General features: G+C 55.3%; 390 protein-coding genes, 3 tRNA genes and 2 pseudogenes (1 of these 395 cut by a window edge). 158 read left to right on the top strand and 237 right to left on the bottom strand.

The genetic code is table 11. The features are described from left to right. Positions 1–154 precede the first annotated feature (154 nt). Positions 155–2260, top strand: a complete 2106-nt coding sequence (locus QWI16_RS09655; protein WP_302712696.1) for a DUF6242 domain-containing protein — start codon at positions 155–157, stop codon at positions 2258–2260. On the opposite strand, the gene QWI16_RS09650 is transcribed toward QWI16_RS09655, so the two are convergent. Both QWI16_RS09650 and trxC read right to left on the bottom strand, forming a co-directional pair. Then, positions 2240–3706, bottom strand: coding sequence for an exonuclease domain-containing protein (locus QWI16_RS09650; RefSeq protein ID WP_302712694.1), 1467 nt, complete (start codon positions 3704–3706; stop codon positions 2240–2242). The genes QWI16_RS09655 and QWI16_RS09650 overlap by 21 nt on opposite strands. 4 nt (positions 3707–3710) lie before the next feature. Beyond that, positions 3711–4139 carry a thioredoxin TrxC gene (gene trxC / locus QWI16_RS09645; protein ID WP_302712693.1) on the bottom strand — a complete coding sequence of 143 codons (429 nt, stop codon included), beginning with the start codon at positions 4137–4139 and terminating at the stop codon, positions 3711–3713. 299 nt (positions 4140–4438) lie between these two features. On the opposite strand from trxC, the gene lacZ reads away from it, so the two are divergent. From lacZ to QWI16_RS09625, 4 genes are all read left to right on the top strand, one after another. Beyond that, a complete protein-coding gene (lacZ, locus tag QWI16_RS09640; protein ID WP_302712692.1) occupies positions 4439–7588 on the top strand; it encodes a beta-galactosidase, LacZ type in 3150 nt (1049 codons plus the stop codon). 178 nt (positions 7589–7766) lie between these two features. Next, positions 7767–8513 carry an SDR family oxidoreductase gene (locus QWI16_RS09635; RefSeq protein WP_302712690.1) on the top strand — a complete coding sequence of 249 codons (747 nt, stop codon included), beginning with the start codon at positions 7767–7769 and terminating at the stop codon, positions 8511–8513. Positions 8514–8605: 92 nt separating this feature from the next. Next, a complete protein-coding gene (locus tag QWI16_RS09630) occupies positions 8606–9085 on the top strand; it encodes a (R)-mandelonitrile lyase (RefSeq protein WP_302712688.1) in 480 nt (159 codons plus the stop codon). 66 nt (positions 9086–9151) lie between these two features. Continuing rightward, the gene (locus QWI16_RS09625) at positions 9152–9505 is read left to right on the top strand and encodes a cyclophilin-like fold protein (protein ID WP_302712686.1); all 354 of its coding nucleotides are present in this window, start codon (positions 9152–9154) and stop codon (positions 9503–9505) included. A gap of 59 nt (positions 9506–9564) precedes the next feature. Here the strand turns inward: QWI16_RS09625 and QWI16_RS09620 are convergent, their stop codons facing one another. Both QWI16_RS09620 and QWI16_RS09615 read right to left on the bottom strand, forming a co-directional pair. Further along, positions 9565–11181 (bottom strand): family 43 glycosylhydrolase, encoded by a 1617-nt coding sequence (locus QWI16_RS09620; protein ID WP_302712684.1) that lies wholly within the window; start codon positions 11179–11181, stop codon positions 9565–9567. A gap of 119 nt (positions 11182–11300) precedes the next feature. Further along, the gene (locus tag QWI16_RS09615; protein ID WP_302712682.1) at positions 11301–12323 is read right to left on the bottom strand and encodes an alpha/beta hydrolase; all 1023 of its coding nucleotides are present in this window, start codon (positions 12321–12323) and stop codon (positions 11301–11303) included. Positions 12324–12590: 267 nt separating this feature from the next. Between QWI16_RS09615 and QWI16_RS09610 the strand changes: the two genes are divergently transcribed. The 13 genes and pseudogenes from QWI16_RS09610 (at position 12591) to QWI16_RS09555 (ending at position 31491) form a co-directional block, all read left to right on the top strand. Continuing rightward, the gene (locus tag QWI16_RS09610) at positions 12591–13529 is read left to right on the top strand and encodes an AraC family transcriptional regulator (protein WP_302712680.1); all 939 of its coding nucleotides are present in this window, start codon (positions 12591–12593) and stop codon (positions 13527–13529) included. 534 nt (positions 13530–14063) lie between these two features. Beyond that, positions 14064–17189, top strand: a complete 3126-nt coding sequence (locus QWI16_RS09605) for a TonB-dependent receptor (RefSeq protein ID WP_302712678.1) — start codon at positions 14064–14066, stop codon at positions 17187–17189. A 59-nt stretch (positions 17190–17248) separates the two neighbouring features. Then, complete coding sequence (locus tag QWI16_RS09600) at positions 17249–18805, top strand: tryptophan halogenase family protein (RefSeq protein ID WP_302712676.1); 1557 nt, start codon at positions 17249–17251, stop codon at positions 18803–18805. Beyond that, positions 18802–20358, top strand: coding sequence for a tryptophan halogenase family protein (locus QWI16_RS09595; protein WP_302712674.1), 1557 nt, complete (start codon positions 18802–18804; stop codon positions 20356–20358). The genes QWI16_RS09600 and QWI16_RS09595 overlap by 4 nt, the downstream gene beginning before the upstream one ends. 33 nt (positions 20359–20391) lie before the next feature. Next, complete coding sequence (locus QWI16_RS09590) at positions 20392–21639, top strand: SGNH/GDSL hydrolase family protein (RefSeq protein ID WP_302712673.1); 1248 nt, start codon at positions 20392–20394, stop codon at positions 21637–21639. Between the two features lie 182 nt (positions 21640–21821). Beyond that, the gene (locus tag QWI16_RS09585; protein ID WP_368045293.1) at positions 21822–23360 is read left to right on the top strand and encodes a carboxylesterase/lipase family protein; all 1539 of its coding nucleotides are present in this window, start codon (positions 21822–21824) and stop codon (positions 23358–23360) included. 124 nt (positions 23361–23484) lie between these two features. Next, positions 23485–23871, top strand: a complete 387-nt coding sequence (locus tag QWI16_RS09580) for a hypothetical protein (protein WP_302712671.1) — start codon at positions 23485–23487, stop codon at positions 23869–23871. A gap of 68 nt (positions 23872–23939) precedes the next feature. After that, entirely contained in the window at positions 23940–26456 is a 2517-nt protein-coding gene (gene secD / locus QWI16_RS09575; RefSeq protein WP_302712669.1) for a protein translocase subunit SecD, read from the top strand. Positions 26457–26816: 360 nt separating this feature from the next. Further along, positions 26817–28406, top strand: coding sequence for a family 20 glycosylhydrolase (locus tag QWI16_RS09570; RefSeq protein WP_302712667.1), 1590 nt, complete (start codon positions 26817–26819; stop codon positions 28404–28406). Positions 28407–28733: 327 nt separating this feature from the next. Beyond that, positions 28734–28889 carry a site-specific integrase gene (locus QWI16_RS09565; protein WP_302712665.1) on the top strand — a complete coding sequence of 52 codons (156 nt, stop codon included), beginning with the start codon at positions 28734–28736 and terminating at the stop codon, positions 28887–28889. Between the two features lie 82 nt (positions 28890–28971). Next, positions 28972–30714, top strand: a complete 1743-nt coding sequence (locus QWI16_RS09560; protein ID WP_302712664.1) for a DUF6119 family protein — start codon at positions 28972–28974, stop codon at positions 30712–30714. Between the two features lie 120 nt (positions 30715–30834). Further along, a pseudogene (locus QWI16_RS18740) lies at positions 30835–30984 on the top strand (HNH endonuclease); the annotation flags it as partial. Between the two features lie 45 nt (positions 30985–31029). Then, entirely contained in the window at positions 31030–31491 is a 462-nt protein-coding gene (locus QWI16_RS09555; RefSeq protein ID WP_302712662.1) for a hypothetical protein, read from the top strand. 76 nt (positions 31492–31567) lie between these two features. On the opposite strand, the pseudogene QWI16_RS09550 reads toward QWI16_RS09555, so the two are convergent. Together QWI16_RS09550 and QWI16_RS09545 are read right to left on the bottom strand one after the other, a co-directional pair. Next, positions 31568–31807, bottom strand: a pseudogene (locus tag QWI16_RS09550) (IS256 family transposase); the annotation flags it as partial. Positions 31808–31843: 36 nt separating this feature from the next. Continuing rightward, positions 31844–32644, bottom strand: a complete 801-nt coding sequence (locus QWI16_RS09545) for a class I SAM-dependent methyltransferase (protein ID WP_302712660.1) — start codon at positions 32642–32644, stop codon at positions 31844–31846. Positions 32645–33036: 392 nt separating this feature from the next. Between QWI16_RS09545 and QWI16_RS09540 the strand changes: the two genes are divergently transcribed. The 3 genes from QWI16_RS09540 to QWI16_RS09530 are packed head-to-tail and all read left to right on the top strand — an operon-like array spanning position 33037 to position 37425. Next, positions 33037–35475, top strand: coding sequence for a TonB-dependent receptor (locus QWI16_RS09540; RefSeq protein WP_302712658.1), 2439 nt, complete (start codon positions 33037–33039; stop codon positions 35473–35475). Beyond that, positions 35465–36193, top strand: a complete 729-nt coding sequence (locus QWI16_RS09535; protein ID WP_441294558.1) for a response regulator transcription factor — start codon at positions 35465–35467, stop codon at positions 36191–36193. Before QWI16_RS09540 ends, QWI16_RS09535 begins: the two co-directional genes overlap by 11 nt. Then, complete coding sequence (locus QWI16_RS09530) at positions 36193–37425, top strand: sensor histidine kinase (protein WP_302712656.1); 1233 nt, start codon at positions 36193–36195, stop codon at positions 37423–37425. Before QWI16_RS09535 ends, QWI16_RS09530 begins: the two co-directional genes overlap by 1 nt. Positions 37426–37604: 179 nt before the next feature. Here the strand turns inward: QWI16_RS09530 and QWI16_RS09525 are convergent, their stop codons facing one another. Both QWI16_RS09525 and QWI16_RS09520 read right to left on the bottom strand, forming a co-directional pair. Then, the gene (locus QWI16_RS09525) at positions 37605–39311 is read right to left on the bottom strand and encodes an Hsp70 family protein (protein WP_302712655.1); all 1707 of its coding nucleotides are present in this window, start codon (positions 39309–39311) and stop codon (positions 37605–37607) included. 12 nt (positions 39312–39323) lie between these two features. Then, positions 39324–40841, bottom strand: coding sequence for a hypothetical protein (locus tag QWI16_RS09520; protein WP_302712654.1), 1518 nt, complete (start codon positions 40839–40841; stop codon positions 39324–39326). Between the two features lie 601 nt (positions 40842–41442). Between QWI16_RS09520 and QWI16_RS09515 the strand changes: the two genes are divergently transcribed. After that, entirely contained in the window at positions 41443–41802 is a 360-nt protein-coding gene (locus tag QWI16_RS09515; RefSeq protein WP_302712653.1) for a hypothetical protein, read from the top strand. 266 nt (positions 41803–42068) lie between these two features. Here QWI16_RS09515 and QWI16_RS09510 read toward each other — a convergent pair whose 3' ends face one another. Further along, a complete protein-coding gene (locus tag QWI16_RS09510; RefSeq protein ID WP_302712652.1) occupies positions 42069–43088 on the bottom strand; it encodes a DNA-binding protein in 1020 nt (339 codons plus the stop codon). A gap of 720 nt (positions 43089–43808) precedes the next feature. Between QWI16_RS09510 and QWI16_RS09505 the strand changes: the two genes are divergently transcribed. The 5 genes from QWI16_RS09505 to QWI16_RS09485 all read left to right on the top strand — a co-directional run bounded on the left by QWI16_RS09505 (position 43809) and on the right by QWI16_RS09485 (position 50752). Continuing rightward, positions 43809–45173: a TolC family protein gene (locus QWI16_RS09505; protein ID WP_302712651.1), complete on the top strand. Its 1365-nt coding sequence runs from the start codon at positions 43809–43811 to the stop codon at positions 45171–45173. Next, positions 45170–46288 (top strand): efflux RND transporter periplasmic adaptor subunit, encoded by a 1119-nt coding sequence (locus QWI16_RS09500; RefSeq protein WP_253966759.1) that lies wholly within the window; start codon positions 45170–45172, stop codon positions 46286–46288. Before QWI16_RS09505 ends, QWI16_RS09500 begins: the two co-directional genes overlap by 4 nt. Positions 46289–46303: 15 nt before the next feature. Beyond that, complete coding sequence (locus QWI16_RS09495; protein ID WP_253966758.1) at positions 46304–49408, top strand: efflux RND transporter permease subunit; 3105 nt, start codon at positions 46304–46306, stop codon at positions 49406–49408. A 9-nt stretch (positions 49409–49417) separates the two neighbouring features. Then, positions 49418–49759 (top strand): P-II family nitrogen regulator, encoded by a 342-nt coding sequence (locus QWI16_RS09490; RefSeq protein WP_253966757.1) that lies wholly within the window; start codon positions 49418–49420, stop codon positions 49757–49759. A gap of 108 nt (positions 49760–49867) precedes the next feature. Further along, a complete protein-coding gene (locus QWI16_RS09485; protein WP_302712649.1) occupies positions 49868–50752 on the top strand; it encodes a cation diffusion facilitator family transporter in 885 nt (294 codons plus the stop codon). A gap of 229 nt (positions 50753–50981) precedes the next feature. Here the strand turns inward: QWI16_RS09485 and cadR are convergent, their stop codons facing one another. Continuing rightward, entirely contained in the window at positions 50982–51389 is a 408-nt protein-coding gene (gene cadR / locus QWI16_RS09480) for a Cd(II)/Pb(II)-responsive transcriptional regulator (RefSeq protein ID WP_068810570.1), read from the bottom strand. Positions 51390–51482: 93 nt separating this feature from the next. Here cadR and QWI16_RS09475 point away from each other — a divergent pair, with 93 nt between their 5' ends. The 6 genes from QWI16_RS09475 to QWI16_RS09445 all read left to right on the top strand — a co-directional run bounded on the left by QWI16_RS09475 (position 51483) and on the right by QWI16_RS09445 (position 58632). Further along, complete coding sequence (locus QWI16_RS09475; protein ID WP_068810569.1) at positions 51483–52379, top strand: cation efflux transmembrane domain-containing protein; 897 nt, start codon at positions 51483–51485, stop codon at positions 52377–52379. 323 nt (positions 52380–52702) lie between these two features. Next, positions 52703–52924 (top strand): AbrB/MazE/SpoVT family DNA-binding domain-containing protein, encoded by a 222-nt coding sequence (locus QWI16_RS09465; protein ID WP_068810568.1) that lies wholly within the window; start codon positions 52703–52705, stop codon positions 52922–52924. Next, the gene (locus tag QWI16_RS09460) at positions 52921–53355 is read left to right on the top strand and encodes a type II toxin-antitoxin system VapC family toxin (protein WP_068810567.1); all 435 of its coding nucleotides are present in this window, start codon (positions 52921–52923) and stop codon (positions 53353–53355) included. Before QWI16_RS09465 ends, QWI16_RS09460 begins: the two co-directional genes overlap by 4 nt. 24 nt (positions 53356–53379) lie before the next feature. Then, positions 53380–54351 (top strand): site-specific integrase, encoded by a 972-nt coding sequence (locus QWI16_RS09455; protein WP_068810566.1) that lies wholly within the window; start codon positions 53380–53382, stop codon positions 54349–54351. A gap of 9 nt (positions 54352–54360) precedes the next feature. Further along, complete coding sequence (locus QWI16_RS09450) at positions 54361–57348, top strand: Tn3 family transposase (RefSeq protein ID WP_302712644.1); 2988 nt, start codon at positions 54361–54363, stop codon at positions 57346–57348. Positions 57349–57459: 111 nt separating this feature from the next. Then, the gene (locus QWI16_RS09445) at positions 57460–58632 is read left to right on the top strand and encodes a tyrosine-type recombinase/integrase (protein ID WP_302712643.1); all 1173 of its coding nucleotides are present in this window, start codon (positions 57460–57462) and stop codon (positions 58630–58632) included. Positions 58633–59185: 553 nt separating this feature from the next. Here QWI16_RS09445 and cap3 read toward each other — a convergent pair. From cap3 to QWI16_RS09410, 8 genes are all read right to left on the bottom strand, one after another. After that, the gene (gene cap3, locus QWI16_RS18735; RefSeq protein ID WP_368045290.1) at positions 59186–59662 is read right to left on the bottom strand and encodes a CBASS system CD-NTase/cGAS isopeptidase Cap3; all 477 of its coding nucleotides are present in this window, start codon (positions 59660–59662) and stop codon (positions 59186–59188) included. Beyond that, positions 59659–61449: an E2/UBC family protein gene (locus QWI16_RS09440; RefSeq protein ID WP_302712641.1), complete on the bottom strand. Its 1791-nt coding sequence runs from the start codon at positions 61447–61449 to the stop codon at positions 59659–59661. Before QWI16_RS09440 ends, cap3 begins: the two co-directional genes overlap by 4 nt. A gap of 2 nt (positions 61450–61451) precedes the next feature. Further along, positions 61452–62759, bottom strand: coding sequence for a CBASS cGAMP synthase (locus QWI16_RS09435; protein ID WP_302712639.1), 1308 nt, complete (start codon positions 62757–62759; stop codon positions 61452–61454). A 10-nt stretch (positions 62760–62769) separates the two neighbouring features. After that, positions 62770–63840, bottom strand: a complete 1071-nt coding sequence (locus QWI16_RS09430) for a CBASS cGAMP-activated phospholipase (protein WP_302712638.1) — start codon at positions 63838–63840, stop codon at positions 62770–62772. Positions 63841–64062: 222 nt separating this feature from the next. Continuing rightward, positions 64063–64746, bottom strand: coding sequence for a hypothetical protein (locus QWI16_RS09425; RefSeq protein WP_302712637.1), 684 nt, complete (start codon positions 64744–64746; stop codon positions 64063–64065). Beyond that, entirely contained in the window at positions 64747–65250 is a 504-nt protein-coding gene (locus QWI16_RS09420; protein ID WP_302712636.1) for a hypothetical protein, read from the bottom strand. Positions 65251–65373: 123 nt separating this feature from the next. Then, a complete protein-coding gene (locus QWI16_RS09415) occupies positions 65374–65652 on the bottom strand; it encodes a tyrosine-type recombinase/integrase (protein WP_302712634.1) in 279 nt (92 codons plus the stop codon). Further along, entirely contained in the window at positions 65577–66113 is a 537-nt protein-coding gene (locus QWI16_RS09410; protein WP_302713178.1) for a site-specific integrase, read from the bottom strand. The genes QWI16_RS09415 and QWI16_RS09410 overlap by 76 nt, the downstream gene beginning before the upstream one ends. Positions 66114–66605: 492 nt before the next feature. On the opposite strand from QWI16_RS09410, the gene QWI16_RS09405 reads away from it, so the two are divergent. From QWI16_RS09405 to QWI16_RS09365, 9 genes are all read left to right on the top strand, one after another. Beyond that, positions 66606–67385 (top strand): hypothetical protein, encoded by a 780-nt coding sequence (locus QWI16_RS09405; RefSeq protein WP_302712632.1) that lies wholly within the window; start codon positions 66606–66608, stop codon positions 67383–67385. A 115-nt stretch (positions 67386–67500) separates the two neighbouring features. Further along, positions 67501–68193 carry a hypothetical protein gene (locus QWI16_RS09400; protein ID WP_302712630.1) on the top strand — a complete coding sequence of 231 codons (693 nt, stop codon included), beginning with the start codon at positions 67501–67503 and terminating at the stop codon, positions 68191–68193. Continuing rightward, positions 68190–68753 (top strand): hypothetical protein, encoded by a 564-nt coding sequence (locus tag QWI16_RS09395; protein ID WP_302712628.1) that lies wholly within the window; start codon positions 68190–68192, stop codon positions 68751–68753. Before QWI16_RS09400 ends, QWI16_RS09395 begins: the two co-directional genes overlap by 4 nt. Beyond that, on the top strand, positions 68750–70093 hold the full coding sequence (locus QWI16_RS09390) for a hypothetical protein (protein WP_302712626.1): 1344 nt from the start codon (positions 68750–68752) through the stop codon (positions 70091–70093). Before QWI16_RS09395 ends, QWI16_RS09390 begins: the two co-directional genes overlap by 4 nt. Next, positions 70090–71019, top strand: a complete 930-nt coding sequence (locus tag QWI16_RS09385; protein ID WP_302712624.1) for a hypothetical protein — start codon at positions 70090–70092, stop codon at positions 71017–71019. The genes QWI16_RS09390 and QWI16_RS09385 overlap by 4 nt, the downstream gene beginning before the upstream one ends. Before the next feature lie 4 nt (positions 71020–71023). Further along, complete coding sequence (locus QWI16_RS09380; protein ID WP_302712622.1) at positions 71024–72478, top strand: hypothetical protein; 1455 nt, start codon at positions 71024–71026, stop codon at positions 72476–72478. Positions 72479–72481: 3 nt separating this feature from the next. After that, entirely contained in the window at positions 72482–73957 is a 1476-nt protein-coding gene (locus tag QWI16_RS09375; RefSeq protein ID WP_302712620.1) for a site-specific integrase, read from the top strand. 315 nt (positions 73958–74272) lie between these two features. Next, the gene (locus QWI16_RS09370) at positions 74273–75373 is read left to right on the top strand and encodes an HAD family hydrolase (protein ID WP_302712618.1); all 1101 of its coding nucleotides are present in this window, start codon (positions 74273–74275) and stop codon (positions 75371–75373) included. Between the two features lie 383 nt (positions 75374–75756). After that, the gene (locus tag QWI16_RS09365; protein WP_302712616.1) at positions 75757–76638 is read left to right on the top strand and encodes a hypothetical protein; all 882 of its coding nucleotides are present in this window, start codon (positions 75757–75759) and stop codon (positions 76636–76638) included. A gap of 111 nt (positions 76639–76749) precedes the next feature. Here the strand turns inward: QWI16_RS09365 and QWI16_RS09360 are convergent, their stop codons facing one another. The 12 genes from QWI16_RS09360 to QWI16_RS09300 form a co-directional block, all read right to left on the bottom strand. Next, positions 76750–77103: a hypothetical protein gene (locus tag QWI16_RS09360; RefSeq protein WP_302712614.1), complete on the bottom strand. Its 354-nt coding sequence runs from the start codon at positions 77101–77103 to the stop codon at positions 76750–76752. An 831-nt stretch (positions 77104–77934) separates the two neighbouring features. After that, a complete protein-coding gene (locus QWI16_RS09350; RefSeq protein ID WP_302712612.1) occupies positions 77935–78285 on the bottom strand; it encodes a hypothetical protein in 351 nt (116 codons plus the stop codon). 410 nt (positions 78286–78695) lie between these two features. Further along, positions 78696–79076 (bottom strand): hypothetical protein, encoded by a 381-nt coding sequence (locus QWI16_RS09345; protein WP_302712610.1) that lies wholly within the window; start codon positions 79074–79076, stop codon positions 78696–78698. A gap of 445 nt (positions 79077–79521) precedes the next feature. Beyond that, complete coding sequence (locus QWI16_RS09340; protein ID WP_302712608.1) at positions 79522–79953, bottom strand: hypothetical protein; 432 nt, start codon at positions 79951–79953, stop codon at positions 79522–79524. A 50-nt stretch (positions 79954–80003) separates the two neighbouring features. After that, on the bottom strand, positions 80004–80351 hold the full coding sequence (locus tag QWI16_RS09335) for a hypothetical protein (RefSeq protein WP_302712606.1): 348 nt from the start codon (positions 80349–80351) through the stop codon (positions 80004–80006). A gap of 561 nt (positions 80352–80912) precedes the next feature. After that, a complete protein-coding gene (locus QWI16_RS09330) occupies positions 80913–81188 on the bottom strand; it encodes a hypothetical protein (RefSeq protein WP_302712604.1) in 276 nt (91 codons plus the stop codon). After that, positions 81185–85606 carry an RHS repeat-associated core domain-containing protein gene (locus QWI16_RS09325; RefSeq protein ID WP_302712602.1) on the bottom strand — a complete coding sequence of 1474 codons (4422 nt, stop codon included), beginning with the start codon at positions 85604–85606 and terminating at the stop codon, positions 81185–81187. The genes QWI16_RS09330 and QWI16_RS09325 overlap by 4 nt, the downstream gene beginning before the upstream one ends. Before the next feature lie 61 nt (positions 85607–85667). Next, positions 85668–86144 (bottom strand): tetratricopeptide repeat protein, encoded by a 477-nt coding sequence (locus tag QWI16_RS09320; RefSeq protein ID WP_302712600.1) that lies wholly within the window; start codon positions 86142–86144, stop codon positions 85668–85670. Beyond that, the gene (locus QWI16_RS09315) at positions 86134–87249 is read right to left on the bottom strand and encodes a FlgD immunoglobulin-like domain containing protein (protein ID WP_302712598.1); all 1116 of its coding nucleotides are present in this window, start codon (positions 87247–87249) and stop codon (positions 86134–86136) included. The genes QWI16_RS09320 and QWI16_RS09315 overlap by 11 nt, the downstream gene beginning before the upstream one ends. Next, on the bottom strand, positions 87246–88154 hold the full coding sequence (locus QWI16_RS09310) for a TolB family protein (RefSeq protein ID WP_302712596.1): 909 nt from the start codon (positions 88152–88154) through the stop codon (positions 87246–87248). The genes QWI16_RS09315 and QWI16_RS09310 overlap by 4 nt, the downstream gene beginning before the upstream one ends. A gap of 35 nt (positions 88155–88189) precedes the next feature. Continuing rightward, positions 88190–94957, bottom strand: a complete 6768-nt coding sequence (locus QWI16_RS09305; protein WP_302712594.1) for an outer membrane protein assembly factor BamB family protein — start codon at positions 94955–94957, stop codon at positions 88190–88192. A gap of 78 nt (positions 94958–95035) precedes the next feature. Further along, a complete protein-coding gene (locus QWI16_RS09300; protein ID WP_302712593.1) occupies positions 95036–97408 on the bottom strand; it encodes an FG-GAP-like repeat-containing protein in 2373 nt (790 codons plus the stop codon). Between the two features lie 334 nt (positions 97409–97742). Here QWI16_RS09300 and QWI16_RS09295 point away from each other — a divergent pair, with 334 nt between their 5' ends. The 6 genes from QWI16_RS09295 to QWI16_RS09270 all read left to right on the top strand — a co-directional run bounded on the left by QWI16_RS09295 (position 97743) and on the right by QWI16_RS09270 (position 106760). Then, a complete protein-coding gene (locus QWI16_RS09295; protein WP_302712591.1) occupies positions 97743–98618 on the top strand; it encodes a chromate resistance protein ChrB domain-containing protein in 876 nt (291 codons plus the stop codon). A gap of 23 nt (positions 98619–98641) precedes the next feature. Continuing rightward, complete coding sequence (locus QWI16_RS09290; protein WP_302712589.1) at positions 98642–99328, top strand: hypothetical protein; 687 nt, start codon at positions 98642–98644, stop codon at positions 99326–99328. 467 nt (positions 99329–99795) lie between these two features. Further along, on the top strand, positions 99796–100410 hold the full coding sequence (locus tag QWI16_RS09285; RefSeq protein WP_302712587.1) for an RNA polymerase sigma factor: 615 nt from the start codon (positions 99796–99798) through the stop codon (positions 100408–100410). Between the two features lie 10 nt (positions 100411–100420). After that, entirely contained in the window at positions 100421–101473 is a 1053-nt protein-coding gene (locus QWI16_RS09280; protein WP_302712585.1) for a FecR family protein, read from the top strand. Positions 101474–101558: 85 nt separating this feature from the next. After that, positions 101559–104699 (top strand): TonB-dependent receptor, encoded by a 3141-nt coding sequence (locus QWI16_RS09275; RefSeq protein ID WP_302712583.1) that lies wholly within the window; start codon positions 101559–101561, stop codon positions 104697–104699. A 192-nt stretch (positions 104700–104891) separates the two neighbouring features. After that, positions 104892–106760, top strand: coding sequence for a metallophosphoesterase family protein (locus QWI16_RS09270; protein ID WP_302712581.1), 1869 nt, complete (start codon positions 104892–104894; stop codon positions 106758–106760). Between the two features lie 50 nt (positions 106761–106810). Here the strand turns inward: QWI16_RS09270 and QWI16_RS09265 are convergent, their stop codons facing one another. From QWI16_RS09265 to QWI16_RS09250, 4 genes are all read right to left on the bottom strand, one after another. Beyond that, positions 106811–106981 carry a hypothetical protein gene (locus QWI16_RS09265; protein WP_302712579.1) on the bottom strand — a complete coding sequence of 57 codons (171 nt, stop codon included), beginning with the start codon at positions 106979–106981 and terminating at the stop codon, positions 106811–106813. Positions 106982–107128: 147 nt separating this feature from the next. After that, positions 107129–107419: a DUF3325 family protein gene (locus QWI16_RS09260; protein ID WP_302712577.1), complete on the bottom strand. Its 291-nt coding sequence runs from the start codon at positions 107417–107419 to the stop codon at positions 107129–107131. A gap of 3 nt (positions 107420–107422) precedes the next feature. Further along, positions 107423–108997: a PepSY-associated TM helix domain-containing protein gene (locus QWI16_RS09255; protein ID WP_302712575.1), complete on the bottom strand. Its 1575-nt coding sequence runs from the start codon at positions 108995–108997 to the stop codon at positions 107423–107425. Next, positions 108994–109308: a hypothetical protein gene (locus QWI16_RS09250; protein ID WP_302712573.1), complete on the bottom strand. Its 315-nt coding sequence runs from the start codon at positions 109306–109308 to the stop codon at positions 108994–108996. Before QWI16_RS09250 ends, QWI16_RS09255 begins: the two co-directional genes overlap by 4 nt. A 249-nt stretch (positions 109309–109557) precedes the next feature. On the opposite strand from QWI16_RS09250, the gene QWI16_RS09245 reads away from it, so the two are divergent. From QWI16_RS09245 to QWI16_RS09210, 8 genes are all read left to right on the top strand, one after another. Then, positions 109558–110013 (top strand): hypothetical protein, encoded by a 456-nt coding sequence (locus QWI16_RS09245; protein WP_302712571.1) that lies wholly within the window; start codon positions 109558–109560, stop codon positions 110011–110013. Beyond that, entirely contained in the window at positions 110010–111380 is a 1371-nt protein-coding gene (locus tag QWI16_RS09240) for a class II fumarate hydratase (protein WP_302712569.1), read from the top strand. The genes QWI16_RS09245 and QWI16_RS09240 overlap by 4 nt, the downstream gene beginning before the upstream one ends. A gap of 27 nt (positions 111381–111407) precedes the next feature. Continuing rightward, positions 111408–111857 (top strand): hypothetical protein, encoded by a 450-nt coding sequence (locus QWI16_RS09235; RefSeq protein WP_302712567.1) that lies wholly within the window; start codon positions 111408–111410, stop codon positions 111855–111857. 86 nt (positions 111858–111943) lie between these two features. After that, complete coding sequence (locus QWI16_RS09230) at positions 111944–112492, top strand: flavodoxin (protein ID WP_302712565.1); 549 nt, start codon at positions 111944–111946, stop codon at positions 112490–112492. A 13-nt stretch (positions 112493–112505) separates the two neighbouring features. Next, positions 112506–112970: a hypothetical protein gene (locus QWI16_RS09225; protein WP_302712563.1), complete on the top strand. Its 465-nt coding sequence runs from the start codon at positions 112506–112508 to the stop codon at positions 112968–112970. A gap of 65 nt (positions 112971–113035) precedes the next feature. Then, positions 113036–113317: a hypothetical protein gene (locus QWI16_RS09220; RefSeq protein WP_302712562.1), complete on the top strand. Its 282-nt coding sequence runs from the start codon at positions 113036–113038 to the stop codon at positions 113315–113317. Between the two features lie 4 nt (positions 113318–113321). Next, the gene (locus tag QWI16_RS09215; protein WP_302712561.1) at positions 113322–114971 is read left to right on the top strand and encodes a PepSY-associated TM helix domain-containing protein; all 1650 of its coding nucleotides are present in this window, start codon (positions 113322–113324) and stop codon (positions 114969–114971) included. Then, entirely contained in the window at positions 114968–115225 is a 258-nt protein-coding gene (locus QWI16_RS09210; RefSeq protein WP_302712559.1) for a hypothetical protein, read from the top strand. The genes QWI16_RS09215 and QWI16_RS09210 overlap by 4 nt, the downstream gene beginning before the upstream one ends. A 213-nt stretch (positions 115226–115438) precedes the next feature. Here the strand turns inward: QWI16_RS09210 and QWI16_RS09205 are convergent, their stop codons facing one another. After that, the gene (locus tag QWI16_RS09205) at positions 115439–117754 is read right to left on the bottom strand and encodes a TonB-dependent receptor (RefSeq protein WP_302712557.1); all 2316 of its coding nucleotides are present in this window, start codon (positions 117752–117754) and stop codon (positions 115439–115441) included. 213 nt (positions 117755–117967) lie between these two features. Here QWI16_RS09205 and QWI16_RS09200 point away from each other — a divergent pair, with 213 nt between their 5' ends. The 3 genes from QWI16_RS09200 to pabB all read left to right on the top strand — a co-directional run bounded on the left by QWI16_RS09200 (position 117968) and on the right by pabB (position 123411). Continuing rightward, positions 117968–118249: a transposase gene (locus QWI16_RS09200; RefSeq protein ID WP_302712555.1), complete on the top strand. Its 282-nt coding sequence runs from the start codon at positions 117968–117970 to the stop codon at positions 118247–118249. Positions 118250–118536: 287 nt separating this feature from the next. Next, the gene (locus tag QWI16_RS09195) at positions 118537–121644 is read left to right on the top strand and encodes a phosphorylase b kinase regulatory subunit alpha/beta (RefSeq protein ID WP_302712553.1); all 3108 of its coding nucleotides are present in this window, start codon (positions 118537–118539) and stop codon (positions 121642–121644) included. A gap of 348 nt (positions 121645–121992) precedes the next feature. Then, positions 121993–123411, top strand: a complete 1419-nt coding sequence (gene pabB / locus QWI16_RS09190; RefSeq protein WP_302712551.1) for an aminodeoxychorismate synthase component I — start codon at positions 121993–121995, stop codon at positions 123409–123411. On the opposite strand, the gene QWI16_RS09185 is transcribed toward pabB, so the two are convergent. The 3 genes from QWI16_RS09185 to QWI16_RS09175 form a co-directional block, all read right to left on the bottom strand. After that, complete coding sequence (locus tag QWI16_RS09185; RefSeq protein WP_302712549.1) at positions 123382–124287, bottom strand: aspartyl/asparaginyl beta-hydroxylase domain-containing protein; 906 nt, start codon at positions 124285–124287, stop codon at positions 123382–123384. The genes pabB and QWI16_RS09185 overlap by 30 nt on opposite strands. Before the next feature lie 110 nt (positions 124288–124397). Then, a complete protein-coding gene (locus QWI16_RS09180) occupies positions 124398–124610 on the bottom strand; it encodes a hypothetical protein (RefSeq protein WP_302712547.1) in 213 nt (70 codons plus the stop codon). Next, complete coding sequence (locus tag QWI16_RS09175; RefSeq protein WP_302712545.1) at positions 124603–125139, bottom strand: adenine phosphoribosyltransferase; 537 nt, start codon at positions 125137–125139, stop codon at positions 124603–124605. The genes QWI16_RS09180 and QWI16_RS09175 overlap by 8 nt, the downstream gene beginning before the upstream one ends. Positions 125140–125246: 107 nt before the next feature. Here QWI16_RS09175 and QWI16_RS09170 point away from each other — a divergent pair, with 107 nt between their 5' ends. Next, entirely contained in the window at positions 125247–126662 is a 1416-nt protein-coding gene (locus QWI16_RS09170; protein WP_302712543.1) for a DEAD/DEAH box helicase, read from the top strand. Here QWI16_RS09170 and dbpA read toward each other — a convergent pair. The 5 genes from dbpA to thrH all read right to left on the bottom strand — a co-directional run bounded on the left by dbpA (position 126655) and on the right by thrH (position 133461). After that, on the bottom strand, positions 126655–128034 hold the full coding sequence (gene dbpA, locus QWI16_RS09165) for an ATP-dependent RNA helicase DbpA (RefSeq protein ID WP_302712541.1): 1380 nt from the start codon (positions 128032–128034) through the stop codon (positions 126655–126657). The genes QWI16_RS09170 and dbpA overlap by 8 nt on opposite strands. A 175-nt stretch (positions 128035–128209) precedes the next feature. Next, the gene (locus QWI16_RS09160) at positions 128210–128416 is read right to left on the bottom strand and encodes a cold-shock protein (RefSeq protein WP_302712539.1); all 207 of its coding nucleotides are present in this window, start codon (positions 128414–128416) and stop codon (positions 128210–128212) included. A 187-nt stretch (positions 128417–128603) separates the two neighbouring features. Continuing rightward, positions 128604–129497 carry a DMT family transporter gene (locus QWI16_RS09155; protein ID WP_302712537.1) on the bottom strand — a complete coding sequence of 298 codons (894 nt, stop codon included), beginning with the start codon at positions 129495–129497 and terminating at the stop codon, positions 128604–128606. Then, positions 129494–132664 (bottom strand): HD domain-containing phosphohydrolase, encoded by a 3171-nt coding sequence (locus tag QWI16_RS09150; protein WP_302712536.1) that lies wholly within the window; start codon positions 132662–132664, stop codon positions 129494–129496. Before QWI16_RS09150 ends, QWI16_RS09155 begins: the two co-directional genes overlap by 4 nt. Positions 132665–132843: 179 nt before the next feature. After that, the gene (gene thrH / locus QWI16_RS09145; protein WP_302712535.1) at positions 132844–133461 is read right to left on the bottom strand and encodes a bifunctional phosphoserine phosphatase/homoserine phosphotransferase ThrH; all 618 of its coding nucleotides are present in this window, start codon (positions 133459–133461) and stop codon (positions 132844–132846) included. Between the two features lie 410 nt (positions 133462–133871). On the opposite strand from thrH, the gene QWI16_RS09140 reads away from it, so the two are divergent. Then, positions 133872–134603, top strand: coding sequence for a phosphoadenylyl-sulfate reductase (locus tag QWI16_RS09140; protein ID WP_302712534.1), 732 nt, complete (start codon positions 133872–133874; stop codon positions 134601–134603). After that, positions 134600–134872, top strand: a complete 273-nt coding sequence (locus tag QWI16_RS09135; RefSeq protein ID WP_302712532.1) for a hypothetical protein — start codon at positions 134600–134602, stop codon at positions 134870–134872. The genes QWI16_RS09140 and QWI16_RS09135 overlap by 4 nt, the downstream gene beginning before the upstream one ends. Here QWI16_RS09135 and msrA read toward each other — a convergent pair. The 9 genes from msrA to QWI16_RS09090 form a co-directional block, all read right to left on the bottom strand. Further along, positions 134869–135516, bottom strand: coding sequence for a peptide-methionine (S)-S-oxide reductase MsrA (gene msrA, locus QWI16_RS09130; protein ID WP_302712530.1), 648 nt, complete (start codon positions 135514–135516; stop codon positions 134869–134871). The two genes, QWI16_RS09135 and msrA, sit on opposite strands and share 4 nt — an antisense overlap. Before the next feature lie 31 nt (positions 135517–135547). Further along, entirely contained in the window at positions 135548–136537 is a 990-nt protein-coding gene (locus tag QWI16_RS09125; RefSeq protein ID WP_302712528.1) for a YhdH/YhfP family quinone oxidoreductase, read from the bottom strand. Positions 136538–136619: 82 nt separating this feature from the next. Beyond that, entirely contained in the window at positions 136620–137669 is a 1050-nt protein-coding gene (gene sohB / locus QWI16_RS09120; protein WP_302712526.1) for a protease SohB, read from the bottom strand. A 24-nt stretch (positions 137670–137693) separates the two neighbouring features. After that, on the bottom strand, positions 137694–138347 hold the full coding sequence (locus QWI16_RS09115) for a cation/multidrug efflux pump (RefSeq protein WP_302712524.1): 654 nt from the start codon (positions 138345–138347) through the stop codon (positions 137694–137696). Positions 138348–138365: 18 nt separating this feature from the next. Next, entirely contained in the window at positions 138366–139160 is a 795-nt protein-coding gene (gene nudC, locus QWI16_RS09110; protein WP_302712522.1) for an NAD(+) diphosphatase, read from the bottom strand. Positions 139161–139166: 6 nt separating this feature from the next. Then, entirely contained in the window at positions 139167–140888 is a 1722-nt protein-coding gene (locus QWI16_RS09105; protein ID WP_302712520.1) for a FimL-related protein, read from the bottom strand. A 245-nt stretch (positions 140889–141133) separates the two neighbouring features. Continuing rightward, positions 141134–141862 (bottom strand): DNA polymerase III subunit epsilon, encoded by a 729-nt coding sequence (gene dnaQ / locus QWI16_RS09100; protein WP_302712518.1) that lies wholly within the window; start codon positions 141860–141862, stop codon positions 141134–141136. Between the two features lie 60 nt (positions 141863–141922). Beyond that, a complete protein-coding gene (rnhA, locus tag QWI16_RS09095; RefSeq protein WP_302712517.1) occupies positions 141923–142354 on the bottom strand; it encodes a ribonuclease HI in 432 nt (143 codons plus the stop codon). Next, on the bottom strand, positions 142341–143156 hold the full coding sequence (locus tag QWI16_RS09090) for a methyltransferase domain-containing protein (RefSeq protein WP_302712516.1): 816 nt from the start codon (positions 143154–143156) through the stop codon (positions 142341–142343). The genes rnhA and QWI16_RS09090 overlap by 14 nt, the downstream gene beginning before the upstream one ends. Positions 143157–143205: 49 nt before the next feature. On the opposite strand from QWI16_RS09090, the gene gloB reads away from it, so the two are divergent. Then, positions 143206–144060 carry a hydroxyacylglutathione hydrolase gene (gloB, locus tag QWI16_RS09085; protein WP_302712514.1) on the top strand — a complete coding sequence of 285 codons (855 nt, stop codon included), beginning with the start codon at positions 143206–143208 and terminating at the stop codon, positions 144058–144060. A 70-nt stretch (positions 144061–144130) separates the two neighbouring features. Continuing rightward, the gene (locus tag QWI16_RS09080) at positions 144131–145702 is read left to right on the top strand and encodes a lytic transglycosylase (RefSeq protein WP_302712512.1); all 1572 of its coding nucleotides are present in this window, start codon (positions 144131–144133) and stop codon (positions 145700–145702) included. On the opposite strand, the gene QWI16_RS09075 is transcribed toward QWI16_RS09080, so the two are convergent. The 4 genes from QWI16_RS09075 to QWI16_RS09060 are packed head-to-tail and all read right to left on the bottom strand — an operon-like array spanning position 145686 to position 151268. Further along, positions 145686–147293: an ABC transporter ATP-binding protein gene (locus tag QWI16_RS09075; protein ID WP_302712510.1), complete on the bottom strand. Its 1608-nt coding sequence runs from the start codon at positions 147291–147293 to the stop codon at positions 145686–145688. The two genes, QWI16_RS09080 and QWI16_RS09075, sit on opposite strands and share 17 nt — an antisense overlap. 4 nt (positions 147294–147297) lie before the next feature. Then, positions 147298–148317: an ABC transporter permease gene (locus tag QWI16_RS09070; protein ID WP_441294557.1), complete on the bottom strand. Its 1020-nt coding sequence runs from the start codon at positions 148315–148317 to the stop codon at positions 147298–147300. Beyond that, the gene (locus QWI16_RS09065) at positions 148317–149405 is read right to left on the bottom strand and encodes a microcin C ABC transporter permease YejB (protein WP_302712508.1); all 1089 of its coding nucleotides are present in this window, start codon (positions 149403–149405) and stop codon (positions 148317–148319) included. Before QWI16_RS09065 ends, QWI16_RS09070 begins: the two co-directional genes overlap by 1 nt. Positions 149406–149429: 24 nt before the next feature. Continuing rightward, positions 149430–151268 (bottom strand): extracellular solute-binding protein, encoded by a 1839-nt coding sequence (locus QWI16_RS09060; RefSeq protein ID WP_302712506.1) that lies wholly within the window; start codon positions 151266–151268, stop codon positions 149430–149432. A 352-nt stretch (positions 151269–151620) separates the two neighbouring features. Here QWI16_RS09060 and QWI16_RS09055 point away from each other — a divergent pair, with 352 nt between their 5' ends. Both QWI16_RS09055 and QWI16_RS09050 read left to right on the top strand, forming a co-directional pair. Beyond that, on the top strand, positions 151621–152235 hold the full coding sequence (locus QWI16_RS09055) for a histidine kinase (protein ID WP_302712504.1): 615 nt from the start codon (positions 151621–151623) through the stop codon (positions 152233–152235). Positions 152236–152264: 29 nt separating this feature from the next. Continuing rightward, the gene (locus QWI16_RS09050; protein WP_302712503.1) at positions 152265–153227 is read left to right on the top strand and encodes a GGDEF domain-containing protein; all 963 of its coding nucleotides are present in this window, start codon (positions 152265–152267) and stop codon (positions 153225–153227) included. A 59-nt stretch (positions 153228–153286) separates the two neighbouring features. On the opposite strand, the gene QWI16_RS09045 is transcribed toward QWI16_RS09050, so the two are convergent. The 14 genes from QWI16_RS09045 to ffh form a co-directional block, all read right to left on the bottom strand. Beyond that, positions 153287–155146 carry a SurA N-terminal domain-containing protein gene (locus QWI16_RS09045; protein WP_302712502.1) on the bottom strand — a complete coding sequence of 620 codons (1860 nt, stop codon included), beginning with the start codon at positions 155144–155146 and terminating at the stop codon, positions 153287–153289. A 163-nt stretch (positions 155147–155309) separates the two neighbouring features. Next, a complete protein-coding gene (hupB, locus tag QWI16_RS09040; RefSeq protein ID WP_302712501.1) occupies positions 155310–155582 on the bottom strand; it encodes a nucleoid-associated protein HU-beta in 273 nt (90 codons plus the stop codon). Between the two features lie 269 nt (positions 155583–155851). Continuing rightward, the gene (gene lon, locus QWI16_RS09035) at positions 155852–158266 is read right to left on the bottom strand and encodes an endopeptidase La (protein ID WP_302712500.1); all 2415 of its coding nucleotides are present in this window, start codon (positions 158264–158266) and stop codon (positions 155852–155854) included. Positions 158267–158421: 155 nt separating this feature from the next. After that, positions 158422–159723 (bottom strand): ATP-dependent Clp protease ATP-binding subunit ClpX, encoded by a 1302-nt coding sequence (clpX, locus tag QWI16_RS09030; RefSeq protein ID WP_302712499.1) that lies wholly within the window; start codon positions 159721–159723, stop codon positions 158422–158424. Positions 159724–159813: 90 nt separating this feature from the next. After that, on the bottom strand, positions 159814–160449 hold the full coding sequence (gene clpP, locus QWI16_RS09025; RefSeq protein WP_302712498.1) for an ATP-dependent Clp endopeptidase proteolytic subunit ClpP: 636 nt from the start codon (positions 160447–160449) through the stop codon (positions 159814–159816). Positions 160450–160617: 168 nt separating this feature from the next. Continuing rightward, positions 160618–161931 (bottom strand): trigger factor, encoded by a 1314-nt coding sequence (tig, locus tag QWI16_RS09020; protein ID WP_302712497.1) that lies wholly within the window; start codon positions 161929–161931, stop codon positions 160618–160620. Between the two features lie 77 nt (positions 161932–162008). Beyond that, a tRNA-Leu gene (locus QWI16_RS09015) sits at positions 162009–162093 on the bottom strand. A 139-nt stretch (positions 162094–162232) separates the two neighbouring features. Next, positions 162233–163588 carry a hypothetical protein gene (locus QWI16_RS09010; protein WP_302712495.1) on the bottom strand — a complete coding sequence of 452 codons (1356 nt, stop codon included), beginning with the start codon at positions 163586–163588 and terminating at the stop codon, positions 162233–162235. Between the two features lie 186 nt (positions 163589–163774). Beyond that, positions 163775–164950, bottom strand: coding sequence for an acetyl-CoA C-acyltransferase FadA (fadA, locus tag QWI16_RS09005; protein WP_302712493.1), 1176 nt, complete (start codon positions 164948–164950; stop codon positions 163775–163777). Between the two features lie 26 nt (positions 164951–164976). Then, positions 164977–167112, bottom strand: a complete 2136-nt coding sequence (gene fadB, locus QWI16_RS09000) for a fatty acid oxidation complex subunit alpha FadB (RefSeq protein ID WP_302712491.1) — start codon at positions 167110–167112, stop codon at positions 164977–164979. Between the two features lie 23 nt (positions 167113–167135). Then, positions 167136–167699, bottom strand: a complete 564-nt coding sequence (locus QWI16_RS18730; protein WP_368045288.1) for a helix-turn-helix domain-containing protein — start codon at positions 167697–167699, stop codon at positions 167136–167138. A 24-nt stretch (positions 167700–167723) separates the two neighbouring features. Continuing rightward, positions 167724–169409 carry an NAD-dependent malic enzyme gene (locus QWI16_RS08990; RefSeq protein WP_302712489.1) on the bottom strand — a complete coding sequence of 562 codons (1686 nt, stop codon included), beginning with the start codon at positions 169407–169409 and terminating at the stop codon, positions 167724–167726. 67 nt (positions 169410–169476) lie between these two features. Beyond that, on the bottom strand, positions 169477–169908 hold the full coding sequence (locus QWI16_RS08985) for an META domain-containing protein (RefSeq protein WP_302712487.1): 432 nt from the start codon (positions 169906–169908) through the stop codon (positions 169477–169479). A gap of 157 nt (positions 169909–170065) precedes the next feature. After that, positions 170066–171442, bottom strand: coding sequence for a signal recognition particle protein (gene ffh / locus QWI16_RS08980; RefSeq protein ID WP_302712485.1), 1377 nt, complete (start codon positions 171440–171442; stop codon positions 170066–170068). Positions 171443–171652: 210 nt separating this feature from the next. Here ffh and QWI16_RS08975 point away from each other — a divergent pair, with 210 nt between their 5' ends. Further along, positions 171653–172453 carry a cytochrome C assembly family protein gene (locus QWI16_RS08975; protein WP_302712483.1) on the top strand — a complete coding sequence of 267 codons (801 nt, stop codon included), beginning with the start codon at positions 171653–171655 and terminating at the stop codon, positions 172451–172453. 90 nt (positions 172454–172543) lie between these two features. Next, positions 172544–173818 carry an HlyC/CorC family transporter gene (locus QWI16_RS08970; RefSeq protein WP_302712481.1) on the top strand — a complete coding sequence of 425 codons (1275 nt, stop codon included), beginning with the start codon at positions 172544–172546 and terminating at the stop codon, positions 173816–173818. Positions 173819–173826: 8 nt separating this feature from the next. On the opposite strand, the gene QWI16_RS08965 is transcribed toward QWI16_RS08970, so the two are convergent. From QWI16_RS08965 to QWI16_RS08905, 13 genes are all read right to left on the bottom strand, one after another. Continuing rightward, positions 173827–174051, bottom strand: coding sequence for a hypothetical protein (locus QWI16_RS08965; RefSeq protein WP_302712480.1), 225 nt, complete (start codon positions 174049–174051; stop codon positions 173827–173829). Between the two features lie 5 nt (positions 174052–174056). Continuing rightward, the gene (locus QWI16_RS08960) at positions 174057–174395 is read right to left on the bottom strand and encodes a rhodanese-like domain-containing protein (protein ID WP_302712478.1); all 339 of its coding nucleotides are present in this window, start codon (positions 174393–174395) and stop codon (positions 174057–174059) included. 42 nt (positions 174396–174437) lie between these two features. Beyond that, positions 174438–175832 carry a cysteine--tRNA ligase gene (cysS, locus tag QWI16_RS08955; protein WP_302712476.1) on the bottom strand — a complete coding sequence of 465 codons (1395 nt, stop codon included), beginning with the start codon at positions 175830–175832 and terminating at the stop codon, positions 174438–174440. A gap of 48 nt (positions 175833–175880) precedes the next feature. Next, positions 175881–177575: a glutamine--tRNA ligase/YqeY domain fusion protein gene (locus QWI16_RS08950; RefSeq protein WP_302712474.1), complete on the bottom strand. Its 1695-nt coding sequence runs from the start codon at positions 177573–177575 to the stop codon at positions 175881–175883. 76 nt (positions 177576–177651) lie between these two features. Next, a complete protein-coding gene (mltG, locus tag QWI16_RS08945; RefSeq protein ID WP_302712472.1) occupies positions 177652–178722 on the bottom strand; it encodes an endolytic transglycosylase MltG in 1071 nt (356 codons plus the stop codon). Beyond that, positions 178710–179588 carry an aminodeoxychorismate lyase gene (gene pabC, locus QWI16_RS08940; protein WP_302712470.1) on the bottom strand — a complete coding sequence of 293 codons (879 nt, stop codon included), beginning with the start codon at positions 179586–179588 and terminating at the stop codon, positions 178710–178712. The genes mltG and pabC overlap by 13 nt, the downstream gene beginning before the upstream one ends. A 35-nt stretch (positions 179589–179623) precedes the next feature. Continuing rightward, positions 179624–180862 carry a beta-ketoacyl-ACP synthase II gene (fabF, locus tag QWI16_RS08935; protein ID WP_302712468.1) on the bottom strand — a complete coding sequence of 413 codons (1239 nt, stop codon included), beginning with the start codon at positions 180860–180862 and terminating at the stop codon, positions 179624–179626. A gap of 145 nt (positions 180863–181007) precedes the next feature. Next, a complete protein-coding gene (gene acpP / locus QWI16_RS08930; protein ID WP_020209685.1) occupies positions 181008–181244 on the bottom strand; it encodes an acyl carrier protein in 237 nt (78 codons plus the stop codon). Positions 181245–181436: 192 nt separating this feature from the next. Next, a complete protein-coding gene (gene fabG / locus QWI16_RS08925; RefSeq protein WP_302712466.1) occupies positions 181437–182180 on the bottom strand; it encodes a 3-oxoacyl-ACP reductase FabG in 744 nt (247 codons plus the stop codon). 11 nt (positions 182181–182191) lie between these two features. Beyond that, the gene (fabD, locus tag QWI16_RS08920) at positions 182192–183139 is read right to left on the bottom strand and encodes an ACP S-malonyltransferase (RefSeq protein WP_302712465.1); all 948 of its coding nucleotides are present in this window, start codon (positions 183137–183139) and stop codon (positions 182192–182194) included. Positions 183140–183201: 62 nt separating this feature from the next. Further along, positions 183202–184197 carry a phosphate acyltransferase PlsX gene (gene plsX / locus QWI16_RS08915; protein ID WP_302712464.1) on the bottom strand — a complete coding sequence of 332 codons (996 nt, stop codon included), beginning with the start codon at positions 184195–184197 and terminating at the stop codon, positions 183202–183204. Positions 184198–184225: 28 nt separating this feature from the next. Continuing rightward, complete coding sequence (gene rpmF / locus QWI16_RS08910; protein ID WP_302712463.1) at positions 184226–184408, bottom strand: 50S ribosomal protein L32; 183 nt, start codon at positions 184406–184408, stop codon at positions 184226–184228. Between the two features lie 54 nt (positions 184409–184462). Next, positions 184463–185005, bottom strand: a complete 543-nt coding sequence (locus QWI16_RS08905) for a YceD family protein (protein ID WP_302712462.1) — start codon at positions 185003–185005, stop codon at positions 184463–184465. A 200-nt stretch (positions 185006–185205) separates the two neighbouring features. Between QWI16_RS08905 and QWI16_RS08900 the strand changes: the two genes are divergently transcribed. Next, positions 185206–185811: a Maf family protein gene (locus tag QWI16_RS08900; RefSeq protein ID WP_302712461.1), complete on the top strand. Its 606-nt coding sequence runs from the start codon at positions 185206–185208 to the stop codon at positions 185809–185811. Position 185812: 1 nt separating this feature from the next. On the opposite strand, the gene QWI16_RS08895 is transcribed toward QWI16_RS08900, so the two are convergent. Together QWI16_RS08895 and QWI16_RS08890 are read right to left on the bottom strand one after the other, a co-directional pair. Beyond that, the gene (locus QWI16_RS08895) at positions 185813–186463 is read right to left on the bottom strand and encodes an HAD-IA family hydrolase (RefSeq protein ID WP_302712459.1); all 651 of its coding nucleotides are present in this window, start codon (positions 186461–186463) and stop codon (positions 185813–185815) included. A gap of 3 nt (positions 186464–186466) precedes the next feature. Next, positions 186467–187468: an RluA family pseudouridine synthase gene (locus tag QWI16_RS08890; protein WP_302712457.1), complete on the bottom strand. Its 1002-nt coding sequence runs from the start codon at positions 187466–187468 to the stop codon at positions 186467–186469. A gap of 663 nt (positions 187469–188131) precedes the next feature. On the opposite strand from QWI16_RS08890, the gene rne reads away from it, so the two are divergent. The 7 genes from rne (at position 188132) to QWI16_RS08855 (ending at position 193691) form a co-directional block, all read left to right on the top strand. Continuing rightward, positions 188132–191146, top strand: a complete 3015-nt coding sequence (rne, locus tag QWI16_RS08885; protein ID WP_302712455.1) for a ribonuclease E — start codon at positions 188132–188134, stop codon at positions 191144–191146. A 181-nt stretch (positions 191147–191327) separates the two neighbouring features. Continuing rightward, positions 191328–191418, top strand: a tRNA-Ser gene (locus tag QWI16_RS08880). 176 nt (positions 191419–191594) lie between these two features. Beyond that, positions 191595–192272: a Bax inhibitor-1/YccA family protein gene (locus tag QWI16_RS08875; RefSeq protein ID WP_302712453.1), complete on the top strand. Its 678-nt coding sequence runs from the start codon at positions 191595–191597 to the stop codon at positions 192270–192272. Positions 192273–192310: 38 nt separating this feature from the next. Further along, positions 192311–192703 carry a sulfurtransferase complex subunit TusD gene (gene tusD / locus QWI16_RS08870; RefSeq protein ID WP_302712451.1) on the top strand — a complete coding sequence of 131 codons (393 nt, stop codon included), beginning with the start codon at positions 192311–192313 and terminating at the stop codon, positions 192701–192703. Between the two features lies 1 nt (position 192704). Continuing rightward, positions 192705–193064, top strand: coding sequence for a sulfurtransferase complex subunit TusC (gene tusC / locus QWI16_RS08865; protein WP_302712449.1), 360 nt, complete (start codon positions 192705–192707; stop codon positions 193062–193064). Then, entirely contained in the window at positions 193064–193369 is a 306-nt protein-coding gene (gene tusB / locus QWI16_RS08860; RefSeq protein ID WP_302712447.1) for a sulfurtransferase complex subunit TusB, read from the top strand. The genes tusC and tusB overlap by 1 nt, the downstream gene beginning before the upstream one ends. Before the next feature lie 7 nt (positions 193370–193376). Then, positions 193377–193691 carry a TusE/DsrC/DsvC family sulfur relay protein gene (locus tag QWI16_RS08855; RefSeq protein WP_302712446.1) on the top strand — a complete coding sequence of 105 codons (315 nt, stop codon included), beginning with the start codon at positions 193377–193379 and terminating at the stop codon, positions 193689–193691. Between the two features lie 19 nt (positions 193692–193710). Here QWI16_RS08855 and QWI16_RS08850 read toward each other — a convergent pair whose 3' ends face one another. From QWI16_RS08850 to QWI16_RS08805, 10 genes are all read right to left on the bottom strand, one after another. Then, a complete protein-coding gene (locus tag QWI16_RS08850; RefSeq protein WP_302712445.1) occupies positions 193711–195051 on the bottom strand; it encodes an alanine/glycine:cation symporter family protein in 1341 nt (446 codons plus the stop codon). 17 nt (positions 195052–195068) lie between these two features. After that, positions 195069–196049, bottom strand: a complete 981-nt coding sequence (locus QWI16_RS08845; RefSeq protein ID WP_302712444.1) for a 1-aminocyclopropane-1-carboxylate deaminase/D-cysteine desulfhydrase — start codon at positions 196047–196049, stop codon at positions 195069–195071. A gap of 64 nt (positions 196050–196113) precedes the next feature. Then, the gene (gene yajC / locus QWI16_RS08840) at positions 196114–196446 is read right to left on the bottom strand and encodes a preprotein translocase subunit YajC (protein WP_302712443.1); all 333 of its coding nucleotides are present in this window, start codon (positions 196444–196446) and stop codon (positions 196114–196116) included. A gap of 83 nt (positions 196447–196529) precedes the next feature. Continuing rightward, positions 196530–196967 (bottom strand): helix-turn-helix domain-containing protein, encoded by a 438-nt coding sequence (locus QWI16_RS08835; RefSeq protein ID WP_302712442.1) that lies wholly within the window; start codon positions 196965–196967, stop codon positions 196530–196532. A 362-nt stretch (positions 196968–197329) separates the two neighbouring features. Then, positions 197330–197806, bottom strand: a complete 477-nt coding sequence (gene bcp, locus QWI16_RS08830; RefSeq protein WP_302712441.1) for a thioredoxin-dependent thiol peroxidase — start codon at positions 197804–197806, stop codon at positions 197330–197332. A 2-nt stretch (positions 197807–197808) separates the two neighbouring features. Then, positions 197809–198510: a GGDEF domain-containing protein gene (locus tag QWI16_RS08825; RefSeq protein ID WP_302712440.1), complete on the bottom strand. Its 702-nt coding sequence runs from the start codon at positions 198508–198510 to the stop codon at positions 197809–197811. An 8-nt stretch (positions 198511–198518) separates the two neighbouring features. Then, positions 198519–199376, bottom strand: coding sequence for a carbon-nitrogen hydrolase (locus tag QWI16_RS08820; RefSeq protein ID WP_302713164.1), 858 nt, complete (start codon positions 199374–199376; stop codon positions 198519–198521). 17 nt (positions 199377–199393) lie between these two features. Further along, positions 199394–200428: an agmatine deiminase family protein gene (locus tag QWI16_RS08815; RefSeq protein ID WP_302712439.1), complete on the bottom strand. Its 1035-nt coding sequence runs from the start codon at positions 200426–200428 to the stop codon at positions 199394–199396. Between the two features lie 106 nt (positions 200429–200534). Next, positions 200535–200984: a hypothetical protein gene (locus tag QWI16_RS08810; RefSeq protein ID WP_302712438.1), complete on the bottom strand. Its 450-nt coding sequence runs from the start codon at positions 200982–200984 to the stop codon at positions 200535–200537. A 115-nt stretch (positions 200985–201099) separates the two neighbouring features. Continuing rightward, positions 201100–202845: a hypothetical protein gene (locus QWI16_RS08805; protein ID WP_302712437.1), complete on the bottom strand. Its 1746-nt coding sequence runs from the start codon at positions 202843–202845 to the stop codon at positions 201100–201102. A gap of 184 nt (positions 202846–203029) precedes the next feature. On the opposite strand from QWI16_RS08805, the gene QWI16_RS08800 reads away from it, so the two are divergent. Further along, positions 203030–203533 (top strand): J domain-containing protein, encoded by a 504-nt coding sequence (locus QWI16_RS08800; RefSeq protein ID WP_302712435.1) that lies wholly within the window; start codon positions 203030–203032, stop codon positions 203531–203533. Here QWI16_RS08800 and QWI16_RS08795 read toward each other — a convergent pair. Next, positions 203523–204326, bottom strand: a complete 804-nt coding sequence (locus tag QWI16_RS08795) for a methyltransferase domain-containing protein (protein ID WP_302712433.1) — start codon at positions 204324–204326, stop codon at positions 203523–203525. The two genes, QWI16_RS08800 and QWI16_RS08795, sit on opposite strands and share 11 nt — an antisense overlap. 123 nt (positions 204327–204449) lie before the next feature. Here QWI16_RS08795 and QWI16_RS08790 point away from each other — a divergent pair, with 123 nt between their 5' ends. The 5 genes from QWI16_RS08790 (at position 204450) to QWI16_RS08770 (ending at position 211694) form a co-directional block, all read left to right on the top strand. After that, entirely contained in the window at positions 204450–204737 is a 288-nt protein-coding gene (locus QWI16_RS08790) for a GIY-YIG nuclease family protein (protein ID WP_302712432.1), read from the top strand. Then, positions 204727–205320 (top strand): tRNA-uridine aminocarboxypropyltransferase, encoded by a 594-nt coding sequence (locus QWI16_RS08785; RefSeq protein ID WP_302712431.1) that lies wholly within the window; start codon positions 204727–204729, stop codon positions 205318–205320. The genes QWI16_RS08790 and QWI16_RS08785 overlap by 11 nt, the downstream gene beginning before the upstream one ends. Then, positions 205317–208235, top strand: coding sequence for an insulinase family protein (locus QWI16_RS08780; protein WP_302712430.1), 2919 nt, complete (start codon positions 205317–205319; stop codon positions 208233–208235). The genes QWI16_RS08785 and QWI16_RS08780 overlap by 4 nt, the downstream gene beginning before the upstream one ends. A 123-nt stretch (positions 208236–208358) precedes the next feature. Further along, positions 208359–209210, top strand: a complete 852-nt coding sequence (locus tag QWI16_RS08775) for a PP2C family protein-serine/threonine phosphatase (protein WP_302712429.1) — start codon at positions 208359–208361, stop codon at positions 209208–209210. A 6-nt stretch (positions 209211–209216) separates the two neighbouring features. After that, the gene (locus tag QWI16_RS08770) at positions 209217–211694 is read left to right on the top strand and encodes a bifunctional serine/threonine-protein kinase/formylglycine-generating enzyme family protein (protein WP_302712428.1); all 2478 of its coding nucleotides are present in this window, start codon (positions 209217–209219) and stop codon (positions 211692–211694) included. 6 nt (positions 211695–211700) lie between these two features. Here the strand turns inward: QWI16_RS08770 and uvrB are convergent, their stop codons facing one another. From uvrB to ectA, 7 genes are all read right to left on the bottom strand, one after another. Then, complete coding sequence (gene uvrB / locus QWI16_RS08765) at positions 211701–213701, bottom strand: excinuclease ABC subunit UvrB (RefSeq protein ID WP_302712427.1); 2001 nt, start codon at positions 213699–213701, stop codon at positions 211701–211703. A 68-nt stretch (positions 213702–213769) separates the two neighbouring features. Beyond that, positions 213770–215389, bottom strand: a complete 1620-nt coding sequence (locus tag QWI16_RS08760) for a BCCT family transporter (protein ID WP_302712426.1) — start codon at positions 215387–215389, stop codon at positions 213770–213772. 85 nt (positions 215390–215474) lie between these two features. After that, on the bottom strand, positions 215475–216377 hold the full coding sequence (locus tag QWI16_RS08755) for a TPR end-of-group domain-containing protein (RefSeq protein ID WP_302712425.1): 903 nt from the start codon (positions 216375–216377) through the stop codon (positions 215475–215477). Then, on the bottom strand, positions 216365–217801 hold the full coding sequence (locus QWI16_RS08750; protein WP_302712424.1) for an aspartate kinase: 1437 nt from the start codon (positions 217799–217801) through the stop codon (positions 216365–216367). Before QWI16_RS08750 ends, QWI16_RS08755 begins: the two co-directional genes overlap by 13 nt. 45 nt (positions 217802–217846) lie before the next feature. Further along, complete coding sequence (locus QWI16_RS08745; protein WP_302712423.1) at positions 217847–218245, bottom strand: ectoine synthase; 399 nt, start codon at positions 218243–218245, stop codon at positions 217847–217849. Between the two features lie 76 nt (positions 218246–218321). Further along, positions 218322–219596, bottom strand: coding sequence for a diaminobutyrate--2-oxoglutarate transaminase (ectB, locus tag QWI16_RS08740; protein ID WP_302712422.1), 1275 nt, complete (start codon positions 219594–219596; stop codon positions 218322–218324). A gap of 49 nt (positions 219597–219645) precedes the next feature. Further along, complete coding sequence (gene ectA, locus QWI16_RS08735; RefSeq protein WP_302712421.1) at positions 219646–220143, bottom strand: diaminobutyrate acetyltransferase; 498 nt, start codon at positions 220141–220143, stop codon at positions 219646–219648. Between the two features lie 316 nt (positions 220144–220459). Here ectA and QWI16_RS08730 point away from each other — a divergent pair, with 316 nt between their 5' ends. From QWI16_RS08730 to QWI16_RS08715, 4 genes are all read left to right on the top strand, one after another. After that, positions 220460–220948 (top strand): MarR family winged helix-turn-helix transcriptional regulator, encoded by a 489-nt coding sequence (locus QWI16_RS08730; RefSeq protein WP_302712420.1) that lies wholly within the window; start codon positions 220460–220462, stop codon positions 220946–220948. Between the two features lie 108 nt (positions 220949–221056). Beyond that, entirely contained in the window at positions 221057–221734 is a 678-nt protein-coding gene (imuA, locus tag QWI16_RS08725) for a translesion DNA synthesis-associated protein ImuA (protein ID WP_302712419.1), read from the top strand. A gap of 3 nt (positions 221735–221737) precedes the next feature. Then, positions 221738–223141, top strand: coding sequence for a Y-family DNA polymerase (locus QWI16_RS08720; protein ID WP_302712418.1), 1404 nt, complete (start codon positions 221738–221740; stop codon positions 223139–223141). A gap of 13 nt (positions 223142–223154) precedes the next feature. After that, the gene (locus tag QWI16_RS08715; RefSeq protein ID WP_302712417.1) at positions 223155–226217 is read left to right on the top strand and encodes an error-prone DNA polymerase; all 3063 of its coding nucleotides are present in this window, start codon (positions 223155–223157) and stop codon (positions 226215–226217) included. On the opposite strand, the gene QWI16_RS08710 is transcribed toward QWI16_RS08715, so the two are convergent. Further along, positions 226168–227097 carry a LysR family transcriptional regulator gene (locus QWI16_RS08710; protein WP_302712416.1) on the bottom strand — a complete coding sequence of 310 codons (930 nt, stop codon included), beginning with the start codon at positions 227095–227097 and terminating at the stop codon, positions 226168–226170. The genes QWI16_RS08715 and QWI16_RS08710 overlap by 50 nt on opposite strands. Positions 227098–227218: 121 nt before the next feature. Between QWI16_RS08710 and QWI16_RS08705 the strand changes: the two genes are divergently transcribed. Then, positions 227219–227929 (top strand): SDR family NAD(P)-dependent oxidoreductase, encoded by a 711-nt coding sequence (locus tag QWI16_RS08705; protein ID WP_302712415.1) that lies wholly within the window; start codon positions 227219–227221, stop codon positions 227927–227929. Positions 227930–228002: 73 nt separating this feature from the next. Here QWI16_RS08705 and dnaE read toward each other — a convergent pair whose 3' ends face one another. From dnaE to QWI16_RS08620, 17 genes are all read right to left on the bottom strand, one after another. Then, positions 228003–231506: a DNA polymerase III subunit alpha gene (gene dnaE / locus QWI16_RS08700; protein WP_302712414.1), complete on the bottom strand. Its 3504-nt coding sequence runs from the start codon at positions 231504–231506 to the stop codon at positions 228003–228005. Between the two features lie 8 nt (positions 231507–231514). After that, a complete protein-coding gene (gene rnhB, locus QWI16_RS08695; RefSeq protein ID WP_302712413.1) occupies positions 231515–232123 on the bottom strand; it encodes a ribonuclease HII in 609 nt (202 codons plus the stop codon). Beyond that, positions 232120–233268, bottom strand: coding sequence for a lipid-A-disaccharide synthase (gene lpxB / locus QWI16_RS08690; protein WP_302712412.1), 1149 nt, complete (start codon positions 233266–233268; stop codon positions 232120–232122). Before lpxB ends, rnhB begins: the two co-directional genes overlap by 4 nt. 9 nt (positions 233269–233277) lie before the next feature. Next, on the bottom strand, positions 233278–234063 hold the full coding sequence (gene lpxA / locus QWI16_RS08685) for an acyl-ACP--UDP-N-acetylglucosamine O-acyltransferase (RefSeq protein WP_302713162.1): 786 nt from the start codon (positions 234061–234063) through the stop codon (positions 233278–233280). Positions 234064–234072: 9 nt separating this feature from the next. Continuing rightward, positions 234073–234510 (bottom strand): 3-hydroxyacyl-ACP dehydratase FabZ, encoded by a 438-nt coding sequence (gene fabZ, locus QWI16_RS08680; protein WP_302712411.1) that lies wholly within the window; start codon positions 234508–234510, stop codon positions 234073–234075. Between the two features lie 77 nt (positions 234511–234587). After that, on the bottom strand, positions 234588–235610 hold the full coding sequence (gene lpxD / locus QWI16_RS08675) for a UDP-3-O-(3-hydroxymyristoyl)glucosamine N-acyltransferase (RefSeq protein ID WP_302712410.1): 1023 nt from the start codon (positions 235608–235610) through the stop codon (positions 234588–234590). Between the two features lie 20 nt (positions 235611–235630). Further along, entirely contained in the window at positions 235631–236143 is a 513-nt protein-coding gene (locus QWI16_RS08670) for an OmpH/Skp family outer membrane protein (protein WP_302712409.1), read from the bottom strand. A 54-nt stretch (positions 236144–236197) separates the two neighbouring features. Then, on the bottom strand, positions 236198–238861 hold the full coding sequence (gene bamA / locus QWI16_RS08665; RefSeq protein WP_302712408.1) for an outer membrane protein assembly factor BamA: 2664 nt from the start codon (positions 238859–238861) through the stop codon (positions 236198–236200). 93 nt (positions 238862–238954) lie between these two features. Then, positions 238955–240310, bottom strand: a complete 1356-nt coding sequence (gene rseP / locus QWI16_RS08660; RefSeq protein ID WP_302712407.1) for an RIP metalloprotease RseP — start codon at positions 240308–240310, stop codon at positions 238955–238957. 7 nt (positions 240311–240317) lie between these two features. After that, a complete protein-coding gene (gene ispC, locus QWI16_RS08655) occupies positions 240318–241517 on the bottom strand; it encodes a 1-deoxy-D-xylulose-5-phosphate reductoisomerase (RefSeq protein WP_302713161.1) in 1200 nt (399 codons plus the stop codon). A gap of 7 nt (positions 241518–241524) precedes the next feature. After that, on the bottom strand, positions 241525–242370 hold the full coding sequence (locus QWI16_RS08650) for a phosphatidate cytidylyltransferase (protein WP_302712406.1): 846 nt from the start codon (positions 242368–242370) through the stop codon (positions 241525–241527). Beyond that, positions 242363–243121 (bottom strand): polyprenyl diphosphate synthase, encoded by a 759-nt coding sequence (uppS, locus tag QWI16_RS08645; protein WP_302712405.1) that lies wholly within the window; start codon positions 243119–243121, stop codon positions 242363–242365. The genes QWI16_RS08650 and uppS overlap by 8 nt, the downstream gene beginning before the upstream one ends. A gap of 158 nt (positions 243122–243279) precedes the next feature. Beyond that, positions 243280–243837 carry a ribosome recycling factor gene (gene frr / locus QWI16_RS08640; RefSeq protein WP_302712404.1) on the bottom strand — a complete coding sequence of 186 codons (558 nt, stop codon included), beginning with the start codon at positions 243835–243837 and terminating at the stop codon, positions 243280–243282. Further along, positions 243827–244570 carry a UMP kinase gene (gene pyrH, locus QWI16_RS08635; protein ID WP_302712403.1) on the bottom strand — a complete coding sequence of 248 codons (744 nt, stop codon included), beginning with the start codon at positions 244568–244570 and terminating at the stop codon, positions 243827–243829. Before pyrH ends, frr begins: the two co-directional genes overlap by 11 nt. Positions 244571–244703: 133 nt before the next feature. Continuing rightward, complete coding sequence (gene tsf / locus QWI16_RS08630) at positions 244704–245573, bottom strand: translation elongation factor Ts (RefSeq protein ID WP_302712402.1); 870 nt, start codon at positions 245571–245573, stop codon at positions 244704–244706. A 108-nt stretch (positions 245574–245681) separates the two neighbouring features. Continuing rightward, positions 245682–246425, bottom strand: a complete 744-nt coding sequence (rpsB, locus tag QWI16_RS08625; RefSeq protein ID WP_302712401.1) for a 30S ribosomal protein S2 — start codon at positions 246423–246425, stop codon at positions 245682–245684. Positions 246426–246446: 21 nt separating this feature from the next. Next, positions 246447–246689 (bottom strand): hypothetical protein, encoded by a 243-nt coding sequence (locus tag QWI16_RS08620; protein ID WP_302712400.1) that lies wholly within the window; start codon positions 246687–246689, stop codon positions 246447–246449. 22 nt (positions 246690–246711) lie between these two features. Between QWI16_RS08620 and uxuA the strand changes: the two genes are divergently transcribed. The 7 genes from uxuA to dapD all read left to right on the top strand — a co-directional run bounded on the left by uxuA (position 246712) and on the right by dapD (position 254833). After that, positions 246712–247899: a mannonate dehydratase gene (uxuA, locus tag QWI16_RS08615; protein ID WP_302712399.1), complete on the top strand. Its 1188-nt coding sequence runs from the start codon at positions 246712–246714 to the stop codon at positions 247897–247899. A gap of 103 nt (positions 247900–248002) precedes the next feature. Further along, complete coding sequence (gene map / locus QWI16_RS08610; RefSeq protein ID WP_302712398.1) at positions 248003–248773, top strand: type I methionyl aminopeptidase; 771 nt, start codon at positions 248003–248005, stop codon at positions 248771–248773. A gap of 3 nt (positions 248774–248776) precedes the next feature. Beyond that, positions 248777–251476 (top strand): [protein-PII] uridylyltransferase, encoded by a 2700-nt coding sequence (locus QWI16_RS08605; RefSeq protein WP_302712397.1) that lies wholly within the window; start codon positions 248777–248779, stop codon positions 251474–251476. A 13-nt stretch (positions 251477–251489) separates the two neighbouring features. After that, positions 251490–252692, top strand: coding sequence for a succinyldiaminopimelate transaminase (dapC, locus tag QWI16_RS08600; protein WP_302712396.1), 1203 nt, complete (start codon positions 251490–251492; stop codon positions 252690–252692). 16 nt (positions 252693–252708) lie between these two features. Continuing rightward, entirely contained in the window at positions 252709–253380 is a 672-nt protein-coding gene (nth, locus tag QWI16_RS08595) for an endonuclease III (RefSeq protein ID WP_302712395.1), read from the top strand. Positions 253381–253426: 46 nt separating this feature from the next. After that, positions 253427–253783: an ArsC family reductase gene (locus tag QWI16_RS08590; protein WP_302712394.1), complete on the top strand. Its 357-nt coding sequence runs from the start codon at positions 253427–253429 to the stop codon at positions 253781–253783. Between the two features lie 15 nt (positions 253784–253798). Further along, entirely contained in the window at positions 253799–254833 is a 1035-nt protein-coding gene (gene dapD, locus QWI16_RS08585) for a 2,3,4,5-tetrahydropyridine-2,6-dicarboxylate N-succinyltransferase (RefSeq protein ID WP_302712393.1), read from the top strand. 43 nt (positions 254834–254876) lie between these two features. Here the strand turns inward: dapD and QWI16_RS08580 are convergent, their stop codons facing one another. Continuing rightward, positions 254877–255311: a RidA family protein gene (locus QWI16_RS08580; RefSeq protein WP_302712392.1), complete on the bottom strand. Its 435-nt coding sequence runs from the start codon at positions 255309–255311 to the stop codon at positions 254877–254879. A 157-nt stretch (positions 255312–255468) separates the two neighbouring features. Continuing rightward, positions 255469–258543 (bottom strand): hypothetical protein, encoded by a 3075-nt coding sequence (locus QWI16_RS08575; RefSeq protein WP_302712391.1) that lies wholly within the window; start codon positions 258541–258543, stop codon positions 255469–255471. A 159-nt stretch (positions 258544–258702) separates the two neighbouring features. Here QWI16_RS08575 and QWI16_RS08570 point away from each other — a divergent pair, with 159 nt between their 5' ends. Both QWI16_RS08570 and QWI16_RS08565 read left to right on the top strand, forming a co-directional pair. Continuing rightward, positions 258703–261558, top strand: a complete 2856-nt coding sequence (locus tag QWI16_RS08570) for a valine--tRNA ligase (protein ID WP_302712390.1) — start codon at positions 258703–258705, stop codon at positions 261556–261558. Positions 261559–261960: 402 nt separating this feature from the next. After that, positions 261961–262248, top strand: coding sequence for a hypothetical protein (locus tag QWI16_RS08565; RefSeq protein ID WP_302712389.1), 288 nt, complete (start codon positions 261961–261963; stop codon positions 262246–262248). A gap of 92 nt (positions 262249–262340) precedes the next feature. Here QWI16_RS08565 and QWI16_RS08560 read toward each other — a convergent pair whose 3' ends face one another. The 6 genes from QWI16_RS08560 to QWI16_RS08535 form a co-directional block, all read right to left on the bottom strand. Beyond that, positions 262341–263147, bottom strand: a complete 807-nt coding sequence (locus tag QWI16_RS08560) for a DUF4198 domain-containing protein (protein WP_302712388.1) — start codon at positions 263145–263147, stop codon at positions 262341–262343. 13 nt (positions 263148–263160) lie between these two features. Then, positions 263161–263628 carry a DUF2271 domain-containing protein gene (locus tag QWI16_RS08555; RefSeq protein ID WP_302712387.1) on the bottom strand — a complete coding sequence of 156 codons (468 nt, stop codon included), beginning with the start codon at positions 263626–263628 and terminating at the stop codon, positions 263161–263163. 10 nt (positions 263629–263638) lie between these two features. Next, positions 263639–264271 carry a PepSY-associated TM helix domain-containing protein gene (locus QWI16_RS08550; RefSeq protein WP_302712386.1) on the bottom strand — a complete coding sequence of 211 codons (633 nt, stop codon included), beginning with the start codon at positions 264269–264271 and terminating at the stop codon, positions 263639–263641. A 154-nt stretch (positions 264272–264425) separates the two neighbouring features. After that, positions 264426–264626, bottom strand: a complete 201-nt coding sequence (locus tag QWI16_RS08545) for a hypothetical protein (RefSeq protein ID WP_302712384.1) — start codon at positions 264624–264626, stop codon at positions 264426–264428. 76 nt (positions 264627–264702) lie between these two features. Then, positions 264703–267840, bottom strand: coding sequence for an efflux RND transporter permease subunit (locus QWI16_RS08540; protein WP_302712383.1), 3138 nt, complete (start codon positions 267838–267840; stop codon positions 264703–264705). Positions 267841–267843: 3 nt separating this feature from the next. After that, positions 267844–269055, bottom strand: coding sequence for an efflux RND transporter periplasmic adaptor subunit (locus QWI16_RS08535; RefSeq protein WP_302712381.1), 1212 nt, complete (start codon positions 269053–269055; stop codon positions 267844–267846). 470 nt (positions 269056–269525) lie between these two features. On the opposite strand from QWI16_RS08535, the gene QWI16_RS08530 reads away from it, so the two are divergent. Then, the gene (locus QWI16_RS08530) at positions 269526–269891 is read left to right on the top strand and encodes a SirB2 family protein (protein WP_302712380.1); all 366 of its coding nucleotides are present in this window, start codon (positions 269526–269528) and stop codon (positions 269889–269891) included. 92 nt (positions 269892–269983) lie between these two features. On the opposite strand, the gene QWI16_RS08525 is transcribed toward QWI16_RS08530, so the two are convergent. Then, positions 269984–270877, bottom strand: a complete 894-nt coding sequence (locus QWI16_RS08525; RefSeq protein ID WP_302712379.1) for a LysR family transcriptional regulator — start codon at positions 270875–270877, stop codon at positions 269984–269986. Positions 270878–270997: 120 nt separating this feature from the next. Between QWI16_RS08525 and QWI16_RS08520 the strand changes: the two genes are divergently transcribed. Next, positions 270998–271603 (top strand): FMN-dependent NADH-azoreductase, encoded by a 606-nt coding sequence (locus QWI16_RS08520; protein WP_302712378.1) that lies wholly within the window; start codon positions 270998–271000, stop codon positions 271601–271603. Positions 271604–271654: 51 nt separating this feature from the next. Then, complete coding sequence (locus tag QWI16_RS08515) at positions 271655–272509, top strand: pirin family protein (RefSeq protein ID WP_302712377.1); 855 nt, start codon at positions 271655–271657, stop codon at positions 272507–272509. A 68-nt stretch (positions 272510–272577) separates the two neighbouring features. On the opposite strand, the gene QWI16_RS08510 is transcribed toward QWI16_RS08515, so the two are convergent. Both QWI16_RS08510 and QWI16_RS08505 read right to left on the bottom strand, forming a co-directional pair. Further along, on the bottom strand, positions 272578–273123 hold the full coding sequence (locus QWI16_RS08510) for a hypothetical protein (protein ID WP_302712376.1): 546 nt from the start codon (positions 273121–273123) through the stop codon (positions 272578–272580). Between the two features lie 38 nt (positions 273124–273161). Beyond that, on the bottom strand, positions 273162–273551 hold the full coding sequence (locus QWI16_RS08505; RefSeq protein WP_302712375.1) for a hypothetical protein: 390 nt from the start codon (positions 273549–273551) through the stop codon (positions 273162–273164). A 79-nt stretch (positions 273552–273630) separates the two neighbouring features. On the opposite strand from QWI16_RS08505, the gene QWI16_RS08500 reads away from it, so the two are divergent. Further along, complete coding sequence (locus QWI16_RS08500) at positions 273631–275460, top strand: ABC transporter ATP-binding protein (RefSeq protein ID WP_302712374.1); 1830 nt, start codon at positions 273631–273633, stop codon at positions 275458–275460. A gap of 19 nt (positions 275461–275479) precedes the next feature. Here QWI16_RS08500 and QWI16_RS08495 read toward each other — a convergent pair whose 3' ends face one another. Next, entirely contained in the window at positions 275480–275749 is a 270-nt protein-coding gene (locus tag QWI16_RS08495) for a hypothetical protein (RefSeq protein WP_302712373.1), read from the bottom strand. Further along, positions 275746–277986: a bifunctional 23S rRNA (guanine(2069)-N(7))-methyltransferase RlmK/23S rRNA (guanine(2445)-N(2))-methyltransferase RlmL gene (rlmKL, locus tag QWI16_RS08490; RefSeq protein WP_302712372.1), complete on the bottom strand. Its 2241-nt coding sequence runs from the start codon at positions 277984–277986 to the stop codon at positions 275746–275748. Before rlmKL ends, QWI16_RS08495 begins: the two co-directional genes overlap by 4 nt. A 447-nt stretch (positions 277987–278433) precedes the next feature. On the opposite strand from rlmKL, the gene rmf reads away from it, so the two are divergent. Continuing rightward, a complete protein-coding gene (rmf, locus tag QWI16_RS08485; RefSeq protein WP_302712371.1) occupies positions 278434–278658 on the top strand; it encodes a ribosome modulation factor in 225 nt (74 codons plus the stop codon). Positions 278659–278740: 82 nt separating this feature from the next. On the opposite strand, the gene QWI16_RS08480 is transcribed toward rmf, so the two are convergent. Genes QWI16_RS08480 through QWI16_RS08465 form a run of 4 tightly spaced genes read right to left on the bottom strand, consistent with a single transcriptional unit; the run spans position 278741 to position 286327 of the window. Beyond that, complete coding sequence (locus tag QWI16_RS08480; RefSeq protein ID WP_302712370.1) at positions 278741–279778, bottom strand: quinone-dependent dihydroorotate dehydrogenase; 1038 nt, start codon at positions 279776–279778, stop codon at positions 278741–278743. A gap of 51 nt (positions 279779–279829) precedes the next feature. Next, entirely contained in the window at positions 279830–280063 is a 234-nt protein-coding gene (locus tag QWI16_RS08475) for a DUF2835 domain-containing protein (RefSeq protein WP_302712369.1), read from the bottom strand. Beyond that, positions 280047–281507, bottom strand: a complete 1461-nt coding sequence (locus QWI16_RS08470; protein WP_368045287.1) for an NAD-dependent succinate-semialdehyde dehydrogenase — start codon at positions 281505–281507, stop codon at positions 280047–280049. Before QWI16_RS08470 ends, QWI16_RS08475 begins: the two co-directional genes overlap by 17 nt. Continuing rightward, positions 281504–286327, bottom strand: coding sequence for an NAD-glutamate dehydrogenase (locus QWI16_RS08465; protein ID WP_302712368.1), 4824 nt, complete (start codon positions 286325–286327; stop codon positions 281504–281506). The genes QWI16_RS08470 and QWI16_RS08465 overlap by 4 nt, the downstream gene beginning before the upstream one ends. Before the next feature lie 170 nt (positions 286328–286497). On the opposite strand from QWI16_RS08465, the gene QWI16_RS08460 reads away from it, so the two are divergent. Genes QWI16_RS08460 through QWI16_RS08430 form a run of 7 tightly spaced genes read left to right on the top strand, consistent with a single transcriptional unit; the run spans position 286498 to position 294592 of the window. Next, entirely contained in the window at positions 286498–287457 is a 960-nt protein-coding gene (locus QWI16_RS08460; RefSeq protein ID WP_302712367.1) for an AAA family ATPase, read from the top strand. After that, complete coding sequence (locus tag QWI16_RS08455; protein ID WP_302712366.1) at positions 287457–288410, top strand: DUF58 domain-containing protein; 954 nt, start codon at positions 287457–287459, stop codon at positions 288408–288410. The genes QWI16_RS08460 and QWI16_RS08455 overlap by 1 nt, the downstream gene beginning before the upstream one ends. Next, positions 288407–288919, top strand: a complete 513-nt coding sequence (locus tag QWI16_RS08450; protein WP_302712365.1) for a DUF4381 domain-containing protein — start codon at positions 288407–288409, stop codon at positions 288917–288919. Before QWI16_RS08455 ends, QWI16_RS08450 begins: the two co-directional genes overlap by 4 nt. Beyond that, entirely contained in the window at positions 288912–289928 is a 1017-nt protein-coding gene (locus QWI16_RS08445) for a vWA domain-containing protein (RefSeq protein ID WP_302712364.1), read from the top strand. The genes QWI16_RS08450 and QWI16_RS08445 overlap by 8 nt, the downstream gene beginning before the upstream one ends. Next, positions 289925–291823 carry a VWA domain-containing protein gene (locus QWI16_RS08440; RefSeq protein ID WP_302712363.1) on the top strand — a complete coding sequence of 633 codons (1899 nt, stop codon included), beginning with the start codon at positions 289925–289927 and terminating at the stop codon, positions 291821–291823. The genes QWI16_RS08445 and QWI16_RS08440 overlap by 4 nt, the downstream gene beginning before the upstream one ends. Positions 291824–291828: 5 nt before the next feature. After that, positions 291829–293529 carry a BatD family protein gene (locus tag QWI16_RS08435; RefSeq protein WP_302712361.1) on the top strand — a complete coding sequence of 567 codons (1701 nt, stop codon included), beginning with the start codon at positions 291829–291831 and terminating at the stop codon, positions 293527–293529. Then, positions 293513–294592: a metalloprotease gene (locus QWI16_RS08430; protein WP_302712360.1), complete on the top strand. Its 1080-nt coding sequence runs from the start codon at positions 293513–293515 to the stop codon at positions 294590–294592. Before QWI16_RS08435 ends, QWI16_RS08430 begins: the two co-directional genes overlap by 17 nt. Positions 294593–294610: 18 nt before the next feature. Here the strand turns inward: QWI16_RS08430 and QWI16_RS08425 are convergent, their stop codons facing one another. Continuing rightward, entirely contained in the window at positions 294611–295036 is a 426-nt protein-coding gene (locus QWI16_RS08425) for a DUF3465 domain-containing protein (RefSeq protein WP_302712359.1), read from the bottom strand. 203 nt (positions 295037–295239) lie between these two features. Here QWI16_RS08425 and QWI16_RS08420 point away from each other — a divergent pair, with 203 nt between their 5' ends. Continuing rightward, positions 295240–297867 carry a TonB-dependent receptor gene (locus QWI16_RS08420; RefSeq protein WP_302712358.1) on the top strand — a complete coding sequence of 876 codons (2628 nt, stop codon included), beginning with the start codon at positions 295240–295242 and terminating at the stop codon, positions 297865–297867. A 208-nt stretch (positions 297868–298075) separates the two neighbouring features. Here the strand turns inward: QWI16_RS08420 and QWI16_RS08415 are convergent, their stop codons facing one another. Further along, positions 298076–299062: a FecR family protein gene (locus QWI16_RS08415; protein WP_302712357.1), complete on the bottom strand. Its 987-nt coding sequence runs from the start codon at positions 299060–299062 to the stop codon at positions 298076–298078. Beyond that, positions 299059–299634 (bottom strand): RNA polymerase sigma factor, encoded by a 576-nt coding sequence (locus QWI16_RS08410; protein ID WP_302712356.1) that lies wholly within the window; start codon positions 299632–299634, stop codon positions 299059–299061. The genes QWI16_RS08415 and QWI16_RS08410 overlap by 4 nt, the downstream gene beginning before the upstream one ends. Before the next feature lie 219 nt (positions 299635–299853). Here QWI16_RS08410 and QWI16_RS08405 point away from each other — a divergent pair, with 219 nt between their 5' ends. Continuing rightward, the gene (locus tag QWI16_RS08405; RefSeq protein WP_302712355.1) at positions 299854–302799 is read left to right on the top strand and encodes a TonB-dependent receptor; all 2946 of its coding nucleotides are present in this window, start codon (positions 299854–299856) and stop codon (positions 302797–302799) included. 60 nt (positions 302800–302859) lie between these two features. Here QWI16_RS08405 and QWI16_RS08400 read toward each other — a convergent pair whose 3' ends face one another. Next, positions 302860–303615: a DUF748 domain-containing protein gene (locus QWI16_RS08400; RefSeq protein WP_302712354.1), complete on the bottom strand. Its 756-nt coding sequence runs from the start codon at positions 303613–303615 to the stop codon at positions 302860–302862. 17 nt (positions 303616–303632) lie between these two features. Next, the gene (locus QWI16_RS08395) at positions 303633–304040 is read right to left on the bottom strand and encodes a hypothetical protein (protein ID WP_302712353.1); all 408 of its coding nucleotides are present in this window, start codon (positions 304038–304040) and stop codon (positions 303633–303635) included. Between the two features lie 96 nt (positions 304041–304136). Between QWI16_RS08395 and QWI16_RS08390 the strand changes: the two genes are divergently transcribed. Genes QWI16_RS08390 through QWI16_RS08375 form a run of 4 tightly spaced genes read left to right on the top strand, consistent with a single transcriptional unit; the run spans position 304137 to position 307470 of the window. Then, positions 304137–305708, top strand: a complete 1572-nt coding sequence (locus QWI16_RS08390) for an FMN-binding glutamate synthase family protein (RefSeq protein WP_302712352.1) — start codon at positions 304137–304139, stop codon at positions 305706–305708. Continuing rightward, entirely contained in the window at positions 305692–306222 is a 531-nt protein-coding gene (locus QWI16_RS08385) for a DUF3806 domain-containing protein (protein WP_302712351.1), read from the top strand. The genes QWI16_RS08390 and QWI16_RS08385 overlap by 17 nt, the downstream gene beginning before the upstream one ends. A 7-nt stretch (positions 306223–306229) precedes the next feature. Then, positions 306230–306802 carry a TMEM165/GDT1 family protein gene (locus tag QWI16_RS08380; RefSeq protein WP_302712350.1) on the top strand — a complete coding sequence of 191 codons (573 nt, stop codon included), beginning with the start codon at positions 306230–306232 and terminating at the stop codon, positions 306800–306802. Between the two features lie 11 nt (positions 306803–306813). Continuing rightward, the gene (locus tag QWI16_RS08375; RefSeq protein WP_302712349.1) at positions 306814–307470 is read left to right on the top strand and encodes a hypothetical protein; all 657 of its coding nucleotides are present in this window, start codon (positions 306814–306816) and stop codon (positions 307468–307470) included. Here QWI16_RS08375 and QWI16_RS08370 read toward each other — a convergent pair. Together QWI16_RS08370 and QWI16_RS08365 are read right to left on the bottom strand one after the other, a co-directional pair. Then, positions 307465–307854, bottom strand: coding sequence for an HIT family protein (locus tag QWI16_RS08370; protein ID WP_302712348.1), 390 nt, complete (start codon positions 307852–307854; stop codon positions 307465–307467). The genes QWI16_RS08375 and QWI16_RS08370 overlap by 6 nt on opposite strands. Positions 307855–307863: 9 nt before the next feature. Beyond that, entirely contained in the window at positions 307864–308703 is an 840-nt protein-coding gene (locus tag QWI16_RS08365) for a 4-alpha-glucanotransferase (RefSeq protein ID WP_302712347.1), read from the bottom strand. A 420-nt stretch (positions 308704–309123) separates the two neighbouring features. On the opposite strand from QWI16_RS08365, the gene QWI16_RS08360 reads away from it, so the two are divergent. Further along, complete coding sequence (locus tag QWI16_RS08360) at positions 309124–310833, top strand: DEAD/DEAH box helicase (RefSeq protein ID WP_302712346.1); 1710 nt, start codon at positions 309124–309126, stop codon at positions 310831–310833. Between the two features lie 52 nt (positions 310834–310885). On the opposite strand, the gene QWI16_RS08355 is transcribed toward QWI16_RS08360, so the two are convergent. From QWI16_RS08355 to rapA, 5 genes are all read right to left on the bottom strand, one after another. Next, positions 310886–312367, bottom strand: a complete 1482-nt coding sequence (locus QWI16_RS08355; RefSeq protein ID WP_302712345.1) for a PH domain-containing protein — start codon at positions 312365–312367, stop codon at positions 310886–310888. Continuing rightward, entirely contained in the window at positions 312354–312893 is a 540-nt protein-coding gene (locus QWI16_RS08350; RefSeq protein WP_302712344.1) for a PH domain-containing protein, read from the bottom strand. The genes QWI16_RS08355 and QWI16_RS08350 overlap by 14 nt, the downstream gene beginning before the upstream one ends. A 95-nt stretch (positions 312894–312988) precedes the next feature. After that, the gene (locus QWI16_RS08345) at positions 312989–314803 is read right to left on the bottom strand and encodes an NPCBM/NEW2 domain-containing protein (RefSeq protein ID WP_302712343.1); all 1815 of its coding nucleotides are present in this window, start codon (positions 314801–314803) and stop codon (positions 312989–312991) included. A 168-nt stretch (positions 314804–314971) separates the two neighbouring features. Beyond that, positions 314972–315259, bottom strand: a complete 288-nt coding sequence (locus QWI16_RS08340) for a hypothetical protein (protein WP_302712342.1) — start codon at positions 315257–315259, stop codon at positions 314972–314974. Positions 315260–315335: 76 nt separating this feature from the next. Beyond that, on the bottom strand, positions 315336–318275 hold the full coding sequence (gene rapA, locus QWI16_RS08335; protein ID WP_302712341.1) for an RNA polymerase-associated protein RapA: 2940 nt from the start codon (positions 318273–318275) through the stop codon (positions 315336–315338). Between the two features lie 112 nt (positions 318276–318387). Between rapA and QWI16_RS08330 the strand changes: the two genes are divergently transcribed. From QWI16_RS08330 to QWI16_RS08320, 3 genes are all read left to right on the top strand, one after another. After that, on the top strand, positions 318388–319299 hold the full coding sequence (locus QWI16_RS08330; protein WP_302712340.1) for a D-hexose-6-phosphate mutarotase: 912 nt from the start codon (positions 318388–318390) through the stop codon (positions 319297–319299). A 129-nt stretch (positions 319300–319428) separates the two neighbouring features. After that, entirely contained in the window at positions 319429–323139 is a 3711-nt protein-coding gene (metH, locus tag QWI16_RS08325) for a methionine synthase (RefSeq protein WP_302712339.1), read from the top strand. Between the two features lie 146 nt (positions 323140–323285). After that, positions 323286–324386: an acyltransferase family protein gene (locus QWI16_RS08320; RefSeq protein WP_302712338.1), complete on the top strand. Its 1101-nt coding sequence runs from the start codon at positions 323286–323288 to the stop codon at positions 324384–324386. A gap of 63 nt (positions 324387–324449) precedes the next feature. On the opposite strand, the gene QWI16_RS08315 is transcribed toward QWI16_RS08320, so the two are convergent. From QWI16_RS08315 to pgi, 14 genes are all read right to left on the bottom strand, one after another. Then, positions 324450–325688, bottom strand: a complete 1239-nt coding sequence (locus tag QWI16_RS08315; RefSeq protein ID WP_302712337.1) for a glycoside hydrolase family 5 protein — start codon at positions 325686–325688, stop codon at positions 324450–324452. 632 nt (positions 325689–326320) lie between these two features. After that, a tRNA-Ser gene (locus QWI16_RS08310) sits at positions 326321–326408 on the bottom strand. Between the two features lie 189 nt (positions 326409–326597). Next, a complete protein-coding gene (gene csrA, locus QWI16_RS08305; protein ID WP_302712336.1) occupies positions 326598–326789 on the bottom strand; it encodes a carbon storage regulator CsrA in 192 nt (63 codons plus the stop codon). Positions 326790–327029: 240 nt separating this feature from the next. Further along, on the bottom strand, positions 327030–328265 hold the full coding sequence (locus QWI16_RS08300; protein WP_302712335.1) for an aspartate kinase: 1236 nt from the start codon (positions 328263–328265) through the stop codon (positions 327030–327032). 152 nt (positions 328266–328417) lie between these two features. Next, a complete protein-coding gene (gene alaS / locus QWI16_RS08295; protein ID WP_302712334.1) occupies positions 328418–331018 on the bottom strand; it encodes an alanine--tRNA ligase in 2601 nt (866 codons plus the stop codon). A gap of 56 nt (positions 331019–331074) precedes the next feature. Then, positions 331075–331272, bottom strand: coding sequence for a Trm112 family protein (locus QWI16_RS08290; RefSeq protein WP_302712333.1), 198 nt, complete (start codon positions 331270–331272; stop codon positions 331075–331077). Between the two features lie 92 nt (positions 331273–331364). Next, positions 331365–332189 carry a M23 family metallopeptidase gene (locus QWI16_RS08285; protein WP_302712332.1) on the bottom strand — a complete coding sequence of 275 codons (825 nt, stop codon included), beginning with the start codon at positions 332187–332189 and terminating at the stop codon, positions 331365–331367. An 85-nt stretch (positions 332190–332274) separates the two neighbouring features. Continuing rightward, the gene (pyk, locus tag QWI16_RS08280) at positions 332275–333711 is read right to left on the bottom strand and encodes a pyruvate kinase (RefSeq protein WP_302712331.1); all 1437 of its coding nucleotides are present in this window, start codon (positions 333709–333711) and stop codon (positions 332275–332277) included. Positions 333712–333722: 11 nt separating this feature from the next. Continuing rightward, positions 333723–334733, bottom strand: coding sequence for a type I glyceraldehyde-3-phosphate dehydrogenase (gene gap, locus QWI16_RS08275; RefSeq protein ID WP_302712330.1), 1011 nt, complete (start codon positions 334731–334733; stop codon positions 333723–333725). Between the two features lie 106 nt (positions 334734–334839). Beyond that, complete coding sequence (locus QWI16_RS08270; protein WP_302712329.1) at positions 334840–335472, bottom strand: bifunctional 4-hydroxy-2-oxoglutarate aldolase/2-dehydro-3-deoxy-phosphogluconate aldolase; 633 nt, start codon at positions 335470–335472, stop codon at positions 334840–334842. 33 nt (positions 335473–335505) lie between these two features. Further along, positions 335506–336213 (bottom strand): 6-phosphogluconolactonase, encoded by a 708-nt coding sequence (gene pgl / locus QWI16_RS08265; RefSeq protein WP_302712328.1) that lies wholly within the window; start codon positions 336211–336213, stop codon positions 335506–335508. Next, on the bottom strand, positions 336213–337688 hold the full coding sequence (gene zwf, locus QWI16_RS08260; protein ID WP_302712327.1) for a glucose-6-phosphate dehydrogenase: 1476 nt from the start codon (positions 337686–337688) through the stop codon (positions 336213–336215). Before zwf ends, pgl begins: the two co-directional genes overlap by 1 nt. Before the next feature lie 39 nt (positions 337689–337727). Continuing rightward, entirely contained in the window at positions 337728–339542 is a 1815-nt protein-coding gene (edd, locus tag QWI16_RS08255; protein ID WP_302712326.1) for a phosphogluconate dehydratase, read from the bottom strand. A gap of 281 nt (positions 339543–339823) precedes the next feature. Next, positions 339824–341470: a glucose-6-phosphate isomerase gene (gene pgi / locus QWI16_RS08250; protein ID WP_302712325.1), complete on the bottom strand. Its 1647-nt coding sequence runs from the start codon at positions 341468–341470 to the stop codon at positions 339824–339826. A gap of 339 nt (positions 341471–341809) precedes the next feature. Here pgi and QWI16_RS08245 point away from each other — a divergent pair, with 339 nt between their 5' ends. Continuing rightward, on the top strand, positions 341810–342889 hold the full coding sequence (locus tag QWI16_RS08245) for a beta-N-acetylglucosaminidase domain-containing protein (protein WP_302712324.1): 1080 nt from the start codon (positions 341810–341812) through the stop codon (positions 342887–342889). Positions 342890–342893: 4 nt separating this feature from the next. On the opposite strand, the gene QWI16_RS08240 is transcribed toward QWI16_RS08245, so the two are convergent. The 4 genes from QWI16_RS08240 to QWI16_RS08225 are packed head-to-tail and all read right to left on the bottom strand — an operon-like array spanning position 342894 to position 346490. Continuing rightward, positions 342894–344306 (bottom strand): M23/M56 family metallopeptidase, encoded by a 1413-nt coding sequence (locus QWI16_RS08240; protein ID WP_302712323.1) that lies wholly within the window; start codon positions 344304–344306, stop codon positions 342894–342896. Beyond that, positions 344303–344695, bottom strand: a complete 393-nt coding sequence (locus QWI16_RS08235; RefSeq protein WP_302712322.1) for a BlaI/MecI/CopY family transcriptional regulator — start codon at positions 344693–344695, stop codon at positions 344303–344305. Before QWI16_RS08235 ends, QWI16_RS08240 begins: the two co-directional genes overlap by 4 nt. 12 nt (positions 344696–344707) lie before the next feature. After that, entirely contained in the window at positions 344708–345622 is a 915-nt protein-coding gene (locus QWI16_RS08230; RefSeq protein ID WP_302712321.1) for a polysaccharide deacetylase family protein, read from the bottom strand. A 16-nt stretch (positions 345623–345638) separates the two neighbouring features. Next, positions 345639–346490 carry an alpha/beta hydrolase gene (locus QWI16_RS08225; protein WP_302712320.1) on the bottom strand — a complete coding sequence of 284 codons (852 nt, stop codon included), beginning with the start codon at positions 346488–346490 and terminating at the stop codon, positions 345639–345641. A 219-nt stretch (positions 346491–346709) separates the two neighbouring features. Between QWI16_RS08225 and QWI16_RS08220 the strand changes: the two genes are divergently transcribed. Beyond that, positions 346710–347690 (top strand): aldo/keto reductase, encoded by a 981-nt coding sequence (locus QWI16_RS08220; RefSeq protein WP_302712319.1) that lies wholly within the window; start codon positions 346710–346712, stop codon positions 347688–347690. Positions 347691–347755: 65 nt separating this feature from the next. On the opposite strand, the gene QWI16_RS08215 is transcribed toward QWI16_RS08220, so the two are convergent. The 10 genes from QWI16_RS08215 to QWI16_RS08170 form a co-directional block, all read right to left on the bottom strand. Then, complete coding sequence (locus QWI16_RS08215) at positions 347756–348445, bottom strand: class I SAM-dependent methyltransferase (protein WP_302712318.1); 690 nt, start codon at positions 348443–348445, stop codon at positions 347756–347758. 281 nt (positions 348446–348726) lie between these two features. Further along, positions 348727–349380 carry an anthranilate synthase component II gene (locus tag QWI16_RS08210; protein WP_302712317.1) on the bottom strand — a complete coding sequence of 218 codons (654 nt, stop codon included), beginning with the start codon at positions 349378–349380 and terminating at the stop codon, positions 348727–348729. 11 nt (positions 349381–349391) lie between these two features. Further along, entirely contained in the window at positions 349392–350771 is a 1380-nt protein-coding gene (locus QWI16_RS08205; RefSeq protein WP_302712316.1) for an anthranilate synthase component I family protein, read from the bottom strand. Between the two features lie 24 nt (positions 350772–350795). Beyond that, positions 350796–351053, bottom strand: coding sequence for a Trp family transcriptional regulator (locus QWI16_RS08200; protein ID WP_302712315.1), 258 nt, complete (start codon positions 351051–351053; stop codon positions 350796–350798). A gap of 221 nt (positions 351054–351274) precedes the next feature. Next, positions 351275–352597 carry a sensor histidine kinase gene (locus QWI16_RS08195; RefSeq protein ID WP_302712314.1) on the bottom strand — a complete coding sequence of 441 codons (1323 nt, stop codon included), beginning with the start codon at positions 352595–352597 and terminating at the stop codon, positions 351275–351277. Continuing rightward, a complete protein-coding gene (locus tag QWI16_RS08190) occupies positions 352587–353930 on the bottom strand; it encodes a sigma-54-dependent transcriptional regulator (RefSeq protein WP_302712313.1) in 1344 nt (447 codons plus the stop codon). The genes QWI16_RS08195 and QWI16_RS08190 overlap by 11 nt, the downstream gene beginning before the upstream one ends. A gap of 9 nt (positions 353931–353939) precedes the next feature. Then, positions 353940–355151: an ABC transporter permease gene (locus QWI16_RS08185; protein ID WP_302712312.1), complete on the bottom strand. Its 1212-nt coding sequence runs from the start codon at positions 355149–355151 to the stop codon at positions 353940–353942. Positions 355152–355166: 15 nt separating this feature from the next. Beyond that, positions 355167–356480 (bottom strand): ABC transporter permease, encoded by a 1314-nt coding sequence (locus QWI16_RS08180; RefSeq protein ID WP_302712311.1) that lies wholly within the window; start codon positions 356478–356480, stop codon positions 355167–355169. 2 nt (positions 356481–356482) lie between these two features. Beyond that, positions 356483–357190 (bottom strand): ABC transporter ATP-binding protein, encoded by a 708-nt coding sequence (locus tag QWI16_RS08175; RefSeq protein WP_302712310.1) that lies wholly within the window; start codon positions 357188–357190, stop codon positions 356483–356485. 24 nt (positions 357191–357214) lie between these two features. After that, positions 357215–358486, bottom strand: coding sequence for an efflux RND transporter periplasmic adaptor subunit (locus tag QWI16_RS08170; protein WP_302712309.1), 1272 nt, complete (start codon positions 358484–358486; stop codon positions 357215–357217). Between the two features lie 252 nt (positions 358487–358738). Between QWI16_RS08170 and QWI16_RS08165 the strand changes: the two genes are divergently transcribed. The 12 genes from QWI16_RS08165 (at position 358739) to QWI16_RS08110 (ending at position 373344) form a co-directional block, all read left to right on the top strand. Further along, positions 358739–359176 carry a GNAT family N-acetyltransferase gene (locus QWI16_RS08165; protein ID WP_302712308.1) on the top strand — a complete coding sequence of 146 codons (438 nt, stop codon included), beginning with the start codon at positions 358739–358741 and terminating at the stop codon, positions 359174–359176. Between the two features lie 38 nt (positions 359177–359214). Continuing rightward, positions 359215–359796 carry a Crp/Fnr family transcriptional regulator gene (locus QWI16_RS08160; protein ID WP_302712307.1) on the top strand — a complete coding sequence of 194 codons (582 nt, stop codon included), beginning with the start codon at positions 359215–359217 and terminating at the stop codon, positions 359794–359796. Positions 359797–359852: 56 nt separating this feature from the next. Continuing rightward, positions 359853–360299 (top strand): DMT family transporter, encoded by a 447-nt coding sequence (locus QWI16_RS08155; protein WP_302712306.1) that lies wholly within the window; start codon positions 359853–359855, stop codon positions 360297–360299. Position 360300: 1 nt separating this feature from the next. After that, positions 360301–361032 (top strand): GNAT family N-acetyltransferase, encoded by a 732-nt coding sequence (locus QWI16_RS08150; protein ID WP_302712305.1) that lies wholly within the window; start codon positions 360301–360303, stop codon positions 361030–361032. An 11-nt stretch (positions 361033–361043) separates the two neighbouring features. Beyond that, complete coding sequence (locus QWI16_RS08145) at positions 361044–361652, top strand: nitroreductase family protein (RefSeq protein WP_302712304.1); 609 nt, start codon at positions 361044–361046, stop codon at positions 361650–361652. A gap of 151 nt (positions 361653–361803) precedes the next feature. Further along, positions 361804–362559, top strand: a complete 756-nt coding sequence (locus QWI16_RS08140) for a hypothetical protein (protein ID WP_302712303.1) — start codon at positions 361804–361806, stop codon at positions 362557–362559. A gap of 315 nt (positions 362560–362874) precedes the next feature. Further along, a complete protein-coding gene (locus QWI16_RS08135) occupies positions 362875–363960 on the top strand; it encodes a lipid A deacylase LpxR family protein (protein ID WP_302712302.1) in 1086 nt (361 codons plus the stop codon). Positions 363961–364200: 240 nt separating this feature from the next. Continuing rightward, complete coding sequence (locus QWI16_RS08130) at positions 364201–365487, top strand: 6-phosphofructokinase (RefSeq protein ID WP_302712301.1); 1287 nt, start codon at positions 364201–364203, stop codon at positions 365485–365487. A gap of 49 nt (positions 365488–365536) precedes the next feature. Beyond that, positions 365537–366586, top strand: a complete 1050-nt coding sequence (locus tag QWI16_RS08125; protein ID WP_302712300.1) for a class I fructose-bisphosphate aldolase — start codon at positions 365537–365539, stop codon at positions 366584–366586. Between the two features lie 336 nt (positions 366587–366922). Beyond that, positions 366923–369892, top strand: a complete 2970-nt coding sequence (locus QWI16_RS08120) for a TonB-dependent receptor (protein ID WP_302712299.1) — start codon at positions 366923–366925, stop codon at positions 369890–369892. A 66-nt stretch (positions 369893–369958) separates the two neighbouring features. Then, positions 369959–372106, top strand: a complete 2148-nt coding sequence (locus tag QWI16_RS08115; RefSeq protein ID WP_302712298.1) for a hypothetical protein — start codon at positions 369959–369961, stop codon at positions 372104–372106. Positions 372107–372183: 77 nt separating this feature from the next. Beyond that, a complete protein-coding gene (locus QWI16_RS08110; RefSeq protein ID WP_302712297.1) occupies positions 372184–373344 on the top strand; it encodes a pectate lyase family protein in 1161 nt (386 codons plus the stop codon). Between the two features lie 550 nt (positions 373345–373894). On the opposite strand, the gene QWI16_RS08105 is transcribed toward QWI16_RS08110, so the two are convergent. Next, positions 373895–374818 (bottom strand): HPP family protein, encoded by a 924-nt coding sequence (locus QWI16_RS08105; protein ID WP_302712296.1) that lies wholly within the window; start codon positions 374816–374818, stop codon positions 373895–373897. Between the two features lie 201 nt (positions 374819–375019). On the opposite strand from QWI16_RS08105, the gene QWI16_RS08100 reads away from it, so the two are divergent. From QWI16_RS08100 to QWI16_RS08085, 4 genes are all read left to right on the top strand, one after another. Further along, the gene (locus QWI16_RS08100) at positions 375020–376258 is read left to right on the top strand and encodes a hypothetical protein (protein WP_302712295.1); all 1239 of its coding nucleotides are present in this window, start codon (positions 375020–375022) and stop codon (positions 376256–376258) included. Between the two features lie 150 nt (positions 376259–376408). Next, positions 376409–377326 (top strand): cysteine synthase A, encoded by a 918-nt coding sequence (gene cysK / locus QWI16_RS08095; protein WP_302712294.1) that lies wholly within the window; start codon positions 376409–376411, stop codon positions 377324–377326. Positions 377327–377425: 99 nt separating this feature from the next. Then, positions 377426–378439 carry an L-glyceraldehyde 3-phosphate reductase gene (gene mgrA / locus QWI16_RS08090; RefSeq protein ID WP_302712293.1) on the top strand — a complete coding sequence of 338 codons (1014 nt, stop codon included), beginning with the start codon at positions 377426–377428 and terminating at the stop codon, positions 378437–378439. Positions 378440–378526: 87 nt separating this feature from the next. After that, positions 378527–379660, top strand: a complete 1134-nt coding sequence (locus QWI16_RS08085) for a glycoside hydrolase family 88/105 protein (protein ID WP_302712292.1) — start codon at positions 378527–378529, stop codon at positions 379658–379660. Positions 379661–379668: 8 nt separating this feature from the next. On the opposite strand, the gene QWI16_RS08080 is transcribed toward QWI16_RS08085, so the two are convergent. Genes QWI16_RS08080 through QWI16_RS08045 form a run of 8 tightly spaced genes read right to left on the bottom strand, consistent with a single transcriptional unit; the run spans position 379669 to position 384968 of the window. Next, positions 379669–379887 carry a hypothetical protein gene (locus QWI16_RS08080; protein WP_302712291.1) on the bottom strand — a complete coding sequence of 73 codons (219 nt, stop codon included), beginning with the start codon at positions 379885–379887 and terminating at the stop codon, positions 379669–379671. Positions 379888–379904: 17 nt separating this feature from the next. After that, positions 379905–380522, bottom strand: a complete 618-nt coding sequence (ureG, locus tag QWI16_RS08075; RefSeq protein ID WP_370659924.1) for an urease accessory protein UreG — start codon at positions 380520–380522, stop codon at positions 379905–379907. Positions 380523–380542: 20 nt separating this feature from the next. After that, positions 380543–381211 carry an urease accessory protein UreF gene (locus tag QWI16_RS08070; protein WP_302712289.1) on the bottom strand — a complete coding sequence of 223 codons (669 nt, stop codon included), beginning with the start codon at positions 381209–381211 and terminating at the stop codon, positions 380543–380545. Next, the gene (gene ureE, locus QWI16_RS08065; protein ID WP_302712288.1) at positions 381211–381681 is read right to left on the bottom strand and encodes an urease accessory protein UreE; all 471 of its coding nucleotides are present in this window, start codon (positions 381679–381681) and stop codon (positions 381211–381213) included. The genes QWI16_RS08070 and ureE overlap by 1 nt, the downstream gene beginning before the upstream one ends. A 12-nt stretch (positions 381682–381693) precedes the next feature. Further along, complete coding sequence (gene ureC / locus QWI16_RS08060; protein WP_302712287.1) at positions 381694–383397, bottom strand: urease subunit alpha; 1704 nt, start codon at positions 383395–383397, stop codon at positions 381694–381696. A 1-nt stretch (position 383398) separates the two neighbouring features. Further along, on the bottom strand, positions 383399–383704 hold the full coding sequence (locus QWI16_RS08055) for an urease subunit beta (protein WP_302712286.1): 306 nt from the start codon (positions 383702–383704) through the stop codon (positions 383399–383401). Positions 383705–383713: 9 nt separating this feature from the next. Next, positions 383714–384016: an urease subunit gamma gene (ureA, locus tag QWI16_RS08050; RefSeq protein ID WP_302712285.1), complete on the bottom strand. Its 303-nt coding sequence runs from the start codon at positions 384014–384016 to the stop codon at positions 383714–383716. 16 nt (positions 384017–384032) lie between these two features. Further along, on the bottom strand, positions 384033–384968 hold the full coding sequence (locus QWI16_RS08045) for an urease accessory protein UreD (protein WP_302712284.1): 936 nt from the start codon (positions 384966–384968) through the stop codon (positions 384033–384035). Positions 384969–385285: 317 nt separating this feature from the next. On the opposite strand from QWI16_RS08045, the gene ppnN reads away from it, so the two are divergent. Beyond that, positions 385286–386701, top strand: coding sequence for a nucleotide 5'-monophosphate nucleosidase PpnN (gene ppnN, locus QWI16_RS08040; RefSeq protein WP_302712283.1), 1416 nt, complete (start codon positions 385286–385288; stop codon positions 386699–386701). A gap of 499 nt (positions 386702–387200) precedes the next feature. Here the strand turns inward: ppnN and QWI16_RS08035 are convergent, their stop codons facing one another. The 14 genes from QWI16_RS08035 to QWI16_RS07970 form a co-directional block, all read right to left on the bottom strand. Continuing rightward, entirely contained in the window at positions 387201–388004 is an 804-nt protein-coding gene (locus tag QWI16_RS08035; RefSeq protein WP_302712282.1) for a YbgF trimerization domain-containing protein, read from the bottom strand. 13 nt (positions 388005–388017) lie between these two features. After that, positions 388018–388527, bottom strand: a complete 510-nt coding sequence (gene pal / locus QWI16_RS08030; protein ID WP_302712281.1) for a peptidoglycan-associated lipoprotein Pal — start codon at positions 388525–388527, stop codon at positions 388018–388020. Between the two features lie 45 nt (positions 388528–388572). Next, positions 388573–389862: a Tol-Pal system beta propeller repeat protein TolB gene (gene tolB / locus QWI16_RS08025; protein WP_302713159.1), complete on the bottom strand. Its 1290-nt coding sequence runs from the start codon at positions 389860–389862 to the stop codon at positions 388573–388575. Beyond that, on the bottom strand, positions 389856–390650 hold the full coding sequence (gene tolA / locus QWI16_RS08020) for a cell envelope integrity protein TolA (RefSeq protein WP_302712280.1): 795 nt from the start codon (positions 390648–390650) through the stop codon (positions 389856–389858). The genes tolB and tolA overlap by 7 nt, the downstream gene beginning before the upstream one ends. A 16-nt stretch (positions 390651–390666) precedes the next feature. Further along, positions 390667–391095, bottom strand: a complete 429-nt coding sequence (tolR, locus tag QWI16_RS08015) for a protein TolR (RefSeq protein ID WP_302712279.1) — start codon at positions 391093–391095, stop codon at positions 390667–390669. 27 nt (positions 391096–391122) lie between these two features. Next, positions 391123–391824: a protein TolQ gene (tolQ, locus tag QWI16_RS08010; protein ID WP_302712278.1), complete on the bottom strand. Its 702-nt coding sequence runs from the start codon at positions 391822–391824 to the stop codon at positions 391123–391125. A 6-nt stretch (positions 391825–391830) separates the two neighbouring features. Continuing rightward, positions 391831–392253 (bottom strand): tol-pal system-associated acyl-CoA thioesterase, encoded by a 423-nt coding sequence (gene ybgC / locus QWI16_RS08005; protein ID WP_302712277.1) that lies wholly within the window; start codon positions 392251–392253, stop codon positions 391831–391833. Continuing rightward, positions 392250–393272 (bottom strand): Holliday junction branch migration DNA helicase RuvB, encoded by a 1023-nt coding sequence (gene ruvB, locus QWI16_RS08000; protein WP_302712276.1) that lies wholly within the window; start codon positions 393270–393272, stop codon positions 392250–392252. The genes ybgC and ruvB overlap by 4 nt, the downstream gene beginning before the upstream one ends. 3 nt (positions 393273–393275) lie before the next feature. Continuing rightward, positions 393276–393881 carry a Holliday junction branch migration protein RuvA gene (gene ruvA, locus QWI16_RS07995; protein ID WP_302712275.1) on the bottom strand — a complete coding sequence of 202 codons (606 nt, stop codon included), beginning with the start codon at positions 393879–393881 and terminating at the stop codon, positions 393276–393278. A gap of 34 nt (positions 393882–393915) precedes the next feature. Continuing rightward, positions 393916–394434, bottom strand: a complete 519-nt coding sequence (gene ruvC / locus QWI16_RS07990) for a crossover junction endodeoxyribonuclease RuvC (protein WP_302712274.1) — start codon at positions 394432–394434, stop codon at positions 393916–393918. Between the two features lie 66 nt (positions 394435–394500). Beyond that, the gene (locus tag QWI16_RS07985; RefSeq protein WP_302712273.1) at positions 394501–395247 is read right to left on the bottom strand and encodes a YebC/PmpR family DNA-binding transcriptional regulator; all 747 of its coding nucleotides are present in this window, start codon (positions 395245–395247) and stop codon (positions 394501–394503) included. A gap of 70 nt (positions 395248–395317) precedes the next feature. Further along, the gene (gene aspS, locus QWI16_RS07980; RefSeq protein ID WP_302712271.1) at positions 395318–397102 is read right to left on the bottom strand and encodes an aspartate--tRNA ligase; all 1785 of its coding nucleotides are present in this window, start codon (positions 397100–397102) and stop codon (positions 395318–395320) included. 42 nt (positions 397103–397144) lie between these two features. Next, positions 397145–397414: an FmdB family zinc ribbon protein gene (locus QWI16_RS07975; RefSeq protein WP_302712270.1), complete on the bottom strand. Its 270-nt coding sequence runs from the start codon at positions 397412–397414 to the stop codon at positions 397145–397147. A 177-nt stretch (positions 397415–397591) separates the two neighbouring features. Beyond that, entirely contained in the window at positions 397592–397900 is a 309-nt protein-coding gene (locus tag QWI16_RS07970; RefSeq protein ID WP_302712269.1) for a Rieske (2Fe-2S) protein, read from the bottom strand. Between the two features lie 141 nt (positions 397901–398041). Between QWI16_RS07970 and QWI16_RS07965 the strand changes: the two genes are divergently transcribed. After that, on the top strand, positions 398042–399337 hold the full coding sequence (locus QWI16_RS07965; protein WP_302712268.1) for a flavohemoglobin expression-modulating QEGLA motif protein: 1296 nt from the start codon (positions 398042–398044) through the stop codon (positions 399335–399337). Positions 399338–399357: 20 nt separating this feature from the next. Further along, positions 399358–399723 carry a hypothetical protein gene (locus tag QWI16_RS07960; RefSeq protein ID WP_302712267.1) on the top strand — a complete coding sequence of 122 codons (366 nt, stop codon included), beginning with the start codon at positions 399358–399360 and terminating at the stop codon, positions 399721–399723. Here QWI16_RS07960 and QWI16_RS07955 read toward each other — a convergent pair. Both QWI16_RS07955 and QWI16_RS07950 read right to left on the bottom strand, forming a co-directional pair. Continuing rightward, positions 399708–400964 carry a valine--pyruvate transaminase gene (locus QWI16_RS07955; protein WP_302712266.1) on the bottom strand — a complete coding sequence of 419 codons (1257 nt, stop codon included), beginning with the start codon at positions 400962–400964 and terminating at the stop codon, positions 399708–399710. The two genes, QWI16_RS07960 and QWI16_RS07955, sit on opposite strands and share 16 nt — an antisense overlap. A gap of 16 nt (positions 400965–400980) precedes the next feature. Then, entirely contained in the window at positions 400981–401346 is a 366-nt protein-coding gene (locus tag QWI16_RS07950) for a response regulator (protein ID WP_302712265.1), read from the bottom strand. A 186-nt stretch (positions 401347–401532) separates the two neighbouring features. Here QWI16_RS07950 and arsC point away from each other — a divergent pair, with 186 nt between their 5' ends. The 4 genes from arsC to sppA are packed head-to-tail and all read left to right on the top strand — an operon-like array spanning position 401533 to position 404741. Then, positions 401533–401871, top strand: coding sequence for an arsenate reductase (glutaredoxin) (gene arsC, locus QWI16_RS07945; RefSeq protein ID WP_302712264.1), 339 nt, complete (start codon positions 401533–401535; stop codon positions 401869–401871). Then, complete coding sequence (wrbA, locus tag QWI16_RS07940; RefSeq protein WP_302712263.1) at positions 401868–402476, top strand: NAD(P)H:quinone oxidoreductase; 609 nt, start codon at positions 401868–401870, stop codon at positions 402474–402476. The genes arsC and wrbA overlap by 4 nt, the downstream gene beginning before the upstream one ends. 3 nt (positions 402477–402479) lie before the next feature. Beyond that, complete coding sequence (locus QWI16_RS07935) at positions 402480–402893, top strand: DUF2069 domain-containing protein (protein WP_302712262.1); 414 nt, start codon at positions 402480–402482, stop codon at positions 402891–402893. An 18-nt stretch (positions 402894–402911) separates the two neighbouring features. Then, positions 402912–404741: a signal peptide peptidase SppA gene (gene sppA, locus QWI16_RS07930; protein ID WP_302712261.1), complete on the top strand. Its 1830-nt coding sequence runs from the start codon at positions 402912–402914 to the stop codon at positions 404739–404741. A 29-nt stretch (positions 404742–404770) separates the two neighbouring features. Here the strand turns inward: sppA and QWI16_RS07925 are convergent, their stop codons facing one another. Beyond that, on the bottom strand, positions 404771–405226 hold the full coding sequence (locus tag QWI16_RS07925; RefSeq protein ID WP_302712260.1) for a DUF2383 domain-containing protein: 456 nt from the start codon (positions 405224–405226) through the stop codon (positions 404771–404773). A 260-nt stretch (positions 405227–405486) separates the two neighbouring features. Here QWI16_RS07925 and QWI16_RS07920 point away from each other — a divergent pair, with 260 nt between their 5' ends. Further along, the gene (locus QWI16_RS07920; protein WP_302712259.1) at positions 405487–406014 is read left to right on the top strand and encodes a hypothetical protein; all 528 of its coding nucleotides are present in this window, start codon (positions 405487–405489) and stop codon (positions 406012–406014) included. A gap of 85 nt (positions 406015–406099) precedes the next feature. Here the strand turns inward: QWI16_RS07920 and QWI16_RS07915 are convergent, their stop codons facing one another. From QWI16_RS07915 to udk, 8 genes are all read right to left on the bottom strand, one after another. Continuing rightward, complete coding sequence (locus tag QWI16_RS07915) at positions 406100–406774, bottom strand: class I SAM-dependent methyltransferase (RefSeq protein ID WP_302712258.1); 675 nt, start codon at positions 406772–406774, stop codon at positions 406100–406102. 116 nt (positions 406775–406890) lie between these two features. Beyond that, positions 406891–407892: a cytochrome d ubiquinol oxidase subunit II gene (locus tag QWI16_RS07910; protein ID WP_302712257.1), complete on the bottom strand. Its 1002-nt coding sequence runs from the start codon at positions 407890–407892 to the stop codon at positions 406891–406893. Continuing rightward, positions 407889–409232 (bottom strand): cytochrome ubiquinol oxidase subunit I, encoded by a 1344-nt coding sequence (locus QWI16_RS07905; RefSeq protein ID WP_302712256.1) that lies wholly within the window; start codon positions 409230–409232, stop codon positions 407889–407891. Before QWI16_RS07905 ends, QWI16_RS07910 begins: the two co-directional genes overlap by 4 nt. A 67-nt stretch (positions 409233–409299) precedes the next feature. Then, the gene (locus QWI16_RS07900) at positions 409300–409812 is read right to left on the bottom strand and encodes a GbsR/MarR family transcriptional regulator (RefSeq protein ID WP_302712255.1); all 513 of its coding nucleotides are present in this window, start codon (positions 409810–409812) and stop codon (positions 409300–409302) included. Positions 409813–409907: 95 nt separating this feature from the next. Next, positions 409908–411407 carry a tryptophan halogenase family protein gene (locus QWI16_RS07895; RefSeq protein ID WP_302712254.1) on the bottom strand — a complete coding sequence of 500 codons (1500 nt, stop codon included), beginning with the start codon at positions 411405–411407 and terminating at the stop codon, positions 409908–409910. A 70-nt stretch (positions 411408–411477) separates the two neighbouring features. Then, positions 411478–414468, bottom strand: a complete 2991-nt coding sequence (locus QWI16_RS07890) for a TonB-dependent receptor (protein WP_302712253.1) — start codon at positions 414466–414468, stop codon at positions 411478–411480. A 301-nt stretch (positions 414469–414769) separates the two neighbouring features. Next, a complete protein-coding gene (locus QWI16_RS07885; RefSeq protein WP_302712252.1) occupies positions 414770–415990 on the bottom strand; it encodes a NupC/NupG family nucleoside CNT transporter in 1221 nt (406 codons plus the stop codon). Continuing rightward, the gene (udk, locus tag QWI16_RS07880) at positions 415978–416601 is read right to left on the bottom strand and encodes a uridine kinase (protein WP_302712251.1); all 624 of its coding nucleotides are present in this window, start codon (positions 416599–416601) and stop codon (positions 415978–415980) included. The genes QWI16_RS07885 and udk overlap by 13 nt, the downstream gene beginning before the upstream one ends. Before the next feature lie 72 nt (positions 416602–416673). Between udk and QWI16_RS07875 the strand changes: the two genes are divergently transcribed. Continuing rightward, positions 416674–417258: a uracil-DNA glycosylase family protein gene (locus QWI16_RS07875; protein WP_302712250.1), complete on the top strand. Its 585-nt coding sequence runs from the start codon at positions 416674–416676 to the stop codon at positions 417256–417258. On the opposite strand, the gene nspC is transcribed toward QWI16_RS07875, so the two are convergent. From nspC to QWI16_RS07810, 13 genes are all read right to left on the bottom strand, one after another. Continuing rightward, positions 417239–418408: a carboxynorspermidine decarboxylase gene (nspC, locus tag QWI16_RS07870; protein WP_302712249.1), complete on the bottom strand. Its 1170-nt coding sequence runs from the start codon at positions 418406–418408 to the stop codon at positions 417239–417241. The two genes, QWI16_RS07875 and nspC, sit on opposite strands and share 20 nt — an antisense overlap. A gap of 66 nt (positions 418409–418474) precedes the next feature. Next, the gene (locus QWI16_RS07865; RefSeq protein WP_302712248.1) at positions 418475–419677 is read right to left on the bottom strand and encodes a saccharopine dehydrogenase family protein; all 1203 of its coding nucleotides are present in this window, start codon (positions 419675–419677) and stop codon (positions 418475–418477) included. A 27-nt stretch (positions 419678–419704) separates the two neighbouring features. Beyond that, positions 419705–421621, bottom strand: coding sequence for a biosynthetic arginine decarboxylase (gene speA / locus QWI16_RS07860; protein WP_302712247.1), 1917 nt, complete (start codon positions 421619–421621; stop codon positions 419705–419707). 170 nt (positions 421622–421791) lie between these two features. Next, positions 421792–422664 (bottom strand): succinate--CoA ligase subunit alpha, encoded by an 873-nt coding sequence (gene sucD, locus QWI16_RS07855; RefSeq protein WP_302712246.1) that lies wholly within the window; start codon positions 422662–422664, stop codon positions 421792–421794. Continuing rightward, positions 422665–423831, bottom strand: a complete 1167-nt coding sequence (sucC, locus tag QWI16_RS07850) for an ADP-forming succinate--CoA ligase subunit beta (RefSeq protein WP_302712245.1) — start codon at positions 423829–423831, stop codon at positions 422665–422667. It lies immediately after the preceding gene. Positions 423832–424031: 200 nt separating this feature from the next. Beyond that, complete coding sequence (lpdA, locus tag QWI16_RS07845) at positions 424032–425486, bottom strand: dihydrolipoyl dehydrogenase (RefSeq protein ID WP_302712244.1); 1455 nt, start codon at positions 425484–425486, stop codon at positions 424032–424034. Positions 425487–425581: 95 nt separating this feature from the next. Beyond that, positions 425582–426829 carry a 2-oxoglutarate dehydrogenase complex dihydrolipoyllysine-residue succinyltransferase gene (gene odhB, locus QWI16_RS07840; protein WP_302712243.1) on the bottom strand — a complete coding sequence of 416 codons (1248 nt, stop codon included), beginning with the start codon at positions 426827–426829 and terminating at the stop codon, positions 425582–425584. Positions 426830–426876: 47 nt separating this feature from the next. Continuing rightward, positions 426877–429708: a 2-oxoglutarate dehydrogenase E1 component gene (locus QWI16_RS07835; protein WP_302712241.1), complete on the bottom strand. Its 2832-nt coding sequence runs from the start codon at positions 429706–429708 to the stop codon at positions 426877–426879. A gap of 240 nt (positions 429709–429948) precedes the next feature. Continuing rightward, positions 429949–430653, bottom strand: coding sequence for a succinate dehydrogenase iron-sulfur subunit (locus QWI16_RS07830; protein WP_302712240.1), 705 nt, complete (start codon positions 430651–430653; stop codon positions 429949–429951). A 15-nt stretch (positions 430654–430668) separates the two neighbouring features. Beyond that, on the bottom strand, positions 430669–432441 hold the full coding sequence (gene sdhA, locus QWI16_RS07825) for a succinate dehydrogenase flavoprotein subunit (protein ID WP_302712239.1): 1773 nt from the start codon (positions 432439–432441) through the stop codon (positions 430669–430671). A 3-nt stretch (positions 432442–432444) separates the two neighbouring features. Then, positions 432445–432813 (bottom strand): succinate dehydrogenase, hydrophobic membrane anchor protein, encoded by a 369-nt coding sequence (gene sdhD / locus QWI16_RS07820; RefSeq protein WP_302712238.1) that lies wholly within the window; start codon positions 432811–432813, stop codon positions 432445–432447. Then, positions 432807–433181 (bottom strand): succinate dehydrogenase, cytochrome b556 subunit, encoded by a 375-nt coding sequence (sdhC, locus tag QWI16_RS07815; protein ID WP_302712237.1) that lies wholly within the window; start codon positions 433179–433181, stop codon positions 432807–432809. The genes sdhD and sdhC overlap by 7 nt, the downstream gene beginning before the upstream one ends. A gap of 158 nt (positions 433182–433339) precedes the next feature. Next, positions 433340–433534, bottom strand: a complete 195-nt coding sequence (locus tag QWI16_RS07810; RefSeq protein WP_302712236.1) for a hypothetical protein — start codon at positions 433532–433534, stop codon at positions 433340–433342. Positions 433535–433959: 425 nt separating this feature from the next. On the opposite strand from QWI16_RS07810, the gene QWI16_RS07805 reads away from it, so the two are divergent. Both QWI16_RS07805 and QWI16_RS07800 read left to right on the top strand, forming a co-directional pair. Then, a complete protein-coding gene (locus QWI16_RS07805; protein ID WP_302712235.1) occupies positions 433960–435234 on the top strand; it encodes a citrate synthase in 1275 nt (424 codons plus the stop codon). A gap of 108 nt (positions 435235–435342) precedes the next feature. Beyond that, positions 435343–439377, top strand: coding sequence for a hypothetical protein (locus QWI16_RS07800; RefSeq protein WP_302712234.1), 4035 nt, complete (start codon positions 435343–435345; stop codon positions 439375–439377). A 120-nt stretch (positions 439378–439497) separates the two neighbouring features. On the opposite strand, the gene QWI16_RS07795 is transcribed toward QWI16_RS07800, so the two are convergent. The 10 genes from QWI16_RS07795 to QWI16_RS07750 form a co-directional block, all read right to left on the bottom strand. Further along, entirely contained in the window at positions 439498–440697 is a 1200-nt protein-coding gene (locus tag QWI16_RS07795) for an alginate export family protein (protein WP_302712233.1), read from the bottom strand. A 478-nt stretch (positions 440698–441175) separates the two neighbouring features. Continuing rightward, entirely contained in the window at positions 441176–441622 is a 447-nt protein-coding gene (locus tag QWI16_RS07790; protein ID WP_302712232.1) for an excinuclease ATPase subunit, read from the bottom strand. A 117-nt stretch (positions 441623–441739) separates the two neighbouring features. Continuing rightward, complete coding sequence (gene gorA, locus QWI16_RS07785; protein WP_302712231.1) at positions 441740–443119, bottom strand: glutathione-disulfide reductase; 1380 nt, start codon at positions 443117–443119, stop codon at positions 441740–441742. A gap of 70 nt (positions 443120–443189) precedes the next feature. Then, a complete protein-coding gene (locus QWI16_RS07780; protein WP_302712230.1) occupies positions 443190–443426 on the bottom strand; it encodes a hypothetical protein in 237 nt (78 codons plus the stop codon). A gap of 104 nt (positions 443427–443530) precedes the next feature. Continuing rightward, positions 443531–444916: a siroheme synthase CysG gene (cysG, locus tag QWI16_RS07775; RefSeq protein ID WP_302712229.1), complete on the bottom strand. Its 1386-nt coding sequence runs from the start codon at positions 444914–444916 to the stop codon at positions 443531–443533. Between the two features lie 5 nt (positions 444917–444921). Beyond that, the gene (gene serS, locus QWI16_RS07770; protein WP_302712228.1) at positions 444922–446202 is read right to left on the bottom strand and encodes a serine--tRNA ligase; all 1281 of its coding nucleotides are present in this window, start codon (positions 446200–446202) and stop codon (positions 444922–444924) included. A gap of 43 nt (positions 446203–446245) precedes the next feature. Continuing rightward, positions 446246–446623 carry a fluoride efflux transporter CrcB gene (crcB, locus tag QWI16_RS07765; RefSeq protein ID WP_302712227.1) on the bottom strand — a complete coding sequence of 126 codons (378 nt, stop codon included), beginning with the start codon at positions 446621–446623 and terminating at the stop codon, positions 446246–446248. Between the two features lie 2 nt (positions 446624–446625). Further along, positions 446626–447969: a replication-associated recombination protein A gene (locus tag QWI16_RS07760; RefSeq protein ID WP_302712226.1), complete on the bottom strand. Its 1344-nt coding sequence runs from the start codon at positions 447967–447969 to the stop codon at positions 446626–446628. A gap of 1 nt (position 447970) precedes the next feature. Further along, complete coding sequence (lolA, locus tag QWI16_RS07755) at positions 447971–448582, bottom strand: outer membrane lipoprotein periplasmic chaperone LolA (protein WP_302712225.1); 612 nt, start codon at positions 448580–448582, stop codon at positions 447971–447973. 10 nt (positions 448583–448592) lie between these two features. Further along, complete coding sequence (locus QWI16_RS07750) at positions 448593–450878, bottom strand: DNA translocase FtsK (protein ID WP_302713157.1); 2286 nt, start codon at positions 450876–450878, stop codon at positions 448593–448595. A 295-nt stretch (positions 450879–451173) separates the two neighbouring features. On the opposite strand from QWI16_RS07750, the gene trxB reads away from it, so the two are divergent. The 5 genes from trxB (at position 451174) to QWI16_RS07725 (ending at position 454625) form a co-directional block, all read left to right on the top strand. Further along, positions 451174–452109: a thioredoxin-disulfide reductase gene (gene trxB / locus QWI16_RS07745; RefSeq protein ID WP_302712224.1), complete on the top strand. Its 936-nt coding sequence runs from the start codon at positions 451174–451176 to the stop codon at positions 452107–452109. 109 nt (positions 452110–452218) lie between these two features. Beyond that, positions 452219–452953, top strand: a complete 735-nt coding sequence (gene aat, locus QWI16_RS07740) for a leucyl/phenylalanyl-tRNA--protein transferase (RefSeq protein WP_302712223.1) — start codon at positions 452219–452221, stop codon at positions 452951–452953. Between the two features lie 42 nt (positions 452954–452995). Next, positions 452996–453703 (top strand): arginyltransferase, encoded by a 708-nt coding sequence (locus QWI16_RS07735; RefSeq protein ID WP_302712222.1) that lies wholly within the window; start codon positions 452996–452998, stop codon positions 453701–453703. Between the two features lie 148 nt (positions 453704–453851). Then, positions 453852–454070 (top strand): translation initiation factor IF-1, encoded by a 219-nt coding sequence (infA, locus tag QWI16_RS07730; RefSeq protein WP_049722125.1) that lies wholly within the window; start codon positions 453852–453854, stop codon positions 454068–454070. Positions 454071–454226: 156 nt separating this feature from the next. Then, positions 454227–454625 (top strand): globin, encoded by a 399-nt coding sequence (locus QWI16_RS07725; protein WP_302712221.1) that lies wholly within the window; start codon positions 454227–454229, stop codon positions 454623–454625. A gap of 58 nt (positions 454626–454683) precedes the next feature. Here QWI16_RS07725 and clpA read toward each other — a convergent pair whose 3' ends face one another. Next, on the bottom strand, positions 454684–456969 hold the full coding sequence (clpA, locus tag QWI16_RS07720) for an ATP-dependent Clp protease ATP-binding subunit ClpA (RefSeq protein ID WP_302712220.1): 2286 nt from the start codon (positions 456967–456969) through the stop codon (positions 454684–454686). 58 nt (positions 456970–457027) lie between these two features. Beyond that, the gene (clpS, locus tag QWI16_RS07715) at positions 457028–457420 is read right to left on the bottom strand and encodes an ATP-dependent Clp protease adapter ClpS (protein WP_302713155.1); all 393 of its coding nucleotides are present in this window, start codon (positions 457418–457420) and stop codon (positions 457028–457030) included. Between the two features lie 311 nt (positions 457421–457731). Between clpS and cspD the strand changes: the two genes are divergently transcribed. The 6 genes from cspD to purB form a co-directional block, all read left to right on the top strand. Continuing rightward, the gene (gene cspD, locus QWI16_RS07710) at positions 457732–457956 is read left to right on the top strand and encodes a cold shock domain-containing protein CspD (protein ID WP_302712219.1); all 225 of its coding nucleotides are present in this window, start codon (positions 457732–457734) and stop codon (positions 457954–457956) included. 81 nt (positions 457957–458037) lie between these two features. Beyond that, positions 458038–458631, top strand: a complete 594-nt coding sequence (locus QWI16_RS07705; protein ID WP_302712218.1) for a pseudouridine synthase — start codon at positions 458038–458040, stop codon at positions 458629–458631. Further along, positions 458628–459074: an NUDIX hydrolase gene (locus tag QWI16_RS07700; protein ID WP_302712216.1), complete on the top strand. Its 447-nt coding sequence runs from the start codon at positions 458628–458630 to the stop codon at positions 459072–459074. Before QWI16_RS07705 ends, QWI16_RS07700 begins: the two co-directional genes overlap by 4 nt. A gap of 44 nt (positions 459075–459118) precedes the next feature. Continuing rightward, positions 459119–460210 (top strand): tRNA 2-thiouridine(34) synthase MnmA, encoded by a 1092-nt coding sequence (gene mnmA / locus QWI16_RS07695; protein ID WP_302712215.1) that lies wholly within the window; start codon positions 459119–459121, stop codon positions 460208–460210. 20 nt (positions 460211–460230) lie between these two features. After that, the gene (gene hflD, locus QWI16_RS07690; RefSeq protein ID WP_302712214.1) at positions 460231–460863 is read left to right on the top strand and encodes a high frequency lysogenization protein HflD; all 633 of its coding nucleotides are present in this window, start codon (positions 460231–460233) and stop codon (positions 460861–460863) included. Positions 460864–460994: 131 nt separating this feature from the next. Beyond that, positions 460995–461373, top strand: partial view of an adenylosuccinate lyase gene (gene purB, locus QWI16_RS07685; protein ID WP_302712213.1) — the start only. The gene runs 989 nt beyond the window's last position; 379 of the gene's 1368 nt are visible here — the first part of the coding sequence; its start codon is at positions 460995–460997; the stop codon falls past the right edge of the window.

Raw genomic sequence — 461373 nt, 5'->3', positions numbered from 1 at the left:
ACTGGCACCCGCAAGGGATAAAGGCATAGCCATACCCCTTAGCTAACAGAGGCGTTGATAGAAATTGTGAACACCGGTGTAATTCGATAACATGCGCCACCTGTTTTTCTGCAATTAATTACCACAACAACAATTTGAAAAAGGACGTCTCCACGTGACCTCAGTTTTTGGCAGCTCCCGTCACTTGCTTGTTATCACTCTACTCACCTTTCTGTTAACGGCCTGCGGCGGCGGAGGCGGCGGTTCAAGCTCAGGCTCTGCGGCGCCAACACCGCAAGCTCAAGCCGAACTTTCTGCAGCGCAAAACCCTCTGCAGCTGGTGATGTTCCAGGAGCCATACAGCCTTGAGGTAAGCGGCGGCTCGGGCAGCGGCGCCTTGAGCTACAGCTCCAGCGACACGGCCGTGATCACCGTCGATGACGCCGGCACAATCACACCCGTGGCCGTGGGCAGCGCCGAAGTGTTGGTGGAAAAAGCGGCGGACAGCCAGTATCGCAGCGCCGAAACACGGGTTGCGGTAGAGGTCGTGCGCGCACCACAAGAGGCACTTGTGTTCGGCGACGATGAAACAAGCGTGTACATCGATGCCGAGCCTTTTACCAACCCCCTAAACGGCGGCAGCGGCACAGGTGAGGTGACTTATAGTTCATCTGACGCTAGCGTGATCACCGTGGATGCGCAAACCGGTCTGATTACCGTAGCAGGCGAGGGCAGCGCAGAAGTTCTGGCTCACAAGGCAGCAGACGAGCAGTACCTCGAAGCGCAAACCAGTTTCCGCGTGCAGATTGAAAAATATTTACAACAACCTTTAAGTTTCGAGCAGAGCCTTCTTGAAGCAGCGGTCACCACAAACGCGCCGGAAAATCCGCTCAGTGGCGGCTCGGGCTCTGGGGAGCTTGTCTTCACCTCCAGCGCGCCCGAGGTCGCCGAAGTGAATGCCGCCACCGGCAGCGTGAGCGCCATCAGTGCGGGCACGGCAGTAATCACGGCGGCCAAAGCCGGCGACGCGCTTTACCAAAGCGCCCAGGCCAGCTACGAGCTTGAGGCCTTTGATGTCGTTGGCGGGCTATCCATGGACTTGTCCGCCACCGATACCGCGATACACTGGGAGATCCAGCGCGGTACGATTGAGGTGATTCGCTCCACTTATTTTCGCTGCGACGCCGACAATTACCGCTCGTGCCGCGATGGCCGGCTAAACGCTTTTTACCAGGCGCCCAGCACCCCCCATATCGATACGCTCGCGCAACTCGACACCCTCGCGTACGTGCAGTTACAAAACGAAGACTACCGTTCAAGCACTGTTCGCGTGGAACCCTCTGCGACGCCCTTTGCCGCGTTAAAAGGTGTGGCGCTGATCGCCTTTAGTGACAAATTGTGGGCCTTCGGCGGCGTTATGGACCAATACAATATCGGTGATTACCGAGACCAAGCCTGGTCCTCTGTCGATGGCGTCAACTGGACCTTGGAAAAAGACGGCCTGGCGTTTGGCCCGCGTGCGTTTCATAAGATGACCGTGTTCAAGGACCACCTCTACCTGTTCGCTGGTGAGCAGGCTCACAGCAGCGGCGGAATACAATTGCGCTCAGACATCTGGCGCTCGGCCAATGGCACGGATTGGGAGCTGATAGAAGAATACTCGCCCATTGGTAACGAAGGAAAAGTGGTGATCTTTCAAGATCAGCTGTGGGCGGTTCAAAGCACCGCTTTTGGCAACTATGCTCCAGAAGTCTGGTCCAGCGCCGATGGCGAGCAGTGGACCAAGCAAGTCGCGATTGCGCCTTTTGGTAAGCGCAGCGGATACGCCTTGTATACCGACGGCGAGCGGCTGTTTTTAGCGGGCGGCTACGGCGAGGGTGGCAGCGACAATAGGCTCTTTGATATCTGGGTAAGCGCCGATGGTATTGAGTGGAACCAAGAGGTGGAGCAGGCCGCATTCGGGCAGCTTTGGGACGGTGTCGTCACACAAGTCGACGACATTTTCTACCTGTTTTTAGGCGACGGGCAAAACTCCTATTTAGATCGCTATTACTATCGCTCAAGCGATGGTCTGCAGTGGGAAGAAGTCGCCCTTACACCCCTGACCCGCGGAGGTCCGCCCAGCATTGCCCGCTATAAAGATCAGCTCTGGCTCCTGCCTTCCGGCTCAAACAACGCCGTCAACAACCCGGCCAGCAGTTTTATCTGGCGATCAAAAGACGCCGTTTCCTGGCGCACGCCAGTGGATCTATCCGGCCTCTTATGGGAACGGCGTCAGTGAGTCCGGTAAGGGCAGAATACGAATGCCCTTGCCGGGTTTCATCATGACCTTGACCAGATAGCGGTAGATGTCGCGATCCAACACCGCCGGTTCATCGCCGGTGGTGCCAAGCTCGTCCCAGTCGGGCTCACCCACGCCTTTCTGGGTGTGCAACAAACACCAGTTGTCCAGCACGAAAGCGGTGTAGGGCGCAGAATCCTTTTCGCCGCTGCGCTCCAGCAATACCACCGGTCCTGGGTAGGGCCAGGCTTTCAATGCCTGCTCGGCAAGGGCATCCATTAATGCGGTGTTGTGGTGCAACACTGACCAATCACCCGTGCATAGCCCTTTGCAGCGTTTAAGCTGGCGGCTCATGCAGGCGTTGCCCAAAGCCGCCGGAGTCACCACCACGTGATCACACAAACCCGCCGTCTTACCCACGCCCAACAGCAGTTCCCGCGCTTTCTTTTTTGACGGAAACAGACCGTACATGCGCCGTGAGCGACTGGCCTCGCGCGCATCGACAACCACCGGTCGCAACACCCCGTGTTCATCTTCCTCAAGCTGCAAAGTATAGAGGCTACTCAAGCGGCGCAAGCGGCGGTTGAACAGCGGCTGCTTTTGTTTAATCTCTTGCGACTCCAACAATAACGCACTTAATTCGCCCGTGGTTGGCGCGGCCTGTATATCGCGAATTTGCTGGCACAGGTTCATGGCTTTGGCGCTAACCCGGTCACCGGTAAAATGCGATAACACGCGCTTGCGAATGTCCACGCTTTTACCCACGTATAGCAGGCTGTTGTTTTCGCCGTAAAAATAATAGACGCCGGGGCCGCCCGGCAGCTGGTCCAAAATCGCAGGGTCCAAACCGGGCGGTAAGCTCGGCCTGCGCGTTTGCACCTGTACCGCCGCCATAACCGCCTCGGCCGGGCGATCTTGCGCCGCAAGGCAGAGAAACTGATAGGTCGCGCGGGCATCGGCCAGGGCGCGGTGGCGGCTATCGGCAGCGATACCAAAGCGCTGGATAATCGCCTCAAGGCCGTGACGTTTGTGCTCGGGGTAAAGGGCACGCGAGAGTTTTACCGTGCACAAGAGATCCAGTGACAGGGTAAAACCCAAATCGGCAAAGGCGTTGCGGATAAAGCCATAGTCAAAGCGCACGTTATGGGCGATAAAGGTTTTGCCCTCCAGCCGCTGAACAATTTCTTTGGCGACCTGGGCAAACAGCGGTGCCTCCGCCACCATCTCATCAGAAATACCAGTCAGACCCTGAATGCTGCGCGGAATCGGCATTTGCGGGTTGATTAAGGTGCTCCACTCGCGCACGCCCTGAGCATCCACCTCGACAATGCCAATCTCGGTGATGCGGTCGCGCGTCACGCTGCCGCCGGTGGTTTCGATATCGACAACCGCCAGCGGCCCATCCACACCCGGCAGGCGCAGCGGTTCAAACACATTTTCACTCACAGGCTTAAAGTACCCCGCTCAGCCACTTTACAAACTCGGGGTAGGGCAAGGCGCCGGCCTGCTGGGCAACGACGTCACCGGAGTGAAACACCATCAGTGTCGGAATGCTGCGAATACCAAACTGGGCCGAGGTGGCGCGAGCCCGCTCGGTATCCACCTTAATAAACCGGGCCACGGGCTCCAGGCTGGCCGCCTTGGCAAACCCAGGGGCAAAGGCTTTACAGGGGCCACACCAGTCGGCCCAAAAATCCACCACCAGCGGCAGCTGCTCTTTATCCAGCCAGCGCTGAAAACTGCTGTCGTCCGCCGCAATGGGCTGGCCGCTGAACAGGGGGCTCGCGCACTTACCGCACTTGGGGTGGTCGTTAAGTCGCTCCTGAGCCACGCGATTGGGCGTCAGGCAGTGGGCGCACAGCGTTTGAATGGCGCTCATGGAAATCTCCTGGCTGAGGTGAGGCTCCAATTGTACACGCTGCTCCGTAAGCGAGCGTCAACCGACCGCTAGGTGCCGATTAATAAGCTCAGAGCACTCAGCCTTTCGCGAGACATAGCCAATGTCTAAGTGCTAGATGAGTTGACCCCGAAACCTATTAATAATATTGTATTATATTATATTCATATATAAAAATTAGCTTGTGCATCTTCAGCAAGTTACTGAAAAACAAAGAAATAACGGTAGCGATGCCATTTTAAGCAATGTGTTATCAAGCCCCAACAACAGGAATTAGGCCCGTGTTCAGACTCATTTCAGCTCGTCAGTCCATACCCCTCTTACTGGTTTCCGCCCTGTGGCTGTCGGCTTGCCAGCAGAGCCCCAGGGCGCAAGGCCCCCAACAGGCTCAAAACGACTGGGAAAACCCCGCCGTGTTTGATCATGGCTCGCTGCCCGATCGCGCCCATTTTGCCTCTTATCCGAACACGGAGCAGGCGAGGGCGGGAGACGATCGCGCTTCCGGCCAGTATCACTCGCTCAACGGTCAATGGCATTTTAACTTTGTTGAGACACCCGCCCAGCGGCCTAAGAACTTTCATCACCCCGACACTGATGTGTCAGACTGGCCCCTGATAGCCGTACCCGCAAATTGGCAGCTGCAGGGTTACGATTATCCGATTTACCTTAACCACGGGTATGGCTTTCCCAAGAACAAGCCTTTTGCTCCCGAGTACAATCCCGTGGGTTCCTACCGGCGGGAGTTCAATGTAGCGGACGAATGGCAAGACAAACGCATTATTGTCCACTTTGGCTCGGTAAAATCCGCGTTCTACTTATGGGTGAACGGCGAACAAATCGGCTACAGCGAAGATGGCAAACTGCCGGCGGAGTTTGATATTACACACGCTGTAAAACCGGGAAAAAACACCATGGCCGTTCAGGTTTTTCGCTGGAGCGATGGCAGCTATCTCGAAGACCAGGACATGTGGCGCATGAGCGGTATTCAACGGGATGTCTTTCTGCAAGTGGTGCCCAAGGCGCAGCTTTGGGATTTCCACGCCGACGCCTCACTCATTAATGACTATCGCGATGGAAAGCTCGATCTTGCCGTCGAGCTGACGAACACGGCTGGCCAAGCTCGCAATCTAACGCTTGAGGTAACACTCTATGAAGGTGATGAAACCGTGTGGCAAACCGAGCAGAGCGCAAGGGTTAGCGCCGGGGAGCAAAAGCGCCTGAGGTTTCATCAAACCCTTGAGAACGTAAAAGCTTGGTCCGCTGAGGTACCCAACCTCTATGAGTTGGAGTTGACCTTGCGTCAGGAGGGCGACGAGAATCAGGTGGTGCGTCAGGGCATCGGTTTTCGCAACGTAGCCATTGAAGGTGGCCTATTACTGGTCAATGGCAAGCCCGTGATCATTAAAGGCGTTAACCGACACGAGCATGTGCCTACTACCGGGCAAGTCGTGGATCGCGCCAGCATGCTCAAAGATATTGAGCTGATGAAACGCAACAACATCAATACGGTGCGGGCGGCTCATTATCCCAACGATCCCTATTGGTATCAGTTGTGCGATCGCTACGGTTTGTACGTCATCGACGAGGCCAACATTGAATCTCACGGCTATGGTTTTGAGCAAGAGGGGCTTGGAAATGACCCCCAGTTTAAAGCCGCTATTCTCGACCGCGTACACGGAATGATTGCTCGTGACAAAAACCATCCTTCTATTATTTCCTGGTCACTCGGCAACGAAATTGGCCCAGGCCCCAATATTCTGGCGGCCTACAATCTGGCCAAATCGATGGATGATAACCGTATCGTCCAGTATGAAACCCGAGCCTCCTGGTACAAGAAAAAGCTCACGGATGTGGTGGGGTGGATGTACGCCAATCGCGAAGAGATTCGCGACCAATACCTGGGCAACTACCCAGATCAACCCTTCATCTGGGTAGAATACGCGCACACCATGGGCAACAGCGGCGGCAACTTAAAAGAGCTCTGGGACTTTGTCTATGAACACCCGCAGGTACAAGGCGGCAGTATTTGGGATTGGGTAGATCAGGGGCTGTATAAAACCGACGATGAAGGCAACCAGTACCTGGCCTATGGTGGCGACTTTGCACCCGAGGGAACCCCGAATGCAAGCAACTACCTAGCCAATGGATTGATCGGCGCCGATCGTGAACCTCATCCAGTGCTGTTTGAGGTAAAAAAGCTTTATCAAAATATCGACGTCAAAAAAATTGATATTGACCGCTACCGCATCTTCAACCGCCACTTCTTTCGCGATTTGAGTCACGTATCGGTTCACTGGGCCTTACTCGAAGACGGCCACACAGTGGCACAAGAACAGCTACCCACGCTGGACACTTCGCCACAAAGCAGTACAGAAATCAGCATCAAAAAACTCAACAGTTACGCGTACAAACCAAACGCAGAGTACGTGGTCAACATTATTTTCATACTGCAAGAAACGCAAGGGCTGGTGCCTGCCGGGCACACCCTGGCCAGCGAACAGTTTATATTGAGCGCGCCGCCCTCTGAACATTCCCTCAATCCTGCGTCATCGCTCAGCGTAGAGCAAAGCGACACCCAACTTCTGGTAACAAGCGGTAGTACACGTTTAGGCTTTGATACAACCACCGGAAGGTTGAGCAGCTACCAAGTGGATGAGACCAAGCTGCTTAAAAGTGGGCTGGTACCGAATTTTTGGCGCGCTATGACCGATAAGGATAACGGCAACCGTCTTTGGGAAAAATCCGGCGCCTTTTATAAGAACGCCGGGGAGCGCGCTCGGGTCCGCCACTTTGAACTAACGCAGGAGTCCGACTTTGTCACCGCGACCTTTGACCTGCACTTTCCCACGCTCAACAGTGAAGGGCGCATCGTGTATCGCGTGGGTGAGGAGGGCGCTCTAGAGGTGACTTACTCTGCCGAGCTGGCCAAGACACTGCCCGAGATGCCGCGCTTTGGTTTGCAAATGCACCTCCCGAAAGGGTTTGATCAGGTACGCTGGTATGGGCGCGGCCCCTGGGAGAACTATCAAGACCGCAAATACGCCGCCGACTTGGGAATTTATCACTCCAGCGTCGCCGATTTTTACACGCCTTATATTCGCCCGCAGGAGAACGGCAACCGCAGCGACACACGCTGGCTGGAGATCCGCAACGCCGATGGTGTTGGCCTTGAGGTGATCGGTGAGCCGCAGTTTGATTTTACGGCCCATCACAACACCGTGGAGGACTTCGATTACCCGAAAGTCGGGGCAAACCGCCACGCCAGCGATATTACGCCGCGCCCGTTAACCGAGCTGAACCTGGATCTGCGCCAGCGCGGTGTCGGCGGCGATAACAGCTGGGGCGCCACCCCTTACGAACCCTACCGCCTGCTGCCTGAAAAGCAGCAGGATTACCAGCTCAAGCTGCAGCTTCGGCCCCTGCGCCCCTAATCTCTCGGCGCCCCGCGGCTCAAATCGGGGGCGCACTCTTGCTCATCCGTACAATCTCCCGGACGAATAGGCAAGAACTCTCCCGTTTTATGGCTGCCCCAAGCCACAGCTCACACGCATAATGGTTTTATACCCGGATACCGGGATTGCACGGTCTGTCAAACCTGAGGAGTGAACCATGGGCCAGAACATCAAAGGTAAGGTTGTTGTCATCACCGGCGCCAGTAGCGGCCTTGGCGAGGCCACTGCCCGTCATTTATCGACTCTGGGTGCAAGGCTGATTTTGGGCGCCAGACGCCTGGAGCGCATTGAGGCGCTGGCAAGCGAACTCCATGCAGCCGGTGGTAGCGCATTGGCAGTAAAAACTGACGTGACCAATCGCACAGAGGTTGAGGCACTGGTGCAAGCCGCCATCGACGCCTACGGCCAAGTGGATGTGATACTCAATAATGCGGGCATCATGCCGCAGGCACCACTGGAAAAGCGGCAAGTGGACGAGTGGGATCGGCAGATTGATGTCAATATCAAGGGGGTTCTTTACGGCATCGCCGCTGTACTGCCGCATATGCAAGCACGTAAATCCGGCCACATCATTAATGTCTCTTCTGTTGCCGGCCATAAAGTCTTGCCGCCCGGCACCGTCTATTGCGCAACCAAGCATGCGGTGCGGGCCCTATCTGAAGGCCTGCGCATGGAAATGACACCCTACAATATCCGTAGCACTATTGTTTCCCCCGGTGCAGTGGCTACGGAGCTGAACAACTCCATTTCAGACCCCGAGGTCGCCGAAGGCATGAAAGCTTTTTACCAACAAGTCGCTATCCCCGCCGACTCTTTTGCGCGCGCGGTTGCGTTTGCCATTGAGCAGCCGGCGGATGTGGACATCAACGAAATTCTGTTTCGCCCTACAGCGCAAGAGGTTTAGCGAAAGGTCGCAACCGGCCATAAGTAACGCTATCTTTTGATACTCACGTATTGGTATCTCTTACTACCACCTGACCAACGCAGGAGACGACGATGAAACGAGCACTCACTACAGCGCTTTTAATCGCACTGAGCACCAGTGCCGGAGTCTGGGCCGAGGAAAAAACGGCTGCACAAATGACCATTCAACGCAACGGCGAGCAAGCCTCCATGACCGGCCCGGAACAGCTCTTCACCGGCGCCGCCCGTATTGATCCACTGTTTGGCGGAGAACACCAGAAAAACGCCTCGGCCGCTTATGTCACCTTTGAGCCAGGCGCGCGCTCCAACTGGCACACGCACCCGGGCGGACAATTTTTGGTGGTTACCTCGGGCGTCGGCTGGGTGCAGCAAGAGGGCAGAAACATTGAAGTCATAAAACCCGGCGACTTGGTCTGGACGCCACCGGGGGTTCGTCACTGGCACGGTGCCAGCGACTCTGTGGGCATGACCCATATGGCCATTCAATTTTACGCAGAAGGCGAGGTGGTCGACTGGCAGGAGGCTGTTACGGACGCACAATACCAACATTGAAAGCGACTACGGCGTTTTGTCACGGACGACGTAACCCCTTATCAGCCACCCGGAGAGGAATTAGGCATGAAGGTATCCGTCATGACCGGCGACCACCAATGGACCATTACCCTTATCGATAGTCCGACAGCCCGCGATTTTTTCAATCGCTTGCCCATTGCGCTGACACTGGAAGATTTTGCCGGCAAGGAAAAAATCGCCAAGTTGCCTGAACCGCTGACGCTTGCCGAGGCTCCGGCAGGTACGACCGCCCAGGCAGGGGATCTGGCGTACTACGCACCCTGGGGCAACCTTGCGATTTTTTATCAAAATTCGGGCTACGCGCGTGGCTTGATTCCGCTCGGCCACTTTGAGCAAGACCTGGCGCCGCTGCTAAACGCCGGCTCCGCGATCATCGAGATAAAAATGATCAGCAAGTGATCGCCAAAAACCGCTCAAGGGCAGCCACTTGATGTATTTCAGGGGCTGCCCGGATACCTTCACACAAACGCGCGATACGTAAAGTCAGACAAAGCTACGCGGCCTGCACCGCAGCAGTAGAGCCCGACACGCAAACTCAAGAAACCGCCAAACACGTTGTGATGAATACCCGAGACTTCCATACGCGTTGGGTGCGTACGCCAGCTTTTACCGTCATCGTGGGAGTACTGGTAGGTAATGACGTTTTTATCGTTGATTAAGCGCACGCGCACGGAGCGCGACGGAATCTGAACACGCGCCCAGGGGTGCTCTTCAGCGTACTGGTAATTTTTGACCGCCTCTGGGGTAAAGCCAAGCCCGACGAAAGCTTTGTGGTTGTAAAAGAGTAAAATGCCGGCCTCGCCAGCCCCCTGTAGATCCAGGCTGACCTCCACCTCGTAAGCGCGGTCCGCCGGGAAACACGTCATTGGAGAAGTATCCGCCGGCGAGGTGCCATCGGCGGTTAACCACAAGCGGTTATCGGTATAGCGCACCCGCTCGTCCACGGACACCTTGGGGCTGTCGAAACTCCACTGAATACCAATTTTGTTTTGGCTAAAATCATCCGACAGTGCAAAACCCACTGGCGGTTTTTGCTCGACAGCCGGTCGTCCCGGTGCCGGTAATGGTTGCGACAAGTCACCACCAAGGGCCTTAAACCAGCCGTCTTCCGTCCACTCAATGGGCTCGAGCAAGGTCTGGCGCCCGAGGGTCCGATAGCCGTTTTCATAACCGTGGTACACCATCCACCAATCGCCACTTGGTCCTTCAATCAACGTGGCGTGACCCCGAGACCACCAGGGCTCGGCCTCCGATAAGCTGCGCACCAGCGGGTTGTGCGGGCAGTGCTCCCAAGGGCCGTGAATTGAGCGCGAGCGCGCGGCAATCACCATATGCCCGGTCACCGGACCCGCAGTACCGCCCACTGCGGTTACCAGATAAAAGTACTCCCCGCGGCGCAGCAGCTTGGGCCCCTCCGGCGCGAAGTTTTCAGTGATCCAATGATCCGGATAACGCCAGGGGGAGTAAGCCGGCTGCAGCTCGCCGTCAGTGGCCAGGCCGTCGTCAGTCAATCGCATTTTGCGAATTCCGTTCACAAACAAATAGCGCTTGCCGTCTTCGCCCACCGCATGACCGGGATCAATACAGCCATCGAGCTTCAAATCGACCGGATCGCTCCAGGGACCACGAATATCATCGGCCCAGATCACATACGTGCCCCAGCCTTTGCCCGGTGGCAGGGCCGGAATATAGACGTAGTAGCGATCCCCGTGCTTACACAGATCCAGCGCCCACACGGTGCCAATGTTTTTGCTCAGTGCTGCGGTAATGGGCGTCCAGTTCAGTAAATCTGTGGAGTGCCAAATGACAATGCCCGGGTAGGCGTTGAACGACGAAAACGTCATGTAGTAGTCGTCGCCGTCTTTTAAAATAGTCGGGTCTGGGTGATCGCCGGAGACAATGGGGTTGAGAAACAAGCCATTTCCCAAATTGGCAATACGTTGCCCCTCGACGCCACTGGCGTGCTTGGGTGCGGGCGGCGGACAGGGCTGGCTGCCAGCAGCGCCGGCCAGGGCAGGGGTGGCCGCCCCGGCCAGGGCGGCTTTGAAGAGGGTACGTCGTGTAGAATTGATCATGTCAGGCTCTTATGCATCTATTTTCATATATAAAAACAGATACTATCACCTGAGGCAAGCCCGAGCCAGCCTGGATTTCGCTGCCATCGATTCCACTATGGGCCGATGACGGCAGGACATTAAAGGTGGCTTGCAAAGAAGTTGTCCAGCTTATCCCAGGGAATCAATTGGGCGCGATCGTACAGATCCACATGCCCGACCCCCTCTACCCAGTAAAGCTCCTTAGGCTCAGCGGCCCGTCGATACGCATCTTCGCTGAACTCTTTTGAGTGCGCTTGGTCGCCACTGATAAACAGCATCGGGCGAGGGGAGATGGTCTCGATATCGTTGAACGGATAAAAGTTCATAAACTTGGTGTTGCTTGAAAGCCGGGGGTGAGTGGTCAACTCGGGTGAGCTACTCTCGGGCGTGTACTCGCCGCGCGGCGTGCGGTAAAAATCGTAAAACTCGCGCTGAATGGGGTGGGTTTGCTCGGTCAGCTCATGCACGGTACCGCTGGTGTATTGCGCTTCGCCACCGTTAAACTCCACATAGCGCTGCGCAGCGGCCTGTGTGATTACTTGCTTGCGCTGCTCCAGGGTTTGCGACTTGTTCAGCGCATGACGATTAGCCGCCCCCATGTCGTACATACTGACAGTGGCGATGGCCTTTAATCGGGGATCAATTTTGGCCGCACTGATCGCAAAGCTACCACTGCCGCAAATACCAATCACACCGATACGGTCGCGATCAATAAAAGAGCGGGTGCCAAGAAAATCGACAGCGGCACTAAAGCTCTCGGCATAAAGGTCGGGCGAAACGGCATTGCGCGGCTGCCCCTCGCTCTCCCCCCAAAAAGACAAGTCGATTGCAAGGGTGACATACCCGCGTTCGGCCATTTTGGTCGCGTAGAGGTTAGCGCTTTGCTCCTTGACCGCGCCCATGGGGTGGCCAACCACAATGGCCGGATAGCGACGACTTTCGCTGTCCTTAGGCCTGAACACATTGCCCACCACCTTCATATTGTACTGGTTGATAAAGGTTACTTTCTCTCGCGTAACCTGCTCACTTTGATAAAAGTTATCCGCCCCAAAAGACATATCGGCTCCCGTAGCATGAATTGATGACAAGAAAAAAATCGCACTGAAAAGCAGTTGTTTCATAGAAACACTCCCTAAACCGGTCAGTAGTTAGTGGCCTCACCCCAGAGCAGTTGAAAATACAAGCGCCGCTGCCCGTGCTCCGCGGGCCCAATGACATAGACGCTGGCGCCAAACATTGGCCTTAGTTGCCATATTGGCGCAGGGACACTCGCTTTCGGTAGACTATTCCAGGGGGTTTATTGCCTAAAACTGCAAAAGCTCAGGGTTTTTCTCGACACCGGGCCGGCGCCGATTTATGGTGGCTTTATCTGATAAGGGAGCCGACGCATGTCTTTCAATGAACCGCCAATAGACGGCGCGATAAACGATTTGAGCGCACTGCAGGCCTCCCTGGCACAGACCATAGAGCGCAGAACACGCAATCAAGAGGGAGATTGCAGCACCGCTATCGGGAACTTGTTGCTGTTTCGTCGCAATGCGCCCTCAGAACCCTGCGCCTGTCTCGTAGAGCCAAGCATCGTGCTGGTAGCCCAGGGCGCCAAGCAGCTCCTGATTGGCGACAAAGTCTACGCGTATAACGCCAACCACTTTCTGATTACCTCACTGAACCACCCGGCAAGCTCGCAGATTCTCGAGGCATCGCCAGAGCAGCCCTGCCTCGGGCTGGTACTAAAGCTTAACCTCAGCGTCACTACAGAGCTTATCGCCCAAACCCGTCAGCAGCCTCCGAGGGAGCGGGGCGGGGAAGAGAGCGCCGTTATCGGTACGGTCGACTCCAGATTCTTGCAGGCTTTTGCGCGACTTATGGCACTGCTCGATGAACCCACGTCCATTGAGGTGCTCGCCCCGCTTATTGAACGGGAAATTCATTTTCGTTTATTGCAAAGCGACATTGCCCCGCGCCTACTGCAAATAGTCACCGTGGGCAGCCAGAGTCAGCGCATCGGGCGTGCCATCGACTGGCTAAAAGCACATTACGATCAGCCACTGCGTGTCGAAAACCTGGCCGCACACGTGCAAATGAGCACTTCCAGTCTGCATCATTACTTCCGCACACTCACGGCCAAAAGTCCTCTTCAATATCAAAAGTGGCTGCGACTGAACGAAGCCAAGCGGCTGATGATCAACCACAACCTCGAAGCCGCCCAGGCGGCCTATAAAGTTGGCTATGAAAGTCCGTCACAGTTCAGCCGCGAGTACAGTCGCCTGTTTGGTGCATCACCCAAAAAAGATATTCTGTTGATGCGACAGCAACAAAATGGATAGCCACCCGACCACAGACCGATCCGCAGGTTAAGCGCAAAAGTGGCCCGGAGCGTCTTAACCTCTTATAAAACTTGGTCTAGGGCAGGGCCGGGTGCAGCTCTTCACACGCTGCTTGGCCCCTGACCAACAGGGCAATGCTGAGCTTTTCGGGCCCAAACTGTCTTACTCGCTTACCCTCAGCAAATCAGTTCGCTCCACAGACCGCTCTGACGCCTATGAAGCAGTCGTATTTTTTCATTTTTTGAAGCCTGCTAAAAATCACCCAAATGGCGCCAAAATGCCATGATCTCCCTAAAAAACCCCAGAAAACAAAGGTAATATAATACCAACTATATCTTGTATACTAGGTCACAAGTATGTTGACACCTCAAATAGTCTATGTGACTATCACCCCGTAGCAGTACCAATGGCCGGGAGATTTTCCGGTTTTTTCTAATAATGAGCTGCATAGGTGTCTTTCCATAGGTGTCCCACAGGCGCCAGCGGCAAACATCGATAAGGAGGATCTGCCGTGCCCGGCAGACTGAAACAATAATGAGAGCAAACCCCTTAAATACCCATAATGATTCAAGCGCGAGCAGCCGCACCCCGGCTTTTCGGCGCTCACTGTTGGCGGCCGCCATCGTAGCGTGCACACCTGCTGCGCTGGCGCAGAGCACCGATGCATCCGATAGCAGCGATCCTTCCCTGGAAGAGGTGGTTGTCACCGGTCAGCGGCAATCACTCGAGAGCGCCATGGAGCTTAAGCGCGCCTCGGACACCATCGCCGACTCCATTGTGTTGGACGAGGCGGGCAAGGTACCGAGCACGTCGCTGCTGGAAATTCTGGAGCGCACCCCAGGCGTTACCATGAACCGCATACGTGCCGGCAGTGAAGGCTCGCCCGACGGCTTTGCCTTTGAAGGCTCAGGCGTTCAGGTACGCGGCCTGAACAAAACCAAAACGCTGATTAACGGCCGTGAAGTATTCTCCGCCAACGGCGGCTCGGGCTTGAGCTGGGCGGATGTCGGTCCTGAGCTTTTGTCGGCGGTGACCGTCTATAAAGCCAGCCGTGCGGATTTGATTGAAGGCGGCGTTTCGGGCACCGTAAACCTGCAGACGCATATGCCGTTTGATTTTGATGGTTTTCAGGCGAACGCAGCCTTCTCTGCAAGCTACGGCGACTACTCTGAAGACGTCACTCCGGCCGCTTCGGGTATGATTTCCAACCGCTTTGATACCGACATCGGTGAAATTGGCATTCTGCTCGATGTGGCCTACTCAAAGATTTCATCGCACGACAGCAACATCATCATCCCGCCTTACTACGCCACCGAGTACAACGGCGAGCGGGTCTACGCGCCGGGCGGCATTCGCTATACCCAGGATCAATTTGAACGCGTTCGTGACGGTTACTACGGCGCCATTCAGTGGGCTCCGAACGAGAATTTAGAACTCTTCCACACCACATTTATTTCTGAGCGCGAGAGCGACCGTAACAGTCAGATTCTGGCGCTGGAGCCGGGGACTCCCGTAGGCGTTTTCGACGGTGCCGAGTTTGATGACGGCGTGTTCGTGCGCGGCACCATCTCAAGCGCAAATCTCGAGTCAGGCCTGAACGTATCGCCCAACTCAAGCTTTACGCCCTCATTCAGCCGCACAGCGGACCACAGTACCGGCTTTAAATTTCAGCAAGACACCTGGGATATCAGCGGTAGCTACCAGTACGTTGAGGCCGAGTCTCGCTCGGGCAAGTACAGTTTGGGGAGCACTGTCATTCCGGCCATTTTGGAAACGCATCTGGACATGTCGGGCGATCGCCCCTCGGCCAGCTTTGCCACGCCACTGTCAACCGACCCGGCCGATACCGGCCTCTCCCGTATCAACTGGCTGGATATGTCCAACGAGGGCGAATCCCATGCCGTGCAGCTAGACGCCAACTTTGACCTTACGGGTAACTTTTTCAAAAAGCTGGCCGTCGGTGCCCGTGCGGCAGACCGCGAAGAGTCGGATAACTTTGTCGGCACCTGGTGGTCTGCTACCGGTCGCGGCTGGAACGGTGTGCCACGCCCGTTTGTCAGCACCGCACCCGAGGGCGACTTTGAACTGGAAGAGTTTTCCGATTTCTTTAAAGGCGATGTCCCACCGCTGGGGGGCGTTTGGGTCGGTTCCGGCCAAGTCAACGCGTCCGAGCAGTTCGACCGCGTCTACGACACCTATCTGGCCTGCGGCCCGAACCTGCATTACCAGTGTAGCGACCCAGAGGCGACCACCTACCTCTACAGCACCGACGAGGTGCTGCGCAATCGCAACTTCGATCAGCTGCCATCGTTCTACGAGACCAACCACAAGACCCAATCGGCCTATGCCATGCTGGGTTTTGAAAACTTCAGCGAGTCTCGCTTTTTGAACTTCAGCGGTAATATCGGTGTGCGCTGGGTCAACTACGACATTGAAAGCCAGGGCAACTTTACCTACAACGGCGGCGCGCGCTATTACGCCAGCCTGGCCGATGCCGAAGCATCCGTAGAGGCGATGGGCGGGCTTGCCAATGTGGCGGCCTGGCAAGAAGCGAACGAGGGTGCACAGCCACCGCTCACCATGGAGAGCGTCGGCTACGAAAAAGAGCGCTATGGCAGCTTCACCAAGGATTACTTCCTGCCATCGTTCAACATCAAGTTTGAACCTGCCGATGGCTGGGTAATGCGTTACGCCCTGACCAGGACTCTCACGCCACCACGCTACCCCGACATTCGGGCGCAGGGTACAGCGGCTGTCCAAACCACCGAAAACCCGATTAACGATGAGCTGACCGCGCTTTACCCAGGTGAAGATGTGTCCATACCGGCGATTTTCTCCGGCTACACCAACACCACCGGTAACCCTTTCCTGGAACCGGAGATTGCACTGAACCACGACCTTTCGTTTGAGTGGTATCCGCGCAAGGGCTCATCGTTGTACATGGCGCTGTTCCATAAAACCATCGACAACTACATTACTTTTAACAACTTCTCGGCACCGGCGAGTGAGTTTTTCTCCCAGGAGGATCAGCCACAATCGGCTGTAGTCGATGGTAGTGGCGGTAGCAGCTCGTTCCTTGAGGGACCAGTCACCAGCCGCACCAACTTCAATGCCGAAGACAAAACCTACATCAAAGGCTTTGAGCTGGGTGGGCGCACTTATTTTGATACCTTGCCCGGCTGGTTGAGCGGCTTTGGTATCGATGCAAACCTGACTTACATCGATAACGATGCACCAGAGGCCTTTGCCCAGGACATTAACGGCGATTCTCTCAATGTACCGGTTATCGGGTTGTCTGAGTGGGCTTACTCAACAACCTTGCTCTACGACTGGAACAAGTTCAGTGCGCGTCTATCCTGGAACTGGCGCGATCGCTACCTGACAACCACCAACGACTCTGGCACCACCAACGTCTACACCGATCCATTCAGCGGCAACGAGGTGCAGTTTGGTATGCCGGTGTATGCGGCGGCGTCAGGCCGGCTCGATGGTAGCATCTCCTATCAGTTGACCGACTCGGTGAATATCAAGCTGAATGTGCAAAACATCACCGATGAAGACCAACGAACTGAAATGGAGATCCTCGACGGACGCTTTGTAGATCGCGCGGTTTTCGTTACCGACCGGCGCATCAGCTTGCACTTAGGCGTTGACTTTTAGGTGAGCCATAAGGGACGCTCTTGTACAAACTTGACGAGAGATTGGTAATAGGAGCCAAGATGAGCAAGAGCGTCCTGATCGTCGGGGGTGGAACCGCAGGCTGGATCAGCGCGGCCTATATGGCGCGGATGCTGGCGGCCGACACACCGGGCGGGGTGTCTATCACCCTGGTAGAATCTGATGAAATCGGTATCCTCGGTGTAGGCGAGGGTACCTTTCCCATTATTCGCAAAACCATGGGCCGCATAGGCCTGGACGAAAGCGAGCTTATTCGCGAAGCGGATGCCACCTTTAAGCAGGGCATTCGATTCAATCACTGGAAAAAGAATCCGGCCGAACACCCGGGTGACACCTATTTTCATCCCTTTCAGGTCGCCTCCCAACACACGGACATGGACCTTTTACCCTATTGGTTACTGGGTGTCGCGGGGGATGTGCCCTGGGCGGAGGCCTGCACCGTGCAGGAGCGGGTAGTGGAGGCAAAGCTTGCCCCCAAGCTGATCACTCACCCCAATTACGCCGCACCGCTTAACTACGCTTATCATTTTGATGCGGGCAAACTTGCCCAGCTGGTGCGCCGCCGCGCTATGGACATGGGCGTAAAGCGTCTGGTTGACACCATTGACGATGTCAAACTCGATGAGCACGGCGCTATTGCCAGCGTTACCGGTCGCGCTCACGGTGAGCTGACGGCGGATCTTTACATTGACTGCACCGGCTTTCGGGCGAGGCTGATCGGCGAAACGCTGGGCTCGGAATTTACCTCCTACAAGCACCAGCTGTTTTGCGACCGCGCTGTCGCCATGCAAGTGCCGTATGACGCGCCTAACACACCGATCCCTTCGTGCACCTATGCCACGGCGCAAGAGGCCGGCTGGACCTGGGATATCGGCCTGCACAAGCGTCGCGGCCTGGGTTATGTGTACTCTTCCGATCATTGCAGCGACGAAAAAGCAGTCGAAACCTTAAAGCGCTATATCGGCCCAGCGGCCAATGAACTGCAGCACCGGCAGCTGTCCTTTGAGGCCGGCTTTCGAAAAATTCAGTGGCACAAAAACTGTGTGGGCATCGGCCTCTCCGTTGGCTTTATCGAGCCACTGGAGGCCACCGGCATCAGCTTTGCCGAAGTCGCCGCACTGATGCTCTGCAACTTATTTCCCTGGTCAGGGGATACCGAGCGCTCGGCCAAACAATTTAACCAGGCCATGACTAAACGCTTTGAGCATGTGATCGACTTTATCAAGCTCCACTATTTTTTGAGCCAGCGAACAGACACGGATTTTTGGCGAGACAATAGAGAAGCGTCTACCGCCTCGGACTACCTCAAAGAAAAGCTCGAGCAGTGGCGACACCGCCCACCGTCGTTTTTGGACATTGATGCCAGCCACGATATTTTTGATGAAAACAGCTGGCAGTACATTCTCTACGGCATGGACTTTAAAACCGACATCTCCGCCCGCGCAGGTGCCTTGCGGTTTTATGACGACGCCAAAAGGGAATTCGATAGTATCCGCCAGCAGAGCCATAACGCCCTGAGCGCCGTACCCAGTCACCGCGACCTGATCAATGAGGTGGTCGCCAAAGGCTTTCATCCAACCTCGGGCGGGCGCTCATGAGCGTCGGGGTAGGCTCCGGTTTTGACAGTGACACATCGGTTAACCGGGTGGTCATTGTCGGCGGAGGCACCTCTGGCTGGATGTGCGCGGCAGCCATTGCCCGCATCTCGCCACCTGAGACCAGCATCACCTTGATTGAGTCCGATGAGATCGGCGTGATCGGCGTCGGTGAGGCCAGCATTCCCCCTTTAGTGGAGTTTAATGAGTTTCTCGGCTTGAGCGAGAACGATGTTCTGCGCGAATGCCAGGGTACATTTAAACTCGGCATTGAATTTGTCGACTGGCGAAAACCCGGCGAGCGATATTTTCACCCCTTCGGCTTCTATGGCCGGGACACACCTGAATTTCCGTTTCACCAGCTGTGGCTGCGGCTAAACGATCTTGTGAAGCGCGGTCAAGCCCCCGCCGAATTATCCGCGCCCATCAATGAGTACAGCCTCTGTGCGCTGGCGGCGCGCCTTGGCCGATTCTCCCAGCCGCACGGCGGTAACGAGACCATACTGTCCACCATGCGCCACGCCTATCATTTTGATGCCATGCGCTACGGCCAGATGCTACGCCGCTACGCCGAACAAAGAGGTGTGCAGCGCATTGAAGGGCGGGTAGACAGTGTGCAGCTGCACCCGGATCGCGGCGACATTCGTTCAGTGACCCTGCGCGAGCAAAGCGTGGTTGAAGGTGAACTGTTTATCGATTGCAGCGGTTTTAAAGCGCTGCTGCTAGAAGGGGCGCTGAACAGCGACTTTATCGACTGGAGCCACTATCTCCCTTGCGACAGGGCGCTTGCTCTACCGACCACGGGGTCCGCTCCGCCCGATCCCTTCACACGCGCAACGGCAGAATCGAGCGGATGGCGCTGGCGAATCCCACTGCAAACACGAACCGGCAACGGCTATGTGTATGCCAGCGCTTTTGCCGATGAAGACGAGGTCCATCAACAGCTTGTGCGCGGCGCCGAGGGCGAACCGCTGGCGGAGCCTTTGGCGCTGCGTTTTCGCACGGGCCATCGCCGCAATTTTTGGCTGAAAAACTGCGTTGCCATCGGTTTGGCGGGCGGGTTTATTGAGCCGTTAGAATCCACCAGCATTCATCTGGCGCAAGTGGGCATTCAGCGGCTGGTGAATCTCTGGCCGGGCCGCGGTTTTAACAGCGCCGAGGTTGCGCACTACAATCAAATAATGACAGCAGACTACGAGCGGCTGCGAGACTTTATTGTTCTGCACTACAGTGCCACCGAGCGCACCGATACCGAGTTTTGGCGCTACGTGGGCCATATGGATATTCCGGAGTCCCTGGCGGCAAAGCTGGAGATTTTTCGCGGCAGCGGCAGGGTAATAGCGGCGCCGGACGATTTGTTCACACCCCACAGCTGGCTCGCCGTCATGCTGGGGCAGGGCATCTATCCGGATCATTACGACGCCCTGGTAGACCGGGTCCCTGATAGTGCGCTGATTGAAAACATGCGCTTACTAAAAAGCTCCATTGCCAAAACCGCCGCCTCTTTACCCAGCCATGAAGATTACATTCGCCGCCACTGCGCCTCACCGGCCTAGTGCCCGCGACGCTATATTGAAGAAGGTAAACACATGAAGCTCAACGCCGGATCACTGCGCTATTCTCTTGTACTCCTGGCAGTGCTTATGTCGCTCACAGCGGCCTGCTCATCCAATGAAAAAGAGCGTCAGATCAACGCCGCTGATAGCCCGGCGAACACCCAATGGGTCGGCACCTGGGCGACAGCGCCGCAACTGACTGAGCCCAGAAACAATCCGCCCGAACCCGGGCTGGAGGGCAACACGCTTCGTCAGGTATTTCGCGTTTCCCTTGGCGGTGACACCCTGCGGATGCGCTTTTCCAATGAATTCAGTGAATCACCGGTCACCCTAAAGCGAGTCGCCCTTGCAACCGCCAGAGGCGCCAGCAACATTGATATCGCCAGCAACGCGCAGCTGACGTTTAACGGCGAGCCGTCAGTGACCATTGAACCGGGCAGGGCCGTTTACAGTGACGCTCTGGATTTTTCGGTTAAAGCACTTTCTCAGCTGGCGGTCACCATTGCCTTCGGCCAGGTGCCTGAAGGCATTACGGGCCATCCCGGCTCCCGCACCACCTCTTACATACTGCCGGGCGATCAGGTGAATGCCTTATCCATGCCGCAGGCCGTCACCACCGACCACTGGTACTTGCTGACCGGGCTTGAGGTGAGAGCCCCGCATAGCGCCGCCGCTATTGCGATCATGGGGGACTCCATCACCGACGGACGCGGCTCGGGCACCAACCAGCAAAACCGCTGGCCCGATGAACTGGCCAACCGCCTGCAAGCCAATCCGGCCACACGTCAGGTTGCCGTGCTCAACCAGGGCATTGGCGGCAACTGCATTACCCGGCCCTGCCTTGGTCCGGCCGGACTAGAGCGCTTTAGCCGGGATGTTTTGGGGCAGCAGGGAGTAAAGTGGCTGATTATTCTCGAAGGCATTAATGACCTTGGCGGCCACGGCACTACCGAGAAGGCCGAGAACATTATCTCGGTGTATCAGGACATGATTCACCGAGCACACGCCGCCGGCATCAAGGTCTATGGCGCAACACTCACGCCGATAAAAGGCTCTGGCTACGAAAGCCCCGGCAGCCTGGCCGCGGTCGAAACGGTCAACCACTGGATTCGCCACAGCAGCCAGTTCGATGCGGTGATTGATTTCTACCAAGCTGTTGAAGACTCACAAAAGCCCGGCCACCTCAAACCCGAGTACGACAGTGGCGATGGCTTGCACCTAAGCGAAGCCGGCTATCGCGCTATGGCCGAGGCGATAGAGCTGTCGCTGTTCAAGCGCTAAAGACACGCGCTGCGGTGTCTTTAGCAAAAGCGCCCATCACCAACGAGTGGTCGTCTGTGACCACTACATAGTCACGCCAGCCTCGTAGGAACACAAGCGCCTGGCGTACAATCGCCCTGTGCCCGTCTTAATGGCGGTTGGACCAGTCATTACTGATCAGATAAGGGGTTGTTGTGTATCGCATGCGTTTTTTATTCCACGGTGTAATGCTGTTAGTCCTTCTATTGTGCCAAGGTGCTTGGGCTGACACGCTTGAAGCTCAAGATACCCCACAGCTCAAGTCCTCCGCGGTCATCCAGCTCGAGCAAGGAAATATTCAGGGTGTTGTACGCGCAAAGGTTGGCCACTACCTCGGGATAGCCTACGCCCAGCCACCTGTGGGCCCCCTCCGCTGGCAACCACCTCAAACTGTGCAAGCTCACAACGGCGTCAGGCAAGCATCAAGTTTTGGCCCTGCCTGCTGGCAACCCCGCTCTGACAACCAGCCTGCGCTTAATATGAGTGAAGACTGCTTAACACTCAACATATGGGCACCGTTGAAACCGCAGGAGTCTTTACCAGTCATGGTGTGGATTCACGGCGGTGGCTTTACCTCAGGCTCAGGTCAAATCAACGGCCAAGCTTTGGCAGAGCAGGGCGTCATCGTTGTCTCTTTCAATTACCGGCTAGGGCCTTTGGGGTTTCTCCAGCACCCGGCACTGGACACGCCAATCGCCAACTTCGGCCTACTTGATGCGGTACAGGCATTGCGCTGGGTCAACACCAATATCGCCTCGTTCGGCGGTAATCCGAACAATGTCACCCTCTTCGGCGTCTCGGCGGGCGGCATGATGGTGAATCTACTGCTGGTTAATGAACAAGCCCAGGGGCTCTTTCACAAAGCCATACCCCAGAGTGGTTACCTTAGCTGGCCGCTGCCTACGACAGAGTCGCAAAGCGACAAACGCGTTATGGATATGAACGGTACGCCTGTGCCAACGGCCGAAGCACTTGCAAAAGCTCTGACTCAAACGCTTTTTGATACACCACCGACACAAGCCGAACTCCAGTCGTTGCCGGCGCCCGCATTGATTGATGCCGTCACGGGGTTTTACCGCCCGGTGGTAGACGGCAACACTTTGCAAGATCAACCTTACCGCTTGCTACGCCGCCAACCGCCACGGATACCTGTCATGACAGGTGGCAACAGCTTTGAAGGGAGCGTTATGCCGTATTCGGGCCTGTCGGTCGAGGCGTATAAGCGCTACTGGAAAGGCGATTATTCCTCACTTACCGCTCGCTACCAAACCGACTTTGCGCACAGCGAAGTACGGGGCTTTCAAAGAGCCTTTGGCGATGAGCGCTACCTGCTGTCAGCGTACGTAACGGGCCAAGCCTGGCAAAAGACGAAACAGCCCGCTTGGCTGTACTACATTACGCTTGCCGATAACGACCACCCAGGCGCGCCTCATGGGCGAGATGCCTACCTACTGTTTAACGGGCACGAGAGCGAGCGCCGACAAGACCAAGTCTTGACCCAACAGTTGCGCCAGTACTGGGCCAACTTCGCCCGAACCGGTAATCCCAACGGCGAAGGCTTGCCAGCATGGCCGGCATACACAGCCAAGGACAAGCAATGGTTGATGCTGGGTGAAACGGTTACGCAGGGCGCTGTAAAACCCGAGTCTTTAGAGCTGCTTGAGCAGAAGATCACTGAGCGCGAGCATTTCCCCGAGCGCTAAAACGCCTGCAGCTCAAGCGCCGGTAAACAGCCTAGGCACGGCAATCAAACCCGACGAGCTTGTACTATTGACTCACTCCCAATAGCGGATCACACTAGCGATCCGCTCCCCAAGTCCTGAGTGTATGAACCACGAGCTCTCCCAACACCCGGCGTCAGACCGGCCCCACTGTGCAATGCATCTTGCACTGCTTGGGTTGGTGTTGGCCGTATTGTGTGTGTTCGGCGCCTCAACAACCGGCGCCGTTGCCACGCAACAGGGCCTTGAGGTTGACCGCGAGCAGCTCATTGGCGCCGTTTCTTCTGACTCGCTCAGGGTTTATCACCACGAGGCCCTGGGCGCTGGCGGGAAAAAGCCGGGCAGCGAGCCGGACAATTGGCTTGTCAATTCGTATCAACCTGTCTCTCTCGCTCAAGGCGGCGCGGTATGCGCCGAGCACGACCTTTGGCTCAACGCCAGATCACCCCTTCGCTACCACACGCCCGTTTTGCGCGCCCCACCTGCGGCGTAACTCCTTTGCTTTCGCTGTAACCCGCAACCACGGGTTACCACCATTGTTATTGCGACGAGAGTTACTCCATGAAAACATTGAGTTCTCGGGCCCTCGTGTATGGCCTGATTATTGCGCTCGGCTTGCTGAGCGCTTTACCCAACCTAATGCCAGAAGCGCTGAAAACTCAGCTGCCGAACTGGTACACCCAAAACACCGTCTCGCTCGGCCTTGACCTGCAGGGCGGCTCACATTTATTGCTGAGTGCAGACTTTAAAGAGCTCTTTCAGGCCGAACATCAAAGCCTCGCCGATTCGCTCAAGCAGCAGCTGCGCGAACAACGAATCGGCTACACCGACGTCAGCGTCTCGGATAAGCGCATCACCATCGCGCTCAGAAAACCTCACGAGCTGGACCAGGCGGTCTCTATTGCCAAAACGCTGCGCGCGCACGACGGCTCCCGCCAGTTAACACTGGACACGCACGACCAAACACTGACCATTGCGCTCAGTGACCAGCGCAAAGAGGCCATCGCCAAAGACGCGGTAGAGAGAAGCCTGGAGGTGGTCAGGCGCAGGTTGGATGAAAGCGGCCTGGTTGAGCCCAGCATCAGCCGCCAGGGCGATGACGGCATATTGGTACAAATGCCCGGCGTGGCCGACCCATCGCACATTCGCCAACTGCTCGGCACCACCGCCAAGATGACCTTTCACTGGGCCGCCAACGCCAACACATCCATAGGCGACAGCGTCATCCTCACAGGCACCGACGGCTTACAGACCTACGAGCTGGAAAAAACCGTCGCCCTTGAGGGCAAGCACATAGAAAACGCCCAGATGGTGCTCAGCTCCGCCACCAATGAGCCGGTGGTGAACTTCAAGCTCGATCACAACGGCGCCCGGCGCTTTGCCGACATGACCCGCGACAACATCGGCCGGCCACTGGCAATTGTTTTGGACGGCAAAGTCATTACCGCACCGGTAATCCGCAGCGTCATCGGCGGCGGCAGCGGGGAAATCAGCGGCTCTTTTACCGTAAAAGAAGCCAGCGAGCTGGCGCTGCTGCTACGCGCCGGCGCGCTGCCCATTCCGCTGCACGTTATGGAAGAGCGCACCGTCGGGCCCGACCTCGGCAGCGACGCCATCGCCATGGGCCTGAGCACCGGGTTGCTGGGCGCGGCTCTGGTCATTGGGTTTATGCTGGCCATCTACGGCCTCTGGGGGTTGATCGCCTGTATCGGTTTGAGCGTGAACATCGCCCTGGTGTTTGGCATTCTCAGCCTGCTCGGCGCAACACTCACGCTGCCGGGCATCGCGGGCATTATTCTCACCATTGGTATGGCCGTGGATGCCAACATACTCATCAACGAGCGCATACGCGAAGAGAGCCGCCGGGGCAAACCCGCCTGGAAGGCGCTGAAAGAGGGCTTTGATCGGGCCTACGGCACGATTGTGGATTCCAACGTTACCACCCTGATTGCGGTTAGCCTGCTGTTTCTATTCGGCAGCGGGCCGGTGCGCGGTTTTGCGGTGACCATTGGCATTGGTTTGCTCACCTCACTGTTTACCGCCGTGGCCGTTACACGCCTGCTCATGGAGTGTTCCGTCAAAGGGCGCGAGCGAAAACCCCTGGCCATCTCCGGTATTGCGCTGCTTGATCGGCTGAGCTCAACCTCGGTGAATTTTTTGGGCGGGCGAGTAGCCGGCCTTGTAGCATCGGCGGTGTTATCCATTGCGGCAGTTGTCTTGTTCGCCGAGCCCGGGCTTCGCTACGGTGTGGATTTTACCGGCGGCACCGTGGTCGAGGTGCAAGCCGATCACACCAATGTGGATCAAGTGCGCGCAGCCCTCGGCACCCACGATTTGCAAGATGCCGCGATACAGGAGTTTGGTGAACAGGGGCGCTATTTGATTCGCTTACCCGTGGACACCGAACATCCCGAGCAAACGGCAGAGCAGGTGGATCAGCTCAAGTCAGCGGTGCTAAGCCTTGAGCCGGAGGCCTCATTCCCCAAGGTGGACATGGTAGGCCCCAAGGTCAGCGGCGGCTTTACCGAGGCCACGATTCTGGCCATTTTAATCGCCGGTACGGGGATGCTCGCCTACCTATGGATTCGCTTTGAATCTCACTTTGCCACCGCGGCCACGCTCACCATTGCGCTGGACTTAACCAAAACCATTGGCTTTTTCGCCCTGGCCGGCGTGGAATTTAACCTCACGGCGGTGGCGGCGCTGCTCGCACTTATTGGCTACTCGGTCAACGACAAAGTGGTGGTCTTTGACCGGATACGGGAAAACCTGCGGGCCACACCCGATAAGCCCATGCTGGCGCTGCTGAACGAAAGCATCTCGGCCACCATTACCCGCACGGTTTTCACCTCGGTGACCACCTTTCTCGCGCTGATCCCCATGGGCGTGGCCGGTGGCAGCGCGGTAGCCAGCTTTGCGCTGCCCATGCTGTTTGGTATTGTGATTGGCACCAGCTCCTCCATTTTTATCGCTTCGCCCATCCTCTACTACCTGAGCCGCCGCCGGGAAGCCAAAGGGCTACCGCAACTGCGGCCCACCGCCGAAGAGATGCGCCAGCAACTGGAACTGCGACCCTAACCGGCGCTGAACCTCTGGCCTGTTGGTGCACACACCGGCAGGCCAGAGCAGGGCACTTGTCTTGATGACCGCTCAGCCTCTGGTACAACTGCGCTCTCCCGGCATCGCTCCGTCTCCCGTTACGACCCTGTAAAGTTACGATAGCATTCCCTTTTTGTTGTAAATTCCTCTCTGCGTTTCAGCAAATGCCATTAATCTAGGGCCTGTTAACAAAACCTAATAGCCAAACAACACGCTCAATCCATGAGCATCACCATAATAATGAGCACTACCATAAAAAGGTGTCAGCCACCGGCAAGCGCCGGACGCAGAGCACCATCGAGAGCCCGCTTATTCAAATAACACGCAGGACGGATAACAATGACGCTCTTTAACACCCTAACAATGGCCGCCAAAGCGCGGTTTGCTTTTCTTAGTTTATTACTGATGTTGCTGGGGGTCGGTGCAACCAGCCAAGCGGATGAGGCCAACATCGAAGTGGTGGCCTACCACGTGGACCTGCGCGTGCAGGTGTTTCCTCTGCCCGTGCTAAAGCAAATGGCCGCCGAGGCCAAAGCACACGGGTTTAACACCCTGATCATGGAGTGGGAGGGTGCATACCCCTACAAAGACCATGCAATTATCTCCAACCGTTACGCCTACAGCCGGGAAGAGATCAAAACCTTTATCGACTATGCCGAAAACCTCGGGCTGGACGTGATACCCCTGCAGCAGACCCTGGGGCACGCCGAGTACATTCTTCGCAACGAGCGCTACGCCCACTTGCGTGCCGACGCCAAAGACTTTTCGCAAATCGATCCAACGCTGATGCCCGAGGCCAAAGCGCTTTTTTCGGAGTTGATCAGCGATATGGTATCCATGCACGACTCCGAGTACATCCACATTGGCGGCGACGAAACCTGGCTGCTGGACTGCAACCGCTGCCGCAAAGCCTGGGGCGAGCTCAGCGAGTCAGAAGGTAAGTCAAAACTCTACGTGGACTACATCGGCATGATAGCCGGCATTGTCAAAACGCACGGCAAAACCCCACTGGTGTGGGCGGACATGATTCTTGAACACCCCGAAGCCATCGCCAAAATGCCCAAAGACATAGTGTATATCGACTGGAACTACGGCTGGGCCTACGACCGCTTTGGCACCAACCCGAAAGCCCTGAAAGACAAGCACGATCTGGAGTTCTGGGGCGCCACCGCCATACGCTCCTGGCCCGATGACTATCACGTCAACACCTGGAACACCCACCTCAACAACCAGTTTGATTACATCCCCTTTGCCAGGCAAGCGGGCTTTACCGGCATGGTATTAACCTCCTGGTCCACCTCCGGCGGTTACGGCTACGAGTGGCTCTCCTCAGAGCTGATTGACCTAACCCCCATCCGGCAAGTCTACCCGCACAGCTACCCGGACAACGCCTACCGCCTAACCATCAACGCCTTTATGGACGTACTCCAGGGCAAAGCGGTCACCGCGCCCGACGAATATGCGCAATCTCATTTTGAAAACCGCTTTGGCTTCTCTGAACAACACGCAAAAGCCCTATGGAAGGCCATCAGCGATAGCAGCATGCACACCACCGTCAGCCACACAGCCACCCCCTCAGCCGCTAGCCTGCTGGAGGTGGTCAGCGCAAACCGCAAGCGCCTTGAAAAGCTCACGCCCAAAACCCACCACGGTGAGTTCAAACACTTTGTTATGCAAATGACGCTGCGGGAGTTTTACCTGGAGTTTAAAGCCATAGAGGCACAAGCGCAGTCCTCGGGCTTTGATAGTGAGGCCCGCCAGGCCGCCATCGCACACCTGCAAGCGCTAAAGGAAAAAGCCAAAACCATCGACAACGCCTTTAACGCCCTGTTCGGCGAGACCCTGTACCGCGCAGAACTGGACCAACTCAGCCGATACCGGAGCGCACAACTTGAAGTGCTGCTCGATAAACTCGCCCAGAGCCGATAACACCTAGCCCCCTGAACCCGGCCGTCTGCAAGCCGGGCAGGGAGCCTAGAGGGCTTGCACCGCCCACTAAGAAGGAGTAAATTTGTGCCAAATGGGCCCTGCAACGCAGGCCACGCCGTACCAAAGGAACTGGACACATGGTGCAAAACACACCCTCAGAAGAGACTTTGTCACCGGTCGGCACGCCGCGCCTTCACTGGCTCCTGAGTGCCCAAGAAACTTCCGCTGCTCTCTGTACTAAATCCACTCAGGTATCACCAAGCGCCGAGAGTAAAATCCTCAAACGCTTTACCACCCCGTCAAGGATTGATCAAAAGAGTAGGGAACTTGCCGTTTTCCATCAGCGCTCACACCTTCCCAATACACCTGCTCCTGCTCGGCTGGCCGTTCAAGTGTGTGAGCCAGCGGCTCGGGCACCGCAACGCGGAGTCCAGCGGAATCTACACCAACGTGTTGACCTTCGATCGGGTGATTTTTTATTGACGAACTGCTTCCGACCCAAAGCGGACGTTAGATAACTATCAAATACAAGTGATCCCTTGCTTGAAAATAGAAGAGTAATGCCATGGATTTAGGAAAAATAACTCTATATCTTTCAAAAGAGAAAAAGACTCTTGAAGAGGTAATTGACAATAGTAAATTGCCTAATGAAAGCGCTCGTTTTGTAGTAAAAGACTTTTCTTATAAAGAACGATCTTGCAGGTTTTACTGTAGACAGATATCGGGAGGCACCACTGATAACCCTCCATGGCTTAATTTTGTTAACTCAGGAATCGGCGATGCTAATCCAATAAATTTTAGCTCCACCTATACCAGACCAACAGGCCTGCTATTAGTTGAATGGGGTGAAAGGATTGTAGCTGCATCGTTTGGCCTACAGGCTGGCAGTTGGCTTAAAAAATATCTATTTGAACCTGACTTTGGGGTCAAAGTTGCTATGAATTTGTGTGGCAATAAAAAAGTTAGACAGGCAAAAAGCAGCATTCAATTAGCCACCACACAAATGATAGACAGGCAATTAAGTAGACCATCAGAAGCTTTCGATTTTGGAATGGGAGAGACAGAGTTCCTTCAGTATATTTCTGCGCATTTTCTGGCCAATGAGAAAATAACCCTTCAGGGAAAAGATTGTCTCACGATAAAGTTAGCTGGCGATGATAAATTGTCTTGGGATACATTATTTGACTTTATCGAGCAGTTTTTAGACGCCTTCTCAAAGGAAACCTACAAAGAACTTTTCCCAAATTACCCTAATTTAACTCCAGTATCCAATGAAAAAATAGAAGATCTGGACAATAAATTGCTTTCATTTATAGCAGGAAAAGAATTCGATAAGTTTCATCTTTCTATCCCCGAATTTATACCTGATGATGAATACAGTTTTACTTACCGCCATGGAAGGGGTATGAAAAAAATTAATGTCCATTCTCATGTAGACGCAAAGCACATTGTAGAAGAAAAGCTATTTAGAAATCTAGAAGATGTTTCTATACAAAGCCTGAATAATAAGAAAATTTATGCATACTCACACGAGGAAAGTAAAATTGTCGAAGGCCGCTATTGGAAATTGTATGATTGCATTGTTACAGAAATAGAAGATGAAGGTAGTTGCTACACTTTATCGGCGGGTGTTTGGCGAAAAGTTGATGATGACTTCTATAACGCGGTAAATAATTTCGTGAAAGGCATATCAGAGGAAGATATCCCTAAACAATACCATGACATCCCTATCTTCTGCATGGAATCCAAGAGGAATAAAGAGGCAGTTTTTAATTCGGAGTATTGTAAGAAAGATGATAAATCAATTCTATTTGATCAATCTAAGCTAAAAATTGGGAAAGGAAGGGCAGACAAAGAGTTCTGTGACATACTCAAGCTTGATAATAGAAAGGGTGAAATTATTCACGTCAAACGACTTGGAGGATCTAGTGCCGTTAATCATCTATTTTCACAAGCAAGATTTTATTGTGAATTCTTTTTAACAGATGAAACCTTTGTTCAAGAAATTAGAAATCATATTACGGACAGCAAGCATGCTCTGAAAAGTGAATTTTTAGCTCATGTAAAAGAGAATCTATCTGATGTGTGTGGGCAAGATTACATAGTACGGCTTTGGATTCTATATGATAACAAATTAAAGGAAATACCTAAGCTAGAAAGCTTGCCTCTAATGGCAAAGTATGAGTTAAAACTGACCTATGAAAAGCTAAGGAATGCACTTAAATATAGTGATATCACGTTTAGCATGATACCTGTAATGTTAACGGGCCATAAAGAAGAAATTAGGACGGATACAGCAAGGAAATAATCTATGCTAGCCAATATCCGATTTCGGCCGATTGATTAAATATTGTTCGGATGATAAACCTGTTTCTATAAGAATCGAAACTATTTAGCGTCTGTCTATTAAAGTGTTAAGCATATTGAAATGACCCGTTGCGTATTCTGCAAATCTGAAACATCAAGTGAAAAATCCCGAGAACATATACTTCCTGAGTCAATGGGTAATACTGATCATATTCTTCCTATTGGAGCGGTTTGCAATAGCTGTAATCAGTATTTCGCAAGAAAGGTCGAAAGACCATTCTTGGAATCTGCAATTTTCAAGCAGCTTAGAGCGAGAATGAAAGTTCCTTCTAAACGTGGACGAATTTCAGAATGGAACCCTTCAGATGGACATGAGCTACCTGATGAACGATTGATGGGGCGGTTTCTCGGAATGGCGGCGCTTGAAATATTGGTGCACAAGGTGCAGGGGGTGGAGGCTTGGAATATGGAGGTTGTGGATAACAAAGAACTAGATGATCTGAGGAAGCACGTGCGCTTTAATGAAGGTGATGACTGGCCGTTTATGTTCCGAACTCTACATCCTGTAAACGCAGTTTTTGACGACGAAAAGGATAGATACGAAATTCTTCATGAGTTCGATCTGCTAATAACAGATAATTCGGAGTGCTATTCTTTAGTTTCGATTTTTGGAGTTGAGTTTTCTTTAAATTTAGGCGGAAGAACACTTGAAGGTTACAAGCGTTGGCTATCAGAAAATGAAAATGTGAGTCCTTTGTATGTTGGAAAAAATGCATAAAAATAGGTTCAATGTAGCCCCTCAAACCTACATTACTTTTTGAGGGTGTTCAAAACTCTGTGTCAGCCAAATAGCCTCATAGGCTAATGTGTTTTTCCAAGCGATCCGGGAAGTGGATCGTCAGTTGCGACAACGTTAGATTCCAGTTCTGAATCGGGTGCGTCCAGCGCTTAGAAGCTTTGAGTATACCCGCGTACAGGAGTTTGAATAAGCCGTTCTCGCTGGCGAAGCCACCTTTGGTTTTTGTCAGTTTTCGGAACTGGCGGTGAACAGCCTCAACCGCATTGGTCGTGTAAATCGCTGTGCGCACGTAATCCGTGCGAATTCAGGGTCAGATCTTGAATTGAGAACGTCACGCCACACCCACAGCCAGCCAGGCGGGCATCTCAATAGTGATCGGTCCGTCAAAGCGCTCGACTAGATAGTTTTCCACGGCCTCGGCGGCGGGGGCGAAGACCGGATCGCCCAGCTTGTGCCGCAGCAACACAACGGGCGCGAAAGAGCGCTGCATACCCTGCCACAGTGTGCTAATGTCCGACTCCTCCACGCGGTGACTGCGCGGGTGCAGGCTGACGTCGAAGCCGGCGGCGCTCATTTCGGCAATAAAGGTGTCGCCATCCGACAGTGGCGGTGCGCCGCCGCCCTTGGGCAGGTCGGGCAAAGCTTCGCGCAGGGCCTGAAAAACAGCGTTAAACACCGGTTGCTCGGGGTTGGCCTGCCAACTGGACACCACGGCCCGCCCGCCGGGCTTGAGTACGCGGTAGAGTTCGGCGAAACCGCGCGCCCGGTCGGGGAAGAACATCAGCCCGAACAGGGAAAAGGCGGCGTCGAATTGGCCATCCGCGTAGGGCAGTGCCTGGCCGTCCCCCTCGCGGGCGACTAGGTGGCTCAAACCCTGGGCGCGCTGTGCAAGGATGTCGAGCATGTCGCGGGAAAAGTCCAATGCCTCCACCCGGTGCCCGCGCTGGACCGCCTCAATCGCCAGGGTGCCAGGACCAGTAGCGATATCGGCGATGTGCGCTCTCTCGGGCAATGCCGCCAGGGTCAATGCGTCATCGGCAAAGGCGGCAAACAAGGGCAGGCTTAGCTCGGTATACCCTGGAGCGACCAGGTTCCAGGCGAGCGGACTGGCCAGGGGTGAAGCTTGGGTCATGGGGTTTCCTTGGGCATCAAGCGGAGTGTTCGCGGCTCAGGGTTATAGCACAACCCCCTTTATCTGTCATCGCTCGCCTGGATAGGGGTGAATGCACAATGGCTACGGATGCGAGCCATTGGGATCGGACCCGCCACCATCCACCCTTTTAGAAAGTCGCACTTTTACCAAACACCTAAACAGGCTCTCCAGGCAATACGTTGGCAGTGCTTAAAACCCAAACACCCGACACCTTAGCGCTATGCGAGCGATCCGCGTGGCCATAAGGGCGGGGTGCTTGGTTCTCACCCATATTCACTCTCCAACTTTCAGCGACTTTTTGGTCACATTGGCCTTGATACCCTCCCAGCGTTTACTGACATCAATGCGGTTGATTCTTGGAGGGAGAAGGCATGAGCAGGCAATTGAAGCGGGTATCGTGGTTGACGATTGGGCGGAATCACCATTGGCGCAGGCAGTGGATAGCGGTATCGCGGCTGACCCTGTTGGCGCTGATGCTGAGTTTTCCGCTGTTAGCACGCGCCGCAGAGGCGCCCGGCGCGCTGACGTTTATCGTCACAAATGAGGACACCGATCGGCCGCTCGCTGACGTGCGGGTTATTATCAAGGAGCGGGAAACCGGTGCCACCCAGGCGTTTACAACCGACGCCGAGGGTCGCATTATCGCGGAACAGCTCGACCCTGGCCTTTACGCTGTGAATCTGTCCAAAAGCGGGTTCGCCTCGTCCTATGAGCCAAGCCTGCGGGTAGTGACACGCAAAAACATCAAGGTTGAGTTTGAGCTGAAAGAAGAAGACATTGAAGAAGTGCTGATTCTCGGGCAAGAGGCGGAAGCCATTGCCTCGGTAAACGGCACCTACCTCGATAGAGAAGCCTTGCGCAGCGCCGTGGGTGGCGGTGCGGACCCGCTCCTCGGGCTAGACGGTTTACCGGGCCTGGCATCCTCCAGTGAATTTGCCGCCTTTAGCGTCCGTGGCCGCGGCCCAAGAGATAACCTACTGTTTGTGGATGATTTTCCCTTTGATAAGGCCGTGCATTTTGATGCAACCCTGGGGGAACAAGAAGACGTCGGCGGGGGCGGGCGCTTCTCGATTTTCGCGCCTAACGTTATCAGCGGTGCAGAATTCTCACCGGGCGGGTGGGGCGCGGCCTATGGCGGCCGGGCGGCATCGTTACTTAAACTCGAAGTGGCCGATGGTAACCCAAGTCCATCCGCGAGTTTTCGCTACGACCTGGCAGGCTACGAAGTGGGGTACGACGGGCCTACCGGCATCACTGAAGACTCAACGATGCTGATTTCTGCCAGGCAGCTGGATTTTGGCGACTTCTTTGAAACCATTGAGGAGCTGGACATAGGCGCGCCGGTCTTAAGAGACATCATCGTAAAATCAGTGATGCCGATTAATTCAGACCACACCGTCGAAATTCTACTGATGGATACCCACGAAGACTACACTCGCGGTGTGGATAACGTGTTTGCCTCGCCCAATTTTGAGGATACATCGCTGCAGGATTCCGAGCAGGACAGCGACCTGTACGGCGCGACACTGCGTTCATTGATCGGTGATCAGGCCGTCTGGACCAATAAAATCTACTACCGCAAGAGCGACAAGGTCAGCTCAGAGGGCGAAGCCTATCCCGATCTCGTGCCGGAGGGATCACCCGCGTCCAGTTATCCGGTGCGGGAAGACATTATTACCGTTGGCGAAAACGAGACGGAAATCGGCTGGCGGAGCGACTTTGAAACCGTCAATCGCTGGGGTGTGCTCACCACGGGCCTGCGGGTAACGCAAATTGAGCTGGACTATAGCACCGTCCTGGATGGTGACTGGAACCGGTTTATTTACGACCAGGATGATTTTAGACCAGACCCGAATCAGTTTTATATTGTACTGACACCTGAAAGCATTAACTCTTCGCTCAATCAGAAAGAAACCAGCTATGTGGGTTACATTGATCAAGTGTTTGAGCTCGGCGACTGGGATGTTCGCACAGGTGTGCGCTTCGAGCAGGATGGTTTTGCGGACGAAAGCTTCGCCTCGCCCAGGTTCAGCGTCAACTGGCGGCCTGATAACCGTATAAGGTACTTTTCCACGGCAGGGGTATTCCACCAATCGCCACGGTATTTGGAGCTCGCCGCCAACGAGGCCAACGACCTGAAAACCGAAGAGATCACCCACAGCAGTATCGGCTTTGAATACTTCCCGTCGAACAGCTGGTCGGTATTGGTTGAGGCCTACTACCAAATTCTCGACGACCTGGTGGTAGACCTGGATCGCACCAGCGAAACCTTTGCCAATATCGGTGAGGGCACCTCCTACGGCGTCGACTTTGTGGTCAACGGCACGATTCTCGAGGGCCTTTATGCCACAGCTACTTACTCCTACAACGACGCGGTCATCGACCGCAAAGACGGCCGCGGTGAGGTGGCCGATGAATTCAGCCGCGAACACGTCGCCACCCTGGGTCTAACCTGGGAGATCAACGACCGCTGGAAAGTCGCCGGGAGCTACAAGTTCCTCTCCGGCAGGCCAGATGATGAGTTTATTGTCCACTCGGACGTGCTGGGGGCAGGGCAGCCGCTACGCTACTCCAAAGAGATTACGGCGCGCAGCGTCGGTCGCAAAAGCGGTTCTGGCACGCTGAATATTCGCGTAGACTATCGGCGTGCCTTTGGCGCCATAGATGTCACCACCTTTCTCGATATCATCAACGTTACGGCAACGTCATCGAGCGACGATACCGAGTTTGACTACCGCCGCGGTATTGAGGTGGAAGACGACAGCGAAGCCGAACCCCTTATCGGCCTGAGATTGGATTATGCCTGGTAAGAGTGCAGACGAGATGAACAGCGATATGAGCACTGACCCGATTAGAGCGTTAATTGTCGAAGACAATCGGGACATTTGTGAGAACATCGCTGCCTATCTCGAAAAGCATAACTACCTACTGGATTTCGCCTACGATGGCGTCAGCGCCACGCAGCTCACGCGATTGAATCAGTATGACGTGATTGTTCTGGACTTAATGCTTCCAAGGATGGATGGCCTGAGCTTCTGCCAAAAGCTGCGCGAAGAGGCCGAGGTAGAAACACCGGTGCTTATGCTGACAGCGAGAGACACGCTGGATGATAAGCTTAAAGGGTTCAGAGCGGGGGCCGATGACTACCTGGTCAAGCCCTTCGCTTTGCAGGAACTTCATGTCAGACTGCAGGCGCTGTACAAACGCAGCCACCGAAGGGCCGACAAGATCTTATCGGTGGGCGATTTGACGCTCAACACGTCCACGCTACAAGTGCATCGCGCCGGGCGGCTCATTGAGCTCACTCCTGCAAGCATTCGGTTACTTCAACGGTTGATGCAGGAATCTCCTTGCGTGGTGTCTCGCGATGAACTTGAAACGCTGCTATGGGCAGACGAGCCTCCGGATGGCGATGCGCTGCGTTCGCACTTGTATAAGTTACGACAGGCCATTGACCGACCCTTCGACAGCCCACTCATTCATACCGTGCATCGCATAGGGTACCGAATGGCCGAGGACTCTGAGTAATGTACCGCCGCAGTTTGCGCACCCGTGTCGCCCTTGCCTTTGCATTGTGCGTCGCGGTGCTCAGCGTGGCCTGGGGGCTGGCCTTCTTTGCCGCCATCAGGCTGACTGAAGATCATGTACTGCAACGTCAGCTGGAGCATGCGGCAAAGCGCTACCCCGATTTGACCACAAACCTGCGCGGGTACGACCAAGTAGAACTCTTACCGGCATCACTTAGGGAGTGGGCACAGACAGGCCCGGAGCAGGGGCTGTACGAGTTCAACAGCGAAGAATTGCACGTCGCCGTTGTACCCAGCGACAATGAACAGGGCCGCGCTTTCGTGGTTTTTGACGTTGCCGGCATTGAAGCAGCGTCCTCCGAGGATTGGTGGTGGCTTCTGATTATCAGTAGCGCCGTCGGCACGCTCGGAACCCTGGGCTTCGGGCTGGGCGTTGTCGTCATGCGCAGGTCCATCGCCCCAGTAGCGCACCTTGCCAAGATGGTCGCGGACATCGACCTTGAGCACCTGTCCGCCAGCGACCACAAGCGCATAGAGGCTCACCGCTTTGGCGATGATGAGGTTGGCGTACTCGCTGACACCATTGAAAAAACCCTGGAGCGGATCAGCGAGTTTGTCGCGCGCGAGCGCTACTTCACCGATTCGGCCAGCCATGAATTGCGCACGCCCATCACCGTAATAACAGGCGCGCTTGAGCTGTTAGAGCAAAGCGATTTGTCGGCTGCCGACAATAAGGTTGTCGATCGCGTGAGGCGCGCGACCCTCGACATGAAAACCACCATAGAGATGTTTTTGTGTCTCTCCCGTGAAACCGACGACGGCCTGTACGACAAGCGCTTTGAAGTGGTACCGCTGCTGAATCAGGCAATAGAACAACAGCGGCACTTGTTGCGCGGCAAGTCGCTCGACCTTGACACCGTTCACCGCGCCCAACCCACCATCTGGGGGCACCCGCAAGCGTTTTCAGTCGTCGTCAACAATCTGGTGCGCAATGCCTTCGAGCACACGCTCGCGGGGCAGGGGCCAATCACAATTCTGATCAGAGAACACGAACTGTTAATCACCAACCAAATGAGCGGTAACACTGAGGACCGGCACACCGAAACCGAAGCATCGTCGACCCACGGGTATGGCCTGGGCCTGGGTATCGTTCAAAGGCTGTGCGAGCGCAATGGCTGGTCGTTTGCACTGCACACGGATGACGAACGTGTAGCGACCCGTCTTTCATGGTGACATCGCCAGCGCAGGCACCGAAAACCCGGTAATGTATCAGCGCATGCGGAATCTAGCGAGCCGTTTTTTCTCAGAGCCCTGCTGACGGCGCCCACCATTGCTTGCCTTAGAATAAGAAAATCTGGCTCAACATGCATTCGAGAATAGGCCAGAATGGCTGGGGCGAACACTAAAGCACGCTAGAGCAGTGGCGACTCTCTCTCTATTTGATCAAAAATAATTGTTAGCTCTTTAGCAGCCTCATTAATTTCAGAGATATTTTGGCTTTGTAGAGTCTGCTCAAAATTTCCCAGCCTATCTTTTATGTACTCCCTTAAGTCTCCAAGAGCAAGCTCGTAAAGACGCTCACCACGGGCAACCAACAAAGCATTATGTTCGTTCTCCCGAGGATGAACCTTAAGGGACGCAAGCTCTGCAAGTCGGGATTTTATCTCGGTTTCCGTTAATGCCCCAGGGTTTCCTTCAATAATCGCTTGCTGCTTAACGCCAGTTGACGTGACCTCCGCCTCTACTTGCAATAGGCCGCTGATGTCATAAGTAAACCGAACATCTACAGACTCTTCTCCTGCAGCGGAAGGAGGCACTGCCAATGAGAGCTCGCCGAGTTTAATGTTATCTTTTACTAACCGAGCTTCGCCTTGGTATATCACTATGTGTAGTGTGGTCTGATTGTCCCGCACTGTCACCAAACGATCTATTCGGCTTACGGGGACCGGGCTATTGCGATCAATAATAGGATGAAACAATTCTCCGCTATCAAAAAAACCCTGCTTATTAACCACACCGACACCTAGTGTGTAGGGCGCAACATCCGTCAGAACCACTTCAGATAGCGATGCATCCCCCTCGATTAGGGCGGCCTGAATCGCGGCACCAAGAGCGACCGTTTCATCGGGATTGATGTGCGACCGAGGAATTTTACCCAGCATTTTTGACACCATCGAACGGATTGCTGGCATGCGCGATGCGCCGCCTACCAACACTACCGCGTCTAAATCATCGCTTTGCAAGTTTGCGTCGCGGAGTGATCGCTCTAGAGGAAGCCTGAGACGACGTAGCAGGTCCCCACAACAAGCCTCAATAGAATCACGACTTAATCTCAGATGCAGGGGCCTTTTATCCAGAAAAAATTCTATATCAGCATTATTTTCGGTGGAAAGCTGCTTCATGGCTTGCTCGCACTGTGATCGCAACTGAGCGATCTGTTTTGCAGATAATTCAGAGCGTACAATGCCATTCTTCTGTAAAAAATGGCTGAGCAGGGAATCGACAAAGTCTTCGCCGCCAAGGCGATTATCTCCGGCCGTCGCATTGACCTGCATAACGCCGTCAAACAACTCTAGAATTGACACATCAAACGTACCGCCACCAATATCGAATATCAAAAAGGTGGTATCGTCTTTAGTTTCGTGTAGTCCGTATGCAATAGCGGCTGCGGTTGGCTCATTAATTAGTCGCTTAACCTCAATTCCCGCTAGGCGACCGGCATCTCTCGTCGCCTTGCGCTGCGCATCACTAAAGTAGGCCGGAACACTTATGACGGCACTGTCGATTTTCTCCGATAAATGTGACTCAGCATCGGCAATTAAGCTTTTTAAAAGTAGGGCAGAGAGCTCCTCAGCACGAAACTTTTTATCGCCCAGCTTAAACTCTTTGTCGGTACCCATATATCGCTTAAACTCCGACACCGTCATGCTGGGATGCGTAATTAAACGGTGCCTGGCAATGTCGCCCACGACAATACGTTGGTGATCGTCGAGACCAACAACCGAAGGTGTCATGGTTTTTTTTAATGTGTTACGTATTAGCTTTGCCTCCCCAGTTTCAGCGATCCAGTAGCCGACTAAGCTGTTTGTTGTACCAAGGTCTATACCGATTAAGGCCATGTCATCCTCTGACTATAAAAGAGTAATAAGTTTGAAATACGCAAAAGATATTGCAAAAGAGACCAACGATCCAAAAAGGAAAATAGTAAATCCCCTTCTAGCTATAAAGTCCGATATTCTTTCGGGAAAATAATCCATCAATGACAAACATGCATTGACTGAAATAAACCCCCAAATTAATGCGTAGTTCCCAAGGTGAGGGATTTGCTCTTCAAAACCCAGAACCACATAAATGACTGAGTATATGGCACTGGCCCAAATCAGCAAAAGTAAACCCTGAACACCAAACCTCAAAAAACCGAGCAGCAAGGCAAATGCAATCAGCGTTAAGGTCAGCGCCTCCATGTCCAGCTTCGACGTGTGTCGATAGCAATACACAGACAGTAAAAAGGCAATTGAAATGGCAACATTGGTGCTGCGCTTTTCCTTTAAGCTGTTCCAGCGCTCTACAAAGCTCTGCCGGAAACGATGATAAAGTCCATCTAACGCCCATACTGCCACAGAGGTGACACCCCAAAGGCTTAAGGTAAGATAAGGCTGATAGACATCCACCGAGGCGCTTGTTGTCCATGGCATAAAGAAAAATTGTACAGCAAATGCCACCAAGACATGAATGGCTGAGAACCGAACCCTCTCCAACTGAATTCGCCACCAGTGAAAACTATCGGTATCTAGCTCAGGACACATGGCACTGTCGACAGCGTGCGCAAACTGGCGCGTGAAAACCCTTGTTGTGCGGTTATGCAGCCCCAAAAAACGTATAAACTTAAAATACCGAGGGCGGTATTTTCCAAGTATAAGCTTAGAGGCAGGAAGCTCCTCCCCGCGACCTTGCCTAGGCTGAAGAATCAAAAGACTGTAGTAATGTCGATAGGTATTTAAACGTGCAGCAAGGTACCCCAGTTTGGCACGCTTATCCGGGTCCGAGTGTTGCTCTTCAAACCACCTAAATTCATTTGCAGCCGATTGAACAAGAGCGTAGGGCATGTCGGTACCGCGATACGAACATAGTCTATTTGCGAGTATGACTTCAAAGTATGACCGGGTTTTTAGGTGAAGTAATCGAGTCCCTCTAATTAGAGACTCAAAATAAGCGAGCTGAGCTTCGGCAGATGGCAGATTAAATAAATGCGTAGCAAGCGCTCTGGCGTCGTCATGTGCAATCTGCTCTTGTTGCTGACGCAGATGCGCGGCCTGCGCTGTGGTTGTATCATTATCAGGAGGCGCTTGACGTTCCCGAAGGTTATGGGCCATGTGTTTTGCAATATCCCGGTGCGTTGATAGCGATAGCCGCCCTGACGGTGAATGTCGCGATCCTGTGGCTTTTGTCGTGACGGTGGCACTCTGATCGCGCGGTTCGACCGTCGTACGCTTGCACTGGCTTCTCGCCCAATCAAAGGCTTCGCGCAAGCGCTGATAGCCATCGGGATCTTGATCTGGGCGAATTTGTTTTAAAAGACGGGAATAAGCAGCCTTGACAATTTTTTGATCATTGGTGGGCGAGATCTCAAGAATAGTCCAATAGTTCAAATTTGTGCGTCCTTACCGTACCTAAGGTTTTGAAAACAAAGGTGTCTTAACAACATGGACTGTTGTTTATTTGCATCTAAAGCCAAGATTCGATTCTAACCGAAATTTGCCGAATGCCAACCCCACCCAAAACGCCCAAAACTGCGCATAATGTATATTATGTTAAATTGTGTATGGCACAGAATTACGATATTCATTAGAACTTTGTAGAAAGCCGTCAGACTCTTTGTGAAAAACGATCAAAATTTGCCAAATGTTTTCAGTCTCGGTTCGTTTCAACTTTCGGCCCTCACCTCGAACCAACGTAGGTAAGTATCAGGTAAAACACCCGCTCTATCAGATCACGTTGTGAAAAGCCTTCAGAACCTTTCCCAAAATTAGCCGGCACTGAATCAAATCAACTCTAAGTTATTGATTTCTTTGATGTACTGGTTGGGGTTTAAGAAATGAAAGTAATCGGATATAGCTTTTGACAGTGGGAATTTGAAGCGAAAGTAAGAAAATCCCGGATAAAGGGTGTAGTCAACAAATCATCTTCCTTTGAGTTTCGAGGCCTATCGGGTAATACTGAGAAACATCTTGTTCTTTACTTAGCGTATTTATGAACACATCCACTCCTCTCACGGGTTTGCTTATTGAATACTTCGAAACCGGAACCGAAGGCGTAATGTGGGCGCTGATGCAGGACGGCAAATCTGGGTATGAAGGCCTCGTTCTTTTGGAGGCCGGGGATCACATTGAAGTCTTTGAGATTGAAGGTCCAAAGGTCTACGACGGTATTGTCGTGCCTGACACCTCAATTGGCGCTATGCAAAGGCCTGGTTCAACACTTCGCCAGCCGGTGGCCCTAGGGCGATGGGCCCATTGGATACAATCTGGCTTCGACGCCGATGTTTGGGCCGGCTACTTCTGTTCTGGAAAGTACCGCGGAGTCATTCATAAAACCACCGAAAGTACATAGTTTGCACGCAATCCAGGGGTAGCAAGGTCTATGTTTCAAGTGGCTCGCTCTACTACTCAATCTCCAATCCTAATCGGCCCGAACCTGGAAATTTCAGTGCTTATTATATATGTCCTATAATTGTACTTATTTGACATATATAGGTTAAAATGCCACCATTAGAGGTCCGGCCGGTAAAGCTGTAAAATCCAGCCACTAACTCTACATCTCATTGATTTTAAAGGAAAATATTGGACATCTAGAAGCAATCCTGGATCACCTCCCGCTTACGTGGCCGGTTCGTCATATTGGCGCCGGTTTTCAGCCATTAGGCGCTCAATCATATCGTTCTTAACCGATAGCTCAGCCTCCAGTTTGGCCTGGCTGACGGTAAAATCTTGCACCTTGCTTTGCGCCGATTCAAGGCGTTGCGTCAGCTCATCGATTTGCGAGGCCTGGCGTTGAGCGCTGTCGGCGTACTGCTGCAGATCCGCCGACTGGGTTTGCAATTGCTTATTGGCATCTTCAAGCTTCGTGTCAGCCCGAGTAAGCTTCGATTCGAGGTCCTGTGTTACTTTGCGTGCAGCGTTCAACTCGCTGACCAAGCGCGCGTTGTCTTTGTTGAGCTGCGTTAAATCGCCCTGCTTGACCGAAATTGCCTGGTTTAACGTGCGAATCTCAGCCTGGAGCTGCTGGATTTGATGCTCATGCCGGCACTGATCCTGATCCCTCTGCTCTTTCACTGATTCACGATAATGCTCAAGCGCCTCTCGGCCGTGGCGGTGCTTTTCCTCAAGGGATTCGATATGAGCCTGCTTTTCCTTGAGCAGCGCCGTCGTGCTAGCCTCGCGCTGAGTCGCCGCGTTAAGCTGTTTGTCCAAGGCATCACAGGCTGCGGATTTAGCACTTAGCTCCGAACAGGTCTCGTCAAGCCGGCGTTCCAGCACGTTATGCTGATCGACCATCTGGCCAGCCTCTTGAGTGAGCGCGGCGTAGCGCTCGGAGAGTTCATTGAGCTGGTGCTCATAGTGGCTTTTGCTCTCATCAACAATGCCATGGGCCTCTTCTTGTAAACGCGATGCTAGGCGTGCAATGAGTTCCCTGATGGGCTGGCTCAACAGTGCTTCATCGTCCATCCTGGTGGACGCTTCTTCCTCCAATTCTTTGAGATAGCGATGAATCGTTGATTTAGAGCCGGTGTTACCGAGCTCAATGCGTATCGCGTCAATGGACGGGTTTTCTCCCCTGGCTAGAACGGCCTGATGGGCCTTGGCCACCAATGCTTTGTTGATACCGCCACGAGCCATGCTGTCCTCTCCTGTTTATTTCGTACTATAATACGTAATATGTATATACGTACTATTCTAGCTCATGAATGAGGCTTAGCACAGCCTATATATGACAAAGAATAATAAGAAATTATCTAATATTAGAGCGTTTTTTGTCCAAATCGACCCCAAAATCTGTACAGATATAGCTTTTCCAGAGCTGCGGCCTAATGAAGACGGTTAGAATCGTGACAATCAGGAGTGAGGTCCCGTAAACGGCAAAAGAGTTGTATTGCCTGAACGCTTGCTAGTAAACTCAACCGCATGAAAAAACGCTCTCTGATCCTGTTTTTAATGTTGCTAGCTATCGCGAATCTCGTATTCGCGGCGGACTGGCATGAGCGAGTAACAGGAGACGAGGCCGCGTTGGAATATTTGGCCAATGCTGAGGGTAACGTCGGCACCGATCGCGGCAATCACTCTCACCCTCCTGGGGGGAGCTGTGTTCACAGCCATAGCTGCCATGCCCACTCCCATCTGTTTTTTGTTGAAACCAGTGGGCATGGGCTCGATTTACCCTCCGCACCTCGTTGGCGAGCGGAAGACCTGTCTTTACCTCCACAGCACTTTTTGGCACCTGATGTGCCCCCTCCCATTGCCTAATTTCATGCACTAGAGATCCTCTGTCGGTTTTTGCTCGGCACCTTGCCCTATGCAGAACGGCATATTTCTATCACTGAAAATTCAGGCAGGTAATGCATGTTTATTTCTTTATTAACTCTCTCTTCTCAGAGGAGAGGGATACTGGCGGTCTGGGCTTTGCTATTGGTCATGACTGCCACGCCCGTTGTGGCGGAGCCGATGCCTCTTTCATTAAACGAAGCATTGGCCTACACGTTGGAGCGCCATCCCGAGCTGGCGCAATTCTCTTATCGACGCCGCGCGGCTGAAGCTCGCGAGCTTCAAGCCGCTTTGCGTCCCAACCCGGAGCTCGCTGCCGAAGTAGAAAATATCGGCGGCAGCGGCCGCTTTGCCGGAACGGACTCCGCTGAAATCTCACTTGTCTTGAGCCAGCTGATCGAATTGGGCGGCAAGCGCGATCAGCGCCAAGAGGTTGCCCGCTACCGCACCGATCTAGTGGATAGCGAATATCAGCAAGTCCGCTGGCAAGTGCTCGCGGAAACCGTACGCCGATTTCTCGGGGTAGCCGAAGCCCAAGAACAGATCCAACTGGCTTCACTGTCGCTAGAATTAGCACAAGAAAGCAGGGAGACTATCCGTAAGCGTGCGCAAGCGGGAACAGCCAGTGACGCTTCTCTTCAACGCTCGGCCATTTTGGTCACACGGGCGGAGCTCGCCGTAGACTCTGCCCATCAACAACTGGCGTCTGCGCGGGTGGCGTTGGCTGCTCAATGGGGCGAGAGCGAACCGAATTTTGAGCAGGTTCACGCCGATTTGTACCAACTTGTGGAGCTGCCTGATTTTAACCAGATCCGTCGCCAGCTAGAAAATGCGCCGCAGCTATCTCGCTATATCACCGAAAAACGCCTGCGCGAGGCGGAATTGCAGTTGGCACAAACTCGGGGTCGGCAAGACCTTCGAATCGGTGTGGGCGTCAAGCAAATGCAAGAAACCGACGATCACGCTTTTACTCTGAGCCTGTCCATGCCTATTGGAGTCAATGACCGTAACCAGGGAGAGGTCCGGGCTCGACGTGCAGAATACGAGCAACTGGCACTGGAAGAGAAAGCCACACGGGTACATCTTATGGCCCGAATTCAACGGCTTTATCAGGAGCTGGAGGTATTTCGCAGCACCGCAACTCGCTTGCGGGGTGAAGCTTTACCTTCTGCGCGCGCCGCTTTTGAGAGTATTCGCAGAGGCTACCAAGAGGGTTTGTATAGCTACCTTGAGCTAGTCGATGCGGGACGGGAACGTCTGGCGGTAGAGAGTGATGCACTTAAAGCAGCTGTAAATTTTCACCAGACACTGGTGACTCTCGAACAGCTCACCGGCACGGGCCTAACCGGGCAATGGAGTCTGACTCCCAATTCAATCGATGGGGCCACCGAACCCTATGAACCCCAACCCCGTTACATTAAAGAACAAGCAGGTGAATCATGAAGTCGTTAGCATCTTTCTGGATTTTTATGATGAGTATGGCGCTGCCTTTGTCTGGAGTCAGCATCAGCGTACAGGCTCAAGAAGCCGAACACAGCGATCACGAGCATGAGCAGACGCAAAAAGAGAAAACCCATAACGACGAAGATAGTGGCGAGCACGACGATCATAGTGAGCACGAGGACCACGAAGAAGGTCATGATGACCACCAAGACCACGGAGAGAACGAGGGAGCCCATGATGAAGCTGGTGAGGAAGCCCACGAGGAGCATGATGAACATGGAGGACATGAAGAGCAAAGCACCTCGATAGATCCCCAAACGCTACGGGCGCTGGGCGCAGAAGTGAGTATCGCAAGTCCCGGAAGAGTGAGTCAAACCGTGTCTTTACCGGGCGAGGTCCGCCTGAATAAAGAGGCGGTGGCTCAGATCACCCCTCGCTACCCTGCGCAGATTGTCGATGTTAGCGCCCGAATCGGCGATTCTGTCGCCGCAGGAGATACGCTGGCCATTGGTGAAAGCTCTCAGACCCTACAACGTTTCTCGCTCAAGTCCCTAATTCGCGGCACTGTCATTGATCGTTCCGTAACGCTGGGTGAACATATCCAGCCTAGTGACGCAGCGTTCGTAGTCGCGGACCTTTCGACGCTCTGGGTCGATATTGCACTCTATCCACGACAGATTGGGCTCGTAAAAAAGGGCCAACCGGTGCGCATTTCCACGACGTTCGGCCCCGAGCCTGTCAACACCCAGATCGACTATCTCGATCCCATGGTCAGCGAACAACTGCGGACCGGCCTGGCTCGAATTTATCTTGATAATGCCGCAGGCCAATGGAGACCCGGCATGTTCATTGATGCGGAGGTAACTCTGACCGAGACGGAAGCCGAAGTGGTGGTGCCTCAGACGGCGGTAATCAAGTATCAGGGCCGTCAGGTAGTATTTGTAAAAGAGGGTGACAGTTGGCACCCCAGGCCTGTCGTCCTAGGGGCAAAAGATCGAGGTCAGGTGGTTATCCTGTCGGGCGTCTCCTCAGGTGAACAGTACGTCGCGAAAGGTGGCTTCACGCTGAAAGCGGATTTGCTCAAGAGCGAATTCGAATCGGGCCACAACCACTAGTACTCGGAGGTTTTTATGCAGGCGATAATTAGAGCGGCGTTGCAAAACCGGCTGCTGGTGGTAGTGATTGCACTGGCTTGTGTGATTGGCGGTTATGCCGCTTATCGTAGTTTACCGGTAGACGCTTACCCGGACATTTCCCCCTCATTGGTGCAGGTATTTGTTGAGACTGAAGGTCTCGCGCCGGAGGAAGTAGAAAAATATGTGACCTACCCTCTTGAAAGCTCCATGAATGGTTTACCGAAGCTAGACCACGTCAGGTCAGTGTCCAATTTTGGTCTATCGGTGGTAAACATCTATTTCGAAGATGGAACCGACATTTATTTCGCCCGACAATTGGTTAGCGAACGATTGCAACAGGCCAGAGAGGCCATTCCGGATGGATTTGGTGAACCGGTTATGGGGCCGATCACCACCGGCCTGGGACAGATTCTGTTTTATGTTCTGGAAGACACCAGTGGCGAGTACAGCCGCACCGATATGCGAGAGATTCAGGACTGGATCGTCAAGTTCAATCTGCAGACGGTCAAAGGCGTCACCGAGGTACTTTCCATTGGCGGCAACGTCAAGCAGTTTCAGGTGCGCATTGATCCCGACGCACTATTGCGCTTTGACATCTCCTTGCCACAAGTTAAACGCCGGATCGAGCAGAACAACGCCAATGCGGGTGCTCAGTTTATCATCCAGAATGACGAGCAATACATCGTTCGCTCTGTCGGCCTCGCAGAAGACCTGGATGACTTGCGTAACATTGTGGTCAAAAGTGCCGATGGAGTGCCGGTCTACCTGCACCAACTCGGCGAGCTGACTATTGGCGGGGAAATTCGTCGAGGGTTGACCACTAAGGATGGTAAAGGCGAAGCCGTGGTAGGTATGGTGCTCAAGCTAATTGGTGCCAACACCTCTAACGTGATCAGTGCTGTGAAGGACGAGCTGACAACCATCAATGCTAATTTGCCGGAAGGAATTCAAGTCAGTCCCTATTATGACCAGGCACAATTGGTCGAGGCCGCCGTCTCTACTGTGACGAATGCGTTACTCCAGGGTATTGTCTTAGTCGCAATCATATTACTCGTCTTTATGGGAGGGTGGCGCCCCAGCCTGGTGGTAGCCCTATCCATTCCGTTTTCGGTGTGCTTGGCATTGATTGCCATGAAATGGTTTGGGATTTCCGCAAACCTGATGTCTCTGGGCGGCCTAGCTATTGCCATTGGCATGATGGTAGACGGCGCTGTAGTCGTGGTAGAGAACATCGACCGACTTTTACGTGAATCGTCCTCGGATGAGTCACGCATGCACATTGTGGCGAGGGCCAGCCAGGCGGTAGCAAGACCAATACTCTTTGCCATAAGTATCATCATTGTGGTGTTCTTGCCGTTGTTCAGCTTGCAGGGGGTTGAAGGTGCCACTTTCCGGCCACTGGCATACACGGTATCTCTAGCCATGATGGGCTCGTTGATCTTTGCATTGGTAGTGGCACCGGTGGTGGCTTCGCTTATCATGCGCCGCCCTAAATCAACTCAGACTTCGGACGAGCCCGGTGGCCTTATTGGCTTGATCGCCCGGGGTTACCGACCACTCGTTCAGGGCGTTATTCGCAACCGCTGGATTGGTGTGACCATTGCAGTGGTGGTTCTGACAATCGGGGTCGTTATCGGTCCACGCCTCGGCTCGGAGTTTGTACCGCGATTCAACGAAGGAGACCTATTGATCCGAGCTACAATGGCGCCCTCCATCTCGCTTGATAAAGCCAAGCAGTCGATGACGCTGTTTGAACGTCAACTATTGGAGCGCTTTCCCGAAGTAACTCAGGTAGTAACCCGCATCGGTCGCGGTGAAGTCGGGGCACATGCAGACCCAGTCAATAGTGCGGAAATCTTTGTCGGACTTAAACCCAAGGAGCAATGGAAGACGGCGAAGACACTGGACGGCCTATACTCTGCAATGAGTGCCGAGTTCGAAGATTTTCCTGGCACCAAGTTCAACTTTACACAGCCGATTGCAGCCGCTGTTGATGAACTGCTAACAGGCACGAAAGCCGAGCTGGCCGCTAAGCTATTTGGCGATGATCTGGAGGTTCTGGATCGTAAAGCCACGGAGATTGCCGAGGTCATGCGCCGAGTCTCTGGTGGAGAAGATGTCCAGAAAGACCAAGTGGGTGGTACGCCTCAAGTCCAAGTTCAGTTGGACCGGAAGGCTATAGCCCGCTATAACTTGAATGTGTCGGATGTGCAGGAAACCATCAGGGTTGGTGTAGGTGGCGAGAGCGCCGGTCAGGTATTCGAAGGTATTCGTCGCTTCGATATCTATGTGCGGCTGGCAGAGTCGTCAAGAGATAAAACCGAGGTTATTCGGGACCTAAAGGTTCGCAATGAACTGGGGCAGCAGATTCCTCTCAGTGAACTCGCCAGCGTGGAAGAAGTGGTTGGTCCACGACAGGTTACCCGGGAAAATAATCAGAGATTTATCACCATTCAGGCCAACGTCCGCGACCGTGATATCGGCTCCTATGTGGCCGAGGCGGACCAGATGATTACCGAGCAGGTGGAGCTTCCACCGGGCTACTTCCTGAAATGGGGCGGCCAATTTGAACTTCAGCAGCAGGCCAACAAACGCCTGATGGTGGTAGTTCCGATTACCTTGGCGCTGGTGTTTCTGATGCTATACGCAAACTTCGGTTCTTTGCGTAATGCTCTGCTGATCATGCTTAACATTCCCCTAGCTCTGGTCGGGGGTATTGTGTCGCTGTGGTTGGCGGGGTTGAGTTTGTCAGTGCCAGCCTCTGTAGGCTTTATCGCCCTATTCGGCATAGCGCTTGAAAACGGTCTGGTACTGGTCAGTTACTTAAACGAGTTAGTGCGTGATGGCGTGCCCATGCGCAAAGCCTGTGTTCAAGGCGCGATGGCGCGATTGCGCCCGGTCATCATGACCGCCGTGACCACAGGCCTCGGTTTAGCGCCGTTGCTGTTTGCCACCGGAACCGGCAGCGAAGTTCAGCGCCCTTTGGCGGCTGTGGTAATTGGTGGGCTGGTAACCGCCACCATTCTCACGCTGGTGATTCTACCAGCTCTTTACCCTTGGTTCGCCGATCGTTCCAACGGCGAGAACTCAACGTCTTGAGGTGACACCATGCAAGAGATAAAAGCCTATATTAAAACCCGGAAACTGGAATCGGTCACTCTGGCGCTGCATCGACTAGATGGAATCACCGGGATGAGCGCCTCGGAAGTTCGGGGTTTTGGCCGTAGCAAGGCGCACAGCAGCGCCACGCACCCGATTGCTGGTGCCTCAGAGTTCTCCGAGCATGTGAAGGTGGAGGTTGTGTGTCAGGACCACCTCGTCGATGCCGTAGTGGAGCTGCTAAAGGCCGAAGCCCATACAGGACTTAGGGGGGACGGCCGTATCTTTATTAGCGATATTAGACGGGCAATCCGCATTCAAGATGGTATCGAAGACACCAACGTCGTCTAAACGTTGAGTAGCAGGGGTGCCAATTAGCACCCCTGCTACTCTTCTCAAATTGTTTACTCTGAGAGAGGTCATCCCGTGGGACATGAACATAACCATAGTGCCGGTGATATGGGCGACAAACGTTTGGTCACGGCCATTTGTGTTAATGCATTACTCACGCTCGCACAAGTTGTTGGCGGAATACTTTCAGGTAGTTTGTCGCTCATCGCTGATGCGCTCCATAATTTGAGCGATGCCGCGTCGTTGGCGATCGCGCTCATAGCACGAAAAATTGGTCGAAAACCACCCGATGCGTTCAAAACCTTCGGCTATCAACGCAGTGAAACCATAGCTGCCTTGATCAATCTGGTCACTCTGGTAATCGTGGGTTTGTATCTTGTCTACGAGGCGATAGGACGACTATTTGTTCCGCAGCCCGTCGAAGGCTGGACTATAGTTGTGGTGGCAGGTATCGCTCTAATTGTAGATCTTGCCACGGCCATACTCACCTACACGATGTCAAAGAACAGCATGAACATAAAGGCCGCGTTCTTGCACAATGTGTCGGATGCGATGGCGTCCGTCGGTGTTGTTATAGCGGGGACCTTGATACTGCTGTATGGCTGGTACTGGACGGACACTGTGCTGACGTTGATGATCGCTGGGTACGTGCTGTGGCAAGGCTTCAGTATGCTACCGAAAACCATTCACTTACTGATGGAAGGCACACCAAACGGAGTCTCCATTGATGAGGTGATCAGCGCCATGGAGCAAGTGGACGATGTTGTGGGTGTCCATCATGTACATGTCTGGGAACTGGCTGAACACACAATCGCACTGGAAGCACATGTTGTCGTAAAGAAGGCCAATCTGCCCGATCTTGAACGGGTGAAGACCAATTTAAAGGGTGTGCTTCATGACCAATTTGACGTCAGCCACTCAACACTTGAAATTGAGCAGGAAGGCAGTGGCTGTGTCGACACGCAGACCAACAGAAAGCACGGCAGTGCGTAAGCATGCCCTACGGGTGCTTCCACTTTTGCGTTGGATACCGCCTTACCTGATTAAGGATGCTCCTGACCATTAGCCATTGTTAAAAAACAGCCTCCTCATAGTGGGTCGCTTGGCCGTCAATCGAGAAACCACCTCTTTCCGGGGGTTCGAGTTGCCGAAACGCCGGGCGACGGCGGTTTGAGCAGAGCTGGTTCAAGCTTGTCACCGGATTATCTGGTTGATGCTCAAGCTACTGCTGACGCACGCTTTCCTCATTGATTCGGGCAAGAATTCCACAAGTCTCAACCTCCCGGCCATCGTTGCAGCTCGCTCTCAGCGAAACGAGTTGTGTCTCTAGCGTTTGCAGAGCGGTTATCCGCGACCGTACATGAGAGATGTGCTCATCGAGCAGGGCGTTGACGGCGGCACAAGGTTGGTGAGGGTCGTCCTGATGTCTCTGTAGCTCGTGAATTTCTGCTAGCGACAGGTCCAGGATTCTGCACCGACGGATGAAGGCCAGCCGCTCACCATGTTTCTCGGTATAGACACGGTAACCATTCTCCTGTCGATCAGGCGGCGGTAACAAACCCTGACGTTCATAGAAGCGGACCGTCTGTGTATCGACCCCAGCCAACTCTGCCAACTGACCAATACGCACCAAGCTTCTCCTAAACGGATTCTCTACTATTGACCCTATAGTAGCTATAAGGTTTATGATGATATCACAAAATTATTCAAGTGGAGCCGTACCATGAATAACTCCTGTGGTGGCGCCTGTGGCGGCGATAAAGTACCTGCAGCGGATTCCGATTTGCAGACTTCCTCAGAATCGCCAGGGAAGTGGGTCAGCATCTATGCTGTGCCGAAGATGGATTGTCCATCTGAAGAGCGAATGATCCGCCTTGCACTGAACGGCTTTGACGAGATCCGAATGCTGTCCTTTGACTTGTCCAACCGCCGGTTGGAGGTCTTGCATGACGGCTCGGTTGTGCCCATTACTGCGAAGCTGACGACCTTAGGGCTAGGTGCCTCTCTTCAGGAAACCGTGACTGCCGACCCAGAGACAATCAAGATCGCTAAGAGCTCAGCAGCCTCTGCTACGCAGGAGTCCGACACCCTGCGCTGGTTGCTTGGCATCAACGCACTCCTGTTCGTGGTGGAAATGACTGCCGGTCTGATCGCCCAGTCCACCGGACTGATTGGAGAGTCCCTAGATAATTTTGCCGATGCGGCAGTGTATGGGCTCGCCCTTTATGCGGTTGGGCATAGCGTGAAAATGCAGGTACGTGCCGCGCATCTTGCTGGTGTACTTCAACTGATTTTGGCTCTCGGCGTACTCGTAGAAGTGGTGAGACGCTTTGTATTTGGTAGTGAGCCCGAATCGCTGATGATGATGGCCATCGCCTCCGTCGCTTTGATCGCCAATACCGGTTGTCTGCTGTTGATCTCCAAACACCGCGAAGGCGGCGCACATATGAAGGCAAGCTGGATATTCTCGGCCAACGACGTGGTGATTAACATGGGTGTCATCGCCGCTGGCGCCTTGGTCGCGTGGACCGGATCCAATTATCCGGATCTGATTATCGGCACCATCGCGGGGATCATCGTGCTTAACGGTGCCAGGCGTATTCTGGCGCTCAAGGGTTAAATAATGATCATTATTGGCAAAAATCTCTCGCCATATGCCCTGTTGTTGTCCACTCTGAACTGCTAGCAGCGTCTGACGAGGTTGTGAAATGGCTGGTCCAACAGTCAATGACTTATGGCGAGTCCGCTCCGGTGGCCCCTTTCTTTACCTGTGTACATCTATGAAACACCGGAGCCGCCTTCAGTCTTTTTGCGAATGGTGGAGGCTGGCAGCGCGTTGATCAAGGTCGGTTACACGCCCCCACATATAGAATCTTTACGTATTGACCGCTTGTAAAGGCATTGGTATCCTTTACAGAACGGCGCAATGTAAAGAGGTGTCCTATGCCAAAAGTTAGCTCAAAGCGGCAGATCACGCTACCTGTGGATCAATGCCGGCTGGCGGGCATCGAGCCTGGTGATGAATACGAAAGCTACGTGGACAACGACGGGCACATTACTATCATCAAAAAAGTCTCAGGCGCCGCGCGCGGGATTCTCAAGGGCATCCGCGTGGATCGCCAGGTGAGTGAGGACGATTCCCGTCAAAGCGGTATCCGTGCGTGATTGCCATTGATACCAATGTGCTGCTTCGGTACCTGCTGCTGGACAATAAGGCTCAGTCGCATAAGGCCATGTCACTGATCACGGGTCCTGTACCCGTTCTGGTGACGGATGTCGTGCTGGTGGAGACAATGTGGGTTCTAACGGGTAAGCGCTACAAGCTTGACCGTGAGGCCATTGCTGGCGTGATCAGTGCGCTGTTTGAGGAGCCGAACATTGTCTTTGAGGATGGGCAGACCGTGTGGCGTGCTCTGAATGACTATAAAAAAGCGCAGCCGGTGAAGGTCGGTGGCAAGAAAAAAAGCGCCGACTTTCCCGACGCACTTATTGTGAACAAGGCCCAGCACCAAGCACAGCAGTGGCACCAGGCGCTCAAAGGCGTTTACACCTTCGATATCGCGGCCCGGGAGATACCAAGGACGCTAAGCCCATAATTCGATAAAGATTAAAAGGTCGGCATGAGCAGCATTGACCACTACATACACGCGGCTACCCGCGCCAACACCCGCAAGGCCTACCAAGCCGCCGTCCAGCACTTCGAGGACCAATGGGGCGGGTTTCTGCCAGCTACGGCCAATAGCGTTGCGCGTTACCTGGTGGACCACGCCCGCACTCACTCATTAAACACCTTGCGCCAGCGGCTCGCGGGTCTGGCGGCCTGGCACCTTGAGCAAGGTTTTCCCGATCCGACCAAAGCACCCCATGTAAAAAAGGTGCTCAAGGGCATTGCCGAACTGCACCCGGCCCCAGAAAAGCGGGCCAGGCCCATCCAGTTGGTGCAGCTGACGGCCATCGTATCGCACCTTGATCAGCAGATTGCTCGACAAGATGCACACCAGTTGCCATTGCAACCGCTTCGCAACAAAGCACTTATGCTGATCGGTTTTTGGCGGGCTTTTCGAAGCGACGAGTTGGCGCGGCTCAATGCGGAGCATATCCAGGTGGAGCCTGGCTCTGGCATGGAGATTTACCTATCCCGCACCAAAAGTGACCGCTCTGGGCAAGGGCGCTATTTCAAAGCGCCGGCACTCAGACAGCTGTGTCCTGTAGAAGCCTATTTGGAATGGACTAATGCGGCACAGATCAAGCGAGGACCGGTATTCCGGGCCATTAACCGTTGGGGTCAGCTTGCGGGCGAAGCACTGCACCCGAACAGTATCATCGCCATCGTCAGATCTTGTTGCCAAGAGGCAGGCATAGAGGGTTCGGACGCGTTCAGCAGTCATTCCTTGCGCCGAGGGTTTGCGAACTGGGCCAATGATCATCGCTGGGACACGAAGTCTTTGATGGAGTATGTGGGATGGAGAGACGTTCATTCCGCAATGCGCTACATCGATGCACCTGATCCGTTCGCCCGCCTTCGGATTGGACGCGGGCCGAACGAAGCCGAGGCTTGCGGTGGTCCCTCAAACTCACCTGAGACAAAATAAGCACTTGCCATGGTAGCCATCTACCACACCGCGTACCCGCGCCTTAGGAAAGACCTCTCGCCACACGAGGTCGGGGATGTGTATACGCCGACAGACAAAGAGCTTCGCTTCGCCCAACGTCACTGTAAACGTACCAGCGCCTCGTATCTCGGATTACTGGTGCAGCTGAAACTGGTTCAAAGGCTGGGGCGCTTTGCCACACTGGGCGAGGTGCCAGACGTTATCCTCAACCACATCAGAGCTCACAGTCGTTCCCGAACATCTCGTAAGGAACTGCAGACCTATTTCGCCTCGGGCGCGAAAATTCGGCACGTCAAATTCATTCGCCAGTACCTGAATATTCGACCTTTCGATAGCGAAACAACGGGTGCTCTGGTGCGGGGCTGGGCGCTGGAGGCGGCCGCCACCAAAGAGGCATTGGCCGATATCATCAATGTCACCCTGGAGTACCTGGTCAAGGAGAAGTACGAACTGCCTGCATTTAGCGCTCTCGACCGACTATGCCAATCGGCGCGCCGAGAAGTCAATGACAGGTACTATGATCAGCTCTGCGGCTATCTGACGGCCGGAGGTCGCCAGCTCATCGGGCAAATGCTCCGATCTGCCGGTGGTGCGAGTGGTTTTGGCTGGAACACCCTGAAAAACGAGCCCAAACGGCCTACGCCTCGAAATATTCAGGCCTACATCACCTATCTGGAATGGCTGACGTCCCTGCAAAATAGCTTACCCATAGATCTGGGGTTGCCACCTGTCAAGCACCGGCAATTCATCAACGAAGCCAAGGCTCTCGATCACGCTGAACTGATGAAACTCAAGGTGAGCAAACGCACGGCACTGATGATCGTGCTGATTCGTCATCAGTACGCCCAAACCCTGGATAAGGCCGCTGAGATCGTCATCAAGCTCCTTCAGAAGATGGATCGCACGGCGGAAAAGAAGCTGGAGGAGTATCTGGCTCATCACCAAAAGCAGACGGATCGGCTCATTGCGATATTGTCCGGTACAATCCAGATATACCTGGATAAGCCCAAAACGGTGACCGCCTTCGATCCTGTGCTGGGCAAGGACAGCAAGCTGATCTTGCAGATGTGCGAACAGTACATGGCCTACGCTGGCAACAACTACCTGCCTTTCATGATGCCGCTGTACAAAAAGCAGCGAGCCACGTTGTTTCGCACGATCGAGATACTAAACCTCGCGTCGGCCACTGAAGATAAAGACCTTCTCAAGGCTTTCCGATTTATCCTCAAGCACAAAAAGCGCCGCACTGAAACCCTGTGCATTCTAAGTGACCCCGACTCCCCTTCAAGTAAGAACGTGATGAACATCCGGTGGATTCGAGATAAATGGTGGAAGCTGGTAACCGGCAAGTCCACGAAGTCTGCAACTGTTACCCATGTCAATAAACTGTGCTTCGAACTATGCGTATTCGAGCGAATCGCGGAGGAACTGAGCACGGGTGACTTGTTCATCCCTTACAGCGAAACCTTCGACGACTATCGCGAGCAAATGATCACTTGGGAAGAGTACGAGGCCGGGTTAGGACCGTACTGCGAGCAGGTCGGCCTGGTCGCCGGGGCCCCCGCCTTCACACAGGCATTGAAAAGCGCCATGACAAACTCTTGTCAGAAAGCGGATCAGCGTTTTCCGGATGACGAACTGGTTCGTATTGAAAATGGGAAGCTTGTTATTGGTAAGGCCAAAACCGATGAGCCGCCGCCCGAAATTGAAGCCATCGCTGCCTTGCTTAAAGATCGCCTGGAGAAAATTAACCTGCTTGATCTGGCCATCACCGTGGAAAAATGGCTTAATTTGAACCACCAATTCGGTCCGCTATCCGGCTTTGATTCACGTATCGACGACCCTTTTTTACGCTTCGTACTGACGTTGTTCTGCTACGGAACCAACATCGGCCCGACAGAAACGGCCCGATCAGTGAAAGGCATTTCCCGTAAACAGATCGCCTGGATCAGTCTCAAAAGAACGACCGAAGAGCGCCTTGATAAGGCCATCGCCAAGGTCAACAATGCTTACAAGAAGTATGGCCTAATTGAGTGTTGGGGCTCAGGCAACAGCGTGTCTGCTGATGGCAAGCTTTGGGACCTGTACGAGGACAATCTGCTATCCGAATACCATCTGCGATACGGCAGTTACGGGGGTATCGCTTACTACCATGTCTCCGATACCTACATTGCATTGTTCAGCCGGTTCATTCCGTGCGGTGTCTACGAGGCCATCTACATTCTCGATGGTCTCTTGAACGACGAATCCGACTTCAATCCGGATACCGTGCACGGCGACACTCAGGCGCAGTCAACGCCGGTGTTCGGGTTGGCCTACCTACTGGGCATTAAACTGATGCCTCGCATCCGCAACATCAAAGACCTAACGTTCTACAAGCCAGACAGGGAACTGGTGTTACAACATATCCAGTCGCTATTCAGCGATCCCATCCGGTGGGAGCTCATTCAGACGCATTACCCCGATATGATGAGAACCGCCATGTCGGTAAAAACGGGCAAGATCACCGCATCGACCATTCTCAGGCGATTTGGCACCAAAAACCGCAAGAATAAGCTGTACTTTGCATTTCGGGAGCTGGGAAGGGTCGTCAGAACCATGTTTTTGCTGGACTATGTTACCGACCTTGACCTGCGGAGGACGATTCAGGCCGCCACATGTAAGAGTGAAGAGTTCAACGAATTTGCGCGCTGGTTGTTTTTTGCTAACGGCGGGAAGATCAGCGCGAACCTCAGGCATGAGCAAAACAAGATTGTGAAATACAATCACTTGCTTGCCAACGTTGCGATTCTTTACAACGTGAATGCAATGACGGAGGTCTTCAACCAACTGACGACGGAAGGTCACAACATTACGCGAGAGCACATGGCCAGCTTCTCGCCATACCACGCAGAACACCTTGGTAGACTTGGCAGCTTCGAAATTGATTTGTCCAAGAAATTCAAACCAATGGCTTTCGAGCTGGAAATCGAATAACGGGAAAATGGTTTTGGATCAATCGCTTACGAGGCTAGTGGCTGAATTTTACAGTTTTACCGGCCGGACCTCCATTAGGTCGATTTTTAACCGTCCGTGAGATCCCGTTGAATGAGCGAATTCCCCGCCGATGTCAGCGACAAAAACGCCGCCCGGGTCGCTGCCGGCAAGAGGAACGTGACCCTGCGGTCCGACCACCGGGTCAATGGCACGTTAGAGAGCCAGTTGGTTATCCCCCGTAAAACGCCCCATCAGCTGAAAATCTCTGCCTACCGGGACCGTTTGCTGAAGTCCTTGAAGACTGCCCTGCCCTTGGCGTTGTTTGAGCGGTTTGATCGCCGTTCAATGGACATGCTAGATACCGTGCCAGACAACACCGAAATCGCCCGCTACAGCGATCTGTGCCAGTACGTGGAATACTGCGTGCGCATGGACTATCCGCCGCTACCCTTTGAAGGTTACGTGGTGGATGCTCATCTGTCCTACATGATGGCTGAAGGCCGCAAACGCTCGGCCATTGATCGGCGGGTGTCCAGTTTGGTGGCCTGGGCCCACGCACTCGAGCTGGACGACCCGCGCGCTTCCTTTAAGGTGAAGAACCGACTCGGCCGCATTCGCAAGATGGTGAAGAATAAACGTCGCCAGGCCGAAGGTCTGAGGGTCGCTCACCTGGAGCAAGCGCTCTCATTGTTCGACCCCGCCATTGCGCGCGATTGCCAAGACATCGCCCTACTCTTCGTTGGCTTTGAAACGCTTTGCCGTCAATCTGAATTGGTGCGCTTCGATTGGGAGGATCTGCGCATCGACTCGGATGGGTCCAGCCTATTAGAGCTTGATTGGCATAAAACCGATCAAGAAGGTGACGGCTCCTATCTGTACCTCTCTCGCAACACCACCGATTTGCTCCTGGGTTGGCAGCGTCGCAGCGGGCAAAGCTCGGGAGCGATCTTTCGCGGCATCTACTCCAGCGGCAAAATGGGTGATCGCTTGTCGGAACGAGGTGTGTCGCGCTGTTTTAAACGTACGGCCGGTCGGTTAGGTCTGGAGCCGTCGGTATTCTCTGGCCACTCCAACCGGGTGGGTGCGGCACAAGAAATGGTCGAACGGAATGTGGATTCGGCCAAGATCATGCTGTCCGGGCGATGGAAATCCATGGCGATGCTGACTCAATACGCCAAGCGTATACAGGCGAAACGCAGTGGCATGGCGGAATTAACGCAAAGACTCGAATGGGACAAGCCGAGGGAGCCTATCACTCATTTATCTCAAGATACTGAGGGCTGACATCTGCAGAATTCGAAATTTAGATGCCTTGGTGTTTTTGTGAATCCAGAGTGTCCTCGGTATCGTGGGAAGTCCACTATTCCCCAGATACATTGCAAGAGCACATGGCTCTAATGCTGCGTGACTGGGCTCAAATTGAGAAAGCCAGTTCACATAGTGTGTCGACGTTCGCTGATAACCAATGTCATCCATAAACAGAACAAATCAGTCAAAATAGCTCAAAAAAATTCTGGCCACGTTAATCCATCAACTACCTTGATTTATGAGGAGCCGCCCCAGGAGGTTTTAGAAGATGCTTTAAACGCATTGGACTAGGTTTCTTATTCGTACCATGACGAAGGATTTACCTCCAATCCTTCTGCTTCAACAGTAAAATCATCAGCATTTTTAACCTTGTTACCTCATGGTCGTCACTTTCTCATGGTCGGAAAGCAGCCAATTCTTCTTCTAAGCCTCTCGGAGATCACTAAGCACATTAAGGGTGGCGGGGCGATAGAAATTGACCTCGGGAAGTGCTTACAACTTTTGACATTGTTGACTCCACCTGTTTCCTTTATTTGTTGTGGTTTCTGGCTATTGGCCGTAGCTCTACAATAGTATTTCCAGACACTTTAGCTATCCAAAGATCCTGCCTACCAACAATCAGCACAAGCATTGTCTTGCTTCTTACCAAGTTTAATCTCCAAGAGGTTAGATCCCGTAAGGAGGGAGAGGGAATATCTTCGGGATGAGTGTGCCATTCACCGAGATATAAATGGAATCCCTCGGAAGCTTTGAATGATTGATCGACTTTCTCCTGATGGTGGGATCCCCTCCTGTCAATACTCGTTCGCGACTGGACGTCTCCTGGTCCAGGCTCGGACATATCGCAAACAACCAAATTAGATCCTCTACGCTCCCCAATTAGAACTCCTCCGGCTTCCACGCTATCAATTTTTAGTTGACGGTGCTCCAGCAGTCGTTTGACAATATGGTTTAATATTACCACTAGCTTGCCATCACAGTCCTCATATACCCAGTCTTCGTTCATGCGGAATCATTCGTTGCTTTTAGTCTTTCAGTGCCACATATTCTACACCGGGGGTTTGCCGTTAGTATCAATGGCTGCTTTGATTGATCGCCGTTAAGCATACACTCTGAGTAATTCCAATCTATTTCGTTATCAAGCAAGTTTAAAATAGACTGCAATGCAAGCGCTGCTGTTATATGGCTTACTGCAGCACTGTAAGGTGTATAAGTTCCTCCGCAGACCGCGACTCGCTCAGCCGATATATCAATAGCGCCGAATCTGATGTCGTTTTCATTTGAATAAGTTTTAGGGTCACTCACTAGGCAACCATAGCAGCAGCGGCCATCATCGACAAAAACTTTCGATGCTCGTCCATTTCCATCATTGAATGCATGAATTAATATGGGCCGCTTAGATAAATCTAAAGTTCTTGCGATATGAGCTAGACGCTTAGAAACAGGGCCTCGACCTGTAGCATCAATAATTATATCGTACTCTTCTAATTTTTTGTTGTTAATGGGAAAATTTTCCGGGAACCCTTTAATGCTTTCCTGGTTTGCAATATACGTGGAATTCACCAGATTTGCAGCGAGAGCTGTGGCTTTATTACTATTGAAATAATTACTAGGTAAAGAATGTCGGCTAAAGTTATGAGGACTTAATGTGTCTTTGTCATACAGGTGCAGACTATTTTCTCCACACCCAGCTGAATTTCTAAGTAGCAATCCAGCCAAGTATCCACCTATAGTTCCACAGCCTATAAGTGCAATTCTTTTTTCTGATAGGGTTATTCTGTTGTCTTTCTTTATATTTCGGCTAAGTAGTGCATCTCGGCTAGCGTCGATAACCTTTAGTCGCTGAAAGTTCCTTGAAGTAAGGGGGCTTGTCAGGCGACTACTTGCCTCTATTATTTTAAAAGCTTTGGATTTTCCTTTCCTAGCTTTCCATTTCTTAATAATCCCTCTAGAGATTTCTACGCTAAAAGCTAAAAGCCCCTGATTACTGACATCCAAAATAACAACATTTTTCTCACTTGAAGTTTCTACCAGCATGGTTACAAGTTGATTTCTTGCCTTCTGATCAACCTCAGATAACCACCTAACTAAATACTTTAAGTTTCCTGGCGGCCACTCTACCCCGGCCAACTTGGATGGAGAGCACTTAATGAAGTGTGTATCAGCATGCATCATATCTACTTCATCTACAGTATACCCTTGGCATGCAAGCCATTTCGCTGGTGTGGCTCTATCATTTTTGTCGTATGTTAAAAATTGATCCACTCGCAATTCTGACTTTTTCATGTGCAAAAGATGCATTGACACGTGAATTGATTCATTGACATTGCATAAAAGATACAGCTTTCCAGTCGGCTCCCAATAGGCTGAAAACTCTCCCTCAAGTTCAATTTCGTCTGCCAAACCGTTGTTTACTGCTTTGACCGCACAATTGAGAGTTTTTTGAATTTGTTTGTCTACCTGTCTATAGAGGCCCGCAAGGTTGTTAGGGTTCCAATCGGCCTCCATTTCCTCCACATAGCATAGTCCTAGTCCATAATTAATATGTGGCACCAAGCGTCCAGTATATTGATCGGGGATTTCGGTAAGTATTGCATGAGGGAGCTCTATATGAGGGTCGCCCTTGAATAATAGAGCAACCGAAAAGTCACCTCCATCTGTTTTGTATTTTTTAGAATAATGACCTTCTTCCCATAGGCCTTTCTTGTAAAAAAACGCGTTTTTAGGGAAATCCCTTGAAAATACGTAGCGAAATCCACACGTTAATAGAATTTTGTGCAATTTGGCTGACACAACTAAATGCCGCTTTTCATAGATACGCTAATTGTTTCAGGCTTCGACTCAGCATCCGGATCTTGCTGGAATGCAGCGCTCGCTGACGCAGATACAATAATTTCTGAATTTTTAACACGATCACCGAAGGCTTCACTAATTATTTTTAGAGCATCATCTTTAGTTTTTGCATTTTCAGCAGAATTTAGTATTCCTGAAAGATTTTTTATTTTATCCAATATTCCTTTTTCAAAGTCACCGTGATACTCCTTAGGAAGGAATAGAGGTTTTTCATCTGTACTATCTGGACTTTCTATTCCATTTTCAAATTCGGCAGGAAGTTTTTCAGCTAGGAGCTTTATAGTGGACCACATATTACTTTCGTCACAAGGCTCCTTATTTAGAATATTCACGCAGGCTGCCATTAAGCATATTGAAGAAGGGCCACCTACATCCCACTGTGCATCCCTCCATGCCTTCATGTATCTAACTATATACCTCAATTGAGAGCCAATTCTTGCGCAGCTTTCAGAAAACCATTTTTCTACAATTTTTGGATCACTATTTGTCCATCTTTTATCACCTTCTCTTAAGGCTAGATTTACGCTTTCTGCATCCACTTCATAGTCAATTTTTTTCTCCTGCATCCGATCAGAGAATTCAGAGTATGAAATTGCGCCTATACGCATTTCATTCATCGTACAGAATGCTTGCTCTTTTTGGATAAATTGCTCAATTGGTATTGCATACATTGGAACATCAATATGAGTCTTTTCTCTCTTAATTGATATTCGTCCGCAGGTTTGCTTGGCTTCAAACTTCCAATCTTCATTTTCACTTTCAAGGGATTTTAGTGATGCATCTACTAGCAGAAGAAGTATTGTGTGGCCTATTCTTGGCTCTCCTTTAAAGATTGTCATGGGCATATATGTGCCATCATCTATGTCCATTTCTTGTTTTGCATAATATGGACGATTCAGAGTGTCGTACTGAAAGCTTCCTTGAGTCGCGAACCTAGGAATTAGATTGTCAAATTCCATCTTTGCATCCGGACTAAGCTCAAGTAGAAGTTTTGCAAGTCTATTTTTCTCAGCTTTCGACAAGTACTGAATTTTAGTCCGGTTGAACTTTTGCTCTACCATTTCTAGCGAAAGGCTGTTCTTACCTATTTCACGTGAAATAGACTGCGCTTCCTCAAAGATCTCTTTAGTTCTTCTTCGTACGATCCCTCTTAATTTCTTTAATTCATTTTTTTGAGCTTCGCTAAGAAGAAGCTTGCTAACAAGCCCATCTTTACGATTATTAAAAAAATTGTGAAAGTCCCAGGTCATTATTAGTCCCCTACTTGCAGTCCTTGAATGGAAGGGCCTTCTTGTCAAAGAAAGCCCTTAGTGACATATTTTTTGTGAACTCTTCTGTTGCCTTCTGGCGCCCCCTGCCGGATAGATTCCTTAAAGTGCTTTCGGTGGCATTGTCCAATGTAATGTCACTTGCGGCCTCGTTTGGTATCATGTCATCAATATAAAGGTAATTGTCTTTGGCGTCATGGAGATATAGATCACGTTCAAGCATATTTCGATGAAGTATCTGATTGGCTGTCATGGTAGCCAAAACCAATCGCTTCCCTCCCCCCCAAAGACCCAAGTAGCCACTATTCCTAGATAATAGAGCTTTTGGGCTGATTGTATACTCTTCGCCCAGTGTCCCAATGTTTAGTATATGAACATCCGAATAATCGGAGTTTGGGAAGTCCGATCTCATATCTCTGAAGACCTCCAGCATTCCAATGTAGCTTGGGTTGTTGGCCACTAAGCCGCCATCAGCAAAATAGGCTTTTAAGTCTTCACAGTAATGTGGTTTGAAATACACAGGTGCAGCCGAAGTTGCCATAGCTGCATCCACTAATTTTAATTTTCCATCTCTGTTAAACTTTGGATTGTGAGGAGTTTTAAAGAATTGAGGCTTGCCTGTGGACAAGTTAACTGCCGGAATCACAATTCTTCGGCTTAGATCATTGAAGGTCGTCGATGGGCCTACCATATCCTTTACTGCGTTCTCTAAAGGAGCGCTTTTATATAAAGGTCCAACTGATCCCTTAAGCATGTATCTCCACTGAATAAACCAGCCACGTAATTCGGGGAAAATTATTGGAGCTTTCTCATGGAAGATACTTTCTAAGTCGCGGGCTGACTTTCCTGCTGCCAGCCCCAACGCAAGTATCCCGCCAATTGATGTGCCGGTAACTAAGTCGAAATAGTCGCCAACATTGGCATTATCGCCCCCAGTGTTGGCAGCAATAATACGCTCAATTTCAGCTAATACATTGATTGTATAGAGCCCGCGAACCCCGCCACCATTTAGACTAAGAATTCGAACTCTTTTATCTATCAATCCGGAAGCAGAATTGTCCATAAACAAGTGTCCTGAGCCTATAAATAGGTAGTACATAAGGGCAAAGTCTGGTTATTCAATAGCCAAAATGACGATTTTTTTCATTTTTTGTGAGGCGGGCAATAGAAACTCTACACATTCAATTAAGCCGCATCCTTTACGCCCGCGCAAATCACTGAGATTAGCCCAAATAATAGCCGATATGCACTTTCGGACTCTTTAGGCAGAGACCCAGGTCACTGCTTACCCCTCTTCCGCTTTTCGATGGGCTTTCCTTTCTATGTATAACTTCTGCGCCGCCCCAAACGTATCTATGCCGTTGCAATCTCTTTGAATTAGATTCAGATCCACGAACCCTTGAGTAGGCGAGTTTGTCAGATAGTGCCCTTTGAGTCGACTTCCAGCCTCAATTAACTTCAATTCGGCGGCGCCGGTGATGAGTTTTCGCTCCTTCGGTTTGCGAATATAGAACTCGTACATGTAACGCAAGTGCACCGTACTATGTTGATCATCAACGGATAAGGCTTCCATCAAGGTTTGGCTCTCTCTGTTCTCAGTGTACGATAGCAGAGAATAACCTAGGTACGTTTGCTTGATTACAAAAGCAATTGGAATAGCATTCGAACTATCACTGCTACTAGTGTCGTAGTTAGTATATAGACTACCAAACCACACACCGTGAATAATTGGCCTACCTGACCAACGCGCCAAAAACTCGACCGTCCATGGACGCCGAAATGCCCACACCGAAGCTGCAATTGCCCAACTAACACTAGAAGCTAAACCTAGGGTTAGAGCTTTTAGGCTGTCATCTCCAAAACCGAATTGACGTACCAACCCAACAATACCCCCAATTGTTATGGTGGTGAGGGTGACGAAAAGTAGGGCTTTTTTAAAATCATTAATAGAAAGAGCAATATTCGCCATCTATTCAATCTCGTTGCATACATCAGTTCCATTACATAGCAAATGAATTTTACCTTGTCTCGATACAAGACCAACACATACTATACCGGGAAGAATCGATGCTAACGCGGCGGACATAAATCGAGCACCCGCACCATTAAATTTACTCGCAGCATCATGCGGGATTGGGGGGGAGATGAACTGCGATATATGTGTTATTTTCCATGATTGCACATCGATAAAGTGGAATCCATCATGTAGAGGCGTGAGCGTCCTTGAAAGTGAAGTCACGATAGACGCTATGTCATAACCTCTGATTTGAGACTTGGGTAGGCCGCCAGGTCCTAAGCTCATTTGCAAATGAGGCAGTTTAGACAAGTCGCCATAAAATAGTAAACCTGCGCCAGAAAAGTCTTCGCGTCTATTGCTAGCAATAGTTGCAAGCAAGTCTAGTACTTGATTATTAATTTGAGAACGAATTGCCGGGTTGTCCAAAACTGCATACACCGATTTTTTTGTAAACAATGGAGCCTCACCTGCAAACAAAGGAGAACAAAAAAACATAAGTTAATAATCTAGTGCTAGCTCAATGAGCGCCAAACTTAAACAATCTGAGGGTTGAAATCTTCATCAATAACATCATGCTTGTCAGTGAAAATCTACCCCGTCCAAAAAATGCACCCCATCGAAGGTCAACACGTTGGTGTAGATCTCGGTGGACTCGACGTTGCGGTGCCCGAGCAGCTGGCTGACATACTTGAGCGGCCGGCCATGCAATAGCAGGTGAATCGCAAACGAATGCCGAAAGGTGTGGGCGCTGATGGGAAACGGCGCGCCCCCTACCCCGTCAATCAATTTATGAATGTGCCGGTTGACCGTCTGCCGACTGATCGGGAAGACCCGCTGCCCCTGCCGAAATTGCCCCAAATACAGATAGCTCTGGATCCGAGACTGCAGCCCCAGGTCAAGGATGGGGACATCGCGCTTGGCGGAGCGTTGCAGGGTCCGCTTGGACGGCCGGGTCGCTGCTTGAGGGTTTTCAGGACCACGCCGTAGTCGAAGCCGTCGTCCTTGAACGAGCTGGGGGTCAAGGCCAGCACCTCGGAGACGCGGGCCCCGGTGGTCCACATCAGGTCCAGGATCAGCCGGTCGCGTGGGTGCTTCTCGGCGGCGAGCAACCGCAGCACTTCGGGTTTGAGCAGGTAGGCTGGCATGGCGTCGAGGGTGTCGAGCAGCACCGGGCGTTTCGCCTCGAGTCGCTCCCAGTCGATCTGAACGGACTGGATGGGGAATCGGACCGCGGGCGGCTCGACGGCACGGAACAGCCGCTGACGGCGCTCGGCGACGCGTGGCGGTAATGGCTCGTCTGAGGGGGTGTGTTGCACCATTTGCCCAGTTCCTTTGGTACGCGTGAGCGGGGGTTACGCCCGCCCGAATGGCACAAATCTACACCCAAACACCGCGTGGCGCAAACGGTGGCGGACCCCCTGCCCGTGTGCACCAAACTATGGGTAACGGGTGCAAACGGGCGGTCATCCGAGGCATCCGGTGAGGCGCCGGGGGACGATACCCGGGGCCTTTATACCGGGCGGCGCTAAGCGCACTGTCACTAAGAAAAACATCGTCTAAAGTCACGCATCGCGCAGCGCCGGATTCAGCGTGATCAGAAAATTGAACGCAATCAAGAGCTTAACGACTGGTCGTTTTAGGATCGTTATAACATCATGAAATCTATGAGGTTTTTCCCCTGAAACCGGCGCCTTGCAACCGTCACAAAATGGGTCTTGTATAAATAATGATCAACGCTGAGGCCGCCGGCCTCCCTCGCAGAGGGCTTCTTTCGGAGGACGTTGGATGATCAGAGACAGGGTAAATGCGCCATGAAGGGGATTCTGTGGGCCGACGACGATTGGGGGGAGCGGATGCTGGGCGCCAATGCACGGATCCGTGCATTGGACCAATCGCTCATCGAGGTGTTGTGGGAGGTGTACAGCACCCCACCCCACCTTTCTCTGTCGACACTGAACGCGTATCACTCGATGAAACTCGAGGGCCTGGACCCAAGGACGGCCAATCGCGCATCGCCACTGTTTGATGCATCGCGCGCAGCCCGCGAGGGCGTGAGCTTGCTCGCCACCCTTCACTCCCTGGCTGTGCTGCAGGTCCGAAGCATGGTGACACCACCGCTAGCGTGTGGCAGCTGGTTCACGGCGGCCGAGGTGCGAACAGCCGCCTTGCGGTGGTCCCACCAGCTCGATCGGGAACACGAGCTGCTGCTCAATGAGGGGCGGTCTGAGGCGTTCGGCGCACTCGGGAACCTATCGCTCGCGGGTGAGGGTCTCGTGCCCACCCGCAACGCCGGCGCTGCGCAGGTCATGGCGTTTCATTTCGACCTGGTGGCGTCGAATCCGGACCGTCCATTGGTCAGATTGTTTGCACGCTGGTACGCGGAGATGTGCCTGCGATCGATGGGAATACACAGTTGTGGCATCTGGGGACTGGGTAAGGTTCTCGTGGCAGGTGCACGAGACGTCTACGCATGGGATAAAAAAGCCCCGAGCTTGCAGCGAGCGGCCCTGCACCGCTCGGTTCTGCAGGTGCTGGGGCAGATGACGGCGCAACTGAAGTGGCATCTGCAACGTCAGGCGAGAACACCGTGAACGGCACCGGCCACCCGCCAAAATCCCGCGCCTACGTCGCCAAGCGCACCCTGTGCGCAGCCCCCCAGCGTGTGGTCTTCACTTTGCAGGTCGAGGAGCAAATAGGGAGGGCAGCATGATCGCACGACAGGTGCAACACCCACAAACACTGGCGCATCTGGGTGTGGTCGAAACACAGACCCTCATGCCGCAGCAACAAAAAACAAAACCGCCATTACTCAAAAGCGCCAATCTGTACATCCGGACCTGTGTGAAATACCCCCTGCGGGCCTATTTTCACAGTTATGAAGAGTACATTCACGGCCTGTGGCTCGAAAGTGACCCGCACGTCATCGCCTTTATACCGCAGCCCTATACGTTGTACTGCGACCACAGACTTTACATTCCAGACTGCCATGTGCTCACAGACAGGGGGATCCGGGTTGTCGAGATCAAGCCTCTGGGGAAACCCATGTGGCCGTCGCCTCAGCTGCTGGAGACCTTCTTCGCCGAGGAGCGGATGGCGTTTGAGTTACTCTCCAATGACGCGGTCATGGTGCATGAGACCACCGCGCTGCGTTGGCGTCGCCTGGTACAGGTGTTGGCCAGCAGTAACGCCCGTTACCTAGACACCAGCGTTGAAGAGGCACAATTGGTAGCGGAGCTCACAGCCTCGCGAACGGCGGTACTCGGCGACATTCTGAGTCCGTTAAAACGCCCGGCGCACAGTCGAACGGAAATTGCTCTGTACCGACTGATCCACCGCCACGCCATTCATGTGGATCTCGATGTTCGCGCGCTGAGTTACGACTCTCAGGTGTGGATATGACCAGTGCATGGCGATCTCGGCTGCAAGACGACCCATCGTTGCGGGACACGTCGAGGTGGCCACAAGTGGAATACCTGGCGGTTACGCCCGACCAAAAGCGCATTTTGTCGCGCAATCTGATCATGGTCACCAAAGCACTGGAAGGACAACCACTACGCGCCATTGAGCGTGAACACAAAATGGCCAGTGGACGATTGTCCCATCTGTTGAACCGATGCCTCGGCGGCGACCCGCACGCCCCCCCCGCATTGATGCTTGGGCTGATCCCAGGAATACACCTGCGACAAGGCCAACGACGCACGCCCCTCGGTACCGTGAGCCAGCAAACGGGCGATGCGTGCGCGTTTCGACATTTACTGAAAACGGTGGCTGGCCTGAGCGAGCACCTGGACCATTTAATCAACGGCCACCTCAAGCAGTCACGGTGCGGCATCAATCTACAAGTCAAAGACTTTCACGATGGGTTGCTCGCCTACCTCCGTGCAGCCAGCTGGCGAGCACGGTCTATCCGTTTAACCGGCCAACACGGGGTTACTACGCCGCACGGAATTACCTCATGAAGCGTATACCTGCGCTGCTTGATCAAACTCAGCCTCAGCCTCTCACGTTACCAGAAGCGCGTCCGATCGCAGTCATGGAGGAAATCGAAATTGATGAGCACAAGGTGGATGCTGAAAGCGCGGTTCAGCTGAAGCTGTGCGATGCCTGGGAAGCGCATCGTGTCTCTCGGTTTACGCTGTTGGCGGCTCGCGAGGTCAGCACAGGGTGCGCACTGGCGTTTCATCTATGTCTTTCCCCTGCCGCGGACAAAGGCGATTTGCTCGCGCTGTTCAGCAAAATGATGCATCCGTGGCACATTGAGCCGTTCACCACGCAAGGCATCGAACAGGATCCTAAGGGCGTTATACCTAAAGACATTGCGAGTCTGTACCAACGCGCCAGCATTGGCGTGGTTCGTTTGGATAACGCGTTGATCCATCTGGCGGAGCGCATCCTGTATTACATCTGCGACATCCTCTGTGCAACCTTAAACCTAGGAGTGCCGGGACAGGCCTTGGCTCGGCAATTGATCGAAGTCACGTTTCGCGATCTGAACATAACCGTTCACAACCTACCCTCAAGTTCAGGCAAAAACCCTGCGGACCCTCGTAGAGAGTCACGTAAAAATCGAAAAAGCGCCCCAGAAGTCTCGCTGAGAACCCTTGAGGAAATGATTCAGGCGCGCATGCTGAGCGCAAACGCTCGCGAACTGGCGTGTCTGGGCGGGCAAACGCCCGTCGAGGCGCTCGTCTACGGTCTCCGCCACGGTTGGATCCCCCTGCACAGTCCGGATGTCGTATCAAAACGTGATCCTCTACTAATGGAGGAATGGGTGTCAGTGCACAATGATCACCAGGATACCTACTGCCCGTACGTGGTGTTTATGCGCAGCAAATACCGCAATCCGGGCGTTATTCCCAGAGCGCTGGTCGGCACAAAGGTACGAATCGAGTATCCGTACGACGACGTCAGAACCCTACGGGTCTACACAAAAACCGGACAATACCTGGGGGAGCTCTTTGCGCCCAAATCCTGGCAGCGTTTTGTGCACGGCGTCAGAACCAAGAAGTGCATCAATAAACAGATCGATAAGGGAGGCGTTACCCGAAAAAACCCCTGTACCGACTACCTGAACTTTGTGCTGAGCAAACGCAAATCACCGACCTACACCCTCGAGCTCGTGCGTATCGCCCGAGAGTTCGGCCTCGATCTTTCCGTGCGAGACAAAAAGCGTCGGAAAACCAAGCCGAAAAGAACTTCACGGCCGCCACGCCCTCAGCCATCACACACCAAGCCCACCGACGAGGCCAGTGTTCAAGTCCCCGATTGGTTTTTAGGGTTACACGAGGATGAGCAATGACCAGAGACCTACTGAACATACTTATTGACACTCCCAAGCTTAATGCGGCACACGCGAAAATCAAGCAATGGATTTTGTGTCGATTTTCCGGCGCACTGATCATCGGCGAAAGCGGTGTAGGAAAGGCCGTGGCGATCAATGTTTTTCCAGACACCGTCGAGGACAGAGACGGTGACCTCATTCATGTCTATAAATCGATCGTCGGAAAACACGACAAGGACATCAATAGAATCGTGTACGAGGGGATTGGTGAACTCGCGAACCTCAATGTGGGAAGTCGCACAAAGGTCAATCGAGTCCTCTCAGGCCTGGTCAGTTTCTTTTCAGACGTTGCCATGCATAACCGTGCACGTCAGGTTGGATTGTTTGTCTATGGGGCTCACAAGTTAACCCTGCACCAATTGCAGGTGTACTCGGACCTCTACAGCAGGCTAGCGGCAGAGAGGGTGGCGCTAACGGTAATTTTTGTCGCAAATCAACGCGAGTTTACCGGGCTTGCAGAGGATATACAGTCTGGTGAAAACGAAGAGATCCATGAACGACTGTTCCAAGACGCTCACCAAATGGAGGGCATTCAATCCGAGGAAGAGCTGCGCGTTGTCCTGAAATTCTTTGATATCCCGCTACACCAATACGACGTTCACTCATCCATACTGTACACCCTCTGCCCTCGCGCAGAAGAAGCGCACTTCCAGCTGTCCTCCATGGCCAGCATTCTCTGGTCAGCCTGGGTGCAGAATTACGGCGACCCCTTTGGTCAACGCAGCTGGTTGATGTCGCGCTTTACACGAACCATCCGCATTATCCTGGGGGACTACTTTCCTCGCTATTGGGAAAACAGTCCAAGCGTGCTTCGCGACATTTCCGAAAAGGCACTCAAAGCGGCCGGCAACGCACCGGGCTTAAGCGCCGTTTTTGGTGAATAATGCCATGACGACAGGAGCCGCTCTCTGGAAACCGTTTGAAAGTGACACCGGACGACTCGTGCGCTTGAAGTTCGCAAACCCCCTGTCGACATTGGCCGAAGTGAACGCCATGGCATCAGCGCACCCCAGCACGGAGTTTCCACTACCGGGGCATGGCTTCAATGCCTCTGAAATCGCGCTCTTGCGCAAGTACGACAACGAACCGCCGTTAAGTCGATTCGACACCCATCGGGGACGCAAACCGATCATCCGGAATTGCCCACAGTGTGATGCCCTCGGCTATCATTCCTGGCTATTTAAGATGGCCTGGTTACAACGCTGCCCTGTCCACGGCACTCCCCTGACCATCCTAAACCGTATTGATGACGAATGGTTCCACTTTAAAGACGCGTTGCGCGCGTCGCTGAGAGCGGAACGGTCCGGCGCCCTCCCCGAGGCCACTCGCCGATGGCACCTTCTCTGGAAACAAGAGCTTTTGGAGCCCAAAAAGTACTTTACCGCTCTGTTACCGCTTGCGAAGTTGAGTCATTGGTTGCCGTCGAGCACCTGTCAAGCGCTGACCTTGTACAGCAGTTTTCACCAGCGTAAACACGCCTACGACGTATCCATTCATCTTGACCACCACCAATGCATGGCCATCTCCAACCCTCAGTACCCAAGCTTCGTTCTGAAAAATGGCATACACGTCGGCGACAATAGCATTTGGGATCTCATCCACAGAGAAAAGCTGGTGGTCGTAAACTTCGATGACAGCAATGACGGCAAGGTCACTGCGTCTGATCACTCTCAACTGGTCCAGGCGTGCCAATCTTCTATAGACCGTGTCGAAACACGCATTATGCGCGCTGCAAAGAGTGCCAATACAACAGACTTCTGCACAGCCCCAGCCTCGACATCGCACTACTCAAAAGACATGAACGTCGCCTTGGTATCGTCCTTAGTCTGGCGATCACTGATGGGGGAGAATGTTTTAGCCTGTCAGCCCAAAGCGGTCACCGGGGTACATCTATATCGACAAATCACAGGCCCAATGATGCCGTTACGACCCGTGCCAATGACACACGGCATACACAGCAACCATTCCACCATGGCCACCGGTGAGGAATACCCACTACCGATTTCGGTGTCTACGCTGGTGTTCGAATTGGATTGTTGGTGTCTGTATCGCGCGATCTATACCTATTTAGAGGCAATTGTGTCCGCGTTGAACATCCGAAGCATGAGTCCCATTGAACTTAGAGATTTTATACCCATGTGGGCGGTTCCCGGATCACACTACAGCAATCGAGTTAACGTCTTTCGCCGAAACAACCTCTTTCAGGTCACCTTTCCCACATCGTATCTACACCTAAGGAATGAAAATCAACCAGTATTGCCTTCAGTACCCACCAGAGGAGCCCGCCATGGCCAGCCTACTGGTACAGATATCCTCTCTACACAACAACACAATAGGCTTTAAACTATGAACGAGAAAAATGATAATTGCCCCGATGACTTCTTACTGTTTTTGTATCAACGCGACGGCTTTAGAAAGCTAGATGCTTCACTGGATGGCTCAAATGGACTGTATCGCGTTAAACATCCGCGTGACAATCGATTAAAGGTTGACACCGACACAGAGGCAGTGGAGGAATGGCTTTCTCGAGCCGCTAGCGCCAGCAAACAGACCTATCTAGGATATCGCAAAGAGGCGCAACGACTACACGCATGGTCACTTGTAGAGAGGAACAAGCCGTTATCCAGCCTCACCACTGAAGACATGTCGGCCTATATGAGCTTCCTAAGACACCCATTGTCCAGTAAAGGTGTCCTTTGGACATGCAATTGGCGCTACGACCCATTAGCGCTAAATGAGCATGGGACGCTCGGGCTATGGCGTCCATTGCATTACCGCCCCAACGCGATCCATCCAAACAGATACCAAGAGAATAGAATGTATGATTATCGAGAATCCTCGGAACTTTTACACCTCACGCCAACAATAAAGCGTATAAAACGGGGCAGTCGAGAGTGGCGCCCCTTTGACGGACCTTTGGGCGAGTCCAGTGTAATTTTCTCGATGAGAGTCATCAAACGACTGATGCTGTTCTTGTCGGAATTCGGTTACATCAGTAAGTGCCCCTTAACCATTTATAATAATCGTTCAGAAGCAGAACCTCACCCAGCCATGATGCCACGATCCTTTGATGAAAACACTTGGGATTTTTTTTGGAAATTTCTTAATTTTAAAGTTGACACTCCCCTACAGAAAGAGGCATCCACAAAAGCCATAAACAGAGAGCGTCGCATATGGAAGCGCAACAGAGTAATCTGCGCGACTCTCTACTTTCTCGGGATAAAATTAGGGGAGCTTGCCAGGCTAAATGTCTCGTGTTTTTACTTAAGGCGCTTATCGGACCTCTCAGGTCGTGAAGAAACTCTATCCTGGTGGGTGAAAATATCAAACCCATCTGGTGTGATTCGAGACGTTCCTGTGCCGCACAGTTTAATTAACCTCCTGACCGACTATCACGACAACACGGACTATTTCAGCATTGACGCACAACTGTCTCGTCGTACCGATCGCGCAACACAACCGAGTGCCCGAGAAATACCTGTCATAAAGAGCCTTTCCGGGACTCGCAGGATCCAAGACAACACTATACATCGCACACTGCAAGAGGCATTCTTGAAAGCAGTGGAATACTATAAAGAGTTAACGAGACAGGGCCATACGATCAAGGGGGTTGACATCAACAAGTTGGTGTCTGGGAGCTCCCACTGGATCCGTGATACCAGTGGGAGCCATCAGGCAAAGTGTGCAACCAGTCTTGAAGAGCTGAAAGCAAATCTTGGCCATGCTTGTGCGGATCAGACCCATAAGTACAAAATGTGTGACGACGCACTTAGGGCTATACACGCCCAGTCATTTACATTGACCACCAAAAGCCACTTGTAAACCGCCATCACCAGAATCCAGCATGCCGGTAATCGGTGTGGTTTTCTCAGACGGCGTAGAGCAAGACTACTTGGCGTTTAATTCCGGGTGTATATTGTCCATTGATGTGACTCAATATCAAGGTGCACCTGTATTCTACTTAAAGCGAGCTTGGCAGGTGCGTTAAAGCATCCTTAAGTAACTCGAAGCATAGTCTATCGGTTTTACCCAGGATTACCTCTGCTTTGTGTAATTACGCATTCAATAGGTAAACGTAGGTAATTTCTAGCGTCCTGAAACCGCCTGCGGCGCAGGCTAAAATGGGCTGGAGGTGACATGGGCCCCCTTAAATCAGCCAAACGGTTGCTGGTATTGGATATCGACCACACCTTAATCAATGTGCCTCTCTACGACCCACTCATTGAAGCACTGACCAAAGATGGCGCTTCAGCGGAGGAGTTCTATCAAAACCTGCCCGATGGAGGGGTTTTCATTGAGGCGGGATCACCAACACGGGTGTACCCCAGACCACACCTGCTGAGCTTTTTGGAGGGTGCCGAGGCACTTGGCTACGAGTTGGCGCTCTGTACTACCGCTACCAAGGCCTATGTGCGTGTGGTGTTACCCTTGTGCGGTGTCGATTTGTCCAGGTTTGTTGCTGTCATCACACAAGAGGCACTGAGGCACTGGGGCGGGAAGCGAATGAAGGACATTGCCCAATTTACGGCCCTGGGCTACTCGCCGGATAACATTGTCGCGATCGACGACTCTACAAGCGTCTACCTCCAACCTGAACACGTTTTCCAGATTTCCCCTTTTCTCGTTACCGGCAAAGGTTATATCAAAGACTCTGCCCTGCCAGACATGCTTCATCGCCTCGCTGCCTTAGGTGGGCGGTCGTTGCTCAAAATCAGGCAGCATCGTCAACAGCACTTCCAACGTGAACGGCTCATCCGAGACGTGTCTCTAGCAGCATTCGATAGCAAAAAGTACAAAAATCTATCCTCGCGTCCCCACATATTTGATCAACGCTGCGCGGACCTCGATCACCATCAGGGTACTGACCCACCCCCGCCCATCTCACTAGACCACTTCCTCATTTTTAAGGACTTTGGTCTTGTGGGAGATATTAGAAAAGTGGGAAAGCGCCTTAAGGTTACGAATTATTGCCCTGAGGCGTGGAGAGATGTTCCTCCAGATGTCAGCATCATCAAGCTGAGTGGCAATCTCTTGAATCGGCTGTACTGCGAGTGGGATCGAGAATGGATTCAAAACCTGTGCCGATTTCTGGGATACACTGTCGATCGAGACGACGTATTGACGCTCGCGGCCATCAGTATGCAGCCCACCCACACCCCGCGGCTACACATTTTAGCCCACGAGACTAGCGTTCCCGGCTTAGCGAGTGATGCTCTCGATGTCTACTCTATGAGCTGAAACAGACAAGAGCCATTGTGGATTATTCCTGTTTACACGCACCAGGCGTAATTACACAAGACGGCGGTAAACGCGTGTAATTTGTCCTCGCGCCCAGACACTAAGCGTACAGAGACTAAGCTCATGACTACTTCTTTATCTGCGATTGCTCTCGTCTGCCAGGAGCAAGCAACAGATTAAGAATGCAACCCCATTTATACTATAATAACTTCATTGCCCTCGATGTCGCGATTGGCTAAGCTTACGATGCATTTGCGAAGTATGGAATGAGAAAAATGCAGTGAAAACAGTGGAAATGTCCAATATTTAGGAAAATTCGTATTGGACTACTGACAATGGCGGGCTCAAGCAGCTTGACCAAAACGTTACGAAAAGGAATTAATATGAATGATCTCACCCTAAACGCTCTATCTGCGAACGGAAAAACAGGAAGCATAGCTTTACCGCTGAATAGCGACGTTAATATTCTAAGCGAAGCACAGTCCCAGCTCAAAGCGCTGGGTTTTACTCAGACTGAAATGAATGGCATGATTCTATCGCCGACAAAACTGGACCCAGCTGCAATCGCTGACACACCCACTGAGAAAGTACAGCTTCTTACCACCGAAGAGCTAAAAGGCCCAGATTTTCCTCCGGTTCCAAAGCCCGCCAACCAAGATGAATTTCCGCCCAACACCTCAACATCCGTTCTCGTATCGACATCCGATTCCAATTTTTTTATCTATTTCTGGGGAGATGATGGTGAAGATCATGGTTCCTATGCGCCGGCAAATCAAGACACCTATACAGACCCTCAGTTCCCACTTCAATCCAAAATTCAATACAAGCGCTACTGGTTAAATACCGGTAGCTATAAAATTATTGGCAAGCAACAATTTAGTAAAAGTATTGCAACCACTCAAGGCATGTCGACAACGGATACGCAAACCTTTAGTGCCGAGCTGGGCGTTGCCGTAAACGGACTGTCTGCCAAACTGTCAGAATCGACCAGCACATCAATCACCATTTCTGAACAGAAAACGGTGACAGAGACATACTCATTTGAGGTGCCAGAGGGAAAGGTCTGTGTATATACACTATGGCAACTCATTGAGGAATTTGCTCTTACTGATCAGGCGGGCAATGAAATAGTATGGCGAGGTAACTACCTTCCCTTGAAGAATCCGCCACCGTTCATACCTAAATTCCCCGCAAAATTTCCTCAAAATTTGTTTACTAACAACAGTGCTCGTTACGTTTCCGACCCTGTTATGTTTGACAAATAATATACGTAGACAATGTACACCCCCCATATTTAAGGGGAGGCGTACACAAGCTACCGAAGCTAGGCGGCAACGATGCTTCAAGCTATCGCCAACAACTCTAGAGTCTTTTTATCATTCCTCAACCAATATGTAGCCAAGATCTTGTGAATTAGCATCTACGGTACAGATGCCGGTACCATTCGCCCCAAGTCCGTTAATGGTTAAACTTTTTTGCATTGAATGTGCGTACATAATCGTACTCAACTGAGCTCTTCCCAAATCAGAATCGATGCTGGCACATAGTCGATCGGCTACATTACACACCGGAGAATTGTCAATTTCTTTGTCTAAATACACACATACTCGATTACTTCCAACCTCATTTTCTGGCTGAACGACAAAATAGGAAATTTTAGTACCGGACGTAGTTCCGGAAAAAACACTCGATGAAAGAAAAACACCAAAAAACAATATAAAAATTTTCATATCACCCTCAAAATTGAAATTCATATACACTTAACCAGCAATTATAGTGGTGCCGTTGAAAACTCTGTGTTAATTCTCTACCACAGTGCAAAAGCAATGACTCATGTTAACGCAAAAACTCAACTTTAACATGGAAGCTGCTCTCAAGGCCCTGCACCAAGAAAAAGGCCTCACCGGCTGCTCACTCCGCTAACCTAGCAGCTCTCCGAGCCTGCCATCCAGGCCGAGTTGGATAGCTATTTCGCCGATGAGGACAATGTAAGAACTTCAGCACACCCAAGACCGTCAAGAGCGCTGCGGGTGCCGCTGAGCTCAAACCTCACGAGACCGTGCTGGAACCTTCGAACTACAACTGGTCAAGAGGCGCCAAGCCTACCCTACCTGACCGATGAGCTGAAACGTAACATCATCGCTCTATTTGCTCTGGATACCAACTGCCAGGGTATCTGGTTACACTCAGCGTCACTGCCCGCGCTGGACGATCTGGAGTTCAAATGGGACGACAAGTGCGTAATAGTCATCAAGTCAAGACACGACAAGTGGCCGACGCTGTCGGCCTACTTCAAATACCCTGATTACGTTCGTACTGCCATCTACACGACCAAAGCCGCTGAGACTGTGCATCGTCAGCTCCGTAAACTGAGCGAGACAAAAGGTGGCGCTAATTGAAGCAGCTTCAGCCGGCTTGCTGGAAACACCCCAGCGGCAACACACCCGGTTTAGACCGGAAATCTGACGCTCGAGCAATTGACTATCCGTCTCACGACTAAGATTGATTATTACATCGACCGGTGAGCTCTGATTGTCTAACGCAGAGTTTTGAAAACCCTATCATTTTTTTAAACTAACACTGCTAATTACTGGCATTTCTACATTGTTAATGTTCGTTATCATGCAACCATCAAACTTCAAATTCACCGTTTGATTTGCCATAAGCCCTGCAATTAACAATGATAACTTTTGATCTTTAGCTATATCAGTTAATGGAATCACTGCCCTCAATGAATCTTGACAAAGATCAGGGTTCAAAAAGGAGCCGTCTTCAGGCTTGACGGCAATATAATTGTGCTCACCAATTGTCACGACTTGAACTCCGGAAATTTTAACATCTCCAGAAGTTCCGGCAGCTAAGGTAAAGCAGGAAATAAAAGCTAAAACAAACAAACATATAACTCTAGTCATTTTGCAATCCTTTAATTAAGCCTAAGTAAATGATGAACTCGAAAAAATTGACAGAACCAAGAAAAACAAGCAATATGCTTTTTATTTAACTACAATATACTGAAAGGATTCATAATTCTCTCCGCAAGAACCGTTCTCCTGAAGACTAACTTCTTTATGATTTACTTTTGCAGACAATACCGCTTAAATAACGCACCCTGTTTACTTCTTGGCCATATTGATCGCCATCCAACCACCATCATTACAAGCGGTGTTTTTGGTGCTTTCGGATAATTTAGATGTTATTGATCCATACCACAACTATCGTGCCAGTGCATCTTTAGTAGACAAGGCATAGCTTGGCGCTCCAAATAAAAAACAGAAAAAGTCACTTTGTTCATCAGCAATCTCGGAATTATCTTTGACTTTTTCTACTCCCCTTCATGTACATAGCCCCAATGCCAGTCCTCGACAACACTTCCGTATGTATCACAAGTGTCTGTACCTTTAGCATAGACTGGCTTCCCGGTTGAATACGCAAGCAGAGCCAACCCCATCACTGCCTTGCCGGCTTCGGTATTCACATCGAACGCAAGATGACTTGCATGAGCCTCATTGGTGCACGAAGCGGGGATCCCGCCGAGCGGCTGCTCAAAAGCAACATAGCCTTTACCATCATTATCAACTCTCACCTTAACTACTATGGCACGTTCAACCTCGCCTCTCCCAAAGGCAGCCGAGGGCAATAGCATCATTACCATCAGAATTACAATTGTTCTCATTTTTTTCCTTATCTTCAAAAGGGAATACATTTTTCGCACCAGAGCCTAAAATGAGCAATAATTACCATATTGCGAACACATTATCTCACCAAGGTACTAAAAGTGAGTTTTTCACCCTCCCCACTCTGAGAATAGATTGCGCCAACAGCACAAAAAACACTACTTAATTCGGCTTTTCAATAGAAACAGAACTAGGAACATCACCCGTCAAACCAGACAGTTCTAATACCTTGTTTCGCAATACAGCAAGCTAGCCGGAAATTTTTTCTTTCACCAAAGTTAGCATGCGATCATAGTGATGGGTGAAGAATTACAAACAACTACTTAAACATTGTTAAGAATCTTGGCATCTGTTACAAACCGAGCTTAACCCACACTAAGACCTTAGTGTGCCAAGTCACACGCTGTACTCCGCCAATATTAGCTAATAGAAGTCGCAACTAATTAAGAGGCGCAAACCCCAAAACCGAAAAAATTAACGAGAATTAACTTGAACAGCCTTGCAATATACTTTTCCATCTTGTGCGCATACTGCTTGATCAGAATTCTCTACGTTGATTTTGACGTCGGAATTTAGAGCCTTGGCAGATAATATGATTGATAATGCCGTCTTTCCTGCGCTAGTTTGGTTGTCAATTAGGACATAATCCTTTTCGCAGGGCGCGGAAAAGATGGAGCTGTTTTCTGAAAGTTGAACCAATACCATATCGCCAAAGTCAGGGCCGCAATACGCACCGCCAGGAAAATAGCTATAGACTGCTTCTACTTTCGTCCAGCCGCCACTTGATAGCTCAGCGTGAGTAGAGTTTATGCTAAATAGAAAAATGCAACATGAAGCCAATGTGTACTTTAAAACCTTCATTGTTCCCTCACCGATATATCCTATATAAGTTCCACGATTCTGCATTCGTGCACAAAACCTGAGCATATTCAAAACCTGAGCACATTCAAACAATACTACTCCCCTTCGTGGACGTAACCCCAGTGCCAACTCTCGACAATAGCATAACTATCACAAGTATCAGTACCCCTAGCAAAAATCATCTTCCCGGTCGCCTTTGCAAATAATCCTAAAGCCATTATTGCTTTGCCAGCCTCAGTGTTTGCATCGAACGCCAAGTGGCTTTTATGAGCTTCGTTGCTGCAAGTGGCGGGCACGCCGCCCAGCGGCTGATCAAAGGCTATATACCCCCTTCCGTCATTATCGACTCTCACCTTAACCACTTTAGCGCTCTCCACCTCTCCGCGGCCTAAAGCGGTTAAAGGTAGAATTATTAGCAAGATCAGTGCTACGCAAAATTTCATCCTTTCACCCTTCAAAGAAAATCGGCTTTCTGTACATGTGAAATCATTATAAATACTCTTCGCAGTATTTAGGCTTGTCTCAGCATGCCAGACGTTTCATCTTACTGCACAAAACCTCAAACTTAAGCATCAAGTTATTACAGCTTAGGAAATTTTATATTGAATTAAGTAAACTGTCCCGGAATTCCGAAACCCAATTTTAACGTTTATTTTCACACTCCTTCATATCAATACCAACCCAGCACAAATCACTAACGACTCATTGCAGCAGATCAAAACATTCAAACTGCCACCTTTAAGGCGCATGCTTAACCCACCTAGAGGAATAGAAAAATACATCTGCCAGCATTAAATTACACCTCAAAATCAATAACTCTGACCCGAATGGCACTAAGTTAAGGAAATTTAGCATTCAAATTGTTAAGGCAGACAATGTGAGTAAGCTGCTAAAAAAGATTTAACAAAGTGTTCATCAGCACAAAGCCCTATACTTCATGGGCGGCTAGTCTGACGAAAACATGCTTAACTTAGTGCCATTCGACTCTGACCCCATTAAACCTATTAAGCCAAGTTGTACAATCGTTCGGCAAACATTTCCGAGCGTTGTCGATCTCCGGTCAACCCCATATGCTCGGTTTCAAGCCACCAAATATATTCAAATATTTCATGCTTTGGCTTTCTTGAAATAAGCATCTTGTAAAGTTCAGGAACGTAAGAATCATATTCATGCTCGGCTTCAGGGATATCGCCAACTCCAATTGGATCCCACTCTTCAATCAATATTTTTTGTATCTCTTTCTGAAGCGCTTTCGCTCGATCTAAATGTACTGACATCATTTGGGTGCTCCCCAGATCACCGTTATAACTTTTCCGGTTTTCGAATCAATAATGACTCGAATATTATTCACCGCATCATAAAAACCCGTCGTACCCGCTCTTGTACGAAATATTTTTCCTGTTCTAATAACATTAAGAACCACCGAGGGCATTATTCCTCTGTTCTGCATCTGGTCTAAGGCATGGCCAGAAAACTTTGTACCATTAAAAGTGGTCATTTCATTTCTCACTCCTTGATATGGCGCATTTCTCAGCTCGAAACCTCTACTCCCTTTAATGCCAGTAGCTTCTCGACCTCGCCCAGAACCAGCACTTGCACCACCTCTACCTCCCCCAGAACCAGCACTCGCACTACCTCGACCGCCACCAGCAGCCGCACCACCCCTACCTCCGCCAGCAGCCGCACCACCTCGGCCGCCTCCTCGACTAAATCTTAAAGCCCGATTGGCCGCGGCGCCTCTAAGAGCAGCACCCCCCGCACGAGCAAAAGCACCTGCACCAGATCCCATTAACGCCCAGGAAATTACATCCCCCCAATCAACACAATCGAATCGTCCTCCGTTTCTACTGAGCTGATAGCCAAGGTTACCTAATCCACCCGCTAACCCACCCGCCAACCCCAATTCACCGGTCGGGTCGATATAGGTAATTGGGTTTGCATACGCGTAACCATAGGTGTTAATACCACCGCCCAACCCAATTGGGTCACTGGAAATATAGCGTCCTAACTTAGGGTCATAGTAGCGATGTAAATTATAATGTAAACCGGACTCAGCATCGTAATACTGACCTGGAAAACGAGTATTTAACACCAGTGATTGGCCGTCTTTATCGACATCATTATAAATAAATGCCTTGCCAAATGCTTCACTGTTGGCACGCCACGCAACCTTTCCGTCTATGCGTGTAGCAAAGCGTGCAGTGCCTAGATGATCGCCATGAATGGTGTGTATACCGTTAGAGGTTTCTACCTGTGCAGGCAAAAGATCGCTAAGAAAATAGTCATAACGTTTACTTTCTGCGACTACAGACCCTAACTCGGTGAATTCAGCTATTAGGCTTGATCCCTGCCATAAAAACCATGTCGTATTACCATTAACCGTTTTACTAATACGACGCCCGATATTATCATACTGGTAGGTAGCGGTAGTGGTGCCTTGAGTGAATTGCGATAGACGTTCAAATGCATCATAACTGAATACTCGCGTGCCCTGATTGGTCTCTTGATTTATGAGATTACCAGCATCATCGTAATCCAGCGTATATTGATCCATACCAATCAGTTGCTGATTGGTATCATATCGATAGGCATTTGGCTCATCGGCTTCCTTACGATTGCCTATAGCATCATATTCGGCCGAAAAATCCCTTAGCCCTTTACTGGGGTCATAAAGGACTGAAGTTAATCTATCGAAGCTGTCGTATTCATAGGTGTGTGTACCGTCCTTATCATTCACTGAGTCTCTACGACCAATAGCATCAAAACCATAAACCAGAGCCTCTATTGTTTTAGCACCGTGATGGTAGTGTACGGACTTCAACTCTCCCGCTGGTCGATATTCAAACCGAGCCATCGTACCGTTACTGTTGTCAACACCTTCTAAACGATTATCCTCACTATAGAATGCAGAGTAGGCCCTGCCCACAAGATTTGCCGATTTCAAACGATTGAGTGTATCGTATTGAAATGTATTAACAGTTTGGACAACACCGTTATTATAGGTAATACTTTTTTGTAGACCTCGGTCGTTATATTCAAACGCCAGCTCTCTGTCGCCGCCGGGTATGTAATGCACTGTGGTATGCGCAAGTCGATCAAGCGTGTCGTATTCGTAAGTGTAAAGTGGAATTGCAGAAATACGCGAATCATAACTTTTATGAATATTGGTATTTAAATCGTACTCAAACCGTTGATGATACTCACTGACAGTGGAAGCCTCAGAACTGAATACATCTACACGCTCCAAGCCACCCCAGGGCGCGTACTCATACGTAAGTTTGCTGCCACGTGGGGTAACAACCTTAACTTGCTCGTCTCGATTGTTGTAGTGAATAGTTGTGAGCTCACCCATAGGTCGTTGCTCGGACACCCTCCTAGAAAGAGCATCATAAGTAAACACAAAGGCGCCCTGATTTCCATCTTTTACTCGGACTATATTGCCTAGCGCGTCATACTCGTATTCGGACTCGACAGTAGTGTTTACGCCCAATACTTCTTCTTTAATTAATCGGTCCAAGGAGTCATAGGTGTAGCGACGTATACGACTTAAATCATTTAGATCAGCCTCTAAAGTTCTTCTACCGGCAGCATCGTACTCGTAACTAAGAGCATGGCCATTCGCATCCGTTTGTGTCTTTAGCTGACCAAGCTTGTCATAGGTAAATACCGCAGCTGGGTTATGCCCATCACTTCCGGTTAAGATCAAACCGCGACTATCATAGGTAAATGCGGACTGGGTGACTAAGCCTTGATCACTCAGTTGCTCCGTTCGAATAACACGTTGTTCGCTATTAAAAAAGTACTTAGTATGCAAGCCTTGAGAAAAACCGCCTTGCCCATCGGGCTTTCGATTTTGCTCAGTTGCAACAAGATTATTGCCCTCATAAAAATATATTGTCTCTTCCTGCAGGGCGTTAGTGACACTTAGTAAACGATCTAGGTCGTCATATTCGTTGAACGTAGAAACATTGGACTTAGCATCAGTCATTGTGGAAATATTACCGCGAGCATCGTAACTAAAATGCTCCTGACCCTCGGCAACCTCTACCCCATTACTATCGCGCCAATATGTCCGGGTTAGATAAGGGCTGTTATTTTCATATTCTATAACATAAACTGTTCCATCATCGTACTGAATTTCTATCAGTTGATTACGTAAGTTGTATTTATAGTTAACTGTTTGATAGCTGCCATCTTCCTTACGGTTTCTAACGGATTGAATGGTTATAGGCTTACCGTCAGCATTTACGTTATGCAGGTATTCGGATCGAAATATTTTATGCGGGTCTTTTGAGGAGACTACTTGTTCGCTTTCAATAAAGCTTCCGTTGTAAGTCACTTGCCGAACAATGACTTCTCCGGAGGAAAGTTTGGTTTTTTGGGCCCTCAAACGGCCTTCGGCGGTAAAATCAAATTCAAGTGTTTTAATCACATCTCGCTCACCGGACTCATTCTCGGGCCCGCTGATTATTTCCCTTTCCACTAAGTTGTTTGTACTTAATTTGTATTGCGTCAGACTGCCTTCGGCGTCGAGTATGTCGGTGGTAAAACCGTGTTCATTAAAAGTATATTCGGTAACTGCCGATACAGGATTTTCACCATTGTCATCGGTAATAGTTTCTGTCACTATGGTGTGATAGTACGGGGCAACATAATTGATATCAAAATTCTGATGTCCATATGTTTGTTGGACAACACGATCTTTTTCATCATATACGTTAATAACGGGTGTGGCCCCCTCTCCGACTTGCGATGACGTGAGGTTATGACTGTCATATGGATCTTCGTATTTGTACTGTGTAACAATGCCTTCCAGACCATTAACGGTTTCCAAGTTTCCGTTGGTAAGATTTTGATCCTTGTGGGTGAAAGTATTATGTACGTAAGTCACTTCGCGGTCATCATTGGCGATGGCTTTTACAACACGGCCCGTAACAGGATTGTATTCAAAACGAATATAATTACCGGTAAGTGTACCGTCTGCCAAGCGCTCTTCTATACGTTCCAGTTGATACGTAGAGGCCACTGTCATAGGTGTGTCTGGATCGATAGACGCCGGCGAAGACCCTACAAGATTGTAGCGCCCAGGATTATAACTGTATTCCAAGCGGTGACCATCGACTGTTTCCGCAGCAATTAACCTGCCTTGTATATCATAATAATCGGTTGCGCCACTTAAATATGCAAACCGATAACCGCCATTCTCGCTTTGCGATAACTGACCCTGCAAGCCAGCTTTTGCTGGCACATAGGCACCGGCGACCATACGTAATTTATCTCGTTGCCCACAACTATATCGAATTACTACAGAGCCATCGGCATACTCGTAAACTCTGCGGTCGTGACTAAATGCCCACCCATATCCCAGTGGACTATCATAGGTACTATGGCTGCTATAGCTACGACCAAGCGTGATCGGAAACACACCTTGAATATGCATATCAACAGCATACTTTTTCTCACGCCCTGAATAATAACTAACGGGGAAAGGGCTACTAGCTGAACTGCCACGGCCACCTGACCCGCATTCATCAGGGGAGTCCTCTACTTCCACATCAACAAGACTTTCACCATACTCACCAAAACCGTCAGCATAGCCGCCTGCCGCTATCAGCATTAAAGACAATAAAGTCAAAATACGAACTGATAATTTTAAAATGCTAAAGTTCCTGTTTAATAATAGTAGCAATGCATTCATTATTTATTCCCAAAATTGGTAAAGCATTTTTCCTGCGAACAGTTTTGCCGACATGATTGAATCATTGCCGCAAACTCTCAGCCTTTTCAGCTTGTCCTATACGCCCATAAAGGCTACTGAGTGAGTTTGTGATGTCAGCGTCGTCTGGGTAGTATTGCCTGAGTGTTAGCAGGCGGGCCTCAGCTGCGGCGTACATTTTGTTATAGAGGTCTATTCGTACTTGTAGCAAACTTGCTTGCTTATGATACGGGTACAACGCTAACACGGGTGCTATAATTTTTTGTGCACTATCACCATGTCCCCATTGCATTTCTATTGCAGCCAAGGCCAAGCGGTATGCTTTATTCTCAGGCGCTTTATATACAAGGCGGCTGTAATATTTATAGGCAGTTAAAATTTCACCTGCCTGTAGTGCGTTTTCAGCCTTTACCTGCCAGGCTTCCAACTCAGATGTCAGCTGGGCCTGTGCGTTAAGTGCCGCAATCACACCAAATATGCAAAAGGAAATAAATATTTTTTTAAAATGATTATTCATCATTGACTACCTCGACCTTTATGGTGGCCATACCAAAGTTACTTAAATAGCCGCGGAGATTAGCGGTCATGTAATGGATGCCATTGTTGTGCTTGGTACTGTCCCAATTAAGAGTCATTGGAAAGTACCCCACTTCGCTCTCAAAGAGGAACTGACCATCTACAAAAAACACGGGCTCAAAGCGCTGTGATGCGATTGATGCCAAGTCTTCGGGGTTTACATTTATTCGCATAGCGACAGTACCGCTAACCTGAGGAATACCATTATCCATTGGAAATGTGTCTAGCAGGCTAAACTGCAAAGGAAAGTCGCCACGTTTACGCGCTGAACGCTGAGCTGGCGCATAGGTTTTATGTTGGTTCTGTTGCTGCGGCATGCGCTTCTCGATAGGCCACTTTAACTCTTCGATATACTGCGGTTTCGATTGAGCGTGCAATGAACTCCTTGCTTTTGTGTCTAGCACCAGTATGGAGTTTTCAGCCAGGCGATATCCGTCGCCAGCGATCTCTAATCTCGGGTGCTCGGCCAGACTAATCACTTGCGACACGTCTGATCCATTCCAACGTTCAGAATGTTCTCCCGCGTCGCGTGCAACCCAATTTACAACTGTATGTAATAAAGGCCCATGGTTATTTAGCCCTACTCGTATCACGACACGCGCAGGCTTTGCCAAGGTATAACGAATACTTTGTGTGCTGCCATCCCAGTATAAATTGCGTAATGGCGCCACCTGACCCGCACTGTTGTCACTAAGATCATAAATGCCGGTAGTTTGATCGCTTCCTACTGCACTTAGGGTATACCGATAAGCTTCTGGTGGTACAGGCCGCCCTAGCTGATCATCCCCCTTCCATCTGGCCTTATGCTCCCCGGTCTCCAATTGCCCCAACGTGATACGCTTAACAAGTAAGTCGCGGTCGTCATATATATTAAGCGCCACTGAAGCGGGGCGATCTAACGCAAACTGAATCGTTACTCTTTCGCCATTTGATAAATTGAGTGTGGTGCTGTCGGTGGATACGTTACTAATGACAACTGCGTGTACGGCGCATGAGATACATATCGCACTCAGCAACATAAAACTCTTTATGACGGCTAGCAATTTCATCGCGCACCACCCTGTTGCTTGCCTAGGTACCATACTGGTTTCCGCGCGCCACCCGCGTGTTGGGTTATTTGAGTAAAATTTCGACTACTTAGCTCTAAATGCCATATATTGGCTACGCCGCCTCGACTGGATTGAAATACCATTGAGTCACTCAGCGGCGACCAGCTTGGGTGGGCGTCCAATCCCTCTGCAAAGGTAAGCTGCTCTCGTTGGCCGCTTTTTTTCAGGAGCCAAAGTTGGTAGTCGCCAGTACTGTTACCAGAAAATACACATTGATTGTCTGGTGACACCGCCACATCAAAATGGTAAAGGTTATTGACTGTGAGTTGCTCTCTGTCGCCACTCGCCATTTCAAGCCGCCAAATATCATGGTGTTCGCCGCCGTCACCGGAGAGGAAGTAGATCCATTCATCATCTGGCGTCCAGCGTGGCTCATGCTGCAACCCTGCCATACTGACAAGTCTTTGAGGCGCAATAGGTGCACTGCCATGCAACTCACGCTCATTCATTAGCCAAATATTATTGTCATCGGTCGTTTCTGATGTACGTAGAGAAAACACAATAAATTGACCATTGTGCGACAATACCGCATCGAAGAAATCGGGCAAATCGTGAGAGAAATGCTGCTCTTTCCCCGTAGGCACATTTACCTTAACCAGCTCACCCTGAACCCCATTGACCAACAAGTTTTGGCCACCCGGATACCACGACAAAGAGCTTTTATCGAACCTGGAATGGGTGATCTGGCGCTGAGTGATACCTTCTCTATCGGTAATCCATACCTGCCAAAAGCCCTGCTCTCCCAACGCTAGGTAAGCAATATCCAAGGGTAGCGGCGTTGCTGAGGCAGTAATACTCCCTAGCACTGCTACCAGCGCCAATTTCAAGAAAAGCAGCTTTGTCATGTGTGTTTTCATAAATATCAATGGACATTTAACCATCAGTAGAGCAATTTTAAGACACCCAGGTACACGTCTTTTGTTCCTAGCACTTGTGTTTCTATTTCAATACGGAAAGTATAAGCACCCTCTCCTACCATGTGCATTTTATTACTATCGCCTTCGTAACCTTTCCATTGAACTTCATGGTCTATCCTGTCACCACCAGATGTAGCGGACTGTAAAACCCGATCCAGTAGTGTTACGACATTATTGGCATTAGGATTTGTCTCTCCAGGGGGTAATATTTGCACCGTTACAAAACTGTCTTGATTTAGACTGTATGCAATGGTCGAAACCTGATCGTAGCTTTGCGTTACCTTATAGGGATTAGATTTAATCGCTGTATCGGGCGATGTTGATGCAGGCAAAATGTCTTTCGGTTGTTTTACAATGACTGAATTCGGCGCCAGCGCCACGGGATCTGTAATCAAGGTCTGAAAACTTCCTTTCACCAATTGATCAAGACCCGATCGACCATTCCACTCGATGTCGTGGACACCAACCGGTAACAATATGTTATCGATAACTGGCTCATAAGAGGATGGCGAACTCGCCCATCTAATACCCAAAGCGAAGCGAGCCGAACTATATTTCACTTCAACAGTAGAAATTAGCGGTATGTTTTTTTCTGGGTATAAATCTGAGTCGTTATTGGTTGAGTGTGTGCTGTGGTAGCTGACAATCGAAGTTCCTTTTTCTGGGTCGTATACAAAAGATCCCATTGAGCTGGTCGCAGTAAGAATATACTCGTAAGCTTCTGGTTTGACATAGTCACCCTGATCGTTCTTAGCGTCCCACGTCAATGTATCTTGCTGCCCCGCAGGTGTTGCCGCTGCATATTCTTGGGACACCTCTTTGATCAACACTCGATCAAGCTCTGAATAAATGGATAGAGTTACTGTAGCCGGCGCTGACAAGGCGAAATTTACCGACAGCGTTTCTTCATTTCCAATAGTCAAAACATTCGGCGTATGATTGACGTCTGTTAATACCGCATAGTCAAAGATTATTGGCGAGATTGTAATTTGCGAATTACCTGCCAAGTCAGTGACAATTAATCGAATTTCATACGTACCTATCGGAGGGGTAGTTTTTGATGTGTCAGCAGAGCTCACCTGCCACACACCTAAAACTGCAGACGCCAAATTGCTCTCACCCGAACTTATATTGTTCCAATTACCCTGATCACCGATCACACGATAATCTAAACTGTAACTAGATATATTGGAATCGAGAACATTGCCAGTAATGACAATACTGTGTTCATCCACTGGAGCCACAGAACCTGAAGCAGGTGTTTGTATTGTTGCCTCTGGTGTAAGGCTGTCTATTTCTACATACCCCGCGGCCTGTTTAACACCGTTGACAACCAAACCCCAGGAGTAACGGCCATCCAAATTAGTGCCGCCAGTCCATTGTGCCGCTAAAGAATCACTAGTATCAGTGATCGCATCAATCAGCACACCAGCTGAGCTGTAAATATTCACTTGCCAGCTCACGACCTCACTTAAGTTACCCACCCAACTTATAGAGTCCTGAATGCCATCGCTGTTTGCTGGCGAAATATAGCGACAGGGATTGATTTGCACGCCCGCCCTCAAACAAGAGACGACCAGTGGTGAAGTTAGGAAGCTTCCCTCTGCCTCTGTACGAGGAGAAGACGTATCAACTAGACCGATATCACCGGCAATAAGTTCATTAAAGTCTGGTGAAGCACTGCCCCACCAGTTATCGGTCATGTCGATAACGACATTGGCAGAATTCCAGCTTCCAAAGAGCCGAATTGCCCCTGAAGCACCAGCAGAAATATTGTTGCCTTGCACAATAGGAGTTGGCCAATCATTTGACGCGCCATAAATATTGAACGCGTAGTTGCTCGACGTTATCGTATTACCTGTAATAATAGGTGCGCTATCCGCGCCTCTAATTTCTATCGCATTAGATTCGCAAATAACGTCATTATCTTGGAAGGTAATTGTACTTTCATTGATATAAATACAGGCCGGGCTTGAACGAGGGAAATCACCAACCTTAACGATTGAGTTATTAGCTATATTGCCGCTAGAAGTATTTATGACATACAAACCATAACTTGTAAAATCTTGAAAGTGACTATTTGTTATCGACAAAAGGGCTGGGCTTTCTGCAGCAATCGGTGTGGCAGCACCAACAACTTCCAACCAGTCTAAATCAATACTGGAGCCCGACTTTGCTTGTATGCCCCCCCAAAAACCTGACTCTAGCGAGTCTAGCGCATGTAGTTTAATAGGAGCGACCTCGGAGCCAAAAGCTACCAAAGCCCCTTCTATAAGCAACTCCATATCTTCGCTAAATATAAGTTCTGCACCTGCCTCAAGCGTCAATGTTAATCCGACTGGCACATGAAGGCTTGACAATAAAGTGTAACTTTCACCCTCTGCCAATACCAGGTCGCTTTCTAAACGACCGACCAGGTAATTTCCAAATACTGGGTTACCTGCAGGGCCATCTAAGAAATCACTGTAGTCAACCACACCTTTTAGCATTACTGAATCACTGTAATCGCTAATTCTAGCAGAAATGTCACTTGCGCTGAGACTTCCCCACCAATTTCCCTTCGCATTTATCACACTTGTTGCCGCATGCTTGTAATTAGATGCGTTGATATGAGTGTCGTTTCCGACAAAGCTATTCCCATTGATAACAGGCAGCGGGTCTGGATTCAAAGATGAGTTATTTAATGCGAATATAGCTGTTTCATTACTAATAAAATTATTGGCAACAATAGTTGGCGCCACTACATGACTAACCCCACTTTCGGGGCTTAGGTATACAGCAATGGAATTCTCGGAAAAAGTGTTTCCGGTTAGGTTTATACTCACACCCTGAAGCTGAACGCCCCTCGCATTATTACGAATAACACTTTCTGAAATCGTACCTGTCGGCGACTGATCATCTGACCCTGAAAAATAAACACCGGAAATTTCAGCATACTCAATGACTGCATTACTGATGTCAGCATGGCCTGAGCCAGTAACGTGTATCCCCCCCCATCGATCAGCGGCCTCGAAGGCAGGGTGTGCGGTACTAAAAAGCACAGGATTGTCCAATGCACCCTGAACATTTAAGTTTCCAGAAACATGAAATTTGACGTCTCGTTCAAATAATAATTTCACCCCGCTTTCAATGGTAAGTGTCGCACCTTCCATTAGGTATAAATCTGAGCTGAGCGTGTATTCAGCCCCTGAATTTATTACGGTATTACCAGTAACAGGGCCCGAAAGAAAGCTGCCAACAATTGGTGTGCCGTCATAACCATCCAGCTCATTACTGTAATCAACAAAAGGTAATGTTTCGGCCGGCCGGTCAACAAAATGATAGATGGAGTTTTCAGTGTTATTGTATAATCTATTCCCCCAATAGTTGCCTTGTGCATCTAGAGCAACGGCAGCAGAATTGGCGAAGCCTTCAGCCCAGTAGTTATAAAGGGTGTTTTGGTAAAAATTGTTGGCGTTCACAACCGGCAATGGGTCCGTATTCGAATTTGATCGCCCTTGAATCTTGATTGCAATTTTATTGGAGAAAATATCGTTACCGCTAATGAACGGCGTCGGCCTCAGCGTCGAATTAGCATTGCTAGCCACATAGATTGCGCTCGAAGAATAAGAGATTTTTGAGTTTAGCACTTGTCCCGTTGAGCCATCAAAATGCACCCCGTTAACGGCAGACCGAATATTGGCAAACCGTATATCAGCCGACCCGCCCGGATAAACAGTAATACCTTCCCATAGGTCCCGCTTATTTACTTCTGACCTATTCGTAAGATCTTCATCACTGATAATGCTTACCGGCTCAAACTCTGTACCTTCAACAACAAGATTGCCTTTAACAACAATCTCAAAGTCACCAGAAACAATGATAGAAACACCCTGCGGAATAGTTAACGTGGTGCCGTGCGGAACTACGAAATCAGAAAGAAGCTCATACGTATCGCCGGCATTGAGGGTCGCGTCTTCCTGCATGACTCCTAGCAGAGGTTTTATTTCACTAGGTGTACCACCTTCATCATTCAAGTAATGGCCATAGTTTACTGCCACTGAATTTACGCCATTAACACCATAGTTAAAGCCACCAATGTGATTGGCTATATCGCCAACATCACCACTTCCCCACCAATTATACTTTGCATTAAGAAATACCGATTCAGGGTTTTCGTAAAAAGCGGTAAAAAATGTGGATGTATTATCTAGAATTGAGTTGTTTTGAATAATTGGCCGAGAATCAGTTTGCGCCTCACCATCGCCGTATATATAGAATGCAATTCGGTTATTAACGATTGTAGAGTTCAAGATCTGGGGTTCAGGTGTATACCCTGAACCCGAAACACTTTCGACGCGGATGGCTCTGTCATTATTTTGTGCAAGGCTATTTCTGAAATAGCCACCAGAGCCAATAAAGTTAACACCGAATCGAGCACTCTCAATAATACTATAGTCAAATTTCGCTGAACCTCCTTCTCTTACTTCTACGCCAACCCATAGGCGCTCCTTCTGTGTTTCTTCATCAGAATTGATTACAACCTCAGAGCCTAGCGAGCCTAACCCCTCTAGTTCCCCCTCTACCAATATTGTAAAGTTTCCCGCGACTTGCAACTTAACACCTTGTGATAACACGAGGCGGGATCCAGATGGAATATAGAGATTTGACTGTAATACGTAGTCGCCACCTTCCAACGTAATATCGCCTGATATAACACCAAAAATAGACTCCAGATGGGTTGCATTCCCAAATTCTTCAGTTAAATAACCGGAAAAGTCTACAGTAGGCGCAGAGTAACCAGCCGTTAACCATGACACGGAATCCGTAACGTCCGAAATTGAAGCCGCTATACCACCCGCATCAGCAGTTCCCCACCAGTTACCTCGCGCATCGATTACCGTATTCCAGCTACCTTTATAGTTTGTGGCTGAAAGATCTTTTGAAGAATTGTTTTGTATTCTATTTCCGGTAATCGTTGGAGAGGGATCAATGCTTAGATTATGATCACCTCGAATGTGTATACCTGTAGAGTTACTATGAATATGACTATCTTGAATGACTGGCGTAGGCCTAAAATCTAATGAAGAATCACTCTGAATATATATACCGTAGAGTTGATTTGAGCGGACCTCACTATGATACACGCCGCCATTCGAGCCGTTAAATTCGATACCATTGTTGGCATACTCAATCAAGGCATAATGAATATTGGCAATTCCGCCTGGTGCCACATATATGCCTTTCCAATCATTTTTTCTCGGAGCCGCCTCCCCACTGGTAAAAACTACCAATTGCTCCTCCTGTCCATGAACATTGAGCTCACCTTCAATAATTAACTCATAATTGTCGGTAAATAATAACGTCACACCAGCTTCAACTAGCAACTGAGCTCCGGCTGCGACGGTAACGTCACTATCGATAATATACTCTGCGCCGGCTTGTAATCGAGCATCCGCTGTAATACCTGGTGGTAGCGCTTGGCCCGCTGGCAAAGCGGGAATGCTACTTACCAATTGATGAACAGATTGGCGCCGTGTTCGCTCGGCATTAAGGCCGGCCATTGGCCAGGCACTATCGGCCAACCCCAACGCCTCGGTCTCTATAACAATTAAACCGCTATTTTGTGCACTCAAATAAAGACCTCCACCCTCCGCTATAAAGGGCGAAGCTACTAAGGGACTTTCAGCTTGGTGAAGTTTAGACACCATGGCGCTTGGTGCCTCTGAGCTGTATAGACTTGGATCCACCGCATAAAGAGCTGAGTCAAACGCACCAACGTAAACTCGACCATCCTGGCCAATTGCGGGCGATGCGTAAATGGCTTCACTCGCCGCACCCAACACAATGGACCAGTTAAGTTGACCCGACTCAGGGCTCACCGATAGCAGCTCACCAGTATCGTAGTTCGCTAAATACAGTGTGCCATCGGATGCTATCGCAGGAGAGGACGCTAAACGGCCGCCGAGCCCTAACTCCCAAATCGCTAAGCCGTTGCTGGGATCTATTGCGTAGAGCTTATGATCAAAAGCTCCGACATAAATCGTTCCATCAGTACCAATAACTGGAGAAGCAACGCCTCCCGTTGCTTCGAAAACCCATTGAGCTGGTGAAAGTGGATTTTGTGAAAGCGCGACGGGATCTAGTGCGTAAAGCTTCCCACTTTTTGTGGGCACAAGAATGATATTGTTATAGGTAATTGCTGCTGAAAAACCTACCTCTGCCCCAACATTAAATCGCCACTGTAATTGACCACTTAAGCCATCTAAGGCATAAAAAAAGCCATCGGTTGATCCTACATAGACTGAGCCATCGGCACCTTGAGCAACAGATGCCATGACTGATGCGCCAGTTTCATACCGCCAAATAATAGCGCCATCACTGCTGTTTAATGCGTAAATCGCACCATCGTAGGAAGCCACATAGACACGCAACTGATCTTCACTGATGGCAGGCGTTGAACCAATATAACTCGCCGTTTCAGCACTCCATAACTCGGCGTGAGTTGAAACATCATACGCATATACTCTGCCATCAGCTGAACCCACAAATATATGATTGTTGTCACTTGAGTATGCGACTGATGAGCCGATATTGCCGCCATTTCCCTCAGACCACAGAAGATCACCAGGGGCCGAAAAAACAGTGCTAGCCAGAAATACAAGCATTAATATAAGCCACTGCTGGAACTTAATTAAATGCCTCTTTACAACCAGCCCTATTACGTTTTCTCTAACTGAATTTGCAATCACAAAAGCGTCCCTGGTTATAATTACAGTTAAAATTTTGTTTAATAATGATTTGCCAACCGGAGAATTTGGTCAAGCAGTTTACAACAACATATTTTTAATGATCTGAATAAGCACCGCCTCATTAACCAATGGGTTTCTTTTACCATGATGTTCATCAAAGTCTGAGGCGCCATCATTATCAGTGTCAGGGTTATTAATATCTGATCCCACCTGTGTTAACTCTTCTGCATTTGACAGTCCATCCGAATCGTTATCTCCCAATGCATCGAGTTCATCATTTGGATTAAGACCATGCAAAACTTCTTGGCCATCTGGTATTCCATCAGCGTCTGTGTCTGCAATGTTAGGATCTACACCCAACGCAAACTCATCCAAATTACTCAGACCGTCACTATCTGCATCCCCTTCTGCATCGTATGGATTTAGTGGGTCAAAGCCATTGGCTAGCTCCCAGGTGTCCAACATGCCATCATTATCGTCATCTCCATCACTGGTATATACGGTAGGATCTGTTTGCGCTACGTACTCTTCGAGATTACTAAAACCATCTGAATCACCATCGAGTACTGCGTCAGATGCGTCGTTGGGGTTAAAGTTGAATGTCACCTCCCAACCATCGGGCATGCCATCAGAATCGGAGTCTGCGGAGTGGGGGTTAGTCTGAAGCTCAAACTCTTGTATGTTGGCTAAGCCATCCATGTCAAAATCCAGAGCAGCATCTAATGGATTTAGTGGGTCTAAGCCATTCGCAAATTCCCACTCATCGGAAATTCCGTCGCTGTCACTGTCACTAGTAACCGCCTTGTTATCTTTTGGACTTAGGACGTAGTCAGCCGAGATAGAATAGATCGATGTATCTGCATTTAGGGATAAGTTTTCCAGTACCCAAACTCTATTCTCACCGCTTTCGCTATTGCGCCAAAGCACATCAGCGTCACCATCTGCATCAAAATCAGCCCAGAGCTCAAGACTAAAGCTCAGCTCAGTCATTGCAGGTAAGGCTATAACTTGAGAACTCAGACCATCCACATCCATCAGCCACACTTGATTCAGACCTTCAACACTGCGCCAAAATAAGTCCGCTACACCATCCGCATTTAAATCACCCAAAGCGGCCAAGGAATAAGCTAGATTGGTCTGATCTGACAGGCTGTATTCAGCTTCTACCAATCCCGATTCAAAAATTAAAACGCGAGTACTGCCGTCGGACGGATTCTGGAATATGACATCAGAATCTCCATCGCCATCTAAATCACCAGCCAACTCTATGGAATAGCCCAAGGGAATTAAGCCTAAATGTGCGGCCCCGATTTTAGTACCGTTTTGAAGCACCCAAAGGCCAATATCACCAGTCGCGCGATTCCGCCACAATAGATCAACGTCATTATCGCCATCAAAGTCTCCGGTGACGGCGATAGCTTCATTTTCTTCAACGTTGCTTTCCAACGAATGACTCTCAAAAACCCCAGTACCTTCATATAGATTAAGCACTGTTGCGCCTGTTGCGTCGCTTCTCCAGAGAAGGTCTATATCACCGTCACCATCGAAGTCATCAACGGCCTTAATGGTAAATTCCGGGTCAAGAGATGGCGCATTTATTATTATCTCTAACGGTCCAGTTTCTGACATTCGCCAGATTTGAATTTCACCTGTTGCACGGCTCCACACTATATCCCTGCGAGAATCCTGTGCGAGAAATTCGTCATAGTTGGCGATACCATCACCATCACCATCTAACTCAGAATCTGGATTGAATGGGTCGCTAGAAAACACTACTTCATGTATATCACTGATTCCGTCACAATCAGCATCTAAATCTCTAGATGTGGTACACAACGGGTAGGGGAAACTTTGCGTTAATGCTGACCCAGAGTGAACAATGACCACCCTGTCAGGGAGTGAAGTACGACTTATTATGATGTCTGGGTAACCGTCGTCATTGACATCCTCAACCCGCAAAGTCGCACTTTCCGACGAGATATCAAACCCCAGTTCTAGCGCACTCAACCCTAATAGAAGCTGAGGCGCTCCGGGTGCCTCATAACCCAGGACAATCAAGCTCTGAGCCGAACTAGACGCAGCTTGAATTAATACATCATTATTACCATCCCTATTGAAATCAGCAATAATCTCATTATGCGAAGCTAATGTTCCTGATGTATTGGGAGGTGAACTTTGATAAGTAAGCTCATAATTTAGGCCAGCACTAAATATAACTGTATGCCCCAGTGCCGGCAAAAGCTCAAGATTTAGGGAAATGTCATAGGGTATGTCCGCTGTAAAACTATCGCCTAGCGGCTGGAGATATAAATCTTGCTGCCCATCCCCATTATAATCGCCTTGCCGCAAATCGTGGCCAATCAAATCCCACGAATAGGCGGATGCCCAGGAAGAAAAGACCAGCAGAACTAACGGCAAGCTAATATTAACCCTAGGAATTAGACGTTTCATTCGCACCATTCTTCCATTATTCGCAAATGAGCTAACTCAGGGCAATTGAGAATGACAAAATAAACTCCAATCCCTGGCAACTCTTTAATGTATAGTCAATTCTCATATCGTATAACACTGAACTATAATTTGAAAGAATTTTATTCCAGATTGGCTTAAGTGATGCTAAGCTAGCCGAATCAGGTCTATAACGACACAGCCTGCACACAAAAATTATCTTAATCCAACTAACAATTTTATGCTCAAAAGACGTTTTCTGTTATGTGCTGTACTTATTGGATCTGCCGCCCTGCTTGGCACTATAATCCTCATTAACAGCTCTAGAACTTCAACTGTGTATTATACTCTCGCAGGTGAAGGGCCCGATAAATGGGCCTCCGCTTGGCTCCTTAAAAGAAAAATCTCTGCCGGCAGTACTATATCTGTCGTTTCAGAGCGAGAAATTAAAGAACAGAACCCCGAATTCACTTTTGACGTACCAGGCTCGCCCTTCACCCGAAATCAACACCAAACAACTTTTGAGGTTCTGTTGCAAAACCACGAAACGACAGACAGAGCCACGAAACGACTTGCACTTATTCTAAACGATATTGAAGTCAATCTTTGGCGCGCCAACAGGTACCCTGAATCCGAAACTGTAGAACAAGCTTTTAGATTACTTCAACGCCGCTATGACATTGGTAAAACGCCCATAAATTGCTATCTTGGTTTTTTTGACACCATTGCATCGGCAATTGACAACCCATCGACTACATTCCCCACGCCGAGCGAGCTAGTTCCGAACGAAAGCTGCTCCATAGTAGAAAAGCCCAGAAACAAACCCTTTGTTAGGGAGATGGAGCTTTCTGAAATTTTGACAAAAATAGCGGATGGAGAAAAAGTAGTATTTATAGATAGCCGAGAGCCTTCAGAATATGAAGAGAGCCACATTCCCGGCGCTATTAACTTAAAGATTCGCGATGTAGCCACAGCTAATTTAGATGAACTAAAAAAAGCAAACTTAGTTGTAGCCTATTGCGTAAAAGATTTTAGAGGCTTTGAGATGGCGCGACAACTCCACAAACATGGAGTTTCGCAGGCCGTCATTGCAAAACCATACGGGTTACGTGGATGGATCGATTCAGGGCTTCCAGTAACAAAACCTAACGAAACAATTGCACTTGACGCGTTCAACGAAATCAAAAGAATTGCTCAAGATCAACTAGACTAAATGCTATAGATGAACCAACCCACATGTACTTTACAACACTTGATAGAGCACTTCGCTCGCGGCCAACATTGATCAAAGCAGTAATTTATAGTGTCGCCTCATTAATGCCCTTAGTGATATGGCTACAAACTCATAGCGACCTGCTCTACTACTTCCAACACGAGACTCCACCAGGGCAGGCTACTTACATCTTTTCAAAATTACTTGGTTTTTATGTCATAAGTTTACTGTGGCTGCAGCTGCTAATTGCAAAATTACCGAAATCAAATTCTCACAAAAAAAAAGTAAAGCCACCTACAAATGAACACGTATACATTGGTTTTGCTGTATTTCTAACGATTTTTTCACACATTCTTTGCTTTATCTTTGCTGTTTTCTTGCGCTCTGGAAAGGCACCAATACAGCTGTTCGTTCCAAACTTAAACCAAGATTACTATCACAACAGTATTTCGATTGGCGCCATAGGGCTTTGGCTTATTGTAATTGTAATGCTAGCTGGGCTTGCTCGTCGTCACAAAATCATTATTGGTAGCGTTATGCACAAATTAGCATTTCCTGCCTTTTTTTTAGGGCTCATTCATAGTTTTCTTATTGGTACCGAAACGAGAAGCTTTGTGTATTTTGCATTTGTTAGCTTCATGATATTTACATTACTCATTCTGTATCTATACAGCGTCTCAAAACCCTACAGAACTATCATCACTTCTTGACCACCAAGTCATGGCGCCGTTGTATTAGCCTACGAGGCGGCTTCAGCCGCCGCCAAAAAAGACTATCGAAAATATTTCACTGATTATTTTTAGCTATAGCTTAGTGTAATCAAGTGACGAACAGCCTTGTGGATAAAATGAATGGATTAAATGTATGGGGCTTGAAGAACTCGGCCCGGCCTACAACTCAACGGTTTCGACTAATATTTGAACACTTTTGACAAAAAAGAAGACCTAAATCTCTCTGGTAGACCTGGAAAGTTAAATTGAGGATATTTGACAAAATCGAGATGAAAAGAGGATATTAGAATCAAGTACTTAAAGAACCGCTATCTGAAGGCTTTCCGCAAAGTTCTATTCATATAACTGCAATCTAAACCCAGTAACGTCCCGCTATTTCTGAACCACTGGAACCCCCTTCTGCGGCAAAACCCGTGGAGCCGGGTTCCTTCGCGGGAGCTTCCCCTATGTCGTACTTGGAGCGAGAGGAATCAGCACTCCAGGCTCGGGAAACACAAGACGGGCTCGGCGTGACCTTTCTGAGCAACGTCAAAGCCATCCGCCAATACGCGGCGTCGTTCTTTAAGGAGCGGCAGGACATTGACGACCTGGTGCAGGATGTCTACCTGCGCGTGGCCGAACGCGGCGGCCTGGCCGATGTGCGCTCACCCAAGGCCTTTTTGTGCAAGGTGGCGAGAAACATCGCCCTCAATGAGCAAAACCGCTCCGAGGTGCGCCTGAGCGAGCCACTGGAAGACTCGGTGATTGAGCGCGATGCGCCGGCCACCCTGAGCCTGGATGAGCAGGCTGAGCAACGCCAGCGCTTTGGGCACCTGTGCGATGCCATTAACGAACTGCCCACCCAGTGCCGCCGGGTGTTTGTGATGAAGAAGATTGACGGGCTGTCCAACCAGGAGATTGCGCAAGCGTTAAACATTTCCGTCAGCACGGTGGATAAGCACTTGGCCAAGGGGATGATTGAGTGCAAAGAAGCGCTGAAAAGGCTCGGGCATCTGGAGCCACCCCAGAAAAGGCGTAGCCACCCTGCCCTGAAGCCCCTAGGCCATACCGCTAATCATTAGACTGACACGCATGAACACAGTACAACCGTTTAAAAGCAAGCGATCCGTGCAGGAAGAGGCAGCCGATTGGGTGCTGACGCTGGACAAGCGCGACCTGAGCGAGCTCGAGCGCGCCGAGCTCAAGCGCTGGCTGGCGCAAAGCAAAACCAATGAACGAGAGTTTATGGAGCTCGCCGAGCTGTGGAATTTGACTGACGCCTTGGCCGCAAACGCGATTGCCGAACCGCTCCCCAGTGATCCGCCGCGCACCGAAACCCAAGCCGTCAGGCCGTGGCGCAAGGCTCACGCGATTGCCGCCTGCGCTGTTGCGCTTAGCCTGTTTCTCGGCGTACTGATCTGGCAAGAGCCGCCGGGGCAACCGGCGCAAGCGGCAAGCTACGTCACTGCGGTAGGAGAAATACGTGAGATCCCCCTGAGCGATGGGTCTGTGATCTCACTCAACACCGACTCGCAGCTGGAGGTGCACTACTCAGCATCGCTAAGGGCAGTGCGCCTGTTATCAGGTGAAGCACATTTTACCGTTGCCAAGGACGCCAGCAGGCCCTTTGCGGTTGAGGTGGGAGACAACATCGTCACCGCCGTCGGCACGGCATTTAATATCCGGCGCACCGGCCCGACAACGGATTTAATGGTCACCGAAGGTCGTGTGCGCGTGGACAACCGAAGAGCAGCCAAAGCGCCCAAAGAAACAATGACTGGAAACGTCGAAAATCTATTGGTATCCGCCGGCGAGGAGCTGCAGATTACCCCCGACACGCCAAAAGCCATCGAAACGTTTGACGATGCAGAAGCTCAACGAAAACTATCATGGACGGCTGGCATGTTGTCTTTTGAGAACACGCCGCTGGCCCAGGCCATAGAAGAAGTATCGCGCTACACCGATCTTACCATTGTTATCGGCGACGCCGGTCTCAATGACGTTAAAGTCGGTGGCTATTTTAAAGCGGGAGAAACGGAGTCGATGCTGGAAATTCTCCAGCTGAGCTTTGATATCGACGTTCAGAAAACGGATGCTAACGTCATTGTGTTAAAGAAAAATGACGATTCCCGTGAGCTTCATTAAATTTATTCCAATCCGCAAAAAAAAGCATTTTTTACGAAATGCGACTGGCAGATTCACTTCCCTCACCTGTCCTTTAGAGCGTGGCATGGCCGTTTCGCAAAAAAAAGCGAGAACGACATGCCTGGGTGCTCTTCTGATAGCAGCGACCCTCAGCCCCGGTGCAGTCATTGCACAAATCAGTGCTGAGGCGTCCGCACAAGAAACTCGCTATCAGTTTGACATCGACACACTACCGGCCAACCAGAGCCTGAAATTGTTTGCCCAACAGGCGGACATTCAGATTCTGTTTCCGGCAGAGCTTGTGGATGGGCTGAAGACCAGTGAAGTGTCGGGGCTCTACTCAGTGGATGAGGCCATTCATCACATTCTCGCCGGAACCGGCCTTGTGCCGGTGTTTACCAGTAGCCGGATATTGACCATTACTGCGGACAAAAGCAGACCGTCAGGCGAGGATGAAGAAGTGGAGTTCAAGAAAAAACAATTATCAGGGGTCATTGCCTTTTTAACGGCAATGGTAAGCCAGTCAGCCGTGCAGGCCCAAGAGGACAGCAACGGCAACAGTGTTGAAGAAATTCTTATCACCGGCAGCTATCAAAAAAGTTTGCGCCAAGCTGTCGAAATCAAGCGTGCCAGCATCGGCTTTTCGGACTCCATTATCGCGTCTGACATTGCCGACTTCCCAGAGCAGAACCTGGCCGAGGCGTTACAGCGTATTCCCGGCGTGACCATCGAGCGCAACAAAGGCCTTGGCAACAAAGTTAACGTGCGCAGCCTGCCGAGCGAATTCACCCACGTTACCATCAACAACTTGGCCACGGCGTCGGGCAGTGGCGGCCGGGATATTGAGTTTGACAGCTTTGCCTCCGACATCATTCAGCAAGTCACGGTGCAAAAGTCGCCCACCGCAGCCGATGAAGAAGGCGGCATTGCCGGCTCGGTGAAGATCACCACCGCCCGCCCCTTTGACTACACCGGCCGCAAGGTGATTGTCTCTGCCGAGGGAGCCTACAACAGCATCTCAGAGGAAATTGACCCTAATTTTTCTTTTCTGGCGAGCAACACCGTGGGCGACTGGGGCGCACTGGTGTCTTTCTCCCATTCAGAGAGAACCAACCGCACCGATGCCAACTCGGGCGTAAACTTCAGACCGCTGTCCCGCTGGCTGGAAAAGTCCGGATCATCGCAGCACCAGTCTGACCAAGCCGCGTTTGTGCTTGAGCGCGACACCGGCATTGTTATCAACGACCGCTTTGACAGCGACGAAACCAGTCGCGTAGTCTTTATGGACAAGGCCGGCGATCGCTCCTATTTGAACGAGCAAGAAAAGTGGGGCGCTACCGCATCGATTCAGTTCCAGCCCAGCGACGATTTCTCACTGACGTTTGATGCCATGCTGGGCAAGTACGACACCGTAGAGGATGAATACGACGCGGCCGCCTACTCTGCTTCTAGCCCCAGCACGCTGGATACCATCCACGCCTATGACAGCGACACATTGAGCGACTATGGCATTACCGTGCTGACCGACACCTCTTACGCGCTGACTCAACACGAGTTTCTCAGCAAAGAGAATGTCAACGAGACCGACTACCAACAATTTAGCCTGGACGCCGACTGGACGCTGGGCAGTTGGACCATTAACGGGTTGATCGGCTACTCGGGCGCCGAGAAACTGTCCGACAGAACCAACCTCAAGCACACGTCTTACGCGCCCTCGCGCACCCGCTACACCGAGCACGGCGGGCAGACCATTATGAGCGATGACCCGGACTCCATCGACATGTACGATGCGCCGTCCACCTACTTGTTTGACTTCTATGAAGTGCAACTGGAGGACATCAAGGACGACAAATTCGCCGCGCAACTGGATATTATTCGCGACATGAACCTGGACTTTTTCCCGGCTCTGGCCAAGGTTCAGTTTGGTGCCCGCTTTACCGACAAAACCAAGGAGCGCGATCAAGGCACGAATCAGGTGAAGGGGCCAACCGAGGGCGACTCTAGCTGGAGCGGTGTACGCACACTGCAGGACAGCGAACTGACGTCTATCGACGATTTGGTGCCCGGCGGTGAATACCTGCCCGATCTTTCCTACAGCCCCACCTGGTCGCAAGTGTCTAACGAGTACGCCCGTTCGGAGTTTCGCTACGCGGGTTTCCACGTAGACTTTGAGCCAGACCAGTACTATCAGGTTGAGGAAGAGGTCACCAGCCTCTACGCCATGGCCGACTTTGAGTTTGATATCGCCAATCTGCCAACCCAAATCAACATTGGCGCGCGCTATGTCGACACCTCTGTTCTGTCGTTTGGCTACCATCAGGTGCAGAATCAGGACGGCTCTACCGGCTACACCTCAGAACCCATCTCCAAAGACGGCAGCTACGATGACCTGCTGCCGAGCATCAACATGGTGGTGGATCTGACTGAAAACCTGATGTTTAGAGCCGCCGCCTCTCAGACCTTGATGCGCCCTGCCCTGACGGACATTGCCTACAAGCGCACCGTTAGCGTCAATGACTTTAAATACCGCGACGGCAACCCGGATCTCAAACCGACTTACGCCGACCAGTGGGAGATGGGTGTTGAGTACTACCTGGAAGACGGTGGACTCTTCTCAGCGTCTTACTTTGAGAAAACCATTGAAGGCGTGGTGCGTGAATCCTTGACCGGTATTGTGCCAGACGTTACCAAATACAACGATAACGGCACTCTCGATGGTATCTACGACTTTGAGGTGTATCAAAAGGTCAACGCCGACGGTGACTACGACGTGTCCGGTGTGGAGCTTGTGGCCCAGTTCCCGCTCAGCATGTTTACCGATGCGTTGGACGGCTTTGGTATTAACGCCAACTACACCATTTTGGACAACTCACTGACCGGCGAATCCGATCTGGATATCCCCACCGCACCGGAAGGTCTGGCGGAGAACACTTACAACTTTGCCGTCTACTACGAGAACGATACCTTTGATGCGCGCCTACTGTACAACTATAAAGACAAGTACGTCGAGCGCATAGAGCGGGATATGTACCCTGTGTATCGCGACTCCTACGGCCAGCTGGATTTTTCCATTGGCTATCGCATCACCGACAGCATCAAGGTCACCCTGGAAGGCATCAACCTCACTGACGAGGAAACCAAGGGCTACACCATAGACCCGAGGTTCCCGACCATGTATGAGGTGTCGGGCAGCCGCTACACTCTGGGCGTGCGCGGCAGTTTCTAAAAAAACAATTTCATGAGCATGAGCCATTGGCACAGGGACAGTGCCCCTTTTTTTGTAATCACTATGCCCTATTTCAGCCGTACACTTCTGCAAAGTTTCTCTATACACTTCTTTGTGTTCACTGCGCTTTCTCTGCCACTCCAACCAAGTTTGGCCAGCGACAAAGACACGCAAGCGCTTCAAATCGCTTTTATGCCCGACATCCACTTCCATGATGTCTACGCCGATTTTTCGGGTGAAGCTTTTACCGGCATTGATAACCACGTCAGCGGGCACAAAGCGACCATTCGCAGTATGCGCGCGCAGGTACACTCTACGCGCCTGTTCAACGAAAACTATTTTGCCCTGCTCGCGGCTCTGGACGATGCTGTAGAGCGCGGCATCAAGCTGATTGCCCTGCCCGGCGACTTCAGCGACGACGGGCAACCGGTGCACATGCGCCGCTTTGCCGAAATTCTGAAAAGCTACGAGACGCAGCACGGCGTCAGGTTCTTTGCCGCACCGGGCAATCACGATCCGGTTCGCCCTTATGCCAGCGCCGGTGGTGAACCGGATTTCTTAAACAGCGACGGCTCTGAACTTGCCATTTACAGCACCGATCACCCTCGCTGCCAATCGGCAACAGCCTCCGATACCCCAAGCGGCGCCCTGATTTGCACTGAAGATATTCAACACCTGGGCTATACGGGGATTCTGAGCTACCTGAACAGCGCCGGCTTTTTCCCGAGCTCAGACTACCTTTACTGGGAAACCCCCTTTTCATCGTATTCGCACACACACTATTCGCTGGATAAGGCCAGAGCTGCCGGGAACATGGTAAGGCGTCAGTACAGTCAGTGCCCAGCCGGTAAAGACACAACGAGCGAGCAATGCCAAAAGCTCCCGGATGCCAGCTACTTGGTCGAGCCAGTAAAAGGGCTCTGGTTAATGTCAGTGGACTCGAACGTCTACCAACACGAGCACAGCGAGCCAAGCGGCTACAAAGGTTCGGGGAATGCCGGTTACAACTCAGTGCTTGTGCACAAATCGCATCTGGTGGACTGGCTTACAAGAACCTCGAAAGCGGCGGAGCAACAGGGAAAGCTGCTGATCACTTTTAGTCACTTCCCCATGGTGGGATTCTACGATGGGAAGGAAGACGCGATTGGTGAGCTATTCGGTGATGCGGCCTTTCAACGCCAGCGCCTGCCAATGCCAGGCACGAGCCATACGCTCGCGACGACCGGCGTAAAAGTGCATATTGCCGGACACATGCACCTAAACGATACCGGCATTCAAAAAACCGATCAGGGCCACACCCTGGTCAACATTCAGGCACCCAGTCTGGCCGCCTACCCACCCGCGTATAAGATTATTCGCTGGCACCGACAAAGCCGGTTGGAAGTTGAAACAGTTCGTATCGATCAGGTGCCGCGCTTTGACGAGCTGTTTGAGCACTACCGCACTGAGCACAAGTACCTGACACAAACAGGCGCCGACGCCGTATGGGACCTGGGCATTCTCGACTCTAGAACTTATCACGACTATACCCTTGGACATCTGCGTGAGCTGATCAAACACCGCTTTATCCCGCACGAATGGCCCGCTTCGCTGGCAGAGCCGCTGCTTAGCTTAAACGCCCTGCAACTGTTCACCCTCGCGCAAATGGACGTTGGCAAACCCATTCCAACGACCCCAAGCGATTGGCTAGCGCACCCCGATTGGCAAGCGGCCAGTGCGACAGCGAAACAGTTGATAAACCGTCAAGGAATACAAAGCAAGGCGCTCGAAAACCTAACGGGTTTTGAAATGATTGTGGATTTTTATAAGGTGAGAAACGGCGGTCAGCTGGGCCTGCAGGACTTACCTCGCGAGCGACTGGCTATCTATAAACTGCTGACTGATAGCTATTCATCGCAAACGTCGGCCCCGGCCAATCGCCAAGGCGCGAATGTCGCAGACGCCATCGGCCGGTTCTTGGCGATTTTTGATGCGATGATGACGGGCGCAGCCGACGATCACTTTGAAGTTGACCTGGACTCTGGCCGTGTTGAGCGCTTACCGCGAAAAACAAGGCAGTGACCACTTTTGCGGTATCTGCGGTCACTGCCGTATCTGTCCGTCTGCCGGCGCTAGTGTTTCTCGTCTCTTTGCGGTTTAGGCACAAAGAAGTCAAAGAGCGTGGGGTCACCCTCGCTCTTCAACCAGCGTTTGGGAAAGTCGGCGGCTTTCGAGCGATCTTTTTCCCGGTACACGGCGCCGTGGGTGTACTTCTCGGTAAACGGAATCACATGCTCTGCCATGAGATCACCTATTCAGGATTATTATTGTAACGAGCGGTTCTGCACCAACAAAGATTCAAAAAGTGCTATTGAACCCTACCCGAGCAGACAAACAATCACAACGGCAGACGCCGAAGAAAGCTCAATTTTTGTAAACCTACAGCGACATCAAGACCGGGGCGCGTGCTCAGACAGCACAGCCAAGACCATCGCCAGAGAAAACCCCGCGAGCGTCAGTAAGGCAAAGTAGTACACCAAGCCGACGCCCAAGCCCCAGCTCGCACAGGCCAATAGCAGTACAGCGACCAGCAGCGACCATCCGGCGGGCCGAAAAAGCGGCGCGAGGCGCGTAAACGCTTCGCCACCGCCCAAACGCGAGACGGTCTTGCGGTGGCTCTTCTGGCTCAGCGCCAGCAGCGCAAAGCCCGCGAGTAAAAAGACAAAACACGCTAGCGCCATGGGTCAGCTCTCCTGCGCCGACAGGTTTAAGGGACTGCCAGCGCGCACCGGCTCGCCGAGTCGGCTGGATAAATAGCGTCGGGCATAAACAGCGACCGCAGCCAGTGTGAGACACAGCGCATCCACGCTGATAAACACCCAGTCTGCAGCCAGGGCGCTCGTTAAAAATCCGCGCTCGGTGGTCAGTGCGTTGACAATGGGCAAGGCCGCAAAAACCACGGCCGCAAGCGTGAGCAGTTCAACCCAGCAGCGCCGGATTGGACGAGCCAGGGGGTAGAGCATCGCGGCGGCCAGGGTGATAAACATAACGTGAATCTCCCAGTCTGCCCTGCCCTCCATACCCGCCGGCAAAAGGCGGTTGGCGAGAAAATAAGCGCCGATAGCGATGGGCACACCGACCACCGTCCCCACGTTCAGGCTTTCGACCAAGCGAAAGCCAAAGCTTGGGTTTTTAAGTTGCGAGGGACCTCGTTTAACCGACCAGAGTATCAACCCCGAACCGATCATCGCGGTACCCAGCAAGCCGGAAATAAAATAGAGCCAGCGCAGCCCGGTTCCGGCAAAGAGCCCCTCATGCAGTCCAAGCAAGGTGTCGTAAATGGCCTTTGGCACCTGATCGCCGGCGCCCTCGCGCCGGATAAACTCACCACTGGCGCTGCTGTAGATTAACTCGGGCCCATCGCGCAGCGGCGAATGGGAGGCGGCGCTCAGGTGCACCTCCCCCGAACTGTCGGTCGGGCTATACACATTAACGTACGCCACCTCATTGCCGAGTCGGCTGCGGGCGTCGGTAACTAGTGCGGATAAGTCCTGCACGGATTGGCGCTCACCAGAAAGCTCAGCCGTGGCGCCGGCGCCGTAGAGCTCATCAAAAAACCTCTGGCGGTTGTCATCGCCAAAGCCATAGCTGCCCGCCACCACCAGCGGCATATAGGTGAACAAAAAGAACACCAGGCCGCTGTAGGTAATCATAATGTGAAACGGCAAAGCCATTACGCTGAGCAGATTGTGGATATCCAGCCACGAGCGCGGCCCTTTATTGCGCCGAAAAGTGAAAAAGTCCTTAAAGATTTTCTTGTGCACCACAATGCCGGTAATAATCGCCAGCAACATAAACAGGGTGCACACGCCGACGATGTAATAGGCGGTGGTACGCGGCAAGTAGTGAAGCGCGTAATGCATCCGGTAAAGCGCCTGACCACCGCCAGTGGCGCGGCCCGAGAGTTCTTCGCCAGTGCCCACGTCAATAAAGGCACTGCCGGTTTTGCCACGGGCTTGCTCGCCCTCGGGATACTCTTCCCAGAACAAGCGCAGGTGCGGCGTATTGCGATTAACCGGCAAAGCCATAAACCAGCGCTTTGCCTCGGGCGCCTTGTCGGTCAAGTACGCCTGCCCCGCTCTGGCTGCGTCTTCGGCGCTGGCCGTTTCTACCGGCAGCTCCGGCTTCATCCAGGCATCGATTTCCGAGTCAAAGTAGCCGAGGGTCCCGGTGAGAAAGACAAAGTATAAAATCCAACCCAGGCTCAAACCCGTCCAGGTGTGCAGCCAGTTCATCGATTGGCGAAAACCACTTCTCACAGCAACACTCCCCGTGTCAGCCACAGTGCCAATGCCACGCTCACCCCGGTCACACCCCAAACCCACACCAGAGCACGGCGGGTGGAGGCCGCGGCGAACACCCACATGACTATGGCGGTGAACAAGGCAAAACTTACCAGGGCCCCTGCGACGACGCCCTGAGCGGGCTCGAGAGGCAGGGCGTAGGACAAGAATACGCCAGCGCAGGCGCTGATCAGGTAGCCCCCGAGCGCTGCAGTCAGGACGCGCGCCAGTACGTGCCAGCGGTAGGCCGGGTCTTTGGGACTAAGACGTTGTGAGGTTTGACTCATGAATAAACCCTTGCACCATAAAAAGGACGGCAGCGCCTCAGTGAGGCCTGCCGTCGATGGCTATGCAAAGAGGAGAAGCTCTATCGCATTTTGCTAATGATAACTATTATCAATATAACTCACAAGCTCCGTTTTAATCTGAATGTGGGATAACGCGCAGGCTCCGCACCAATCGCTATTGATAACTGTTCGCATTTGTGTAAGCATGTGTCCATAAGCACGGCCACACCATGAATTTTGAGGCACACCATGGCAGTCAAACCAATCAGCAGCGCCGGTCCGCTCTCGCTCGCCAAAGCCGCGAAGCGCCGGGCGCCGACCCACACCGGTGCACAGGTGGCCACCCTTGAAGGCCGCCGGCCGGCGCTGGAACGGTTTATTCGCCGCGGCGCCCTCCCCGAGCACCCCGCACTGGTTGACGAGCTGTTTGCGTTAGATAGCGTTCACCGGGGGTGCCCGGTCCCCGCCCAAAGGGCCAGACTCATTCGCCAGTTTGAACTACTCTTTGAGACGATCGCCGATACCCAGGTGGCCGGGCATTGGCGCGAGCTCTGCCTTGACCAGATTTTTCGCCCGGCCTACGCCCTGCAGCGTTTGGCCGATGACGAGACCAGCCGGCGTGAAGCCAAGGCGCTTTTCACCCGGCTGCTCACTCAGGCAAGCTGCCTGCGAATCACTCACTCAGACTCCAGAGACGTATTATGAGCAGCACACGTATTGAAAAAGACAGCATGGGCGAGCTCGATGTCCCGGTCGATGCGCTCTACGGCGCGCAGACCCAGCGAGCCGTGAACAACTTTCCCGTTAGCGGCTGGAGCATGCCCGAGGATTTTGTTCGCGCGCTTTTGCTGATCAAAGCCTCCGCCGCCCAGGCCAATGCCGAGCTTGAAGCGCTGGACAGCGACATCAGCGAGGCGATTGTTCTATCCGCCGCGCGTCTGCAAAAAGACCCTTCACTGATGCACCACTTTCCGGTGGACGTTTTTCAAACCGGCTCGGGCACCAGCTCTAACATGAACGCCAATGAGGTCTTGGCCACGCTGGCCGGTAAGATATCCGGCAAAAGTGTCAGCCCCAACGACCATGTCAATTGCGGCCAGAGCAGTAACGATGTAATACCCACGGCCATTCATGTGAGCGCCGCCCTGGCCGTGAACAAAAAACTGTTGCCGGCACTCGAGCATTTGGCACGCGCCTGCCGCGACAAGGCATCAACAGTCGATGGTTATGTGAAAACCGGCCGTACGCATTTGATGGACGCCATGCCTGTGCGCATGAGCCAACCCATCAACGCCTGGGCCGGGCTGATTGAACAGCACTGCCAGAGTTTGCGCCACCAGCTAGCGGCCCTGCAGACACTCGCGCAGGGCGGCACGGCAGTCGGCACAGGCGTGAACGCCCATAAACGCTTTGCCGAGATTTTCTGCCGCAAACTCAACGCCCTGACCGGCCAGGACTTTTCCCCGGCCGAGGACTTTTTTACCCACATCAGTTCGCAGGACATTGCCGTGTCATTGTCGGGCCAGCTGAAAGCCACGGCAGTCAGCCTGATCAAAATAGCCAATGACCTGCGCTGGATGAACTCCGGCCCTCTGGCCGGGCTGGGTGAAATTGAACTTGAAGCGCTGCAACCCGGCTCTTCCATTATGCCGGGCAAGGTCAACCCGGTTATTCCCGAGGCGGCCGTTATGGTGGGCGCTCAGGTCATCGGCAATGATGCCGCCATCACCCTGGGTGGGCAGTCGGGTAATTTTGAGCTCAACGTTTCTCTGCCACTGATTGCCCACAACCTGTTAAACAGTATTAACTTGTTGAGCAACATCAGCCACCTAATGGCCGACAAGGCCATAGCGACCTTCAAAGTCAACGCTGAGCAACTGGAAAAATCCGTTGCCCGCAACCCGATTCTCGTTACCGCCCTCAACCCCATCGTCGGTTACCTAAAAGCGGCCGAGATTGCCAAAGCGGCTTATGCCAGTGGCAAACCCATCATTGAAGTGGCAGCGCAAATGACGGACTTACCCGAAGACGAACTGCGTGACTTATTAGACCCTGAAAAACTGACTCGCTGACAATAACAGCCGCGGCGGAGACTCACTATGGAAAAGACCTTCACATCTGGCAGCAGACAACACGAATACTGGCAACAGCCCATGGACACGGGCATGCTCGGCTGCAAGTTGCAATCGCGAGCGCGCAAGTATCTTAACAATCATCAATGGCAATTCGCTGTGCGCGACTATGCCGCCGCGCTGGAGGTTGCCGACACCATGCTCAATGAGCCAGAGAGCAGGAGCTTTGCCATAGAGCGCTATATGCGCGCTGCGCTTGAGTTGATTTACGCCGTGCGCAAACACAAACCGCACACAGACCTAAGCGTGCTGATTGACACAACACAAAAGCGTTTGGCGCCCTTTTTTTCGCCGACGCCGATAGAGCTTGTCACCGCGCCTCTGGTCGATCTTGCCTTCTCACCCATCAGTGATGTCGATGACTGGATTCATATGCTGCTCTCCTACGAAGCAAGGGGGCAGCCTCTGCCCCATTAACCCCTACCACCAACACCAATGAACTAACGATTGGGTTGCTCTTTAGCAGGCTGCTAGAGCAGCCCGGGCATTTTACTGGAGCAAACATGTCAGACTTAACCGAAGCCAATGTCGGGCTGATTTTTGGCACCGACACCGGCAATACCGAAGAGATTGGCGATAAGATTTCCACCGCTCTTGCCAGCTTTGGCGTAAGCGTTGAAATGATTAACGTCAGCGAAACCTCACCTGAGGAAATCGAGGCCTTCGACTTTATTATCATGGGCATTCCCACCTGGGATTTCGGCGGCATCCAGGAAGACTGGGAGGAGTTTGAAGAGCAAATCCTCGCCACTCAACTGCAAGGCAAGACGGTAGCGCTCTATGGCCTTGGCGATCAACGCGGTTACGGCTTTTACTTTCTGGATGCCATGGGCTGGCTGAACGAGCGCGTGCTCAAAGCCGGCGCCCGGGTCATAGGCGCCTGGCCCACCGAGGGTTACGACTTTGATGAGTCGCTGGCACTGAATGCAGAGCGCACTCACTTTTGCGGCCTGGGCATCGATGAGGATCAGCAGTTTGAGCTCACCGATGAGCGCGTAGAACAATGGGTCGCGCAAATTGTGACTGAATTTGCCGAAGCCAGTGCAGCCTAAGCCAGGGAAGCCCATGAAGCCTTTTTTGTGCCCCAAACACTGCGCCCAGGCCATGGCCAACCCCGCGCGCAATCAACTGCTGTGCGACAAGCTACTGCTCGCAGCCCGCGCGGAGTTGCTGCATGAGCGTTGGGCCGAAGCCATCCCCTATTACGGCACCGCCTTTGAAGCCTCGCAGCTGCTGTTGAACCCCGCCGCCAGCGCAGCGCCAGCCAGCCCGGACAATGTGCGTCAGCAGCAATACCTGAGGATCGCCCTGGAGCTGATCTACGCCTGTCGCAAATGCCACCATACCATCGACCTTGCCGAGTTGATCGAGCTGACCAAGCGCCCACTGGCCCTCACAATGGCCCCTATCCCCTTGCAACAGCTCATGGCCCCCTTGATTGGCGTGGCTTTTTCCCCTCTGCCCTCTGTCGACGAATGGATGCGTCGTTTACTGGCAGTGGAGGAGGCCAGAGAGCAAACCCTCCACTGAAAACGAGAATTGTTATTGTAATCATCACTGGTTATGATAACGCCTCTTGTTCCCAGGAGAGGATTATGGCCCGGACCCCTACCCTGTTCAGCGCACCGAAAACCCGCGTGCTGGCGTGTATTATCGGTGTGCTGATCACTGCCACGCTGATTACCGCCGGTGGCGCCACTTACTTGCCGTTTAACGAAATAGACCGCATTGGCGTGCCGATTTTACTTTTTCCGGTCACCTGGACCTTGCTGTTTCTGTTTGCAGCCATGGCACGCAGCGTGTGGCGCGTATGGGCGGCATTGAGCCTTCTCTCTCTGGTCCATGCGGGCCTCATCTATCAGCACTTGGCCGGGTAAACTCATGCAGCGCGATACCACAAAAAAATTCTACATTGTCCACAGTTGGCTCGGGGTGATTACCGGCATACTGCTGTTTATCGTCGCGTTCACCGGCGCTCTGTCCGTTTTCGGTCATAACGAGCTCAAAATCTGGTCCCACGAGGGTATTCGTAGCGACGTTTCGGAAGACTACATGGCCATAGAGTCTCTGGTGCGCCAGCACGTCGCCGAGGTCGACCCCGAGTATCGTGATCACGTCAGAATCATACTGCCGGGACAAAGCAGCGCGACCAGCCTGTTTATTGCTTTTGAAAAAGACGTCGAACTTGAGAACGGACAGCACGAACACCATGTCATCGCCTACCGCCACCATCCGCAAACGCTGGAGCAAGAGGATGTCTTTAAAGGCTCCCTGATGGAATGGTTCACCAGCGGCGCGACAGACATGGCGGACTTTATGGTGACCTTTCACGCCGATTTGCATCTGGGCAACCCCTGGGGCCTGGTGCTGACTGGATTGCTGGGGCTGACGCTTTTCGCCTCGGTGGTCACGGGCGTGATCATCCACCGCAAAATTCTCAAAGAGCTTTTCAGCTTTCGTCCCCTGCGCAGCCTGCGCCTGCTGATTACTGACACTCACAAGGTGCTCGGCGTTTGGGGCCTGCTGTTTCATGGGGTTATTGCTTTTACCGGGGCATTCCTCGGCCTGGTCTTGGTACTTTTGGTTCCAGCCGCTGCTTTTGTGAGCTTCGCCGGCGATCAGGAAAAACTGGTGGAAACCTTTATTCCGGAAATAGAGCCGGCCATTACCGGCGAGGCCGCTGAACCCCGCACGGGCGACATTCTCACCGCTTTTCGCAACGCCAACCCAGAGCTGCGCCTGGTGGACATCAACATTCACGGCTGGGGCGACAAGGCCGCCATCATGGCCATCTCTACCCTCGGCGGTGACACTCTCGCCGCGAGCGAAACCTATGAGTTCAACGCCGTCACCGGCGAAGAGCAAAAGCGCTATAGCACTTTTGGCAAGCACGATAGCGTTACCGGCTCGCTGCTCGATGCCATGTACCCCTTGCACTTTGGCAACTTCGGCGGAGTGTTTGTCAAAATCATCTGGAGCCTGCTGGGTATCGGCACCGCCTTACTCGCGGTCACCGGTATGATGATCTGGATTGAAAGGCGCGCTTATGGACCGGAAGGCAGTCTGTCACAGCGAGCGTACCACCGAATCAGCCGGTTTACCGTTGGCAGCTGCATGGGCCTGGTGGTGGGCAGCATTGCGCTGTTTTACGCTCAGTTGTTGTTACGGGTGGATGATCAGTCGTTTGGTTTCTGGCTCGGGGTGATCTTTTTTGGCAGTTGGCTGGCCATCATTGGCTACGCACTTGCCATCGACAACAGCTACAAAAGTATTCAATCCCTGTTTCTGTTGTGTGGCCTGATGGCGCTCGGTGTGCCTCTGGCCAACGCGTTAGTAACCGGCGATGCCCTGCCGCTGGCTTTTGCCGAAGGCAAAATGGTCACTGCCTGGGTGGATGCCAGCTTACTCGTGATCGGCGGCTTCCTGATCTGGGCGTCAAGAAAGTTACCCGCCGAACGCCCTGCCAGCAGCTCGCTGAAACGTCAGCGCCCGACACCCCAAACCAGTGAGCTGCTAGAGGAAAGCCTATGAACAGTCTGATATTGCTTCTGGCCGTGCTTGCCAATATCGCGACCGTACTGTGCTGGCACCGGCAAGGACGTGCCGGCGCCAAGGCGCGCCTGAGTTTTATTCTGGCAGGCATAGCGGCCTTTGCCATAAGCTGCGCTCTACTCGCTATTCCCTACGCCTGGAGCCGAGCACCCTTTATCGCACTGGGCCTGCTTGGCCTGAGTGGCTGGCTGCATGTCTTTGCCCGGCCGCTGTGGCTGAAATCTTCGTCATAAAAAAACGGCAGCTATAAGCTGCCGTTTTCACATTGTTTTCTACTGATTGGGCCTTTAAGGTGCTCATCCTGAGCCTCTTAATGATCATCTCATACAACTTTTGGGCTTTTCGCAATCCACTACGTTTACAGGGCTCGCTTTCGACTTCCGCAACAACGACGCATCGCGCCGCTGTTCACCCGCCAGTCACAATTACCGGGTGAATTGGCGTGATTAAAAGCGGTATTCCACACCGGCACTGAGCACACGAGGCGCGCCGAGAGTGATGGACGGCGGCGTGCCCTGATTGGCAAGCTCCACGTACTGCTCGTCAAACAGGTTAGACGCCGTTGCGTAGACGCCCAGCTGATCCCATTCATAACCCACTTTCAGGTTCACCAGCGTGCGCGAATCATTGCGCGGATCAAAACCCGGGTCGCCCTCGCTCAACCCTTCGCTGTAGGGGTTAACCGCGACGATAGAGTTATCAGCGTAATTGGCGTTGATGTTGGCGAACAGACCGCTGGCCGACCGATAAGTCGCGCCGACGCTGGCGGTCCACTCCGGCGCACGGGGAAACGCCCGGCCCGAAAGGTCCAATGTCTGCGTGGGTTGCACAATCAAAAACTCGTCAAACTCCGTCTTGCTGTACCCCAGGCCACCGTAGACTCTCAAGGCCTCACTCAGAGCGTAGTTTAACTCCAGCTCAAAACCTTTTACCGTTGAGCTACCGGCGTTGCGAGTCTCGGTATCGAAAGAGCTGCCGGACAATTGCACGGCAATCTGCTGATCCTGCCAGTCAATTAAAAAGGCGTTGGCGTTGGCGGTCAGCGCGCCATCGAGCCAGCTGGTGCGCAGGGCCAGCTCATAGTTATCGGTAAACTCGGGCTGGTAGGTAAAGATCGTACCCTGGAAAACATTCGTGCCCACACCACCTGAGCGATAGCCCTGCTGAAAAGTGAAGCTCAGGTTCACATCATCGGTGAAGTGGTAAGTGGTACCGACTTTGGGCAGCAGCTCATCAAAGCTTGCATCTGCAGCCGGCTCAGTGCCCGATGCGTCATCCACCATTTGATAGAGCTGGGCGTTGATGCCGGTGAGTAAGGCGGCCAGCTGCGGGTTGGCAGCGTAGTCAGCCGGGTTGGGCAGCAGCGCTTCATTGTCAATGGTGTACAAGGTATCACTGCTGTTTTCCTGCTCCTCTTTGTCCCAACGCAGGCCGCCAAAAATATCCCAGCGCTCAGTTACTTTAAAGGTCAGGTCGGTAAAGATAGCCTGAGTCGTCACCGCCTGGGTCACCTTTGAATAGGTGCCCAGTTGCACCGGATCGATGGGCTCATAGAGCGATAACACCATACCCGCGGTTTGCTGGTCGAGCCCCAGGCCACCGTACTCAGGTGGGGTAACCAACAGCGTTGGCAAGCCGGTTTGCGCCAATGTCAAACCGCGCTGTCCACTGGCCACATCTTCTACATCCAGGTCCGAATAATAGGCGCCAATGACACCACTTAAACGGTCGTACTCCAGAACAAAGCGAAACTCCTGGCTCACGGTTTCATCAGTTCTGTCGTCGAGCAGAATAGACTGGGGCTCAGCGGTGGCATCACCGTCCCACTCGTAGGCGTAGTTCGAATCGGAATAGCTGCTAATGGCACTGAGCTGCCAATGATCGTTCAGCTCGTAGTTGAGCTCCAGGGTAGTGATATCCGCTTCGTTGCTTTCAAAAGTAGGATCGTTAAAGGTGGTAATCCGGTGATTGTAATCATCGCCATCTTCGGCCGGCTCGGTCCAGCGCACACCAATTTCGGTTTCGGTGCGGGTAAAGCTCAGCAGGGCCGAAAAATCGTCTCCCGGCTCAAACAGTAATTTGCCGCGGTAGGTTTCGTTGTTGTTAAAATCCGAGTGGTCGCCGCGGGTGATATTGTCATTAAAGCCGTCAAAATCATTCTGTTCCGCGCTGACTCTAAAGGCCAGCAGATCATCAACAATGGCGCCACCGCCTGCAAAGGCCAGCTGCTGCTTACCATACTCACCCGCCTCCAGGCGCAGCTTACCATCCCACTCATAACTCGGGCCTACTGTGTTGACTACCACAGCACCGGCCAGGGCATTGCGCCCTTGCAAGGTGGACTGAGGACCGCGCAGTATTTCAACCTGAGCCACATCCCAGGTAAAAAATCCACCTTTCTGAATGGCTCGATACGGCATGGGAGCCCCATCGACGTAGACGCTCGCCAGGTAGCTGTTGCCACCACCGGAGACGTTGAAGGCATCGATACCGCGGATACTGAAGCCAGTACCCAGGACGCCATGGACGTTGGGCACTTGATCAACGAGATCGTAAAAGCTCTCGATTTGCTGGTCGGTCATCACCTGTTCGGTGAGCACGGCAACACTGGCGGCGGTATCCTGCAGCGAACGCTCTATTTTCTGACCGGTGACTACCAGCTCCTCGGTTTTTGCCGACTCCGTCTGGGCCTGAACACTGGCGGCAACCACCAAGGTGCCGATTAAACCTGACGCTTTTAGCGCGAATGCTCGTGATTTCACAAAACTCCCCCAAGAATGATGCGCATTTAAATGATAAGTATTATCACACTCATTCCCGAAAGCCGCAAGATACCGGTTTCACTCAAGACCGAAGAAACGCCTTACCGGCCGCATGCCTTTATTGATAATCATTTGCATACCGCTTATGATGCCCTCGCTCGAGAGCACAGCCGCTCTTTGAGCCCATCAGAATGATCAACACGGAGGTTCTCAATGGGTCTTGTGGTAAAACCGCAAAAGCGTCAAAGGTACAGCCGAGCTTTTAAACAGCAGACTCTTGCTCTCGTGAATGAGCAAGGACTGACGCCAGCGGAAGCGGCAATTAAGCAAGGCATACGCGAAGCCAATATTTACCGCTGGCGCCGAGAGTTCGAGAGTGGCGGTGACAGCCATCGTCAGCAACAGGATCTTGATGAACTGCAGCGGCTGCGCCGTGAAAACACCCAACTGAAAAAAGCGCTAAAAAGCCTCCGCCAGCAGCTGGATAAAGGCTGAGCGCAAGCATCTCCCTACCCCCTATGTACAGCCCACAATCGGGCAGATAGCCAGCCAGGCGCACTGTGCCAGTGCAAGCGAGACAGCGGCCAAGCGTTCATGCCGGCGAATGTCATCTGGCGACAATAATCGCTCTGTACACTGACCCAGACTTACGCCATATTGAATGAGGCGGCACAACTGATGCAGGCTAATCCAGACTTGCTATCGACACCTGCCACTTTAAAGCCAGCGCCAAAAGCGCTATACCTGTAGGCCATAGGTCGCCAGTTTTCGGGTACCCCTCTATGAAGCGCAAAAACGACACTCTCGAACGCATTTATCAGGAAGTCAAAACCGTTATCCTCAGTCGCCAGCATCCGGTTACCGGGCTACTGCCGGCCAGTACCGCCATCACCAACCACGGCGACTACACCGACGCCTGGGTCAGGGATAATGTCTATTCGATTATCTGCGTCTGGGCGCTGGCACGGGGCATGGCCAGAGCGGGGCAAAAAAACCGGCAGGACCTGCTTGAGCAGGCGACGATTAAGCTGATGCGCGGGCTGTTGCAGTCGATGATGCGCCAGGCCAACAAAGTGGAGCGCTTTAAGCACACGTTGGCTCCCGGAGATGCCCTGCACGCCAAGTACGACACGGCCAGTGGTTTGCCAGTGGTGGCGGACGATGCCTGGGGGCACCTGCAAATAGACGCCACCTCGATCTTTCTGCTGATGCTAGCGCAGATGTCGGCCTCGGGGCTGCGTATCGTTTGCACGAGTAGCGAAGTGGACTTTGTGCAAAACCTCGTTTACTACATTTCGAGTGCCTACCGGACACCGGATTTTGGCATTTGGGAGCGAGGCAACAAGATCAACAATGGTCTGACGGAAATCAATGCCAGCTCCGTGGGTATGGCCAAGGCGGCTTTGCAAGCGCTGGATGGTCTCAACCTCTTTGGGCCCGATGCCAGCAAGCGCGCGGTTATTCATGTCATGCCCGATGCCGTTTCCCTGGCCCGCAATACGCTGGGTGCGCTGCTGCCGCGAGAATCGCTGTCTAAAGAGGTCGACAGCGCACTTTTGTCCATTATTGGTTTTCCCGCCTTCGCGGTTGGGCGGGCTGAACTGCTGACCAAAACCCGCGACACCATACTGTCCAAGCTTGGCGGTAACTGGGGCTGTAAGCGCTTTTTGTGGGACGGCCACCAAACGGTGATCGAGGAAAGCTCACGGCTTTACTACGAACACTCCGAGCTTGCCGGCTTTGAACACATTGAATCCGAGTGGCCGTTGTTCTACTGCTTTTTGTATCTCAACGCGCTGTTCGATGAGCTGGACACCACCGCCAGTCATTACCGGCGTAAAATCGAATCGCTGATGGTCACGCGCGACGGTATCGGACTGATACCGGAGCTCTATTATTTACCGCAGGAACACATTGCCGCTGAGAAAAAGAACCCGCGCTCACAACCGCGCCTGCCCAACGACAATATCCCGCTGGTATGGGCTCAGAGCCTGTTTTACACGGGTTTGTTGCTCGACGAAGGCTATATCACCACCGAAGATCTGGACCCTTTGTACATCCGCCGGCGCTCCACCCGTTTTACCCAGTCGCAAATCGCGTTGGTGGTGCTGGCCGAAAACGAACAGGTCAAAACAACGCTCTCGCAAAACGGCGTGATCGCCGAGTCGCTGGAAGACATTAAGCCCATCGCCGTGCTCACAGCGCCACATTTGGTCGAGGCGTTCACCTGTGTCGGCGCCAACGAATCACTGGGCCTGAGTGGCCGGCCCAGACGTCGGCTGCAGAGCTTGTCGACCTCTCACACTTACCGCATCAACAACAAAACTTGCCTGTGTTTATCGTGGCTGCAGAGCGAAGCCAATGACTATCGCCTGTTCGATGCCGCGTTTATCAGCGAGCTTCTGATCTCGGAGATCAACCACATCCGCAAGCACTGGACAGACCCGGAAGTGGCGGTATTTACTCTGAAAATTAACGCCAACATTTGCGCCATTCCCAACGCGGATGTTTTGTTTAAAACCCTGAAGGATCTGCAGCTGCGCAATACCCACGAGCATGTGGGCAACGCTTCGGCAAGCCTGGCGATACGCGCCTCGCGCACCACCAAGTTGGTGCTGCCCGAATTTAGTGTCGTACCGCTGAAGACGTCCTACACACCCATTCACCATCTGCCGTCCATCGAGCCCGAGCAGTTGTGTGATCCATTTGCAGAGCTCTTGGACAAGATCAAGCACTCGCGCGACCCGAAAGTGCTGGCGGCGGCTTTTGCGCGGGCACTCAGCCCGGGCGAGCTGAACCGCGACTGCGGCAAAGAGAAGAAGATCCCGGCCGAGGAGATACTCAGGGACATCTACCGCTACGCCCAGCAAACCAATCACTGGGTCTTGTGCCGGCTGTGCTTTGCCTATCTCGATCACGGCCATAACGATCTTGCCGATAGCATGACCCTGCTGGCGGCCCGCCATTTGAAACTGGCCATCGGCGAGGACACGGACTCAGAGCTGGTGATTGACTCGGGCCTGAGTAACCAGGAAATTCTCGATGGGCTGGACCATGTGTTCAGCGACCCGCTGGAGCGCGCCCTCGCCCAAGAGGTGATCATCACCGTCGGCGCGCTGCTGCGCACCCAGCCGTATTTGTTTGAAGGATTGCGCTCGATACAGCTGCACAATTTTATGCTCTTGTGCTCGCACTACACCGACGAAGGCGAAGGACTGACCCCCATTCAATGGCTGGCCTCGCAATCGCCCAGCTACCTCTATAAACGCTTGCGCAAAGTGTTTGATTCGCAGCGCAAGGTGTTCTCGCAAGGGGTCGATCACAGCTTTCACCTCGGCAACGAGCAATCGACCCTACTCGCCGGCAGTGACGCCATTGCCGCCAACGCCGTCGACGCCGACTGGTTTGAATGGCGTCTGGCGCGCGGCTTTATCACCCGCTTTGACGACAAATTCCTAACCGCTATTTGGCGCAGCCTGGCGAGCGCCAAAACCCTGGTGTTTGGCGACAGCAACAGCGAGGGTTATCGCATTGACTGCGAGCTGGTACGAAGCTCCATGACACCGGGCGAGGAGAGCTTCGCCCAGCTTATCGACCAGCTGACCCAATCCCTGCATCCGAGCTACTACAAGAGCGCGGTGGTCGAGGCCCTGCTGTGTTTTACCCTTTTTTGCAAGCAACACCCCAAGGTGTTCTTTAGCGAGCCGGTGGTCTTCTCGCGCCTGCTGGAAGATGCCGCCAGCCATTGGGCGCGCGAAAACGGCAAGGCGGAGGGCGGCGGGCGCAATATCGATCAGCTGCTGCAACAATCCCCCCGGGCACTGCAAGATGCTGTGCTCACCGTACTTGCCGACTATGCGGGCCAAAAGGAGCCCCAAACCACCGCTTGACCAAACTGCGCCTGGCCAAGACCGGCTGGGTGCTCCTGTCCCTTACCCACTTGGCGGACGTGCGCTAGCAGGCTGGTTCGTAATCTAGGCGCCGGTTTGAAGGTGTACGGTCCAGCCTGGAAGTCCCATAGGGCGAGGCCCTAAACGCACATCTGCCGCACCTAGCCTCCAGAAAAGGAAACCACCCTGCCTGTCGAGACAAGGCACGACACCTTCACGCTTAAGGCCTCGCTGAGCATGTAAGGAGCTTTTCAACAGTCTGCTAGGTGGCGCTGCGCCAAGCCGGTATACTCTGCTTGCCCACTAAGGGCGCCACCGTCATCCCGAGTCAGCGAACCGCAAACCGCCATGCCGCACAGCCCCAAAGTTATCGTCGTTCCCTACCATGCGGACAGCCGTGTCTATTTTCTGGCCCTGCAGGATCTACCCTACCCGGTATGGCTGGACAGCTGCCAGCCGGCGAGCGGGCGCGGCCGCTACGACATTATCGCTGCCGAGCCCACGACCCTGCTGACTACCCGAGCCGGCGAGAGCCTGATTCAGGATCTCACAGGGCGCGAGCCCGACAGGCGCTCACATCAGGATCCCTTTACTCTGATCAATGAACTGATGCCCCCTGTTTGCCAAAGCGCGCAGCTGGACGCCGAGAGATTGCCCTTTTGCGGCGGCGCCATCGGCTTTTTTGGCTATGACTTGGCGCGGCAACTGGAGCGCTTGCCCTCACTGGCGAAGGCAGATCTCAGCCTGCCCGATCTGCACATCGGCCTTTATCCCTGGGCGCTGGTAATCGATCACGAGACCCAAACCAGCGCTATTGTTGCCCTCCCAGGCGCGGATACCAGGCTGGCGGAATCGAGGCTAAACGCCGAAACACACTTAAAGTCATTTCTAGAAAAGGATGCAGAACCTTTTAAAATCAATAGGTTCGACAGTAACATTAATATTGATTCTTACATTGAAAAATTCGATACAATCCAGGAGCACATCCTTGAGGGCGATTGCTACCAGGTCAACTTTGCCCAGCGCTTTAGTGCGAGCTTCAGCGGCGATCCACTCGCAGCCTACCTGAGCCTACGCCTGGCAAGCCCCGCTCCCTTTGCCGGTTTTATCCCGCTGGAAAACGGCGCCATCGCCAGTGTCTCGCCCGAGCGCTTTATCGCCTGTGACGACGGCCTTGCCAGCACCAGCCCCATTAAAGGTACGGCGCCCCGCGACCCCGACCCGACACAAGACAAGCGCAATGCCCGGGCCCTGGAGAACAGTGAAAAGGATCGCGCCGAAAACCTGATGATTGTGGACTTACTGCGCAACGATTTGAGCCGCTGCTGTGAGCAGGTAAACGTACCCACACTGTTTGAGCTGCAGAGCTTTGCCAATGTCCACCATTTGGTCAGCACCATTGAGGGGCGCCTCAAGCCAGGCGAGACGCCCCTGTCGCTACTGCGCGCCGCTTTCCCCGGCGGCTCGATAACCGGCGCACCCAAGATCAAGGCCATGGAAATTATCGAATCGCTGGAATCACACAAAAGGGGGCCCTACTGCGGCAGCTTGGGGTATATCAGTGCGTGCGGGCGGATGGACACCAGCATCGCTATTCGCACCCTGGTCTTTGATAACGGAAGAGTTCACTGCTGGGGCGGAGGCGGCATTGTCGCCGACTCCACCGCCGAGGCGGAATATCAGGAGAGCCTTACCAAGGTCACACTGCTGATGCGCACTCTGGAAGCGGCGTTCGGCTCAGACGAAGCGACTGCCGATCAGCAGTAATAAGCCGCCGATAATCACCCATTTGGCCGCATAGTAGAACTGACGGTTTTTCTTTTTCACCGACTTGAGAAAGCTCTGGTAGCGCAACAAGCCCTGGCCCAATTTATTGCCGATACCCGAGTGTGAGGCGTCGACATTGTCGATCATAAACAAGCTGTTAAAAAAGCGACCAAAGTACCAATAGCCCTTTTGCACAAACTTCAGTTTGAGCGGCCGGTCGATATCGGTCATCAGAATAACCCGCGGGGTATCTGTATCGTTGTAGGCACTGTGCAGATAGGTCTCGTCAAAGATAATGCTGTCGCCGTCTCTCCACGGATAGTGAAAATCGTCGATCTGCAAGCCACAGCGCTCGCTGTTGGGCGTGGAGAGCCCGAGCGAATAACGCAGGGTATATGCAAAAGGATCGTGGTGCTGATTGAGCTTTTTGCCGGGGTTGAGCACCGCAAACAGCGCCAGGTTCAGATAGGGAACCTGCTCAAGCAGCGCCATGGTTTTCGGGGCCAGCTCCTTCGCTGAGGGAATGGGGTTATCGTAAAGCTTGAGGTAAAAGCTGGTCCAGCGGTTGTCCTTATAGAAACTACTGGCCGGGAGATCATCCTTGGCGGTGATTTTGCCCCCCTGATAGAGCGCCAGCGCCTCATCGCGAATGACTTCCCAGTTGTCTTCAATAATCTGCAGCTCGGGGAAGTGCTCTTTTGAAACTCTGGGGGTGGTGGGCACCGTTGACAGCCCGTAAGCGGGTAAATTAAAGGGCACCATAAACGTCGAAAAGTCAGACAGCTGGCGACTGAGCGGAAAGGTCACCCGGTTTCGGGTGCGCACAAAGGCGATGCAGCCGATGTAAATGGCAATACAACCAATAATAACGCCCATAGCCTCACCTCACGTGTTTACCCAGCGCAGGGCGCGTATGATACGCAAAACGCAGGCGCCGACCAAGTGGCACAGCGACCGAAAGCTCAAACGGTGGCTTAGGCCGCCGCTTACTCAGGCTCTTCGTCCATTAGCGCCTCACGCTCGCGCTGGTATTCGCGATAATCCTTGGACACTTGCTCGCGGCACTCCGCCTGCTGACTCAGCGGCTCGCGCTCACACTTCCAGCGCTGGTCGATCTGCGCATTCTCGTAGATGGCTTTATTGGTACATCCCGCCAACAGTATTAACCCGACCACAGGCAGGCAAAGGCATTTATTCACCGGCAAACTCCATTAGATGATGAGTGGCAACACGCTGCCGTTGGAGTGCGGCCAGGCCACCAAGTTCCGGCAGAGCGATCACAAATGCCGCGCCAATGGGGCTGGCCCCGAGCTGGCGCACCAACCGCAGGGCGGCCAAAGCCGTACCGCCCGTGGCGATCAAATCATCCACCAGCAACACGCGTGACTCCGGCTCAAGCGCATCGAGGTGCATGTGCAACGCATCCTCGCCATACTCCAAGGTGTAGGTCTCACGGCAAGTGGCTCGCGGCAGCTTACCCGGCTTGCGCGCCAGCGCCAGGCCAACACCCAGCTCCCGCGCCAGGGCGGCGCCAAAGACAAACCCGCGAGCCTCAATCCCCACCACCTTGTCTACCGCTTGGGACAGATAAGGTTCAGCCAATGCGGTGACCGCTTCGGCAAAGGCTCGGCCATCCGCCACCAACGAGGTGATATCACGAAACTGAATACCGGCTTTCGGGTAATCGGGAACCCTAGTCACGCTGTTTTTCAAATAATCGCTGATCAAGTCTTTATCCTCCTTCGGCAATAAAGCATAGCCCAGCGGACCCGGCTTGAGGTAAGATGCCGGCCCTCTTCTATCGGTTGTTCCTATCTATCCTATCGGACGTTCCTATGAGTTTTGCCAATTTGGGTCTGAGCGACCCTATCTTTCGCGCCGTCAAAGAAAAAGGCTACAGCACGCCCTCGCCTATTCAGGCAGAGGCAATACCTGCCGTGCTCTCGGGCCGGGATTTACTGGCCGCCGCTCAGACAGGTACGGGCAAAACCGCCGGTTTTACTCTGCCCATGCTGGAAATTCTAAACCGCGCCCCGGCTGCCAAAGCCCGCCAGGCCCGTGCGCTGGTACTGACACCCACCCGGGAGTTGGCCGCCCAGGTCGCCGACAGTGTGAGCGCCTACGGCAAATACCTCGCGCTACGCAGTGCCGTAGTGTTTGGCGGTGTCAAAATCAACCCGCAAATCGCCACCCTGAAACAGGGTGTGGACATTCTGGTGGCCACCCCCGGCCGCCTGCTGGACTTGCATCAACAAGGCGCCGTTGCTTTTGATCAGCTGGAGATGCTGGTCCTCGACGAGGCCGACCGCATGCTGGACATGGGGTTTATTCACGACATTCGCAAAATTCTGAAGCTTCTGCCAGCCAAACGTCAGAATCTACTGTTTTCCGCGACCTTTTCCAATGACATTCGCGCCCTTGCCAAAAGCGTGGTCACCGACGCCCTGGAAGTGTCAGTGGCGCCACCCAACAGCACCGCCGCCAGCGTGGAGCAATGGATCAGCCCGGTGGACAAAAAGCGCAAAGCGGAACTGCTGATTCGCCTGACCATGGACAACGACTGGCAGCAGGTACTGGTGTTTTCCCGCACCAAGCACGGCGCCAATCGCCTGGCGAAACAGCTCGATGCGGCGGGCATTCGTGCAGCCGCCATCCACGGCAACAAAAGCCAGGGCGCCCGCACCAAGGCGCTGGCCGATTTTAAAAGAGGCGCCGTTCGCGTATTGGTAGCGACCGACATCGCCGCGCGGGGGCTGGACATTGACCAGCTGCCGCAGGTGGTCAACTTTGATTTGCCCAATGTCCCCGAAGACTATGTGCACCGCATTGGCCGCACCGGCCGCGCCGGCGCCAATGGCCAAGCGGTGTCACTGGTCAGTGCCGATGAAATCAAGCAGCTGAGCGATATTGAAAAACTGATCAAGAAGCGCCTGCCCCGCCGGGTGATGGACGACTTTGAACCGGATCATCAGCTGCCGGAATCCGCGAAACCCTCGGCACCGGCCAATAAACCCAGCGGCCGATCCGCCAAACCTGGATCAAGCCCCGCCAGCAAACGCGGTCGCGCAAGCCGGCAAAATGCCGCTCGCCCCGCTCAGGGACAGAAAAGTGCCTCGGCTAAAGGCCAGGAAAGAGGCAACAACAGAAGCGGTGGCGCCAATGCAAACCGCAGCGGCGGCGCGGGGCAAAAGCCAGGCGGCGCCGGACAGAGAAGCGGCGGTGGCCGCTCTCGACGCCGCCCGGTTAACTGATACGCCGGACCCGGAAGCGGCGGCCTTTAAGGCCGTCGCGCCTGATTTTTTCCAGCGCCTCATCCACCACTTTACGCCGCACGGCAACGCAGGCGCTGAAGTCGAACACGTGGATTTTACCCACATCCTCCCCAGCGACGCCGTCGGCCCCAGTCAGAGCGCCGAGAATGTCTCCGGGGCGCACCTTCTGTTTGCGCCCACCATCGAGCTGCAGGGTCACCATGGGCGGGCGAAAAGCGGTCACGCCAGCGGCGAGATCAGGCAGAGACTCCAGGTTTGCATCGAGACCGGAGTAATCACACAGCCGCTCGAACTTGTGAGTCTCACGCTCATCCACCAAGCTCAGCGCCAGACCTTTACGGCCGGCACGGCCAGTGCGGCCCACGCGATGGACATGCACCTCGCTCTCGCGCGCCATGTCCGCATTGATCACCATATCCAATCCACTGATATCCAGGCCGCGGGCCGCCACATCGGTTGCCACTAATACCGAGAGGCTATGGCTGGCAAAAAGCGCGAGGGTAATGTCCCGCTCGCGCTGCTCAAGATCGCCGTGCAGTGCACCGACTTTAAAGCCGACAGCTTCCAACGTCTGTGCCATGGCTTTTACATCGCGCTTGGTGTTACAGAAAACGACGCAGCGCTCAGGGCGCAGGTGAAGCAACAGCCGCTCCACCGCCTGCGCACGCGCCAGGCCATTGAGGCTATAAAAATGCTGCTCAATGGTATGGGCGTCGCCCGGCTCGTCCACTGACACTCGGGCCGGCGTGCGCAGGTAGCGCTCGCTGAGCGAGGCAATATCCCTGGGAAAAGTCGCCGAAAACAGCAGCGTTTGCCGCGCGTCGGGGGTCGTGGCAACGATCGCCTCCAGGGTCTCAGCGAACCCCATGTCAAGCATGCGGTCGGCCTCGTCAAGCACCAGGGTTGCGACTTCCGATAGGTCCAGGCGCCCCTTGCGAATATGGTCGTCCACCCGCCCCGGCGTACCCACGATAATGTGAGCACCGTGCTCAAGTGAGGCAATTTGAGGCCCCATGGGCGTCCCCCCGCATAGGGTCAGCACCTTGACATTGTGCATCTGCCGGGCCAGGCGACGGATCTCGCGGGCGACCTGATCGGCCAGTTCGCGGGTCGGACAAAGCACCAGGGCCTGCACCCGGTAGCGCTCCACCTGCAGCCGGTGCAGCAACCCCAAGGCGAAGGCCACGGTCTTGCCCGAACCGGTTTTTGCCTGACCGATCAGGTCGCGCCCACTCAAGGCGATCGGCAAAGCCTGAGACTGAATGGGCGTCATACGCTCAAAACCAAGAGCGGCCACGCCTTCGAGGAGAGACTGCGCCAGAGGCAGCTGAGAAAAACACGTTTGGGTCACGCCAATACCTTCAGGGGAGGACTGCCAGCCGCATCTCGCTTGCAATAAGCGCGTTTGCAATAAGCGGCTCGCTTCTGTGAAAGACGCTTTTAAGCGCCATAAAACAAAAAAGGGTGAAGCAGTGCTTCACCCTTTTTTTTCAACGCCGCACTAGAGCGGCGGACTGATCAATCGCTTACAGAGCAACGATGTTTTCAGCTTGCGGACCTTTTTGACCCTGGGTCACGGTGAATTCCACCTTTTGACCTTCGGTCAGGGTTTTGAAGCCAGAGCCAGAGATGGCGCTGAAGTGTGCAAAAACGTCCGGACCAGATTCTTGCTCGATAAAGCCAAAACCTTTTGCTTCGTTAAACCACTTAACGGTACCAGTAACAGTAGCCATATTCTTTTCCTTTACAATCAATGAGTAAGTAAGCCCCAAGGGGCCGTTTGTGCTAAAAGTGTTGCTATTACTTATGACTGAAGGACCAGAACTGCAGGTACTACCATTGCTTTGGTGTGGCATAAATATAGGACTTACTTTCAAGCAAGAACGAGTATATACGCCTGCGAGGCCGTGTCAACATTATTTATCGGGTAGCGGAAATATCACCGCTTTTACCCTCGAAGTTGTGTGATGTCAGGTAAACACCGGACAAGACTCCAGCGATAGCAAGCAATAGCGACACCGTAAAAGGCTCGCGTAAAAACACCACACCGCCGAGCGCAGCAATCAGGGGAACCGACAATTGAATCACACCCGCCTGCGAGCGGGTAAAATGCGCCAAGGCGCGATACCAGAGCGCGTATCCGAGCGCCGAGGTAAGCCCACCGGACACCAGCGCCAGCACAACGCCTTCGAACGACACCCTCCCCCACCACACGATAAAACCAAGCAAAGGCAGAGCCAGCACCGAGGCACGAATAAAGTGTCCGCAGGTATCCAGCAAAGGCGCCGTTGAATGGCGACCAACCAAGGTGTACATAGCCCAGGCGAAGCCGGAAACACCCATCAACAGAGCGCCTAGCAGATCGGGTCGAGACGCCTGAGGCACCAGTAAAATGCTGAAACCTAAAAAGGCCAACACCAACCCCACATACTCATAACGGCCAGGACGTACTCCGCTCAACCAACTCGCCGCCAACAAGACGCACTGAACACAACCAAAGAGAATCAGTGCACCCGTGGCGGTTTGTAAACGAAGATAGGCCAGAGAAAAACTGAACGCGTAAACCGCCAACCAAAAAGCGCCACACCAATTGCCTTTAAGCTTGGGTAAGGCGCGATGGCGACTCCAGATCATAATGAGGGTGAGCACCAACGCTCCGCCGCACAGGCGCAACAGGGTAAAACTCAGAGCGTCTATCGATGCCTCTGCCTGAGCGCCACCAGCGAGAGCCAGCCTGCACAGCACCGAGTTCCCGGCAAAGGCGAGCATCGCTAAAGAGGCGGCCAGCCAAGCCTCTAGCCTAACCGGAATCATTGCTCATCTGGGCGCAGGTAGGCGGCCACATCCACCTCGTCTATTTGGGCGGCGGGTAAAAACCGGCGTGCGTATTCAAGATAAACACCGCTTCGCAAGAAAAGCTCAAACACATCACGGTCCACATGCCCACCTTTTACCATACTGTACAAAATATCCACCGCCACGCTGACAGGCTTGGCTTTTTTATAGGGCCTGTCCGCGGCTGTTAGTGCTTCAAAAATATCGGCAACAACCAGCACCTTCTCGGGAATGCTGAGCTGATCTCCTGTGAGTTTACGAGGGTAACCGCTGCCGTTCATCGCCTCGTGGTGGGTTGAGGCGTAACGGGGCACCCTGCTCAACTCCGCAGGAAACGGCAGGCGCTCCAGCATCTTGATGGTGCTGATCATGTGCTCGTTGATTTTAAACCGATCCTCGGGCGACAGCGTACCCCGGGAAATTGACAAGTTATACAACTCTCCAAGGTTGTACAGATGCTCTGGCACCTCCATGCGAATGCCAAGATGAGGCGCGTAGTCGGTGCTGCGGGTGCGGGGGATAATGTGCTCGGGCCGATCAGCGAGCAAAGGCTCGGTAGCCGGCAGCGCCTGAGCCTCGCCGGCTACGCGCATCTCCTCCACGGGTGACAACCCCAAGCGATCATCGAAGTGGCGCTGCCAGGTTTGTGCCGCGATTTTGTTTAGGCGCTCGACGGCGCTGTCATCGAGAAATTCCCCGCCCACATTGGTGGTGGCGACAAACATGAAGTCTTCCTGCAGCTTGCGCTGCTCAGCCTCCAGCTCTCGCTTGAACGTTTCTTCCTCGTCGGGTGAAACAGCTAGCCTCTGCCAATAACGGATCTGCGCATCGCGCCAGAGCACCTCAAAACGCATACGCACCTCATGGATGCGATTGTAAATGGTTTCAAGCTTGGAGCCCTTGTCGACAATGTGTTCAGGCACAGTGATTTTGCCGCAATCGTGCAACCAGGCAGCAATTTTGAACTCTCGGAACTCGTCGTCCCCGGCAAAAGAGAATGCATCAAAGGGCGGCTCGTTTGAACGATGAGCCGCACTTGCCAGCATAAGACCAAGCTCGGGAACACGGGCGCAATGCCCGCCAGTGTAGGGCGATTTGTCGTCAATGGCCTCAGCAATCAGCTGAATAAAAGAGTCCATCAGCTCTCGCTGCTGTTCTTCGTACTGGCGAATAGAGCGTGCCATATCTACCATCGACAACGACAATTCGTGCAGTTCGCGAATCCGACTCGGGCAATAGCTGACCTCGTTGTACTTTCGCCGCTTGACCTTTTCGCTTTTGCCAAACAGCTGATTGATGGGCCGCACAATCGGCTCGGCGCACAACCAGGAAATTGGCAACAACAACAACAGGCATCCGATAGTGATCAGAATCGAGACTTGCACACGCGCCAGGCTTGGCCCGAGAACGTTCTGATAGGGAATAACCACCGCGAAATAGTCGGAGCGATCATCGAGACGATTCAGATGATCGGTAAACACAAAGTATTTCTTTCCATCAATCTTGACCGGCCGCAACACATTCAACAGCGCTTTGTTACTGGCGGCATCAAGCAGTGGCTTGTAGGGCACTACGGCGAGGGAGTCTGCGGCTGCCATTGGCTCATCGGAAAACCAACGCCGCTTCAACTCCTGCTGCACGCCGCTGTCGAGCGCAGCAATGGCTTGGTTGAAAAGCGCCACCAAAGGCGCATTGTGGGTTTGCACCATCAGGTGAAGCTCGTCGGGGATCACTGTGCCCGAAGACGGCAGGATAGCGCCAAACTGAATGTTCTCGATAAAAAACTGGCGCGCGGTGTAACGCAAAATAGCATCCGAATCGATGGTGGCATCGGCCAACCCTTTACTCACTGCCTCCAGGGCCCGCTTAGTGTTGGAAACCTCCAGAATATCAACGGCCAGATTCTGGTTTTTAATGATATCGATAATGGTCCAGCCGCTGGGAATTGCCACAGTTTTACCGCGCAACTCGCTCAGCCGGTTAATAACGGGCTGGCCTTTGCGCGTTGCCACGCTGTAGGGTAACTTCATTAAGGGATCGCTCATGACTCCCATAGCGCGGTTGCGGTCACTGTTTAGCAGCGGTTGCAGCACGTCGATATCACCGGCGCGAAATTTGTCCATCAGTTCCGGCCAGCTGTAGCCGTTAATAAACTCCACATCCATTTGCAGCATGGCGGCGAGCGAGCGAATCAGGTCGACACTGTAGCCTTTGGGTTGACCCGCGACGGCGAAATCAATGGGCGGCCAATCCATCTCATTGGAAATCCTCACAGGCCCCAGCGACTTGATCAAATCGCGCTGGCGCTGATTAAGCTCCAGAGGCGTCACTTCCGGCAGAACATCGGTGCTGCGTGCTAGGCGGTTGGAGGCCAATACTTCACCATTGCTCCGGTAGACATAGATTTCTCCCTCGCGGCTCAGCGGCTGCTTCTGCAGGTAGGCCGAAAACGACTGCAAGGTAATATCGATACCCAAGACGATTCCGTTGTCGGGCAACATAATCGAGTAGGTTTGACCGGGGATCTGGATGTACTGAAACAGATAAGGCGAGGACTTCTCCACTCGACCCCGCGTGGCGTCGGTAAACCAGCGCCGCTCGCGCACATCGTAGTTGCTCGGCTCGGAGACACGCTGGCGCAATTTGAAATGTTCATCGTAGTAATAAAATTGGCGCACCCGCCCCTGCTCCCCCTGTGTCACCGTGTTGACTACCCAGCGGTCTTCGGGATTGGCGGACACTCCCGCGCGGACATCGGGGCCATTATCCAAGTTGACCAACTCGTAAAAATCGCCATTGGGGAAGCCGACATAAATGCTGTAAAAAATCGTGTTGTTGCGCATAACCTCGGCGAACAGGTCACGCATATGAGGGTGGTCCGCTGCGTGGGTCACCAGCGCGGGATACTCTGATAACAGTCGGGTTACCTGAGCGCCGCGGGTTTCAACGGCCTCAATAAACTCGCTGGTATTACCGGCGGTGAGCTGATAGCGCTTAATGGCCGCGTCTATGGCCATATCGCGGCTGAAATAATATTGCAGGGATATCGCCAGCGTCGCCGTAACAACCATGGTCAGGGCAACAATACCGACGACCAGAAGACGGATAGGCAGGCGAAGTATTCGGCGAGGAGCTTGGGCGTGCACGGCGCGTTTCCTTGTAGCCGTAAATGCCTTTAACTATAGAGCGGTTGGCGGCAAATTCCCAGCGACAATCGAATCGGCAGTGCGAATGTTGGACAGCCAGTGTCCAGAGAAAGGAAACACAGAACATAAAAGGACCAGCGGGAACACCCCGCCGGCCGTTGTGCAAAGGCTGCGAGACCTTAGAGCGTCAGATCGCGGTTGCTGGCCTTGATAAACTCCTTTTTCAGTTCTTCATAGGTATGAGCCGCAGGAAACTGAGGGAATTCGTCAATGACATTTTGCGGTGCGTGAAACAGGATGCCCGCATCGGCCTCGCCCAGCATGGTGGTGTCGTTGTAGGAATCTCCGGCCGCGATAATACGGTAATAGAGCGTTTTCAACGCCAGCACAGACTGACGCTTGGGGTCTTTTTGACGCAGGTGGTAGTTGACCACCCCGCCTTTCTCGTTAGTCTCCAGGCGGTGACAAAACAGTGTTGGAAAACCCAGCTGGCGCATCAGCGGCTGGGAAAACTCGTAGAAGGTATCGGAGAGAATGATGACCTGAAAGCGCTCGCGCAGCCAGTCCACAAACTCCACCGCGCCCTCAAGCGGCTCGAGAGTGGCAATCACCTCCTGAATCTCGTTAAGGCCCAGCTGGTGCTCCTCGAGTATTCGCAGGCGCTGTCGCATCAAAACATCGTAATCTGGAATATCCCGGGTCGTCGCCTTTAAAGCGTCAATTCCGGTCTTTTCCGCGAATTTGATCCAGATCTCCGGAACCAATACCCCTTCCAAATCCAAACATGCGATTTCCACAGCCGCCTCCACTAACCTTCGGGTTCAAGAAAACCCGCGAATCTACCCTGCTCCCGAATGAAAAGCAATTCAGGCGCGACGTTTTCACGTGAAACATATTCCTTTTTGGTGCTAAAAAACAATTATAAATAACCAAAGAAGAGTCGGTGTTAGTGGAAACTTACAGGAAAAGCCAGATAAAACAAAACCTCCGACACCACATCTAGTGGTTAAAAGCCGAACCGCACACCATATTTGTACAAATATTGCTCTTTAAGGGCATTTTGTCACCATTGTTTCACAGATCTACTACAGGGGTTATAACCTAATGCAAGACAGCTATTGGGAAGCCAGGTTGGGCTCTGGTATCCTTCGCGCCATTAGACTATTAAGCATCATTACACGTGCAAGCGTGATTACAGGACCCCCTAATGACCGATACCATCGCCTCAGTGGATATTGAAAAGACCCTGTCTGGCCAAAGCCCCCACCGTATCATGCGTTATGCGCTGGAAAACTTTGATCGCATTGCCATCTCTTTCAGCGGAGCAGAAGACGTCGCTTTAGTCGATATGGCGAGCCGCATACGCCCGGATGTGTCCGTGTTTTGTTTGGACACCGGGCGCTTGCACCCGGAGACCTATCAATTTATCGAAACCGTGCGTAAACACTATGGCATTGACATAGACATTTTGTCACCGAACGCCGAGGCGGTGCGCCAACTGGTTCGCGAGAAAGGCCTGTTCAGTTTCTATGAAGACACTCATAAGGAGTGCTGCGGCATACGCAAAATTGAACCCTTGCGGAAAAAACTGCTGGAAGTGGATGCCTGGATCACCGGACAGCGCAAGGATCAAAGCCCCGGTACCCGAGCCGAGATTCCGGTAATCCAGGATGACAAGGCGTTTGCCCGCGAAGGAGAGTCCCTGACCAAATTCAACCCCCTGGCCAACTGGAGCTCGGAGGAGGTCTGGAATTATATCCGCGCCTATGAGGTCCCCTACAACCCACTACACGATCGGGGCTTTATTTCGATCGGCTGCGAACCTTGCACCAAACCCGTCGGCCCCGGCCAGCACGAGCGTGAAGGTCGCTGGTGGTGGGAAGAGGCAACCAAAAAAGAATGCGGTCTGCATGCCAGCAATATTGAGCAACCCTCATGAAGATTACCCTGGTCAAGAAAATACTGAGCGACGGCTCGCCCTGTCGCAAATGCGCCGATGTACTGCAGCGGCTTGAGGCGTCGGGGCACCTTGCGCGCATTGACGAAATTGTTGAAGCTCACGAAACCGATCCCAACAGTGCGGGGATGCTGCTGGCCAAACAGTATGATGTCGACCGGGCACCTTTTTTTATTGTGGAAGAGAGCGGCCAGCCCGCACAGATCTATACCGTCTATATGAAATTTCTCATGGAAGTGCTGGAAGCCTAAACAGTCTCGTCGGCCGGACAGCTCACCCCAGTGCCACCTAGACCGCAGTAACCGCCAGGATTTTTTGCCAGGTATTGCTGATGGTAGGTTTCTGCATAGTAAAAAGGCGTCTGCGGAAGAATCTCGGTGGTGATATCGTCAAGACCTGCCCGGTGCAAAACCGCTTGGTAACGCGAGCGGCTTGCCTCGGCGAGTTCGCGCTGCGCCTGCTCCGGCAAATACAGCCCCGAGCGATACTGGGTGCCGCGATCGTTGCCTTGGCGCATACCCTGGGTCGGATCATGGGCCTCCCAAAACACCTTTAGCAGTTGCGCAAAACTCACAAGCTCCGGATCAAAGACAACCAAAACTACTTCGTTGTGTCCGGTTTGCCCACTGCACACCTCTTCATAGGTTGGATTCGGCGTGAAACCCGCGGCATAGCCCACTGCCGTTGTGTAGACGCCTGGCGTCTGCCAAAAACGTCTCTCTGCGCCCCAAAAACAGCCCAGCCCAGCGACAAACCAATGCATCTGCAATGGAAAAGGCGGCTTAATGGGTACCCCTTTTACGAAGTGTGTCTCGTCAACCACCAGAGGCTCCGCCCTGCCCGGCAGCGCCTGCTCTGCAGTGGGCATTTGCAATTTTTTGCTGTTAAAGAGCATGATGCGCTCCCCAGATTAATGAATTCAAAAATTAGAGTTTGACAAGGGCCCGCCCCGAGCCATTGCCGGCCAGCATCTGATCGAGCGCAGCGGGAACCTCGTTTAACTCAATGGTGTGAGCCAGCAGGCTCGATTTGTCGTTCAGTGGACAATTTGCCAGAAACGTCCAGAGTGACTGTTTGAGCGAGAGGCTCTGCTCCGCCGAGTCGATGCCCAACAGGGACACTCCCCGCAGAATGAACGGGTAAACTGATGTATTCAGTGCTGGGCTCGCCGCCAGGCCACAGCTGGCAATCACACCTTCACGGACCGTTGACTTCAGAAGGTTCACCAGCGTCTCCCCGCCAAGGGTATCCAACCCACAGCACCAGCGCTCGCCAAGAAGCGGCTTTGCACTCGCCTCAGACAATGTGTGCGCCGGTAAACAGTCACTGGCACCGAGCGCCTTCAATCGCTCGAACTGGCTTTCTTTGGCGCTGATCGCGGTGACCTTTAGCCCCTTGCTCGCCGCCAACAAAACCACAACAGATCCCACACCGCCGGATGCGCCCGTTACCACAAACGAATCCTGGGCGCGAAACTCGCGCACTCGCTCGATCTTCTGTAAAGCCAAGGCGGCCGTGACGCCAGCCGTGCCGTAAACCATAGCATCGAAAAGGCTTAGGGAGCCGGGACATGGGCATACCCACTCAGCAGGCACTCGGCAATACTGCGCCAGTCCCCCAGGCGAGCCCATACCAAAATCATAGCCACTGATTAGCACCGGATCGCCCCGAGCAAAGCGGCCACTGCGATCTTCAACCACCTCGCCGGCGGCATCTATGCCAGGGGTATGGGGAAAGTGACGACTGACCCCGGGATGACCGGAGGCACTCAATGCATCTTTATAGTTCAGCGCGGAAAAAACAACTCTTACCAGCACATCGTTATCTGGCAGGGATGAGAGCGGTAAAGTCTTCACCGTACAGCGAAAGTCGCCCGAGCCCAGCTGCTCGACCCGGACCGCCTTGTAATCCTTCATAGATCACTCCAGGCATTTTCAAAGATATTTGCAGGCGGCTAAGGTCCTGAAAAGCCGCCTTTATTGCCTACCCAAAGGGCGCTTAAAACCAGCGCTTGGGCGATGCTTTTTCAATCCAGCGAGTCGCTATGCCATCGACCGCCGTTTCGGCTGCCAAGCCGAGCTTTTCCGGCAAAGATTTTTTTTGCGTAAACTCCACGGCATAAATATCGGCATCGGGGTACTGATCGAGCAGATAGCCATCGCTGGTTTTGATGTCGTCGATCAATTGGATCTCCAGCGCTTTGCGCCCGTACCAGACCTCCCCTGTGGCCACTTTATCGATATCCACAACGGGCCGATGCTCGCTAACGAAATCTTTAAACAGCACGTGCGTTTTCTCGATGTCGTCGCGAAACTTTTCACGACCCTTGTCGGTATTCTCACCAAACATAGTGACCGTACGCTTATACTCGCCTGCAGTAAACAGCTCGTAATCAATATCGTTTTTCTTTAGCAGCCGATGAAAGTTTGGCAATTGAGCTACGACACCAATGGATCCGAGTACTGCAAAAGGCGCCGCGATGATTTTATCGGCGACGCAGGCCATCATATAACCGCCGCTGGCCGCCACTTTGTCGACGCAAACGGTCAGGGGAATATTGCGCTCCTTAATCCGCGTAAGCTGACTGGCCGCCAGCCCGTAGCTATGCACCATGCCGCCACCACTTTCGAGCTTTACCACCACCTCATCTTCGGCCTGCGCCAAGCCGAGCACCGCGGTGATTTCCTCACGCAAATTATTGCCTGCAGATGCTTTGATATCGCCGTCAAAATTGAGCACAAAAACGCGCTTGCGTCTGACACCATCTGTACCGGATTTTTCCGCCTGTTTTTCCTGTCGCCGTTGTTGCTTGTCGCGCTTTTTCTTGAGCTTGTGCTCAAGCTTGAGCACGTGGCTTTCCAGCACCGCCGATTTTATCGTGTCGGTATAGCTTTCGAATTTTTCGTTGAGGCTGGTTACACTGATGTACCCCTTATCGCTACTGCCCTTTTGCTTGCTGTTGGCAATCAGCGCCAGAACAATCACAAAAACCACCAGCACGGTCATTGCCTTGGCCAGAAACAGGCCATAATCGCTTAAAAATTCCAAACAGTACTCCAATTTTTTAGTGTGTTATTGCCAGTCGCCCACGGCTTTTTGTGCGGTATCGTTCAGCGGCCGGGTCACCAAACCCGTACCCGATAAATTGACTTCGTAGAGCGCGCCGTCAGCCATCGGAAGGTAAGTGGCACTGCCGTAAACCGCATCGACAATCGGCAGGGTTTCCTTGGCGGTGCGCAGCCAGGCCCAGACGTCAACGCCGAACCGGCTTTCGTTAAAGGCGTAGACGGTGCGCTCGGCTTCGCGCTCCATCTCGAGGGAATAATAGCGTCCGGCAATACGATCGAGGCGATAACCCGGCTTGATGCCAAGGTTGGCCAAGGCCCCTTTCCACTTAATGATGCGCGCATCAAGCTGCCATTGGTCGCCTAAAATATCGTAGGTTTTTTCATTACCTTTGGTATCCGCCAACACCACCCGATATTTTTGTTCGGCAAGTTTTTCAAAACTGAGAGTCGCTATCACTTCCTCTTTTTGGATTTGCTGATAGCTGAACACATCAAGCGCGACAAAGCCAAACAGCACCGCCAACGCCAGGAGCGCCAAGCCAAACATGCCACGCAGCCAGCCGAGAATCCAGCTGTCCTTGAGCAGCAATCGCACCGCCATATACGCCACCAGCAGGCAAAACAGCCCCGCCACGGCAGCTAAAGCACTATAGACCACTGTCTGGAGCCTCCCTTATCACCTTGCTTTTGCGTTCTCGCACGCCTCGACAAACCCGTCTATCAGGCGCCTGGCAATAGTACCTGCTGGTGGAACATGCGGTAAAGCGTCGTAGCGATACCAGCCGGCGTCGACAATTTCGTCTTCCTGAAGCTTCAGCTCGCCCCCCGCGTACTCCGCGTAAAAGCCCAACATTAGCTGTCCGGGAAAGGGCCAGCTCTGGCTCTCGACATAGCGCAGCTGCCTGACCTCGATCCCCACCTCCTCGGCAACTTCGCGATGAACCGTCTGCTCAATGCGCTCGCCGGCCTCAACAAAGCCCGCCAGGGTCGTAAAAACTGGCCGCCGGGCGCGGGCGTGGTGAGCGAGCAGGCAGTATTCTCCCCGGGTAACCAGTACGATCACGCAGGGCGATAGCCTAGGGTAAAAGGACATACTACAGTGATTGCAGCGGCGCACAAACTCTTGACGGGCCAGCTGCTGGGGCTCGGGGCCAGTGAGGTTCCCGCCGCAGCGGGAGCAAAATTGATGGGAATACCACCAGTGGGAAAGCTGCAGGGCGCGGCCGGCCTCGGCAAACTCCGCCTCGCTAAAATGCCCCAGGCACTCCCGGAGTCCAAGCCACTGCCCCACCTCAGGCAAGGCCTTTTCACTGACAAGTGCCAATTGCCCATGCGCCGGGTTAATGACCATCAGGGCGTCCAGCTGCGAGCGCGACAAGACCGCGGGATCAACTCGTAAAGGAGCGCCATGCTTGTCTACCGCCAGGCGGTCACCGCTCACCAGCCAGGCAAGCGCGGTGGAGTCGCTCATTCCCTCCTAGCCTTCCCCCGCCACCGGGTAGCCGAGCGCCTGTAGGCTTTCCTCTGCTACTTGTAAAACACTGGTGTCGGCGTCTTTATCGGACTTGATGGCGTCGAGATAGTACTCGAGGCTGATCACCGCATCGGCAAAGGTTTCCAGCAAGTGCTGGACTGCGGCCAGCTGCTGCCCACCCAGAAGCGCTTCATTAACGAAGCGCTCACAAGCGGACACCACTTTGGCGGCGCGCTTTAAGTTGAGCACCAGCATGCCGCCGCGCACCGAGCTGAGTGTCGAGGCTACGTTTTTGATATGACCGATATCGTAGTTGGATTCGGAGTAGGCGTTTAGAGCACGCTTGATCAGGGCCAGGCCGGATTCGGCCTCTTCAATGACCAGCGCCTCTGCCTCCATGACCTGGCTGCTGGACAAGGCCTCTTCGCGCGACAACGCGTTGAGCTTGGCCAGCTTTTCCTCCGACAGATTCATTTTTGCAAGCCCGGTCACGGTGCTCTCGATATAGAGCATGGTATCAGCGACGGTCAGCAAATCATCCGCCTGAGCCTCCACCGAGCCATTTTGCCAGCTGGCGATCTTGGCGATCTCTTCTTTCAGGGAGTTACTGGGGGACACCAGCCCCACCACCGCGAGGATGTCGGCCACCTTTTTCAGGGTATCTAACAGCTCCGGGCTCTCTTTGAGCAACTCGACACCGCCCTGAGCCGCGCGCTCCAGAATGTTTTTTGTGCCTCTGAGCTCGTCTTGCAGTACCGCGGTCATGGAGGTAACCGTTGTCGCACTGGGGCCGCGCAAATACTCGTGCTCGCGAATCAACTCCACCTCATTGTAGGGAAGTGCCGGGGCTGAATAGGCCTGAATAATGGCGCCTGCGCGCTCGCTGCCCGTGCGCGCCAGCACAACCTGATAGACCAGATCCTTCAGCAGCGCCGGATTGGCGCTGCGCTCAAGCGCCGATTCTCCTTCAAATTGAACGCGCTTGATGTCCCGGTCAATGGCACCAAACAACATTTTGCGGGATTTACTGAGCTGTAATTGCTCTTTGGCGAGACTGGTAAACACCTCGGCCGCCACCCACCACAACTGGCCCATGGGGCGATTACCGCTGATTTTGTCCAACCGCTCAAGCGCGCGCGCCATCATGCCCAATGAGGGAGCGACCTGTTTGCCCTGCAGCACATTGAGCATCGCGACCTGGTACATATGGCGCAGCCGCCGCACCACATTGCGGAAATCCTCGGGAAAATCCAGCTGGCGCTGGGCCGGACGATTCACCGCGGTGACATCCAGCGGATAGTAGTGACTCATGGGCAGCGCTGGCTCTTTGCGCGCCAGTCGCAAATCGTTGATGTGCGGTATCAGCAGAACGGCCATGCTGCGCCCGGTTTGGGTGCAATACTCCAGATAGCGAGGCAGGATAAAAAACACCGAGGTAATACGGTCGAGCTTGGTCAGGGTTGCGGGGTCATCGCCGAGGGGAATATCGGTAATATGGGCCACAAGCTCCTCGGCCAACAGATCCACACCGCGCAACTGCAGTAAGCTGAGTGTGCCGCGAATCTGTTTGATGTCGTCGATACATAGCTGCAGGAGTTCGCCGTTGTTGGGGTCCGCGGCAAACTGCTCCAGCCTGGAAGCGGCGGACTCTATGGTGGCGACCAGTTCGTTATGAACCAGCTTCAGTGAAGACGGATTAAATCTCTCAGCGGTATCTGTAGTCACGGTTATCTTCCTGCTGGTTGCCTCGACCTGAGAAGTTGAGCACCGCCTCACAAGGCTGCCGTCCGGCCCCTTGGGGTTGCGGTGCGGCAGCGTTTGCTCAATTCGGTGACCAATCCTTGGCCGGCTCAGTACTTTTTACTATTGCTGGCAACAGGTTAATCATTAAAGTTCGAAATTACATTAAACCGCTATCAGACTTCAATTGGCAAGCGCGCCGGGAGGCAAGAAGTGCCAAAGCGGTCGCACTACTCCTGCCAAAGGCAATGCCCACCGCTGGCCGAAGCGATCTGCTCCAACTTTTCCCTATGCCGCGCCAGCTCTTCGTCACTGGCGTGAATGACACTCAAAGACGGTCTGCCGGCGTCGAGCCGGCGAATATCTTCCACGCCACTGCCGCCGTCCCCCCCCTTGCTACTGCTGCCCAGAGACAGTAAGGTCTGACCACCGGTCATCAAAAGATAGACGTCTGCGAGGATTTCCGCATCCAACAGAGCGCCATGCAGCTCGCGCTGGGAGTTATCGACACCGTAGCGCTTGCACAGAGCGTCCAGATTATTCTTCTGTCCGGGGTGCTTGCCCCTGGCGAGCACCAATGAATCGACAATAGAGTTTGTCAGCGCAATGGTCTCGTGCGCGGGATTGAGACGCCGCAGCTCCGTGTCGATAAAGCCCACATCAAAGGGGGCGTTATGAATCACCAGCTCGGCTCCCGCAATAAAGGCCATGAAATCATCGCGAATTTGCGCAAAAACGGGCTTGTCCGCCAGCATTTCATTGGTGATACCGTGCACCTCCATGGCACCCGCGTCCACTTCGCGCTCAGGATTGATGTACTGATGATAGTGGTTGCCGGTCAACTTGCGATTAACCACTTCAACGCAACCAATCTCGATAATGCGGTGGCCCTGACTGGCCTCAAGGCCAGTGGTTTCGGTATCCAGCACGATCTGTCGCTGACTTGTTGTAACGCTCATAGTATCTACCTATTCAGCGGGCATAGCTCTGTGACGGCGGGCAATCATGATTGCCGGTTACTAGAGAGAATCAATGCCTCGATTGGCTAATTGATCGGCCCTTTCATTTTCACGGTGGCCGCTATGGCCCTTGACCCAGCGCCAGTCAATGCGGTGGGCCGCGCTCAGCTGATCCAGCTCGCGCCATAAATCGTCGTTTTTTACCGGCTTTTTGGCGGCGGTGCGCCAACCATTGCGTTTCCAACCCGCCAACCACTCGCTAATTCCCTTGCGGACATATTGGGAGTCTGTGGTCAAGATCACCTCGCAGGGCTCATTCAGGGCTCGTAACGCCTCAATAGCCGCCTTGAGCTCCATGCGGTTATTGGTGGTAGCCGGCTCGCCACCGTAGAGCTCCTTTTCTTTGCCATTGTAGCGCAGCAGCGCTCCCCAACCACCGGGGCCCGGGTTGCCGCGGCAGGCGCCGTCGGTAAAAATTTCAATCTGCTTCACACCTTGCTTCTCGTTTTTCAGGATTGGTGGAGCGACGCATTGAGCGGCCGCTCACTTTTCCGGATACGCCCCCTAGCGCGGCGATATCCATGGTTTTCCAGCGCGGTTTGACCGGCAGCACTCCGGGCACATCTTTGCGCACGGTCACCATGTAGTAACTGCCCCAAGGGGCGTTTATGCTGCGCATGCCCCGCTCTAAGCGCCCAGATGCCTCGCGGGCAAAAGGCCAGTAGTGGCCACGGCGGACCTCAACCGGTTCGAGATCCAGCAGCGCGAACCAGTCAAACAACCGCCCGAGGCGCAGGTGCTGATGGCGCCAGAGAGGCTGGCGGCTCGTCAGGCGCTTGGCGATGTGCCAGCCGCCCACCAAGCTCCAGGGGTTAAAACCCACAATCACAATATGGCCCCGCGCGATAGTGGCCCGCGCCGCCTCGGCCAATAGCTGGTGCGGTGTTTGACTGAAATCCAGGGCGTGGTGTAGCACAAAAACATCCACCGACTCGGGCGCCAAGGGCAGGCGTCGCAAGTCACATGCCCCCTGCTCACCTTGAGCCGCTGCAGAGGCACTGGCGTGCGCCTGAGGGTTGAGGGCAAAGGTGTGGGGTATTCGGCTACTCGCACTGAGGTTCAGATGACGGCATACGCTGATTTGGCACAGATGATACCCGAACAGGCAAGCCAGCGCCTGATCAATGTCCGAGCGCTGGCTTTTGAGAACGGCCTGCCCTTGAGGAGAGTCAAACCAATCCGTCAGTGCCGGCACGGCCTGCTCTGGCGGGCAGACCTTGTTGTTTATCGCCATAGACCCACCTGTAAGCCATAGACCCGAGCTGATAAAATAACAGACGGCGATGCCCGATGACAGCCACCGCTTGGCAGAACAGGCCACGGGTGGATCGAGTGCAATCAAAACAGAGGTGCGCGTGCGACTGTATTGCCTACCGGCACTGAAAACCAACTATTTTTGGCTTTTGCAGCCCGATGAACAGGTGCCCGAAGCCTATATTTTTGATCCGGGCGATGCTGCGCCTGTGCGCGATGCGCTGCAAAAGCACCGTCTGACATTGAGCGGCATAGTGGTAACCCACCATCACTGGGATCATACAGATGGTATCGACTCGCTTCTATCCACCCACCCGGTGCCGGTATATGGCCCAAAGAGCGAGCGCATACCCCAGGTCACTCATACGCTTTCTGAAGGCGACACCTTGACGCTGGGCCGGCTAGAATTTCAGGTCCTGGCCACACCGGGGCATACTCTGGATCACATCGCCTTCCTGTTACCGAGACGCGGCGAACAGCCGGCGTCCCTGTTCAGCGCCGACAATATTTTTGGCGCCGGTTGTGGACGCATGTTTGAGTGCGAACCGGAAGTGTTTCTCAAGACGTTAAAGCGACTGGCGTCACTGGAAGCAGAGACCCGGATTTATTGCTCTCACGAGTACACCCTTGCCAACATTGCGTTTGCGCTGGCGGTCGAGCCGGAAAACGCCGCTCTGCAACGGCGCCGTGATAGCGAGCAGGCCAGGCGAGACCAATCCGAGCCCACTGTGCCGCTCACGCTGGCGCTTGAGCTGGCCACTAACCCCTTTTTGCGCACAGACCAACCGGCCGTTGCCGCAGCCGCCGAGACCCATGCGGGAGCGACCCTGGCGACAGAAGCGGAGGTATTTGCCGAAATCCGCCGCTGGAAAGACCACTTTTGACCCGATTGACCCACCGGCTGCAAACCCCTAGAATCGACGGACTTATAACGACCAAGACCGCTTCAACTGCATGAATGCTGCCAGCTCTACCCTCGTCTTAACCGCTCTAGCCTTCGCCCTCACCGGCTGCGGGGCTGCTCTAAACCACAAGCCTGAAGAGATTTCCGATTCCATCGTCCAAGCCGAGCCAGTGCCTGTGCCAGAGCCGGTGCCACCGCCCGAAAAACCCGATGAAGCAACGAACGGGGAGGATTTGTGGGAGCGGATACGCGCGGGTTTCGCCCTACAGCAATACGACCACCCACAGCTAGAGCAGTACATCAACTGGTACGCCAGCCACCCCGAATACATTGAGCGTGTATTCACCCGCGGACAGAGATACCTGTATCACATTACCCAGCGCGTCGAAGAAGAGGGCTTGCCTTTAGAAATAGCCCTGATGCCCGTAGTAGAAAGTGCGTTTGACCCTTTTGCTTATTCCTACGCCACGGCTACCGGCATGTGGCAGTTTATGTCTGGTACAGGCTCGGACTACGGCCTCAAACAAAACTGGTGGTACGACGGCCGGCGGGACGTCATTGACTCCACCAATGCCGCCCTGTCCTACCTGCAGCGGTTACACCAACTGTTCGATGACGATTGGCTGCACGCCCTGGCCGCCTACAATACGGGCCAGGGTCGCCTGCAACGCGCCATCACTCGCAATGCCAAAGCGGGCAAGCCAACCGATTTCTGGTCGCTCAAATTGCCGCGTGAAACCCGCGCCTATGTACCGCAACTACTGGCGCTGTCAAAAATTATCGCCGACCCGGAAAGCTACCAGATTACCCTGCCACCACTTGGCAACGCTCCCTACTTTGTTGCTATCGACGTTGGCTCCCAGCTGGATCTGGCCCAAGCAGCTGAGTTCGCCGGTATCACGATGGACGAGCTCTACCTGCTCAATCCTGGCTTTAACCGCTGGGCGACAGACCCGGACGGCCCCCACCGCTTGCTGATCCCTGCGGCAAAGTCCGACAGCTTTTCCGAGGCGCTTGCCGCAGTCCCCCAAACGCAGCGTATTAGCTGGCGTCGCTATACAATTGCCCCGGGCGATTCATTGATCAAAATCGCCAGACAGTTCAATACCAGTGCCGAAGCATTGCAGAGCGCAAACAACCTGCGCTCTTCAAGAATACGGGCCGGCGATACCTTGTTAATACCCAAAGCCAGCATGGAGGGTGAACACTACGCCTATAGCGCTAACCAGCGGCGCGAGAGGACTCAGAGCAAGGCATCAGGTGGCGCCGATAGCATCAAGGTCAGTTATACCGTGCGCAAGGGCGACAGCTTTTGGCGCATCGCCAACCACCACAAGGTCAGCGTGAGCGCTCTGGCGCGCTGGAATGGGATGTCACCGAGGGAAACCCTCAAGCCCGGACAAACACTGGTGGTTTGGAGCAAAGCACCGGAAACCGACAGCACGGGAGTAACACGCAAGTTATCTTACAAGGTGCGCACTGGCGACTCACTCGCACGCATTGCCGATAAATTTAATGTCAGCATTAAAGACATCACTCGCTGGAACGGAGTATCCAGCAAAGGCTATATTCACCCAGGCCAATCTCTGACTTTGTTTGTCGACGTCACAAAGGGGCGCTAGCCGATTGCAGCAGAGTGCGGGTGTACTCGTGCTCAGGCTCACGAAACAGTTGCTCTGCAGTGCCCGATTCGACAATTTGTCCGCGGCGCATCACGATAATTTTATGGCTCATTGCCCGCACGACATCCAGATCATGGCTGATAAACACGTACGCCATGGCGTAGTCTTGTTGCAGCTGCTTGAGCAAATCCACGACTTCTTTTTGCACTGAGCGGTCCAGGGCTGAGGTGGGCTCATCCAACACCAGCAATCTGGGTTTGAGAATGAGCGCCCTGGCAATGGCCACTCGCTGGCGCTGCCCACCGGAAAATTCATTGGGATAGCGGTGTCGCACGGCAGGGTCTAACCGCACACGGGTCAGCGCTTGAATAACCCGATGCTCTTTTTCTTCGGCAGAGATGGTCTCGTGAACCTCTAATCCTTCAGCGATAATCTCCGCTATGGACATACGCGGGCTGAGGCTGCCGTAGGGATCTTGGAAAATAATTTGCAACTCGCGGCGCAGTGGCTTGAGTGCTTTGGCTGAAAGACCGAACAGATCTTTTGGCGACGAGCCATAATAGACCGCCTGACCTTCGCTGGCGATCAAGCGCAAAATACTGCGTCCAACCGTCGTCTTGCCCGAGCCGCTTTCTCCGACAATGCCCAGCGTCTCACCAACACGCAAGGTAAAGTTGATGTCATCGGCGGCCTTGATATGGTCGACGACTTTTTTAAACACTCCGCGCTTAACCGGAAACCAGGTACGTAACCGCTTGACCTCCAACAAAGGCTCAGCATCGGGTTTTACGGGTGAAGGGGCCTCCCCTGGGTCGGACGCCAGCAGCAAACGGGTGTACTCGTGCGTTGGGCTGGAGAACACTTCGCTCGTTTGCCCTACTTCTAATATCTGACCGGCACGCATAATGGCCACACGATCAGCCAGGCGCTTGACGATTTTCAAGTCGTGCGTAATAAACAGAACCGCCATATTGAGGTCACGTTGCAGCTGCTTGAGAAGCTGGAGAATTTGCGATTGCACAGTGACATCCAGAGCTGTCGTAGGCTCATCGGCAATCAGCAGATCAGGCTCGTTGATCAAGGCCATGGCGATCATGACCCGTTGGCGCTCGCCGCCGCTGAGTTCATGAGGCAGAGAGGATAAGCGCTTTTGCGGGTCACGAATCCCGACTCGCTCGAGCCACTCAAGCACCGGCTTTCGCGCTTTGACCGGGGATAGCCCCTTGTGCAAAAACAGCACCTCTGCCAGTTGCTTTTCAATGGTGTGCAATGGGTTCAGCGAGGTCATCGGCTCCTGAAAGATCATACTGATCCGGTTGCCGCGGATTCGGGCCAGCGATTTTTCGTTGCAGCCCAGCAAATCATCACCGCCGTAGACGATGCTACCGCTTTGGTAAACAGCAGCGCTTGCGGGCAGCAGCTTGAGAATCGACTGCGCCGTCACCGACTTCCCCGAGCCACTCTCGCCTACGAGGGCCAGGACCTCGCCTGGCTGAATTTCCAGGTTCAGCGACTTAACCACGGGGATCAGGGTCTGCTCCTGATGAAACGCCAGGCTCAAGTCTGTAATGCGCAGTACAGGCTCGCTCATAAAATCAACGGGTCCGGTTTGGGTCTACGGCATCCCTGACGCCTTCACCCACAAATACCAACAGCGTCAGCATAATCGCCAACACCATAAAGACGGAAATACCTATCCAGGGAGCGTGAAGGTTGTTTTTTCCCTGCCCCACCATTTCTCCTAGCGAAGCGGAGCCAGGCGGCAGTCCGAAGCCGAGAAAATCCAAAGCTGTCAAGCTGGTCACGCCGCCTACCAATAAAAAAGGAATAAACGTGATGGTAGCCACCATGGCATTGGGCAAGAGGTGGCGAAAGATGATCGCACGATCAGAGACACCCATCGCCCGAGCGGCCAGCACATACTCTAAATTGCGCGCCCGCAAAAATTCCGCCCGTACCACCCCGACCAGAGCCATCCAGCCAAATAACAACAAAATGACCAAGAGTATCCAAAAGCTGGGAGGCACCAGGCTGGCGATAATGATTAAAACAAACAAAGTTGGCACACTAGACCACACTTCCAGCAACCGCTGGCCAATCAAGTCCACTTTACCCCCATAAAATCCCTGCAAGGCGCCGGCGGCAATACCCACCACGGAGGTCGCGAGAGTTAAAATAAGCCCAAACACCACGGAAATGCGAAAGCCGTACACCAGCCTCGCCAGCACATCTCTGCCTTGATCATCGGTACCCAACCAGTTTTCGGCACTGGGCGGGCTGGGCGCAGGCGTCGGCAGGTCATAGTTGATTGTCTGAAAGTCAAAGCGAACCGGCGGCCATAGCATCCAGCCGTTGCTCTGAATCAGCTCGGCAATATATGGGTCGCGATAGTCGGCAGCCACATCAAAGTCACCACCAAATTCCAGCTCGGAATAATTACGGACCACCGGAAAGTACCAGTCGGTATCGTACTTCACCAACAGGGGTACATCGTTGGCCAAAAGCTCGGCAAACAGAGTGAGCAAAAAGAGCGCAAGAAACAACCAAAGGCTCCAGAAACCACGGCGGTTTTTCTTGAATCTGTGCCAGCGCTCGCGATTTAACGGACTCAACATCAGCGGCTCTCGAAATCAATACGCGGATCGACCCAGGTATAGGCCAGGTCACTGACAATACCAATAAGCAAGCCCAGCAAGCCAAAGATGTAGAGCGTGCCGAACATGACGGGGTAATCCCGCTGCAAGGTCGATTCAAACCCAAGCAGCCCCAGGCCCTCAAGGGAGAAAATCACCTCAATCAACAGCGATCCCGTGAAAAACATACTGATAAAGGTTGCCGGAAAGCCGGCAATGATAATCAGCATCGCATTGCGAAATACATGACGATACAATATTCGGCGCTCCATTGCGCCCTTGGCACGCGCGGTCATAACGTATTGCTTGTTGATCTCATCAAGAAAAGAGTTTTTGGTCAGCATGGTCAAAGTGGCAAAACCGCCGATCACCATAGCCAAAATCGGCAGCGCCAGATGCCAAAAGTAGTCAATAACTTTCTCGTACCAAGTCAGCTCGGCAAAATTGTCCGACACCAAGCCACGCAGCGGAAACCAATCGAGGTACGAACCGCCAGCGAATACAATTATCAACAAAATTGCGAATAGAAAGCCTGGAATGGCATTACCAATAACAATGACCCAACTGGTCCATATATCGAAATGGCTGTGGTGCTTCATCGCCTTGCGGATTCCCAAAGGAATCGACACAAGATAGATAATCAGCGTACTCCAAAGCCCCAAGGATATAGAGACAGGGAGCCTATCGACAATCAAACCAATAACCGAGTCGGCACGGAACAGACTGTCGCCGAAGTCGAAGCGAATGTAGTCCCAGAGCATGGTGAAGTACCGCTCGTGCAGTGGGCGGTCAAAACCAAACTGTCTCTCAATCTCGGCAATCACTTCCGGGTCGAGGCCGCGCGCGCCTCTGGTATCGTCGGCCCCACCCGCTTCGGCCAAGCCGCCGTTACTGTCTGAATGACTACCGGTAATACGCTCAAGCGCTCCCTCGCCCATCCCGAGCATCTTAGCCACTGCCTGGTCAACCGGACCTCCGGGAGTCGCCTGAACGATAAAAAAATTCAGGGTGATAATGGCCAGTAGGGTGGGGATGACCAGCAACAAACGACGGACAATATAGGCGGCCAACAGCAGCTCTCCAGTCTAAACCCGCTACTTACCCAAGGCCTTCGCCTTTGCGCTGTCGTACCACCAGGAATCGAGCCCGATGGAATACTGCGGGCGGACGTCCGGGCGGGAAAATTTATTCCAGTAAGCAATGCGGAAACTGTCAGAGTGCCACTGAGGGATGACATAAAAATTCCACAACGCCACCCGGTCAAAAGCTTTACCCAGCGCCATCAGCTTGTCTTCGTTTTCCTGGTTTGCGGCGATTTGCTCGACCAGCGCATCAATAACAGGATCCTGAACGCCCGCCTGGTTGTAGGTCGAGTCGATGTAATCAGAGTGCCAAATAATTTTCATGTCCGTCATTGGGTAAGGCATGGCGCTGTATCCCTGAGGAGTCATGTCAAAATCCCGCGAACGCAAGCGGTTTAAATATTGGCTGGAGTCCACCATCCGAATGTTAGCGGTGATACCGATTCGCTCCAAGTTGCGAATAAAAGGTAAGGTCACGCGCTCCATGGTGGGAGAATAGAGCAGGATTTCAAAGGAAAAGGCTTCGCCGGTAGCGCTGTTGACCAACTTCTTGTCTTTCAGCTCCCAGCCCGCGCTTTTGAGCAACGCCAGTGCCTCACGCATTTCCGTGCGAATACGACCCGAGCCATCCGTTTTGTTGGGCCGCCATACCTCGCCGAACACCTCGGCCGGCAACTGCTCCTCAAAGGGCTTGAGAATCGCCAGCTCCTCATCAGAAGGCTTCCCCTCGGCCTTAAACGGCGTATTTTCAAAATAGCTTTCGTTGCGATCGTAGGAAGAATAAAACAGGTTTTTGTTCAGCCACCCAAAGTCCAGCATCAGGTTAAGGGCTTGTCTCACCCGGCGGTCCTGAAAGTGTTTAAACTGGGTATTGAACACAAACGCCTGCATGGCTTGAGGAATGGAGTGCTCAAGTTCTTCTTTCACAATCTTGCCTTGGGTAACCGCTGGCACCTGATAACCCTCAGCCCATTGCTTGGCCACACTTTCGCGCCGAAAGTCAAACTCGCCCGCCTTGAAGGCCTCAAGGCTAACCGTGTCATCACGATAGTAGTCATAGCGGATTTTATCGAAATTCATCAAACCTTTACGACTGGGTAAATCTTGGGCCCAGTAATCCTTCAGCCGCTCATAGGTGGCGGATTGACCCATTTTGTAATCACTGACGCGATAGGCTCCACTGCCCAGGGGCGGCTCAGAGAGAGGTTCTGAAAAATTGCGCGAGGCCCAGTAATGCTTGGGCAGAATCGGAAGGCTTGCCATACTGCCGATCAGGTCTTTATTGGAAGAGCCAAAGCTGAACTTAACGCGGTGCTCGCCCAAAGCCTCAACGCCTGTGACATCAGCGTAGCGCTGTTTGACAAAAGCAACGCCCTCTTCCATAAATTTATCAAAGGTAAAAACCACGTCTTCAGCGGTAATCGGCTCGCCGTCCTGGTGCCGGGCGGCGGGGTTAAGGTTAAAGATAACCCAGCGAAAGTCGCTAGGGTATTCCAGGCTTTGTGCGATTAACGGATAGTAAACACCGATTTCGTCGTCATTACCGATCATCAGAGAGTCGTAAAACGCTTCGCTATTGACCTCTGCATCACCACGGGAGGCGTACCGGTTGAAGCTGTCGTAGGTGCCAATGGTGGCGAGAACCAGCTCCCCACCTTTTGGCGCATTGGGATTGGCGTAGGCAAAATGGGTGAAATCCGCGCCGTATTTCGGGTCTCCGCGCTCGGCAAAGGCGTGTGACTTGATAATCTCAACGGATTGTTCTGCCGGGGTCTGATCGTTCTCCTGAGCCAGGGTAGTCAGGGCGACTCCCACCAACGCATAGCCTGCGAACACTCTAAGCCAACTCATAGTCTGTCACTCTCACGTGGAAACCTGGGATTCTAAGTGATCCGGAGAAGGTACGACGGACGCCGCAAAGCCTGGTCAGGCAGCGGCTTAAACATCGAACCGATCACTCGGACCAATTGTACGGAAAGAAGTGCCATAGTGTACAACCCCCTTCGGGGCCTGAGGCAATCATTTATCTGACAATTTAACACCCTGGCGGCTGAAACCCACTTTCGACGTCGGTTTGCTGACACAAGAAAAAGACAGGACGGCCAGATAATGCTAGTATTTAGACGTCATTAGCTTAGGCGAAATGATCAAATTTTAACCAGCGATTACGGTTTCCCCAAGCCCAGAAGATAAGACAGACCAGATGATGGCTACCCTTCTCAACGAAGACCAGCGCGATTGCCTGCAAGAGATCGCCAATGTCGCCATGGGCCAATCAGCCGATCGCTTGGCGAGACTGCTGGACGTGTTTGTGGTTCTGTCCATTCCCAATGTCAGCATTCTCAACCCCAATGACATCGCCATGACGCTTCAGTCACTGCAGGACAGCAAGGGCGGCGACACTGTCCTCACCGGTGTCTGCCAGGGTTTTATCGGAGGCGGCATCGCGGGAGAGGCGCTGCTGATTTTTAACGGAACCGATTATCGCGACTTGGCCAAGCTGCTTCAGTACGAAGACAATGGCGAGGTGCGCAGTGAATTACTGATGGACACCACCAATGTGCTCGGTGGAGCTTGTTTGCACAGCCTGGCCCAACAGCTAGACACCCAGTTCAGCCTTGGTCCACCCACATTGCTCGGCGAACACTACGACATTACCAGTCTCTTGCAAAAGCGGGAGGTGAGCTGGAACAACGCACTGGTCGTCGAAATCAACTACACTATCGAAGATCACAAGGTAAACTGTGACTTGCTGCTGGTAATCAGCGAAAACTGCATCAACGGTTTACTGGAAAAGCTGAATTATCTGCTGGATTGACCACCCTCAGCCTGGAAAGACTGCCCCCTATGCCGACAGACGATGATCTGAGCCATTTTCTTAAAGACGTACATTGGCTTATGGACATCCTGCAAAATATCGATGTGGGACTTGTGGTGCTGGATCACGATTACCGCATCTGCCTGTGGAATCAGTTTATGCAAAACCACAGTGGCAAAGCGCCTGAACATGTTCTCAACGAGGGGCTATTTCGCGTCTTTCCGGAGCTCTCGGAAGACTGGTTTCGGCGCAAGGCCGAACCCGCGTTTGTCCTCCAAAGCGCCACCTTTACCACCTGGGAGCAGCGACCCTATCTGTTCCATTTTCCGCACTACCGGCCTATTACCGGCACGGCGCGTTTTATGTACCAAAACACCACCATCATCCCCCTGCTCAACACGCGCAGCGAAGTCTCTCATATTTGCCTGATTGTCTACGATGTGACAGACACCGCCATGAATAAGCTGGCCCAGATTGAGGCCAATGACCGGCTCGAGGGGCTCAGCCGCGTGGACCATCTGACCCAGCTCTATAACCGCGGGCATTGGGAGCACTGCTTACAGCAGGAGTTCAAGCGTTACGACCGCTACAAGATCCCCTGCACTTTGGTGCTTTTCGATATCGACCACTTTAAATCCGTCAATGACACCTACGGTCACACCGCCGGGGACGACGTTATTCGCATGGTCAGCGACTGTCTGCGGGAGCAACTCAGAGATACCGACGTCGCGGGGCGCTATGGTGGAGAGGAGTTTGGGGTAATCTTGACCAACACAGACGCTGCGGGCGGATTGGAGTTCGCTGAGCGACTGCGCAAGGCTGTTCAGGCGCAAGCGGTGGATACCAACCATCACGCCATTAAAGTGACTATCAGTCTTGGTGTTGGGGAGCTCAATCCGCTGATAGGCGATTCACAGCAGTGGCTCGAGCTAGCTGACAAGGCCCTCTACTACTGCAAAGAGCACGGCCGTAACCAGAGTCATGCGCTCTAGTATCGCGGCCAGGTTGTGACCTGACCGGCGATACTCATACCCGGCAATCGGTTCCGAGCTTAGCGCTCAATATCCGCGGTTTCGCGCAGATAACCGGCAAATGCCTGAAAATCGGCGGCGCCGTACATTCCCGCAAGCGCCTGGCTAATCCCTTTGAGCTCGTCTTCGCCGGGCTCTTCAGAGGGTATATTAACTGCCGTCAGGCGCACCACTGTGTATTCCCCTGAGCGCGCAACACCATCGATGACCGGACCGGCTTCAGGACGAGGCAGAGAAAACGCAAACTCAACGACGGCGCGAGGCTGTTCCATATCGCCCCGCGCGATAGCCTCCAGCTGAATCACTTCCACACCATACTGTTCGGCCACTTCGGCGAAATCAGTGCCCGAGGCCAGTGCTTGCTCGAGAGCCTTGCCCTGCTCTGCCAACAACTGAGCCGCCTTTTCTTCGCTTAAATTAGCGCGAATCTGATCACTGACCTCTGCCAAAGGCTTAACATAACTCGGCTGCAACTCGGTTTTCTTCAGCACGACAACACGGTCAGGCGCCAACTCGATCACTTCACTGGCGTTGTCAAACTCCAGCACTTCTTCACTAAAGGCAGCGCGCACAAACTGCCCGGAGGAAGCAATACCAGCACCACCATCGCGGGAGAAAGGCTCTGTGTTTTCAGCGCTAAGGCCAAGCTCTGAGGCCACGGCAGCGAGACTTTCAGCGTTGTAAGAGAGATCTTCAAGGCGGTCCAACAACTCGATAAAGCGCGTCTCGGCGCGAGCGCGTTTTATTTGCGCAGCAATCTGGTCGCGTTGTTCTTCAAAGCTGGCGGGCTCACCACCGGTCTCAGAGAGCAGCTTGATAAAATGTGTTCCCGCGTCGGTTTCCACGGGCCCGGACACTTCGCCAACAGACAGGGCCTCAAGGGCCTCTTCAAACGCTTCGGGGAAGGCATCGCCGCTGCTGATACCCACATCTCCACCCTGGTCTTTAGAGCCGAGGTCATCGGAGTATTGCTGGGCAAGCTCGGCGAAATCAGCACCAGAATTCAGAGCCTGCTGGACTTCTGCCAGCTGCTCCTCGCTGGGCTCTTCCAACAGAATATGAGCCGCGTGACGTTCAATAGACGGGGTAAAATCTTCGATATTGTCTTCAAACTGTGCCCTGAGGGTTTCTTCAGTGACCTCAACATCTTCCATTAAAGCGTCGACGCTGAGCTCAATATACTCTACCGCGACTTTTTCTGGCTCGGTAAATTCACTGGCATTGGCATCGTAATAGGTCTGGATATCAGCCTCGGAAACGTCCACCTGATCCATCAGGCTGTCCGTGCTGAGTGTGACATAGCTGAAGTCGCGGGTCTGGCTGTTGAGCTGGAGTAACCACTTAGCTTCTTCCGCTGTTGCAAAGTTTGACTGGCTGATACCGCTCGCCAGTTGGTTGACGGTGAGATCCCGAACCAACTCTTTGCGGTAAGTTGCAGGCGTATAAGCGGAACGCGCCAGAACCATTCTGTAGGTGTTCGGATCAAACTGTCCGGACTCATTCTGGAATGCACCGATGGACATAATAACGTTGCTGATTTGAGACTCGGAGACGGCCATATTGGCGTCCTCAGCGGCCTGAATCAGCAAGGTTCTCTCAACCAATTGCTCGATGGCAGGCTCTCGCAGGTTCTCGCTGCTGAGAAAATCCTCTGGCACGGCATCGCCAAATCGGCTGCGCATTTGCGCCTTTTGCTGCTCAATAGCGCGCTGAACTTCCGTCTCCGTTATATCCTGGCCATTGACCGTAAGCGCCACTTGATCGCTGTTGCGACTGCTAAACAGCGCCTCAGCACCGGAAAGCGCAAAAATAATCACCAAAAGACCGACTAAAATACCGGCGACAACCCCTTTTGAGTTGTCCCGCATAGTTTGCAACATGTTCAGCTCCTGAACCTTACGAGGGCATCAGACAATGTCTGACACCGGACTGGCAATACAAAAAAAATATCACTCCATAAAAAAGGCGCATCCTTGATGCGCCTTTTTTACATCGCAAACAGGCATTGGCTGCAGCGATGTGTCTTTCTTCAACCGAAGCTGATTAATTAACAGCGTCTTTCAGCGCTTTACCAGCCTTGAAGCTGGGGACCTTCGCAGCGGCGATTTGAATCTCGGCACCTGTTTGCGGGTTACGACCGGTGCGAGCAGAACGCTCTTTTACCGAGAAAGTGCCGAAACCTACCAGCACAACCTGATCACCTTTTTTCAGGGAATCGGTGATGCCGTCGACAACAGCGTCCAGCGCACGGCCAGCAGCAGCTTTGGAAATATCCGCAGATGCGGCGATGGCTTCAATCAGCTCAGTTTTGTTCACGTTTAACCCCTTAAGTAAATTTTCCAGAACACGTGTTTATAGTTGTGCAGTGTTTTTGTTGACTGGGTGACATCAATGGCTAACCCTGCGCGGCTCAGCACCACCACTCACTATTGAACTGCGATTTATACCAAGTGGCAGGTTGCGGGTCAAGGCCGCTTTCTGCAAATGCCGCTGCATTTCCGGTTTTGCCTGTCTTTTGAGCAAAAGCCAGAGCTGGCGCGCCTTTGCCGCGCCCGCCAGCAGGTTTGAAGTTACCCAAAGTAACATCAGTGAGTATTGATCCTGGCCGCGCCTTCAGACTGCTCAGCGGCCTTTTCCAAGGCCTGATACTCTTCATCGGACAAGGGCTTGGGGACATGCTGCAAGGCCACCTGAAGCACATCGTCTATCCACTTGACCGGTTTGATCTCAAGATCCGCTTTGATGTTGTCCGGTATCTCTTTCAAGTCCCGCTCATTCTCTGCCGGAATCAACACGGTTTTAATACCGCCCCGGTGGGCCGCCAACAGCTTTTCTTTAAGCCCGCCAATACGAAGCACTTCACCACGAAGCGTGATCTCCCCGGTCATGGCAACCTGCGCCTTAACGGGTATACCGGTCAACACAGAAACCAAAGCAGTGCACATGGCAATGCCCGCACTCGGGCCATCTTTGGGCGTGGCCCCCTCCGGCACATGGATGTGCACATCCGTTTTCTCATGGTAATCTGGCGCAATACCCAACACCTGAGCCCTAGAACGCACCACCGTTAGGGCTGCCTGAATGGATTCCTGCATCACATCACCCAGCGAGCCGGTCTTGATGATCCGACCCTTGCCTTTAACGGCTGACGACTCGATGGTAAGCAGCTCCCCTCCGACCTGGGTCCAGGCCAGGCCGGTCACCTGACCCACCTGGTCATCGCTCTCGGCCTTACCAAAGTCAAACTTTCTTACACCCAAAAGCGATTCGAGCTGATCGGTGGTTACCCGATCGGAGGCGTTGGACTTATCCTTGACATGTCGCGTGACAATTTTGCGCGACAGCTTGGCAATCTCCCGGTCGAGCCCGCGCACGCCCGCCTCGCGGGTGTAATAGCGGATAATATCGCGGATAACGGCCTCATCCACCTCGAGTTCGCCGTCTTTCAAACCATTGGCCTTAATCTGCTTGGGGATCAGGTATTTGCGCGCGATATTGACCTTTTCATCCTCGGTATAGCCGGGAATACGTATGACCTCCATACGATCCAGCAAAGGGCCGGGGATGTTCATTGAGTTGGACGTACAGACAAACATCACATCCGACAGATCGTAATCCACCTCGAGATAATGATCGTTAAAGTGATTGTTCTGCTCCGGGTCGAGCACCTCCAGTAGTGCCGATGCCGGATCACCCCGATTGTCCATGCCCATCTTGTCAATTTCATCCAGCAAAAACAGGGGGTTCTTCACGCCAGCCTTAGCCATTTTCTGAACCAATTTACCGGGCAAAGAGCCGATGTAGGTGCGCCGATGACCGCGAATTTCGGCCTCGTCACGGACGCCACCAAGTGCCATACGCACGAATTTGCGGTTGGTCGCCCGGGCAATGGATTCACCCAGCGAGGTTTTACCTACCCCCGGCGGCCCCACGAGACAGAGAATAGGGCCTTTGATTTTTTTTACCCGTTTTTGCACGGCAAGGTACTCGAGAATCCGCTCTTTCACTTCTTCAAGGCCGTAGTGATCTTTCTCCAGCACGGCTTCGGCCCTATCGAGGTCGTGTTTTACTTTGCTGCGCTTTTTCCAGGGGACCTTGACCATCCAATCAATGTAGGCGCGCAGCACAGACGCCTCTGCAGACATTGGCGACATCATCTTCAATTTGCCCAGCTCGGCCCGGGTTTTCTCCTGAGCTTCGTCGGGCATACCACTGTCAGCGATTTTCTGTTCGAGCTCGTCGATCTCGTTGACCTCTTCGCCCATGTCGCCCAGCTCTTTTTGAATGGCTTTCATCTGCTCATTCAAATAGTACTCACGCTGACTCTTTTCCATCTGCTTTTTAACGCGACCGCGAATTTTCTTTTCCACCTGCAGCAGGTCGATCTGCCCATCCATCAGCTCCAGCAGACTTTCGATTCGCTCACGCACGCCCGTCATTTCCAAAACGGCCTGCTTTTGTTCAAGCTCTAGGGCCATATGGGCCGCAATGGTGTCAGCGAAACGGCCCGGGTCATCAATACCACTGAGAGAGCTCATGACCTCCGAGGCCACTTTACGTGACAGGCTGACGTACTGCTCGAAATGCTCCCTGGCCGTTTTAATCAAAGCCTCGGCATCGCTATCGGGCACCTGTTCTTCGGCAAACACACTCACCGCCACCCGGTAATGACCGTCTACTTCTTCAGCGCTCTCAATGGCCACCCGTTGGCCACCTTCGACGAGTACTTTAACCGTACCGTCGGGCAACTTAAGCAGCTGCAGGATGCTGGCAAGCGTCCCAACACCGTAAAGATCCGAAGGCGTCGGGTCGTCGTCACCGGGGTTTTTCTGGGCCACAAGCACAATCTGCTTGTCGGCGCGCATGGCGTTTTCCAGGGCCTCAATGGACTTTTGCCGCCCTACAAACAGCGGGATGACCATATGTGGGTAAACCACCACATCGCGCAGTGGCAATAAGGGTAAATCGGTACTCATTAACGCTTGCTCATTTTGTTGCATGACTGACCCCCTGTGTAAGGTCGCTCGCAGCAGTGGCACTGCCGCCTTTACCGGTAAGGTTGGGGGCAAGCCCCCAAATTACAACCTCTTGACACATTCTAAAACGCAAAAAGGGTGCCAGAGGCACCCTTTTCTCGACGAAGACTAAGCGAGGCTCAGTCCTCCTTCGCCACTTTGCTCTGAGCAGGCTCAGTGTTCTCGTAAACAAGAATGGGATCTGACTCGCCCTTGATCACAGTCTCGTCGACCACCACCTTTTTCACATGCTCCTCTGATGGGATGCGGTACATGGTGTCGAGCAGCACAGATTCCATAATCGAGCGAAGACCCCGCGCCCCGGTTTTGCGATCCATGGCCTTTTGCGCCACCGCCTCCAAGGCGTCGCGGCGAAAGTCGAGCTCTACGCCCTCCATGTCGAACAGCCTCTGGTACTGTTTCGTCAACGCATTCTTCGGCTCGGCCAAAATTTCAACCAAAGCCTGCAGATCGAGCTCGTCCAGAGTGGCGATCACTGGCAGACGACCGACGAATTCGGGAATAAGCCCGTAGCGGACCAAGTCCTCAGGCTCGAGCTCGTGCAAGGTATCGCCGAAGCTCTTACCATCACTCTTGCTCTTGACCTGAGCCCCAAAGCCGATACCACCGCGCTCAGAGCGATCGCGAATCACTTTATCCAAGCCTGCAAACGCACCGCCACAAATAAACAGAATATTGCCAGTGTCAACCTGCAAAAATTCCTGCTGCGGGTGCTTGCGGCCCCCTTGAGGCGGAACAGACGCGACCGTGCCTTCAATCAGTTTCAACAGGGCCTGCTGCACCCCCTCACCAGACACGTCGCGGGTGATCGAGGGGTTGTCGGATTTGCGGGAGATCTTATCGATTTCGTCAATGTAGACGATCCCCTGCTGAGCCTTTTCGACATCGTAGTCGCACTTTTGCAGCAACTTTTGGATGATATTCTCAACATCCTCGCCCACATAGCCAGCTTCAGTCAGCGTGGTCGCGTCGGCGATGGTAAAGGGCACATTCAGCAGCCTCGCCAAGGTCTCAGCAAGCAAGGTTTTACCGCTACCTGTGGGACCAACAAGCAGAATATTGCTCTTACCCAGCTCAACGGCCTCTTTATCCTTACTTTTGCTGCCACCGACACGCAGACGCTTGTAGTGGTTATACACGGCAACGGCCAACACTTTTTTAGCTCGCTGCTGGCCAATAACGTATTGATCGAGAATGGCGGAAATCTCACTCGGCTTAGGCAGCTTTTCCGACTGCCCGTCCGTCGTGCTCTCTTGAATCTCTTCGCGGATAATGTCGTTGCAAAGATCGACACACTCGTCACAAATAAACACCGAGGGGCCCGCAATCAGCTTGCGTACCTCGTGCTGGCTTTTACCGCAAAACGAGCAATACAGCAGCTTGCCGTTTTTATCGCCGTTATCTCCGGTGTGATCGGTCATTAAACCACTCCCATCATTTCTACGGATTAAAGATGAGCCCTTTAACCCAAATTTTCAAGCCCGGAGTACGCCTCCGGGTCACATATACTTTTACGACTCTACGCGACTTTGGACTACTGAGTCGATAAGACCATAGGCTTTCGCTTCGTCTGCGGCCATAAACTTGTCGCGCTCGGTGTCCAGCTCGATTTGCTCCAGGGTCTGCCCGGTATGCTTAGCCAGCAGCTCGTTCAGGCGGCGGCGAATCTTCAAGATCTCCTGGGCGTGAATATTAATGTCCGAGGCCTGACCCTGAGCACCACCGCTGGGCTGGTGGATCATCACCCGGGAGTTCGGTAGGCAATGACGCTTGCCCTCTGCCCCTGCGGCCAGGAGAAAGGCGCCCATAGAGCAGGCCTGCCCCATACACATGGTACTGACATCCGGCTTAATGAATTGCATGGTATCGTAAATGGACATGCCTGCCGTCACAGAGCCACCGGGCGAGTTGATGTACAGGTGGATGTCCTTGTCAGGGTTTTCGGCCTCAAGAAACAACAGCTGAGCCACCACCAGATTGGCCATATGATCCTCAACCTGGCCGGTCAGGAAGATGACACGCTCTTTGAGCAACCGAGAGTAAATATCGTATGAGCGTTCACCGCGCGCGGTTTGCTCCACCACGATAGGCACCAGAGAGCCCGTGGTTATCTCTTGTGCGCTCTTATCAGTAAGCTGGTATGACATTGATGACTACCCTTCTCGTAAAACATTCCAAAAGTCGGCCCGATCTCGATAACAGGCGGATATGTGGGAGCTTAACCTGTGAGCCGGCGCTTTGCCAGTACAGAAAGATAAATGGCGGGAAGAGTGGCCGCGAAACAGGCGTTTCGCGGCATTTTTGCTCAAAAAGCGTTATTTTTCAGCATTTGGCTGCATAATCTCGTCGTAAGTGGCGGTCTCTTCGGAGACTTCTGCCTTCTCGAGAATGTGCTCAACGACTTGATCTTCCAGTACCGCCGACTCTATACCCGCCAGCAGCTCGCGCTGACTGTAATAGTAGTCGATGACCTCCTGGGGCTCTTCGTAAGTGCTGGCAACCTCTTCCACCATCTTGCGAACCGCCTTGTCGTCCGGCTTGATTTTCGCAGTCTTGACGATTTCACCGACAATCAACCCCAGGGCCACACGGCGCTTGGCGTCTTCTTCAAACATACTGTCCGGTAAAATCGAGCGCGGATCAAAATCCTTGGGCTGCTGGCCAAAGCGCTGCATCATTTGATTGCGCAGCACCTGGATTTCATTCCCCACCAGAGACTTGGGCAGATCGACCTCGTGAGTCTCGATCAGCTGATCCATCACCTGGCCCTTCACCTTAGCCTTAAGCGCGTTTTTCAGCTCGCGCTCCATATTGGCCTTAACTTCTTTCTGGAAAGCCTTAATGCCACCCTTTTCCAGGCCAAACTTCTGGAAAAACGGCTTTTTTAGCTCGGGCAATTGCTGCTCAGAAACTTTGTTGACCTTAATCAGAAACTCGGCATCGGCACCTTTGAGCTCTTCGGCCTGATAATCTTCTGGGAAGGTTACCTTGATGGTTTTCTCATCGCCGGGCTTCATACCGACAATGCCATCTTCAAAGCCTGGAATCATTGAGTTAGAGCCGAGCACCAGATTATGGCCCTCAGCCTTGCCACCTTTGAACTCTTCGCCGTCTTTGGTGCCGGTGAAATCAATATTGACCTGATCGCCCTCGGCGGCGGCACGATCCACCTCTTCCCAGGTAGCCTGGTGCTTGCGCAGGGTCTCGACCATTTTATCGATGTCTTCGTCGGTAATCTCGGCGCTGTAGCGAGTCACCTTAAAGCCACTCATGTCGCCGAGAGAGACCTCTGGGTAGACCTCGAAGGTGGCCACGAACTCGAGATCCTTGCCCTCTGTCATCTGCTTAGGCTGGATACTCGGCTGTCCGGCAGGCTTGACGTCCTCGCGCTTGGCCGCCTCATAAAAAGACCGGCTGATCACCTCGCCCACGACTTCCTGACGCACGCCAGCGCCGTAGCGCTGCTTAACGATTTTCAGCGGCACCTTGCCTTTGCGAAAGCCGTTGATGCGAATGTTCTTGGCAGCCTCTTTAAGGCGTTTTTCAATTTCGCCTTCCACGGTGTCGGCGGGCACGCCAATAGTCAAACGGCGCTCCAGACCAGAAGTCGTTTCGATTGAAACCTGCATAGTATCCTCGTGAATTACATCGATGCCTTTCGCATCGTTTTATGGCATTGCCGGAGGCAACGCGCTTTTACACTTAATGGTGCGGTCGGAGAGACTCGAACTCTCACACCTTGCGGCACCAGAACCTAAATCTGGCGTGTCTACCAATTCCACCACGACCGCTGCACTGTCAAACAGGCCACAAAAAGCTTTAACTCTACAAGCTATTGATTTTCAAAGTAATTTTCAAAAAACCAAGCAGCCGGTTGCGAGAAGGGTGGAGATTTTGCCACAGACACTCAAGAGGTTCAATAAGTGAGGACTAACATTTACCGCCAAGAGCCCTGGCAATCAGCGCCACAGCCCCTTTTTGCAGCTGCAACCGCAGCCCGGCCCGGGCATTGGCAGGTACCAAAGCGGCCTGCTCAGGCGCCAGTACCTTACCCGGCAAACTCACCTCGCCGGAGATCGCCATGACCAGCCGGTAATCTTGGAGGCCCTCCAGCGGGTAGTCACAAGTTTCAAGCGCCGAGAGGCGCCACACCGCAAAGTCATCGAAGTCAACCACTTGCTGACACACCAGCTCGGGACATGGGCGCGTCACAGCTCCGAGTTCCGGGAGGTTTGCCTCCAGGGCCACTTTTTCCAAAGCCTCCTCTGTATCCCAGTGAGGCTGAGTCAACACCTTTTGGGCAAAGGCGAGAATCTTGCGTTCATACACAGGGGTCTGAAACTCCACGGTCCGCACACCGTGCAACAGCGAATGAGGCGTGTAACAAGGCACCTTGACCACATCGCCCACCTTGAGAGGCAAGACCCGGGTGAAGCGCTCCATTTCCAGGCGTAAGAGCTTCTCCCGCTCGCGCAGAGCCGGATCCACTCCAGCAAGCCAGGCGCTGACCGTCGCCGGAGAGACCGGCTCATTCAGCCCTATGCCTTTACCCTGGCGAACTTGATCCAGTTTTCCGTCAATCTTGCGGCGCGCCTGCTCATAGGACTTGACCGCAGCGGCATACGCAGTCTTAAAGTTCTCATCGCTGGCATATTGCTGCCGCTTTTCCGGGCAAAAACCAAAACGAATCCCACCCTCGCCATTGGGCCAAGCACGCCGATCCACGTGGGTGACCACATAAACCTCTTGCTTGCGCTCGTGCATTTCAAAGTAGAGGTCGCCGAACACTTCATCGGCCAGAGGATCCAGAACCTTGAGCAGAGTCAACGACTCGGGGTCGCCCATGGCGAACGCCTTGGGCATCAGGGACAAGAGCCACGCCAGGGGGGTAACACGGACCTCATCGCCGACACCGGCCTGGCCACGCTTTTCCATGCCGGTATACCAGACCTCCCGTCCCCAGGGCTTGGGAATCACCACAGGCACGAGACTAACGGCGGCATCAAGCTCAAGCACAGGCGCGCCCAAAGCTTCGGCGAGCCGGGCCAAACAGCCCGTCTGGGACCATCCGCCGACCAGTGTTCGGGTTTCGGCGGTTGCCGCCGCGATGACTGCTCGCACGCCAGGTTCTCCCTTATCCAGCACAGCAATCAAGGCTTCGCAACGAGGCGCCTCAAGGTAAAACGCGTTGTGCTCAAACTCTATAGCGTGCAGCTGGCCCGCAGGCGCAGAGGAGCCCAGCGCCTGAACAAACGCTTCCGGATCCCGAACCGATTGAATTTGCAAGACGCCACCCCTTCTTGCCGAGAGCGATTAACCGGGCAACCCAATAGCCGTTTTCGCCATTTGATTGCGTCCCCTTAAACCCCGACAGAGAACCGCAAATGTCTGTCTCGTTCAAGGGCTTGTGTGGCCCTAGCGTGAACCCTCGCCGGGCGAACAAAAGCGGCATTCTACCAGATGCTCCACCGCTCAGCAGCGCTCAATGACCGTGGTAATGCCCTGCCCCAATCCGATGCACATAGTGGCAATCCCGAGGGTCGCCCCCTTGCGCTCCATAACCGTCAGCAGTGAACCGGTGATTCGGGTGCCAGAACAGCCAAACGGATGCCCCAGAGCGATGGCGCCGCCGTGAAGGTTTACCTTGTCATCCAGCTCATCCAGCAGAGCCAAATCCTTGAGAACCGGCAGCGCTTGCGCGGCGAAGGCTTCATTGAGTTCCACACACTCGATATCGTCCATCGCCAGGTTCGCAAGTTTGAGTGCTTTCTCCGTAGCGGGCACCGGCCCATAACCCATGATCGAAGGGTCCACCCCGGCGACGGTTTGCGAGACGATTTTCGCCAACGGCTCAATACCGAGCGCAGTGGCGCGCTCGGCCGACATGACCAGCATGGCCGAAGCACCGTCGGACAACTGTGAGGAGCTGCCGGCCGTAACCTTACCGTTTTTAGGATCGAAAACCGGCCTGAGCGCTGCCAAGCCTTCCAGGGTTGTATCCGCGCGGATAGTCTCATCGTCACAGATCAACTGCGAGTAACCCCGCTCATCGTGCCCAGCGACGGGCAGGATCTCCCTGGCAAAAATACCCGACTGGCGAGCCTTGTCCGCCAGCTGGTGTGAGCGCAAGGAGAACTCATCCATTTGCGCGCGGCTGATGCCGTGCAGCTGCGATAGGTACTCCGCAGTCACGCCCATATTGCCCGCGGCCTTGGCCACACTCAAACCAAGCATGGGGTTAGGGTTAATGGCCTCGTACATGGGTAGATGCCCGAGGTGTTCCACCCCGCCCACTAGATAGACGTCGCCCAGGCCAGCTTTGATCTGCGCGCTGGCTGTATGTAGGGCTGCCATGGACGAGCCGCACAGGCGATTGACCGTTTGCGCGGGCACCTCGTGGGGCAATCCTGCGAGCAGAAGTGCGTTGCGGGCGATGTTGAACGCCTGCTCTTCGCGCTGCAGAACGCAGCCCCAAATCAGGTCGTCAATCTCTGCCGGGTCCAGCTTCTGATTGCGCTCAAGCAGACCGCGTATCACCACCGCTGAGATATCGTCGGCCCGCGTATGCCGAAAACAACCGTTTTTTGAACGGCCCATGGCGCTTCGCGCGTAATCGACAATAACAGCGTCTCTGGGTTGTATGCTCACCTGGATTATCCTCCCATCCCGATGTGTTAGCGGGAGTAAAAAAATTGATGATTACTTGCCTTTTCGAGCAAAAGCGGCGCCGGCCGGTAGAGGGCGCCCAAGCTCGAAAAGCGACTCATCCCTTCGACCAGGGATTCAGCGCCATAATGATCCACCCAGTGCAAGACACCGCCGCGGTGCGGGGGGAATCCAGTGCCGTAGATCATGGCCATGTCGGCCTCGCCAGCCGATGACACCACCGCCTCTTCCAGACACCTCGCCAACTCGTTCACCATGGGAATCATCATCCGCAAGACGATGTCCTCATCGCTGATATCGGTATTGGTCAGCGGCCCGATCAAATCGCGAGCGGCTTCATTGTCGGCTTTTACTGGCTTACCTTTTTTGTCTTTCTCATGACGATAAAACCCACTGCCCGTTTTCTGGCCATAGAGCTTTTCATCGTAGAGTATCTGCAGTGCCGATGGATAATCTCTTTGCAACCTGTCGGGGAAGCCTTCGGCCATCACCTTTTCTGCGTGAATCGCGGTGTCCAGCCCTACGACATCCAACAAATACGCCGGCCCCATAGGCCAACCCCAGCGCTCCATGACCGCATCAATACGCGCATAATCAACGCCGTCTTTCACCAACAGGGAAAACCCAGCGAAGTACGGAAAGAGCACCCGGTTCACCAGAAATCCCGGGCAATCGTTAACGACCACAGGCTTTTTGCCCAAGGCAGCCGCGAAGGATACTACGGCCGCCAGAGTGTCATCGGAGGTTTTGTCTCCCCGAATCACCTCGACCAGCGGCATAGCGTGAACCGGGTTAAAAAAGTGCATGCCACAAAATTTTTCGGGCCGTTTAAGGCGCGAAGCTAGGCTGCTGATAGAGATCGTCGAGGTGTTGGAGGCGAGAACCGCGTCCGAGTCGATAACACTTTCCACTTCTGCCAACACCGTTTGTTTAACGGCCTGGTTTTCCACCACAGCCTCGACCACCAGATTCACATCGCCAAAATTGGCATAACTAAGCGTTGGCTCAATTCTGTTGAGCGCCGCAGCCATATCTCGGGTACTCATTTTTCCGCGTTCGACGCGCTTTTCAAGCAGACTGGCCGCCTCGGACAAACCCAAATCGATACCGCGCTGGTCAATGTCCTTGAGCCTCACCGCCACACCTCTGCTGGCGGACTGATAGGCAATACCACCACCCATAATCCCAGCCCCCAAGACGCCGGCGCGCTGCACCTGTAACGGGCTTTGCGCAGCCCAGGATTTGACTTTTTTACCGAGTTGCTGATCGGCAGTAAACACGTTGATAAGCGCGCGGGCCGTATCCCCCACAGCCACCTGTAAAAAGTGCGCCAGTTCCACCGCCAGAGCCTCATCACGGCCGAGGCTCGCCGCCTGCTGCATCGCGTCGATAGCGGTGACAGGGGCGGGATAATGCCTTCCGGCTTTGGCGGCGACAAAGCCTTTGCTGGAGGCAAAAGCCAGTCCGGCTTCAATAGCGTTAAGCGACAAAGGCGCCAGCTTTCGGGCTCTGCGCTCGCGGTAATCACGTGCGCCAGTGATGAGCTGGCCGAGCAAATCGAACGCACAATCACGCAAAAACTCGGGTTCCACCACCGCATCCACGACACCCGCCGTTAGCGCTTCGCTCGCTGTGTGTTCGGCGCCCGAGCAGATCCAGTCAATGGCAGTGTCGGCACCGGCAATTCTGGGTAAGCGCACGGTCCCGCCCCACCCTGGGATAATGCCCAGCTTGGTTTCGGGCAAGCCGATTCGCGCGCCGGTATCGGCCACGCGAAAATCGCAGGCCAGAGCCAGCTCGAGACCACCGCCGAGGGCGATCCCATTGATGGCGATCACCACCGGGAACGGCAATGCTTCCAGGCGATTAAAGTTGTCGATATTCTTTTTCAAATGAGCTCGTATCGCCGACTCGCCACCGGCAAACACGGGGGCAAACTCGTTGATATCTGCGCCCACGAGAAAGGTTGGTAAGTCGCTGACAATCACCAAACCCTTGACGTTGGAATGCTCGAGCTTGGTCAAAGCAGCATCCAGCTCCGCCACCGTTTCCGTATTGAATGTATTCACGGAAGCCTGGGCGCAAAAACTCAACTGCGCCAGCTCTCCCTCGACACTTACTTTGATGCGATTACCCTGATACATAACTTGCCTCTTGTCTGAGCTGCCTACTCTGGCGTTGCAGCCGCCACCATGATTTCCGCAGCCTCGCTGCTGGATTCATTGCGGGCACGAAACGGCGTATAGGCTTGCAGATAAAAACAATCACCCGCCTGTAACCGTCGAACCTTTGAGCCTGCCGACAACACAATTTCACCGCAAAAAACACAACCAGCCTGATCAAAAAAGCTGGTCAAGGGCGCATCTCCCGTATCGCTTTGCGGCTCAAAATGAAAGCGCTTGTACGAGACTTTGCGCGGTGACAATGGCTCCGCCACCATCTGCATGTAGCCGTAGGGCTTGTCGTGCTTTTGCATTTCTTCGCGAGCGTAAAAAATCTGGGTGTCGCCACTCAAACCGCAGGCAAAAAAATACGAGAGCGACATGGGAAACCCGGACAGCACCTTCTCCAACGACTGGACACTGGGGCTCACCTGCCCCTGCTCAATCATAGAAATACTGCTATTGGTGACACCCGCCCTTTTTGCCAGCTCGCGCTGTGACAAACCATTGGCTTCTCGAATCGCCTTGAGACGCAGCCCCAGGGCAAGCGCCGATTCCGATTGGGGCATCGTGCAACTGACCTCTTGTCACCGTTAGAAGGATGTCCGCCGGTAGTGGCGGTAGCGTGGGTACCAGAAATTTGCCTCCACTTTCTCAGCGATCAAATCTTCGGGCACGGGGACCGCGACGCCATCGGCGATCGCCTGCCGATAGACGGCTATCGCAATTTTCTTGCTCACATCGCGAATATCTTCCACCGCCGGCAGCAGAGGCCCTTCGCCCGTGTTGGCCAGAGGCGACAGCAGGGCCAGGGCCCTTGAGGCCGCCAGCATCATGCCATCGGTGATCTTGCTTGCCTTAGCGCTGATAACACCCAGGCCGACACCGGGAAAAATATAGCTGTTGTTACACTGCGCGATCTCGTGCAACCGGCCGCCGATATCCACAGGCGCAAATGGGCTACCCGTGGCGACAATGGCCCGCCCGCCCGTCCAGCGCAATATATCCACAGGCAAACCTTCAACCTTAGAAGTGGGATTGGACAGCGGCAGTATGATCGGGCGCTCACAGTGCGCTTGCATAGACTCAACCAGCGCTTTGTTGAACAGCCCCGGCTGCCCGGAAACACCGACCAGCACGGTCGGCTGCACATTGCGCACCACGTCAGCCAAACCGATGGTGCCGGGCCGGTCCAGGAGCCAATCATGCACCAGCCCATCAGGCTTACAAAACGGACGCTGAAAATCCAACAGCTGAGCGGAGCTGTCGGTTAGCAGACCATCGCGATTGACAAGATAAACCCGCGCCTTGGCCTGCTCCCGCGTCAGACCCTCCTCACACATTTCATCGATAATTTGGCCGGCAATACCGCAGCCCGCCGATCCTGCACCGGCAAAGACAATCGTCTGTGATGACAGGCTTTCCTCTTTTGTATGACAGGCGGCCAATAGCGTTCCCACTGTAACCGAGGCGGTGCCCTGCACGTCATCGTTAAAACAACAAATTTCATCACGATATTTATGCAGCAGCGGCGTGGCATGGTTTTGCGCAAAGTCTTCAAATTGCAACAGTGCATTGGGCCAGCGCACCTTAACCGCCTGAATAAACTGATCAACAAACTCGTAGTATTCGTCGTCGCTGATGCGCTCGTGACGCCACCCCATGTACATAGGGTCTTTGACCAACTGGGGGTTGTTACAACCCACATCCAGAACAACCGGCAGGGTGTATGCGGGGCTTATGCCACCGCACGCTGTGTACAGCGCCAATTTACCAATTGGAATCCCCATACCGCCGATACCCTGATCCCCCAAGCCGAGAATCCGCTCGCCATCAGTGACAACTATCACCTTGACATTGTGCTTGGTGGCATTTTGCAAAATATCGTCCAGGCGGTCGCGATCGGGGTAGGAAACAAACAGTCCGCGCTTGCGGCGATAGATTTTGGAAAACAGTTCGCAGGCTTTGCCCACCGTTGGGGTGTAGATCAAAGGCATGACTTCCTGTAGATGCTCGGTCACCAGGCGGAAGTACAAAGTCTCGTTGGTGTCCTGGATATTGCGTAGGTAGATGTGCTTGTCAATATCCGACTTGAATGAGCACAGTTGCTCGTAGGCGCGGGCTTTCTGCTCTTCAATGGTTTCGATGTTGTAGGGCAACAGGCCCTCAAGGTTAAACTGCTGGCGCTCCTGTCGAGTAAAGGCACTGCCTTTGTTAAGAAGGGGCGCCTCGAGAAGTGCTGGCCCGGCAAAGGGGATATAAATCGGTCTCGTGTTCACTGCCTCACCTGTACGCTGCCAATTAGTTGGCCATTATTGTACTACCGCGCGATCCACTAATGCCCACTTAAGGCTGTTGCTGGCGGATGATACGAAGTATTTCGCCACCGCTCTCGTCCAGCAAATAGAGAACCTCTTGCTTCCACTGCATGCGATGAGTGCCCGGCAGAACGCTGAGAAGCTTTTGTTCCTGGTTCATCAGAGCAGGTACACACATCATCCGTGTCGTGCCGATCTGCTCGCCGATGATCAATTCTCCATCTGCCACGTCGTATTCGCCAAACAGGCGGTTGCAACTGGCATTACCGGAGAGCTTACCCTGTCCATCAAAGAACAGCTGCGCTGGACTGTAATCTATGACGCCATCGCCGGTAATGGATTCGACGCGCCATTGACCTTCGAGCATCGGCGCACTGGAGCTCTTTTCAGACTCCAGTGGACTACAGGCAACCGCCAAAAGCGAACAAAAAACAACCAGACCTTTCACGATTTGTGACATTGCATTCTCCAAGCACCCATTGATTAGCTCTCTCTAGACAACAAATCAATGGGTCAATTCCTATTGATGATCTTAGACAGTTTTGGCAAAAAATACAGTCCAAAAAAAACGCCGGACACAAAGTCCGGCGTTTTTGACTGCAAGCAGCGCCAAAGCACTAACGACCCATACCCGGTGGCAGACCCCCGCCACCGGGCAGCATCCCGCCCATGCCGCGCATCATCTTGGCCATGCCGCCGCCTTTCATTTTTTTCATCATTTTCTCCATCTGTTTGTGCTGCTTCAACAGACGGTTGAGATCCTGAATTTGGGTGCCTGAACCCTGCGTGATTCGACGCTTACGTGAACTGGTCAAATTGTCCGGATTCTGCCGCTCCCAAGGCGTCATGGAGTTAATGAGCGCCTCCATTACCTTGAACTGCTTGCCCATATCGGCCTGCTGAACCATCTGCCCCATGTTGCCCATGCCCGGCAACTTGTCCATCAGGCCGGTGAGCCCTCCCATATCCTGCATTTGCTGCAATTGATCGCGAAGATCTTCAAGGTCAAAGCGCTTTCCTTTTGAGACCTTCTTTACCAGCTTTTCTGCCTTGGCCTTGTCAATTTTTCGCTCGGCCTCTTCGATCAGGGACATAATATCGCCCATGCCGAGAATGCGCGAAGCGATCCTGTCCGGGTGGAAAGGTTCTAGCGCATCGACTTTCTCACCCATCCCCAGAAACTTGATGGGTTTGCCAGTCACCTGGCGCACCGAGAGGGCCGCCCCGCCCCGGGCATCACCATCGGCCTTGGTGAGAATTACGCCGGTCAGCGGCAGGGCCTCATTGAACGCCTGGGCCGTGTTCACGGCATCCTGACCAATCATGGCATCGATAACAAAAAGGGTTTCGACGGGATCGGCAACCCGATGCAGCTCGCGGATTTCTTCCATCAGAGCCTCATCCACGTGCAGGCGGCCGGCGGTATCGATCAAAAGCACATCGAAAAACTGTCGTTTTGCGTGATCTATGGCGGCATTGGCAATCGCCGTAGGCTTGTCATCAGCGCTCGAAGGAAAACATTCAACCCCAATTTCCCCGGCCAGTGTCTGCAACTGGGCAATAGCCGCCGGCCGGTAGACGTCGGCACTGACAACCAGAACCTTCTTTTTCTCGCGCTCTGTCAAAAATTTGGCAAGCTTGGCCACGGAGGTGGTTTTACCCGCCCCCTGCAGACCCGCCATCAGAATGACCGCCGGAGGCCTTGCCGCCAGATTAAGGCTCTCATTGGCCTCGCCCATGACCGCCACCAGCTCAGACTCGACGATTCTGAGAAACTGCTGGCCGGGATTGAGGGCCTTGCCTACTTGAGTACCCAAAGCCCGGGAACGCACACGCCCGACGAAGTCTTTTACCACCGGCAGGGCCACATCCGCCTCAAGCAGCGCCTTGCGCACCTCGCGCAGGGTTGCCTGGATATTATCGTCGGTAAGCCGAGCCTTACCCGTGATTTTCTTGAAGGTACCGGCTAAGCGGTCCTGAAGATTGTCAAACATAGCTCAATTCGATCCTGATGCAACTGGTCACTATTTGGCCAGACTAAAATGAACGGCAATTATGGCGGCATTATAACGCCTGATCGCGGGTCGCGTCTCGGCCGGCTTGCGGGAACAACTGATTCTCATTTCCAGGCTTCTATTACACCGCCGCATGTGCCAAACTCTGGCCTGCCTTGATTTCTGTTTTTAAAGGACCCTCACTCTCCGATGTCAGCGCACTTTGCCAACTATGCGGCCATCGGCCTCTACGTTCTGGCCGCCAGCTACTTGATTGTCTCGGTGGCCAGGCTTAGATCACCCAGCCGCCCCGCGCTTTTCGCACTGACAGCGACTGCCTTGCTGTGCCATGCCGTTGGCTGTTACCGCCTGATTATTACACCGGACGGCCTCGCCCTGCAGCTGTTCGCGATGCTCTCGCTGGTGTTTTTTACAGTGAACACCATTGTCCTTGCCAGCGCTGCGCGCAAACCCGTGCACAACCTGTTTCTATTGCTGTTTCCGATGACCGTGCTCGCGGTTAGCGCGTCCTTGCTGTTTAAAGGCGCCAGTACTGTCTACCCGCTCACCCTGGGGCTGGCCAGCCATGTGTTGCTGTCGGTGATAGCCTACAGTGTGCTGACCATCGCTACCTTACAGGCGTTGTTTCTCGCCTTCGCCAATTATCGGCTCAAGCACAAGCGCACACTGACGCCTCTTAAGTTGCTGCCGCCGCTGCAGACCATGGAATCGCTACTGTTTGAGATGCTCTGGGCCGGACAGGTGCTGCTCAGCGCCTCTATAGTCTCAGGCATTATTTTTCTGGAAGACATCTTCGCCCAGCATGTCGTTCACAAAACCGTATTTACTCTGCTTGCCTGGCTGATCTACAGCGTCTTATTGTGGGGCAGGCACAGCCTCGGCTGGCGCGGCTACACCGCCATTCGCTGGACCCTGGTGGGCTTTGCCATGCTCATGCTGGCCTATTTTGGCAGTAAGCTGGTGCTTGAATTCATCCTCAATGGCGGCTAGAGATCTTCAGGGGTTAGCCGGATGTATTGCGCATCCGGGCAAACTGCTTCAAGATACCCAGCCGGCTAGCAATACAGGCAAATTCTCCCCTTGAACGACGTATCTCTGGAACTTCTGTTCAGCGTACTTTTTGGGCTTTTGGTGTTATCGGGCTTCTTCTCAAGTTCTGAGACCGCCATGATGGCGATCAACCGCTACCGCCTGAAACATCTCAGTAAAAAAGGTGATCGCGGTGCCATGCGTGTGGAGCAGCTGCTCAGACGCCCGGACAGGCTGATTGGCCTGATTCTTATTGGCAACAACCTGGCAAACAATTTCGCCGCCGCGATTACCACACTTATTGCTATTCGCCTTCTGGGCGACTCGGGCGTCGCCATCGGTGGCTTTGTCCTCACCCTCTTTATGCTGGTGTTTGCCGAGGTGACCCCCAAGACCGTCGCCACCCTCTACCCGGAACGGATTTCGTTTTTCTCAAGCCTGATCCTCAAGCCGTTGTCATACCTGCTGTACCCGGCCGTGTTACTGGTGAACGGCATAGCCAGCGGTGTTGTTCGCCTGTTTGGTATCGACAAAGCCCACTCGCACATTGAGCACTTGGACCCGGAAGAGCTGCGCACCGTCGTTGACGAAGCCGGCGAGCTGATCCCCGACCAACACCAGGGCATGCTGCTTAACATTCTGGACTTGGAAAAGTCCAACGTTGAAGACATCATGATCCCGCGCAATGAAGTGGAAGGCCTGGACCTGGAAGACGATGTCTGCGATCTGCTCGAGAAGATCCGCACCTCCGAATACACACGCTTGCCCGTGTACACGGGCGATCTCAACAACGTGGTCGGTGTTCTGCATTTGCGCAATGTGGCCCGCTTTCTCAACGGCAGCGATACCGAGGTCACGGCGGACAAAATTCTGACCTTTGCCGACGACCCCTATTTTGTCCCCGAATCCACCCCTCTGCACACGCAGCTGATGAATTTCCAAACGCAAAAGTCCCGCATTGCTCTGGTCGTCAATGAATATGGCGAAGTTCAGGGGATTGTGACCATGGAAGATTTGCTGGAGGAAATTGTCGGCAACTTCACCACCAACATTGCTGAAGACAGCGAGCAGGATATTATCGAGGACAGTGACGATTGGTATCGAATCCACGGCGGCACTTTTATTCGCGACATCAACCGCGCTCTTGATTGGTCACTGCCCACCGATGGACCAAAAACCCTCAACGGTTTGGCCATGGAATACCTGGAACGCATCCCCGACGGCAATATCAGTTTTGCCCTGGATCAGTACCTTTTTGAAACGGTAGAAATTACCGACAAGATGGTTGCTTGGTTCAGAGTTAAAATGGACGAGCACATTCAGTAGCGCAAGGTTTAGCGCTTGCGGAGCAGGTACAACAACCAGCCCGTAAAGGCCGCCACCGCCACGGTTCCCAGCAAGAGCACAAGAGCCGCAAACGCATAGCTACCCACCTCCCGCCAGCTGACACCCCAACCGTACACAGCCAGCCCGATAAAGCACAGGCAAGAGAGAAAACAGGTTGCGGCAAGACGGCGGTAGCGGCCGAGACTGCGAAACAGAGAAAAACGTCTGATCACGCCGATCAGTCTCCACCGCTCTGGGCATCAGCCGCTTTGAGCGCGCGCGCGCCCTCTTCGTCCTCAGCATTCACCAGGTTCTGATAACCGGCTTTCTGCAGCGCTTCCAGTGCCATCTGCGCCCGGCGCCCACTGCGGCAATAGAGCACCAGGGGCGTATCCTTGTCAATGTTGAGTGCCTGGACGCCAGCAACAACCTCGCCATGAGGAATGTTTATCGCCCCCTCCAGGTGACCGGCCGCAAACTCTTCGGCCGAACGTACATCCAGCCAAACTCGGTTCCCATTATCTGCCAGTGACAAGGCACTAAACATCAGCAGTACTACAGCTGTTATCCGCTTCAAAAACATCGCGTTACCCCGTTTGCATGAAATGTATTCACTGGCCTATGCCTCGCGGCGCCAGGCAGTCCCCTGAGCGGAGTCTTCCAGCACAATACCCGCCTCGGTCAGTTGGGCCCGAATTTCGTCGGCGCGAGCAAAATCCCGAGCTTTCTTTGCCGCAATGCGCTCGTCTATTAAGGCTTCCACCATCTGCGCAGGCATATCTGACTCTGAGCCGGCTTGCAGAAATTGCTCGGGCGACGCCTCCAGCAATCCCAACACCTTGCCCATCGCTTTCAGCGCGGCAGCGGCGGCAGCGGCCGCCTGCGGATCACTTTCACTATTGAGGGCGCGGGCCTGATCAAACATTGCGGCAAGCGCCACACGAGTATTGAAATCGTCACTCATCGCCTCGACAAAGCGCTGATAAAACTCGCTGCCGGTCAAATCATCGGGCGAGGCGGCGCTAACGTCTTCATAGCCACGCAGAGCGCTGTAAAAACGGTCCAAGCCTGAGCGTGCCTCAATTAAGTTGTCTTCCGAATAATTGATCGGACTTCGGTAGTGGCTCGCAATCAGCAGATAACGTACTACCTCCGGGTGGTACTTCGCGAGAACGTCGCGAATAGTAAAGAAGTTACCCAAGGACTTGGACATCTTCTCGCCGTCCAGGCGTACGGCACCGGCGTGCATCCAGTAGTTGGCGTATTGGCAGCCGTTGGCGGCCTCGCTCTGGGCAATTTCATTTTCATGGTGGGGAAACGGCAAGTCCGGACCACCGCCATGAATATCGAAATGCCGCCCGAGACAGGTTTTACTCATGGCGGAGCACTCGATGTGCCAGCCAGGACGGCCCCGTCCCCATGGGGAGTCCCAACCCACCTCGGCCTCATCAGCGTGTTTCCACAGTGCGAAATCCCGCGGGTCTTCCTTCGCGCTATCCACCTCTACCCGGGCGCCGGCCAATAATTGCTCGGGGTCTTTGTTGGTCAATTTGCCGTAATCGGCAAAGCTGGAGACTCGGTAATAGACATCGCCATTGGACGCCGAATACGCGTGGCCCTTATCGACCAGTTGACCGATCATTGCCAGAATATCGTCGATATGAGCGGTTGCACGAGGCTCGATCGAGGGCGCCAGCACGCCCAGCGCCCGCTCGTCCTCGTGCATAAAGTCAATAAAGCGGGCCGTCAGATCCGTGTAGGCCTCGCCGTTCTCAGCAGCGCGGTTGAGAATTTTGTCGTCTATGTCGGTTATGTTGCGGACATAGTTGACCTCCCACCCCTGCGAGCGCAAAAAGCGCGTAATCACGTCAAACGCCACCAACACCCGCGCGTGTCCAATATGGCAATAATCGTAAACAGTCACGCCACACACGTAGAGGCCGATTTTACCCGGCTCTTTCGGTATAAAGACTTCTTTCTGGCGGCTGAGGGTGCTGTAAATTCTTAGAGACATAGTCCTGCTGCTTTGATGAATAATGACTTCACAAACTCAACGGTTCGTTCAGTCCGCAATTTTTGCCCAGCTATCACGCAGACCAATCGTGCGATTGAACACGGGCTTACCCGACTTGCTGTATTTTTCGTCCAGACAGAAATACCCTTCTCTCTCGAACTGATACGCAAACTCTGCAGCCGCATTCGCAAGCGATGGTTCGGCCATGCAGCCGGTGAGCACTTCAAGGCTGTCCGGATTAATGGACTCCAGAAAATCCTTGCCACCACTGCCTGGGGACTCCTCGGTAAAAAGCCGATCGTAAAGGCGCACGTCGCAGGCAAGATGATCATGGGCACTGACCCAGTGAATCACACCTTTTGGTTTTATGCCGTCCTCGGGATCCTGACCGATGGTATTGTCAATGACGCGGGCTTTGACCTCAATGATTTGGCCACCGTCATCCTTTATGCATTCATCCGCTTCAATTACGTAGGCATTTCGAAGGCGCACACGCTTGCCAATAACAAGACGCTTGTATTTTTTATTGGCCTCTTCACGAAAATCTTCTCTATCGATATAGAGCGAAGGACCAAAGGACAGACGACGCTCACCCAGATCATCACGGTTAGGATGGCCTGGCGCAACAAACTCCTCGCGCCTGTCTTCGGGGTAGTTGGTCAAGGTCACTTTTAGCGGGCGCAGCACACACATTGCACGCGGTGCATTCTTATCAAGGTCATCCCGCACACAGTACTCAAGCATGCCAACATCTACGACGCTGTCGGCGCGGGTTACGCCAATCCTCTCGCAAAAATTACGCAGTGAAGCAGGCGTAAAGCCCCGCCGACGCATGCCGGATATGGTCGGCATACGCGGGTCGTCCCAACCGTCCACATGGCCATCATCAACCAGCTGACGAAGCTTGCGCTTGCTCGTGACGGTATAGTTCAGGTTAAGTCGGGCAAACTCGTACTGTTTGGGAGTGGCCGGCACCGACAAGTTGGCAATAAACCACTCATACAGGGGCCGATGGTCTTCAAACTCCAGTGTGCAAATAGAATGTGTCACGCCCTCAATAGCATCGCTTTGCCCATGAGCAAAATCGTAGGAGGGGTACACACACCACTTATCTCCTGTGTGGTGATGCCTGACTTTTTTAATGCGATAAATAACCGGATCGCGCATATTGATGTTGGGGGAGGCCATATCAATTTTTGCGCGCAGAGAGCAGCGCCCTTCATCGAACTCACCCGCCCGCATTTTTTCAAACAAGGTTAGGTTTTCCTCGACGCTGCGATCGCGTGTTGGGCTGTTGCGGCCAGGCTCGGTCAAGGTGCCGCGGTATTCGCGGGCTTGCTCCGGCGTCAGATCGCATACGTAGGCTTTGCCCACCCGAATCAGCTCCAACGCCCAGCTGTAGAGAGTGTCAAAATAGTCCGAGGTAAAACGAATATCTCCTTGCCACTGAAAGCCCAGCCAGCTGACGTCGCGCTTAATAGACTCGACGTACTCATCGCTCTCTTTTTCGGGGTTGGTATCGTCAAATCGCAGATTGCACTGTCCGCCAAAATCTTTCGCCAGGCCAAAATTCAGGCAAATGGACTTGGCGTGGCCGATGTGCAAATAACCGTTAGGCTCGGGTGGAAAGCGCGTCACAATGGACGTTACTTTTCCCTCATCCAAGTCGCGCTTGATGATGTTTTGAATAAAGTGCGCCGGCTTTTGCTTTGCCGCGCTTTCGCTTGAAGGTGTGTCGCTCATACCGCTCACAATCCAGATTAAACCCAACGCCAAGAGGCGCAAAGGCGGGTATTGTATAGCCTAAGCCCCTGATTTCCTACTGTGTTACCCCTGTACCAGCACCGGGTGTTAGGGTTGAGCGATAGTCGCTACGGCGTTTCAGTTGATACTGCTGGACCGCTGCATTGTGTTCTTCGAGTGAGGAAGAAAACACATGGGTCCCGTCGCCCTTGGCCACAAAATAGAGCTCAGTGCCCGGCTCGGGGTGCATACTGGCATAGAGCGCCCCTTCGCCGGGCAAGGCGATGGGTGTCGGCGGCAAACCCCGGCGGGTGTAGGTGTTGTAAGGGGTGTCGCGGCGCAAATCGTCGTAACCGATCCTACCTTGGTACTGAGTGCCCATACCGTAAATGACGGTAGGGTCGGTTTGCAGCCGCATATTCTGTTGTAACCGGCGGACAAAAACGCCCGCGATTTTCTGGCGCTCCCAACTGGCTCCCGTCTCGCGTTCGACAATCGAGGCCATAATCAGCGCTTCGTAGGGCGATTCGTAAGGTAAACCATCCCCCCGCCCCTGCCACAAAGCATCCAGCCGGGTGCGCATTTTGCGGTAAGCCCGATGCAAGATCTCAATATCCGTCGTGCCCCCCGAATAGTGATAGGTATCGGGGAAAAACCAGCCTTCGGGGTGCTCAATTGGCAGATCAAGCATCGCCAGCTGGGCCTCCAGTGGCTCGCCCTTGAGCCGCGCCTCCACTCTTGGTGCAGCACTTAAAGCTTCTAGCGCCTGCGCAAAGGTCCAGCCCTCAATAAGGGTCACACTGTAGTCGACAACGTCACCGGTGTTGAGGATGGCCACCAGTCGGGCTGGCGTAGTACCAGCCTCAAAGCGATAATCGCCGGCACGAACCTGACCCTGGCCGGTCAGGCGCGCATAGAGCACGAGTACCTGAGGGTGCTTCAATACCTGATCGCGGGCCATGGTGTGAGCCACCTGCCCCAAAGATCCGCCGCGCTGCAGTTGATACTCCAGACCATCCTGCCCCAACTCCAGAGGCTCATTGAGCCACTTTTTAAAGTACTGAAAAGCGCCGAAGGCGGAGACCACGGCTGCCAACAGGGTCAGCAGGCAGACACGGCGGATAAAACCCATTGCTACTTGTCCCACTGGTGTTTGCTACCTCTTTTGCTCATCCAATCATCGAGCGCCCGGTGTAACCGAAGGCCCTGTTCCGCGCTATCAAAAAGCACCAGCTCACGTCCGTCACTGTCGAGGACGCAATCGACGGGGCGTATAGCTCGCACGCTGTTGCACACCATCAGCTCACGAGCGCTGGCGATATGCTCTAGTGAAAGAGCGCGCTCAGCGACTTCCACGCCGAGAGCGGGCGCCAGCTCTTCTATCACGAGTTGACGCATGACCCCGCGCACCCCCGCCTCACCGAGCTCAGGGGTACACCAGACGCCATCGATCAGAGCAAAGAGGTTGTGAGAAGTTGCCTCGATCACCCGCCCGGTGTCGTCAAGCATCAATCCCTCGGCGATCGCCGAATCACTCCACTCAGCACGCGCCAGTATATTTTCAAGCCGATTGAGGTGCTTGAGACCGGCGAGGGAAGCATTGCGCGACAGCCGCTGACGGCACACCCGAACGCTGCAGGGACTGGAGTCCATGGGAATCTCTCCAGGGGTAAAAAGCACAACCCAATTGGGCCTTACCGCCTCTGGCAAGCCATAGCCTCGCCCCCCTTCCCCTCTCGTCAAAGTCAGCTTAAGCACACCGGAAGCGGCGCCCAAGTCGTCAAAGACAACTTTAAGATAGAGCTGTAACAGGTTGATATCGAAGGGGATTGATAGCTTTTCAGCGCTTTGAGATAAACGTTTGAGATGTTGCTGCCACAAAGGAATGCTGCCGCGATCAACACGGCAGGTTTCAAACAGGCCATCGCCGTAGGCGAAGCCGCGATCCAGCGGCGAAATACCGCCTCCGCGCTCGCCATTGATCCAGGTAAGGGGGGCTTTGAAATCGGACATCAGGAGCCGCCTTCAAAGGCAATTGGGTTAAAGTATCACAGCTTGGAAAAGATCAGCGATCCGTTAGTACCGCCAAAACCGAAGGAGTTACTCAGTACCGCCTTGATAGCGCGCTGCTGAGCGGTATGGGGCACCAGGTTGATGTCGCAACCTTCATCGGGGTTATCGAGGTTGATGGTCGGCGGGGCCACCTGGTCTCGAATGGCCAAAACACTGAAAATCGCCTCGACCGCACCGGCAGCGCCCAACAGATGGCCAATCATTGACTTGGTGGAACTCACCGCCACTTGATCCACTGCGGATTTCATCACGGCTTTGACCGCATGACACTCGGCTTTATCCCCGGCAGGGGTTGATGTGCCGTGGGCGTTAATGTAATTGATGTCTTCCAGAGCGATGGCCGCATCATTGATGGCATTTTGCATGGATAGAGCCGCACCAGCGCCATCGGCGGGCGGCGAGGTCATATGGTAGGCGTCACCACTCATGCCAAAGCCGACCAGCTCGGCGTAAATCTTGGCTCCACGAGCCTTGGCGTGCTCGTACTCCTCAAGCACCATAACCCCGGCCCCATCGCCCAAGACAAAACCATCACGGTCTTTGTCCCAAGGACGGCTGGCGGCGGTGGGATTGTCGTTGCGGGTGGACAGGGCACGGGCGGCGGCGAAGCCACCCAACCCCACTGGGGTTGTCGCCATTTCTGCGCCACCGGCCAACATCACATCTGTTTCGCCGTACATGATCGAGCGCGCCGCCAGACCAATGCAATGGGTGCCGGTCGTGCAAGCGGTTGTGACCGCCAGGTTCGGGCCGCGTAAACCATAGTGAATCGAGAGATTACCGGCAATCATGTTGATGATTGCACCTGGAACAAAGAAAGGAGACATACGTCTCGGCCCCTTGTGCTCGACCACAAGAGTACCGTCTTCAATCGTACCAATACCACCAATACCTGAACCGATAGACACACCGATTCGAGTGGCGTTTTCTTCGGTGACCTCCAGACCAGAGTCGCGCATTGCCTGAATGCCGGCCACCATTCCAAACTGTATGAAGGGATCCATTTTGCGCGCATCTTTGGCGGCAAAATAACCGTCGACGGAGAAGTCTTTTACCGAGGCGGAAAACTGCGTACTAAAAGCCGACACATCGAAAGTAGCAATAGGCGCCACACCGCTTTTGCCCTGCAGTATTCCATCCCAGGTTTCAGCAACCGTATTCCCCAGCGGGCTTACCATACCGAGCCCGGTAACAACCACTCTCTTGCGCGACACTTAAATCAATCTCCCTGAACAGGAACACCCAGAACGACGCTCTCGCAACCGGGTCCGTCCTGCCCAACAACGTTCAAAAAGAAAAAGCCGTACTATTTTGCAATAATACGGCTTTCGCAAAACCTGGTATCAACGAAATCGCAGATCAGGCCAGATTGGCATTGATGTAATCGATGGCCAACTGAACAGTGGTGATTTTCTCGGCTTCTTCATCCGGAATTTCGGTTTCAAACTCTTCTTCAAGAGCCATCACCAACTCTACAGTATCCAGAGAGTCCGCGCCCAAATCTTCAACGAAAGAAGCCTCGGCTTTCACTTCATCTTCTTTAACGCCCAGTTGCTCAGCAACGATTTTTTTTACGCGTTCTTCAATGCTGCTCATGATCTAATTCAACTCCTAGTAGGTAGTATCGACGAAACCGTCACCATTCTGAACCACTGTGGCGGTTCCAGATTATCTACGGCGAAATCGACGCGCATTTTACATCTATTTTCACCGTGTTGTAACGCATAGGGCAAAAAAACTTTCCCCTGCGCAGCTTTTTTCATAAAAAACAAACAGTTAGCCTAGAAATTAGCACATGTACATGCCGCCGTTCACCTGAATCGTCTCGCCCGACACATAGCCGCCGGCACCAGACGCCAAAAAGGCCACCACCGCCGCGATTTCCTCAGGCTTGCCCAGTCTGCCAAGGGGGATCCTCTTAAGCAAATCCGCCTTTTGATCATCGGGTAGGATCTTGGTCATATCCGTATCGATAAAACCAGGCGCCACTGTATTTACGGTAATACCGCGCGAGCCGACTTCGGCGGCTAGCGAGCGGGCAAAGCCGGCCGCACCGGCTTTAGTGGCCGCATAATTTGCTTGCCCAGCGTTGCCCATAGAGCCCACCACCGAGCCCACATTGACAATACGACCCCAGCGCGCCTTCATCATCCCACGCAAAACGGCCTTACTCAGACGATAGATAGAGCTGAGGTTGGTATTGACGACATTGAACCACTCTTCTTCGGACATTCGCATCAGCAGATTGTCCTGAGTGATGCCGGCGTTGTTTACCAAAATAACCGGTACCCCATACTGCTCCTGCACCTGCTGCAGAAGATTATCAATGGACTCCGGACTGGTCACATCGAGCACCATTCCCGCCCCTTGATAACCTGCCGCACTCAGACGCTCGCCAATTGCCGCCGCCCCTGATTCGCTGGTGGCGGTACCAATAACCACGGCTCCGGCCTGGGCCAATTGCTCAGCAATGGCCGCTCCAATACCGCGGCTGGCGCCTGTAACCAGCGCCACTTTGTTTTCTAAGCTCATAAATACGTCTCTTATTGTCCGTTAATTTCAGCCAGGGCCGCATCAAAATCGGCTGGAGTTTCTATGGAAGTCGCACTCAGATTGCGATCAATACGCTTTGCCAAACCGCTGAGCACCTTACCTGGGCCGCACTCTACCAATTGGGTAGCGCCTTTGGCGGTCATGGCGTTCACGCAATCCACCCAAAGCACGGGCGCGTAGATCTGCTCGATCATCAGCGCCTTGATGCGCGCCGGATCAGACTCGACCTGGGCATGGACATTGTGAATCACCGGCGTTTGCGGCGCCAAAAACTCGGTTGCATTGACTAACTCAGCCAGCCTGTCGGCGGCCGGGCGCATCAGTGAGGTGTGAAAAGGTGCACTCACCGGCAGAGGCAATGCACGCTTGGCCCCAGCGCTTTTACAGGCCTCCATCGCCCGCTCAACGGCTGCCGAATGACCGGCAATCACCACCTGCCCAGGCGAATTAAAGTTGACCGGCGCCACCACCTCTCCGGCCTGCGACTTCTCACAGGCGGCGCTAACCGCTTCATCCTCAAGACCGATAATCGCCGCCATGGCACCCACGCCAGCCGGCACCGCCTCTTGCATGAACTTGCCACGCTGGCGCACAAGTGCCACGGCATCGGCAAAAGCAACGACACCGGAGCATACGAGCGCAGACCACTCCCCGAGACTGTGCCCCGCCATCAGAGCCGGGCGGGCGCCGGCACGCTCCTGCCACACGCGCCAACAGGCGACACTGGCCGTTAAAAGCAGTGGCTGGGTGCACTCTGTCAAGTTGATTTGCTCTTGCGACCCCGATTGGGAGCGCTCCCACAAATCGTAACCGAGAACCTCGGAGGCCTCGTCAAAACTCTGTTGAACAATCGGAAAGGCGGCGGCCAAGTCGGCCAACATACCGATTTTTTGCGACCCCTGACCGGGAAAAACAAAAGCCAGATGTGAGGTGGTCATAATGTAAAGCTCTTATTAATGATGTTGTTTGGTGAAACGACCGTGAGGGCACACGCCAAAGGTTAGCCAGACGTTAGCGCCCGGGTGATTCTCGTCGGAACACCCAACCTCGCCTGTTCACAGGCGAGGCTGAGCGCATTGACAGTGGCCGCGATACCGGCGCCGCCATGACTCTTGATCACGGTGCCGGCAAGGCCCGCAAGCACCGCGCCATTATAGGCGTCGGGGTTCAGTTCTGCTCGCCAACGCCTGAGAATCGGCCACATCAGCAGCCCTCCGAGCCGACCCCAACCAGAAGAAAAGCTCTTCTCAATACGCCTGGAAATAAGCCGGGCAACACCCTCGCTGGTTTTTAAGGCGATATTGCCACTGAAACCGTCGCAGACAATCACCTCAACCACGCCGGTGTAGATGGAGTCAGCCTCCACATAACCGCAGAAATTCAGCTCATTGCACGCGCCCATCAACTCGGCCGCATCGCGAATGATCTTGGTGCCCTTGCCCGCCTCGCTGCCGATATTAAGCAGCCCAACACGCGGCGACCTTACGCCAGCCGACTCGGCCAGAATATGCCCCATGCGCGCAAATTGCAGTAGCTGAGCACTGCTGCAGTGTAAGTTCGCCCCCAGATCCAGCATCAATGTGTGTCCAGACTCAACGGGCATGGCTTTGCAAAACGCCGGTACCTCCACGCCTTCGATACCGCCAACTACCCGCCGGCTAATCAGCAGCAAAGCGCCACTGTTACCCGCACTGACACAGGCGTTGGCATCGCCTGAGGCCAACGCCTCTAGCGACCGCCACATAGAGGAGCCTGCCCCCTGGCGCAGGGCCTGGCGAGGATCGGCATCCATAGGAACAACGGTTTCGGAGGGGTGCACTGTGACATTGGCCGGCAACGGCCCTTGTGCTGTGCCCCGGATAAGGTCCGGATCGCCATAAAGCTGGATCTGGACGTCAGGGGCATCCTGCGCATAGATCAGCGCTGCGGGAATAGTAATGCGGGGACCGAAGTCCCCGCTCATAGCATCGAGTGCCAGTCGTATTGCTTCAGACAATGTTAAATCGTCTTATTGCCGAACACGATTACTCGTCTGATGCTTTATCGATCACCTTGCGGCCACGGTAGAAACCGTCGGCGCTAACGTGGTGACGCAGATGCTTTTCACCACTAGTAGGATCGACAGACAGTGCCTGCCCGGTCAGAGCGTCGTGTGAGCGACGCATGCCGCGCTTGGAACGTGTCTTTCTATTTTGTTGAACGGCCATGATTAACTCCTATATAACAATAAACTGAAGCCGGGGCGCCTCTGGTAGATGACTCTACTTTTTCGGCGTTCCTTTGAGTTGCTCCAGAACTTGAAACGGGTTTGGCTTGGACTCTTGCGCCCTAGCCGCCTCCGGTGCCTCGCTGACGAACTTTTCTTCGGCAACACACGCGTAATCGTGGTAGGCCACCGCCGGCAGGCTCAGTAACAGCTCTTCCTCTACAATCTCGTAGAGATCAGCCTGCCCCTCACCGACAATCCAGGGGTCCAGATCCCGGGACAAGGCCCGAGCCTGATCCTCACCCCACATTATACCGAGACGGATGTGGCAGCTCAGAGGCAAATCCACCGGCTCGAGGCAGCGCTGGCAAATCACACTCACCACCCCCTCAACCGATCCTTCGAGCACTCTTTTGCCTTGCTCATCAACTCGGAAAGACAAGAGCGCCGAAAACTCCGCACCCTCGCCTGCCACCGCATCGCGCAATCGCGGCAGCGCCTCAAGAGCCACAATACCAGCCAGCTCGACACCCTGCTGGGCGTATTTGCGCGGATCTCCGCGGCGCGGCAAAGGCTTGCTTGAGGGTGCTTGAGACATAAGCGCGCAATAATAGGGATACAAACCCCCGGTGTCAAAGAAAATTGACCACCAACACCAAGTTTTTCAAGGGTTTGCGGGCAAAAAGCGGGGCGCCTGCCTCCGCCAAGGCCGATAAACGGGCATATCCCGGAGAAATTTCATAGAATGGCCGCCAATAAGCGGCACCCGGTGCGGACACTCAAAGAGCATTTGACCTTATGAGAGAAATTCTCCTCGCCTCAAGCTCCCCCTACCGCCGAGCGCTCCTGAGCAGGCTCGGCGTTGACTTTCAATGGACGGCCCCGAACCTGGATGAAACCCCTCTACCAGCCGAAGCCCCCAAGGATCGAGCGCTTCGGTTGGCCGAGGCCAAGGCGGCGGCTTTAGCCGCCGCACACCCCGATCACCTGATCATCGGTTCAGACCAGGTGGCCAGCCTCAATGGTGTTATGCTCGACAAACCCGGCTCCCACGAGCGGGCGCGAGCCCAGCTCAAGGCCTGCAGTGGTCAAAGTCTGGATGTTTACACCGGTCTTTGTGTGTACGACAGCGCCACCGGGCGCCGCTGGAGCGCCGTCGAAAGTTATGCCGCGCGGTTTCGCCGCCTAAACGACACCCAAATCGAGTATTATCTTCAGCGCGACAAGCCCTACGACTGCGCCGGGAGCTTTAAGTGCGAGTCGCTGGGCATTGCGCTGTTTGAGCAGCTGGCCGGCGATGACCCCAACACCCTTATCGGCCTTCCGTTGATCGCCCTCACCCGACTGCTGTACGACGCGGGGATCGACCTGCTCGCGCCCCCGAACACCCGTAATAACACTTAGTTCAAGCAGCGCCCACAGGCCGCCAACCGAGAATTTCAGAAAAGCAGCTCATGCACAGAGCGGGTTCATAGGCGATCAGCCGCTCCGGCGCGTGTGCGCCATAGCTAACCGCAATTCTCGCCATGGGCGCACGCCTGGCCATATCCATGTCGTACTCTGTGTCACCCACCATGACCGCCTGCTCTGCAGGCATAGCCAGCTCATCGAGCAGCTGGTGCAGCATCAACGGGTCCGGCTTGGAAGCCGTCTCATCGGCGCACCGGCTCGCGTGGAAAAAGCCCTGTAGGTCGAGCGCCTCAAAAACACGATCTAAACCATTGCGACTTTTGCCCGTTGCAACGGCAAGCAAATGCCCCTCGCTTCTGAGCCGGTCGAGCGAATCCAATACACGGGGATAGAACTCAGCAGGGCTAGCCTGATCGAGCGTCAAGTAATGGTGGCGGTAGCGATCGCGGATCGCCAGCATATCCTGACTTGCGATACCTGGGTAGAGCGTCTCCAGCGCCTCAGGCAAGCCGAGGCCTATAATATTGCGCACCGACTCGGTGCCGGGACGCTGCCAGCCGATATCTTCAGCGGCCCGCTGCATGGCCGTCACAATAGTGCCGGTAGAGTCGCTTAGGGTGCCGTCCCAATCAAAAATGTACAACAAATCTCAACCCTCCTCCTGCGCTAGAGACTCAACCACAGCCTGTAAGTCCGCCGACAAAGGCGCCTCAACCGTTACCCACCCGCCCTCGCCGGGGAGCCGAAAACCCAGAGCGCTGGCATGCAAGAAAAGACGCTTGGCGCCGCGCGAGCGCATAGACGCATTCACGGCATCATCACCGTACTTCTCATCCCCCAGCAACGGGCAACCTTTATACTGCGCATGAACCCGAATCTGGTGGGTTCTGCCGGTCATGGGGCGCGCCTCAACCAGCGTAAACTCGCGAAACTCCCGCAACACATTAAAGCGAGTCAGACTGCGCTTCCCCTCCGGATGCACCTTAACAATACGCTCGCGCCCATCCGATTGCTCAAGTTTGAGCAGTGGCGCTTTCACCTCTAAGGCTCGAGCCGGCCAGCGACCCACCACCAACGCTTGATACACCTTGGTGATCGTATCGGAGCCTGCGGACTTTTCCCTGAGCGCTTGCTGCAGATGGCGCAGATAGCTGCGCTTCTTGGCAATCATGATGCAGCCTGACGTGTCGCGATCCAGGCGATGCACGAGCTCCAAGTAACGCGCCTGAGGGCGCAACTGGCGCAGCGCCTCAATCAGCCCCAAGCTCACGCCACTACCGCCATGAACCGCGAGACCGGGCGGCTTATTGACTACCAGCATGCCGTCGTCTTCGTAAAGCACCGCACCCTCAAGCTGGCGCCCCAAGCCCTGACTGAGCTGTTTGGGCGGCGCCTTGGTCGCCACCTTAAGGGGGGGCAAGCGCACCACATCCCCTGCGCACAGCCGATAGTCGGCACGAATTCTTCCTTTATTAACCCTCACTTCCCCTTTGCGCAACAGCTTGTACACATGGGTGCGCGGCACCCCCTTCAGGCGTGCCACCAGGTAATTATCGATGCGTTGACCGGCCTGATCGGCGTCAACCGGCCAATATTGCACGGCGGCAAAGCGCTCATCCAACTTGGCAGAGGGGGGTAATTGACTGCTCATAGCGACATTTTATCAGCAAAGCATCCGCCTCAGGTAGCTTCGGCACGAAAATTGAATTTGCGGGGGCTTGCCATTGCTGTTATATTCGGAGCAGCTGCGACAGGCAGGTTTCCGGACATAGCGTTTAAGGCGTGTCGCGAGGAAATACCGCTGCCAGCTCAGGCCCTCCCCCACAAATTAGGTTTGCGGGGGGCCGGCAAAGTGATGAACAGGTGCGACGCGCGCCCGGCTCCCGGTTGGATTACCCGGCAGCGCGAACACCCAAACCATTGCGCAGCAAGCGCAATGCGACTGATCCGCTAAATGTGTTTTGTAAAGATACCAAGCCCAACACTGGCAGAGCTTTTACGATGAGAGGGCCAGAGGCTCCGAGATAAACTCATACGAGAGACGGCCGCCGAGGCCAACTGCACAGGCAGGCAAAGAGTCGAGACCGGCACAACACCGGTCACATTGGTAACAAACGGGTTCAGATAGACAATATTGACATTTCGGTTCTCACTCCCCATTCCGAGCGGGCCGACGACGAAGTTCAATACAATCCGGCAACCACTGACGTGAGCATAACGCAGCACGGCAGAAAGCAAAGGTTGCACAAGACACTATTAGCGTTGATGAGTCGCCTTGGGCAGGCTGCGCCCAACAGGAAAGACTAGGAAACGCATGAAAAGAATGCTGATAAATGCAACTCAGCCCGAAGAGTTGCGAGTAGCGCTGGTTGACGGCCAGTGGCTGTACGATCTGGACATTGAAAACCGCAATCGCGAACAGAAAAAGGCCAACATTTATAAAGGCCGCATCACCCGAGTAGAACCCAGCCTTGAAGCGGCTTTTGTCGACTATGGCGCAGAGCGTCACGGCTTTCTTCCCCTCAAAGAAATTTCCCGCGAGTATTTCAGTAAGTCGTCCGGCGACAGCGATGGTCGCGTAAAAATCAAAGAGGTCGTCAAGGAAGGCACTGAAGTCATAGTGCAAGTGGATAAAGAAGAGCGCGGCAATAAGGGCGCAGCTCTGACCACTTTTATCAGCCTGGCAGGACGCTATCTGGTGCTTATGCCCAACAATCCTCGCGCCGGTGGCATTTCCCGCCGTATTGAGGGCGAAGACCGCGCCGAGCTGCGCGATGCGCTGAGCAAAATCACTATCCCCAACGGCATGGGCATTATTATCCGTACCGCCGGCGTCGGTCGCAGCGCCGAGGAACTGCAGTGGGATTTAAACTACCTGCTGCAACTCTGGGAGTCCATCGACCAGGGCGCCAAAAGCTGTAAGGCACCTACTTTCCTGTTCCAGGAAAGCAACGTCATCATTCGCGCCATCCGCGACTACCTGCGCCAGGATATCGGCGAAGTGATTGTCGACAACAAAGAATCTTTTGAGTTGGCCTCAGGCTTTATTCGCCAAGTCATGCCTAACTTCGGTAGTAAGGTCAAGCTGTACCAAGACGACATTCCGCTTTTTAACCGCTATCAGATCGAGAGTCAGATCGAGACAGCCTTTCAGCGCGAAGTAAAATTGCCCTCGGGCGGTTCCATCGTTATCGATGTGACCGAAGCATTGGTGTCAATTGACATTAACTCTTCACGCGCCACCAAAGGCGGCGACATCGAAGAGACAGCGCTGCAAACCAACCTTGAAGCCGCTGACGAAATCGCTCGCCAACTTCGCCTGCGCGACATGGGCGGTCTGGTCGTGATCGACTTCATCGATATGCAGGCAACCCGCAATCAGCGCGAAGTGGAAAACCGCATTCGCGATGCACTGGCCATGGATCGCGCCCGCGTTCAGATCGGTCGCATCTCCCGCTTCGGCCTTCTGGAAATGTCACGCCAGCGCTTGCGCCCATCACTCGGCGAAGTGCACTCAAAAGTGTGCCCGCGCTGTAACGGTCAGGGCACCATTCGCGGCACCCGTTCGCTGGCATTGTCCATTTTGCGCCTCGTTGAAGAAGAAGCGCAAAAAGAACGTAGTGCCGAGATTCGCGCAATTGCGCCCACCTCTGTGGCGACCTATCTGCTCAACGAAAAGCGCAAAACCATTTTCAATATTGAGCAGCGCAATAACACTCGCGTTGTGGTAGTGCCCAATGCCGAAATGATGACGCCGCACTTTGAGGTGCAGCGCCTGCGCGATGATGACGAAGGCACACTGGAAACCAGTTACAAAATTGTGGCCTCAGACGACCACAGTGAGCAGGAGCAGGTCACGGACGAAGCGCCGATCAATATCCCGCGCCCACTGGTACAGCCGACGGCCCCCACTGAGCAGGCGCCGGCACCGGTTGAAAAGCCCACCCCGGGCGTCATCGCTCGGCTAATCAGCTGGCTCCAGGGTCTGTTTGAGTCGGAAGAAGAAACACCGAAAGACAAGCGCAACAAGCCTAAACCCAATCAGCGCAACCGTCGCGGCAAACCGCAAAATCGCGGCCGCAAAGGTGGCGGCTCAAGCGATGAGCGTGACAGCAAGCCCGCCAAGGGCGGCAAGGACGCAAAAGGCCGCGGCAAGCCCAGAGACGCCCAGGACAAAGAAAACGATGAAAACCAGAACAACGCCGAACGCGGCGACAACCGCTCTGGTCGTGGGCGCCGAGGACGCAGTCGCGGACGCAATCGCAACCGTGACGAACAACGCCAGCAAAGCGACGCTCAGCAGGGTCAGGTAGCCGCTGAGGTAACACCAGCACCTGAGGATAGCCAACAGGCAGACAGTAACGAGCAGCGCCCACCCAAGCGTCCATCGGGTCGTCGTCGTGGAAATCAACGCCGCCGCCGTCGCAGCGATACCGCCGAAGAGCAAAACCTGAACGATCAGGTCAACCAGGCCATTGATGCTCAGCAAGACGCTGGGCAAGACCAGGAAAATGTCGGAGACTCGCAGCCCGATGTCCGCTCGAAGCGCGCCGCAAATAACAGCAACCAGGACCGGCCTGAAGGAGCAGAACGCGCCGACAAACGCCGCCCGAACCGCCGTGAAGACGAGGCAGGCTCGGATCGAGCCGACGAACCGTATAAGAACGCTGCGCCCGCCGCTGAAGCCTCTGGCGTAGCGGTCAATGACGCCGCCGAACAAAGCCTTGAGGAGAACCCCAAAGACTCTGTCGACGCTTCTGCTAAGGCCGTGAAAGCGGACACGACAGCGACTACCGAGGCAAGTCCATCGACTCAACCAGTTGAGGCTCCCCCCGAAGAGTTAGCGGTGGCAACTGACGCCCCGGCGCAAGCCGAAGTGGTGAGCGAGGAGGCGCCTGCCGTCAGTATCAATGACGACAAGACGCCACCCGCTCAGCCCAGCGAATCCGCAGAAGCGGAAGCGGCTCCGAAAACGCCCCTTGCCGAGCAGACTGAGGAGCAAAAAGAAGCCCAACAAGAGGCACAGGACACCCCCGCGGTAATCGAGCAAAGTGACGCCCAAGACAAGCCAGAGGCAGGGCTGACCATCGCCGATAAAAACGGCGACAGAAAACCCGTTGCGGCATATACTCGGGCCACCAACGACCCAAGAGTGTCGCCACGCCCCGTGCAACAGGTGCGCATTTTGACCGAAACGCGCAGCCGCCCGCTTCCTAGGGCGCTGGACACCAGTCAGCCGGCGCGAGTGGCCCACAACCCTCGCCCACTGGCACGACCGGTGAACGATCCCCGCGTAGCCAAGAGCTCAGCGAGTGAGCAGAGTCAGTAGACACTGGTAAGCGCTGTTCTGGCTACACTGAAAACCGGGCAACTGCCCGGTTTTTTTATAGTCAATGCAGCTAGTAAAAAATTCGACATCAATAAAACGGCCGCAAGCGTAGGAAAAGACAGAGTTTTTTTACTGGGGCGCTTGCTCCTGAGAAAAACCCATGTATAATCTGCCCCACTTCGGAAGGGTGGCAGAGTGGTTGAATGCACCGGTCTTGAAAACCGGCGTAGGTTAATAGCCTACCCAGGGTTCAAATCCCTGCCCTTCCGCCATACACTGCCTAAGGGCAGAAATTAAAGCGCCGAACCAGGCGCTTTTTTTTATACCCGATTTTTGCCCCTTGAGGAACTCCCGCAGAGCCCCAATCTCTAAGCAGTGCCGGGTATATTGCATTGCACCGGCAAGCTTGTATGATAGCTTCTGATCTAACTTGAATCGGAGATACACCATGGAACAAATACGCACTGTACATTCAGCTGTAGCGCAGTCCGCCGAAGTCAGTCGTGTTCTGCGCAATACCTATTTGTTGTTGGCCATTACACTGGCATTCAGTGCCGTAACTGCTGGCGCAGCCATGGCTCTGAACCTCGGTCAGGGCGCCGGCTTGGTAATGTCGCTGGTTGCCCTCGGCTTGATCTGGTTTGTGCTCCCAAAAACCGCCAATTCTGCCACCGGCCTTGTGGTCGTATTCGCCTTTACTGGCCTTATTGGCGCCAGCCTGGGTCCGATCTTGAATCACTACCTGTCTATGAACAATGGTTCGGGTATTGTCATGCAAGCACTGGGCGGTACCGCACTGACCTTCCTTGGCCTGTCGGGCTATGCGTTGGTGAGCCGCAAGGATTTCAGCTTCCTGCACGGCTTCGTGGCCATGGGCCTGATGGTAATGATCGGTTGTATGCTGCTTCTGTTGGGCGCCTCTTTGTTCGGCTTTCACCTGGAGGTATTGAGCTTGGCCTTTTCCGCAGGTGTGATCATTCTGATGTCTGCGCTGATCCTGTTCCAAACGAGTGCCATTATTCATGGCGGTGAGCGCAACTACCTACTGGCAACCACCAGCCTCTACCTCTCAATCATCAACATCTTTACCAGCCTGCTGCATCTTCTGGGCGCGGCCGAAGACTAAATCCCTCCAAAGCCCCGCAAGGGGCTTTTTTATCACCCATGAAATTTACCGTTGTCATCTTAGGCGCCCCCTATTCCAGTGCAGCCAGCTATTCGGCCTACCGCTTTTGCCGGGCGCTGCTGGAGCAGGGGCACCAATTAGCCCGTCTGTTTTTTTACGCAGATGGCGTTCATAACGGCTCCGCTCTGACATGCCCGCCACAAGATGAACTGGACTTGCAACAGGCCTGGCGACAACTGATAACAAAGCACCAACTCGACGCGGTCGTTTGCATCGCGGCCGCCTTGCGCCGGGGCGTTCTGGACGCGGCAGAGCGCGATCGCTACGCCAAGCCAGCCGACAACCTCGCCTGCGAGTTCAACCTGAGCGGTTTGGGGCAACTCATTGAAGCCTGCGCCACCTGCGATCGCACAGTGACCTTTGGCGCCTGAAATGTCTGCCATTGTCTGTATAAGCCGTCACTCGCCCTATGGCAGCTCCCTTGCCCGTGACGCATTGGATGCGGTTCTTGCGGCAGCGGCCTTTGAGCAGGACATCGCTCTTTTACTGATGGACGAGGGCGTATGGCAAGCGTACCGCCATCAACAAGCCTCGGCGATTGAGCAAAAGGAACTCGGGAAAAATCTCAGCGCGCTGGCGGTATTCGGGGTCGAAAAAGTGTATGTTCACGAGCGCTCGCTGACCAGGCGCGGTCTCGACCGTGACTCTCTGTCACTGAATAACGTACAATTGTTGAACGACGAGGCCACACGGGCACTTCTGGCCCAAGCGCGACAAGTGTTGAGTTTCTGATGAGCACCTTGCATACGGTCAACAAGTCACCGTTTAGTAACAACTCTTTAGAATCCTGCCTGCAGTTATGCAGTGAGCAGGACTGCATTTTATTGATTGAGGATGGTGCCTATGGCGCTGTCGCTCACTCCCCCTGCGCCGGCTCTTTGCAGCAGGCAAGCGCCCGAGGCATCGGCATCTACGTACTGCAAAGTGACGCTCAAGCACGTGGACTGCAAGACCTGCTGGACAATATTGAACCTACCGATTATCAAGGGTTTGTGCAGCTTAGCTGCCAGCATCAGTGTATTCAAAGCTGGTATTGAACGCCCCATGACGCTCCCATCTGTGGACAAAGACGGCTATCTGTTGAATCTCAATGACTGGTCGCCTGAAGTGGCCAAGTCACTGGCCCAAGCCGAAAATATCGAGCTGACCGAGGATCATTGGGAAATCATTACCCTGGTCAAAGCCTTTTATCAGGAATTTGATTTGTCACCGACCAGTCGCGCTTTGGTGCGCTACGTCAATCAGCATCTTGGACCGGAAAAGGGCCGTAGCATTTATCTGCAGACACTCTTCCCGCCGCAGCCGGCACTGATGGTCAGCAAGCTAGCAGGCCTGCCGCGTCCTGCTAACTGCTTCTGATGGCAGCGGGTTTGGCCCACTATCGCTCCGATTGTTTGAACTCGCGCGTCAGCTTGACAACGACGCCCGAAAGAAGCACAAGCGCAATCAAGTTGGGCACAGCCATCAAACCGTTCAGCACATCGGCAACAATCCACACCAGCTTGAGCTCGGCCGTAGCCCCAACGAATATCGCCAGGACCCAAAGTACGCGAAAAGGTGTGATGGCGCGAGCGCCGAAAAGATACTGGGCACAGCGCTCGCCGTAATAGCTCCAGCCCAGCAGAGTGGTAAACGCAAAGAGCGCGATTGCCACCGAAATCAAGATGTCACCGGCGGGCAAACTGTGAGCGAAAGCCGCCTGCGACATCAAAGCCCCCTCCTCTCCAGAGCTCCAGGCACCAGTAACTACAATGGCCAGGCCGGTAATCGAGCACACGATAATAGTGTCGATAAACGTGCCGAGCATTGCCACCATGCCCTGACGCACCGGACTGTCCGTCTGCGCGGCAGCGTGTGCTATAGGGGCGCTGCCAAGACCGGCCTCGTTGGAAAATACACCGCGGGCCACGCCAAACTGTATGGCCAGCGCTACCCCGGCGCCGGCAAACCCGCCGGCAGCCGCAGTGCCGTTAAACGCGCTGTCGATGATCAGCGAAAAGGCCGCCGGCAAAGCCCCCAGATTGATAAAAATCACCGTCAAACCACAGAGGACATAGGCAATTCCCATAAACGGCACGAGTTTGCCGGCCACCTCGGCAATACGCCTGACCCCGCCAATGAGCACCACAAACACCAGCGCCATAAGCACGACTGCGGTCAGGACCTTAGGTATTGATAGGCTGCCATTGAGCGCATCGGCCACCGAATGCGCCTGAACCGTATTGCCGATACCAAATCCCGCCAGACAACCGAATACAGCGAACGCACCTCCAAGCCAGGTCCACTTGGGGCCCAGGCCGTTCTTGATGTAATACATCGGGCCACCGAGATTATTGCCTTTACTGTCCGTTTCGCGGTAGTGAACAGCACACACGGCCTCGGCATACTTGGTCGCCATACCCACCAGCGCTGTGCACCACATCCAAAAAAGTGCCCCTGGTCCGCCCAGTCCTATGGCTGTCGCGACACCGACAATATTGCCGGTACCAATGGTGGCCGAAAGCGCGGTCATTAAGGCATTAAAGGAGGTGACATCACCGCGCCCCCTGCCCCGGCGCCCCTGCCACAACTGGCGAAAAGCAGCCGGTATCCTCAACAGCGGAAATCCTGTCAGCCGGGTCATCAAAAACACACCGACCAAGGGCAATAGCCAAAGCAAAAAATAAGGGCCCCAGATAAATCCACTCAAGGCACTAAAAACCGCTGATAAAGTTTCCATGACTTGCCACTCTCAGTTTAAAAGGCGTGTTTATAGGGAAAGAGACCGAAGATTCCGCCGGTGTGAACAAACACCACATCCCTGGGCGCAAACGCTCGTTGGCGCAGTTGCTCCAGCATGCCAAAATAGGCTTTACCGGTATAGACTGGATCGAGCATCAAGCCAGAAGATTGGGCCGCCTCGGCAATGGCCTGTGTTACCTCAGGGTAGACAAGAGCGTAGCCCGGCCCGATATAATCATCCACCACGGTAAAATTTTCGGGCATCTTGAGTCCGCAACCCGGATAGCGCTCCATCGCCGCAGAGACATCCTCATACACGCGCTGACGGAAATATTCGGCGCTATCGCACACGGCGATACCCAATACCTCTGCCGTGGGTAAAAAAGCCGATAGCCCGGCAGCCAATCCCGCCAAAGTGCCTCCAGAGCCCGCCGCACACACGACCAGTGGCTGCTTAATCTGGCACCGCTGGAAGTCCTCTGCCAGTTCTTTTGCTGCAGCTACATAGCCCCACAAGCCAACGGCATCGCTGGCACCGGTAGGGATAACATAGGGCTTGCCTCCGCTGGCTAACACTTGCTGGACCTGATGCGCCAACAGCTCGGGCAGCTTTTTGCGATACTCGCGCTCGCTGAAACACGCAATCTGCGCACCAGCCAACTGGCCGAGCAGTAAATTCCCATCATATACCTGCTCCGGCTCGCCCCGAAGCACCAACCGGCAATTCAGCCCCCAGGCTGCAGCAATCAAAGCCGTTGCCCGACAGTGGTTAGACTGTAAACCACCACAGGTAATTAAAGTGTCGGCACCCTGCGAGAGAGCTTCGCTAAGGACAAACTCCAACTTACGAACCTTATTGCCGCTCAGGGCGCAGCCGGTAAGATCATCCCTTTTACACCACAGACGGTAGGGGTCGACATCACCGCGTTCGAGCCGATCAAGCGGCGTCGGCGTTTGTGCCAGCGCGATCTTGGGAGGAAAGCTTAAAGGAGACATCCAGAACTCCACCAGTAACGGTTTTTTGCCATTATAGGTGGAGTCAGGAAAGGGAGAACAGACCTTAGATAGACTTGATAGTGCCTTTAGGCAAAACGGCGTGCACGGCTACTTTCTGAAACTTGAGCTCTATATTGTTGCCGGTTTCCAGAACAATGTAGTTTTCATCCACTTTTACGACCTTGCCCAGCATACCGCTGGTGAGCAATACCTCGTCACCTTTTTGCAGCGCAGACACCAAGTTTTGATGCTCTTTTTGACGCTTGCGCTGAGGGCGGATAATCAACAGGTACATGAACAGGAACAAACCACCGAACATCAACAAATTGATGTACATTGGCGCCCCTTGAGGCGCGGCTTGGCTCTGGGCCATCGCCGTCTCGAAGAAAAATCCCATGAAAAAACCTCGTCACTTTACAAAGGCGTAACTCTACCTTCTTTAGTAACTTCAGGCAATCGGGTTGAAGCCTAAGGTGTTGCTCAGGCGTAATCGCGAAACAGTTTGCGAAATACGCTGGGGGAGAGATTCGTCCAGCGCTTAAAAGCGTTGGTAAAACTTGTCCTGTCAGAAAAATCCAGCGCTGTCGAAACCGCGTCGACGCTCATATGCTCATCAATCAGGTACTTGATGGCGTAATGAAAGCGCAGGCTGTCCCGCAACTGGGCAAAGCTGGAGTCCTGCTGCTGCAAACGGCGCTGCAAGGTGCGTTTTGACAGATTGAGATCTTCGGCGATGTGCTCAATGGCCATGGGGGAGTGACCTACCCGCTTTTGCAGAGCCTCGATCACTCTACCTGATACACCCTCAACCTCCGGCAGGCGGGCGAGAACCACATATTCGTGATAGGAGCGAATACCGGAACGCGCAAAGCCGTCCGCATCCGTAACTTGGGGACCTAATCGCTGCAACTGAATCATGGGGCTCTCCTTGTGCCAAGCTGGATGGTATTTAACCAAAGTAGCCAAGCGTCATATTTGGCGTTTAAAAAATATATCGCTAAGCAGGAGCAATGACAATGCGCATTGGCGCATAATTCAAGAATTCTTTTTGAGCAAATTCCCACTCAATAGAATCTCCTGCTATATAGCCCGACAGTCGAGCAACCCGCCCGACTGCTAAGTTGGATTATAGGCCAAATGGCGGATTATTTTTAACGCCCTGTCGGCTTTCTCTACTTTTTTTGCAGCTGGTCACAGTTTAACTGCCAACCAAAAACAAAAATCATTGTAAAGCAATGAGTTAGAGACCATTTCTCACCCAGATCTGAACACTTTGTGCTCTAGCCAAACTGACTTTTCAGCCAGTCGAGGGCATCCTGATCGTGTGATTTGGTCTTCACTTTATCGAAGATATGGCGCAGGCGTCCCTCTTTATCGATAAAGAATGAGGTTCTCAAGACACCCATAAACTCGCGCCCCATAAATTTTTTAAGCCCCCAAGCGCCATACTTATCTGCAACGGCGTGGTCCTCGTCACTAAGCAGGTCGAAATTGAGCTCGTGCTTTTCCTCAAATTTCGCCAGCCTGGCAACGGGGTCTGGACTGATTGCGAGAACCACGGTGTCCAGCGCTTCGAACTCGGCCCGGGTGTCGCGAATGCCACAGGCCTGGGTGGTACATCCCGGCGTCATGGCTTTAGGGTAAAAGTACACCAGTACATTTTTTTTACCGCGAAAATCCTTCAGGGCCACCTTCTCATCACGTTGGTTTTTCAAGGTAAACACCGGGGCCAGGTTGCCCACTTTAGGAAAGCTCATAGTTACTCCCGATTGGTTTGTGAATCATCGTCGCGCAAGAGTGCAAACAAAGCTGACTTTTCTTCGTTGGTCACCGATTGATCCGCTGTCAATTTTTCCCGAGCCGTACTGACGCGGTTGCGACCTGCGGCTTTGGCCGAGTAGAGTTCAGCATCAGCAGCATCGATTAACCGGCTGGGGGTACAGGTTTGCGAAGCGACAAACCCCGCGACACCAAGGCTCATTGTCACCTGCAGGGGCTGGCCAGCCTCGTCCCCCAACATTAAAGACTCGACCGCCGCTCGGATACGTTCAGCCACTTTACTCGCCTGCCCCAACGGCGTGCCGGGTAGGATCACGGCGAACTCTTCACCGCCGTAGCGACAGGCGATATCCAGCTTGCGCAACTGCCGGTCAACGGTGCCGGCAACCGATTGCAACAACCGGTTACCCATTTCGTGTCCGTGGGTATCGTTAAATCGCTTGAAGTGGTCGATATCGCCAATGACCAGCGCCAGAGGCTGGCCGCTGCGCCTGACCCTCTCCATTTCATGGTTGAGGGTCTCATTGAAATGCCGAAAGTTAAACAACCCGGTTAAGGCGTCGGTACGCGCCTGCTCGGTCAACTGCTCAACCTCTTGCCGAAGCTGCAGCAGCTCACTTTGATAGCGGCAGTCCTCGCCAGCAACGCGACAGACCGATGAATCCCCGGTGCGCTCCACCATGGCCGCAATTAATCCCGATAGAGCTTGAGCAAATCGGTGTAGTGGTCAATTCGCCTGTCGCGCAGAAAAGGCCAAATACGACGGACATCTTCAGAGCGCCGCCGATCAAGGCCCACTACCGCCACCTCTTCCTCTTCGCCCAGCACCTTAAGAAATTCGCCTTGCGGCCCGGCGACAAAGGAATGGCCCCAAAAGTCAATGCCGTCACCCCCTTCGGGGTCCGACTCATGGCCAACACGATTCACACTCACAACCGGCAGACCATTGGCCACGGCGTGAGAGCGTTGAATCGTGACCCAGGCATCGCGCTGACGCTGCTTTTCATCAGCTTCATCGGCAGGCGCCCAGCCGATCGCAGTGGGGTAAATCAGCAGTTCGGCACCAGCCATGGCCATCAAGCGCGCCGCTTCGGGAAACCACTGATCCCAACACACAAGCACCCCAAGACGCCCCACTGATGTATTGAGGGGCGTAAAGCCCAGATCCCCCGGAGTAAAGTAAAACTTCTCGTAGAAGCCGGGGTCATCGGGTATGTGCATTTTGCGGTATATGCCAGCGATTTCACCGTCCGTCTCAATAACTACGGCGGTGTTATGATAAAGCCCGGTCGCGCGCTTTTCGAACAAGGAAGCAACAATAACAATACCCAACTCGCGGGCAAGGGCTCCCAAGCGCTCGCTGCTCGGGCCGGGAATCGTCTCCGCCAAGTCAAACTCTTCAACGCGCTCTCGCTGGCAAAAGTAAAGCCCGCGATGCAGCTCCTGTAACACCACCAACTGCGCCCCTTGGGCCGCGGCTTTGCGAATTCCGGCCACACTGGCATCGAGGTTGGCGCTAAGGTCAGCAGAACAGCAGTGCTGAACCATACCTACTGATATTTTACTCAAAAGCTGATCACCCCCTCAGGTAATTGCATAGTGATACAGTGCAGGCTGCCGTGCTGCTCAATCAGGGCCAGGCAGTCAATGCCAATAACCTCATAACCCGGAAAGGCACTACCAATCACACTTAGCGCTTCGGCGTCTTTGTCGTCGCGATAGACAGGCACCAGCACCGACCCGTTCACAATCAAAAAATTAGCATAGGTGGCCGGTAGACGCTCCCCATCGCCTCCGAATACCGCCTTTGGCCAGGGTAAGCGAAAGCGATGATAGGGCTGCCCATCGGCGTTGGTCATGCCCACAAGCTGCTGCTCCATACGCTGAAACTCCAGATAATGATCATCCGCAGGATCATCGCAACCGACATAGACCAAGCCCTGGCCAGGCGTCAGACGGGCGAGCGTATCGATATGGCTGTCGGTGTCATCGCCCTCTAAGTAGCCGTAATCGAGCCAATTTATTTTTTTAACACCCAGTCGCTGCTGCAGCTCTTGTTCAATGGCCTCACGGCTCAGCTCCGGGTTACGGTTTTTATTGAGCAGGCAGGAAGCCGTGGTTAACAAGGTGCCTTCTTCATCGATCTCAACGGCGCCACCTTCCAAAACCAATGGACAGGATTCAACCGGCACTGCAAAGGCGCCGGCAGCGGCGAGCGTTGAAGTGATTTGATTGTCTTGCGCACTAGAGAATTTGTTGCCCCAGCCATTAAAGGTAAAGTCGAGAAGCTTCAGGCCCGTAGTTCCGCGAACAGTCAGCGGGCCATGATCCCTGGCCCAAGTATCGTCTGAGGCCACATCGAAAAGTTTGTAGCGATCGGCCGTCACAGCCACCGCGGCCAGAGCTTGCTCGATGCCAGCATGAGCCGTTTCGGGGGCAGCGATCAGCAGCTTTGCCCGCCCGGAAATCGCCGCGGCGAGCTCTTGGTAAACTCGGGTGACATCATCCAACAGAGGCTGCCAATCGGTCTGGGCGTGCGGCCAGGTTAATAGCACCGCTGACTGGTCAGCCCATTCGGGCAAAAGTGTTGCTTGCGACATGAGGTGTCTTTCCTTTGCATACCTGGCCTTTGCGCACCAGAGCTTAACGGCCGATCACAAGCCGAATGTTAAAGGGAATAGGTCGCAGGAACAATCGTCTGTGCGTCTAGTGGCGGGATTCTACGGCCGGTAAAACTACCCTGCCCTCACCACTGTCCATTTTTTCGGCGGCGGCTTTCCGCTCTGGTTTGGCTCCAGCCCAGACAATGGCGCTCAAGGCTTTGTGCGAAATTGCCTCTGTGCCTGTCTCATCGGTAACAGCCACATCAACATAGTACTTGCCAGGCTCGTCCGCAATCACCGACACACTGAGCGGCAGCTTAGCGTCGCCAGTCTGAATCTGGTAACGTAACGCACCCTCACTAAGCCGCAAACCGTCACCCAGACGAACAACGACCGATATCTGTCCTGGCCTCAGGCTAGAGCTCAGAGTCAAGTCGATGGGCGCCGCCAGGCCAACCGGGATCTGCTGCTGTGGCTTTTCGAGAAGAACCCCCAGAGATGGCTTGCCGATAGCAGAAGCCTTGGATTTATCGGCCACCTTGGGAGACGTCATACCGAGCGGCTCTTGTTTTGTGTCTTTGCTGTCACTGCAGGCCACGGCAAAAATCGCCATCAAAACAACACACAGCCGTAATGCATTTGGTATAACCATGGTTTCTAGACTCTCCTCACAGAACCGGTTCCAGAGTAACATCGAAGCAAGTTGGCACACTCACTTGGTCGTACTCGGTGTAATCGTACAGAGACACTAGGTACTCAGCCCCCTGATTTAAAAAGAAGGTATTTGTCTCACGATCCTCCTCAACCGACTCTCCGATTGAGACATAGACTCCGCGCGTGCTCACGATAAAGTCGGGGTCGGTAACCCGGGAAGCAGGGGCCGATGCACGCTCAACCGTCAACCGATATTCCCCCGGTGAATCGAAGTGCACTTTCAAAAATTTCCAAACCCCAAGCTTGTTGTAATACCCATTCACTTGAGTGCTGCAGACGTTCACCACACTGCCGTCGCCTTGGATATCACCGTATATGGGCAAAACTCCCTGGGTATCTCCATCATTGGTTTCCAGCGCGCCAAACGGATCCGTTGAGTTAATGTCCTGTGCGGTGTAGAGCGGCTCAAAAGCCGCATAATTGGCAGGGGCCAGAGACTGCAACCGGTCGGCAAAGGTGAACACGCTTAAATGCGCATCCACATTTGCGTAGCTGGTGTGAGTAAGCACCTCGTAAATTGCGTTGAAACCACCACTCGTAATGGCGAAATTGTACAATATCGACTGCACCGAACTTTCACTAAACCAGCCCGGGTTTGAAATATTAGCAGAGGCGATATCAAAACCACCTGCTGCCCTCTGGCCAAAACCAGATGTATCGATGTAGTCAGGATCATCCAGGACGTATGCCGCAATGGCATTGGCAAAGCCCTCGGAAAACGCCACTCTAAGATCCAGCTTATCGCTTTGACCATGAGAGCCTCCGATTGAGTCCTGGCGATCGACCAGCTTGTCTTCGAGATAGTGGCTCCACTCGTGAGCAATCACATGCCGGTCATATTCATCCGTATCGGTATCTTCATCACCGAGAATATAGAGGTTCGAAGCAAAATAGAAACTGGTGCCGATCTCACCTTCAGCGAGCGAGCCCTCCGCGGGTTGATTGAGCGGGGACCAGCGAAAATTGGACACCGGTAGCGACAGCTGAGGGTCGACCTCGAGTAACTGCAACAAGACGCCGTAGGTGGTGTCGAGAATGGCAAAGGGGGCCGCGGCTCGGGGCTGCGAGTAACCGCTGCCGGCCCAACCGGAAGCGGCGCGCAGGTTACGTGTGGAGTCCGTCTCCCCGCTGCTGGCAAGTCCACCCTCTAGAACATAGAGCGCATTCCCACTGGTGTTGTCTTCGACTCTAAGGTGCCAGCTCGGGTTGCCTGAGCGAAACGACCGGGCCTCAACCTGAACCTTGACCTGGATATTGGCTTCCACCTCAAACCGGTATTCGCCATTGATTCCAGAGTCCGTGGTTTGCAATATCTGGCCATTACTGCCCAGCAAATTGACGACGGCCCCGCGGATGGGCCGCGCCTCGGTGGCATCGTAATCTAGCCCACTAATGGTGACCGGCACGAAGTCATAGCTCAGCGTACCCGATAAAATCACGCTATCGGGCCCAGCACTGGCGCTGGAGGAGGACACCGAACTGGATGAGGACGTTGTGCTAGAAGACGAGATACTGCTCTGAGAAGAGGCACTTGAGCTACTTGAGGCAGGGTCACTGCTGGCGCTCGATGAGCTGCTTGATGTACTCGAGACCGCCACTGAGCTGGTACCCGATCCACCTCCGCCGCAGCCAGATAGGATCAGAACCAGAGCCACCAGCCCGCTTTTTAGACCTGTTGTCGTCACTTTAAAAACCGCCATCCGACTTTCCTTAAAAGCTCAACGCCATCTTCTGTTATTAGCACGGTGTGCGTCTGTGAGCCACCCAACTTAACGCTTGATTATCGCACAGATTTTCCTTTGGGAATGGGCCCTCTGTTGGAAAACAGCGGTTCGGTGGTAAAGTGGGCCCTAATGTAGAGTAGAGCGCTGGCCGGAGATCCGTGTGTTTCGATTAATCCCTGTACTTGTGCTTGTCGCCCTGGTGATCTTTGGTATCTCCTGGCTGCGTAAGCTACCACCAGGACACAAGCGCCGCGCTGTGCTCAGAATCCTGTTTGTGATGTTACTGGGAACACTGGTGTTTTTGGTGGTCACCGGACGAATCCACTGGGTCGGTGCCGTCTTGGGCGCTCTCCTGCCCTTTATCAAAACTCTGGCCGGGCTCGCCATGCAGTTCTTGCCCTTCTGGCAAAAGCACCGTCAATCCTCAAGCAACCCCAACAGCGGCAATGGGCGAGCCAGCAGTGGCCCTATGAGCCTGGACGATGCCTTAGACACACTGGGGCTGGGAGCGCGCTATCGGGAAGGGACGCTGACTCGAGAAGATGTCAGCGAGGCCCACCGCAGGCTAATGCAAAAAGTGCATCCCGACCGGGGCGGCAACGATTATCTGGCCGCGCGCGTCAACGAGGCCAAGGACTGCCTGCTCAAGCACCTCAAACCTTAGGTTTTCGCAAAAGCAAGTGAATGTAGCGCCCGAGATCCCGGTACGGAGCCTGCCTGGATAGCGACACTTCGAGCTCAATCACTTGTTCCGGCTCACGCTGGCGCAGTGCCGGGTCGAGAATATAATCGTAGAAGACCCTGATGCCACTGTGACAAATTGGCGTTAACAGCAGCTGATCACACCAGTGCACCACCTGCTCTGGGTCAAGGGGGTTGATCGGCGTTAGGCTGCCACGAAACGCCCGGTAATCCGACTGCACTATCTTACGGTAATTTGTGCGCAGCAAATTTTTGTACACCAGCGCGTGGCGGTTATAGAAAATCAGCGACAAGTAGCCGCCCGGCTGCACCCGTTGCGCCACACTGGCCAGCAGCGCTTGCGGCTCGACCACCCACTCAAGCACGGCATGACAGATCACCAGATCAAACTGCTCCTCGCCGGGCAGAGTTTGTACCGGCCCTTGAATCAGCTCAACCCTGTCCAGCGCACCGGCGGACTCGGCCCTAAGTTTGGCCTTCTCCAGCATTTTCTCTGACAAATCGCAGAGTAGCAACTGGTGACCGGCGGCGGCAAACGGGATGGAAAACTGGCCCTGCCCACCACCGGCATCAAAAATGCGGAAGGTTTTGTCGGGAGTCAGAGGCACAAAGGGTGCAATGGGCAAAAAATCGGCAAAATCGCGATTCAGCACCGCCAACCTGATCGCACCTTTCAAACCACCGTAAATATTGCGATCGAAGCGCTCGGCCAAATCATCAAAATTGCGATCAGTGTCGACAGATTGTTTTGGCATGATGTCTCTCTTCGGGCGTTGAGCCCCAAAGAGCTGTCTTAACGCCTGTTAACACGAATTGCATACAGCCTGTTGCGCGAAAAACACCTCGCTGAGCGCGCCGGGCGCAGGTATTATAATCCCATGTGGTTTACTTACATCATCGAATGCGACAACGGCCGCTTATACACCGGTATCACTACCGACATCAACAGGCGCTGGCAGGAGCATTGCAGCGGCACCCGAGGTGCACGCTTTTTTCGCACTTGCCGACCGGAGCGGCTTGTCTGGCTGGAAACGTTCAGTGATCGGGCTCAAGCAAGCCAGCGCGAAGCAGGCATTAAAAAAATGACCCGCGCGCAAAAGCTCGCTTTACTTCAGCAACCCTGCTCTCTGCCACTGCCGGCGCTGGTCCCTATCCATGAGCAGTGACAAGCGTGAATTGTGCCCAGAGTGCGATAGGCCGCCCGCTCGCTGCCTATGCCCTTATATCCTGGCCACGGCCAATCGCATCCCTCTGGTGATCCTGCAGCACCCCAGTGAGCAAAAACACCCAAAGAATACCGCTGGGCTGTTGTGCCGTTCGCTACAGCACTGCCGTATCATCACAGGCGAAGTTTTCAGCCATGAGTGCCTGGCAGACATACTGCCAGACGCCGCCCTGCTTTACCCGGCCGGCAGCATCGGGCAGGTCGGGGCCGCACCGCCACCCAGCCGCCTGATCGTCGTGGATGCTACCTGGCGCAAAAGCCGCAAAATGCTATATCTGAATCAAGCCCTGGCCGCGCTACCGCGGGTGAGCCTTGTCCCTGCAATTCCGTCGCGCTATCAAGTACGCAGCGCCAGTCAAGCACACCAGCTTTCCACATTGGAGGCAAGTTGTTACGCTTTGCAGCAACTGGAAAACGAGCCCAAGCGCTATCTGCCATTACTCGGCGCCTTTGATCAATATATGACCCACCTGGCCAGCTTTGACCCCTATCGTCGGGCGGCCACAGAATCGAGAGATGTATGAGCACTAAAGCACACCCGGAGTTTGAACTTGAGCGCAGCGCCCGACTGGAATCACTGAATTTGGCAATTGAGCAGTACCATCACAAAGCCACCGGGGCCATGCACATCCACCTGGCCTGCGACAATAGCGAAAATGTTTTTCTGGTGGCATTGCGCACCGTGCCGCAGGACTCCACGGGCGTAGCGCACATTCTCGAGCACACCGCCCTGTGCGGCAGCCAAAAATATCCGGTGCGCGACCCGTTTTTTATGATGACACGACGCTCGCTCAACACCTTTATGAATGCCTTTACCAGCTCAGACTGGACCGCCTATCCTTTTGCCAGTCAAAACCGGAAAGATTTCGCCAATCTCTTGGATGTCTATCTGGACGCAGTTTTCTTCGCCACTTTAGACCCTCTGGATTTTGCCCAGGAGGGACACCGTCTCGAGTTTGCCGAAAGCGGCAACCCGGACTCGCCTCTGGTTTATAAGGGTGTCGTCTACAACGAAATGAAAGGCGCTATGAGCTCGGTGCCGGCACAATTGTGGCAAAAGCTTTCCAGCCACCTTTTTCCCACCAGCACCTACCACTACAACAGCGGCGGCGACCCAGAGCACATCCCGGATCTAAGCTATCAGGGGCTCACCGAGTTTTACCGGCGCCACTACCATCCGAGCAATGCCATCTTTATGACGTATGGCGACATTCCGGCAGTAGAGCATCAACAGCACTTTCACCAGCAAGCACTGCACGCCTTTGAGAGGCTCGATGCTCAGATTGCCGTCCGGCCGGAAAAGCGTTTGCACAGCCCCATCAGAGTTGAAGACAGCTACCCGCTGGAAGCCGAAGACGGAGAAGACACCCACAGCAAAACCCATGTGGTCGTCGGCTGGTTGCTGGGCAAAGCGACCGACCTGGACGCGGCACTCGAGGCCCACCTGCTCGCCAGCGTGCTGCTCGACAACAGCGCCTCGCCGCTGCTCAAAGCGCTTGAACAAACAGAGCTCGGCCAGTCGCCATCGCCACTGTGTGGTCTGGAAGACAGCCAGTACGAGATGAGTTTTGTCTGCGGCCTGGAGGGTTGCGAGGCGGGGGCCACTCAAGCGGTGGAAGCGCTGATCCTCTCCACGTTGCAGCAAGTGGCCGAGCACGGTGTCGCCGCCGAGCAAGTCGAATCCTCCCTGCACCAACTGGAGCTTTCTCAGCGGGAAGTGGGCGGCGACGGCCTGCCCTACGGCCTACAATTAGTCATGACCGCTCTCACCGCCGCCACTCACCGGGGCGACCCCATCGCCCAGCTGGATCTGGAAAGCGCTCTGAAAAGCCTGCGGCAAAGAGTCGCTGACCCCGAATTTATCCAGCGCAGTGTTCGCCGCTTACTGCTGGAGAACACCCACAGGGTCACCCTGACCCTGCGACCCGACGCGCAAATGAGCAAGCGGGCGGCCGCCGCCGAGAGGGCCAGACTGGCCGACATTCATAGCGCCCTCGACGAGACTCAAAAGCAACAACTGATTGAGCAGGCGAGCCAGCTGATTTCCAGGCAAGAGCAAAAAGATGACGACAGCCTGCTGCCCAAAGTTACCCTCACCGACATTCCCAAGCAAATGACGTACGCTGCCGGCAGCCGGGAGACGCTGGGGCATTATCCACTGCGCTGCTATGGTGCTGGCACCAATGGCCTGGTTTATCAGCAGCTGGTCATCAAAATGCCCCAGCTGAGCGAGCGGCAGCAGCACCTGCTGGGCCTTTACAGCCTGTGTCTCACCGAGACCGGCCACGGTCAACTGGATTACCTACAGGCGCAACAGCTACAGGCCCAAACGGTCGGTTCACTCAGCGCCCGGGCGAGTATCCGGGGCAATGGTGAAGACCCGCAGAGCGCCGACGGCTACCTGATCCTCTCGGCCAAGGCGCTGGCACGCAATACCGCCAGCTGCGCCGCTCTGATTCGCGCCACCTTTGAAACTGCCCGGTTTGACGAGCTCGGCCGCATTCGCGAGCTGGTGGCCCAGCAGCGCGCGCGACGCGAGCAATCCGTTACCGGCAGTGGCCACGCCTTGGCCATGAGCGCGGCGACCGCTGGCATGTCGCCCTCTGCCCTGCTCTCCCACGAACTCGGCGGACTGGCCGGCATTGCGCGACTGATTGACATCGATAACGCGAACCGTGAAAACACCCAGGCCTTTGCCGATGAGCTGGCCGAACTGCACCAGTTGATGCTCCAGGCCCCGCGACAACTGTTGCTGGTAGGTGAACAGGAACAACTGGATCACTACCGCGCCAGCTTGGCCGAGCACTGGCAGGGCCCTGCCAGCGGCGAGATCCCGCCCCTGAGCCTCGCCCCGGTCGACAAGCGAGTGAAAGAAGCCTGGCTAACCAACACCCAAGTCAATTTTTGCGCCAAGGCCTACCCCACAGTGGCCTCGGATCATCCGGACGCCGCCGCGCTTACGGTACTGGCCGGCGTGCTCAGAAATGGCTTTTTGCACCGCAGCATTCGCGAACAGGGTGGCGCCTACGGTGGCGGCGCCAGCCAGGATAATAACAGTGGCGCCTTTCGCTTTTATTCGTACCGGGACCCGCGGCTCGCAGAAACCCTACAAGACTTTGACGCGGCGCTGGACTGGGTGCAGCGCGAAACCATCGGCGCCGATGAGATCGAGCAGTCCATACTGGGAGTAGTCAGCAGCATCGACAAACCGGCCTCCCCTGCCGGCGAGGCCAAGCAGACGTTTCAGGCCGAGCTGTTCGGCCGCACCAAGGAAAAGCGAGAGGCGTTCCGCCAGCGGCTGCTCACGGTGAGCGAGGCCGACATCAAGCGTGTCGCTGCCGAGTACCTGCGCCCGGAGCGCGCGAGTGTGGCGGTGATCGCCCCGGCCGACCAACGCCAGGCGGTTGAGCAGCTAGGGCTAACCTTGAAAAAGCTGTAAACTTCGATTCGTGCCTGCACGGGCGTGCTAATCTATAAAAACGCCGGTCCGCTGAGGCGACAGGTTATAACACAGGTAAAGTCATCGCCCGGCCCCGTGTCCGGGCAGAGGTTGACCATCAGGATGAACAAGCCAGCTATGCAGGTTCTGGAATCGAGCTCCCTGACCAATCCAGGGCGCAAGCGCAGCAACAATGAGGATTGCTTCCTCAGCCTGCCCGAGCACGGCCTGTGGATGGTAGCGGATGGCATGGGCGGCCACGAAGCGGGTGAAGTCGCCAGCGCCATCGTCCGTGAAACCTTCGACAAATCCCCCGGCAAAGCCCTGCCCGGACTGATTCAGGAGGCTCACCGGGCCGTGCTCAAGGCGGCCGAGCAAGGGGTGGGCGCCCAGGGCATGGGGTCGACCGTTGTGGCCATACGGCACCGGCGCGACCACTACGATGTTGCCTGGGTCGGTGACAGCCGCGCCTACGCCTACTCCCGTGGCGGAGAGCTTGAACAACTCACCACCGATCACTCCTACGTGCAAATGCTGCTTGAGAGCGGCGCAATTGAGCCAGCAGACGCCGAGAATCACCCTGACAAGAACATCATTACTCAGTGCCTCGGCTCCCAGGAGCTGGATGAAGTGCGCGTTGATACCGTGACTCGCCCCTGGCACCAGGGGCAATGGTTATTGCTGTGCAGCGATGGTTTGACCGACGAGCTCAGCGGCAGAGACATCGAGCACATTCTCAGGCAGTGTCGCACCCCGGCCGAGGCCACCCGCGAGCTGGTCGCCGAGGCCCTCAAAGCTGGCGGCAGAGACAATGTGACCGTGCAGGTGATCGCCGCGCCAACTCAGCGCCGAGCCCTGCTGCCCGCCCTGTCGCACTGGGTGCCTGTTTTTACCCACAGCCGCCGGCTGGATGGGGTGATTTACGCTACGGCTCTGTTTGCGCTTGTGGCACTGCTCTACTGGATTTTTCGCTAAGCCACCATGCAGATACCCGGATACCGAATCATTCGCAAGATCAACCACGGCGGCATGTCCACTGTGTACCTTGCTATTCAGGAAAGTGTGGGGCGGGTGGTGGCTCTGAAAGTCATGTCCCCCGCGCTCAATGGCGACCCGACGTTTAGCGAGCGCTTTCAGCGCGAGGCCAACATCGTCGGCCAATTATCCCACCCGCATATCGTGTCCATCTACGACATTGGTCGACACAACAATTACAACTACATTGCCATGGACTACCTGCCCGGCGGCTCCATTCACGACAAGATGCTCTCGGGCATCGGCGCCGAGCAAGCCCTGCGTATCCTCAAGGAAATTGGCTCAGCGCTGGATCACGCCCATGAAAAGGGGTACGTGCATCGGGATATCAAACCGGAGAACATCCTGTTCCGCGATGACGGCTCGGCCGTACTCACCGATTTTGGTGTGGCCCGGGCTCAGGCGACGCACTCGCGGGCCACCCACGCCGGAACCGTGGTGGGTACTCCCCACTATATGAGTCCGGAGCAAACCCGCGGCAAGGCGGTCGATGCCCGCTCGGATCTCTACAGCCTGGGTATTGTGTTTTACGAGATGCTCACCGGGGCCGTGCCCTATCAAGGTGAGGAGGCCGTCTCCATCGCTCTCAAACACCTGGCCTCGCCCCTGCCCACCCTGCCGGCTCAATTTATCCGCTTTCAGCCGATTTTGGACAAACTGCTCGATAAGGACCCGGCGCGTCGCTATCAGCGCGGGTTGGACTTGGTGGCAGATATCGAAGTGCTGCAATTGCTAATGCGCGATCAGGGCGAGCAATCTTTGGCATCCGGTGCCGGCCTGGCAGGCCAGTTCGGCAATCTGTTCAGTGTCCTGCTGCGTAAAATTCGCTCCAAGCTGAATAGCCAGCTGCGCCAGGGGCTCGCGTTTCTCGGCTCGCTGCGGTATTCCAAAGCAAGAGGTTTTCACCGGGTTGCCACGGTTCAGCAATCACTCTCTGACAGTCTCACCCAGCAAAACACCCTGGTCGAAACCCGTATTCACCGCCAGTTTGGCGGGCCCGCTTGGCTCAGATTCTGGCGCGACATTCCGACCCGCCAGCGCATGATTCTGATGAGCGCGCTGGCACTCGTTGGGCTGAGCATTGTGTTGCTCGCCTGGCTGGGACACGATGAGCCCACAGCACCGTCAACGCCGCTCCTGACTGGCGAAAAGAGTTCAGATGAAAGCGCCCGCTCTGCAGCCAGTGAACCCGCCAGTGCCACTGAACACTCAGACGCGGAGATTTCCAGCGCCAGTACGCCCGCCTTTGACCTGGATACAAAACTGGACACAGACAGCATTGCCGCCGACACGCAAGCCGGCACTGAAACCAATTCAAATATGCCGAGTGAAGAGCCTGTCCCGCTCCTATCTACGGTAGAGCCGGCTCAAGCGTCATCCTCGGCCAGCTCAGAGCCGGCACCTGCAACCCCTGCAGAAGCGCTCAGCGTCAGTGAAGCTTCCAGTCGCGCAAGCGAGCCTGAAGTCGCCCAGAGATTTGCTCTTACGGTTTCGCCAACGCCCAGCGAAGCGCGGGTGCGTGTGATGAACATTCGCGAAAAGTACACCGACGCCATGGCACTCAAACCCGGAAACTACCATATTGAAGTCACCCACCCGGGCTATCGCAAGTATCTGGAATGGGTGCGTATCAAAGAGGCAGACCTGAACCACAAAGTCTCATTACTCGCCTCTCGCTCACCCGGCAGTGAATTTAGCGACTCGCTGAAAGACGGGGGCAAAGGCCCGGTCATGGTGGTAGTCCCTGAAGGAAGTTTTGCCATGGGCGGTGCGGATGAAAACGCCAGCCCGGTGCACCAGGTCACAATCGATAGCGACTTTGCCATCAGCAAATACGAAGTCACCTTCGCCCAATACGAGCGTTTTGCCAACCATCAATCCATGCCGCTACCGGGCGACAACCGCTGGGGACGTGATAACAGACCGGTAATCAATGTCAGCTGGGAAGAGGCGCAGATGTACGCCGACTGGCTCAGTGATCAGACAGGCAAACGTTATCGCCTGCCGAGCGAAGCCGAGTGGGAATACGTCGCCCGTGGCGGTAAAGAAAGCGCCTTCTGGTGGGGCGACTCAGCGCGAGAGGCAGCCGGAAAAGCCAACTGCCGGCGTTACTGTGACAGCTCATACACCGGGCTTTTTAGCGGGGAAACTGCCCCTGTGGGTGAATTTCCGGCCAACGCATTTGGAATACACGATACCGCCGGTAACGTTGCCGAGTGGGTACAGGACTGCTACCGGGAAAATTATCAAAATGCGGGCCAGAACCCAGAAGCCTTTAATCAGGACAACTGCCCCGCACGAGTAGTGCGCGGCGGCTCACTGAAAGACGACGCACAAGAACTGCGTGTCTACGCGAGAAGCTACCAACCGCAACACACCTACCACGAGAATGTTGGAATACGGCTGGTGGTGGAGCAATTCTAGAGCCTGCTAGCCCAACGCTTTTAACTGATTGATTTGATCGCGCAGCTCTGCGGCTTTCTCAAACTCCAGATTTTTTGCTGCGGCCAGCATGTCGCTTTCAAGTTTTTCAATGTGTTTAAACACATCACCGTCAGCCGGTAACTCCACGGCACTCACTTGGCTTCGCTTGTCACTGCGACGCTTGCCACGCAAACCTGCCCCGGGCACCTGCGCGCCCTCCAGAATATCGGCGATGTTTTTGCGAATGCCCTGAGGTGTAATACCGTGGGCCTGGTTGTGGGCAAGCTGCTTCTCTCGCCGCCTTTCGGTTTCATCCATCGCCCTTTGCATGGAGCCTGTCACTCTGTCGGCATAGAGAATAGCTTTACCATTGACGTTGCGCGCGGCCCGACCGATGGTTTGAATCAGTGAGCGATCCGAGCGCAAAAAGCCCTCTTTGTCGGCATCGAAAATAGCCACCAGGGACACCTCCGGCATATCCAGCCCCTCACGCAGCAGATTAATGCCTACCAAAACGTCAAACTCACCGAGGCGCAGATCTCGGATAATCTCAACTCGCTCGACGGTGTCGATATCCGAGTGCAGGTAACGCACACGAACTCCCTGCTCACTCAAATACTCCGTAAGATCTTCGGCCATGCGCTTGGTCAGCACGGTAATCAGGATCCGCTCTTGCGCATCAATGCGCAGCTTGATTTCCGACAGCACGTCATCCACTTGGGTGGAAGCCGGACGCATTTCAATCTGTGGATCAACCAGCCCGGTGGGCCTGACCACTTGTTCAACCACTTGCCCCGCGTGTTCACCCTCGTAAGGGCCAGGAGTGGCCGAGACAAAAATCATCTGCGGTGCCCGCTGCTCCCACTCATCAAACCGCATGGGCCTGTTATCCAAAGCCGAGGGCAAACGAAAACCGTATTCCACCAGGGTTTCCTTGCGTGAGCGGTCGCCTTTGTACATGGCACCGATCTGAGGAATCGTAACGTGAGACTCATCGATCACCAAGAGCGCGTCGGCGGGCAGATAATCAAACAGCGTCGGTGGCGCTTCGCCCGAGTCCCGGCCAGAGAGATAGCGTGAGTAGTTTTCAATGCCGTTACAGTATCCGAGCTCCTGCATCATCTCCAGATCGTAGCGGGTACGCTGCTCAAGCCGCTGAGCCTCGACGAGTTTATCATTATCCCGTAGCTGCTTGAGGCGCTCTTCCAATTCGATTTTTATCTCATCAATCGCCTGCAAAATTCTCTCACGCGGCGTGACATAGTGGGATTTCGGGTAAATCGTCATGCGCGGAACCCGCTGGATAACCTCACCGGTCAGCGGGTCAAAGACAGAGATCTGATCGATTTCATCATCAAACAATTCAACCCGAACAGCTTCAAACTCCGAATCTGCGGGAAAAATATCGATCACATCACCTCGCACTCGGTAGGTGGCGCGGTGGAAATCCATATCATTGCGCGTGTACTGTAACTCAGCCAGGCGTCTGAGAATTTTGCGTTGATCAATCCGGTCACCGCGCACCAGGTGCAAGATCATTTTCAAGTAGGATTCCGGGTCGCCCAGGCCGTAAATCGCCGATACGGTAGCCACCACTATGGCGTCCTTGCGCTCCATCAGGGCCTTGGTAGCAGACAAGCGCATCTGCTCAATATGCTCATTGACCGAGGCGTCTTTCTCGATAAAGGTGTCCGACGAGGGCACATAGGCCTCGGGCTGATAGTAATCGTAGTAGGAGACAAAATACTCTACGGCGTTAGCGGGAAAAAATTCTTTGAATTCACCGTAAAGCTGCGCTGCCAGGGTTTTATTGTGGGCCATGACCAGTGTCGGGCGCTGAGTACGAGCTACCACATGGGCAATAGAGAAGGTCTTGCCCGAACCGGTTACCCCTAGCAGGGTTTGATGAGCCAAGCCACTCTCGATGCCGTCTACCAGCGCCTCAATAGCTTGGGGCTGATCGCCGGCGGGCTGATAGGCGCTTACCACTTCAAACTGCTTCGTCATTCTCAACGCACCCTAACACTCAAAAAGCCCTATTCTAACCCGCCAATCCGGCTCAGCGAAAACGGATTTCAGGAGTCTTCAGGGTTATGGGTGCTACGGCCTTTTGCTTCGCTGGGCAGTGACCCCATGGGATGCATGGGGGGTGCCTTGCCTTCAGCCAGCTCCTTCATGGTATAGCCGAGGTAGTCGGCATGCAGCGCTCGCGTCAGCGATATCGCCATAAACACCAGGAGAACACAAAAGGGAAAGCCAAGTGCCGTGATCACATTTTGCAGCGCTGTCAAGCCGCCGCCCAACAACAAGGTGGCCGCCGTCGCACCGAGCAGCAGCGTCCAGAAGACGCGCTGCGCCGTTTTCGAAGGCTGCCGATCTTTACGTGAGAGCAAGTCGACCACCAGAGCCGCCGAATCGGCCGAAGTAGTAATAAAAACGACAATGACCACCAACGCCAGTGCCGAAACCAATTCGGCTGCCGGAAAATTCCCCAAAAACGAGAAGAGCGCCACGGAAACGTCCTCTTGCACTTCGCTGGCAATCGGAACATCGTGATTTAACTCAAGATCAATGGCTGCCAAGCCGAATACCGAGAACCAAACAAGGGTAAACAGCAATGGCGCGCCCAGAGCACCGACCACAAACTGGCGAATGGTGCGCCCTTTGGAAATGCGGGCGATAAAGATACCGACGTAGGGCGCCCAAGAAATCGTCCAGGCGAAATAAAACACCGTCCAGCTGCGCTGCCAATCCGCGTCGCTATAGGCTTCTGTCCAAAAGGACATCCATGGCAGGCGATCGAGATACATGCCGAGGTTCTGCACCATTCCCTCGGTGATAAACAGTGTCGGACCAGAAAACCAGATAAACAGCAAAATGGCTACCGCAATCACTATATTGAACTCAGAGAGCCGTTTAATACCTTTATCCAGGCCGAGCGCCACAGAAACCGTGGCCACGCCGGTAATCACAGCCACAATCAGCATCTTGGCCAGCTCGGTGTCGGGCACGCCCACAAGATAATGCAAACCGCTGTTGATCTGTAAGGTGCCAAGGCCGACTGAAACGGCGACGCCAAACAAGGTACCCAACACGGCAATAATATCGATCGTCCAGCCCAGCGGCCCGTAGATACGATCCCCCAGCACGGAGTAAAACACACTGCTGATGCGCATGGGCAAACCCTGGCGGTAGGAAAAATACCCTATGGCCAGTGCCGGTACGGTAAAAATTGTCCAGGTGTGCAAGCCGTAGTGAAACATGGAAATCTGCATGGCCACCTTGGCTGCCCCCACTGTTTCTTTTTCTACATTGCCGTAGGGAGGACTGGCAAAGTGATACATGGGCTCGGCCACGCCCCAGAACATTAATATGGTGCCAATGCCAGCGGCGAATAACATACAAAACCACGTGAGCGTATCGTACTCCGGACCTTGATCATCAGGCCCCAGACGAATGCTACCGTAGCGGCTGGCCGCCACCCAGAAAAGAAACAGCAGCAGACCGCTGACGCTCAATACATAAAACCACCCAAATCGTGTAAACGTAAACTGACCGAGCACATCGAAAAAACGAGCGAAGGCTTCATGAAATGGCACAGCAAAACCAATAAAAAGCACAATAATCCCTACAGATACAAAGAATATCTGCGGTATTGCACTCAATTGCAGGCGGTTACCCAATTTTTCTAGCATAGACTCCTCCTGCCGGGGCTGTGCATGTGTGATTATTCTTTGGGAAGCCTCCAAGCCAGGTTTTCCTGGCTTGGAAGCAGACGATTTATAACAGGGCCTTGAACTCTTCCATGCCGTAAAGAGGCTCTAGCGCAGGGTCTTCGGTCATGGACTCTCTGTAGGTATCAGAACGCTTCACCGTCTCACGCAGGTAGTGAATGGCCTGATCGTAATTTCCCAGCATGGTCTTGGCACAGGCCAGCTGGAAAAAAGCGTGTGCATTGTCGGGGTCGATCGTCAGGGCCTGTTGGCACAGGTTAATGGCCCACTGCACTTCCCCCAGTTCCAGAACCTCATCAGCCTTGTAGGTCAAGGCTTCACAATCATCGGGGCGTATGTCCAGAATTTGATCGTAGATGGCGATTTTATTGGCGGACAACGTTTCCTGGCCCGCCCGCAGCCAGAGTGCATGAAGCTCCTGCGTTCGCTCGATTTCTTCACGGTTTGCGTCGATATGACGGGTCTTTTGCGTCAGCTGCCGTTCAATGGCCTCAAGCCGCTTTTCATAAGTTTCGACAAGCTTGCCAACCTCTTCGTCGGCAATCTTATTCATGCGCTCTTTAATATCGCGTACGGATGTCCAGCCAACCAGCACCAGAATGGAGCTGACCCCGGCGATCAGATAGAAGAAATAAGTAATGGTATTGGTGGCGTAGCTGACTCCGCGATCGATGGAGTCCATTTGCCGATCGACAATTTTTTCGGTCAGCTCAACCCGTTGCTGCGCCATTTCGCTGCGCAGCAGTTTCAACTCGTCCAGCACATAGCGCTCGACAAAAGGATTGTAGAGAGGCTTTTCAAGATTCTCCACGGTTTCCCGGGCATTTCTGTCCTGAGCCGCCTCGTCCCTTGTCTCGGTCGTTTCGCTGCTGTCGGACCCGGACTGAGCCAGACCCGACAGCGGCATCAGCGCCAGGAAAACCAGCGCCAACACCTTTAGGCTGCGCATATTGCTTCTCCGTGATCGTGCACCTCAATCAAACAGCGGTGCAGGCTCTGCACAGCCAGATCATAGTCGTCTTCATCGAGGATAAACTGCATGTCGACCTGGCGGATCGACTGGTGCATAGCCAAGATGCTGATGTTTACCTCCGACAGAGCCGATACCGTTTTCGCCAACATGCCGGGAACCTTCATGTCGCTACCGATAGCAGACACCACGGCCACCTTGCGGGTGTTGATCTCTGCATCCGGATAGAGCTCCTCCAGAGTGCGACGGATACGGTTCACAGTTTTCAAATTGGCTCCGACATAGTGGGTGATGGTATTGGCATTGATGTCTTTGCTCACCACATGGGCCTTAAAACGGGCCACAGTTTTCAAAATGGCGGTGTCGTACTCATCGATACTGCCCATCATATCCTGATCGAACAACTCAATAGAGTAGACTCGGCGCCGCCCGGCAATGATCTCAACCCGCGGCTGATCACTGACATAATCGCCAGTGATCAGCGTGCCCGAGTGCTCAGGTTCAAAGGTGTTCATTACCCGCAGCGGGATATCGGCCTGACGCAAGCCTTTGGCCGCTCGCGGATGAATGGCTTCCATCCCGAGATTGGCCAGCTGGTCGGCCACATCGTAGTTTGTCCGGCCAATGGGCACAACCTTATCGGCTCCCACAAGGCGCGGATCGGCGCTGCTCAAATGATACTCTTTGTGAATAATGGCTTCTCTGGCACCCGTTAACACAGCGATTCGACTGAATGTCATCTCACTATAGCCCCGGTCAAAACTCGCCATCAGGCCCTTATCACAGTGAGTATAGCCCGTGGCAATTGGCAATTCACTGGCGTAGTCCACGCCGGCGAAGGACTTGGTGATCATATTGTCCAGGCTTTCGGCTCCATCGGCCTGCCAGCCGGACAAGTCCATAAAGCGGGCATTGATGCCATCGCGCTGCAGCAGGTGCGTCATGTTCCAGGCACTGTGGGCCTCGCCGAGACTCGCGAGCATCTCCCGCACTGTAAACAAGTGTGCCTGTAGCTCAAAGTGCCCATGCTGGCACAGGCGCTCCAGATCACTCAACACTCGCTCGGCATCGTTCAGACGCTCAGAGATGAATTCGTCCGCCTGTTTACCCAACTCCGTCTCGCCAAACAGTGACTGATTCATCGCAAACATCTGCTGGCGCAAGGCGTCAAAGGCCTCACGCCACTCGTCACCACTGCTGGTATTGGCAAACAGGCCATACACACCCGGCTTGCCGTTCTTTTTATTCTCCAGCAGCAGATCCGTCATGCCACCGTAAGCGGACACCACAAAAACCCGCTGATAGATATCGTTGCTGTTGTTGCCCTTTAGAATCACATTGTCTCGCACCGCCTCGTATTCGCTCATGGAGGTGCCGCCAATTTTCTCTACCGTATGGTTCATAGTATCGCCTTATTGATTGAGTGAAAGTTTATTGCAGACCAACCCTCAATCCTTCACCTCCTCGGCATCAAGCTCGTAGGCACCCTCAGCGTTGTGCACTTCTTTTCCATGCAGAGGCGGATTAAATACACAGGCCATTTTCATTTCTTCTTCAGCGCGCAGAATATGCTTGTCGTGCTTATCCAATACGTACAAAGTGCCCGGCTCAATGGGGTATACCTTGCCGTCGGCGAGATCTTCGATAGAGCCGTAGCCACTGATGCAATACACCGACTCCAGGTGGTTTTGGTAATGAAGGTGTAATTCGGCATCGCGATAGATGGTCGTAATATGAAAGGAAAAACCCATATTGTCGTTTTTCAGTAGGAGGCGGGTACTGTCCCAGCCCTCGGAGACAATTTTACGACCGGATTTTTCAGCATCTTTCAAACGTCTAACAATCATTGACTCACTCCACGTTTCACTGTTCATTAAAAATGGCGACCGTGCGGCCGCCATCTACCGATAAATTTCGCAAGGATTACGAGGCTTTTTTCAGCTTCTCTGCCTCAAACACTTCGGCAAAACTTTGCTCCAGCTTATCCAGGCCTTCGTTCAAAGCGTCAACGCTGATAGTCAGGGGGCAGAAGCACTTCACAATTTGGCTGTGGTTACCCGCTGTTTCAATGACCACACCGTTTTCAAAGGCCTTGGCACAAACTTTGGCCGCCAGCTCGCCGGTTTTGCAATCGATGCCCTGCATCAGACCCCGCCCCTTCAGGCGCAAAGTGGTCTCGCCGTGGGTTTCGGCAATTTTTTTGAATCGAGCACTGACAATCTTGGCCTTTTCTTTGATATCAGTTTCCAGTTCGTCATTGCTCCAGTAGTGCTCAATCGCCGCGGCGGCTGTCACAAACGCATGATTATTGCCTCGGAAGGTACCGTTGTGCTCGCCTGGCAACCACTTGTCCAACTCGGGCTTGATCATCACTACCGCAAAGGGCAAACCATACGCACTCAGGGATTTGGACAAGGTGACAATGTCCGGCTCAATACCCGCTGGCTCAAAACTGAAGAAGGTTCCCGTACGGCCACAGCCGGCTTGAATATCATCCAGGATCAACAAAATGTCGTGCTTTTTACACAGTGCCTGCAAAGCTTTCAGCCAATCGGTGCTGGCCACATTCAAGCCACCCTCGCCCTGAACCGCCTCGACAATGGCTGCCGCCGGCTTATCAATACCGCTGGACGGGTCAGACAACAGCTTGTCCATCATCTTAATGGTGTCCACATCGCGGCCGTAGTAGCCACAAAACGGCATACGATCAACATCGTTCAACGACACCTGGGCGCCACCGCGGTGGTGCTGATTACCGGTAGCGGCTACCGCACCCAGTGAGCAGCCGTGAAAGCCATTGGTGAACGAGATAATATTCGTACGCCCGGTCACTTTACGCGCAATTTTCAGTGCCGCTTCAACGGCGTTGGTGCCGGTAGGCCCCGTAAACTGCAAGACATACTCCATATCTCGCGGCTGCAAGATCTTGTCGCGGAACACTTCGAGAAAGCGAGCTTTAGCCGCACTGTGCATGTCCAGGCCATGGGTAATGCCATCTTCAGCGATATACTCCAACAGCGCCTGTTTCAGGGCATCATTGTTGTGACCGTAGTTCAGAGAGCCGGCGCCAGAGAGAAAATCAATATAGCGTTTGCCATCTTCGCCGTAGAGAAAACAATCCTTTGCTTTATTGAATACGACCGGGAATGAACGGGCGTAGGACTGAACTTCCGATTCCATTTCGTTGAAAATATTCATGCTTGACCTCTTCCTGTAAATAGAACTATAGCAATTTCAGATGGATGCATTAACGCTGTATCGGACCGATTTCGAGCAAGTGCTCGTCGTCGTGAACACCGCCAAAGTGTCGTTGTTTGTCGAAATGAACATGACTGTTCAACTCGGCCCCCAGATCTCTCGCCAGAGATTTGAACAACCCCCAGGAGGCCTCATTGTCCGGCGTAATCGTGGTGTGAAGGTGTGTCACCTGCTTGCAGGCGTCACTGGCCAGCTGGGCCTTTACCAAACGCTTGGCCAGGCCCGCGCCCCGCCCCGCCTTATCCACCACAATTTGCCAAACAAAAAGGGTATGGGGCGCATTGGGCAGGATATAGCCCGAGACAAAACCCACCATTTGCTCTCCCTTAAACGCAGCGATAGCGGTATCGGCAAAGTGCGAGCACTGCAGCAAGTTGCAGTAAATGGAGTTGGGATCGAGAGGCGGGTTGGCCTCTACCAGCTGATGGACGGTGTAACCGTCTTCGGCGGTGGGGTGTCGCAAGTCGATCGAGTCAGGATCTGGCATATCAAGTATTTCTTTCTCTATGCAGTTAATAGAAGAACCTAAACACCTTTCATGACAAAAATTAGGCAAAATCACTGAATTCCTGTCTTTTTAAGCAAAACTCAGCATTAAACGCCAAAATCATTACTTAGTGATCTAAGCTTTAATCTATAGTACACTAAGGATATTGAGCTGTCCAGCAACCCAAGGCCAGCACGATTATTTCAACCCAAAAGGTGACAACATGGCACAGGCGATCAAGCCCCAGGCCGAGCAAAGATTAGGACTCGAAGCAAAAGCTGCTTATAATTTCGCGCTTTCCCATCAGAGAACCGCCATGGACAAGATAGAAGAAGTACTGGTGGCCCTGCGCCGGGTCATCCGGGCAACCGATTTGCACTCTAAGAAGCTGGTAAAAACCGCCAACGTGACCGGTCCACAGCTGCTGCTGATGCAAATTCTCAACAACAAAGGCGATATGACCATCAGCGAGTTGGCCCGGGACATGAGCCTGTCTCAGGCGACCGTCACCACTGTATTAGATCGACTGGAAAAACGTGAGCTGATTACCCGGGTGCGCTCTCAGCAGGACAAACGCAAGGTCTATCCTCAACTCACCCACAAAGGCGCGAAAATCCTCGAAAACGCCCCCACGGCCCTGCAGGACGATTTTGTCCGGCGCTTTAAGGGCCTGGACAACTGGGAGCAGAGCATGATCATCGCCTCCCTGCAGCGGGTGGCCGAAATGATGGATGCGCACAAACTCGACGCTTCGCCCTTCCTGGATATCGGCGCCCTGGACCGCGGCGAAATCGACAAACCCTGACTCTTTCTACCCCTCGCTGACGGCGGCAGCCACTGGCTGGCGCCGTGCTATTTGCCAGTCGCTCACAAACCACTATACTGTACATAAATACAGTATTTATTGTGAGCCATGCACACTATTGATCAACTGCTGAAAAGCCGCCTTATTCATCGCGGGCGAGACCTTGCGCCGCCGGGCACCCTGCAGCCCAGCGGCTTTACCCCTCTGGACCAACTGCTCGGCGGCGGTTTCCCCAGAGTGGGGGTCTGCCGTATACGAAGCACACCGGGCATTGGTGAACTGCGCCTGTTATTGCCCTGCCTGCTGAGCGAAACGGCCAAATTATCGGTGTTTATATCCCCCCCCGGCAGTGCCTATCCGGACTTTTGGCAAGCCAGGGGGGTCGCCGCAGAGCAATTGCTGAGCATAGAGACCCAGAGCGTGCCGCAGAAGCTGTGGACCGCCCGGGAGTGCCTGCAAAGCGGGTGCTGTAATGCCGTCATCCTCTGGCAGGAAGCCATCCGCCTCAGTGACGTAAAACGCCTGCAGCTGGCGGCCGCCAAGGGGCAGTCTTGCCTGTGGATCATGCAGGCCCAGCCTACCACCCTATCACTACCGCTGACACTCAGCCTCCGGCTGCAAGCCAGAGCAAAGGGGCTGGAGGTGAGTATCACCAAGCGCAAAGGGGGCTGGCCCGCAGGCCCGGTATGTATTGGCTGGCAGCAGCTTTGGCCCGATCTGGCCCTATCCAGCGCCATCCCCAACAACAGCCGCCCGTTACAGCCACATCACCTCCAGAGCATCTAACCCATGTTGTGGCTTTACCTGCATTTTCCGGCCTTGCAGCTGAACAGCTTGGCGCCAACCGAACAACCACGGGCTCTTGTGTGCGAGCGCAGCCATACGCTGGTACAGCTGAATGGGCCCGCCCGGGCCGCCGGCTTAACGCCGGCCATGGGGTTGGCCATGGCCAGCTCACTGTGCCGACAACTTGAAGTCATCCCCTATAACGCCGAATTAAACACCCGGCGGCTACACGAGATGGCACGGCAACTCTACGCAGCCTCGGCGGAGATTATGCTGTTTGAGCCCGATGGCCTGCTGTTTAAAGCCGAATCGATGCTGCGTTACTACGGCGGCTTTACGCGTTATTGGAGCACGCTGGAGCGGCTGCTCAACGCGGAGCAGGTAGAGGTTATCCCGGCCACGGGCCTGCGACCTGCCAACGCACGATTAATGGCGCGTGCCGGCCAGGCCTGCCTCGACACCGCCCCCGAGCCACTGGAGCAGCAGTGGCAGTGGATTGCCCTGCAGCACAGCGAGCTGCCGGCCAAAACACTCTCCCAATTACACCAGCTCGGATTGTTTCGCTTTGCCGAGTTACTGCAGCTGCCCATGAGCGAGCTGGCCAACCGGCTGGACAGAGACAGCATAAGCTACTTGCGCACCCTCACTGGCCAAAAGGCATCGCCTGTTCATTATTTTGCGCCCCCGGCTTACTTTGAGCATTACCGGGAGCTGCCCTGGGAGCTGAGCACAAGTCTTTTACTGCGCGAGTATGTACAGCGCTCATTGACATCGCTGGAGCAGTTTTTAAAAGCCCGCGCACAGGTCACCGACGCGTTCAGCCTGACGCTGCACCAACACCAGCTCGCGCCGAAAGTCGTTCGCATCGAAGCCGGTAGAGGAGAATGCCGCGCTCGGGTGTGGCAGCGTCTGCTCGATGTAAAGTTCGAGTCGGTTCATCTTGACACGCCGGCATCCGGTTTTACCCTGCGGGCCGACCCCGGATACTGCGACTCACCGGAGCATCGGGATTTATTCGACCAGGCCAGCGGCCCGTGCAACCGGGCCGAACTCATCGCACTGTTGCGCGCCAAGCTCGGAGCCGAAGCCCTCGGGTACGTCCCGCTGGCCGATGATCACCGACCTGAATGTGTGGCTTTTCCGCAACCGGGCACGGGCACAGTCACCGCAGACACTGCCCTGGCACTGAGACCAAGCCTGCTACTTAAAACGCCCCGCCTTTACCGCGACCCCTTGTCGATAGTCACGGGGCCCGAACGCATTACCACTGGCTGGTGGGACCAGAATAGCGTCATTCGCGATTACTACATCGCCCGCAATCGGCAGGGAGCATGGCTATGGGTTTTTTTGGCACAAGGCGACAAACTGTCATCGCCCGCCTGGTATCTGCACGGCTATTTCAGCTAAAAGGGTCAGCCTCATGCTCTACGCCGAGTTGTTTTGTCAAAGCAACTATTCGTTTTTACAGGGCGCCTCCCATCCGGAGGAGTTGGTCACACGAGCCTGTGAACTGGGTTATCGGGCCATCGCCATCACCGATGAATGCTCAGTCGCCGGTGTGGTAAAAGCCTACAGCATCATTAAAGCGGATCGCTTACCCATTAAACTGATAGTGGGCAGCTTGCTGAAAGTCGACAACCAGCTGGAGCTCATTGCGCTCTGTCCCAACCGGCAAGCCTACGCCGAGCTCTGTCGTATCATCAGCAACGCTCGGCGTCGAGCCGAGAAAAATCATTATCAGCTGTCCGAGTGGGATATCGCCTCGCTGAAACACTGCCTGCTCATCTGGCTGCCGGACACTGAACGCGACAACACATCACTTGGTCGTTGGCTAAAAAAATACCACAGCCAACGCCTGTGGATCGGCTTGCAAAAGCACCTGACCTATGGCGAGGCCAGACGCTGCCAGGCGTTGCAAACGCTGTCGGATTTGCATCAAATTCCGCTGGTCGCCTGCGGCGGCGTCCTGATGCACGACCCTAGTCGCCTGCCCCTGCAGCACGTACTGAGCGCCAGACGATTGGGACTGACAGTCAAATGCGCTGGCCGCGCCTTACTGAGTAATGCAGAGCGCAGCCTGAGAGGCTTTGCCACTCTCCAGTCATTATTTGCTCAAGACTTACTTCAGGCATCTTGTGATATCGCCGAACGCTGTGACTTTGATCTCAGCGAGCTCAAGTACGAATACCCCACGGAAGTCATTCCAGCCGGGCTCACGGCTATGACCTATCTGAGGCAGAGAGTCAAAGAGGGCAGCCTAAAGCGCTTCGGCTCGCAGGTACCGGCTGATATCCAAAACACCATAGATAAAGAACTCGCCGTTATCGAGCAGATGAACTATGCCCATTTTTTTCTAACCATTGACGACATTGCCCGCTTTGCCAGAGAGCAAAACATTCTCTATCAGGGGCGCGGATCTTCGGCCAACTCGGTAGTGTGTTATTGTCTGGAAATCACCGCTGTAGATCCGCGGCACATTAAAGTTCTTTTTGAGCGGTTTATCTCGCCCGAGCGCAACGAGCCACCGGATATCGATGTGGATTTCGAGCACGAAAGACGCGAGGAAATTATCCAGTACATTTACCAGAAATACGGCCGGGAGCGCGCTGCGCTGGCCGCCACGGTGATTTGTTATCGCTTTAAAAGTGCCCTGCGCGATGTCGGCAAGGCCCTGGGCTTTAACGATACTCAACTCAGCTTTTTTATCAAACACATAGACAGGCGGGATAAAAGGGTTCACTGGCATGCACAACTGGCCGAGCTAGGGCCCGATATGGGCGCAAAAACCACTCGACAGCTGCTGGCGCTGGTAGAAACGCTGATCGGCTTTCCCCGTCACCTGTCGCAGCATGTGGGCGGTTTTGTCATTTCACGAGGCCCTCTGTACGAGCTGGTGCCAGTGGAGAACGCCGCCATGACCGAACGCACGGTTATCCAGTGGGACAAAGATGATCTAGAAAGCCTCGGGCTTTTAAAAGTGGATATTCTTGCCCTGGGCATGCTGAGCGCCATACGCAAAACACTGGACAGCATCCGCCAGCACCATCAAAAGGATTACCAGCTCCATCAAATCACGGCCGAAATGAATGACCCGGCGGTGTTTGCCGTTTTGCACCGCGCCGATACCGTGGGCATGTTTCAAATTGAATCTCGCGCTCAGATGTCCATGCTACCGCGCTTAAAACCCATCAACTATTACGACCTGGTGGTACAGATTGCCATTGTCCGGCCCGGCCCTATTCAGGGCGGAATGGTGACCCCCTATCTCAGACGGCGCGCTGGCGAGGAGCGGGTTGAGTACCCATCGAAAGATCTGGAAAATGTCCTTGAGCGCACCCTCGGTGTGCCGATTTTTCAGGAGCAGGTTATTAAAATTGCCATGGTGGCCGCCGGCTTTAGCGGCGGTGAGGCCGACCAGTTACGCCGCGCCATGGGCAGCTGGGGGAAATCCGGAAAACTCTTGCAGTTTAAAGATAAATTGATCTTCGGCATGCTTGAGCGCGGCTATACCCGCGAATTTGCCGAACAATTGTTTGAACAAATTCTCGGCTTTGGAGAGTACGGCTTTCCCGAATCTCACTCGGCGAGTTTTGCCCTGCTCGCCTACGCCTCGGCTTGGCTCAAACACTATTACCCCGCAGCGTTTTACGCCGGCCTGCTCAACAGCCTGCCCATGGGTTTCTACTCTGCGTCACAACTGGTGCAAGATGCCAAGCGCCACGGCATTCTCGTCTTACCCGTCTGCGTCAACCGCTCACTCTATCAGCACAGCCTCGAGCCACTGGAAAATACTCTGGCTTTGCGCCTGGGGTTTCGTCAGGTAAAAGGACTCAGCCAAGACGACGTCGATATCCTGCTACGCCACCGAAAATCCGCGTTTGGCTCTGTCGAGAGTATCAGGCAAATTGGCATGTCGAACGCGGCTCTAACAGCTCTGGCAAGCGCTAACGCTTTTGCCTCGCTATCGAGCAACCGGCATCAGGCGCGCTGGCAATTGATGTACACGCGCAATAAAACACTACTGAACGACAGCACCCAGGGGGCGGATAAATTACATCAACCCTCAAAAGTGCACTCCCTCCTCGAGGATTACCACAACCTTGGACTCAGTCTTGAATATCACCCTGTCTCGCTGCTGCTGCACGAACAGAAGCTGCCGCGCTTTGTCTGTGCAGAGCAACTCAAGCAGAGCCGGCACGGTTCTCTGGTAACGATTATTGGTCTTGTGACCGGTCGCCAACGACCGGGAACCGCCAGCGGCGTGACGTTTATGACGCTGGAAGATCACACCGGCAACGTTAATGTAATTGTCTGGTCTGCCACCGCCAGTGCGCAAAAACGGGCTTTTCTAGGCGCAAAAATTTTGCAGGTGAAAGGTACAGTGGAACGCAGCGGTGAGATTGTTCACGTCATTGCCGGCAAGCTGACCGATCTCAGCCACCTGCTAGAAACCCTGACGACTCACTCCAGGGATTTTCACTAGCAAACTTCTCCTTGAGAAAGTCCACCATAGCCCGGGTTTTGGCGGGAATAAACCGGCGAGAGGGGTACAAAAGCCAGGCCGCCGACTGAAAATCCGTTGCCGAGACCTGATAGTCCGCGAAGAGCCTGACAAGGCGACCCCGGGCAATGTCCTCCGCGACCAACCAATTGGCCAGCAGCGCCAAGCCCGCACCCTGTAAAGCAAGTTCACGCATAGCCAGGGCATTGGAAACCAGAATATCCGAGCGTAAGGGGATTTTTACCAAGCTATCGTCGCCAGGCGCTTTAAACCACCAGCGATCTCGATGGCTGGGCAGGTTCATGGCCAGCATCCGGTGAGCCCCCAAGAGCGCCTGTGGCTCTTCGGGTGTTCCGTGGCACTTAAGGTAGGCCGGACTGGCGCAGACCCAAAAGCCGATGGAAAACAGTTTTTGCCCCACAAGGTTTGGGTCGGCGTTGGAGGTGAGTCGGCAGGCCAGATCCACCTGATCGGCCAAAATATCCACCACCGCATCGGTAAAGCGCAAATCCAGTTGCACCTCGGGATAGCGGCTTCTGAACTCCCCTACATGCGGGAGGATACAGCTTTGCCCAAAGGCCGTTGATGCCGTGAGCACCAACCGGCCCTGGGCGCGCTGATTCTGCGTTAAAGCGCACTCACGAGCCTGCTCCAACTCCTCCAGCAAGGGCGCCACTTGCCGGAGGTAAATGGCGCCGGCGGAGGTGAGAGAGACCTTTCGCGTGCTGCGATGAAAAAGGCGAAACCCCAGCTCCCGTTCCAGCGCGGCGATTTGACGGGAAACCACCGAAGGGTCCAAGCCCTCCTCCCGCGCCAAGGCCGCAAAGCCGCCTCTTTGCGCCACCCGAACAAATAAACTCAACTGACCTGCCTGCATTAATGCAATTTATACATCAATGAAGTGCCAATCAAGGTGTTTTAACCGGATGGCACCATTATTACTCTTAATAGCGCCCCCCCATTCACCCAAAAAGGTACTGAGTATGACATTGCAAAACACCACCGTTCTGATCACAGGCGCCAACCGCGGACTGGGTAAGGCCCTTGTTTCTGCGTTCCTACAAGCGGATGTCGAGCGCGTCTACGCAGCATCGCGCCATCCCGACCATTTGGACAACAGCGATAACCGGGTCACGCCCGTGCTGCTCGACGTCTGCGATCCGGCCAGCATTCAGCAGCTCGCCGAGCGGGTGACCAAGCTGGATGTGCTGATCAACAATGCCGGGGTTTTGACCTTCGGTGATATTCTCAGCGACAGTGAGGCAGATCTAGACCACTGTCTGGACGTTAACCTCAAAGGCGTCTGGCGCCTCAGCCGTGCCCTGCTGCCAGCGCTGTCTAGCAGCCACAACGGCCGGATCTGCAACATCCTGTCGCTTTTGTCGCTGGCAAGCATGCCTGGGTTGTCGGCCTACAACCTATCCAAGGCCGCGGCCTGGTCAGCCACCTTGTCCCTGCGGGCCAGCCTGCAGCCCCGGGGCATTCAAGTGCACGGCGTTTTCCCCGGCGCCATAGACACCGACATGACCGCCAGTATGGATGTGGATAAAGCGCCCCCCGAGGCCATAGCTGAGGACATTATTCAAGGGCTGTTAGAAGGCCGGGAGGATATCTATCCAGGTCCGGCCGAAGAGGTGTATCAACTTTGGAGGAGCGATCACAAAGCCGTAGAGCGACTGTTCGCCGGTGTCTGAGCCTGGCCTTTAGCAAGCGTCAATGAGCACAAGGTGACTGCTGGGGTGCGTGGGCCAGGCGCCGCCACCCCATTTAGCCGTATTGCAGCTTGACGCTACCCAGGCCAAAGTCATGGCGCAGGCGCTGGAGCAATTCATCTTCAGGTCTAACACTCCACTCCTGGCCAAGGGTCAACTGGCAGCGGGCATCGGAGCGCAGGTAATCGATGACGATTGGGCAACGCCCATCGCGGTAGGGCTCAAGGCAATCTTTTAAACGAGCGCCCAGGCCTGCGCCCAGCTCACCGGCGTTGAGCACCAGACGAAGGGCGCGAGCTTTTTCCTGACGCACCTCGGCCAGATTGCGTACCGCATCGGCGCGCATTTTCAGGGCATTGTTATAGTCGTCGTGGCTGACCTGCCCTTCCACTAACAGCAGAGCATCCTTGACCAGCAACTCCCGGCACTCATTAAAAGTGTCGGCAAATACCGCGATTTCAATGCGCCCGGTTCGATCGTCCAGGGTGATAAATGCCATGGTATCCCCACGCTTGGTTTTCATGGTTCGGGAGGCTACCACCAAACCGCCAATGCGCTGAGAGTTTTTGTCCGGCGTCAGATTGGCAATGCGCGTCGACACCAGATGATTGATTTCATGCTCGTACTCATCGATCGGGTGGCCAGTCAGGTAGAGACCGAGCGTATCGTTTTCCGCCTGCAGGCGCTCTTTCATCGACCAGGGACGCACGCGGCTGAACTCGCGATAGGCATCCTCAGCCGATTGCGCACTTGGCACCACATCGCCAAACAGATCAACCATGCCCGCGCTGGCGTTGGCCGCACTCTGCTCGGCGGCCTTTACCGCCTCGGTAATGGCGGCAAACATCACCGCCCGGTCGGCATCGAGGTCGCGTGCGGGGCCGAGGCTGTCGGCAGCGCCGGAGCGAATCAGCGCTTCCAGCGCGCGCTTGTTGACCTTGCGCGGATCAACCCGAGCGCAAAAATCAAACAAATCTTTAAAGGGGCCGCCCTTCTCTCGCGCGGCAATAATACTGTCAACAGGGCCTTCTCCCAGCCCTTTGATGGCGCCCAGGCCGTAGATGACATTGTTGTTTTCATCTACCGTAAATTTGAGCTCACCGCGGTTAACATCCGGCGGCAGAAGTGTCAGCCCCATGTTGCGACACTCTTCGATAAAGGTCACCACCTTATCGGTTTTGTCCATATCCGAACTCATGGTGGCCGCCATGAAATGCGCCGGATAATGCGCCTTGAGCCAGGCCGTCTGATAAGACACCAGTGCGTAAGCGGCAGAGTGCGATTTGTTAAACCCGTAACCGGCGAACTTTTCCACCAGATCAAAAATCTTCATCGCCAGTTCGGGGTCAATGTTTTTACCCTTGGCGCCGGCGGCAAAAATCTCCCGCTGCTTGGCCATCTCCTCCGGCTTTTTCTTACCCATGGCACGGCGCAAAAGGTCTGCCCCGCCGAGGCTATAGCCCGCCAACTCCTGGGCGATCTGCATAACCTGTTCCTGGTACACAATAACGCCGTAGGTGGGCTTGAGAATGGGCTCAAGGCTCTTGTGCTGATATTTGGCATCGGGATAAGCCACCTCGGCCTTCCCGTGCTTGCGGTTAACAAAGTCGGTGACCATTCCCGAGTCGAGCGGGCCGGGGCGAAAAAGCGCCACCAAAGCGATCATGTCTTCGAGGTTGTCCGGCTTGAGGCGCTTGATCAAATCTTTCATACCGCGCGACTCAAGCTGAAAAACCGCGGTGGTTTCGGCCCGCTTGAGCAGGGCGAAGGTTTCAGCGTCTTCCAGATCGATTTCAGTGATATCCAGAGGCGCATCACCTGTCTTACTGCGTTGGGCGTTAATCATCTCAATCGCCCAGTCAATAATGGTCAGGGTGCGCAAACCGAGAAAGTCAAACTTAACCAGACCGGCCTCTTCCACATCGTTTTTATCGTACTGAGTGACCAAGCCCTTGCCCGACTCATCGCAGTACAGCGGAGAAAAATCCGTCAGTTTATTGGGCGCAATCACCACGCCCCCGGCGTGTTTACCAACGTTGCGCGTCAGACCTTCCAGCTTGACGGCCATTTCCCAGATTTCCTGGGCATCGCCGTCGGTCTCCAGCATTTCACGCAGCAACTCGACTTCTTCGAGTGCCTGCTTGAGTGTCATACCCGGGGTGGGCGGAATCAGTTTGGACAGTTTATCGGCCAGGCCGTAGGACTTACCCAACACCCGAGCCACATCCCGAACCACCGCCTTCGCAGCCATGGTACCGAAGGTAATAATCTGGCTGACCGCCTCGCGCCCATAGGCTTCGGCCACGTAATTGATCACCCGGTCGCGGTTTTCCATGCAGAAATCCACATCGAAATCTGGCATGGACACCCGCTCGGGGTTGAGAAACCGCTCGAACAGCAAGTCGTACTGCAACGGGTCCAGATCGGTAATTTTCAGCGAATAGGCCACCAGTGAGCCCGCGCCCGAGCCACGGCCTGGTCCGACCGGTATGCCGTTGTCCTTGGCCCACTGAATAAAGTCCATAACGATCAGGAAGTAGCCGGGAAACCCCATCTGCAGAATGATGTCCAGCTCAAAACGCAAACGCTGTTCATAGGCTTTACGCTTGTCAGCGTAGTATTCTGCATTGGCGTCGAGAATTTTTTCCAAACGGTTATACAGCCCCTCGAAACAGACCTTCTCGAAAAAATCGTTTTCCGTCATGCCTTCCGGAATGGGGTACTGGGGTAGGAAATACTCGCCCAAATGGATATTGACCGTGCAGCGCTTGGCAAGCTCTACGGAATTTTCGAGCGCCTCGGGTATATCGCTAAACAGCTCGGCCATCTCTTCTGCGCTGCGCAAATACTGTTGATCGCTGTACCGGCGTTCACGGCGTGGATCATCCAGCGTGCGGCCATCGGCAATACACACCCGCGCTTCATGTACCTCAAAGTCGTCTTGCTGGAGAAAGCGCACATCGTTGGTCGCCACGACCGGGCAGGCGCACTCACTCGCCAGCGCGACGGCTTCGTGCAGATAGCTCTCTTCGTATTCACGGCCTGTGCGCTGCAGCTCGAGATAGAAACGACCGGGGAACTCCCTCATCCAGCGTTCGAGCTCTTCTCTTGCCTGGGATTTTCGGCCCGCCAGCAATGCCATGCCAACATCGCCGAGGCGACCACCCGACAGAGCAATCACTCCATCGGCGGCTTCGCCGATCCAATCTCGCTGGATATAGGCAATGCCTTGCTGCTGCCCCTGCTGGTAGGCCCGCGAAATAAGAGCGATAATATTCTTGTAGCCGCGATCGTTCATCGCCAGCAGCGTGATCAGGGTCGGTTTGGATTCACTGTCCGCCCCGGCGATCAAAAAATCACTGCCAACAATCGGCTTGATACCCTGCCCTTGCATGGTTTTATAAAACTTGATCAGGCCGTAGAAGTTGGTTTGATCGGTAATCGCGCAGGCCGGCATGCCCAACTCCACCAACCGGGCCGCCAGCGGTTTAATCCGAATCACACTGTCGGACAGAGAGTATTCAGTGTGCAGGCGTAAGTGAACAAATTGTGCCGTCATAAGCGTTGCTAGAAGATCTCGAGTTGTTCAAGCTGGCGTTTTACCGGGCCAAAAGAAGTGCGATGCACCGGGCTCGCACCGAGGCGCGCCAGCGCTTCGAGGTGCGACTTGGTCGGATACCCTTTATGACCCGCCAGACCGTAGCCCGGATACTGCGAATCCAGATCAACCATTTCCCGATCACGGGTAACTTTGGCCAAAATTGAAGCGGCGCTGATCGCAGCCACCCGACTGTCTCCCTTGACAACCGCCTCAGCGGCGTAACGCCACCGGGGTATTTTGTTGCCATCGACCAGCACGTGCTCGGGCGAGACCGACAGGCCATCGACCGCGCGAGTCATTGCTAACAAGCTGGCCTGCAGAATATTAATCCGATCTATTTCAGCGACACTCGCACGGGCAATGCAATAGCTCAACGCCTTATCGCAAATTTCGGCAAAGAGACTTTCCCGGCGCTTTTCAGTCAATTTTTTGGAATCAGCAAGTCCGTCAACAGGGCGCAAAGGGTCGAGAATAACCGCAGCGGCAACAACATCGCCGGCCAAAGGTCCCCGCCCCACTTCGTCCACCCCTGCCATTAGGCTGCCGGTGTAGACACTGACAAAAGGCTCGTTCATAGCCTGTTCTCCATCAGGGCGACCAAACCATCGGCGGCCCGCTCATTCGCCCCGCAACGCAATTGTTCATGCAACTCAAGGAACACAGTCTTCAGGGCCTCGGCTTTTGCGGGTTTGGCAAAGAACTCGAGGACCGCATCACTAATACCCTGTTCAGTGGCATCGCCCTGTAACAGCTCCGGCACGATCAGTTCGTCTTTCAGCAAATTCGGCAGCGAGACAAAACGCACCAGCGCCATAGCTTTCATAATTTGAAACGACAACCACGCCATCTTGTAGCTGACGACCATAGGTTTTTTCAACAGCATCGCCTCAAGCGCCGTGGTGCCAGAGGCGAGCAGCACCACATCGGCAGCGGCCATCACATCCTGGGATCGCCCGCTGATTAAACGAACAGGCAGATCACTAAACGCGCCCAGCTGCTGATGGATTTGTTGGTAGCGCTGACCACTAGCGGCTGGCACAACAAATTTGAGACCCGGTCGTTGCGCCAACATCCGGCGAGCTGCTGCAAAAAACACGGGACCCAGGCGCTCGACTTCAGAGTGCCGGCTGCCTGGCATAATCGCTACCGTCGGCGCCTGAGTCTCCAGTTCCAACGCTTGCCGCGCGGCGAGTTTATCCACCTCAAGAGGTATCTCATCAGCCAGCGGGTGGCCGACAAAAATAGCGGCCACTTGATGCGACTCATAAAGAGCCGTCTCGAAAGGCAAAATATTCAGCATTACACCCACGGCGCGCTTAATTTTCTTTATTCGCCCCTGACGCCAGGCCCAGATGGACGGGCTGACGTAGTGTGCCGTCTTTACCCCAGCTTTTTTTAGCTTTTCTTCAAGGGTCAGATTGAAATCAGGCGAGTCTATGCCAATAAAGACATCTGGCTGCTGCTCGGAAAAGTGCTCGGTCAGAAATCGCCGTATGCGCAGCAGTTCCGGAAGCCGCTTTAAAGGCTCTATAAGCCCCATCACCGCCAGGCGATCTTGCGGAAAAAACGAATGAAAGCCCTCAGCCAACATGAGAGGGCCGCCAATCCCGGAAAATTCAATATGATCGTAGCGCTTTTTCAAAGCCCGGATCAGTCCGGCGCCGAGAATATCGCCGGAGGCTTCACCAGCGACTATGCCTATACGAATGACCTGGCTCATAAGCGGTTGTCAGCGGACAATGCCGCGCTTGGAGCTTTTTAGAGAATCGATCATCAGGTTAACAACGGGCTGCTCTTCGGCCAGTACTGCCAGCTGTGCAAGCGCTTCATCAACCGTCAAACCCCGGCGATAAATGATCTTGAAAGCCCGATTAATGGCCGCCACCTGATCTTTGGTGTAGCCGCGTCGGCGCAAACCTTCGGAGTTAATGCTTTTCGCCGCCGCCGGGGCCCCATTAACCATAACAAAAGCGGGTACGTCCTTGCCGACAGCGCTACCCATACCGGTAAAGCTGTGCGCGCCGATGCTGCAGAACTGATGCACCAGAGTAAAGCCACTGAGAATGGCCCAATCGCCAATCACTACGTGACCGGCCAAGGCGGCGTTGTTCACCAAAATACAGTGATCACCCAATACGCTGTCGTGGCCAATATGCACGTAGGCCATGATCAGGTTATGACTACCGATGGTCGTTTCGGAGCGGTCCTGTACCGTACCGCGATGGATGGTCACCCCTTCGCGAATGATGTTGTTATCACCAATCACCAGGCGTGTGGGTTCGCCCTTGTATTTCAAATCGGGCGTATCTTCACCCACCGACGAAAATTGATATATCTGATTGTTGGCCCCGATAACGGTCGGACCCTTTATGACAACATGAGAGGCAATAACACATCCGGGTCCGATTTCAACATCGGGACCGATTGTCGTCCAAGGGCCGATGCTGACATCATCGGCCACCTTGGCATCCGGGTGAACAATCGCTTGAGGATCAATCAAAGGCCTGGCCCCTATCCGGATCGATTATATCTTGCGATCAGCGCAGAGAATGGTCGCCGAGGCAACCAGCTCACCTTCCACTGTCGCCTTACAGGCAAACTTCCAAATACCACGCTTGGAGGAAATCACCTGTGACTCCAGCTGCAAGCGATCACCCGGAATTACCTGGCGCTTGAAACGCACGTCATCTATCCCAGCAAACAGGTAAATTGAGCCATCCTGCGGCTTTTTATCCATGGTTTTAAAACCGAGGATGCCCGACGCCTGCGCCAGCGCTTCAAGAATTAACACACCGGGGAATACCGGGAAGTCGGGGAAGTGACCGTTAAAGACGTCCTCGTTCACCGATATATTCTTGTAGGCAACAATCGATTCTCCCTCGACCAGTTCTACCACTCTGTCCACCAACAGAAACGGGTAACGGTGCGGAAGGTATTGCCTAATTTCGTTTACGTCCATCATTTGCTTTGTGGCCTTTTTTGCGCCATGTGCGCTGTTATAGTGCTCAGCGTAATCGCTGCTGAGCATTGTGATATCGATTAGTTGTGTTTGCTTTCAAGCGCTTTCAGGCGCGTCGCGAGATCGTTCAGCTGGTTAAAACGTACCGCATTTTTGCGCCACTCCCGGGTGGGCACGGCGCTGGTGCCAGAGGAATAACTGCCCGGTTCACTGACCGACTTGGTGACCATGCTCATACCGGTAAAATGAACATTGTCGGTGATTTCAATGTGGCCAACAATGCCCACGGCACCCGCCATAGTGCAGTTGCGCCCGATCCGGGTGCTACCGGCAATGCCGCAGTTGGCCGCAATGGCGGTATTTTCGCCGATATGACAGTTGTGGGCGATGTGCACCTGGTTATCGATAATAACGCCGTCTTCGATCACCGTGTCTTCCAGCGCCCCGCGATCAATCGCTGTAGACGCACCAATTTCAACCCGGTTACCAATACGCACCCCGCCGAGTTGATGAATTTTGCACCAACCGCCGTTTTCGCGGTCGGGGGCAAACCCAAAGCCATCAGCACCGATCACCGTGGCACTGTGCACCACGCAATCCTCGCCGATAAAAACGCCATGATAGACAGTGACGTTAGCCGCCAACCGCGTTCGATTACCGACGATTGTGCCTTCGCCAATGCTGGTGCCCGAGCCAATAGAGACCTCATCGCCAATCACCGCCCCACGCCCAATAACAACATAGGGGCCGATACTGACGTTTTGTCCGACCTCGGCTTTTCCATCAATCACCGCAGTTGGATGAATACCGGAGACATGATCGTAAGAGGCATCAAAATGCCGGCTCAAGCGGGCATAGCACAGATAGGGGTCTTCCACGATCAGCTTGCTGCCCGAGAACAGGTGCGCTTCAGTCTCGCGCAGAATCACGGCCCCGGCCTGGGTCTGCTCCAGCAGCTTGGCATACGCCTTATTGGCGAGAAAGCTGATGTCGCTGATTTTGGCAGTCGCCAAACCAGCAATGCCGGTTATGGTTAAACCGGCATTGCCTTCAAGTCGAGCACCAAGAGAGTCCGCCAGTTCGCGGAGCGTTATACTAGTCACTCATTCTATCCACAGGTCGCTTACTTGGCTTTGTTCAAGCGCTCAATCAGCTTGGCGGTAATATCGTGATCCGCATCCGCGTGGAACACTGACTGAGCATTGATGATCATGCCAATTTTTTCCTCTTCAATCAGCTTTTCCAATACCGGGCGAACCTTGGGCGTCAATTGCTGTTGCACACGCTGCAGCACCTGCTGCTGCTCGGCCTGCATTTTCTTGGTCGCCAGCTCATAATCGGCGCGCAAGTATTCGATTTTCTTGCGGTGTTCAGCCAATTTGTCCTCTGACCAGGTCATGCCGTCTTTCTCGGCAGTTTCCTGCAGGGCTTTGATGTCGGCGACCAGGCTCTCTACCTTGGCGCGCAAGGCGGTAAATTCGGCGTTTTTCTGCAGATCTTCAACGCTTTTCTTGGCCACGTCAGTGCCCAGCATAGCGGCCTGCATATCCAGAGTAACAATTTTCTCTGCAGCCATGGCTCCAGAACTTACAGCGGCAAAGGTGGCGGCCAGCAGGATCTTCTTAACAATATTCACTACCTATTCCTCTTTCATTATCGTGTATTAAACCGTCTGGCTAACCGAAACCAATTAAAAGGTACGGCCCAGAGAGAAGTTGAAGCCCTTCTCGTCATCAAACTCGTTTTTCTGTAAGGCCTCGGAAACGGAGAAGGTCATGGGCCCGAAGGTGGAAATCCACGTCAAACCCAGTCCGGCCGCGATGCTCATACGATCGAGGGCGAAATCATAACAGTTAACTTGGGTAGAACTACAGCTTGTATCGAAAACATTACCCGCATCGATGAAAAATGCCGCCTGGAAGGAGCGCTGATCTTCAATAAAGGGCAGCGGGAAGATGACTTCCATGCTGGTTTCCACCAGGAAATTGCCGCCGAACGAGCGGCTCTGGTCAGTCACCTGCTGTTGCAGAGTGGTCATCAGCTCGCCGGGGCGACAGCTCACCTGAAAGGGGTTGTAACCGCCGAGCTCTGGATCTTCGCACAGGATGCCATAGGGGGCAGATTGCTCGCCTTCATCTTTTTCCCCATCGCCATCGAGGTCATCCCAGATAAGCGCTGGACGGAAGGCTCCCTCGGGGTAAGTACCACGGGGGCCGAGGCTGTTGCGCTCAAAACCGCGCACCGAGCCAAAGCCACCGGCGTAGTAGTGCTCGAAAAAGGGCAGCTCTTCGGTTTTACCGTAGGAGTCGGCCCAACCCAGGCTGGTTCGCAGGCGCAGGGTCAAGTGGCGAGTCAGCGGCTGGAAAATTTGCGCATCGTAGGTCAGCTTGTAGTACTCCAGATCCCCACCTGGCAGCGCCACCTCTACCCCCAAGCGCTGAGAGGCGCCGCGGGTAGCGAGAATACCGCGGTTGAGCGTGGACTTGGCCCAGGCGGCATTGGCGACAAAATCATGAAACTCAGTGCCGTGCACATCGAGAAAGCCGGGCTCACCACGAATACCGTTTACGTCATTTTCCAGACTCGGAATCGGCGAGGGATCATAGGGCACGGTAGGATAGTCGTTCCCTGTAGCATCCTGCTCCCGAATCTCGAGGTACTCGCTCTGAGTGATATAACCCGCGTTGGCCGGATACAGCGGCGTATTGATGATTTCGCGCACCGAATACTGGCTCGGTTTGACCTCGAGGTTGCGAAAGCCTACATCAAAGCTCAGGCGCTCCACGTCCGAAATGGGGTAGCCAAAACTCACGTTACCGCCAAAGATATCCGTACTGTAACCGGCAACGTTGATACGAGCATAGTCACTGCTTTGGTAATAGACGCTAAAGCCCCGGCTCACGCCATCGGGGGTAAAATACGGGTCGTTATAGGTAAAGTTGTAGGCGGTTTGATAGCGCGAATGGCTGGCAGAGATGCCCACCTGCTTACCGGTACCAAACCAGTTGTTCTGCTGGATATTGCCCGACAGCAGCAGACCCGAGTATTCGGCATAGCCGACCTGCAGGCCCATACTGCCTGAGGGCTGCTCTTCCACGGTAAAGTCCACGTCAACTTGGTCGGCCACGCCTGGCACTTCAACGGTGTCTACGGTGACTTCCTTAAAGAAACCCAAACGCTCCAAACGCACCTTGGAGTGCTCGATTTGCGCGGTGGATGCCGCACCACCTTCCATCTGCCGCATCTCCCGGCGCAAGACATTGTCCTTGGTACTGGTGTTGCCGCGGAAATTGATGCGCCGGACGTAAGCCCGTTTTTTCGGATCGATAAAGAAGGTCACTTTAACCGTTTTGTCTTCGTCGTCGCGCTCGGGGATGCCCTCGACCTCAGCAAAGGTATAACCTTCGTTACCCAGCCGGTTGGTGATGTATTCCGAGGAAGTGGTCATCAGTGTTTGCGAGAAGGTCTGCCCCTCGCGCATCAAAATCAGACGGCGAATAAAGCGCTCATCAATGGCCGGATCACCGGCGAGGCTCACCTCGCTGACGGTATAAACGTCGCCTTCCGTGACGTTCAAGGTGATAAAGACCTTGGATTTGTCCGGGCTCAGAGATACCTGGGTAGAATCAAGACTGAACGCCAGATAACCCCGGTCGAGGTAGTAGGATTCGACGCGCTCGATATCGCCTGTCAGTTTTTCGCGGTTGTATTTGTCATCGCCAGTGATCCAGGAGAACCAGCCAGTGGTCTGCAGCTCAAACAGATCAAGCAGCTCTTCGTTGTCAAAAGCCTTGTTACCGACAATATTGATTTTTTTAATCCGGGCGGTTTCACCTTCATCGATGGTCACCAGCACTTTGACCTGGTTGCGCGGCAAGTCTTCAATCTCGATATCCACCGACGCCCCGTAACGCCCCTGGCCGATGTATTCGCGCTCCAGCGCCTGGCTGATCATGTTCAACGTGGCGCTCTGGTAAATCTGACCTTCGGACAAACCGTTGTCGGTCAAACTTTCCATCAACTGCTCGGTTTTGATGACTTTATTGCCTTCAATAACGATCTCGTTAATGGCGGGACGCTCTTTAATGATCAACACCAGCACATCGCCATCGCGGCCAATGGAAACATCGGTGAACAAGCCGACTTTAAACAATTCGCGAGTGGCTTTTTGAATATCGAGATCGGTCAGGGTGTCGCCCACCCGAATCGGCAGAGCGCTGAAGACAGTACCGGCGGAAACCCGTTGCAGGCCTTCTACTCGGATGTCATTGACCCGGAAGGTTTGCGCGTGAACGGCCAGAGACAAAGAAACGGCAAAAACCAGGCCGAACAGTCGCGAGAAAACTTGCATCATATAATTCGTTCTATTTTTGGATTATCGAGTTTGCACAAACACAACGCCCACCTGCCACCAGGTCCTCCTGGCAGCGCTGCTTTTCCTTCAGGGTTAGAGCCTCATGATGTCGTTGTAGAGTGCCAGTACCGTCAGGCCTACCACCATCATCAATCCAAGCTGGTAGCCCACCACCTGCACTTTTTCTGATACCGGCTTGCCCTTGACCAACTCGGCGAGGTAGTACATTAAATGACCACCATCCAGCACGGGGATGGGCAGTAGATTAAAGACCCCCAGCATCACACTTAGCGCCGCCAGAAACCGCAAAAAGCTGCGCCAGCCGTTCTCGGCTTCAGAACCCGCAACCTTAGCAATGGTGATGGCTCCGCTCAAGTTCTTTGTGGAAATTTCCCCAAAAATCAGCTTCTTAACTGACAACAGAACAAAGGCAGAAGTTTCCCATGTGCGGTCCACAGCCGCGACAAACCCCGAAACCGGGGAATAACTCCACTGGCGTATCAGCTCTTCGGGCCACTCATAGGCGGCGAAACCCATACCCACCCGGCCAAAGGGCTCGTCCTCACCGAGGATTCGCTCCGGGGTAATGGCAAGCTCGCGGCGCTCGCCTCCGCGCTCCACCACCAGGTTAATGCTGGTCCCAGGTCGCGGTTTCACGTAATCAATCCATTGCTGAGCGCTGCTAATCGGCTGACCATCGGCCTCGACAATCACATCGCCAGACTGTAGCCCGGCGCGCTCTGCCGGGCTGCCGGCCACAACCTCACCGGCGATGGGCGGCAACTCCGGAATATAAGGTCTGACGCCCAGCCCCTGCAACGGGTCGGGATCGCCCACGCCGCGCAGCCAGCCGTCGAGCTCAACCTCAGACTGGTAACGCAGGCTCGAATTCGGGTAGCTTACGGTAAAGGTGAGCGGGCCACTCTCACCCAGGCGTCGCAACAATTGCTTCTGCACTGCCTGCCAGGAGGGCGTGCTCACGCCGTCGACGGCAAGAATTTCCTGGCGCGGCTCAAGGTTGGCAGCCGCGGCCACCGAGCCCGGCTCTACCTTACCTATAATGGGGGCCAGCCCCCGCTCGCCACTCACGGCAAACAGCAACCAGAAAATCAACACCGCCAGAATCAGGTTGGCGAGGGGCCCCGCAAGTACCACGGCGATCCGCTTGCCGACGCTCTTGCGATTAAACGCCCGGTCCAGCTCGTCCTCCGCCACGGTCCCCTCGCGCTCGTCCAGCATTTTTACATAGCCCCCGAGGGGGATGGCCGAGAGCGCAAACTCCGTACCCTGCTTGTCCCGCCAGCTAGTCAACACCTTGCCAAAGCCAATGGAGAAACGCAGAACCTTCACACCACAGCGGCGGGCCACATAGAAGTGACCAAACTCGTGCACGGTCACCAGCACGAGAATCGCCACAAAAAACCAAAAGACCATTTGCAATATGTTCACAGGTACCTCAAGTACGGCAGCCGAGCCTGGCAATAAGGCGCTGCGCTTCGCGCCTGGCCTCTGCGTCGGCGTGTTGGACAACGGCTAAATCGCGCGGTTCAGTGAAGTCTACCCGCTCCAGGACTTTGGAGATCACCCGCGGGATATCGGTAAAACTCAGCTGTTGCGCCAGAAAAGCCGCCACGGCCTCTTCGTTGGCGGCATTCAGCGCAGCCGGCGCCGTCTGCCCCTGCTGTGCGGCCTGCATGGCCAAGGCCAAGCAGGGGAAGCGAGACAGATCCGGCGCCTCAAAATCCAAGCGAGCACTGGCGACCAGGTCCAGCCGCTCCACCCCCGACTGCAACCGCTCAGGCAATCCGAGCGCGTGGGCGATGGGCGTTCGCATATCCGGGTTGCCCAGCTGAGCGAGCACCGAGCCATCTACATACTCCACCAGCGAATGAATGACGCTCTGCGGGTGAATCAGCACCTCAAGCTCATCGGGTCGGGCGTTGAAGAGCCAGCAGGCCTCGATAAACTCCAGCCCCTTATTCATCATACTTGCGGAGTCTACTGAAATTTTCGGCCCCATACTCCAATTGGGGTGGGCACAGGCCTCGGCCGGAGTCACATCCGCCAGGGACTCGGAAGAATGGTTGCGAAAGGGACCACCCGAGGCTGTAAGAATAATTTTGCGGACGCCGAGAGCGGTCAGATCCAGACCCGCGGCCAGGGGAGCCGCCAGGGGCAGGCACTGAAAAATGGCGTTGTGCTCACTGTCAATGGGCAGAATTCCGGCGCCCGCGCGCCGTGCTGTTTGCATAAACAAGCCGCCAGCCATAACCAGCACCTCCTTGTTCGCCAGCAACACCCGCTTGCCCGCCTCCACCGCGGCAAAAGTTGGCAGCAATCCCGCTGCGCCGACAATGGCAGCCATCACCACATCCACCTCGGTGCCACCAGCCACTTCCAAAAGCGCTTCACTGCCACTTAAGACCTCAACCTTTGAGCCAGCCTCGGCCAGACGCTCGCGCAGCTTCTGCGCACTCACCTGATCAACCATCACCGCGTAGCGCGGTTGGTGCTCAAGGCACTGCTCGGCGAGCGGCTCCCAGCGGCTGCTGGCGCTCAGCGCATAGAGCTCAAATCGATCCCGATGGCGGCTCAGCACATCCAGCGTACTGACACCGATGGAGCCGGTCGAGCCGAGAATCGTCACCCGCTGCATGAGAGAATTATCCAAAGGAAATATCAAGCGCAATCAGCGCCAGTGCGAACACTGGCGCAGCAGCTGTCAGACTGTCCACACGGTCCAACACCCCGCCGTGGCCCGGCAGCAAGGCGCTGCTGTCTTTGATGCCGCGCTCGCGCTTGAGCATGCTTTCCAGCAAGTCCCCGAGCACCGACACCAGAGAGGTCGGCACCACCAGCGCTATGACCGCCAACAGGGTATTATTGGTCAGCAACCATAGCAGCCCGGAAAGCAACAGATTGGCGCAGACACCGCCGGCAAAGCCCTCCCAGGTTTTACCTGGGCTGACCTTGGGAGCCAACTTATGGCGGCCAAAGCGCCGACCCACGAAATAGCCTCCGATATCTGCACTGGCGACCACCAACACAATCAGCAACACGAGCCAGGCCCCGAACTCATGGGCGCGCACATAGCTGAACGCCGCCCAGGTGGGCACGAGGACGAAAAAACCCATAAGCGCACGCAGGGCGCGGCGCCCCCAGAGCAGCGCGCTGCTGGGGTAGCCCTGCACCCACAAAAGCGCCAACGCCCACCAAGTGCAACCCACCATCAGAACATTCTGATAACGCTGCTGGCTCGCCCCGGCCGCGCCGTCCAAGGGTAGGAGCCCCACGTAGGCCGCCACCAGAGCGATACTCACAGCCAGAGCCAGTACATAGGCAATGCGCGAGTAGGTTTTTTCAAAACCACTGAGGTTCGCCCACTCCCAGGCACTGATGAGCACAATGGTTGCCACAAAAGCGGAAAACAGCGCAACCGGCAGAAAAAAGAGAACTGAGAGAAAGACGGCGGCCAGAATCAGGGCCGTTACCACCCGTTGTCTAAGCATGAGAACTCCCGCCCTGCCCCAGTGATGGCTCAGCACACTGCTCGGCGGTGCGGCCAAAACGCCGCTGGCGCTGATAGAAATTATCGGCAGCAGCCTTGAGCATATCGCCATTAAAATCAGGCCAGAGCGCGGGAGAAAAGTACAGCTCGGCGTAAGCCGCCTGCCAGAGCACAAAGTTACTGATACGGTGTTCGCCACCGGTGCGAATCAGCAGGTCAAGCTCGGGCAAACCCGCCAAAGAGGTGTACTCGGCAAAGCGGTGCTCGTCAATCTCGCTGGCCTGCAGATGACCACTGGCCACCGCTTCGGCCAGCCGCGCTGCAGCCTGGGCAATGTCCCAACGGCCGCCGTAATCCGCCGCAATCACCAGTGTTGTCTTTGCCTCGGGCACGTTGGTGAGCTGTTCGGCGGCAACAATGGCGCTGTTCAAGGCTTTGCTAAAGCGCTCGCGACTGCCGACCACTTTTAACCGCACACCGCGCTTTTTCAACAGGCGGGCTTCCTTTTTCAGGTACACCTGAAACAGCGACATCAGGGCGTCCACCTCGCGAGCTGGACGCTTCCAATTCTCACTGCTAAAGGCAAACAGCGTCAGTACCTCGACACCGAGTTCCTGACACGCCGCCATCACATCCCGGATGCGCTCGACACCTTCGCGATGACCGGCAATGCCAGACAAGCTCCGCTGCTTAGCCCAGCGGTTGTTGCCGTCCATAATGATGGCAATATGACGTAACAAGCTGTCAGTCACTCAAAGCTCCTGGGCAAAAAACAAGCCCATTGGTGGTCCCGTACTCTCACTTGTCAGCACAGGGAGCGAGCCCGGGCACTTGGGCAGCTCCCGCAACGACTGAAAAACGCACAGGCTTTTTATCGTCTTATACGCCGGCCTTTACGGCCGGCAGACCGTTATACGGTCATCAGCTCTTCTTCTTTCTGGCTCAGAACCTTGTCCACCTCAGCCACGTACTTGTCAGTAATTTTCTGCACATCGTCCTGTGCACGGCGCTCTTCATCCTCTGAGATTTCCTTATCTTTGAGTAAGGCCTTTACATCGGACAGTACATCGCGGCGAACGTTGCGAATCGCCACCCGACCATTCTCGGCTTCGGCTTTCGCCTGCTTAATGTAGCCTTTGCGGGTCTCTTCGGTCAGCGCCGGCAGGGGGATGCGGATGTTGTCACCAGATGTTGACGGGTTGAGCCCCAGATCGGACTTCATAATAGCTTTTTCGATATCCGGCACCAGTTGCTTTTCCCAGGGCTTGATAGACAGTGTGCGCGCGTCCTCGACCATAACGTTGGCCACTTGCGACAGGGGCGTGTCGGTCCCGTAGTAAGACACCGTAATACCATCGAGCAGACTAGGGTGAGCGCGCCCGGTGCGAATTTTATTCATGTTATTGCCCATCGCCTGCAGGGCTTTTTTCATTCTCTCTTCGGCGTCTTTTTTCAGATCATTCAGCATGGGGACTACCCTCCTCAATCAAAGTGCCTTCGTTGCTGCCCACCACGATGTTCAGCAAAGCACCGCTTTTGTTCATACGAAACACCCTAACCGGCATCTCGTGCTCACGGCATAAACAAATAGCCGTTAAATCCATCACACCCAGCTTTTCCTCCAGCACCTTGTCATAGGTCAGACGCTCGTACTTGGTGGCATCAGCCACCTTCATCGGATCGGCCGTATAGACACCGTCCACCTTTGTTGCCTTCAGGACGATATCCGCCTCGACCTCAATACCGCGCAGACAGGCGGCCGAGTCGGTGGTAAAAAACGGATTGCCAGTGCCTGCAGCAAAAATCACCACTTCGCCGGCATTCAGGCACCGTATGGCATGGCGACGGTCGTAGTGTTCGACGATCCCACTCATGGGAATGGCCGACATCACACGGGAAGAAATATTGGAGCGCTCAAGGGCATCGCGCATGGCCAGCGCGTTCATCACGGTCGCCAGCATACCCATGTGGTCCCCGGTAACCCGATCCAGGCCCGCCGCGTTCAGGGCGGCCCCCCGAAAGAGATTGCCGCCCCCAATCACAAGACCCACTTGCACGCCAATGCCCACCAGCTGGCCAATCTCCAGCGCCATTTTGTCCAGCACCTTGGGATCGATTCCAAAGCCCTCAGCCCCCATGAGCTCTTCACCGCTGAGTTTTAGCAGGATACGCTTGTATTTCTTGTCTCGGGAATTGGGCATGGCGGGTCTCCTGCAGGGCTGGGGCTAAAACGGGGGGCAGTTTACAACAAAAGGAGGCCGGATGGGTATCCGGCCTCCTTTTTTGGGGTGCCCGGCACTGATTGCCGGAGCGCGGGGTACAAACCCCGGGGATTTAGCCTTTGGAAGCAGCCACCTGGGCGGCGACTTCGGCAGCAAAATCCGTTTCTTCTTTCTCGATGCCCTCGCCCACTTCAAAGCGGGTGAAGCTCTCGACAGAGGCGCCAGCGTCTTTCGCCAGTTTGCCAACGGTCACTTCCGGGTTTTTCACAAACGGTTGCTCAATCAAGCTGCCCTCTTTGAGGAACTTGTTGATCCGCCCACCCATCATCTTTTCAACGATTTCGGCGGGCTTGCCTTCCATGTCGGGCTGAGCGCGGATGATTTCTTTTTCCTTCTCAACCACATCGGCCGGCATATCTTCGGGCTTGACCACTTGAGGGTTAACCGCGGCGATGTGCATGGCGATATCGCGAGCCAACTCGGCGCTACCACCGCTGAGCTGCACCGCTGAGGCGATACGGTTGTTGGAGTGAACATAAACGTCAACCAGACCACCCTCAATCAGGGCAACACGACGCACGCCAATGTTCTCGCCTATTTTTTGCACCAGCGCTTCGCGGGCTGATTCCAGCTCACCGGCCATCAAGGCCGCCACGTCCTGCTGCTTGTCGGCAAAAGCCTTCTCGACGACAGTGTTTACGAAGCCGAGGAAACCCTCGTCACGCGCCACAAAATCAGTTTCGCTGTTAACTTCAACGATAACGGCATAACTGTTGTCGTCAGCCACTTTGGCACTGACAACACCATCGGCGGCGGTACGGCCAGCTTTTTTGGAGGCTTTCAGGCCACTGGCCTTGCGCAGGTTTTCAATGGCCTGATCGATATCGCCATCGACTTCCGCCAGTGCCTTTTTACATTCCATCATGCCAAGGCCGGTGCGTTCGCGCAGTTCTTTTACCAGTGAAGCAGAGATAGCTGCCATTTATCTGTCCTCTCGATTTTCCAGATGTCTATTGAAAAAAGGGGCAAACCGGTAGGCCCACCCCTTTTGTGTCGCACTTTACTGCTTAAAAGTTACAAGCTCGCGGCATTACTCCGCAGCAGCTTCACCGTCAGCGGCGACATACTCGTCTTTGTTCGGTACGGCTTGCGCTTGAGCGGCGCCTTCGGCGCAGGCGTCGGCGATGGCGGTCACGTACAGACGAACGGCGCGGATAGCGTCATCGTTACCAGGGATAACATAGTCGATGCCATCGGGGTCGGAGTTGGTATCCACCACACCAATCACAGGCACGCCCAGCTTATTGGCTTCCTGTACAGCGATACGCTCGTGGTCCACATCGACAACGAACAGCGCGTCAGGAAGACCACCCATGTCCTTGATACCACCGATGGAGCGCTCAAGCTTCTCCATATCACGGGTGCGCATCAGAGCTTCTTTTTTGGTCAGCTTGGCGAAAGTACCGTCCTGAGACTGGGCTTCCAGCTCGCGGTAGCGGCGGATTGAAGCACGGATGGTCTTGTAGTTGGTGAGCATGCCGCCCAACCAGCGGTGACTAACGTAGGGCATACCCACACGATCGGCTTGCTCTTTAACAATTTTCTGAGCCGCACGCTTGGTGCCTACGAACAGAATTTTCTTTTTCTGGGAGGCCATTTGCTTGACCAGCTCCAGAGTTTCATTGAACGCCGGTACCGTGTGCTCAAGGTTGATAATATGAATCTTGTTGCGAGCACCAAAGATGTAGCGACCCATCTTTGGGTTCCAGTAGCGGGTTTGGTGACCAAAATGGACACCGGCTTGCAGCATATCGCGCATGCTTACAGTAGGCATAGTGTGTTCCTGTGTATCGGGTTAGGCCTCCATATACCCCACCAGCCAACCCTTGCGGGCACCCAGACTGAGCGTGTCGGTATATGTGTGACGTTTAAGTAAATACCCTGCCAGGGCCAGCCAAAAAACGGACCACTTGCGCAGGAGGCGCGCTTTATACCACATCAAGAGCTCGAGTGAAAGCCCGGCACACTCCAGAAGGGCAAACAACCCTTTACCCGCAAGGCGCGCGCCCCTAAGATAACCGCCATAACGACATGCCATGACTACCCCACAGAGGCCCACTATGAAAGAAACCTGGCGCTGGTTCGGCCCCAAGGATACCGTCACCCTGTCCAACATCCGCCAGGCGGGTGCCACGGGGATCGTCACCTCACTGCATCACATTCCCACCGGCGAGGTATGGCCTCTCGAGGAGATTCGTGCCAGAAAAGCCGAGATCGAGGCCGCGGGCCTGGAGTGGAGCGTGATTGAGAGCATTCCCCTGCACAACGACATCAAGACCCGCACCGGCGACTATCAGCGCCACATCGCCAACTACCAGCAATCGCTGCGAAACGTAGCCGAAGCCGGCGTTTACGATGTCTGCTACAACTTTATGCCGGTGGTGGACTGGACCCGCACCAATCTGTCTTACACCCTGCCCAACCACTCTCAGGCCCTGCGCTTTGAGATGAGCGACTTTGCCGCCTACGACGTTTACATCCTGCAGCGCGACGGCGCCGAACAAGATTACCAGCCCGAGGTACTCGAGCGTGCTCGAGCACGGCTGGAAGCCATGAGTGCGCAGGAAAAAGAGCTGTTGGAGAAAAACATCATTGCCGGCCTACCCGGCGGTGAGGGCAGCTACGACAGAGAGGGTATACGCGCCGCCATTGCCGAGTTTATCGCCCTGGGCGATGAGGGCATGCGCGCCAACCTCTTTGCCTTTTTGCGCGAGGTGGTACCCGTAGCCGAGGAGGTGGGTGTGCGCCTTGCCATTCACCCGGACGATCCGCCGTTTTCCCTGTTTGGCCTGCCCCGGGTGGTCTCCACGCAAGATGACGCCCGCGCTCTGCTGGCCGCCGCCAAAAGCCCCGCCAATGGACTGACCCTCTGCGCCGGCTCCTACGGCGCACGAGGCGACAACGATCTGGTGAGCATGGTGCACGAGTTTGGCGACAACATCTATTTTGTCCACCTGCGCAACATCAAGCGCGAGGCCGATGGCTCTTTTTACGAGTCCGATCACCTGGACGGCGACAACGATATGGTGGGGCTGATTGACGCACTGCTCAGCGAGGAGCGCCGCCGCAAGAGCTCTGGCAGCAGCCTGCCCCCCATCGCCATGCGTCCGGACCACGGCCACCTGATGGGCGATGAAATCGGCAAGGCCGGTATCAACCCTGGTTATTCCTACGCCGGACGCATGCGCGGACTGGCGGAGCTGCGCGGCGTGATCCATACACTTGAGGCCCTGGCGCAGCGTGCTTGACGCCCGCCAAACAGCGGCCGGGCTGTAGTCCCGGCCGCCTATCGGTTAAACTAACGGTTTTGATCCCAGTGGTCCGCTCCGCGGGCATCACAAGCGAGACAGCATGACCGTATCCATTAAAACGCCCGAAGACATTGCCAAAATGCGCGTAGCTGGCCGTATGGCCGCCGAAGTGCTGGAAATGATCGAACCCCACGTTCAGGCTGGCGTCACCACCGCCGAGCTGGATAAAATCTGCCACGACTATATCGTCGATGAACAAAAAGCCATTCCCGCCTGCTTGGGTTACCGCGGCTTCCCAAAATCCGTTTGCACCTCTGTCAATCAGGTCATTTGCCACGGCATCCCGTCGGAAAAGAAAATCCTGAAAAACGGCGATATCATCAACATCGACGTCACTGTGATTTTCGATGGCTACCACGGCGACACCAGTAAAATGTACTTTGTCGGCGAGCCCGCCCCCCACGCCAAGCGGCTGGTAGAGGTCACTCAGGAGTGCCTCTATAAGGGCATAGCACTGGTTAAACCCGGCTGTCGGCTGGGCGACATCGGCGAGGTCATCCAAAAGCACGCCGAATCCAACTACTACTCGGTGGTGCGCGAGTACTGCGGGCACGGCATAGGCACAGTGTTTCACGAAGAGCCTCAGGTGCTGCACTACGGCCGCGCCGGCACGGGCTTTGAGCTCAAAGAGGGCATGACCTTTACCATTGAGCCAATGATCAACGCCGGCAAGCCGCAAACCAAACTCAAGCGCGACGGCTGGACCGTAGAAACCAAAGACGGACGCCTCTCCGCCCAGTGGGAGCATACCCTGGCCGTTACTGCCGACGGCGTTGAAGTATTGACCGCGCGGACCGAGGAGTCATTCTGATCCATGGCCCCTGAGAGCCTGCCCTACTTTACCCGTCCGCTGTTTTTCTTTGACCAGAGCCGGTTCCGCCGGGCTCTGGAGGATCAGCCGGTCATTACTGTATTCAAAGACGCCATCACCGCGGCCAACGCCCAGTTTGATGTACGGTTTCGCGAGGGCGAAGACATACGCGCACTGATTCATGAGCGCGCTTTGTTTGTCGATTGCCTGCTGCACTATGCCTGGTACCAGTTCGACTGGCCCGAGGGCATCAGCCTGGAAGCCGTAGGCGGGTACGGCAGGTGTGAACTGCACCCTCACTCCGACATTGACCTGCTCATCTTACTTGAGGAGGGTCTGGAGGCACAGTGCAGAGACAACCTGGAAAAGCTCCTGACCCTGCTGTGGGATATCGGGCTTGAAATCGGCCACAGCGTGCGCACCGTTGCCCAATGTGTGGCCATTGCCCGCGACGACATCACCGTGGCCACCAATTTGATGGAGTCCCGCACTCTGGTCGGCGACCCTTCGCTGCGGGTGGAGCTGTTGTCTTATACGACTCAGGATCAACTCTGGCCGGCTGACGATTTCTTTCGCGCCAAATTTGACGAGCAAAACCGGCGCCACGAAAAATATAAAAACAGCGAGTACAACTTAGAACCCAACATCAAAAACGCCCCCGGCGGCCTAAGGGACATTCAAACCATCGCCTGGGTTGCCAAACGCTTTTTTGAAGTGCGTACCCTCAAACAGCTCGAAGGCAAAGGCTTTTTCACCGAAGAGGAATTTTCTCTGCTGCAAAACGGTGAGGAATTTCTCTGGCGCGTGCGCTACGGCCTGCACATGATCGCCAATCGCCCTGAAGATCGCCTGCTGTTTGATCACCAACGCGAGCTCGCCAAACTCTTCGGCTACAAAGATACCGACGAAAGCTTGGCCGTTGAGCAGTTTATGCACACCTACTACCGGCTGGTCATGTCACTGCGTGAACTCAACGATGTGCTCTTGCAGTTTCTCTACGAAGCCATTTTGCAGCGGGGCGTGAAGAAAACCGTCACCCCGATCAACGAACGCTTTCAGCGCCGCGATGATTACATCGAAGTCGCCCATATTTATGTGTTTGAAGAGTCGCCATCGGCGCTGCTGGAAATTTTCCTGCTGATGGCGCAAAACCCAGACATCAAGGGCGTGCGTGCATCAACGATTCGCCTGATGCGGGAAAACCGCCACTTGATCGACCAGGATTTTTGCACCGATCCGCGCAACACTGACCTCTTCCTACAGCTGTTCAGTTACCCGGACCAGCTGGTTGAAAATCTAAAGCGTATGCTGCGCTATGGCATTCTCGGATTGTACCTGCCAGAGTTTGGCCGGGTGACAGGTCAAATGCAGCACGACCTTTTTCATATTTATACCGTCGATGCACACACACTGTTGCTGGTGCAAAACCTCTGTAACTTTTTGCTCCCCAAGGCGCGGGAAGACTTCCCTGTCGCCTGGCATGTGATGCGCCGACTGCCGAAAATCGAAACCCTGCTGGTCGCCGGGCTTTACCACGATATCGCCAAGGGCCGAGGCGGTGATCACTCAATCCTCGGTGCAGTGGATGCCGAGGATTTTAGCGCGCGCCATCAATTGTCTCCGCGCGAAACGCGGCTGATCAGCTGGCTGGTAGAGAAGCACCTGCTGATGTCTGCCGTGTCGCAAAAGCAGGACATCTCCGACCCGGAAGTAATTCACAATTTTGCCCTGACCGTGGGCGACCAGATGCACCTGGATTACCTCTACGCTCTGACGGTGGCCGATATCAACGCCACCAATCCGGACTTGTGGAATACCTGGCGTGCCAGCCTGATGCGCACCCTGTACCTCGAGACCAAGCGCGCGTTGCGCCGGGGCCTGGAAAACCCCATCGACAAACAGGACTGGATTGAAGAAACTCAACAGGCCGCGATCTTACGTCTCAATCGCCACAACATCAGCACCGAGCAGTGCCTCAAGTTGTGGGAGGACGTCAACGACGAATATTTTTTGCGCGAGTCCTATCTCGATATCGCTTGGCATACCGAGGCCATTTTGCAACACCGCGATGAAAACGGGCCGCTGATCTTGATCCAGGAGACCTCCAGCCGCGAGCTGGAGGGCGCCACCCAGATTTTCGTGCGCAGCAAAGGGCGCGACAATGTGTTTGCCGCCATGGCCTCGGGCCTGGATCAGCTCAATCTCAACGTGCAGGATGCGCGCATCTACAGCTCCAAGTCCGGTTACACTCTGGATACGTTTTTTGTACTAAACCAAAACGGTGAACCCGTGGGTACCGACCCGGGTGTGCTCAAACACATTCACGATGCCCTGCAAAAAGAGCTGGCACTGGTGGACGAGTATCGCGATATCGTTGTGCGGCGCACGCCACGCCGGCTCAAGCATTTCAACATGCCCACGCGCACCAGTATCCGCAACGATATGATCAGCGGCTATACCCTGCTGGAAGTCATCAGCCCGGACCGCCCTGGGCTGCTCGCCTGCATCAGCCGGGTGTTTATCAAGTTCGACCTTCACCTGCAAAACGCCAAAATCGCCACACTCGGTGAGCGGGTGGAAGACATCTTCTTTATCACTGATAACCAGGGCCAACCCCTGTCCGACCCACAACTGTGCCGGCAGCTGCAAGCAGAAATATGCCGCCAGCTGGACGACCGGGTGGACCAGGCGGCGGGCTTTTAACGACCGACAGCGAATGAACAGCGATCTGGATTTACTGCACCCCTACCCCTTTGAAAAACTGGCGGCCCTAAAAGCCGGTTGCCAGCCGCCGGCTGAACTCGAGCACATTGCGCTATCCATTGGCGAGCCAAAGCACGAGCCGCCCGCTTTTGTCCTGCGGCTGTTGAGCGAAAACCTCGGCAGGCTTGCCAACTATCCGGCCACCAAAGGCCTGCCTGAACTGCGCAGCACTATCGCCCAGTGGGCCGGCAAACGCTTTTCGCTCGCCAAGCCGCTGGATGCCGAGACACAGGTGCTACCCGTGAACGGCACCCGCGAAGCGCTTTTCGCCTTCGCCCAGGCAGTCATCAACCGAGATGCGCCGCGCCCGCTGGTGGTGAGCCCCAATCCCTTCTATCAAATCTATGAAGGCGCTGCCTTTCTCGCCGGCGCCCGGCCGCACTTTTTAAACTGCACGGCCGACAATCAATTTATCCCGGATTTCAGCGCGGTGCCCGAAGCCGTCTGGCGCGACTGCCAACTGCTGTACCTGTGCACACCGGGAAACCCCACCGGCGCCGTGATATCCTGTGAGCAGTTTCAAACACTGATCGAGCTTGCCGAGCGCTACGACTTTGTGATTGCCTCAGACGAGTGCTACAGCGAACTCTACCGCGATGAGAACAGCCCACCGCCGGGCCTGCTGCAGGCAGCCAGTGCTATGGGCCGGGACAACTTTGAGCGCTGTGTCGTATTCCACAGCCTCTCGAAACGTTCGAATCTGCCGGGACTGCGCTCTGGATTTGTCGCCGGCGATGCCCGGATACTGCAAAAATTTCTCACCTACCGCACCTATCACGGCTGCGCCATGCCGGTACCGGCGCAGCTGGCGAGTATGGCGGCCTGGTCTGATGAAGACCATGTTCTGGCAAACCGCGATGCCTACCGCGCCAAGTTTGACGCGGTACTCGGCATCCTCGATAACTGTCTCGACGTCAGTGCACCTCAGGCGGGCTTTTATCTCTGGCCCCGACTGTCAATGCCAGGTGAGGAATTTGCCAGAAGGTTGTTTGCCGAAAAGAATGTAACCGTACTGCCAGGCGCTTACCTCTCGCGCGAGTGCGACGGTCTGAACCCGGGCGAGCACTATGTGCGCATGGCATTGGTAGCCACCGAAAGTGAGTGCATTGAAGCGGCAAAACGCATTCGCGACTTTGTCAGTGCTCACGGACTCTAACGCCCAACTTGAGCCTATGAGCGAACTGAAAAACCTCAACATTGCCGAGCGCGTAGAGCTGATTCAGCAGACTCTGGATCAACTCTACCCCACCACCCCGATTCCGCTCGCGCATTTCGACGCTTACAGCCTGCTGGTGGCCGTGCTTCTGTCCGCTCAGTGCACCGACGAGCGCGTCAACCAGGTTACCCCATCGCTCTGGCAGCTCGCCGACAACCCCTTTGATATGGCCAAGGTTCCGGTCGAAACCATTCAGGCGGTCATCCGCCCCTGTGGTCTCTCGCCACAGAAATCCAAAGCCATTTCTGTGCTCTCGCAAAGACTGGTCAGCGAATTCAACGGCATGGTGCCCGCCGACATGGAGGCGCTGGAATCCCTGCCTGGGGTGGGCCATAAAACCGCCAGCGTGGTGATGAGCCAGGCCTTCGGCGTGCCCGCCTTCCCCGTGGATACCCACATTCATCGCCTGGCGCAGCGTTGGGGACTGACTCGCGGCAAAAATGTCGTGCAGACAGAAAAAGACCTCAAACGCCTGTTTCCGCGCGAGCGCTGGAACAAGCTGCATTTGCAGATTATCTACTACGGTCGCGAGCACTGCACCGCACGCGGCTGCAATGGTTTGATATGCGGACTGTGCCGGGCCTGCTTCCCCGCGCGCAAGTACCCGAAAAAAGTCCACAAGCCATAGCCGGCGGCAATTTGCTATCATAGCCGCCTTTTGAATGGAGCGGCCCATGGCACAGACCACTCTCTACGGCATCAAAAACTGCGATACCGTGAAAAAAGCCCGGCGCTGGCTGGAAGATCGCGGCCTCGAGTATCAATTCCACGATTTTCGCAGCGATGGCCTCAGCGACAAGCAGGTGCGCCAGTGGCTCGACCGTGTTGGCGCCGAGACATTGATCAATCGCCGCTCAACCACCTGGAAGGGCCTGAGCGATGAGCAAAAAGGCGCGGCGGACAACGCCGACAAAGCCGTTAACCTGCTCACCGAGCACCCCACCCTGATCAAACGTCCACTGCTTGAAACCGGCTCAGAACTTCGAGTCGGCTTCAAGGCGGACGACTACTCCACTTTGTTTAACGCTTAAGACACAGGACACACCATGACTGAGTTATTCAGCGTCGGCCTCGGCGTCGGCACCAAAAACCGCAAAGGCGAATGGTTGGAAGTTTTCTATCCAACCCCCCTGCTGCAGCCGAAGGCCTCCACAGCCAAGGCCCTGGCTGACGCGCTTGGCTACACCGGCGGCAACCAAGTGGTTGAATTGAGCCCTGCGAGCGCAGGCAAGCTGGCCGAGGCGCTGCGAGCCGCCGGTGACAGCGAACTGGCACATGTGGCGGATAATCTGGCCGCCAGCCAGCAGCCGCTGGTAGCGACACTGCTGGGCACAGACGCGCCGCCAGCCTCGGTGCCCGAAGGTTTTCTCAAGCTGCACCTGATTTCACACCGTTTGGTCAAACCTCACGACACTGATTTGAGCGGCCTGTTTGGTGTACTGAAAAACGTCGCCTGGACCAATCAGGGCGCTATTGATCTTGAAGAGCTGCCCGAGCGCCAGCTGCAGGCGCGCCTGAACGGTGAAGTGCTGGAAGTCGCCTGCGTTGACAAGTTCCCGAAGATGACCAACTACGTGGTACCCGCCGGTGTGCGCATTGCCCACACTGCGCGCGTGCGCCTGGGCGCCTATCTCGGTGAAGGCACTACCATCATGCACGAGGGCTTCGTCAACTTTAACGCGGGCACCGCAGGCCCGGGCATGATTGAAGGTCGGATTTCGGCGGGCGTGTTTGTCGAGTCGGGCTCAGATCTTGGCGGCGGCAGCTCCACCATGGGCACGCTGTCGGGCGGCGGCAATATTGTCATTAGCATTGGCAAAGAGAGCTTGCTCGGCGCCAACGCCGGCACGGGCATTCCCCTGGGCGATCGGTGCACCATCGAATCGGGCCTCTACATCACCGCCGGCACCAAAGTCGCCGTATTGGATGACAGCGGCAATGAAGTGGAAGTCGTCAAAGCGCGCGAGCTGGCCAATAAAAATGACTTGCTGTTTCGCCGCAACTCTCTGACCGGTCGCACCGAGTGTCTGACCAACAAATCGTCTGTGCAACTGAACGAAGAACTGCACAAAAACGCCTAGGATCATAGCGATCGCCCTGCCGGGCGATCGCGTGCTCCGCGGATTACTCCGGCAAATACACAGTCACCTGCACTTCGACTTTGAGGCCAGGCTCAAACAAACGGCTGACCTCTACCCAGGTGGCGGCCGGGTAGCGATCTAGGGTAAAGAATGCTTTGCGCGTGGATATGGCCTCTTGCAGCGCCGCCATATCCGTGGTGTAGATCACCTCGTTCACGATGTGGCTGGTGTCGGCGCCATGAGTGCTCAATATCTGGACGATACGTTCGTAAATATTGCTAAGCTGCGTTTCAACCGTTTCTCCGGGCCCTACCAATCCGGCGAGATATAAATGCCGTCCGGCCTGCACGGTTTGCGCATAGCCGATCTCTTTCTCCCACGGGCCGGCAAACGTCCGGCTCAGCTCGTTAACCTCTTCCGCCTGTGTGCTGAGTGACGCAAGGGCCAACCCTAAACCTGCCAAAAATACTCGCTTCATTGCTTTTCCTCGTGTTCTGCCAAGTGGTGCAGAACCCTCTGCCACCACCGATAGCTCAGCAGCTATCGGCCGGAACTATGGCCCCGGCGCACGAGTAACGCCAGTTAAATAACATTAATATTTCTAAAGCCTGCTAATGGCTTGTCGTAAAACCCTGTCAGGGTTCCAGTGTCGCAGTAAACTCAAAGCGGCTGCGCTGCACAGTCTCGCCCACTTCGATGATCAAGTGAGAGGGCACAGCCGTTAATGGCAACTTGATTTGGGCATCGCCAAAAAACTGTTCGAGCTCGGCCTGCTCTGACACTCGCTGCTTATCCGCGTAGGCCTCAACACCGATCAGTGCCGAAATGTCACCGCTGAACGACAGATAGAGTGCCTCGGCCGTGAATTTGGTGACCGTTAGCGAAAAATCGTCGCTGGACCAACTGGCACCGAGATCAAAGGCTAACTCGTGCGTGCTGGCCGACTCAGGGATCGCAATACTCAGGTGCCCCTCTATGGCTTGCGCCTCCTGCGCTTTAATATCGCGATCCCCGAGTCGCACCCCGGCTTTAAGCCAGGGTCTCTCATCGTCCGGCTGGTACTCGCCGTTCATCCAATAGCCGCCATCGTGAGAAAAAGCGGCGAAGCCCGTCACCTCAACCGCGCGCTTTTCGCCGCCTGCCAAGACCAATTGGTCAACGGACAAGCGCACACCACTCAAAAGCGTATGCAGGGGTATCTGGTTTGTTACATACAAGTCAGCGGCCAACGAGAAGCCAAACCCGCCGCTTGCCGAGGCTTCATTAACCGCCATCAGAACCGGCCCGACACTCACTTCCTGAGCGGGCTGACTCCAGTCGTAACTGACGCTCGGCGGCTCGGCTTCGGCGAGGGCTGACCAAGACCCGGCGTCTTGCCAGCTCTGCTGCCGCTTGGGGAAATCGGAGGCCTGGGGCTGAGGCAGCAAACGATCCAGGGTAAAGGGGTAGCGACGCTCTTCAATGTCGCTCGCGAGCACCACCTCGACGCTCGCGATTTCTCCACGAAAGTCCACCGAAGCGGACTTGCCAGCGCCAAACAAAACATCGCCCCACAGGGCACCGCCGGATGACAGCGGCTGGCCTTGTGCATTGAGAGCCGCCACGTGCAGAAGCCTATCGGTATCACCGCTAAAGCGATAGCTCAGCGAGTGCTTGCCACTTTCCATAAAACGAATTTGCACACCCTCGCGCTCAACCACCTGCCCGGCCAGAGGTTGGCGCAAACGGATGCGCTCCGTTGCGGTTACCTGCGGGTAGCGGATATAGCCCGACAGCTGAGCAATGGCACCGAGCGAAGTACCCTCGCGCAACACAATGGATTTCTCACCGCTGACTCTGAGATAGCTGACCATCTCGCCGTCGATATAGCTGCTGTGATTGATGGGGTTGCCGATGTCGCCGGCATCGCGGTTGGCATCCGGGCCGCACTCGGGCACCACCAATAGAGACTCGCCCGCACTATCGACGACATCGCCGATGTACAATTGGGCCGCCGCACCGCGGCCTGGGACATTGGGCAGCTCGTAAGCGCGTGCACTCAGGTTGACGTGAATGCGGTTATCCTCGCCCAGCTCGAGCGAATCCACGGCCAGCGCAAAAGGGCCCACCGCAGCCACAGGTTTGAAAAATGCGTCGCTGAGCGCGCTAAAGTGTTCAAAGGGCTTGGGTTCGGCACTTTGTTCAGTGAAAACCGGCGGGTCTTCGTCGAGCTGCTCCTCCACCGGCGCCTGATCATCACCGCCCATGGAAAAAGCCTGGCTGAATAACGAATTGATCCATTGCTCCAGTTCTCGATAGAGGTTTTCGTCAAAGCGCATGGCGGCGCGCACGCCACTGTCAGTGCGGTTTACCGACAGCCGATCATAGAGGCTAAGCGTCTCGGGAAAATTCGTCGCCGCTTGCTGGCGCAACTCGGATAAACGTGCGTCTATAGCGTCTTTGGACTGATTCAGAAAATCCTCGTCCTGACTTTCCACCAGCACACTCAACTCGACCCCAGGCGGCAAGGCAACCGTCTCGGCGCCAAGGTAGAGCCCACTGGCCGGACTGGCCGCAGCGCCAAGACTTTTCAGCATAAAGCCCGGCATGCCTCCGGCCGCCTTGCCGATGTTGGCCGGCTCAAATACCGCAAGCGAGGCCAGCTGCTCAGCGCTCAGGTCGTACCAGTGCTGCACTTGAGGGGCAATCGCCACTCCCTGCTCGAGGCGCTGGGCAAAGGCTTCCACCGCCTCCGGCCCGCCGATCACCAACAGATCGTCACGGATCAGCGCACGGCGCGGCTCGCTTTTCTCGCAAGTGCTCTCGTTGGTGGTGGTGAACAGCAGGCCATCGGGCAGCGGTTGCTCTACGCTGTAACGCTCGCCCAACCAGCGGCTGAGCTTGGAAGCATCAAACTGCCCCTCCACGACCATCAGGCCGTCGCCTTTGCGGCCCGAGGCATAGCCGGCCAGCCACAAGTAGGAGGACTGGGCACGCATATCGATACCCGCCGCCGCCAGCGAATCGAACAGCTTGTCGGTATCGCCGGGCAAAGCGCTGAGGTTAGCGGCTCGCCCGGAGAGCTCCTCCAGCGCCTTGAGCCGGTCGATATCCACACGAGCCAGAGCGTAGGTCTGTGGGGTCAACAGCGCCGCCCCGAGGTCGCGCCGATTGGGCTCAAGTTCAATACCCTGCCAGAGCGCCTTGGTGGACCAGAGCACCAGAACGATGACGACAATCAACGCCAGCGCCACAGCACCGAGCAATACATAGACTTTGTTGCGTTTGCGAATGCCGGCGCTGCGGGCCGCCTCGCTGGCGGGCGTGGGCTCTTCGTAGTGGGTCGCCGACGGGTCGTCTTCATCGACGTCTATCGGCGTATCGGACGCGTCTTGTGAATCCATACTGAGGGATGGCTGTTCACTGGGCGCCGGCTCGCGTTCTGCGGGGAGATGTCCGGCCGGCGAACCTTTTGCCAAAGACTCTTGTGCCGATGCGTCCTCCCCCGCTTGCTTGAGCACAATCAGCACGGCGCCTGCATTGGCAAAGGCCTTGCGCCACTTAAGTGCCTGCTCTTTGGTGTCGACCTTTTTCACCGCTACGGGCTGGCCGGCGAACAGTCTCTCACGGACGGTCTGCTCCTCCTGCTTGAGCAGCTTGGCGAGGTTGCGAATCACTGATTCGCGGTCAAACCCTGTTATCAGTTCCCCGGCGAAAACCAGCCTGAACATACTCCCTCTCCCCATGACTTCTTTCAGCCGATTACTCTGTCTTATTAACCGTGTGAATTCAAGGCATTATCCAGCCGCGCCCCTCTACTTGCCGCGCCAAACCCGCTATAATCGCGCCCTTTCATTCCGTTTAGCGCAAGGCAAAAGGTCCGACAGTCCATGGATAAAACCTACCAGCCCCAGGCCATCGAAACCCAGTGGTACCAAACCTGGGAAGAACAGGGTTATTTCAAGCCTCAGGGCGGAGACGAGCCCTACTGCATCATGATTCCGCCACCGAATGTGACGGGCAGTCTGCACATGGGTCACGGCTTTAACAACGCTGTGATGGACGCCATGATTCGTCATCAGCGCATGCTGGGCAAGGACACTCTGTGGCAAATGGGTACCGACCACGCCGGTATCGCCACACAGATGGTGGTAGAGCGTCAGCTGTCCGCCGACAATATCAGCCGCCACGACCTGGGGCGCGAAGCGTTTCTTGATCGAGTCTGGCAGTGGAAGGAGGAGTCCGGTGGCAACATCACTCGCCAACTGCGTCGCCTGGGTTCATCGCTGGACTGGTCCCGCGAGCGCTTCACCATGGACGATGGCTTGTCTGAGGCCGTCAAAGAAGCCTTTGTCCGCCTCTATGACGACGGATTGATCTACCGCGGCAAGCGCCTGGTGAACTGGGACCCGGCACTGCATACCGCCATTTCGGACGTCGAGGTAGAGAACCACGAAGAGAAAGGCTCTCTTTGGCATTTGCGCTACCCGCTCGCCGATGGCGCCACTACGGCCGAAGGCAAGAACTACTTGGTGGTCGCCACGACCCGGCCGGAAACCATGCTCGGCGATACCGCGGTGGCAGTGCACCCAGAGGACGAGCGTTATCAGGCGCTGATTGGCAGAGAGATCATTCTGCCCCTGGTCGGGCGCCGTATTCCCATCGTCGCCGATGACTATGTCGAGCGCGAGTTCGGCACCGGCTGCGTCAAGATTACCCCGGCACACGATTTTAACGACTACGAGGTGGGCAAGCGCCACGGCATGGCACTGATCAACGTGCTGGATGCCTCCGCCTGCGTGCTCGCCGAGGCCCAGCCGTTTAACCTGGATGGCAGCGCCCGCAATGACATAGACAACAGTTTGCCCGCCGCTTACGCCGGTAAAGATCGCTACGAGGCACGCAAGCTGATCGTCGCGGACTTTGAAGCGGCCGGCCTGCTGGAAAAAATTGACGACCACGATCTAAAGGTGCCCCGGGGCGATCGCTCGGGCGTGGTGATCGAGCCCTGGCTCACCGATCAGTGGTACGTAAGCACCAAGCCACTGGCCGAACCGGCCATCAGGGCGGTCGAAGACGGCGAGGTTCAATTTGTTCCCAAGCAGTACGAGAACATGTATTTCTCCTGGATGCGCGATATCCAGGACTGGTGCATTTCCCGCCAGCTCTGGTGGGGCCATCGCATTCCTGCCTGGTACGACAAGGCGGGCAACGTCTATGTCGGCCGCGACGAGTCCGAAGTTCGCGCCAAATACCATCTGGGCAGCGAGGTAGAGCTGGAGCAGGATGAAGACGTACTCGACACCTGGTTCAGCTCCGGGCTCTGGACTTTCTCCACTCTCGGCTGGCCAGAACAGACCGACTACCTGAAAAAATTTCACCCGACCGATCTGCTGGTAACAGGGTTTGACATCATCTTTTTCTGGGTAGCTCGCATGATGATGCTCACCCTACACTTGGTCAAAGATGAACAGGGCAAGGGCCAGATCCCCTTTAAAACAGTGTACGTTCACGGACTGGTGCGCGACGCCCAGGGCCAGAAGATGAGTAAATCCAAGGGCAATGTGCTCGACCCCTTGGACATTATCGACGGCATAGATCTTGAGAGCCTGGTGGCCAAGCGCACCAAGGGCCTGATGCGCCCGAAAGATGCCCCTAAGATCGAAAAGCAAACGCGCAAGGAATTCCCCGAAGGCATAGACGCCTTTGGCACCGATGCCCTGCGCATGACGTTTTGTTCACTGGCGTCTACCGGCCGCGACATCAAATTCGATATGGGTCGCGTCGAGGGCTACCGCAACTTTTGCAACAAAATGTGGAACGCCGCTCGCTATGTGCTGATGAATACCGAAGGTCAGAACTGCGGCCAAGACGGCGCCAGCGACTTCGAGTTGTCGCTGGCCGATCGCTGGATCATCAGCCGTTTGCAAGAGGCCGAAAAAGCCGTCGCCGAGGCTTTAGACAGCTACCGGCTGGATCTGGCCACCCAAGCCTTCTACGAGTTCTTCTGGAACGAGTACTGCGACTGGTACCTGGAGCTCTCCAAGCCTGTACTCTGGGACGATAACGCCTCGGGCGCCCAGAAAAAAGGCACACGCCGCACGCTGATTCGGGTTCTGGAGACGGCACTGCGCCTGGCCCATCCGCTGATTCCGTTTATCACCGAAGAGATATGGCAGCGCGTTAAAACTCTCGCAGGCCAAAGCGGCGAGACCATTATGCTGGCGCCCTACCCGATCGCCGATGCCGGCAAACTCGATGAGCAGGCCACCAGTGATATCGAGTGGCTCAAGGGCGTGATCGTCGGTGTGCGCAACATTCGAGGCGAAATGAACATCGCACCGGGTAAGGCTATCCCCCTGTTCATGCAGCAAGGCAGCGACGCCGATCAACAACGGCTCGAAGCCAATCGCCAGTTCCTGCAAAAGCTCGCCAACCTCGAGACCATTACCTGGCTCGGCACCGACGAGCAAGCGCCTCCCTCCGCCACTACCCTGGTGGGCAAGCTGGAAATTCTGGTGCCCATGGCCGGGCTGATTGATGTGGAGGCCGAAAAGGCCCGGCTCAATAAAGAGGTGGAGCGGCTTAAAAAAGACAAGGAGCGGGTCGCCGACAAACTTAACAATCCCAACTTTGTCGATAAGGCGCCTGCTGAGGTGGTGGACAAAGAAAAAGCCAAGCTCGAGGACATTGGCACCAGCCTTGATGCGCTCAGTGAGCAACTCAAGGCGCTGGAAACCCTCTAGCCGCAATCCCCGATGTTCCAAAGCCGGTCCCAGACCGGCTTTTTTTGGCTTACTTCCGCGCACCACGCCTTGAACAGGGTAAGAAGCGACGTCAAAAAACCGACAAGATTAATGGTCAAAAAGACCACTTGATTACCACCGCCATAATTTCGTTATGGAATATAAATAAATTCTTTTTAGACGCAATAATAATAACTAAGTGTTTACTTTTTCGCCAAATCCATAACAAATTGATTAGTTATAGGGTATTTCCCAGTGTCAAGTTTGCTGGCAGAATGCGCTCCAAGTTTGAGAGGTTCATCACACCACTCATGGCTTTGCGACTAACGACTTTACGGTCCCGGCTGGGACAGGCATCCAAAAGATCCCGCGACCAGCCCTTAATTGATACGGATACTTGTTATGAAAAAATCTCTGTTTGCCGCCGCTCTGTTGGCTGTTGTAGCCGCCCCGAGTTTTGCCTGCGATAAGCCGCAAAACAAGCCTGCTATTCCCAATCCCGCCACTGCGGTCACCGCGCAAATGGTGAAATCAAACAATGAAGTCAAAGCTTACGTGAAAGCGACAGAAGATTATCTGTCCTGCGCCAAGCTGAGCTCAGCCGAAGTGCGTCAGGCAGAAGACGATCTGCGCGCTTACGCCGAAGAGTTCAACAAAACGATCCGCGAATTCAAGAAATTGCAAAGCTAAGTCCACTGGAATCAATCGTTGATTCAACCCCTGTCAGGTTGTTTTAGCTTCGTCTTTTAGCCCCGCCAAGCGGGGCTTTTTTATATCAATAGCTAGGGCTTGAGCACTTCCACAGTCACAAAATAGCTGTAGTAACGCTTAGCGATTTCACTGCCTTCGGGCATCTTTTGTTCCGTGGCCACCTCAAGCAGGTAACGCCCCGGCGTGCTCCACTCAACCTCAGCTCCGCCCTTGGCATCCAAGGTGTAACTGACGGTTCCCAGAGAATCGCGATAGCGGGTGCCATCCGGTGTCACTTCCAGCGTCAGCCCCTTGGCCGGTTTACCGTTAAGGCTAAACTCAAAGCGCGAGGGCTCATCGGCGTAGAGCATATTCGGGTGATCACCACCGGTGAGTTCTATGCCTTTTTTGCTGCTGCCAAAGTTTTTACTGGGCGCCCCAAGGGTCACGTAAGTTTCCACCAGGCTAACGGATTCGGCAAAGCTGATTTCCTGAGCATTGTCGGGCAGGCCAGCTTTGAGCTCTTCCAATGCACCGCGGCCGCGCTGAGGCTGCTCTTCACCCGGCACCTTGTAAGAGACAAAGTACATGGGCACGCCGCCCTGTAAAATACGATAGGTGCCCGGCTGCTCGATATCCACATCAAACACCGAGCGGCGCTTGCGCTTTACCGGGTTAATGGGCTCGTGTGTCACCCCCTGTGGGTCGATGATGCTGATGCCCACCGGCGGCATGCCTTTATCGACGTAAAACAAATTGTTGGACGCCGTCAGGTCGATGCTTACTTGCTCGGCATCGCTCAAGCTGAAATCAGTGGGCAAGAGCCAACGCTTGTGCGCATCGGCCGCCAGAGGCCAGAAGGCGGAAACCATCAGTGCTGCGATCAGTGTTCTTTTCATTCGTATGTGCTCCTTACTGGGTAATAGTCACCGCGATGCGGCCCAATTCGCTGTCGCCGGTTTGCTCAACCTGGCCATTTCGGTCGGACGGCAGTGGCAGGCGCAGATGCTCTCGCCCGCCCACCTCGCGCACCGCCTCGACATTGAGCGTCAGCTCGCCCTCGGGCAGATCCCCCTGCCAATTCAGGGTGTACACGCCGGGCTTGCGGGTGGCGCCAGAGACGCCATCCAGCGGCAGCTCGGTATAGGCACCGCCACGGCGCCACCAGCTGCGCAGATCGCGCCACCACTTTTCCTGCTCCACCCAGATGCCAATATGCTCGACAATCTCTCGCTCCTCATTGCTGATCCACACCGCCACATAAGGGCGGTGATACTCAGCCACGTCCAGCTGCGGGATTGCCAGCTCCACCGAGACCGTCTCGGCGCGTACGGACAGGGCCGCCAGCAGCAGACTTCCAAGAACCATCGCTTTTTTCATGTAAAACTCCTTAAGGAACCAGCCAGAGGTACAACGCCAGGGGAATGACCAACCCCAGCCCGACCAGCGGCCAAGTACTGGTCCTCTTGCCGGCGTAAACCACTAAGAGAAAAATGCCGGTAATGGACATAAAGATGCCAAGCAAGGCGGCCACATCGATAAACAGCTTCCAGGCGAAACCACTGTGACGCCCCTTGTGCAAGTCGTTGATCAGGGACACGGCGCCGTCGCTGGTGGACTCGTAGAAAATCTCACCGGATTCAACGTCAAATACCACCGAGGCTACGCCCCCGGGGCGCGGGTAATCGAAAAACCACTCCACCTCATCGCGATCAATCTGCCGGGGGACGCCCAACCCAAACTCATCGTTAATCACACTCAGCAGCTGCTGCAACTGGGTGGATTCGGATGCACTCTGCCAGCGCTCGAAGGCCTCGGCCTCAAGCGTCAATGTTGCCGTCTCGGTGTGCCGGTCGGCTTTAAACCACTCGGGGTGATTGAGGGTGATACCGGTGATGGAGAAAAACAGCAGACTGACAAGCCCCAGCGCGGAACTGGTCCAGTGCAAGGTCCGGCTCCAGCGTGCCCACTGGCTCTTCTTATTGACCTTGCCGCCTTTTGCGGCCCCCTTCTTATCGCTCAACTCACCGCTCCAGCTCACACCCAAAGGCAGCGATGATAATAATTATTATTTGTAAGAGCAAGTCGCCTGAGGGGTAAAAGCAGATTGAGATAAGCGGAAGGACCTGGTGCCAAGGCTCAAGGGCCCCCTAAAGCCTTGGCGCAGCGAAACGGCGTTAAAGATCCTGATAGCGCTCCTGACGCTCCTTTTCGGCTTTTTCAATGTCCGTTTTCAACGCCTTAGCTTTGTCCAGTACCTGCTTCTGGCTGGCGGTGTAGGATTCAAACGCCCCTTTTTCCGCTTTTGCATCTGTATCCTCGGTCGGCCCGCAAGCGGCCAGGCAGACCGTGGTGATCAACACATAGCTAAACTTCACTCTGCACTCCTCGCATTCTCAATCTAAGATGAGCATAGCCTGTTTTTACCATTTCCCCAATGCCCGCCCAAGCGTACTAGGCATCTCCGGGCGCGGGCATAGAGTCACGGGTGTCCGTGCGAAAACGCGCGCTCAACCACAGCGACAACCGATTGCCACCGTAATAGGCACAGGGCACGAGAAACAGTGTGACTACTGAAGAGAAGAGCACACCAAAGGACAGAGAGATCACCATGGGCTTTAAGAACTGAGCCTGCAAACTGCGCTCAAACAAAATCGGCATTAACCCGACGAAGGTGGTGATCGACGTCAACACAATGGGTCGGAAACGATCGACACCGGCGTTTAGCACAGCCTGAAAACTGTCTTCACCGCGTTCGCGCAGCGTGTTGATGCGCTCGAGCAGCACCAGGTTGTCGTTGACTACCACACCGGCACAGGCGAGAAACCCAAAACCGGAAAACAAACTGAAGTCCACACCGACAATCAAATGACCGAGCACAGCACCGACAAAACCAAAGGGCACGGCCAACATCACCAGCAGCGGCTGAAAGAGCGAGCGGAAGGCGACCGCAAAAATCGCCATGACCGCCAAAAACACCTTGAGGAAATTGGCTGAGAAATTATCGCCAAACTGAGCCTGAGAACGCAGTGCTCCGTCGAGTGTTAAGCTGAAGCCAAGGTACTCGGAGCGCCACTGGTCGACATTATCGCTCAGCATTTGCTGAGTGATTCTATTGGCATCTTGCCCTTCCTCTACCTCAGCGGTAATGGTGATATTGCGCTTGCGATCCACCCGCCGGATGGTGCTGGTACCGGGTACCAATTTCAAATCAGCCACCGCTGCGATGGGCACTTCGCGCCCATCGGGCGTGCGAATACGGATGCGGTCCAACGTATCCAGGGTGCTGCGCTCATCCGCCGAGTACCGCAACATAACACGCACATCTTCTTTCGCCCGAGGGATGCGCTGAATCTCGACACCGTAGAAGCCGTGGCGCACCTGCGTGGCGACATCGCTCAGACTAATGCCCAGCGCCTGCGCATAAGGCTTGAGTTCAACCTCGACTTCGGTGCGCTCGGTGTCCAAATTGTTGCGCACATTAAATACCCCGGGGTAGGCAGCAAGCGCCGCCGATACCTCATCAACGGCAGACTGCTGAATGTCGCGCCGGTTCTCCAGCATGCTCATGTTGAGGGTAATGTCTGGTCCGCCACCGCTCATGGTGGCACTGAGGGAGTAACTTTTGGCCTCGGGCAGTGGCCCGATCAGCTCGCGCAAGCGATCGGCAACATCCTGCGCACCGATACTGCGCTCCTCCTCCGGGGTCAAGCCGACAAACACGGTGGCACTGGTACCGTTCAGCGTACGATTGATTTCGCGTACAAACGGCTGGCCGTTATTGCGCTCAAGCAAGGTCTCGTCCTCGCTCACCGCATCGACTTGGTCGCGGACATACTGGGCGATCTTCTCTGTCTGCGAAAAGGGCGCTCCTTCAGAAAAGGCGATATTGACGTGCACCATTGGCTGGGGAACCTGGGGGAAGAAACTCATGTTCACCCAACCGACAATGACAATGGTCAAGGCGATGGCAAAGGTAAAGAAAAAGCCGAGGTAGGCACTGCCCTTGCGCTGCAACATCGTTGCAAGCGCCGGCTGGTAGCGCTGCTGCGCAAAGCGCTCCATTCCGTCGGAAAAGCGATACCGCAACTGCCCCAAACGTTGCAACACCCGAAAACGGCTCGGAGTCTCGGGCTTCATGTGCGATAAATGCGAAGGCAGGACCAGCAGCGATTCAAGCAGGGAAAACACCAGGCACAAGAATACCACCCAAAAAATCGAGCGGGTATAGACCACCACATCGGAAGGCACATCGATCATGGGTAAAAAGAAGACAATGGTACTCACCACCGCCAGGAACACGGGTACCAGCACCGTGCGCGTGCCGGCAACGGCCGCCAAGCGCCCTTTTTCGCCGCGTTGCTGATGCCGGTAGACGCTCTCGCCAACGATAATGGCATCGTCCACGACTATACCCAGCACCATCAAAAAAGCGAACATGGACAGCATATTGATCGACACGCCCAAGTAGGGCAACAGCCAGATGGAACCGGCAAAGGTTGTAGCGATACCGGCCACCACCCAAAACGCCAATAATGGGCGTAAAAACAACATGAGAATAATAAACACCAACACCAGACCACTCATGGCGTTGTCTGTCAAAAGATTAAACCGGCTGTCGAAGATGTCCTTGGCTTCAAAGTTAATTTTCAACTCCACACCGGGCGGCAAGAGCTCGCGAAACTGCTCGACATAGGCCCGGGCGTTAGCAGTGCCTTCAAACAACAGCGGATCGTCGCTCATCTTCACTTCGAGGTTGACGCCGGGCTTGCCGTTCATAAAAAAGTCGATATTTTCTTCACTAAAACCGTCGTCGATGTCGGCAATATCCTGCAGCAATAGCTGGCTGCCATCGCGCCCACTGCGGACCACGATGCTGGCAAAATCCTTGTATTCAAATGCCTGGGCGCGAGTTTGAATCTGCAAGTCGCCGTCCTTGGTGCGAATCACACCGGCCGGCACATTCACCGAGGAGCCTCTTATGGCCGCGGCCAGCTCATCAAAGCTCAAGTTGTACCGGCGCAGGGTATCCTCCGACACCTCAATGCTCACTTCATCGCTTTTGGTGCCGTTAATGCGGACCTCGGATATGCCCTCAAGCAGCGCCATTTCATCGCGAATTTGGTAAGCCCAATTTTTTAGCTGGCGCCGATCTGCATCGCCAAACAACGCCACCCACATCAGGGTCTGGCGTTCGATCAACTGACTTACCACCGGCCGCTCTGCCGAGGGCGGAAAGGTGTTGATGGCATCTACCCGCCCCTTAATATCATTGAGCAACTCACGCAGATCGAATCCCTCAGTGACCTGTACATTGACGTTGCCATAGCCCTCGCGGGACTCAGAGGTTATCTGATAAATGCCGGGCAAGTCGGCGATCGCCTCTTCAATACGCACCACGATCTGCTGCTCTACCTCAGCGGGTGCGGCCCCCGGGTAAGGCATACCGATGGTGATGATGTTGCCCTCGTAGCGGGGAAAAGCCTCTTTCTCAACACTGGAGTAGCTGGCGTAACCACCCACCAACATGGCCAGCATCAGCAAGTTGGCGGCAATGGGGTTATCGACAAACCATTTGATCAGCGCGCGCATGGCTTATTCCTCCGCTGCGGTGACAGCAGCAGCGGTATCGGCCAGCTGCGCAGGTTCAGCGTTTTGCTCGGCCGGTAGTGGCCGCTGAGGATCTACAATCATGCCGACCGGAGTAAGACTCTGCTTTTCCAGAGTCACTTGCGTTCCTGCGACAAAATCGCCCTGAACCCACACGTACTCTTCTGACTTCTGCAGCACGTTCACAGGCGTTTCGACAATGGCATTGTCGTCATTGAGGCTCAGTAGTTTGTCGCGTTTGTAGAGTGCCGCGCGTGGCAGCTTGACCACATTGTTTAGCGCCCTGCCCTCGATCAAGGCCTCGACAAACAGGCCCGGCAACAACGGCACTTGCTGAGCGAAAGGCTCAGGCACTTCGACCACGGCGTAATACATCCGCGTATCGCGATCAACATAGGCGTCGGTGCGCACGAGCTTACCCTGCCAGCGTTGGGTATGACCGGCAACCGTGCCTATGACGGTCACCTCCGGGCGCTGATTGGCCGCTGTGCTCCGGGCGAAGGGCAAATCAATCAGAGCGGCCTGTTGCTCGGTTAGAGGTAAGCGCACCTCCACTACCGATGAATCGTAGGCCGTGGCCAATGTGGTCCCCGCCGAGACGTACTGCCCCAAGTCCACCTGAGTTTCTTTCAGCCTGCCCGGGTAAGGAACACTGATGCGGGTGCGCTCCAGGTTCAACTGCGCCACCTCAAGGTCAGCTTTGGCAGCGGCGAGGTTCGCTTTGGCGGCGGCAAGCTGCGGCTTACGCATAAACAAATCATTGGCACTGTCATCGCCGAGATCACGCCACTCGCGTCTGGCCTGACGACTCAAGCCCTCTTCCTCGGCGAGGCGTTGCTCAGCGGCAGCCAGTCTGGAACTGGCCGCCAGCAGAGCCGCCTGGTAGTCCCGATCATCGATTTGAATCAAACGCTCATCGGCGGCAAAAAAGCCGCCGTCGACAAAGTGATCTTCCACGCTGACCACCTGGCCCGATACCTGAGCCACAAGGCTGATTTCCCGCCGCGGCGTCACTGTGCCCTGAGCTGTTACCGCCAACTGCAGAGTGTCTGGCCGGATTTCGACCACATTGACCTGCACATTCGCTGGCGCTTCGGGCGCCGGCTGCGGCACCGGCTTGGGTTTGGCAACGACCAATACGGAAATGGTCAGTACACCAGCCACGACAATCGCCAGGGGCAAAGCAAACTTTTTCATGGGGACTCCTTTGGGCGCTCACGACAGTTTCGGGGGCTCGTGGCAACGTTTTAACGGGTCAGCCCGAAAGGCTCGACCCTCCTCTTGCATAGAGACGCATTATCCCACCCTTTGGTTGCACCTGCGAGAAACGATCGTGATCCTTCTACCCGCATGGCCCAACACCGATACTCGCGTTTGCCCGTTCATGGTACTCTAAGCGCCAAGGCTGAATATCCCGCCCGGTGGTTGGTCGGTTTGGCAGCAAAGGTGCAGAGGCCCTTCAACCCCAACCGTGAAGGAAATCAACCGCATTCAGCGACTCGCTGACAGACTGTCGCTCACCTGCGCCGGGGGATTTGACCGCTAACCATAGACTGACAATGGTGCTGAGAGCGCTTTGAAGGCCTGGGCCGAGTGCTGAAGAAATCTCGTTGGTCGACTGATTGCCCAATAAAAAAACAAACTCAACTCGTGAGGCTGCTACACCTATGAGCTATATGGCCCTGAAACATTCCCATTTGCTACTTGTGGTCCTTTCCATCGGGCTGTTCTTCTTGCGCTTTATCGCCCGCGAAGCCGGAGCCCGGTTTACCCAGGCAAAATTCTTTAAAATTGCACCGCACATCATCGATACCTGCCTTCTCGCTACCGGTATTGGCTTGGTCATTGTCGTCGGCTACCCGCTCTGGCCGGTAAACTGGCTGAGCGTTAAAATTCTGCTGGTGATTGCGTATATCGTCTGCGGGATTATCGCCATGAAAGCCACCAGCCGAGTCAAGCGCTGGGGCGCAGCGCTACTGGCTCTGGTGTGGATTTTGGGCATACTGCACTTGGCGATGAGTAAAACGCTCTAGCCTTACACCACACCAGAAGTGGCGCGAAAAGCACCACAGAAACAACACCGCAAAAGCTCAAGATTAAAAAGACGCGTAGCCGGAGAGAGCCGTCAGAGTGACTCCAGGCGAGTTTTCACAATGCCCGCCAGAGTTTTGGTCGCCGGACCCGCGATGTCCGGCTCGGAAAACACCAGGTAGAGCGCCACCTTGCGCTCGCCACCCTGAACCACGGGTAGCCGTTTTAAGGTGCCGTTTTGCAAGTCGTCTTGCAGATAGCCGCCGGGCAACCAGGCGTAACCGAGACCGCGACGCACGGCGGCCAGTGAAGTGGTGATATGGGCCAGTGTCCAGCGCTGTTCGGCCTCTTGCCAACCGGCACTGTAGCGCCGGTGGATACCCGAGTCGCGCACAATCAGTTGGCGGTGATGGCGCAGATCCTCCTGGGAGATACTGCGCCCCATTTGATGCAGCGGATGCCCGGGTGCGGCGACCCCAATCAGCGACACATCCCCCAGGTAATCACCCATAAACCCCGGAGGCATACGGGCCGTTATGGCCAGGTCCACCTGCTTTTGTACCAGTGCGTCCTCAGTCCCGCTCAACACCGACTCGAGCACATCCACCCGGGTGGCCGGAAAGTGCTCGGCAAAGCGCTCCAGGCAATCCAGCACAACCCCACCGGGTACCAATAGATCTGCGGCCAGTCGCACCACCGGCTCAATTTTCTGCCCCATTCGCTCGGCACAGCCCTCAAGCGACTCCGCCTCCGCCAAGAGGTGCTTAGCGCGCCGGTACAGGCTTTCGCCGGTTGGGGTGGCCAGGGCTCGGCGGCCTTCAATCTTGAACACCGCCACATTGAGCGCCTGCTCCAGCTGGCTGATGGCATAGGACACCGTCGACTGACTCTTTCCCAGATGCTCGGCGGCCCGGGCGTAACCGCCATGCTCAATCACGGCCACCAGAGCGCGCCACTGCTCGAGCGTCACCTTCATTTCCCTGGACATTCGGTGCCCTCCCCTTCAAATCGAATATTTCGATGATTTGGCCGTAAATTACCCCATTTATCATCTACTCAGCAAATATTTAAATAGACCCATCGACATTCACTGATGGAGAAACCCACAATGACAACCCTGTTGCAAATCAAGAGCAGCCTCAATGGCGAGAATGGTCAGTCCACCGTTTTGAGTAATCAGTTCGTAGAACGCTGGAAGGCGGAAAATCCCGATGGCGAAGTGATTGTCCGGGATCTGGCCGCCAACCCGGTGCCCCACCTGGACGGCGAGCGCTTTAACGCCTTTTTGACGCCGGCGGAAAAACGCAGCAGTGCCGAGCAGAAAATCGTCGATTACTCAGACGAGCTGATTCGTGAGATCAAGGCGGCGGACCTGGTAACCATTGGTCTGCCTATGTACAACTTTGGTATACCTTCGACACTGAAGGCCTATTTCGACCACATTGCACGCTCGGGCGTGACCTTTCGCTACACTGCCGAGGGTCCTCAGGGGCTTCTGCCGAACATCCCGGTGTACATCATCGCGGCGCGCGGCGGCCTCTACGCCGGCACTCAGGCGGACTCACAGACCGGCTATATGCAAACGTTCTTGAGCTTTATTGGCTTGAGCGATACCCGATTTATCTACGCCGAAGGGCTGGCAATGGGTGATGACGGCAAAGCCAAAGCGCTGGAGCAGGCCCGGCAGTCTATCGACGAAGCGGTTGCGGCCTAGGCACGCAAGGCGAGCGCAGGCCTACGCCCTTACTTTTACAGGAGGCACATTATGTCCCGACAATTACGACACATTATTCCGGCCGTCTCCACCAGCGATGGCGCCGGCGTCAAAATCAAGCGCAGCCTGGGCCAGTCACAGTCGGCGCGCTTTGATCCGGTACTGATGCTGGACGAGTTTAACTCTGATAACGCCTCTGACTATCTGGCGGGTTTCCCCTCGCATCCGCACAGGGGATTTGAGACAGTCACTTATATGCTCGACGGCCACATGTTGCACGAAGATCATATGGGCAACAGAGGCGATCTGCGCGCAGGAGACGTGCAGTGGATGACGGCTGGAAGAGGCATTATTCACTCGGAAATGCCGCAGCAAATTGAAGGCAGAATGCGCGGCTTTCAGCTGTGGATCAACTTACCGGCGGCCGAAAAGATGAAGCCTGCGGCCTATCGGGACATAGCCGCGGCGGAGATTCCCGTGGTGTCTCTGGCCGATGGCGGCAGCGTCAAGGTGATTGCCGGGGAGCTGGCGCACGCGCAGACAACAACCCGCGGCGCGATCGCCGGCCTGAGTACAGAGCCACTGTACTGGGATATCGAGCTGCCCGCGAAAAGGCGAGTTGAATTGAGCCTACCCGAGCAGCACCAGGTGTTCGTGTACCTCTACGAGGGCGACAACCTGCTGGTGGGCGAGGATCTGCGCCAGTTGCAAGTCAGTCAGGCCGGGCTCCTAAGCAGTGGCGACCAGCTGACACTCTCTGCTGGAGACGAAGCAGTGCGTTTACTCGTTATTGGCGGCAAACCTATTGGCGAGCCCATTGCCCAATACGGCCCCTTTGTCATGAACACCGCCGAGGAGATCGAGCAGGCCATTAACGACTACCGTGCCGGCCAGCTGGCAGGTTAGCCCCACGAAAAAGGCGCTCATCGAGCGCCTTTTTTAGTAGTTTTTAATTTTGCAAATCGCTAAGTTTCTCAGGGCATGGGCATATCGCTGGTGTCCATATTCTCGGCCATAAACGACGAGATTTTCTCCCAATGCTGGGAAACCAGTGCCACATCTTCCGGTTCAGCGTCCACTTCACCGGCCATTTCCCGCATCATCTGTTGTTGCTCGGGAGGCAAGCTCTGCATCATCAAATCGCGCATATGGGCCCCTATGGCCATACCCAGGCGTGAACTTACCCGCATGTAATCGCCGGCGCTGCCCCAGTCGTGCTGGTTGAGAACCTTGTAAACTTTGTCGTAGGCGTTTTGTTCTTTGAGCATGTCATCAAGCAACTCGTCCTGCTTCTCCAAGCTCAGGGCCTTGAACTCCTCTTCGGTGTACTGGCTGGCAATGGCCGAATCCTTACTGATGGATTCAAACACTTCCTGCATCGGCATAAAATCCTTGGTAGTGGCCAGCCAGTTATCCAGCGCTTTTTCATTCAGCGTCACATCGGCGAGCGCCGCTGAGGTCAGCACCAACATAACTAAGGTGGCCAGAGACCGACACAGAATTCGAGTTACACCTTTCATTCTATTCTCCCAAAAGAGCAGCCCCAGGCTGCTTGAATTTACGCAAGCCGCAACGTTAACGCCGTCACCTGCGCCCATATAACATAGATGCCGTAGACAACCACAGGGGTGAGCATTCCCAATTCCAGACCGGCCACCCCGTAGCCGGTGGTATAGGGGTAAATGACAAACAACTGTACCAGGGTTGGAACCCATGCCAGCACCAGGGCTTTCCAGACCCAGCGGCTACCAAACACGGGGAGCAAAAACAAAAAGCCCCAGAGACCGCCCCACACCAGCCGCGGATAGAGCCAGGCAGCCGACAAGCCGGGCGCAAGGCTGACATCGAGCACCTGAACCAAGCCATAACGCCCGGCAAGCCACAGCGCCAATGAGCTGACCAAAGCCCCTAAACTGCCTGCCGCGTAAACCAGTAAACCTTTTCTCATGGGTATAACACAACTTCACATGTGCATTTGTTACAATCGCCCGCCAGCATATCCGGCCCCGCCAGGAAGTTAAAGCCCTATGTTTTCATTTTTCGAACGGCTCCTCAAACCCTTTCCCGAGGCCCCCGTCGGTCCGCCGCCGGCGACGCTCTTTGCCTTTTGTTGGCACTATACCCGCGGTGCCAAGCGCTACCTGCTGGCTATGGCCGCCATTTCGGCGACGATTGCATTGATTGAGGTGTCGCTGTTTGGCGCGCTCGGCAGTCTTGTGGATTGGCTCAACAGCACCACCCCGGAAACGCTCTGGCAGGATTACGGCACCCCACTAGCGATCATCGGGGTAACGCTACTGATTGGTTTACCGCTGATCATTCTTGTGCACGCCTTGCTTATCCATCAAACCATGCTCGGCAACTTCCCCATGGCCATTCGCTGGAAGGCCCATCGCTATTTGTTGCAACAGAGTGTGAATTTTTTTCAGGATGAATTTTCCGGCCGTTTGGCCACAAGGCTGATGCAAACCTCTCTCGCCGTGCGCGAGACCGTCATGAAACTGTTGGACGTTGCCGTATACATCTGTGTGTATTTTGGCAGTATGGTGTTGCTTATGGCGGCGCTGGACTGGCGCCTTGCCATTCCCATGGTGTTATGGTTGGCCGGTTATGTGGCGCTGCTGAGTTATTTTTTGCCGAGGTTGCGGCAAATATCCACTCGCCAGGCCGACGCCCGAGCGGAGATGACCGGCCGGATTGTCGATACCTATACCAACATTCACACAGTCAAGTTGTTCTCGCACGCCGGACGCGAATCCGCCTATGCCCGCGAGGCTATGGATGATTTTTTGCAAACCGTGCACCCGCAAATGCGTTTGGTAACCGTGCTCAGCACCTGCGTCTGGACGCTGAATTCAGTGCTGATCTTTTCTCTGGGCGTGCTCGGCATCGTGCTATGGTCACAGGCCGCCATCAGCACCGGCGCCATAGCCGCCGCCCTGGCCATGGTGCTGCGGATCAACGGCATGTCCCAATGGATCATGTGGGAAATCTCGGCGCTTTTTGAAAATATCGGCACCGCGCACGACGGCGCACGCACCCTGTCCAAGCCGCTGACGGTAACCGACGCCGAGGGGGCCGCCGCCCTGCAAGTCAGCCAGGGCCGCATTGATTTTGAACACGTGAGTTTTCACTACGGCAATAACGAAGACGTCATCAGAGACTTCACCCTGAACGTCAAGCCCGGCGAAAAAATTGGCGTTGTGGGACGCTCAGGCGCCGGCAAGTCAACTCTGGTAAATCTGTTGCTGCGATTTTACGATATACAGCAGGGCTCTCTGAACATCGACGGGCAAGCGGTCAATTCGGTAACGCAACAAAGCCTGCGCCAGAACATCGGCATGATCACCCAGGACACCTCGTTGCTGCATCGCTCCATACGCGATAACTTACTCTACGGTCGGCCAAATGCCACCGAGGCGCAAATGGTGGCGGCAGCCAAGCAGGCACAAGCGCACGACTTTATTCTGACGCTGCAAGACAGTAAGGGGCGCACCGGTTACGACGCGCACGTGGGCGAGCGCGGCGTTAAGCTCTCAGGTGGCCAGCGCCAGCGCATTGCCATCGCCCGGGTGCTGCTCAAAGACGCACCCATTCTGATTATGGATGAAGCCACCTCGGCGCTGGACTCGGAAGTCGAAGCAGTGATTCAACACAATCTCTCCGCACTCATGACCAACAAAACCGTGATTGCGATTGCACACCGCCTGTCCACCATCGCCGCGCTGGACCGGTTGGTGGTCATGGACGCCGGTCGCATCGTCGAGCAAGGCAGTCACAGTGAGCTCATAGCCAGCGGCGGACTCTACGCCCAACTCTGGGCGCATCAATCGGGTGGTTTTTTGGGCGAGGAGTAACTAACCTTGAAGCGGCCATTCAGCGAAACAAGTTCTTGTAGATCAGCAGGCTCAAACCCACCAAAAAACCCAGATGCGCCAACACGGCCCCGCCGGCAAACAAATACACCAGAGCCGGCGGTGTTGGCTCAATCAGCGAAAAGGTCATATTGATCATCAAGGGCAAAGCGCACAGCAATACCAGTATCAAACTCAGTGCAATCAGTTTTAATTCTTTTTCGGCCCGTGCGTAAACCACCCGGGTTACCGGGTTGCGTTTCCAAAGAACGTTAAGCAGCCGCTTGATCATCCGCCCTTACCAGCCCTGTGACGAATTTCCCAGCAGTGATGTATCTTGCCGTTGCGGGAAAAATCCTCATCAATAGTGCTCTGGGTAATGTTGCGGATCTCGTAGGAGGTCAGCGCCTGCTCATCGAGTTTGAAACTGCGCAGGTTGTTGGAGAAAAACAGGACGCCCTCGCTCTCGAGCAAGCGCATGGCGCTATCGATTAAAAACACATGGTCGCGCTGAACATCCAGAACATCGTCCATCCGCTTGGAGTTGGAAAAGCTCGGCGGGTCGAGCAAAATCAAATCAAACTTTTGATCCGCCTTGGCGAGCCACTGCATGCAGTCGGCCTGCTCAAGGCGATTGCGCGATTCAGACAAACCGTTCAGCGCCAGATTGCGCCTTGCCCAATTGAGGTAGGTCTGCGACATATCCACACTCAAGGTAAACCTCGAGCCTCCCACAGCCGCTTGCACGCTGGCAGCGGCGGTGTAGCAAAACAGGTTTAGAAAACGCTTGCCCTTGGCCAGTTGAGCTATCTGCAAGCGCAGTGGCCGGTGATCGAGAAACAAGCCGGTATCCAGATACTGCCAGAGATTCACCAGCAAACGCGCCTGGCCTTCGTGCACCTCGAGCATCTCATCGCGAGCGCCATCAAGTTTTTCGTACTGACTGCTGCCGCGATTGCGCCGGCGCTGTTTGTAACTGACCTCGGTCTCATCCACCATCAATGCAACCGGCACAGCCGCTTCAATCTCGGCAAAGCGCTCAGCCGCCCTATTCTCATCCACCGAACGCGGCGGTTGGTATTCCTGCACGTGCACCATTGTGCGCCGCTGATCAGAGCCAGGCAGCTTACCGTGGTACACGTCCACAGCACAGGCGTACTCCGGCATGTCCGCATCGTAGAGCCGATAGCAGTTGGCATGGGTGCGTTTGAGAAAAGGCTTGAGCTTCTTGGCATTTTTCTGCAAACGGTTTACCAGCATTTGTGCCCCGTCACTCAGAACTTTGGTCGGGCGCTCGGCGGGCTCATCCCCAGGGCTCGAGCTTTGCGGGCGAGCCTGAACAAACTTCTCCGGCTGCACTTCGAACAGCAAGAGCTCGCTGGCAATGGCGCCGTTAAACAACTTGTATTTTTTCCCGGCCCGCAGTCCCATCTGTTTGCCAAGCTCAGGGTTGCCGGTAAACACCGCCGCGCGCCAGCCGCTAAACTCTTCCCGCAGCCGTTCGCCGAGGTGCGCGTAAAGAATTTTCATCGCTTCGATCTCGCCCAGCCGCTCACCATAGGGAGGGTTAGTGACCACCAGGCCAGTGTCCAGATTCGAATGGGTCGGGCGCTTGAACTCGCGCAGCTCTTTGCGACTGACCCTGAGCCAATCGTCCAGTCCCGCGCGCTCAATATTCTCTTCCGCCGCCCGGATGACTTTGAGGTTGGCATCATAGCCGCGAATCTCAGGCAGGGACGCTTGCTCCAGACCGCGTGCCTTGCGCTCGCGAGCTTCTTTTTGGAGTGCCTCCCACAGATCGCTGCGATGGGCCAGCCATTTCTCAAAGGCAAAGGTTGGGCGCATTAGACCGGGCGCAATATCGGCCGCCATCAGGGCCGCCTCGATCAAGAAGGTACCCGAGCCACACATCGGATCGATCAGGGCCGTCTCTGTAGCACCACTGCACCACCCCGCACGCAGCAAAATCGCGGCCGCCAGATTCTCTTTGAGCGGCGCTTCCCCTTGCTGCTTACGATAGCCACGTCTGTGCAGGCTCTCACCACACAAATCGAGACTGATCACCGCTTTACCACGGCTCAGACGAGCGTTTACTCTCAAGTCCGGCGATGTTTTCGACACCGACGGACGCGTGCCAAACCGCTCGCGCAAATGATCCACGATAGCGTCCTTGACCTTGACGGCGCCAAACTGCGTATTGCGGATGCCGGGACTCTGGCCACTGAAATCCACCAAGAGCGTTCCCTCAGGTGCCAGATGCCCAGACCAATCGACCCCTCTCACCAGCTGATAAAGCTCGTCAGCGTCGCGCACGGCGCCGCTGGCGACAGGCAGCAGCACTTTATTGGCAAGACGCGACCAGAGACAGGCGCGGTAGGCCATGGCCAAATCCCCGCTGAAATAGACCCCTGCCACGGTTTCGCGGCAGCCAAGCCCTCCCAGAGCCTCAAGCTCACTCAGAAGCAGGCCTTCGAGGCCCTTGGGGCAGGTGGCAAAAAATTGTGTTGTCTCTGACGTTGTCTCTGACATAGTCTCTCTGCTTCGGTTTTTTATCTAAGGCCCAGATCCCAGGCACTGCGCGCGTTTGCGAGCGGATGATCGCGTTTCGTTCACTTTTAAGTCCTTAGTGATCTATCAGGCCAATTCCCTATAAGAATAAATTCGTTCACACAGCCATTACATTTTGGTGTACTGACTCTCCCGCTGCTGAAAATAGTCAGCGCGCCGGCCAAGGTCCGGCCATCGCAGCGGGTAATCCAATCACAGTGTCCGGCCCTTAGGCCGCCAGATGCCTTCGTACCTACTCGGCATCGCGGTACGCTTGTGTCCGAAATTGGCCAGACTCTGAATCGCTAACCCATCAACAGGGAGGCATTTGGCTTTACGCAATCTCAGCGACGACATCGACGGCCCTCATAGGTTTGGTCTTGCAAACCCCGGCTGTCATCTTAACGACAAACAGAGGTATTGCTAAGCATGAAACGCCAAAAACGTGATCATATTGAACGAGCATTCGGTAAAGGCTACCAGGCCGGTATTGACGGGCGATCCAGAAGTCTCTGCCCCCATGAGTCTGGCCAGGCCCGACAGCAATGGATGAGTGGCTGGCGCGAAGCGCGCACCGATCAGTGGGACGGTCTCAATCGGATGGCACAGGTGCAAAAGCTCAGCAATTTAGCTCACGGAGGTATGCGTCAATAGCACAACAGACTTTGACAATTCGTTAGGATTTACCACCGCACGATCTGCTACTCGCAGATCCAGCCCGCGCAAGCGGGCTTTTTTATGCCCCCTCGCTCTGCCCCTGTTGACGGGCAATGGCCGCGGCGCATTCGTTGATCAGGGCCGGCCCCCGATAAATAAACCCAGAATACACCTGCACCAGGCTAGCGCCAGCGGCGATTTTTTCGGCGGCCGCCTCACCGCTATCAATGCCGCCCACTCCTATAATCGGCAGCCGCCCTTGCAACACCGAGGCTAGGGTTTTAATCACCTGGGTACTTTTATCGCGCACCGGTACACCGCTCAGGCCGCCCGCCTCACCGTGCTGAGGGTCCGACTCCACACCCTCACGGCCAATGGTGGTATTGGTAGCGATGACTCCGTCAAGCTCAAGATCAAGCAGCGTCTCTGCCACGGAGATAATCTCTGCCTCACTCATATCCGGCGCAATTTTTACCGCTATGGGCACGTAACGCTCCTGCTCATCGGCGAGTTTACGCTGCTCGCGCTTGATTCCCCCGAGCAGTGCTTTCAGGCTCTCGCCAAACTGCAGGTTGCGCAGACCCGGTGTATTGGGCGATGACACGTTTACCGTAATATAGTCAGCGTGGGCATAGACCCTACGCAGACAAATCCGGTAATCACTCAGGGCATTCTCCACAGGCGTCTTGGCATTTTTGCCGATATTGATTCCGAGCACACCTTTATAGCGGCGATTTTTCACCTGCGCCAACAGGTGCTCAACGCCTTTATTGTTAAAGCCCATCCGGTTGATGATCGCGCCCTGCTCTGGCAGGCGAAACAGTCGCGGCTTGGGGTTGCCAGGTTGTGGCAAGGGCGTGATGGTGCCGATTTCCACAAAGCCAAAGCCGAGCCGGCCCAGGGCGTTATAATAATCGCCGTTCTTGTCTAATCCCGCCGCCAGCCCTACCGGGTTGGGAAAACGCAGCCCCATGATCTCTACTGGGTTTTCCGGGACTTTCTTGCTCATGAGCGAGAGAATGCCCAAGCGCTCTGCTGCGCCCAGGCAGTCGAGGCTCAACTCGTGAGACGTTTCGGGATCGAGCTTGAACAGCAGCTTGCGCGCGGTGGTGTACATGGGGCATCTCTCTGGCGTGAAATGGCCGCAAGGATACTTAAAAAAGCCGGCTTAGTCGATTCTGTGAATGCTTTTAAAGCGGTTGTCTCCATCGAAAACAATCTGAAAACGGCCACGTATACCACTGTGGGTGACAAAGGGCCTGAGAATCGACACCGGAAAACGAATCTTTCTGCCATCCACCGAATAAGCCAGTACCTCTCTGGCACTGCCCTCATACCAGCGCTCGAGCTTTTCCGCGCTAATGGTCAGATTCAAAATGACGGCATTATTCGGCGCGGCCATAGCACAGGTACTTCAGCTGCTGGTACTCCGCCAGGCCCTGGCGGGCACCCTCACGGCCAAAGCCGGACTGATCCACACCGCCGAAAGGCGCCATCGCATTGGAAATACCACCTTCGTTGACGCCCACCATGCCGGACTTGAGCGCCTCTCCCACGCGCCAGCAGCGATCGACACCGCGCGAGTAAAAGTAAGCTGCCAGGCCAAAGGGCGTGTCGTTGGCCAGGGCGATACCCTCCTCCTCTGAGCCAAACGCCATCACTGGCGCCAGCGGGCCGAAGGTCTCTTCTTGCCAGAGCTGCATATCGGTTGTCACGCCGGTGAGAATGATCGGCGCCACGCGATTGCGCGCGAGGGCGCCGGGCCGCTCACCGAGTACACTCTTGGCGCCCTTGGCGAGGGCGTCATCGTAGTGACGCTGAACCTTTTCCACTGCCTTTTGATTGATCAGCGAGGTCTGCTGTACCTGCTCATCGAAGCCATCGCCTACCTTGAGCTCGGCCAAGGCCTCTTTTAATTTTCCAACAAATGCTTCGTGCACCGAGTCCTGTACCAAAAAGCGGTTGGGGCAAATACACGTTTGCCCGGTGTTGCGAAACTTGGCAGCAACGGCGCCCTTAACCGCCAGATCCAAATCGGCGTCATCAAAAACCAGAAACGGCGCGTTGCCGCCCAACTCCAGGGACAAGGTGTGTAAGCGCGGCGCACTAAGCTCCATTAACTTGCGACCCACTGCCGTCGAGCCGGTAAAGCTGAGCTTCTTGACGATGGTGGAGCCTGTGAACACCTCGCCAATCATCGACGAGGCGCCGGTCACCACCGAAAATACCCCTTTGGGGAAGCCGGCCCTATCGGCCAACTCGGCCATAGCGAGGGCGCTGAAAGGCGTCAGGCCCGAGGGCTTTACCACCATGGAACAACCCGCCGCCAAGGCAGCGGCGGCCTTGCGGGTAATCATCGCCGCCGGAAAATTCCAAGGTGTAATCGCCACCGCTACTCCCACAGGCTCGGGAGTCACGAGAATACGCTGCTGTGGCTTGGCTGGCGGGATCAGCTCGCCATAACCGCGCTTGGCCTCTTCGGCAAACCACTCGATATAAGACGATGCGTAATCGATTTCGCCCCGCGACTCGGCGATGGGTTTGCCCTGCTCCGCCGTCATAATCCGGGCGAGGTCCTCTTTGTGCTCTTGCATTAACTCGTACCAGCGGCGCAGGCACGCCGAGCGCTCTATAATGCCAGCTTTGCGCCAAGCCTCAAAGCCCGCCTGTGCCCGCTCAAGCGCGTGAATCACTTGCTCACGCTCAAGCTCGGGAACCTGACCAATCAATCGCTCATCGGCCGGGTTGAGCACATCAATCGTCTTACCTGCACTTGATTCAACCCACTCGCCATCGAGGTAACAGCGCTGGCGAAACAGATTTGCATCTTTCAGTTCAATACTCATTTGGAAACCTCTTGCTGTTCAACTTCCCTATGTCGGGAGACCTGCGACAGATCCAGCAGTTCCCGCAGCGCCACCGCGAACATGGCGTAGTCAGTAGACGCCGCAGATTGGGCGTGGGTCACCATAGTGTTCCAACGCCCGAGCATCAGAGCATGACGTTCGGCCCATTGCGATACCACGGATTCCACACCCTGCTCGCCAAGCGCCGACACCAAGGTGGCGGTTATACTGCGCACTTGTGATTCGAGATCATCCATGTAGGCCTCGCGGGCCATCGCCTGCCAATAAGTTTCGACCCGCGCCTCCGATAATTGCTGCGCAAAGCCATCCAGTCGCAAACGCGAGACCAGCGCCATGTAGAGCTCTGCAACCTGCTCCTCCGATGCCCCACTTGAGTGAACAACATCCACAATACCAAGGCCCGAGTAGAGATAGCCAGGGGAGACTATCGCCGTTGCCAAAGACTCGGGCACCCCGTCGTTCACAAAGGCGTCAATACGTTTTTGCCAGTTCTCACGGGCACTGTCATCGAGCCGCTCGAGTATCAAATCATGGACCCTAGCCAATCGGGGTTGAAACACGTCACACTGCTGGCCAATGTTCATTTCGCCGCGGCGGTTGCGCAAAAACCAGCGAGTGTTGCGCCGCATGCGCCGCATCAATTGTTTCATCAAGCGTTGCTGGACATTCGCATCCACTTCAAAGTCGAGCGTTTCCACTTTGCGCCACAGAGTGTCCAGCTCACTCGTGCGCCTGGCGACCAAGTAGGCTCTGGCAACTGCAGCGGCACTGACGCCTGTGGCATCCTGCATGCGCTGGACAAAAGTGGCCCCGAGATAGTTGACGATTTCGTTGGTCAGCTGCGTAGCGATGATCTCTTCGCGTAACTGGTGGCGGTGTAGTGTCTCGCGATAGCGCGATTGAAGCGTCGCTGGGAACGCGCGCTCACACAAAGGAGCGATGCTCGGGTCTTGGCTGATAACCTCTGTGGCGAGATCCTCCTTCAGACCCACTTTGGCATAGGCCATAAGCACCGCCAGCTCCGGACGGGTTAAGCCTTCGCCAGCGGCGTGACGCTCAGCCAGATCCTCGTCGCCAGGTAGAAATTCTAGCGAACGATTGAGCCGCCCTTGGGACTCCAGGGAGGTGATAAAACGTCGCAACTCAGCGCTGCGGCTCACCGCATCACTTTGCATCAGGCTAATGGCCTGCGCCTGGCGATAGTTGTTTTGCAAGACATCGGTGGCGACTTCCTCGGTCATTTCCTTGAGCAGCTGATTGCGCTCGTCTTCGCCGAGTTGCCCGGCTTTCACCAGCTCAGCGAGAGCAATTTTGATATTGACCTCATGATCCGAGCAATCGACACCGGCAGAATTGTCGATAAAATCGGTGTTACAAGCGCCGCCGGCGCGACAGAACTCCACCCGCCCCCGCTGTGTCATGCCGAGATTACCGCCTTCGCCAAACACCTTGCAGCGCAAGTCGCGCCCGTCAACCCGCAGGCCGTCGTTGGCTTTGTCGCCCACCTGAGCGTGAGACTCATCGGCGGATTTGACATAGGTGCCAATTCCACCATTCCAAATCAAATCCACCGGCGCCCGCAGCAGCTGATGAATCAATTGCGTGGGAGTCAACTTGTCCTCAGTGAGTCCAAACCGGTCTTTCATGGGAGCAGTAATTTTGATGGATTTTGCCGAACGCTCAAAAATACCGCCACCGTCGCTGATAAGATCGCTCTGGTAATCGGTCCACTGACTGCGCGGTAGATTAAACAGACGCTCGCGCTCGGCAAAACCCACCTCTGGGTCGGGGTTCGGATCGATAAAAATATGCATGTGGTTAAAGGCCGCTGTCAGCTTGATAGCGCGGGACAACAACATGCCATTGCCAAACACATCTCCGCCCATATCACCAATGCCGAGCACGCTAATAGACTCGCTTTGAATATCCACGCCGCGCTCTTTAAAGTGGCGCTGGACACAGACCCAGCCCCCCTTGGCGGTGATCCCCATGGCCTTGTGGTCATAGCCCTGACTCCCACCTGAAGCGAAAGCGTCGCCCAACCAGAAATCCGCCTGCTGGGCAATGTCATTGGCGATATCGGAAAAGCTCGCCGTGCCCTTGTCGGCTGCCACGACCAAATAGGGATCGTCATCATCGTGACGTACCAACTGCTCTGGTGCGACCACCTCGCCATCAACGAGATTGTCGGTCAAATCCAGTAGCGCACTGATAAACTGCCGATAGCAGGCAACGCCTTCTTCTTGCCGGGCATCGCGATCAAGGCCAGCTGCGGCCTTGCAAACAAAACCACCTTTGGCGCCGCTGGGAACAATCACCGCGTTTTTCACCTGCTGAGCTTTTACCAGGCCCAGCACCTCGGTGCGATAGTCCTGCAGCCGATCGGACCAGCGCAGCCCCCCGCGCGCCACCTTGCTCCCGCGCAGGTGAACGCCTTCAAACCTCGCCGAGTAGACAAAAATTTCGTAAAGCGGCTTGGGTTCGGGCACATCGGCCAACTCGCGCGGTCTGAGTTTTAGCGCGAGATAATCCCGCCCACGCGACTGATAAAAATTGCAGCGCACCGTGGCTTGCATCAGAGCCAAATAGTGACGCACGATGCGATCTTCGCTGAGATCCGGCACAGACTCGAGAGCCTCGCTGATTTCACTGGCAAGAGCCTCCAGTGCCTGTTGCGTATCAGCCGTTTCCTCCGGATCGAATTTGATCCGAAAGTACTCGCACAGTTTGCCGGCCAAAGACACTTGATTCACGAGAGCTTGAGCGATGTAGTCATGAGCGTAGTGAAACAGCGTCTGGCGCATATAGGCGGCGTACACACGCAACATATTGACTCGTTGCCAGTCGAGCGATGCCGCCAGCACCAACTTGTTGAACGCGTCGTTCTCCGCCTTGCCCTGCCACACCGACCAGAAGGCCGTCTTGAGCTTATCCGCCGATGCGTTGATATCCACCTCAACCGATAGCTGCGGGGCGAGAGAAAAATCGTGCAGCCAGATCACCCCGTTGTCACTCAGACGCAGTGGGTAGGGGTGCTCGGATACCACCCGCAAACCGAAATTCTCCAGCACCGGAATGACATCCGACAGAGCCAGGGGTTCGCGTCGGTAGAAAAGTTTCAGTCGTACCAAGCCGTCTACATCGCTCGGCACTATGTCCATCGCCAGCTGATCGTCGATACCCATACGTTCAATGATGGCGATATCGCGGCTGGCCGCCGGCGCCCGATAGGCCTCCTGATAGGCCTGACTAAAGGCATCGGCGTAACGTTTAAGCAACCCCCGCGCCCGCTCTTCATCGCCTTCGTTCTTGAGATGCTCGAACAGCTTGTCCTCCCAGGAGCGCGCCAAATCGGCTACTTCCCGCTCCAGCTGCTGTTCATCAACATCGAGCACCTTGCCCTTGGGAATGCGAAAGACCAGATGCACCCGGGCCAGCACCGACTCGGAAAAAAAAGTATTAAACTCTTCATCACAGGCTCCCACGGTGGCGGCAATGTGTTTTTGAATTTTGAGCCGAACCCGAGTAGAGAATAAATCGCGCGGCACATACACCAGGCAACTGACAAATTTGCCAAAGCGATCACGGTGCACAAAGAGTCTCACCTGGTAGCGCTCGCTGATCGATAGCACACCCTGCAGAGTGTCATACAGCTCGGCCGCGCTCGACTGGAAGAGTTCATCGCGGGGAAAGGTTTCAATCACTTGCTCGAGCGCCTTGCCTTCGTGACTCCAGACATTCAAGCCAATACGCTCGTAAATCTGTCGGACTTTATCCTGCAGCAGCGGAATACGATTGGGAGAAATACTGTAGACACTCGATGTATAGAGCCCGAGAAAGCGCGCCTCTCCACAGACTTTGCCGTCACTGTCATAGCGTTTTATCACCACATAGTCCGGATAGGCGTTGCGATGGACCCGCGATCGCTGCGGCGACTTAGAAAAAGCAATGGCACTGGGCGAGAGATAAAAGCGGGCAACCCCCGGATGGGCATCATCCAAAGTCTTGGTTTTGGTTTTACTGGCGTCGTCAAACAGTCCAAGCCGGGCACTTCGGTTTTCCACCAATACCTGGCGCCCGTCACGCTCTTGCAAATCAAACTCGGCGTAGGCCAGGAAGGTAAAATGGTCATCGGCGAGCCAGCGCAGAAACGCTTGTGTCTGGCTGACATCTTGTAAGCGGTTATCCTCTTTTACCGGATCGAGCGCGTCGGCGACAGCCAGAACCTGCGATTTCAAAGGCGCAAAATTCTCGACTACTTTGCTGACATCGGCGAGCACCTGCTCAATGGACGCGGTGAGTTCACGCAGCAGCAGCGGATCGCTGATCCGGCCCACCTCCAGGTAGATAAGCGCCTCGGCTGGCGCCTCGCGAGTCTGCGCGCTGGCAACACCGACTAGCTCTCCGCCGACCCGCTCTGCGCAAAAAGGCGTACTTTTAATACTGTGGATGGGGATGTTGCGCGCGGTCAGCTCCATGCGCACCGAGTCCACCAGAAAAGGCATGTCCTTTTGGTGAACAACCACAAGCGTATGGGGCAGCTGCCAGAGCTTTTCCGCCTCGGGGTTAAACACCTCGACCCGGGGCAGATCGCCCCCAGCATTCAGCATCTTCCACAACCAGTGCAGGGAGGCATCGATATCGCAGCGCGCGCGACCTTTCATATCACCCGTGGGATAATGGTGAAAAAACAACCGTACAAATTCTGCACAACCTGCCTGCTCGCGAGCGGGCAAAGGCTCACTGACCCGTTTGGCAACGGCCTCCACATCAAATGCCCAGTTGTCAGCGTGTTCCATAGAGATCGACTCCGTAGATAAATGCGTGTAAAACCTTCTCACACCACCGGCAGTGGTGTCCTAAGCCTAGATGATTTTCCCGCAAGACGTTGAAATTTGCGGAACTGGCACCACATGCCATTGTCATATTGCGCCTAAAACCGGACACAACATCAGCAAAGGTTATTGCAATGCAGCCACAGCAGCACCTCTCTACGCTTACTGACTGGCTCAGCAGTCAGATCATTGGTCAAGAACATCTCGTCCAGAGACTGTTAATCGCCCTGCTGGCCGACGGCCACCTGCTGGTCGAGGGTGCACCCGGCCTGGCAAAAACCAAAGCGATTAAAACCCTGGCCGACGCGATTGAGGGAGACTACAACCGAATCCAGTTTACCCCCGACCTGCTACCGGCCGATGTGACCGGCACGGATATTTTTCGCCCCGAGCAGGGTACTTTTGAATTTCAGGCGGGCCCGATTTTTCACAATTTGGTACTGGCCGATGAAATCAACCGCGCACCTGCCAAGGTGCAATCGGCACTGCTAGAGGCCATGGCCGAGCGACAAGTCAGTGTCGGCAACAAAACCTACCCCCTGCCGCCACTGTTTATGGTGATGGCCACGCAAAACCCCATTGAACAAGAGGGCACCTACCCCTTACCCGAGGCCCAGTTAGACCGCTTTTTAATGCATGTGAATGTGGACTACCCGGACGTGGCCGCCGAGCGCAAAATTCTCGCGCTGGTGCGCGCCGAGGCCAGCCATCAGGCGCCTTCGGCTCCCAGCCCACTGAGCCAAGACGCCATTATGCAGGCGCGGCAGGAAATCCTGGCCCTGCACATGAGTGAGGCGGTGGAAGAGTACATCGTGCAGCTGATCAACGCCACCCGCCGCCCGGCCAGCTATAGCCAAGAGCTGGCCGGCCTGCTGGAATACGGCGCCAGCCCCCGCGGCACCATTGCCCTTGAGCGCTGCGCCCGCGCCCACGCCTGGCTCGCCGGCAAGGACTTTGTCAGCCCCGACGACGTCGCCGCTGTGGTACACGATTGTCTGCGCCACCGCCTGATCCTGAGCTTTGAAGCCGAGGCCGCGGGCCACACCCGCGACCAGGTCATCGACTTGCTGCTGAAATCCGTGCCCATTGCCTGATGAGTAGTACCCGAGCCGATACCGCCGCACGCGGCCCTTACTGCGCCATGTCCGAGCTGCTGCGCGAGCGCTTTGCCGCGCGGGACCTTAAGCTCTTTTCCCCGAGACCGGCGCAGAGCGTTCAGAGCGGGCGCTTTCGAACCCGCTTTCGCGGCCGCGGTGTGGACTTCGAAGAGGTGCGGCTCTACCAGGCCGGTGACGACATTCGCTCCATCGACTGGCGGGTCACCGCGCGCACCCAAACGCCCCACACCAAACTCTACAGCGAGGAGCGCGAGCGGCCGGTTTACATCGTCTGCGACCAGAGGTCGCCCATGTTCTTCGGCAGCGTGAACTGCTTTAAGTCCACCCTGGCCTGCCACATTGGCGCGCTGCTTGGCTGGGCCGCCCTGCACAGTGGCGACCGAGTGGGCACGCTGGTGTTCGGTGACAGCGATTTTCGCGACGCCCGCCCCAAACGCAGTAAGCACAGCGTCCTGCAACTGCTGCAATTCCTGGAAAGCTACAATCACGCACTGCAATCTCCCATTGCCAGTACTGGCGGCCTTTCCCTGGCGCAAATTTGCAAAGACTTGCGGCGCATTGCCACCCCGGGCGCCGCCGTTTTTATCATTAGCGACCTGCACGACCTGGACGACGAGGCGGAAAAGCAGCTGTTTCATCTGCAGCGCCATCTGGACATTACCCTGATTCACCTGAGTGACCCACTGGAGCAGCAACTGCGCGCCCACGGGCCGCTCACCATTACCGACGGCGCCTCTCGCGTGCAGCTGCCGGCGCAGGATACCCAGTTCCAGCGGGCCTATGAGGCCCGCGCCGCAGAGCATCTGGCACAGCTGCAAGCGCGCGCTCAGCGCCTGGGGCTTGAGCGGCTCGCCCTGTCCACTGCAGATAGCCACACCCAGCTGCTGCGCCAACGCTTTGGCGGCGCCCGCCGCGGAGGACGGCAATGAACCCGTCCAACCCGCTGGCCAATCTGCGCGACATCCACACCCCCGAAGCCATCGGCTGGTGGCCCATGGCACCTCTGTGGTGGCTGTTGATTGCTCTGCTCATGTTGAGCTTGGCCGCCCTGCTCTACTTGTGGCTGCGGCGGCGTCAGCGCAACCGCTACCGGGCCCTGGCAAAGAGCGAGTTGGGCACACTGGCGAGCATCGAAGACAACAAAGCGCTGGCGCGCGCCATTAACGATTTGCTCAAACGCACGGCGATTCACGCCTACGGGGCCGACTGTGCGACCCTCTACGGCGAGCGCTGGCTGCGTTTTCTCGACGCCAGCCTCGACGGCGGCCAGGCCTTCTCTCAAGGCCCGGGGAGCGCACTCGGTATGAACAGCTACCGCCCCCGCCCCGACATTGAGCGCCAGGCACTGCTGGAGCTGACCCAACGCTGGCTTGGGCAGCACCGCCGCACAGCGCCCGCCATCAACCAGACCGCTGGACAGGAGGCAAGCCGTGTTTGAGTTCGGTCTGCCTTGGCTCTTGGTGCTTCTGCCACTGCCGCTGCTGATGCGCTGGGTCAAACCTCAGCCGCAGCGGCAGCAAGCAGTACAGGTGCCTTTTTTTGAATCGGCGTCACAACTCGGTCAAACGGGCAAGAGCGGCCCACGGCGAGCTGCGCAAACCCTGGCGCTCTGGGCAATGTGGGCGCTGACGGTTACCGCGGGGGCCGACCCGCGCTGGGTGGGTGAGCCCGAATCCTTACCCTACAGCGGCCGCGATATGATGCTGGCAGTGGATATCTCGGTGAGTATGCGCCGCGAGGACATGCTGCCGGAGGGGATTTTGGCCATGCAGTTTCAAAATACAGCGCCCATCAACCGGCTGGATGCCGTCAAAGCCGTGGTCGGCGATTTTGTCCAACGCCGTGAAGGCGACCGGCTCGGGCTGATTCTGTTTGCCGACCAGGCCTATCTGCAGGCACCCCTGACGCACGATACCGAAACCGTCAACCAACTTTTGCAAGAGGCGCAAATCGGTTTTGCCGGTCGCGCCACGGCCATCGGCGACGCCCTGGGCCTGGCCATCAAGCGGCTGCGCGAGCGACCCGAGACTAGCCGCCGCATTATTCTTTTGAGCGACGGCGCCAATACCGCCGGCAATACCGACCCTCTGGAAGCGGCCAGAATCGCGCGCGACATGGGGGTTAAGGTTTACACCATTGGCTTTGGCTCCACCGAGATCATCAACGGTTTTAATCGCCAGAGCGCCTCGGCGGACCTGGACACTGAAACACTGGCGCAGATCGCCGAGATCACCGGCGGCGCTTTTTTCCGCGCGGAGTCCACAGAAGAGTTGGTGGCGGTGCACAAGCAGCTGGACGCTCTGGAACCGGTAGAGCTGGAGGACAGGACCATACGCCCGCTCAATCGCCTTTTCTATTGGCCGCTGGGCCTGGCCCTGTTGCTTTGTACCCTGTTGGCCGCGAGCCGCATCCGGCTTGGCCGCCCCGCTAGCAGGAGGTCTGTATGACATTTTTTACCGACTTCCACCTGCTGCGCCCCTGGGCCCTGATTACACTGCTTCCCCTGGCGCTCATTGCCCTGGCTTTGTGGTTTTCCCATAAGCGTTCAAGTGGCTGGAGCTCACTGATTGCGCCGGAGTTACTGGCGCCACTGGCCGATAAGACCGCCGCCAGGCGCTCACGAGCCGGTGTTGTCGCCCTCTTTACCTGCTGGATTCTGACGGTGTTGGCCCTCGCCGGGCCCACCTGGGAGCGCGCGCCGAGCCAGGTACACCGCCAGACAGATGCCATGGTGATTGTACTGGACCTGTCCCCTTCCATGATCAGCGACGACGTCAAACCCAGCCGCATGGTGCGGGCGCGATTGAAAATTGCCGAGCTGTTAAAGCGACGCGATGAGGGCGACACGGCCCTCGTGGTCTACGGCGACGATGCCCATGTGGTGACACCCCTGACCGCCGACACCGACACCATTAACGCCCTGCTGCCCGTGCTGTCGCCGGGGGTTATGCCCGTACCCGGCAGCCGCACCGAAGCCGGCATCGAGCGGGCCATCACCATGCTTAGCGACGCCGGTTTCGCCAATGGGCGGATTTTGCTGGTCACCGATGGCGTCACCGACAACGCGGTCACCAGGGTGCGGAAGCTGCTGGACAGCTCACCCTACCGCCTCTCTATCCTCGGGATTGGCAGCGATCAGCCCGTGCCCATTCGCTCAGGCAGCGGCGGCTTCTTACGCGATGCGCAGCAAAACGTCATCACCACTGAGCTTGGCAGCGCCACCCTGCAGCAGCTGGCGCAAGGCAGTGGTGGGCGCTACATCACCAGCACCTTTGATACGCGGGACATCGACCACCTGATGCGACCTGTGTCGCGCCTGGGCTCTGAGCACACTCTGGCCGACAACCGTATGGATGTGTGGGTCGACCGCGGCCCCTGGCTCGCGATTTTACTCTTGCCTGCGCTGCTCTACGCCTTTCGCCGCGGCGTTCTGCTGGCGCTTGTACTCGTGCCCATGGTGGGATTTATGCCCCCGCCGGTGCAGGCGCAAAGCCTGCCAAGCTGGCTGCTGACCCCCGACCAGCGCGGCGCCCGCGCCATGGAGCAAAACCGGCCTACTGAAGCCGCCGAGCTGTTTGAAGACCCGGCCTGGAGAGCTACGGCGGCCTATCGCGCTGGCGACTACCAAACCGCTGCGGAGCAGTTTGCCAAGCTGGATACCGCCGATGCCCACTACAATCGCGGCAACGCCCTCGCCCACACCGGCAATCTGGATGACGCCATAGCCGCCTACGATCGTGCGCTGGAACTCGACCCGCAGATGGCCGACGCCGCTGCCAACAAAGCGCAGCTGGAACAACTGAAAGAGCAGCAACAGAACAATCAACAACACTCGCAAGACCAGCAGGATCAACAGGGCGAGAAAAACCAGCAACAACAGCAAGATCAACAGGACCAACAGAGCTCGCCCTCCAGCGAGGAAGAGCTTCAGGATCAGCAGCAGAGCTCATCAGCCGATGGCCAGAGCGGGCAGCAACAAACCGCGCCGCAAAACCCGGAGCCACAACAGGGCCAGGGCCAATCTTCAAGTCAGTCAAGCTCTGCTGGCGGCGACCAGGATCAGCGCGAACCCGAGCCGCAGGAGAACGCCGAGACCAGTGCTTCATCGGCCAGCTCACAAGGCGAGACTGACGAACAGGCTCAGGCTCAAGCACAGCCGCTCAGCGCTGAGGAGCAAGAAAAGCAACAAGCACAGGAGCAGTGGCTGCGGCAGATTCCCGACGACCCCTCGGGCCTGTTGCGCAACAAATTTCAGTACGAATATCAGTTAAAACGCCAGGAGCGCATGAACTCGCGCCTGCAGCAGTTAGACGACATCGGCAATAGCGAACAACGCTGGTAATACCCATGGCTAGACAAACACGATATCTCCCGCACACTCTCGCGCTTCTTCTCGCCCTTGGTTGGCTTTTGGCGGCGAGTATTGCTGGCGCCGCGACACTGACCGCCGAGCCCGGCCGCGAGCGCCTGAGCATCAACGATCAGCTCAACCTTTCCGTGAAGCTCAAAAATGGCCGTCAAAACGCGACCGACCCAGACTTTTCAGTGCTTCAGGGCGATTTTGAAATTCTCAATATTTCCCGCCGCACCGAATCCTACACAGTGAACTGGGAAACCGAGTCTTACTTGATCTGGGATTTGGTGCTCTCGCCCAAGCGCCGAGGTCAGCTGACGATTCCTTCTTTTCAAACGGACGGGGCCATGTCAGAGCCGGTGACCATCGAGGTCACTGACCCGCCCTCATCTCCCGCTGACGCAGACGCCGAGCTGTTTTTGTCGCTGAGTGCATCCAGGGATTCTGTCTATGTGCAAGAGCAGGTGCTGATCACCGCCAAACTGTTTTCAAAATACAATTGGAGCGGCAAGGAGCTCGGCAACTTTGATCTTGATGGCGCTTTTATAGAGGCGGTGAGCGAAGACGAATACATCACCGAGATCAACGGCACCCAACACCTAGTCTACGAGGTAACCTTTGCCCTCTACCCGCAAAAAAGCGGCACTTTGACCCTGCCACCGCTGGAGTATGCGGTGCAGCTGCGCACCAACAACCGCTCGTTACTCAGCTTTGGCAATGGCCCCGTGCGCCGCGGCAGAAGCGACAGTTTGAGCATTGAGGTCAAGCCCATACCCGAGAACCATGGCGGCGATACCTGGTTGCCGGCTCGCAATGTCAAATTGACACAGCACTTTAGTCACGACCCTGAGTCTCTGGTCGCCGGCGAGCCGGTGACCCGCCGCGTCACCATTGAAGCCGATGGCCTTTTGCCAACGCAGCTGCCGCCCATTGAGTTTGCCGAGCTGCCCGGTTTCAGCTCTTACAAAGACAAAGCGCAGACCAACGAGCAGCGCAGTAACAAGGGCATCGTCAGCACGCGCACAGAAACCCTGGCAATGGTGCCCAATGCCGCAGGCACCTCCGAACTGCCACCGATCACCCTGCGCTGGTTTAACACCGCCACCGGCGACTATGAAACCGCACGCCTGCCCGGTTTGACCGTCAAAGCCACTATGCCTGCCAATGCCCGCTCAGTGCCCACGGCTACCGAGCCAGAGCAACCCGGTTCGCTGGCGGGCACAGGGAGCATTTTGGCAACGCCCTACATCCCACTTTGGCTGATCATCAGCCAGAGCGTCACAGCCTTACTCTTATTGGTGTTTGCCGGGCTCTACTTTTTTTCTCCCAAGCGGAGCTCCCCCCGAAAACAGGAGAAAAAAAGCAGCGATCAGGGCGAATGGAAAGCCGTGAAAAGAGCGGCGGCCGACAAGAACCTTCCAAAGCTACGCCAGCAATTGCTCCACTGGGCAAGTCGCCACTGGCAACGACCAGTGCGCTCGCTGGATGAATTGGCGCGCCTGGCAGATTCAGCGGCCGTGAACGAGCAATTACAAGCGCTGGACACGGCCATCTACGGCGGTAAAAATAGCGCCTTTGATCCCGGCCAGCTGTTGCCAATGATTCAGGCTTTGAGAGTGAACAAACGCGACGCCAAACAAGCCGGGCCTGCGCCCCTTTACCCGGAAACCGGCCACCATGAACACGCTCCTTGACCTCACCTTTGAGGGGCAGCGCCTACAACTGCTGCGCGATGACAGCGGCCTGGAGCAATTGCGCCTCAACGGCAAGGTGGTCTCGCTTAACTACCATCACAACTGGCAGGGCGTGCATGCGTTTACCCTGCCCGCTCAGGGCTCGGTGACCCTGCACTACTCGCTCGACGGCAATGCCAAGCGCTGCAATTTTCGGCTCGCCAGCGACACCGATACCCTTTATCAGGGAGGCTATACCATCAGCGCCGGGTTAAGCCGTTCCCCCCAGGAGCGCGATCCCACCGACACCCGGATCGCCAACAAGGCGAAGGGCCACAGCATTGCGCTCATCGGCCTCGCTTTCAAGTTGATCAAAAGCGCGGGCGCACTCAAGGCAGCATTGGCCGGCACAGCCCTGGCGGGCTGGGCGTGGCTGTTTAATCTGGAGGTTGCAATCTGCATCATCGCCGCCCTGTTTATTCACGAGTTTGGCCATGTATTGGCCATGCGCCAGTGCGGGATGAAAGTTAAAGGTATTTACTTGATTCCGTTTCTTGGTGGGGTTGCGGTGAGCGAGCAGGCCAAGACTCGCTGGCAGGACTACAAGATTTCCATGGCAGGCCCGGTGGTTGGCAGCCTGGGCGCCGTCGCAGGTTGGCTCGCCTGGCTGATGACAGAGCACCAAACACTGGCAATTTTTACCGCCATCAGCTTACTGCTCAATATTTTCAACCTGCTGCCTATTGTGCCACTCGATGGTGGCCAGGCGATCAAAGCCATCGCCTACAGCAAACCCGGCAAGCTCGGGCATAAGATGATGCTCTTCCTGAGTGCGACGCTGGTGGCCGCCGCCTTCGCTTTTGGTCTGCATTTGCTGGTATTTTTTGGCATCCTCGGCGCCGTGGATCTTCTGGCCAATGGGTCGCAGGAGTACAAACGCCAAAGACCCATGAACACCTACGGCATGAGTGTCTGCACAGCACTGTATTTTTTGGTCATCGCTGTGTTGGTCGCTCTGTCGGTGATAATGGCCAGCACCGGAATCGCAGGCGCCAATTTGCCACTGGTGTTTCTATCGAGTTAGGGACAAACTCGAATCAGATCATTGGTAGCGCCGCTCACGATAACGCAGCCAACCATCGACATGCCTGCCTGCCGGATCGTGATGTGTCCAGTGAATCACTCCACCTTTGTCGTTCCACTCGTACTCACCGAAAAAGCCCACCACATCGCCTTCGCTCAGTCCCTCCAGGCGAGGCGCAAGGTCGATATTGTGCGCCACCAGTAAGGTCTGACCACTGCTGAGCATCAGGATAAAGCGCTGATGTTTTGATCCCTTGGTGTCGTCTGGCAGGATACGAGAGACCACACCCTGCCCTTCAACCTGCAGATCGCTTTGCCGGTGCTCATAGGCATGTTGCAGCTTACGAACAGAGGCATCGGCCGAGGCAGTGGGTCCGACGCCCGGCTCCGGCGCACAACCAATGGCGAGCAAAGTCACCAGAAAAATGAGCAGTGAACGCCACATAGGTATAGCCACTCGCGGAACATTCAAAAAAGGGTATCCGATAAAGCGCCCCGCGCCAAGCTGCATCAAGCCGGTGAGATGTTAGACCCCGGTATAGAAGCCGACCCTATCAAAAATGTGTCGGGGTTTTTGCCCCCTCGGCGTTTACTCCCTAACGCGGTTATCAAACCGACGTGCCATAACAAAATAACGAGGAGTAAACGATGAAACACCCCAGAGGTTTGCCACTGCAGGCGCGCAAAAAGCCGCTTGCCAACACTGTTTTTGCACTATCGATTGGCCTGCCGTTGCTGGCGGGTAATACCGCTGCGCAAGGTAGCGCTGAGGCCATTGAAGAGGTCACGGTCACCGGCATTCGCGGCGCCCTTGCCCAATCGCTGGATGTGAAGCGCGATGCCACATCCATTGTCGATGCGATCAGCTCGGAAGACATCGGTAAATTCCCGGATAAAAACGTCGCCGATTCTCTGCAGCGCATTCCCGGTGTATCTGTGGATCGAATCTGGGGTGAAGGCCGCGACATTTTTGTCCGCGGTACCGACAGCACTTTGAACCGCACACTGATGAACGGCCAGAACGTGGCCTCGGCTTACTGGTGGGCCAACGATAATCCGAGCCGCGGTTTTAACTATTCCATTTTGGCCTCTGAGTTGGTCTCTTCGCTGGAGGTCTACAAAAGCCCCGAAGCGCGCCACGATGAAGGCAGCATTGGCGGCATGGTGAACGTGCGCACCCGCCGCCCCATGGACCTCGACCCACTGACCATCAACGCCTCGGTAGAAGGCGTATACAGTGACCTGCCCGACGAGTGGGACCCTCAGGTATCGGGACTGGTCAGCTGGAAGAACGATTCGGAAACCTTTGGTGTTCTCGCCTCTTTTAACAGCCAGACGCGCACCATGCGCCGCGATGGCCTGGAGGTCTTCCCCACCAACGATCTGTACACCATCACCGATCAAAACGGCGAAACCTATGACGATGTCTACGTGCCCTGGGGTGGCGGCTCAGCCATTTTCAATCAGGACCGCGAGCGCGACACCGCTAATCTGACCCTGCAATTTCGCCCCATCGACGCCTGGGACATTGCCGTCAACTACGTCAAATCCGACATGGATATGGACAACTCCAACCAAAACTATCTGTTTGTGGTGGGCGGCTACAAAATTCCCAATGGCGATGTGGTCACTGATCCGGTCTTTATTCCCACCAGCGATGGCCGCCGGGCTCTGGTAGGCGGCACCATTGAAAACCCCGACAGCATTGGCGTTGCCGACGAACCCATTGTGCGCGACGCCTATGTGGAATCCGAAGTTTTTGATATTGACGCCGAATACGCGGGTAACGACTGGGTTTTGCACCTGCAAGCTGGCCAGACCAGCGCCGAAGGTGGCAGCACCAAAGATCGCAACTATTGGTTTGAGGGCTATAGCCGCGAGGTGTTGAACTTTGGTCCCAACACCAATGAATTCAGCTTTCCGGACGTAGACCCGCTGGACGGCAGCGCGCTCAATCTGAACGCTGCCAACCTGCGCGATTGGGTGCGAATTATGGAAGACGATGAAACCTACGCCCAGGCCGATCTGGAATTCAACGTGGACTGGGGCTTTATCAATGCACTGAAAGTCGGCGCCAAGTTCCGCGACCACTCCATTGAAAACAACCGCAGTGTGGGCGGCGTCAACGTCAGCAACCCCGACATTGCCGATCAGGTAGCGGCGCTCAACGCCATTACGCTTGCCGACGTATCCTCGGGACCCAGCCCCGAGTTACATGGCGAGGCGGCCACGTCGGGCTCACTGACCCAGTACGCGTTTCTGGACATTGATCTGGCGCAACAGAAAATCGACTCGATCCTCGACGCCGGCGCCATGACCTACTCAGAAGATCAGCGCGCCTACTACAAAATCAACGAGGAAATTTCAGCCGCCTACGCCCAGGCCGATTTTGAGGCGGGCAAGTTACGCGGCAATCTCGGTGTGCGTTTGGTGCAAACCGATCAAACCTCCAACGCTTACATCGACGGCGATCTCGGTTCAGTAAGCCGCAGTTACACCGACACCCTACCGAGTCTTAACCTGATTTACGATCTGTCGGACAACCTCTTGTTGCGCGCCGCCGCTTCCCGTGCCATGGCGCGGCCGACCTTCCAGAACCTGAGTTCCAACATTGTGATCAACGCCACCAGCGGTACCGCCACCGCGGGTAACCCCAACCTCGATCCGATCATGGCCGATCAGTTTGAGTTTGGTGCCGAGTGGTACTTTACCGATCTGAGTCTACTGGCGGCGACTTATTTTAATAAGGAACTCTCCACCTTTGTCTTTACCGACACCCAACCGGAGCAGATCGACGGCGAGACCATCAATGTCACCCGCCCCTACAACGCCCCGAACGGAGCGGACATTCAGGGGATAGAGCTGCAGTACCAGCAGGACCTGGGCATGGGCTTTGGTTTTCTCGCCAACTACACCTGGACGGACGCCGACGTACCAGCCAACGAAGACGGCACTCAGCTGGAGCTGCCCGGCAATTCGAAGGATCAGTTCAACGCCTCTGTGTACTATGAAAATGACACCGTCAGTCTACGGGTGTCCTATAACATGCGCTCCGAATCTTACGGCGGTCTGACCTCTGGCTCGCAACTGGCAACGGATGAGTACGATCAGTGGGATGCCACCGCCAACTGGACGGTCTCAGACAACTTCACGCTGTTTGCCACGGCGGTGAACATCACCAACGAGATCATTTACCAGCGCACCTCAGACGGCTTACCGGTGGGTTTTTACGAAAACGGCCCACGTTACAGTCTCGGCGCCCGCTACAACTTTTAAGAGGAGTACACCCTGGCGCAGGGAGGCGCCTTGCATAGCCTAACCGGCCACGGCCGGAAACGTCCTCTTGTTTTGGCGCCTCCGGGCGCCTTTTTTATTGGCCGCACCCCCCCCATAGCATTAGCAGGGGCTTGACTCGTTTATCGTAGAGACGGGGCCGTCTCAGCAGCCGAGGCTAGCCGAGCTAAGACAAGAAAAGAAAAAACGTTTAGTGGTCGGCGAGTATCAACACCCGATTCTCGGTGGCCACCACGCGCGCGCCCAGGCTCTTTTCCAGAGCGAAGGTGAGCGCTTCGTCATCCCCCAGATTGAACACGCCACTGATGCGCTCATCGGCGAGATCGTCATCCACCAACACAAATTGACGACGAGTGTAGCGGTTGTACTCGGCCAAAGCATCGGCGAGGCGCTCGCCCTCAAAATAGAGTTTGCTCGCCTGCCAGGCGGTGACCCGCTCGAGGTTCACAGCTTGCGGTTTGAGCGCTTGTTGATCATCCGCCCGCCAGTGAACACCTTGCCCGGGCTCGAGACGTGTACTGATCTCAGGTTGCCAAAAGCGGGCCGGTGCGGCCACTTCCACCAGACCCCGGGTGACAGCCACCTCAATGTCGGTAACACCTTTTTCGATATTAAACGCCGTTCCCAGAGCCCTGACTTCGCTACCGGACACCTCAACCACAAAGGGTCTGTCCAGATTTTTCGCCACGGTAAAAAATGCCTCCCCGCGGGTCAGCTGCAAGTGGCGCTCGGTGCGCGAATAACGAACCTGAAGAGCCGAGTTGGTGTTGAGCATCACCGATGAGCCATCTTCCAAGTGAACAACCCGTTGCTCACCAATCTCGGTTTGATAATGATCTGACAAATCGGGAGAGCGGCTGAGCAACAGGGCCGAAACCAGGAGCGCACTCGCCGCCACCGCCCCGCCCATGCGCCAGGGCGAGAGTGCGCGATAGCGGCTTTTTGCAGGACTGGCACTCGCCGTGAGCGAGCGCGACAGCGCCGGCTCAGGCACGGCGGCGCTCAGCTCCCAAGCCAGTTCACACTGGGCATAGGCAAGGGTGTGCTCCTGACTCGCGGCCAGCCACTGCTCGAAGGCGCGCTCCTCGGAGGCGGACAGCCGAGCACCACGGCGGCGGGCAAACCAGTCAGCCGCTGTATCGGCAATGGGTTTTTTGTCAGCACCCTCGTGCGTCATAACAGATCATCCAGTGTCTTGCGTAAATGGCTCAAGGCCTTGCTCATATGTCGTTCAATACTGCGCGTACTCAGCGATAACCGCTCGGCAATCTCGGGGTAACTGTACTCGTGAAAGCGGCTCAGAATAAACACATCGCGTGTCACAGGTTTTAACGCGGCAAGCGCCATCCGTATGCGCTCAAGCGATTGCTGCCACTGAGCACCGTGTTGCGGTGAGTGCTCATCCACCGGGTGCGCAGTTTCATCCAGCGGCTCATGCCAATCACCCTTTTGTCTTACGTGGCGACGCACGCTGTCGCGAACCAGATTAGTGGCCGTGGTGTATATATAGGCACGGGCGTTGTCGCTGAGTTTGTCCAGGCTGTCCTGACGCAACAAGCGCACATAGGTCTCCTGCAAAATACTCTCAATATCACCGGCCCCCGACGGCAAGAGCCGAGCGATGTAGCCGTGCAAATCCCCACGGTAACGACCGTAGAGCTGCTCGACATACTCGCGCTGACTCAGGCTGAGCAGATCCGCTTCACGGTTGGAGTCCACCAACCTGAGATTGACTCTGGGTACTGCCATCGTTTGTTTTGCTCCGGCCCACGATCAATAAAAACACTACGCCATAGCCTATAACGCCAATGCGATCCTTTCCCCGACACTTTTTACGATTTTTTTTACCAGACCCACAAGCGCTCTTAGTCAAAGCTACCACAAGCCGGGCTTTACGCCCTATGTCTTGTATTTTTGCGGAAAATAGCGCATGTTTCCATGCCTACGAGCGAATACCCGATTTCGATAATGCCAGTTTCCGACGCTCTGCAAAGCGCTCTGCCACGTGCAATGCCCGGGCAACGCCTGCTTGCCATCTGTTTCAGCGTCCTGCTGGCGTGCCTGGGTATAGCCGATTCATCCGTTGCTGGCGAGCACGATCACGCCCACAATAAAATGGCGCAGAGCCAGCACTTTGACATACCCGCACTGCCACTGGCCGATGCGCTCAAGCGCTACGCCGATCAATCGGGCATGCAAATTTTCTATCGCTCCGACATCCTGCCTGATATCACCACCCAACCCCTGCACGGCAGTTTCAGCCACGAGCAAGCTTTAATGCGGCTGCTGGCGGGCAGCGAACTACGCTTCACCTTCAGCGGCAATAATGCCCTGGTTATTCACTCCCCCGAACAAGAACAGTACGCCAGCCTGACCCCCGAGCCAGTACTCCCCAATACCCCGCACAGCATGGCCGTGGAAGAAACCTACGTGACTGGCATCCGCAACTCACTGAGGTTGAGCCTTACCGAAAAGCGCCAGGCGCCCAATGTGATCGATGTCATCACCTCCAACGATATTGGTAAATTCCCCGATCGCAACGTCGCCGACTCGCTGCAGCGCGTCGCTGGTGTCTCCGTTGACCGACTGTGGGGAGAAGGACGCGACGTCAATATTCGCGGCACCGATAAAGACATCAACCGCACACTGCTCAATGGTCAACACGTCGCCTCCAGCTACTGGTGGGCCAATGACAACCTGAGCCGCGGGTTTAATTACTCCACCCTCGCCTCGCAACTGGTGCAATCCATAGAAGTGCACAAAACCCCGAGAGCGGACATTGATGAGGGCAGCATCGGCGGAACCGTTATTGTCAGGACCCGTCAACCCCTGTCTGTGGCCGACCAGCTCATCAGCGTGCAGCTTGAACAGCAATACAGCGAACTGTCTGCCCACTGGGACCCTCAGGCGTCCGCCCTCGGAAGCTGGAGCAACACCGACGACACCTTTGGCGTACTCGCCAGTTTCAATGTACAAAATCGACGCAGCCGGCGCGATGGCCAGGAAACCTTCGCCAATGACACTCTCTACACCATCACCGAACCCAAAGGCGAGATTACCCAGAATGTCTACGCCATTTGGGGCGGCGGCACCGCCTTGCTGGAGCAGGATCGCTCGCACAACACCGGGAATCTCACCCTGCAATGGGCACCCGATGACCACTGGAACAGTGTGCTGAATATTTTCCGTTCGCAAATGGATATCGCCAGCGTCAATCACAATTATTTGTTTGCCCCCGGTGGGCTCAAGCTGCGTGAAACGCCTCCCGCCACCGTAACAAACCCGGTTTTTCAGACGAGCGAGGACGGCTACCTCAACCTTACCGGCGGCCTGCTCAGCAACGCCGACAGCACCGGCGCGCTGCTCGATGCCATCTATCGACAGGGGTATATCGACACCCGGGTCAGCGACTGGGAAACCTATTACACGGACGAACGGTGGCAGCTCCACTGGCAGCTGGGCCATACCGAGTCCACCGGTGGCACAGACCATGATTACCTCTATCGCTTTGCCGGCAACACCCGTTTTGCCTTCGCACTTAGCCCCGATAGAGTCGAGGTAAACTACCTCGACCTCGACCCCAAAAGCGCAAGCGCCATGAGCAGCTTTTCAGCCGACTCGCGCGATTGGATACGGGCCATGGAAAACAGTGAAACCTACGGGCAAATTGACATTGAGTACCACCCTGCCGCCCCATGGATGAGCAGACTCAAAGCGGGCCTCAAACGGCGCGATCACGGGGTGGTCAACACGCGTATCCTCGGTGAAATCGACACCAACCATCCGCGCTGGCAGTCGCTCTCATCCACCTCCCTTGCCGCAGTCTCCCACGAGTTAACGCCCTTGCTCTTGCCCGAGGTACCGGAGGTCAGCAATGTGCGTCAATACGCACGCACCGATGCCCGCCTGTTGCAAGAGGTGATACAACCGGCGTACCAGACGGGCCTACTCGCCTATCGCAATGACCCGAGTGCCTACTACCGCATAGAGGAAGACTCACTGGCCGCCTATGTGCAAGGTGCCTTTGAATTTGGCCCCCTACACATTGACGCGGGCGTCAGAGCGGTGGCCACTGAACAGGCGTCCAGCGGATACCTGGGCGAGCAGCTGGTTGAGTACCAGCGGCGCTACCGGCACCTTTTACCCAGTATCAACCTGCGCTACCAAGTGGGCGAGTCGACCATTGTTCGCGCCTCCCTTGCCGAGGTCATGGCACGACCGAACTACGAGGACATCGCCCCGGGGCTGATCGTTGACCCGACCAGTGGCTCGGGCTTGGCGGGCAATCCCGAGCTTAATCCCTACCAGGCCAATCAGGCTGATATCGGCGTTGAGTGGTACCCTTCCCCCACCTCAATGCTTGCGATTACCGCATTTTATAAAGACATCACCAGCTTTGTTTACCCCACCACCGAGACGCGTCAAATCGACGGACGAACCTTAAACATCACCACCAACCGCAACAGTTATGGCGCCAGCATCAGTGGTATTGAGCTGCGCTGGCAACAGGACATCGCTTGGGGCTTTGGGGTTCAATCCAATTACACCTATACCGACGCTCATGTTCCCTCCCCTGAGGGGCTAACGGCCATCAAACTACCGGGCAACTCGCGGGACCAATTTAACGCCTCGGTCTATTACGAAAACGCCCGTGTGGATGCGCGTCTGTCCTACAACTACCGCTCGAGCTCTTACGGTGAAGTTATCGCCGGCAGTCAGAGTAAAACAGCCGCCTACTCGCAGCTCGATGGCAGCCTGCACTGGTACCTGAGCAACGAGTTGAGTGTGTCGCTAGAGGCCATCAATTTAAACAACGAAATTATTTACATCCGCAGCGCCAGCGGCATTCCCCAGGGGTTTTACGAAAACGGACGCCGCTTTTTACTGGGGCTAAGGTATCAGTGGCAAGACTAAACAGGCCTAAAAAAAAGGGCCTGTTGCCAGGCCCGGTTCTTTTTGCCCATGGAGCTTGGCTTACTGCTGCTTGAGCAGATCTTTGTACTGATTTAGCTTTTCCTTGTCCTCTTCTGACAAGTTCTTATCGATGGCTTTTAACGCCTCTTCGGTCGCTCGAGCGCGGACTTCGCCTTCCAGTTCGGCTTTGGCTCTATCGATAATCGGTTGAATAACCGCCTCGACCAGTTCCGGACCGGTAAGGCCTTGCTCGCGCGTGCCCAGATTCTCACGCTGAATGTCTTGCAAGGTCACCGTACGATTTTCCAGTTGGGGAGAAATCACATCCATGGAAATGTCAGTGAAGCTCAGTTTTTCAACCATAAAACGCGGCTCTTGCGTAGAATTTTTACTTTCGCTGGTTTGCGTCGAGCCTCGTTTGACCGTATCGATCAGCGTCTGGATGTTCGTCTTGGCCACGCCCGTGTGTTCAACGGTCAAGTGAGCGCCATCCACCAGAATTTCATCAATGACTACCACCTGGCTGTTGACCGAGCTAGGTTCAATTTGTAACGCGATCTGATTGAGCTTAAAAAGGGTCGGCTGCTCGAAGCCTGGGTAATTGGCGATGCTTAACCCGTGCAACTCTCCCCGCCCCTTGTCCAACTCAAAATTCACCGAATCGAGGCTGACTTCGGTTTGCAGCACCTCGGTACCGACACTTTCAATAACCCTGGCGACCAGTCCATCGAGGTTTTTCACCAGCAGAAAAATACCGCCACCGATGAGCAGCACAATCACCAACAGCACAATCAATACAATTTTTAATGCTTTCACATCTCGCTCCTTGTTGTTTACGGTTGAATCGCCGGCTCTTGGTCTTCAATTGAGTTACTCGATGACGAGTTGCCCTCGGCAGGGTCAGGGGCGACGCCGTCACTGGATGAAGATTGATCAAGATGCTGCAGAGCATCGCGCGCCCGGGACAGTTCACTTTCTACCGAGTCGACAATGGCGTCCCACCCCTTGACGATGACCTCATTGGCCCGCTTGACCATGGTGCCCACCGAATCCTGCTCCATCGCTTGCAGTTTGCTCTTGGTGCTGGCCAACTCGCTCTTCACACTCGCCAGCTCTTTTTCCAATGTCGCCACGCGTACCGTCAACACCTGCTGCTGCGCATAGCCCCAGTAGAGCGCCGCACCTCCGGCAATGGCTGCCAATACCAGTAACAACACCATCAATCGGGTAAACCAACCCATATTCACCTCCATTTCGCTGTAATTGCTTTTGCCGTAGGCACCCTAAAAGCCCTATCATAGCGCGACCAGACAGACTGCACTACCGGTAGCACTACTATGCAAGAGACTCCCTGGGCGCTCAGTATTCTGAGCGTGGTTGAGATGATTTTTATCGGCCTGATATTGGCCGCTGTCATCACAGTGATCGTGCTCTACATTGTGGATGTGAACCAAAGCACCCACACCATACGCCGTAACTATCCGGTGATCGGCCGCTTTCGCTACTTATTTGAACATCTCGGTGAGTTTTTTCGGCAGTATTTTTTTGCCATGGATCGCGAGGAAATGCCTTTTAACCGCGCCGAGCGCTCCTGGGTCTACCGCTCGGCCAAAAACGTCGACGCCAACATCGGCTTTGGTTCCACCCGCGACCTCTCGCCCACAGGGACGGTCCTGTTTCTCAATTCGGCCTTTCCCACCCTAGAGAAAGATGCAGCCCTGCCCTCGGACGTCACTATAGGCCCCTACTGTCGCACCCCCTATACCACCAGCGCTGTTTTCAATATCAGCGGCATGAGCTACGGCGCCCTGTCACGGCCGGCCATACAGGCGCTCTCCGCCGGCGCCGCTAAAGCCGGTTGCTGGCTTAACACCGGCGAGGGCGGTCTCTCGCCCTACCATTTGGAGGGCGGCTGCGACATCGTGTTTCAAATAGGCACGGCCAAATACGGTGTGCGCAACGCCGAGGGGCACTTGAGTGACGACAGACTGCGGGATCTGGCCGCTCACGAGCAGGTACGCATGTTCGAAATCAAGCTGAGCCAGGGCGCCAAACCAGGCAAAGGCGGTATCCTGCCCGGTGAGAAAGTCTCTGCCGAGATTGCGCAGATACGGGGCATTGCAGAAGGCCACGCCTCCATCAGCCCCAACGGTCACCCGGATATTCGCTCGGTGGATGACTTGCTCGATATGATTGAGCACATCCGTGAGATTACCGGCAAGCCCGTGGGCTTCAAGGCCGTTCTGGGTGACAAACAGTGGCTGGTGGATCTGGTGGGGGCCATCAAGCAGCGCGGCATCGACCGGGCACCGGATTTTATTACTCTCGACAGCTGCGATGGTGGCACAGGCGCCGCACCGCAGCCGCTGATGGATTACGTCGGTCTGCCGTTAAAAGAAAGCCTGCCGTGGGTCAGCGACTTACTGACTCAGGCGGGGCTAAAAGGTCGCATCCGGTTGATTGCCTCGGGCAAACTGGTGACCCCCTCAAAAGTGGCCTGGGCACTGGCGTGCGGCGCGGACTTTACCGTGAGCGCCCGCGGCTTTATGTTTGCCCTCGGCTGCATTCAGGCCATGCAGTGCCACAAGAACACCTGCCCCACGGGCGTGACCACTCACGACCCCAAGCTGCAACGCGGGCTGGTGCCGGCCGACAAGGCCACCCGCGTGGCCCACTACCAACGCAATATGACCTACGGCGTGGGACTGATTGCCCATGCCTGCGGTGTGACAGAACCGCGCAAACTCAAGCGCGATCATGTGCATGTGGTCATGGCCTCGGGGCTCTCGGCACCTTTGAGTGAACTTCACCCTGAGCCTGTGACTCTGATAGACGATGAAGAACAGCCCCGCGCCCTCACCGGCGCCCAAAGCGTAAAAGATGAGGTTAACCGTGAACGCAACGTTTAAAGCACTGATCGCCCTGCTGGTGTTCTGCTCGGCGAGCACCCTGGCCCAGGAACCGAGCGCCACTGTCACCATCACCGATTTAAGTTGGACGGACGAGAGTTTTCTCTCCAACCAGCGCGCCCGTGTCGACCGTCTGACCAAAGAGCAGCTGGGCACACCGCTTCGCGGCGACAAGACCGACTTGAGTACTCTGCAGAGAATCGTGGATCGCGAGCTTATTGGCGCCAGCGACACCTTGGCGCTGCAGGCGCTGGGCGTGGTGCTGGGCGACGCCATGATCGTGGCCGAGCCGGAGTTGGAGTGGAAAGTCTACGAGGATAAACTCGGCCGCTCACGGGCGCTGTGCGCCGCGTCCGTCAACGAGTGCCTTTTTCCTGTCACCATGCTCTCGCGGCGTATGGCTGCCGGGCTCAAGCCCGACGTCAAAAAAGTCTATGTCGAGGCGCTGGAGCTTATAGCCGAAAGCCTGCCGGAGCTGCCCTACGGCGGCGAGCGCCAGTACACGCCTTACTGACGGGCGCATGATGGAAGCATTGCTGAGTTCAACCCTCGCCGTCGCTATCGCCGAGATTGGCGATAAAACCCAGTTGCTGGCGCTGCTATTGGTGGGCCGCTACGGTCGCCCAGTCACCATTTGCGCCGGCATTTTGCTGGCAACTGTCGTCAACCACGCCTTGTCGGCCTGGCTCGGCCAGTGGCTCGGCCAGTGGATAGCCCCGAATCTGCTGCCCTGGCTGATTGGTCTAAGCTTCCTGGCCGTGGCGGTGTGGACCCTGATCCCCGACAAAGAGGATGATAACCCCGGGCGCTTTGCCAGCCTCGGAGCCTTCGGCGCCACCTGCGTACTGTTTTTCCTCGCCGAACTGGGGGACAAAACTCAAGTGGCCACCGTGGTGCTGGCGGCGCACTACGCCTCGGCGACGCTAATGGTCATTATAGGTACGACACTGGGTATGCTGCTGGCGAATGTGCCGGTAGTGTTTGCGGGGCGCTGGCTGCTGACCAAAATCCCCATGACCTGGGTGCATCGGCTGGCGTTTGTGTTGTTTCTGGGCTTCGCCCTGGCAAGTTTTTGGCAGGGTTGGCACGACTGAAGGAGGCCACTATGCGCCAACTGCTCGCCTGGCTCAACACTTTGGTGCCTCTATTGGCCGTCGGTGGGGGCTACGGCATTGCTCTGTGGCAGGCGCAAGCGCCGGTGTGTTTCCCCTTCTGGGAAGGCTGCACCTCCATCAGCCGCGCCGTTCGCGAGGGTGATTCTCTTTTCTGGTTTCGTGGCCTGATGCTACCACTGACGCCTCTGCTCGCGGGCTACTGGCTCCTGCACCGGCGCTGGCTGAATGAGCTGGCGGGCACCGAGCACCGTTACCTGAGCCTTGCTATTCTCGCCGTCATCTCGGCTTTCGCACTGGCGCTCTACGCTAACTTCCTCGGCTCAGAGGGCGATGTCTACCGCTTTATGCGCCGTTTTGGCATTACGTTTTACTTTGCCTTTGGACTTTTGGGGCAACTCCTGGCGCTGGCGGCCCTGAAGCGTCAGCGCGCGCAACTCAGCTCCGGGCAGTGGCGCTGGGTGAGAACCCAGTGGGCCTGCGTTATAGCGCAGTGGCTGCTGGGGCTGGCCTCGCTGGCCATCACCATCAGCCAGCCTGACAACAAGTATGAGCTGCACAACCTAGTGGAGTGGTACTTTGCTCTGGCCATGGTGCTCTTTTACGGCCTGAATGGGCTGATTTGGCGGGACAGCCAGCGCCCGCTATAAGTGCTGGCGAATTTTCTCGGCGTTGGCGGCGAGCTCTTCGGCGCTGGCCTCGCGGGCTTTGGCAAAATCCAGCTCGCCCATGTCGTCCATGGGAACCAAATGCAGGTGCGTATGCGGCACTTCCAACCCGGCAATAATCACGGCCACCCGGGTCGCGGGAAACGCGCGCTGCATGGCCTTGGCCACCTTTTGGCTCAGGGTACTCAAATGCGCCATGGTCTCGGGGGGCAAATCGTACCAGTGATCCACTTCGGCTCGGGGAATGACCAATACATGCCCTGCTTTAAGCGGGGCAATCGTCATAATGGCCACCGCGGTATCGTCTTGCCAAACGAAGTGGCCCGGCAGTTCACCGGCGATAATTTTACTGAATACACTGGCCATAGCCGCTCCTTAGTAGACTGCGATGGATAATTTCATCAACGCTTTTGCGAGATGTTCGTCCAGATTATCCAGATGCCCGTGCTCAAGTTCAATCACCGGGCAGTGCGCTGACTTGAGTTTCTCGCGCACCTCGAGCGTATCGGCAAGCTTGCCGGGCGCCGGCTGCTCCGGCCAGTAGACAATGGCCACCCCGGGCCCGGGCAGGTAAAAGTCCACCTTGACCTGGCCCCCGGCTGCACCACCGAGCATAAGCTCGTGGCCAATAGCGTGGGTCAGGCCCGCCACATAGAGCCAATTGTCGATGAATCTGAGCGGACCATCGCTCAGTATATGACCATCGAGGGTTCCACTCGCGGCCGGGCCAAGGGCAGACACCCCCCGCTGCCACGTCGGGTTGTCCAGCAGTGTCTCAGGCCAGCTCACATAGGGAATGGCCGTGGTCTCACTCTCGTGCTGCTGACCGCCCAATGCCCTGCCCGCCTCGGTGAGCAGCCAGCCGTGCACATGCCGTTTAATCCAGCCGCGCTCAGCCAGTAAAAGATTGACCAGTCGCGCCGGCAAGCCCGACTTTTGCGCAAGATTGCGAGCGCTTAAAGGTGCCTCGGGCAATAACCCCATCACCGGGTGATGGCGCAGGGATTCGGGCCAGACAATATACTCACCGTACTTGGGGTGATTGGCGTAAGTGCCACCTTCAAACCGGCCTTTTTCCGTCAGGTGCCACTGATTGTCCACCTTCACAATCCAGCGGCTATTGGCCAGCAGAATAAACAGTTCCTTGCTGTCTTTACCGATAGCGCGAGCCAGCGCGGTGGTGGAAAGATGACGTTGTGATGTATCCGTGCTCATTCAGGGCTTCTCGATCTAAACTGGCAAGAGAGTAACACGACCGTAAAAAAATCGCTGGTCAAACTGTGAGCAATGACTTATACTCCGCGCCATCAGTGAAACCTCAAGTCACAAGCCGTCATTGACGGGCTTCTCCGCGCAAATACCTGGGGTCATACTGAATGGAGAAAGTCTCCAGTGTGTATACCTTGCAGGTGTATCGCCCCAAGCTGTTTTCTTCTGCTTTAGCGACCTTACCTCTCGACGAATAACCACCCGCGTTTGCACCTGTGGTTATGTGTGTTGTTGCACCCGGCTGCTTGCACAGCCTGCCCGGCCTCTGGCCGGTGACTGCCCGAGTCAATCTCCGACTCACGGCGGAGCCCGTTTGCTCCCGCCACATTTGTTCCGGCGCACTGCGGCGCCATTATTGGAAATACCATGTCTTCAGAAATTTTGTCAGATTCGATTACCTTTACCGACCTTGCACTGTCAGAGCCGGTATTAAAAGCCATCGCCAAAGTTGGCTATGAAACGCCTTCGCCCATCCAGGCTCAGGCTATTCCGGCGCTGCTGGCGGGCAAAGATATTGTGGGCCTGGCGCAAACCGGCACGGGTAAAACCGCTGCCTTTGCCCTGCCAATGCTCTCGCAAGTCGATACCCGCAGCCAGAACACACAGATTCTGGTGCTTGCCCCCACCCGCGAGCTTGCTATTCAGGTGGCCGAGGCCTTCCAACGCTACGCCAGTGAAATGCCCGGCTTCCATGTACTGCCGATTTACGGCGGCCAAGACATGCGCGGACAACTGCGTCAGCTCAAGCGCGGCGCTCAGGTAGTGGTTGGCACCCCCGGCCGCGTTATGGATCACCTGCGCCGCGGCAGCCTGGACTTGTCTCACCTGACGAACCTGGTGTTGGATGAAGCCGATGAGATGCTCCGTATGGGCTTTATTGACGACGTATCCTGGATTTTGGAACACACACCCAAAAACCGTCAGACTGCCCTCTTCTCTGCCACCATGCCCAAAGAAATTCGCCGCGTGGCCAGCACCTATCTGCGCGAACCTGAAGAGATCAGGATTACCCGCGAAAGCAGCACAGGCGCCAACATTGAACAAGTCTACTGGATGGCCAGCGGCGCCAATAAGCTCGATGCTCTCACCCGTATTCTCGAAGTCGAGCCTTTCGACGGTATCATTATGTTTGTGCGTACCAAAACCGCCACTGTCGAGCTCGCCGAAAAACTCGAAGCGCGCGGCTACAGTGCCGCGGCCATTAACGGCGACATGAACCAAGCGCTGCGCGAGCGCACCATCGAGCGGTTGAAAAACAAGTCACTGGACATCCTCATTGCCACCGACGTCGCCGCCCGCGGCATTGACGTTGAGCGTGTCAGCCATGTGATCAATTACGATATCCCCTACGACAGTGAAGCCTATGTACACCGCATCGGCCGCACTGGCCGTGCCGGCCGCTCGGGCAAAGCCATTTTGTTTGTCGCACCGCGGGAAAAACGTCTGCTCTACGCCATCGAAAAGGCCACCGGCCAGCGTATTGAACCGATGAAGCTGCCGAGCGGCGATGCCGTCACCGCCGCGCGGGTTGATCAGTTTTTGCAGGGCGTCACCGAGGTATTGCAAAGCGATCAGGACCTGAGCTTCTTTGATGAGCTGCTGGGAAATTATTGCCGTGAGCACGATGCCGAGCCAGAGCAAATTGCCATGGCCCTGGCTTATCTGCTGCAAAAAGATCGCCCGCTGCAGGTCAAGCTCACCGACCTTAAGCCCGAGTTCGCCTCTGAACCGCGCGAGCGCAAAGAGCGCAACCCGCGGACCAATCGCGGGCCCGAGGAGGGCATGAAGCGCTACCGTATTGAAGTGGGCCGCAATCACGGCGCGCGTCCCGGTGATATCGTCGGCGCCATTGCCAATGAGGCCGGACTAAAAAGCCGGTTTATCGGCCAGATAAAACTGTTTGACAGTTTTACCACCTTGGATCTGCCCAACGATATGCCGGCGCCACTGGCACAGAAAATCGCCGGTATTCATGTGCGCGGACAGGTATTATCGCTCAGTGAAGACCGGGGACCGGTGCGCAGCAAAGCGCATCAAAAACCCAAGGCCAAAAAGAAAAAATTTGCCGCACGCTAAAGCCGCCAGGCGTTAATTGAAAAACGCCGGGATTTCCCGGCGTTTTTTTTGCTTACAACCAAGGCAATTCATAGGTCACTACATCCGCCAAGAGTTGATCGCGCAGCTCGTCGGCACGCGCTTTCGCAATACAGGGCACCGTAACCGCCCCATCGGCGCTCCACACCCGCACGTGGGCAAGCCCCAAAGACCGAAGCAGCGGCGATTGACTCACTTCAATTTTCTGAATCTTTGCGCTCGGCAGCCACTGCTCGCTAAAACCAATAAAACCCGTACGCACGGCCAGCCATCGCTCATCGACAAAATATCCCATACAGTGCCAGCGCCTGCGACCGATCAAATACAACAGGGGTAAGAGCGACAGCGAAAGCCACACCCACCCACTGAGCCACCACATAGCAACCAGACACATTGCTAGCAAAAAAACGGCCCACAGAATCAACGGCCACAGCCAAAAGACCGCATGTACAGGCTGCCACTGCGCGCGGCTGAGGTTGAGCTCACCTCGCAGCAGCACCAGATTGAGCAAGTCCAGCACGGGAATGATAAAGCGCTGCTGCGCTGGCATTCCCTGCTGCGCCACAAGGCCACCGGCCTTACTGATATGTACGGTGTGCCGGCTTAGCAGCCGGGCAATAACACCCTGGACAATAGTCACCTTTTGCAACTTATGTTCTCTAAAACCACGTGTGCGCACAGTGGTCAAACCAGCGCGATACTGAAAGCGATCGCCCACGCGGGTTAACTCATAGCCCCAGTAGCGCACCAGCGCCAACAGCACCGAAAGACCGAAAAGTACCCCGCTGCCGACGATGACCGCAAATACAGCCATAACCACAGCAACAGAAACCGCCACCTGATCGCTGAGCCAGAGAAACAGGCTGTAGATTGGTGAATGTTCCAGCGAAGCCACACTGGACTCAAGCAACGGCCCCAACTGCTGGCCAAAGGGAGCGGCCAGGGGCGCCAGGTACAGCAGAGTGTTTTGCATCAAGCCATAGCGGGCAATATCGCCAGTGGACAACGCCAGCCGGTAATCGGCCCCGGCGGGTGACACCTGGGCGCTTGCATCGTCTTGCTTGTGCGCCTGAACCTCAAGCACTCGCTGGCGCAGACTCTCGGCGGTGGCGACAGAAATGCCCGGTATATCCACCTCTTGTTGCGCTGAGCCCGCGCTTTCCAGCCCAAGCGTGGCTAAGTTAAACGGGCGGAAGTAAAACGGATGTGCGATATCCGCCTGCTGCACGCGCTCAAAATCCAGCGTCAAACGCTTGCGGTTGAGCACCCCCGAGCGCAATTGCAGACGCCCGTCTTCAATTCGGTAGGAAAAAAACCAATACTGCAAAAAAGTCCCCACCAGCACCAGCAACAACAGAACAGGCACTGCGTAAACGAGTAGCACGCTGCGAAAAGCTTCGCCGCCGGCCAACGCCGGAATCAATAGAGGCCAGAGGTTCACCAGATGAGGAATGCCTTTCAGGGCGAAGTAGACGGTCGCCACCGGCGAGACACGCTGCCAGTTACTCGCCGTCATCGTCGGTCGCCGCCTCGCTGGTGATTCGGTCGGTCAGGTAGTTCTTCAGTCGCTTGGCCGTCTCACTGGGCAAGCCCGGGATCTTGATATCCGATTGACCGCCGCCTGCGGTGTAGAGGACCAGTTTGCTCAATCCGTAAACTCGCTCCAGAGGGCCCTGGGTGACTTCGATGTGTTGAATACGATTATGGCCCGCCGAAACCGTGGCGTGCCACCAATAGCCCGTGCTCTTGTGCACATCCAGCTCACGCAAAAGGTACTGCGTATGCGCCACACGGCGCGGCACCCACACCAACAGCAAGAACACCACCAAAAGCAGAATAAGTGCCGCCAAGAGCTTTGCGGGCAGTACCAGCCCTTCGAGCTCGAACAACACCACCGCCACACAAGCTGCCAATGGCAGCAAAGCCACCAGACACACCACAATGCGCAATACGGATTGGTAAGAGGGGTCAATGGGCCGCCACGGCTCTGACAACAGTGGCGGCAGCTGGGCGGCCTCGACAACCGCGTCTTGAATCTGCATAAAAATCCCTGCCTGTATTGTTATGGCGAGATTTTGCAGGCTAACGGGGCGCTATAGCAAGCGGTAACGCCCGCTGCCGGACGTTTCGCCGCCGCCTATTCGGCCAGGGTAATCACCGGATTGATCCAGTCGGCATGGTCCCAGCTGTCCGTTCCCCGGGCGCTGACTACCAGACTCAGCTCATCCACGCCGCTCACATCGATATCGGCACGGACCGGCTCTCTCTCGTAACCAAACACCGGGCCCGACTGCCAGAGTATGTCCGCGCCCTCTCGGATGCTGAATTCCACCTCGGCGGCACCGACCTCATCATCCACCCCCGCCATGATACTCAGGCGAGCGGCCTTGCCATCGAGATCAAAAACAATCACCGAGTCGGCGTGCACACCAATACCCTCGCGATAACGCGTACCAGCCACCGAGAGAATATTGCCATCGAAACTGCTATTAATGCGCATGACGCCGTGAGACTGGCGAGTATCGAGAATCGGAAATTGGCGCAAAAGCTTTTGCCCTTCCTGCAACTCGGGAAACAGCACCCGATACGACTGATGCAGATAGTAGGCAAAGCCCCAGAGCAGCAGGGCCGCCACCACAATGGCAACGATCGGTCGGCGCAGAGAGTCTACCAGCCGGTGAAAACCGCGGCTGACCCGCGCCTGACCGAGAAATACCACCAGCATCAATACCAGCAGTATCAGCACCGACATGGCCGCCAGCGACTGCCATAGAAATGGGCCGCTGACACCGAATACCAACATCATGTTGAGCGAAGAGACCAAAGCCAGCACCAGCGCAAGGTAAAAACCCCAGGGCACCAACAAGCCGTAGAACATAGCAATGACCACAGCAGGCATCATGTAGCGCTCGTGCATGGCCGGCAAGATCACAAAAAACGCCGAGGCACACACCAGTGCGTACAAAAGTGCCTCTGCCGAGCGCTCGGCGACTGGGCTTTCGCCTGCGGCGCAGCGCCACTGGCGGTAGACTCCGGTGGCAAAGACCAGCAGGCACACCAGGGCAAACGCCAGCATTCCTGTGTGTTTTACCACCCAGAAACCACCAGCCTCACCGGTAAAGATATTGAGGTCATCCGGTGCCATATTGCCCGCCAGCAGAAACCACAGATTGGCGCCGTTAAACGTGGCCTTGGGGTAGGAGCCGAGCGTGTGAATATAAGCGTTGGTAAAGGCATCTACCGCTTTGCCCACCACAAGAAAAGGTAAAAACGCCAGCAGAACAACCACCAGCGAATAGAGTGCACCCAGCAATGACAGCTTAAATTGCCGCAGAGCCAGCACACCAAACACAGGCGCAAAGGCGATCATCTGAAACTTGGTCAGCAGAGACAATACAAACAGCGGCACCGCGATATCCATGCGGCGTTTAACCAGCGCGAAAAACAGCGCCACCACGACAAAGGTCGTCGGCAGAATGTCCACTTGGCCCCACAGCGGGCCATCAACCAACAAAGCGGGGTTAAAGCACACCAAGGCCATGGCTCTTTGGGCATGTTCACGGCTTAGCTGACAGTGCTCTGCCCAGCGGGCCGTGATCACAGCCAACAAGCAATGGCAAGTCAGCACCGGTACTTGAGCGAGGAATTTTAAAAAGCTGTTGGGCTCAACGGCGATGCTGAGCGCCGAATAAATCTTACCCACAAGATACAACCAGTGGATGTAAACCGGAGGGTAGTCTCCCTCAAAGGCCAGGTACCCGCCAAGCTGTAGTTGCCGCACCCAGCTTTTCCAATAGCCGATGTCACCGCCGTGGGGCGCACCGTTAATCAGGAGAAAATTGACCAATATGATGGCCAGTATCCAGGGGTAAAGATCGCTACTTTTGCTTAACCAGGGGAGCGCCCATTTTTCCTGCAGCACACGCCCGGCCTTGATCGTCGAGGCCGACATAAGCATCCCTTATAGTCGTTGTGTCTATTTTAATTTGGCACTGCCTGGGCAAAAACAGCGCGAAGCACCTGCGTTTATAGCGTGTGCGAGCGGGAAAAATCAAGTCGGGGGGGCGATCAGCGCAAGACGGCAGCCTGGACTTTCCGTACTGCCGGGTGTGAGGGAGTTTTAAAAATCGTCAAACATTTGGATGTGATAGCCGCCCTCGACGGCCTCGCTCAGCGCCTTGTCGGCGGCGACCACACGCTCGTCCTGCAGCAGTGACGCGGCAACCGCTTTGCGGTTGTGGATTTTTATGTCGGTAAAACCGGCGCGCATCAAATAAATCTTGCACAGCTGCTCGGCGCCGAATAAGTCGGCAAAATGGATGTAGACAATAAACGGGACCGTCTGCCCCTGCTTAACGTCTTCGTCAATGTCTTTACGGGCAGTCGCATCGGCCGAGAAAATGTACATGTCGTTCCTCTGTATAAGAAAAGCAGTGGGTCACCGGCTTACGCCACCGGATTTTGGCGGCGTAAACCGGTGAGTGTTACACGGCGATAATCACCCGTACCGCATCGAGCTTGAGGCTCGCGTGCTGCAAATGCTCAACGCTCTGCGCCAGGCGCTGCTCGAGATGCTCAATTTCCTCGTCGCGAATATTCGGGTTTACCCGAGCGAGATCGCGCAAACGCTCCACTTCACGGCCGATATCCTGTTCGAGATTGCGCTGCGCGCTGGCAATCTGCTCGAGCTTGAGCGGCGCAATTTTGGCTTCGGCGGCATCGAGCATAGAGACCAGCTGTTCACGGCTGTGCCGGACCAACTCTTGGGCGCTGGCACGGGGCACTTTTTGCAAGAGTTTATCGAGTTTATCCGGACTGAGCACCGCCGCAAAATCCTTGCCCTGAGTATCGAGCAGCACGCGCATAACCGGTTGCGTTATGTAGCGGCCCAGTTGCAGGTGCGCCGGGGCCGGACTGTAGAGACAGAAAACCGTTTCCACCATCAGAGTGCCCGGCTTAAGCGGCGGCAATTTAAGCGTTGCCACCGCTGTGTTGCCAAACTCGGTATCGGCAATGAGCTCCAAAGTGCCGCGCACCAAAGGGTGCTCCCAGGTTAAAAAGCTCATGTCATCGCGCGACAGTGCCTGCTCGCGGTCAAAGGTTACCGTCAGGCCAGACTCGGGTAACCCCGGATAGGGATCCACGCGCATGTGCTCGCCGGGGTGCAGCACCCAACTGTTTTCGCTGTGCCGCTCATAGTCCACATTAAAACTGTCCAGCGCGCGCATCAAATACTCGGGCAGCTCACTGTCGTTGTCCTGAGTGGCCAGCTTATCAACAATAGCCTCGGCCTTACCGGGGCGGCAGGAGTTCAGCTCCAGCAGTTTATCCCGCCCGGCCTGCAGCTCGGCGTTGAGCGTTTGCGCATACGCCGCGGTGCGCTCGATCAAGACGTCCATGGGCTCGTCTTCATCGGCGCTTAGAGCCTCAAGCAACCGATCTTCAAACTCGACGTAGGCGGCATGGCCAATGGCGCAGGTGTGCTCGAAAGCATTTACCCCTTCATGGTACCAGCGCGCGAGCTTTTCCTGGGCGCTAGCCCTGCTCGCCCAGTAGGTGGGCACATGAAGGTGAATGCGCCCCGCCTGGCCAATGCGATCCAGCCGGCCAATACGCTGCTCCAACAAATCCGGGTTGAGAGGCAGGTCAAAGAGCACCAGATCTTGGGCAAACTGGAAGTTGCGCCCCTCGCTGCCGATTTCCGAGGCAATGAGTACCTGGGCGCCCTCTTCGCTGTCGGCGAAATAAGCCGCCGCGCGGTCGCGGGCGATCAGATTCATGCCCTCGTGAAAGACCGCACAGGCGACGCCATGGCGAAGGCGCAGATAGAGCTCGAGCGATTGCGCAGTGTCGCCGTCGGCGCAGATCACCAGAATCTTCTGGCCACGCTTTTCTTTCACCAGATCCCTGAGCCAGAGCACTCGAGGGTCGTGAAGCCACCAATCCCCTTTTGTTTGCCAAAAAGCTTCGGGGTGCAGCTGCACACGCAGCGGCTCAGCCGCGAGCGCCTCGGCGTCCTCATCGCTGATGGGAATTTCGTACCGGTGCAGCTCACGCTCGGGGAAACCTGCGACCCCGTGCCGGGTATTGCGCAGCAGAACTCTACCGGTGCCATGGCGGTCGAGCAATATGTCGATCAGATCGTCAATCGCCCCCTGCAATGAAGTATCGCGCGCCTGGCAGGCAGCCCGCTCAATGCTCTGCGCGTCCAAAAACTGCGCCAGCTCACCGGTCACATTCTCTGGCAGTTCTGCCATTTCCTCGGGACTGACGGGGCGCCGCTCAAGCAATTGCTCAACCAGCTCACTCAAGGGCTGATAGCTTTTCTGTTCAGCGATAAACGCGGCCAGGTCGTAGTAGCGGTCGGGATCGAGCAGGCGCAGACGGGCAAAGTGGCTTTCAAGACCCAATTGTTCCGGTGTGGCCGTGAGCAGCAAGAGCCCTCGCGCGCGCCGCGCCAATTGCTCAACAGCCAGGTATTCGGCACTCGCGCCCTCGGCGCTCCAGAGCAAATGGTGAGCCTCGTCCACCAACAACAAATCCCAATCGGCCGCCAGCGCCTGCTGCAAACGCCGCTCGCTGCCGGCGATAAAGCTCTGCGAGCAGAGCACCAATTGCGCACTTTCGAACGGGTTGATCTCACCCTCCGCCGGCTCGGCACCCTCCGGCGAGAGTTCCGGTTCTTCGCCGTCGACATCTCTGCCCTCAAGCGAGAGGCAACGCTCTTCATCGAGCAGGGTAAAGGCGAGATTAAAGCGCCGCAGCATTTCCACCAGCCACTGGTGCAGTAGTGAGTCGGGCACCAGTACCAGAGCGCGCTTGCTGCGCCCGGTCAGCAGTTGGCGGTGCAGTATCAGGCCCGCCTCAATGGTCTTTCCGAGCCCCACCTCATCGGCCAGCAAGACCCGCGGGGCGTAGCGACTTGCCACTTGCGAGGCGATGTATAGTTGATGAGGCAAGAGCGACACCCGTGCACCGCCCAGGCCAAAGGTGGATTCAGCCTCTACCCGGTGGCGCAGGACGCGACTGTGGTAACGCAGAGAGAAATGGTTGCTTTTATCGATTTGACCCGCAAAGAGCCTCTCCCGAGGCTTGCTAAACTGCACGAAGCTGTCCAGCTCAAACTCCGGAATAGCCCGCGCCTGACCGTCCTCGGTGAGGGTTTGGTAGAGCAGGCAACCGCCCTGCTCGATCACCTCGGCCACCACCACAGCCTGGCCGTCCTGATGCTTGATTCGCTCGCCCGGTGTGTAGCGCACCCGGCTCAGCGGCGCTTCGCTCAAAGAATAGGTGCGCCTCTGCCCCGCTGCGGGGAAACCGATATCCACGGCCCCACCGTCTATCTGAAGCACCACTCCCAGCCCCAGTTCGGGCTCGGTATCACTGACGTAACGCTGACCGACGGTAACTGCTGCTTGCGACACACTGACCTCTCGCTTGTCTTTCCGGGCGCGCATCATACTGCGAGTGGGCCATAAACTGAACCGCAAGCGCCATTTTTGCTAAAATACGCGCCTTTTAGCCGACGTATTGATTATGAGCCGCCACAACCCATCGCTGCAAAGACTGTTAGCCGAACACGAATTTCTCTCACTGACCGACAGCCAGAGCCGCTTTGCGGACCACCCGGGCAGCGGACTGCCATTGCTGGCTGTCAGCACACCCCTGTGCGAAGCGCTGATTGCCTTCAACGGCGCCCAACTGTTGAGCTTCAAGCCCACCGGGGGCGAGGAGCTGCTGTGGGTCAGCCCCAATTGCCAATTCAGCGAGGGGGCGAGCCTGCGCGGCGGTATTCCCCTGTGCCTGCCCTGGTTTGGCCCCCACCCCAGCGACAAGAGCCGCCCCAACCACGGCATTGCTCGCACCCGCGACTGGCATTTGACCGGCGCCCGGCTGGATGACCATCAACTTTGTCATCTCAGCTTTGAGTATACCCACAACGCCGACTTGCTATTTGAGCACGACTTCAGCGCTACGCTGGTACTGACGCTGGGCCTGACCCCGACACTCAGCCTGCACCTCCACAACCGCAGTGAGGAGACCTTTGACGCCAGCTGGGTGATGCACACCTATTTCGCCGTTAGCGACATTGCCGGCGTGCGGGTCGAGGGACTGGATGGACGCGAGTACGCCGATAAAGTCCGGGGCGGGCGCTATTTTACCCAAAGTGGCCCCATCACCTTCTCGGGCGAGGTCGACCGGGTGTTTGAAGACATTCAACTGCCCGTGACCATTGATGCCGGCCGCCGCCTGCGCGTAACAGGCGACAACTGCCCGAGTGTGGTGGTCTGGAACACCGGCGATCAGCTCGCCCGCAAGATTGCCGATATCGGCCCCGGCCATCACACAGGGTATGTATGTGTCGAGCGCGGCGCCTGCCTGGGCGACAGCTGGCGCCTGGCCCCAGGCGAAGAGCGCCACGCCGAGATGAGCATTACCCCGGCTTAACCCTCTGGAGCCCGGGCACACTGAGTGCATACAGGCCCTAGTGGTCAATCCGGCAGGCCCCGGCCCGCGATTACTGGTAAAATCGCGGGCTTTGATTCGCCCAACCCCGAGACAACAGGTTTTCCCCGCATGAGCGCATTGAATCGCGACCAACGTATTGCCCAGTTAAAACAAACCCTCACCGAGCGCATCGTCGTGCTCGACGGCGGCATGGGCACCATGATCCAGAGCCACAAACTCAGTGAGGCCGAATACCGCGGCAAGCGCTTTGCCGACTACCACCGCGACGTCAAGGGCAACAACGACCTGCTTAACATCACCCAACCCGAGCTGATGAAGCAAATCCACCGGGACTATCTGGAAGCCGGCGCGGACATTATCGAGACCAATACCTTTAACTCCACGCGCATTTCCATGGCCGATTACGGCATGGAGGAGCTCGCCTATGAGCTGAACCTGCAAGGCGCACGCATCGCCCGCGAGGTCGCCGACGAGCTCACCGCCGCCACACCGGACAAACCCCGCTATGTCACCGGCGTACTCGGCCCGACCTCGCGCACCTGCTCCATCTCTCCGGATGTGAACGATCCGGGCGCGCGTAACGTGACCTTTGATCAGTTGGTTGAAAATTATATCGAAGCTACCAAAGCGCTGATCGAAGGCGGCTCGGACCTGATTTTGATCGAGACCATCTTTGATACCCTAAACGCCAAGGCGGCCATATTTGCGGTGCAAGAGGTCTTCAGCGAGCTGGGCTTTGAACTGCCGATTATGATCTCCGGCACCATTACCGACGCCTCGGGGCGCACCCTCTCCGGGCAAACCACCGAAGCTTTCTATAATTCGCTGGCCCACGCCAAGCCACTGTCTATCGGCCTAAACTGCGCCCTGGGTGCGAAGGAACTGCGCCAGTATGTGCAAGAGCTGTCGCGCATCGCCAATTGCTACGTCTCGGCCCACCCCAATGCGGGGCTGCCCAACGAATTTGGCGAGTACGATCAAGAGCCCGAAGAAATGCAGGCGATTATTGATGAGTTCGCCAGCTCCGGGTTTCTCAATATTATTGGCGGTTGCTGCGGCACCCGCCCCGATCACATACAGGCCATTGCCGAGACAGTCGCCCCGCATGCACCACGCGTCATACCCGAGATTGAACCCGCCTGCCGGCTCGCTGGCTTGGAGCCTTTTAACATCACCCGCGACTCGCTGTTCGTCAACGTCGGGGAGCGCTGTAATGTCACCGGCTCAGCTCGCTTTAAGCGCCTGATCGTCGAAGAGGACTACGACACGGCGCTGGAGGTGGCGCTGGAGCAAGTCGAAGGCGGCGCCCAGATTATCGATATCAACATGGACGAGGGCATGCTCGATGCCACCGCTGCCATGACCCGCTTTTTAAACCTGATCGCCGGTGAACCGGATATAGCGCGCTTGCCAATTATGGTGGACTCGTCCAAGTGGGAGGTCATTGAAGCTGGACTGAAATGCATCCAGGGCAAGGGCGTGGTCAATTCCATCAGCCTCAAAGAAGGCGAAGACGAGTTTATTGAAAAAGCCCGCCTTTGCATGCGCTACGGCGCCGCCGTGGTGGTGATGGCGTTCGACGAAACCGGACAGGCGGATACCGCCGCCCGCAAAAAAGAAATCTGCGAGCGCTCTTACCGGGTGCTGGTCGACAAACTTGGCTTTCCACCGGAAGACATTATTTTTGATCCCAATATCTTTGCCGTGGCCACCGGCATTGAAGAGCACAACAACTACGCCGTTGACTTTATTGAGGCCACGGCGTGGATTCGCGAGAACCTGCCGCACGCCGGCATATCCGGCGGCGTTTCCAATGTGTCGTTTTCCTTTCGCGGCAACAACCCGGTGCGCGAAGCCATCCACTCGGTCTTTTTATACCACGCCATTAAAGCGGGCATGAGTATGGGGATCGTCAACGCCAGCCAGCTGGCCGTGTACGACGACTTACCGCAAGAGCTGCGCCAAAAAGTAGAAGACGTCATTCTTAACCGCAGCGATGGTGCCACCGAAGCGCTGCTCGATATTGCCGAAAAATACCGCGAAGGCGGCAGCGACTCGGTCAAAAAAGAAGACCTGGAGTGGCGCAGCTGGGATGTCAAAAAGCGTATTGAGCACTCACTGGTCAAAGGTATCTCCGCCTATATTGTCGAGGACACCGAGCAGGCCCGACAGCAGGCAGAGAAGCCTCTGGATGTGATCGAAGGACCACTGATGGACGGCATGAACGTCGTTGGCGACTTGTTTGGTGCGGGCAAAATGTTTCTGCCGCAAGTGGTGAAATCCGCGCGGGTAATGAAACAGTCGGTGGCCTATTTGCAGCCCTACATCGAGGCAGAAAAAGTCGAGGGCGCCAAGCCTAACGGCAAAATACTCATGGCGACTGTCAAAGGCGATGTGCACGACATTGGTAAGAACATTGTCGGTGTTGTCTTGCAGTGCAACAACTTTGAAGTGGTGGACCTGGGCGTAATGGTGCCCGGTGAAAAAATCCTGCAGACCGCGGTGGAGGAAAACTGCGATATCATCGGCCTGTCAGGCCTGATCACCCCGTCACTGGATGAAATGGTCAGTGTTGCCCGTGAAATGGAGCGCCAGGGCATCAACAAGCCGCTTCTTATCGGCGGCGCCACCACCTCCAAGGCACACACCGCGGTCAAGATTGATCCGGTACTGAACATCAATCAGGCGGTCTATGTTGCCGATGCCTCGCGCGCAGTTGGTGTGTGTTCGACACTGCTGTCGGACACGGCGCGGGACAAGTACGTCGCGGATATCAAAGAGGAATACGAGGCAGTGCGCGTACGCAATGCCAACCGCAAACCTCGTGGCACCCTGCGCAGCTACCAGGCGGCGATTGAGCACGGCTTTAAAGGCGACTGGGACAACTACGACCCACCGGCACCGAGCTTTACCGGCATCAAAGTGTTTAACGATTACCCCTTAAGGGATTTGCTTGACACCATCGACTGGACGCCGTTTTTTATCAGCTGGGATCTGGCCGGTAAATACCCGCGCATTCTCGAGGACGAGGTGGTTGGTGAGGCGGCGCGCAGCCTGTTTGACGATGCCCAGTCTATGCTCAACAAGCTGATTGATGAAAAGTTGATTCAGGCACGCGCCGTAATTGGCTTTTGGCCCGCCAATACCGTCAATCACGACGACATTGCCGTTTATAGCGAAGATGGCAAAGAGCTGGCGCGCCTGCACCACTTGCGCCAGCAACAGCAAAAGCCCGGCAACCGCAAGCCCAACTTTTCCCTGGCCGACTTTGTTGCCCCCAGCGACAGCGGCAAGCAGGACTACATCGGCGGCTTTGCCGTCACCGCTGGCATCGGCGCCGAAGAGCTGGCCAAAAAATACGAGGCCAAAGGTGACGACTACAACGCCATTATGGTGAAGGCTCTCGCTGACCGGCTGGCCGAATCGCTGGCTGAACATATGCACCGGCGCGTGCGCAAGGAGTTCTGGGGCTACGACCAGGGCGAACAACTCGATAACGAGGACCTGATCCGCGAACGCTATAGGGGCATTCGCCCGGCACCCGGCTACCCCGCCTGTCCGGATCACACAGAAAAAGGCACCTTGTTCACACTGCTGGACGCTGAGAAAAACATCGGCATCACACTCACCGAACACTTCGCCATGTATCCCACAGCCGCTGTCTCCGGCTGGTACTTCTCGCACCCTGAATCGGAGTACTTCGCTATCGGCAAGGTCGAGAAGGATCAGGTGCAATCACTGGCAGAGCGCAAAGCCATGCCACTGGCCGATCTTGAGCGCTGGCTGAGCCCGGTGCTCGGTTATGAGCCGGAAAAATAAACCTTGAGGACTCTAAGGCCTCGCAGAGCGAGGCCTTAGAGTGTAAAAGACGTTAAGTAATCCTTTACCCAGACTTTCCTATCATTACGCCGTCTGAGACGGGACCGCCCTAGAATGTTGGCCAATAACATCCTTGAGGCAAAACCGTGTCAGCAACCCACAAAACCTCCATTCGCTTTTACGAAATAGACCTGTTGCGGTTTCTCTCCGCCGTAATGGTGGTGCTATTCCACTATATCTACGTCAGTAAGCGCGACGACATGACACCGCCTCTGGAATTTCACCGCTATATCGACTGGGGGCACTACCTCTACGTTGGCATCAACTTCTTTTTTATTATCAGCGGCTTTGTCATTTTGATGAGCGCGCGCGACCGGCAGCCGGGCGCTTTTTTTATTTCCCGCGTTGTGCGACTCATGCCCGCCTACTGGTTCTGCGTGGTGGCGACCAGTATTGCCATTATCGTCTTCAACCAGCCGGGCATCACTGTGGCGCTGGATCAATTTTTTGCCAATCTCACCATGGCCCACATCGGCCTCGGCTATGACCACATTGATACGGCCTATTGGACGCTCTGGCTGGAGTTGAAGTTCTACGCGGTTATCTGGCTGCTGTGTTTGTTGGGCTGGCTTAAGCACATTGCCCATTTGCTGCTGGTCACTTTGATTGCCTCCATCGCCGCCTTATCGACCCCTTACGCCGAGCAGTTTGATCGCTTCGGCAATATGTTTATTTACGCTTTTCCTCACTGGTGGGGTTACTTTGCCTGCGGTTGTACCTTTTATCTCATCCACCGCGATGGCTTTTTGCCCTACTACCGTCTATTGCTTGGGCTATCGTTGATTTTCGTGCTTCTGCAAGCAGCGGTTTTCGGCAAGATTATGGCCGGCTGGTTTTCAGAACCGTTTAACCCTTGGGTTTTGGCTGGTTCTAACCTGCTGTTTTTTGCATTTTTCTGCGTCATTGTGTTTGCGAAAAACAATCCATTAAGACGCAAGTCATTTCTCTATCTGGGTGTACTCACCTACCCGCTCTATTTACTCCACCAATACATCGGCTATCTCTGGCTCACCTACATGAGTGACAAGGTTGACCACGAGTTATTGCTCTGGGGAACCCTGGCGGGAATGTTGCTAATGGCGGTTTTCGTTTACCGTTTTATTGAAAAGCCCTTGGCACCGCATCTAAAGCGATGGCTGAAAAAGCGAGTGCGTTCTCCTGGGGGCCAGGGCCAAGGCGCCGGATAAACACCAGTGCAGTGCTTTGTTGCGCAGCGTTTGGAAAACGCTGCGCAACAAACTTCACCCCAATTAGCGCGCTTGCAATGCGCGGGTAATGGCCTCAACAATCGCCGGGTAGACCACCTCACCCGTAGCACGATTAAACAAACCACTGCCGCCGTCACCCGTGTAACCTGCGTCCCAGTAGACGGGCACTAATCCATGAGTCACCGCCGAGGCTGTCACATACTGGTTCCAGTAAACCCGGTAGGCCTCGTGCCAGGGCACCTGAAATCGGCTCATGGCCCCGTACTCGCCGAGAATAACGCCCACCCCCTGATCGACGAAGCGCGACTTCATTCTGCCAAACTGCGCATCCACATGGGTCTCATTGGCCCAGGGTTCGCTCAGTGAGGCATCTTCAGCTCTGTCGCCCCACTGCGTCACCTGGCTGTCGGGGTTCAGGGTAAAGTTGTAGGGGTCGTAATAGTGCACTTCTACCAGAAGCTTATCGTCAGCCGGATCCTCGGGCATCTCAAAGAAATTCAGGGTGTGATCGATGTTGGTATTAAAGCCCTGCACCACCACAAACCGCTCGGTGTTATTGCCTCCGGTGGCTCTGATGGTGTCTACACAAACTTGGTTAAAACCATTTTGCACGGTGTAGTACTCTTCGGTGGGAGTTCCATAATCCCCCTCCACCAAGACCTCATTGGTACAGGCAAAGAGCAGCGCCGAACCAAAAGCGGAGAAACGCTCGGCAATCTGCTGCCACATGACCGCCAATCGCCCGCGCACATAGTCCTGTTCGGCGTAGGTGGGCTGCATCCAGCCACCATCCCAGTGAATATTCAGCATCACGTAGAGCTCTGCGTCCAGCGCATAGGTCACCACCTCATGCACACGTTCCATCCAGGCCGGCTCAATGGAGAAGCTGGCTTCATCGCTGAACCGACTCCAGGCCACAGGAATACGAACGGTGTCGAAGCCCGCCGCTTTCACCGCCTGCAACAGCTCTGGGGTGGTGATGGGGTTGCCCCAGGCAGTCTCGCTGCCTAAGGCCTCCAAGGTGTTGCCAAGATTCCAGCCCACACCCATCTCCCGGGTCAGCTCGACGCTGCTCATGCCCGCCATTGAGACAGCACTGGAGCTGGATGAAACAAGACTCGATTGAGAGACGGAAGACTCACTGGAAGAGGAGGACACCACGGCTTCACTGCTACTGAAAACTCCGGGCGCGGATGACTTTGAAGGGCCACCACCACTGGAGCCGCAGGCACAAAGAGCTAACAGCAAGCCAGTCAAAAGGGTTAAACGGTAAATGGACACGGGATACTCCTGAGTTATTATTCTGACGCCACCCACTGTACCGCAATTAATTTTATATTTAAAATAAATTTTTACCTGTGAGCCAAGCTATCGGATTTTACCCGCTTAAAAGTGTATCGAAGCGGTAAACCTTGATCGTCTCCAGCCCAGCCCTTCGAGCTCGCAACACTCTGCTCAAGACGCTCCTGGCGCTTTCGCGGTTCTATATCGGGTTTGATATGCAAAAATGCTCAACTGCAGGAGGCACAAGATCGGCCGAACGCCTCCTGCCAGCCTTGTGTGCGTAAAAAAACCGCCAGAGGTGCAATACCCTTGGCGGTTTTCGATGTATGGCGGAGAAGGAGGGATTCACATGGGCGCGCCCATGCGCCCAGCCCTTCGGGCTCGCTGAGCTCGATGCAAAACGCTCCTGGCGTTAGTAACCGGCCACATCCATGTACCCGCCTTCGGGCTCGCTGCGCTCGGTGCAAAACGCTCCCGGCGTTTTGTCGACCCTCTATCGGGTTTGATGTGCACGGATGCACAAATGCCGCGACTGCAGGAGGCACAAGAGCGGCCGAACGCCTCCTGCCAACCTTCTGTGCATAAAAAAACCGCCAGAGGTGCAATAACCCTTGGCGGCTTTCAATGTATGGCGGAGAAGGAGGGATTCGAACCCTCGATACCGTTAGGTATACTCCCTTAGCAGGGGAGCGCCTTCGGCCACTCGGCCACTTCTCCGTTGCAATGTGTCTCAGCGACAGGCCCGTGGGCGTCTCGTCAACTGGGGCGGCATCATACCATATTTGGCAGAAATTCAAAGGCTTAAGCGTTTAAGCCCTCGGTTTTTTGCGGCACTTGGTGAGAGCTTCACCAAGCTGCATAAAAAAACGGCAACTCAAGGTTGCCGTTTGTCCAGTCTCTATCCCGTTAACCGAGATCTTCTTCCTGGTTTTGCTTTTCACGCTGAATGCGCTGGTAAATCTCTTCACGGTGAACGGCGATATCTTTTGGCGCATTAACGCCAATACGTACCTGATTGCCTTTCACTCCGAGCACGGTCACGGTGACTTCATCACCAACCATAAGGGTTTCGCCAATACGGCGAGTCAAAATCAACATAACAATCTCCTTAAATCCATCCTGTAGCTACGCGGCCGTGATTCCCGTATCCACTGCCGCTAAACGCCCCCCTGATGCGAAATCACAACTGCCTGCCTGTCGCAGGTCTCAAGTGCTGACACTCTCAGTATTGCTCATTTTTCGCAAAACGGGGAATTGCCCCCATAAAATTTTACGGATTTTTTCAAACCCGGATCATCCGTTTTCTCGCGCACAGTGAGCCGCAAAGTGACTCAGTGATCAAGCCTGTGCAGATTCGGCGTCCAAGCCGAATGCGCTGTGCAAGGTTCGCACAGCCAACTCTAAATACTTCTCGCTGATGATTACCGAGATTTTAATCTCCGAGGTGGTGATCATCTGAATGTTAATACCCTCTTCGGCCAGCGCCGTAAACATGGTAGAGGCCACACCCGCGTGTGAACGCATGCCCACGCCAACAATAGATACCTTGGCAATGCCATCGTCACTGATCACCTCGCGCGCGCCGATCTCCTGGGCAACGCCAGCGAGCAAATCCACAGCTTTTTTCATATCACCGCGATTGACGGTAAAGGTCAGATCCGTCGTATTATCCGCGCCGACGTTCTGTACGATAACATCCACCTCAATATTCGCCTTACCCACCGGTGCCAGAATTTTAGAGGCAATTCCTGGGGTGTCGGGAATACCGGCCAGAGTAATCTTGGCCTCATCGCGGTTAAAAGCGATCCCGGAGACAACGGGCTGTTCCATAGTGCTATCTTCCTCGTCGAGGGTAATCAAAGTGCCGGGGCCGTCCTTAAAGCTGGACAACACCCGCAGCGGTACATTGTATTTGCCGGCAAACTCCACAGAGCGAATCTGCAACACCTTGGAACCCAGGCTGGCCATTTCCAGCATTTCCTCAAAGGTGATTTTCTCAAGCCGGCGGGCCTTTTCTACCACCCTCGGATCGGTGGTGTATACGCCATCCACATCGGTGTAGATCTGACATTCATCGGCCTTGAGCGCCGCCGCCAGGGCAACCCCGGTGGTATCGGAGCCACCGCGGCCCAGCGTGGTGATATTGCCACTGTCATCCACACCCTGGAAACCCGCGACCACCACAACACGGCCGGCATTGAGATCAGCGCGCATATTCGCCTCATCAATCTCCTGAATCCGGGCCTTGGTGTGGGCACTATCGGTGAGAATACGCACCTGGGAGCCAGTATAAGAGCGCGCATCGCAACCGCGCTTTTTCAGCGCCATGCACAACAGGGCGATGGTCACCTGCTCGCCGGTGGAGACGAGCACATCCATCTCTCTCGGGTCGGGCGTTTCCTGAATGTCCTTGGCCAGGGCAATCAGGCGGTTGGTTTCACCGCTCATGGCGGACACTACCACGACCATATCGTGTCCTTGGGCCCTAAACCCGGCAACTTTCTCAGCTACCGCTTCAATGCGCTCGATGGTTCCTACAGAGGTGCCACCGTATTTCTGTACCAATAAGCTCATTCCCGGCCTATTCCTCACATTTCCCGTGAAATTGACGCATTTATCTGCATGATCGCAAAAAGGCGGCAATTAAACACCAAACTAAGACAAATGTTAATCAGTTTGTTGCCTGTTCAAACACTTTTTTACAGTCAAACCGACTTTAAGCAAACTTATCCAAGGTTTTCCTTGACCCAAGGCACTACGCTGGCAAGCGCAGCGTCGATAGCCGCCACGTCGCTGCCACCACCCTGCGCCATATCCGGCCGGCCACCGCCCTTACCGCCGACCTGCTCGGCCACGTATCGCATGAGCTCGCCGGCCTTAATCCGGGCGGTAGCGTCTTTGGTCACCCCGGCGACCAGAGCGACCTTACCCTCGTCCTCGGCAGCCAAGAGCACAACGGCAGTACCCAGCTTGTTTTTCAGTTGATCGGCGCTATCGCGCAGTGACTTGGCATCGGCCCCTTCGAGCTTGACGGCCAGCACCTTGATACCGGAAACCTCTACAGCCTCAGCCACCAGGTCGCGGCTGCCGGCGCTGGCCAACTTGGTCTTCAGAGCGGCCAGCTCCTTTTCCAGCTTGCGGTTTTGGCCCACCAACTGCTCGAGCTTGTCCACGAGCGAGTCAGGGCTCGCCTTGATCAGCGCCGCCGCGCGCCCGAGGCGCTGCTCAGCGGTGTCAAACGCCGCCAGCGCCGACCTGCCGGTGATGGCCTCAATCCGGCGCACGCCAGACGCAATGCCCGACTCACTGACAATGCGCATTAAGCCGATATCACCAGTGCGCTTGACGTGAGTGCCGCCACAAAGCTCGACCGAGAAACGATCGGTACCCATGCTCAGCACGCGGACTTGTTCGCCATACTTTTCGCCAAACAGCGCCATAGCGCCTCTGGCCTTGGCAGTCTCCATATCACACAGCTCGGTGGTGACTTCTGTGTTGGCTAAGATTTGATCGTTGACCATGCTTTCAATGCGCTTGAGCTCCTCGGCCGTGACGGCTTCAAAGTGGGAAAAATCAAACCGCAGCCGCTCGGAGTCCACCAGCGAGCCTTTCTGCGTGACATGCTCGCCCAACACTTGACGCAGCGCCGCGTGCAGCAAGTGCGTCGCAGAGTGGTTGAGCGCCGTGGCTCCACGCACACCGGCATCCACCTGGCCACTCAAACGGTCGCCCTGGCTCACCTTACCGTGCAGTACCCGGCCGATATGGAGAAAGTGCGCGCCTTGTTTAATACAGTCGCGCACCTCAAAGCGCACACCATCAGCCTCCAGGTAACCGCTGTCGCCCACCTGACCACCGGATTCGGCGTAAAACGCCGTGCGATCCAGCACCAAGGCAGCGTCATCGCCCTCTGACAGCTCAGTCACAACGGCGCCGTCGCGCAAGATGGCGAGTACCTGGCTGTCCGCATTCAGCTCAGTGTAGCCGCTGAAAACCGTAGCGGGCACATCCAGCGCCGCCTGGGTGTAATCGACTTTAAAATTACCGGCCGCACGCGCGCGCTGGCGCTGGGCTTCCATCGCCGCCTCATAGCCTGAGTGGTCAATGGTCAGCTCGCGCTCGCGAGCGATATCCGCTGTGAGATCAACCGGAAAACCATAGGTATCGTAAAGGGTAAAGACAACTTCACCGGGAATTTGACGGCCGCTCAGTGCGCCAAGGGCCTCTTCAAGCACCGCCATGCCTTTGTCGAGGGTCTTGGCAAACTGCTCCTCTTCGGCGAGCAGCACCTTGGCAATTTGACTCTGGCGCTCTTTAAGCTCCGGGTAAGCATCGCCCATGACTTCGGCCAGCGCTGCCACCAAAGTGTGAAAGAATGCCTGACTCTGACCCAACTGATGACCGTGGCGAATGGCGCGGCGGATAATGCGGCGCAGCACGTAACCGCGCCCTTCATTGGAAGGCAGAACACCGTCGCTGATCAAAAAAGCGCTGGAGCGGATGTGATCGGCAATCACGCGCAGGGACTTGTTTTCAAGATCCGAAGCACCGGTAGCCGCCGCCGCGGCTTTCAGCAGGTGCTGGAATAAGTCGATTTCATAGTTGGTATGTACGCCCTGCATGACGGCGGCAATGCGCTCCAACCCCATTCCGGTATCGATGGAGGGGTTGGGCAAAGGTTTCAACTCGCCGCTGCTCTGGCGCTCGTACTGCATAAACACCAGATTCCAGATTTCGATATAACGATCGAGATCGTCGTTTTCACTGCCGGGCGGGCCACCGGGCACATCGGTGCCGTGATCGTAAAATATCTCGGAACTGGGGCCACAGGGGCCGGTATCACCCATCTGCCAGAAGTTGTCTTCGTCCAGGCGGGAGAAACGCTCGGCGCTGACACCGACTTCCTTCAGCCAGATATCCGCTGCCTCGTCGTCCGAGACGTGGACGGTGATCCACAGGCGCTCCGGGGGCAGCTTGAGTACGCCGGTGAGAAACTCCCAGGCAAAGGCGATGGCATCGCGCTTGAAATAATCGCCAAAGCTGAAGTTGCCCAGCATTTCAAAAAAGGTGTGGTGACGGGCGGTGTAACCGACGTTTTCCAAATCGTTATGCTTACCACCGGCACGGACGCAACGCTGCGAACTGGTCGCCCGGCTGTAATCGCGCTGCTCGCCGCCCAAAAACACGTCCTTGAACTGGTTCATGCCGGCATTGGTGAACAGCAAGGTCGGGTCATTGCCCGGTACCAGCGAGCTGGAAGGAACAATGCTGTGGCCCTTGGACGCAAAGTAGTTTAAAAAGGCATCGCGAATTTCAGCGCTCTTCATAGTGTTTCCGTTGGTCAGTCTAATACGATCGGTTGCTTGAGGTGCAAAGGCGGGAGTTATTGATGTTTGTGCGCCTGCTTTTCTTCATCGCTCAGCGTCCGGGCTTCGGATTCCAGCATCACGGGAATACCGTCACGTACTGGGTAGGCCAGACCGCTCTCCCAACACACCAGCTCGGAAGCCTCGCGGTCGTACTCAAGCTCGCCTTTACTCACGGGGCAAACCAGTATGCTGAGCAACTTTTTGTCAATCATTCCTCTGTAACCTCAGATTGGCCCGGGCCTCAAGCCCGGTTAAGGGGCGCTATATTACACCGCCTGCGCCCCCGTGTCTCTGTGCTGCCGGCTTATTGCGCACTGGGCATCGGGCCTACCAGCACCGTGGGGTCCACTCGCTCATCCAGCCAATTCATTCGCCAGTCCAGATGCGGACCTGTCGCCCGTCCGGTGGCGCCGACCTCGGCAATCGCGTCTCCCTGGCCGACCTCATCACCCACAGCCACAAAAAGCTTAGACAGGTGGATAAACGTGGACGAGAGTCCGTGACCATGGTCGATAATCAGCGTGCCACCGGAGTAGAACAAGTCGGGCTCGGCTAGTGTCACCACGCCAGCTGCCGGGGCAACGACCCGCGTGCCCGTGGGAGCGGCAATGTCTACGCCATAATGCGGTGCGCGCGGCTCGCCGTTATAGACGCGCTGCGATCCATACACCCCTGTGATGGGGCCGATTAACGGCCATTTAAAGGCCTGCATAAAGTCCGTAGCCTCGCGCTCGGTTTGACGCGCCAACCAGACCTTCTCCGCCTCTTTGCGGGCGCGCTCACGCTGCTCCTGTGAGGGCGTCACCGTTTTCTGCGGCACGCCCTCTATGCGCTGAATCCGGTAATCGCGCCGGGCGATATCGTAGACGTTTTCCCAGGATTGCCCTTGATAGCGAATTGCCAATGTAGCCGTCGGCTCGGCATCGCGCCCAAGACCAACCACAAATTCGCCTTTGGGACCGATAGCGATGTTTTTACCGTTAAAGCGCACCTCGCTGCCGGGCACCGCCTTGCCGCGCACAATACCGCCCTGCTGCCAGCCACCGTCCAGCTCCAGCAACAGAGATTCACTCGCCCCGACCGAACCCGCCACACACCAGAGCAGAAAACACAACGCCAAACGCCTCATAACAGCCTCTCGTCCAAATCCGTTGCCACATCATATAAAAAAACGGCAGCCGAAGCTGCCGTTTTAAAACTATGGTGATCATAGTTTAATCGCCAACACGTAGCACCTTCATGGTATTGGTGCCGCCGAGCTGGTTGCTATCGCCAGCGGTCAGAATGACCAGGTCACCTTCCACCAGCACGCCCTTGTCTTTCAAAATATCAATGGCGCGAGTGTAGTCTTCCTGACAGGGCACCGCATGAGTGTCAAAAGGCACGGGCTGCACACCGCGATACAGAGCCACGCGGCGCTGGGTATCGATGTGGCGCGAAAAGGCAAAGATCGGCAGGGAGGACCCCACCCGCGACATCAGACGCGGCGTCGTGCCCGACTCGGTCAAGGCGATAATCGCCTTGGCGCCTTTCACATGGTTGGCGGTATACATGGTGGCCAGGGCGATGGACTGGTCGATAGAGCCAAACTCTTCATCCACCCGGTAGGTGTCGTAGCTCGCTTGAGGGTGCTTTTCGGCGCCGACAATCACGCGCGCCATGGCCAGCACTGTCTCCACCGGAAAATTACCGGCCGCCGTTTCGGCTGAGAGCATAACCGCATCGGTGCCGTCGAGCACCGCGTTGGCGACGTCAAAGACTTCGGCGCGGGTCGGCATAGGTGAGTTGATCATCGACTCCATCATCTGAGTCGCCGTAATCACCACTTTGTTCTGAGCGCGGGCGCGGCTGATGATGCGCTTTTGCACACCGATCAGTTCTTCGTCACCGATTTCCACACCCAGATCACCACGCGCCACCATAACAGCGTCACTGGCCTCGATAATGGAGTCGAGGGTCTCGTCATCGGCCACCGCTTCGGCGCGTTCGATTTTTGATACCAGCCCCGCCTTACCGCCGGCTTCTTGCAACAGCTTGCGCGCGGTGTTCATATCAGCGGCGCTGCGCGGAAAAGACACAGCCAGATAATCAACATCGATTTCAGCCGCTGTTTTGATGTCCGCAAAGTCTTTCTCGGTCAGCGCTGGTGCCGTCAAGCCGCCGCCTTGGCGGTTGATGCCCTTATTGTTCGACAAAGGACCGGCAACACTGGTGGTGCAGTGCACTTGAGTGCCGTCAATTTTGTCCACGTCCAAAACAACGCGGCCATCATCCAGCAACAGCTTGTCGCCCGGTTTGCAGTCACCCGGCAGCTCTTTGTAGTCGATTCCCACACGCTCGGCGTTGCCGGCGTCGCGGTCAAGTGCCGCATCGAGAATGAACTTGTCGCCGATGTTCAGGCGAATCGGACCATTAGCGAAACGGGCGATGCGGATTTTCGGCCCCTGCAAGTCACCCAGCACCGCCACATAGCGGTTGTGCTTGGCGGCGATACGGCGCACGGCCTCTGCGCGGTTTTTGTGATCTTCCGGTGAGCCGTGGGAAAAATTCAGGCGGACGACATTAACGCCCGCGAGAATCAGCTTTTCCAGAACCTCTTCCGACTCGGATGCCGGGCCCAGCGTACTGACGATTTTGGTACGGCGTAACATAACCTTCTCTCTTACTTGGCGTTCATCAGTGCGATGGTGTTGTCCAGCATACGGTTGGAGAAACCCCACTCGTTGTCATACCAGGACATGATTTTCACCCAGCGGCTGCCCATCACTTTGGTCTGCTTGGAGTCAAAGTTGGATGAAGCCGGGTTGTGGTTGAAGTCGATAGACACCAGCGGCTCGTCGTTGTACACGAGAACGCCTGGCATGTCTTTTTCGGCGGCTTCTTTCATGGCATCGTTGATTTGCTCGACCGTGACGTCCTGCTGAAGCAAGACGTTCAGATCCACCAGAGAAACGTTGATGGTCGGCACACGCACCGACATGCCATCCAGCTTGCCGTTCAGCTCCGGCAGCACCAGACCAACCGCACGGGCGGCACCAGTAGAGGTAGGGATCATGGACTGGGTCGCCGAGCGAGCACGATAAATGTCTTTGTGGAAAACATCACTCAGGTGTTGATCGTTGGTGTAAGCGTGGATAGTAGTCATTGAGCCCTGCTCAATACCGAACTTATCGTTCAAAACCTTCGCCACTGGCGCCAAGCAGTTAGTGGTGCACGAGGCGTTAGAGATAATTTCGTCGGACGCTTTCAGGGTGTCGTGGTTCACACCATAGACCACGGTCGCATCCACGTCGGTGCCCGGGGCAGAAATAATCACTTTCTTGGCGCCGGCTTCCAGGTGCGACTTGGCTTTCTCGCGACTGGTGAAAATACCAGTGCACTCGTAGACCACATCCACACCCAATTTGCCCCATGGCAGATCGGCCGGGTTGCGCTCGGCGGTAATCAGGATTTCGTCGCCGTTGACAATCATCTTGTCGCCATTAACGGATACCTCGCCCGGGAAACGCCCGTGCACCGAATCGTACTTGGTCAGGTGGGCGTTCAGGTTGGCATCACCCAAGTCGTTTACCGCGACCACTTGGATGCGGTCACGATAGCCGGATTCATAGAGTGCGCGCAGCACATTGCGGCCAATGCGTCCGTAACCGTTAATCGCTACTTTAATCGTCATGTGTTTCTCTCCTGTAAATTTTCGCTGCCCACGGGCAGTTCATCAATTCAATAAAGTTAGGGTGCCATCCACAGAGGCAGCGACACCCGGGCCGAAGTGTCTCGAATTAACGCTCGAGACTGGCCGCCTGGCGTGCAAGGGTTTCAATCTCGTCCCACTTTTTCTCCGCAATCAGGTTTTTCGGTGCCATCCAGGTACCACCGACGCAAGCCACGTTCGGCAGCGCCAGGTAGGTAGGTGCTTTGTCCAGGTTAATACCGCCGGTCGGGCAAAAGGTAATCTGCGGCAAAGGCCCGCCAATCGACTTGACCATATTCACGCCGCCCGCCGCTTCCGCCGGGAAGAATTTCATATGGGTAAAGCCGTGAGCGAGCAAATTCATCGCTTCGGACGGGGTTGCAATACCAGGCAGGAGCGGCACGGGACACTGCTTGGCCGCTTCAATCAACTCCGGGGTGGTGCCCGGGCTAACCATAAACTTCGCGCCAGCGGCTACCGAGTTTTCCAGATCCTTCGGGGTAATCACGGTACCGGAACCGATCACCGCATCCTCGGGCAGAGCCTCGACCATGGCTTTGATGGCATCCAGAGCGACCGGCGTGCGCAGGGTAATTTCAAGTACCTTGAGGCCACCGTTGTAGAGCGCCTGCGCCAGAGGAACGGCGTCTTCCAGACTGTCAATTACCATCACCGGCACTACCGGTGCGACTTTTACAATTTCATCTATACCTAGACCCACTTAATCGTCCTCGCAGTCTGTAGGGTTTTGCTCTCAAGGAGCCCAATACACAGTGACCGGCACGTCATGCTGTTTCAGCACCGCACGCACCGGCATTTCGGCCACATCGTCTCCGGCCAGAGCCTCGCGATAAGTGGCCAGCTTCTCATCACCGGAAATCAGCAGCAGTAAGTGCCGCGAGTTGACAATGCCCGCCAAAGACAGCGTCATCCGCTCTGTACAATCGCCCGTCACTTCGCTTTTGATAGCGCTGATGGCACTGCACAAATTTTTGGTTTCAAGCGCTTCGGTCAACCCTTTGGCGTGGGGAAACAGCGAGGCTGTGTGACCGTCCGGCCCCATACCCAACACCGTGACATCGAAGGGTGACGCCAATGTGTGGTAGGCCGCTTCACACTGAGCCAGTCCATAAGAGGCAGTGGCTGAAGTATTTTTCATGCCGATCAGCTTGGCGTTGGCCGCGTTGTTTTGCAGCAGCGTCTTTACAATAAACGCTTCGTTGCTTTTGTCGTGGTCAAAGTCCACCCAACGCTCGTCCACCAGAGCCACTTTGATTTTGTCCCAATCCAGCTCGGCTTCAGAAAGGCGCTTGTAAATAGGCGCCGGAGAGCTACCCCCAGAGACCAAAAAGCTGGCCGCCTCACGGGTTTCAATGGCCTCACGCAACGCTTCAATGCTGTGCTCAAAGACCGCATCAATCATCTGCTCGCGCGAATCAAAAAAACGCTCTTCGATGGACATCAGCTCTCCTCCGTAATATTTTCACCGACGTTAAACCAGTTGCGGCCATCGCACTTGAGCAAATCTTCCGAGGCCTTGGGTCCCCAGCTACCGGCCGGATACGGCTGAGGCTTGTTTTCCGGGCGCTGCCAGGCTTCGATAATGGGATCAATCCACTGCCAGGCAGCGTCGACCTCGTTGCGATGAATAAACAGCGCAGGGTTGTTGGCGGCCGAATCGAGCATCAGGCGCTTGTAGGCATCCGAATAAAACTTTTCGTACTTGTCCGTTAGATTCAAACTCAACACACTTGGCACCAATTCGGCTTCGTGCTTTTCCAGGTTGTTGGAAGTCACGATCATCTGCACCCGCTCATCGGGTTGCAGCTGAATCACCAAGCGATTAGGAATCATATTACCGGCCGACTCGGGATAGATATGGTGAGTCACCGTCTTGTACTGGATGATGATCTCGGCGCAGCGCTGCTTTAAGCGCTTACCGGTGCGCAGATAAAACGGCACATTGGACCAACGCCAGTTATCAATGTGTGCACGAATAGCCACAAAGGTTTCCGTGTTACTGTCTTTGCCCAACTCATCCAGGTATCCGGGCACCTGCTTACCGCCCACTTCGCCGGCCACGTACTGACCGCGCACCGTGTTGCGTGCGACATCGTCGCCCACCAGCGGGCGCAAAGCGTCGAGCACTTTAAGCTTTTCGGTGCGGATGCTATCGGCGTTGAGTTTGCTCGGTGGCTCCATGGCCACCAAGCACAGCAGCTGCATCAAATGGTTCTGCACCATGTCGCGCAGCGCACCGGCATCGTCGTAAAAGCTGGCGCGACCCTCTAGACCCACAGTCTCTGAAATACTGATCTCAACGTGATCGATGGATTTCGAATCCCAGAGGTGTTCAAAGATACAGTTGGTAAAGCGCAGCGCCAGCAGGTTTTGCACAGTCTCTTTACCCAGATAGTGATCGATGCGGAAGATCGCATTTTCTTCAAAGTACTGGGCAATTTCAGCGTTGATAGCTTCGGCCGATTTGGCGTCGTAACCGAGAGGCTTTTCGACAACCACTCGCGAGCTGGGGCTGATCATGCCCGAGTCGTGAATGTTCTTACAGCACTGAGAGAAAACCGCTGGCGGTGTCGCCATGTAAAAAATGCGCTCTTCGTTACCCTCGTCCAGAGTTTTTGCCAATGCCGCCCAGTGGTCGTCTAACTCGGTGATATTGATGAACACGCCGTGCAGGCAGGCTTCAAACTCTTTCCAGGTGGCGTTGTCAATTTCGTCATCACGCAGGTAGCCGTAGGCCGCCTCGCGAACAATCTCCAGGTAATTCTCGGCCTGCTCGGTTTTACGAACGGTACCGAAGATACGCGAACCCTTGGGCATTTGGCCCTCGCGGTAGGCGCGGTACCAAGCCGGAATCAGCTTGCGCAATGCCAGATCGCCCGCGCCCCCAAAAATGACAAAATCAAATGGCTTCTGCATTAATAAATCCCACTCGTTTGTAATTCGTTATAACCGCACTTACCAGCGAAATACGGTAGCGCCCTCTTCCGCCGACCCAACGGTCTGGCGCAGTGGCGCGAACAGCTCTCGACCCATGCCCTCGTGGCTGGGTGAGAGGTCAAACTCGGCGTGCTCACGCGCCTTGAGCTCTGCGTCATCCACGTGCAGTTGCAACACCCCATTGTCGGCGTCCACCTCGACGATATCGCCATCGCGCACCAGGCCGATCGGCCCCTTGTCCAGTGCTTCGGGCGTCAGGTGAATGGCTGCAGGTATCTTGCCCGAAGCGCCCGACATGCGACCATCGGTCACCAGCGCCACTTTAAAGCCGCGATCTTGCAACACACCGAGCGGCGGCGTCAGTTTGTGCAGTTCGGGCATGCCACAGGCTTTGGGGCCCTGAAAGCGCACCACCGCGACAAAATCCTTATCCAGCTCGCCGGCCTTAAACGCTTTTTGGAGGTCTTCCTGCGTGTGGAAAACGATCGCCGGGGCCTTGACCTTGCGATATTCAGGTTTCACGGCAGAAACTTTGATCACGCAGCGACCGAGGTTGCCAGTGAGAAGCTTCATGCCCCCTGTAGCGCTGAACGCACACTTGGCAGGACGCAGCACGCCATCGTCCAGGCTCTCTTTAGGGGCGTCGCGCCATACCAGCTTGTCGTTATCCAGGAAGGGCTCTTTGGTGTAAGGCTCAAGACCGCCACTGCCCATTACGGTTTTGACGTCATCGTGCAAAATGCCGGCATCGCGCAGCTCTCGCATCAAAAAGCCCATGCCGCCCACCGCCTGAAAGCGGTTGATGTCGGCAAGACCGTTGGGGTAAATCCGGCACATCAAAGGCACTGCGTCTGAGAGGTCAGACAAGTCCTGCCAATCCACTACCACTCCGGCTGCACGAGCCATCGCCATCAAGTGAATGGCATGGTTGGTAGAACCGCCGGTGGCCAGCAGGCCGACCATTCCGTTGACCACCGATTTCTCATCCACCACTTCGGCCATGGGCGTGTAATTGCCGTGGCTGGTAATGCTTGCCAGCTGTTTAACGGCAGCTTCGGTCAGGGCATCGCGCAGCGGCGTGCCGGGATTGATAAAAGAACTGCCCGGCAGGTGCAGCCCCATAATCTCCATCAGCATCTGGTTGGAGTTAGCCGTGCCGTAGAAAGTGCAAGTACCGGCACTGTGGTAGGAGGCACTCTCGGCCTCAAGCAGCTCCTTACGACCGACCTTGCCCTCGGCAAACAGCTGGCGTACGCGCACTTTCTCGGCGTTGGGCAGGCCTGGGGTCATGGGGCCGGCGGGGATAAAGATAATGGGCAACTGGCCAAACGACAGCGCGCCAATGGTCAAACCGGGGACAATCTTGTCGCAAATACCCAGGCACATGGCGCCGTCGAACATATCGTGCGATAGCGCAATGGCCGTGGCCATGGCGATCACATCGCGGGAAAACAGCGACAGGTCCATGCCATCGCGCCCCTGGGTCACACCATCGCACATGGCGGGTACGCCGCCGGCAAACTGAGCGGTCATGCCAACGGAATGTGCCGCTTTTTTAATCAGGTCCGGGTAGGTGTGGTAAGGCTCGTGCGCCGACAACATTTCATTGTAGGCCGAGACGATGCCCAAATTGGGCGCGTCGCCCTCGGCCAAGGCCTCCTTGTCGGAGGCGCCGCAAGCGGCGAAGCCGTGCGCCAGGTTGCCGCAGGACAGGCGCTTACGCGCCGGGCCATTGGAGCGTCCGCGCTCGACTTTGGCCAGGTAAGCCTCGCGCGTCGCGCGGCTTTTTTCGATAATTCGGTCGGTAATTGCAGCGATCTTGCTATCGGTCATTTCGTTACCACTGATCCAGTATGCTCAGAAATACAGACGACGGCTGGTGGGCTTGCCCACTGTAAGCCGCTTGTGTGGCTGTAATGTGTCACTCTCTTCTCATCCACGGCGTACGTGGCTGGCCACCCGGCAGATATGCTCTTGTGAGGCCCGGCGCTTTAGCGCTCTGTAGTAAATCGTCTTAAAAACAACAAAACGACACCCCGGCCCGGCCAGGGCCGCGGTATCGTCCGGTGGGCGCTAAGCCCCTGTTGGCACCCGCCATGCGGGGCCAGCCGGCCTTAGGGCCGGGCGTTCTTGTAATATTCTATCAGATTGCGGGTTGAGGCATCATGCTTGGCGTCCAGCTCGGCGTCGGGCGCCAGTTCGTCCTGAATCCCCTTGGCCAGCACCTTGCCCAGCTCCACACCCCACTGATCGAAGGAGTGCACCTGCCAGATAATGCCCTGCACGAAGATTTTATGCTCATAGAGAGCAATCAACGAACCCAGCGAGCGGGCATCGACTTTTTGCATCAATAGGGTATTGGACGGGCGATTACCCTCGTGCACCTTGTGCGGCACGATTTCTTCAATCCGCTCCTCACTCATACCCTTGGCGGCCAGCTCCTCGCGCACCTGCTCGGCGTTAATACCGCGCATCAGTGCCTCGGACTGAGCGAAAAAGTTGGCCATCAGGGCATCGTGGTGACCTTTTACTGCCAGCGAGGGCTCGACCGACCCGATAAAATCAGCCGGCACAATTTGGGTGCCCTGGTGCAGGCACTGATAGAAAGCGTGCTGGCCGTTGATACCCACCTCGCCCCAAATCAATGGGACACTGGAGTAATCGATACGCTCACCCGCCCAGTTAACACTTTTACCGTTACTCTCCATCTCGGCCTGCTGCATATAAGCTGGCAAGCGGTGCAGGCACTGGTCATAAGGTAAGAGCGCATGAGCCTTGCGGCCGAGGAAGTTGTTGTTCCAGATCCCCATCAAAGCCAGCATCACCGGCGCATTTTTCGCCAGCGGCGCTGTGCGGAAGTGCTGATCCATCTCGAAGGCGCCTTCGAGCAGCTCCTGGAACACTTCAAAGCCAAGGTTCAAGGCAATGGGCAGGCCTATCGCCGACCAGAGAGAGAAACGCCCGCCTACCCAGTCCCACATATCGAAGATGTTTTCTTCGGCCACGCCAAACTCCATGGCCTTGGCGCGGTTGGAAGACACAGCGATAAAGTGGCGGTTGATAAAGCTCTTGTCTTTGGCTTTATCCAAAAACCAGGCCTCGGCGGAGCTCGCGTTGGTCATAGTCTCAAGAGTGGTGAAGGTCTTCGAGGCTACGACAAACAGCGTGGTCTCAGGGTCCAGATCGCGCAGGGTGTCGGCAATCTGAAAGCCATCTACATTGGATACATAGTGAACATTGAGCTGGCCATCGCTGTAGGCAGACAGTGCCTCAGTCACCATCAGCGGACCAAGGTTGGAGCCGCCAATACCGATACTGACGATATCGGTCATTTCCTTACCGGTGTAACCGCGCCAGTCACCGCCGCGCACCTGGGACACCAGAGACTTGATACGCTCCAGCTCGTGCTTGACTTGCGAGCGTACATCTTCGCCATCGACTTCCAGCGGCTCACCCGACTGGTCGCGCAGGGCAACGTGAAGCACCGCCCGATCTTCGGTGCGGTTGATTTTCTCACCGGCAAACATCTTGTCGCGGTAGCTGTCGACCTCACAGGCCTCAGCCAGATCCAGCAGCTTGGTACGGGTGTCTTCGGTGATCAGGTTTTTGGAGTAATCGAGCAGAATGTTGGGCGATTGGAGGGAAAACTTGGCAAATCGAAGGTCATCTTCGTCGAACAGGTCACTCATGTGACGCTTGCTCATCTCGCTCGCATGCGCCTGGAGGGTCTGCCAGGCAGTCAATTCGGTACGGCTGGGCATGAGTTACTCCGCATCCTTCTACAGTACTGGTTTAAGTCATACACCGCCCGCAACCACGCCAGTCAGGTAGGCGCGCCAATGTGGTGCGCTCAAACGCTCGAAACCGTGGCAAAAGCAAGGAGACGCAACACAGATGCAGTGCGGTGCAAAAAGGCGGCTATCATAGGCACACAGCCCCTTTGTGTCAATCTGACAAGACGACGCAAGGCTATCCACACTCACCCATCATACAAACGCAGGTCGTTGATAATATTGAAAAAGCTAACTTGAGGTAGCAAAAACACGCGCCTCAGGCGGTCCACTATCGCCACAGCGAGCAAGTACTATATGATGGCCTCCATGAATACTCACAACACACTTCCAGCCGGCGTTATTGAAGGTTTTTTTGGCCGCACCTGGCGCTGGCAGGAGCGGCGCGAGCTGGCGGCGTTCCTCGGCGACAATCGGCTCACCTTTTACCTCTATGCCCCCAAAGCCGACCGCTATTTGCGCAGCCAATGGCGCAGCAACCATCCGCCGCAAGAATGGCAAGAGCTGAAGCAAACCCGCGCCACCTACTCTGATCACCACATCGACTTTGGCGTAGGCCTCAGCCCGCTCGATTTGTGCAGCGCTACCGGCGAGGCAGAGACACAGGCGCTGGACCGAAAAATTCGCGAGCTCAACAAGCTCAATCTGGATTACCTGGCCCTGCTGTTTGATGACATGCGTGGCGACATGCCGCAACTGGCCGAACGGCAGGCTCAATTGGCCTGCCGTTCGGCCGAGCTGAGCAACGCCCGCAAGATCATTCTCTGCCCGACTTACTACTCAACCGATCCGGTACTGGAAAAAGTCTTCGGCAAAGCGCCGGCAAACTATCTGCAAGACTTAGGGCGCCAGCTGGACCCAACTATCGATGTGTTCTGGACCGGTCCTAAGGTATGCAGCGAGCACTACCCTCGCGATCATTTACTGGAAGTCACAGACTTACTGGGCCGCCAACCCTTTTTATGGGACAACTACCCCGTTAATGACGGCGCCGTGCGGTCACAGCATTTGTATTTGGCGGCACCAGAGGACGATCGCGCCCAGATTACCAACCTGATAAGCGGCATCGCCGCCAACCCGATGAATCAGTTTGCTGCATCGTTTCCCGCCCTGGCGGGATTGGGGCGTGCGGTTACTCAGAAACATTATGCCCGTGAGGCCGCCACAGCAGAAATTTTTAATGACCTGTACCCGCAGCAGCTAGCGGCCCAGCTCGCAACGGATGCGCCAAACTTTGCTCGTGTAAAGCTTAGCGATATGAGCGAGACCGAAAAGCTCGACCTTATGGAAATCTATCGCTCATGGCAGAACCGAGCCCCGATCGCCAAGGAGGTGTGCGAATGGTTAGCAGGCGGCTATGAATTTGACCCCAACTGCCTGACAGAGTAATTCGCTAACCGTCGCTGCGACCGAAGTTTATGTAATCTGCCGGGTTTACTGCTTGTCCGGCCTGAACTAGCTCAAAATGCAGATGGGGCCCTGTTGCGCGGCCTGACTCCCCAACCGCCCCCAGACGCTGCCCCTGCAGCACCGTATCGCCCAGCTCTACCGCGGTATCCAGTAAGTGCGAGTAACTGGCCGCTAAGCCAGCCGCATGCCCAACCACAACATAATGCCCCCTGGCATCGTTGTAACCGACCTCAATGACCCGCCCGGTACCCGCGGACAGCACTGGCTGACCTTGCGGCGCCGCTAGGTCGACACCGTGATGAAAGCCGACCTCGCCCGCTACAAACGGGTTCGAACGCTCGCCATACCCGGACGACAGCCGGGCATTTGGCACCGGACTGATCAACCCCACAACTGAAGAGCTGCCAGCCATTCCTGCATGCGCGGGAAAAAGCGTAAATAATACCGTGGCAATAAACACTCTTACCGGCCAAACACTGCGCACGGTTAACGCCCCAGGCTCATAGATTGATTGCACACGCTCCGCCAGCAATTGACCGGGCGACAACTGCATCACCGCAGAAGAGCCCAGCGCCTGCAATTGCGCCGCAGCAAATAAGCTGCGGGCATAACGTTTTCTATCAATGCCGGACTGCCAGATAACGGCCCTATCGCACTGCTTTTCATTGCACTGCACAATCAAGCGCGCACAAAACCATAGCGGCGGAAAATAACAACAGGCTATGCGCATATAGTTGAGACAGAGCAGTTTAAAATCATCGCGCCGTTTAACGTGCGTCAATTCATGGGCCAGCACGGCCTCCACCAAACCGGCTTGAATATTCAGCATAGAGGCAGGCAACACCACCACTGGTCGATAGCTGCCAATGGTATAGGCGTAATCGGCAGTGTCCGTCACAACCAAGCGCGCGCTTTTAACGTTCAACTTAGTTTTTAGCTGCGCAAATGTTTCAGCCACCCAGACCGACGAACAATCCAAAGACTTATAGGCGACTCTGTGCAGGCGGTAACGCTCGCGTTGATACTGCCAAAACAAAAATATGGATGCCAACAGCCAAGCAAGAAACAAAAACAACCCCATTGCAATCGCCAACCACTGCTGAACACTTGCCCCCGGACCGTCAAAACCTAAAGGAGCGGCTATTGGTGACAACGGCGGCAAAACTGACCAGTGCGCCGTCGTATCATGCCAGCTCCACCAGAGCGCAGGCACGACACCGACAGGCACCAGTGCGCGCAGCAGCACCAACCAGCACAGCCCTGCCGCCAAGCCAGGCAAGCGCCGCTGAGCAACAAATGCAACCGGACATAAAATGACAAACCAAATAGAGGCCACTTGCCACTGCAATAATAAATCCGAGGTAAGGCCCGCCAAAAACTCAGCCAATGCTGTCATTGGGGTGCACCCTCTTCGTCATCTAACTTCTGCAGCAAATCTTCCAGCTCAGACAGCTCTGCTTTTGATATTTTTTTTGAGCCCGAAAACAATGACACAACCGAGACGTTATCGACTTCCAAAACACGCTTGGCAAAGTTGTGTACAAGCCTCGCAAGTCCACGCGGCCGATTAATCGCCGCACGATACAAAAAGACGCCATGAAAACTGTCGCGTTCCAACAGTTGCTTTTGCAACATGCGGTCCATCACCGTTTTGGTAGTGGTGTAAGCACGGGCGCCATCTGCCGCAAGAAGGTCATGAACCTCTCTTACGCTCATCTCACCTTGCGCCCACAACACATTCAATACATCGTGTTCTGATTTAGACAACTCTGGCAATTCGTTCACACACACTCCCGACTAAGGTAATGACTGACTTTCTTTAAGGGTTTTCGCAAAGGCCTGATCCAGCCTGGTGGTACTTTCCATACTGTGGCGAATACGCTCCTGTGAAGCACCTTTTTGATGGGCTATTGCTGCGACTCTTCCCTGCCCATGCGAACCCTGTGGATCGAACCAATCAGCCATAGGGTCATTATACGCCTGCATTGCTGGAATTATCTCCCAGCCCTCCGCACGTATTTTGTCAATTAATGCTTCGACAAACAAAGCGGCCGCGTCATTCTCGTGAAGAAGCAATACGTGGTTGGGGGAACGCCCTAGATACTCCAGCGCCAAGCCATCATAAAACTGTATTGCCTGCCACAGCGTTTCGACGTACAAAGCCTCCAACTTTTCCATATCAACCGGCTGCTTGGCGGCAACTGCCTTATCAAACAAATGGCTAATATAAAAATCGTAATTATCTACCGTTACATAGCCATCTTTATACCCCATTTCACCCAGGCGATGGTTCAATTGCACGATTTTACTGGCATCCTCACCTCGGTTTAGATAAGGAAAACGATGAAACGGCGCAAAACCTGGCAGCTTACTCAACACCTGGTGGGCAGTCTCAACCTCTACCATATACTCATCCACCGACAGTTTACCCGCCGATTGATGACTGTGGCTGTGGTTAGCGATCAGGTGCCCGGACTCGGCAAGTGCACGCAACCGCCGCTCACCAGCCTCATCCACACGCACCGTATTGGCAAAAAATATAGCCTGCTCAACACCCGCCTGCTTTAGCGCCTGTATTAGCTGTTCTGTGCGCTGCTCGCCTTGCAGATAGTGGCTGTCCTCGGTGGGGGAATCATCGAAACTGATTGCTATTCTTCCAGCCTGAACGGTATGGCTTAATAACCCCAGCAGCAATAACAATAAAAACTTCATGGTCAGCTCCAGCGAATCAGTTCAGCGGAAAAACTTTGGGTAACGCATCCGTTAACAAGTGGGGAAATGCACTGTGATGTGATGCACCCGGAACAACATCGACACTCAGCGACAACCCTTGATATTGACGCTGGCGCAATTGACGCTCGTAGTTTTTAAGGTCATCCACCATAGTGTGCACTTTAGTATTTTCCTTTTCGCCCACATACATATAAACATTGCCCGGCATCACGTTAGTCTTTTTTGCATACTCACGCTCTAAATCGAACATGACTTTATCGTCATACCAAAGCGACGGACTACCAACGATATAATGCTCAAAAAGAGAAGGCTTGGTAAGCAAAATATAAGCCCCCAAAAGCCCACCAAATGAGTGCCCAATGAGCGCTTTATTGTCCATATCCAAACGATAGTGACTGACCAAAAAGGGCAGTACATCTTTTTCAATAAAAGCGATGTAATCAACCGCTCTGCCGGACACCTGCTTGGCTTCCAACGAGTGAAACGACGTTTCATCAGGCGCAAAGGTAGGTGTGTAATCCCGGGTTCGGCTGGTACCACCGGCATCCCCAGCTGAATAAGATATGCCGACGGCGACAATTTCCTGCATATCTTTCACGGTAAGCAGCTGCAGAACCCCACAAACCGTTGGAAATGCCCAGCCGGTGTCATTCAATACGGCCAAGGGATAACGCTTATCCGAGCTGGCGTAGGACCTCGGCACCCTAACGTACAGCTCATATTGCTTACCATTAATACTGGACTCAATGGTATGGGTAAAAGTCCTGTCGATGCTGTAAGGCACCGCATCCGCAAGCACCCAGCCCCCACACATACATAACAACACCGTCACGCATAACTTTTTCACGACACCTCCTGCGACCAATGAAACCATGTTACTACAAATGTAGCAGTCGAGACCAAAATGTAGCACGAGCACCATACAAGCGCAACAACGCACTTCCGGCAAGCGGGCTCGCAGTTGATCAAGGAATGTTAACGGACTGATATCCGGCAGGGGTTCTGCTAGCATTACGCCACTTGAACCAGCTGACATAGAGCAGCGACTTACGCAATAGGAGAACCCATGAAAACCCGTACCCTCGGTAACACCGGATTCAAAATCAGCGAGGTTGGCCTCGGCTGTTGGCAGCTCGGCGGCGACTTCGGACCCATCGACAACAGCGCTATTGACGGCATTTTTGCAGCCGCCCTTGACGCCGGCATTAACTTTTTTGATACCGCCGATGTCTACGGCGATGGCGCCAGCGAGCGCTTTGTCGGTGAGCACCTGAGCAAAACTTCTCCCAAGCCCCTTATCGCCACCAAATACGGCCGCGGCGGCGGCAGCTACCCCGACGGCTACTCACTCACAGATCTGCGCGACAGCCTAAAACGCGCCCAAGACCGACTGCAAACCGATAGCATTGACCTGATCCAGCTGCACTGCATTCCCACCGAGGTCATGCAGCGCGGTGAAATCTTTGACTGGCTGCGCACCGTGCAGCAGGAAAAGCACATTCGCTTTTTTGGTGCCAGTGTTGAGACCGTTGAAGAAGCGCTGATCTGCGCCGAGCAGGACGACCTGAGCTCACTGCAAGTCATTTTCAATATTTTCCGTCAAAAGCTGGTGGACGAACTGCTTCCCCTCGCTGATGAAAAAGACATCGGCATCATCGCCCGCCTGCCACTGGCCAGCGGCTTGCTGAGCGGCAAGTTCAGCGCCGGCACCGAGTTTGACAAATGCGATCACAGAAATTTCAACAAAGACGGAGCGGCCTTCAACGTCGGTGAAACCTTTGCCGGAATCCCCTTCGAAAAAGGCGTGCAACTGGCGGCGTCCATCAAGGCCATGACACCGGAAGGCTACACCACAGCGCAAATGGCCATGCGCTGGATACTCGACCACCCGGCCGTTACCACCATTATCCCCGGCGCCAGCCGGCCCGAACAGGTGTTGGAAAACGCCAAAGTAAGCGAGCTGGAAACCCTGCCGCAATCACTGCACGATGAGCTGCGGGAGTTTTATCAAAAAGAAGTGGCTATCCATATTCGCGGCGTTTACTAAGCTCTAGCAACCACAAGTGGCGGACTCACTCCGCCACTGTTACCTATTTGCCAAGACGAAGACCTCTACCGTTTAATTGCCTCGATGATAGCGGAGGTCTGATCCTGAGCGTCAACGCCGGACATGAGGCGGTGCGACAGCCCTTCAAAGCCGCGCCGATTGAGAGACGCGAGAATCTCTTCTAAAGGCAGAATTTGCCGGGCCGCAATACCGTTATGAACGACCCTCCCCTGCTCATCAGCATAGGGCTTTATAGCATAGCAAACAGGTGCCACCATCGTTTCCATCACCAGTGACCCTCCGGACTTTAGAGCCCGGTAGGCGTTAGCCAGAAATGACTCTCTATCCCTCTCACCAATGATGCAGTGCCAGCAGTGTCCATCGAGCACAAGATCGTACGCACCTTCCTCTACGAAGCTCGCATCGAGCACATTGCCCGTTCTGTAGCACGCTGGAACACCAGACGTTTCTGCCGCCTCAATGGCCCACTGGATCGCTGTTGCGCTGATATCGACTCCTGTAATACGCATTCCCGGACGATAGATCGCCAACAAGTTCACCCCCGTTCCGCACCCTAACTCCAATACACGCTCTGAAAGCAAACCCTGTGCATCGCGCCACCGCAGGTGCTCTCGGCAATGCTCGATAAACTCGCGATTTTCATCTGCAATGCCCCACGGGGGCTCCGCCCCCCTCTGTTTAGCGCGTTTATACACGCCTTCATGGGCGTCGTAGCACGTTTTTATGGAGGTCATGGTGTCTCTCTCATTCTCGATTGTGCAGGCGCCAGGGATAACACAGCCACCCAGCCAACCACTACTGACCGGGGGAGCACAAAAGCACCTTCTTGTCACAACATTTTTCAGCCTTTGGTCGAGGCGCTAAAAAAACACTGAGACCACAGGATAAAAACCGCGGCAAAGGCCATCGCTGAATTTTATACGAGCCGCTCGAAGAATGACCCTCTACCCATCGCAGCCCCAAGAAGCGACCATAACAAACCAATCGATGCCTTGCGGCACTAACCGTTTCTCCGCTAAGAAAACAAAAAATTGCGCAGCAAGTCCTTGCCGCCTTCAGTGGCAAAAGACTCGGGGTGAAACTGGATCCCCTCAATCGGGTACTGTTTGTGGCGAACGCCCATAATCTCCATAGGCGCACCGCTCTCAAGGGCGTCAGCCAAATCCCGGATGCCCGGCTCAGCCACCACGGCCGTCAGCTCCAGGCACTCGGGCAGGCTCAAGGGGTCCGCCACCAGCGAGTGGTAACGCATAATATCCAGCGATTGCGGCACATTGGCAAATACACCTTGATTGTCGTGATAGATCGGACTGGTTTTGCCATGAACCGGCAGCCCCGCCTTGACCACTTTGCCGCCGAAAACATGGGTAATGCCTTGCATACCCAGACAAACCCCGAGTAAGGGAATGAATTTACCAAGCTCCAGAATCACCTCGGCACACACCCCGAAGTAGGCTTTGTCGTCTGGCGAGCCAGGGCCGGGTGAAATGATAATACGATCCGGCGCCATAACCTTGATGTCGTCCAGGGTAATCTGGTTGTTGCGTTTCACCACAATGGTGAAGTCCCCCATCTGTCCCCGGGCCTTCTCCGCGGTCAGAATTTCACCCATGTACTGATAGAGGTTATAGGTAAAGGAGTCGTAGTTATCGATAATTAAAACCTTCACTGCCACACTCCTTACGCCGGCTTGAAACGATCCAACACCTTTTTGGTGCCGGCAAATTTACGTTGAATTTCCTGATACTCATCGGCGGCGTTTGAGTCATAGACATTGCCGCCGCAGGTTTGCACATAACCGTGCTCACCATTGACAAACAGGGTACGAATGGGAATGGCAAAAGTACAATCCCCATTGAAGGAAAAGTGCCCAACCGCGCCGCCATAGGGGCCCCTGCCATCGGGCTCGAGATCATCAATGATCTTCATGGCTTCAATTTTTGGAGCCCCGGTAAGCGTCCCCGCAGGGAAGTTACTCGCCAGAGCAGAGAACATATCCTCCGAATCCGCCATAATGCCGACAATCTCACTGGATATGTGCTGCACATGGCTAAAGCGCTTGATATCCATCAGGCTGCGCACCTTGACCGTACCAAACTGGGCGACCCGGCCAATATCATTGCGGTGCAAGTCCACAATCATATTGTGCTCGGCAATCTCCTTGGGATCGTTGAGCAGGGTGCGAGCGAGCATTTTATCTTCCGCTTCAGTGGCGCCACGAGTGGTGGTGCCGGCCAGCGGGTAGGTTTCCATTTCACCCTGGCGCAGTCGAAACAGCAGCTCCGGGCTGGCACCTATGATTTTCTCATCGCCAAACTTGATGTAGTACATCTGCGGCGAGGGGTTCACTTCGCGCATGGCTTCATACACCCGCACGGTGTCTCCATGAACCTTGAACAAGGTTTTAAAGCCGACCTCACACTGAAACACCTTGCCGTCAATAATGTCTTTTTTAACTTTTTCCACCGCTGCTGCATGGCCGTCGCGACTCATGGTGTCCCCCAGCGGGACAATTGCCAGCTCACCATCTCCGCCATAGGGTTGAGCGATGAGATCCTTTACCAGCGCCTCGCGATTCTCGTCATAAAAGAAATAGAAAATCTCGTTAGTCATCTTGTCGAGAATCAAGCCGTCTTTGTACAGTCCAAACTTGAAAGCATCAAAGTATTGACTCGACTGGATATTCATGGTCGGCTCGAAGTAGTTCATACAGTCGTAGCCGATATAGCCGGTAAGCCCGCCAGCGTAACCGCGGGAAATAATATCCTGCGGAACAATATCGCGCAGCAAATAGTAAGGGTTGTCGCTTGGGTAACTGTGGGCAGTACCATCGCGCTCGGTAATGGTCAGCGCCTTATCCCGGGCGGAGAAAATCTGTACCGGGTCAAAGCCTATCAGCGAGTAGCGGGAGATATGACTCTCCTCTCCCAGAGACTCGAGAAAAAAGCAGGTGCTGTAGTGCTTTTCAATTTTTTTAAACAACTCAAAAAAATCGCACTCGGTCGCCAAAGTCACATAGCTTGGCTTGCGAGGAATGGAAATCTTATCGGGCTTGGTCATAAATCGGCCTATGGGTACGCAAAGCTAGAGATCTTGTAACTTGCCAGCCTGGAGAGCGCGCGATCCGCGAGTCACAGTGGCAATACCTACCCCGAGCTTCTTGGCCACTTCTCTTTGCGAAAAACCGGCTTTGAGCATTCGGGTTATCTGAAGCCTCTGCGAAATAGCGTGCAACTCTGCTGGCGTAAGCAGCCCTTCCAGCACGCGGCGCAAGCTGGTAGGGCTATCAGCCTTAAGCAGATAGGCGATCAGATCTTGTAGGTGCTTCTCTTCTGTATTCATGTACTAGTACGATATCATGCAATGAGAGCAAGCACAACCCCACGCATGCTGCACAGCTAGAGCTATTAGTCCGGCCATTATGCTTGTCGGGTTAATAGCGGCGCAGGATGCGAAGGCGAGCGCGAGCCCTGTAAAATCAAGGGATTTCGCAAATTTCGCAGATTTTACCGGGCGACAATTAAGAGGCTCAGGACGAGCATCTTAGCTGTCAGGCTAAAAGTTCAGGCTCTCGGCGCAGGCGGCAAATACACCACCACCGACAGCCCGCCCTCTTCACGGTTGTTGAGGGTTAGAGTACCGCCGTTGGCCTCGACGATTTCTCGGCATAAGGACAAGCCGGTGCCCGAGCCACCGGGCTTAGTAGAGTAAAAAGGCAGCAGCGCCTGTTCCAGCTGAGCACTGCTCATACCACTACCCCGATCGCGAACACTCAACCGACAGGCATCAGCTCCCGAGTAGACCTCAAGCTCAATGTGCTCGGTGGCTGAGCCCGACTCCTGAGCGTTTTTCAAAAGGTTTTGTAACACCTGATGGATTTGAGCACGATCAAAATAGCCGGGCGCTGACGGCAGTGGCCCTTGCAAGGCAAAAGGGTAACCGTCTCTTAGGCTTTGATAAAAAAGCGGCCACTCCACGGCAGATTTATTGGGCGCTGGGAGCTTGGCGATTGCCGCGTAGCGGCCGACGAATTCGGCCAGATACCGGGACCTTTCCACCAGAGTTACAAACACCTCCGGCAGGGAGTCGTATTGCCGCTTTTGCAACATCAGATGGCCCGAATGGGCCAGCGAGGATATGGGGGCGAGTGAATTGTTCAGCTCGTGGCTGATGACACGAATGACTTTCTTCCAGGCACTGGCCTCCTGCCGGTTAAGCACATGGGTCATTTCTCGCAACATTACCAAAGTGTGCCGACTGGCATTGAGCACAAAGCTGCCACAACTGAGATGAAAGAGTGCACTGGCATCTGGCGCGAGCGAAACAATGCCATTTTGCCGCTGGGCAATGGCCTGGCTCAAGCTCGGCACCCGCGCCAGAGCCTCATGCAACAACAGGCCATTGATCGCCGAGCCGGCGCTGAGCCACTGGCGCGCCAAATGATTGGAAAAAATAACCCGATCGTTCTGATCGGCTATCAGCACGCATATGGCGGAGTGCTCTATCACGGTATCGAGTAAAAGTTCGCGCTGATAAACCGTTTGCCGCTCGCGGCGCAGCGTATCGACCAGGGCGTTGTAGCGGCTGGCAATTTGATCGATCTCGGTAACACCGCAGGTACCGATGCTCGCGCTATAGTCGGTATCCAACGCGTTCAATAATCCATGATCCAGCCCGACGAGGCCGCGCTTCAGTCGTGCCGACAATCCCCCGACAGACACAAAAGCGAGTAACAGACCGAGCGCCGATCCAAGCAAAAGCGCCAGCAACAGACTGTTACTGAGAGTCCACACCAAGGCCATCGCCGCCAGCGCCAGCAACAAAGATACGGCCACCACCACAAACAGCCGAAGTCGCAATGTGTCAAAACGCCAATTACCATGCATCGATATCGTACTGCTCCATACGACGGTAGAGCGCCTGGCGGGACAAACCCAACTGGCGCGCAGCCTTGGCAATTACCCAGGCGTTAGCCGCGAGAGCCTGTTCAATCATTTGTCGGCTCGGCTCGACGACCGGTCGTCCCCGCGGCGCTGAGGCGGCCACGTCGATGCCAAAGTGCGCCAAACAAAAATCGCCCTGGGCGCGCAGTATGCTCGCTCTTTTACAGGCATTCTCAAGCTGGCGTATATTGCCGGGCCACTCGTAAGCTTGCAGCGCCCGCACACAAGCTGGCTCAATCTCGCCCGCAGTACCGAGAAAGTGATGCAACAGCGGCAGAACATCCTCGCGCCGCTCACTCAAAGGCGGCACCGCCAGCTCGATAACATTGAGCCGGTAGTAGAGATCCTCGCGAAAACGACCAGCGAAGACAGCGCCCTGTAAGTCGGCATTGGTGGCACTGATGACTCTAACATCCACCCGCCGGGTTTCGCTGGAGCCCAGGCGCTGAAACTCACCGCACTGCAAAACGCGCAACAGTTTTGCCTGCCCCTCAGCCGATAGGTTAGCCAATTCATCGAGAAAAAGCGTCCCACCGTCGGCCGCCTCAAACCGGCCAATGCGCGTTTTATTCAAACCAGTATAGGCGCCGGGGTCGGCACCGAAGAGCTCTGCTTCCAGCAGATCACCTGGCAGAGCCCCAAGGTTCACGCAGACAAAGGCTTGGTGACGTCGCCGGGAATTGCGTTGGACGATCTGCGCGACTTTCTCCTTGCCTGCACCATTGGGGCCGGTGATCAGCACAGGCACATCCGTGTTGGCGATTTTAACAGCCAGAGTGACAAGCGCCTGCATGGCGTCACTTTGGTAGACGAGACCACACAGATCGGCATGGGCCGCGAGGGTTTCGCGCGAGTGAATTCTGGCACTGCGCTGGCGCGCCTGAGCCTGCCTGAGCGCCTGCAGCTCCAGTAAATTCTGCACGTTTGCCAGCAACTTCACGTCATCCCAAGGCTTGGCGAGGTAATCCGCCGCGCCCTGCTTCACCAGCTCTACCGCCACCTCAAGCTGAGTCCAGGCGGTAAGCAGCACCACCGGCAATTCCGGACGCAGCTGACGAATCGAATGAAAAAGCTCCCGGCCTTCAGCCCCCGAGGTGGTGTCTTCGCTGAAGTTCATATCCTGAATCACCAGCGCGATATCGGGGTCGCGCTGCAGAGCATCCATCCCCGCTTGTGGCGTTAGAACAAACAGGCTGTCGATATCGTGGAGGCGAAGCAGCACCTGCAGCGCTTTGCCGACATCGGGGTTATCATCAATCACTAATACGCGTTGCACAATAAATCCTCAGCCCGCTATGGCCTCTCTTGCTGGCACTCGCGCCGCTCTCTGCGAAGGCCACCAGGCGGCAGCCTGGGTCATTATTAACATCACACCGCCGGCAAAGGGCGCGTACCACCAGGGCAAGGCAGCCATAGCATGGTGAGCGGTAAAGTAGTGCCCGGCCATCAGCGCAAGACAGGCCCCAACAAAGGTAGCCAGAGTAACCAGAATAACGTTTTCCACTAAGAAGTACCTGAGGATCGCCAAGCGTGTCGCGCCCAATGCCCGCCGAATGCCGACCTGCCGGCGACGCTGATTGACCCAGAAAGTGGTAATACCCACAACTCCAAGCGTATTGACAAATACCAACAGCACCATCACTAACAACAGCAAAATAACCATGGCGTAGTCATCGCTGTAGTGCACGCGTATCATCGAGGCCATGGTCCGCTCGTCTTTTACGATGCGCCGCGCATCCGTGTTTTGCAAGGCTTGCCTCACCCCGGGCAAAAGCCCGGCCGGGTCTTCCCCCTGCACCACATAGTTCACCTTCTCCGACAGCTCAATGGCACTGATCAACACATTATCGTAGGCAAAGTCAGTGGCCGGGAAGTAGCCGAGAAAATCCTCGACCACACCCACCACCGTCAGCGGAACCGCACCGGCGAGAAAGACGGTCTGCCCCACGGGGCTTTGCCCCTCAAATAGAAACTCCGCCAGAGACTCAGTGATAATCGCACTGGCTGTGCCCGGGCGCTGATTGCGCGGGTAGTAGTCTATCTCCTCAGGAAAAAAGGAACGCCCCTCCACCAGAGTGAGGCCCAGCGTGGCCACTGCCGCATGATCGGCGGGCATGGTTGCCGCCGGCTTGCTGACCCGCTTGGGGTCGCCTTCCGGCAACCGCGAGAAACCCGAACTCCCCCCGGAGTGGGAAAAAGGTACGCTTTGACCGATAGCGGCGGCGTTTCTCACCCCACTCAGTGCACGCAAATTTTCCAGGTCACGCTCGATGATCTCTTGGCGCAGCAGCTCACCCGGTCGCTCTTTAACCCAGACTTGGGCCAGCGCCTGCGAATCCGCGCCCGTCTCACGCTGAATCTTATCCACCCTGCCCTGGAGGAAAAATACGGCGTTACTGATAATGGCAATGCTCAGGGCCAGCTGCGCGATAATCAACAGCGGCCCAACCTTACTGCGCCATAGACTTTTTAGAATAGGTGCTGTATCCAAAATCATAATTTTCTTCTCTTGTTATTGGGCTTTGAGATAGCGGGCCGGTTGCGACCTTGACACTTGCCACGCCGGTAAAGCGCCGCTCACCAGGGCGCTCACCAAGGCGAACACCAAGGCCGCGATAACGGTAAAGCCGCTCATCACCGCGACCTCCTGATAATGGCTATAAAGACTTCTTACCCCCACCAGACCAAACCAAGACAACAATAGGCCGAGCGCGCTGCCGAGCGCACCGATTACCGCCGCCTCCGCCAAATGCTGAACAAACACCGCCGCGCGGCTTGCCCCCAAGGCGCGTCGCAACCCAGCTTCGGGCGCTTTGCGCAAAAATTTGGCGAGTAAAAGCACCACAGCATTCACCAGACAAACAGCGAGAAAAGCCAGCGACAAATACACCAGAATACGGTTGTCGCGACTGACAACACCGTTAATAGACAACCACTGCTCGGGCGTATTCAGGTAATACTTGAGCGGTCGTTCAAAGCGGCCTTTTTGCTTTTCGTTGTGGATATAGTTCACCAAAAACTGTTCAAACTCAGCTCGGGCCTCTGGCGTATTCAGCGACACCCAAGTTTGCACCCACGCCATTTCCGTCGCCAAAAAGTCCTGGTGCGAACGCACATCTTCGTTTTTCCACCCAACAACATTGCCCCAGCTGGCAAAGGGGCGTCGCTCGACGTTGAAAAACGGCAAGAATAACTGAGGCGGCTCCTTAAAGGCGCCAGTGTTCAAATCGTATACCGAAGGTGTCATGGTCCAGCGTTCATCCATTACGCCAACAATGGTGTAGACCTCTCCCTCAACCATCACGCTTTTACCAACCGGGTATTCGCCGGCAAAAAAGTGATGCTGAAGCGCGGTTGAAATCACCACCTGCTGCTCGCCATGAGCATCGGCCGTCGCACTCCAGGGGCCACCGTACCGAAAGGGCACGTCAAACACAGAGAAAAAATCACGCGTTGCCAGGCGGGCATCTTCTACCTTGGGCGGCGTAGAGGCATCGGTTGCCTCTACGGTCACCCCGATCCGTGAGGTCAACACGGTTTGATCGGCATTGCCCGTACGATAAATCGCTTTGGCATCCTGGTAGGTCAGCTGCTCGGGCACCCCGTTGACCGCCCAATAATCTTCGTTTGGATCCCAACTGTCCAACTGCACGGCAAAGGTCACCGCGTTTTTATCGGCAAGCGGGTTACTTGAAACCACCTGATATAAGGTCAAGGTTGTAAGGCAAGCGGCAATCCCCATGGCAATCGCCAATACCATCAGTGCGGACAACACCGGTGTTTTCTTCACACTCAGCCAGGCCAGGCGCAGATAATAAGACACCATCCTCACACCTCCACCAGCTGCACAGCGGGCGCCGGCTCGTACAAGCTAAAGTCCGTCACCTGACCGTCGACAATCTGAATATTGCGGCTCGCCCGACGCGCCAGGTCAGGGTCATGGGTCACCATCACAATGGTCATTCCCTGAGCGTTGATCTCGCCGAGCATATCCATGACCTGCCGGGCCATCAGCGAATCCAGATTGCCGGTGGGCTCATCTGCCAGTAAAAACGCAGGGCGGCCCGCTAGCGCACGAGCAATGGCCACCCGCTGCTGTTGCCCCCCGGACAACTGGGAGGGCAAGTGCTTCGCGCGTGAGGCCAGCCCCACCTGTTCCAGCGCCCGCTCGATGCGCTGGCGACGATCGCGCGCGGCCAGTCCTCGATAGCGCAGGGGCACATCCACATTGTCAAATAAGTTTAAGTCAGGAATCAGATTAAACCCCTGAAAAATAAATCCGATTTTTTCATTGCGCAGCCTTGAGCGCTCAGCATCGCTCAGCGCGCTCACATCTTGCCCATCGAGCGTATAACGACCTGCGTCAAAACTTTCCAAAAGCCCCGCGATACTCAAAAACGTCGTTTTCCCAGAGCCCGATGGACCGGTCACGGCGACAAATTCACCGGGCTCAACCTGCAGACTGAAATCGCGCAGGGCATGGGTTTCAATCATGTCCGTGCGATAAATTTTCTTAACCGATTGCATGGCTAGCATGGCGTTTTCTCCTGTTCGTTATTGTCAATGCGTTAAGCGTATCTGCTGAACTTCACCATCTACCGGTATTTCGGAGACGATTATCGTATCACCGACGGCGAGACCATCGGTGATCTCGATGGATCGCAGGCTGCGTGCGCCCGTGGCTGCAGCAACCCGCACGGCTCGCTCGTCCACCACTTTAAACACATACCCCTGAAAGCCGTCGAAAAAGGGACCGCGCTGAACCATCAAGGTATCGGGAATCTGCTCTAGTAAAATACGGGCACTGAGGCGCTGGTTTTGCCTCAAACTCTCCGGGCGTTGCCCGACAAAACCAATACGGACCACCACCTCACCGCGAACCACCTCCGGCGACACAGCCTTGACCACACCCGGGTAGGCCTGACCGGTGAGCGCCACTTCGGCATCCATGCCCGGAGCAATATCTCCCGCGAGCCCCTCTGCCACTGAGGCTTCAATTTCAAAGGCGGTTAGATCGACCACACTGATCAGCGCCTGATTGGCGGCGACAGCCTGACTTTCATTCACTTCCACGTTGCCCACCATGCCATCGACCGGCGAGCTGATAGTCAAAGCCTCGACACGCCGCTCCAGCGCCTTGATGACCAGCTGCTGACTTTCGACCTGCAGCGCAAGGGACTGACGGTAGAAGGTCTGGGAATCCTCGGACAAGGTCAGGTTCTGCAGCGCCTGCTGATGCTCGAGGCGTGCGCGCTCGAGGTTGTCGACCACTTCCTCGTAGTCAAACTCACTGATCAAGTGCAGACTGCGCGAGCGCTCGGCGCGCCGTTTTTCCCTCTCACTGGCCTGCAGCTCAACTTTCGCGAGTGCTACCGCTTGCTCGCGCTGGGTTTGCTGTTGCCTGGCCTCCACAGCCTGCTGCGCCAAAGCCACCTGCATACGTGTCAGTTCAGATTGCTCCCGTGCCAGCAGTTCACCGAGCTCGGGGCTTTTCACCTTGGCCAGCAACTGGCCTTTTTGCACTACATCGCCTGCTTTTACCTGTAAGTTCACATAACCCTGTTCCGGACTAAACAAAGTCGGGCTGTTGGCCACTACGACCCGCCCCTGAGCGGCGACTTCGCGGGTCAGTTCGCCGCGCTCAACAGGCGCGAAGCGAAGCTCCTCGCGCGGGATAAACCGATCTGCGCTCAGGGCAGCGGTAAAGCTTACCAGCGCATAGATGGCCACCATTACACCGACACCGACCCCGGCAATCTGCAGGCGCTTGCGTGCCTTGCGCGCAGGACGATGGACATCCTGCGCCGAGGTATCCGTGATAAAGGCATTCATAAATTCAACTCCCGACGCTCCAGTGACGCACCCTTGCTGCCAAAGCGCCCTATTGCGTAAGGCTTGCAGGCGGGCTTTAGCACTGCCTATTACAACCTCTGTGCCAAGCTCGCCCATAATTGGTAGGATGTTGATTTTTATGGATTTTCAGTAGAATCGAAAAAGCGATACAATCGGCAATGTGTCCGCAATCTGTGTCCGGCGGCCACCGCCGGACACAGGTTCACCCGCCCCTACCCGAGGACTGACTCAATGCACCCAGAGCCTTTCGACGCAGCGTCAATACGCATTCAACCGATTGACTGGCAGAGCACCATGGCGCTGCGACAACAGGTGCTGTGGCCGCAAAAGCCCGCCGAACATTGCCAGCTTGAGGGCGATGAAACGGCCGATCACTACGGCGCCTTTTGCGCCGATCATCTGCTTGGCGTTGCCAGCGTGTTCACGCAGGACAGCTCCGCCCGCTTGAGAAAATTTGCCACGGCGAAGGAGCATCAAGGCAAGGGCGTGGGGACGGTACTACTCGGGCACATTATGGAAGAGCTCACCACCCGCGGTTACCGGTATTTTTGGTGTGACGCCAGAGAGACGGCCATCGGCTTTTATCGCCGCTTTGGCCTTGAGGTGGAAAGTGATCGCTTCTATAAAAGCGGTGTTGCTCACGTTAAAATGGGAACCTTGTTAGGGTGAACACAAACCTGCTCCCTGTAACCGCTATGCGCCGCTGTATGGCAAACTACTACGCCATTAGCGATTCAACCTGGGAGTTGCTCGAACCGGCCCTGCGCCTGCGCCATTTACAAAAGCACGAGTGTCTTTATCAAAGTGGCAGCCACCCGGCGAGCTTCAGCTTTGTTTTCCAGGGCTTAATGCGCCTGTTTACCAGCGATGCCAGCGGCGCTGAGTACAATAAAAACTTTTTTGCCGAAAACAGTTTTGTCGGCTGCATGACGGCGCTGCTCACCGGTGAACCCTCGCGCTACAGCGTCACTGCCGTGGAAGATTGCGTGCTTGTGGAAATCAATCACGCGGCGTTTCGCCGCATCCTAATGACACAGGCCGATCTGATGCAATATCAGATTGCTTACCTGGAGAAAAACTGGCTACTGCACAAAGACGCCAGAGAGTTAGAGATTGTGCAGCAGGATGCCCGTACCCGCTACCTGCGGTTTATTGAGCAATTCCCCCACCTGAGCGAGCGACTGCCGCAGTATTTGATTGCCTCCCACCTGGGCATTACCCCGACCCAGCTCAGCAGAGTCCGAAAAACGCTGGGCGAGGGCCATTGGCCGGAAACAACACCTAAATAGCCCGGCTATCAACCTATGTAAATGACGCCCATGGTTCCAGCCCCTAGACTGGCCCCATGAACATTTTTGCACTTCTCGCCTTTTTAGCCGGTACCACCATAGCGGTGCAAATGGCCATGAACGCCCAGCTCGGCAGCGCGCTGAAAAGCCCCATGCTGGCATCGGTTTGCGCATTTTTCAGCGCGGTGGTTGTGACCGCCCTCGCCGTTGTTTTTACCGTGCGGGATTACCCGAGCATCAATACCGTGAAAACCGTGCCGGTCTATTTGTGGTTTACCGGCGGACTGTTAAGCGCCCTGGCTATCTCCATGTTCTATTATCTGATCCCCCGCATGGGCCTGGGGGCCATGATTTCTTTCGCACTGTCCGGACAACTGTTGGTGGCAGTGCTTTGCGGCCACTTCGGCTGGTTTGACGTACCGCAAAAACCCGTCAACTTCCCCAAATTAATGGGTGTGGCGGCGCTGATCAGCGGTGTAGTATTAATCAACAGTGAGCATTGATATGTCCTCTCCTGACAAGGCAAACCTGCACAACCTATTTACCTACTGGCAGGCGCTGGGCGCCGAGACTTCACCCGGCACTAGCCCGCCCGCACGACAATCCACGCACTGGCCTCGCAGAATATGGCTTGACCTTACCGAGCAACTGCCAGAGGCGGCCTGGATTCTCTCAGCCATGGAGCGCATGGGGCCAGGCTGGCTCTTCCCGCTCTGGCGCAGCGATAGCGCTGATGGGCAGCACCTGCTCGCCACACTGCTTGACGCCGGGCTTGGCATCGCACTTGAGCAGCGGGCCATGTACGCCAAGACCACACAGCTGTATCCGCCACCCCCGGAGCCCTCGCTGGACATGTCCACCGCCATGAGCGACGAAGAGATCGCCATCTGGACCCGCACCTGCGCCGAGGCCTTTGGCTACCCTATACAAATCCAACCCATCAAGCGGCTGAGCGCCGACCCCCAGGCGCGCATTCAACTGGCGCGGATAGAGGGCGAACCCGCAGGCACTGTCGTTTTATACCGCACGGGGAGCGTTTTAGGGGTGCATTCACTGGGGGTTACCCCGGCCTTTCGTGGCCAGGGTTTAGCCCGCCGCCTCATGCACTTTGTGATACATCAGGCCATGCAGTCACGCGACACCATGATCACGCTACAAGCTTCCGGCATGGGGCTACCCCTTTATAAGAGCCTCGGCTTTAGCGAACAGTTTTCCATCACCAGCCTCAGTTTATAAGGAGACAATCCGTGAACACTCTGGACGCGATTTACGCACGCCGCTCTGCCAAGCACTTTGATCCGCACTACCCCATACCTGCGGCTCACGAACAGCAGTTGCTGGACGCAACGGTGCAATCACCCAGTTGCTACAACCTGCAACACTGGCGACTTGTGGTACTGAGAGACCCGGCACTGCGTAAAACCATACGCGATACCTACGGATACCAACAGACGCAAATCACCGATGCCTCGTTGTTGATACTGTTTACCGCTGACACCAAAGCCTGGCAAAAACAGCCGGAACGCTACTTTGCCAACACACCCGAGGGCATCCGCGAACAGCTGGTAGGCATGATTGCCCCCTATTTTGAAGGCCGGCCGTGGATCGAACGGGACGAGGCACATCGCTCTGTCGGTCTTGCCGCCCAGACACTTATGCTGGCTGCCGAAGCCATGGGCTATCAATCCTGCCCGATGATGGGCTACGACCTGGACGGCGTCGCGCAACTGATCAACCTGCCAGAGGGTTTTGTCATGGGTCCGATGGTGGCCATCGGCAAAGCCACAGAAGCACCCTGGCCGAAACCCGGACAACTGCCTCTAAAAGAAATCGTGCGGGAAAACACCTTTGCCTGAGCCGCAATTTAAGCTGACGTGACATTTCCGTAATCGAACAGAAACTGGCCGCGCCCTTACCCCACCAAACGCGGGTAACGCGATCGCATACAGGTGCACAGCAGAGCCTGTGATGGCACAATAGCGCCAGCCACAAACAAGCGAACCCTTTATGCGATCCGTTATTCTGCACTACCACCTGTTTAAAAACGCCGGCTCATCCATTGACGCGATCCTGCAAGATTCCTTTGGCGAGCGCTGGACAAATATAGATAGCCCGGTAGGTCACACTATTTCGGCGCAACAGATGTCCAAAACCATTCACGCAAGACCTGAGCTGCTCGCCATTTCATCGCACGACCTCGCTCCGCCTCTGCCGCTGGAAGAACAGGTGCGCGTGTTTCCCATTGTGTTTTTGCGCCACCCCATTGTGCGGGCCAAATCTGCGTACCTGTTCGAGTGGGGTAAACAGCAAGGACTCAGGCAGCCGGAAAGACCCTTTGCCGAGTATGTCAGCGAACGCCTGAGTGATGCCAACGGAGGCGTCATCACTAACTTTCAGGCTTGCCGACTGGCCAACCAGTCGAGAAGTGGCCCCGACCCCACTCCACCCGGCAACGAGCAAGAGTACCTGTTAAGGGCCTGTCGTTTTATAGAGTCACTGGCGTTTTTTGGCCTGGTTGAGGCATTCGAGCAATCGCTCACCCGCATGCATTTTTATCTTATCGCCGCGTTTCCCCAACTCAAAGTGACTCACCGGCGGGAAAATGTCAGCCAGGCGATAGGAGGCGATATCGATGCCCGAATCGGGGCTATAGCGGCAGAGCTGGGACCGGTGCTCTACCGCCAATTGACCGAGCGCAACCGGCTGGACCTGGAACTCTACGAGCACGCCACCACCGTCTTTCGTCACCCGCTGGCTCACTGAAAAACCCGCCCCTTCATCCCAGCCTGCCGCTTTTGGGCAGGCCATGCTGCCACTCATTACCTTTCCTAACGCTCTTATAACATAAGCGTCTTGATCATACAGACCGATCGGTATTATAGTGCTTGCAGAGGTTATCAGAGGGATAGGCAGGCTAGCCTCGCCAATCTGCCCATAGCTCTTGCTATTTACCTGATAAGCCTTAGGTAAACCTCCGACAAAACAATATTCTAACCAACAATCGAGACTGGCTCGCCCCAGGGTTTTCGGCCGCCTTCGACCGACAACATACCGACCGGTCTTTTTTTGGAGAAGTAAATGAAATATCTATTAATGTTATTGGCTCTGGCGGCGGCGCTCAGCCCAATAACGGGGGCCTCAGGCGCAAACGGCGGCGCCACAGATTCGCTGGCGGCAACAGCCGAGCAGCGCCCCTACTCGGACACGTCGAGTGTCGCCCTAGCCTTTGAGAACGATGTACTGGCCGGCGGCGCCAACGATAAAGATTACACCTATGGCCTGAACCTCACCTACACCGGACCCGCTGCCCGCGATGCCTGGTTGAGCCCGCAACCTCTGGAGCACTGGCTGAACGACACTCTCACCACCAAGCTACTGCCAAGACTAAAAGGCGCTGGCGCCACCCGGCACAGCCTGGAGTTCGGCGTTTACGGGTTCACACCCGACGACATTGAACTTGCCGAGCCCATAGCCGACGACCGCCCTTACGCCAGCCTGGTGTATATGGCAAGCTACACCGAAACCGTCAACCACGCCAACAACGAAAGCTGGCAGAGCGGTTTGAGCATCGGCATCCTAGGGCTGGACGTGGTTGGCAGTGCGCAGAATACTGTGCACGACTGGATTGACAGCTCAGAGGCCAGAGGCTGGCACAACCAGATATCGGATGGCGGCGAGCCGACAGCGAAATACACACTGGCCCATCAAAAGCTGATCGGCGCGAGCGAGCACCTGGAACTCAAAAGCACAGTGCAAGGCTCGGTGGGCTACCTCACTGAAGCAAGCTATGCGCTGAGTTTTCGCGCCGGGCAGATACGCTCCGACTGGTGGTCGTTCGACCCGGAACTGACCAGCTATGGCGAAAAATCCGTTGTTAACGCCGAGGGCCTAGCAGTCTCTGAGCACTATCTCTGGGGCGGCATTGCAGTTAAGGCGCGCGCCTACAATGCCTTTTTGCAAGGGCAATTCAGGGACAGTGCCGTCAGCTACCAGGCGGACGAACTGAATCATGGCTTGATAGAAGCCTGGCTGGGCTACACCCTCGCGTTTAATAACGGCTACCGACTGAGCTATGTCCTGCGTGGCCACACCTCGGAAATCAAAACCGGCAGAGGCGACAGAAGCCTACTTTGGGGCGGGCTCGTTGTCGCTCGCTCGTTCTAACAAACAGCCATATTTTAAATTGGCTTGACCGATAACCGAAGACGGAAAACCCAGAAAGGTAACGGCCAGAGCCGCCCGATCATTGCACCGAGGGCCCCCATCAGCGATTCAATGACAGCGGTGTCAAAATTGGCCAACCAAATTAAACAAGATTTTGCTATATTTGGAATACCAATTATTGTTGCCCGGTAAGTCCAATTAGTGCTTAAATACCGCCTCATGTCGATGAGGAGGAGCACCATGGCGAACGCATTCTACGGCCAATCCGGGGGCGTTACCGCGACCATTAACGCGACCGCTGCCGCCGTTATTGAGGCGGTGCGCGCGCAACCCCGCGTTATAGAAAAGGTGTTTGTCGGTCGCAACGGCATTATCGGCGCTCTGCAGGAAAACCTGGTCGATATTACCGAGGAGTCCGAGGAAACCCTGGCGGGGCTCATTCACACTCCTGGCGCAGCCTTTGGCTCTTGTCGCCACAAACTGCAAAACCCCAGCGCCGAGCACGACGAGTACCAGCGCTTGATTGAGGTATTTCAGGCGCATGACATCCGCTATTTTTTTTACAACGGCGGCGGCGATTCACAGGACACCACCCGAAAAATCGCCCATGCCGCCGAGCTGGTCGGCTACGACCTTACCTGCATCGGCATACCCAAAACCATCGACAACAACCTGCCCATGACTGACTGCTGCCCGGGCTTTGGCTCGGCGGCCAAATACGTCGCTATTTCGGCGCTCGAGGCGTCTTTTGACGTGGCCTCCATGCATCAGACGTCCACCAAGGTGTTTGTCATGGAGGTTATGGGCCGGCAAAACGGCTGGATCGCCGCCGCTTCGTCATTGGCGTGCGACGAGCGGGGCCTGGGCCCCGATATTATCCTGATCCCCGAGATTGCCTACGACAAAGTGGCGTTTCTGGAAAAAGTTAAAGAGGTGGTCGCCCACAAAGGTTTTTGCGTTGTGGTAACCGCCGAGGGGCTGCGCGATCAGCAGGGTCACTATTTATCCTACATAGACACCGTTGACGCCTTTGGTCACGGCCAACTGGGCGGTGTGGCGCCGCGCCTGGTTGACGACATCAAAACGGCTTTTCACTATAAGTGCCACTGGAGTGTCTGCGACTATCTGCAAAGAGCCGCTCGGCATATCGCCTCGCAGACCGACATGGATCAGGCTTATGCCGTGGGTAAGGCCGCCGTGGAATACGCGATTAAAGGTTTGCAAGCGGTCATGCCGGCGATTATCCGCACCCAGTCAGTTCCCTACCAATGGCGCATAGAGCCGGTGCACATCTCCCAAGTGGTCGGCGGCGAGAAAAACATGCCGCGCCACTATATGAGCAAGGATGGCTTCAGCGTCACCCAGGCCGGACGCGACTATTTTGCTCCATTGATTGCCGGCGAGGCCTACCCGCCCTACCGCGCCGGACTGCCCGATTATAAAAAATGCCGCAACCGACTGGTCGAGCGCAAGCTGCCAGAGTACTTCGGCAAAAAATGCATACAACCGGCCTCCGAGCCGGCCTGAGAGCCCTGGTTAATAACGGCGAGCTTCGCCTGACAAAGGAACACCACGAATGACTGATGTACACGCCATACTGGGGGAGCAGGCCGAGGACCTGCTCACCCACCGCTGCAAGGGTTTCCCCAAAGAGAGCCTGATCACACCCGGGCCCGATTATATTGACCGGATATTCAGCGCCAGCGACAGACCCATACAGGTGCTGCGCAGCTATCAGCAGATGCTCGATGCCGGCCGCCTGGCAGGCACAGGTTACCTGTCTATTCTGCCCGTCGACCAGGGAGTGGAGCACTCCGCGGGTGCCAGCTTTGCCCCCAACCCCATTTACTTTGATCCGGAAAACATTGTGCGCCTGGCCATTGACGGCGGCTGCAACGCTGTGGCCTCCACACTCGGTACGCTGGGCGCCGTGGCGCGGCGCTACGCCCACAAGATTCCGTTTATCGTCAAAATCAATCACAACGATGCGCTGGTCTACCCCGCCGAGCACGATCAGAGGCTGTTCGCCAGCGTGCGCCAGGCCTACGACATGGGGGCAGCGGGGATAGGCGCAACAGTATACTTTGGCTCCGATACCTCGAGACGCCAGCTGCAGGAAATCTCGGAGGCTTTTGCCGAAGCCCACCGGCTGGGAATGGTCACCATACTCTGGTGTTATTTACGCAATACCGCATTCAGCCAAGACGATAAAGACCATCACTTGTCAGCGGATCTCTCTGGGCAAGCGAACTATCTGGGTGTGACCATTGAAGCAGACATCATTAAGCAGAAGATGCCGGAGACCAACGGTGGCTTCAATGCAATCTCCGTTGGCAAGACGCACCCGAGAATTTACAGCGAACTGACCACGGATCATCCCATCGAGCTGACTCGCTATCAGGTCGCCAACTGTTATCTCGGCCGGATTGGACTGATCAACTCCGGCGGCGCCTCCGGCCAAGACGACCTCACCGAAGCGGTGCGCACCGCTGTCATCAATAAAAGAGCCGGCGGCATGGGCCTGATCTCCGGGCGCAAGGCGTTTCAAAAGCCTTTTGCCGAGGGCGTGGCCCTGCTGCACGCCATTCAGGACGTCTACCTGGACCCCCGCATCGACATTGCCTGACCAGAAAAACACTCCTGGCCAGCCAGCCGCACCGCTCGCACTTAGCGCAGCGGTGGCGGCATTTGCCCATTCTCGCACGACCCGTCGCAAGCGACAAAGCGTCCCCCAAAAAAATCGAAAACCTCAATAAATTCAAACTGTTAAGTGCTGTCTTAGCATACTCACAGCCTTGAACTAAGCCTCCGTAAACGCTCTTAGCTATGGACAAGGTATGACCAAACCCCAAGATGGTATAACCAGTTATTGAAATTGGCGCGCTAATGTGTAAGTATCGACTATAAATTGGTAATACCAAACCAGTGTTTTCTAAATAACGTATAACAACGGAGAACAACCATGCCGAAGTACCGCCTGCTCCCCCTGATGATTGCCATGGTATCGGCGGGCTCGCTGCATGCGCAGGAGTCCGCCCCCGCCGAGAACCCGCAAGACGAATCCTTAGAGGAAATTGTCGTTCAGGGCGTGCGACAGGCCGAACTCAACGCCCGCGAGCGCGAGCGCGATAAAGACGCCTTCAGCTCAATCATCGCCACAGACGACGTGGGTAACTTTGCCGATCAGAACGTTGCCGAGTCCCTGCAACGACTGCCCGGTGTGACCCTGCAAAAAAGTGAGGGCGAGGGCCGCTTTGTCACTGTGCGTGGTCTGGGGCCCGGTTTTGTCACCGTAAGTATGAACGGTAACGAACTGGCCTCCGCCGGTGAGGACAGCCGCGCCTTCGCACTGGACGCCCTGCCAGCCGATATTCTCAGCTCCATTGAAGTAATCAAGGCTCTGACGCCGGATATGGATCTCAACTCCATTGGCGGCACCGTCAATGTCAACACACTCTCAGCGTTTGATCGCAAACAGGACAGCCTGCAGCTCAAGGTGCAGGGTAACTATCAGTCCTACAAAGAAGAGCTCAACCCCAAGCTGACATTGAACGGCACACATCTTTTTGCCGACGACACCATCGGCGTCGGCTACTCACTGTCGTATGAAGATCGCTCTACCGTGGTCTATCAAGTACAGCACCACTCCGATTCTCTACCGCGCTACGTAACGCCGGACGTCTCCACCCTGCCCGAAGACTATCAGGGGGATACGATTTTGATCCCCTTCCGCTACGAGGCCCGCCAGGAAGACGCCGAGCGCACCCGCACCACCGGCTCACTGGATCTGGGCTATCGCCCCAACGAGGACAGCGAGTACTTCGCCAAATTCAGCTACACCAAATACGACGATCTGGACACGGCCCTGCGCGAGTACTATCGCTTTGGCCAGGCCGGCTCCGGCGATATCGTCTACACCGATCAGAATTCTGGTCTGTTTGGCCTGGTGGATACCGACCTGCAACAGCAGTTTTTTATTCAGGACGGCACCTCGGAAACCACAGCGTTTTCAATCGGCGGTGAGAATCACTTTGGCGATGGCTGGATGGTGGATTACACCTACGCCTATTCGCTCGGCGAGTGGACCAAACCCAACGGCCGACGAGTCCAGTTCCGCGCCCGCGACCTGCCCATGCTGGGCGTCGCAGGTCCAGGCTACATTCGCGGTGAAGTGGTCGCCCCGGATGTACTGGAAGCGCTCACCGGCTCCAGCAGCCTGCCACAATCGGGCGGTTATGGCGGCCTCAACGGTTACCAGGACGGGCAGCGGCTACAAGAAAATTTACTCTACGACAATATCTTTATTGAGGACAGCTTCCGCGAAGACACCATCGATCAGATCAGCCTGAACCTGCAAAAAGATTTCGCTGACAGCGACTTTATTAATTACATCAAGTTCGGCGCTACTGCCAAGCAGCGCTCGCGCGATCGCAACAAAGACCGCTGGAGTGTCATACCCGGGGACTACACCAACGGCTGTGAGGGTGACGAGGAGTGCCTGCAGCTCGCCGGCGCGCGCCTGGGCGACTTTGCGACCTTCACCCCTGCACACCCCGACATCCAGCACGACTTTATTACCCTGGACGACGCCGAGCACCTCTTGGCCGTCACCACTCCGATTGCCAAATACAGTGACCCGCTACGCACCGGTCAGGACAGCGTGACCGACGACTACACTCTCTCGGAAGACACGGCCGCCGCCTACTTTATGGGTGAATTTCAGCTCAGTGAAAACTCCAGCTTGATCGCCGGTGTGCGCTGGGAGCAAACCGAATTTACCTCGACGGGTAACCTGTCCATTCGCAACGACCGCTTTGAAGTGGCCAACGAGGCAACCGTTCTCGACATTGCCGTACCCATGGAAGGCGCCAGCAGCAAATACGACGATTTCTTCCCGAGCCTCCACTATCGCTATGAGCCACGAGAGGATGTGTTGGTGCGCGCTGCCCTGTGGACCAGTTTCACCCGACCGTCGTTCAATGAAGCCCGCGCCTTTGCCGAATTCTCTGGCCGCGTCATCGTCTGTAATGACATTGAAGATAGTCTTTACTACGGCGAGTGCAGCGACGCGCCCACCGATATTGGTGCGCAGTCCTTAGAAGACCTATCTGCCACCAGCCAGAACTTTTACGTCAGCCCCGACAATGTGATCAACCTGGGCAATCCGACGCTGACGGCCATGAAGTCAGTGAACTTTGACACCTCGGTGTCCTGGTACGCCAGTGAAAACCTCTATGTTCAGGCTGCGTTCTTCTACAAAGACATTTCCGACTTTATCGTCGACGTCTCCGGCATTCAGAGCTCGTTTGAGGATATGCCGGTACGCATTCCCGTCGATCAGGTACAGGAGTTCTACTTCCCGCCGGGTCAGGTCTACAACGATGTAAACCTGACCACCAACGGTGAAGACGCGCAGGTTTATGGGGTCGAGCTGTCGTACTCCCAGTACTTCCCTATGGGCTTCTTTGTTCAGAGCAATATGACACTGATCGACAGTACCGCCAATGTCGGTGAGACCATCCGCACCGATGAAATCCAGCTACCCGACCAGGCCGACACCACTGTCAACCTCACGCTCGGCTGGGAAAATAACGATTTCTCCCTGCGTTTTATCGGTAACTACCGCAGCGAAGTACTCGAGCGCATCGGCTCCTGCTCGCAAGCGGACAAAGACGCCGACATGGCCTCTGGCCTACCGGAGAACTGCGCCACCTGGGCCGACATCTACCACGACGATACCTTTGGCCTCGACTTTAAAGCCACTTACCAGCTCACCGACAACATCAAGTTTTACCTGGATGCGATCAACCTAACCGAAGACAAGAGCTTCAAGTACTTCGACGGCAATGGCTACTCACGGGGCAACATGCTGTTTGAATCGGAAGACTATGGCACCTCTTATCAAATGGGCGTCAACATCAAATTCATGTAAGCGAACAGGCAACTATCATCCGGCGCCGGGCGCCGGCCACGACTCACAATAATGAAGGTAACTGTTATGAACAAGCTAGGACTTCTGAGCTCATTGATCATTACCAGCTCGATACTTGCAGGTTGCGGCAGCGAGCCCGATTCCAGCTCGCCCGACATCATTATCAATATTGAAAACCCCGATCCGGGTGATGGCGGGGGCGATGGCGGCGGAGATGGTGGCGGCGACCTGCCCAGCATCACCAATACGCCACTCCCCGTTGTTGAAGACTTTGGCGCAAGTGATACCGAAAGCTTTTTTACGGCGGCATACAAGAGCCTGGCCAGCGAGGCCGAAGAGGGCGAAGACAATTTCTATTTCTCCATGGCCGGCGTGTTTATGGAAGATGGCAGCGTCGACGCAGAGGGCGGCAACTGGATCACTGCCGATGCCGACCAAAAAATGCGCTTGGGCGATGCGCGCTTTACCCTTGCCCAAACCGTATCGCCGCTCGCCGGTGATGTCGCTATTGCGCGTAAAGACTCGACCCCCGGCGATGGCATCGATGAGGGGCTGAGCTGGGGCGAGCTGGACTTGTCCCAAGACTACCGAATTTCTTTCTGTGTGGTGGCCGTGCCCGACACCGCCAGCTCCAGTGACTTTCAAATTTACGTCGACAACAATACCACCAGCGAAGCCAGCTCCATCCACGGCGGCGGCAACGTCGGCTCGCGCATTTTTAACCAGCCCGTCAACACCCTGGTGCCCGGTCAACGTGTTGAGATTAACATTCCCGGCGATACCACCTTGCAAAGCGGTGGTGCCCTGGTGGCCTCCAAGCCAGAGTTGGTCGGCACCGAAAACTCCTTTATCGCCATGCGCGTTTCCAGTGGCGGCTGGGCGGTATTTGACGACCTGGTCATAGAGTACCAAAGCGATATCGGCAACAACCCGCAACCCGATTGCGCCGGCAAAGATTCCAATTATAAGTTCGTCAACCCCATCACCGGCGGCGACGACAACAATGCCCCGGTCGAGCCCAATGAAGGTACACCTTTCACCGGCTTGCCGCTGACTCTGGATTTTTCCGACGACGCGGAAACTTTCTTTGGTGAAAATGACGAGGCCGACTTCCTGTCGATTTCCTCTGATCGCACAGACCCTTTCTACAAGGTGACCAGCGGCAGTAGCCGAATTACCATTGAAAATGGCGCCTTGAGCCTGAATAACGCGCGCTTTACCATCGGCGATACCGGTGTGGCCAGCGCCGAGGGTGTACAGCCGTCCGGCGATATCGACCTGTCGATTCCCTACCGCATCCGCCTTACCATCAGCGATTTTACCAGTGCCGATCCGGCCGATCCGGGTAAATTCCAGCTGTACATCGACAACAACACCACAAGCTCCGGCAACTCCATTCACGGCGGCGATTCCAAGCATGTGGAACTGACGCCGGATGACATTGCCTCCTTCCCGCACGAGCTGGTACTCGAACCAGAAATCGGTACCAACAGCTCTTTCTTACAGCTTCGGGCCGATAGCCGCGTTGGCAACCTGACCATTGAAGACTTTACCATCGAGTACATTGAGGATGGTTCAGGCGCTGCCTGGGCACCCTACACCCTCAACCTCGCCGGCGAAGCGGACATTGCCCCGAGTGGTGAAATAACCGAAAACACCGACATGTCAGTCACCCTGACGGCCAGCGGCGGCAACCTGTCCTCCTCCAACCACAACCTGTTCTTTGCCGGGCAAATGGTGGAGATGAGCGACTTTATGTTTACCGCGCAAATCTCCAACATCACTGGCGCCGATGTGGGCGCGGGTAACGCCTACCGCTTTGGCATCATGATCATGGAAGACATGACACCGGTGGGAGACTACGCCGAGCTTTCGGGTTGGGCCGATGCCGGTTTTTATGTGGACGGCGACCCGGCTGAGTTGATTGGTTCACGCGCGCAGATGAAGCCCGACGGCAGCCGCTCACGCTCCAACATCAGCGAGCTCGAAGTCGGTGACTATGTGCGCATCGAAATCTATGATGACGGTGACAACAAGCGCCTTAAGCGTTACTACTCAAAAGACGGCGTGACCTTTGAACAGGCCAACAGCACCACGGACTTCAATGCCACACCGGACAGTGACAGCTGGTATGTGGGCCTCTACGCCGCACCCGGTGAAAATACAGTGACGATCGAATTCGACAACATCATGATCGAAGAGATCGCGCCGTAAAACGACGCAGCGGCGGGGGCTTACCCCCGCCGCTTTATTTCATGCCACGGGAACGGCAACAGATTGAGAATCCATTCATGAAAGCAGTATCTCTTTCCAGTGCTCTGGTGCTGAGCACCTTGCTCGGTGCCTGCGGCGGCGGTGGCGGGCCCACGGGCTCGAGCTCAAACGGCGGCTCTTCCAGTGATCGCAGCTCGTCCAGTAGTGTCAGCTCTTCAAGCTCATCTGCGGCCTCCAGTCAATCCAGTTCGAGCAGCTCTGAGCTGTCGCACTGCGATGCCATGAACACCGTGGTCGGCTTTGCCAGCCTGGGCGACGGCACCACAGGCGGCAGCGGCGGTGATACGGTGACGGTCAGTACAGGTGCCGAGCTGGTACAGGCGCTGGCGGGCAAAGGCAGCGACCCGCTCACTATTTTTGTCGACGGCACCCTCACGCCAGAGAATTCGGGCACAGACAAGTTTGAAGTCACCGACATGGCCGATGTGTCTATTATCGGCGTTGACAACAACGCTCTGCTGGACGGCATCGGTATCAAGGTCAAGGATGCCAGCAACATCGTCATCCGCAATCTGACCATCCGCTTTGTAGACACCGGAGAAAAAGACGGCATCAGCCTCGAAGGCCCCGCGAGCAACATTTGGATTGATCACAACGAGATTTACAACACGCTGGATTCCGACAAGGACTACTACGACGAGCTGGTCAGCGGAAAACGCAACGTGGACAATGTGACCATCTCCTACAACTACCTGCACGACAGCTGGAAAACATCGCTGTGGGGCAGCAGTGACACCGATGATGCGCATAGGCGTATCACCTTCTACGCCAACTACTGGGAAAACGCCAGTTCGCGTATGCCGCTGTTTCGTTTTGGCGAGGCGCACATTCTCAATAATGTCTATAAAGACGTTTCTTCTACCGCTGTCAATTCGCGCATGGGCGCGACCATCCGCGTAGAGGGCACTGTATTTGAAAACGTGCAAAACCCCATTGTCAGTTTTTACTCCAGCGAAGTGGGCTACTGGGATCTGGCCGGTAACCTCTACACCAATATCAGCTGGAGCAACCCCAGCGGCGGCGACATCATCGCCGGCCCAGGCACGGACCTCGAATCCACCGTCAGCTACACACCGGCTTACGAGTACACCGCCATGCCTGCCTCCGAGGTAAAAGCCCACGTCACCCTTTACGCCGGCAGCGGCAAAATTAATGAATGCTTGCCTATCACCCCTTGATCCTCTCCTCTGCCTCTAGGGGCTGAATATTTCGGCGGGCCTGGCCCGCCGCTTTTTTACCCGCCTTTTGCAATAGCTACAAATCGTCCCTGTAAAAAGGGCCACGGCAGGCCAATCAACGGCCCGGGAGATATCGTTAAAACCATGTAACTAATTGTTTTTATTGATTTTTCTTATTCTGGCACGGTCATCGCTATAAGCCAGACAAGTCTGAAGCAAATGAGCGGGCGGCGAGATCAAGCTCTCGTCACCCACAACCAGAGGCAAGGGTATGAACACTTTAGTGAACACCGCCAACAGCGCTGACCGCCCCTCTCCCGCCTTGTCTCTGGCGCAACCGTCTCTGCCGGGTTTGCAGCCCGGGACATGGAGTGATCCTCACAGTAGTTTCGTATCACCCTCGTTGGGCCATACCCTGGCCCCTTTTTCTTCCCTTCGATGACAGCCGCACTCGCGGTTACATCACCCTCCCCCATTGGGCCGCATTTGCGGCCCCTTTTTTTATCTGACTACCGTAGGCGCTGTCCTGCCTTCGCTATCGAACTCACCACTAGCGATCAGTCACCCTTACCCAGCGGCCGTTTTTATGGTCGACCCGAAAGCGGGCCCATTGGCGAAAAGCCTGCACCGTGCACATTACCGTCTGCTCATCGCTGGCGCCCGCAACATTGCGGTAAATAAGGCGCGCCCTATCGTCGGAAAGGTTGTTATCGGCATCGAATATCTGGCGCACGCACCATCGATCGCCCAGCTCGCCATTGCTGTAATAGCAACCCTTTGTCAATGTCAGAGAATCAGAGCGAACTTCCTGAGCATGCGCCCAGGCACGGTCGAAAATCTGCGCCAGCTCCTCGGAGCTAACGTCCACATAGGTATCCAAAGAGTGCATAGCCGCGGCAAAGTCTTCGTGAGTCAGGCTGGGGGCGGAGGCCGCCGGCTTGGACGCGCGCATCAGGGACACCGGATAGCGTCGCCAGTAAAACAGGTTATTAAACACCGCTGCAGCGATAAAAATCGCCACAACGTTCAAAGCGACCGGCACCAATATATAGCCGAAGCCCAGGGCGTGAACCTCCGGCCCGCCAATGACAGCCGCCAGCGCCGTGGCGCCACCGGGGGGATGGATACAGCGAAAATAGCACATGGCAGTCACTGCCAGGCCTACGGCAAGGGCGGGCGCCCAAAAGAATTGACCCAAGTACCACTGACAGCTCACGCCCACCGCCGCCGATAACAGATGCCCACCCAGCACGGGCCACGGCTGAGACAAGGTGCCGTGGGGAACGGCGAACAGCAGCACCGCCGAGGCGCCCATGGAGGCGAGCATTAACACCGAGCCGGCTGGTCCGAGCAGCGCCGATGATACGAACCACACGCAGCCAATGCCACAAAACGCGCCAAGCCCGGAAATCAGTTTTTCCCTATGGCTGGTCGTGTTGGATTCCACACCCAGCAATGCCCATAATCGCCCCATTAAGCCCGCCTCTCAATATGCGCACAAAAGTGGTGCATACTAGGGTAGCCTCCACCCAACGGCAAGTGCCCTGTATTCCCGGCCAGCGCTTTGAAATTTCTGGCAAACTCTTTGCGTTAGCGGGTATCGAAGTGAGAACGGTAAAAGACAAATTATTTGAGAGAAATTTTTCTTTTTTTAAACAAAGAGTTGGAATATTTTATGACGCGATTGCACGCCGCCCTCCCCCGCCTGTGTTTTCCTTTTTACCTGCTACTGGCCCTTTTTACTCTGACCGCCGAGGCCAGCGACGAGTACTATGACCTGCACTACCACGTCAACCTGGCCGACAGTGAAGAGTTCGCTCACGTCACGATCAGCATCCCGGACGCCAGCCTCATCAAGGAAATGGACTTTAATCTGGACAAGGATTTCCATCAAAATATCGAGGCCAACGGCAAGCTATCGGTTGAAGACGGGCGCGCCCTTTGGCAGCCGCCGGAAAAAGACGCCCGCTTTAGCCTGGACGTCACCATAGCGCACAAACGCGACGACGGTGGCTACGACGCTCTGCGGGAGAAAGACTTTGCCATTTTCCGTGGAGACGACCTGGTACCTCCGGCCAGTGTTGTGACCCTCAAGGGCGCCCAAAGCAAGGCCAGGCTGACGTTTACCCTGCCCGACGACTGGCGCACCGCCAACAGCGGCTGGCACAAAAACGAGGACAGCAGCTTTACCGTAGATGACCCCGAGAGACGCTTTGACCGGCCCACCGGCTGGATGATTGCCGGCAAGCTCGGCACCCGGCGCGAGCGTCTCCCCGATACCCATATCGCTGTTAGTGCACCGCTTGGCAACGCCGTGAAGCGTTTGGATGTTCTCAGTTTTATCCTGCTCAACTGGCCCACCATCCGCGAAGTGGTCGGCGAGACGCCGGAAAAAATCCTGATCGTCGGTGCCGGTGACCCCATGTGGCGTGGCGGCCTGTCCGGCCCCAACTCCCTGTTTGTCCATGCCGACCGGCCTATGGTCAGTGAAAATGGCACCAGCACCCTCTTGCACGAGCTCTTTCACACCATCACCGGCATCACTGACGAGGGCGAGGACGACTGGATCACCGAGGGTCTGGCCGAGTATTACTCTTACGCCATCTTGCACCGCGCCGGCGGCCTGACGGACGAGCGTCGCCAACTGGTGGTCGACTGGCTAACGGACTGGAGCAAGGATGTGAAGTCACTGCGCGGCAAATCATCCAGCGGTGAGCGCACCGCCAGGGCCGCCTTACTGTTTGACGAGCTCGATGACGAAATCAAAGCGGCGACCGAAAATCGCAAGTCGCTGGACGATGCCACCCGAGCCATGATGAAAGAAAAGCGGGTCAACCTGGAAGAATTGACTGACATCGTCGAAGCCCTGATCGGCCGGGCACCGAAGACGCTCGATACCCCTTTGCTGCGCTAGACTCACCTTGGCAGCGCCCTTCTGCCGCGGCGGCGGCTCAGATAGAATGGTCAGCCATCGCCCGCCAAGGCGGGCGAGCATTCCACCCTTTAGCGGACTCCAGGGGCATCAGCCCGGGTTCAGGCATATTTTGGCGTAAGGAGCAGAACAATGAAGGTCAACAGCATTCTCGACACCATCGGCAATACCCCCCATATCCGCATTAATCATTTGTTTAGGCCCGACATTGAGGTCTGGATGAAAGCCGAACGCTTCAACCCCGGCGCCAGCATCAAAGACCGGATTGCCTTGGCCATGATCGAAGACGCCGAAGAGCGTGGTTTGCTGAAAAAGGACAGCGTCATTATCGAGCCGACCAGCGGCAATACCGGTATCGGCCTGGCCATGGTAGCCGCCTCACGGGGTTATCGGCTGATCCTTACCATGCCAGAATCTATGTCAATCGAGCGGCGCAAAATTATGAAAGCCCTGGGTGCCGAGCTGGTGCTAACCCCCAAGGAACAGGGTATGGGCGGGGCGATCGCCAAAGCCACCGAACTGCGCGATGATTACCCAAACAGCTGGATGCCGCAACAGTTTACCAACCCCGCCAATGTCAAGATCCACCGCGATACCACCGCCAAGGAAATTCTTGATGACTTTCCCGAGGGGCTCGATTACTTGATTACCGGTGTGGGCACCGGCGGTCACATTACCGGTTGCAGCGAGGTGCTGAAAAAGGCGTTTCCCAGCCTGAAAACCTACGCGGTCGAGCCGGAGAAATCCCAGGTGATCGCGGGCAAGGAAAAAGGGCTGCACCGTTTACAGGGCATTGGCGCAGGCTTTGTGCCGGAAATACTCGATAAGACCACCCTCGATGGGACCATCGCCGTAAGCGAAGAAGACAGCTTCGAGATGGCGCGCCAGTGCGCGCGCAAAGAAGCGATTTTTGTCGGCATTTCCTCCGGCGCCAGTCTGGCCGCCGTTAAACAGCGAGAGGCGGAATTCGCACCGGGTAGCCGCGTGCTGGTATTCAGCTACGATACCGGGGAGCGCTACCTATCCATCGATGACCTGTTCAGTGCCTGAAGCGCCACACTGTTAAGAATCGTCAGCGCCGGCCGCCTCAGGCCGGCTTTTTCGTAAACTATCGCCACATCGATAATACGCTACTGAAAGAGACTGCACATGATCACTCACGACCCCAATCCGCTCTATCTCGCAGACCCCAAACGCTATGAGCGCATGCCCTATAAGCGCTGTGGCAAAAGCGGTCTGCGCCTGCCCAGGCTCTCGCTCGGCCAGTGGCAAAATTTTGGGGCGGTGGACTCTCTGGCCAATGCACGGCAGATGATGCATCGCGCTTTTGATCTCGGCATCAACCACTTCGACCTCGCCAACAACTATGGACCCAACTACGGCTCGGCCGAATCCACTTTTGGCCAGGTGATGAGCGAGGGGCTGAACCGCTATCGGGACGAGCTGATCATCTCCAGCAAGGCCGGCTACGACATGTGGCCCGGTCCCTATGGTATCGGTGGTTCGCGCAAATATCTGGTGGCCAGTTGTGATCAAAGCCTGAAACGCTGCGGCGTAGAGTACTTTGATATTTTCTACTCTCACTGCTTTGATCCAGAGACGCCGCTGGAAGAAACCATGGGGGCGCTGGATTATATCGTCCGTTCAGGGCGTGCGCTCTACGCCGGCATTTCCAGCTACACACCCGAACAAACCCGTGAAGCGGCCGCCATTTTGAAAAGTCTTGGTACACCGCTGCTGATACACCAGCCGCGCTATAATCTGTTCGACCGCTGGATCGAAGACGGCCTGACCGATGTTCTCGACGATGAGGGCGTGGGCGCGATTGTCTTTTCGCCGCTGGCTCAGGGCATGCTGACCAATAAGTACCTCGGCGGCGTCCCGGCCAACTCCAGAGCCGCACGCGGCGATCAGATCTACCTGAAAGAGAGCGACATCACTCAGGAGAGGGTAGAAAAAATTCGCGCGCTGAACGCCATTGCTGAAAAACGCGGTCAATCGCTCGCGCAAATGGCACTGGCCTGGGTGCTGCATAACAAAACCGTCACCAGCGCCATTATCGGTGCCAGCCGTGTCGAGCAAATTGAAGACTCGGTCGCGGCACTCGACGCCCTTGAGTTCAGTGATCAGGAAATTGCGGCCATCGACGCGCTCGTCAAGTAAACGCTGCCCGAGCCGGTTTCAAACCGGCTCGGGCACAATAAAGCACCACACCAAGACATCACAATAATAACGAAGAGAATGAATGCCATGAAAGCTCTCTCAGTCAGCTTGATTGCTCTTTTGCTGGTGATCGCCTGTACCACCACGCAAGCTCCCAACGCCGAAAGTATCCAACATAAAGCCGATCAGGTGGCCCAGTGGCAACTGGATCATATGGATAACTTTGACTACATAAGAACCTTTGTTGATCATACTGAGGCTCCGACCGGCTGGGTCCAGGCGGCGTTCTATATCGGTCTCAACCGCTGGTACGAGGCCACGCAAAACCCAGTCTTCAGACAGGCACTGATAGACAAGGCAAAAGCCAATCGCTGGCAACTCGGCCCCCTGCCCTGGCACGCAGATGATCAGGCCTTTGCGCAAGTTTACTTAGCGCTGGCGGACGACACACCGGCAGCCGATATCACACCAACGCAAAGCGCCTTTGACAAGATCATCGCCGCTAACCACGAGGACTCTCTGGAGTTTATACGCGACGAAACCGGTACCGCCGAAGGCACCTGCCAAAAGCGCTGGTGCTGGTCCGACGCTCTCTTTATGGCACCGCCGGCCTGGGCAGCTCTGTCTCGCATTACCGGTGAGGAGCGCTACCTCGACTACGCCTTGCGCGAGTTCAAAGCCACCACTGACTACCTGTTTGATCCTGATGATCATCTTTACTATCGGGACAGTCGTTTCTTTGACAGAAAATCGGCGTATGGCAACAAAGTATTCTGGAGCCGCGGCAATGGTTGGGTATTCGCGGGTTTGCCTCTGCTGCTGGAACAAATGCCAGAGAACCACCCGCAGTGGGGCGAGCTGATAGAACAGTTTCGTAAAATGGCCTATGCCTTTAAAGACTTGCAGGCCGACACCGGCCTCTGGGCGAGCTCGTTGATGGACTATGCCCATCAGCCGTTGGCCGAAACCAGTGGCAGTAGCTTTATTCTCTTCGGCCTCGCCTGGGGCATAAACCGGCAGCTACTGCCCCAAGACGATTTTCTCCCTACTGTTGAGAAGGGCTGGCGTGCGGTTAATGCTAAGGTCAGCCCTGAAGGCCGCCTAGGGTGGGTACAACAAGTGGGGAATGCGCCCGATCAAGTACTCGCCAGTGATACCCAGTTGTATGGCACTGGCGCTTACCTGTTGGCTGCTTCGGAGTTGATTCACACTTTCAATTGAATGACTGCTTATCGATCATCGGATTTGCGCCGGCTGCCATTTGACCGCCCGCGCAAATGCCGCGATACCAACCAATACGCCAGCAAAACAAAAGCGACCAAAGCAAAACTCCCCACGGAGAAATGCAGATGATCGGAAACATGGCCGTCGTGGTGCGGGTGGGCAGTGGCCAAAGCGCTAGCGGCTAAAACAACGATGGACAGCAAGATTCGTAATACGGTTTTCATAGTTCTCTCCTGAAAATTTAGGCAGCTCGGGTCAACATGCCCGCTTGCTCGATAAAGGCGATGACCTCAGCCACACCGGTTTCGTCTTTGAGATTGGTAAACTGAAAGGGCTTCTCCCCTCGCATTTTGCGCGCGTCTCGATCCATCACATTCAGGTCAGCCCCCACCAAAGTGGCGAGATCGATTTTATTGATAATCAACAGATCCGATTTGGTAATACCCGGGCCGCCTTTACGGGGAATCTTGTCACCGGCGGAAACGTCTATGACGTAAAGGGTCAAGTCAGATAACTCCGGGCTGAAGGTCGCCGCCAGGTTGTCCCCACCGCTTTCAATCAAAATCACATCCAAACCCGGATGACGCTCCTGCAGTTCGGCAACCGCCGATAGGTTCATTGAGGCATCTTCACGAATCGCGGTGTGAGGACAGCCGCCGGTTTCAACACCAATGATGCGATCGTCATCCAGCGCCTGATGCCTTTGAAGAAACTCGGCGTCTTCACGGGTATAGATGTCGTTGGTAATCACTGCGATATTGTATTTGTCTTTTAGATGCGCGCAGAGGGTCTTTACCAACGCGGTTTTCCCCGAGCCCACGGGCCCGCCAATACCTAAACGCAATGGAGGTTTTTTCATAATCACACTCTCACAATTTGTTATGATCGAAATAAACGTGTGTACTGTCTTTCGTGCAAGCTCGACGCCATAGCCAGTCCAGGCAAGCTAATGCCCAAATCCTCATCCGACACTTGCGCCGCGAGCGCACAGGTCTGCTCAACCGCCGGCATCAAGCTCACCAATAACTGCTGCGCCTGGGTCTGGCCCAGTGGCACAATTTTGGTGGCGGCCGCGACTTGGTTTTCCAGCCAACTCCAGACAAACCCGTAGCTTAACTCATCGACGCCTATGCTCCAGTGGGTGCCCGCCAGCGCGAACTGACACGCAAACCCCGGTGTCGCTCGGTAGCCCTGGCGCTCGGCCAGTGCCAGTCCGAGCGCGCCGAGCAGACGATTCAGCGCCATGCCCATCTGCTCGTCTTCAAGCAGCAATTCAGCGGTTTCACGACTGGCCCGCAAGTAGTCGTTCCAGTGGTTAACCGCCTCGAGATCTCCAACTTGCCAGGCTAGAACAAGGCGGCGCAGAACCGGCACGTCCAGTTGCGCCAGCGAGCGGCACATCAGCTGGTTCAACCAGTCTTGCAACGCGGTTTCATCGGCCAACCAACCACTGTCAACGGCATACTCCAACCCCTGAGAATAGGCATAAGCGCCCACCGGCAACGCCGGACTCACCAGATGCAGCAAGTGCAGCAGGGGCTGGTTCATCAGCCGTGCGCCTCGTGATGATGGTGATGCGAATGCCCATGGCCTGCGCCGTGGTAAGCGCCGTTTTCCGGATGGAACGGCAGCCGCGCGACTTCTACGGGCAGGCCCAGTCCTACTATCATCGCGTCGAGCACATGGTCGTGCTGATAGCGCAAAAAGTTTTCCCCGATTTGCAAAGGCACATGCCGATTGCCCAGATGGTAAGCGGCACGCGCCAGCAGCAACCGATCCTCACAAGTGACCGAACTCAAGGTCTCGGCGGCGGCTATGACTTTAACCCGGGTGCCATCGGCGCACTCGAGAACTTCGCCGTCAGCGAGCACATGCCCGCGCTCAACAAACCACCCGAGTAGCTGACCGCAGGCCGTTTGAGTTCGGTAGCGGCTTTTTTGCCGCTCTTCAAAAGTCAGTGCCACTTCGGCGCTCGCCACGGGGTTATCGCTGACACTGACGCTAAACGCTTCAAGCATAATTCCGCCTCGTTAAAACAAGCTGTATCGTTGCGCGAGCGGCAGCACATGCGCCGGCTCGCAGGTCAACAACTGGCCGTCCGCACGCACCTCATAGGTTTGCGGATCGACCTCCATGTGCGGCTGATAGTCGTTGAGCACCATGCTCGCTTTGGTCACCTTGCGGCACCCTGCTACCCCCACCAAACGCCGCTCCAATTCAAGCGAGCCACGTATTCCGGCCTCTATCGAGGCCTGGCTGACAAAGCTGACCGACGTCGCCGTACAGGACTTCCCGTAAGCACCAAACATGGGGCGGTAATGCACAGGCTGTGGCGTTGGAATCGAGGCGTTCGGGTCGCCCATAGGTGCGGCGGCAATGGCACCGCCTTTGATTATCAGCGAGGGCTTAATCCCAAAAAACGCCGGTTTCCAGAGCACCAGGTCCGCCAGCTTGCCGACCTCAATTGAGCCGACCTCGTGGGCAATGCCGTGGGCAATGGCCGGGTTGATGGTGTACTTTGCCAGATACCTTTTGGCCCGGAAGTTATCGGCACTGGAGGTTTCCCACTCCAAGGTACCGCGCTGTTCGCGCATTTTGTGAGCGGTCTGCCAGGTGCGGCATATGACTTCTCCTACCCGCCCCATGGCCTGGGAATCGGAACTTATCATGGAGAAGGCACCCAGGTCGTGCAGAATGTCCTCTGCCGCAATGGTTTCTTTGCGGATACGCGAGTCGGCAAAAGCGACATCTTCGGGAATGTTCGGATCCAGGTGATGGCAGACCATCAACATGTCCAGGTGCTCATCGATGGTATTGACCGTGTAGGGTCGGGTCGGATTGGTCGACGAGGGCAGGACATTGGGCAAACCGCACGCCTTGATGATATCCGGCGCGTGACCACCGCCCGCGCCCTCGGTGTGATAAGTGTGGATGGTGCGCCCATCAAAGGCGGCAATGGTGTCTTCGACAAAACCCGATTCATTCAGCGTGTCGGTGTGAATCGCCACCTGTACGTCGTACTTTTCTGCGACATTCAAACAGTTGTTGATCGAGGCAGGGGTTGTGCCCCAGTCCTCGTGCAGTTTTAGTCCGAGCGCACCGGCGGCAATTTGCTCCTCGAGCGCCAGCGGCAAACTGGCGTTGCCCTTGCCGAGAAAACCGAGATTCATCGGAAAACTCTCAGCCGCCTGAAGCATGCGTGCCAGATGCCAGGGACCGGGGGTACAGGTCGTCGCATTGGTGCCAGTGGCCGGGCCGGTTCCGCCACCAATCATGGTGGTGATACCGCTCATTAACGCCTCTTCTATCTGCTGTGGGCAGATAAAGTGTATATGTGCGTCTATGCCGCCGGCGGTCAGTATCTGGCCTTCACCGGCGATCACTTCCGTGCCGGGACCAATCATTATCTCCACACCCGGTTGGATATCGGGATTGCCCGCTTTGCCGATGGCAGCGATGCGACCGTTTTTGAGCGCCACATCGGCCTTGATCACGCCCCAGTAGTCGAGAATCAACGCATTGGTGATAACGGTGTCGGGGGTGTCGGCGCAACTGGCCTGAGACTGACCCATACCGTCACGAATCACTTTACCGCCGCCGAATTTCACCTCTTCGCCATAAATGGTGTAGTCCTTCTCCACCTCCAGCCAAAGCGATGTATCCGCCAGGCGCACTTTGTCGCCGGTGGTGGGGCCGAACATGTCGGCGTAAGCGCTTCTGTCGATGACCGCCATCTTATAACTCCCCCATGACATCGCCACGAAAACCGTATACGGTTTTCTTGCCTGACAGTTCCACCAACTCAACTTCTCTCTCTTGGCCGGGCTCAAAGCGCACCGCTGTACCGGCTGCAATGTTCAGGCGAAAACCGCGGGCGCGGGCGCGGTCAAATCGAAGCGCCGGGTTAGCTTCGTAGAAGTGATAGTGGGAACCGACTTGCACCGGCCGGTCACCGGTGTTGGCGACTGTGATCTGCACCACTTCACGCCCGGCGTTGAGCACATGCTCACCGGCTTTAATGTCGTATTCTCCTGGAATCACGGCTGCCTCCTAGACAATAGGGTTATGGACAGTCACCAGTTTGGTGCCATCCGGAAAGGTCGCTTCCACCTGAACCTCGTGTAACATCTCGGCGATGCCGTCCATCACATCCTCACGCCGGAGGATCTGCCGGCCATAATCCATCAGCTCGGCCACGGTTCTACCATCGCGCGCGCCCTCCATAATTTCGGCGCTGATAAGAGCCACCGATTCGGGGTAATTGAGTTTGACACCGCGCGCTTTGCGCCTTTCTGCCAGCAAAGCGGCGGTAAACAACAGCAACTTATCCTTATCTCTCGGGCTTAATTCCACCTTGCTCCCCCTATTCTTAAGTGTTCCAAATTCTTGGCCAAACCGCCTCTCGAGCACACAGTGCCGGTCGAATCCGGGACCAAATATCGCTAAAACCTTGACGACACTGCGCCGCACTCTGGCCAAGATAACGGGCAATAAACAACCCCTGCTTCTGGGTAATGCCCCACTGAGGCGAACCCCCAGGGTAGCGCTCAGCGAGCATTTGCAGCAGGTCATCCACCGCATCGCGCGATTGCTCGACACTGGCAACCAAGGTGCCAAAGCTGCCGCACCCCTGCAGTCCCCAAGGTGCGCTCATCATGGCGTCGCCACCAGCGATGCGGTTTCTTTCAATCAGGCGCGGCTGCCCATCAATTGTCACCTCGAGGGTTTGCCATACCTGTCCCTGAGAAAAGCGCTCGCCACTGGCTGGCCGCCCGAGGCAGACGATATCCCACAGGCAAAAACGAGCACTGCCGTGTGCCTCGACACGAGTGGTCAGGCGCGCGTTGGCACCATCAAAGACAATCGTTTCCTGAGGCAGCCACTCAAGCAGACTGTCGTCATCGAGCGACAGATCCACCCTCTGGCACTGGGCTGTGGTTTGGTCGCTGTGCTTGAGCCCCAACAGGGAATAGACCTTGCCCGCCGATGGGGTGGTCACCAGGGTGCGCGAGCCCTTGTTGGCACATAAGTCAATCTGGAGCTCGTCCCCAACCACCAAGCCCCCCGGGGGATGCAGCAGGTACACATGGGCCAGGTCACCCTCCGGGTAAAACGGCCGCTGTATTCGCAAAGGCCCGTGATGACGCGCGCGGGTCACGCAGCTGCGCCCGCCCCTGTGGGCAAACTCAAGATGGAGTCGGGCTGGCCAGCGCCGAGCGATCTGCACAGCTCGGGTATCGGGCTTGGTAGAGAGCGCCACCTCGGAGGCAGCTGTGCCTGGGGGCACGGATTCTGTATCGTACAACGGCTGGCTCTTTGGCATTAGGCTTGGCATTCGGGGCTCAAAAGCGCCCCGAAAAGGCGCATATTTTGTTTGGTTTATCCAGTTAGAGAACAAGAAGCGTGCCAAGGGTCAGGTGGCATAAAGCCCCTTATTTCCTGCCCCCCTTGGTCAAACCTGGCCATAGCCGGCGCTCACGAAGGCACCACAAAAGGGCATCATGCTCCCAAGCGGAAAATATCGCACCACATTGATGCAGCACTCATGGCAAAATTGACACACAGAACAACAAGCTATTGCGTTACACTCAAAGTATGTTTCAGTCGCAGTAAGAGAAGCTTATGGCACAGAGTCAGCAACCCTATCAACACACCCATCATGAAGCCGGCAGTTACCACACCATAGACGCGGTTATTTCACCCCAGAACCAGCTGAACATCCTGTCAAAAACCGAGGTCGCCAAACTTCTCGATGCCAGTCAAAGTGGCCTCTACAAGTTGTTTCGCAGCTGCGCGCTGGCAGTGCTCAATTGCGGAAACTCACTCGACGACGGCAAGGAGCTGCTCGAACGCTACCCGGATTTCGCCATTCGAATTATTCAGGAAGAGCGAGGCATTAAACTGGACGTCAAGGGCGCACCCGCCAGTGCTTTTGTTGATGGGCAAATGATTCGCGGCATCAGTGAACACCTGTTCGCCGTGCTACGTGATGTTATTTTTGCCAGCGGCGAAAAACGCCTGACGGCCGGCCTCGACACCCTGAGCCCGGAAACCACCACCGACGTGGTGTTCCATATGCTGCGCAATGCCGACATCATACGCCCGAAAATCGATCCGAATATTGTCGTCTGCTGGGGAGGCCACTCGATCAGCATGGGTGAGTACGACTACACCAAAAAAGTCGGTTATCAGATGGGCCTTAGAGGGCTGGACATCTGTACCGGCTGCGGCCCGGGCGCCATGAAAGGCCCAATGAAAGGCGCCACTATCGGCCACGCGAAACAGCGCCTGGGGGTCAGGCGCTACATTGGTATTACAGAGCCCGGTATTATCGCCGCCGAGGCGCCCAATCCCATCGTCAATGAATTGGCCATTATGCCCGACATCGAAAAGCGCCTGGAGGCCTTCGTCCGCGCAGGCCACGGCATTGTGGTTTTCCCGGGCGGAGCGGGCACGGCTGAAGAAATACTCTATTTGCTGGGCATTTTGCTGCACCCGGATAATGCCGAGCTGCCCTTCCCGCTTGTGTTTACCGGCCCTGCCTCGGCAGCCGATTATTTTCGCCAAATTGACCAGTTCATTGGGGTTACATTGGGTGCGGAGGCACAGAAGCGCTACCAGATTATTATGGACGACCCCGAAGCCGTAGCCCTGGCCATGACCAAGGGTATTGCCGAGGTCAGAGCTTTCCGCAAGCGGACCGATGACGCCTACTATTTTAACTGGCAGCTGAAAGTCTCCCCTGACTTCCAGCAGCCCTTTGCCCCCACTCATGAGAATATGCGCAACCTGGTGATCAACCACGAGCTGCCGCGTCACCATCTGGCGGCGAATTTGCGCCGCGCCTTCTCCGGCATAGTGGCAGGTAATGTGAAAGACGAGGGCATCAGAGCCATCGAGCGCGACGGACTGTTCGAAATTTGCGGTGAGCCGAGCATTATGCAGCCAGTGGACGAGCTGCTCAGCGCCTTCCGCGATCAGGGCCGCATGAAGCTGCCGGGAAGTCGCTATACCCCTTGCTACCGGATTATTCACTAACCCTGCGTTGGCGCCTTACCCTTGTGTGTAGGATATGTCGCACAAGAAGTCGCGCCAATGACGCCTTTTCGTTTCCTTACACTTAACGGATACTAAGCATCACAGGGACGTTACACGGATGACTAAGGGCCAGGAAGGTTCACAGGATGTCTCTGCCACGGAGTGGCCAGGAACAAAGCAACAAGCACCAGGGAAGACAGAGGACAGTCACGTCGGACAGGAGCGCCGAAACAACCACGACAGGGGTTTAGGGACACTCTGGCAGGATGCCCGGCCAAGGGGATGGGTCGATACTCTCAAACGGATAGGGAAACGTTCAACAACAGGGTCCACAGTGTGGGCCTTTTTTTTAGGCCCAAAATACGAAGACGCCACCCAAACGCTTAACCCCACAGCCGCCGGAGACTTGGGCTGGGCAAAGGAGCGTTCAAAACGCAAGAAGCAGGCGTTGGCGCTTATCACCTATCGAGCCGTCGGCCGATCCGCAAAGCGCCAGGGCTCAGAAGTTTTCTTTCAGGTACTGATCAGCGAGACGTGAGGCGTCGGCATTGCTGGAGGCGACGATACTCAAGAGCTCTTTGGCACGAGCGTCATTCCCCTGCAGGTGGTACACCTTACCCAGTTTAAACTGCGCATCAGGCACCTTGCGATTATCCGGGAACTCTGCCAAAAGGTCGCCAAACCACTGCTGCGCAGCGGGCAAGTCGTTTTTCAGCAAATAGATCTCTCCCAACCAGTAATAGCTGTTACCGGCGTACTCGCCTCTGGGGAAACGGGCCAGGTGGTCTTTAAACGCGGCAATCGAAGCATCCACCTGTCGCTGCTTGAGCAAGTCGTAGGCAGCGCCATAGACATCCGCCTCGCTGCGACCATCGGCAGCCAGAGGCACTTGAGGGGCCGTGTCAGTTGCACTGGGTGCGGTCACGGGGGTGCTCTGCGCGGATAAATCGGGTTCGGTGCCGGCGGGTGGTAGGGAATAAGCAGGCGCTGAGCTGAAGGAACCACCAGTGGTCAAAGCGCTGACGCGACGATCGAGATCCAGATAATCATCGAGCCGCTGCTGCTTCAGACGCTTGATTTCAAAGGCCTGCTCTTCGACCATGCCACGCAGATTCATCACTTCCTGCTGCAGGGTCTGCAACTGGTAAAAAAGCTCTGCCTGTTGATTAGCATTCGGGCTCTGGCCAGCATTCGCCGAAGGGCGAGCCGCCTGAGGTGAGGAATCAATCACCTGCACCTGAGCCTGGACACTGCTTGTGAAAGCGGCCGCAATTGCGGCCGCCAACATCAGGGGTTTATTCATCCCTAAACTCTTATTAGTAGTCGATTTCTACGCGACGGTTCTTGCTCCAGGAGGACTCGCCGCTGCCCAGCGCCAGCGGACGCTCTTCACCGTAGCTGATCACTTCCAGATTAGAACGGTTTACGCCTTGCAGCACCAGGAAGTCGCGAACGGCGTTGGCACGACGCTCACCCAGAGCCATGTTGTACTCGCGTGAACCGCGCTCATCGGCGTGGCCTTCCAGGCGAACAGAGGTGTTGGTGCCACGCAGTTGTTCGGCGTGGGCCAGCAGCAGTGAACGCGCTTCCGGCAAGAGAACGGCCTGATCGAAGTCGAAGTAAATCACAGTCTCCAGCTCTTCCATACCCTCTTCAGAACCATCGCTGGAACCGAGAGAACCACCATTCGCAGTGCCGGTGTTGACACCACCGTTGGCACCTGCATCAGCATCTGAATCGGTTTTGGTGTCAGTGCTGGAACAGCCCGCGAGGAACGCCATGACGAACACAAAACTCAGACCCTGTTTCATTGCTTTAGTAATCATGATTAACTCCGATCAAGTTGTTGATTTTTTGAGCAAACTGCAACTTTAATTAAAAAATGGCGACCAAGCAGGTTCTCTCACATCTCCCTGCTTGGATGGTAAACGATACTTGGTGCCCGCATCGAGTGAGACCGCGGCCAGTATACCCTTTCCCCCAAACCGTGTCGCGTACAGCAACATAGCTCCATTAGGCGCTATAGTAGGCGATTCATCAAGGTTTGTCTCTGTGAGAATACGCAAAGTCCCCGTTGTGAGATCCTGTGCCGCGATGTGGAACACGCCATCGCGTTGATGCACCATCACCAGGGTTTTGCCGTCCAGAGAGACTCGCCCGCGAGCGTTGTACTCGCCCTCAAAGGTTAAGCGTTCCACCCGCCCGCTGGCAAGTGTCACTTTATAAATTTGTGGCTTGCCCCCGCGATTTGAGGTAAAAACCACGCCTTTGCCATCGGCTGTCCAGCTGGGCTCGGTATCAATAGCGTAGTGGTTGGTAATCCGGGTGAACTGACGCGTGCGCAAATCCAGGGTATAGATCTCCGGGTTGCCATCTTTGGACAGCACCATAGCCATCTGCCGACCGTCCGGCGAGAAGGCCGGCGCGCCGTTCAAACCGGTAAAGTCCGTCAGCTGCTCGCGCTGCCCCGTCGCGAGGCTCTGCAGAAAAATCGCAGGCCGGGTGGTTTCAAAAGAAACATAGGCCACCTGGCGACCATCCGGCGACCAGGTCGGCGACAGCAGTGGCTGATCCGATTCCAGCAACATGCGCGGGCGGGCGCCATCGGCGTCGGACAACATCAGGCGGAAACGATCCTGAGTGCCGGTGTTCTGAAACGCCTCGACGTAAAGGATCTGGGTGGCGAAAGCGCCGGGAATGCCCGTGATTTTCTCGTAGACCTTGTCGGATATATGATGGGCCACATCGCGCAACTGGCCGGCACCGCCATCGACCTGGCCGGCACTGATTACTTTGCGCTGTCCAAGCACATCATACAAATGATAGGTCACATAGTAGCGACCACCGCGCTCCTCGATATCACCGATCAGGAGAAACTCTGTGCCCATAATGCGCCAATCCCGATAGAACACATCCGAGTCCTTACTCGGAAAGGACAGCATGCTGGTACGCGCTACCGGGTCAAACTGGCCGCTGCGCTGGAGGTTGGCAGCGATAATCGCACTGACATCCTCGGGCAGCGGCGTGGAGCCGTTCCAGCCCATGGGCACGACGGCAATGCGGGTTGGGTTATCCACCCCTTGGGTAATTTCAATGGTCAGCTGAGCGTGGGCTACCGACACAAAACAGCACAACAACAGGGCTACTAGTTTTCTCACAATCGCAAATCCTTGGGATTAAACACCAGTTTCAGTTGACGAAAATTTCTCTCAAACAGCTCCGGCGGCATCTGCTGCAGCTCGGTAAATCGATCGACGCGGCGCACCGCCTGCTCTGCCGAGCGATCAAAGGCGGCATTACCACTGCTTTTGACAACAGTCACATTGACCACCTGCCCGGTGGGCACCAACTGTATCAGCAGCTCCACCTGCATGCCACGCCGCGCCGACGGCGGGCGACTCCAGTTTTGCTCAATGCGCGACGAAATCATATTGACATAGCTCTGGGTCTGGGCCGCTGCCAGCTCGGCTTGACGCTGCTGCTCCTCTTTGCGCATGGCCTCTTCCAGACGCTGCTGGGCGACCCGCTCCTGGCGCTCGCGTTCGGCCTGCTGCCGTGCGGCCTCCTCGGCGCGCCGCTCTGCCTCCAGTTGCTGCTGCTTTTTGCGCTCAGCTTCGCGTTTTTTCTCCGCCTCTCGCGCTTTGCGCTCCTGCTCGGCGCGCTGTTGCTTGCGGGCGGCCTCCTCGCGGGCCTTCTTTTCGGCGGCGGCGCGCTGGGCTTCCAGCTCACGCTTTTTGGTCAAATCAATGACGTTGGTTTTCTGCTGCGCCGGCTCCTGAGTATCCTGCGCCTTGAGCTCGACAAGGGTCGCCTCCACGTAGCGCGGCTTGAACACCCGAGGCTCCGGGTCGGAGGTGGACTCCCAGCCAATAGTGACCGCCAGCACCAACAGAGTGTGCAAGCTGACACTGATAATAATCGGGGCGGTGTAGAGACTGCGCCAGTTCATAAATGCATCGATGACCTTATTTCGGTGGGTCTGTTACCAGCCCCACCGAGGGTGCGCCCGCATTTTGCAGCTCGGTCATTAAACCGACCACCACACCGTAGCTGACATCGCGATCGCCCCACACCAACACAGGCGTCTCGGGCTTCTCGCCGAGCACCTTGCTCACCATCGCGGTGATCTGCTCTAACGGCTTGCTTTGCTTGGGTTCGCCACCGAGCTCTATGTAGTACTGGCCACTCTTATTCACACTGACAATCAGCGGCTCGTCTTCTTTATTGTCAATGGGCGCCGAGGGCGCCTGGGGCAAATCCACCTGCACACCCTGCATCAACATGGGCGCAGTCACCATAAAGACCACGAGTAAAACCAACATCACGTCGATATAGGGCACGACGTTGATCTCTGCCATGGGCTTTTTCTTGATCTTGGGGCCAAAAGCTGCCATTGCGTTACCTGCTTAAGTCGCGAGCGATCAGGACGATACCTGCTTACTGTGCACCTGACGGTGCAAAATGGCCGAAAACTCTTCGGCAAACGTCTGGTAATGATTTTCCATGGCCTCGGCTCTGGCCGAGTAGCGGTTGTAGGCGAGAACGGCCGGAATGGCGGCAAACAGCCCCATGGCCGTGGCCACCAGTGCTTCGGAAATCCCGGGCGCCACTGTCGCCAACGTGGCCTGGTGAACATTCGCCAGGCCGCGGAAGGAGTTCATAATGCCCCAGACGGTGCCAAACAGACCGATATAGGGACTGACCGAAGCCACACTGGCGAGAAATGGCAGATTTGCCTCGAGCTTTTCCTCTTCGCGGGCCAGAGCGACGCGCATGGCGCGCTGACAGCCTTCCATGACCGCGTCGGAGTCGGCGCTGCTTTGCGAGCGCAGGCGCATGAACTCTTTGAAGCCCGCACGAAAAATATTCTCTACGCCGTCGACGGCGTGCTTGCCGGTCTTGCCGTTGCTCTGGCGGTACAGCTGATTCAGATCAATACCCGACCAAAACTGCTTCTCAAAGGCGAGAAACTTGGCCCGGGCCTGACGCTGGTAAATGCCCCGCTGGATGATCATCACCCAGGAGACCACCGATGCCAAAAACAAAATGGCCATCACCAGCTGTACCAGAAGGCTGGCGTTGGCAATCAGCCCCCAAATCGATAGAGAGTGTTCATTCGGCATAGAGACTCAACTCTTGTCAGTGATTGTGCAATCGGCCAGTTGCTCGCGCATCGCTGCGGGCATGGCACAGGGTTTCATGGTGTCGGGCAGAACACAGGCTACGCGGATTAGACCCTCGCAGAGCAATTCGTTCCCCCGCAACACTCTCTGACAAAACACCACGTTGGTACGTGCCAGAGCGTGAACTTCCGTTGTGACCCGGAGCAGATCGTCCAGCCGGGCGGGCTTTTTATAAGACACCTGCGCGCTGTGAACCACCAACAACTGGCCATCATCCAGAATTGCCGGCTTATCATAACCGTATTGGCGCAAAAATTCTGTGCGCGAGCGCTCCATAAACTTGAGGTAATTGACGTAGTAGACAATGCCGCCGGCGTCGGTGTCCTCGATATAAACGCGAACGGGCAGCGCAAAGGTCTCTGCGCTCACGAGGGATCCCTAAGCCGCTCGGGCAAGACCGCGCCAAAGTGCTCGTAGGCCAGTGCCGTCAAAACCCGGCCGCGGGGCGTGCGAGAAATAAAGCCCTGCTGGATCAAGTAGGGTTCAATGACATCCTCGATGGTGCCACGCTCCTCGCTGATGGCGGCGGCCAGAGAGTCGATACCCACCGGGCCACCGGTAAAGTTATCCATCATGGCCACCAGCAGGCGCCTGTCCATATGGTCGAGACCGCGCACATCGACGTTGAGCATATTCAGGGCGCGATCGGCCACCTCTGAGCTGACCCGGCCGTCGGCCTTTATCTGGGCAAAATCGCGCACCCGGCGCAGCAAGCGGTTGGCAATTCGCGGTGTACCCCGCGAGCGCTTGGCGATCTCACGGGCGCCCTGCTCGTCCATTTCCACCCCCAGAAGGCGAGCGGAGCGGCTGACAATGTGCGTCAAATCGGCGATGTTGTAAAACTCAAGGCGCTGGACAATGCCGAAGCGATCGCGCAGCGGCGAGGTCAGCAGGCCCGCCCGGGTCGTCGCACCTACCAGGGTAAAGGGCGGCAAATCCAGCTTGATCGAGCGTGCCGCCGGGCCTTCACCAATGACAATGTCCAGCTGAAAATCTTCCATCGCCGGGTAGAGAATTTCTTCCACCACAGGGCTCAGACGGTGAATTTCATCGATGAACAGAACATCGCCGGGCTCGAGATTGGTCATCAGGGCCGCCAGGTCGCCGGCTTTTTCCAACACCGGCCCCGAGGTGCTCTTGAGCGCCACCCCCATTTCCTGAGCGATGATGTTCGCCAAAGTGGTCTTGCCGAGGCCCGGCGGACCAAACACCAAAGTGTGGTCCAGAGCTTCCTGCCGATGCCGAGCCGCCTGGATAAAAATCTCCATCTGCTCGCACACGGCAGGCTGGCCGACATATTCGGCCAGCGACTTGGGGCGGATCGCGCGGTCGAGCTGCTCCTCACGCCCCGCCGGTTCCGGTGTGATTAATCGATCCGTTTCAATCATGGCTTAACCCGCTATCTTTTTCAGCGCGAGACGGATCAACTCCTGTGCGCTGGCCCCGGGCTGCTGCTTGGCCGCCTGGGCCACCATGCGGCTCGCCTCTGTAGGCTTGTAACCCAGGGCAATCAGCGCACTCTCCGCCTCGTCCTCCTGCGCCGCCGGCGGCGGTGTCGGCTGAGCCGGATTGAGCAGGTCCGTCGGTGCCTGAGTCGGCGCCAGTTTATCGCGCAGTTCAATCACCAGCCGCTCGGCGGTTTTTTTACCCACCCCGGGCACCTTGACCAGCGCTGAGACATTATCCTCGTGCACGCAGCGCGCCACATCGCTGGCGTCCATTCCCGACAAGATGGCCACCGCCATTTTCGGGCCGACACCGTTGACCTTGATGAGGGTGCGAAACAAATCCCGATCCGAGCGCCGGGCAAAACCGAACAACTGGTGGGCGGTTTCACTGACGGCTAAGTGGGTAAAAAGGGTAACGTCCTGCTCGATGTCGGGCAGTGCGTAAAAGGTGGTCATGGGCGCCTGCAATTCGTAGCCCACCCCCTGCACATCCAACAGTAAAAAGGGGGCTTGTTTTTCCAGCAGTGTGCCGCGCAATCGTCCAATCATGTTTCGGTGATATATGCCTTAAACCAATGGCCCTTTATACCACACGCCCACGGCGAAAGCTTCGCGCCCGGGCGAGTTTTAACAAATGTTGCTGAGAGTTTACATGGCACAGGGCAATGGCCAAGGCATCGGCGGCGTCCTCCTGCGGGTCACCCGGTAGCGCGAGCAAGGTCTTTACCATGTGCTGCACTTGACGCTTATCGGCCGCACCCGTGCCGGTAATGGCCTGCTTAACTTTGCGCGCCTCATACTCTGCTACGGGGAGATTCTGGTTCACCGCCGCGACAATCGCCGCCCCCCTCGCCTGCCCAAGCTTGAGCGCCGAGCCGGCGCTCTTGGCCATAAACACTTGTTCGATGGCGAACTCCTGCGGGCGATACTGCTCAATCAGCTCAGTGACGCTGTCGAAAATAAGCTTCAGACGATCGGGAAAGGGCAGTTCGGGAATGCGGATCACCCCGCTGGTCACATACTCAACGCGCGCACCCATAGCATTGACAATACCAAAGCCTGTTTTGCGCGAGCCCGGGTCAATACCCATTACTAGTGCCATGGCAGACAAACTCTCAATCTGGAAGACTCCAGTGTCGCAGGAAAAGCCCGACGAGCAAAGGGAAGCTTATTGGCCAAGCTGCTCCAGCACTTCATCGGGAATGTCCGCATTGCTGTAGACGTTCTGCACATCGTCCAGGTCCTCCAGCATATCCACCAGGGCCATGATTTTCTCAGCCCCTTCAAGATCGAGCTCAACGGTGGTGGCCGGCTTCATGGTGACCTGGGCGGACTCAGGAGTAAAGCCCGCCTCAATAAGCGACTGCTTTACCTCATAGTAGTCTTCAAAGGCCGTTTCAATCTCTTTGCTGCCGTCGCTGTGGGTGATCAATTCCTCGGCACCGGCTTCCAGCGCCGCCTCAAGCAGCGTATCTTCTTTGATGTCCGCGGCAAACATCAACTGGCCGATGCGGGAGAACAAATAGGCCACGGAGCCGTCGGTGCCAAGGTTGCCACCGCGCTTACTGAACGCGTGGCGCACCTCGGCGACGGTGCGGTTTTTATTGTCCGTCATGCACTCGACAAGCACGGCGACGCCGCCGACGCCGTAACCTTCGTAGGTGCACTCCTCGTAGCTTTCACCTTCGGCGTTGCCCGCACCGCGGGCAACCGCTTTATCGATGGTGTCTTTTTTCATGTTAGCGCCTAGCGCCTTGTCGATCGCCGCGCGCAGGCGCGGGTTGTCATCCGGGTTATCGCCGCCTTTGGCGGCGACCGTAAGCTCGCGGATGATCTTGCCAAACACTTTGCCGCGCTTGGCGTCCTGCGCCGCTTTGCGGTGCTTAATGTTTGCCCATTTACTGTGGCCAGCCATAATCGACTCCGCTATTGTCTCGCACAAACGAAAACGGCCGGGCAAGCCCGGCCGTTTTGCCCGATAAGGACTACTCGGCTTTCTCTTTCTGTTCTTTCTGACGCAAGCGGATGTGCAACTCGCGCAGCTGGGCCGCATCCACAGCGCCCGGTGCGTCGGTCATTACACAGGCGGCGCTTTGCGTTTTCGGGAAGGCAATCACATCGCGAATTGAGCTGGCACCGGTCATCAGCATAATCAACCGGTCCAGACCAAAGGCCAGGCCGCCGTGCGGTGGGGCACCGTATTTCAGTGCGTCGAGCAAGAAACCGAATTTCTCGCGCTGCTCTTCACTGCCAATACCCAAGAGATCAAAAACGGCCTGCTGCATAGACTGATCATGGATACGAACAGATCCACCGCCAAGCTCTGTACCGTTGAGCACCATATCGTAGGCGCGCGACAGGGCCGTGGCTGGATTATCACGCAACTCCTGCGGCGAGCACGATGGCGCAGTAAACGGATGGTGCAGCGCCTGAAGCGAGCCGTCGTCGCCTTGCTCAAACATAGGGAAGTCCACTACCCACAGGGGCGCCCACTCACAGGTGTACAGGTTGAGATCTTCGCCGAGCTTGCAGCGCAGCGCACCCAGCGCCTCGCTGACCACAGTGGCGTTATCCGCACCGAAGAAAATCAAATCGCCATTGACCGCTTCCAGGCGCTCAAGAATGGCTTTGCGCACGGTATTGGGCAGAAACTTCACGATCGGTGACTGCAACCCTTCTTCCACATCGGTCACGTCGTTGACTTTGATGTAAGCCAGACCCTTGGCACCGTAGATACCGACGAACTTGGTGTAATCGTCGATCTGCTTGCGGGTCAGCTTATCATTGCCGCCAGGCACTTTCAGGGCCGTCACACGGCCTTTGGGGTCTTGCGCCGGACCGGAGAACACCTTGAACTCCACCTCGCCCATCAAGTCCTTAACGTCCACCAGTTCCAGCGGAATCCGCAAATCAGGCTTGTCCGAGCCGTACTTGGCCATGGCAGTGGCGTAATCCATCCGCGGGAATTCGCCCAGATCCACCTGCAGCAAATCATTAAACAGCTTTTTAATCATACCCTCGGTAATCGACATGATGCCCTGCTCGTCCATAAACGAGGTTTCAATATCGATCTGGGTAAATTCGGGCTGACGATCAGCGCGCAAGTCTTCATCGCGAAAACACTTGGCAATCTGGTAATAGCGATCAAAACCCGAGACCATAAGCAACTGCTTAAACAGCTGAGGCGACTGGGGCAGCGCAAAGAACTTGTTTTCATGGGTGCGAGAAGGCACCAGGTAATCGCGGGCTCCCTCGGGGGTGGCGCGGGTGAGAATCGGCGTCTCAATGTCGAGAAAACCGTTTTCATCCAGGTAGTTGCGAATAGCAATGGTCACCTTAGAGCGAAACTGCAGGCTTTTCTGCATGTCGGCGCGGCGCAGGTCCAGATAACGGTACTTAAGCCGCACATCCTCACCGACGCTGGAGTGCTCGGACAGCGGGAAAGGAATGGTCTCGGCCTCGTTAAGAATCTCAAGCGCCGTGCCGTAGACTTCAATCTCGCCGGTGGCCATATTCGGGTTGACGGTAGCGGCATCACGGGCACGCACTTTACCGGTCACTTTGAGAACGTACTCGCCACGGACCTTATCCGCCAGGGCAAAGTTCTCCTTGGCGTCCGGATCGAACACCACCTGGACAATACCCCCGCGGTCACGCAGATCGATAAAAATCACCCCACCGTGGTCGCGGCGACGATCGACCCAACCGCAGAGGGTGACTTCACGGTCGATATAAGAGGCATTCAGAGCGCCACAGTAATCACTGCGCATAATTCTATTCCCGTCTGTTTTGCTGTTTGGGCAGAGCCCGGGTTAACTGGCCGGCGCTGCCGGTGTGGATTCTGTCTTCTTGCCAGCATCGGCCTTGGCCGGGCCGTCCCCGGCAATGTTCTTCTTACTGCCCGCCTTAAAATCGGTCTCGTACCAGCCACCGCCCTTAAGGCGGAAACCGGCTGCCGAAATCTTCTTTACCAGAGCCGAATCCTGGCAGGCAGGACAATCAGTCAGGGGCGCATCGCTGAGTTTTTGCAATGCTTCCAGCTCATGGCCACAGGCCTCACAACGGTATTCATAGATAGGCATAGCTTTATCTCCACAGTAAACCTACCGACAAACAACGCATCCAGACATGCCTGGCTGCTAAAAAAGGGCGCAATTATACCTCAGTGGCGGCCGCTGAGAAACCGCATAAAGACCCGCAAACTGGCCAATACGCGTGCGGCGGCGGAAGTGAGCAAACACCGGCAGGGCAAATGTCACCTAGGGCTGCTCAATGCCTAGCGTGTTGCCCTCATAGACTAGGGGATAAAAAGTCAGACCGGGGCAATCGGGGGCATTCAACGCCCGCCCCGAGCCGAGAGAAAACTCGATACCGTGCGCCGGGCAGCGCAGTAAATCGCCGGCCACGCTGGCCCGGCTGAGAGGCGCCTGGCGATGGGGACACTGATTGGCCAGCAGATAGACCCGCCCCTGTTCTTGCAGCAAAAGCAGCTCGCGCCCACCGAGCCGAACAAGCTGACGGTAGCCATCGTAGAGTTCATGCAGACGCACGAGTGCGATATAAGCCATGGCGCCTACTATGCCGCAAGAGCGCTGGGATGAAAAGCGACTCAGACTGCAGACAGGCGGCGCCCGCGCAGCTACACTGCCACCGAGTAGCAGCCGGAGATTCCCGGCATTCCGTGTCAGCAGTCAGGCGAGTGCCGAGCCATGCCCAATTCACAAACCCAAGCTTACCTGGAACGCGTTAAGACCCTGTCAGATCAGCTGGTCGCCCTGCAACGCCCCATTCGCATTCTCGATGCCATCAAGTGGCCCGCCGGCGTACAGGAAGCTTTTCTTGAAAGCGACGGCAAGCGATTACCGGCGGTGAACCGGGATTACTACGAGCACATGCCCCTGCCCTTCGACCGCCACCGGCTGGCGGAAGCTTTCTCGCAATTGGTCGGGGAAATTAACCGGCAGCTTGGCCCATCAGACGCGCTCGGCGGTATTTTGCGTAACACCGCCGAACAGTACCGTCAGGTGCTGGCCATGCTCGGCTGCCGGGGCACCCTCGACTTTGGCAGCTACAGCCGCCAACTTTACGGCTCACCGGCCAATACCATTGCCGGCGACAACAAAACCCTGCTGGAGCTCGGCCAGGATTTGTGCCAGGTCTTTAGCCTGCCTACCGCCGACCACCTGCTGCCGCCGGGCGGCAGAACCCTGGACGCCGAGCACGCCGTGCACTATTTAACCAACCGCATGGACGAGTACTTCGGCCCCGGCAAGGTGCGGGTTGAGCTGAGCGACGACATCGTCTCCGACGCCGCGGCCGGGGGCGACTGCATCAAAGTGAACAGCCGCGCCCTGTTCACCGCTCAGGATTTGAACGTCCTCGAAGTGCACGAAGGTTGGGTGCACATTGGCACAACACTCAACGGTCGCTCGCAACCCTGGGCCACCTGGTTAAGTGTCGGCTCGCCGCGCATCACCGCCATACAGGAAGGCATGGCGGTACTGATGGAAACCCTGACGTTCAGCTCTTTTCCGCGCCGGGCGCAAAAAGTCAGTGACCGGGTGGTGGCGGTGGATATGGCCGAACAGGGCGCGGATTTTATCGAGGTCTACCGCTACTTTCGCGAGCGCGGCGACAGCGAACTGGACAGCTACCGAGTGGCACAGAGAGTCTTTCGTGGCGCCCCACTCACAGGGGGTGCGGCTTTCACCAAAGACATCAGCTACGTCAAAGGCTTTGTCGAAAACGTCAGTTTTATTCGCAGCGCCATCGTCTGCGGCACACCCGAGATCATTCCCATGCTCTATCTCGGCAAGCTGACCCTGGAGGACATCCCTGTGCTCTATCAGCACTATCAGGAGGGACACATCGCTGGGCCAACGTATTTGCCCCCCATGTTTAAAAACTTGGCTGGGCTCTATGTCTGGTTCGGGTTTTCCAGTAGTATCGCCGGCCTCGATAATGTGCGAGTGCGCAAGCACTTTGCCCGTCTACTGGGAGCCTGACAGGAGCGCCACCACACGCTATGAGCCGCTACTTTGACATTGTGCTTTGCGGAACCGGCATTTACTTTGACAATCTGGGGGAGCAACCCGTCATCGGTTTTTTAACGGCGCGCCGCGTTGCCGCGCTTAACCCCGAAGACGCGCTCCGCCGGGCGCGCCATCAAATCCTGGTGCACTGGAATCAAAGCTATAACGCCGAGCGCAAGCTGGGTGTCCCCAAGCTTGAGTGCGTCAGCGCCAACGAAATCAAACGCTGGATTCACCGGCACCCCAATGAAGACTATTTTTTCTTTGACACCCCCGAGCGCAAGCAGGAACACCTGGCCGGCATCCACGACAGCGCCCGCCCCTGGTACCGCTTGAGCCGCGTTCAGCCGCCCGCGTAAGCACGCGCGAGCTCATCGGCCAGCACTGAAAGTGCGCTGGCGATGACCTCAGTGCTCTGTGCGTAGCTGATACGCAAACACTCGTAGCGATGATCCCAGGGCGCATCCAAACCGGGGAAAAAGTGCTCCCCGGCAATCATCAACACGCCCCGCGCCTTGAGCCGCTGATAGAGGGCCTCACTGGAGATGGGCAAGCCCTGAAACCAAAGCCAGAGAAAAATCGCGCCTTCCGGCTGGTGAATCCGGTAGGGCAAACCCGCCAGGGTACGCTCAATCAGTGCCAGGGTCTCCTGGCAGCGAGCCTGGTAAAAAGGCGCCACCTTCTGCCTCCCGAGCGCCAGCAGCTGTTCGCTGGCCAACAATTGGCCTGCGATCGCCGGGCCGACATTGCCGGCGGCGAGGCTGAGCACGGTATTGGCCTGGGCAAACGTCTGGATCAAAGGCTCGCTGGCAATCACAATGGCAGTGCGCACGCCGGGCAAGCCGAGTTTGGAGAGGCTGAGCACCAAAACCGTATTGTCGTTCCAATGAGACCGCGCCTGAGTAAACACTATTCCGGGAAACGGTAGGCCATAGGCACCATCGATAATCAGGGGCACGCCAGCGTCCCGGGCGCGGGCATCGAGTGCGGCAAGTTCATCATCGGTGATCACATTGCCGGTCGGGTTTGTGGGGCGCGAAACACACAGAGCGCCGCAGTCGGGCGCTATGGCGAAGCGCTCGAGATCGACGTGATATTTGAAAAAGTGCTCGCCGAGCAATTCTATCTCCGGCCGGGTAGCACGGTAGAAGTCCCCGCCGAGACCGAGCTCGGAATAACCCAAATACTCGGGCACCAGTGGCAACTGGATATGCCTCTGGCCGCCCTCTGCCATCTCCCCGGCCAAAAGATTGAAAAGCACAAAAAATGCCGACTGACTGCCATTGGCAAACGCGATATTGCTCGCCCGCAAAGGCCAGTCATATTCTCGCGCGAGATGAGCGGCCAGCTCGGTGCGCAGCGCCAGATCACCCGCCGGCGACTGGTAGACCCCGAGCATCTGCCAAGCGCGCTCCGGCTCGGCGAGCACGTCAGTCAGGGCCTGCCTGAGCGCGGCCTCGACGGCGGGAATCCGTGCGGGGTTGCCTCCACCGAGAAACAACATGTCCGGGTTGTCACGCAGCGCAGACCCAAGGTCATCCATCAACGAGACAATACCCGATCCGGCGCTTAAGGTTTCACCAAAGCGGGACAGGCGCATAAGGCAAGCTTAGCAATCAGATAAGGCCGAATTTGCGCAGGGTTTCCTGCAATTTTTCGGCATTGATGGGTTTTTGAATAAAGTCGATGGCACCTAGACTGGTCACCCGCTCGCGGGCATCGGGCTGGATGTCGCCGGAAATCACGATCACGACGCTTTTGAGTTGCTCGCGCTGAATGGTTTCGAGGACATGATAACCGTCCATTTCCGGCATGGTCAGATCGAGAAACACCATTTCACCCCGCCCTGCGCGGATGGCGTCCAGGGCCTCCACGCCATTGCTGGCAAAGCTGATGTCCACTTCCCAGGTATCCGGAAGCGCGCGCGCCACCTGATTGCGCGCCATTTTCGAGTCATCACAAATTAACAGCGGTGTACTCATGAACTGGCTGAAATCCGTACGTAAAGTCAATTAGGGCCATTATAGACAAGGCGGCCGGGCCAACTCCAAGACAATAAACGGTTTTTAACAATGGCGCCAGTATCAATATCGTTGCGCGGGGTGCGCTTAACCCACCCGTGCCGCTATAATCGGGGCGTTTTGCCCAATTGATTCAGGAAGTACTGCATGCAGATTTATCACAATCCCCGCTGTTCCAAGTCGCGCCAGGCGCTGGCGCTGCTGCATGAGCGGGGCATTGAACCAGAGATCATCAAATATCTCGATACGCCCCCCACCACCGGCGAACTCAAGGCCATACTGCAAAAGCTCAACATGACCGCACGGCAGCTACTGCGCCGAGGTGAGCCGCTCTACAGCGAGCTGGAGTTGGACAGAGAGCTGTCTGAAGAGGCCCTGATAGAGCTTATGTGCAACCATCCCAAGCTGATAGAACGTCCTATTGTCATCACCTCAAAGAGCGCCCGTGTGGGCCGCCCCCCGGAAAACGTACTGGAGCTGCTGTGAACCCACCCCTACCCTATGTGCTGGTGCTCTATTACAGCCGCACCGGCACCACCCAGGCCCTGGCGCAGGAAATTGCGCGGGGTGTCGAGCAGGCGGGCGACATCGAAGCCCGGCTGAGAACCGTAGCGCCGGTCTCACCGGATACCGAGTCCAGCCTGTCAGCGGTGCCCGACAGCGGCGCCGTCTATTGCACCAAAGACGATTTACGCCACTGCGCCGCCCTAATGCTGGGCAGCCCCACCCGTTTTGGCAATATGGCCGCTCCCCTGAAGTACTTTCTCGACACCACCAGCGACCTCTGGCTGGGTGGTGACCTGATCGGCAAACCGGCCGGTGTTTTCAGCAGCACCGGGAGCTTGCATGGGGGCCAGGAAACCACCTTGCTGAGCATGATGCTGCCGCTGCTGCATCAGGGCATGCTCATCAGCGGCATTCCCTACAGCGAAGCGGGGCTCAACCTCACCCGCACGGGCGGTACGCCCTATGGCGCCACACACTGGGCGAGTGACGACAGCGCCGCTCAGGGGCCGGATGACATCGAAAAGCAATTGTGCCAGGCGCAGGGCAAACGCATTGCCCTGTTGGCAAAAAAATTAATGGGGTAGCTCTTGAAAACGCCGCAGTACACCACCGACGACATCGTCCCACTGGAGCGCCGCTACCACAGAGCCCGTGCACTGAGCGCTTTTGCCATTATCGCGCTCTGCGTTCTGTTTTGCTGGGCCAACCTCACCGAGGCCACTGGTAGCTGGGTGAGACTCGCTGTGCAAACCCTGCCTTTGGCGCTGTTCTTGCCGGGCATATGGCGCGATCACCACCGAACCTACAGCTGGCTATGTTTTGTCGTGCTCTTTTATTTTACCGCACTGGTCGTAGCCGCCATGGGCCCGCAAAGCCACTGGACCGATTATCTGGGTGTCACCCTCTCGGTAGTGCTTTTTTGCACGGCGATGATGGCGAGCCGCTGGTGTCAGCACGCGCGCCTGGCGCGTGATCAGAATGCTTCAATCACCCAACACTGACCGAAAGGATACCTATACGTGAGTAACGACAAGCGCAAAGGCCCGGTGCTGGGGTTTTTCTCGGCCCTGTGGAGCGGCATTACCTGGCTGCGCCGGACCCTCGCTAATTTGCTGTTTATTCTGATCATCGTCATTGTGGTTGTCGCGCTCGGACAGCGCGAAACCGACGTGCTGCCCGAGCGTTTTGCCCTGCACCTGACGCCCCACGGCCAACTGGTCGACCAACGCCAGCCTGTCGATCCGCTGGCTGCGCTTGCCGGCAATGACAGCCGCCACGGCGAAACTTTGGTGCGCGATTTGGTCCACGCCATCAACCGAGGAGCAAAGGATGACCGGGTGACGCATTTGGTGCTGGATTTGAACGAGCTGACCGGCGGAGGCATCAGCAAACTGCGCGAGGTTGGTCAGGCGCTGGAAAACTTCAAACAAGCAGGCAAGCCGATTATCGCACTCGGCGACGAGTACATGCAGGACCAGTACTACCTGGCAAGCTACGCTGACACCATTTATCTGCACGACATGGGGCATGTACTGCTGACCGGCTACGCCAGTCACCGCCTCTACCTCAAAGAAGCCATCGACAAGCTGGGCATCAACTTTCATATTTTCCGCGCGGGCAAGTTCAAAGACGCCGTTGAACCGTTTACCCGCAACGACATGTCAGACGCCTCGCGTCAGCACAACAGTCAGTGGCTGAACAGCTTGTGGGACCACTACACCAGTCGCGTTGAGGCACTGAGATCCCTGCCTGTAGGCGCCGTTAACGATCTGATTGCCAACAGCGATAGAGCACTGGCCGAGGCGCGAGGTGACGCCGCCCAGATGGCACTCAACGCGGGCTTGGTGGACAAGGTTGCCAGCCGTCAACAAACCCGCGCTGAGCTGATCGAACTGTTCGGGTACGACAAGCAGGCCGACAGCTTTCAGTCCGTCGACTGGTATCGCTATCTCGGCCATGAAAAGCATTTACCACTGCCCGGAAAATCCTACGTGGGTTTAATCAATGCCACTGGGCCCATCTACGAGGGCGAACAACCGCCCGCGACCGTGGGCAGCGACACCTTGATTCAGCTGCTGCGCCAGGTGCGCGATGACAGCAGCATCAAAGCCCTGGTGATTCGTATCGACAGCCCCGGCGGCAGCGCCTTTGCCTCGGAAGTGATTCGGGCGGAAATCGTCACCACTCGCGACGCCGGTATTCCGGTGATCGTCAGCATGGGCAGTGTCGCCGCCTCCGGCGGTTACTGGATCGCTACTGCCGCCGATGAAATTTGGGCGCTACCTACAACCATCACTGGGTCAATAGGTGTGTTCAGTCTGATACCGACGCTGGAGGAGTCCCTGAAAAAGCTCGGCATCCACTCAGACGGAGTGAGCACCACGCCGCTCGCTGGCGCACTCAACCCCACTCGCCCACTTACCGAAGACGCCGCGCGTGTCATGCAGTTGAGTGTAGACAGCATCTACCAGCGTTTTTTGTCTACCGTGGCGGAATCGCGCGGGCTGACCCTGGAACAGGTAGACCGCATTGGCCAGGGCCGTGTCTGGAGTGGCGCACGCGCCGCCGAACTGGGGCTGGTGGATAAGCTCGGCACACTGGAGGATGCACTTGCGGCCGCCGCGCAGTACGCCGAACTGGATGGCTGGGAGATTCGTGAAATCTCACCACCGCTCACCCCAACCGAGCAGCTGCTGCAACAGCTGGCGGGGGTCGGAGTCACACTGCCCATGCCCGATGTTCTTGGTCAATGGCAAGCGCTTGGCAAGTATCTGCCGTCTGCCAAGCTGTGGGACTTCGCGCCCCGGCAGGTCTATGCTCATTGCCTTGGGTGTGGGCTCGTCGAATAGCGCGCTCTGCTAAACCGTCAGCGGGCGTTTCAGTCCATACCAATGGCCACTTCCAAGCGGGCGATTCGGGTTTGCGTCGCCAGGCGGTTCGCCTCCAGTGCCGCCGCCAGACCCCGGCTGTCCACCAAATTGCGAATGGCGCGTGTGTACTCCTGCAACAGCTTGTTCTCGCCCGTGAGCATGGCGCGCACCATGCCCGCTTCGCTCAGCAAGTTACCGAAGATGACCCGCAACCTCGCCGTCAGCTGGCCAGCATCGGGTTTCTCGGTTGGCTCGCCGCCGTGCTCGTTCACCACAGCGCTCAGGCGCGTGATGTCTGCGCGATGATCTTCCAATAACGCCTGAAACAACCGCCCAAGTTGATCCGAGCGAGCTTTTTCCAGCGCATCGCGGTAACTGGCGATAAGATCATGATGCGAAGCGATCAAATCGTTCGCATCATCCACCAAAAAACTTGTGGCTACTTTTTCCTGTGTTCTGTACATAGTGCCCTCACTTGCGGCTGTCGCTGCCGCCCTGCAGTGTGCGGCTTGCTGGTGTGCAGCCGCATGTTTCACACAGAGCACTGCAAATATTTTGCCAGCCACAAACGCAGCGCGGCGCCGTTAAACCGCGATTTTTATGTAACTTTTACAACAATACTCCAAGTAAAGCGCGAAATTACCTGTGAATAGGCGATTTCAGCCGGTACGCCTTATGCAACCCCAAGTACGAATGGATAACTTCACTTAGGAGGTGAAACACCATGAGTACAACACCGCTATTTCTAATCGCCTCAGATACCCAAGACGCAAGAGAGCTGGTTGAAGCTCTGCGGCAGCGTGAGATCACTGAAGCCCAAATCAACCTGGTGGCTCGCTCTGACGTTGAGCTGGAAGAGCTGCCCGAGGCCGACTTGACTCACGAGTCCGACGTCATCAACGCGGCGAAAAGAGGCAGTATTACCGGTGCCGGTGTCGGCCTGCTGGCGGGCATTGGCGTAGTGGCTTTTGGTCCGGCAGGCTTGGCCATTGGTGGCAGCGCCTTGAGCGCAGCCGGCGCCCTGGCTGGATTTTCCGCGGGCGGCGCCGCTTTTGGCACCTGGGCCAGCACCATGGTGGGTGTGAGCATCCCCAACACCGACTATGAAAATTTTCAAAAGGCCATCGATGCTGGGCAGATTCTGATCATGGTGGATCTTGAGAGTGAACGCCAAGCGAGCCGTCTGCGCGAGAGCTTGTTGCGCGAGGTCCCCGAAAGCATCGAGCAATCGCGGGTCGGCGCAGCCGCCTAAGGCTCAGACGTTTTTGGCAGGGTGACGGATGAAATCCCGGCGAGCTGGCATGCAGTCGAGGCTCGCCTTCCACCCGCAGGAGCGACTATTTGCCCGTGACTCGCAGAATAAATTTCTCGGTTTTCCAGGGCTTTTTGATGGTGTGGCCCAGCATTTCGCCGTCAAAAGCAGCCTCACACCTATCGACCAAATTGAGAAAAGGCGTGCGCCCCGGGTCGGCGATCAGGATGTTTTTCACTCCTGCATCCCGCGCTCGCTTAATGAGGTTAAACAGCGGTTTGGTCATTTCATCCCAAAAACAAATTTCACTGCCGATGAGTGTGTGAACGCCCGCAAGATCTTTTTTACCGATTTTTTCAAAGCGCTTGGTAACGAACTCCACTCTCTTAATGCCGTTCAGCGATTTAACGAACTCCACATAGGGTTCGAGTGCGGCGTCGGCATCGAGCGCGGTGACGCGCGAGTCAAAATGACTGGCCATAAAGCAACTTAAACCACCCCACCCGCAGCCGATTTCCATCACCCGGGCCTTTTTGCGAATGGGGTTTTCCAGTAAATAGTCCATCAGCACCGCGCTGGAGCGCCATACTTTGGTGCCATGCAACGAGGGTTCGTCATAGAGTCGCTTGAAGCGCCGAATCTCCTTGTGCTGCGCCTTGGGCAAGTATATCCCGTGCAGCTCATGGAGGTGCTTGTCCGCTGGTGTTGCCACCGATTGCTTTTTTACTGAGGTTTTATTAGCGTTTTTTTTGGCGGCCATGTGTGCTCCTTTAGTGCTGCGCTCTCACCGGCAGGGCTAATGCTACCATGACTGAGTGACAATTTGCGTTGCAATATCCAGTCGATGGCCTGTCCGGTAAGCGAGCCCCCCGCCTGTCAATCGTAACTTAACGATTGCGCTTTACCGCCAAAAACCCGATAGACAAACACGGTGTAAATCACAATGGCTGGCAAGACCACCAGGGCCCCGTACAGAATAAACTTGAGCGATTCCGGTGCACTCGCCGCCTCCCAAACGGTAACTTGCCCCGGCACCACGTAAGGGAAATAGCTGTAGGCCAAGGCCTGAAAGCACAACACAAAAATACCCACGGCGCAGGCGAAAGGCACCCAGGAGCCGAAATCACCCTTATAGGGAAACTGGGCCAGGTAGATAAAAAACACGGTAAACAATACCGCGCAGATAAACGGGATTAACAAGAGCAAAAATGCCTGGGGCAAAGTGAACCACTTATCAAATACCTCAGGACTCATCATAGGGTTGACGAGGCTAACGCTGGCAATACCGATCATCATCCATACGGCTGTCAGCTTCGCGCGCTTGGCCGCCCACAGCTGCAGCTCGCCTTCGGTTTTGCGCACCAACCAACAGGCGCCGATAAACGCATAGGCAGCAGTCACACAAACGGCGCTGAGCAGACCAAAGGCCACTGATAACCAGCCGCCTTCAAAACCCGTCACATAGATACCCAACATATACCCCTGGGACAGGGCGGCGATGACAGAGCCGGATTTAAAACACAGATCCCAACGCTGCTGAAACGCTGCATGAGCCTTGGCCCTGAAATCAAAGGCCACGCCTCGTAATATCAACCCCAAGAGCAAAAAGAACGCCGGCAGGTAAAGGTAGCCAAGCACCTGGGAGTGCGCCGAAGGAAAGGCGATTAACAGTAGTCCCACCGCCAGTACCAGCCAGGTCTCGTTGGCGTCCCAAAACGGACCGATTGAGGCGATCATGAGATGGCGCGCCTCAGGATTGTCCATGGGCATTAAAATGCCGACCCCCAGGTCAAAACCGTCCAATACCGCATAGATTAAAATCGCCAGGCCCATCAGCAGAATAAAGATGACGGGCAACCAATAAGCTTCACCAGTCATGACGTCACTCCTGTCAGTTTGGCATTGGCGGGCTCAGCCGCTTTCGGGACGGCCTTGCGGGCCAGGTAAAAGAGTGTATGCAAGAAAGCGACAATCAGCACCAGATACACCGTCACGTAAGTGACGGCAGTAAACAACACATTGCCGCTGGCCGTGTCGGTTACCAGATCCGCGGTTTTCACCAGGCCGTAGACCATAAACGGCTGACGCCCGATCTCTGTGACGTACCAGCCGGCCACGGTCGCCAACCAACCGGAAAAAGTCATCATCACTAGTGCTTTGAGCCACAGCGCGCCCGGCTGTCCCCGTCGCCACACTTGCCAACTGCAACTCCAAGACACCAGCAACATCAGTAACCCAATACCGACCATTACCCGAAATGCCCAAAACACCGGGGCCACTGGCGGATGCTCGCCCTCAAACTCGTTCAGGCCGCGAATTTCTCCATCCGGCGAGTGCGTCAGAATCCAGCTTGCGCCTCGCGGTATGGACAGCGAATAATCGTTGCGGCGGGTTTCACTGTTTGGCAGAGCGAACAGCTGCAAAGGCGCACCAGCCTCAGTTTCCCATACCCCCTCCATGGCCGCCACCTTGGCCGGTTGATGCTTAAAGGTGTTAAGCCCGTGCAGGTCTCCCGCAAAAATTTGCAGGGGAATGAGCAGCGCTGCCAGGTAAACACCCGTTTTCAAACTGACACGAACCTCATCGGAGAGATCACCTTTGAGCAGACGGTAAGCAGAGATACCGGCGACAAAGAAGGAGGCCGTCAGCCCCGAGGCCAACAGCATGTGTGTCACACGATAAGGCATTGAGGGGTTGAAAATGATGGCCCACCAGTTCACCGGGTAAGCAACACCGTCGCGCATTTCAAAACCCGCTGGCGTCTGCATCCAACTGTTGAGTGACAAAATCCAGAAAGCCGATAGCGACGTACCCACGGCCACCAGCGCCGTGGCAATGGTATGCAGCCTGTTTGACACCCGCCCGCTACCATAAAGCATAATGCCGAGAAAAGTTGCCTCAAGGAAAAACGCCGTCAGTACCTCGTAACCCAATAAGGGCCCGGCAATATTGCCCACGGTTTCCATATACCCCGGCCAGTTGGTACCAAACTGGAAAGACATGGTGATGCCACTGACCACGCCAAGCGCAAAACTCAGCGCGAATACCTTTACCCAAAAGCGATAGGCGTCCAACCAAGCTTGGTTACCCGTCTTGTTGTGACGCAACTTGAAGAACAGCAGCAACCAGCACAGGGCGATAGTGATCGTGGGAAACAGAATATGGAAGGTAATGTTGGCCGCAAACTGAATACGCGACAGCATAAATACGTCTGGCATGACTACCTCTCGCCCAAAACGTTGGAACTCACAAAAAAAACCCCGCAGGCCGGCAGTACCACCCCCCCTAGCCCAACAATTTGCTGACCCCAGCGCCGAGCTTGAGCATACGCGATATTTGCTTGGGGCTCAGCTTCTGCATTTCGGCGCTCCACTGGGTCAGCATTTCAATCAGTTGATACATTTCTTTGATGCGGTTTTGTGCATGCCGATCGGCCGCCGAGCTGGGCGTGTCCATCAGCAGCTCGCGCATGACTGTCAGTGTAGGGTCTATCTCGCGCTTGCGCCTCTCGTTGATCAACGTAGAGGCAATTTCCCAGACATCTTCCGGCGCAACAAAATAGTCTTTGCGATCGCCTGGAATATGCTTTAGCCGCACCAGGTTCCAGCTTTGCAGCTCTTTTAAGCCCATACTCACGTTCGAGCGTGAGACCCTCAGCTCGGCAGCCAATTCATCGGCGTTGACCGGCTCATCGGCCAAGACAATGTAGGCATACATTTGCCCTACGGTGCGATTAATACCCCATCGACTGCCCATCTCACCAAAGTGGCGGACAAATGACTCTACAAGTGGTGACATATGCCTTCTTAATTTTCAGTAATTTCTGAAATAACGATAATTATAACTGAAACAGGCGCTCTTGCAAGCGCCCTGATTGCGAAAGAAAGTGGGGCTCAGCGGTAGCTGGATATGGAGGTGCGACTCCTCTGCGCCTTTGCAAGCAGCCGCTCAAGGTAAAAACTGTGGGCAGGCATGGCCTCGACCTTGGCATTGATGGTGCGGCGGATTGATGACAGAAACTGCTCCAGCTCAGGCACAGGCATTTGCGCCACCACCCGATGATAACGCTTGGGCACCAGCCCCTGCCCAATCATAACCTGAAACCAGGAGTCCACGAAAAGCTCATTGTTGCGAACAAAAAAGCGTCCGGATTCAGCAAACAGCGCAATGCGCTCATGCAGACTGGCCGGCACCTCCATAGAGGCACAATGGCGCCAGAAAGCCGAATCGTCACGCTCGGTTAAATGGTAATGCAAAACGATAAAATCGAGTATCTGCTCATAGTCAAAGTCAGCATGACGATTAAATTCGTCCCTATCCTGAGACAGAATCACGTCGCTTGGGAACAGCTTGATCAGCTTCAGAATATTTTGCTGAATCAAATGAATACTGGTGGACTCAAGGGGCTCGATAAAGCCCGCTGACAGGCCAATTGCGACACAGTTTTTGTACCACTGTTGCCGGCGCCGCCCCGTGGTAAAGCGGATATAGCGCGGTTCACCGTGAGCCTCGCCGTCCAACTCACTCAACAAGCGGGCGGCTGCCTCGTCATCACTCAAGTGATGCGAGGCATAGACAAGACCATTGCCCGTGCGCTCGCGCAGAGGAATTTGCCAGCGCCAACCGCTGTCGTGGGCAATGGCCCGGGTGTAGGGAGGCGCGTCGGGCAGGACGTCGCTGGCGATGGCTACCGCGCGATCACAGGGCAGCCAGTGCGACCAATCCTCATAACCGCAAGCCAGCGTTTGCTCAATCAGCAACCCCCTGAAACCGCTGCAGTCAATAAACAAATCCCCCTGCACACGGCTACCGTCGGCCAGTTCAAGGGCCACAATGTCACCGGTCTGCGGTTGCTGCTCAACCCGGGTGACCCTACCCTCTGTGCGTTTTACCCCATTGCGCTGAGCCAGTTTGCACAGGTACTGGCCGTAGCGCGACGCATCAATATGATAGGCATAATTAATGCCCCCCTCATGAGAAAAGCGTCCAGCTCTAGCCGCCTGCACTTCCAGGCAATAATCACCAAAGCTGCAGGCCATGCCCTCCTCAATCCCCCGGCGCCAAAAATTGTGAAAGCCAGCGGCCCAAAAATCCTTGCCGGTAGAGCCAAACCCGTGAAAGTAATCACTGCCTGGTCGGCGCCAGTTTTCGAAGGCAATACCGAGTTTGAAGGTCGCCTGAGTTTCGCGCAGCAGATCAACTTCATCGATCCCCAGCAAGCGATTAAAAAACAGGAGTGTTGGGATGGTCGCCTCACCGACACCCACCGTGCCGATCTGCTCAGACTCCACCAGTTCCACCGTAAGATGCCCAAGTACTTTTGCCAGAGCCGCGGCAGCCATCCAACCCGCGGTGCCACCGCCGAGTATCACAACTTTATTGATTGCGTTCATTTGTCACCACTTTGAAAAAAAAAGCAGCCACTTCACCAGTGGCTGCTTTTAAGCCTAGACCATCAGCCAATTAGAAGCTGTAGCGAGCACCGAGCGCATAGCGGGCTTCCTGCTCGCCATAGAACAGCAAGCTGTTCTCCGAGCGTCCGTGAACTCGAATATCCTCCTCGGCAATGTTGATGCCTTCAACGAATACATTGAGGTTCTCGGTGATATCGTAGCTGACGCTCACATCCAACTGCCCGTAAGCTTCGGTGTAAGCAGGCTCCAACTGACCATTTCCCTGCCCGGTCCCGCTGAGGAAATCATCGCGCCAGTTGTAAGCAAGACGCGCCTGCAAACCGTTCTTGTCGTAGAAGAACACCAGGTTGGCCGAATCGCTAAGCCCCAGCAGGGCGAACTGGTTTTCACCGATCAGGGTATTATCGTAACCAATATCACCGTCTACGGTTGTCAGGTTGGCAATGCCTCCAAAGCCACTGTCCCAAAACATGTGCTGGATGGCAAACTCAAAGCCATCGATGGAGGCCTCTTTTTCATTGACCGGCACACGAATGGTGTACACCAAAGGGTCGTAGCTGCTGGTATCGCCGAGAAGCTCGCCGGTGGTTCCGTCAATCCAGCCCTGAGCGACATAGTAGTCGCGCACATCCTGCCCAAAGTTGTCCGCAGAAGCGGCGCCCGCGGCTTCATCGTAACGCGGCCCGGTGGCCGGATTGAGAATATCCGGGAAGAGTATCTCGGCATCCAGACTAGTACCGATAAAGTTTTCGACATCCTTGGCGTAGTAGCCGATAGAAATATAGCTGCCCTCGGCGTAGTACCACTCGGCCGACAGATCGATGTTTTTTGACTCGAACGGATCCAGGTCGGGATTGCCGCCTGTCGCCGTGCTGTTATCGAAAGTGCGCGCCTGAGAGCTGTCGGGCACAGCCGCACCCTGCAGGTTTGCATAAGAAGGTCGTGAAATGGTTTCACTGTAAGAGGCCCGAAGCACCAGGTCCTCGGTGAGATTTATACGAAAATCCACATTCGGCAGAAGGTTCTCGTAGGCACCTTCTCCGGTACGGAAAACACCACCGTCGGACAAGAGCAACAACTCGTTCGGTGTGCGCCATACACCATCAGTGTAGTTCGGTAACAAAGTCGACGCAGTAATGTCGGTTTCCTCATAGCGAACACCAACCGACAACTGCGCCAGCATGCTGCCCAGAGCCCACTCCATATTGGCCTGCACATACGCTGAACTTTGCTCCTCGGTCATGCGGTTATCCACTGAGTACTCGGGATTAATGCACAAGGTGCCCGGATCACAATGAGTGAACACGTTGCCGCCAGCGCCCTCGCCGTTGGAGTTTTCCTCGTAGAAACGCGCCAAGTCACCGGAAAACTGATCGTAGTCAACCACAACGTATTGACCGTAAACACCACCACTGTCGACGGAGTCAAAAGCGCTGCCAAGCGGGCGAAAATCAAAGGCACTATCTTCAAAGTTGTCGTCACCGTCACCGGCACCAGCGTTCCAGCCGCCACCAATATCCGTATAGCCAACACCACCCCAGTTGCCGCCCTGATTCAGACTAAAGGCGGTACGGTTGTTGATTTCAGTGGTGGCCACACCGAAGTCGACACTCTTAACGAAGCTGGCATCGAAGTCATAGCTGCCACTGAGCTGCAATTGCTCGACTTCGGATTTCATGTAACTGTTTCTGTGGCTGGTGCCGGTAGAAATAATGTCGGATGCAGTCAGCTCACCGTCTTCCATCTCGACGGACATGACCGGCATATCTTGCCTGAAGTCCACGCTCGTCACTGTTCGGGTAAACCCGGTCGCCGTAACGATGTTGTCGCTGCCGCGGGCGTCTTTGTTGCGCGCCTCAGCTTCGGAGTTATGGTAGTCCAGCGTAAGGCTTAGCTTATCGGTAGCGTCCCACTTGAGATTCATGCCAGCGGAGTTAGTCTCATTGACGGTGCCCCAGCTGCCGACGCCCAAACCCACATCACAGCAATCGGTAGCCACTAGCACCGAAGGCGTCACGACACCATCGGCTTCGTCGCCGGTGAACAAGGTGCTGCCACCCTGAGTATTGAAACCGCCCCCAAACCAGGCAGAGAGCTCCTGGCGGCGCACTTCCACGTCCAGTTCGGCGTAGGTGTAATCCACGGTCGCAGTCAGCGAATCAACCGGGCGCCACTGTAAGGTCAGCTGACCGTTAATGCGCTCGCGCTCAATGTCGTCGGTGCGGTACAGGAAGTTTTGTGGCGTCGACATCAGATCGCCAGCCTGTACAGGATAGCTGGCAGAGAGCGGATCGTTTTCCCCCACCCGCAAAGTATTCCAGCCGGAGGAAACGTTGCCCGAATCAAGCGCGCTGTCGCGCTCCTGATAGCTGGCACTCAGAGCAACACCGATGGTGTCATCGGCAAACGTGTTGCTGTAAATGCCGGATAGCTCGGGAGTGACATCATCACCACGACGATTGGTTTGATCGGCAACCGCTTTGACACCGATGCTTGAGTGCATGCCGTCCAGCTGAAAGGGACGCGCTGTTTTGATGTTGATGACCGAGCCAATTCCGCCCGTTATCAGGCTGGCTTTACCGGTTTTGTATACTTCAACACCCGCCACCGACTCTGCCGCCAGGTTGGCAAAGTCAAACGAGCGTGAGCTACTGGCCGAGGTGGCGTTCTGGTTGGCAGTGGGCATCTGACGACCATTCAAGGTGACCATGTTGTAATCCGGCCCAAAGCCACGGACGGTCACGCGTGAACCCTCATTGTTCTGTCGGTCAATGGAGACACCGGTAATCCGCTGCAGCGACTCAGCCAGATTGGTATCGGGAAACTTGCCGATATCCTCGGCGGAAATGGCGTCCACAACGCCGGAGGCATCGCGCTTGATATCCATAGCGCGGTCCAGCGACGCACGGATACCGGTCACCACCACTTCTTCCAGCATGTCCATGTCGTCCTGAGCCAGCACCGTTCCCATAGGGAGGGTGCCGAGCACAGCAGCGATGGAGGTCGATAAAACGGTTCGTTTTACGCTTGTCTGACTCATTATTTTTGTACCCCAATGTTATGTTGGTGCTTGCCCGACGTCGCCAACCACCTGAGTGTCGGCGAGCTCTCCTCATCGTCCTGACAAGCTATTAGGTTTAAGGGACTTTGGATCCGGCCACCCCAGGAAGCCGCGGTCACGGCACTAAGGGAAGTCGCTCCTCCCGATCAGGGTCTGGCTAAACACCTGTGACCGGGCGACGCTATTGCGTTATCGTTAACGTTAACAACGAAGATGGGCAATGTCAACGTTAATGTGATCGTTAACATTCACATAACAGAGAGGCCAGTTGGGGGGATAATCAGGTTAAAGAGAGAAAGAGCCCGGCGATGGCGGCGCTCATCATATTGGCGAAGAAACCCGCAAACACGGCCTTTAAGCCCATTTGCGCGACCTCGGCGCGCCGATTGGGCGCCAGAGTGGCAAAGCCGCCCAGCAGGACAGCCAAAGAGCCAAAGTTGGCAAACCCGCACAGAGCAAAAGACACGATAGCAATGGCGCTATCGGACAGAGCGTGGCGCTGCTCGGCCAGATCCACAAAAGCCACAAACTCATTGAGCACCAGTTTTTGGCCAATCAGGCTGCCCGCTATCCGACTCTCCTCCCAGGGAACCCCCAGTAAAAAAGCCAGAGGCTGGAACAAGGCGCCCAGCAGCCACTGCAAACTGAGCGCTTCTAGCCCGATCCAGCCACCGAGAATCGAGAGCAGCCCATTTACCAAGGCAATAAGGCTAATAAATGCGATGAGCATGGCACCTATGTTGGCAGCCATTTTAAGGCCATTGGTGGCGCCCACCGCTGCGGCATCAAACACATTGCTGTAACCGAGATCCGCCGAGCCGGTCTGAACGCTATCCTCGCGCGGCTTATCCGTTTCCGGCACCATAAGCTTGGCCATCAGGAAACCGCCGGGGGCGGCCATAAAACTGGCCGCTAACAGATACTTAAGCTCAACGCCCAGGCCGACGTAGCCGGCCAGCACCGAGCCCGCGACCGTGGCCAGGCCACCGACCATAACGGCAAACAGCTCTGAGCGCGTCATGGTGGGAATAAACGGCTTAATCACCATAGGCGCCTCTGTGTGACCGACAAAAATATTCGCCGTTGCCGACATGGATTCTGCACGGCTGGTGCCCAACAAGGCGCGCAGCGCACCGCCTAAAATCCGGATAATCCACTGCATGATTCCCAGGTAGTAGAGCACAGCCACGAAAGAGGAAAAGAAGATCACAATCGGCAGCACATTAAAGGCGAAGATAAACCCGAGCTTGTCACTGGCCAACTCGCCAAACATAAACGCGATACCCTCCTGGCCATAGCGGATAACGCCGTAGATCACCTCAGAAACCCGCGCCAACGCCTGGCGACCTATAGAGGAGTAAAGCACCAGGGCACCCAAACCCAATTGACAGGCAAAAGCGATCACCACCGTACGCCAGTTGATGGCTCGACGGTTCTCGCTCATAAGCACAGCGATGCCGAGCAAAACACTCATTCCCACCAGCGCGATCAAACCTTGCATTTAGCCAACCTCGTCACAAGCGCATCGACCAAAGCCGACGGTGCGTCATTATTGTCGAGTACCCACTGGGCGTGTTGGCGCTGCGGTGCAAGGTAGCGCTCAAACATAGGCACCACATTCTCACTAAACTGGCGCCGAACGGATTCGGCGCTTCTACCCCGCTCGCGCACATCTCGTTCAAGGCGCCGCTCAAAGCATAGCGCCAGGGGTAGATCGAGATAAATGGTCGTAGAGAACAACTCCCGCACACGCGGATCATGTAACAGTAGGATGCCCTCGACCAGCAACACGCCCCCGCTGGCCACATGCCGAGCCCGAGCCCGCGGCCTGTGAGTGACATAGTCATACTCGGGCACGCACACCGCCTCGCCAGCAGCGAGCCTTGACAGATCCCCGGCCAGGGCGGCAAAGTCAAAACTGTCCGGATGATCGAAATTGACACGCCCGCGCTCCGCGGCGCTCAGGTGGGTGTAATCTCGGTAGTAAACATCCTGGCTGATGCAGTTAATCGTCTCGCCTGTGCGCTCGCCGAGCGCCTGACACAGGTAGCGCGACAAAGTGGTTTTCCCCGAGCCGGACGCGCCGATAATAGCAATCAAATGTGACGTCAAAACCAATCCTTATTAGCGTGTCTAAGACATTATACGGCTAGGTGGGAGTGAAATGATGACAGAGAGGTTGCAGTGAGTGCGCGAGCGCTGATGAACGAGATTCGCCAATGCACATTGTGCCGCGAGGCGCTGCCCCTGCCGCCGCGACCCGTGCTGCAGGCAGAGGCTGGTGCACGCATTTTAATAGCCGCACAAGCGCCCGGCAAACTGGCCCATGACTCCGGAAAGCCCTTTGACGACCCGAGTGGCGACAGGCTCAGGCGCTGGCTGGGCGTCGATCGTGAGGCCTTTTATAATCCGGCACTCTTCGCTCTGGTGCCCATGGGCTTTTGCTATCCCGGTACAGGTAAAAGCGGCGATCTCCCGCCGCGCCCAGAATGTGCGCCCCAATGGCGGGCACAGTTGCTGGCGCAATTGACGCAGGTAGAGCTAACTCTGGTCATCGGCCAATACGCACAGGCCTGGCACTTACCAGGCTCAGACCGCACTTTGACGCAAAGAGTCGCACGCTGGCGGGAATTCTGGCCGGAACTGGTGCCCCTGCCCCATCCAAGCGGCCGCAACAATCGCTGGCTAAAGATCAACCCGTGGTTTGAGGCCGAGGTGATCCCCGCCCTGCAGGCGAGGGTAAAGGCCCTTACGACAGGCGCGTTTTGAAATCCTCATAGCCAAAATCGCGAATCACCTCAAGCTGATCCGTGCGTGAGTCCCACAGCGCTATCGACGGCAAATTAATACCGTTAAACGTCGTGGTTTTTACCATGGTGTAGTGCGCCATATCTTCAAACACCAATCGCTGCCCCACCTCGAGGGGATGGGCAAAGCTGTAATCGCCAATCACATCCCCCGCCAGGCAGGTCATGCCCCCCAGGCGGTAGGTATGGGCCAATTCATTCGCCAAGCCAGCGCCGAGAATATCCGCCCGGTAAGGCATCTCCAGGGTATCGGGCATATGGCAAGTAGCCGAGGTATCGAGAATGGCCTGAGGTACAGTACTGACAAAGGTGTCCAGTACCTCGGCGACCAAAACACCACTGCGCAGGGCCGTGGCTTCTCCTGGCTCGATATAAACCTGTAGTTGGTATTTTTCGGAAAACGCCTTGAGCAGAGCGATCAACTCATCGACCTGATAGTCTTCCCGGCTGATGTGATGACCACCGCCAAAGTTAACCCAAGTCAGTTGCGGTAAAAACGCCCCAAACTTTTCTTCCACTGCAGCGATGGTGCGCTTTAGCGGCGGCACATCTTGTTCGCAGAGGGTGTGAAAATGCAAACCGGTAATGCCCTCGGGCAAGGTATCGCCAAACTGGCTGCGCGGAACCCCCATACGCGACTTGGGCGCGCAGGGGTCATAGAGCTCAACCTCGCCCTCGGAGTGCTCGGGGTTGATTCTCAAACCAAACTCCAACCCGGGACGGCACTCCTTAGCCGCCAAACACTTGTCCTTAAAGCGCTGCCACTGGGACAGGGAGTTGAACAACACATGATCTGACAGCTCCACCACCTGCAGCAAATCGGCGTCCTTGTAGGCAGCGGAATAGGTGTGCACCTCGCCACCGTAGTACTCCCGCGCCAGCCGGGCCTCGTTGACGCCACTGGCGCAACTGCCCCATAGATATTGATTAAATAAGTCCCCCAGGGACCAGCAGCTGAACGCTTTTAAGGCGGCCAGCACCTTGGCGCCACTTTCCCGCCCCACCCGATTGAGGATTTTTAAATTATCTTCCACCGCCGCTCTGTCGACCACAAAGCAAGGAGAAGGTACTCGTGTGGGGTCAAACTGATGAAAGTACTGGCGTTTTTGCATGCCGAATCTCTTTTTGCTGCCTGCTAGAAAAAAGCCCGTCGCTGACGGGCTTCATATCGTGGGGAGTCAGTCTTCCATGCCCGTGGGCTGGGAAATTTCTACCACTTCCCAAGGCAATCCGTACTGGTTTAAATCATCCATAAATGGGTCCGGATCCAGCTGCTCCATGTTCCATACACCCGCTCGGGCCCACTTCTTCTCCAGCATCATCTTCGCACCAATCATCGCTGGCACACCGGTGGTGTAGGAAATTGCCTGCGACTGAACCTCGGCGTAACAGGCCTCATGATCACAGATGTTGTAAATATAAAACGTTTTCTTTTCGCCGTTCTTTACACCCGTGGCAACGCAGCCAATGCAGGTTTTGCCCTTGGTCAGGGGACCGAGGCTGGCCGGGTCAGGCAGCAGCGCTTTCAAAAACTGCAAGGGAATAATTTCCTTGCCCTCAAAAGTGACAGGTTCAATGGAAGTCATACCGATATTACCCAAGACTTCGAGGTGCTTGAGGTAGTTATCGGAAAAGGTCATCCAAAATCGAGCGCGCTTGATTTCCGGCAGGTGCTTGGTGATGGACTCAAGCTCCTCGTGGTACATCAGGTATATCTGCTTAGGGCCAATACCGGCCGGAAAATCAAAAGATCGGTTTTCCTCCAGCGGTTCAGTCTCGCGCCAGTCGCCATCCTGCCAAAAGCGCCCCTTGGCCGTTACCTCACGGATATTGATCTCCGGATTAAAATTCGTGGCAAAGGGCTGGCCGTGATCACCCGCGTTACAATCGATGATATCCAAATAGTGAATTTCATCGAGATAATGCTTTTTTAGGTAGGCGGTGTAGACATTGGTCACCCCCGGATCAAACCCCGAGCCGAGTAGTGCCATGCGCCCGGCCTGTTGGAACTTGTCCTGATAGGCCCACTGCCACTTGTACTCAAACTTGGCCTCATCCGGCGGCTCGTAGTTCGCGGTATCCAGGTAATCAACGCCCGCCTCGAGGCAGGCGTCCATAATGGCAAGATCCTGATAGGGCAAAGCCACGTTGATGACCAGATCCGGCTGGTGCTTTTTCAACAACGCAACGGTTTCGGCCACGTTATCCGCATCAACCTGGGCAGTGGTGACCGGCCTTGGCAGCTGCGCGGCAATGGCCTTGCACTTTGACTCTGTACGACTGGCCAGCACAATCTCGCTAAACACCTCTGGCAGCTGTGCGCACTTGTGGGCCACAACGCCGCCCACGCCACCGGCACCGATTATCATCACTTTTGCCATATTGCCTCTCCTTTTACCGTTGCGAGACTAGCGTTCGAAATAGGTATAGCCGCGCAGACTTTCAGAATACGCCGCCAGCATGCTCTGGCGCTCTGACACACTGATGCGACCATCGCGCACCGCCTGCTCAGCCGCCATGCGAAACTGGCGAAACATCGACTGTGGGTCATACTCCACATAACTCAGCACATCGGCGATGCTGTCGCCGTGAAGCTCGTGCACAAAATCGAGGGTGCCATCGGCGTTGATGCGCACACTGGCCACATTAGTATCGCCAAACAGGTTGTGCAGATCACCGAGCGTTTCCTGATAGGCGCCAACCAAAAAGACGCCCAGATAATACTCCTCGCCTTCTTTAATGGAGTGAAGAGAGAGGGTCTTGGTCTCACCTTCCGGGCCTGCGAAACTGTCGAGTTTGCCGTCGCAATCACAGGTCAAATCCGCAATGGTTGCCTGCCGACTGGGCTTTTCATTCAGGCGATGGATCGGCATCACCGGAAAGACTTGATTAATGGCCCAGGAGTCCGGCAACGATTGAAACACGCTGAAATTACCGTAATAGATATCAGCCAACTGTTCTGGCAGCTCTTCGAGCTCCGGAGGAATTCGCTTCATTTTCGGCAGTAGAGCAACGATTTGCTGCAAGCCGGCCAAACACAAATTTTCGGCAAAGGCACGATCGCGCAAGTTCACTTCACCGCGGAAGAAGCAGTCACGGACCTGATCCCGGTAGTAAATAACGTCGTTATAACTCTCTTGCAGTTTATCGACGTTAATGGCCTTGAGCGTGTACCACAGATTCGAGATCTGCTCATGCATGTTTTCCGGCAGGTCGCTGGGCACCGGGCCGGGCTCGAAGTGGCCGACGTCCAACACGTTAAAGAGCAGCACCGAGGTGTGCGCCACCGTCGCCCTACCGGACTCTGTAACAATGGTTGGGTGCGGCAGATTGTGGGCATTAAGCTGCTGCGCCAGTGCTTCGACCACGTCGACACAGTACTCCTGCACCGAATAGTTACGGCTGTGCCCGCTGACACTGCTGGTGCCATCATAGTCAATGGCTAAGCCGCCACCGAGATCGATGTACCTGAGCGGCGCGCCTTCGGCGACCATCTCAATGTAATAGCGACACGCCTCAAGCACACCGGCGCGAATGCTGCGAATATTAGGAATCTGTGAGCCCAGGTGAAAATGAAGCAGCTCGAGGCAGTGCAAAAGCTCGGCCTCACGAAGCTCATCGATAATCTCAACTAGCTGATTGGTGGTGAGTCCAAAGAGGCTGCGATCGCCGCTGTCCTCGGCCCAGTGCCCTTCCACTTTGGTGGACAATTTGAGTCTAACACCGATAATCGGGTCGACCTTGTGGGCACGACTGCGCTCAATTACCAGTCTGACTTCGGCAAGCGTCTCGAGCACAAAAATGCACTTAAAGCCGAGTTTGCGCGCCTGTAATCCGAGATCGATAAACTCTTCGTCCTTGTAGCCATTACAGACGATCAGACTCTCGCGATTTTGCAGCACCGACATGGCAATCATGAGCTCGGCCTTACTACCGGCCTCCAGCCCATGATTGTAACGCTCGCCAAAACGCGCAATTTCTTCCACGATATGGCTTTGCTGGTTGACTTTGATAGGAAAAGCGCCGCGATACTGGCCCTGATAGCCGGTGGTTTTAATCGCTTCGGCGAAAGATTCATTCAAGATGGTAATCCGGCTGTCCACCAGATTTTCAATGCGCAGCAACACCGGCATATCCAGGCCGCGCTGTTGCAGCCCGTCAATAATGTCAGTGAGCGCAACAGCTACACGATCTCCGTTGCCGGGAGCGCGTACCTCTACATTTCCGTCGGCATTGACACCGAAGTAGCCCCCACCCCACTCTTCAACACCGTAGAGTTCGGAGGATTGTCTGGCTGACCAATTCTGTGCTTCGGAATCGTTCAATCGCTCAACTCCTTGTCAGAAAGATGGCGCGGGTCGCGCCCGTTAAAAGTCGCGCAATGTCCCACATTTTCCCGCAAAAGAAAAGCGTTTTTACAAGTGCTACCCAAACGCCAAGAGGTCTTTCTCGATGCAAAAAGGGCGGCCATAAGCCGCCCTTTTTCCGCCTGATCTTACCAGCCGGTCAACTCTTTCAGGGCATCGCCAATACCAGCGAGGCTGCGCACGGTTTTAACACCGGCGTCTTCCAGAGCCGCGAACTTCTCATCGGCAGTGCCTTTACCACCAGAGATGATGGCCCCGGCATGGCCCATGCGCTTGCCAGGAGGCGCGGTCACACCAGCGATGTAAGACACAACCGGCTTAGTGACTTTTTCTTTGATAAAGGCAGCGGCTTCTTCTTCAGCACTACCGCCGATCTCACCAATCATGACAATTGCTTCGGTTTGCGGGTCTTCCTGGAACAATTTCAAGATATCGATAAAGTTAGAACCCGGAATCGGGTCGCCGCCAATACCGACACAGGTAGACTGGCCAAAACCGCAATCCGTGGTTTGCTTCACCGCTTCATAAGTCAAGGTCCCGGAGCGAGACACAATACCCACCTTTCCAGGCTTGTGAATATGACCGGGCATAATGCCGATTTTGCACTCACCGGGAGTGATCACACCAGGACAGTTGGGGCCAATCAAGCGCACACCCAGCTCATCACACTTCACTTTGCAATCCAGCATATCCATGGTGGGCACGCCTTCGGTAATGCAGACAATCAGCTTGATGCCGGCATTGGCCGCTTCCAGGATAGAGTCTTTACAAAATGGTGCGGGCACATAGATCACTGACGCTTCAGCGCCGGTTTCAGCCACAGCCTCAGCCACGGTATTAAACACCGGCAAGCCCAGGTGAGTCTGACCACCCTTGCCCGGCGTTACACCGCCAACCATTTTGGTGCCATAAGCGATGGCCTGCTCTGAGTGGAAGGTGCCTTGTGAACCGGTAAAGCCCTGGCAAATAACCTTGGTGTCTTTATTGATCAATACGCTCATTTATTTACCCTCCGCTGCTTTCACCACTTGCTCGGCAGCGTCAGTCAGACTGGTTGCAGCAATGATGTTCAAACCGCTGTCCGCCAGCACTTTAGCGCCCAGCTCAGCATTGTTACCTTCAAGGCGTACCACTACCGGTACTTTTACGCCCACTTCTTCTACCGCACCGATAACGCCCTCGGCGATCAGGTCACAGCGGACGATACCGCCAAAGATGTTGATCAAAACAGCTTTGACATTGTCGTCGGAGAGAATGATTTTAAACGCTTCCACCACGCGCTCTTTGGTCGCACCGCCGCCTACATCCAGGAAGTTGGCAGGCTGACCGCCATGCAGTTTAACAATATCCATGGTGCCCATGGCCAGACCTGCGCCGTTGACCATGCAACCGATGTTGCCATCGAGCGCCACATAGTTGAGCTCCCACTGAGCAGCGTGCGCTTCGCGCTCGTCTTCCTGACTGGGGTCATGCATTTCACGCAGATCGGGGTGGCGATACAGAGCGTTGCTGTCCACACCGACTTTGGCGTCCAGGCAATGCAGGTCACCGGCCGGAGTAATAACCAGAGGGTTAATTTCCACCAGCGCCAGATCTTTTTCCTTGAACATTTTGCCAAGGCCCATAAAGATCTCGACAAATTGCTTGATTTGCTTGCCTTCGAGGCCGAGCTTGAATGCCAGGTCACGACCCTGATAGGGCTGTGGGCCTACCAGCGGATCAATCGTGGCCTTGAGAATTTTCTCCGGGGTTTCCTCGGCGACTTTCTCAATCTCTACCCCACCCTCGGTGGAAGCCATAAATACAATGCGGCGACTGGAGCGATCGACCACCGCACCCAGGTACAACTCCTGGTCGATGTCGGTGCAGGATTCAACCAAAATACGGCTGACCGGCTGGCCCTTCTCGTCTGTCTGGTAAGTCACTAGGTTTTTGCCCAACCACTGCTTGGCAAAGGCTTCGATTTCACCTTTGGATTTCACCAACTTGACGCCGCCTGCTTTACCGCGGCCACCGGCGTGTACTTGCGCCTTAACGACAAACTCACCGCCACCAATGGTGTCAGCGGCGGCAACTGCTTCAGCAGAAGTCTGGGCTGCAACGCCTTTAGAGACGGGCAAACCGTATTGCGCAAACAGTTGTTTGCCTTGGTACTCATGCAAATTCATGATGCTTTTCCGTTTTGTTAACGTGATTTAAAAAAACGACAGCAGGCCGGCGCGACGTACCGCTTATTCTGCGCGCTCACCAGGACCCACCCCTGATTTCTTCCCGACCGCCAGGCACTGTGGCTCAAAACCCGACAGTCACAAAGAGGCCGTGCAGCTCAGGCTGCCGGCGTCTTTGCGCTTCATCATTTTTGGAATAATTATTTTTTGCGCTTGCGGTTGGGCATGTGAATGGCGTGACCGCCCACTGCCAAAGCCGCTTCTTTGACTGCTTCGGAGAAGGTCGGGTGACCAAACACGGTCATACCGATGTCCTCTGCACTTGAGCCAAATTCCATAGCAATTGCCACTTGCTGTACGAGATCCGACGCTGAAGGCCCGACAATATGGGCACCCAAAACGCGATCGGTCTTTGCGTGTGCAATGATTTTAACCATACCCTCTGCCTCGTCTGAGGCCACCGCGCGCCCAACGGCCATAAACGGGAAGGTACCGACTTCGTAGTCTTCACCTTCGGCCTTGAGCTGCTCCTCGGTTTTGCCCACAGAGGCCACTTCCGGATGAGTATAGATAACATTGGGAATAATGTCGTAATTGACCAACGGCTTTTGCCCGGCAATGCGCTCAGCGACCATCACGCCCTCTTCCGAACCCTTATGTGCCAGCATGGGGCCGCGGACCACATCGCCGACCGCCCACACGCCGGGCGCATCGGTCGAGCACAGATCGTTGACATAAATAAAACCGCGCTCGTCCAGGTTTACCCCACTGTCCTCTGCCAACAGACCCTCGGTGTAGGGCTTGCGGCCAACGCAAACAATCAGCTTATCAAAGGTTTCCTTCTGCTCATTGCCGTCTTTATCGGTGTAAGTGACTTCAACTTCTTTCTTTTTACCCTTGCTTTTCACCTCGGTGCCGGTGACACGACAGCTCAGGCGAATGTCCAGGTCCTGCTTAGTGAAAATCTTGTGCGCCTCTTTGGCAATTTGCTGGTCCATCATGGCCAGGAAATTATCCATAGCCTCAAGCAGAACAACCTTTGCACCCAGACGTCCCCAAACGCTACCCAACTCCAGACCGATAACGCCGGCGCCAATCACACCCAGACGCTCGGGCACAGCCTGAAATTCGAGGGCGCCAGTAGAATCTACGATTACCTCGTTATCAACCGGAGCCACGCCGATATTGACGGGAACTGAACCCGAGGCAAGAATGACATTGTCAGCCTCAAGTGTGCTGGTTTTACCGTCGTTATCGGTAAACTCGACTTTCTTACCGGCGAGCAACTTACCCGTACCGTAGAGGCTTTTTACCTTATTGGATTGAAACAGGCCGGCAACGCCGCCGGACATTTGCTTTACCACGGCCTCTTTGCGCTTAATCATGGCCGGTACATCAATTTGCAGCTTGCCTGTGCTGATACCGTGTCCAGCAAAACCAACTTCGGCGTAATGAAATTTCTGTGAGCTGTCCAACAGCGCTTTGGATGGAATACAACCGGTATTTAAGCAAGTACCACCGTTAATGCCCTTGCCACTTTTATCTTTCCACTTTTCAATACAGGCTGTTTTCAGGCCCAGCTGCGCGCAACGAATCGCGGCCACATATCCGGCCGGACCGGAACCAATCACAATCACATCGTATTTGTCAGACATAGTCTCATTCCCAAATGTTATCGCCTAGCCGGCTCTGGTGTTCCGGCAAATCAATTTTCCGGGCGGCCGGTAAGCCCCCCGGGCTGGCAAGCCGCTTAGATCTCCAGCAGGATACGCGCAGGATCTTCCAGCAGCTCTTTAATTGCCACGAGAAACTGTACCGCCTCCTTGCCGTCGATCAGACGGTGATCGTAGGACAGGGCCAGGTACATCATCGGCTGGATTTCCACTTTGCCATTGACGGCCATGGGGCGCTCCTGAATCTTGTGCATGCCCAAAATGGCTGTCTGCGGCAGGTTAAGAATCGGCGTGGACAGCAGCGAGCCAAACACCCCACCATTGGTGATGGTGAAGGTACCGCCAGTCATCTCATCGATGGACAGCTTGCCGTCGCGAGCACGAAGACCGAAGTCGCGAATGGTGGACTCCACTTCGGCAATGCTCATTTTCTCGCTGTTGCGCAGCACGGGCACCACCAGACCTTTATCGGTCGATACCGCAACGCCGATGTCCTGGTAGCCGTGATAGACCACATCGTCGCCATCGAGAGAAGCGTTAACCGCCGGGAAGCGTTTTAGCGCCTCGGTAGCCGCTTTGACAAAAAAGCCCATAAAGCCCAAACGGGTGCCGTTGTGCACTTTCTCGAACTGATCTTTGTACTGCTTACGCAGCTCCATCACCGGGCCCATGTTAACTTCATTAAATGTCGTTAGCATGGCAGTGGTGCTGGTGGCCTCCAGCAGACGCTCGGCAATGCGCTTGCGCAAACGAGTCATGGGCACGCGCTTCTCGACGCGTTCACCCGCGGCCATTGGCGCCGGTGCTGCGGCGGCCTGACTGCTCGACTGGGCCGGCTTGTCGGCGGGCTTGCTCTCGCTGGATTTCAGATGGTTGAGAACGTCTTCTTTGGTGACCCGACCATCTTTACCGGTACCGGCAACCGAGGCGGGGTCAATGTTGTTCTCATCGGCCATTTTACGCGCGGCCGGGCTCAACAGCTTATCCGAGGACTCGCCGCTGTCCTCGGACTTAGTCTCGGCACTCTTGTCTTCTGCTTTGCCCTCGTCTGCCGCGGGCTTGCTGTCTGACTTGGCAGAGCCGGCAGCGCCCTCTTCAAACTTGGCAATCACTTCGTTGGACAATACCGTGTCGCCTTCGCCCTTGATGATCTCGCTCAAGGTGCCGTCGGCAGGCGCTACCACTTCCAGTACCACCTTGTCGGTTTCAATGTCCACAATCAGCTCATCCCGTGAACAAGCTTCTCCCGGCTGCTTATGCCAGGTGGCAACGGTCCCGTCCTGCACGGACTCGGGGAATGTAGGGGCTTTGATATCAGTGCTCATTACGTTTCCTTAGCTGTCGCTAGCGTTCTCTTTTGCGAGTTACGTGCTTATACACTCAACGCTTCGTTAACAAAGCGCTTCTGTTCTTCAAGGTGCACCGAGGCGTAGCCAGCGGCAGGCGCTGCCGAGGGGTCACGCCCCACATAGCCCAGATACAGGTTGGGGTTCAGGTCGTAGACCACTCTGCGCATGTGATGCTGGCTGGCGTACCAGGCGCCCTGATTCATGGGCTCTTCCTGACACCACATAATGTCTTTGACATTCGCGTAGGGCGCGAGCGCGGCCTTGAGCTCCTCCTCCGGGAAGGGGTAGAGCTGCTCGAGGCGAATCAGAGCCACATCATCCTGTTCGCGCTTGTTACGCTCTTCCAGCAGATGGTAGTACACCTTGCCGGAGCAGAGCACCGCTCGCTTGACCTTGGACGGGTCCAGATCCTGCTCGCCGATCACATTCTGGAAGCTGCCGTGTGCCAGATCCTCCAGGCTGGAAGTCGCCAGCGGGTGACGCAGAATCCACTTGGGACTCATCACTACCAGCGGACGGCGCATGGGCCGGATCGCCTGGCGGCGCAGCATATGGAACACCTGCGCCGGCGTGGTGGGGATGCACACCTGGATGTTGTGCTCCGCACACAGCTGCATAAAGCGCTCGAGGCGCGCCGAAGAGTGCTCCGGTCCCTGCCCTTCATAACCGTGAGGCAAGAGCATGGTCAGTCCGCAAAGACGGCCCCATTTGTGCTCGCCACTGGTGATAAACTGGTCGATCACCACCTGGGCGCCATTGGCGAAGTCGCCGAACTGTGCTTCCCAGATCACCAGCGCGTTGGGCGTGGTGGTGGCATAGCCGTATTCGAAGGCCAGTACCGCCTCTTCCGAGAGATAGGAGTCGTACAGATCGAACGCCGGCTGGTCCTCTTTCATGTTGGCCAGCGGCGTGTAGCGCTTACCGTCTTTTTGGCTGTGCAAGACCGCGTGGCGGTGAGAGAAAGTACCCCGCCCCACATCCTGACCAGTCATGCGCACCTGAAAGCCCTGCTCCAGCAAGGTGGCGTAAGCCAGAGTTTCGGCGAAACCCCAGTTAATCGGCAAAGCACCGCCGGCCATCTTGCGACGATCTTCGTAAATTTTAGAGACCTGACGCTGCAAAACGATACCGTCGGGAACATCACACATTTTGTGAGCCACAGCCTGCAGCGCTTTGAGGTCAAAACCCGTCTCGGCAGGCGTCTGCCAGTCGTGGCCGATATAGGGCGACCAGTCCACGAACAACGACTTATCCGGCTCAGTGACCAGACCGCTGGCCACGCTCTCACCGCGATCGAGGGCCGCGCGATAGTCGTCCATCATTTTGTCTGATTCTTCGCCTGTCAGCAGACCGGCACTCACGAGCAAATCGGAGTAGAGGGTACGCACTGACTTTTGCTTGCGAATAGCCTGGTACATCAAGGGTTGGGTCGATGAGGGGTCATCGGCCTCGTTATGTCCGCGCCGACGATAACAGACAAGATCGATCACCACGTCTTTTCTGAATTCATGGCGGTAGTCCATCGCCAACTGGGCAACGAACAGGACGGCATCCGGATCATCGGCATTCACGTGGAGGATCGGGGCCTCAATCATCTTCGCGACGTCAGTGCAATACTCGGTCGAGCGGGCGTCTTCGCGGAAGCTCGTGGTAAAGCCCACCTGGTTGTTGATCACCAGATGCAAGGTGCCGCCGGTGCGATAGGCGCGGGTCTGGGACATCTGGAAGGTTTCCATGACCACGCCCTGACCGGCGAAAGCGGCATCCCCGTGCACGACAATCGGCACCACTTTGTGACCCACAGCGTCGTCGCGACGATCCTGACGCGCACGCACTGAGCCTTCTACCACCGGAGAGACAATCTCCAGGTGCGACGGGTTAAACGCCATGGCCATGTGAATCTCACCACCGGGGGTCATGACGTTGGATGAGAAGCCCTGGTGATACTTCACGTCACCGGAGGTATCGACAAGCCGCTTGCCTTCAAACTCACCGAACAGCTCGGCCGGGCTTTTACCGAAAACGTTCACGAGGGTATTGAGTCGACCGCGGTGCGCCATCCCCAGTACGATTTCTTTGGCACCATAGGAGCCCGCGCGTTTGACCAGCGCGTCCACCAGAGGAATAAAACTTTCACCGCCTTCCAAACCAAAACGCTTGGTACCCGGGTATTTGCTGTCCAGGTGGCGCTCCAGCCCCTCGGCAGCGGTCAATCGCTCGAGCACGGCAAGACGCTGCTCGGCGCTAAAGGTCGGCTTGGAGCGAACACTCTCAAGACGCTGCTGCAACCACTGCTTTTCTGCGAGATTGGTAATGTGCATGATCTCTGGGCCCACATGACCACAGTAGGTCTGCTCCAGAGCGGCGATAATATCTTTGAGCGGGGCTTCCTCGCGGCCGATAAACAGCGGACCTGTCTGGAAGACTGTGTCCATATCCGCCGAGGTCAGGCCGTGGTAGGCAAGGTCAAGATCCGGCACATGCTCGCGCTGCATCAGACCCAGAGGGTCAAGCTGCGCCTTTTGATGCCCCCGAAAGCGGTAGGAGCTGATCAGCTGCAGTACCTTAACCTGTTTACGCTCGTGCTCGAGAGAAATGGACGAGGCCAGGGTCGGCGAGGCTGCACTGGAACGGGTTTTGGCGAGCTGGGCGAATTGCTCGCGAATGACCGAGTGCGGTGTATCCTGGGAAACGACCCCTTCAATGCGGGGCAATTGGTCGAAGTAGTCGCGCCACTGCTCGGGCACGCCATTGGGATCGTGTAAATAAATGTCGTAGAGATCTTCCACATATGAAGCATTCCCACCGGAAATATGGGACGTACTCCAAAGCTGCTCCATAAGGCTGTCTTGCATTCCACCCACCTATTTTTGGGGATTCACCCGCAGGCGACTCTTCACTTGCGGACCTGCCCGGGCGATAACCTGGGCTCCCCTGCTATGACTAGCAGTTAGCTTCCAATAACGCGTCCAGCTTGTGGCCGGAGGCGCCGCTTAGTGTGCCAATTCAGAGTCTGGCACATACGCAAATGCGCTGCAGGCGGCTAAGCCCCCAGGCAGCGCATTTGTGTTACTCGTTGCGCATAAAGTATCCGGCTAGGTTGCGCTGCGCAGCAACATCGACCGGATGTGACCGATGGCCCGGGTCGGGTTCAAACCCTTGGGGCACACCGCCACACAGTTTTGGATGCCGTGACAGCGGAATACGCTGAAGGGGTCATCCAGCTTGGACAAGCGCGCCTCGGTGGCCTCGTCACGGCTGTCCACCAAAAACCGATAGGCCTGCAGCAGACCCGCCGGACCGATAAATTTATCCGGATTCCACCAGAAAGACGGGCAACTGGTCGAACAACAGGCGCAAAGTATACACTCATAGAGGCCGTCGAGCTTGGCGCGGTCCTCTGGGGATTGTAACCGCTCAATGGCCGGTGCGGGACTGTCGTTTTGCAAATAGGGCTCAATTTTCTTGTATTGCTCGTAGAATTGCGACATATCCACAACCAGATCGCGAATCACAGGCAGACCCGGCAAGGGTCTCAACACCAGCTTGTTACCCTTGACGCATTCGGATAAGGGCGTAATACAGGCCAGGCCGTTCTTACCATTGATATTCACGCCGTCTGAGCCGCAAACGCCTTCGCGGCAAGAGCGCCGATAGGTCAGGCTCGGATCCTGCGCCTTGAGCTGCTCCATGACATCCAGCACCATCAAGTCTTTACCCTGAGCGTCGAACTCGTAGGTCTTCATGTAGGGCGCGGAGTCGGACTCCGGGTTATAGCGATACACTTCAACTTTCAACATAATCTACCCACCCCGTTAGTAAGTGCGAGCCTTGGGCTCGAAGGCGTCCATGGACTTAGGCGCAAAATTCACGCTGCGCTTGCCCACGCGCTTGTCAGCCGGGAAAAACATGGAGTGACACAGCCAGTTCTCGTCGTCACGCTCCTGGAAATCCTCGCGGGCGTGCGCGCCGCGAGATTCCTTGCGCTCCTCGGCCGCGATGGCGGTGGCTTCGGCCACTTCCAGCAAGTTTTGCAGCTCCAGCGCCTCGATCCGTGCGGTGTTAAAGGCGTTGCTTTTATCCGCCAGAGTCACATTGGCAATGCGCTCACGCAGGTCGGCCAGCTTCTTGATGCCCTCTTCCATAAATTCGCCTTTGCGGAACACACCAAAGTGATTCTGCATGACATTCTGCAGCTCGGTGCGCAACGCCGGCGTGGACTCACCGCCCTGAGAGTTATTGAGACGATCCAGGCGCGCCATCGCCGCTTCGATATCGGACTCGCTCGGCTCACGCAGATCAATGCCCTCACGCAGGCTCTTTTCGATGTACAGGCCGGCAGCGCGGCCGAACACCACCAGATCCAACAGCGAATTACCGCCAAGACGGTTGGCGCCGTGCACGGATACGCACGCCGCCTCACCACAGGCATAGAAACCCGGAATGATCTGATCGTTGCCGTCGGCGTCCTGAGTCAGAGCCTGGCCGCTGATATTGGTGGGGATTCCGCCCATCATATAGTGACAAGTCGGCACAACCGGGATAGGTTCCTTGACCGGGTCGGCGTGGGCAAAGGTGCGCGACAGCTCCAAAATACCCGGCAACTTGGCGTTCAGGGTTTCCTCGCCCAAATGATCGAGCTTGAGGTAAACGTGATCGCCGTTTTCACCGCAGCCGCGTCCTTCTAGAATTTCGAGCACCATTGAGCGCGCCACCACGTCGCGGCCCGCCAGATCTTTGGCGTTGGGCGCATAGCGCTCCATGAAGCGCTCGCCGTCTTTATTGATCAGGTAGCCGCCCTCACCGCGACAACCTTCAGTCACTAGAGTGCCGGCACCATAAATACCGGTGGGGTGGAACTGCCACATTTCAATGTCTTGCACCGGAAAGCCAGCGCGAAGCGCCATGCCGATACCGTCACCGGTATTGATATGGGCATTGGTGGTCGAGGCGTAAATGCGCCCGGCGCCACCTGTGGCGAAGACGGTCGCCTTGGATTTAACGAAGACCACTTCGCCGTCTTCAATGTTAATGGCGATAACACCAACCACGGCACCGTCCTGGTTTTTTACCAGATCAACCGCAAACCACTCGTTCAAAAACACGGTGTTGTTCTGAACATTTTGCTGATAAAGGGTGTGCAGCAAGGCGTGACCGGTGCGGTCAGCCGCCGCACAGGTACGCGCGGCCTGACCGCCTCGACCGAAGTCCTTCGACTGGCCGCCAAACGGGCGCTGATAGATGCGACCGTTGTCGGTACGCGAGAAAGGCAGCCCCATGTGCTCGAGCTCAAACACCGCCTCGGGCCCCACAGAGCACATGTATTCAATAGCACTCTGATCGCCGATATAATCGGAGCCTTTGACCGTGTCATACATGTGCCAGCGCCAGTCGTCCTGGGGATCCGCACTGGCGATCGCACAGGTAATGCCGCCCTGGGCAGACACGGTGTGCGAGCGGGTCGGAAAGACCTTGGTAATCACAGCCGTTTTGTAGCCAGATTGCGCTAGCTGCAGCGCAGCGCGCATGCCGGCTCCGCCGCCGCCAATGACGATACCGTCAAATGAAATCGTACGCATATTAGCCATGAATCAAAGCCCCCAGAGAATTTCGAAACCCCAGACGGCATAGGTGATCGCCACTATGCCCAGCACAACCTGGACAAACACGCGAACCGCGGTGGCCTTGCCACCGAGCGTCATGGGAGTAATGTAGTCGGTCAGGACAGCCCAGAGGCCGATCCAGGCGTGCGCGAGAATAGAAATCAGTGTGATCAGGCTAAACACCCGCATCCACAACTGATCAAACAGCGTCCGCCACTGCTCGAAACTCAGCTCGGGATTGGCCACCAGATAAATGACCAGAAAAACCACGTAAGCGGTCATGGCCACAGCGCTGAGGCGCTGAATCAGCCAATCGTAGAGACCACTGCGACCCAAATTTGTAATTGCTGTTACCATACCCAGACTCCTGCCAACACAATCAATACAACCGCCGCCACCAGCGCCAGCTTGGCACCCAGGCGACCGCCCTCGTAGCTCTCACCCACACCACAGTCCATGATCAGGTGACGCACCCCCATGGCTGAGTGATACGCCAGGCCGGCAAGCACCGCCCAGAGGATGAATTTACAAACGGGATGTGACAGCGCATCCTGGACGGCAGCAAAGCCTTCCTCGGAGCGCAGGCTGGAATCGAGCATCCACAGCAACACCGCCACCCCGGCAAACAAAAACACGCCGGAAATCCGGTGAGTAATGGAAACCAGTGCGGTTATCGGAAACTTGATGGTTGAAAGCTCGAGATTGACAGGTCTTTTTTTGTTCACGGTAGCTAATCACCTTTGAGCCCGGAGGGGCCGGTTTGAAGAATCAGCGTCTGGGGGATACCCGCGAGGGAAGAACGTAGTGCCGAAACAGGCGCCAGGCGCGCCAAAAAAGTGCACAGCGGATTCTTTCCCAGTCGCATCCTGCAAGTCGCGGCGTATTATAGGGATTTGACCGGTGAAACACAAATAAAAACCCAGCCGCCCAAGTTTGGTTTTTTGCTGATTTTCCAAGCACTTCCCCACCATTTTACCGGCAATTCGCACCCTACAAGTGCGCCAGCAATGTGCATTTTCACGCTCGCGCCCCACTTCGGACGACGGCCGCGCACCAAGATCAAGCGCAGACCGTTCAAAGCAACCCCTAGCGCACCGAAATCTACGCAAAAAATCGCCTATTGGATGTCAAAGCTATGCCTCGCGGTGGAATCTCATCTATAATGCCGCCTCCTGACGGCAAGGTGGGGTCGCTCGCCACTGTCGCGGAAAGTGTTGCCTGAATGATGTAATAAACAGGAGCCACAATAGCGCCCGCCGGCCCTCGAATGACCTTTTATCGGCGGGCAGGCCAACAGCAAGAGCTCTGTAGAGCCGCAGCAACACCTGTGGTGAGTGAGTCACCGGACAGGCCAAGCGCCGCCAACTCGCCCCCAACCCTTACTAAAGTGTGCTGACCAACCTCCTGCTACCCTCGGGTCGGGAATCATTCGGTTGTGCGTCACTGATTTTTTAGTTCGGCCAATCGCTCGCCGAGCTCGACAAGTAACTACAGGAGTCCGTAATGACTGACAAAAAAGCACGTTTAACGGTCGACGGCCAGGACACGTCGGTAGAGCTGCCGATTTATGAAAGCGCCGTAGGTCCAAACGTTATTGATGTCACCAGCCTGACCAAAAACGGTTTTTTTACTTACGATCCGGGCTTTATGTCCACCGCCTCATGTGAGTCTCAAATCACCTTTATCGACGGTGGCAAGGGCGTTTTGCTGCACCGCGGCTACCCTATTGACCAGCTGGCAGAGCACTCCGATTACCTGGAAACCTGTTATCTGCTTCTGAAGGGCGAACTGCCCAACGCCGAACAAAAACAACAGTTTGTCCAAGCCGTAAAAGATAACTCCTTCGTTGCCCCCTCCGTTGCCAACCTGATTCAAAGCTTTGCCAAAGACGCTCACCCCATGGCGGTTATGTGCAGCGCAGTGGCCGCACTGGCCGCGGTTTATCACGAAGAGATCGATATTACTAAAGAAGCAGATCGTGAAAAGACCGCCTACCGCTTGATCGGTCAGATGCCCACCTTGGCGGCCATGACCTACAAGCACCTGAAAGGCGAAGACACGGTCGAGCCCAACACAGCGCTGGACTACGCCGCCAACTACCTGAACATGACCTTCGGCAAGTCGGTCGACGACAAGGTCAGCCCGGTACTGGCCAAAGCCATGGACCGCATTTTCCTTCTGCACGCCGATCACGAGCAAAACGCCTCTACTTCCACCGTGCGCCTGTCGGGCTCTTCGGGCACCAACCCCTTCGCAGCCATCGCCGCCGGCATCTCCACCCTTTGGGGCCCAGCCCATGGCGGTGCCAATGAAGCGGTGTTAAATATGCTCGAAGAAATTGGCTCCGTCGACAACATTGACACCTATGTCGCCAAGGCCAAAGACAAGTCGGACCCCTTCCGCCTGATGGGTTTTGGTCACCGCGTCTACAAGAACTTCGACCCGCGCGCCAAGGTCATGAAGCAAGCCGCCGATGAAGTGCTGTCAGAGCTCGGTTTGGAAAACGACCCGCTGCTGGCCATTGCCAAAAAGCTGGAAAAAATCGCCCTGGAAGACGAGTACTTTATCGAGAAAAAGCTCTACCCCAACGTGGACTTTTACTCCGGCATCATTATGAAAGCCATGGGCATCCCCACAGAGATGTTCACTGTGATTTTCGCTACCGGCCGCGCGGTTGGCTGGTACGCCCACTGGGACGAAATGGTCAGCAAGCCCTACAAGATCGGGCGCCCACGCCAGCTCTACACAGGCTACACCAAGCGCGACTACCCGGCATAAAACGCCAGCCAGCTCGCCCCCAAAGGCCCTTCGGGGCCTTTTTTTATTACCCGGATTTCTCGCCCGCTGTGCTATGGTAGCGGCTCAAATTGGTGACAGGACGCACTTATGGCCCCACGCACATTCATGCAATTTCTGTGTCTGGCTCTTCTCTGCCTGAACTTGGCCGCCCGCGCTGGCGAGACCTACACCCCTCCCGAATTAGACAACTGGCGCCCCTGGGTTCTCTCCCAGCACCCGGAGCTGGACTGCCCCCAGCGCGCAGACGCCACACGGCTCTGCCACTGGCCAAGCTCGCTGGCACTCTCGCTGAACGATAAGGGCGCGCAGTTCATTCTCGAGGCGAGCCTCTACCGTGAGAGCCACCTGACGCTGCCGGGCGACGATCAGCACTGGCCCGACAAGGTCACCGCAAACGGCAAACCTGTGACCGTAACCCGCGCCCACGGACAACCCCGGATACTGTTGCCCGTTGGCCAACATCTCATTCGCGGCGAATTTACCTGGGCAGCCGCCCCGCGCACCCTCGCCATACCCACGGATACGGCCTTGATCACTCCCACCGACGTGACAGGCTCACAGATTCCGGTCAAGCTCGAGAACGGCCGCCTGGTGCTGCAACAAACCCCGCGCAGCACCAACACGCAAAGCCCGCAGAGCCTGGACATCAAGGTGTTCCGACTGGCCAGTGACGGCACCCCCTTCGAATTGACAACTTCTATTGACCTCCATGTGAGCGGGCAGGAGCGCGAAATCACCTTGCCGAACACTTTGCCCGCGGGTTTCCAGCTGCGCTCGCTTGAAAGCCCCCTGCCCGCACGGATGGACACAGCCGGCAATTTGCGCGTTCTGCTACGCCCCGGCCGCTGGCAAGTCACCAGCCACGCGTACACCCTGGCACCGCCGGCGGCGCTGGGCTTCACCCGCTCGAGCACAGATTGGCCCGAGCAGGAAATCTGGAGCTTTGTCAGTGCGCCGCAATTGCGCAGCGTCGAGCTCACCGGAGCGGCAGCCATTGATCCGGCTCAGACACAAATGCCCGGGCAGTGGCAGGGTCACCCGGCTTATCTGCTCACGCCGGATACTCAGCTGAGCGTTCGCGAGTTACACCGGGTCACGGGGGATAAAAGCCACTCACTCACCCTGACCAAACACCTCTGGCTGGACTTCTCCGGCGAGGCTTTCACGGTTGAAGACAGAGCGAGGGGCGAGCTCGGCCCTCACGCCAGGCTAACAACGCATCCACAAGTGGAGCTCGGCAGTGCCAGTAACCAGGGGAGTCCGCTGGTGGTCACGCGCCTACCCGGCGCCGAGGCAGCCGGCATTGAGCTTCGCAGCAGCGAGCTCGACTTGCTGGCAAGGGCGAGACTTGAGCGCTCGGCACACTTGCCAGCGTCGGGCTGGCAGACCAGCTTTCAGAGCCTAGACACCTGGGTACATTTGCCGCCAGGCTGGTCCCTGCTGGCGGCCACGGGCGCCGACACCTTATCCGGCGTCTGGCTCGATGCCTTCAACCTCTGGGATATTTTTTTGATTTTGCTGATTGCCGTCACCCTGGGACGCGCCGGTTCACCGCTACTCGGCTTGTTCGCCCTGGCGGTGATTGTGCTTATCTATCAGCGGACCAACGCACCTCTTCTGATATGGCTCAATCTGGGTGTTTGCCTGGCGCTGGGGCGCTTCGTCTCCGAGCGCTGGCGCCAGTGGCTGGAGTATTACACCCTGGCGAGCTTCGCCATCCTCGCCCTGATTCTGCTGCCTTATATCACCGACCAGGCGCGGCTCGCCGTCTACCCCCAGCTTGAGCACTACAACACGCAACAGTACGAGAAAAAATCGGGGGGCGAAGCTGAAAGCTTACGCATCAGCGATATCAGCATGCCGGAGTACGAAGCGGATGCAGAGGTAAGGAGAAGCATGTCGAACGCTAAGGTAAATGCCCCCGCACCGGCCAGAGTCAACACCGATTACGACCCGGAGCAAAAAGTTCAGGCGGGCCCAGCCCCCATGGACTGGCACTGGAACCGGGCACAGTTGAGCTGGAGTGGACCGGTCGACCCTTCGCAGAGCACACGGCTGATTCTCGTGGGCCCGCTGCTCGATCGTATCGGCCATCTGCTCGCTATTCTTGGCCCTGTGTTGCTCGGTATGCTGCTGCTCAAGCGCGCACCGCTGCCGTCGCAGGCTCGCAGGCGCCTGCCGGGCGTGGCGGCTCTGGTACTGGCTGCGCTCTGTATGCCGGACAAATCGGTACAGGCCCAAGTGCTGATCGACCAGAGCCTGCTGAGCGAGCTGGAACAGCGCCTCTTGCGCCCTGCACCTTGCCTGCCCGAGTGCGCTGCCATCGCGAGTGCCGCCCTGCGCGTCGATCATCAACGGCTGGCGCTGACACTGGAGCTGCACGCAGAGCAGTTTGTCGCTCTGCCCCTGCCCGCGCAGCAAAATCAATGGTGGCCGCATCAGGTGCGCCTGAATGGCAAAGCCGCGATACTTGGGCGTAGCGAGGGCGGAGAGCTCCTTCTGGCCCTGCCTGCCGGCCGACACACACTGGAGCTCGAAGCATCTGTCGAGCCGCTGCAACAGGTAGATTTGAATTTCGCCTTACCCGCGCACAATATCGAAACCCAGCTGCAGGGCTGGCGCCTGACGAGCCGCACCAGCGAAAAGCAGCACCTGCAATTGAACCGTGAGGGCGCACAAGCGGGCGCCAAGACCGAGACTCAACTGCCACCGAGCGATATTCAACCGCTGGTACGAGTAGAACGACACTTGAATTTTGGTCTCGACTGGACCATGACCACCCGGGTTGTCCGCCTTGCACCCACCGACCAAAGCCTCAGTGTCGCCATCACCCTGCTGCCCGGTGAAACGCCGCTCACCGACCTCAAATACAGCGACCGGGCTCTGCCGGTGTACCTGGCGCCACAGGCGTCGAGTTTCAGTTGGCAGTCGAGCCTGGATGAGGTTTCGTCACTCACCTTGAGCGCGCCCGAAGCCGACGCCCGCTACTACTCTGTCTGGTCATTGCAAGCTTCACCCGTATGGCACCTGAGCACCGAGTCTGCTGCCACTAAGGTGGTCTCCGCTCAACAGGTACGATGGCTGCCACGCCCAGGCGATGAGTTGCGTATCGAAGTTTCCCGCCCCGCCGCTCTGCCCGGCGATACACTGGTCATCACGCGCAGCGAGCTGCTTCAACACCTGGGAGAGCGCCAGCAAACCACGACCCTCACCCTCGGTATTGAAACCCATCAGGGCGGGCAGTTTGAATTTACCTTGCCCGAGGCCGCCGAGCTGACAGCACTCTCGATTGACGGTCGGGAACTGCCGCCGGGGAAGACCTCGGGCGCTATTCGCGTTCCCATCAATGCAAACACTCAGTCCCTGACCCTGAATTGGCGCGCACCGTCGACGCTCACGGCTTTGACACGCTCGGAACCGGTTGCACTTGGTTACCCGGCCGCCAACAACACAGTGCAACTCAACCTACCTCAAGACCGTTGGGTACTCGCTACGGGCGGTCCGCAGATCGGGCCGGCCGTATTGCTGTGGGGCGTGCTGATTGTTGTATTGATACTCGCCGTCGGACTCGCGCGCACTCAGCTGACGCCTCTCAGAACCTGGGAGTGGATTGTGTTGAGCCTCGGCGTAATCACCTTCAACGCCTTTGTGCTGATGCTACTGGCCAGTTGGTTTATCGCCATGACCCTGCGCGGACGCACAAGCGCTGTCCGTCTGGGCGCTTACTTCAACCCCCTGCAAATCGGGCTTATGGTGTTTGGTTTACTGGCCCTGGCGGCCACTGCCAGCACCATACCCCACGGCCTGCTGGCGCAGCCGGAAATGCTGGTCACCGGTAACGGCTCCCACGCACATCAACTGATCTGGTACAGCGATCGCGCAACGGGCGCCCTGCCCACTGCATGGGTAGTTAGCCTACCCATGTGGAGCTATCGGTTGACCATGCTGCTGTGGTCTCTGTGGCTGGCCTTTGCCCTGACCCGCTGGCTGCCGTGGGCTTGGCGGCAACTCAATCACACTGGATTTTGGCACTCGGTAAGGCCCGGCAAACCGGCAACGGATGAAAGCCTGGAGTTGGAGCTACCCCCCGACGAGCCGACAGAGAGCAAAGAGCGGCGTTGAACGTGAAACTGGTTGTGAATAACCCGGCGGCAAAAGCGCCGGGCCAATGGCAGAAGACATCCGGTGAATCATCCACTTGACGAACACTGGCCAGCTTTCGTTGTTTAGCCTGACGCCACCTCAGAAGGTGGCGTTGAGCATAACCCAAAATTTCTGAGTATCTGAACCAAAGTCATCGGCTTGGTAATCGGCATACTTCACCAACACCGTCACCGGGCCAAAGGCCTTGGCCGCCGACACATCCAATTCCTGCCCATAATCGACACTGCCGTAATCAGACGCGAGCTGGTGATAAGCGGCAAACAATTTGACCCCGGCCAAAGCTCCCGCTGCACTTAAGTAGATATCCTCCACACCCGCCGCCGGCGTTGTCAAAAAGCGATCGGTCCAACCCTGAAATTTATGCAGGGTGGCTAAAGAGGTGGTAAAGCCCGCCTTGCCCTCGTCCGAACCAAGAAGCTCGTAGCCCGCGCCCACGTTTATCGGCCCCAAGGCCATACCGGCTTCTGCCAGCAGGTAATCAGCGTCGTAGGAAACCGGATTATCGGCAGCGTCCGATTGGCGCGCGTACTCTAAGGTATAGGTCGCAGACTCGCCAATTTTTCCGGCCCAGCGAGCACCATAAGTATCGCTGGAAAGAGCCGCCGCGGACTGATTGTCGAGCAGATATGCGTAAGCGGATAAGCTGCCTGCCTGCCAACCCGCATAGTTCAGGTTCAGCAGGTGAGACTCGTGTTTATGATCACCAATCGGGTTGTCCTCGCCGAAAATTCGGTTGACGTTGTACAAGTAGGCGTAAAACACGGTGGTATTATCCAAGGCTGTATTGGTCAGCGAAAAGGAGTCGTAGGTCTGCTCGTTCTGACGCCAGCCCACACCTCCCACAAAGCGTTGGTTGTCCAGTAAGATACGCTGGCGACCGTATTTCAAAGTGGATGAGCCGAAGCCGCGATAGGACAGATAGGCCTGATTGACCTCGGTTCCTTCCGGGTCTGGAATCACGGCGGTACCGGGATTCATTGGGTCATTTGGCGCCGTGCGATAATCCGCATCGGTAATGGCCTGCACATCATCCATTTCGAGCATGACTCCAAAACCTTCGTAGTCCCCCGATGTGTAGCTCAAGCGCGTGCGCAAAGTTAAGGCATCCGAATCCTCCAGCCCATCCCAACTGACGTCCTCGTAGCGCAAACGAAGATTAAGTTTAATGTCCGCGTCCACCAGCGCCTCTTTCACGCTGGCCGCCTCTGTATTGGCGAACGCTCCCAGGCTGCTCGCTAACCCCAATGCCCCCGTCAGGCCAATCAGTCGTTGTTTCATTGTTCGTCTCCTAGCTCTTGTATTGGTCGGTGTTTTCTTCCCGCCGTGCCCTTGTTTGGGCCTCTGTCATTTATCGAACAACTGTGAGCATTTTTTGTGCGTGGCTTTTGTCATGCTTTGCGAGCTCACCGCCGCTAGAGGCCCCAGAGCAAGGCATATGCCACCGCACAAACAGGTTGCTAAGAAATTAAATAAACGCAGCCGAAACAAAGAGTTAACAGAGCAAGAAAAAAATTACACAAAAGCAGAGCAGTAACGACCGAACTGGAACGGGGTGCCGACAGGCGCACCATTTTATTCACAAGGACGCGTAAATCGCCTCAAAGTAACGCAGCGGTCGCGCACCTTATGCAAGCAGAACAGGCGGTGCATTATTTTTCTCCCGCCCCACAACAAGGCAGAGCGCTGGCACAATGGAAAAGACGGCCATAAAAAAAGCGCTCCTGAGAGCGCTTTTTTTGGGATTGGCCCAGCGGGATCAGTCAATTTTCACCACACGGCCGATCAGAGCAACGCCCGCCATAATGTTTCCGGCGTGGCACTCATACTCGGTCTCACTGCTCACCTCATTTTTTTTGTAGTAGCTGCGAATATCGACAACGGCGTTCCCACCTTCGGACTGCGCCCTCTCCTGCAGTTGCAACAGAGCTGACAGCATGACCCAGCGGCAGGCCTCTTCGTCGGACTTGTTAAACGCATTGGTTTTCTTGTTGGTCACATACTCACCGAGCTTTTTCGACGGCGTTGGATAAGACTGCTTGCCAAAGTAAAACTTCACATCGCTGTCGAGCCGGTCCGCGTACTCGGTAAGCACGTCCTCAACCGGCAGCATCAGTCCGTCGTCACGAGCCTCTGCCTGAAAGCCTGCCAATGATAAAACCACGGCGCCGAAACCGGCCGCCAAACGCATGGAACGCGAAGCCATAGTGATCTCCTTTCGTAAAGTAGTCGGACTTATCAATCCGCCGCAGAGTATCGCAAGTGTTGTCAACGCCCGCAAGCCTCTCATGGGGAGTCATTCTTATCGTTGAATATTGCGACTTTATGACGAGCCAGCGCTGGTCACTGGCGTTCTCAAGGTGACAAACTCCTCGGCCACCGTGGGATGAATGCCAATGGTCCGGTCAAAATCAGCCTTGGTGGCGCCAGCGGTCATCGCCACTGCCAGCCCCTGAATAATCTCACCCGCGTCCTGACCGACCATATGGCAACCCAGCACCCGGTCGCTGGCTTTATCGACAATGAGCTTCACCATGACCTTTTCGTCGCTGTCGGTCAATGTCAGGGGCAAAGGCGTGAACTGTGCTTTGTACACGTTGACATCCCACCCCTCTTTGCCCGCCTCCTCTTCGCTCAGTCCCACGGTGGCAATATTGGGCTGGGTGAACACCGCCGTCGGGATGTTCTGATAGTTGACGGCCAACTCGCCTTCTCTGAACTGGTCGGCGCCATAGAGGCGACGCGCCAGTACCATCCCCTCTGCCAGCGCCACCGGTGTCAACTCTTTGCGGCCAACGGCATCGCCAATCGCATAGATCGAGGGTTCAGCGGTACGAAAATCGTCATCGACCTCGATGGCGCCCTGCTTGTTGAGTTCTACCCGGGTATTTTCCAGCCCGAGATTATCCAGCAAAGGCTTGCGCCCGGTGGCGTACATGACCTGCCCCACACGAAGTGTCTCGCCGGTATCCGTGTGTACCGCGAGCTCGGCATCCGCCTGGCGCTCAACGCGCTCGACATCCGTATTAAAATGCAAGTGCACGCCTTTGGCGGCCATCTGCTGCGCCATAAGCTCGCGAACGTCTTTGTCAAAGCCGCGCAAAAACAAGTCCCGGCGGTAGAGCAAATGAGTCTGCACTCCAAGGCCATTAAAGATGCTGGCAAATTCACAGGCGATATAGCCACCACCGACGATTACCATGGCCCTGGGCAGCTCATCCAGATAAAACACCTCATTGGAGCTGATCACATGCTCACGCCCGGGAAAATCCGGGACAAAGGGCCAGCCTCCCACGGCGATTAGAATTTTATCCGCGCGGTAGCGTTTATCACCGACCTCGACCTCCTGAGGGCCGAGAATCCGTGCATGGCCGCGCAGCAGCTCGACGCCGGCATCAGTGAGCAATCGATCATAGACGCCGTTTAAACGCTCGATCTCACGGGTCTTGTTATCGCGCAGTTGCGCCCAGTCGAAACTCGCGCCCTCTAACTGCCAGCCGTAACCAGCGGCGTGGGCGAATTGTTCGCTGAACTGCGAGCCGTAGACGAACAGTTTTTTCGGCACGCAGCCAAGATTGACACAGGTGCCACCCAGGGCTCGCTCTTCCGCCACGGCGACGCGGGCGCCGAGGCCGGCAGCGATTCTGCTGGCGCGCACCCCGCCGGAGCCAGCACCGATAACCAGCAGGTCGTAATGATTCATTGATCTCTCCGTTACAAGTCAGTTAGGCCAAGGTTGGCAACAGTGTACAGAGAATCTGGGAGGGCTGCCGTTACACCTCAATATCGATATTGGGGCGGTGATTGCGGCGCCGGTCTTTACCGGAGCGCGAATCGAGTACAGGGTCGCGGTCGCGGCGACGGCGGTCACCGCGACGCCTCTCCACCACGGGAGGGCGATGCTCAGGGAGCTGTTTGTCGATCACCAGATCCCGATCCGGCTCATAACCCGTACTTGGCTTGGGCTTAGAGACTGGAATCAGGCGGGTGATTGGCCCGAGATAGACCATAGTAAACCCTTTGAGTGACTGTACTTGCTTAAGACTATCGGCCGCGCCGGTCAATCATTGACCTTTGACCATCAAATTTGCCAAAAGGTACACACTTTGTACCACTATTGAGGGGTAAACCAGTCCAGCTTGTGGCGCAGCGCCACCACTTCACCGACGATGATCAAGGTAGGACCCTTGACATCGCTCTCGGCAACTTTAACGGAAATACCGGCAAGATCACTGACAATTACCCGCTGCTCAGCGGTTGTCCCCTTTTCCACCAAAGCGACGGGAGTGGCTGCATCGCGCCCGTTGGCCACCAGTTCGTGAGCGATTTGCTCAAGGCCGAGCAGCCCCATATAAAACACCAGAGTCTGACCCGGCAGTGCCAATTCTGGCCAGCTAAGATTGGGGTTGTCGTTTTTCAGGTGGCCGGTGATAAACCGCACTGACTGGGCACAGTCTCGGTGTGTCAGGGGAATACCGGCATAGGCAGCGCAACCGGAGGCGGCGGTAATACCCGGTACTACCTGAAAGGGAATCCGGTGTTCAGCAAGAAGTTCTATTTCTTCACCGCCTCGGCCAAAGATAAACGGGTCGCCGCCTTTCAGGCGCAGTACCCGCTTGCCCTGACGAGCCAGATCAACGAGTAACTGATTGATCGCAGGCTGCTGCATACTGTGCTCACTGCGACGCTTGCCCACATAAATCCGGTCGGCATCGCGCCTGACCAGCTCCAGTACTTGAGACGAGACCAGGCGATCGTAGAGCACGACTTCGGCCTGTTGCATAAGCCTGAGCGCTTTTAACGTCAACAACTCCGGATCACCCGGGCCGCCACCGACCAAGTAGACTTCGCCCGTGCGTATGTCATCAGACTCCATAGCCAGCTGCTCTTCCAGCAACTGGTCGGCGCGCTGGTCATTGCCAGCGTAGACCTGTTCGGCTACGGGGCCCTCAAGCACCTTTTCCCAAAAACGCCGGCGCTCATCGCCCGTCGCGAATTTGCCTTTCACTGCTTCGCGAAAGCGGCTGGCCAAACCGGCCAGGCGACCATAACTCAGAGGCAAGAGACGCTCGAGCTTGGCCCTGACCATCCGCGCCAGTACCGGTGCCTCGCCACCACTGGAAATGGCAATCACCAGAGGCGAGCGGTCGACAATCGCAGGGGTAATCACCGTACACAGTTCAGGGCTATCCACCACATTGACCGGCAGAGAGCGCTGGCGGGCTTGCTCTGAGATTTGCTGATTGACACTGGCAGAGTCGGTGGCGGCAACCGCCAGCACCACGCCGTCGAGATCCTCGACGCAGTACTCGCGCAGCGACACTTGACCACCTGAGGCCTCCACCAAATCGCGCAGCTCGGGATCGACGTGCACGGTAACCACCTGCAGGACGGCACCGGCTTTTTGCAGCAGGCGCGCCTTGCGTGTGGCAATATCCCCTCCTCCCACCAGCAGCACCCGCTGGCCGCGCAAGCGCATAAAGAAAGGGAAATACTCCATAGCGACTAGCCGCCGATCCGGGTCAGGCCACCCATGTAGGGCTGCAGCGCCTCGGGCACCAATACACTGCCATCGGCCTGCTGATAGTTTTCCAGCACGGCGAGTAAGGTGCGGCCAATAGCCAGGCCAGAACCATTGAGGGTGTGCAGGAGCGCGGGCTTGCCGGTCTCCGGGTCACGATAGCGCGCTTTCAGGCGACGCGCCTGAAAATCGCGGAAATTGGAGCAAGAGGAGATTTCGCGGTACTTGTTCTGCGACGGGACCCAAACCTCGATATCGTAGGTCTTCGCCGAAGAAAACCCAATGTCGCCACCGCAGAGAATCACAGTACGATAGGGCAAACCCAGCTTTTGCAATATCGCCTCGGCGTGACCGGTCAGAGCCTCAAGAGCCTCATCCGATTGCTCCGGTTTAACAAACTGTACCAGCTCGACCTTCTCAAACTGGTGCTGGCGAATCATGCCGCGCGTATCGCGGCCGTGGCTGCCGGCCTCTGAGCGGAAACAGGGCGTGTGCGCGACAAACTTGAGTGGCAGCGTCGCCTCTTTATCGAGCAGGGTATCGCGCAATAAGTTGGTCACGGGAACTTCGGCGGTCGGAATCAGATAAAAGCCGCGCTCGTCGTTGAGCTTGAACAAATCTTCTTCAAACTTGGGCAGCTGCCCGGTGCCAAAGAGTGAGTCCGCGTTGACGATATAAGGCACATTGACCTCTTCGTAACCGTGCTCAGCGAGATGCGTGTCCAGCATCAACTGAATCAGGGCACGGTGCAACCTGGCAATACCGCCTTTCATCACGGCAAAACGCGCACCGGTGATCTTGCTGGCCGTGTCAAAGTCCAGCCCCGAGAGCTCGGCTCCGAGGTCCACATGATCCTTAACTTCAAAGTCGAACTCGCGGGGCTTGCCCCAGCGCCTAACCTCGACGTTGTCGTCTTCGCTGGCCCCCTCTGGCACCTCAGCGGCGGGGATATTGGGCACCCCGCTGAGGTAGTCATCGAGATTTTGCTGCACAAGGTGCAGCTCGGCCTCAGCGGCCGCCAGATCCTGTTTGAGCTGCTCCACCTGTGACATCAGAGGCGCAATGTCCTCGCCGGCGGCTTTCGCCTTGCCAATGTTTTTGGAGCGGCTATTGCGCTCTGACTGGAGGTTTTCCGTTTTGATTTGGATGGCCTTGCGCTCCTCTTCGAGCGAACGCAGCAGCTCTACATCCAAGGTAAACCCTCGCTTGGCGAGCCCTTGGGCAACCTCTTCGAGGTTGGCGCGAATCAATTTGGGATCTAGCATATCAATGACTTTTTACGGTTGAATGGCGGATTTTAAAGGGCGGTTAAGATAACACAAAGTTGACCAAATACCACGAGCCGCAGACTACCAGCAGGCAGCCAACAAGGTTCGCGAGCACGTAAAAAAACGCCACACTGTGCAGGCCGTTTTGCCACAGCAGCAGCGCGTCTAGAGAAAAGGTGGAAAAAGTGGTCAACGCGCCGAGAAAGCCGGTGACAATAAGATGGCGCCAGTAAGGTGCCAGCAGCGCTTTTTCGACGATCAGCACATAGAAAACGGCCACAGCGGCGCAGCCGAGCAGATTCACCACCAAAGTGCCAAGTGGAAACTTATTCCCCGTAACCGGGTACAGATGGACGGTAATAAAGAATCTCGCCATAGCCCCCAGCGCGCCGCCGGCGGCGACAAACAGCCACTGCATAGTCAGTCCTTCTGGTAGCGTTTGAACTCACTCGCCGCATCCAGCGAGCGCAGGTGCCTGAGCTTGTCAGCGATCTTCTGCTCCAGACCGCGATCGACGGGCTGATAATAGCGGCGCTCGGCAATCGCCTGCGGCAAATAGTTTTCTCCCGCGGCATAGGCGCCAGGTTCATCGTGCGCATACCGGTATTGCGCGCCATATTCCATGGATTTCATCAGGCTGGTGGGCGCGTTTCGAAGATGCATAGGCACCTCGTAGCCTGGGTCGGCACGCACATCGCTCATGGCTTGATTAAATGCATTATACACGGCGTTGCTTTTCGCAGCGCAGGCCAGATAGGTAATCGCCTGCGCAATGGCCAACTCGCCCTCAGGGCTGCCAAGACGCTCTTGAGTATCCCAGGCAGCGAGCGCCAGCGGTAAGCCCCGGGGATCGGCGTTACCGATATCTTCGCTGGCCATACGAACCACCCGGCGGGCGATATAGAGGGGGTCGCAACCGCCGTCGAGCATACGCGCCAGCCAGTAGAGCGCGCCATCGGGCGAGGAGCCACGCACAGCCTTGTGCATGGCCGAAATCTGCTCGTAAAAGAGGTCGCCGCCCTTATCGAAACGGCGGACATCCCCGCCCAGCACCTCGGCCAGCACGGTCTCGGTTATGGTCTTGACGCCATCGCGCTCGGGGGCCAGGTCGGCAGCGATTTCCAGCAAGTTAAGGGACTTGCGGGCATCGCCGTCGGCGGCATTAGTCAGCAGCGTCAGACTGTCCTCTTCCAGGCGTATCCGCTGCTGCCCGAGCCCCCGCTCGGAATCGGTCAGCGCCTGCTGAACAACCGCAATCACCTGAGCCTGCTCCAGTGGCCGAAGCACGTAGACACGGCAGCGCGACAAGAGCGCGTTATTGAGCTCAAAGGACGGGTTTTCGGTGGTCGCGCCGATAAACACAAAGGTGCCGTCTTCCACGTAGGGCAAAAACGCATCCTGCTGGGACTTGTTGAAACGGTGCACCTCATCGACAAACAAAATCGTTTGCCGCCCGCGCATCTGCCGCTCCTGTTGCGCCACCTGGACGGCGGCGCGAATGTCTTTGACCCCGGACAATACCGCCGAGAGGGTCTCGAAACGAGCGTCGGCGCGCTCGGCAAACAGCCGCGCCAGGGAGGTCTTGCCAACCCCTGGCGGCCCCCAGAGAATCATAGAGTGGAGCTGTCCTTTATCCACCGCCTCACGCAAGGGTTTGCCGGGCCCGAGAATATGGGTTTGACCGATGTAATCATCCAGTGTGCGCGGGCGCATACGCGCCGCCAGAGGCTGGTGAACGGGCTCTGCGGAAAACAGGTCCTTCATATCAGTCGATCAGCACATCCACGCCCTCGGGAGCGTTAAAGTGAAACAGGCTCTCATCCACTGGCAGATTCACGCGGGTATCGGTCAGGGAAAAGACCGTGCGCTGCCCCAGACCATCCTCAACCGACACTTCACTGATGCCAGTATCCGAAAAGGTCATGGTGAGAGAGACAAACAAGGGCTCGCTCTCGGTCGGCGTCAGGGTGTAAACCTGCTCTTTCACCTTGCTGACATCGTAGGCCGTCGTCAATGCCTTCGGGTCGCGGCTCAACAGAAGGGCCGGTGTTTTTTCAAGCTGCTCATCGAGCTGACGCACCGTCACTTGCATTAAATCGGGATCGTAAAGCCAAATGGTTTGGCCGTTGGAAATCAACTGCTGAGGGAATGGCTCCAGCGTCTCCCAATAAAAGCGCCCGGGCTTTTGCATCACAAAGCGACCACTACTGCGCTCCATTTCCCTGCCGGCATCGTCCAATAACACTTGCGTAAATGTCCCCTGCAGGCTCACCAGGTTCGCCAGTCGGCTGGTCAATTCCTCCCCGGCACTTTGCGCCAGGCTCGCCGGCAGCCAGCAAAACATCACAAGGCTTGCCAGGATTTTTCTGAATGTCATACACACTCCATCAGGACTTGGGCACCAGAACTTCCCGGTTGCCGTTATGGCCAGCGGAGGAAACCACACCCGCCGCCTCCATGGTTTCAATCAGACGCGCCGCCCGGTTATAGCCAATGCGCAGTTTGCGCTGCACGGCGGAAATAGAGGCTTTGCGAGAGTCGATCACAAAGGCCACAGCTTCGTCGTAGAGCGAATCACTTTCATCGCTGCTGTCGCCCTCGCCTCCCGGCAAGCCGGGCACAGGAATACTGTTGGTGCTGTCATCGACCACGCCTTCCAGATAATCGGGTTCACCGCGCTTTTTCCAATCCGCGACAACTTTATGCACCTCGTGATCGTCCACAAAGGCGCCGTGTACACGCTCGGGCACGCTGGTTCCGGGGGGCAGGTAGAGCATGTCGCCGTGGCCCAGCAGTTGCTCGGCACCGCCCTGGTCGAGGATGGTGCGCGAGTCAATTTTGGAGGACACCTGAAACGCCATACGCGTTGGCACATTGGCTTTGATCAACCCCGTGATCACATCCACCGATGGCCGCTGCGTAGCCAAAATCAGATGAATGCCCGCTGCCCTCGCCTTTTGAGCAATGCGAGCAATCAATTGTTCCACTTTTTTACCGACAATCATCATCATGTCGGCGAATTCATCGATTACCACGACAATCGCCGGCAGGGTTTCCAGGTTGGGCGGCGTCGCCTCCTCGCTACCGGGCTCGTAATGCTCATCGGGCTTAAACAGCGGATCGGTCAGCGGTGTGCCTTGTTTTTCCGCTTCTTCCACCTTGCGGTTAAAACCCGCCAGGTTACGCACGCCCATGGCGGCCATCAGCTTGTAGCGTCGCTCCATTTCCCCCACGCACCAGCGCAGGCCATTGGCTGCATCGTTCATGTCGGTGATCACCGGGGTAAGCAGGTGCGGAATCCCCTCATAGACCGACAGCTCCAGCATCTTCGGATCCACCAGTATCAGACGAACATCCTTAGGCGCCGATTTGTACAGCAGCGACAGCAGCATGACGTTCACCCCCACCGATTTACCCGAGCCGGTGGTGCCGGCCACCAGCAGGTGCGGCATGCGCGCCAGATCGGCGATGACCGGCTCACCGGCGATATTGTGCCCGAGGGCCATGGTCAATCTGGACTTAGCGCTCTCGTAGGGCTCGGAGGCGAGCACCTCACTCAGGCGCACCATCTCGCGGTGCTCGTTGGGTATTTCAATACCCATGACCGATTTACCGGGAATCACCTCAACCACACGCACGCTGATCACCGCCAGAGAGCGGGCCAAGTCCTTTGCCAAGTTGGTAATGCGGCTCGCCTTCACCCCGGGCGCCGGTTTGATTTCAAAACGCGTCACCACGGGCCCCGGCTGTACCGAGGTCACCTCGATCTCAATGCCAAAATCTTTCAGCTTGAGCTCCAACAGCTTGGACATGGCCTCCAGCGACTCTTTGGAAAACGCCTTGTCGCTGTGTTTGTCCGGCGGGTCCAGCAAGCTGATCGCGGGAAGAGCGCCTATAGGGGTATCGTCTTTGTCAAACAGCGACGGCTGACGTTCCTGCTGTACGCGCTTGCTCGCCACCGGCTTTTTAACCGGCTCAGTGATGGTCGGTGGCACCCGCTTCGCCTCGACTTTTTTACGGGTCTCTATGGCCACCTGGCGCTCGCGCTGCTGCTTGTCGCTCTCACGCTTTTGCGCCCGCGAGGCGCGCCAGCGGATGAAACCCTCTCCGGAACGCCGCCAAAGCGTCAGCACCGCGAGGCCAATCCGATCCATCAGTCCGAGCCAAGACAAGTCGGTAAAGATGGTCAACCCAAAGAAAAAGATGGCCAACAGAAGCAAGGTTCCACCGGTATGGCTGAAAGCGCTGGCAACGGCCTCGGCCACCGACAAGCCCAGGTAGCCCCCGTCAGAAAATGGCAGGGAAGACTCGCGCCCACCAATGTGCAGCACGGCCAGGCCGGTCCCGGCCACCATCACTAAAACCAACCCTATGGTGCGCAGCCCCAGCAACAGAGCATCAAACTCCGGTGGGTGTGAACGGTCGCGGAAAATAAGCCAGGCACGATAGCCAAGCATCAACGGGAAGAGAAAGGCCAAGTAGCCGAACAGGGAGAAAAACACATCCGCCAGCCAGGCCCCTGCCGGGCCGCCGGCGTTCTGTACACGGGTGTTCTCCCCCGTGCGCGACCACCCCGGGTCGCCGGCATCGTAACTGATGAGGGTCAATAAAATCAGGCCGCAGGCCGCCACCAAGCCAATCAGGGCGCCCTCGCGCAGGATACGAATCATCATCGTGCTCTCGACCACTTTGGCGCCGGGCGATGGCTTTATTTCTTTTTTACTCAAACGGTTTCAGCTCCATTAACTCTGGCGTCGTTTTATGCTCAAGGGCTCTGCCGACCGGCTATTGTAATTCATCGGGCGGGCGAATCGCAGCGACTTACCCACAAACAAGCTATATCATCCACCAGCCTGATAAAAATTACCAATCCCGTGCATTGAAGACTACAATTTTGCCCGCACTGGTTGATTCCCTTATGATTGACGCCAATTCAGACCTACCTCATCCCAACAAGGACCACAGACAATGAGTGAAGCAAAGCATCACCGTTTGATCATTTTGGGCTCCGGCCCGGCCGGCTATACCGCTGCCATCTACGCAGCCCGCGCCAACCTCAAACCCGTTGTGATCACCGGCATGCAGCAAGGCGGTCAATTGACCACCACCACTGAAGTGGAAAACTGGCCAGGTGGCGTACCGGATCTGCAGGGGCCGGATCTGATGGTGCAAATGCAGCAACACGCCGAACGTTTTGACACTCAGGTGGTGTTCGACCACATTAACGAGGCCGACCTGTCCAAGCGCCCCTTCACCCTGAAGGGCACAGAGACTTATACCTGCGACGCCTTGATCATTGCCACCGGTGCCTCGGCACAGTATCTGGGGCTGGCCTCGGAAGAAGCCTTCATGGGCCGCGGCGTGAGCGCCTGCGCCACCTGTGACGGCTTTTTCTACCGCGACCAGAAAGTGGCCGTGGTCGGGGGCGGCAATACCGCGGTGGAAGAGGCACTGTATTTATCCAACATTGCCAGCGAAGTGACTCTGATCCATCGACGTGACTCCCTCCGCTCGGAGAAGATTCTGCAGGATAAGCTGTTTGCCAAAGAGAACATCAAAATCCTGTGGAACCACACGCTGGACGAAGTGCTGGGCGATAACAGTGGCGTGACTGGCCTGAGACTCAACGATCTGGAAGCCGGCACTCAGACAGAGATCGATGTTGCCGGTGTGTTTATCGCCATCGGTCACAAGCCCAATACCGACATTTTTGCCGGTCAGCTGGACATGCAGGACGGCTACATCAAAATCAAGAGCGGCCTGGAAGGCAAGGCAACTGCAACCAGCGTCGAGGGCGTTTACGCCGCAGGGGATGTGTCAGACCACGTCTATCGCCAAGCCATCACGTCCGCCGGTTTCGGCTGTATGGCGGCCCTGGACGCCGAGAAATTTCTGGACGACTGATCGCGCACTCGCGCTCACCCCGTTCAGCGCAAGGCAATGGGGTACAATAGTCAACGGCGGCCGCGAGCCGCCGTTTTTATTGGCACTTACCACTGGCTTGGGAGCGTCCATGATCCAACTGCCCTGGCTGGGCCCCGACCGATCGGTGTTCCCGCCCATCGACACCGCGCTCGACGAACCTGACGGCCTGCTCGCCGGTGGCGGCGATCTGCACCCCGAGCGGCTGATCAACGCCTACTGCCGCGGCATTTTCCCCTGGTACGAGTGCGACCAACCCATTCTCTGGTGGAGCCCGGACCCGCGCACGGTCATTGCTCCCAACGAGATTCATATTTCCCGCTCTCTGGCAAAATTTATGGCCAAGCGCCCGTATAGACTGAGCTGTGATCAGGCCTTTAACCGGGTAATAGACGCCTGCGCCGCACCGCGGCGTGTCGACGGCGGCACCTGGATCACCTCTGAGATGCGCACCGCCTACTGCGACCTCCACCGCCTCGGAGTCGCACACTCGGTGGAAGTCTGGGAGGGCACCGAGCTGGTCGGCGGGCTCTATGGCCTGGCGCTCGGACAGGTCTTTTTCGGCGAATCCATGTTCTCGAGAAAAGACAACGCCTCGAAAATCGCTTTCGCCGCTCTGGGCCAGAATCTCGAGCGATGGGGCTTCAAGCTGATTGACTGTCAGGTGGCCAGCGGCCATTTGTTCCGTATGGGCGCAAGGGAAATGCCACGCGAAGCGTTTCGCCAACACCTGGAGTGCCTTGCCCGTGCCGACGGCCGCTCTGCGTGGCCTGCGCGGGCGCAGTTGCAGTACCCTCGACCCTATGGGGCAGACAAAGCCATATAAATCCACTAGAGTAGTAAGCAGTAGCAACCGGCGGAGGTCTGTATGAGCGACTTATCCAGTTTAAAACTCTTTGCCACCGCCCCCCATCCCTGCAGCTATCTGGCAGGTGAAGAAGCCACCACGGTATTCATCGACCCGGCGGCGCGCATCGACCAGGCGCTTTACAGCGAGCTGTCCCAGCTGGGCTTTAGGCGCAGCGGCGGCCACCTTTATCGCCCGCACTGCGCCAGTTGTCAGGCCTGCATTTCCTGTCGAATACCCGTCCAACTATTTCGCCCCAGCCGCAGTCAAAAGCGCTGCATCAAACGCAACAGCGATCTGGATATCGCACTGGTGGACAACATCTTCACCGACGAACACTACCAGCTCTACGCCGACTATATCCATGCGCGTCACAGCGACGGGGACATGTACCCACCCACGCGGGAGCAATTCGAGACCTTTCTCAGTCCCGAATGGGGTGCCACCCGCTACATCGAGTATCGCCTAAAAGGTCAACTGGTGGGTGTTGCGGTGTGCGACCAGCTCAACGATGGCCTGTCAGCGGTCTATACCTTCTTCGACGACAGCCAGAGCAAGCGCAGCCTCGGAGCCTACGCCATATTGGCGCAGATAGAAAAAGCCCATGCGCTGGGCCTGAAGTATGTGTACCTGGGTTATTGGATTCGCCACTGTCGCAAGATGGCTTATAAAACCCAGTACCGCCCGCTGGAGATGCTGGTCAATAAGCGCTGGGTTCGCCTCAATTAACCGTAAATTCCTTCCCAAACGTACCTGAGCGCTGATTTTTTAACCATTTATCGGCCTCGCCCTTGGCTAATCGGCACTTTTCAGGCACAATTGCCGCCTTTTCGCACACCAACAGCACGAATGTAAGCCAAGTTGAGGACTCTGCCGAATGGCGAAAGAAGACAATATCGAATTTGAAGGTGAAGTAATAGATACACTGCCGAACACCACCTTCCGCGTAAAGCTGGAAAACGGCCATGTGGTGACAGCACACATTTCCGGGAAAATGCGCAAAAACTACATCCGCATTCTCACCGGCGACAAGGTAAAAGTGGAGATGACCCCCTACGACCTGAGTAAAGGTCGCATTACCTATCGCGCCCGTTAATCTGCTATTCGCGCTCAGCGCGCCCGCAAAAGCCCCGGCCTTGCCGGGGCTTTTGCGTTTAGCGCCGCTTGATTTTCAGGCGCTCATCGACAATTGATCCACATCAAACTGCGCTCGGTCGGCTCGGGCTAGTATTCGCACTTTTTGGAACGAGAGATGCGACCGGGTGACCCAGATATTGTGTTTCAAAGCTATGGACGCTGCTGCAACCGTGACACATTCTTCGTGGATTTCTACGATTGCTTTATGGCCAAATCAGAAGCCATTCGCCAGGTGTTCAAAAAAACCGACATGAGCAATCAGCGACACCTGCTTCGCAACGGCATCATGCAACTGGTACTTCACGCCCGCGGCCTGCCCGACACCAAGCTCAAGGCTCTGGGAGAAAGTCATTCGCGTCGCGGTTACAACATTCAGCCCCACCATTACAGCGACTGGCTCGACGCCCTGCTGCAGACGCTGGAAAAACACGACCCCTACTTTTGCCCGGACACGCGCGCCGCATGGATTAGGGCCATCACCCCTGGCATAGAGAAAATCAAAAACGCCTACTAAACGGCAAAAAAATCCCGGCACATGGCCGGGATTTGATACATCAAACAGCAGCTCAGCTTTAGGCGTGCGCCATTTCCTTGCTTTCAAACTCAAGCGCCAGGGCGTCCTCGTCGTCAGCCACATCCACGGCGACCACGCCGCCGCTCGATAGCTCACCAAACAGCACGGCCTCGGCCAGTGGTTTTTTCACTTTTTCCTGGATCAGACGGGCCATGGGGCGAGCGCCCATTTTCTCGTCATAACCGTGCAGCGCCAACCATTTGCGCGCCGCTTCAGTCACTTCCAGCGTCACTTTTTTCTCGTCAAGCTGCGTCTGCAGTTCGGTCAGGAACTTGTCCACGACGGTCTCAACCACCGACAAGGGCAGCGAACCGAATTGCACGGTGGCGTCCAGGCGGTTGCGGAACTCCGGTGTGAACATTTTCTTGATCGCTTCCATGCCGTCGGTGGAGTGGTCTTGTTTGGTGAAACCAATTGAAGCCCGGCTCACCTCCTCCGCCCCGGCATTGGTGGTCATAATCAAAATCACATTACGAAAATCGGCTTTGCGGCCATTATTGTCAGTCAAAGTGCCGTGGTCCATGACCTGCAACAACAGGTTAAAGACATCCGGATGCGCTTTCTCTATTTCGTCGAGCAGCACTACACTGTGCGGGCTTTTGGTCACCGCATCGGTAAGCAACCCACCCTGATCGAAGCCAACGTAACCGGGTGGTGCGCCGATCAAACGCGATACCGTATGCCGCTCCATGTACTCCGACATGTCAAAGCGAATCAACTCAACACCCAGGCACTTGGCCAGCTGGCGGCTGACCTCAGTTTTACCTACGCCTGTGGGCCCGGCAAACAGGAATGAACCAATCGGCTTATCGCCCGAACGCAGGCCAGCCCGAGCCAGTTTGATCGCGGTTGACAGGGTATCGATCGCCTCATCCTGACCGAAGACGGTCATTTTCAGGTTGTCATCGAGCTTGCGCAGCTGTTCAAGATCGTTGGAGGACACACTTTTCGGTGGAATTCTCGCAATCTTGGCAACCACAGCTTCAACATCACCGACGCCCACGGTTTTCTTGCGTTTGCTCGGCGGCTGCAGCTGCTGGTAAGCACCGGCCTCGTCGATAACGTCAATGGCTTTGTCCGGCAAAAAGCGGTCATTAATATAGCGCTCTGACAATTCTGCCGCCGCCTTGAGGGCCGGGTCGGTATAGCGCAAGCCATGGTGATCTTCAAAGTGCTTTTTCAGCCCCCTGAGGATCTGATAGGTTTCATCGACACTCGGCTCCACCACGTCCACCTTCTGGAAGCGACGCGAGAGCGCGCGATCTTTTTCAAAAATACCGCGATACTCCTGGTAGGTCGTCGACCCCATGCAGCGCAGCTGCCCGGAGCTCAACAGCGGTTTGAGCAGATTAGAGGCATCCATGACCCCGCCGGAGGCGGCCCCGGCACCAATAATGGTGTGGATTTCATCGATAAACAAAATCGAGTGCTGCTGCTTTTTCAACTCGTGCAACAGACCTTTAAACCGTTTTTCAAAATCACCGCGGTATTTGGTGCCCGCCAGGAGCGCGCCCATATCCAGCGAATAAACCACGCTGGAAGCGAGAGCCTCCGGCACATCACCATCGACAATACGCTTCGCCAACCCCTCGGCAATAGCGGTTTTGCCCACACCGGACTCACCCACGAGTAGAGGGTTGTTCTTGCGCCGGCGCGACAGAATTTGCGAAACACGCTCCAGCTCAAAATCCCGGCCGATCAAGGGGTCGATACGGCCTGCGGCGGCCAGCTCATTCAAGTTTGTCGCGTAGTTTTCCAGCGGACTCTGTGAGGTTTGCTCGACGCCCAGAGACTCCTCATCGTGCTGATCCTGCGCCGAGTCTTCAGATGAGCCGTGCTCATGACCAGCCACTTTCTGAATACCGTGGGTGATGTAATTCACCACATCGATACGCGCGATACTCTGCTGCTTCAGGTAGTAAACCGCCTGGCTTTCCTGCTCGCTAAAAATCGCCACCAAGACATTGGCGCCGGTCACTTCTTGTTTGCCGGATGACTGCACATGAAACACAGCACGCTGCAGCACCCGCTGAAAACCGAGTGTCGGTTGGGTTTCACGCTCCTCATCGTTTTCCGGCAGAAGCGGCGTGGTCGAGTCGACAAACTCGATCAACTCGCGCCGCAAAACCACCAGATCCGCACCGCAAGCACGCAGCACCATGGCCGCCGATTCATTGTCAATCAGCGCCAATAGCAGGTGCTCGACGGTCATGAACTCATGCCGTTTGCTGCGAGCGCCCTTGAATGCCATATTCAGGGTGACTTCAAGATCTTTACTTAACATCAACGGTACCTCTCTAGGGAGCCAAACTCACCAGCCAATACACTGACGGTGTTACCACTCAATCGCTGTCCTCGTCCCCTTCCACCGCTTCGATTTCGCACAACAGTGGATGCTCATTATCCTTCGCAAACTGGTTGACCTGAGCCGCCTTGGTTTCGGCGACATCCCGGGTGTAAATGCCGCAGACGGCCTTACCCTGGGTGTGAACAGTCAGCATCACATGAGTTGCCTGTTCACGATTCATGCCAAAAAACGCTTCCAGTATATGCACCACAAACTCCATGGGCGTGTAGTCATCGTTGTACATAACCACTTTATATCTGGACGGTCGCTTAAGCTGTGGCGGCGCTTCCTGAACCGCTACACCCTCATCAAACCCGCCGTCCTCATCGTCTGACTTATGACAACGGGCTTGCTGTAATGTTAGTCGATAGTTTTCAAACTTTCCCATACTCATAACAAGATTCTGACACTTTAAATAGTCGCCGTTACTCGGGCCATTGTACCTCATAAGCCCGACCCGGCAGGACACCACCCTCCCCCGCGCATGCCAGAGGCCGCGGCGGAAACTTGACAAGGCACCGGTGGTCAGATAAAAAGATCCTTGCTGGTCAAAATTTCGCCATGACCAGCGTGCCAGCACCCTCGAGGTGCTCGACTTACCGGCAGCGCCTTCCAGAAGGCCAGCACCGGACTCTAATAATAACGACTGCGCGTAACCTGACCGTTGCCGCGCCTGTAATAAAAAGAAGGAATGACAATATGCCTACAGGTACCGTCAAATGGTTCAACAATGCCAAAGGCTATGGTTTCATCCTCCCGGACGAAGGCACTGAAGACCTTTTTGCCCACTACTCCGCCATTGACATGGACGGCTACAAAACCCTCAAAGCGGGCCAGACAGTCACCTTTGAAGTCTCCAAGGGCGACAAGGGCTTCCATGCCGTCAATATAGCCCTGCCGGAGCCTCTCAAAACCACTCAGTAGCACTCCCTGCCTTGAAAGGTTCGCAAATACCGGCCGGTGCGCTACACTGGCTGCCCTGTTTTGCACGCTCTTAATCAATGTATGGCCAATCTGGTACTTTTCAACAAGCCTTTCGGTGTGCTGTGCCAGTTTACTGACACCGAGGGCCGGCCAACCCTTGCCGATCACCTGCCGCAAAACGGCGTTTACGCTGCCGGTCGCCTGGACATGGACTCCGAGGGCTTATTGCTACTCACTGACGATGGCGCCTTACAGCAGCGTATTACACATCCGCGCAATAAACTACCCAAAACCTATTGGGTGCAAGTCGAAGGCGAGCCCTCCACCAGCGCGCTGGCAAGCCTGCGAGAGGGGGTTTTGCTCAACGACGGCCCCACTCGGCCAGCAAAGGTAGACGCTCTTGCCGAGCCCGAGCTTTGGAACCGTTCGAGCCCAGTGCGCGAGCGCAAACACCTGCCAACCCGTTGGCTTGCTATCACCTTGACCGAAGGCCGTAACCGGCAGGTCAGGCGTATGACCGCCGCTGTCGGGCACCCCACGTTACGCCTGGTAAGAGTCAGCATCGGCGATTGGCACCTGGGCGATCTCGCGCCGGGCCAGTGGCGCGAAGAGACGATCCATTTACCGGCGCCGGCAAAACCGGCCGGCCGCTCCCGGCGGAGAACACGCTTTTGAGCTTCAACCCCCACGTCACCGTCGCCTGTCTTGTTGAAAAAGACGGACGCTTTTTGCTGGTGCGCGAGATGATCGACGGCTGCGAGCAGCTGAACCAACCCGCAGGCCACCTGGAAGCGAATGAAACCCTGGAAGAGGCGGCGAAACGCGAAACCCTTGAGGAAACGGGCTGGCGGATTGAGCTGACCGGTGTGGTCGGCATTGATCTTTACACGGCGCCGGCAAACGGTATCACCTATGTACGGACCACGTTTATTGCCAACGCTGTGACACATCTACCGGAGCTTCCCCTTGATCAGGGCATTATTGGCCCCATATGGCTTGATAGGGACGAAATAGCCTCTCGCCGAGAGCTACTTCGCAGCCCCATGGTGCTGCAAATCGTCGATGATTATCTTGCCGGCCGGCGCTTTCCTCTGGAGGTCGCCGGGCGCCGGGGGTAAAATGCCGCCCCTGCAACCTCCGCAATCACAACCGTTGTAACCCTATGGCACACCCACAAACCGTAATCGTCGGCATGTCTGGCGGCGTCGACTCATCTGTCTCCGCACTGCTGCTGCAACAGCAGGGTTATCGCGTGGCCGGCCTGTTTATGAAGAACTGGGAAGAGGACGACGGCACCGAATACTGCACGGCAAAAGAAGACCTGGCCGATGCGCAGAAAGTCTGTGACAAGCTCGGCATTACCCTGCATACCGCCAATTTCGCTGCCGAGTACTGGGACAATGTGTTTGAGCATTTTCTCGCCGAGTATAAAGCCGGCCGCACCCCCAATCCGGATATACTCTGTAACCGCGAGATCAAGTTCAAGGTCTTTCTCGAGTATGCTCAGGTGCTCGGCGCCGACCTGATCGCGACAGGCCACTACGTGCGCCGCGCCGATCGCGATGACCACACTTATTTACTGCGGGGCAAGGACAACAACAAAGATCAAAGTTACTTCCTCCACGCGGTATCCGAGTCCGAGTTCCACCAAACGCTCTTTCCTATCGGCGACATGGAAAAACCCGAAGTTCGCCGTATCGCCGAGCAGCACGGACTGGCCACCCACAGCAAGAAAGACAGCACCGGCATCTGCTTTATCGGCGAGCGCCGTTTTAAAGACTTTTTGCAGCAATATCTACCGGCCCAACCCGGCGCCATTGAGGACGAATCGGGCCGGGTCATAGGCACCCACAGCGGCCTGATGTATCACACCATTGGCCAGCGGCAGGGGCTGGGTATTGGCGGTGTTCAGGGCGCTGGCGACGAGCCCTGGTTTGTCGTGGGGAAGGATCTCGAGCGCAACGTCCTGCGCGTTGCCCAGGGCACAGAAAATCCTCTACTGTACACCAACTTTTTGCAGGCGGGCCAAGCGCACTGGATCAACGGTGCCATGCCGGACAATCCACTGCGCTGCACCGCCAAGACCCGCTACCGACAGAGTGATCAAGCCTGCTTGGTGACACAGGTGGATGACCGGCTTCATGTGTTGTTCGATCAACCTCAAAGAGCCGTGACGCCCGGACAGTCCGTCGTTTTCTACCAGGGTGAGACCTGCCTGGGTGGCGGCGTCATCGAAACCAGCGAAAACCGCTAACCAACACTGGACACACTCTTTTGGCTCGAGCAAAAAACTGGCAAGACGTCACCCTCGCAGCGGCTGGTATTCTTCAGGCCTCCGCCCTGGTGGACCAGCTGGCCCGCACCGGATTTATCCCGAGCGACGCCTACCGCTGCAGCATCAACAGTCTGTTTGCGATGGACCCGCCGGACACTCTGAGTGTCTATGGCGAGCTAGCCTCGCTGCGTCTCGGTCTCGAAACCCTGCGGGACCTGCTGATGTCCAGTCGACAGCTACAGAACAATACCGTTCGCTACGCCGCGGGGATTCTGCACCTGCAGGGGCGGCTCGCCAAACGCCGCGACATGCTCGGGGTGATCGCCAGCCGGCTGAAACAGGCGAGCCACCAGGCGGAGCATTTCGGCGCCACCCACGAGAACGTCATTGCCAACCTCGCCGATATCTACAGCGCCACCCTCAGCCAGTTTCGCTTCCGTATCCAGGTGGCCGGCGACCCCGCCTACCTGCAACAACAGCGTGTGGCCAACCAAGTGCGGGCACTGCTGCTGGGTGCGATACGCTCAGCCACACTCTGGCGCCAGGTGGGCGGTTCCCGCCTGCAGATTTTGCTGCACCGGAAAAAACTGCTTGCTGAAACCGAGCGTCTTTTGCGCCAGATCCCCCTGTGAACCACGGCGCGCGAACATAGCGCCAAGAGCGGGTAAAAGCCTGAAAAGGGTGCATTTTTGGGGTATCATAGCGCCCCTGTCCAGCGGCCCCCGCGGCCCGATTTCACAACCTGTAAACCACGAGACCGCCCATGGAATTATCTGCTCTTAGCGCCGTATCCCCCGTCGACGGACGATACGGCAGCAAAACCACCGCCCTGCGCCCTATTTTTAGCGAATTTGGCCTCATCCACTGCCGCGTGGAAGTGGAGGTGCGCTGGCTACAGCAGCTTAGTCAGATGACGGGAGTGGCAGAAGTTCCCGCGTTCAGCGAGGCAACGCATCGGCAGTTGGACCAGATTATCGAGCGCTTTAGCGAAGCTGACGCCCAGGCTATTAAAGACATCGAGCGCACCACCAACCACGACGTCAAAGCCGTGGAATATTTTTTGAAAAAGCAGTTTGCCGGCAACAGCGAGCTGGAAGCGGTGCTTGAATTTGTGCACTTTGCCTGCACCAGTGAAGACATCA

This window comes from Gilvimarinus algae, from assembly GCF_030518215.1.
Classification (GTDB): domain Bacteria; phylum Pseudomonadota; class Gammaproteobacteria; order Pseudomonadales; family Cellvibrionaceae; genus Gilvimarinus; species Gilvimarinus algae.
This window is presented reverse-complemented; position numbering and strand designations above follow the sequence as displayed.

Coding starts and splice junctions, on each gene's coding strand:
- trxC (WP_302712693.1), bottom strand. CDS start 4,139: ATGAGCGCCATTCAAACGCTGTGCGCCCACTGCCTGACGCCCAATCGC.
- QWI16_RS09635 (WP_302712690.1), top strand. CDS start 7,767: ATGGGCCAGAACATCAAAGGTAAGGTTGTTGTCATCACCGGCGCCAGT.
- QWI16_RS09630 (WP_302712688.1), top strand. CDS start 8,606: ATGAAACGAGCACTCACTACAGCGCTTTTAATCGCACTGAGCACCAGT.
- QWI16_RS09625 (WP_302712686.1), top strand. CDS start 9,152: ATGAAGGTATCCGTCATGACCGGCGACCACCAATGGACCATTACCCTT.
- QWI16_RS09620 (WP_302712684.1), bottom strand. CDS start 11,181: ATGATCAATTCTACACGACGTACCCTCTTCAAAGCCGCCCTGGCCGGG.
- QWI16_RS09615 (WP_302712682.1), bottom strand. CDS start 12,323: ATGAAACAACTGCTTTTCAGTGCGATTTTTTTCTTGTCATCAATTCAT.
- QWI16_RS09610 (WP_302712680.1), top strand. CDS start 12,591: ATGTCTTTCAATGAACCGCCAATAGACGGCGCGATAAACGATTTGAGC.
- QWI16_RS09605 (WP_302712678.1), top strand. CDS start 14,064: ATGAGAGCAAACCCCTTAAATACCCATAATGATTCAAGCGCGAGCAGC.
- QWI16_RS09600 (WP_302712676.1), top strand. CDS start 17,249: ATGAGCAAGAGCGTCCTGATCGTCGGGGGTGGAACCGCAGGCTGGATC.
- QWI16_RS09595 (WP_302712674.1), top strand. CDS start 18,802: ATGAGCGTCGGGGTAGGCTCCGGTTTTGACAGTGACACATCGGTTAAC.
- QWI16_RS09590 (WP_302712673.1), top strand. CDS start 20,392: ATGAAGCTCAACGCCGGATCACTGCGCTATTCTCTTGTACTCCTGGCA.
- QWI16_RS09585 (WP_368045293.1), top strand. CDS start 21,822: ATGCGTTTTTTATTCCACGGTGTAATGCTGTTAGTCCTTCTATTGTGC.
- QWI16_RS09580 (WP_302712671.1), top strand. CDS start 23,485: ATGAACCACGAGCTCTCCCAACACCCGGCGTCAGACCGGCCCCACTGT.
- secD (WP_302712669.1), top strand. CDS start 23,940: ATGAAAACATTGAGTTCTCGGGCCCTCGTGTATGGCCTGATTATTGCG.
- QWI16_RS09570 (WP_302712667.1), top strand. CDS start 26,817: ATGACGCTCTTTAACACCCTAACAATGGCCGCCAAAGCGCGGTTTGCT.
- QWI16_RS09560 (WP_302712664.1), top strand. CDS start 28,972: ATGGATTTAGGAAAAATAACTCTATATCTTTCAAAAGAGAAAAAGACT.
- QWI16_RS09555 (WP_302712662.1), top strand. CDS start 31,030: ATGAAAGTTCCTTCTAAACGTGGACGAATTTCAGAATGGAACCCTTCA.
- QWI16_RS09545 (WP_302712660.1), bottom strand. CDS start 32,644: ATGACCCAAGCTTCACCCCTGGCCAGTCCGCTCGCCTGGAACCTGGTC.
- QWI16_RS09540 (WP_302712658.1), top strand. CDS start 33,037: ATGAGCAGGCAATTGAAGCGGGTATCGTGGTTGACGATTGGGCGGAAT.
- QWI16_RS09535 (WP_441294558.1), top strand. CDS start 35,465: ATGCCTGGTAAGAGTGCAGACGAGATGAACAGCGATATGAGCACTGAC.
- QWI16_RS09530 (WP_302712656.1), top strand. CDS start 36,193: ATGTACCGCCGCAGTTTGCGCACCCGTGTCGCCCTTGCCTTTGCATTG.
- QWI16_RS09525 (WP_302712655.1), bottom strand. CDS start 39,311: ATGGCCTTAATCGGTATAGACCTTGGTACAACAAACAGCTTAGTCGGC.
- QWI16_RS09515 (WP_302712653.1), top strand. CDS start 41,443: ATGAACACATCCACTCCTCTCACGGGTTTGCTTATTGAATACTTCGAA.
- QWI16_RS09510 (WP_302712652.1), bottom strand. CDS start 43,088: ATGGCTCGTGGCGGTATCAACAAAGCATTGGTGGCCAAGGCCCATCAG.
- QWI16_RS09505 (WP_302712651.1), top strand. CDS start 43,809: ATGTTTATTTCTTTATTAACTCTCTCTTCTCAGAGGAGAGGGATACTG.
- QWI16_RS09500 (WP_253966759.1), top strand. CDS start 45,170: ATGAAGTCGTTAGCATCTTTCTGGATTTTTATGATGAGTATGGCGCTG.
- QWI16_RS09495 (WP_253966758.1), top strand. CDS start 46,304: ATGCAGGCGATAATTAGAGCGGCGTTGCAAAACCGGCTGCTGGTGGTA.
- QWI16_RS09490 (WP_253966757.1), top strand. CDS start 49,418: ATGCAAGAGATAAAAGCCTATATTAAAACCCGGAAACTGGAATCGGTC.
- QWI16_RS09485 (WP_302712649.1), top strand. CDS start 49,868: ATGGGCGACAAACGTTTGGTCACGGCCATTTGTGTTAATGCATTACTC.
- QWI16_RS09475 (WP_068810569.1), top strand. CDS start 51,483: ATGAATAACTCCTGTGGTGGCGCCTGTGGCGGCGATAAAGTACCTGCA.
- QWI16_RS09465 (WP_068810568.1), top strand. CDS start 52,703: ATGCCAAAAGTTAGCTCAAAGCGGCAGATCACGCTACCTGTGGATCAA.
- QWI16_RS09455 (WP_068810566.1), top strand. CDS start 53,380: ATGAGCAGCATTGACCACTACATACACGCGGCTACCCGCGCCAACACC.
- QWI16_RS09450 (WP_302712644.1), top strand. CDS start 54,361: ATGGTAGCCATCTACCACACCGCGTACCCGCGCCTTAGGAAAGACCTC.
- QWI16_RS09445 (WP_302712643.1), top strand. CDS start 57,460: ATGAGCGAATTCCCCGCCGATGTCAGCGACAAAAACGCCGCCCGGGTC.
- cap3 (WP_368045290.1), bottom strand. CDS start 59,662: ATGAACGAAGACTGGGTATATGAGGACTGTGATGGCAAGCTAGTGGTA.
- QWI16_RS09435 (WP_302712639.1), bottom strand. CDS start 62,759: ATGACCTGGGACTTTCACAATTTTTTTAATAATCGTAAAGATGGGCTT.
- QWI16_RS09430 (WP_302712638.1), bottom strand. CDS start 63,840: ATGGACAATTCTGCTTCCGGATTGATAGATAAAAGAGTTCGAATTCTT.
- QWI16_RS09425 (WP_302712637.1), bottom strand. CDS start 64,746: ATGGCGAATATTGCTCTTTCTATTAATGATTTTAAAAAAGCCCTACTT.
- QWI16_RS09410 (WP_302713178.1), bottom strand. CDS start 66,113: ATGGTGCAACACACCCCCTCAGACGAGCCATTACCGCCACGCGTCGCC.
- QWI16_RS09405 (WP_302712632.1), top strand. CDS start 66,606: ATGAAGGGGATTCTGTGGGCCGACGACGATTGGGGGGAGCGGATGCTG.
- QWI16_RS09400 (WP_302712630.1), top strand. CDS start 67,501: ATGATCGCACGACAGGTGCAACACCCACAAACACTGGCGCATCTGGGT.
- QWI16_RS09395 (WP_302712628.1), top strand. CDS start 68,190: ATGACCAGTGCATGGCGATCTCGGCTGCAAGACGACCCATCGTTGCGG.
- QWI16_RS09390 (WP_302712626.1), top strand. CDS start 68,750: ATGAAGCGTATACCTGCGCTGCTTGATCAAACTCAGCCTCAGCCTCTC.
- QWI16_RS09385 (WP_302712624.1), top strand. CDS start 70,090: ATGACCAGAGACCTACTGAACATACTTATTGACACTCCCAAGCTTAAT.
- QWI16_RS09380 (WP_302712622.1), top strand. CDS start 71,024: ATGACGACAGGAGCCGCTCTCTGGAAACCGTTTGAAAGTGACACCGGA.
- QWI16_RS09375 (WP_302712620.1), top strand. CDS start 72,482: ATGAACGAGAAAAATGATAATTGCCCCGATGACTTCTTACTGTTTTTG.
- QWI16_RS09370 (WP_302712618.1), top strand. CDS start 74,273: ATGGGCCCCCTTAAATCAGCCAAACGGTTGCTGGTATTGGATATCGAC.
- QWI16_RS09365 (WP_302712616.1), top strand. CDS start 75,757: ATGAATGATCTCACCCTAAACGCTCTATCTGCGAACGGAAAAACAGGA.
- QWI16_RS09360 (WP_302712614.1), bottom strand. CDS start 77,103: ATGAAAATTTTTATATTGTTTTTTGGTGTTTTTCTTTCATCGAGTGTT.
- QWI16_RS09350 (WP_302712612.1), bottom strand. CDS start 78,285: ATGACTAGAGTTATATGTTTGTTTGTTTTAGCTTTTATTTCCTGCTTT.
- QWI16_RS09345 (WP_302712610.1), bottom strand. CDS start 79,076: ATGTATTCCCTTTTGAAGATAAGGAAAAAAATGAGAACAATTGTAATT.
- QWI16_RS09340 (WP_302712608.1), bottom strand. CDS start 79,953: ATGCAGAATCGTGGAACTTATATAGGATATATCGGTGAGGGAACAATG.
- QWI16_RS09335 (WP_302712606.1), bottom strand. CDS start 80,351: ATGAAATTTTGCGTAGCACTGATCTTGCTAATAATTCTACCTTTAACC.
- QWI16_RS09330 (WP_302712604.1), bottom strand. CDS start 81,188: ATGATGTCAGTACATTTAGATCGAGCGAAAGCGCTTCAGAAAGAGATA.
- QWI16_RS09325 (WP_302712602.1), bottom strand. CDS start 85,606: ATGAATGCATTGCTACTATTATTAAACAGGAACTTTAGCATTTTAAAA.
- QWI16_RS09320 (WP_302712600.1), bottom strand. CDS start 86,144: ATGATGAATAATCATTTTAAAAAAATATTTATTTCCTTTTGCATATTT.
- QWI16_RS09315 (WP_302712598.1), bottom strand. CDS start 87,249: ATGAAATTGCTAGCCGTCATAAAGAGTTTTATGTTGCTGAGTGCGATA.
- QWI16_RS09310 (WP_302712596.1), bottom strand. CDS start 88,154: ATGACAAAGCTGCTTTTCTTGAAATTGGCGCTGGTAGCAGTGCTAGGG.
- QWI16_RS09300 (WP_302712593.1), bottom strand. CDS start 97,408: ATGAAACGTCTAATTCCTAGGGTTAATATTAGCTTGCCGTTAGTTCTG.
- QWI16_RS09290 (WP_302712589.1), top strand. CDS start 98,642: ATGTACTTTACAACACTTGATAGAGCACTTCGCTCGCGGCCAACATTG.
- QWI16_RS09285 (WP_302712587.1), top strand. CDS start 99,796: ATGTCGTACTTGGAGCGAGAGGAATCAGCACTCCAGGCTCGGGAAACA.
- QWI16_RS09280 (WP_302712585.1), top strand. CDS start 100,421: ATGAACACAGTACAACCGTTTAAAAGCAAGCGATCCGTGCAGGAAGAG.
- QWI16_RS09275 (WP_302712583.1), top strand. CDS start 101,559: ATGGCCGTTTCGCAAAAAAAAGCGAGAACGACATGCCTGGGTGCTCTT.
- QWI16_RS09270 (WP_302712581.1), top strand. CDS start 104,892: ATGCCCGACATCCACTTCCATGATGTCTACGCCGATTTTTCGGGTGAA.
- QWI16_RS09265 (WP_302712579.1), bottom strand. CDS start 106,981: ATGGCAGAGCATGTGATTCCGTTTACCGAGAAGTACACCCACGGCGCC.
- QWI16_RS09260 (WP_302712577.1), bottom strand. CDS start 107,419: ATGGCGCTAGCGTGTTTTGTCTTTTTACTCGCGGGCTTTGCGCTGCTG.
- QWI16_RS09250 (WP_302712573.1), bottom strand. CDS start 109,308: ATGAGTCAAACCTCACAACGTCTTAGTCCCAAAGACCCGGCCTACCGC.
- QWI16_RS09245 (WP_302712571.1), top strand. CDS start 109,558: ATGGCAGTCAAACCAATCAGCAGCGCCGGTCCGCTCTCGCTCGCCAAA.
- QWI16_RS09240 (WP_302712569.1), top strand. CDS start 110,010: ATGAGCAGCACACGTATTGAAAAAGACAGCATGGGCGAGCTCGATGTC.
- QWI16_RS09235 (WP_302712567.1), top strand. CDS start 111,408: ATGGAAAAGACCTTCACATCTGGCAGCAGACAACACGAATACTGGCAA.
- QWI16_RS09230 (WP_302712565.1), top strand. CDS start 111,944: ATGTCAGACTTAACCGAAGCCAATGTCGGGCTGATTTTTGGCACCGAC.
- QWI16_RS09225 (WP_302712563.1), top strand. CDS start 112,506: ATGAAGCCTTTTTTGTGCCCCAAACACTGCGCCCAGGCCATGGCCAAC.
- QWI16_RS09220 (WP_302712562.1), top strand. CDS start 113,036: ATGGCCCGGACCCCTACCCTGTTCAGCGCACCGAAAACCCGCGTGCTG.
- QWI16_RS09215 (WP_302712561.1), top strand. CDS start 113,322: ATGCAGCGCGATACCACAAAAAAATTCTACATTGTCCACAGTTGGCTC.
- QWI16_RS09210 (WP_302712559.1), top strand. CDS start 114,968: ATGAACAGTCTGATATTGCTTCTGGCCGTGCTTGCCAATATCGCGACC.
- QWI16_RS09200 (WP_302712555.1), top strand. CDS start 117,968: ATGGGTCTTGTGGTAAAACCGCAAAAGCGTCAAAGGTACAGCCGAGCT.
- QWI16_RS09195 (WP_302712553.1), top strand. CDS start 118,537: ATGAAGCGCAAAAACGACACTCTCGAACGCATTTATCAGGAAGTCAAA.
- pabB (WP_302712551.1), top strand. CDS start 121,993: ATGCCGCACAGCCCCAAAGTTATCGTCGTTCCCTACCATGCGGACAGC.
- QWI16_RS09185 (WP_302712549.1), bottom strand. CDS start 124,287: ATGGGCGTTATTATTGGTTGTATTGCCATTTACATCGGCTGCATCGCC.
- QWI16_RS09170 (WP_302712543.1), top strand. CDS start 125,247: ATGAGTTTTGCCAATTTGGGTCTGAGCGACCCTATCTTTCGCGCCGTC.
- QWI16_RS09160 (WP_302712539.1), bottom strand. CDS start 128,416: ATGGCTACTGTTACTGGTACCGTTAAGTGGTTTAACGAAGCAAAAGGT.
- QWI16_RS09155 (WP_302712537.1), bottom strand. CDS start 129,497: ATGATTCCGGTTAGGCTAGAGGCTTGGCTGGCCGCCTCTTTAGCGATG.
- QWI16_RS09140 (WP_302712534.1), top strand. CDS start 133,872: ATGACCGATACCATCGCCTCAGTGGATATTGAAAAGACCCTGTCTGGC.
- QWI16_RS09135 (WP_302712532.1), top strand. CDS start 134,600: ATGAAGATTACCCTGGTCAAGAAAATACTGAGCGACGGCTCGCCCTGT.
- msrA (WP_302712530.1), bottom strand. CDS start 135,516: ATGCTCTTTAACAGCAAAAAATTGCAAATGCCCACTGCAGAGCAGGCG.
- QWI16_RS09125 (WP_302712528.1), bottom strand. CDS start 136,537: ATGAAGGATTACAAGGCGGTCCGGGTCGAGCAGCTGGGCTCGGGCGAC.
- nudC (WP_302712522.1), bottom strand. CDS start 139,160: ATGAGCGACTCCACCGCGCTTGCCTGGCTGGTGAGCGGTGACCGCCTG.
- dnaQ (WP_302712518.1), bottom strand. CDS start 141,862: ATGAGCGTTACAACAAGTCAGCGACAGATCGTGCTGGATACCGAAACC.
- QWI16_RS09090 (WP_302712516.1), bottom strand. CDS start 143,156: ATGGCGATAAACAACAAGGTCTGCCCGCCAGAGCAGGCCGTGCCGGCA.
- gloB (WP_302712514.1), top strand. CDS start 143,206: ATGCCCGATGACAGCCACCGCTTGGCAGAACAGGCCACGGGTGGATCG.
- QWI16_RS09080 (WP_302712512.1), top strand. CDS start 144,131: ATGAATGCTGCCAGCTCTACCCTCGTCTTAACCGCTCTAGCCTTCGCC.
- QWI16_RS09075 (WP_302712510.1), bottom strand. CDS start 147,293: ATGAGCGAGCCTGTACTGCGCATTACAGACTTGAGCCTGGCGTTTCAT.
- QWI16_RS09070 (WP_441294557.1), bottom strand. CDS start 148,317: ATGTTGAGTCCGTTAAATCGCGAGCGCTGGCACAGATTCAAGAAAAAC.
- QWI16_RS09060 (WP_302712506.1), bottom strand. CDS start 151,268: ATGAGTTGGCTTAGAGTGTTCGCAGGCTATGCGTTGGTGGGAGTCGCC.
- QWI16_RS09055 (WP_302712504.1), top strand. CDS start 151,621: ATGATGGCTACCCTTCTCAACGAAGACCAGCGCGATTGCCTGCAAGAG.
- QWI16_RS09050 (WP_302712503.1), top strand. CDS start 152,265: ATGCCGACAGACGATGATCTGAGCCATTTTCTTAAAGACGTACATTGG.
- QWI16_RS09045 (WP_302712502.1), bottom strand. CDS start 155,146: ATGTTGCAAACTATGCGGGACAACTCAAAAGGGGTTGTCGCCGGTATT.
- lon (WP_302712500.1), bottom strand. CDS start 158,266: ATGCAACAAAATGAGCAAGCGTTAATGAGTACCGATTTACCCTTATTG.
- clpX (WP_302712499.1), bottom strand. CDS start 159,723: ATGACCGATCACACCGGAGATAACGGCGATAAAAACGGCAAGCTGCTG.
- clpP (WP_302712498.1), bottom strand. CDS start 160,449: ATGTCATACCAGCTTACTGATAAGAGCGCACAAGAGATAACCACGGGC.
- tig (WP_302712497.1), bottom strand. CDS start 161,931: ATGCAGGTTTCAATCGAAACGACTTCTGGTCTGGAGCGCCGTTTGACT.
- fadB (WP_302712491.1), bottom strand. CDS start 167,112: ATGTATCAGGGTAATCGCATCAAAGTAAGTGTCGAGGGAGAGCTGGCG.
- QWI16_RS18730 (WP_368045288.1), bottom strand. CDS start 167,699: ATGCCCCAATCGGAATCGGCGCTTGCCCTGGGGCTGCGTCTCAAGGCG.
- QWI16_RS08985 (WP_302712487.1), bottom strand. CDS start 169,908: ATGTCACAAATCGTGAAAGGTCTGGTTGTTTTTTGTTCGCTTTTGGCG.
- ffh (WP_302712485.1), bottom strand. CDS start 171,442: ATGTTTGACAATCTTCAGGACCGCTTAGCCGGTACCTTCAAGAAAATC.
- QWI16_RS08975 (WP_302712483.1), top strand. CDS start 171,653: ATGTCAGCGCACTTTGCCAACTATGCGGCCATCGGCCTCTACGTTCTG.
- cysS (WP_302712476.1), bottom strand. CDS start 175,832: ATGTCTCTAAGAATTTACAGCACCCTCAGCCGCCAGAAAGAAGTCTTT.
- QWI16_RS08950 (WP_302712474.1), bottom strand. CDS start 177,575: ATGAGCGACACACCTTCAAGCGAAAGCGCGGCAAAGCAAAAGCCGGCG.
- pabC (WP_302712470.1), bottom strand. CDS start 179,588: ATGTCCGATTTCAAAGCCCCCCTTACCTGGATCAATGGCGAGCGCGGA.
- acpP (WP_020209685.1), bottom strand. CDS start 181,244: ATGAGCAGCATTGAAGAACGCGTAAAAAAAATCGTTGCTGAGCAACTG.
- fabG (WP_302712466.1), bottom strand. CDS start 182,180: ATGAGCTTAGAAAACAAAGTGGCGCTGGTTACAGGCGCCAGCCGCGGT.
- fabD (WP_302712465.1), bottom strand. CDS start 183,139: ATGACCACCTCACATCTGGCTTTTGTTTTTCCCGGTCAGGGGTCGCAA.
- rpmF (WP_302712463.1), bottom strand. CDS start 184,408: ATGGCCGTTCAACAAAATAGAAAGACACGTTCCAAGCGCGGCATGCGT.
- QWI16_RS08905 (WP_302712462.1), bottom strand. CDS start 185,005: ATGTCTCAAGCACCCTCAAGCAAGCCTTTGCCGCGCCGCGGAGATCCG.
- QWI16_RS08900 (WP_302712461.1), top strand. CDS start 185,206: ATGAGAGAAATTCTCCTCGCCTCAAGCTCCCCCTACCGCCGAGCGCTC.
- QWI16_RS08890 (WP_302712457.1), bottom strand. CDS start 187,468: ATGAGCAGTCAATTACCCCCCTCTGCCAAGTTGGATGAGCGCTTTGCC.
- rne (WP_302712455.1), top strand. CDS start 188,132: ATGAAAAGAATGCTGATAAATGCAACTCAGCCCGAAGAGTTGCGAGTA.
- QWI16_RS08875 (WP_302712453.1), top strand. CDS start 191,595: ATGGAACAAATACGCACTGTACATTCAGCTGTAGCGCAGTCCGCCGAA.
- tusD (WP_302712451.1), top strand. CDS start 192,311: ATGAAATTTACCGTTGTCATCTTAGGCGCCCCCTATTCCAGTGCAGCC.
- tusC (WP_302712449.1), top strand. CDS start 192,705: ATGTCTGCCATTGTCTGTATAAGCCGTCACTCGCCCTATGGCAGCTCC.
- tusB (WP_302712447.1), top strand. CDS start 193,064: ATGAGCACCTTGCATACGGTCAACAAGTCACCGTTTAGTAACAACTCT.
- QWI16_RS08855 (WP_302712446.1), top strand. CDS start 193,377: ATGACGCTCCCATCTGTGGACAAAGACGGCTATCTGTTGAATCTCAAT.
- QWI16_RS08850 (WP_302712445.1), bottom strand. CDS start 195,051: ATGGAAACTTTATCAGCGGTTTTTAGTGCCTTGAGTGGATTTATCTGG.
- QWI16_RS08845 (WP_302712444.1), bottom strand. CDS start 196,049: ATGTCTCCTTTAAGCTTTCCTCCCAAGATCGCGCTGGCACAAACGCCG.
- yajC (WP_302712443.1), bottom strand. CDS start 196,446: ATGGGATTTTTCTTCGAGACGGCGATGGCCCAGAGCCAAGCCGCGCCT.
- QWI16_RS08835 (WP_302712442.1), bottom strand. CDS start 196,967: ATGATTCAGTTGCAGCGATTAGGTCCCCAAGTTACGGATGCGGACGGC.
- bcp (WP_302712441.1), bottom strand. CDS start 197,806: ATGAGCTTTCCTAAAGTGGGCAACCTGGCCCCGGTGTTTACCTTGAAA.
- QWI16_RS08825 (WP_302712440.1), bottom strand. CDS start 198,510: ATGGTGGAGCGCACCGGGGATTCATCGGTCTGTCGCGTTGCTGGCGAG.
- QWI16_RS08820 (WP_302713164.1), bottom strand. CDS start 199,376: ATGGTTCAGCACTGCTGTTCTGCTGACCTTAGCGCCAACCTCGATGCC.
- QWI16_RS08815 (WP_302712439.1), bottom strand. CDS start 200,428: ATGTCGCAAGCAACACTTTTGCCCGAATGGGCTGACCAGTCAGCGGTG.
- QWI16_RS08810 (WP_302712438.1), bottom strand. CDS start 200,984: ATGACGTCTCCCAAGGTGGCCGATAAATCCAAGGCTTCTGCTATCGGC.
- QWI16_RS08805 (WP_302712437.1), bottom strand. CDS start 202,845: ATGGCGGTTTTTAAAGTGACGACAACAGGTCTAAAAAGCGGGCTGGTG.
- QWI16_RS08795 (WP_302712433.1), bottom strand. CDS start 204,326: ATGCCAAAACAATCTGTCGACACTGATCGCAATTTTGATGATTTGGCC.
- QWI16_RS08790 (WP_302712432.1), top strand. CDS start 204,450: ATGTGGTTTACTTACATCATCGAATGCGACAACGGCCGCTTATACACC.
- QWI16_RS08785 (WP_302712431.1), top strand. CDS start 204,727: ATGAGCAGTGACAAGCGTGAATTGTGCCCAGAGTGCGATAGGCCGCCC.
- QWI16_RS08780 (WP_302712430.1), top strand. CDS start 205,317: ATGAGCACTAAAGCACACCCGGAGTTTGAACTTGAGCGCAGCGCCCGA.
- QWI16_RS08775 (WP_302712429.1), top strand. CDS start 208,359: ATGAACAAGCCAGCTATGCAGGTTCTGGAATCGAGCTCCCTGACCAAT.
- QWI16_RS08770 (WP_302712428.1), top strand. CDS start 209,217: ATGCAGATACCCGGATACCGAATCATTCGCAAGATCAACCACGGCGGC.
- uvrB (WP_302712427.1), bottom strand. CDS start 213,701: ATGACGAAGCAGTTTGAAGTGGTAAGCGCCTATCAGCCCGCCGGCGAT.
- QWI16_RS08760 (WP_302712426.1), bottom strand. CDS start 215,389: ATGCTAGAAAAATTGGGTAACCGCCTGCAATTGAGTGCAATACCGCAG.
- QWI16_RS08755 (WP_302712425.1), bottom strand. CDS start 216,377: ATGCGCAGCCTAAAGGTGTTGGCGCTGGTTTTCCTGGCGCTGATGCCG.
- QWI16_RS08750 (WP_302712424.1), bottom strand. CDS start 217,801: ATGAACCATACGGTAGAGAAAATTGGCGGCACCTCCATGAGCGAATAC.
- QWI16_RS08745 (WP_302712423.1), bottom strand. CDS start 218,245: ATGATTGTTAGACGTTTGAAAGATGCTGAAAAATCCGGTCGTAAAATT.
- ectB (WP_302712422.1), bottom strand. CDS start 219,596: ATGAATATTTTCAACGAAATGGAATCGGAAGTTCAGTCCTACGCCCGT.
- ectA (WP_302712421.1), bottom strand. CDS start 220,143: ATGCCAGATCCTGACTCGATCGACTTGCGACACCCCACCGCCGAAGAC.
- QWI16_RS08730 (WP_302712420.1), top strand. CDS start 220,460: ATGGACAAGATAGAAGAAGTACTGGTGGCCCTGCGCCGGGTCATCCGG.
- imuA (WP_302712419.1), top strand. CDS start 221,057: ATGCACACTATTGATCAACTGCTGAAAAGCCGCCTTATTCATCGCGGG.
- QWI16_RS08720 (WP_302712418.1), top strand. CDS start 221,738: ATGTTGTGGCTTTACCTGCATTTTCCGGCCTTGCAGCTGAACAGCTTG.
- QWI16_RS08715 (WP_302712417.1), top strand. CDS start 223,155: ATGCTCTACGCCGAGTTGTTTTGTCAAAGCAACTATTCGTTTTTACAG.
- QWI16_RS08705 (WP_302712415.1), top strand. CDS start 227,219: ATGACATTGCAAAACACCACCGTTCTGATCACAGGCGCCAACCGCGGA.
- dnaE (WP_302712414.1), bottom strand. CDS start 231,506: ATGACGGCACAATTTGTTCACTTACGCCTGCACACTGAATACTCTCTG.
- rnhB (WP_302712413.1), bottom strand. CDS start 232,123: ATGAACGAGCCTTTTGTCAGTGTCTACACCGGCAGCCTAATGGCAGGG.
- lpxB (WP_302712412.1), bottom strand. CDS start 233,268: ATGAGCCAGGTCATTCGTATAGGCATAGTCGCTGGTGAAGCCTCCGGC.
- fabZ (WP_302712411.1), bottom strand. CDS start 234,510: ATGATGGACGTAAACGAAATTAGGCAATACCTTCCGCACCGTTACCCG.
- bamA (WP_302712408.1), bottom strand. CDS start 238,861: ATGATGCAAGTTTTCTCGCGACTGTTCGGCCTGGTTTTTGCCGTTTCT.
- ispC (WP_302713161.1), bottom strand. CDS start 241,517: ATGCAGCGGGTGACGATTCTCGGCTCGACCGGCTCCATCGGTGTCAGT.
- QWI16_RS08650 (WP_302712406.1), bottom strand. CDS start 242,370: ATGCTTAGACAACGGGTGGTAACGGCCCTGATTCTGGCCGCCGTCTTT.
- frr (WP_302712404.1), bottom strand. CDS start 243,837: ATGCTGAATGATCTGAAAAAAGACGCCGAAGAGAGAATGAAAAAAGCC.
- pyrH (WP_302712403.1), bottom strand. CDS start 244,570: ATGCCCAATTCCCGAGACAAGAAATACAAGCGTATCCTGCTAAAACTC.
- tsf (WP_302712402.1), bottom strand. CDS start 245,573: ATGGCAGCTATCTCTGCTTCACTGGTAAAAGAACTGCGCGAACGCACC.
- rpsB (WP_302712401.1), bottom strand. CDS start 246,425: ATGCCTACTGTAAGCATGCGCGATATGCTGCAAGCCGGTGTCCATTTT.
- QWI16_RS08620 (WP_302712400.1), bottom strand. CDS start 246,689: ATGGCATGTCGTTATGGCGGTTATCTTAGGGGCGCGCGCCTTGCGGGT.
- uxuA (WP_302712399.1), top strand. CDS start 246,712: ATGAAAGAAACCTGGCGCTGGTTCGGCCCCAAGGATACCGTCACCCTG.
- map (WP_302712398.1), top strand. CDS start 248,003: ATGACCGTATCCATTAAAACGCCCGAAGACATTGCCAAAATGCGCGTA.
- QWI16_RS08605 (WP_302712397.1), top strand. CDS start 248,777: ATGGCCCCTGAGAGCCTGCCCTACTTTACCCGTCCGCTGTTTTTCTTT.
- dapC (WP_302712396.1), top strand. CDS start 251,490: ATGAACAGCGATCTGGATTTACTGCACCCCTACCCCTTTGAAAAACTG.
- nth (WP_302712395.1), top strand. CDS start 252,709: ATGAGCGAACTGAAAAACCTCAACATTGCCGAGCGCGTAGAGCTGATT.
- QWI16_RS08590 (WP_302712394.1), top strand. CDS start 253,427: ATGGCACAGACCACTCTCTACGGCATCAAAAACTGCGATACCGTGAAA.
- dapD (WP_302712393.1), top strand. CDS start 253,799: ATGACTGAGTTATTCAGCGTCGGCCTCGGCGTCGGCACCAAAAACCGC.
- QWI16_RS08580 (WP_302712392.1), bottom strand. CDS start 255,311: ATGAAGCGAGTATTTTTGGCAGGTTTAGGGTTGGCCCTTGCGTCACTC.
- QWI16_RS08575 (WP_302712391.1), bottom strand. CDS start 258,543: ATGTTCAGGCTGGTTTTCGCCGGGGAACTGATAACAGGGTTTGACCGC.
- QWI16_RS08570 (WP_302712390.1), top strand. CDS start 258,703: ATGGATAAAACCTACCAGCCCCAGGCCATCGAAACCCAGTGGTACCAA.
- QWI16_RS08565 (WP_302712389.1), top strand. CDS start 261,961: ATGAAAAAATCTCTGTTTGCCGCCGCTCTGTTGGCTGTTGTAGCCGCC.
- QWI16_RS08560 (WP_302712388.1), bottom strand. CDS start 263,147: ATGAAAAGAACACTGATCGCAGCACTGATGGTTTCCGCCTTCTGGCCT.
- QWI16_RS08555 (WP_302712387.1), bottom strand. CDS start 263,628: ATGAAAAAAGCGATGGTTCTTGGAAGTCTGCTGCTGGCGGCCCTGTCC.
- QWI16_RS08540 (WP_302712383.1), bottom strand. CDS start 267,840: ATGCGCGCGCTGATCAAATGGTTTGTCGATAACCCCATTGCCGCCAAC.
- QWI16_RS08535 (WP_302712381.1), bottom strand. CDS start 269,055: ATGAAAAAGTTTGCTTTGCCCCTGGCGATTGTCGTGGCTGGTGTACTG.
- QWI16_RS08530 (WP_302712380.1), top strand. CDS start 269,526: ATGAGCTATATGGCCCTGAAACATTCCCATTTGCTACTTGTGGTCCTT.
- QWI16_RS08525 (WP_302712379.1), bottom strand. CDS start 270,877: ATGTCCAGGGAAATGAAGGTGACGCTCGAGCAGTGGCGCGCTCTGGTG.
- QWI16_RS08520 (WP_302712378.1), top strand. CDS start 270,998: ATGACAACCCTGTTGCAAATCAAGAGCAGCCTCAATGGCGAGAATGGT.
- QWI16_RS08515 (WP_302712377.1), top strand. CDS start 271,655: ATGTCCCGACAATTACGACACATTATTCCGGCCGTCTCCACCAGCGAT.
- QWI16_RS08510 (WP_302712376.1), bottom strand. CDS start 273,123: ATGAAAGGTGTAACTCGAATTCTGTGTCGGTCTCTGGCCACCTTAGTT.
- QWI16_RS08505 (WP_302712375.1), bottom strand. CDS start 273,551: ATGAGAAAAGGTTTACTGGTTTACGCGGCAGGCAGTTTAGGGGCTTTG.
- QWI16_RS08500 (WP_302712374.1), top strand. CDS start 273,631: ATGTTTTCATTTTTCGAACGGCTCCTCAAACCCTTTCCCGAGGCCCCC.
- QWI16_RS08495 (WP_302712373.1), bottom strand. CDS start 275,749: ATGATCAAGCGGCTGCTTAACGTTCTTTGGAAACGCAACCCGGTAACC.
- rlmKL (WP_302712372.1), bottom strand. CDS start 277,986: ATGTCAGAGACAACGTCAGAGACAACACAATTTTTTGCCACCTGCCCC.
- rmf (WP_302712371.1), top strand. CDS start 278,434: ATGAAACGCCAAAAACGTGATCATATTGAACGAGCATTCGGTAAAGGC.
- QWI16_RS08480 (WP_302712370.1), bottom strand. CDS start 279,778: ATGTACACCACCGCGCGCAAGCTGCTGTTCAAGCTCGATCCCGAAACG.
- QWI16_RS08475 (WP_302712369.1), bottom strand. CDS start 280,063: ATGGCCGCGCCGAATAATGCCGTCATTTTGAATCTGACCATTAGCGCG.
- QWI16_RS08470 (WP_368045287.1), bottom strand. CDS start 281,507: ATGAGTATTGAACTGAAAGATGCAAATCTGTTTCGCCAGCGCTGTTAC.
- QWI16_RS08465 (WP_302712368.1), bottom strand. CDS start 286,327: ATGGAACACGCTGACAACTGGGCATTTGATGTGGAGGCCGTTGCCAAA.
- QWI16_RS08460 (WP_302712367.1), top strand. CDS start 286,498: ATGCAGCCACAGCAGCACCTCTCTACGCTTACTGACTGGCTCAGCAGT.
- QWI16_RS08455 (WP_302712366.1), top strand. CDS start 287,457: ATGAGTAGTACCCGAGCCGATACCGCCGCACGCGGCCCTTACTGCGCC.
- QWI16_RS08450 (WP_302712365.1), top strand. CDS start 288,407: ATGAACCCGTCCAACCCGCTGGCCAATCTGCGCGACATCCACACCCCC.
- QWI16_RS08440 (WP_302712363.1), top strand. CDS start 289,925: ATGACATTTTTTACCGACTTCCACCTGCTGCGCCCCTGGGCCCTGATT.
- QWI16_RS08435 (WP_302712361.1), top strand. CDS start 291,829: ATGGCTAGACAAACACGATATCTCCCGCACACTCTCGCGCTTCTTCTC.
- QWI16_RS08430 (WP_302712360.1), top strand. CDS start 293,513: ATGAACACGCTCCTTGACCTCACCTTTGAGGGGCAGCGCCTACAACTG.
- QWI16_RS08425 (WP_302712359.1), bottom strand. CDS start 295,036: ATGTGGCGTTCACTGCTCATTTTTCTGGTGACTTTGCTCGCCATTGGT.
- QWI16_RS08420 (WP_302712358.1), top strand. CDS start 295,240: ATGAAACACCCCAGAGGTTTGCCACTGCAGGCGCGCAAAAAGCCGCTT.
- QWI16_RS08415 (WP_302712357.1), bottom strand. CDS start 299,062: ATGACGCACGAGGGTGCTGACAAAAAACCCATTGCCGATACAGCGGCT.
- QWI16_RS08410 (WP_302712356.1), bottom strand. CDS start 299,634: ATGGCAGTACCCAGAGTCAATCTCAGGTTGGTGGACTCCAACCGTGAA.
- QWI16_RS08405 (WP_302712355.1), top strand. CDS start 299,854: ATGCCAGTTTCCGACGCTCTGCAAAGCGCTCTGCCACGTGCAATGCCC.
- QWI16_RS08395 (WP_302712353.1), bottom strand. CDS start 304,040: ATGGGTTGGTTTACCCGATTGATGGTGTTGTTACTGGTATTGGCAGCC.
- QWI16_RS08390 (WP_302712352.1), top strand. CDS start 304,137: ATGCAAGAGACTCCCTGGGCGCTCAGTATTCTGAGCGTGGTTGAGATG.
- QWI16_RS08380 (WP_302712350.1), top strand. CDS start 306,230: ATGATGGAAGCATTGCTGAGTTCAACCCTCGCCGTCGCTATCGCCGAG.
- QWI16_RS08375 (WP_302712349.1), top strand. CDS start 306,814: ATGCGCCAACTGCTCGCCTGGCTCAACACTTTGGTGCCTCTATTGGCC.
- QWI16_RS08370 (WP_302712348.1), bottom strand. CDS start 307,854: ATGGCCAGTGTATTCAGTAAAATTATCGCCGGTGAACTGCCGGGCCAC.
- QWI16_RS08365 (WP_302712347.1), bottom strand. CDS start 308,703: ATGAGCACGGATACATCACAACGTCATCTTTCCACCACCGCGCTGGCT.
- QWI16_RS08360 (WP_302712346.1), top strand. CDS start 309,124: ATGTCTTCAGAAATTTTGTCAGATTCGATTACCTTTACCGACCTTGCA.
- QWI16_RS08355 (WP_302712345.1), bottom strand. CDS start 312,367: ATGACGGCGAGTAACTGGCAGCGTGTCTCGCCGGTGGCGACCGTCTAC.
- QWI16_RS08350 (WP_302712344.1), bottom strand. CDS start 312,893: ATGCAGATTCAAGACGCGGTTGTCGAGGCCGCCCAGCTGCCGCCACTG.
- QWI16_RS08345 (WP_302712343.1), bottom strand. CDS start 314,803: ATGTCGGCCTCGACGATCAAGGCCGGGCGTGTGCTGCAGGAAAAATGG.
- QWI16_RS08340 (WP_302712342.1), bottom strand. CDS start 315,259: ATGTACATTTTCTCGGCCGATGCGACTGCCCGTAAAGACATTGACGAA.
- QWI16_RS08330 (WP_302712340.1), top strand. CDS start 318,388: ATGAGCCGCCACAACCCATCGCTGCAAAGACTGTTAGCCGAACACGAA.
- metH (WP_302712339.1), top strand. CDS start 319,429: ATGAGCGCATTGAATCGCGACCAACGTATTGCCCAGTTAAAACAAACC.
- csrA (WP_302712336.1), bottom strand. CDS start 326,789: ATGTTGATTTTGACTCGCCGTATTGGCGAAACCCTTATGGTTGGTGAT.
- QWI16_RS08300 (WP_302712335.1), bottom strand. CDS start 328,265: ATGAGCTTATTGGTACAGAAATACGGTGGCACCTCTGTAGGAACCATC.
- alaS (WP_302712334.1), bottom strand. CDS start 331,018: ATGAAGAGCGCTGAAATTCGCGATGCCTTTTTAAACTACTTTGCGTCC.
- QWI16_RS08290 (WP_302712333.1), bottom strand. CDS start 331,272: ATGATTGACAAAAAGTTGCTCAGCATACTGGTTTGCCCCGTGAGTAAA.
- QWI16_RS08285 (WP_302712332.1), bottom strand. CDS start 332,189: ATGAGGCGTTTGGCGTTGTGTTTTCTGCTCTGGTGTGTGGCGGGTTCG.
- pyk (WP_302712331.1), bottom strand. CDS start 333,711: ATGTTACGCCGTACCAAAATCGTCAGTACGCTGGGCCCGGCATCCGAG.
- gap (WP_302712330.1), bottom strand. CDS start 334,733: ATGACGATTAAAGTAGCGATTAACGGTTACGGACGCATTGGCCGCAAT.
- pgl (WP_302712328.1), bottom strand. CDS start 336,213: ATGTCCATCGAAGAGCGTTTTTTTGATTCGCGCGAGCAGATGATTGAT.
- zwf (WP_302712327.1), bottom strand. CDS start 337,688: ATGCAGAAGCCATTTGATTTTGTCATTTTTGGGGGCGCGGGCGATCTG.
- edd (WP_302712326.1), bottom strand. CDS start 339,542: ATGACCGATAGCAAGATCGCTGCAATTACCGACCGAATTATCGAAAAA.
- pgi (WP_302712325.1), bottom strand. CDS start 341,470: ATGCCCAGCCGTACCGAATTGACTGCCTGGCAGACCCTCCAGGCGCAT.
- QWI16_RS08245 (WP_302712324.1), top strand. CDS start 341,810: ATGAATACTCACAACACACTTCCAGCCGGCGTTATTGAAGGTTTTTTT.
- QWI16_RS08240 (WP_302712323.1), bottom strand. CDS start 344,306: ATGACAGCATTGGCTGAGTTTTTGGCGGGCCTTACCTCGGATTTATTA.
- QWI16_RS08230 (WP_302712321.1), bottom strand. CDS start 345,622: ATGAAGTTTTTATTGTTATTGCTGCTGGGGTTATTAAGCCATACCGTT.
- QWI16_RS08220 (WP_302712319.1), top strand. CDS start 346,710: ATGAAAACCCGTACCCTCGGTAACACCGGATTCAAAATCAGCGAGGTT.
- QWI16_RS08215 (WP_302712318.1), bottom strand. CDS start 348,445: ATGACCTCCATAAAAACGTGCTACGACGCCCATGAAGGCGTGTATAAA.
- QWI16_RS08205 (WP_302712316.1), bottom strand. CDS start 350,771: ATGACCAAGCCCGATAAGATTTCCATTCCTCGCAAGCCAAGCTATGTG.
- QWI16_RS08200 (WP_302712315.1), bottom strand. CDS start 351,053: ATGAATACAGAAGAGAAGCACCTACAAGATCTGATCGCCTATCTGCTT.
- QWI16_RS08195 (WP_302712314.1), bottom strand. CDS start 352,597: ATGCATGGTAATTGGCGTTTTGACACATTGCGACTTCGGCTGTTTGTG.
- QWI16_RS08185 (WP_302712312.1), bottom strand. CDS start 355,151: ATGATTTTGGATACAGCACCTATTCTAAAAAGTCTATGGCGCAGTAAG.
- QWI16_RS08180 (WP_302712311.1), bottom strand. CDS start 356,480: ATGGTGTCTTATTATCTGCGCCTGGCCTGGCTGAGTGTGAAGAAAACA.
- QWI16_RS08175 (WP_302712310.1), bottom strand. CDS start 357,190: ATGCTAGCCATGCAATCGGTTAAGAAAATTTATCGCACGGACATGATT.
- QWI16_RS08170 (WP_302712309.1), bottom strand. CDS start 358,486: ATGAATGCCTTTATCACGGATACCTCGGCGCAGGATGTCCATCGTCCT.
- QWI16_RS08165 (WP_302712308.1), top strand. CDS start 358,739: ATGCACCCAGAGCCTTTCGACGCAGCGTCAATACGCATTCAACCGATT.
- QWI16_RS08160 (WP_302712307.1), top strand. CDS start 359,215: ATGGCAAACTACTACGCCATTAGCGATTCAACCTGGGAGTTGCTCGAA.
- QWI16_RS08155 (WP_302712306.1), top strand. CDS start 359,853: ATGAACATTTTTGCACTTCTCGCCTTTTTAGCCGGTACCACCATAGCG.
- QWI16_RS08150 (WP_302712305.1), top strand. CDS start 360,301: ATGTCCTCTCCTGACAAGGCAAACCTGCACAACCTATTTACCTACTGG.
- QWI16_RS08140 (WP_302712303.1), top strand. CDS start 361,804: ATGCGATCCGTTATTCTGCACTACCACCTGTTTAAAAACGCCGGCTCA.
- QWI16_RS08135 (WP_302712302.1), top strand. CDS start 362,875: ATGAAATATCTATTAATGTTATTGGCTCTGGCGGCGGCGCTCAGCCCA.
- QWI16_RS08130 (WP_302712301.1), top strand. CDS start 364,201: ATGGCGAACGCATTCTACGGCCAATCCGGGGGCGTTACCGCGACCATT.
- QWI16_RS08125 (WP_302712300.1), top strand. CDS start 365,537: ATGACTGATGTACACGCCATACTGGGGGAGCAGGCCGAGGACCTGCTC.
- QWI16_RS08120 (WP_302712299.1), top strand. CDS start 366,923: ATGCCGAAGTACCGCCTGCTCCCCCTGATGATTGCCATGGTATCGGCG.
- QWI16_RS08115 (WP_302712298.1), top strand. CDS start 369,959: ATGAACAAGCTAGGACTTCTGAGCTCATTGATCATTACCAGCTCGATA.
- QWI16_RS08110 (WP_302712297.1), top strand. CDS start 372,184: ATGAAAGCAGTATCTCTTTCCAGTGCTCTGGTGCTGAGCACCTTGCTC.
- QWI16_RS08105 (WP_302712296.1), bottom strand. CDS start 374,818: ATGGGGCGATTATGGGCATTGCTGGGTGTGGAATCCAACACGACCAGC.
- QWI16_RS08100 (WP_302712295.1), top strand. CDS start 375,020: ATGACGCGATTGCACGCCGCCCTCCCCCGCCTGTGTTTTCCTTTTTAC.
- cysK (WP_302712294.1), top strand. CDS start 376,409: ATGAAGGTCAACAGCATTCTCGACACCATCGGCAATACCCCCCATATC.
- mgrA (WP_302712293.1), top strand. CDS start 377,426: ATGATCACTCACGACCCCAATCCGCTCTATCTCGCAGACCCCAAACGC.
- QWI16_RS08085 (WP_302712292.1), top strand. CDS start 378,527: ATGAAAGCTCTCTCAGTCAGCTTGATTGCTCTTTTGCTGGTGATCGCC.
- QWI16_RS08080 (WP_302712291.1), bottom strand. CDS start 379,887: ATGAAAACCGTATTACGAATCTTGCTGTCCATCGTTGTTTTAGCCGCT.
- ureG (WP_370659924.1), bottom strand. CDS start 380,522: ATGAAAAAACCTCCATTGCGTTTAGGTATTGGCGGGCCCGTGGGCTCG.
- QWI16_RS08070 (WP_302712289.1), bottom strand. CDS start 381,211: ATGAACCAGCCCCTGCTGCACTTGCTGCATCTGGTGAGTCCGGCGTTG.
- ureE (WP_302712288.1), bottom strand. CDS start 381,681: ATGCTTGAAGCGTTTAGCGTCAGTGTCAGCGATAACCCCGTGGCGAGC.
- ureC (WP_302712287.1), bottom strand. CDS start 383,397: ATGGCGGTCATCGACAGAAGCGCTTACGCCGACATGTTCGGCCCCACC.
- ppnN (WP_302712283.1), top strand. CDS start 385,286: ATGGCACAGAGTCAGCAACCCTATCAACACACCCATCATGAAGCCGGC.
- QWI16_RS08035 (WP_302712282.1), bottom strand. CDS start 388,004: ATGAATAAACCCCTGATGTTGGCGGCCGCAATTGCGGCCGCTTTCACA.
- pal (WP_302712281.1), bottom strand. CDS start 388,527: ATGATTACTAAAGCAATGAAACAGGGTCTGAGTTTTGTGTTCGTCATG.
- tolA (WP_302712280.1), bottom strand. CDS start 390,650: ATGAACTGGCGCAGTCTCTACACCGCCCCGATTATTATCAGTGTCAGC.
- tolR (WP_302712279.1), bottom strand. CDS start 391,095: ATGGCAGCTTTTGGCCCCAAGATCAAGAAAAAGCCCATGGCAGAGATC.
- tolQ (WP_302712278.1), bottom strand. CDS start 391,824: ATGCCGAATGAACACTCTCTATCGATTTGGGGGCTGATTGCCAACGCC.
- ruvB (WP_302712276.1), bottom strand. CDS start 393,272: ATGATTGAAACGGATCGATTAATCACACCGGAACCGGCGGGGCGTGAG.
- ruvA (WP_302712275.1), bottom strand. CDS start 393,881: ATGATTGGACGATTGCGCGGCACACTGCTGGAAAAACAAGCCCCCTTT.
- ruvC (WP_302712274.1), bottom strand. CDS start 394,434: ATGGCACTAGTAATGGGTATTGACCCGGGCTCGCGCAAAACAGGCTTT.
- QWI16_RS07985 (WP_302712273.1), bottom strand. CDS start 395,247: ATGGCTGGCCACAGTAAATGGGCAAACATTAAGCACCGCAAAGCGGCG.
- aspS (WP_302712271.1), bottom strand. CDS start 397,102: ATGCGCAGTGATTACTGTGGCGCTCTGAATGCCTCTTATATCGACCGT.
- QWI16_RS07975 (WP_302712270.1), bottom strand. CDS start 397,414: ATGCCTATCTATGAATACCGTTGTGAGGCCTGTGGCCATGAGCTGGAA.
- QWI16_RS07970 (WP_302712269.1), bottom strand. CDS start 397,900: ATGGCTTATATCGCACTCGTGCGTCTGCATGAACTCTACGATGGCTAC.
- QWI16_RS07965 (WP_302712268.1), top strand. CDS start 398,042: ATGCCCAATTCACAAACCCAAGCTTACCTGGAACGCGTTAAGACCCTG.
- QWI16_RS07960 (WP_302712267.1), top strand. CDS start 399,358: ATGAGCCGCTACTTTGACATTGTGCTTTGCGGAACCGGCATTTACTTT.
- QWI16_RS07955 (WP_302712266.1), bottom strand. CDS start 400,964: ATGCGCCTGTCCCGCTTTGGTGAAACCTTAAGCGCCGGATCGGGTATT.
- QWI16_RS07950 (WP_302712265.1), bottom strand. CDS start 401,346: ATGAGTACACCGCTGTTAATTTGTGATGACTCGAAAATGGCGCGCAAT.
- arsC (WP_302712264.1), top strand. CDS start 401,533: ATGCAGATTTATCACAATCCCCGCTGTTCCAAGTCGCGCCAGGCGCTG.
- QWI16_RS07925 (WP_302712260.1), bottom strand. CDS start 405,226: ATGTACAGAACACAGGAAAAAGTAGCCACAAGTTTTTTGGTGGATGAT.
- QWI16_RS07920 (WP_302712259.1), top strand. CDS start 405,487: ATGAGTACAACACCGCTATTTCTAATCGCCTCAGATACCCAAGACGCA.
- QWI16_RS07915 (WP_302712258.1), bottom strand. CDS start 406,774: ATGGCCGCCAAAAAAAACGCTAATAAAACCTCAGTAAAAAAGCAATCG.
- QWI16_RS07910 (WP_302712257.1), bottom strand. CDS start 407,892: ATGACTGGTGAAGCTTATTGGTTGCCCGTCATCTTTATTCTGCTGATG.
- QWI16_RS07905 (WP_302712256.1), bottom strand. CDS start 409,232: ATGCCAGACGTATTTATGCTGTCGCGTATTCAGTTTGCGGCCAACATT.
- QWI16_RS07900 (WP_302712255.1), bottom strand. CDS start 409,812: ATGTCACCACTTGTAGAGTCATTTGTCCGCCACTTTGGTGAGATGGGC.
- QWI16_RS07895 (WP_302712254.1), bottom strand. CDS start 411,407: ATGAACGCAATCAATAAAGTTGTGATACTCGGCGGTGGCACCGCGGGT.
- QWI16_RS07890 (WP_302712253.1), bottom strand. CDS start 414,468: ATGAGTCAGACAAGCGTAAAACGAACCGTTTTATCGACCTCCATCGCT.
- QWI16_RS07885 (WP_302712252.1), bottom strand. CDS start 415,990: ATGCAAGGTTTGATCGCGCTGGTGGGAATGAGTGTTTTGCTCGGCATC.
- nspC (WP_302712249.1), bottom strand. CDS start 418,408: ATGCAAAAACGCCAGTACTTTCATCAGTTTGACCCCACACGAGTACCT.
- QWI16_RS07865 (WP_302712248.1), bottom strand. CDS start 419,677: ATGGCAAAAGTGATGATAATCGGTGCCGGTGGCGTGGGCGGCGTTGTG.
- sucD (WP_302712246.1), bottom strand. CDS start 422,664: ATGAGCGTATTGATCAATAAAGACACCAAGGTTATTTGCCAGGGCTTT.
- sucC (WP_302712245.1), bottom strand. CDS start 423,831: ATGAATTTGCATGAGTACCAAGGCAAACAACTGTTTGCGCAATACGGT.
- lpdA (WP_302712244.1), bottom strand. CDS start 425,486: ATGTCTGACAAATACGATGTGATTGTGATTGGTTCCGGTCCGGCCGGA.
- odhB (WP_302712243.1), bottom strand. CDS start 426,829: ATGAGCACTGATATCAAAGCCCCTACATTCCCCGAGTCCGTGCAGGAC.
- QWI16_RS07835 (WP_302712241.1), bottom strand. CDS start 429,708: ATGCAAGACAGCCTTATGGAGCAGCTTTGGAGTACGTCCCATATTTCC.
- QWI16_RS07830 (WP_302712240.1), bottom strand. CDS start 430,653: ATGTTGAAAGTTGAAGTGTATCGCTATAACCCGGAGTCCGACTCCGCG.
- sdhA (WP_302712239.1), bottom strand. CDS start 432,441: ATGGCTAATATGCGTACGATTTCATTTGACGGTATCGTCATTGGCGGC.
- sdhD (WP_302712238.1), bottom strand. CDS start 432,813: ATGGTAACAGCAATTACAAATTTGGGTCGCAGTGGTCTCTACGATTGG.
- QWI16_RS07805 (WP_302712235.1), top strand. CDS start 433,960: ATGACTGACAAAAAAGCACGTTTAACGGTCGACGGCCAGGACACGTCG.
- QWI16_RS07800 (WP_302712234.1), top strand. CDS start 435,343: ATGGCCCCACGCACATTCATGCAATTTCTGTGTCTGGCTCTTCTCTGC.
- QWI16_RS07795 (WP_302712233.1), bottom strand. CDS start 440,697: ATGAAACAACGACTGATTGGCCTGACGGGGGCATTGGGGTTAGCGAGC.
- QWI16_RS07790 (WP_302712232.1), bottom strand. CDS start 441,622: ATGGCTTCGCGTTCCATGCGTTTGGCGGCCGGTTTCGGCGCCGTGGTT.
- gorA (WP_302712231.1), bottom strand. CDS start 443,119: ATGAATCATTACGACCTGCTGGTTATCGGTGCTGGCTCCGGCGGGGTG.
- QWI16_RS07780 (WP_302712230.1), bottom strand. CDS start 443,426: ATGGTCTATCTCGGGCCAATCACCCGCCTGATTCCAGTCTCTAAGCCC.
- cysG (WP_302712229.1), bottom strand. CDS start 444,916: ATGGAGTATTTCCCTTTCTTTATGCGCTTGCGCGGCCAGCGGGTGCTG.
- serS (WP_302712228.1), bottom strand. CDS start 446,202: ATGCTAGATCCCAAATTGATTCGCGCCAACCTCGAAGAGGTTGCCCAA.
- crcB (WP_302712227.1), bottom strand. CDS start 446,623: ATGCAGTGGCTGTTTGTCGCCGCCGGCGGCGCGCTGGGGGCTATGGCG.
- QWI16_RS07760 (WP_302712226.1), bottom strand. CDS start 447,969: ATGAAGGACCTGTTTTCCGCAGAGCCCGTTCACCAGCCTCTGGCGGCG.
- lolA (WP_302712225.1), bottom strand. CDS start 448,582: ATGACATTCAGAAAAATCCTGGCAAGCCTTGTGATGTTTTGCTGGCTG.
- QWI16_RS07750 (WP_302713157.1), bottom strand. CDS start 450,878: ATGATGATTCGTATCCTGCGCGAGGGCGCCCTGATTGGCTTGGTGGCG.
- trxB (WP_302712224.1), top strand. CDS start 451,174: ATGAGTGAAGCAAAGCATCACCGTTTGATCATTTTGGGCTCCGGCCCG.
- aat (WP_302712223.1), top strand. CDS start 452,219: ATGATCCAACTGCCCTGGCTGGGCCCCGACCGATCGGTGTTCCCGCCC.
- QWI16_RS07735 (WP_302712222.1), top strand. CDS start 452,996: ATGAGCGACTTATCCAGTTTAAAACTCTTTGCCACCGCCCCCCATCCC.
- infA (WP_049722125.1), top strand. CDS start 453,852: ATGGCGAAAGAAGACAATATCGAATTTGAAGGTGAAGTAATAGATACA.
- QWI16_RS07725 (WP_302712221.1), top strand. CDS start 454,227: ATGCGACCGGGTGACCCAGATATTGTGTTTCAAAGCTATGGACGCTGC.
- clpA (WP_302712220.1), bottom strand. CDS start 456,969: ATGTTAAGTAAAGATCTTGAAGTCACCCTGAATATGGCATTCAAGGGC.
- clpS (WP_302713155.1), bottom strand. CDS start 457,420: ATGGGAAAGTTTGAAAACTATCGACTAACATTACAGCAAGCCCGTTGT.
- cspD (WP_302712219.1), top strand. CDS start 457,732: ATGCCTACAGGTACCGTCAAATGGTTCAACAATGCCAAAGGCTATGGT.
- QWI16_RS07705 (WP_302712218.1), top strand. CDS start 458,038: ATGGCCAATCTGGTACTTTTCAACAAGCCTTTCGGTGTGCTGTGCCAG.
- mnmA (WP_302712215.1), top strand. CDS start 459,119: ATGGCACACCCACAAACCGTAATCGTCGGCATGTCTGGCGGCGTCGAC.